Source organism: Flavobacterium sp. TS_SC_5 (assembly GCF_056156265.1).
Genome location: NZ_CM149588.1, coordinates 1 through 461,373, shown reverse-complemented (window position 1 = coordinate 461,373; position 461,373 = coordinate 1). Strand labels below are relative to the sequence as shown.

Annotated in this window: 393 protein-coding genes, 14 tRNA genes, 3 rRNA genes and 4 pseudogenes (1 of these 414 only partly in view); 217 read left to right on the top strand and 197 right to left on the bottom strand. The window is 34.3% G+C overall.

The window, feature by feature from the left end; translation table 11 throughout:
* Positions 1-7, bottom strand: the 5' end (the start) of a protein-coding gene (locus AC0J6S_RS02070) for a hypothetical protein (protein ID WP_474955213.1). Its footprint begins 365 nt before the window's first position; the window shows 7 of its 372 coding nt (coding positions 1-7); its start codon is at positions 5-7; its stop codon lies beyond the left edge, outside the window.
* Between the two features lie 280 nt (positions 8-287).
* Here AC0J6S_RS02070 and AC0J6S_RS02065 point away from each other — a divergent pair.
* Positions 288-359 (top strand) — tRNA-Glu (locus AC0J6S_RS02065).
* A gap of 249 nt (positions 360-608) precedes the next feature.
* Here AC0J6S_RS02065 and AC0J6S_RS02060 read toward each other — a convergent pair.
* From AC0J6S_RS02060 to AC0J6S_RS02050, 3 genes are all read right to left on the bottom strand, one after another.
* On the bottom strand, positions 609-1,331 hold the full coding sequence (locus AC0J6S_RS02060; RefSeq protein ID WP_474955212.1) for a hypothetical protein: 723 nt from the start codon (positions 1,329-1,331) through the stop codon (positions 609-611).
* A gap of 61 nt (positions 1,332-1,392) precedes the next feature.
* Complete coding sequence (locus AC0J6S_RS02055) at positions 1,393-1,653, bottom strand: hypothetical protein (protein ID WP_474955211.1); 261 nt, start codon at positions 1,651-1,653, stop codon at positions 1,393-1,395.
* Positions 1,654-1,731: 78 nt separating this feature from the next.
* Positions 1,732-2,754 carry a DUF6414 family protein gene (locus AC0J6S_RS02050; RefSeq protein WP_474955210.1) on the bottom strand — a complete coding sequence of 341 codons (1,023 nt, stop codon included), beginning with the start codon at positions 2,752-2,754 and terminating at the stop codon, positions 1,732-1,734.
* Between the two features lie 452 nt (positions 2,755-3,206).
* On the opposite strand from AC0J6S_RS02050, the gene AC0J6S_RS02045 reads away from it, so the two are divergent.
* From AC0J6S_RS02045 to serB, 4 genes are all read left to right on the top strand, one after another.
* Positions 3,207-4,532 carry a trigger factor gene (locus AC0J6S_RS02045; protein WP_474955209.1) on the top strand — a complete coding sequence of 442 codons (1,326 nt, stop codon included), beginning with the start codon at positions 3,207-3,209 and terminating at the stop codon, positions 4,530-4,532.
* Positions 4,533-4,923: 391 nt separating this feature from the next.
* Positions 4,924-5,598 carry an ATP-dependent Clp endopeptidase proteolytic subunit ClpP gene (clpP, locus tag AC0J6S_RS02040; protein WP_073351820.1) on the top strand — a complete coding sequence of 225 codons (675 nt, stop codon included), beginning with the start codon at positions 4,924-4,926 and terminating at the stop codon, positions 5,596-5,598.
* Positions 5,599-5,684: 86 nt separating this feature from the next.
* Positions 5,685-6,917 (top strand): ATP-dependent Clp protease ATP-binding subunit ClpX, encoded by a 1,233-nt coding sequence (gene clpX / locus AC0J6S_RS02035; RefSeq protein WP_131908394.1) that lies wholly within the window; start codon positions 5,685-5,687, stop codon positions 6,915-6,917.
* A 162-nt stretch (positions 6,918-7,079) separates the two neighbouring features.
* Complete coding sequence (serB, locus tag AC0J6S_RS02030) at positions 7,080-8,318, top strand: phosphoserine phosphatase SerB (protein WP_474955208.1); 1,239 nt, start codon at positions 7,080-7,082, stop codon at positions 8,316-8,318.
* A 59-nt stretch (positions 8,319-8,377) separates the two neighbouring features.
* On the opposite strand, the gene AC0J6S_RS02025 is transcribed toward serB, so the two are convergent.
* Both AC0J6S_RS02025 and AC0J6S_RS02020 read right to left on the bottom strand, forming a co-directional pair.
* Positions 8,378-8,527, bottom strand: coding sequence for a hypothetical protein (locus AC0J6S_RS02025; protein ID WP_474955207.1), 150 nt, complete (start codon positions 8,525-8,527; stop codon positions 8,378-8,380).
* Between the two features lie 14 nt (positions 8,528-8,541).
* Positions 8,542-10,065, bottom strand: a complete 1,524-nt coding sequence (locus AC0J6S_RS02020; RefSeq protein ID WP_474955206.1) for a GH3 auxin-responsive promoter family protein — start codon at positions 10,063-10,065, stop codon at positions 8,542-8,544.
* Between the two features lie 95 nt (positions 10,066-10,160).
* On the opposite strand from AC0J6S_RS02020, the gene AC0J6S_RS02015 reads away from it, so the two are divergent.
* Positions 10,161-10,955, top strand: coding sequence for a DUF2797 domain-containing protein (locus AC0J6S_RS02015; protein WP_474955205.1), 795 nt, complete (start codon positions 10,161-10,163; stop codon positions 10,953-10,955).
* Between the two features lie 187 nt (positions 10,956-11,142).
* Here the strand turns inward: AC0J6S_RS02015 and AC0J6S_RS02010 are convergent, their stop codons facing one another.
* The gene (locus AC0J6S_RS02010; protein WP_474955204.1) at positions 11,143-13,755 is read right to left on the bottom strand and encodes an AsmA family protein; all 2,613 of its coding nucleotides are present in this window, start codon (positions 13,753-13,755) and stop codon (positions 11,143-11,145) included.
* Between the two features lie 187 nt (positions 13,756-13,942).
* Positions 13,943-15,703 carry a signal peptide peptidase SppA gene (gene sppA / locus AC0J6S_RS02005; protein ID WP_474955203.1) on the bottom strand — a complete coding sequence of 587 codons (1,761 nt, stop codon included), beginning with the start codon at positions 15,701-15,703 and terminating at the stop codon, positions 13,943-13,945.
* Between the two features lie 138 nt (positions 15,704-15,841).
* Here sppA and folK point away from each other — a divergent pair, with 138 nt between their 5' ends.
* The gene (gene folK, locus AC0J6S_RS02000) at positions 15,842-16,978 is read left to right on the top strand and encodes a 2-amino-4-hydroxy-6-hydroxymethyldihydropteridine diphosphokinase (RefSeq protein ID WP_474955202.1); all 1,137 of its coding nucleotides are present in this window, start codon (positions 15,842-15,844) and stop codon (positions 16,976-16,978) included.
* Positions 16,979-16,995: 17 nt separating this feature from the next.
* Here folK and AC0J6S_RS01995 read toward each other — a convergent pair whose 3' ends face one another.
* The 3 genes from AC0J6S_RS01995 to AC0J6S_RS01985 all read right to left on the bottom strand — a co-directional run bounded on the left by AC0J6S_RS01995 (position 16,996) and on the right by AC0J6S_RS01985 (position 20,256).
* Positions 16,996-19,107 (bottom strand): T9SS type B sorting domain-containing protein, encoded by a 2,112-nt coding sequence (locus AC0J6S_RS01995; protein ID WP_474955201.1) that lies wholly within the window; start codon positions 19,105-19,107, stop codon positions 16,996-16,998.
* A gap of 93 nt (positions 19,108-19,200) precedes the next feature.
* The gene (locus AC0J6S_RS01990) at positions 19,201-19,737 is read right to left on the bottom strand and encodes an RNA methyltransferase (protein WP_474955200.1); all 537 of its coding nucleotides are present in this window, start codon (positions 19,735-19,737) and stop codon (positions 19,201-19,203) included.
* Positions 19,738-19,806: 69 nt separating this feature from the next.
* The gene (locus AC0J6S_RS01985; protein WP_474955199.1) at positions 19,807-20,256 is read right to left on the bottom strand and encodes a DUF1573 domain-containing protein; all 450 of its coding nucleotides are present in this window, start codon (positions 20,254-20,256) and stop codon (positions 19,807-19,809) included.
* Positions 20,257-20,417: 161 nt separating this feature from the next.
* Between AC0J6S_RS01985 and mutS the strand changes: the two genes are divergently transcribed.
* The 4 genes from mutS (at position 20,418) to AC0J6S_RS01965 (ending at position 23,831) form a co-directional block, all read left to right on the top strand.
* A complete protein-coding gene (gene mutS, locus AC0J6S_RS01980) occupies positions 20,418-23,024 on the top strand; it encodes a DNA mismatch repair protein MutS (protein ID WP_474955198.1) in 2,607 nt (868 codons plus the stop codon).
* A gap of 148 nt (positions 23,025-23,172) precedes the next feature.
* Positions 23,173-23,248: transfer RNA gene (locus AC0J6S_RS01975), tRNA-Gly, on the top strand.
* A 12-nt stretch (positions 23,249-23,260) separates the two neighbouring features.
* Positions 23,261-23,346, top strand: a tRNA-Leu gene (locus AC0J6S_RS01970).
* Positions 23,347-23,483: 137 nt separating this feature from the next.
* On the top strand, positions 23,484-23,831 hold the full coding sequence (locus tag AC0J6S_RS01965; protein WP_474955197.1) for a YegP family protein: 348 nt from the start codon (positions 23,484-23,486) through the stop codon (positions 23,829-23,831).
* Positions 23,832-23,994: 163 nt separating this feature from the next.
* On the opposite strand, the gene AC0J6S_RS01960 is transcribed toward AC0J6S_RS01965, so the two are convergent.
* The 4 genes from AC0J6S_RS01960 to AC0J6S_RS01945 form a co-directional block, all read right to left on the bottom strand.
* Positions 23,995-24,219 (bottom strand): hypothetical protein, encoded by a 225-nt coding sequence (locus tag AC0J6S_RS01960; RefSeq protein ID WP_474955196.1) that lies wholly within the window; start codon positions 24,217-24,219, stop codon positions 23,995-23,997.
* A 193-nt stretch (positions 24,220-24,412) separates the two neighbouring features.
* Entirely contained in the window at positions 24,413-26,587 is a 2,175-nt protein-coding gene (locus AC0J6S_RS01955) for a S46 family peptidase (RefSeq protein WP_474955195.1), read from the bottom strand.
* Positions 26,588-27,008: 421 nt separating this feature from the next.
* Positions 27,009-27,455: a GNAT family N-acetyltransferase gene (locus AC0J6S_RS01950; RefSeq protein ID WP_474955194.1), complete on the bottom strand. Its 447-nt coding sequence runs from the start codon at positions 27,453-27,455 to the stop codon at positions 27,009-27,011.
* Positions 27,448-28,683 (bottom strand): 3-deoxy-D-manno-octulosonic acid transferase, encoded by a 1,236-nt coding sequence (locus tag AC0J6S_RS01945; protein WP_474956310.1) that lies wholly within the window; start codon positions 28,681-28,683, stop codon positions 27,448-27,450. Before AC0J6S_RS01945 ends, AC0J6S_RS01950 begins: the two co-directional genes overlap by 8 nt.
* Positions 28,684-28,912: 229 nt before the next feature.
* Here AC0J6S_RS01945 and AC0J6S_RS01940 point away from each other — a divergent pair, with 229 nt between their 5' ends.
* The 4 genes from AC0J6S_RS01940 to AC0J6S_RS01925 all read left to right on the top strand — a co-directional run bounded on the left by AC0J6S_RS01940 (position 28,913) and on the right by AC0J6S_RS01925 (position 31,758).
* Complete coding sequence (locus AC0J6S_RS01940) at positions 28,913-30,043, top strand: DegT/DnrJ/EryC1/StrS family aminotransferase (protein ID WP_474955193.1); 1,131 nt, start codon at positions 28,913-28,915, stop codon at positions 30,041-30,043.
* 83 nt (positions 30,044-30,126) lie between these two features.
* Positions 30,127-31,140, top strand: coding sequence for a UDP-glucose 4-epimerase GalE (gene galE, locus AC0J6S_RS01935; protein ID WP_474955192.1), 1,014 nt, complete (start codon positions 30,127-30,129; stop codon positions 31,138-31,140).
* 112 nt (positions 31,141-31,252) lie between these two features.
* Positions 31,253-31,447 (top strand): hypothetical protein, encoded by a 195-nt coding sequence (locus AC0J6S_RS01930; RefSeq protein WP_474955191.1) that lies wholly within the window; start codon positions 31,253-31,255, stop codon positions 31,445-31,447.
* Positions 31,432-31,758 carry a hypothetical protein gene (locus tag AC0J6S_RS01925; RefSeq protein ID WP_474955190.1) on the top strand — a complete coding sequence of 109 codons (327 nt, stop codon included), beginning with the start codon at positions 31,432-31,434 and terminating at the stop codon, positions 31,756-31,758. The genes AC0J6S_RS01930 and AC0J6S_RS01925 overlap by 16 nt, the downstream gene beginning before the upstream one ends.
* Before the next feature lie 70 nt (positions 31,759-31,828).
* On the opposite strand, the gene fabD is transcribed toward AC0J6S_RS01925, so the two are convergent.
* The 5 genes from fabD to AC0J6S_RS01900 all read right to left on the bottom strand — a co-directional run bounded on the left by fabD (position 31,829) and on the right by AC0J6S_RS01900 (position 36,749).
* Complete coding sequence (gene fabD, locus AC0J6S_RS01920) at positions 31,829-32,704, bottom strand: ACP S-malonyltransferase (protein ID WP_474955189.1); 876 nt, start codon at positions 32,702-32,704, stop codon at positions 31,829-31,831.
* Between the two features lie 202 nt (positions 32,705-32,906).
* Positions 32,907-33,857: a bestrophin family protein gene (locus tag AC0J6S_RS01915; protein ID WP_474955188.1), complete on the bottom strand. Its 951-nt coding sequence runs from the start codon at positions 33,855-33,857 to the stop codon at positions 32,907-32,909.
* Positions 33,858-33,896: 39 nt separating this feature from the next.
* Positions 33,897-34,604, bottom strand: coding sequence for a hypothetical protein (locus tag AC0J6S_RS01910; RefSeq protein ID WP_474955187.1), 708 nt, complete (start codon positions 34,602-34,604; stop codon positions 33,897-33,899).
* Between the two features lie 80 nt (positions 34,605-34,684).
* Positions 34,685-36,073, bottom strand: coding sequence for a HAMP domain-containing sensor histidine kinase (locus tag AC0J6S_RS01905; RefSeq protein WP_474955186.1), 1,389 nt, complete (start codon positions 36,071-36,073; stop codon positions 34,685-34,687).
* A complete protein-coding gene (locus AC0J6S_RS01900; protein ID WP_474955185.1) occupies positions 36,063-36,749 on the bottom strand; it encodes a response regulator transcription factor in 687 nt (228 codons plus the stop codon). The genes AC0J6S_RS01905 and AC0J6S_RS01900 overlap by 11 nt, the downstream gene beginning before the upstream one ends.
* Before the next feature lie 226 nt (positions 36,750-36,975).
* On the opposite strand from AC0J6S_RS01900, the gene AC0J6S_RS01895 reads away from it, so the two are divergent.
* On the top strand, positions 36,976-38,619 hold the full coding sequence (locus AC0J6S_RS01895; RefSeq protein WP_474955184.1) for a hypothetical protein: 1,644 nt from the start codon (positions 36,976-36,978) through the stop codon (positions 38,617-38,619).
* A gap of 38 nt (positions 38,620-38,657) precedes the next feature.
* Here the strand turns inward: AC0J6S_RS01895 and AC0J6S_RS01890 are convergent, their stop codons facing one another.
* Together AC0J6S_RS01890 and AC0J6S_RS01885 are read right to left on the bottom strand one after the other, a co-directional pair.
* Complete coding sequence (locus AC0J6S_RS01890; protein ID WP_474955183.1) at positions 38,658-38,975, bottom strand: DUF6370 family protein; 318 nt, start codon at positions 38,973-38,975, stop codon at positions 38,658-38,660.
* A gap of 39 nt (positions 38,976-39,014) precedes the next feature.
* Positions 39,015-39,377, bottom strand: coding sequence for a DUF983 domain-containing protein (locus tag AC0J6S_RS01885; protein WP_474955182.1), 363 nt, complete (start codon positions 39,375-39,377; stop codon positions 39,015-39,017).
* A 92-nt stretch (positions 39,378-39,469) separates the two neighbouring features.
* Between AC0J6S_RS01885 and AC0J6S_RS01880 the strand changes: the two genes are divergently transcribed.
* Entirely contained in the window at positions 39,470-40,333 is an 864-nt protein-coding gene (locus AC0J6S_RS01880) for an AraC family transcriptional regulator (protein WP_474955181.1), read from the top strand.
* 106 nt (positions 40,334-40,439) lie between these two features.
* Here the strand turns inward: AC0J6S_RS01880 and purT are convergent, their stop codons facing one another.
* The 5 genes from purT to AC0J6S_RS01855 all read right to left on the bottom strand — a co-directional run bounded on the left by purT (position 40,440) and on the right by AC0J6S_RS01855 (position 45,689).
* Positions 40,440-41,600, bottom strand: coding sequence for a formate-dependent phosphoribosylglycinamide formyltransferase (purT, locus tag AC0J6S_RS01875; protein WP_474955180.1), 1,161 nt, complete (start codon positions 41,598-41,600; stop codon positions 40,440-40,442).
* Positions 41,601-41,662: 62 nt separating this feature from the next.
* A complete protein-coding gene (locus tag AC0J6S_RS01870) occupies positions 41,663-42,019 on the bottom strand; it encodes a bleomycin resistance protein (RefSeq protein WP_474955179.1) in 357 nt (118 codons plus the stop codon).
* An 87-nt stretch (positions 42,020-42,106) separates the two neighbouring features.
* A complete protein-coding gene (locus tag AC0J6S_RS01865; protein WP_474955178.1) occupies positions 42,107-42,919 on the bottom strand; it encodes a hypothetical protein in 813 nt (270 codons plus the stop codon).
* Positions 42,920-43,337: 418 nt separating this feature from the next.
* Positions 43,338-44,525 carry a pyridoxal phosphate-dependent aminotransferase gene (locus tag AC0J6S_RS01860; protein WP_113634703.1) on the bottom strand — a complete coding sequence of 396 codons (1,188 nt, stop codon included), beginning with the start codon at positions 44,523-44,525 and terminating at the stop codon, positions 43,338-43,340.
* 69 nt (positions 44,526-44,594) lie between these two features.
* On the bottom strand, positions 44,595-45,689 hold the full coding sequence (locus AC0J6S_RS01855; RefSeq protein WP_474955177.1) for a fatty acid desaturase family protein: 1,095 nt from the start codon (positions 45,687-45,689) through the stop codon (positions 44,595-44,597).
* Positions 45,690-45,795: 106 nt separating this feature from the next.
* Between AC0J6S_RS01855 and rsmG the strand changes: the two genes are divergently transcribed.
* Together rsmG and AC0J6S_RS01845 are read left to right on the top strand one after the other, a co-directional pair.
* Complete coding sequence (rsmG, locus tag AC0J6S_RS01850; protein WP_474955176.1) at positions 45,796-46,425, top strand: 16S rRNA (guanine(527)-N(7))-methyltransferase RsmG; 630 nt, start codon at positions 45,796-45,798, stop codon at positions 46,423-46,425.
* A 43-nt stretch (positions 46,426-46,468) separates the two neighbouring features.
* Positions 46,469-47,386 (top strand): alpha/beta hydrolase, encoded by a 918-nt coding sequence (locus tag AC0J6S_RS01845; RefSeq protein WP_474955175.1) that lies wholly within the window; start codon positions 46,469-46,471, stop codon positions 47,384-47,386.
* Between the two features lie 123 nt (positions 47,387-47,509).
* On the opposite strand, the gene pruA is transcribed toward AC0J6S_RS01845, so the two are convergent.
* The 16 genes from pruA to AC0J6S_RS01765 form a co-directional block, all read right to left on the bottom strand.
* The gene (gene pruA / locus AC0J6S_RS01840) at positions 47,510-49,138 is read right to left on the bottom strand and encodes an L-glutamate gamma-semialdehyde dehydrogenase (RefSeq protein ID WP_474955174.1); all 1,629 of its coding nucleotides are present in this window, start codon (positions 49,136-49,138) and stop codon (positions 47,510-47,512) included.
* 289 nt (positions 49,139-49,427) lie between these two features.
* Complete coding sequence (gene apaG / locus AC0J6S_RS01835) at positions 49,428-49,814, bottom strand: Co2+/Mg2+ efflux protein ApaG (RefSeq protein WP_474955173.1); 387 nt, start codon at positions 49,812-49,814, stop codon at positions 49,428-49,430.
* Positions 49,815-49,894: 80 nt separating this feature from the next.
* A complete protein-coding gene (locus tag AC0J6S_RS01830; RefSeq protein ID WP_474955172.1) occupies positions 49,895-51,151 on the bottom strand; it encodes a type IX secretion system plug protein in 1,257 nt (418 codons plus the stop codon).
* Positions 51,152-51,223: 72 nt separating this feature from the next.
* On the bottom strand, positions 51,224-51,994 hold the full coding sequence (locus tag AC0J6S_RS01825; protein ID WP_474955171.1) for a methyltransferase domain-containing protein: 771 nt from the start codon (positions 51,992-51,994) through the stop codon (positions 51,224-51,226).
* Entirely contained in the window at positions 51,994-52,812 is an 819-nt protein-coding gene (map, locus tag AC0J6S_RS01820) for a type I methionyl aminopeptidase (RefSeq protein WP_474955170.1), read from the bottom strand. The genes AC0J6S_RS01825 and map overlap by 1 nt, the downstream gene beginning before the upstream one ends.
* Before the next feature lie 44 nt (positions 52,813-52,856).
* A complete protein-coding gene (locus AC0J6S_RS01815) occupies positions 52,857-54,245 on the bottom strand; it encodes a TolC family protein (protein WP_474955169.1) in 1,389 nt (462 codons plus the stop codon).
* Positions 54,245-55,591, bottom strand: a complete 1,347-nt coding sequence (locus AC0J6S_RS01810) for an HlyD family secretion protein (RefSeq protein WP_474955168.1) — start codon at positions 55,589-55,591, stop codon at positions 54,245-54,247. Before AC0J6S_RS01810 ends, AC0J6S_RS01815 begins: the two co-directional genes overlap by 1 nt.
* Before the next feature lie 2 nt (positions 55,592-55,593).
* On the bottom strand, positions 55,594-57,261 hold the full coding sequence (locus tag AC0J6S_RS01805) for a peptidase domain-containing ABC transporter (RefSeq protein WP_474955167.1): 1,668 nt from the start codon (positions 57,259-57,261) through the stop codon (positions 55,594-55,596).
* 6 nt (positions 57,262-57,267) lie between these two features.
* Entirely contained in the window at positions 57,268-57,939 is a 672-nt protein-coding gene (locus tag AC0J6S_RS01800) for a TetR/AcrR family transcriptional regulator (protein WP_474955166.1), read from the bottom strand.
* Between the two features lie 111 nt (positions 57,940-58,050).
* Positions 58,051-58,683 (bottom strand): leucine-rich repeat domain-containing protein, encoded by a 633-nt coding sequence (locus AC0J6S_RS01795; protein ID WP_474955165.1) that lies wholly within the window; start codon positions 58,681-58,683, stop codon positions 58,051-58,053.
* 782 nt (positions 58,684-59,465) lie between these two features.
* The gene (locus AC0J6S_RS01790; protein WP_474955164.1) at positions 59,466-60,239 is read right to left on the bottom strand and encodes a DUF2490 domain-containing protein; all 774 of its coding nucleotides are present in this window, start codon (positions 60,237-60,239) and stop codon (positions 59,466-59,468) included.
* Entirely contained in the window at positions 60,236-60,469 is a 234-nt protein-coding gene (locus AC0J6S_RS01785; protein WP_474955163.1) for a carbonic anhydrase, read from the bottom strand. Before AC0J6S_RS01785 ends, AC0J6S_RS01790 begins: the two co-directional genes overlap by 4 nt.
* Entirely contained in the window at positions 60,426-60,671 is a 246-nt protein-coding gene (locus AC0J6S_RS01780) for a carbonic anhydrase (protein ID WP_474955162.1), read from the bottom strand. Before AC0J6S_RS01780 ends, AC0J6S_RS01785 begins: the two co-directional genes overlap by 44 nt.
* Before the next feature lie 342 nt (positions 60,672-61,013).
* Positions 61,014-62,531 carry a 2,3-bisphosphoglycerate-independent phosphoglycerate mutase gene (gpmI, locus tag AC0J6S_RS01775; protein WP_474955161.1) on the bottom strand — a complete coding sequence of 506 codons (1,518 nt, stop codon included), beginning with the start codon at positions 62,529-62,531 and terminating at the stop codon, positions 61,014-61,016.
* Positions 62,532-62,671: 140 nt separating this feature from the next.
* Entirely contained in the window at positions 62,672-65,089 is a 2,418-nt protein-coding gene (locus tag AC0J6S_RS01770) for a DUF5916 domain-containing protein (protein ID WP_474955160.1), read from the bottom strand.
* Positions 65,090-65,221: 132 nt separating this feature from the next.
* On the bottom strand, positions 65,222-67,615 hold the full coding sequence (locus AC0J6S_RS01765; protein WP_474955159.1) for a DUF5916 domain-containing protein: 2,394 nt from the start codon (positions 67,613-67,615) through the stop codon (positions 65,222-65,224).
* A gap of 188 nt (positions 67,616-67,803) precedes the next feature.
* Here AC0J6S_RS01765 and AC0J6S_RS01760 point away from each other — a divergent pair, with 188 nt between their 5' ends.
* Positions 67,804-68,526 carry a murein L,D-transpeptidase catalytic domain family protein gene (locus AC0J6S_RS01760; RefSeq protein WP_474955158.1) on the top strand — a complete coding sequence of 241 codons (723 nt, stop codon included), beginning with the start codon at positions 67,804-67,806 and terminating at the stop codon, positions 68,524-68,526.
* Here AC0J6S_RS01760 and AC0J6S_RS01755 read toward each other — a convergent pair.
* Entirely contained in the window at positions 68,515-70,104 is a 1,590-nt protein-coding gene (locus AC0J6S_RS01755) for a L,D-transpeptidase family protein (RefSeq protein WP_474955157.1), read from the bottom strand. The genes AC0J6S_RS01760 and AC0J6S_RS01755 overlap by 12 nt on opposite strands.
* Before the next feature lie 189 nt (positions 70,105-70,293).
* Entirely contained in the window at positions 70,294-70,425 is a 132-nt protein-coding gene (locus AC0J6S_RS01750) for a hypothetical protein (RefSeq protein WP_474955156.1), read from the bottom strand.
* 171 nt (positions 70,426-70,596) lie between these two features.
* On the opposite strand from AC0J6S_RS01750, the gene AC0J6S_RS01745 reads away from it, so the two are divergent.
* A tRNA-Gly gene (locus AC0J6S_RS01745) sits at positions 70,597-70,669 on the top strand.
* Positions 70,670-70,715: 46 nt separating this feature from the next.
* Positions 70,716-70,788: transfer RNA gene (locus tag AC0J6S_RS01740), tRNA-Gly, on the top strand.
* A 166-nt stretch (positions 70,789-70,954) separates the two neighbouring features.
* Here AC0J6S_RS01740 and pepE read toward each other — a convergent pair.
* Positions 70,955-71,661 (bottom strand): annotated as a pseudogene (pepE, locus tag AC0J6S_RS01735) (dipeptidase PepE).
* Positions 71,662-71,807: 146 nt separating this feature from the next.
* Between pepE and AC0J6S_RS01730 the strand changes: the two are divergent.
* The 8 genes from AC0J6S_RS01730 (at position 71,808) to AC0J6S_RS01695 (ending at position 78,242) form a co-directional block, all read left to right on the top strand.
* Positions 71,808-72,563 carry a hypothetical protein gene (locus AC0J6S_RS01730; protein WP_474956309.1) on the top strand — a complete coding sequence of 252 codons (756 nt, stop codon included), beginning with the start codon at positions 71,808-71,810 and terminating at the stop codon, positions 72,561-72,563.
* Positions 72,553-73,281, top strand: coding sequence for a peptidase associated/transthyretin-like domain-containing protein (locus AC0J6S_RS01725; RefSeq protein ID WP_474955155.1), 729 nt, complete (start codon positions 72,553-72,555; stop codon positions 73,279-73,281). Before AC0J6S_RS01730 ends, AC0J6S_RS01725 begins: the two co-directional genes overlap by 11 nt.
* Positions 73,268-73,474, top strand: coding sequence for a hypothetical protein (locus AC0J6S_RS01720; RefSeq protein ID WP_474955154.1), 207 nt, complete (start codon positions 73,268-73,270; stop codon positions 73,472-73,474). The genes AC0J6S_RS01725 and AC0J6S_RS01720 overlap by 14 nt, the downstream gene beginning before the upstream one ends.
* Positions 73,475-73,507: 33 nt before the next feature.
* Complete coding sequence (locus AC0J6S_RS01715; RefSeq protein WP_474955153.1) at positions 73,508-74,263, top strand: hypothetical protein; 756 nt, start codon at positions 73,508-73,510, stop codon at positions 74,261-74,263.
* An 80-nt stretch (positions 74,264-74,343) separates the two neighbouring features.
* Complete coding sequence (locus AC0J6S_RS01710) at positions 74,344-74,847, top strand: DUF6702 family protein (protein WP_474955152.1); 504 nt, start codon at positions 74,344-74,346, stop codon at positions 74,845-74,847.
* 64 nt (positions 74,848-74,911) lie between these two features.
* Positions 74,912-77,155, top strand: a complete 2,244-nt coding sequence (locus tag AC0J6S_RS01705) for a M1 family metallopeptidase (protein WP_474955151.1) — start codon at positions 74,912-74,914, stop codon at positions 77,153-77,155.
* Between the two features lie 110 nt (positions 77,156-77,265).
* Positions 77,266-77,667, top strand: coding sequence for a twin-arginine translocase TatA/TatE family subunit (locus AC0J6S_RS01700; protein ID WP_474955150.1), 402 nt, complete (start codon positions 77,266-77,268; stop codon positions 77,665-77,667).
* The gene (locus tag AC0J6S_RS01695; protein ID WP_474955149.1) at positions 77,667-78,242 is read left to right on the top strand and encodes a phosphatase PAP2 family protein; all 576 of its coding nucleotides are present in this window, start codon (positions 77,667-77,669) and stop codon (positions 78,240-78,242) included. The genes AC0J6S_RS01700 and AC0J6S_RS01695 overlap by 1 nt, the downstream gene beginning before the upstream one ends.
* Before the next feature lie 122 nt (positions 78,243-78,364).
* Here the strand turns inward: AC0J6S_RS01695 and AC0J6S_RS01690 are convergent, their stop codons facing one another.
* Positions 78,365-79,006 (bottom strand): O-methyltransferase, encoded by a 642-nt coding sequence (locus AC0J6S_RS01690; protein WP_474955148.1) that lies wholly within the window; start codon positions 79,004-79,006, stop codon positions 78,365-78,367.
* Between the two features lie 81 nt (positions 79,007-79,087).
* Between AC0J6S_RS01690 and rlmN the strand changes: the two genes are divergently transcribed.
* On the top strand, positions 79,088-80,131 hold the full coding sequence (gene rlmN / locus AC0J6S_RS01685) for a dual-specificity RNA methyltransferase RlmN (protein WP_474955147.1): 1,044 nt from the start codon (positions 79,088-79,090) through the stop codon (positions 80,129-80,131).
* A 52-nt stretch (positions 80,132-80,183) separates the two neighbouring features.
* On the opposite strand, the gene AC0J6S_RS01680 is transcribed toward rlmN, so the two are convergent.
* Positions 80,184-81,050: a hypothetical protein gene (locus AC0J6S_RS01680; protein ID WP_474955146.1), complete on the bottom strand. Its 867-nt coding sequence runs from the start codon at positions 81,048-81,050 to the stop codon at positions 80,184-80,186.
* A 307-nt stretch (positions 81,051-81,357) separates the two neighbouring features.
* On the opposite strand from AC0J6S_RS01680, the gene AC0J6S_RS01675 reads away from it, so the two are divergent.
* The 4 genes from AC0J6S_RS01675 (at position 81,358) to AC0J6S_RS01660 (ending at position 84,881) form a co-directional block, all read left to right on the top strand.
* Positions 81,358-82,335, top strand: coding sequence for a polyprenyl synthetase family protein (locus tag AC0J6S_RS01675; RefSeq protein WP_474955145.1), 978 nt, complete (start codon positions 81,358-81,360; stop codon positions 82,333-82,335).
* 185 nt (positions 82,336-82,520) lie between these two features.
* On the top strand, positions 82,521-83,081 hold the full coding sequence (locus AC0J6S_RS01670; protein WP_474955144.1) for an RNA polymerase sigma factor: 561 nt from the start codon (positions 82,521-82,523) through the stop codon (positions 83,079-83,081).
* Entirely contained in the window at positions 83,068-83,784 is a 717-nt protein-coding gene (locus AC0J6S_RS01665) for a hypothetical protein (protein WP_474955143.1), read from the top strand. Before AC0J6S_RS01670 ends, AC0J6S_RS01665 begins: the two co-directional genes overlap by 14 nt.
* A gap of 32 nt (positions 83,785-83,816) precedes the next feature.
* Positions 83,817-84,881, top strand: a complete 1,065-nt coding sequence (locus AC0J6S_RS01660) for an ATP synthase subunit B family protein (RefSeq protein WP_474955142.1) — start codon at positions 83,817-83,819, stop codon at positions 84,879-84,881.
* Positions 84,882-84,968: 87 nt separating this feature from the next.
* Here the strand turns inward: AC0J6S_RS01660 and AC0J6S_RS01655 are convergent, their stop codons facing one another.
* From AC0J6S_RS01655 to AC0J6S_RS01635, 5 genes are all read right to left on the bottom strand, one after another.
* Positions 84,969-85,568, bottom strand: coding sequence for an ATP-binding protein (locus AC0J6S_RS01655; RefSeq protein ID WP_474955141.1), 600 nt, complete (start codon positions 85,566-85,568; stop codon positions 84,969-84,971).
* Positions 85,565-86,680, bottom strand: coding sequence for an ATP-binding response regulator (locus AC0J6S_RS01650; RefSeq protein ID WP_474955140.1), 1,116 nt, complete (start codon positions 86,678-86,680; stop codon positions 85,565-85,567). Before AC0J6S_RS01650 ends, AC0J6S_RS01655 begins: the two co-directional genes overlap by 4 nt.
* Positions 86,667-87,353 carry a sensor histidine kinase gene (locus AC0J6S_RS01645; protein WP_474955139.1) on the bottom strand — a complete coding sequence of 229 codons (687 nt, stop codon included), beginning with the start codon at positions 87,351-87,353 and terminating at the stop codon, positions 86,667-86,669. Before AC0J6S_RS01645 ends, AC0J6S_RS01650 begins: the two co-directional genes overlap by 14 nt.
* 5 nt (positions 87,354-87,358) lie before the next feature.
* Positions 87,359-88,678 (bottom strand): PAS domain-containing protein, encoded by a 1,320-nt coding sequence (locus AC0J6S_RS01640; RefSeq protein ID WP_474955138.1) that lies wholly within the window; start codon positions 88,676-88,678, stop codon positions 87,359-87,361.
* A 225-nt stretch (positions 88,679-88,903) separates the two neighbouring features.
* A complete protein-coding gene (locus AC0J6S_RS01635) occupies positions 88,904-90,067 on the bottom strand; it encodes an IS4 family transposase (RefSeq protein WP_474953884.1) in 1,164 nt (387 codons plus the stop codon).
* Positions 90,068-90,195: 128 nt separating this feature from the next.
* Here AC0J6S_RS01635 and AC0J6S_RS01630 point away from each other — a divergent pair, with 128 nt between their 5' ends.
* Complete coding sequence (locus AC0J6S_RS01630) at positions 90,196-90,954, top strand: response regulator transcription factor (RefSeq protein WP_474956308.1); 759 nt, start codon at positions 90,196-90,198, stop codon at positions 90,952-90,954.
* Between the two features lie 1,132 nt (positions 90,955-92,086).
* On the opposite strand, the gene AC0J6S_RS01625 is transcribed toward AC0J6S_RS01630, so the two are convergent.
* Both AC0J6S_RS01625 and AC0J6S_RS01620 read right to left on the bottom strand, forming a co-directional pair.
* The gene (locus AC0J6S_RS01625; protein WP_474955137.1) at positions 92,087-92,467 is read right to left on the bottom strand and encodes a response regulator; all 381 of its coding nucleotides are present in this window, start codon (positions 92,465-92,467) and stop codon (positions 92,087-92,089) included.
* A gap of 9 nt (positions 92,468-92,476) precedes the next feature.
* On the bottom strand, positions 92,477-96,007 hold the full coding sequence (locus AC0J6S_RS01620) for a PAS domain-containing sensor histidine kinase (RefSeq protein WP_474955136.1): 3,531 nt from the start codon (positions 96,005-96,007) through the stop codon (positions 92,477-92,479).
* A 300-nt stretch (positions 96,008-96,307) separates the two neighbouring features.
* Between AC0J6S_RS01620 and dnaG the strand changes: the two genes are divergently transcribed.
* Positions 96,308-98,284, top strand: coding sequence for a DNA primase (gene dnaG, locus AC0J6S_RS01615; protein WP_474955135.1), 1,977 nt, complete (start codon positions 96,308-96,310; stop codon positions 98,282-98,284).
* On the opposite strand, the gene AC0J6S_RS01610 is transcribed toward dnaG, so the two are convergent.
* Positions 98,281-98,910, bottom strand: coding sequence for a LuxR C-terminal-related transcriptional regulator (locus AC0J6S_RS01610; RefSeq protein WP_474955134.1), 630 nt, complete (start codon positions 98,908-98,910; stop codon positions 98,281-98,283). The two genes, dnaG and AC0J6S_RS01610, sit on opposite strands and share 4 nt — an antisense overlap.
* 94 nt (positions 98,911-99,004) lie before the next feature.
* Positions 99,005-99,805 carry an NAD(+) synthase gene (nadE, locus tag AC0J6S_RS01605; RefSeq protein WP_474955133.1) on the bottom strand — a complete coding sequence of 267 codons (801 nt, stop codon included), beginning with the start codon at positions 99,803-99,805 and terminating at the stop codon, positions 99,005-99,007.
* Between the two features lie 100 nt (positions 99,806-99,905).
* On the opposite strand from nadE, the gene gldB reads away from it, so the two are divergent.
* Both gldB and gldC read left to right on the top strand, forming a co-directional pair.
* On the top strand, positions 99,906-100,862 hold the full coding sequence (gene gldB / locus AC0J6S_RS01600) for a gliding motility lipoprotein GldB (RefSeq protein WP_474955132.1): 957 nt from the start codon (positions 99,906-99,908) through the stop codon (positions 100,860-100,862).
* Entirely contained in the window at positions 100,862-101,197 is a 336-nt protein-coding gene (gldC, locus tag AC0J6S_RS01595) for a gliding motility protein GldC (RefSeq protein WP_091165314.1), read from the top strand. The genes gldB and gldC overlap by 1 nt, the downstream gene beginning before the upstream one ends.
* A gap of 79 nt (positions 101,198-101,276) precedes the next feature.
* Here gldC and yihA read toward each other — a convergent pair whose 3' ends face one another.
* The gene (yihA, locus tag AC0J6S_RS01590; protein WP_113634788.1) at positions 101,277-101,897 is read right to left on the bottom strand and encodes a ribosome biogenesis GTP-binding protein YihA/YsxC; all 621 of its coding nucleotides are present in this window, start codon (positions 101,895-101,897) and stop codon (positions 101,277-101,279) included.
* 30 nt (positions 101,898-101,927) lie between these two features.
* Positions 101,928-102,701, bottom strand: coding sequence for an alpha/beta fold hydrolase (locus tag AC0J6S_RS01585; RefSeq protein ID WP_474955131.1), 774 nt, complete (start codon positions 102,699-102,701; stop codon positions 101,928-101,930).
* Between the two features lie 380 nt (positions 102,702-103,081).
* Between AC0J6S_RS01585 and mraZ the strand changes: the two genes are divergently transcribed.
* The 25 genes and pseudogenes from mraZ (at position 103,082) to AC0J6S_RS01460 (ending at position 135,811) form a co-directional block, all read left to right on the top strand.
* Entirely contained in the window at positions 103,082-103,555 is a 474-nt protein-coding gene (mraZ, locus tag AC0J6S_RS01580) for a division/cell wall cluster transcriptional repressor MraZ (protein WP_474955130.1), read from the top strand.
* The gene (gene rsmH, locus AC0J6S_RS01575; RefSeq protein ID WP_474955129.1) at positions 103,530-104,438 is read left to right on the top strand and encodes a 16S rRNA (cytosine(1402)-N(4))-methyltransferase RsmH; all 909 of its coding nucleotides are present in this window, start codon (positions 103,530-103,532) and stop codon (positions 104,436-104,438) included. The genes mraZ and rsmH overlap by 26 nt, the downstream gene beginning before the upstream one ends.
* Positions 104,439-104,450: 12 nt before the next feature.
* Complete coding sequence (locus tag AC0J6S_RS01570) at positions 104,451-104,798, top strand: FtsL-like putative cell division protein (RefSeq protein ID WP_091202604.1); 348 nt, start codon at positions 104,451-104,453, stop codon at positions 104,796-104,798.
* A complete protein-coding gene (locus tag AC0J6S_RS01565) occupies positions 104,789-106,792 on the top strand; it encodes a penicillin-binding protein (protein ID WP_474955128.1) in 2,004 nt (667 codons plus the stop codon). The genes AC0J6S_RS01570 and AC0J6S_RS01565 overlap by 10 nt, the downstream gene beginning before the upstream one ends.
* A complete protein-coding gene (locus AC0J6S_RS01560) occupies positions 106,789-108,252 on the top strand; it encodes a UDP-N-acetylmuramoyl-L-alanyl-D-glutamate--2,6-diaminopimelate ligase (RefSeq protein WP_474955127.1) in 1,464 nt (487 codons plus the stop codon). The genes AC0J6S_RS01565 and AC0J6S_RS01560 overlap by 4 nt, the downstream gene beginning before the upstream one ends.
* Positions 108,253-108,351: 99 nt before the next feature.
* A complete protein-coding gene (gene mraY / locus AC0J6S_RS01555) occupies positions 108,352-109,581 on the top strand; it encodes a phospho-N-acetylmuramoyl-pentapeptide-transferase (protein WP_474955126.1) in 1,230 nt (409 codons plus the stop codon).
* 42 nt (positions 109,582-109,623) lie between these two features.
* Positions 109,624-109,977: a four helix bundle protein gene (locus AC0J6S_RS01550; protein ID WP_474955125.1), complete on the top strand. Its 354-nt coding sequence runs from the start codon at positions 109,624-109,626 to the stop codon at positions 109,975-109,977.
* A 123-nt stretch (positions 109,978-110,100) separates the two neighbouring features.
* A complete protein-coding gene (gene murD, locus AC0J6S_RS01545) occupies positions 110,101-111,432 on the top strand; it encodes a UDP-N-acetylmuramoyl-L-alanine--D-glutamate ligase (protein WP_474955124.1) in 1,332 nt (443 codons plus the stop codon).
* A gap of 77 nt (positions 111,433-111,509) precedes the next feature.
* Positions 111,510-112,796, top strand: coding sequence for an FtsW/RodA/SpoVE family cell cycle protein (locus AC0J6S_RS01540; RefSeq protein ID WP_474955123.1), 1,287 nt, complete (start codon positions 111,510-111,512; stop codon positions 112,794-112,796).
* Between the two features lie 30 nt (positions 112,797-112,826).
* The gene (gene murG / locus AC0J6S_RS01535; RefSeq protein ID WP_474955122.1) at positions 112,827-113,918 is read left to right on the top strand and encodes an undecaprenyldiphospho-muramoylpentapeptide beta-N-acetylglucosaminyltransferase; all 1,092 of its coding nucleotides are present in this window, start codon (positions 112,827-112,829) and stop codon (positions 113,916-113,918) included.
* A gap of 36 nt (positions 113,919-113,954) precedes the next feature.
* Positions 113,955-115,304: a UDP-N-acetylmuramate--L-alanine ligase gene (gene murC, locus AC0J6S_RS01530; RefSeq protein WP_474955121.1), complete on the top strand. Its 1,350-nt coding sequence runs from the start codon at positions 113,955-113,957 to the stop codon at positions 115,302-115,304.
* Positions 115,291-116,013 carry a cell division protein FtsQ/DivIB gene (locus AC0J6S_RS01525; protein ID WP_474955120.1) on the top strand — a complete coding sequence of 241 codons (723 nt, stop codon included), beginning with the start codon at positions 115,291-115,293 and terminating at the stop codon, positions 116,011-116,013. The genes murC and AC0J6S_RS01525 overlap by 14 nt, the downstream gene beginning before the upstream one ends.
* Before the next feature lie 6 nt (positions 116,014-116,019).
* Positions 116,020-117,402 (top strand): cell division protein FtsA, encoded by a 1,383-nt coding sequence (ftsA, locus tag AC0J6S_RS01520; RefSeq protein WP_474955119.1) that lies wholly within the window; start codon positions 116,020-116,022, stop codon positions 117,400-117,402.
* A 56-nt stretch (positions 117,403-117,458) separates the two neighbouring features.
* Positions 117,459-119,396, top strand: coding sequence for a cell division protein FtsZ (ftsZ, locus tag AC0J6S_RS01515; RefSeq protein WP_474955118.1), 1,938 nt, complete (start codon positions 117,459-117,461; stop codon positions 119,394-119,396).
* Between the two features lie 288 nt (positions 119,397-119,684).
* The gene (locus tag AC0J6S_RS01510) at positions 119,685-120,134 is read left to right on the top strand and encodes a GatB/YqeY domain-containing protein (RefSeq protein ID WP_474955117.1); all 450 of its coding nucleotides are present in this window, start codon (positions 119,685-119,687) and stop codon (positions 120,132-120,134) included.
* Positions 120,135-120,205: 71 nt separating this feature from the next.
* A tRNA-Arg gene (locus AC0J6S_RS01505) sits at positions 120,206-120,279 on the top strand.
* A 367-nt stretch (positions 120,280-120,646) separates the two neighbouring features.
* On the top strand, positions 120,647-123,370 hold the full coding sequence (locus AC0J6S_RS01500; protein ID WP_474955116.1) for a substrate-binding domain-containing protein: 2,724 nt from the start codon (positions 120,647-120,649) through the stop codon (positions 123,368-123,370).
* A gap of 267 nt (positions 123,371-123,637) precedes the next feature.
* Positions 123,638-123,808 (top strand): annotated as a pseudogene (locus AC0J6S_RS01495) (glycoside hydrolase domain-containing protein); the annotation flags it as partial.
* Between the two features lie 746 nt (positions 123,809-124,554).
* Positions 124,555-125,871 (top strand): sugar porter family MFS transporter, encoded by a 1,317-nt coding sequence (locus AC0J6S_RS01490; protein WP_474955115.1) that lies wholly within the window; start codon positions 124,555-124,557, stop codon positions 125,869-125,871.
* A 5-nt stretch (positions 125,872-125,876) separates the two neighbouring features.
* Positions 125,877-127,475 (top strand): glycoside hydrolase family 32 protein, encoded by a 1,599-nt coding sequence (locus AC0J6S_RS01485; RefSeq protein WP_474955114.1) that lies wholly within the window; start codon positions 125,877-125,879, stop codon positions 127,473-127,475.
* Between the two features lie 13 nt (positions 127,476-127,488).
* A complete protein-coding gene (locus tag AC0J6S_RS01480; RefSeq protein ID WP_474955113.1) occupies positions 127,489-129,921 on the top strand; it encodes a SusC/RagA family TonB-linked outer membrane protein in 2,433 nt (810 codons plus the stop codon).
* The gene (locus AC0J6S_RS01475) at positions 129,878-130,639 is read left to right on the top strand and encodes a hypothetical protein (protein WP_474955112.1); all 762 of its coding nucleotides are present in this window, start codon (positions 129,878-129,880) and stop codon (positions 130,637-130,639) included. The genes AC0J6S_RS01480 and AC0J6S_RS01475 overlap by 44 nt, the downstream gene beginning before the upstream one ends.
* A 9-nt stretch (positions 130,640-130,648) precedes the next feature.
* Entirely contained in the window at positions 130,649-132,388 is a 1,740-nt protein-coding gene (locus tag AC0J6S_RS01470) for a RagB/SusD family nutrient uptake outer membrane protein (protein ID WP_474955111.1), read from the top strand.
* Between the two features lie 133 nt (positions 132,389-132,521).
* Positions 132,522-134,744 (top strand): alpha-galactosidase, encoded by a 2,223-nt coding sequence (locus AC0J6S_RS01465; protein WP_474955110.1) that lies wholly within the window; start codon positions 132,522-132,524, stop codon positions 134,742-134,744.
* A 167-nt stretch (positions 134,745-134,911) separates the two neighbouring features.
* Complete coding sequence (locus AC0J6S_RS01460; protein WP_474955109.1) at positions 134,912-135,811, top strand: carbohydrate kinase family protein; 900 nt, start codon at positions 134,912-134,914, stop codon at positions 135,809-135,811.
* Between the two features lie 57 nt (positions 135,812-135,868).
* Here AC0J6S_RS01460 and rpe read toward each other — a convergent pair whose 3' ends face one another.
* The 5 genes from rpe to AC0J6S_RS01435 all read right to left on the bottom strand — a co-directional run bounded on the left by rpe (position 135,869) and on the right by AC0J6S_RS01435 (position 141,426).
* Positions 135,869-136,531: a ribulose-phosphate 3-epimerase gene (rpe, locus tag AC0J6S_RS01455; RefSeq protein WP_474955108.1), complete on the bottom strand. Its 663-nt coding sequence runs from the start codon at positions 136,529-136,531 to the stop codon at positions 135,869-135,871.
* Positions 136,532-137,142: 611 nt separating this feature from the next.
* Positions 137,143-138,006 carry a sigma-70 family RNA polymerase sigma factor gene (locus AC0J6S_RS01450; protein WP_007137700.1) on the bottom strand — a complete coding sequence of 288 codons (864 nt, stop codon included), beginning with the start codon at positions 138,004-138,006 and terminating at the stop codon, positions 137,143-137,145.
* Between the two features lie 165 nt (positions 138,007-138,171).
* Positions 138,172-140,313 carry a polyribonucleotide nucleotidyltransferase gene (locus tag AC0J6S_RS01445; protein ID WP_474955107.1) on the bottom strand — a complete coding sequence of 714 codons (2,142 nt, stop codon included), beginning with the start codon at positions 140,311-140,313 and terminating at the stop codon, positions 138,172-138,174.
* A 234-nt stretch (positions 140,314-140,547) separates the two neighbouring features.
* Positions 140,548-140,814 carry a 30S ribosomal protein S15 gene (gene rpsO, locus AC0J6S_RS01440; protein WP_113634840.1) on the bottom strand — a complete coding sequence of 89 codons (267 nt, stop codon included), beginning with the start codon at positions 140,812-140,814 and terminating at the stop codon, positions 140,548-140,550.
* Between the two features lie 156 nt (positions 140,815-140,970).
* A complete protein-coding gene (locus tag AC0J6S_RS01435) occupies positions 140,971-141,426 on the bottom strand; it encodes a GAF domain-containing protein (RefSeq protein ID WP_474955106.1) in 456 nt (151 codons plus the stop codon).
* A gap of 76 nt (positions 141,427-141,502) precedes the next feature.
* On the opposite strand from AC0J6S_RS01435, the gene xrtF reads away from it, so the two are divergent.
* From xrtF to AC0J6S_RS01410, 5 genes are all read left to right on the top strand, one after another.
* On the top strand, positions 141,503-142,051 hold the full coding sequence (xrtF, locus tag AC0J6S_RS01430; RefSeq protein ID WP_474955105.1) for an exosortase family protein XrtF: 549 nt from the start codon (positions 141,503-141,505) through the stop codon (positions 142,049-142,051).
* Positions 142,029-142,472, top strand: coding sequence for an exosortase F system-associated membrane protein (locus AC0J6S_RS01425; RefSeq protein WP_165151872.1), 444 nt, complete (start codon positions 142,029-142,031; stop codon positions 142,470-142,472). Before xrtF ends, AC0J6S_RS01425 begins: the two co-directional genes overlap by 23 nt.
* 58 nt (positions 142,473-142,530) lie before the next feature.
* The gene (locus tag AC0J6S_RS01420) at positions 142,531-143,361 is read left to right on the top strand and encodes an ATP cone domain-containing protein (protein WP_165151871.1); all 831 of its coding nucleotides are present in this window, start codon (positions 142,531-142,533) and stop codon (positions 143,359-143,361) included.
* A 44-nt stretch (positions 143,362-143,405) separates the two neighbouring features.
* Positions 143,406-144,761: an MBL fold metallo-hydrolase gene (locus AC0J6S_RS01415; RefSeq protein WP_474955104.1), complete on the top strand. Its 1,356-nt coding sequence runs from the start codon at positions 143,406-143,408 to the stop codon at positions 144,759-144,761.
* Positions 144,762-144,983: 222 nt separating this feature from the next.
* Entirely contained in the window at positions 144,984-145,664 is a 681-nt protein-coding gene (locus AC0J6S_RS01410; RefSeq protein WP_474955103.1) for a DedA family protein, read from the top strand.
* 71 nt (positions 145,665-145,735) lie between these two features.
* On the opposite strand, the gene groL is transcribed toward AC0J6S_RS01410, so the two are convergent.
* The 7 genes from groL to miaB form a co-directional block, all read right to left on the bottom strand.
* Positions 145,736-147,364 carry a chaperonin GroEL gene (groL, locus tag AC0J6S_RS01405; RefSeq protein WP_113665188.1) on the bottom strand — a complete coding sequence of 543 codons (1,629 nt, stop codon included), beginning with the start codon at positions 147,362-147,364 and terminating at the stop codon, positions 145,736-145,738.
* Positions 147,365-147,444: 80 nt separating this feature from the next.
* Positions 147,445-147,720 carry a co-chaperone GroES gene (locus tag AC0J6S_RS01400; RefSeq protein ID WP_007137725.1) on the bottom strand — a complete coding sequence of 92 codons (276 nt, stop codon included), beginning with the start codon at positions 147,718-147,720 and terminating at the stop codon, positions 147,445-147,447.
* A 135-nt stretch (positions 147,721-147,855) separates the two neighbouring features.
* Positions 147,856-148,200, bottom strand: coding sequence for a preprotein translocase subunit SecG (secG, locus tag AC0J6S_RS01395; protein WP_474955102.1), 345 nt, complete (start codon positions 148,198-148,200; stop codon positions 147,856-147,858).
* A 3-nt stretch (positions 148,201-148,203) separates the two neighbouring features.
* Positions 148,204-149,055, bottom strand: coding sequence for a tetratricopeptide repeat protein (locus tag AC0J6S_RS01390; RefSeq protein ID WP_474955101.1), 852 nt, complete (start codon positions 149,053-149,055; stop codon positions 148,204-148,206).
* Positions 149,056-149,135: 80 nt separating this feature from the next.
* Positions 149,136-149,639, bottom strand: a complete 504-nt coding sequence (locus tag AC0J6S_RS01385) for an LptE family protein (RefSeq protein WP_121364480.1) — start codon at positions 149,637-149,639, stop codon at positions 149,136-149,138.
* A gap of 92 nt (positions 149,640-149,731) precedes the next feature.
* On the bottom strand, positions 149,732-150,988 hold the full coding sequence (locus AC0J6S_RS01380; protein ID WP_474955100.1) for a sigma-54 interaction domain-containing protein: 1,257 nt from the start codon (positions 150,986-150,988) through the stop codon (positions 149,732-149,734).
* Between the two features lie 84 nt (positions 150,989-151,072).
* Positions 151,073-152,518 carry a tRNA (N6-isopentenyl adenosine(37)-C2)-methylthiotransferase MiaB gene (gene miaB, locus AC0J6S_RS01375; protein ID WP_474955099.1) on the bottom strand — a complete coding sequence of 482 codons (1,446 nt, stop codon included), beginning with the start codon at positions 152,516-152,518 and terminating at the stop codon, positions 151,073-151,075.
* A 230-nt stretch (positions 152,519-152,748) separates the two neighbouring features.
* On the opposite strand from miaB, the gene topA reads away from it, so the two are divergent.
* From topA to AC0J6S_RS01340, 7 genes are all read left to right on the top strand, one after another.
* Complete coding sequence (gene topA / locus AC0J6S_RS01370) at positions 152,749-155,277, top strand: type I DNA topoisomerase (protein WP_474955098.1); 2,529 nt, start codon at positions 152,749-152,751, stop codon at positions 155,275-155,277.
* A 3-nt stretch (positions 155,278-155,280) separates the two neighbouring features.
* Entirely contained in the window at positions 155,281-156,432 is a 1,152-nt protein-coding gene (locus tag AC0J6S_RS01365) for a formimidoylglutamase (protein WP_474955097.1), read from the top strand.
* Between the two features lie 133 nt (positions 156,433-156,565).
* A complete protein-coding gene (gene porK, locus AC0J6S_RS01360) occupies positions 156,566-157,972 on the top strand; it encodes a T9SS ring complex lipoprotein PorK/GldK (protein ID WP_113665194.1) in 1,407 nt (468 codons plus the stop codon).
* Between the two features lie 41 nt (positions 157,973-158,013).
* Entirely contained in the window at positions 158,014-158,661 is a 648-nt protein-coding gene (porL, locus tag AC0J6S_RS01355) for a type IX secretion system motor protein PorL/GldL (RefSeq protein ID WP_474955096.1), read from the top strand.
* Between the two features lie 45 nt (positions 158,662-158,706).
* Positions 158,707-160,248: a type IX secretion system motor protein PorM/GldM gene (gene porM, locus AC0J6S_RS01350; RefSeq protein WP_474955095.1), complete on the top strand. Its 1,542-nt coding sequence runs from the start codon at positions 158,707-158,709 to the stop codon at positions 160,246-160,248.
* A 49-nt stretch (positions 160,249-160,297) separates the two neighbouring features.
* Positions 160,298-161,188, top strand: a complete 891-nt coding sequence (gene porN, locus AC0J6S_RS01345) for a type IX secretion system ring subunit PorN/GldN (RefSeq protein ID WP_113665488.1) — start codon at positions 160,298-160,300, stop codon at positions 161,186-161,188.
* A 97-nt stretch (positions 161,189-161,285) separates the two neighbouring features.
* Positions 161,286-162,338, top strand: coding sequence for an NAD(P)/FAD-dependent oxidoreductase (locus AC0J6S_RS01340; protein WP_474955094.1), 1,053 nt, complete (start codon positions 161,286-161,288; stop codon positions 162,336-162,338).
* A gap of 2 nt (positions 162,339-162,340) precedes the next feature.
* Here the strand turns inward: AC0J6S_RS01340 and AC0J6S_RS01335 are convergent, their stop codons facing one another.
* Positions 162,341-162,724: a DUF983 domain-containing protein gene (locus tag AC0J6S_RS01335; protein WP_474955093.1), complete on the bottom strand. Its 384-nt coding sequence runs from the start codon at positions 162,722-162,724 to the stop codon at positions 162,341-162,343.
* Positions 162,725-162,797: 73 nt separating this feature from the next.
* On the opposite strand from AC0J6S_RS01335, the gene AC0J6S_RS01330 reads away from it, so the two are divergent.
* On the top strand, positions 162,798-164,705 hold the full coding sequence (locus AC0J6S_RS01330; protein ID WP_474955092.1) for an ABC transporter ATP-binding protein: 1,908 nt from the start codon (positions 162,798-162,800) through the stop codon (positions 164,703-164,705).
* A 31-nt stretch (positions 164,706-164,736) separates the two neighbouring features.
* Here the strand turns inward: AC0J6S_RS01330 and AC0J6S_RS01325 are convergent, their stop codons facing one another.
* Positions 164,737-165,705 carry an App1 family protein gene (locus AC0J6S_RS01325; RefSeq protein ID WP_474955091.1) on the bottom strand — a complete coding sequence of 323 codons (969 nt, stop codon included), beginning with the start codon at positions 165,703-165,705 and terminating at the stop codon, positions 164,737-164,739.
* Between the two features lie 64 nt (positions 165,706-165,769).
* Here AC0J6S_RS01325 and AC0J6S_RS01320 point away from each other — a divergent pair, with 64 nt between their 5' ends.
* Complete coding sequence (locus tag AC0J6S_RS01320; protein ID WP_474955090.1) at positions 165,770-166,648, top strand: diacylglycerol/lipid kinase family protein; 879 nt, start codon at positions 165,770-165,772, stop codon at positions 166,646-166,648.
* 2 nt (positions 166,649-166,650) lie between these two features.
* Here AC0J6S_RS01320 and AC0J6S_RS01315 read toward each other — a convergent pair whose 3' ends face one another.
* On the bottom strand, positions 166,651-167,802 hold the full coding sequence (locus AC0J6S_RS01315) for an 8-amino-7-oxononanoate synthase (RefSeq protein ID WP_474955089.1): 1,152 nt from the start codon (positions 167,800-167,802) through the stop codon (positions 166,651-166,653).
* A 97-nt stretch (positions 167,803-167,899) separates the two neighbouring features.
* Between AC0J6S_RS01315 and AC0J6S_RS01310 the strand changes: the two genes are divergently transcribed.
* Entirely contained in the window at positions 167,900-168,175 is a 276-nt protein-coding gene (locus AC0J6S_RS01310) for a 4a-hydroxytetrahydrobiopterin dehydratase (RefSeq protein ID WP_474955088.1), read from the top strand.
* Between the two features lie 56 nt (positions 168,176-168,231).
* On the opposite strand, the gene AC0J6S_RS01305 is transcribed toward AC0J6S_RS01310, so the two are convergent.
* The gene (locus AC0J6S_RS01305; RefSeq protein WP_474955087.1) at positions 168,232-168,720 is read right to left on the bottom strand and encodes a DUF1761 domain-containing protein; all 489 of its coding nucleotides are present in this window, start codon (positions 168,718-168,720) and stop codon (positions 168,232-168,234) included.
* A gap of 177 nt (positions 168,721-168,897) precedes the next feature.
* On the opposite strand from AC0J6S_RS01305, the gene AC0J6S_RS01300 reads away from it, so the two are divergent.
* A complete protein-coding gene (locus AC0J6S_RS01300) occupies positions 168,898-169,752 on the top strand; it encodes a leucine-rich repeat domain-containing protein (RefSeq protein WP_474955086.1) in 855 nt (284 codons plus the stop codon).
* A gap of 708 nt (positions 169,753-170,460) precedes the next feature.
* On the opposite strand, the gene AC0J6S_RS01295 is transcribed toward AC0J6S_RS01300, so the two are convergent.
* Together AC0J6S_RS01295 and AC0J6S_RS01290 are read right to left on the bottom strand one after the other, a co-directional pair.
* Positions 170,461-170,533, bottom strand: a tRNA-Met gene (locus tag AC0J6S_RS01295).
* A 35-nt stretch (positions 170,534-170,568) separates the two neighbouring features.
* Positions 170,569-170,641, bottom strand: a tRNA-Met gene (locus tag AC0J6S_RS01290).
* Positions 170,642-170,758: 117 nt separating this feature from the next.
* Between AC0J6S_RS01290 and era the strand changes: the two genes are divergently transcribed.
* A complete protein-coding gene (gene era / locus AC0J6S_RS01285; protein ID WP_474955085.1) occupies positions 170,759-171,640 on the top strand; it encodes a GTPase Era in 882 nt (293 codons plus the stop codon).
* Between the two features lie 159 nt (positions 171,641-171,799).
* Here era and AC0J6S_RS01280 read toward each other — a convergent pair whose 3' ends face one another.
* Positions 171,800-172,363: a hypothetical protein gene (locus tag AC0J6S_RS01280; protein WP_474955084.1), complete on the bottom strand. Its 564-nt coding sequence runs from the start codon at positions 172,361-172,363 to the stop codon at positions 171,800-171,802.
* A gap of 41 nt (positions 172,364-172,404) precedes the next feature.
* Between AC0J6S_RS01280 and der the strand changes: the two genes are divergently transcribed.
* Together der and AC0J6S_RS01270 are read left to right on the top strand one after the other, a co-directional pair.
* Entirely contained in the window at positions 172,405-173,715 is a 1,311-nt protein-coding gene (gene der, locus AC0J6S_RS01275) for a ribosome biogenesis GTPase Der (protein WP_474955083.1), read from the top strand.
* An 80-nt stretch (positions 173,716-173,795) separates the two neighbouring features.
* Complete coding sequence (locus AC0J6S_RS01270) at positions 173,796-174,587, top strand: SDR family oxidoreductase (RefSeq protein ID WP_474955082.1); 792 nt, start codon at positions 173,796-173,798, stop codon at positions 174,585-174,587.
* A gap of 98 nt (positions 174,588-174,685) precedes the next feature.
* Here the strand turns inward: AC0J6S_RS01270 and AC0J6S_RS01265 are convergent, their stop codons facing one another.
* From AC0J6S_RS01265 to AC0J6S_RS01220, 10 genes are all read right to left on the bottom strand, one after another.
* A complete protein-coding gene (locus AC0J6S_RS01265) occupies positions 174,686-174,928 on the bottom strand; it encodes a hypothetical protein (protein ID WP_474955081.1) in 243 nt (80 codons plus the stop codon).
* A gap of 115 nt (positions 174,929-175,043) precedes the next feature.
* Positions 175,044-175,787: a DUF2490 domain-containing protein gene (locus AC0J6S_RS01260; protein WP_474955080.1), complete on the bottom strand. Its 744-nt coding sequence runs from the start codon at positions 175,785-175,787 to the stop codon at positions 175,044-175,046.
* Positions 175,788-175,968: 181 nt separating this feature from the next.
* Positions 175,969-178,512 (bottom strand): TonB-dependent receptor, encoded by a 2,544-nt coding sequence (locus tag AC0J6S_RS01255; RefSeq protein ID WP_113665207.1) that lies wholly within the window; start codon positions 178,510-178,512, stop codon positions 175,969-175,971.
* Positions 178,513-178,755: 243 nt separating this feature from the next.
* Positions 178,756-179,169 carry an RrF2 family transcriptional regulator gene (locus AC0J6S_RS01250; protein ID WP_113665208.1) on the bottom strand — a complete coding sequence of 138 codons (414 nt, stop codon included), beginning with the start codon at positions 179,167-179,169 and terminating at the stop codon, positions 178,756-178,758.
* Between the two features lie 223 nt (positions 179,170-179,392).
* Positions 179,393-180,394, bottom strand: a complete 1,002-nt coding sequence (locus AC0J6S_RS01245; RefSeq protein WP_474955079.1) for a hypothetical protein — start codon at positions 180,392-180,394, stop codon at positions 179,393-179,395.
* A 171-nt stretch (positions 180,395-180,565) separates the two neighbouring features.
* Complete coding sequence (locus AC0J6S_RS01240) at positions 180,566-181,375, bottom strand: TPM domain-containing protein (protein WP_474955078.1); 810 nt, start codon at positions 181,373-181,375, stop codon at positions 180,566-180,568.
* Complete coding sequence (locus tag AC0J6S_RS01235) at positions 181,375-181,812, bottom strand: TPM domain-containing protein (RefSeq protein ID WP_474955077.1); 438 nt, start codon at positions 181,810-181,812, stop codon at positions 181,375-181,377. Before AC0J6S_RS01235 ends, AC0J6S_RS01240 begins: the two co-directional genes overlap by 1 nt.
* Before the next feature lie 149 nt (positions 181,813-181,961).
* Positions 181,962-182,549 carry a LemA family protein gene (locus AC0J6S_RS01230; protein WP_474955076.1) on the bottom strand — a complete coding sequence of 196 codons (588 nt, stop codon included), beginning with the start codon at positions 182,547-182,549 and terminating at the stop codon, positions 181,962-181,964.
* Positions 182,550-182,615: 66 nt separating this feature from the next.
* Complete coding sequence (locus tag AC0J6S_RS01225) at positions 182,616-182,948, bottom strand: MerR family transcriptional regulator (RefSeq protein ID WP_091165014.1); 333 nt, start codon at positions 182,946-182,948, stop codon at positions 182,616-182,618.
* Positions 182,949-183,035: 87 nt separating this feature from the next.
* Positions 183,036-184,013, bottom strand: coding sequence for a M23 family metallopeptidase (locus tag AC0J6S_RS01220; RefSeq protein WP_474955075.1), 978 nt, complete (start codon positions 184,011-184,013; stop codon positions 183,036-183,038).
* A gap of 368 nt (positions 184,014-184,381) precedes the next feature.
* Between AC0J6S_RS01220 and alaS the strand changes: the two genes are divergently transcribed.
* The 4 genes from alaS (at position 184,382) to AC0J6S_RS01200 (ending at position 189,618) form a co-directional block, all read left to right on the top strand.
* Positions 184,382-187,030 carry an alanine--tRNA ligase gene (alaS, locus tag AC0J6S_RS01215; RefSeq protein ID WP_474955074.1) on the top strand — a complete coding sequence of 883 codons (2,649 nt, stop codon included), beginning with the start codon at positions 184,382-184,384 and terminating at the stop codon, positions 187,028-187,030.
* A gap of 104 nt (positions 187,031-187,134) precedes the next feature.
* Positions 187,135-187,911, top strand: a complete 777-nt coding sequence (locus AC0J6S_RS01210; protein WP_474955073.1) for a hypothetical protein — start codon at positions 187,135-187,137, stop codon at positions 187,909-187,911.
* Positions 187,912-188,044: 133 nt separating this feature from the next.
* Positions 188,045-188,995 carry a GSCFA domain-containing protein gene (locus tag AC0J6S_RS01205; protein WP_474955072.1) on the top strand — a complete coding sequence of 317 codons (951 nt, stop codon included), beginning with the start codon at positions 188,045-188,047 and terminating at the stop codon, positions 188,993-188,995.
* Positions 188,996-188,997: 2 nt separating this feature from the next.
* Complete coding sequence (locus tag AC0J6S_RS01200) at positions 188,998-189,618, top strand: DUF4230 domain-containing protein (RefSeq protein ID WP_474955071.1); 621 nt, start codon at positions 188,998-189,000, stop codon at positions 189,616-189,618.
* Between the two features lie 70 nt (positions 189,619-189,688).
* On the opposite strand, the gene AC0J6S_RS01195 is transcribed toward AC0J6S_RS01200, so the two are convergent.
* The 6 genes from AC0J6S_RS01195 to AC0J6S_RS01170 all read right to left on the bottom strand — a co-directional run bounded on the left by AC0J6S_RS01195 (position 189,689) and on the right by AC0J6S_RS01170 (position 196,290).
* Complete coding sequence (locus AC0J6S_RS01195) at positions 189,689-191,446, bottom strand: aromatic amino acid hydroxylase (RefSeq protein ID WP_474955070.1); 1,758 nt, start codon at positions 191,444-191,446, stop codon at positions 189,689-189,691.
* Between the two features lie 223 nt (positions 191,447-191,669).
* Positions 191,670-192,803, bottom strand: coding sequence for an esterase-like activity of phytase family protein (locus tag AC0J6S_RS01190; RefSeq protein ID WP_474955069.1), 1,134 nt, complete (start codon positions 192,801-192,803; stop codon positions 191,670-191,672).
* 62 nt (positions 192,804-192,865) lie between these two features.
* Positions 192,866-193,267 (bottom strand): group III truncated hemoglobin, encoded by a 402-nt coding sequence (locus AC0J6S_RS01185; RefSeq protein ID WP_474955068.1) that lies wholly within the window; start codon positions 193,265-193,267, stop codon positions 192,866-192,868.
* A 60-nt stretch (positions 193,268-193,327) separates the two neighbouring features.
* Entirely contained in the window at positions 193,328-193,864 is a 537-nt protein-coding gene (locus AC0J6S_RS01180) for a DUF4136 domain-containing protein (RefSeq protein WP_474955067.1), read from the bottom strand.
* A 49-nt stretch (positions 193,865-193,913) separates the two neighbouring features.
* The gene (locus AC0J6S_RS01175) at positions 193,914-195,896 is read right to left on the bottom strand and encodes a urocanate hydratase (protein WP_474955066.1); all 1,983 of its coding nucleotides are present in this window, start codon (positions 195,894-195,896) and stop codon (positions 193,914-193,916) included.
* Between the two features lie 217 nt (positions 195,897-196,113).
* Positions 196,114-196,290, bottom strand: a complete 177-nt coding sequence (locus AC0J6S_RS01170; protein WP_167400549.1) for a DUF5522 domain-containing protein — start codon at positions 196,288-196,290, stop codon at positions 196,114-196,116.
* 124 nt (positions 196,291-196,414) lie between these two features.
* Here AC0J6S_RS01170 and AC0J6S_RS01165 point away from each other — a divergent pair, with 124 nt between their 5' ends.
* From AC0J6S_RS01165 to hemL, 5 genes and pseudogenes are all read left to right on the top strand, one after another.
* The gene (locus AC0J6S_RS01165; RefSeq protein ID WP_474955065.1) at positions 196,415-196,753 is read left to right on the top strand and encodes a hypothetical protein; all 339 of its coding nucleotides are present in this window, start codon (positions 196,415-196,417) and stop codon (positions 196,751-196,753) included.
* A 386-nt stretch (positions 196,754-197,139) separates the two neighbouring features.
* A complete protein-coding gene (locus AC0J6S_RS01160; protein WP_474955064.1) occupies positions 197,140-198,996 on the top strand; it encodes a T9SS type A sorting domain-containing protein in 1,857 nt (618 codons plus the stop codon).
* Between the two features lie 90 nt (positions 198,997-199,086).
* Positions 199,087-199,984 (top strand): annotated as a pseudogene (locus AC0J6S_RS01155) (1-aminocyclopropane-1-carboxylate deaminase/D-cysteine desulfhydrase).
* Complete coding sequence (locus AC0J6S_RS01150) at positions 199,977-200,888, top strand: glucosaminidase domain-containing protein (RefSeq protein ID WP_474955063.1); 912 nt, start codon at positions 199,977-199,979, stop codon at positions 200,886-200,888. The pseudogene AC0J6S_RS01155 and the gene AC0J6S_RS01150 overlap by 8 nt, the downstream one beginning before the upstream one ends.
* A gap of 32 nt (positions 200,889-200,920) precedes the next feature.
* Positions 200,921-202,207: a glutamate-1-semialdehyde 2,1-aminomutase gene (gene hemL / locus AC0J6S_RS01145; RefSeq protein ID WP_474955062.1), complete on the top strand. Its 1,287-nt coding sequence runs from the start codon at positions 200,921-200,923 to the stop codon at positions 202,205-202,207.
* A 64-nt stretch (positions 202,208-202,271) separates the two neighbouring features.
* Here hemL and AC0J6S_RS01140 read toward each other — a convergent pair whose 3' ends face one another.
* Positions 202,272-202,736, bottom strand: coding sequence for a hypothetical protein (locus tag AC0J6S_RS01140; RefSeq protein ID WP_474955061.1), 465 nt, complete (start codon positions 202,734-202,736; stop codon positions 202,272-202,274).
* A 234-nt stretch (positions 202,737-202,970) separates the two neighbouring features.
* Between AC0J6S_RS01140 and AC0J6S_RS01135 the strand changes: the two genes are divergently transcribed.
* From AC0J6S_RS01135 to AC0J6S_RS01105, 7 genes are all read left to right on the top strand, one after another.
* Positions 202,971-204,785, top strand: coding sequence for a hypothetical protein (locus AC0J6S_RS01135; protein WP_474955060.1), 1,815 nt, complete (start codon positions 202,971-202,973; stop codon positions 204,783-204,785).
* 130 nt (positions 204,786-204,915) lie between these two features.
* Positions 204,916-205,257, top strand: coding sequence for a hypothetical protein (locus AC0J6S_RS01130; protein ID WP_474955059.1), 342 nt, complete (start codon positions 204,916-204,918; stop codon positions 205,255-205,257).
* Positions 205,258-205,392: 135 nt separating this feature from the next.
* A complete protein-coding gene (locus AC0J6S_RS01125) occupies positions 205,393-206,175 on the top strand; it encodes an MbnP family protein (RefSeq protein ID WP_474955058.1) in 783 nt (260 codons plus the stop codon).
* Positions 206,176-206,236: 61 nt separating this feature from the next.
* On the top strand, positions 206,237-207,277 hold the full coding sequence (locus AC0J6S_RS01120; protein ID WP_474955057.1) for a cytochrome-c peroxidase: 1,041 nt from the start codon (positions 206,237-206,239) through the stop codon (positions 207,275-207,277).
* Positions 207,278-207,436: 159 nt separating this feature from the next.
* Entirely contained in the window at positions 207,437-208,396 is a 960-nt protein-coding gene (locus AC0J6S_RS01115; protein WP_474955056.1) for a transporter family protein, read from the top strand.
* A 166-nt stretch (positions 208,397-208,562) separates the two neighbouring features.
* Positions 208,563-209,408: a glycerophosphodiester phosphodiesterase family protein gene (locus AC0J6S_RS01110; RefSeq protein WP_474955055.1), complete on the top strand. Its 846-nt coding sequence runs from the start codon at positions 208,563-208,565 to the stop codon at positions 209,406-209,408.
* A 191-nt stretch (positions 209,409-209,599) separates the two neighbouring features.
* Entirely contained in the window at positions 209,600-211,123 is a 1,524-nt protein-coding gene (locus AC0J6S_RS01105; RefSeq protein WP_474955054.1) for a DUF4394 domain-containing protein, read from the top strand.
* 110 nt (positions 211,124-211,233) lie between these two features.
* Here AC0J6S_RS01105 and AC0J6S_RS01100 read toward each other — a convergent pair whose 3' ends face one another.
* The gene (locus tag AC0J6S_RS01100; RefSeq protein WP_474955053.1) at positions 211,234-211,749 is read right to left on the bottom strand and encodes a hypothetical protein; all 516 of its coding nucleotides are present in this window, start codon (positions 211,747-211,749) and stop codon (positions 211,234-211,236) included.
* Between the two features lie 190 nt (positions 211,750-211,939).
* Positions 211,940-213,649: a lysine--tRNA ligase gene (lysS, locus tag AC0J6S_RS01095; RefSeq protein WP_474955052.1), complete on the bottom strand. Its 1,710-nt coding sequence runs from the start codon at positions 213,647-213,649 to the stop codon at positions 211,940-211,942.
* A gap of 204 nt (positions 213,650-213,853) precedes the next feature.
* Here lysS and AC0J6S_RS01090 point away from each other — a divergent pair, with 204 nt between their 5' ends.
* Positions 213,854-214,585, top strand: coding sequence for a hypothetical protein (locus AC0J6S_RS01090; protein ID WP_474955051.1), 732 nt, complete (start codon positions 213,854-213,856; stop codon positions 214,583-214,585).
* Positions 214,586-214,666: 81 nt separating this feature from the next.
* Positions 214,667-215,371, top strand: a complete 705-nt coding sequence (gene lipB, locus AC0J6S_RS01085; protein WP_474955050.1) for a lipoyl(octanoyl) transferase LipB — start codon at positions 214,667-214,669, stop codon at positions 215,369-215,371.
* Positions 215,372-215,428: 57 nt separating this feature from the next.
* Here the strand turns inward: lipB and AC0J6S_RS01080 are convergent, their stop codons facing one another.
* The gene (locus AC0J6S_RS01080; protein WP_474955049.1) at positions 215,429-216,088 is read right to left on the bottom strand and encodes a ribonuclease HII; all 660 of its coding nucleotides are present in this window, start codon (positions 216,086-216,088) and stop codon (positions 215,429-215,431) included.
* A gap of 198 nt (positions 216,089-216,286) precedes the next feature.
* On the opposite strand from AC0J6S_RS01080, the gene AC0J6S_RS01075 reads away from it, so the two are divergent.
* From AC0J6S_RS01075 to AC0J6S_RS01040, 8 genes are all read left to right on the top strand, one after another.
* Positions 216,287-219,334, top strand: a complete 3,048-nt coding sequence (locus AC0J6S_RS01075; protein WP_474955048.1) for a SusC/RagA family TonB-linked outer membrane protein — start codon at positions 216,287-216,289, stop codon at positions 219,332-219,334.
* 11 nt (positions 219,335-219,345) lie between these two features.
* On the top strand, positions 219,346-220,779 hold the full coding sequence (locus tag AC0J6S_RS01070; protein ID WP_474955047.1) for a RagB/SusD family nutrient uptake outer membrane protein: 1,434 nt from the start codon (positions 219,346-219,348) through the stop codon (positions 220,777-220,779).
* Between the two features lie 337 nt (positions 220,780-221,116).
* On the top strand, positions 221,117-222,757 hold the full coding sequence (locus tag AC0J6S_RS01065; protein WP_474955046.1) for a S8 family serine peptidase: 1,641 nt from the start codon (positions 221,117-221,119) through the stop codon (positions 222,755-222,757).
* Between the two features lie 122 nt (positions 222,758-222,879).
* On the top strand, positions 222,880-224,835 hold the full coding sequence (locus AC0J6S_RS01060; RefSeq protein WP_474955045.1) for a putative porin: 1,956 nt from the start codon (positions 222,880-222,882) through the stop codon (positions 224,833-224,835).
* 208 nt (positions 224,836-225,043) lie between these two features.
* Positions 225,044-226,405 carry a pyridoxal-phosphate dependent enzyme gene (locus AC0J6S_RS01055; RefSeq protein WP_474955044.1) on the top strand — a complete coding sequence of 454 codons (1,362 nt, stop codon included), beginning with the start codon at positions 225,044-225,046 and terminating at the stop codon, positions 226,403-226,405.
* A gap of 212 nt (positions 226,406-226,617) precedes the next feature.
* The gene (locus tag AC0J6S_RS01050) at positions 226,618-227,100 is read left to right on the top strand and encodes a 3'-5' exonuclease (protein WP_474955043.1); all 483 of its coding nucleotides are present in this window, start codon (positions 226,618-226,620) and stop codon (positions 227,098-227,100) included.
* 118 nt (positions 227,101-227,218) lie between these two features.
* Complete coding sequence (locus AC0J6S_RS01045; protein ID WP_474955042.1) at positions 227,219-228,499, top strand: DUF2851 family protein; 1,281 nt, start codon at positions 227,219-227,221, stop codon at positions 228,497-228,499.
* 56 nt (positions 228,500-228,555) lie between these two features.
* Positions 228,556-228,783 (top strand): PspC domain-containing protein, encoded by a 228-nt coding sequence (locus AC0J6S_RS01040; RefSeq protein ID WP_474955041.1) that lies wholly within the window; start codon positions 228,556-228,558, stop codon positions 228,781-228,783.
* 75 nt (positions 228,784-228,858) lie between these two features.
* On the opposite strand, the gene AC0J6S_RS01035 is transcribed toward AC0J6S_RS01040, so the two are convergent.
* Positions 228,859-230,310, bottom strand: coding sequence for an amino acid permease (locus AC0J6S_RS01035; RefSeq protein WP_474955040.1), 1,452 nt, complete (start codon positions 230,308-230,310; stop codon positions 228,859-228,861).
* Between the two features lie 247 nt (positions 230,311-230,557).
* On the opposite strand from AC0J6S_RS01035, the gene AC0J6S_RS01030 reads away from it, so the two are divergent.
* Together AC0J6S_RS01030 and AC0J6S_RS01025 are read left to right on the top strand one after the other, a co-directional pair.
* A complete protein-coding gene (locus AC0J6S_RS01030; RefSeq protein WP_474955039.1) occupies positions 230,558-231,454 on the top strand; it encodes a ComEA family DNA-binding protein in 897 nt (298 codons plus the stop codon).
* Between the two features lie 168 nt (positions 231,455-231,622).
* Positions 231,623-232,792 carry an acyl-CoA dehydrogenase family protein gene (locus AC0J6S_RS01025; protein WP_474955038.1) on the top strand — a complete coding sequence of 390 codons (1,170 nt, stop codon included), beginning with the start codon at positions 231,623-231,625 and terminating at the stop codon, positions 232,790-232,792.
* 157 nt (positions 232,793-232,949) lie between these two features.
* Here the strand turns inward: AC0J6S_RS01025 and AC0J6S_RS01020 are convergent, their stop codons facing one another.
* Positions 232,950-233,591, bottom strand: coding sequence for an endonuclease/exonuclease/phosphatase family protein (locus tag AC0J6S_RS01020; RefSeq protein ID WP_474955037.1), 642 nt, complete (start codon positions 233,589-233,591; stop codon positions 232,950-232,952).
* A gap of 18 nt (positions 233,592-233,609) precedes the next feature.
* The gene (locus tag AC0J6S_RS01015) at positions 233,610-234,017 is read right to left on the bottom strand and encodes a hypothetical protein (RefSeq protein ID WP_474955036.1); all 408 of its coding nucleotides are present in this window, start codon (positions 234,015-234,017) and stop codon (positions 233,610-233,612) included.
* A 103-nt stretch (positions 234,018-234,120) separates the two neighbouring features.
* On the opposite strand from AC0J6S_RS01015, the gene rpsU reads away from it, so the two are divergent.
* From rpsU to AC0J6S_RS00925, 18 genes are all read left to right on the top strand, one after another.
* Positions 234,121-234,315 (top strand): 30S ribosomal protein S21, encoded by a 195-nt coding sequence (gene rpsU, locus AC0J6S_RS01010; protein ID WP_035670421.1) that lies wholly within the window; start codon positions 234,121-234,123, stop codon positions 234,313-234,315.
* Positions 234,316-234,383: 68 nt separating this feature from the next.
* Positions 234,384-235,280 (top strand): tyrosine-type recombinase/integrase, encoded by an 897-nt coding sequence (locus tag AC0J6S_RS01005; protein WP_474955035.1) that lies wholly within the window; start codon positions 234,384-234,386, stop codon positions 235,278-235,280.
* A gap of 30 nt (positions 235,281-235,310) precedes the next feature.
* Positions 235,311-235,613 carry a ribosome hibernation-promoting factor, HPF/YfiA family gene (hpf, locus tag AC0J6S_RS01000; protein WP_474955034.1) on the top strand — a complete coding sequence of 101 codons (303 nt, stop codon included), beginning with the start codon at positions 235,311-235,313 and terminating at the stop codon, positions 235,611-235,613.
* A gap of 90 nt (positions 235,614-235,703) precedes the next feature.
* Positions 235,704-235,777, top strand: a tRNA-Thr gene (locus tag AC0J6S_RS00995).
* Between the two features lie 33 nt (positions 235,778-235,810).
* A tRNA-Tyr gene (locus AC0J6S_RS00990) sits at positions 235,811-235,891 on the top strand.
* A 79-nt stretch (positions 235,892-235,970) separates the two neighbouring features.
* Positions 235,971-236,042, top strand: a tRNA-Thr gene (locus AC0J6S_RS00985).
* A gap of 52 nt (positions 236,043-236,094) precedes the next feature.
* Positions 236,095-237,282: an elongation factor Tu gene (gene tuf / locus AC0J6S_RS00980; protein ID WP_113665256.1), complete on the top strand. Its 1,188-nt coding sequence runs from the start codon at positions 236,095-236,097 to the stop codon at positions 237,280-237,282.
* A gap of 63 nt (positions 237,283-237,345) precedes the next feature.
* Positions 237,346-237,416, top strand: a tRNA-Trp gene (locus tag AC0J6S_RS00975).
* Positions 237,417-237,433: 17 nt separating this feature from the next.
* Positions 237,434-237,631, top strand: coding sequence for a preprotein translocase subunit SecE (gene secE, locus AC0J6S_RS00970; RefSeq protein ID WP_474955033.1), 198 nt, complete (start codon positions 237,434-237,436; stop codon positions 237,629-237,631).
* 10 nt (positions 237,632-237,641) lie between these two features.
* Positions 237,642-238,193 (top strand): transcription termination/antitermination protein NusG, encoded by a 552-nt coding sequence (gene nusG, locus AC0J6S_RS00965; protein WP_474955032.1) that lies wholly within the window; start codon positions 237,642-237,644, stop codon positions 238,191-238,193.
* Between the two features lie 68 nt (positions 238,194-238,261).
* Positions 238,262-238,699, top strand: coding sequence for a 50S ribosomal protein L11 (gene rplK, locus AC0J6S_RS00960; RefSeq protein WP_035639405.1), 438 nt, complete (start codon positions 238,262-238,264; stop codon positions 238,697-238,699).
* 13 nt (positions 238,700-238,712) lie between these two features.
* Positions 238,713-239,402 (top strand): 50S ribosomal protein L1, encoded by a 690-nt coding sequence (rplA, locus tag AC0J6S_RS00955; protein ID WP_039109061.1) that lies wholly within the window; start codon positions 238,713-238,715, stop codon positions 239,400-239,402.
* Positions 239,403-239,424: 22 nt separating this feature from the next.
* Entirely contained in the window at positions 239,425-239,937 is a 513-nt protein-coding gene (gene rplJ, locus AC0J6S_RS00950; RefSeq protein WP_474955031.1) for a 50S ribosomal protein L10, read from the top strand.
* 89 nt (positions 239,938-240,026) lie between these two features.
* A complete protein-coding gene (rplL, locus tag AC0J6S_RS00945) occupies positions 240,027-240,395 on the top strand; it encodes a 50S ribosomal protein L7/L12 (protein WP_091202326.1) in 369 nt (122 codons plus the stop codon).
* 274 nt (positions 240,396-240,669) lie between these two features.
* Positions 240,670-244,482 carry a DNA-directed RNA polymerase subunit beta gene (gene rpoB / locus AC0J6S_RS00940; RefSeq protein ID WP_131908568.1) on the top strand — a complete coding sequence of 1,271 codons (3,813 nt, stop codon included), beginning with the start codon at positions 240,670-240,672 and terminating at the stop codon, positions 244,480-244,482.
* Between the two features lie 242 nt (positions 244,483-244,724).
* Positions 244,725-249,038, top strand: a complete 4,314-nt coding sequence (rpoC, locus tag AC0J6S_RS00935) for a DNA-directed RNA polymerase subunit beta' (RefSeq protein ID WP_474955030.1) — start codon at positions 244,725-244,727, stop codon at positions 249,036-249,038.
* Between the two features lies 1 nt (position 249,039).
* Positions 249,040-249,351 (top strand): DUF3467 domain-containing protein, encoded by a 312-nt coding sequence (locus AC0J6S_RS00930; RefSeq protein ID WP_073354716.1) that lies wholly within the window; start codon positions 249,040-249,042, stop codon positions 249,349-249,351.
* A gap of 439 nt (positions 249,352-249,790) precedes the next feature.
* A complete protein-coding gene (locus AC0J6S_RS00925) occupies positions 249,791-250,150 on the top strand; it encodes a hypothetical protein (protein WP_474955029.1) in 360 nt (119 codons plus the stop codon).
* A 129-nt stretch (positions 250,151-250,279) separates the two neighbouring features.
* On the opposite strand, the gene AC0J6S_RS00920 is transcribed toward AC0J6S_RS00925, so the two are convergent.
* Complete coding sequence (locus AC0J6S_RS00920) at positions 250,280-251,869, bottom strand: peptide chain release factor 3 (RefSeq protein ID WP_474955028.1); 1,590 nt, start codon at positions 251,867-251,869, stop codon at positions 250,280-250,282.
* Positions 251,870-252,058: 189 nt separating this feature from the next.
* A complete protein-coding gene (locus tag AC0J6S_RS00915; protein WP_474955027.1) occupies positions 252,059-253,498 on the bottom strand; it encodes an alpha-amylase in 1,440 nt (479 codons plus the stop codon).
* Between the two features lie 775 nt (positions 253,499-254,273).
* Here AC0J6S_RS00915 and AC0J6S_RS00910 point away from each other — a divergent pair.
* From AC0J6S_RS00910 to AC0J6S_RS00890, 5 genes are all read left to right on the top strand, one after another.
* On the top strand, positions 254,274-255,704 hold the full coding sequence (locus AC0J6S_RS00910; protein ID WP_474955026.1) for a peptidylprolyl isomerase: 1,431 nt from the start codon (positions 254,274-254,276) through the stop codon (positions 255,702-255,704).
* A gap of 120 nt (positions 255,705-255,824) precedes the next feature.
* A complete protein-coding gene (locus AC0J6S_RS00905; protein WP_474955025.1) occupies positions 255,825-256,778 on the top strand; it encodes an AAA family ATPase in 954 nt (317 codons plus the stop codon).
* 333 nt (positions 256,779-257,111) lie between these two features.
* Complete coding sequence (locus AC0J6S_RS00900; protein ID WP_474955024.1) at positions 257,112-259,883, top strand: bifunctional aconitate hydratase 2/2-methylisocitrate dehydratase; 2,772 nt, start codon at positions 257,112-257,114, stop codon at positions 259,881-259,883.
* 128 nt (positions 259,884-260,011) lie between these two features.
* Complete coding sequence (locus AC0J6S_RS00895) at positions 260,012-262,279, top strand: aconitate hydratase (protein ID WP_474955023.1); 2,268 nt, start codon at positions 260,012-260,014, stop codon at positions 262,277-262,279.
* A gap of 715 nt (positions 262,280-262,994) precedes the next feature.
* Positions 262,995-264,485 carry a LysM peptidoglycan-binding domain-containing protein gene (locus AC0J6S_RS00890; protein ID WP_474955022.1) on the top strand — a complete coding sequence of 497 codons (1,491 nt, stop codon included), beginning with the start codon at positions 262,995-262,997 and terminating at the stop codon, positions 264,483-264,485.
* Positions 264,486-264,552: 67 nt separating this feature from the next.
* Here the strand turns inward: AC0J6S_RS00890 and AC0J6S_RS00885 are convergent, their stop codons facing one another.
* From AC0J6S_RS00885 to AC0J6S_RS00875, 3 genes are all read right to left on the bottom strand, one after another.
* On the bottom strand, positions 264,553-265,062 hold the full coding sequence (locus AC0J6S_RS00885; protein ID WP_474955021.1) for a pyridoxamine 5'-phosphate oxidase family protein: 510 nt from the start codon (positions 265,060-265,062) through the stop codon (positions 264,553-264,555).
* Between the two features lie 190 nt (positions 265,063-265,252).
* The gene (locus tag AC0J6S_RS00880) at positions 265,253-265,714 is read right to left on the bottom strand and encodes a VOC family protein (RefSeq protein ID WP_474955020.1); all 462 of its coding nucleotides are present in this window, start codon (positions 265,712-265,714) and stop codon (positions 265,253-265,255) included.
* A gap of 90 nt (positions 265,715-265,804) precedes the next feature.
* Complete coding sequence (locus AC0J6S_RS00875) at positions 265,805-266,857, bottom strand: glycosyltransferase family 9 protein (RefSeq protein WP_474955019.1); 1,053 nt, start codon at positions 266,855-266,857, stop codon at positions 265,805-265,807.
* Between the two features lie 492 nt (positions 266,858-267,349).
* Between AC0J6S_RS00875 and AC0J6S_RS00870 the strand changes: the two genes are divergently transcribed.
* A complete protein-coding gene (locus AC0J6S_RS00870) occupies positions 267,350-267,577 on the top strand; it encodes a CDGSH iron-sulfur domain-containing protein (protein ID WP_113665273.1) in 228 nt (75 codons plus the stop codon).
* A 121-nt stretch (positions 267,578-267,698) separates the two neighbouring features.
* Here AC0J6S_RS00870 and AC0J6S_RS00865 read toward each other — a convergent pair whose 3' ends face one another.
* From AC0J6S_RS00865 to AC0J6S_RS00855, 3 genes are all read right to left on the bottom strand, one after another.
* Positions 267,699-268,559 carry an NAD(P)-dependent oxidoreductase gene (locus AC0J6S_RS00865; RefSeq protein WP_474955018.1) on the bottom strand — a complete coding sequence of 287 codons (861 nt, stop codon included), beginning with the start codon at positions 268,557-268,559 and terminating at the stop codon, positions 267,699-267,701.
* 165 nt (positions 268,560-268,724) lie between these two features.
* Positions 268,725-269,057, bottom strand: coding sequence for a hypothetical protein (locus AC0J6S_RS00860; RefSeq protein WP_474955017.1), 333 nt, complete (start codon positions 269,055-269,057; stop codon positions 268,725-268,727).
* Positions 269,058-269,145: 88 nt separating this feature from the next.
* A complete protein-coding gene (locus AC0J6S_RS00855) occupies positions 269,146-270,318 on the bottom strand; it encodes a retropepsin-like aspartic protease (protein ID WP_474955016.1) in 1,173 nt (390 codons plus the stop codon).
* 482 nt (positions 270,319-270,800) lie between these two features.
* Here AC0J6S_RS00855 and AC0J6S_RS00850 point away from each other — a divergent pair, with 482 nt between their 5' ends.
* Positions 270,801-272,207 carry an APC family permease gene (locus tag AC0J6S_RS00850; RefSeq protein WP_474955015.1) on the top strand — a complete coding sequence of 469 codons (1,407 nt, stop codon included), beginning with the start codon at positions 270,801-270,803 and terminating at the stop codon, positions 272,205-272,207.
* A 306-nt stretch (positions 272,208-272,513) separates the two neighbouring features.
* Here AC0J6S_RS00850 and AC0J6S_RS00845 read toward each other — a convergent pair whose 3' ends face one another.
* The gene (locus AC0J6S_RS00845; RefSeq protein ID WP_474955014.1) at positions 272,514-273,962 is read right to left on the bottom strand and encodes a glyceraldehyde-3-phosphate dehydrogenase; all 1,449 of its coding nucleotides are present in this window, start codon (positions 273,960-273,962) and stop codon (positions 272,514-272,516) included.
* Positions 273,963-274,119: 157 nt separating this feature from the next.
* On the bottom strand, positions 274,120-275,520 hold the full coding sequence (locus AC0J6S_RS00840) for a S1C family serine protease (RefSeq protein ID WP_474955013.1): 1,401 nt from the start codon (positions 275,518-275,520) through the stop codon (positions 274,120-274,122).
* 138 nt (positions 275,521-275,658) lie between these two features.
* Here AC0J6S_RS00840 and dapF point away from each other — a divergent pair, with 138 nt between their 5' ends.
* The 5 genes from dapF (at position 275,659) to AC0J6S_RS00815 (ending at position 279,978) form a co-directional block, all read left to right on the top strand.
* Positions 275,659-276,441, top strand: coding sequence for a diaminopimelate epimerase (dapF, locus tag AC0J6S_RS00835; protein ID WP_474955012.1), 783 nt, complete (start codon positions 275,659-275,661; stop codon positions 276,439-276,441).
* 226 nt (positions 276,442-276,667) lie between these two features.
* The gene (locus tag AC0J6S_RS00830) at positions 276,668-277,201 is read left to right on the top strand and encodes a GNAT family N-acetyltransferase (RefSeq protein WP_474955011.1); all 534 of its coding nucleotides are present in this window, start codon (positions 276,668-276,670) and stop codon (positions 277,199-277,201) included.
* An 81-nt stretch (positions 277,202-277,282) separates the two neighbouring features.
* Complete coding sequence (gene mltG, locus AC0J6S_RS00825; RefSeq protein ID WP_474955010.1) at positions 277,283-278,323, top strand: endolytic transglycosylase MltG; 1,041 nt, start codon at positions 277,283-277,285, stop codon at positions 278,321-278,323.
* A 2-nt stretch (positions 278,324-278,325) separates the two neighbouring features.
* Complete coding sequence (locus AC0J6S_RS00820) at positions 278,326-279,240, top strand: DUF2279 domain-containing protein (RefSeq protein ID WP_474955009.1); 915 nt, start codon at positions 278,326-278,328, stop codon at positions 279,238-279,240.
* Positions 279,241-279,336: 96 nt separating this feature from the next.
* On the top strand, positions 279,337-279,978 hold the full coding sequence (locus AC0J6S_RS00815; protein ID WP_474955008.1) for a peptidoglycan-binding protein LysM: 642 nt from the start codon (positions 279,337-279,339) through the stop codon (positions 279,976-279,978).
* Positions 279,979-280,050: 72 nt separating this feature from the next.
* On the opposite strand, the gene AC0J6S_RS00810 is transcribed toward AC0J6S_RS00815, so the two are convergent.
* From AC0J6S_RS00810 to udk, 5 genes are all read right to left on the bottom strand, one after another.
* Entirely contained in the window at positions 280,051-280,569 is a 519-nt protein-coding gene (locus tag AC0J6S_RS00810; protein WP_474955007.1) for a hypothetical protein, read from the bottom strand.
* 327 nt (positions 280,570-280,896) lie between these two features.
* The gene (gene scpA / locus AC0J6S_RS00805; protein ID WP_474955006.1) at positions 280,897-283,035 is read right to left on the bottom strand and encodes a methylmalonyl-CoA mutase; all 2,139 of its coding nucleotides are present in this window, start codon (positions 283,033-283,035) and stop codon (positions 280,897-280,899) included.
* A 67-nt stretch (positions 283,036-283,102) separates the two neighbouring features.
* The gene (locus AC0J6S_RS00800; protein ID WP_474955005.1) at positions 283,103-284,467 is read right to left on the bottom strand and encodes a methylmalonyl-CoA mutase subunit beta; all 1,365 of its coding nucleotides are present in this window, start codon (positions 284,465-284,467) and stop codon (positions 283,103-283,105) included.
* 126 nt (positions 284,468-284,593) lie between these two features.
* Entirely contained in the window at positions 284,594-284,914 is a 321-nt protein-coding gene (locus tag AC0J6S_RS00795) for an FtsB family cell division protein (protein WP_474955004.1), read from the bottom strand.
* A 150-nt stretch (positions 284,915-285,064) separates the two neighbouring features.
* Positions 285,065-285,673: a uridine kinase gene (udk, locus tag AC0J6S_RS00790; protein WP_474955003.1), complete on the bottom strand. Its 609-nt coding sequence runs from the start codon at positions 285,671-285,673 to the stop codon at positions 285,065-285,067.
* Positions 285,674-285,821: 148 nt separating this feature from the next.
* Here udk and AC0J6S_RS00785 point away from each other — a divergent pair, with 148 nt between their 5' ends.
* The 4 genes from AC0J6S_RS00785 (at position 285,822) to AC0J6S_RS00770 (ending at position 288,209) form a co-directional block, all read left to right on the top strand.
* On the top strand, positions 285,822-286,403 hold the full coding sequence (locus AC0J6S_RS00785) for a Crp/Fnr family transcriptional regulator (protein WP_474955002.1): 582 nt from the start codon (positions 285,822-285,824) through the stop codon (positions 286,401-286,403).
* 89 nt (positions 286,404-286,492) lie between these two features.
* Positions 286,493-287,245 (top strand): pirin family protein, encoded by a 753-nt coding sequence (locus AC0J6S_RS00780; protein WP_474955001.1) that lies wholly within the window; start codon positions 286,493-286,495, stop codon positions 287,243-287,245.
* 49 nt (positions 287,246-287,294) lie between these two features.
* On the top strand, positions 287,295-287,825 hold the full coding sequence (locus tag AC0J6S_RS00775; RefSeq protein WP_474955000.1) for a YceI family protein: 531 nt from the start codon (positions 287,295-287,297) through the stop codon (positions 287,823-287,825).
* A 69-nt stretch (positions 287,826-287,894) separates the two neighbouring features.
* Positions 287,895-288,209: a hypothetical protein gene (locus tag AC0J6S_RS00770; RefSeq protein WP_474954999.1), complete on the top strand. Its 315-nt coding sequence runs from the start codon at positions 287,895-287,897 to the stop codon at positions 288,207-288,209.
* A gap of 78 nt (positions 288,210-288,287) precedes the next feature.
* Here AC0J6S_RS00770 and AC0J6S_RS00765 read toward each other — a convergent pair whose 3' ends face one another.
* From AC0J6S_RS00765 to dnaA, 5 genes are all read right to left on the bottom strand, one after another.
* Complete coding sequence (locus AC0J6S_RS00765; protein ID WP_474954998.1) at positions 288,288-289,169, bottom strand: SDR family oxidoreductase; 882 nt, start codon at positions 289,167-289,169, stop codon at positions 288,288-288,290.
* A 79-nt stretch (positions 289,170-289,248) separates the two neighbouring features.
* The gene (locus tag AC0J6S_RS00760; protein WP_474954997.1) at positions 289,249-290,376 is read right to left on the bottom strand and encodes a methionine aminotransferase; all 1,128 of its coding nucleotides are present in this window, start codon (positions 290,374-290,376) and stop codon (positions 289,249-289,251) included.
* 188 nt (positions 290,377-290,564) lie between these two features.
* Positions 290,565-291,287: an SAM-dependent methyltransferase gene (locus AC0J6S_RS00755; protein ID WP_474954996.1), complete on the bottom strand. Its 723-nt coding sequence runs from the start codon at positions 291,285-291,287 to the stop codon at positions 290,565-290,567.
* Positions 291,288-291,378: 91 nt separating this feature from the next.
* A complete protein-coding gene (locus tag AC0J6S_RS00750; protein ID WP_474954995.1) occupies positions 291,379-291,846 on the bottom strand; it encodes a low molecular weight protein-tyrosine-phosphatase in 468 nt (155 codons plus the stop codon).
* A gap of 7 nt (positions 291,847-291,853) precedes the next feature.
* A complete protein-coding gene (dnaA, locus tag AC0J6S_RS00745; protein WP_035674283.1) occupies positions 291,854-293,281 on the bottom strand; it encodes a chromosomal replication initiator protein DnaA in 1,428 nt (475 codons plus the stop codon).
* Positions 293,282-293,465: 184 nt separating this feature from the next.
* On the opposite strand from dnaA, the gene AC0J6S_RS00740 reads away from it, so the two are divergent.
* Entirely contained in the window at positions 293,466-293,870 is a 405-nt protein-coding gene (locus AC0J6S_RS00740) for an acyl-CoA thioesterase (protein ID WP_474954994.1), read from the top strand.
* 29 nt (positions 293,871-293,899) lie between these two features.
* Here the strand turns inward: AC0J6S_RS00740 and AC0J6S_RS00735 are convergent, their stop codons facing one another.
* The 3 genes from AC0J6S_RS00735 to ribD are packed head-to-tail and all read right to left on the bottom strand — an operon-like array spanning position 293,900 to position 296,220.
* Positions 293,900-294,523, bottom strand: a complete 624-nt coding sequence (locus tag AC0J6S_RS00735) for an IMPACT family protein (protein ID WP_474954993.1) — start codon at positions 294,521-294,523, stop codon at positions 293,900-293,902.
* A gap of 58 nt (positions 294,524-294,581) precedes the next feature.
* On the bottom strand, positions 294,582-295,184 hold the full coding sequence (locus AC0J6S_RS00730) for an HAD family hydrolase (protein ID WP_474954992.1): 603 nt from the start codon (positions 295,182-295,184) through the stop codon (positions 294,582-294,584).
* Complete coding sequence (gene ribD, locus AC0J6S_RS00725; RefSeq protein WP_474956307.1) at positions 295,177-296,220, bottom strand: bifunctional diaminohydroxyphosphoribosylaminopyrimidine deaminase/5-amino-6-(5-phosphoribosylamino)uracil reductase RibD; 1,044 nt, start codon at positions 296,218-296,220, stop codon at positions 295,177-295,179. The genes AC0J6S_RS00730 and ribD overlap by 8 nt, the downstream gene beginning before the upstream one ends.
* Positions 296,221-296,357: 137 nt before the next feature.
* Between ribD and AC0J6S_RS00720 the strand changes: the two genes are divergently transcribed.
* Together AC0J6S_RS00720 and prmC are read left to right on the top strand one after the other, a co-directional pair.
* Entirely contained in the window at positions 296,358-296,843 is a 486-nt protein-coding gene (locus AC0J6S_RS00720) for a GNAT family N-acetyltransferase (protein ID WP_474954991.1), read from the top strand.
* Positions 296,844-296,895: 52 nt separating this feature from the next.
* Positions 296,896-297,750 carry a peptide chain release factor N(5)-glutamine methyltransferase gene (gene prmC, locus AC0J6S_RS00715; protein ID WP_474954990.1) on the top strand — a complete coding sequence of 285 codons (855 nt, stop codon included), beginning with the start codon at positions 296,896-296,898 and terminating at the stop codon, positions 297,748-297,750.
* Positions 297,751-297,973: 223 nt separating this feature from the next.
* On the opposite strand, the gene AC0J6S_RS00710 is transcribed toward prmC, so the two are convergent.
* Positions 297,974-299,218: an ABC transporter permease gene (locus tag AC0J6S_RS00710; RefSeq protein ID WP_474954989.1), complete on the bottom strand. Its 1,245-nt coding sequence runs from the start codon at positions 299,216-299,218 to the stop codon at positions 297,974-297,976.
* 232 nt (positions 299,219-299,450) lie between these two features.
* Between AC0J6S_RS00710 and AC0J6S_RS00705 the strand changes: the two genes are divergently transcribed.
* The 10 genes from AC0J6S_RS00705 (at position 299,451) to AC0J6S_RS00660 (ending at position 309,952) form a co-directional block, all read left to right on the top strand.
* Positions 299,451-300,539, top strand: coding sequence for a hypothetical protein (locus AC0J6S_RS00705; RefSeq protein WP_474954988.1), 1,089 nt, complete (start codon positions 299,451-299,453; stop codon positions 300,537-300,539).
* A 124-nt stretch (positions 300,540-300,663) separates the two neighbouring features.
* Positions 300,664-302,040 (top strand): histidine--tRNA ligase, encoded by a 1,377-nt coding sequence (hisS, locus tag AC0J6S_RS00700; protein WP_474954987.1) that lies wholly within the window; start codon positions 300,664-300,666, stop codon positions 302,038-302,040.
* A 293-nt stretch (positions 302,041-302,333) separates the two neighbouring features.
* A complete protein-coding gene (locus tag AC0J6S_RS00695; RefSeq protein WP_474954986.1) occupies positions 302,334-302,906 on the top strand; it encodes a nucleotide exchange factor GrpE in 573 nt (190 codons plus the stop codon).
* A 78-nt stretch (positions 302,907-302,984) separates the two neighbouring features.
* Positions 302,985-304,103, top strand: coding sequence for a molecular chaperone DnaJ (gene dnaJ, locus AC0J6S_RS00690; protein ID WP_474954985.1), 1,119 nt, complete (start codon positions 302,985-302,987; stop codon positions 304,101-304,103).
* A gap of 284 nt (positions 304,104-304,387) precedes the next feature.
* On the top strand, positions 304,388-305,308 hold the full coding sequence (locus AC0J6S_RS00685; protein ID WP_474954984.1) for an ABC transporter ATP-binding protein: 921 nt from the start codon (positions 304,388-304,390) through the stop codon (positions 305,306-305,308).
* A 76-nt stretch (positions 305,309-305,384) separates the two neighbouring features.
* A complete protein-coding gene (locus tag AC0J6S_RS00680) occupies positions 305,385-306,701 on the top strand; it encodes an ABC transporter permease (protein ID WP_474954983.1) in 1,317 nt (438 codons plus the stop codon).
* Positions 306,702-306,913: 212 nt separating this feature from the next.
* Entirely contained in the window at positions 306,914-308,077 is a 1,164-nt protein-coding gene (locus AC0J6S_RS00675) for a sigma-54-dependent transcriptional regulator (protein WP_474954982.1), read from the top strand.
* Between the two features lie 95 nt (positions 308,078-308,172).
* The gene (locus AC0J6S_RS00670; protein WP_474954981.1) at positions 308,173-308,895 is read left to right on the top strand and encodes a DEAD/DEAH box helicase; all 723 of its coding nucleotides are present in this window, start codon (positions 308,173-308,175) and stop codon (positions 308,893-308,895) included.
* A gap of 16 nt (positions 308,896-308,911) precedes the next feature.
* Positions 308,912-309,130, top strand: coding sequence for a DUF2007 domain-containing protein (locus AC0J6S_RS00665; RefSeq protein WP_474954980.1), 219 nt, complete (start codon positions 308,912-308,914; stop codon positions 309,128-309,130).
* Between the two features lie 24 nt (positions 309,131-309,154).
* Positions 309,155-309,952, top strand: coding sequence for a Cof-type HAD-IIB family hydrolase (locus AC0J6S_RS00660; RefSeq protein WP_474954979.1), 798 nt, complete (start codon positions 309,155-309,157; stop codon positions 309,950-309,952).
* 158 nt (positions 309,953-310,110) lie between these two features.
* On the opposite strand, the gene AC0J6S_RS00655 is transcribed toward AC0J6S_RS00660, so the two are convergent.
* The 5 genes from AC0J6S_RS00655 to AC0J6S_RS00635 all read right to left on the bottom strand — a co-directional run bounded on the left by AC0J6S_RS00655 (position 310,111) and on the right by AC0J6S_RS00635 (position 313,935).
* Positions 310,111-311,004: a hypothetical protein gene (locus tag AC0J6S_RS00655; RefSeq protein WP_474954978.1), complete on the bottom strand. Its 894-nt coding sequence runs from the start codon at positions 311,002-311,004 to the stop codon at positions 310,111-310,113.
* Between the two features lie 161 nt (positions 311,005-311,165).
* Positions 311,166-312,332, bottom strand: coding sequence for a PDDEXK-like family protein (locus AC0J6S_RS00650; RefSeq protein WP_474954977.1), 1,167 nt, complete (start codon positions 312,330-312,332; stop codon positions 311,166-311,168).
* Between the two features lie 35 nt (positions 312,333-312,367).
* Positions 312,368-312,820, bottom strand: coding sequence for a 3'-5' exonuclease (locus tag AC0J6S_RS00645; protein ID WP_474954976.1), 453 nt, complete (start codon positions 312,818-312,820; stop codon positions 312,368-312,370).
* 12 nt (positions 312,821-312,832) lie between these two features.
* Positions 312,833-313,033: a hypothetical protein gene (locus tag AC0J6S_RS00640; protein WP_474954975.1), complete on the bottom strand. Its 201-nt coding sequence runs from the start codon at positions 313,031-313,033 to the stop codon at positions 312,833-312,835.
* A 2-nt stretch (positions 313,034-313,035) separates the two neighbouring features.
* Positions 313,036-313,935: a helix-turn-helix transcriptional regulator gene (locus tag AC0J6S_RS00635; RefSeq protein ID WP_474954974.1), complete on the bottom strand. Its 900-nt coding sequence runs from the start codon at positions 313,933-313,935 to the stop codon at positions 313,036-313,038.
* Positions 313,936-314,110: 175 nt separating this feature from the next.
* On the opposite strand from AC0J6S_RS00635, the gene mtaB reads away from it, so the two are divergent.
* Entirely contained in the window at positions 314,111-315,439 is a 1,329-nt protein-coding gene (gene mtaB / locus AC0J6S_RS00630) for a tRNA (N(6)-L-threonylcarbamoyladenosine(37)-C(2))-methylthiotransferase MtaB (protein ID WP_474954973.1), read from the top strand.
* 131 nt (positions 315,440-315,570) lie between these two features.
* Here mtaB and AC0J6S_RS00625 read toward each other — a convergent pair whose 3' ends face one another.
* From AC0J6S_RS00625 to AC0J6S_RS00615, 3 genes are all read right to left on the bottom strand, one after another.
* Entirely contained in the window at positions 315,571-316,287 is a 717-nt protein-coding gene (locus AC0J6S_RS00625; RefSeq protein ID WP_474954972.1) for a 3-ketoacyl-ACP reductase, read from the bottom strand.
* Between the two features lie 91 nt (positions 316,288-316,378).
* Positions 316,379-317,065 carry a lysostaphin resistance A-like protein gene (locus tag AC0J6S_RS00620; RefSeq protein WP_474954971.1) on the bottom strand — a complete coding sequence of 229 codons (687 nt, stop codon included), beginning with the start codon at positions 317,063-317,065 and terminating at the stop codon, positions 316,379-316,381.
* A gap of 1 nt (position 317,066) precedes the next feature.
* Positions 317,067-317,903 carry a DUF6929 family protein gene (locus AC0J6S_RS00615; protein WP_474954970.1) on the bottom strand — a complete coding sequence of 279 codons (837 nt, stop codon included), beginning with the start codon at positions 317,901-317,903 and terminating at the stop codon, positions 317,067-317,069.
* 151 nt (positions 317,904-318,054) lie between these two features.
* On the opposite strand from AC0J6S_RS00615, the gene AC0J6S_RS00610 reads away from it, so the two are divergent.
* A complete protein-coding gene (locus AC0J6S_RS00610) occupies positions 318,055-318,933 on the top strand; it encodes a PPK2 family polyphosphate kinase (RefSeq protein ID WP_474954969.1) in 879 nt (292 codons plus the stop codon).
* Between the two features lie 53 nt (positions 318,934-318,986).
* On the opposite strand, the gene AC0J6S_RS00605 is transcribed toward AC0J6S_RS00610, so the two are convergent.
* On the bottom strand, positions 318,987-319,568 hold the full coding sequence (locus tag AC0J6S_RS00605; protein ID WP_474954968.1) for a hypothetical protein: 582 nt from the start codon (positions 319,566-319,568) through the stop codon (positions 318,987-318,989).
* Positions 319,569-319,789: 221 nt separating this feature from the next.
* Here AC0J6S_RS00605 and AC0J6S_RS00600 point away from each other — a divergent pair, with 221 nt between their 5' ends.
* Entirely contained in the window at positions 319,790-321,172 is a 1,383-nt protein-coding gene (locus tag AC0J6S_RS00600) for an MATE family efflux transporter (protein ID WP_474954967.1), read from the top strand.
* Between the two features lie 28 nt (positions 321,173-321,200).
* Positions 321,201-321,431 carry a hypothetical protein gene (locus AC0J6S_RS00595; protein WP_379755437.1) on the top strand — a complete coding sequence of 77 codons (231 nt, stop codon included), beginning with the start codon at positions 321,201-321,203 and terminating at the stop codon, positions 321,429-321,431.
* A 2-nt stretch (positions 321,432-321,433) separates the two neighbouring features.
* On the opposite strand, the gene meaB is transcribed toward AC0J6S_RS00595, so the two are convergent.
* From meaB to AC0J6S_RS00580, 3 genes are all read right to left on the bottom strand, one after another.
* Positions 321,434-322,522: a methylmalonyl Co-A mutase-associated GTPase MeaB gene (gene meaB / locus AC0J6S_RS00590; RefSeq protein WP_474954966.1), complete on the bottom strand. Its 1,089-nt coding sequence runs from the start codon at positions 322,520-322,522 to the stop codon at positions 321,434-321,436.
* Positions 322,523-322,617: 95 nt separating this feature from the next.
* Positions 322,618-323,265: an NAD(P)-dependent oxidoreductase gene (locus AC0J6S_RS00585; RefSeq protein ID WP_474954965.1), complete on the bottom strand. Its 648-nt coding sequence runs from the start codon at positions 323,263-323,265 to the stop codon at positions 322,618-322,620.
* Positions 323,266-323,322: 57 nt separating this feature from the next.
* A complete protein-coding gene (locus AC0J6S_RS00580) occupies positions 323,323-323,730 on the bottom strand; it encodes an Rrf2 family transcriptional regulator (protein WP_113665317.1) in 408 nt (135 codons plus the stop codon).
* Positions 323,731-323,874: 144 nt separating this feature from the next.
* Between AC0J6S_RS00580 and AC0J6S_RS00575 the strand changes: the two genes are divergently transcribed.
* From AC0J6S_RS00575 to AC0J6S_RS00565, 3 genes are all read left to right on the top strand, one after another.
* Positions 323,875-324,786, top strand: coding sequence for an AEC family transporter (locus AC0J6S_RS00575; protein WP_474954964.1), 912 nt, complete (start codon positions 323,875-323,877; stop codon positions 324,784-324,786).
* A 51-nt stretch (positions 324,787-324,837) separates the two neighbouring features.
* Positions 324,838-326,049, top strand: a complete 1,212-nt coding sequence (locus tag AC0J6S_RS00570; RefSeq protein WP_474954963.1) for an MFS transporter — start codon at positions 324,838-324,840, stop codon at positions 326,047-326,049.
* A gap of 240 nt (positions 326,050-326,289) precedes the next feature.
* Positions 326,290-326,928 carry a peroxiredoxin gene (locus tag AC0J6S_RS00565; RefSeq protein WP_474954962.1) on the top strand — a complete coding sequence of 213 codons (639 nt, stop codon included), beginning with the start codon at positions 326,290-326,292 and terminating at the stop codon, positions 326,926-326,928.
* Positions 326,929-327,013: 85 nt separating this feature from the next.
* Here AC0J6S_RS00565 and AC0J6S_RS00560 read toward each other — a convergent pair whose 3' ends face one another.
* The 8 genes from AC0J6S_RS00560 to AC0J6S_RS00525 form a co-directional block, all read right to left on the bottom strand.
* Positions 327,014-327,895, bottom strand: coding sequence for a DMT family transporter (locus AC0J6S_RS00560; RefSeq protein WP_474954961.1), 882 nt, complete (start codon positions 327,893-327,895; stop codon positions 327,014-327,016).
* Complete coding sequence (gene nudK / locus AC0J6S_RS00555) at positions 327,892-328,476, bottom strand: GDP-mannose pyrophosphatase NudK (RefSeq protein ID WP_474954960.1); 585 nt, start codon at positions 328,474-328,476, stop codon at positions 327,892-327,894. The genes AC0J6S_RS00560 and nudK overlap by 4 nt, the downstream gene beginning before the upstream one ends.
* A 20-nt stretch (positions 328,477-328,496) precedes the next feature.
* The gene (locus AC0J6S_RS00550) at positions 328,497-329,528 is read right to left on the bottom strand and encodes a cellulase family glycosylhydrolase (protein ID WP_474954959.1); all 1,032 of its coding nucleotides are present in this window, start codon (positions 329,526-329,528) and stop codon (positions 328,497-328,499) included.
* Positions 329,529-329,606: 78 nt separating this feature from the next.
* Entirely contained in the window at positions 329,607-330,878 is a 1,272-nt protein-coding gene (locus AC0J6S_RS00545; protein WP_474954958.1) for an adenylosuccinate synthase, read from the bottom strand.
* A gap of 31 nt (positions 330,879-330,909) precedes the next feature.
* Positions 330,910-331,392 carry a Fur family transcriptional regulator gene (locus AC0J6S_RS00540; RefSeq protein WP_091166502.1) on the bottom strand — a complete coding sequence of 161 codons (483 nt, stop codon included), beginning with the start codon at positions 331,390-331,392 and terminating at the stop codon, positions 330,910-330,912.
* 121 nt (positions 331,393-331,513) lie between these two features.
* The gene (locus AC0J6S_RS00535) at positions 331,514-333,736 is read right to left on the bottom strand and encodes a RelA/SpoT family protein (RefSeq protein WP_474954957.1); all 2,223 of its coding nucleotides are present in this window, start codon (positions 333,734-333,736) and stop codon (positions 331,514-331,516) included.
* 99 nt (positions 333,737-333,835) lie between these two features.
* A complete protein-coding gene (locus AC0J6S_RS00530; protein ID WP_474954956.1) occupies positions 333,836-335,383 on the bottom strand; it encodes a serine hydrolase in 1,548 nt (515 codons plus the stop codon).
* Between the two features lie 53 nt (positions 335,384-335,436).
* Complete coding sequence (locus AC0J6S_RS00525; RefSeq protein ID WP_474954955.1) at positions 335,437-336,222, bottom strand: TrmH family RNA methyltransferase; 786 nt, start codon at positions 336,220-336,222, stop codon at positions 335,437-335,439.
* A gap of 162 nt (positions 336,223-336,384) precedes the next feature.
* On the opposite strand from AC0J6S_RS00525, the gene AC0J6S_RS00520 reads away from it, so the two are divergent.
* The 5 genes from AC0J6S_RS00520 to AC0J6S_RS00500 are packed head-to-tail and all read left to right on the top strand — an operon-like array spanning position 336,385 to position 341,339.
* A complete protein-coding gene (locus AC0J6S_RS00520; RefSeq protein ID WP_474954954.1) occupies positions 336,385-336,987 on the top strand; it encodes a trimeric intracellular cation channel family protein in 603 nt (200 codons plus the stop codon).
* 35 nt (positions 336,988-337,022) lie between these two features.
* The gene (locus AC0J6S_RS00515; protein WP_474954953.1) at positions 337,023-337,973 is read left to right on the top strand and encodes a FemAB family protein; all 951 of its coding nucleotides are present in this window, start codon (positions 337,023-337,025) and stop codon (positions 337,971-337,973) included.
* Positions 337,970-339,100 (top strand): DegT/DnrJ/EryC1/StrS family aminotransferase, encoded by a 1,131-nt coding sequence (locus AC0J6S_RS00510; protein ID WP_474954952.1) that lies wholly within the window; start codon positions 337,970-337,972, stop codon positions 339,098-339,100. Before AC0J6S_RS00515 ends, AC0J6S_RS00510 begins: the two co-directional genes overlap by 4 nt.
* 3 nt (positions 339,101-339,103) lie before the next feature.
* Complete coding sequence (locus AC0J6S_RS00505) at positions 339,104-340,591, top strand: oligosaccharide flippase family protein (protein ID WP_474954951.1); 1,488 nt, start codon at positions 339,104-339,106, stop codon at positions 340,589-340,591.
* The gene (locus tag AC0J6S_RS00500) at positions 340,584-341,339 is read left to right on the top strand and encodes an acyltransferase (RefSeq protein WP_474954950.1); all 756 of its coding nucleotides are present in this window, start codon (positions 340,584-340,586) and stop codon (positions 341,337-341,339) included. The genes AC0J6S_RS00505 and AC0J6S_RS00500 overlap by 8 nt, the downstream gene beginning before the upstream one ends.
* A gap of 9 nt (positions 341,340-341,348) precedes the next feature.
* On the opposite strand, the gene AC0J6S_RS00495 is transcribed toward AC0J6S_RS00500, so the two are convergent.
* Positions 341,349-342,239 (bottom strand): glycosyltransferase, encoded by an 891-nt coding sequence (locus AC0J6S_RS00495; RefSeq protein ID WP_474954949.1) that lies wholly within the window; start codon positions 342,237-342,239, stop codon positions 341,349-341,351.
* A 46-nt stretch (positions 342,240-342,285) separates the two neighbouring features.
* Here AC0J6S_RS00495 and AC0J6S_RS00490 point away from each other — a divergent pair, with 46 nt between their 5' ends.
* Genes AC0J6S_RS00490 through AC0J6S_RS00480 form a run of 3 tightly spaced genes read left to right on the top strand, consistent with a single transcriptional unit; the run spans position 342,286 to position 344,898 of the window.
* Positions 342,286-343,389 carry a glycosyltransferase gene (locus tag AC0J6S_RS00490; protein WP_474954948.1) on the top strand — a complete coding sequence of 368 codons (1,104 nt, stop codon included), beginning with the start codon at positions 342,286-342,288 and terminating at the stop codon, positions 343,387-343,389.
* Positions 343,390-343,396: 7 nt separating this feature from the next.
* Positions 343,397-343,801 carry a sugar 3,4-ketoisomerase gene (locus AC0J6S_RS00485; protein WP_474954947.1) on the top strand — a complete coding sequence of 135 codons (405 nt, stop codon included), beginning with the start codon at positions 343,397-343,399 and terminating at the stop codon, positions 343,799-343,801.
* Positions 343,798-344,898, top strand: coding sequence for a glycosyltransferase family 4 protein (locus AC0J6S_RS00480; RefSeq protein WP_474954946.1), 1,101 nt, complete (start codon positions 343,798-343,800; stop codon positions 344,896-344,898). Before AC0J6S_RS00485 ends, AC0J6S_RS00480 begins: the two co-directional genes overlap by 4 nt.
* On the opposite strand, the gene AC0J6S_RS00475 is transcribed toward AC0J6S_RS00480, so the two are convergent.
* Positions 344,885-345,784: a glycosyltransferase family 2 protein gene (locus tag AC0J6S_RS00475; RefSeq protein ID WP_474954945.1), complete on the bottom strand. Its 900-nt coding sequence runs from the start codon at positions 345,782-345,784 to the stop codon at positions 344,885-344,887. The genes AC0J6S_RS00480 and AC0J6S_RS00475 overlap by 14 nt on opposite strands.
* Positions 345,784-346,470 carry a cell division ATP-binding protein FtsE gene (locus AC0J6S_RS00470; RefSeq protein WP_474954944.1) on the bottom strand — a complete coding sequence of 229 codons (687 nt, stop codon included), beginning with the start codon at positions 346,468-346,470 and terminating at the stop codon, positions 345,784-345,786. The genes AC0J6S_RS00475 and AC0J6S_RS00470 overlap by 1 nt, the downstream gene beginning before the upstream one ends.
* A gap of 247 nt (positions 346,471-346,717) precedes the next feature.
* Here AC0J6S_RS00470 and AC0J6S_RS00465 point away from each other — a divergent pair, with 247 nt between their 5' ends.
* The 13 genes from AC0J6S_RS00465 to AC0J6S_RS00405 all read left to right on the top strand — a co-directional run bounded on the left by AC0J6S_RS00465 (position 346,718) and on the right by AC0J6S_RS00405 (position 366,816).
* Complete coding sequence (locus tag AC0J6S_RS00465) at positions 346,718-349,732, top strand: tetratricopeptide repeat protein (RefSeq protein WP_474954943.1); 3,015 nt, start codon at positions 346,718-346,720, stop codon at positions 349,730-349,732.
* A gap of 81 nt (positions 349,733-349,813) precedes the next feature.
* On the top strand, positions 349,814-350,677 hold the full coding sequence (locus tag AC0J6S_RS00460) for a PhzF family phenazine biosynthesis protein (protein WP_474954942.1): 864 nt from the start codon (positions 349,814-349,816) through the stop codon (positions 350,675-350,677).
* A 45-nt stretch (positions 350,678-350,722) separates the two neighbouring features.
* The gene (locus tag AC0J6S_RS00455; protein ID WP_474954941.1) at positions 350,723-352,531 is read left to right on the top strand and encodes a porin family protein; all 1,809 of its coding nucleotides are present in this window, start codon (positions 350,723-350,725) and stop codon (positions 352,529-352,531) included.
* Positions 352,532-352,671: 140 nt separating this feature from the next.
* On the top strand, positions 352,672-353,703 hold the full coding sequence (locus AC0J6S_RS00450; RefSeq protein ID WP_474954940.1) for a carboxypeptidase-like regulatory domain-containing protein: 1,032 nt from the start codon (positions 352,672-352,674) through the stop codon (positions 353,701-353,703).
* Positions 353,704-353,779: 76 nt separating this feature from the next.
* Entirely contained in the window at positions 353,780-354,229 is a 450-nt protein-coding gene (locus tag AC0J6S_RS00445) for a hypothetical protein (protein WP_474954939.1), read from the top strand.
* A 223-nt stretch (positions 354,230-354,452) separates the two neighbouring features.
* Positions 354,453-356,129: an asparagine synthase B gene (gene asnB, locus AC0J6S_RS00440; RefSeq protein ID WP_474954938.1), complete on the top strand. Its 1,677-nt coding sequence runs from the start codon at positions 354,453-354,455 to the stop codon at positions 356,127-356,129.
* Between the two features lie 173 nt (positions 356,130-356,302).
* A complete protein-coding gene (locus tag AC0J6S_RS00435) occupies positions 356,303-357,928 on the top strand; it encodes an amidohydrolase (RefSeq protein WP_474954937.1) in 1,626 nt (541 codons plus the stop codon).
* Positions 357,929-358,122: 194 nt separating this feature from the next.
* On the top strand, positions 358,123-359,739 hold the full coding sequence (asnB, locus tag AC0J6S_RS00430; protein WP_474954936.1) for an asparagine synthase B: 1,617 nt from the start codon (positions 358,123-358,125) through the stop codon (positions 359,737-359,739).
* A gap of 183 nt (positions 359,740-359,922) precedes the next feature.
* Positions 359,923-361,866, top strand: coding sequence for a DNA topoisomerase (ATP-hydrolyzing) subunit B (gene gyrB, locus AC0J6S_RS00425; RefSeq protein WP_474954935.1), 1,944 nt, complete (start codon positions 359,923-359,925; stop codon positions 361,864-361,866).
* Between the two features lie 61 nt (positions 361,867-361,927).
* Positions 361,928-362,863, top strand: coding sequence for a malate dehydrogenase (gene mdh / locus AC0J6S_RS00420; protein WP_073353918.1), 936 nt, complete (start codon positions 361,928-361,930; stop codon positions 362,861-362,863).
* Between the two features lie 227 nt (positions 362,864-363,090).
* A complete protein-coding gene (gene secDF, locus AC0J6S_RS00415) occupies positions 363,091-366,063 on the top strand; it encodes a protein translocase subunit SecDF (protein WP_474954934.1) in 2,973 nt (990 codons plus the stop codon).
* Between the two features lie 139 nt (positions 366,064-366,202).
* On the top strand, positions 366,203-366,376 hold the full coding sequence (locus AC0J6S_RS00410) for a hypothetical protein (RefSeq protein WP_474954933.1): 174 nt from the start codon (positions 366,203-366,205) through the stop codon (positions 366,374-366,376).
* Positions 366,377-366,612: 236 nt separating this feature from the next.
* Positions 366,613-366,816 carry an acyloxyacyl hydrolase gene (locus AC0J6S_RS00405; RefSeq protein ID WP_474954932.1) on the top strand — a complete coding sequence of 68 codons (204 nt, stop codon included), beginning with the start codon at positions 366,613-366,615 and terminating at the stop codon, positions 366,814-366,816.
* Between the two features lie 57 nt (positions 366,817-366,873).
* Here AC0J6S_RS00405 and lgt read toward each other — a convergent pair whose 3' ends face one another.
* The 5 genes from lgt to AC0J6S_RS00380 all read right to left on the bottom strand — a co-directional run bounded on the left by lgt (position 366,874) and on the right by AC0J6S_RS00380 (position 371,897).
* Positions 366,874-367,800, bottom strand: coding sequence for a prolipoprotein diacylglyceryl transferase (gene lgt / locus AC0J6S_RS00400; protein WP_474954931.1), 927 nt, complete (start codon positions 367,798-367,800; stop codon positions 366,874-366,876).
* Positions 367,801-367,865: 65 nt separating this feature from the next.
* Positions 367,866-368,114, bottom strand: coding sequence for a membrane protein insertion efficiency factor YidD (gene yidD, locus AC0J6S_RS00395; RefSeq protein WP_474954930.1), 249 nt, complete (start codon positions 368,112-368,114; stop codon positions 367,866-367,868).
* Positions 368,115-368,173: 59 nt separating this feature from the next.
* Entirely contained in the window at positions 368,174-369,652 is a 1,479-nt protein-coding gene (gene cysS, locus AC0J6S_RS00390) for a cysteine--tRNA ligase (protein WP_474954929.1), read from the bottom strand.
* A 142-nt stretch (positions 369,653-369,794) separates the two neighbouring features.
* Positions 369,795-370,466 (bottom strand): GTP cyclohydrolase I FolE, encoded by a 672-nt coding sequence (gene folE, locus AC0J6S_RS00385; RefSeq protein ID WP_474954928.1) that lies wholly within the window; start codon positions 370,464-370,466, stop codon positions 369,795-369,797.
* 225 nt (positions 370,467-370,691) lie between these two features.
* On the bottom strand, positions 370,692-371,897 hold the full coding sequence (locus AC0J6S_RS00380; protein ID WP_474954927.1) for a pyridoxal phosphate-dependent aminotransferase: 1,206 nt from the start codon (positions 371,895-371,897) through the stop codon (positions 370,692-370,694).
* A 126-nt stretch (positions 371,898-372,023) separates the two neighbouring features.
* Between AC0J6S_RS00380 and AC0J6S_RS00375 the strand changes: the two genes are divergently transcribed.
* Positions 372,024-373,349: a retropepsin-like aspartic protease gene (locus AC0J6S_RS00375; RefSeq protein ID WP_474954926.1), complete on the top strand. Its 1,326-nt coding sequence runs from the start codon at positions 372,024-372,026 to the stop codon at positions 373,347-373,349.
* 60 nt (positions 373,350-373,409) lie between these two features.
* Here AC0J6S_RS00375 and AC0J6S_RS00370 read toward each other — a convergent pair whose 3' ends face one another.
* Positions 373,410-373,796 (bottom strand): DUF1573 domain-containing protein, encoded by a 387-nt coding sequence (locus tag AC0J6S_RS00370; RefSeq protein ID WP_113665353.1) that lies wholly within the window; start codon positions 373,794-373,796, stop codon positions 373,410-373,412.
* 218 nt (positions 373,797-374,014) lie between these two features.
* Here AC0J6S_RS00370 and AC0J6S_RS00365 point away from each other — a divergent pair, with 218 nt between their 5' ends.
* A complete protein-coding gene (locus AC0J6S_RS00365) occupies positions 374,015-376,648 on the top strand; it encodes a valine--tRNA ligase (RefSeq protein WP_474954925.1) in 2,634 nt (877 codons plus the stop codon).
* A 146-nt stretch (positions 376,649-376,794) separates the two neighbouring features.
* Here the strand turns inward: AC0J6S_RS00365 and AC0J6S_RS00360 are convergent, their stop codons facing one another.
* The 8 genes from AC0J6S_RS00360 to AC0J6S_RS00325 form a co-directional block, all read right to left on the bottom strand.
* On the bottom strand, positions 376,795-379,047 hold the full coding sequence (locus AC0J6S_RS00360) for a TonB-dependent siderophore receptor (RefSeq protein ID WP_474954924.1): 2,253 nt from the start codon (positions 379,045-379,047) through the stop codon (positions 376,795-376,797).
* Between the two features lie 547 nt (positions 379,048-379,594).
* Complete coding sequence (locus AC0J6S_RS00355) at positions 379,595-380,581, bottom strand: FAD:protein FMN transferase (protein WP_474954923.1); 987 nt, start codon at positions 380,579-380,581, stop codon at positions 379,595-379,597.
* A 186-nt stretch (positions 380,582-380,767) separates the two neighbouring features.
* Positions 380,768-382,966 carry a PepSY domain-containing protein gene (locus AC0J6S_RS00350; protein ID WP_474954922.1) on the bottom strand — a complete coding sequence of 733 codons (2,199 nt, stop codon included), beginning with the start codon at positions 382,964-382,966 and terminating at the stop codon, positions 380,768-380,770.
* 91 nt (positions 382,967-383,057) lie between these two features.
* Positions 383,058-383,540 carry a DUF2271 domain-containing protein gene (locus AC0J6S_RS00345; RefSeq protein WP_474954921.1) on the bottom strand — a complete coding sequence of 161 codons (483 nt, stop codon included), beginning with the start codon at positions 383,538-383,540 and terminating at the stop codon, positions 383,058-383,060.
* 86 nt (positions 383,541-383,626) lie between these two features.
* Complete coding sequence (locus AC0J6S_RS00340) at positions 383,627-385,123, bottom strand: ankyrin repeat domain-containing protein (protein WP_474954920.1); 1,497 nt, start codon at positions 385,121-385,123, stop codon at positions 383,627-383,629.
* A 268-nt stretch (positions 385,124-385,391) separates the two neighbouring features.
* Complete coding sequence (locus AC0J6S_RS00335) at positions 385,392-385,562, bottom strand: hypothetical protein (RefSeq protein WP_474954919.1); 171 nt, start codon at positions 385,560-385,562, stop codon at positions 385,392-385,394.
* Positions 385,563-385,694: 132 nt separating this feature from the next.
* On the bottom strand, positions 385,695-386,174 hold the full coding sequence (locus AC0J6S_RS00330) for a DUF6265 family protein (RefSeq protein WP_474954918.1): 480 nt from the start codon (positions 386,172-386,174) through the stop codon (positions 385,695-385,697).
* A gap of 325 nt (positions 386,175-386,499) precedes the next feature.
* The gene (locus tag AC0J6S_RS00325; protein ID WP_474954917.1) at positions 386,500-388,791 is read right to left on the bottom strand and encodes a DNA topoisomerase 3; all 2,292 of its coding nucleotides are present in this window, start codon (positions 388,789-388,791) and stop codon (positions 386,500-386,502) included.
* 591 nt (positions 388,792-389,382) lie between these two features.
* Here AC0J6S_RS00325 and AC0J6S_RS00320 point away from each other — a divergent pair.
* Positions 389,383-390,819 carry a glycosyltransferase family 2 protein gene (locus tag AC0J6S_RS00320; protein ID WP_474954916.1) on the top strand — a complete coding sequence of 479 codons (1,437 nt, stop codon included), beginning with the start codon at positions 389,383-389,385 and terminating at the stop codon, positions 390,817-390,819.
* A 416-nt stretch (positions 390,820-391,235) separates the two neighbouring features.
* Here AC0J6S_RS00320 and AC0J6S_RS00315 read toward each other — a convergent pair whose 3' ends face one another.
* The 6 genes from AC0J6S_RS00315 to AC0J6S_RS00290 form a co-directional block, all read right to left on the bottom strand.
* Positions 391,236-391,688 (bottom strand): peptidase associated/transthyretin-like domain-containing protein, encoded by a 453-nt coding sequence (locus AC0J6S_RS00315; protein WP_474954915.1) that lies wholly within the window; start codon positions 391,686-391,688, stop codon positions 391,236-391,238.
* A gap of 279 nt (positions 391,689-391,967) precedes the next feature.
* Positions 391,968-393,050 (bottom strand): L-dopachrome tautomerase-related protein, encoded by a 1,083-nt coding sequence (locus tag AC0J6S_RS00310; protein ID WP_474954914.1) that lies wholly within the window; start codon positions 393,048-393,050, stop codon positions 391,968-391,970.
* 426 nt (positions 393,051-393,476) lie between these two features.
* Entirely contained in the window at positions 393,477-394,064 is a 588-nt protein-coding gene (locus AC0J6S_RS00305) for a hypothetical protein (RefSeq protein WP_474954913.1), read from the bottom strand.
* A gap of 593 nt (positions 394,065-394,657) precedes the next feature.
* The gene (locus tag AC0J6S_RS00300; protein WP_474954912.1) at positions 394,658-395,197 is read right to left on the bottom strand and encodes a hypothetical protein; all 540 of its coding nucleotides are present in this window, start codon (positions 395,195-395,197) and stop codon (positions 394,658-394,660) included.
* Positions 395,198-395,432: 235 nt separating this feature from the next.
* Entirely contained in the window at positions 395,433-396,158 is a 726-nt protein-coding gene (locus tag AC0J6S_RS00295; RefSeq protein WP_114754468.1) for a hypothetical protein, read from the bottom strand.
* Between the two features lie 28 nt (positions 396,159-396,186).
* A complete protein-coding gene (locus AC0J6S_RS00290; protein ID WP_474954911.1) occupies positions 396,187-396,555 on the bottom strand; it encodes a hypothetical protein in 369 nt (122 codons plus the stop codon).
* Positions 396,556-397,132: 577 nt separating this feature from the next.
* Here AC0J6S_RS00290 and prfA point away from each other — a divergent pair.
* A complete protein-coding gene (prfA, locus tag AC0J6S_RS00285) occupies positions 397,133-398,209 on the top strand; it encodes a peptide chain release factor 1 (RefSeq protein ID WP_113665376.1) in 1,077 nt (358 codons plus the stop codon).
* Positions 398,210-398,288: 79 nt separating this feature from the next.
* Here the strand turns inward: prfA and AC0J6S_RS00280 are convergent, their stop codons facing one another.
* The 8 genes from AC0J6S_RS00280 to AC0J6S_RS00245 form a co-directional block, all read right to left on the bottom strand.
* Positions 398,289-398,633, bottom strand: a complete 345-nt coding sequence (locus AC0J6S_RS00280) for a hypothetical protein (protein WP_474954910.1) — start codon at positions 398,631-398,633, stop codon at positions 398,289-398,291.
* Between the two features lie 12 nt (positions 398,634-398,645).
* Positions 398,646-399,182: a hypothetical protein gene (locus AC0J6S_RS00275; RefSeq protein ID WP_474954909.1), complete on the bottom strand. Its 537-nt coding sequence runs from the start codon at positions 399,180-399,182 to the stop codon at positions 398,646-398,648.
* Between the two features lie 84 nt (positions 399,183-399,266).
* The gene (locus AC0J6S_RS00270) at positions 399,267-399,563 is read right to left on the bottom strand and encodes a YtxH domain-containing protein (protein ID WP_474954908.1); all 297 of its coding nucleotides are present in this window, start codon (positions 399,561-399,563) and stop codon (positions 399,267-399,269) included.
* A 32-nt stretch (positions 399,564-399,595) separates the two neighbouring features.
* Positions 399,596-399,739 (bottom strand): lmo0937 family membrane protein, encoded by a 144-nt coding sequence (locus tag AC0J6S_RS00265; protein ID WP_474954907.1) that lies wholly within the window; start codon positions 399,737-399,739, stop codon positions 399,596-399,598.
* A 25-nt stretch (positions 399,740-399,764) separates the two neighbouring features.
* Complete coding sequence (locus tag AC0J6S_RS00260; RefSeq protein ID WP_474954906.1) at positions 399,765-400,403, bottom strand: porin family protein; 639 nt, start codon at positions 400,401-400,403, stop codon at positions 399,765-399,767.
* Between the two features lie 350 nt (positions 400,404-400,753).
* Entirely contained in the window at positions 400,754-402,544 is a 1,791-nt protein-coding gene (locus AC0J6S_RS00255) for a sensor histidine kinase (protein WP_474954905.1), read from the bottom strand.
* A gap of 1 nt (position 402,545) precedes the next feature.
* A complete protein-coding gene (locus AC0J6S_RS00250; protein WP_474954904.1) occupies positions 402,546-402,992 on the bottom strand; it encodes a response regulator in 447 nt (148 codons plus the stop codon).
* 11 nt (positions 402,993-403,003) lie between these two features.
* Positions 403,004-403,567, bottom strand: a complete 564-nt coding sequence (locus AC0J6S_RS00245) for a helix-turn-helix domain-containing protein (protein WP_474954903.1) — start codon at positions 403,565-403,567, stop codon at positions 403,004-403,006.
* A 475-nt stretch (positions 403,568-404,042) separates the two neighbouring features.
* Between AC0J6S_RS00245 and pyrF the strand changes: the two genes are divergently transcribed.
* Positions 404,043-404,882, top strand: a complete 840-nt coding sequence (pyrF, locus tag AC0J6S_RS00240; RefSeq protein ID WP_474954902.1) for an orotidine-5'-phosphate decarboxylase — start codon at positions 404,043-404,045, stop codon at positions 404,880-404,882.
* Positions 404,883-406,519: 1,637 nt separating this feature from the next.
* A complete protein-coding gene (locus tag AC0J6S_RS00235; protein ID WP_474954901.1) occupies positions 406,520-407,320 on the top strand; it encodes an ABC transporter substrate-binding protein in 801 nt (266 codons plus the stop codon).
* Here the strand turns inward: AC0J6S_RS00235 and AC0J6S_RS00230 are convergent.
* A complete protein-coding gene (locus AC0J6S_RS00230) occupies positions 407,315-407,464 on the bottom strand; it encodes a hypothetical protein (protein ID WP_474954900.1) in 150 nt (49 codons plus the stop codon). The genes AC0J6S_RS00235 and AC0J6S_RS00230 overlap by 6 nt on opposite strands.
* A gap of 107 nt (positions 407,465-407,571) precedes the next feature.
* Here AC0J6S_RS00230 and AC0J6S_RS00225 point away from each other — a divergent pair, with 107 nt between their 5' ends.
* Positions 407,572-408,357: an alpha/beta fold hydrolase gene (locus AC0J6S_RS00225; RefSeq protein ID WP_474954899.1), complete on the top strand. Its 786-nt coding sequence runs from the start codon at positions 407,572-407,574 to the stop codon at positions 408,355-408,357.
* 252 nt (positions 408,358-408,609) lie between these two features.
* On the opposite strand, the gene purU is transcribed toward AC0J6S_RS00225, so the two are convergent.
* Positions 408,610-409,464, bottom strand: coding sequence for a formyltetrahydrofolate deformylase (gene purU / locus AC0J6S_RS00220; protein WP_474954898.1), 855 nt, complete (start codon positions 409,462-409,464; stop codon positions 408,610-408,612).
* A 124-nt stretch (positions 409,465-409,588) separates the two neighbouring features.
* Positions 409,589-410,296 carry a DUF4197 domain-containing protein gene (locus tag AC0J6S_RS00215; protein WP_474954897.1) on the bottom strand — a complete coding sequence of 236 codons (708 nt, stop codon included), beginning with the start codon at positions 410,294-410,296 and terminating at the stop codon, positions 409,589-409,591.
* Between the two features lie 311 nt (positions 410,297-410,607).
* Between AC0J6S_RS00215 and AC0J6S_RS00210 the strand changes: the two genes are divergently transcribed.
* Both AC0J6S_RS00210 and AC0J6S_RS00205 read left to right on the top strand, forming a co-directional pair.
* A complete protein-coding gene (locus tag AC0J6S_RS00210) occupies positions 410,608-414,060 on the top strand; it encodes a methylmalonyl-CoA mutase family protein (RefSeq protein WP_474954896.1) in 3,453 nt (1,150 codons plus the stop codon).
* Between the two features lie 264 nt (positions 414,061-414,324).
* On the top strand, positions 414,325-415,179 hold the full coding sequence (locus AC0J6S_RS00205) for an alpha/beta hydrolase (protein WP_474954895.1): 855 nt from the start codon (positions 414,325-414,327) through the stop codon (positions 415,177-415,179).
* Positions 415,180-415,256: 77 nt separating this feature from the next.
* On the opposite strand, the gene AC0J6S_RS00200 is transcribed toward AC0J6S_RS00205, so the two are convergent.
* Positions 415,257-415,829 (bottom strand): DUF1543 domain-containing protein, encoded by a 573-nt coding sequence (locus AC0J6S_RS00200; RefSeq protein ID WP_474954894.1) that lies wholly within the window; start codon positions 415,827-415,829, stop codon positions 415,257-415,259.
* Positions 415,830-415,915: 86 nt separating this feature from the next.
* Between AC0J6S_RS00200 and AC0J6S_RS00195 the strand changes: the two genes are divergently transcribed.
* Positions 415,916-416,407 (top strand): hypothetical protein, encoded by a 492-nt coding sequence (locus AC0J6S_RS00195; RefSeq protein ID WP_474954893.1) that lies wholly within the window; start codon positions 415,916-415,918, stop codon positions 416,405-416,407.
* Positions 416,408-416,475: 68 nt separating this feature from the next.
* Here AC0J6S_RS00195 and AC0J6S_RS00190 read toward each other — a convergent pair whose 3' ends face one another.
* Positions 416,476-417,423 (bottom strand): TerC family protein, encoded by a 948-nt coding sequence (locus AC0J6S_RS00190; protein ID WP_474954892.1) that lies wholly within the window; start codon positions 417,421-417,423, stop codon positions 416,476-416,478.
* Between the two features lie 292 nt (positions 417,424-417,715).
* On the opposite strand from AC0J6S_RS00190, the gene AC0J6S_RS00185 reads away from it, so the two are divergent.
* The 9 genes from AC0J6S_RS00185 (at position 417,716) to AC0J6S_RS00145 (ending at position 428,063) form a co-directional block, all read left to right on the top strand.
* Entirely contained in the window at positions 417,716-419,905 is a 2,190-nt protein-coding gene (locus AC0J6S_RS00185) for a glutamine synthetase III family protein (RefSeq protein WP_474954891.1), read from the top strand.
* A 648-nt stretch (positions 419,906-420,553) separates the two neighbouring features.
* Positions 420,554-421,210 carry a hypothetical protein gene (locus AC0J6S_RS00180; RefSeq protein WP_474954890.1) on the top strand — a complete coding sequence of 219 codons (657 nt, stop codon included), beginning with the start codon at positions 420,554-420,556 and terminating at the stop codon, positions 421,208-421,210.
* Between the two features lie 201 nt (positions 421,211-421,411).
* Positions 421,412-421,930, top strand: a complete 519-nt coding sequence (locus AC0J6S_RS00175; RefSeq protein WP_474954889.1) for a hypothetical protein — start codon at positions 421,412-421,414, stop codon at positions 421,928-421,930.
* Positions 421,931-421,933: 3 nt separating this feature from the next.
* Positions 421,934-422,665, top strand: coding sequence for a CsgE family curli-type amyloid fiber assembly protein (locus AC0J6S_RS00170; RefSeq protein ID WP_474954888.1), 732 nt, complete (start codon positions 421,934-421,936; stop codon positions 422,663-422,665).
* Positions 422,666-422,771: 106 nt separating this feature from the next.
* The gene (locus tag AC0J6S_RS00165; protein ID WP_474954887.1) at positions 422,772-423,182 is read left to right on the top strand and encodes a curli production assembly/transport component CsgF; all 411 of its coding nucleotides are present in this window, start codon (positions 422,772-422,774) and stop codon (positions 423,180-423,182) included.
* Positions 423,183-423,307: 125 nt separating this feature from the next.
* The gene (locus tag AC0J6S_RS00160; RefSeq protein ID WP_474954886.1) at positions 423,308-424,687 is read left to right on the top strand and encodes a CsgG/HfaB family protein; all 1,380 of its coding nucleotides are present in this window, start codon (positions 423,308-423,310) and stop codon (positions 424,685-424,687) included.
* Between the two features lie 63 nt (positions 424,688-424,750).
* Complete coding sequence (locus tag AC0J6S_RS00155; RefSeq protein ID WP_474954885.1) at positions 424,751-426,232, top strand: carboxypeptidase regulatory-like domain-containing protein; 1,482 nt, start codon at positions 424,751-424,753, stop codon at positions 426,230-426,232.
* Positions 426,233-426,462: 230 nt separating this feature from the next.
* Complete coding sequence (locus tag AC0J6S_RS00150) at positions 426,463-427,641, top strand: AIR synthase related protein (protein WP_474954884.1); 1,179 nt, start codon at positions 426,463-426,465, stop codon at positions 427,639-427,641.
* A 62-nt stretch (positions 427,642-427,703) separates the two neighbouring features.
* Positions 427,704-428,063: a hypothetical protein gene (locus AC0J6S_RS00145; protein ID WP_474954883.1), complete on the top strand. Its 360-nt coding sequence runs from the start codon at positions 427,704-427,706 to the stop codon at positions 428,061-428,063.
* A 203-nt stretch (positions 428,064-428,266) separates the two neighbouring features.
* On the opposite strand, the gene AC0J6S_RS00140 is transcribed toward AC0J6S_RS00145, so the two are convergent.
* The gene (locus tag AC0J6S_RS00140) at positions 428,267-431,095 is read right to left on the bottom strand and encodes a M16 family metallopeptidase (RefSeq protein ID WP_474954882.1); all 2,829 of its coding nucleotides are present in this window, start codon (positions 431,093-431,095) and stop codon (positions 428,267-428,269) included.
* A gap of 245 nt (positions 431,096-431,340) precedes the next feature.
* On the opposite strand from AC0J6S_RS00140, the gene AC0J6S_RS00135 reads away from it, so the two are divergent.
* Positions 431,341-431,937: a GNAT family N-acetyltransferase gene (locus AC0J6S_RS00135; RefSeq protein WP_474954881.1), complete on the top strand. Its 597-nt coding sequence runs from the start codon at positions 431,341-431,343 to the stop codon at positions 431,935-431,937.
* A gap of 34 nt (positions 431,938-431,971) precedes the next feature.
* Here AC0J6S_RS00135 and AC0J6S_RS00130 read toward each other — a convergent pair whose 3' ends face one another.
* Positions 431,972-434,125, bottom strand: a complete 2,154-nt coding sequence (locus AC0J6S_RS00130; RefSeq protein ID WP_474954880.1) for a PAS domain S-box protein — start codon at positions 434,123-434,125, stop codon at positions 431,972-431,974.
* 1,043 nt (positions 434,126-435,168) lie between these two features.
* Complete coding sequence (locus AC0J6S_RS00125) at positions 435,169-435,612, bottom strand: hypothetical protein (protein ID WP_474954879.1); 444 nt, start codon at positions 435,610-435,612, stop codon at positions 435,169-435,171.
* Between the two features lie 779 nt (positions 435,613-436,391).
* On the opposite strand from AC0J6S_RS00125, the gene AC0J6S_RS00120 reads away from it, so the two are divergent.
* The 3 genes from AC0J6S_RS00120 (at position 436,392) to AC0J6S_RS00110 (ending at position 438,892) form a co-directional block, all read left to right on the top strand.
* On the top strand, positions 436,392-436,784 hold the full coding sequence (locus tag AC0J6S_RS00120) for a hypothetical protein (RefSeq protein WP_474954878.1): 393 nt from the start codon (positions 436,392-436,394) through the stop codon (positions 436,782-436,784).
* Between the two features lie 644 nt (positions 436,785-437,428).
* On the top strand, positions 437,429-438,220 hold the full coding sequence (locus tag AC0J6S_RS00115) for a sensor histidine kinase (RefSeq protein ID WP_474954877.1): 792 nt from the start codon (positions 437,429-437,431) through the stop codon (positions 438,218-438,220).
* A gap of 3 nt (positions 438,221-438,223) precedes the next feature.
* The gene (locus AC0J6S_RS00110) at positions 438,224-438,892 is read left to right on the top strand and encodes a response regulator (protein ID WP_474954876.1); all 669 of its coding nucleotides are present in this window, start codon (positions 438,224-438,226) and stop codon (positions 438,890-438,892) included.
* Positions 438,893-439,361: 469 nt separating this feature from the next.
* On the opposite strand, the gene AC0J6S_RS00105 is transcribed toward AC0J6S_RS00110, so the two are convergent.
* Complete coding sequence (locus AC0J6S_RS00105; RefSeq protein WP_474954875.1) at positions 439,362-439,613, bottom strand: hypothetical protein; 252 nt, start codon at positions 439,611-439,613, stop codon at positions 439,362-439,364.
* Between the two features lie 340 nt (positions 439,614-439,953).
* Between AC0J6S_RS00105 and AC0J6S_RS00100 the strand changes: the two genes are divergently transcribed.
* Positions 439,954-441,213 carry an asparagine synthetase B gene (locus tag AC0J6S_RS00100; RefSeq protein ID WP_474954874.1) on the top strand — a complete coding sequence of 420 codons (1,260 nt, stop codon included), beginning with the start codon at positions 439,954-439,956 and terminating at the stop codon, positions 441,211-441,213.
* A 129-nt stretch (positions 441,214-441,342) separates the two neighbouring features.
* On the opposite strand, the pseudogene cphA reads toward AC0J6S_RS00100, so the two are convergent.
* Positions 441,343-443,966: pseudogene (gene cphA / locus AC0J6S_RS00095) on the bottom strand (cyanophycin synthetase).
* A 272-nt stretch (positions 443,967-444,238) separates the two neighbouring features.
* Here cphA and AC0J6S_RS00090 point away from each other — a divergent pair.
* Together AC0J6S_RS00090 and AC0J6S_RS00085 are read left to right on the top strand one after the other, a co-directional pair.
* The gene (locus tag AC0J6S_RS00090) at positions 444,239-445,111 is read left to right on the top strand and encodes a cyanophycinase (RefSeq protein WP_474954873.1); all 873 of its coding nucleotides are present in this window, start codon (positions 444,239-444,241) and stop codon (positions 445,109-445,111) included.
* Positions 445,112-445,167: 56 nt separating this feature from the next.
* Positions 445,168-446,010 carry an isoaspartyl peptidase/L-asparaginase gene (locus AC0J6S_RS00085; protein ID WP_474954872.1) on the top strand — a complete coding sequence of 281 codons (843 nt, stop codon included), beginning with the start codon at positions 445,168-445,170 and terminating at the stop codon, positions 446,008-446,010.
* Position 446,011: 1 nt separating this feature from the next.
* On the opposite strand, the gene AC0J6S_RS00080 is transcribed toward AC0J6S_RS00085, so the two are convergent.
* The 11 genes from AC0J6S_RS00080 to thrS all read right to left on the bottom strand — a co-directional run bounded on the left by AC0J6S_RS00080 (position 446,012) and on the right by thrS (position 454,797).
* Entirely contained in the window at positions 446,012-446,824 is an 813-nt protein-coding gene (locus AC0J6S_RS00080) for an endonuclease/exonuclease/phosphatase family protein (protein ID WP_474954871.1), read from the bottom strand.
* A gap of 820 nt (positions 446,825-447,644) precedes the next feature.
* Positions 447,645-447,962 carry a hypothetical protein gene (locus AC0J6S_RS00075; protein WP_474954870.1) on the bottom strand — a complete coding sequence of 106 codons (318 nt, stop codon included), beginning with the start codon at positions 447,960-447,962 and terminating at the stop codon, positions 447,645-447,647.
* Positions 447,963-448,118: 156 nt separating this feature from the next.
* Positions 448,119-448,403 carry a hypothetical protein gene (locus AC0J6S_RS00070; RefSeq protein ID WP_474954869.1) on the bottom strand — a complete coding sequence of 95 codons (285 nt, stop codon included), beginning with the start codon at positions 448,401-448,403 and terminating at the stop codon, positions 448,119-448,121.
* Positions 448,404-448,493: 90 nt separating this feature from the next.
* Entirely contained in the window at positions 448,494-448,811 is a 318-nt protein-coding gene (locus AC0J6S_RS00065; RefSeq protein ID WP_474954868.1) for a hypothetical protein, read from the bottom strand.
* Positions 448,812-448,989: 178 nt separating this feature from the next.
* A complete protein-coding gene (locus AC0J6S_RS00060; protein ID WP_474954867.1) occupies positions 448,990-449,658 on the bottom strand; it encodes a response regulator in 669 nt (222 codons plus the stop codon).
* An 11-nt stretch (positions 449,659-449,669) separates the two neighbouring features.
* On the bottom strand, positions 449,670-450,203 hold the full coding sequence (locus AC0J6S_RS00055) for a sensor histidine kinase (protein WP_474954866.1): 534 nt from the start codon (positions 450,201-450,203) through the stop codon (positions 449,670-449,672).
* 619 nt (positions 450,204-450,822) lie between these two features.
* Positions 450,823-451,104: a tetratricopeptide repeat protein gene (locus tag AC0J6S_RS00050; RefSeq protein ID WP_474954865.1), complete on the bottom strand. Its 282-nt coding sequence runs from the start codon at positions 451,102-451,104 to the stop codon at positions 450,823-450,825.
* 429 nt (positions 451,105-451,533) lie between these two features.
* A complete protein-coding gene (gene rplT / locus AC0J6S_RS00045; protein ID WP_035633036.1) occupies positions 451,534-451,878 on the bottom strand; it encodes a 50S ribosomal protein L20 in 345 nt (114 codons plus the stop codon).
* A 100-nt stretch (positions 451,879-451,978) separates the two neighbouring features.
* Positions 451,979-452,176: a 50S ribosomal protein L35 gene (rpmI, locus tag AC0J6S_RS00040; protein ID WP_022827375.1), complete on the bottom strand. Its 198-nt coding sequence runs from the start codon at positions 452,174-452,176 to the stop codon at positions 451,979-451,981.
* Between the two features lie 100 nt (positions 452,177-452,276).
* Positions 452,277-452,834: a translation initiation factor IF-3 gene (infC, locus tag AC0J6S_RS00035; RefSeq protein WP_369699884.1), complete on the bottom strand. Its 558-nt coding sequence runs from the start codon at positions 452,832-452,834 to the stop codon at positions 452,277-452,279.
* A gap of 16 nt (positions 452,835-452,850) precedes the next feature.
* Positions 452,851-454,797, bottom strand: a complete 1,947-nt coding sequence (thrS, locus tag AC0J6S_RS00030; RefSeq protein WP_474954864.1) for a threonine--tRNA ligase — start codon at positions 454,795-454,797, stop codon at positions 452,851-452,853.
* Positions 454,798-456,035: 1,238 nt separating this feature from the next.
* Between thrS and AC0J6S_RS00025 the strand changes: the two genes are divergently transcribed.
* The 5 genes from AC0J6S_RS00025 to rrf all read left to right on the top strand — a co-directional run bounded on the left by AC0J6S_RS00025 (position 456,036) and on the right by rrf (position 461,367).
* Positions 456,036-457,549: ribosomal RNA gene (locus tag AC0J6S_RS00025) — 16S ribosomal RNA — on the top strand.
* Between the two features lie 187 nt (positions 457,550-457,736).
* Positions 457,737-457,810, top strand: a tRNA-Ile gene (locus AC0J6S_RS00020).
* A 143-nt stretch (positions 457,811-457,953) separates the two neighbouring features.
* Positions 457,954-458,027, top strand: a tRNA-Ala gene (locus AC0J6S_RS00015).
* 195 nt (positions 458,028-458,222) lie between these two features.
* Positions 458,223-461,106: ribosomal RNA gene (locus AC0J6S_RS00010) — 23S ribosomal RNA — on the top strand.
* A gap of 151 nt (positions 461,107-461,257) precedes the next feature.
* A 5S ribosomal RNA gene (rrf, locus tag AC0J6S_RS00005) occupies positions 461,258-461,367 on the top strand.
* Together the 16S, 23S and 5S rRNA genes with 2 tRNA genes alongside form the textbook arrangement of a ribosomal RNA operon.
* Positions 461,368-461,373: the final 6 nt, after the last annotated feature.

The following is a 461,373-nucleotide window of genomic DNA, read 5'->3' as shown; positions in this document are numbered from 1 at the left end:
TTGTCATCTATTTTGATTGAATTATAACTTCAAAAGTACAAAAGTAACTGTAAATTAAGGATTTTTTTTATTCTTTATTTTCAAAAACGGCACCTTATAATTAGGTTTTAGATTTGTTCTTTGAAAAATCAGCTTGTTGAAAGAACAATCGTATTATTCGTAGGTACTAGCTATGAATTGATTACAATTTACGAATGCATTTGAGACTGTTTTTATTGGAAGGATTTTGGGTTTGGCTTTGTGAATCTCAAAAATAGTGCTATTTTTGCACCCTCAATGCAGAACTAGGCCCGTTCGTCTATCGGTTAGGACGCATGGTTTTCATCCATGTAAGAGCGGTTCGATTCCGCTACGGGCTACAACTCATAAACAATTATCTCAAAAAGCCTCGAAAATTATTTTTCGAGGCTTTTTTTATTGGTTTTGGTTGTTGTTCTTGCGGTGTTTGTTCATTATTGTGGGCGCAAAGTTAGAGACATTTGCGCGGCTTAAACGATAAATTTATTCTTTGAAAGAACACTTTGCGTAGTTGGGTATTTTTCTAATTTTGGAGATACCGCTACTTTATTGAATCCTGAAATTGTGGATAAAATTAAAGATAATAAAGTTTAAGGTTGAGAATCTGTCGAAAGATTTTCAACCTTTTTTTTATCATTTATAATGAATCGATAAATTAGATAAAACGAAGTGAAATGCAAGATTCTATCAAAGGTGTTCAAAACTACATCTTCAATAAAATAAGTTCCAATAGCGGCAAAAATATCGTTAAAAATTAAAGCAAATACACCAAAAAAGTAATAATACGCTTTTTTGTTTCCAAATTTCCCCAGATATAAAACTGCTGTAACTCCAAGAAATACAGCTACTATTGCATTAAAAATCAAAATGATGTTAAGAAAATTATCATCAATAATAGACATTAAAACATATAAGATTGCTACTAAAAACACACAATTTATGACTAATATAAAAAGTGAAAATCCTTTTGGTATCGTGTAAAGTTTTTTAGTTTTGATTGAATTGTAGCCTAAATTTATTATTGCTGAATAACAAAAGAAGGATGCCACTAATGCAGTTCTGTACAGCGGTATTGAATCTTCCCACAACAAAAGTAATATCTCATTTAGATAAAAGAAAAAAACGTATAAATAATAATTTAGAGTAAGTTTCTCAAAATTACTCAATACGGCATAAATTATAAAAGTTGGAATTATAAAAGGTTTAATATAAATTATATGTGCCGGATTATAAAAAACTCCAGCACAAAAATAGACTATTAATAGAGTAATAGGTATAAATATTAATGATCTTCTAGTATTGATTGTGTACATAGATGTTAAGTTTGACGACATTGTTGATAGCGTTTCTCCCCGCTGCTGTCCACAATTTTTTCTATTTAGTTTGTTTTAATTCTACTTTTCGGTTGTCAATAAATAATCTACAGCTTACAGAAAAGAAACCTGAAATATTTGTTTTAATATTCAGCTTTTCTCCTTCCTTGTTAATTAAATTTCCGGTCATATTACTAGGTGTAATAAAACTTAATTGTTCATCTTGCAGTTCATTATTTACATAAAGTTTTTCTCCACTGAACCAATCATTAGTTATTTTGATTTCGGTTTCTTCATAATTTGCAATCCATTCACTTTCCATTGTTTCCTATTTTTTAGATTAATGTTCTTTCCTGCTTTTGTTTAAGTCACGAGCGGACGCTCGCGCTAGCGGAGGGCTTTATTCAATTATTACTTCTCTATAAATTGCAATTGGACTAATGGCTATTTTCGGAAAACTAGGAACAAAAAAGAATTTTTCAAAGTTTTCAAATGATGAAAATACATTTCTAAATATTTTATCGTAAGCAACAGCTTCAGTTAATTCATCATTTTCATAGCCTAAAAATTCATCATTTAAATCTACTCGAATATCTTTTTTTCGTGGACAAGAAGTAATTACGCCAAATACTGATAATTTAATATTTGGTCGACTTCCGTACGTGAATATTACATTTTCAAAGTCGCCATTTACTAAATATTGACTCTTTAAATTAGATAATATTTGAAATTCTGGAAAAGAATCGAAAGGTGCTAATCTAAAATTCAATCTATTTGGTGAAAATGTGTCCAAAAATGTTTTAACTCTCTCTACAAAAGTTTCATCTAGAAGTTGAGCTTCGGATAATTGTTCTAGAGTTTGGTCAAACTGTTTTTCAATGGTCTTCAATTTTGCTAATTCTTTAACATTATTTGCTTTTGCAAGTCCTCTTCTGAGTTCGTTAATTTGTTTCTTTTGAGAAACTATTTCTGGAGAATTTTCTAATACAGAAGCATATATTAGTCTTTGAATTTCATTAAAATTTGACATTATTTCTTTAAAACGTTTAAAATCTTCAAATGAGCTCCAGCCATTCGCTTTAATATAGTTATAGTTAGGCACTTTCTCTAAAAAATCATTGAATGAAGTTGTCAATGATAAGTTTAAATCTTTAAGAACGTTCTTTTCGGTAAGCTTTTGCTCAACTTCATTTAGTAATTCGTGATAAAGTTCGATTCTTTCCGTTCTAATTTTTTTATCTTTATCTGAACTACCAATACTTCCTTTGAAAATTTTCAAATCAAATCCTAATTCGGAATTTAAACCACCTTCTTCTTCAATAGCTCTTGTTATTTCACTAATCAATCCACCACTTAACTGGCTATTTATTGATTTAGCTTTATCGTAGTCAAAGTAAATTAAGTCTTTTATTGATTTCATCATGTTTTTTTTTGGGGTTCTGCGAGAAGCTTGCATACAGCCTGTATTTACCCGCTACTAAGTAGTGCTTTTAAACCCAATTTTGGTTGGCCCTGCGCTACTTTGTTTCGTTTTATCTGTTTTCAAATATATTAAAATTTTTTCTTACAAACTATCAAAGCAACTTCATATTGTCATATACCACAAATTCACGTGAAGGATGGCGGTGGAGCTCTTTTATGGGCTGTCTTTTTTTGGCAGGCGATAAAAAGCGGGAACGTATAGCCCGACCCGTAGTCTCGTCTTTTGGGACGAGACGGAGGGTCAGGCCCAAATTATTTTCCTTTTTCGGCCTGTGATTTTGCTAAATAACTGCCTAAAATTCAATCCCGAAGGTTCGGTACTAAAAAGCTTGTTTGGGTTGCAAAAATTTTATAATTTTGCAGTCCGAATTTATTATGTAAATAAAGAAGAAGATGGATATCAAAAGAGTAGCAACAGACGCAGTAACTGAGACAATTGTAATGACTGTAGTTCAGATGGATTACAAAGGACAAGTTGCAAAAAGAATAAACGAAAAAATGCCTTTGGCAACTGTTAAAGGATTTAGAAAAGGAGCGGTGCCTAAAGATCTTGTTGAAAAACAATACGGTAAAGGGATCAAACAAGAAGAAGTTCAGAAAGTTGTTGATTTGGCTCTAGAGCGTTTCGTACAATCTGAAAGATTAAACCTTCTTGGAACACCACTTCCTAAAGTAAACGAAGACTTTGATTGGAGTGCTGAAGAATTGGTTTTTGAATATGAAATAGGATTGGTTCCTAACTTCACTTTAGACTTAGAAGCTAAAAACGACATCGTAAAATATGTGGTTACTGCTGACGATAAATTAATCGACGGTCAAGTGGAAAGAATCCAAAAACAATTTGGAACTGCAATTCCTCAAGAAGTTGTTGCTGCAGATTCAGATGTAACAGGAACATTCACTAACGAAGAAAAAGGAATTAATAACGCTACTACTATTGCTGCTGATCTTTTCAAAGACAAAGCGACTTTTGACTTGTTCATTGGTAAAAAAGTAGGGGATGTAGTGACTGTAAATACTAAAGGTTTATTTGAAGACGACCACCAATTGATGGACGTGATGAAAGTGAGTCATGATGACGTTCACGGTTTAGATGTTGATGTTGTTTTCACAATTGAAGCAATCAACACTGCTGAATTAGCAGAATTGAACCAAGAATTGTTTGATAAATTGTTTGGAGCTGGAACTGTTTCTTCACTTGAAGAATTGAAAGCTAAAATCAAAGAAGATGCTGAAACTCAATTTGCACAGCAAGCGGACCAAAAATTATTAGGTGATGTAACTGAGTTCTTAATCGAAAGCACAAAATTTGATTTACCAGTTGAATTCCTTAAAAAATGGTTACAAACTGTTGGTGAGAAAAAATTGTCTCCTGAGGAAGCTGAAGCAGAATATGTACGTTCTGAAAAAGGATTGCGTTTTCAATTGATCGAAGGTAGAGCAATGGCACAATCGGATATCAAAATCACTTTTGAAGATTTAAAAACATTCACTACAAAAAATATCCGTCAACAAATGGCGCAATTCGGGCAAACAAATCCTACTGACGAAGAAGTTCAAGGAATTGTAGCTAGAGTTTTGTCTAACCAAGACGAAGTGAAAAGACTTTCTGACCAAGTTGTTGCTGAGAAATTATTGGAATTGTTTAAAGAAAAAGCAAATCCTACTACTAAAGAAGTGACTTACGAAGAATTTATTGCTGCTTCTTACGGAGAATAAAGAAGAGTTTGTACGGTCGTAAAGTCGAAAGTCAAAAGCCCCAAGCGCCAGAGATTATTAAAATTTTATGATTTGATTACAGATACGAAACAATAAAAAATAGTTATATTTGAGCGTCAGAAAAAATATTTTTTGGCGCTCTTTTATTTGAATTTATCCTGAATTGATTTCAGGAGCAAATCCAGCTATTCGTTGCAAGTTTTTTCATCTCGTTTACTTTTTTCTAAACAAGAAAAGAAGCTTCCGTTGGTCGCTCTTTTCCTGCAAGAAAAAATGTAACGTGATTTCAAAAAGCTTTTCACTGCTATCTGGGCTAAACAAAAAAGAGAAGAGTTGTAAGTTCTGTCAAGAATTCATAACTCATAATTCATAACTCATAACTTATAAAAAGATGAACTACGGTAAAGAATTTAAAAAATTTGCTACAAAGGACCACGGCGTAAACTCTATGTATTACGATAAAATCGTAGGCGCAATGACTCCTAAAAACATGACTCCATATATCATCGAAGAACGTCAGTTGAATATTTCACAATTAGACGTTTTCTCCAGATTGATGATGGACAGAATTATATTCTTGGGAACAGGAATTGACGACCAAATTGCAAACATCGTTCAAGCACAGTTATTGTTCCTTGAAAGCGCCGATGCTTCTAAGGATATTCAGATTTATTTGAATTCTCCAGGAGGAAGCGTTTACGCAGGATTGGGGATTTATGACACAATGCAATACATCAAACCAGATGTAGCCACTATTTGTACAGGAATGGCAGCTTCTATGGGAGCGGTGCTGTTGTGTGCAGGAGCTGCAGGAAAACGTTCGGCTTTGCCACATTCTCGTGTAATGATTCACCAACCATCAGGTGGAGCACAAGGTGTTGCTACTGATATGGAAATCAACTTACGTGAAATGTTGAAACTGAAAGATGAATTATACAAAATTATCTCTCACCACTCCGGACAAACTTTTGATAAGGTTCATACTGATAGCGAACGTGATTATTGGATGATTGCTGAAGAAGCAAAAGCATACGGAATGATTGATGAGGTTTTAATAAGAGGATAAAAATAGTTACAAGTTTAAGGTTTAAAGTTTAAGGTTGCTGCGGGAACTTTGAACTTTAAACTTTTTAAACTTTAAACAAAAAAAGAATGGCAAAAGTAGTATTAGAGTGTTCGTTTTGTGGAAGAAAAAAGCCAGAAACTCAATTGTTGATTGCTGGTATCAATGCACATATTTGTGATAAATGTATCGAACAAGCACACGGAATTGTTTTAGAAGAATTAAAATCCAGCGGAAGTTCCAAACTGGTTGGAGATTTGATTTTGAAAAAACCAAAAGAAATCAGAGCGTTCTTGGATCAATATGTAATTGGACAGGACCAAACTAAAAAAGTAATGTCGGTTGCGGTTTACAATCACTACAAACGTTTGATGCAACAGCAATTAGACGATGAGGTAGAGATTGAAAAAAGTAACATCATCATGGTGGGACAAACAGGAACAGGAAAAACATTGGTGGCTAAAACCATTGCAAAAATGTTGGATGTCCCTTTAGCTATTGTTGATGCAACCGTTCTTACTGAAGCAGGTTATGTTGGGGAAGATGTCGAAAGTATTTTGACACGTCTGTTGCAAGCTGCCGATTATGATGTTGCCAAAGCAGAACGCGGAATTGTATTCATTGACGAAATAGATAAAATTGCACGTAAAAGTGACAATCCGTCTATTACGCGTGACGTTTCAGGTGAAGGTGTACAACAAGCATTATTGAAATTATTGGAAGGAACGGTTGTAAATGTGCCACCAAAAGGAGGACGTAAGCACCCAGACCAAAAATTTGTTGAGGTAAATACTCAGAATATTTTGTTTATTGCCGGTGGTGCTTTTGATGGAATCGAAAGAATTATTTCGAAGCGATTGAACCGTCAGGCCGTAGGGTATTCGACATCTAAAAATGTGGATAATATTGACAAAGACAATTTGTTGCAATACATTATCCCAAAAGACATCAAAGATTTTGGATTGATTCCGGAAATTATTGGTCGATTGCCAGTTTTGACACACATGGATCCTTTAGACAGAGAAACGTTGCGTGCGATTTTGACACAGCCTAAAAATGCGTTAATCAAACAATACGAGAAATTGTTTTTGATGGATGAAGTAACTTTTACCATTACAGATGAAGCTCTGGATTTTATTGTGGATAAAGCGTTAGAATATAAATTAGGTGCTCGCGGATTGCGTTCTTTATGTGAAGCTATCTTAACCGATGCGATGTACGAATTACCAAGTTCTGAAGACAAAATCTTAGAAATTGACGTGGATTATGCAAAAGAAACGTTGAATAAAAATTTATTGAAACGTTTGGAGATTGCATCGTAAAAAATGCATTTTTCTTAAAAATACAAACCTGTTCATTCATTTGGACAGGTTTTTTTATGGGTAAATTACACTATTTGTTATTGTTTGAAAAAAGGAGCAATATTTTTTTTTATCAACGTCAGATTGTCGATTTTTGTCCATTCTAAATCAAATAAACATAGCATGCAAACAGACGAAATAGAAGTAATTTTACTAAAAGTTTCAGGTCAGGACAAACCCGGAGTAACCGCTGGTTTGACATCCATCTTGGCGAATTATGATGCCATTATTCTGGATATTGGCCAAGCAGATATTCATGATACACTCTCTTTAGGTATTTTATTTGAAATAAAAGCGGGTTCTTCTTCCGCTCCGGTTCTGAAAGATTTATTGTTTAAAGCCTATGAATTGGGTGTGAAGGTAAAGTTCATACCGATTTCTATTGCGGATTACGAAATATGGGTAAAAGGACAACGCAAACAACGCTACACCATAAATGTTTTGGGAGAGACATTAACTGCTGTACAACTGGCAGCGGTAACCAAAATACTATCCAACCAAAATTTGAATATTGACGCAATCAAAAGATTAACCGGCAGGGTTTCTATTTTGGAGAAAGATGAATTTCCGCGTTCTTGCATTCAATTGTCTGTTACGGGAACGATTGTGGATAAAACATTCATGACGGCGAGTTTTATGGAAATTTCCAGAACATTGGATGTGGATATTTCGTTTCAGGAAGACAATATGTACCGAAGAAACCGTCGCTTAGTATGTTTTGATATGGATTCGACCTTGATTCAAACAGAAGTGATTGATGAACTGGCTGAATTGGCTGGAGTGGGTGAGCAAGTACGAGCTATCACAGAAGCAGCGATGAATGGCGAAATTGACTTTAGCGAAAGCTTCAAGCAACGCATGGCTTTGTTAGAAGGGTTGAGCGAAGAGGTACTGCAAACTGTTGCTGAAAATCTACCAATAACCAAAGGAGCGCATCGATTGATGAAGGCCTTGAAATATTACGGATATAAAACCGCGATTTTGTCCGGAGGTTTTACCTTTTTTGGAAAATACTTGCAAAAAGAATTAGGGATTGATTATGTTCATGCCAACGAATTGGAAATCAAAGACGGAAAATTGACTGGTAATTATCTTGGTGAAATTGTAGATGGTAAAAAGAAAGCAGAATATCTTCAAGCCATTGCTGATAAGGAAGGCATTCACATCAACCAAACTATTGCAGTGGGTGATGGCGCCAATGATTTGCCGATGTTGAATTTAGCAGGATTAGGAATTGCTTTTCATGCCAAACCTACGGTAAAAGAAAAAGCAGAAAGTTCTATCTCCAGTTTGGGTCTCGATGGTGTTTTATACCTGTTAGGATACCACGACAGGCATATTGATATGATGGAGGAGGAATAAATTATATAATTATAAAAAATAAAAAGGGTTGTACCATATTCGTTTTTGCACAGCCTTTTTTATGCTTTAACGGTAAACACTTTTTCAGGTTTTTCCTGTGTTTGTTTTTCGGGAGATTTACAAATTCCTCGGGCACCACAACTCATTCTGTGCGGTCCGCAGGAACTCAATAAAAAAAGTGCAATCAAGATGTAGAAGGTGTTTTTCATCTTTTTAATTATTTTTACACAGTTTGAAACTGCATGCTTTTCAGTTGTTCTAGATAATCTCTTTGGTTGGATAATCTTGGAATTTTATGTTGTCCACCCAATTTATCTCGGTCTTTTAACCAATCGTAAAACAAATTTTTCCGAGCTACATTGATTACTAACGGATTTAAGGTCATGTTGTTGTAACGTTTCGCTTCGTAATCCGAGTTTAAGGATTGTATGGATTCATCTAATGCTTTCTGGAATTGTGATACATCAGCAGGAGGGTTTTTAAATTCAATCATCCATTCATGAGCGCCTTTTTCTTTGCCTTCCATAAATATAGGCGCAACCGTGTAATCAACCACTTCGGTTTGGGTTAGTTTACACGCTTTGGCTATAGCCTGATCGGTATTTTCGACCATCAATTCTTCCCCAAAAACATTAATGTGATGCTTGGTTCTTCCCGTAACTCGAATGCGGTACGGATTCAATGACGTAAAACGTACGGTGTCGCCAATCAAATAGCGCCACAAACCAGAATTAGTTGTGATTACCAAAGCATAATTTTTGAACAATTCTACATCTGCTAATCGAATAATTTTTTGATCTGGTGTCCCAAAATTATCCATTGGAATGAATTCGTAAAAAATTCCGTAATCTAACATTAATAATAAATCACTGGAATTATTTAAATCTTGAATGGCAAAAAAACCTTCAGAAGCATTGTATATTTCGTAATATTGAAAATCTTTTTTAGGGAGTATTTTTTTGTATTGTTCTCGGTACGGTTCAAAATTTACGCCACCATGAAAGTACACTTCTAAATTTGGCCAAAGTTCAAATAAATTTCCTTTACCGGTTTCTTCCAGCATTTTATTCATTAAAACTAACATCCATGAAGGAACTCCAGCGAAACTGGTTACATTTTCGTTTTTTGTTTCGTTTATAATCGCTGCAATTTTAGTTTCCCATTCACTCATCAAGGAAGTTTTGTTGCTTGGCGTGCTGCTGAACTCCGCCCAAATAGGCATATTTTCGATTAATATGGCGGATAAATCACCAAAGAACGTATTGTTGTCCTCATAAATTTGGGAACTTCCGCCAAGACGCAAGCTTTTTCCCAGAAACAGTTCGGAATCTTCGTTGTTGTTTAAATACATACACAGTAAATCCTTACTGCCTTTATAATGACAATCTTCTAAAGCTTCATTACTTACAGGAATAAATTTACTTTTTGCATTGGTTGTACCACTTGATTTGGCAAACCATTTTATAGGTGTTTCCCAAAAAACATTTTGTTCACCTTTTCGGGTTCTTTCAATCAGCGGCTGTAACTCTTCGTAGGTCGAAATAGGAACTCGCTCTGCAAAATTCGCATAGGATTTTATTGTAGCAAATTCGTATTGCTTGCCTAATGCAGTATTTTTTGATGACTGAATTAAATTCATAAGCAATTCTTCCTGAACCTCATTTGGATATTTTAGGAAGAGTTCGATCTGATGAATTCTTTGTTTGAGAACCCAAGATGCAAACGAATTGATTATGGTTAGTGGCATTTTTAAATTATGAATTATGAATTACGAGTTATAACTTTACCAAAAATAACAAAATTTGTTTAACTTGATGTGTTAAACCTGAAACTTTAAATAGAATGACTTACGAAGGTGTACTTACCAAAATGCAAACCGAATTTGGAAACCCAATTCAATATTACTTAGTTTTCGAGGATAGTTTTTTGAATGTGAATCAGTTGCTGAATAAAGAACTGGAAATCAATTTTGTGGGGTATCAATGTTTGAATTGTGGCAAGAAGAAAAAAATTTTCCGTCAGGGATTTTGTTATGATTGTTTTTATTCCAGTGCTGCTGTGGGCGATTGGATTATGAAACCGGAGTTGAGTACTGCGCATCTTGGGATTCAGGATCGTGATTTGGCGTATGAAGAAAAAGTACAATTACAACCACATATTGTGTATTTGGCGTTATCGAGCGAAGTAAAAGTAGGAGTGACTAGAAAAACGCAAATGCCAACCCGATGGATTGATCAAGGTGCAACCCAAGCCATTTCGATTGTGGAAGTTCCAAATCGCTATTTAGCAGGAATTACAGAGGTAGCGCTAAAAAATCATTATGCCGATAAAACCAATTGGAGAAAAATGCTGACTAATAATGTGGAGCAAATTGACTTGATTGCTGAACGATTGAAAGTAGAGAATCTTATTCCAGCCCAAGTTCAGGAATATTTTTATTCGCAAAAAAATGATTTGTATGAGATGCATTTCCCCGTTTTACAGTATCCAAGTAAGGTCAATAGTTTGAGTTTAGATAAAACACCACAGTTTCAGGGGAAGCTTACCGGAATAAAAGGGCAGTATTTACTTTTTGAAGATGGAACAGTTTTTAATATTCGTGGTTCCGAAGGATATGTAGTGACGATTAATGTATAAGAAACACAGGTTTTTTAACCATTAATAAATTAAGTTTCATTAAGATTTAGAGCTTAATTTTTCTTAATTCCTTAATGGTAAAATCTCAGAAGCAAATAGTTTTGTTGTTTAGATTCAAGTATAAAATTCAATAAAAAAGAGGAATCTCACTTGGTGAAATTCCTCTTTTTTGTTTCATGAAGCGGTCTTAATTTACTTTTGTAGTATCTACTGCTTTCTTTTTCTTTTTAAATAAACCGTTGAGCAAATCGGCAGCTTTCGCTTTTACTTCCTCCTTAGTTGCTGGCACAGCAGGAGTGGCTGTTTTTGTAGTATCAGTTGGTTTTTTGTTTTTATTAATATAATCCGTCAAAGCCGAAGTTCCCTGTTTTACAAGCCTGTCTTTTTGTTGGTTTACTAACTGAGTAGTCAATTTTGTTACCGCACTGTTAATGTCGGTTGTGATTTTTGGATTTGTAAAATTACCCATTAATACAGCATTTATCGGAAAGCTTTCTAATTTCGCCGCATCAGCAGCAGATAATTTTGCTATCAATGCATTTGCCTCTGAACCTAGATATTTAGCAGGAACATCAAACTTCAGATTGTAATTCATGCTTTGGTCAAAACCGTGCGTTCCTCCAATAGTTGCTTTGATATCTTTGTACTTGATGTCAAATGGTTTTACATTTACTTTTCCATCTTTGAATGTAATTGCTGCTTTCAAATCATTCAAATTGATTTTACTCACATCAATAAATTTCAAGTTAGCACCTAAAGCGGTCAGTAAAGTCGAATTACTGGAGTTTACAGTCGTAGAAAGCAGTTGTCCTAATAAATCTCCAGTCAGCGTTTTCAAGTCAGGAGTAAATTCTGTTGCGTCAAGGTTTCCGTTCAATTTGATGGTTGAATTTAATTTTCCGTTTATGATTCCGGCAATGGGTGCAATTTTTTTCAACATATCCAGTTGGGTAAACGATTGCGCAATATCGACTTGATTTAATTTTAAATCCATATTGAAGACTGGTGTTTTTCCTTTTGTGGAAACAGCTCCATTCACGCCAATTGTTCCTCCAAAAATAGATGTTTTTACATTTTCTAAAGTCACTTTTTCATCTTTCACAATCAGTTTACCCGAAACATCTTTCAGAGTCAAATTGTCGTATAAAACCGTAGTTGCTTTTGCGGTTAGCGAACAATTTAAGAAAGCAGGTATCTTCATTGCTTCCGCTTTTTTTGTTGAAGTTTTAGTAGTCTCACCGGTTGTCATAAAATCATCAACGGCTAATTGTTTAGAATTCATGCTGAAATTTCCTTTCAATTCTTGATTTCTAAATATAAACCCGTAAAAATTCTCTAAAATTCCCGTCACACTAATATCGCTTTTTCCTGTCGTTGCGTTCAGCTCTTTCAAGTTGACTTGACTAGGATTAAACTGAACCAACGCATTGCTGATGTTCATTGTTTTTCCGTTCTTATCTACATAGTTGAAACCAGATAAACTCATGGTTCCGGCATTATTGATGTTTTGATACTGACTTTTCTCTACAGATTGCATATCAAATTTTGTAGTCACATCTGCCTTTAAAATCCCGGATAGTGGCTTGTCCAACTTTATTGGATACGCTTTCGAAAGGTTGGATAAATTGATAGTTCCTTTTAAAGCGGCATCAACAATCGCATTTTGTGTTATGTTTCTAATGTTGGCTTTGGCATTAAAAACATCCTGATCTATTTTAAAAGAGAGTTTATCCAAGTTCACATAAGTGTCATTTAGAATCCCTGTTTCGTTGATGATTTTAGTGTCAATAACGATATTTTGAACTGATTTCGGTAAATTAGGATATTTAAAGGAGGCATTATTTGAAGCAATTTCAATATTAAATTTTGGTACAGTTGTATCAGTATACAAACCTTTAGCAAAACCAGTCACAGTAAAATCTCCAGTTGTTTTCACGTTGTCTAAACTCGCGGCATAAGCTGCAGGGATAATTCCTAAGAAATTTTTGAAAGAAGAAGTTGGGGTTTTAAATTTCAAATCGTATTCCTGTCCAGCTTCGACCATTTGAATAAAACCGTCAAATTCTAACGGCAATTGATTGATCAGTGCCTTGTTTTCTTTGAACGTGTATTTACTTTTGTCTAAATCAATTCCTAAAACTGCATCCAGAGTCAAGGCAACATTATTCATATAATTGACTTTATCCATATCCAGCGATACTTTTGCCGTTGATTTGGTAGCCAAATCTAATTTTTGAGATGCAAAATCGCCTGTTCCTTCGTGGTTTAAACTGTCAATTACCATTTTTATTTTTGAACTTTCGTCAAAATAACGAAACTTGAAATTCTCGATTTTATACTCTTGGATTTTTAAGGATAACGGACTGCTTTTCCCATCGGCTGCGGTTTTTTCCTCTTTCAAAGCAATGTCATAATTTCCAATTCCGTCTTTATTGAATATGATATTGATTAATCCGTTTTTAGAAGTGATTCCATCAATAGCGATTGCTTCGTTTTTGCCTTTAAAAAGTTCCTTGATAGACATTTTTAAATTCAATTCTCCTAGTGAAATCAATGTGTCTCCTTCAAAAGGCGCTTTGTTAATAATGACTAATTTTTCTAATGTTACATTCGCATTTGGAAAATTTTTGAATAAGCTTAAATCCGCTTCTGCAAAAGAAACTCTGGCATCTACTTTGGCATTGATAGCCTCAGAAATTTTAGCTTTTATTTGATCTTTAAATAAATAAGGCGCGGCAAATAAAGTTATGATGAGTAGGATAAAAAGTATTCCAATGATTTTTAAAACTTTCTTTAGCATAATTTGATTGTCTTTAGATTTATAGGTTTAGCAAAAACGGTGCCTTGTATTCTTTTACAAAAATAGTATTTTTAGGACAGTGTGCTTTTTGTGGCGTTTTTATAAACAATAATTTAACTATAATGGATGAAAAAATCCGTTTCAGCAAGTGCGAAAACGGATTTAATAGTGGCTCTTATCTTTTTATTTAATGCATATTGATTTCAAACGGCATAATGGCTTGAATTCCTTTTCGTGCTTGCAGTTTTTTTATTTCCTGCATCATACGATAATTTTCTTCACCAATTTCTTCTTTAATGAAATCAGCTTTTGATTTTGCGAAAGGAAGATTAGCTAAAAGATCATCAAAATTCTTCTCATATTCCGGATAGTTTTTGGTGCTGTAACTTTTTGTTTTTGCCAAAGAAGCTGCTTTTGCAATTGCATCATCTAAGCCTCCAATTTTGTCTACAAGTCCAATTTTCAAAGCCTCTGAACCGGTCCAAACTCTTCCTTGAGCGATAGCGTCTACTTGTGCAAATGTCATTTTTCGACCCTGAGCAACATGAGCAACAAATGTTTTGTAGATGTGTTCTACACCTTCTAACGTGACAGCTTTGAATTTTTCATCTATGGGAACAAAAGGGCTGTAATCAGCGGAGTTTTCATGAGTCTTTACTTGTTCTGTATGGATTCCTATTTTAGTAGCTAGTGGTGTAAAGTTTGGTAATATTCCAAAAACACCAATAGAACCGGTGATTGTATTTTCTTCGGCAAAAATGGTGTTGGCATTACAAGCAATATAATATCCGCCAGAAGCTGCATAATTCCCCATAGAAACTACGATCGGTTTAACTTTCTTTGTCAACTCAATTTCTCTCCAAATTAAATCTGAGGTCAAAGCACTTCCTCCTGGGCTATCCACACGAAGTACAATTGCTTTTACATTTTTGTTTTTTCTTGCTTCTTGTAACGAGCGACGCATCGAACCTTCACCAATCACATTTACATCGCCTTCACCTCCTAGAATTTCTCCTTGTGCATAAATAATGGCGATTTCGTCTTTGCTGTCAAAAGTTTGTGATGTGGTAGCTACTTTTTGAGCGTAATCTTCAACAGATACTTTGTTATAATCTTCGTCATTTGCCACTTTAAGTGCTTTTTTTATCGCGTTATGATACACATCTTCATAAGCAATAATGTCGACTAATTTTTGTGATTTTGCCATTTCTGGAGTTCGAGCAAGAAGTCCGTTGGCAATTTCATTCAATTTTGCCACTGATATATTTCTACTTTTTGCAATGTCAGCAGTAATTGAATTCCAAACAGAATTTAATAATGCAGTAGTTTGCTCTCTATTAGCATCGCTCATTTTATTTTCTAAAAAGGGCTCAACAGCGCTTTTGTATTTTCCATGGCGGATTACCTCCATTTTTAATCCTGATTTTTCCTGAAAATCTTTAAAGAACATAATTTCAGATGACAATCCCTTGAAATCCATTTCTCCAACCGGATTTATATAAATTGGGCTGGCAACAGAATTTAAATAATATTCTTTTTGAGAATACGAATTAGCATAAGACATAACAAATTTTCCAGATTTTTTAAAGCTTTCCAGAGCATCTCTCAAGGCTTTGCTTTGTGCCATTCCCAGTGAGGAGTTGTTGTTTAGAATAGAGATTCCTTTGATGTCATTATCTGATTTTGCCTCTTCGATAGCATTTATAATGTCTGATAAACCTACTTTTTTGTTTTCTGAAAAAATAGTCATCCAAGGATCTTTATATTTTCCGGCATAATCATTTCTTATGTCTTCCAAGTTCAATTCGATTACCGAATTATTTTTCACCACAACACCTTCAGATTCACCACCAAAAATAGCTCCTAAGAGGATGATTCCAAAAAAGGACAACATGAAAAAAACAAAAATACCTATAATGGTAGCTAATACATTCCCTAAAAATCTCATAATTATATTTTTTTAATATGTCGTAAAAAGCATAGAAACGTTACAAACAATGGTTTAGAATTTCTATGTTTAAATAGCAACAGAGGATGCAAATATATTGCTAATTCTAAAATTCTTTTAGTTAATTTGCACCCAATTATGAAATCACAACATCAAGTCATTTTATCGATAGGAAGCAATCAAGGCAATCGTTTGGAAAACATTGAGCATTGTTTGAAATTGATACATCAAGAAATTGGTACAGTTCTCAAAGTTTCTAAATTATACGAATCTCCAGCCTGGGGTTTTCAAAGTGATGCTTTTTATAATTGTGCCTTGGTTTTGCATACTTTTTCCTCTGCTCATAAAATTTTGGCTCAGGTTTTAAAAATCGAAAAGCGTTTGGGTCGCTTGCGCAATAAAACTCAGGAATACCAATCGCGTACTATTGATATTGATTTGATTGCTTTTGATTCAGAAATTATTGCGACTGAAAAACTTCAAATTCCGCATCCTTTGATGCAAAATAGGAATTTTGTTTTGCTGCCCATTCAAGATTTGAATTTAGATTGGAAACATCCCATTCTTCAAAAAAATATTTCGGAATTATTAGTTTTGTCTCCAGATGAAAGTGTTTGTACAGTAGTTCAAGAATTAATTAATCCATTGCAAAATATTCCGCTGGAACAATTTAATTATGTAGCCTTTGAAGGAAATATTGGAGCGGGAAAAACAACCTTGGCAACAAAAATTTCGGAGGATTTCAATGCGAAAACAGTGTTGGAGCGCTTTGCCGATAATCCTTTTTTACCCAAATTTTATAAAGATCAAAACCGATATGCGTTTCCGCTAGAAATGTCATTTTTGGCTGACCGCTACCAGCAATTGTCGGATGATTTAGCGCAGTTTGATTTGTTCAAAGATTTTCTAGTTGCCGATTATCATATTTTTAAGTCTTTAATTTTTGCCAAAATAACACTGGCAGAAGATGAATATCGTTTGTATCGAAATCTCTTTGATATCATTTACAGAGAAATGCCAAAACCGGATCTGTACATTTATTTGTACCAAAATTCAGAAAGGCTGCTGCAAAATATTAAGAAACGCGGCAGAAGTTACGAGCAAAAAATCCCAGCCGAATATTTGGACAAAATCAATAGCGGTTATATTGATTATATCAAATCTCAAACTGATTTGAATGTGTTGATTATAGATGTTTCGGATCGGGATTTTGTAAAAAATCAAGAAGATTACCTGTATATTTTAGGTGAAATTCAACAAAAAATATCAAGATAACTCAGTAATTCAAATTCTTATCTTTTTAATGAAAAGTGTCCTCTTTTTTCAGGACTTCCCGCATCAATTTTTAATACATACCAATAATCAGTTGCGGGAAGTAGATTTTTATTGAAAGTTCCGTCCCACGATGGCTTAGCTGCGTTTAGTTTCGTGATTAATTTACCATACCGATCAAAGATGTTCACTTCAGCTTCAGGATAATTGATCAATCCTTTTATTTCCCATAGGTCATTATAAGAGTCGTTGTTTGGGGTGAAAAATTTTGGAGCAATCAATACTATAAAAGCTTCACTGTCAATTCCGCATGAATTTATTTCTCTCGCATAAGCTGTTTGCAAGCCGCTTGCCACATCGAAAAACACATTCGAACTTTGATAGTTAATCCCGTCAACAGAATATTCGAAGTAATTTTTTTGGGTTTTTAAATAAATTACAACAGTGGTTTCATTAACATCAATCCGGTCGATTTCTGGGGTGTCATGTTCAATTACAGTGATTTGTTTGGTACTGCTGCAATTGGCGCTATTTGTTACGGTTACGTTATAAATGCCTGGCGCGGTAACCTGAATTGTTTTCGTGGTTTCGCCGGTTGACCATGAATACGTCATAGCAGGGATTGCTGCATCAAGGATTAAACTACCTGATTTACAAAGAATTAGTTCTTCGTCCGTAACTACCGGAAGATCGTAAATTATGATATCAACAGGAATCCGATTTCCGTTTGTACAACCGTTATTTATGGCTTCGGCATAATAAGTCGTATTTTGTGTGCTGTTGGGAACAGTCAGACTTGTTCCAGTTCCTATGACAGCAGTGCTAGTTAAGCTCGAATACCAATTAACTGTTCCATTGGTGGTAGTTGCTTGAACTGTAACAGAGCCTGCTCCACATCTTGAAACTAGATTGTTGGTTGATGTTATGTTAGGAATAGTGTTTATTGTTGCCGTGATGGCTGTTCTGTTATTGGAACATCCTGCTTCTAAATAATAGGTTGTTGTTGTATTTAAAAATGGGGTAGTATATGTATTACCCGTGTGTAATAAATTCCCAAAGCTTGCCGCATCATACCAATTAATCGTTCCGCCGGATGCTATTGCTTGCAATGTCACAGTTCCTGATCCGCAATTTGAAGCTGGTGTGGTAGCCGTAACTTGAGGAATTGTTATCGTGGTGCTAGCAGAAATTTCAAGAATTGGATCGTTAGGCATACCACCGTATTCTACTATATATCCCTTTGATTGGTAATTTCCGCTTGCATCACCATTTAATTGTAAATCGTTCCACGATCCAGGAGTTCCAGGAACATCAAGCGCTTTAACGTGTACATAATGCTCATTTCCATTACTATTATTTGGTTCGCCATTATTCCAAAAAGCGAATTGGTTAGGAGCCGTTGAGCCATTGATTCCTCCATTCCAAAAAACAGTTCCGTTTTCTGGACCTGTCATCCATTTCCAAATGCCTTCCGTTTCCGCATCACTACCGCCAATCCAACCATTTCCTAAAGCTTGTTCTCCTGCTATTTTTGCTTCGTCAGCTGCGGTGATTGTCGCTAAATATCCTTGAATTCCAAAATAATTTTTCTGTTCCGCTGCTGCTTTTGCGGCTGTCCAACTAATGCCTATGTTGGGGAAATATTCATAATAGTGACCGTTTCTAGGTAGATAATTGGCAGCTCCAAGAGTGATAGAAAAAGTCCTACTACCAGAAGGAGTTGTAGAGGAATTGCTAAAAACAACATCTTTGATAGCATTTACAAAGTCAGTATAAAGTACTTTTGCGGGTGGCGTAACACTGGATAATTTTAGTTTTCCTTCAAGAGGACTCCATTCAGTGATAATATTTGGATGGAGTGCGGGATTGGATAATTGGATTACATCCTGTCCGTTTACATATCCTGTAGAAATTTGAATATAAATTGCGTCAGTTGCAATGTCACTGGCATCAGAGCCAGTTATGGTTACATCGGTCACTATTTTTAATGGAGTTCCCGTACAGTAAATTTGAGTTCCTGTTGCTGTAATTCTGGGGGCAATAGCTGTAATAGTTGATTTTATTACTTTTTTAGAAATCACAGCGCTGTCTTTTTTTAGATTACAAATGGGACTGGCTGAATAGTTAGCCATTGGTGTAAATAATAAAAAAGCTATTGTTATTTTTAAGAAAGTATAAATCCTCATATGATACGATATTGCTGTTCCTATTTTTTTTAAAAATTTCTATTTTGGCCAGTTCATTTTTTGAAATAAATCCCAGACCACAATTCCGGCACTTACGGAAATATTCAAAGAATGTTTGGTACCTAGTTGTGGAATTTCGATGGAGCCATCGCACAACGCAACTGCTTCTTGCGAAACGCCATGAACTTCGTTCCCAAAAACTAAAGCATATTTTTTTTCTTTTTCAACTTCAAAATTTTGAAGAAAAACGGCGCTTTCCACTTGTTCTATAGCAAGTGTCATTACTTTTTCTTTTTTTAATTTTTCGATAACTTCAAAAACATTCTCTTGATGTTCCCAAGCAACAGTTTCAGTGGCTCCAAGTGCGGTTTTATGGATTTCCTTGTTTGGAGGTGTCGCAGTGATACCACATAAATATATTTTTTCTATTAGAAATGCGTCGGCAGTTCTGAACACGGAGCCAATATTGTGTAGGCTACGAATGTCATCCAATACTAAAATAAGGGGTGTTTTTTCAGATTGTTTAAATGCTTCAATGGATTTTCGTTCCAGTTCGCTATTTTCAAGCTTTCTCATATTTTGTAAATTTACCAAAAAAAAAGCTTCCGAAGTTAATGGAAGCTTTTTAATATATTTAGTTAAAATTTAGCTTTTTGAAGAATCAGCGGCTAAAACATTTCCTTTTATGGTAAGTGTTTTTGTTGGTACAACAGCATTAGTTGTTAATGTAATTGTTTTTGTAAATGCTTGACCCGCTCTTGACGTATCATATTTTACTCCTATAACTCCTTTTGCTCCTGGAGCAATTGGCTGTTTTGGATACGTTGGTACAGTACAACCACAAGAACCCTGAGCATTAGTTATGATTAATGGCTTATTACCATTGTTAGTGAATACAAATTCACGACGACCGTCAGAGTTGTAAGCTACAGTGCCATAATCAATGGTTTCAGTTACGAAAACCATTCCTGCTCCATTTACTTTTGCAGTTGCAACTTTAGTAGTTGTTGCTTTTAATTTTTTTGATGTTTCTTGTGCGTTAGAAGTAGTAACTCCTAAAACAACTAGCATACCTAAAGCAATTATTTTTTTCATGTGATTCTAATTTAAAAATATATACAAATCTATATAAAAATTAGAATTTACGCCTTAATTTTTTCTTAAAAAAATAGTTTAATTTTTTGAAGAGACCGCATTTTTGTTTAAAAATCTATAAATTCGCCTAAATATTTTTTAATTTCTCAAACATAAAACCATTGGCATCTAAAGATAAAGTAGTTAAGGAAACACCATTAATGAAACAATACAACGAGATAAAAAGGAAATATCCTGATGCGTGTTTGTTGTTTCGTGTGGGCGATTTTTATGAGACATTTGGTGAAGATGCTGTGCGTGCTTCTAAAATTTTAGGAATCGTGTTAACCAAACGTGGAGCGGGATCTGAAACAGAAACGGCGCTTGCCGGTTTTCCGCATCATTCTTTGAATACGTATTTGCCAAAATTAGTAAAAGCTGGACTTCGTGTAGCCATTTGTGATCAGCTTGAAGATCCTAAAATGACTAAAACTATCGTAAAACGTGGTGTAACTGAACTTGTAACTCCTGGGGTTTCAATGAATGATGAGGTATTGCAGTCCAAAACAAATAATTTTTTGGCTTCAATTTATTTCGCCAATAAATCTATAGGAATTTCCTTTCTCGATGTTTCTACAGGAGAATTTTTGATAGCACAAGGGAACGCCGAATATATTGACAAACTGTTGCAGAATTTTAATCCAAGTGAAGTTCTGATTCCAAAAAATAATAAGAGTGATTTTCGAGAGATTTTCGGGGACGATTATCATAGTTTTTATCTTGAAGATTGGATTTACAAAGAAGATTACGCATTCGAAACCCTGACCAAGCATTTTCAGACAATTTCCCTCAAAGGTTTTGGAATCGAAGAATTGAAAGAAGGAATTATTGCCTCGGGAGCCATATTATATTATTTATCCGAAACACAGCACAATCGAGTGCAACATATAACTGCGATTCAACGTATTGCCGAGGACGCCTACGTTTGGATGGATCGATTTACGATTCGTAATCTGGAATTGTACCACAGTTATAATCCAAATGCGGTGACGCTACTGGATGTGATTGATAAAACGCTTTCGCCAATGGGTGGTCGGTTGTTGAAACGTTGGTTGGCGTTACCATTAAAAGACAGTCATAAAATTCAAAGTCGGCACCAAGTGGTTTCTTATTTAAAAGACAACCAAAGTGTTCTGCAAAACATTCAAAATCAAATCAAGCAAATTTCTGATTTGGAACGATTGATTTCAAAAATTGCAGCCGGAAAAGTTTCGCCTCGAGAAGTAGTATATCTTAAAGAATCGTTGGATGCTATTATTCCAATAAAAACTTTGGCATTAGAAAGTCCGCAAGAAGCCGTAAAAGTAATTGGTGACAGTCTACACAGTTGCGAATTATTGCGTGAAAAAATCAAAACCGTTTTAAATCAAGATGCTCCTGTGGCTATTGCCAAAGGAAATGCGATTGCTAAGGGAATTAGTGCGGAATTAGATGAGTTACGGGCAATATCAACTTCAGGAAAGGAATTTTTGGAAGGAATTGAAAAGCGAGAGTCACAACTAACGGGAATCTCCTCGTTGAAAATTTCTTTTAATAACGTTTTTGGATATTACATTGAAGTTAGGAATATGCATAAGGATAAAGTTCCAACTGAATGGATTCGAAAACAAACTTTAGTGAATGCAGAACGTTATATTACAGAGGAATTAAAAGAATACGAAACTAAAATTCTGGGTGCTGAAGAGAAAATCCACAAAATAGAAGTAGAATTATTTGAACAATTGGTGAGCTGGATCGCTACGTATATAAAACCGGTTCAAATGAATGCTAATCTTGTGGCGCAATTGGATTGTTTGTGTTCTTTTACACAATTAGCTATTGAAAATAAATATGTTTGTCCTGAACTTGACGAAACATTTGAACTGGAAATCAAAAACGGAAGACATCCTGTTATCGAAAAACAATTGCCGGTTGGAATGCCTTATATTGCCAATGATGTTTTCTTGGATAGAGAAACACAGCAATTGATTATGATTACGGGTCCTAATATGTCCGGAAAGTCAGCTATTTTGCGTCAAACAGCGCTGATTGTGCTGTTGTGCCAAATGGGAAGTTTCGTGCCTGCGGATAGCGTGAGAATGGGAATTGTAGATAAAATATTCACCAGAGTAGGAGCGAGCGATAATATTTCGATGGGAGAATCTACTTTCATGGTTGAAATGAATGAAACGGCCTCAATCTTGAACAATATTTCCGATAGGAGTTTAGTGCTTTTAGATGAAATTGGAAGGGGGACGAGCACGTATGATGGGATTTCTATCGCATGGGCCATTGCAGAATTCTTGCACGAACATCCCTCAAAACCGAAGACATTGTTCGCTACGCATTATCATGAGCTCAATGAAATGAGTCAATCGTTGCCTAGAATTCAGAATTATAATGTGGCTGTCAAAGAATTGAAAGATACTGTACTTTTTATTCGAAAATTGGTGAAAGGAGGAAGCGCGCATAGTTTTGGAATACATGTGGCAAAGATGGCCGGAATGCCTCAGATTGTAATTTTGAAAGCACAGAAACTTTTAAAGAAGTTAGAAAAAAATCATTCTAGCGATGCGCTGAACGGAATTAAAGCTGCAAAGGATGAATTGCAAATGAGCTTCTTTAATCTGGATGATCCGTTATTGGAGGAAATCAAGGAAGAGATCTTAAATCTGGATATCAATACCATTACCCCTATGGAAGCACTGATGAAATTGAACGAAATTAAAAGAATGTTGACCAGAAAATAATTTTATTTTTTTTAATCTATAGGTTATCAGAAGATTAACTTTTGCACATGATTTTTTTATAAAAAAGGCTTGTGTAATTCAATAAATGTCCTAAATTTGCATCCGCAATACAGAACAAGTATAGCGGTTCTTTCTAAGAATTGAAAATGCGAAAATAGCTCAGTTGGTAGAGCGCGACCTTGCCAAGGTCGAGGTCGCGGGTTCGAGCCCCGTTTTTCGCTCCAACACCACATAATGCTCGGATGGTGAAATTGGTAGACACGCTGGACTTAAAATCCAGTGAACAGCAATGTTCGTGCGGGTTCAAGTCCCGCTCTGAGTACTAAAAAAGCTTCAAACTATGTTTGGAGCTTTTTTTATTTACGGGAATTTGTATCTCAAAACAAAATAATTTTGCAGTAATGAATTTGAAGTTCGATGTTTAGTATCTAAAATCTGCAATCTAAAATCTAAAATTTAATGGGTGCTTTTGTAATTAGTAAAAGATATAATGACGAATACAAATTTGTTTTTACTTCCAGAAAAGGGAAAGTTGTTTTTACGAGTCTGAGTTATGAACTCAAGTTTGAGTGTGAAGAAGATATCGAAAGGTTTAAAACGAATATTCAGTCAGCAAATTTTTTGAAATTTAAGTCTTCTAGTGGGAAGTTTTATTTCAAATTAATGCTTGGGGATAATCATTTTGCAACAAGCAGAAAGTACACTACTTCCCTGCGTTTGCAGAAGGGAATTGACGAAATTGTACGATATGGTTCTGTATCTGAAATATTAGATTTCTCAGTAAATGATTTTATTTTTATTGATTGAGGTTTTTAATTGATTTGATAAAAAAAAGAGAGTCTTGGTGTATAGCCAAGACTCTCTTTTTTTTTGTTTTGTAAAGCTATTTCTTGTTGAGGAAACTGTTACAAATTAAAAAAGCCATCTCGCAGAGCGGATGGCTTTAAAATTTTTAGAATTTGACTTCTAATTATTTTTTTGCAGCGTCAGTAGCAACTTCAGCAGCATCAGTAGCAACAGCAGCAGCAGAATCAACTACTTGTGCAGCAGAATCAACAACTTGTGCAGCAGAATCAACTACCATAGCAGCAGAATCAACAGTAGTTGCAGTGTCTTCAGCAGGAGCGTCAGCTTTTTTACATGATACAACAGTTAATACAGCAACAGCAGCTAAACTTAAAAATACTTTTTTCATCTTAATTTAATATAAAAGGTTAATTATTAATTCGTGGCAAAGATATAAATTTTTTAATATGTAAAATATTTTTTTATTTTTTTTTTAAAAAATAATATTTTTTGACAACGACGAAACAAATTACAATTATTATGCCAGTATAAGCAATTGATTAAGAAATGTTTAATAACATTTGATTAGTCTTGTTTTTCGGCTATTTTTGTTTTAATTTTTTATTTTTTAGTGGTTTGTTTTTCTTTGGATGCACTAGTTTTAATTCACTGATTAAGTTTTTTGCACCTGCATATTTATCCATAATGAACAACACGTAACGGATATCCACCATAATATTTCTGCAAATGCTTGGATCGTAATAGATATCACTCATTGTTCCTTCCCAAACTCTGTCAAAATTAAGTCCAATTAAGTTTCCGTTAGCGTCAATTGCCGGACTTCCGGAATTGCCTCCTGTAGTATGATTAGTTCCAATAAAACATACGGGCATTTTCCCATTTTCGCCGTAAGGACCGTAATCCTTTGTTTTGTATAAATCGATTAATTTAGCAGGAACATCAAATTCATAGTCTCCTGGAATATGTTTTTCCATCACGCCGTCCAAATACGTTACTGGAGTGTATACAGTGGCATCTTTAGGCTCGTAACCTTTTACCTTTCCATAGGTTACACGTAAAGTGCTGTTAGCATCCGGAAAAATGCGGTTTTCCGTATTTAATTCTAATTGCGCTTTCATGTACGTGCGTTGCAACGCAGTAATCGTTAAGTTCAGTTCGTCGTATTTTGGCGCAACTTCTTTAGAATATTTGTCGGCTAATTCTTTTACAAGCAAGAAACCCGAATCATTATTTAAATTTGCCAAAACAGTACGGGCATCACCCGATAACAATTGTTTCAAACCGGCGTAATTTTTCAGTTGAGATTTAGAATAAACTTCCGAAGCCAGATTTTTAGCATTTACATTCACCAAGCCTTTTGGTAAAAATTGTTTTGGAGATTTCGTCGCATACAATTCAATTAACTGCTCAAAAACTTTTTCATCAACAGTTGCATTGAAATTCTTGTAAAAATCAGCCAGCCCTGCTATTAAATTATTTTTTCGGTCATTGAAAGACTGTTCTCCTTTGCTTTTGTAAACTTCTTCCAATTGGTATAATTTGTAACCCGTACTCAGTAATTCAGTATTGCGCAGTACTACTTCTGTAAAATAGTCTCTTGCTACCGCATAAGGAGCAATTTCCGTGTAGTTTTTGTCAAAATCAGCCAACAGCGTTCCGTACTCTTTTTCTTTGCCCGCTTTTACTATTTTTTGCTGAAAAGCTTTTTCAGTTTCTCTTTTTACGGCAACAGCATTTGATTTTTTTAATCCTTGCGTTTCGCCAATCCATTTTTTCCAATAATTGGCAATACTAGCATATTTTGAAGCATATTGAATTTTAATCGCATTGTCTTTACGCATAAACTCATCGGCAACTTTCAATGCTTTGTCTCTGATTTCAATTTTTGCAGGATTCAGTTCGTTTACAATTTGTTCAATCGCAATCGAAGGCAAATATTCATTTGTTTTTCCTGGGTATCCAAAGACCAATGTAAAATCATCTTCGGCTACGCCATCCAATGAAATAGGCAAGAAATGTTTAGGCGTATAAGGGACGTTGTCTTTTGAATAAGCAGCCGGTCGATTGTTTTTGTCAGCATAAATTCTAAACAAAGAAAAATCTCCAGTATGACGCGGCCAAACCCAGTTGTCAGTATCAGAACCGAATTTCCCAATAGAGGAAGGCGGAGCGCCAACTAAACGTACATCAGTAAAGGTTTCCGTTACAAAAAGCATGTATTGATTGCCTTCGTAAAAGGTACGAATTTTGTTTTCCTGCCAACTTTCCTTTGGCAACGATTTCGACAATGCCGTAATGTTCTCTTGAATTTTCTTTTGTTTTGCAGCTTCACTAGTAAGGGTTGCAGTGCCTTCAAGAACAGATGTTGTTACATCTTCAATTTTTACCATAAAAGTTACTGTCAAACCTTCGTTTGGTAATTCATCTTCCATTTTGTAAGCCCAAAATCCGTCGGTCAGGTAATCATGGTCAACGGTGGAATGTGATTGAATTTGTGAAAATCCACAATGATGATTGGTCAGGATTAGCCCTTTTGGCGAGATTACTTCAGCGGTACAACCTCCGTTAAAATGTGGAACTGCATCTTTCATGCTCGACTGATTTACATCATAAATGTCTTTTACGGACATTTTCATGCCCAGATTTTTCATTTCGGTTTCATTCATTCCTTTCAACAGCGAAGGAATCCACATGCCGCCTTGCTGGGCTTGCGTCTGAATGACAAATAGTAATAAGAATAATTTTAAGATTTTCATTAGTATATAATTTAGTTTGATAAAAGTGTGATACAAATTGATGGTTTACTTTAAATTGTAAGGCAGTAAGAAAGTGCACTAATGGTGTTTGCCTTTCCAAGTGCCCCCGTATCTGTAATGAGGTAATGGTTTAGAGTTTTCACAACAGGGTGGACAAACAAACATCCAATTTTTTCCTGAAGTAATTTGAATCCGAAACATAGTATCCGCCGTCGCAGTACAAATTTCACATATTTTAGTCTTCATAATACCATTGTTGCTTACGGTTTTGTATTTTGATTAAGCACTATAAATACGCACAAAAAATTAAAAATGTTTCCTTTTTAGAGTCGATAATTACTTATTTTGAGAATGTGTCTAAAAAACGACTCAGGTTAAGAATAATTTAAAAATCTCCTGTTTGAGTGCTCAATTAGCAATATTATTTAGTTTTAAGACGCATTAATTTTCGATTATGCATTTCGAAACCGCTGGCAATATACAAATTTTGAGCTTTTTTGTTGTGTAGTTCTACTTCGAGATAGATCAGTTTTAACGATAATTTATGACTTTCTTCTTTTATAAATTCAATTGCTTTTGAGCCAATGCCTTTTCCACGCGCTTTTTCAGTGACATACAATTCGTCTAAAAAAGCAATTTTTCCTTGGTATTCAAAACTAAAAACAAAGGTTAGAATTAGATATCCTACAATTTCGTTGTCGGATACAATCAGCCATGCTTTGCCCAGATTTTTATCAGAAATAAATTCTTCAAACAAAGCTTTGGAAACGTCACTTTTGATGGGGTAATTATCTATGGCATAAAATTCCTCCATTAGGGAGACGATGGTTTCGATATCAGCAGTAGTAATATGTTTGAACTCAATCATTCAGAATATTTTTTAAAATGATGGCGGTGGCGCCTTTATTCATTTGTACAAAAGTGCTGGATATATGTCCTTTTTCGTGACGAATGTCTTCATTTCGAATCAGGTTTTCAAAAGCTTCGTTTAATTCTTTTTGATTGCTGACTGCAACACAGGCCTCCATATTAACAAGCGCAATTGCTTCTGCAAAATGCGAATAGTTGGGTCCAATAACGATTGGAACACCAAAAGTTGCCGGTTCTAATACATTGTGAACTCCGGGATTCCCGAAACCTCCGCCCACATAAGCAATATCCGCATAACTGTATATTTTGGTCAAAATGCCGATGGTGTCAATAATGAAGACATCGAAATTGGCAAGCTGCTTTCCTTCTTTTTCAGAGAATAAAACAGTTTTTTTAGTGATACTGTTTTTTAATTGTTGAATTTGTTCTTCCTTAATATTATGTGGCGCAATTATAAACTTGATGTTTAAAGTATTCGAGTTAATAAAATTGACTATTAAATCTTCGTCTTTTGGCCATGAACTTCCCACAACAATAGTGAGTGTGTTGTTTTTGAATTGAGAAATAAAATCCAGCGAATTATCTTTTTCTAAAATTGTGGCCACTCGGTCAAAACGGGTGTCACCAGAAACGGCAACATTACTTTTCCCTAACTGCTGCAGTAGTTTTTTTGAAATTTCATTTTGAACAAAAAAGTAGGTAAATGCAGCCAGCGCGTCTCTATAAAAACCACCGTACCATTTAAAAAACAGTTGGTTTTTTCTAAGAATCCCAGAAATTAAATAGGTTTTAGTATTTGATTTTTTGAGTTCAAATAAATAATTCGGCCAGTATTCATATTTGATGAAAAACACAAAATCCGGCTGCACGAGTTTCAAAAATTGTTTTGCATTTTTCTTGGTATCCATAGGTAAATATACCGTAACATCAGCAACAGTATTGTTTTTGCGGACTTCATAACCCGAAGGAGAAAAGAACGTAACCACGATTTTGTGCAATGGGAATTGTTCTTTTATCTTTTCAATTACGGGTAATCCTTGTTCGTATTCGCCCAAAGAAGCGGCATGAAACCAGATTGTTTTGTCAGTAGATTTTATTTTTTGTTCCAAAACAGGGAAAACTACTTTCCTGCCATCCACAAAAAGTTTCATTTTTGGGCTGAAAAGAGCAGTGATTTTTAATAAAAAACCAGCAAAATGAATGATCAAGTTATATAATGAAAGCATCATTTAAATTTTGGGGCTAAAATACGTTTTCTTTATATGAATTTCTTCTGCAGTAATATTTAAATTTTGGTTACGGGCACTCTATTTTTATTTCATTGGTAAGTTATCTTTTTTTACTGTGGGTTGCATTGGTTTCAACTCATAAATAACTATTTTTGTTCTTCGTTTTAAGAAAGTATTTCTGGTTTTTAATAACGGTAATCTTTCGAACATTAAACAAAAAATTGCAATGAAAAAAATCCAAATGGTTGACTTAAAAAGTCAATATGAAAAAATAAAAGATACCGTTAATATTTCTATTCAGGAAGTTTTAGACACTAACACTTACATTAATGGACCTCAAGTTCATCAATTTCAAAAATCATTAGAAGAATATCTGGATGTAAAACACGTAATTCCTTGTGCAAATGGAACCGATGCGTTGCAAATTGCCATGATGGGACTGGATTTAAAACCCGGCGATGAGGTAATCACGGCTGATTTTACTTTTGCTGCGACAGTGGAAGTGATTGCTTTGTTGCAATTAACTCCCGTTTTAGTGGATGTAGATTTATACAATATGAATATTTCCATTGAAGGAATCAAAAAAGCGATTACGCCAAAAACAAAGGCAATTGTGCCGGTACATTTGTTTGGTCGTGCCGCCAATATGGAGGCTATCATGGCTATCGCCAAAGAATATAACTTATACGTTATCGAAGATAATGCGCAAGCGATTGGCGCCAACTGTAAATTTTCGGATGGGACTAAAAAGAAAGCGGGAACGATTGGACATGTAGGAGCGACTTCATTTTTTCCTTCCAAAAATCTTGGATGTTACGGAGACGGAGGAGCGATTTTCACGAATGATGATGCTTTGGCGCATAAACTTCGCGGAATTGTAAATCACGGAATGTACGAGCGATACCATCATGATGTTGTAGGTGTGAATTCCCGATTAGATAGTATTCAGGCAGCAGTTTTGAACGCTAAATTGCCTTTATTAGATGATTATGGAAGAGCCAGACAAGATGCAGCCAGAAAATATTCAGCTGCTTTTGAAGGGCATAAAAATATAGTTGCACCAAGTATTTGTGATATCTGCGACTGTCACGTTTTTCATCAATATACGTTGCGAATTATTGATGCTGACAGAAATGGCTTGATGCAGTATTTACTGGACAAAGGAATTCCTTGTGCTATTTATTACCCGATTCCGTTACATTCACAAAAAGCATACGCGGATTCTCGTTACAAAGAAGAAGATTTTCCGGTAACTAATCAGTTGGTTAAGGAAGTACTTTCCTTGCCGATGCATACTGAATTAGATAACGAGCAAATTAATTTTATCACGGATTCGGTTTTAGAATATTTAAGATAATTCTAGTTGAGAGGCGATTTATCGCGTCTTTTTTTATAAACGATAAGACGCAATAAATTGCGTTTTTATACAAAAAAGAAACCATGAAAATATTAGTCACTGGCGGGTTGGGTTTCATAGGATCTCATACCGTAGTAGAATTGCAAAATGAAGGATATGAAGTTATCGTTGTCGATAATTTATCAAATACTTCCTTGAGTGTTTTGGACGGAATTCAGAATATTACGGGGAAAGTCCCAGCTTTCGAAAAATTAGATTTGCGCGAAAAAGACAAAGTGCAAGATTTTTTCAAAAGGCATCATGATATCTCAGGTGTCATTCATTTTGCAGCTTCAAAAGCAGTGGGCGAAAGTGTTGAAAATCCATTGTTGTACTATGAAAATAATATCAATGCCTTGGTTTATGTTTTGCAGGAATTACAGCAAAAACCTGAGGCTAACTTTATTTTCAGTTCCTCATGCACAGTTTATGGTCAAGCCGAAACCATGCCAATTACTGAAAACGCTTCGATTCAAACCGCGATGTCACCTTATGGGAACACGAAACAAATAGGAGAAGAGATTATCATTGATACTGCCAGAGTTACTAATATCAATGCTATTTTGTTGCGTTATTTTAATCCAATAGGGGCGCATCACTCTACTGAAATTGGAGAATTACCTATTGGTGTGCCTCAAAATTTAGTACCGTTTATTACGCAAACCGGTTTTGGATTGCGTAAAGAACTTTCGGTTTATGGAGATGATTATCCAACTCCGGATGGTACAGCGGTACGCGATTATATTCACGTAGTTGATTTGGCAAAAGCCCATGTAATCGCTTTGCAACGCTTATTAAACAAAAAAAATACGGAAAAAGTAGAAACCTTTAATTTGGGAACTGGAACCGGAAGCTCTGTTTTAGAAGTCATTCATACTTTTGAAAAAGTGAGTGGTAAAAAACTGCCTTACAAAATTGTGGGTCGCAGAGAAGGTGATATAACTTCAGCGTATGCCAATACTGATAAAGCGAACGATGTTTTAGGATGGAAAGCCCAATCTACTTTAGAACAAGCGATGGCAAGCGCTTGGGAATGGGAACAGAAAATAAGAAGTTAGTAATTAGCTTTTAGCTCATTGTAAGAATAGAATCCTGAATTATCACAATGATATTTCGGGATTTTTTCGTTTAAGTAGTTTGTTGTAAATTCGTTAGATAAAGAAATGAATCATGGATGCTGAAAAAATGAAATCTGAAAATACTAAAGCCGAAGAGCCATCAGTAGATTACGAAACTTCAAAAATTAAGTTCAAAGGGATTGATAGGGCCACTTTTAATTTTGATGAAGAAGTTAAAAAAGGGTATACTTCAGAAGAATTTAAAGCTGAATCTATTAGAAGAATTAGAGGATGGTGGGGAAAATAAAAGTTGTTTTCACGCCACATGTAATTGATTTTTTGGATGACTTAGTTCGTCTTTTGTACAAAAAAGAATATTTCGGATTTATAGAAACGGCAGAAGAATATGTTTCGAAAATTTATGATTCAGTTCCAGAAAATTTACGATTAAGTACTCATAAACCAGCTCCGCAAAAGCTCCGCTATTTAGGTTTATATTACATTTTTTATAAAGCCAATAACCGAACGACTTGGTACATTTTCTTTGAAAGACAGGATTTCGTATTCTTAATAACCGGAATTATAAATAATCATTGCGAAGAGGCTAGGGAATTCTAATTTTTAAATAAAAATCCCCACAAACATAAGTTTATGAGGACTTTATTTTAAAACTGTGAATAAATACTAATTAAGCATTTGCAGTCACCGCTTCTTTATCAATTTTTCCAATCAAGGCAGCTAATACTTTTCCAGGACCAACTTCAGTAAATAAAGTGGCTCCATCTTTAATCATTTGTTGTACAGATTGTGTCCATTTTACCGGAGCCGTCAATTGAATGATTAAGTTTTTCTTGATTTCAGCTGGGTCAAAAACTGCACTAGCCGTTACATTTTGATAAACCGGACAAATAGGAGTAGAGAAAGTCGTCGCTTCAATAGCTGCCGCCAGTTCTTCACGTGCCGGTTCCATCATTGGAGAGTGAAAAGCACCACCAACTGGTAATAACATAGCACGTTTTGCACCTGCTGCTTTCATCGCTTCACACGCTTTTTCGACTGCTGATGTTTCTCCAGAAATCACTAATTGTCCCGGACAGTTGTAATTTGCAGCGACTACAATTCCATCGATCGAAGCACAAAGTTCTTCAACAATATTGTCAGCCAATCCTAGAACGGCTGCCATAGTAGATGGTTTTATTTCACAGGCTTTTTGCATTGCCAAAGCTCTTTGTGAAACTAATTTTAATCCGTCTTCAAAGGATAAAGCTCCGTTTGCCACTAAAGCTGAGAATTCACCTAATGAATGTCCCGCCACCATTTCTGGTTTGAAATCTTCGCCTAATGTTTTTGCTAAAATCACCGAATGCAAGAATACGGCTGGTTGCGTCACTTTGGTTTCTTTCAATTCTTCAGCGGTTCCTTCAAACATGATGTCTGTGATGCGGAATCCTAAAATCTCATTGGCTTTTTCGAATAATTCTTTTGCAAGAGCAGAATTTTCATATAAGTCTTTACCCATTCCTGTGAATTGCGCGCCTTGACCTGGAAATACGTATGCTTTCATGTGTCTAATTTAAAGATTGAAAAATGTATAGATTGAAAATTAATTTCAATCGGGATGCAAAAATACTATTTTTTACGGTATTTAAAACTATCGCTATAAGTCGTTTTGCTGTCGAAAAAGAGCATTTGGTTTTCAAACAAACATTTAATATAAAAAAATCCACCCCAATAAATAGAGTGGATTGGCATTAAAAGTGAAAATACTAAAGAACGAAATACGTGTTCTTTAACGGTTGAATCGGTTGATTTGCTGTTTGATATGAATAATATTCTTCCTCAAACTCATCTCTATATTCGTTTACCATTTGCATAAGGTTTTTTTCAATTGTATTCGAAATAGCACTTACAGGAGTGTCTGTAGGTCTGTTTTCAAATGGATCCTGCAAATGAATAGCCATTTTTTCGATTAAGAAAAAAGCGGCAGCAATGGTTGTTACTAGGGGAATTTGAAGCCAACCAATGTTATTTATCAAGCCAAAAGGCAGTAAGATTATAAACAAACACAGCGCAAACCTAATATACATGCTGTAAGTAGTTGGGAAAATGGTGTTTTTTATACGCTCACATTTACCCATCGAATCACACAATCTCGATAATGTATTATCGATTTCTACTTGTTGGTAAACGTTAATTTTACCGGTATTGAGCGCTTTTTTTAAATCTTTGGCATGCAATAGTAAAATTGCGTTGGGAACATGTTTATGTTTTTTTACAAATCGCAATTCATCTTCATCCAGTAAATTTTTTATTGGTTTTACAGCATCTTTTTCTCGAAGTGATTGTCCAAGACTATAGCACCAAGCTGCTTGTCTTTTTGCAAATTTTTCTTTAAAATCGTTTGCCTGAACAGAAAAATCTGGATCGTTATAAAAAATAATAATCTGGCGCAATAGCGTTCTGGAATCGTTGACAATAGAACCCCAAATTATTCTTGCTTCCCACCAGCGGTCGTATGCTTGATTCGATTTGAATGCCAGTAATAATGAAATAATGGTTCCAATTATTGTAGGAATCGCAATAGGAATATTGGTTGATATTGTCTCGAAGAAATAATGGAACATTTGAAAGGATATACAAAACACAATGACTAATGTCAATTCGGTTTTTATTTTACCCAACACATATTTCATTGGAATTTTTTTATTTAGTAGCATATACTTTGGATTAAAATTTGAAACAATCAGTTGATTTTCTTAGGAAATCTCTTCGTATAACGAAAGAACTGGTAATCCTAGTAACTCGTTGAGTGCTGCTTTTTCTTTCTTTAAGAGTTTTAATTTCTTTGGTTTTCTGGTTTCAATCAAGATGTTGATGTTGTTTTTAGATATTGTGTCGCTTAAAGAAGGTTGACTTTCGTTCGTTTCGCTTTCACTTACAATTTTCAAAGAAAAAAGTGTATTCACATAAGCTTGCAAATCTTCTGCATGAAGTTGCGAATCTGAATTTTTAATGTATAACGCTTGGCTGAATATTTCTTGGTCAAAGTTTGCATTGGTGTGCAGAATCGGACATTTGCTGTTAGAAATAATTTTGATGCAAAAGGTATTGATTTTCTTTTTTGAAGATTTAAACGAAGGAGTTATAATTGTTAAACCAATGTTGAAATGGCTTACTAAATTTTTAAAAACAGGTGAAGAAATTCCGTATTGATGGTGGATTTTTAAGCTACAATTTTTATTTTCCGCAATGACTTGACGACACATATCCAAAACATTTTCTTGGGTAGGATTTAGGCCTGTATTGATGTTTCGCAATAAACTGGCAGAGGAATAGGTGTCAGGAATATCTGCAAGAAGCATTAGTGTGAGCTGACATTGGTTGCCATTAGCTGAATTTACTGCTGTTTTTACAGCATTGATCGTATCATTTTGTAATGTTGATGGGATAAGAATATTTTTCATATGTATCAGATTTGATTTCTTTATACATACAAAATAATAGTTCCCAGTTTATAGCAACCTTAAATTAAAATTAGAATATTCTAAGAATTAACATTAGAATTTTTAATGTTGACCGTATTAAAAGTAATATTTACAATTGTCCCTTTGTCAGGTTCCGATTGTATTTGAAGTTCTCCGTTGTGCATCCGGATTATTTTCATGGCAAGCGGAAGTCCCAAACCATACCCATTGTATTTTGATGCTTTTTTCCCTCGAAAGAAAGGCTCATAAAGATGCGGAATATCTTCTGCAGGAATTCCAATTCCAATATCAGTAATTGAAATTTTAATACTTGAAGAGTTGGCAGATAAAGTAACAAAGACCGTTTCGTTATCCGAATATTTGACTCCATTTGCGATAATATTATTTAATGAAAGTTCCAATAAAGATTTGTTACAAGGGATTTCCAGCAAGCTTGGGTCGCTTGGAATTTTCATGAACTTTATCGTTACTCTGTTATTGGGATAAATTTTATCAATATCTGATTTTACATCCATTAAAAGTTCATCAATCCGCACAATATCCAATAATTGTTTTTTGCCGTCATATCCGGTCTGTGTTAGTTTCAAAAGGCTTTCCGTAAGATCGCCAAGTCGGGATGCCTGACTATGAATATTTTCTAATGACGAAATATAATCTGCAACATTTCTTTCTTTCAAAAGCATGATTTCTGCTTCGGCAATTATGGTAGTCACGGGCGTTTTTAATTCGTGCGAAGCATTATTAATGAAATTTGCTTGGATTTCGAATGAGGTTTCCAAACGATCCAGCATGTTGTTAAAAGTCTTTGTCAAATCGCCAATTTCATCCGAACTCTTAGTGTCGGGAAGTCGATTGTGAAGATTTGATGCGCTGATTATTTTTACTTCATCCGTAATTCGCGCTACTGGATTAATCACTCTTCTGGCCAAAAATCTTCCAAAAAAATATGCCATTAAAATAAAAGCCAGTCCTCCAAAAAAGAGTATTTGAATGATATAAATGCTGCTTACATTTCCTCTGCGGTCCACCGCAGTGATGATTACAATATATTTTTGATTGGATTCCGTAAAAATTTGAGCATAAAAATAACGGTTATTATCCTCAATCCAATTCGAACCATTTGTCATTACTTTCGAATAAAAATCAGCTGGTAAGTCAAGGTCAGTGTTGTATTCAAAGGTGGTTTTTCCGCTTACTTTTAAAACATAATTGTTCTCATTGATGAGTTCTTCAAGCCCATTGGCTTTAAATTCTTTGAAATAACGGGTTTTTACTGGATCATTTTGGTAATGTATCGATGCTATAATTTTGGCCCGATCTTGTAATCTTTTCAAAAAGTGATATTGGTTGTTTTGTTTGAATAGGAAGAAAACCACCAAACTTAATAAAAGTGTGCTGAGCGTTGAAAGCGCAATATAGGTAAAAGTGATTTTTTTCTTAATTTGCATTTTTTAGTTTCAGTACATAACCCAAACCTTTCATGGTGTGAATTAGTTTAGTTTCGTATGGTTTGTCAATTTTTTTTCTCAAATAGTTAATGTAAACATCAATAACGTTTGTGTTCATCTCAAAATTAATATCCCAAACATTATCTAAAAGTTGTTCACGGGATAAAATTGTATCAGCATTAATAGCCAGATAATATAAAAGTTTAAATTCTTTGGCCGTTAGTACAATGGTGTCGCCATTTCTGGTTACAGATTTTGTTTTCGAATTAATTTGAAGATCATCAATAGTGATGATTTCATTCGGTTTTTGTATTTGACCGGCTCGTCTGGAAAGTGCGTTGACCCTTGCGTCAAGTTCCAGGAATTTAAAGGGTTTCAATAAATAATCGTCGGCGCCGGAATTTAATCCGTTTATTATATTTTCAGTACTTCCTAAAGCGGTAAGTAATAATATGGGAACAAAGTTTTTTGAGGCTCTCAAACGTCTGCAAATTTCAATACCATTAATGTCAGGCAACATTACATCTAGAATTACCACATCAAAATTGTGATTCGAAAGTAAATCTAAAGCTGTTGTTCCGTCAAGAGCAACACTTACATCGTGATTGTTTTCTGAAAATCCTTTGCGGATAATTGACGAAAGATTAGGTTCATCTTCAACTATTAATAACTTCATTAAGACTACTATTTTTACAAATCTAACAATTAAACTTTTATTTTTTTTCGAAAAAACCAACGCTAAACCAATATTAACAAAACCTTATAAATAGTTGAAAGTTGTATTTTTAGCTTTTTTGATCCAAATCAGAACATTTTTTTGGTCTTTAATATTGATTTATTACTACTTTTTTCTGTAACATTTTTCGTTTTGTGTTTACTAACGAAGTATATAAAACAGCGTTATGAAAAAGATAGTTGGTATTGTTTTCTTATTCCTTTTTGGTTTTTTCTTATTTTATGGCAACCTTCCGGTAATCAATTATGGTTTTACAGGTTTTGCCTTTATTTTGTTGGTTTTAGTGATTCTAGCCATTGTGTTTTCTCTTGGATTGACAGTCTCGCAGCAAACAAAACAGGTCAAGATTGTCTCAAAACCTAACAAGATTTTATTTGTTTTGGCAATAGTGCTTTTGGTATACTGCATTGCGCTTCCTTTTGTAACCAGCATAAAAATGTTCCGAAGCGATTCGTATCAAAAATTGATAGGCGAGGTGAAAAATGGCCAAAAAATCACCAATCACATAGCGCCAATTTCGATTGATAAAATCCGTGTGGTTGATGAAGAACTAGCCCATCTTTTGGGAGAGAAAATTTTAGGTTCGCAACCTGCTTTGGGAAGCCAAGTCGAATTAGGAGATTTTTGTATCCAAAAAGTAAACGACGATTTGTATTGGGTTGCACCTTTATTGCATTCGGGTTTTTTGAAATGGTTTAATAACCAAGAAGGAACTGCGGGATATGTTATGGTTTCTGCAACCAATGAGCGTGATGTAAAATTAGTTCAGAATATAGCAGGGAAGGATATTAAAATTAAGTACCAGCAAGGCGCCTATTTTCAAAGTGATATTCACCGACACGTTTATTTTAACGGAAATGCTACGGTTGGTTTGGCTGATTTTAGTTTTGAGATTGATGATGCTGGAAACCCGTTTTGGATTGTTACGAAATATGAAAAAAAAATTGGTTTCTCCGGAAAAGAAGCCATCGGTGTTATTGTGGTTGATGCGCAATCGGGTGTTATAAATGAATATTCAATTGCTAAAACGCCAAAATGGGTGGACCGAATTCAGCCTTTGGATTTCATTGAAGATCAGTTGAATGATTGGGGCGAATATGTTCATGGATATTGGAATTTTTCTAATCAGGATAAACTTCAAATTACGGAAGGGTTGACATTGGTTTACGGAAAAGATAATAAATCGTATTGGTATACGGGATTGACTTCCGTTGGGAAAGAGGAATCTGCGGTAGGTTTTGTTTTGGTGGATACCAGAACTAAAGAAACTACTTTTTATAAACAAAGTGGCGCAACGGAATATGCGGCTCAAAGTTCGGCACAAGGGAAAGTTCAAGAGAAAGGATATAAGGCGTCTTTGCCTATTCCGTACAATATTAATAATATCCCCACCTATGTGATGACGCTGAAAGATGACGGCGGCTTGGTTAAAATGTTTGCGATGGTTGCCATTTCAGATTATACGATTGTGGGCGTGGGCAATACGATGCGAGAAACCTTGACTTCGTTTAAAAACGTCTATAATATGGCGGATAATAAAATAAATCCCAATAGTGTTTCTAATAAAAAATCGCTGAAATCAGTCGTGACGCGAATCCAAAATGATGTAAAAAACGGGAATAGCTTCTATTATTTTAAAGTCAAAGATTATCCTAATATTTTTGTAGGTTCTTCACAAATATCCAATCAATTGCCGGTGACAATGGTGGGCGACAGTGTCACAATTTCTTTCGATGTAGATTTAGAAGAAGTTATTGATATATCAACTTTTGAGAATAGTAATCTCAAATTGATTATGAAATCGAATTGATAAAAAAGGGCTTAAAGAAAATTCTTTAAGCCCTTTTTTTATTTTTTTTGCAACAGTTTAAAAGAAGTAGCTTTGAACCGATTATTAACTACTTTGCCAGTAACTTCAGCTTTTCTTATTGCCGCACAAAAACCATCATCGGCATGTGCATCTCCGTGGGAGTCGATGGAACTTCCGTCAACAAAATAAGATTTTCCGTCAATGCGAACGGCTAATTCACAACCGTGTCCTTCCATCCCAAACTGGCATTGTCCACAGGAGGCTTCGACAATTTGAGGTTTTGGTTCTTCTTTTTTTTCCTGAGCACTTGCAAATGTTGCGGAGAACAACATAGCTAAGTACAGTATCTTTTTCATAATGATTTAAATTTCACTTTAGCTAAGATACAGATTTTTTTACATCGAATAATTTTTAAACATGTAAATCCACAATAATCTCGAAAGACGAATGTTGATGGAAGCCATTGCAATTATCACCACGGCAATAATTGGAATGATTCGTAAATCGAAAGTTTCGGTAAAGAAGAATTGGGCAATAACATAGGTTGCAATTCCTTGCGCTACTGTTAAACCATAATTGACATACATGGCTCCAAAAAAGTAACCGGGTTCTTTTTCGAATTTATAATTGCAATGAGAACAATATTCGTTCATTTTAGGGAATCCAAAATTGAAAAAGATACTTTTTTCATTGAAAACTTTGCCTTTAAGACAATGAGGGCAATCATTATTTAGGATATGGATAATTGATTTTGACATCGTAATTATTTTTATCAAAGGTATTTCTTATTCATATCATGTATGTTTTCTATATTCGCTAATTATAGCACAATAAAGACATTTTGAGCAAAATGAAAAAATATCCTATTTATAACATTCAGCGGTTTAACTGCAATTCTGTGAATAGTGATTTGTATATTAATACCTTTAAAAATCACTTAATTGATCATAGTTTTGTTGAGGAACCGCATCGTCATAATTCGTATGTGTTGGTTTTTTTTACCAAAGGTTCGGGAACGCATGAAATTGATTTCGATATATTGACGATTCAGCCGGGAAGTATTTTTTTCCTGCAACCTGGACAAATGCACAATTGGAATTTATCTGATGACGTGGAAGGATTCGTAATTTTCTACTCGCAGGAAATGTATAATCTTTATTTTGGACAAAAAACAATCGCCGACTATCCATTTTATTCCTCGGTGGACAATAAACCGGAAATGGTTTTTGGCGCATCCGAATTGAAAGCGATTCTGCCTTATTTTGAAAGTCTGATTGAAGAAACACAATCGAATCAGCTTTTGAAGCAAGATAAAATCATGAATTTGTTGGATGTTATTCACATTGAAATTGCCAGAAAATATAGTGAAACACAGCTGCACGAAGCACATTCGTATAATGTGAAAATTAAAAATTTGGAAGTGCTCTTAGAGAATAATTTTAAAACAGAAAAGGCGCCTTTTTTCTACGCTTCACAACTCAATATTACTTTGAAACACTTGAACAGGATTTGCAATGAAATGTTACAAAAAACCACAACCGAAGTGATTACAGCTAGAATTATCCTTGAAGCGAAACGCATGCTGATGGATAAAAAGTTTACCGTCAATGAAATTGCAACGGAATTAGGCTTTGATGATTATTCGTATTTCACCCGATTTTTCAAGAAACATACTGGAATGACTCCGACAGATTTTAGTACTTCTAAAAAGTAATGGGGGGTCAATGTCGTTTCCTTAAGACGTTTGTCAAGTCGAGCGCAGTCGAGACTAACCGTTTAGTTTCGACTGCGCTCGACTTGACAATATTATCTATAGTAAATTACGAATGCACGGTAACCAAACTGGCTGCTTTCTTCGCTTTTTCTACCACTTCTTCAATTGGAGTTTCTAAAGTATCATTGACTAAAGCTACAGCCATTCTTCTATACGGTCTTGAAGTTGGTTTGCCAAAGATTCTGAAATCAGTTTTTGGTAAAGCGGCAATATTTTCTATTCCGGAATAGGTTGGATTTGTATAATTTTCCGAAGCTAAAATTACAGCGCTAGCTCCCGATTTTTCTAATGTAATTTCGAAAATAGGCAAACTCAAAATCGCTCGTAAGTGCAATTCGAATTCGTTGAAGTTTTGTGTTCCGGCTAATGTCACCATTCCGGTATCATGAGGTCGAGGCGATAATTCCGAGAAATAAACGCCATCATCAGCCAAGAAAAATTCGACTCCAAAAAGTCCTGCGCCACCCAAAGCTTCGGTTACTTTTTCGGCCATGTCTTGCGCTTCGTACAAATCCTTGTCAGATATTCTGGCGGGTTGCCAGCTTTCCTGATAATCGCCACGTTCTTGACGGTGACCTATTGGCGCACAAAAAAGTGTTGGGTTATTATTTTGAACAACGGTTAATAAAGTGATTTCCGAATTAAATTTGACAAATGCTTCTACAATTACCTCTACCACATCGCCGCGGGAACCTTCCACAGCATAATTCCATGCTTTTTCGATATCCGCTTCGGTTTTTATGGTTGATTGTCCTTTTCCGGACGAAGACATTAAGGGTTTTACCACGCAGGGCATTCCAACGGCTTCAACTCCTTTTTGTAATTCCTCTGCAGTGGTGGCGTAGTGATACTTGGCGGTTTTTAATCCTAATTCTTTGGATGCTAAATCTCGGATTGCTTTCCTATTCATAGTGAAGTTCGCCGCTTTCGCAGAAGGAACTACGGTGATTCCTTGCTTCTCGTAATCATAAAAACGTTCGGTTCTAATGGCTTCGATTTCAGGAACGATGAAATCTGGTTGGTGTTTGGTGACGATTTTGTCTAACGCATCTCCGTCCAGCATATTGATGACTTCAAAATCATGGGCAACTTGCATTGCCGGAGCATTTTCGTAACTGTCCACAGCGATTACGGTTTGTCCGATGCGTTGTGCTGCGATTGTAAATTCTTTTCCTAATTCGCCTGAGCCTAGCAGTAGTATTTTCATTTTTTTGAAGTCTTAATTAGAATGTAAAAATACTAAATTGCTTTTTTATGACTGCCCATTCGCTATAAACTTTGCCCGAAAGTCAATAGATTATGATCCGGATCCAAAATTGAAAATTCTTTTTGTCCCCAAGGTTTGATTTCCAGAGGACCATTGGGATGAATGGCAACGCCGTTGTTCAAGAAGTTGCTATAAACAGTTTCAATATCCTGCACCCGAATGTAAACTCCTGAGTAATTTTCAACAGAATCAAGGGTAGCAAATTCAAAAAAATGAATTTCAATGCTGTCTTTTTGCACCATCAAATACGCGTCAAAATCCGCGCTACCCAATTCCTGAAAACCCAATTGTTTGATATAGAAATTCCGTGTAATTGCTTTGTTACGCATGGGTAACTTTGGGTTGATGGCGGTGAGCATGGTGGTTTTATTATTAATGTTGATGTGGTTATTTGTTTTTTGGCTTTTTATGAAGGTGCATAAAGGAGTTTTGGGCTGTTGGTTTTTTTAAATTTCTATTTTAAAGCTTTTTAACATTCGATTATATATACTCTCATAATCAAGAACATCTGTTTTTGATGTAGTTAAAGCATCAAAATATTCACAGTGTAACTCTTTAGATCCTTTTTTATCATAAACACTATATCTTATTCTTCTGGCAACTTCCGTGTCTCGATAAGTGGTAACGGTAACTTCAAGACTTAATGGTCTTTTAAACTCATAAATAAATCTTTTTACAGCTGCTTCAATATTCGTCATATGTCCATTACAAGCTGCTGTTCCGCAAAATAAGTTGTTTTTTTTTTGAGCTTTTTCTGTTGGAAGCATTCGAAAGGATATTAAATGACACCAATGCCAAGAAATATTAGATTTTATTTTATCAGGAATTATTAGGACGCCTTCTTCAATTAATTTTAGAGAGTGATTGGTAGCACTTTCTTTCATAACCTGTAATTGAGAAGGAGTTCTTTTCCTATTTAAATCTGTAAGCTTGAGTGAGTCTATCGTTATAGTATTTTGTTTGATTTTAGCCCTTTCAGAAAAGACATTCGAGTCAGTTAATTTTATGTCCAATTTCGGAGGTTGTGATTTAGAATAAATTACTTCACCAACATTTATGAACTCATATTTTGAGGGGAAAAGTGGAATTCCATTAATAGAAATATGACTAGGGATTGAAAAACAAATTTCCTCAGAAATATCAATATAATCCGTATCTACATTGCAACCATTAGTTTTAATGATAGTTTTAGTTCCTGCATTGTAAGTAATATTTATGTCTGATTTTTGTTTTAGACCATATAGAGTTGGATTTCTCATCGATGTATTTTTAATTTACATAAAGAATTATAAATTGAAGCCTCTAAAATAGCTTTAATCTGCCAAAATTTTATACGAATGCTATTTTATAGCATTCAATTTATCTCTCTAAAAATATAAAATTAAAAACAAAAATCATCAGAAATTTCATTGTTTTTATTATATAGTTTATATGTGTAGGAACAGCTTACAAACAATCCGTACTATATTAGAAAAATTAGGATTTTTGCAGGGTTTGCGTGAGGGAGTGCAGTGGAAATCCTTTATATTTTTTCTTTAAAAATATAAAGATTGAAGCGGAAAGCCCGACCCTTGTGGTCACGCCCAAAAACAATAAAACCCCAAGAATATCTTGAGGCTTTGATGGTATTATAAGTTGGATTTTTGACTTTCTAACTTTCGATTTTATGAGTTTTGACTATAGTGCCAAAGCATCTTTGATTCTTTTTAATGCTTCTTTCAAGATCTCGTCGCTGGTTGCGTAAGAGAAACGAATACAGTCAGGATTTCCAAAAGCGTCACCTGTCACCGTTGCTACGTTAGCTTCGGCCAAAAGGTACATTGATAAATCCATTGCATTTTTGATTTCGGTTCCTTTTAATGTTTTTCCGAAGAAAGAAGAAATGTCCGGGAATACGTAAAAAGCTCCTTCAGGAACGTTGATTTTTACTCCTGGAATTTCTTTTAATAATCCAACCACTAAATCTCTACGGCTATGGAAAGCGTCAACCATGTGTTTCAATACACTTGGATCAGCATCTACTGCTGTAATGGTAGCGCGTTGTGCGATAGAATTTGCTCCTGAGGTTACTTGACCTTGAATTTTTGTACAGGCTTTGGCAATGAATTCTGGCGCTCCAATGTATCCAATTCTCCATCCTGTCATGGCGAAAGCTTTAGCAACTCCATTTACAGTGATTGTTCTTTCTAACATTCCTGGGATGGATGCGATGCTGCAAAAAGTCCCTGAGAAATTGATGTGCTCGTAGATTTCGTCAGCTACAATATATACATGCGGATATTTCTCCAACACTTTGGCAAGAGCCGTTAATTCTTCTCTATTATAAACAGATCCACTTGGATTACAAGGAGAACTGAACCACATCATTTTTGTTTTTGGCGTGATGGCTGCTTCTAATTGTTCTGGTGTGATTTTGAAATCAGTATCTACAGATGTAGGAACTTCTACAGGAACTCCACCGGATAATTTTACGATTTCGAAATAAGAAACCCAGTAAGGTGCCGGTAAAATCACCTCGTCACCATCGTTTAACATTACTTGTGCAATGTTGTATAAGGATTGTTTTGCTCCTGTTGAAACTACAATTTGAGACGGTTTGTAGTCTAAATCATTGTCTCTTTTGAATTTTCTGCAGATGGCTTCTTTTAATTCAGCATATCCTTCTACTGGAGAATAAGTGCTGTAATTTTCGTCAATCGCTTTTTTTGCTGCTTCTTTGATAAAGTCAGGCGTATTAAAATCAGGTTCGCCTAAACTTAAACTGATAATGTCTTTTCCTTGTGCTTTTAATTCTCTGGCCAAAGCAGCCATTGCTAGTGTTTGTGATGTTGCTAGATTGTTAATTCTATCGGATAATGGATTCATTGTAATAGGTTGTAGTTAGTTTATTAATTAGTAGAGCTGCACCGCAGTGCATCTCTAGGTGTTATATGACTATGTAAGTTCCGGTTTCATTCCCAACTCTTTCAAATGCTTGAAATGGGCAATAACAGCACTTCGCATTGTTTTGTATTCGTAATACGGCAAGTTGCATTCTTGAGCCGTTTCTTTTACGATGCTAGCAATTTTTCCATAATGTACGTGACTGATATTTGGAAAAATATGGTGCTCAATTTGGTGATTTAATCCTCCGGTGTACCAGTTTACGATTTTGTTTTTTGGAGCAAAATTAGTAGTGGTAAACAATTGGTGTATCGCCCAAGTATTGTCCATTTCACCTAATTCATTTGGTGATGGATTGGTTGTTTCTTCTACAACGTGTGCCAATTGGAATACAACACTCAGAATTAATCCTGCAGTGTAATGCATCACGAAGAAACCAATTAATACTTTCCACCAAGTAATTCCAATAACGATAGGTAAAACAATCCAGATTGAAACATAAATTACTTTTGTGATAATTAAAGTCGTCCAAAGTATTTTCGGACTTTTTAATTCTCCGTACGATAATTTCCTTTTAATATAATTACGCATCTGTTTAAAATCAGTTGTGATTGCCCAGTTGAAGGTTAGCAATCCATAAAGAAAAACAGAATAATATTGTTGAAAACGGTGAAAATTGTACCATTTTGCATCTTTTGTAAAACGAATAACGCGTCCTGCGTCCAAGTCCTCATCGTGACCCGGAATGTTTGTATAAGTATGGTGCAAAACATTGTGTTGCACTTGCCAGTTGTATACATTTCCTGCCAGTACATAAATAGTTCCTCCCATGAATTTGTTAACCCAGGTTTTGTTAGAATACGAACCGTGATTTCCATCGTGCATCACATTCATTCCTACGCCGGCCATTCCAATTCCCATAACAATTGTCAACAGAATATGTGCCCAAAATGGCATACCAAGGGTCAAAATTATAAAGTAAGGTGCAAGAAAAACAGAAAACAAAATTATGGTTTTTAAATATAGTTTCCAGTTGCCTGTCTTTGGGATGTTGTTCTCTTTAAAGTAGTTGTTAACACGTGAGTTAAGTGTTCTAAAGAACTTTAAGCTATCTTGCTTAGCAAATGTTGGAGCATTATTATTCATATATTTTCAATAAAGTTCAAAGGTAATTATTATAAATTTTTCGATATACAAAATTGGGATAAATATTTTAACTGTAAAGTATTACTTTTGTTAAAAAAAATAATAGATGGACGAGATTCTTAGGTATTTTCCTAATTTAACTGATATTCAGAAAGAGCAGTTCGAAAAGCTGGATTTTTTATACCATGATTGGAACGAAAAAATCAATGTTATTTCGAGAAAAGATATTGATGCTTTGTACACCAAACATATTTTGCATTCGTTGGGAATTGCCAAAATTATAAATTTCGAACCAGGAACTTATGTTTTGGATGTTGGAACAGGTGGCGGATTTCCTGGAATTCCATTGGCGATTCTTTTTCCTGAAACGCGTTTTTATTTGATTGATATTATTGCCAAGAAAATAAAAGTGGTTCAGGCTGTTGCTGAAGGTTTGGACTTGAAAAATGTAAAAGCCGAGCAAATGCGTGCCGAAAACGTGAAGGGAGATTTCGATTTTATCGTGAGTCGTGCCGTAACGAATATGCCGGATTTTGTTTCTTGGGTAAAAACCAAAATCAAAAAGAACAACAAACACGAATTGAAAAACGGAATTCTCTATTTAAAGGGAGGAGACTTAACTGAAGAATTGAAGGATTTCCCGAAAGCTACTGAATACAATTTAGCTGATTTCTTTGAAGATGAATTCTTTGAAACTAAGAAAGTGGTGCATTTGCCGTTGAAGTTTCAATTATAGTCGTTTGGTTGAAATTTTAAAATATAGATTTCCTTTTAAAATTATGAGGCAAATATTATTGATTTTATTTTTTACGGTTGTAAATTCAATAAGTGCGCAGAATATTTATATGCAACATTTCGGTGATTCTAAAAATCCGCCGGTAATTTTTATTCACGGAGGTCCTAGTGGGAATTCTAATTTATTTGAAGCTACAACTGCACAAAAATTAGCAGAAAAAGGTTTTTACGTAATTGTTTATGACAGGCGAGGAGAAGGTCGTTCTAAAGATGTGAATGCGACAATGACATTCAATGAAAGTTTTGAAGATTTACAGGAAATTTATAAAATTTATGGTATTGAGAAAGCAAGTCTTATTGCTCACAGTTTCGGGGGGATTGTTGCAACATTGTTTACCAATGAATTCCCAGAAAAGGTAAAAAGCTTAATTTTAGTTGATGGTTTATTTTCTCAACAAAAAACCTATGATCATATACTGAGAGAAGCAAAAAAGCAGTTTAAAAATGATTCTTTAAAAATAAATCAAATTAGAAGTACCAAAAAACTTAGAAAAGATTCAGCTTTATATAGAAAACAATGTTTTGAAATTGCAGATCAATTGCATTTTTTCAATATGCCAAGTCCAACTTTTGAAAGTGAGAAGTTAAGATCTGATTATGCAGAAACATATATTTACAAAACAAGTTATAGGAATTTAGAATCACCTATAAAGTTTTACAAAAATGAAATGAAAAACAATTTAAATACAATACCAATTTTAAAAAACATAATTAAGATTGGTATTCCAATAAAAGCATTTTATGGCAAGAATGATAGAATTTTTTCAGATAAACAATTGTCAACTTTGGAAACGGTTGTTGGTAAGGACAATTTTGAAATTATAGATAATTGTTCTCATTATTCTTTTGTAGACCAGCAACTAGCTTTTCTAAATTTTGCAAATCAATTTCTGTCCAAATAGATTTTTGTTGCTAATCATTTTTTATTAAATATTCAAAAAGCCGAATCTAAAATTTTAGATTCGGCTTTTTTTGTTATTGTTAAAGTTCTTTCAGACTTTCGACTTTCAAACTTTAGGACTAAATTATTCTCCTAAAAACGGGTATCTGTAATCAACTGGAGTAATAAAAGTTTCTTTGATCGTTCTTGGTGAAGCCCAACGCAACAAGTTCAATGCTGAACCTGCTTTGTCGTTCGTTCCTGATGCTCTTGCGCCACCAAAAGGTTGCATTCCTACAACAGCCCCCGTTGGTTTATCATTGATGTAGAAATTACCGGCCGCATTTTGCAATTTGGTAGTCGCTTGCTCAATTGCATAACGATCTTGACTGAAAACCGCACCTGTTAACGCATATTCTGAAGTGGTATCAACTAGTTCTAAAGTTTCTTCCCATTGATCATCTTCGTAAACAAAAATCGTCATTACAGGTCCGAACAATTCGGTTTCCATTGTTGAATAATGAGGATTTGTGGTTACGATAATCGTTGGTTCAATAAAATAACCGACAGATTTATCATAATTACCACCAACGATAATTTCAGCATCAGCATCTTTTTTAGCTTGGTCAATAAAACCAGCCAATTTGTCGAAAGAACCTTCGTGAATAACCGCAGTAATAAAGTTTCCGAAATCTTCAGGAGAACCCATTTTCATCGATTTTGTATCGGTGATTAATTGCTCTTTTATAGCTGGCCACAAACTTTGTGGAACATAAGATCTTGAAGCTGCAGAACATTTTTGACCTTGAAATTCGAATGCACCACGAACAATTCCTGTTGCCACTTGTTTTGGATTCGAACTTGGATGTGCGATGATAAAATCTTTTCCTCCAGTTTCACCAACAATTCTCGGGTAGGTTTTGTAATGGTGAATGTTTGTTCCAATTTTTGCCCAAATATCTTTGAATACATGAGTTGAACCTGTAAAGTGAATTCCAGCGAAATCACGGCTTGCTAAAACAGTATCCGTAATCATCAAAGCATCTCCAAAAACAACGTTGATAACGCCATCAGGAACTCCTGCTTCTTTGAAAACTTCAATGATGATTTGTGCTGAGAAAACTTGGCTGTCGCTTGGTTTCCAGATCACAACATTTCCCATCATAGCAGCACTTGCAGGAAGATTTCCGGCAATAGCAGTAAAGTTGAACGGTGTAATCGCGTACACAAAACCTTCAAGAGGTCTGTACTCTAAACGGTTCCACATATCCGAATTTGATTTTGGCTGATCGTTGTAAATTTGGGTCATGAATTCTACGTTGAAACGTAAAAAATCGATAAATTCACAAGAAGCATCAATTTCAGCTTGGTGTATGTTTTTAGATTGTGCAATCATTGTTGCCGCATTTATTCTTGCTCTGTATGGACCGGCAATCAATTCAGCTGCTTTTAGGAATATAGCTGCTCTTTGTTCCCAAGCCATATTTGCCCAAGCAGTTTTAGCTTCAAGTGCATTTGCAATTGCTTGCTCAACATGTGTTTTTTCGGCTAAATGATAGGTTCCTACGATGTGTTTGTGATCGTGAGGAGCAGTCATGTTTTTGGTGTTTCCAGTTCTAATTTCTTCGCTTCCGATATATAAAGGCACATCGATTTTAGAATTCCACATTTTTGTGTAAGCTGCTTGTACAGCTGCTTTTTCTGGTGAATTTGGTGCGTATCCTTTTACTGGTTCGTTTACCGCTTTTGGTACATGAAAAAATCCTTTTAACATATTTGTAAAATTATAAAATTAGAAATCCTTGTAATGTGTTTTTAAATATTGCACAAAAGTACGAAGGATTGTTTGAAAAAAGATGTTTTTTGGTGTAAACTAAAAGCAATGTGGGTGGAAGTCGTGTTATAGCCCAGATAGAAATGGAAAGCTTTTTGTGGTCTCATTATATTTTTTCTTGCGAAATAAGAGCGACTTTAGAAGCTCCTTATTTTAATTAGAAAAAAATAAAGGAGGCGACTAAAACTTGAAATGTATAGCTGGATTAGCTCTTAAATAAAAAGTAATTTTAATTCAAAGCAAACGGCGCACATAACCTAAAAGTAGGCACGATAACTTTGAAGTTTTTTGTTGACGTGAAATTGATCATGTTGAAATAGCCTTTCATGGCGCCATAAGGGGACGACAATAGGCAACCTGAGCTGTAGGTGTGAAATTCGCCTGGTTTTAAGACGGGTTTTTTACCAATTACGCCTTCGCCATCAACGATCTCGATGTCATTTAAGGAATCAAAAATTTCCCAATGGCGGGAAATCAGCTGAACGGAATCCTTACTTTGATTTTCGATTGTGATTACGTAACTAAAGGCAAAGTGAATTTTGTAGTTTTTGAAGTAAGTACCCTCAAAACTAGTCAATACCGAAATTTTTATGCCTCTTGTTATTTGAGAAACCATACTAAATGGAAGAATATTTGATTATTATTGACAAATTTACAAAAAAACGGTGTCGTTTTACCAAATTTAGCAAAAGTTTTTTAGTTGATAATATTTATCGAATTTGCCATTCCTTTACCTACAACTCTGTCGTATCGGTCAATGTTTTCTCTGTAATAAACTACTATAGTGTAGTCATTTTCTGTTTGGTAAAAATTACCGTCAATTGCATTTTCATAGTCAATTGCTCCTTTTTCGTCAGCGACTTTATATTCAAAATTCGCAAATCCCTGTTTAATTAAAATTGCTTTTTCATAAATCGCTTTTTTGGGATTGTACTCCATTTTGTATTCTGGGGACAGCGTGTAATTGTTGAACATTCCAGTAACATAAATATTTTTATTCAATCGGAATGTAGGTGCCGAAAGACTGAAATAAACCCAGGCATAATCAGCCTCGATTTCGTTATTAGCTGAGTTTAAATTGTTGACAACAAAATTTCCATTGACATCTTGGGTAAAGGAATACGGGAAATTTGCCCTGGCGGCGCTGGTGTACAAATATGAACCGTAAATAGGTGTGTTAGAATCAATTCGGGCGACATTGTTGCTTGCTGAACGGATGTCTTTATTTTCGAAAAATAAAAACTCATTTCCTGCCCAAAACTGAGTTTCCGAATCATATTTGTAAATCAAATCATTACCAATAGTGTATTGCGGAACTATATTTTTAATGCCAGTATTCATTTGGCCGTTTTGCAGTAATAATACTTTGATATTTCGCAACGGCGTTTGAAAAGTAATGGTATTGGATCGAATAGTGAAATCTAAATTTTGCCTTAATTCGATGTTATTAATTGTTCTGGCTCGTTTGACTTGGATGGGAACTGTAACCAAATCTTCGTATAAAATGAACTTTCTGGAAAATACAACTGCTTTATTCTCATCTAAAACTTTAATCATATAGTTCCCGCTGATTTTCAATTGTTGGGTAAACTGATTCGGAATTGCTAATTTGTAATGCGAGTATATTTGTAGAGTGTTGAATGAATTGGTGTAATCCTGAATTCTTTGGTTGTCAAAACCTTCCAAGTATTCGTTTTTTGGAATTGCTGTTGGATTCCAATTGTAATCGCAATGAATTATTTCGTAGTAATAATTGGCTTCATTGCCAAAAAGATCATCAAATTGTAGTTGAAATCCTTCGCCCAGTTTTAAAATTGGAATTGTATTTTGGTTATTTTGCACAAATGAAATCGTCTTGATGTGGTATGGCGGAGCGATTTCTTTTTCTACTTGTGCAAATGCAGAAGTAAAAATGAAAAATACTATTATTTTCTGGAAAAAGGAAGTGGGCATAATGGTGATAGTTGCTTTGATGTAAATATAACGAATTATGCCCTAAGATATTATTTCCTGAAAAAGCACTAACTATTTAAAACAAACTGGGATAATTTCCCCTTTGGCTAAACAATATTTTTCTACTAATTCGGGTGTGATTTTATTTGTGTAATCTTCTTCAATTACTTTAAAACCAATACTTCGTAATTTATCAAAATAATCGCGTCCATAAATCCGAACGTGATCGTATTGACCAAAGATTTTAGCACGTTCTTTTTGATCCGTAATAGTATCATCGGCAAAAGTGGTGGCTCTGGATAAATCCTGTGGAATTTGTAAAATAGCCATTCCCCCCGGTTTCAAAACCCGATACAATTCCTGCATGGCTTTTGTATCGTCTGGAATATGTTCTAAGACGTGATTACAAAGAATAACATCATATTGATTGTCTTCAAAAGGCAAATTACAAATGTCTGCTTTTACATCCGCCAAAGGCGAAAATAAATCGGTTGTTGTGTAGTCCAGATTTTTTTGGTTTCGAAACAATTTATAAAAAGCTTGCTCTGGTGCAAAATGTAGTACTTTCTTTTTTGCTACCGAAGTAAAAAAATCGGTTTCTTCATTTAAATACAACCATAATAAACGGTGTCTTTCCAATGAAAGTGTACTTGGCGAAAGCACATTATTTCGCTGTGTTTCGTATCCATAAGGCAACATCGATTTGAAGCTTTTTCCGTCGATTGGATCGGTGAAATTAGTTCCTCTTAATGAAAAAGCGATAATAGGTCGCGCCACATAACTCAGCCTAATTAATAAAGGACGAGGAATAGTATTGAGTATAAGTTTAAAAAGTTTTTTCATTACAGAACCAAAGGTGTTTGTCTAAACTCATCTTCCTCATTACTCACGATTCCTAACGCTTTGTAGATATAAGCAAACGTGGATAATATTTCCGGTTTTCCATCAATAATGGCTACGTCGTGCTCAAAATGGGCGCTTGGTTTTCCGTCAGCTGTAGTGATTGTCCAGCCGTCTTTATGCTGCTTGATGTTTCGGGTTCCCATATTAATCATCGGTTCAATGGCGACAACCATTCCTTCTACAAAAAGTTTTCCTCTACCTTTTTTACCATAATTAGGCATTTCAGGATCTTCATGCATTTTTTGGCCCAAGCCGTGACCTACTAATTCACGTACCACACCATAACCATGTGATTCGGTATATTTTTGAATGGCGTTTCCTACGTCTTCAACGCGGTTTCCTAATTTTAACTCACGGATTCCTACGTACAAAGATTCTTTGGTAACCTGTAATAATTTTTTAGTTTCAGGAGCAACTTCGCCTATTTCAAAAGAATAGGCATGGTCACCATGGTATCCGTTTTTAAAAGCACCACAATCCACAGAGATTACATCACCGCTTTCCAATGGTTTATTATTTGGAATTCCATGCACCACTTGTGAGTTTGGACTCATGCAAAGTGAATTTGGGAAACCGTATAATCCAAGAAAACTTGGTTCCGCACCATGATCACGAATAAATGTTTCGGCTAATTTGTCTAGATATAAAGTGGTGACTCCTTCTTTGATTTCAGAAGCAATCATTCCTAATGTTTTTGATACGATCAACGCACTTTCGCGCATTAGTTCTATTTCTTCACGAGATTTTACAATAATCATAATTCTTGTTTTTCAGTCTGCAAAAGTACAATTTTATAAATTATTTAATCTGGATTAGCCATTATTTTAAAAAGCTCTGAATTCGAAACATAAAAACGATTCTCTAAAGTAATCTTCGAAAGTTGTGCGCTTACTAAATTATTTTCTCTAGTATTGATTAAAAACAAGGAACTTTCACCAAAAGAAAATAATCTTTCTTCTGAATTTAACATCGTGAGATTGTCCTGGACCAAACTTTTTATCAGCTCTTTTTGTCTCAGCAATGATTCAATTTCTATTTTTTGGGCATTGATTTTATTAGTCAATTGTACTTTTTCAAGGTCCAAAGTAAATTCTGTTTCTTGAACTTTGAACTTCGCCAGTTTTAAACTTCCGCGCTCTTTTCGAAGAAACAAAGGAAAATAAAAATCCAATCCAATTTTATAATCCTCAAACTGATAATTATCAATATAGCTGGGTTCTGAAATATAAGAGTAACCCACATCAATTTTTGGCAAAAGCATGTTGGCTTTCAGTTTTCGTTCTACATTAAGCATATCAATCTTGCTTTGCAATGCGTTGATTTTTGGATGATTGGTGATAGAGAAATCGGTGTTTAGTAAATCATTCGTTTTTAAACTTTCCTGAATCGTAAATTCCAATTGGGTTTCAGGAATTAAGTCATCGGATAATTCTAGCGGTATATTGTTTTCCAACCAAAGAAAATTTGCGAGTTCTAATTTGGCTTTAGCCAATTTCAGATTTGAATCCTCCAAACTTAATTTTCTGTTTTTAACAATAATTCCGGCTTCAACACTATCAATTGCAGGTTTGTCTCCTTGATTGATTAAAGATTGAATTCCCTTAAATCTAGTTTGTGCATTTTCATTATATTCATCGTACAACTGCACTTCGCTGAAGTTTTTTTTCCAATTAAAATACGCCAATGAAGCATCATATAAAACTGCAATAGCCTGTAGTTTTCGTTCTGCCTGACTCAATTGTATTTGCATTTTTGCTTTTCGTACATCCGCCATTCTTTGATTGATAAACAGCCCTTGTCCAAGTGGGACGGTCACTCCTAAGGAGGATAATCCTTGATTGGGAAGGGTATTTTGCGGATTCAAGTATATGCCGTCACTATTGTCGAAACCCGCTTTAATCTCGATTCCGTACCAAGTTGGGATTTTGAAACTGCTGTTTAATATCGAATAATATTCAGTGTCTTTGAATTGTTTTTTGCTGAAATCAACCTCAATTTTAGGGTCAAAACCACCACGGGCCATCATCAAATTAGCTTGTGCCTTATTGATTTCTAAGTTGGCATTCCTGACCAGCGGATGGTATTTTTTTACATACCCCAGGAACTCTGTATAAGTGAATTCTTTTGAGGTGATATCTTGGGCTGTTGCAGCAAAACCCAAAAATAAAAATGCTAAAAATAGTTGTTTCATTATTTTTTATCTGTTGTTGGTTTTACCGCGGGTTTGTAATAATTAGGAGGGAATCCGTTCAAGGATCTCCACAATTCAAACCATACTGGCACATTTTCTAGTAAAGCAATAGTTTGCGCTCCAGCTCCAATACTCAGTTGTTCAGGCCATTTTTCATCATTTTTATCAGGTGATATTAAGACCCGATATTTACCATTGACGCTAATGAAATTTTCAATGGCTACAATTTCACCACCAAAGGTACCATACGACATGTTGGGCCATCCGGAAAACACAATTGTAGGCCAGCCATCAAACCACACCCTAACTTTTTCTCCTTTTCTTAACAGCGGAAGGTCAATTGGATTTACAAAAGTTTCAACGGCAATGTCATACTTTGATGGCATTATACTTGCAATTGGGGTTCCTTCTTTTATGGTTTCCCCTATACCGGACTGCAATGCCCTATTGATGTATCCGTTTTGCGAGGCTTTGATATAATACATTCCGTTTCTAATGCTGTAATTTGCATACTGATTTTCGAGTTTGTTCACCTGCGCATCAGTGTCATACTGACTGCTGAGGGCTGTGAATTTGTCGCTGTTGGCTTTCGAAACTTTCTCTGCATACTCTGCGCTTATTCTGTTTATCTCCACTTTGGCATTGATAAACTCGTTTTTACTGGTTAAGAATTTGTTTTCCTGAGTGATAATTTTCGCTTCTACTTCCTGTAATTTCAGCCTTTTTTCTTCAATATCAGTAAGCGGTTTTAGTCCTTCTTTATTCAGCTGAACAGAACGATCGTACTGTGTATTGGCTATCTTTAGCTGGGTTTTTACGGCAACTAAATCCATACTGTCGCTCTTTATTTTCAAAACTGATTGTTTGATTTTATTTTGTGCTTGCTCCAGTTTTAAAACTTTTTCTCTTTCAATGGCTTGTATTTGGCCGGTGAGCGTGCTTACTTTAGAACCATACGATTGCAAAGATTGTTTTTTTGCATCTATTTGATTTTTTGTATTCTGAACTAAATTTGGATCCATATAATCCTCTTTGATTTCTGAAATAAATACGATTGTGTCGCCTTTCTTTACAAAATCACCTTCCTGAACATACCATTTCTCAAGTCGACCAGAAATCACACTTTGAATGGACTGCGGTCTTTGGTCGGGTCTTAATGTGGTAACGCTTCCGCTGCCTGAAATGTTTTGTGTCCACGGTAGGAAAAGTGCTATCACACCAATAATTGAAACCCCTACAATAATTTTATTTAAAATTTTATAATGAGGTCTGTTGACCAGGTTTTTCACCGTTGTAAAACGATCTAATGGCGGCAGTTTTGTTTTATTGTCAGATATGTTTAGCATTACTATTTATTTTTTAAATCAAGTTGAATAGTTCCATTTTCCATAGTGATAATACGACTGCATTTGGTTTTCCAATATGGGTTTTTTGAGGAAACTATTATAGTCCAGTTGTTCTTCTCGGACGTAAGGAAATCGATAATTTCATTAGCAATTTTAATATCCATCATGTCCGTAGGATCTTCGTAAAAAAGGATTTTTGGTTTGTGTATGATACTTCTAGCCAATAGTACTTTTTCAGCATCGGAAGATGATAATTGTTTACCTTCTGGGAAAATATGGGTTTCGAGACCCTTCGGCAGCGTTTTTACAAAGCTGGAAAGTTGGACGCCCTCAATAGCCCACTTTAGATTTTCAGTAGTGATCGAGTTGTCATTGAACGTAATGTTTTCTAAAAGGGTTCCTTCAAATGGTGTTTCGCCATGAATAATACCGCCAATTTGGGAACGATATTGCTTTAGGTTGATTTTTCTGTATGTATCGTCATTGATGTAAAAAGTACCCGCTGTAGGTTGTAATAAACCGGATAATATGCGAATTAGCGTTGTTTTCCCAGAACCATTAGGACCTTCAATCGCTATTTTTTCTCCTTGTTCTATTTTAAGGGATAAATTACTCAATATTTCCTTCTTGGAGTCCGGAAATTTAAAAGTAAGATTTTCTATTTCCAATGATATATTAGCATAGCAAGTATCGCTGCTAAAAGCGGTTTCCTCTTCTAATTCCATGTCAGTCACTTGACCAATTTTTTCAATTGAAGTTAGTACGTCATAGAATGTTTCAAGTCCGATGATGATTTTTTCGACAGAGGTAATAACTAATAAAATAATGATTTCTGCCGCTACGAATTGGCCAATATTCATTTGTTGTGACAATACCAAAAAACCTCCGATAGACAATAATCCACCAGTTATTAAAATTTTAAAAATAATTAATTGGGTGAACTGTCTTTTGATGATGCTAAAATGTTTCTCCCTGTAATTTAAGTACTCACTAACGATATTATTATTTTTTTGGAGTCCAAAATTGTAGTGAAGGTCATTTTTGAAACTATAATTATTTCTAGCTAATTCTTGTAACCAGCCTGCTACTTTATATTTGAATTTTGATTCTTTCAAACTCGTTTCCAGACCTGATTTAAAAGAGAATCGAAAGATAAAATACAAAAGGAAAAAAAGTAGTACACCAAACAGAATGAAATAGGGGTGGTATAAAGATAGTAAAATTACTCCAAAAGTAATTTGCAATAGTGCCGCAGAAAAATCAATTAACAGCTTGGAAGTTCCTTTTTGGATGGTCATTGTGTCAAAAAATCGATTGGCTAATTCCGGTGGATAGGAATTGTACAATTGATCCATTTTTATTTTGGGCAAACGGGCTGCAAATTCAAATGAAGCGCGAACAAATATTTTCTGTTGTAAATTTTCAGTGATCCGCAATTGCATCAAGGATAAAATTCCCACTAATGCTACACCAAAAATCACCAAAATAATTAAAACAATCCAAGAGGCGCTTACTCTTCCGGATTGTATAAAGTTGATGATAGCCTGAATACCCAGAGGCAAAGACAAACTGATTAATCCTGCAAAAATGGCATAAAAAAATATTTGATAAACATCTTTTTTATCTAATTCAAGTAAATTGAAGAAACGTTTTAATGGGGAATTTTTCATATTATATTATTTTGTAATTCGTTCAACTAAATCATTGTAGAAATCGGTTGGTGAAATAGTTTCATTACAATTTGTAATTGTTTTTAAATGGTCCTTTAAAAAATGCTGGTGTAATGCGCCTTCGACTATTGATGAGGCTAAACTTTTTGCATATTTATAATCAGGATTTACCACTTGTATCATTTCTATAACTCTATTGATTACTCTTTTGTAAACTAAGAAAAAACCAATTTTATTTTCCTCGTCAACGTCTTTTGTTAGCAATGTTTTTGTGAATTCGGCAATTATTATTTTGTTTAGAATAGATTCGTTGATATGGGCGGTTGTAAAATCATCTTCAATTTTTTCCGTTAAAATAGTAATAGCTTTTTTTAATTTCTCCAATGGTACAGATAAATTATTAGTTGCAAACACTAATTTATACTCCATCCAGCCCCAATACCACGAGGATAAATACAATAATAGTTTATGCTTACTTTCAAAGTATCTATAGATTGAACTTTCATTCGAACCAATTTTTTCACCAAGTTTTTTGAACGTAAAATTTTCAAAACCTATTTCATCTATCATTAAAATACTATGCTCAATTATTTTTTTTCCTAAAGAAGAAGTTTCAGGATTCTTTACGTAAAGTTGATCGTTGACTGTTATTGTTATATTTGCTAAAATAGTGTCCATTTTTAAAATTTTAATGATATACTTGAGAGACAAAAAGGGATTTTATATTATTGTTACACTGCTTGTATCTAAAACTTATTTTTAATTAAAGATAAGTTTTATCGGTTATTATTAGAAATTTATTTTTAGGCCAAAGTTTAAATTTTTCATATCTCTAATGTCAGTTTCTATATTGTTATTTTTTAAATCTAAATATTTTAAATGATCTAATGTTTTGAGAACTGGGATTTCCTTCAATTCATTATTACCTAAATACAATTTTTCTAGATTTTTAAAACGCAGTAGTTCACTTGGTAATGATTTTAAGTGATCATTTTCTAAATGCAGGGATTTTAAATTTGGCAATTTTGCTAAAATGTTTAGCGTTTTAGGCAAATTCATTTTTTTTTCATCATTTAAAAAGACCTCTTCTAATGCGGTCAAATTAGAAAAAGCACTAGGTAATATATTGAAATCATTTCCACTTAAATCAATTGTCTTCAGAGATTTTAGAGTAGTAATACCGATTGGTAATTCCTTTAAATGATCGTTTTTAAGATTTAGATATGCAAGATTAGTAAACTTTGTCCAATCAATGGTATCTAGTTTAACTGTTTGATTACTCAGATCTAGCCTGTAAATCATTTCAGGATTTTTCAGAGCTTCTTCTAAATTATTGTAATCTTTGCTTTGATCAAGCTTAATTTGACCAAATAATGCATTTGAAAAGACGATTAAAAATGCCAAAATTAAGTTTGTTTTCATTTTATTTTTTTAATGATTATCCAGCAAAAGTAACCACATAGTTAATAGTAATGCTATTGACTATGTGACTTTAACTATTTTTTAAGAAGCCCATGCTTTTGTTTCTTGTTCTGTAATTAACCTGAACTCGATTAATCATTCAAGAAAAATATGTAAAAGATGAAATTATATTAATATAAACATTTGAAAATTAATGCTTTAACTTAATAATGTATTCAAGATCTCGTAATATTTCGCGGCAAAATTTTGATTAATTGCATAAAAATTTCTTCTTTTTTAGACTCAACACTATTGAGTATTTGTAGGAACAAACGAATCCTGTAGAAATTACGCTTTAAAGGTTCTGTTACTATTTTGGGATGATTTTATCAATTTAAATGAAATTTCATTCTTAACTGGACAGAGAAATCGGTAAGCTTTGCTATAGCTCAAGTTAATGTTAATAGTAGTGGAATTGTCAAAATGAGGGCTTTATTACCGCTATTTTTTAAGAATTAATTCCTGATTTCTTGCCAAATAGGATAACTACAATGATTTTTTGTAGTACTCCAAATAGAATCATTCTTTTAAACACAAAACCGCCTAATATAACCGTTAGCGGTCTTTTGTTAATCGAGTTTAAGGGATTTATAACACTTAGTTTTTAAGAGGCCGATTTTCCTTATAGCTGTAACTTTCTTGTTATCATATATATTGTATAGATCTGATTTTAATGAATGGAGTATATCTTGTTGTGCTTTTACAAAGTCAATCAATCAATTATTTGTTGTAACTAATTTTTGTTATTTTTTTTTAGTAAAGTCTACATTTATTAGTGTGTTTACTATGAATCCATTATTGTTTTGAAATACATTTCTTTGTTCTATTTCTCTTCCAAGTTGTACCGTTTGATTTATATAACCGCCTTCAACTCTAAAATTATTATTTAATTTGTAACCTAATAAAATTCCTATGCGGTTTTGATCAAATATATTTTCATTTACATTTTTTCCAAATCCTAGCAGTATTTCGTTGTAAGCGGCTATGTAAGTGGTTTTATTTGTTATTTCATTTCCTTTTAATGGCATTTGTATTCTAAACATATATCGTAAACGGTTAAGAAATAAATAGTCATCTTCTACTCTTATTGTTGGATTTGTATATCTTCCTATGAAACGCTGTTCGAGCATAAAACGATGCGATAGATCAAATTTTGATATTTTATCTGTGATAGTAGCCATCTGAAAAATTCTATGTTCCGTAAAATCCCTGCCCATTCCGTTGATTGGAAAATTACCATACGGATAGGTCTCGATCCAGGCATATCCTAATCGTAATTGCAATTTTGGATTAGTTTGGTAGTTCAATCCTACACGCACTAATCCTTGTTGTTTATCAGCAACATAATTGTCTCTTCGCCATTGGTACTCGGAGTGCAAGCTAAATTTATTGGAAACTTTAAATGTCCCAAAATATCCCAGCCATCCTATTTGGTTGTGGTCATTTAATCTTGTGTTTTGCGAAAAAACACTGTTGCCTACAAGTAACAATAGTGTTATAAATATTATTTTTTTCATTTAGTATTCTTTTTTGGCTGTGGCAAGTTCTTTAGTGTTTCTGGTAGGAATTCTACTTTTCCTGTGTGGATATTATATACCGCACCTACTATTAAGATTTCACCATCTAAGTATTTTTTATGTAAGATTGGGTCTAGGTCGCGTAGGTTATTAACTTGGTCAACTACATTTTGTCGTACTGCATTATTAACTGGATTTCCTGGCAAATTTCGTACTCCTATAGGGCGCATCAGCAGATGCTTGTCCAGCAGTTCTGATGATAAATAAACCACCTAAACCTTGATCAAAAATCATTTCATTAGGCACTCTTGAATCTGAACAGCCTACAATTATTGCAAAGGGTTCCTGTCGGTTTATTAGACTTTTTATGGTATTCATGTCTTGCCTTGGTTTGATTGTTCTCCCTTCAATAAAACGTTTGTTTCCGCCCATTAATTTCTTTATTTTAATCCTAGGATCTGCATAAGCGGAATCTCTATGAATGATATAATGTTCTTTTTTCCATTGTACGGAATCAATCTCAATTTTTTTTAATTTGTTTTTTTTGATTTGTTTTTTTTGCGAATAAGTGCTTAGGCTTATGCTTAAACACACACTAAAAATAGAATGCTTTTTTTTATGTTTTTAATTAATTATAGTTAAACATTTTAATTTGACACAAATGTAATTAAAAATAATAGTATCACTATTAGTAATGAAAAATTAACTTTATTTATAAAAAAAAGCTACTCGTTTGGAGTAGCTTTCAATTCAAATATTGCTTGTTGGTTTTGCTTAAAGTAATGAATGACAAGTCATTACTTCTGGTTTTTCTACTCCCATTAATTCTAAGATGGTAGGAGCAATATCGCCAAGAACCCCATCATGAATTATTCTTAGGTCTTTGTCCACTAAAATAATTGGAACTGGATTTGTAGTATGTGCTGTATTTGGACTTCCGTCAGGATTAATCATTGTTTCACAATTTCCGTGATCTGCAATTACGATGGTAGTATAATTATGGGCTAATGCTGCCGTGATTACTTTTTCGACACATTGGTCAACTGCTTCACAGGCTTTTATCGCAGCACTCATAATTCCGGTGTGTCCTACCATATCGCCATTGGCAAAATTCAGACATACAAAATCCACTTCTTCTTTCTCTAATTCGGGAATCAGAGCATCCGTCAATTCAAAGGCACTCATTTCAGGCTGCAAATCATAAGTAGCAACCTTTGGAGAGTTTTTCAAGATACGGCTTTCGCCAATAAAAGGCTGTTCTCTTCCACCGGAAAAGAAAAAAGTTACGTGAGGGTATTTTTCCGTTTCAGCAATTCGTATTTGCTTTTTGTGTGCTTTTTCTAGTACTTCACCAAGCGTTTCTGTAATATTATCTTTATTGTAAACAACTTTTACATTTTGGTAGGTTTCGTCATAATTAGTCAACGTAACATAATACAAATTAAGTTTGTGCATGTTTTGTTCATGACAATCCATTTGTGTTAATACTTCAGTTAGTTCTCTTCCTCTATCCGTTCTGAAATTAAAGAAAATAACCACATCATCTTCTTCTATTGTTGCTAGAGGTTTGTCGCATTCATCCACAATAACCGTTGGATGAATAAATTCATCAGTTACATTGACTTCATAACTTTCCTCGATGGAAGTCACCGCATTTGTTGAATGTGTTCCAATTCCGTTTACTAATAGATCGTAAGCAAGTTTTACTCTTTCCCATCGTCTGTCTCGGTCCATCGCATAATATCGCCCCACAACCGAAGCCAGTTTTACGGTAGTATTAGTAATATATTCCTGTAAATCTTGAATGTAATGTTTGCCGGATTTTGGGTCTACATCACGACCGTCAGTAAAGGCGTGAACAAAAACTTTTTGTAATCCATGTTGTTGTGTGGCGTCAATCAAGCCACGTAAATGAGACGTATGAGAGTGTACACCGCCATCTGAAACCAGGCCTAGAAAGTGTACTTTTTTATTGTTTATTCGGGCATACGTAAAGGCATCAACTAAAACTTGCTCTTTAGCTAAAGTGTCGTGTGCAACGGCTAAGTTTATTTTGGCTAAATCCTGATATACGATTCGGCCTGCACCAAGATTCATGTGACCTACTTCGCTATTTCCCATTTGCCCTTCAGGAAGACCAACATTTAATCCGTCAGTTCTGAGTTGAGCACTTGGATAATTTCTATAAAGACTATTAATAAATGGAACATTGGCATTATCGATAGCAGAAACTTTTGGGTCAGGAGATTTTCCCCAACCGTCTAAAATCATAAGAATTACTTTTTTGTTCATTGGAATGTATTTTATACAAAGATAAAGTATTTCTAAAAATCTTCAAGTGAATCAAAATCACTATTATAGATTCAGAGGCTAAGCATAACAAATAATGATTATTTTGTTGTGGAATGTTGCCTTTTTTAAGGTTTATGCATTTAGAATTTATTCTTAACTTGGTTGTAATCTATAAAATAACGCACACTTATTGAGAAAACATGACTCAATGCATCATTATTCAATAAATTGGTGAAGTTCTCTCTAAATTCTTTGTTGATGTTTCTTTCAAAAGCGCCAGCATTATTTCGGTATAAAACAGAAATTTGACTTCCTGGCGCAAACCACCAAGAATAAGATAAATCAGCATTCCAAGAATAAAAACTGGAGTTTTTGTTGTCTGCGTATCCTGCAAAATCCATAAGTCTGCCGTTTTGTTCTAACGATAAAGTATTTTTATTCTCGGCATATGACCAATAATGGCGTAACGAAATATTAAAAGTCATTTGGCTGTTCAGCGAATATTTTCCCGATAGCGTATTCGAATAGGTAATTACATTTCTATTAGCAAAGATTATAGCATTTGGTGTAACCGAATTTAGATCTTCATTAATGCTGTCAATGTAGCCTTTATTATTGTTTTGTCTAAAAAAGTTGAAATTATAATTCAATGATAATTTATCGCTAAAACGGTATCTCGGACCAAGAGAAAAACCATAAGAATTTCTTCCGGCTTCATCAAAAACGGCGTATGACGGATTGAAATCAATGGCAAAACTATTGTTGTAATTGGTTGAAATATAAATAAAACCTCCAAGTTTACTTGGTTTTATGACGTATCTGTCAGCGGTTCTTGGTTCGTAATAATCGTAGGTCTCTACTGGATTCGTATCGAAACCTGTTCCGAAGTAATGATTTTTTTTGGTATTCGAATTAATCTGAAAGTTAATATTGCCCGTTTGTAATTTGCCTGTTTCTTTTTGAAATTGTGAATAAGCGTTTATTCTTGCATTGAAAGTGTTAAAGTACTTCGTCGGATTAAGGATTCTATAACTGGTGTTACCATATACACTGTAATAATTAGTCTCAAAATTGATTCCTAAATCATTATTATCAAAATCTTTTGTGGTGATATCAGCCCCAACTCCATAACGAAATTTACCGCTGGTTTCAGAAAAATTCAATTGGGAATTAATCCCTTTTTTATCTTCTACACCATTGATATAACTGTATTTGAAATCACCGGCAAGGTTGTAGGTGTTTTTTTTAGTATTCAAATCCCAAACTAAGGCGGTTACATTTCCATCTCTAAAACTTCCGTTTCTGGTAACATTTGTGTTAACAAACGCAACAGAAGAATTTTTGCGAAAGCGCTGATCTAAAACTAATACATTATAATTTGCAAGCGGTTCAACAACTTCTTTTCGGACTTCTTGTGTGTCGTTATTTCTGATGGTTGCAGTTGTTTTTTCGGTGACAGCATTTAAGATTCCAACTCCCAATCCATTTTTGGTTCTTCCAGAAACTTTAAAGGCATTGATAAGGTTTACACTAGCGGGATTATCAATGATTACTTCGTTTGCAGCTGTGGTAGGATAATTGATTGGATTTCCTCCAATTCGTCTTGAATAAACTAAATTTCCTTTGCTGAATAAATCCGTTCCTTCTGTGAAAAAAGGTCTGTTTTCATTAAATTGTTGTTCAAATGGTCCTAAATTCAGAATTTGATCGTCGTATTTTGTTTGTCCAAAATCAGGAATCAAAATCATATCTAGTGTAAAAGCATCGTTTATACCGTATTTTAAATCCAGTCCGCCTTTAAGTGTTCCGTACGTTTTCTGTTTTGAATCGGCATTTACATAAAAAGAAGAGTACGGTAAAAGAAAAAGTCGGGTAGGAGGTTTAATGTTTTCAATACCTTCCAAGACTCCTGTTTGTTGGGTAAATGTTCCCAATTTTGAATCGATGAAGTTCCAAGTAAATTTTTGTCGGTCTCGTCTTATCTCTCTAAAAAAATTAAGTCCCCAAGTTTGTTTGTTTTCACCAGAAAAACGGAGTGCTGCGTATGGAATTCGCATTTCGACAATCCAACCTTTAGCTGTAATTACGGCTTTGCTTTTCCAAACGGCGTCCCAAGAATAATCCTCGCCATTGGAGTCGGTTGTAATACAATCTGCTTGACCATCAGCAGCATTTACAAAAAATTGAAAGTCTTGCTGACCATCATTAAATCCATTTATAAAAACTCCAAAAATATCCGAAGTCCCAAAATCATCTCTTTGAGTGATTTCTCTTAGAATTTTATCTGGATTGTCATCATACATCATGGCTCCAATATATATGGCGTCGTTATCGTATAAGACTTTTACTTCTGTTCTTTTGTTTTCAGGAATTGCCTTGCCATTATCAGGTTCAAACATAATGAAATCAGTTGCTACTGCAGCAGATTGCCAAATAGGTTCGTTTAAATTACCATCAATTTCAATTTTTTCGGAAATAAACTTTGTTTGTAATATTTTTTTTTGGCTGTAGCCAAAGACACTTATGAAGAGGAAAGAAAGCAATAAATGATTTTTCATGAAACTGTTGATTGATTGATGCAAAATTAGAAAAACCAAAATAGTTTCAAAGGGACAAATCACCAATCCACACAATAGTTTGGATTAATAGACTCCCTTTTTAATTGAATGTTACAGTTTGTTTTGAAAAAATTAAAATTTATTTTTTACAGAATTGTAATCGATAAAATAACGAATGCTTACTGAGAGTACATTGGTTAGGTCGCTATTAAAAATGCTTTTTAGATTTTTAGATAGGTCTTTTTCGACTACTACGGCTCTTTCTAATCCATAGTTACGGTACAAAACTGAGATTTCGCTTCCTGGCGCAAACCACCATGAATAGGATAAATCAAAGTTCCAGGAATTAAAATTTCGGTCTTTGTTTTGTGCGTAGCTAGTATTTGGAGTTAAATAACCGCTGTTTTGCAAGGTAAAGAATTCATGATTTTTAGAATACGACCAATAATAGCGAGCCGTTAAGTTAATGGTCATTTTATTGTTCAAGGAATATTTTCCAGTAAGATCATTTTGAAGAATTTCTCGATTGCGTTCTGCAAATACAATTCCTGTATCATCAAAGGCAACCCAACCTCGATCATTAATCATTTTAGTGTATTCAGATGCGAAGGCTAAAGAAAATTTGTCATTGAATCGATATTTTGAACCTAAATAAAAGCCATAATTATTCCTACCGCTCTCATTGTATTTTGTAAATGCAGGTTGGATAATTACTGTAAAAGGATTGTTGTCATTTGAGGTAAAATTTAGAATGGTAATCATTTTTTCTGGAAGAAATACATATCTTCCATATTCACGTGGCTCGTAAAAATCGAATGTTTTGACGGGTGTTAATTCGAATAAAAGCTCTAAAGAATCATTCCCTAATGTTGTCGCCCTTATTTCTGTACCAAAAGCACCAGTTTGTAATTTTTTAGACGTATTGTCCACTTCAAAATTTATATATTCATTTAATCTGAAAGTATTAAAAATTTTGGTTGGATTTACTATTCTATAGCTTGCATGCCCATAGGCATTGTGATAATTAGAATAAAAATTGATGCCTAAATCATTCACATCGTAATTTTCAGAAAGATATTTTCCAGAAAAACCGTATCTATATTGCCCACTTGTTTTTTCAAAACCAATTTCTGTTTTAAATCCATCATAGTCTTCAATGGTATTGATGGAGCTGTATTTAAAGTCACCGTATAGATTATAGGTATTTGATTTTGTGTTTAAATCAAACAATACTGCGGCAACATTTGCATCTCTAAAATCTCCGTTTCTGGTAGTATTTGCATTGACAAAAGTCACAGAAGAGTTTTGGTTAAAGCGTTGGTCCAGGACAAACATATTGTAATTTGTCAAAGGTTCAATGACTTCTTGTCTGGTATCACCGGTGTCATTGTTTAAAATAGTAGCTTTAGTTTTTTCAGTAACTGCATTCAAGAATCCAATTCCTAAACCTTTTTGAGTTCGACCAGATATTTTTATTGCATTAAGTAAATTGACTGTACTAGGATAATTAGTTATTTCTTCGTTTGCTGCGTTTGCTGGTTCGGTACTTGGAGCACCGCCAATTCTTCGCGAATAAAACAAACCTCCTTTGTTAAACAAATCCGTTCCTTCTGTAAAAAAAGGTCTGTTTTCTTCAAATCTTTGTTCAAAAGGCAATAGGTTTAAAATAGCATTGTCAAATTTTGTCTGTCCAAAATCAGGTACTAAAATAGCATCTAATGTAAAGGAGTCGTTTATTCCGTATTTTACATCTAATCCAGCTTTGAAAGTTCTGTCAGAGCCAATATCACTTTGCTGATGGTAGGCGGATGTATATGGAATTATAAAAAGTCGGGTAGGAGTTTGTATTTTTTCAATTCCTTGAAGAATTCCTGCTTGTGGAATTACAGCGCCTATTTTAGTGTCAATTCTGTTCCACGTATATTTTTGTACATCACGTTTTATTTCTCTCATGAAGTTTAACCCCCAAGTTTGTTTGTCAGCTTTCGAAAATCGCAAAGCAGCATAAGGGATTTTCATTTCCACAACCCATCCAAATTCCGTAATTGTCACTTCGCTGTCCCAAATGGCATCCCACGTATAATCTTCATAATCGTCGGTTGCTAAACAATCCATTTGAACTCCTGCAGCACTCACGAAAAATCTAAAATCTTGTTGGCCATCATTGAAACCATTGATGTAAACGGCGAAATGATCCGAAACCCCAAAAACATCTCTATTGGTTATTTCTTTCTGAATTTTACTGGGTTCATTGTCATAAAGCAATGCAGATATGTAAATGGCATTGTTGTCATACAATACTTTTACTTCTGTTTTTTTATCATTGCTAATCAGTTTTCCATTGTCAGGTTCAAACATAATGAAATCAGTTGCAACTGATGCCGATTGCCAAATTTCTTCGTTTATCTTTCCATCTATTGTAATGTTTTCTGTGATAGATTTTGCTTGAAGTGCCTTTTTCTGACCGTAGAAAGTAAAACTGAAGAATATAAGTAAAAATAGAACGAGAGAATGTAATTTTGACATAAATTGGGATAGGTTATACACAAAAATAATAAAATTAACATGAAAACTGCCTTTTTTGTGATTATTCAATCATTAATTAGTCGTGGATTGTGTTATAGTAAAACTAAATTTTTGTTAAATGCGATCTTATTCTTGATTATTGGCGTACGTTTGCAACCCCGAATTAATCTATAACTTAAAGAAAATCAATGATTTATACGATATTTCCTACTGTATTGTTTATGCTTGCTACTTTATCTCCAGGTAAATTAAGTTTCTCTGAACCAAAGAATATTAAACCAGTAATTTATGCTAAGGCGTTAGAAACTAGTGTTGAGACTAAAATTGAAATAGCCTACAATAATTTACATTCTGACAAATTTGCTTTGCCAAAATTGGAAAGCTTTGCTGTGGCCTTAAAAGGATATTATTCGTTGAAAGAAAAAGGATTGATTAAGAAAGATATTTTAACTTTAGTTGATTTTAGTTTATCCTCTAATACCAAAAGACTTTGGGTAATTGATTTGATGACTGGTGAAGTCTTGTTTCACTCTTTGGTTGCCCACGGAAGAAATACGGGTGAAGAATACGCTTCTAATTTTTCTAATGCTTCAGAGTCGTATAAAAGCAGCTTAGGGTTTTATTCTACGGGTGAAATTTACAATGGCAAACACGGTATGTCACTTCGTTTAGACGGTTTAGAAAAAGGAGTAAATGATAATGCAAGAGCAAGAGGCGTAGTGATGCACGCAGCTGATTATGTGTCTAATTCCTTTATCAAAAATAACCATAGATTAGGAAGAAGCCAAGGCTGTCCAGCTGTTCCAGCTGAATTATCTAAAGAGATTATCATCACAATCAAAGATAAATCCTGTTTCTTTATCTATCATCCTTCAAGAGCTTCTAAATTTGGAGCCAAATCAATTTCGTAATTTATCGTACAAATTAGCGTCAAGATTGTAAATATCATCTCTGAAAATTAATTTATCGTTCTCGCTCCAAGCAGTCCAATATAGTAGATGAAAAGCTATTTCTTTTTTGATTTTTACAAATTTCGTTCTCTCATTCTGTAAAGTTTCAGTGATTTTTTCCAGGTTCCAATTAACTTCGTCGTTCAGTATATACTCCGTTAATTCCAATGGATTGTCTACTCTGACACAACCTGAACTTAAGGAACGATCAATTTTGTCAAAATAATCCCTGTGATTTGTATCATGTAAATAAACGGAAAAACGGTTTGGAAAAATGATTTTTACCATGCCTAACGAATTAAAAGTACCCGGACTTTGTACATATCGATAGGTTTTAGCCTGAGATAATTGCCATTCATAAGGACTAACAATTCTTCCATTACTATCGTAAACTTTAATGTTTGAATTTGTCAAATAGCTTCTGCTTCTTAAAATTGCAGGAATTACGTCTTCTCTCAGGATGGTTGGTGGAACTGTCCAAGTTGGATTAAAAACGACTTGTGTCAATTTAGAACTAAGTACCGGTGTTTTTCTTTTTGCTCTTCCCACAATAACCCTATGTGCTCTCAACGTATCATTATTGTTTACCAGGGACAACTTATAATCTGGAATATTGATGATAATATATTCCTTTCCCATTTGTTTCGGATACCATTTCCAGCGTTCCAGATTTACTAGAATTTGTTGCGTTCGTTGATTCTTAGAAAAATTAAGGGACGCAATGGTTCCTGCTCCAATTTTTGCATCAGCGGCTAAACCGTGCCGTCTTTGAAATTTTTTTAAAGCACTAACCGTTTCTTCATCATATACCGGCGTAAGACTGTCTTTAGGTTGCAATTCTTTCCAGTAAATTAATCTTTTTTTGATATCAATGAGGGAAGGATTAGTGTCATTCGGAGTTATTATTTTTGAGAATTTTATAGATTTAAAGTTGTCTTTTGGAAAAGAATTAATTTGCTGAAGTGCTTTTTTTAATCTTTTGTAAATAAGGTGATTGGGTTTCAATTGCTCTATTTTATAAGCCAAGGAATCGGTTTGAAGCAATTGGGCGACTGTTGTATTTAGATCTATTTCGTTTGGTTTCAAATCCCAGTTTTTATATAATTTTCTAGGATTTAGCCGTCCTTTAGTGAGATGTGAGATGTATTTTTGTAAACTGGAAGTCAGTAAAATATCATATTTTGCCAAATCTACAGAATCTAGCGTGATTACTTTTTTTTCGAAATCAAATAATGTTTTTACGTTGTAGTCTTCGGGGATTAATCCTTCTTCATCTGATTTGAGAAGTTCCCTTAACATTATTTTTCTCTTTTCTTCGGATTGCCACACTGTCCTGTAATTCGTAGACGTGTAAAAATCTGTAAGTACTTTGTTGTGGAACGAAAGTATTAAAGTGGAATCTATATTGGTCGGTTTTCCCTCCGGTTGTACATGAGGTTTTGCAATCTCTTCTTTCAAGATTACCTCGCTTTTTAGTGCTTCTTTTTTGCAACTAATGAAGGTCAACAGCATCACAATCAAAAATGTACTATTCATCATTTATACCTTTAAACGTTATACTTTATTGTTCGATTCCTAGACCTTTTACTGTAAAAAAATAAAACCTTCCTTTTCCGGCGTTGAACCAAATTAGATTTGGTTTGTTTTTGCTGCACTCTTTTTCATGTGTGAATACATGTTCTTTACTTCAAATATGGGAACTACTCCCAAGAGATTTTCAGAGTTATATCAACCAAAATGAACAGCTGTTGCTAAAATATGGCCGTCAAGACGACAACTTTCTAGCGATTCTTCCATCCGAAGTGTAGAAAGTCGTACCGAAAATGCATCCAAAGCAAGTACTTGTTTGATGTTTTGCATTATTTTTTTTAATTTTTTTTTGTGTCCTATAAAGGTATAATATTTTCATATTAAATTCTTTATGATTTGAATCCTCTTTTTAAAAAAGGTTTAAGAGGTAGGTTTGAGACTTTTTAAGAAAAAAACTTGCATTGAAGCAAACTTATTAAGTATATTTGCACCGTTGTTAATGCGAAAGTAGCTCAGTTGGTAGAGCTCCAGCCTTCCAAGCTGGTTGTCGCGAGTTCGAGCCTCGTCTTTCGCTCTAAGTTTCAAGTTTTACTTTGAAATCTTAATTTTACTGTTATAATGCGAAAGTAGCTCAGTTGGTAGAGCTCCAGCCTTCCAAGCTGGTTGTCGCGAGTTCGAGCCTCGTCTTTCGCTCTTAAAACCTCAAACTTTTGTTTGAGGTTTTTTATTTTAAGGTTGTGCTAGTCCCGAAGCTTCGAGATATCCCGTGAACGAAGAGATACGGGAAGGCCTAGTCTTTAGCTCTTCAAAGCCGAAACTTAATTGTTTCGGCTTTTTTTATTTTGGAGATTTTGTAAAATCATTTTACAAAATTCAATTCAGTTCCAGGTTCTAATTCTTCAGGAATTTGATTTTGTCGAAACAATCGTGCTTTCAAATTGCCTTTCAAAGTAATCGAATCTCCTTTTACGTCTAGCCAACTGCCTTCTCTCAGTCCTAAAACCGGAACAGTATTAAATGCATGATATTCTTTAATTCGGGTTTCTCGTGTTTCGCCCATGTGTGTCGAAGTATTGTCTGGGTCTAAATAGTGCGGATTCAAATTGAAAGGAATTAATCCAAGAGTTTTAAAACTTGGCGGATAAACTATCGGCATGTCGTTTGACGTTTGCATTGTTAATCCGCAAATGTTACTTCCAGCACTGGTTCCTAAATAAGGAGTCCCATTTTTTACAACTTCCGAAAGGGTTTCCACCACATTATTCTTATATAATTGTGACACGAGAACAAAAGTGTTTCCGCCTCCTGTGAAAATTCCTTCGGCATTTTTTATCGCCTCTGCGGGATCTTCAAATTCGTGAATTCCTATCACTTTTTTATTTATTTTGGCGAAAGCCAAGCGCACCATAGAGGTGTATTCCTCATGCGAAATACCGCCAGGTCTGGCGTAAGGAATAAAAAGAATCGTTTCACAATCCTGGAAATGCGTTGTAATTCCGGTAATAAATACTCCAGATAATCCTCGTTTGCAAGCGTTGAGGTACTTGCGATTAATATGTTTTTCATTTATGGTGCATAATTTGTGCTAAAGGTATTAAATCAGTCTTTTTTAATTCAAGTTTTTAATTAACATTTTTTTACCAACCCATTAGTAATTAATTTGGAATGCATTAAGATACTTTTACGAGGCGTCAATAATGACTGTTTGAGTGATGATTAGAATTGTTTATTTATTTTTGGCTTTTGCTGCAACAAATGTTCTGTCACAAGAGGTGCTCCGAACGCAATTAAACGGAAAAGTGACTGCTGATGTTTCGGTTTTGGAAGGTATTTATGTTATAAATAAAAAAACCGAAAAGTCTTCAATTACTGATCGTGACGGAAATTTTTCTATTCAGGCAACTGCTGGAGATACGTTACTATTTACCGCGTCGCAATTCAAGGAAACTACATTACTTTTGATGCAAGATCATTTTGCTCAGGGAATTCTTTATGTGAAACTCACGCCAATAGTGAATCAATTGCGGGAAGTGATTGTTCGAAATGGGATTAATGCATCTTCATTAGGTATTATTCCTAGAGGTCAGAAAACGTATACTCCGGCTGAACGCAAATTGTATACGGCCAGTGATCTTAATGCTTCAGCAAATGCGGGTAGCATGATGGGAGGATCAGTTTCGGCGGATCCATTGTTAAATTGGATTTCGGGAAGAACTAAGATGTTGAAAAAAGAAGTTGAGATTGAAAAGAAAGAATCCTATTTAAGACAGTTAGAGAATTTGTTTACTGCCGATTACTTTGTGAGTAAATTAAAAATACCTTCTGAATATGTAAAAGGATTTGAGTATTACAGCATCGAAAATGAACGATTCGTAAATGTTTTAAAATCTAAAAATGTTACAATGACTACTTTTTTGATAGGAGAATTAGCAACAAAGTATAAAGAAATAATTTCCAGTGAAAATTAAAAATACGCTACAGTTAATATTCCTTTTATTGGTTCAAGTTACTTTTGGACAGACCAATATTACGAAGGAAATTCGAGGAAAAATCACCGCAGATTCTGTTGCAGTGGATCGCATTAATATTGTAAATATATCAACAGAAAAAGCTACGGTTTCAGATGCTAATGGCTTTTTTACAATCCCCGTAAAAGAAGGCGATGTTTTGGTCTTTACAGCCGTAAATTTAGAGGCTCTTCGCCGGAAAATTACTAAACAGGATTTGGTAGAGGAAGTTATTACGGTCCAGATGATTCCTAAAAGTATTATTTTGAAAGAAGTAATAGTGAATGAATCATCTATTACTGCGGAGAGTTTAGGAATTATTCCCTACGGTCAAAAGAAATACACACCTTCTGAAAGGAAATTATACACAGCAACTTCTGGTGGCGGAATTGACGGGCTATTGAATACGATATCTGGGAGAAAAGCCATGTTGAAAAAGGAAATTATTGTAGAAAAGAAAGAACAGCTTTTGGCTAGAATTGATGTGCTTTTTGAGGATAAATATTATACGGAAACATTAAGAATTCCTTCAGATTATATCAAAGGATTCCAGTATTATTGTGTTGATGATGGTGTGTTTGCAAATGCGTTGCGTGCAAAGAACAAAACATTGATTATGTATTTAATCGTGAAACTTGCTGAGAATTATAACGAAATTATTGCCCTTGAAAATAAATAACATTTTATGGGGAACGTTCTTTATGATTTGCCAAATTTCTTTTGGACAAACTCTCGATGAAAAGCTGGTAAAAGGAAAAATCATGGCAGATTCTGTTGGTGTAAATGGAATAAATATCTTAAATTTAATAAACGGAAAAATAACGCAAACAAATAATGCTGGAGAAGGCTTGTATTTATTCTCGGAGGGTTAAATGTCTAAATTAATTACAGTAAAACAATTTCAGATGAAAACTAAAATAAAAATAATGTGCTTCCTTTTCTTTTGCCAACTTTCTTTTGGCCAAAATGAAAACAGAAAATCACTGCACGGTCAGTTTGTAAATGAATTAACTTTGGTGGATAACGGTTATGTTTTTAATCTGAATTCGAAAACAAGAACCTTCATCAGCAATCAAGGTTTTTTTGATATTTTGGCGAAAGCCAAAGATACGTTGCTGGTTTCTAGTCCTTCTTTTAAGTCTAAGAAAATCGTGCTTCAAGAAAAGGATTTTTTAAAAACGTTGTTTGTGATCAATTTAGAGGCGCAAACCACACTTTTGAAAGAAGTAATTGTAAAAGGTAAAATGGACATAAAGCCAGCTATCAGTAATTCTCAGTCAATCGTGGATACGCAATTTACGGATGATGCGAAATCTTCGCCAGTAAACAGAACCATGCCTTCGGACGGAACTATAGAAAACGGAATGGATTTTGTTAGAATATTTAAAATGGTTTCCAAAGTGTTTAAAAAAGATTCTGCCGAAAAAGCAGGATTGAATGCACAAGTAGATTTTTCTGATACCGTTTCTAAAGGGTTGGATCGCTATTTTTTTACCAATACCTTGAAGTTGAAAACTGAAGAAATTGGTCTTTTTCTGGATTATTGCGAAAATGACCCAATATCAAAAAATCTATTGAAAGAAGAAGATGAGTTTTTACTAATCGATTTTTTAATCACCAAGAACGAAGAATTTAAAAGAATCACTACTTTGCAAAAATGAAATCGCCATGATTCCAGAATACAAATAGGATTGAAGAATGGCGATACCATTTTCCGATAAAAAACAAATAGAATCTTCGAATGAAAAAAACAATCTTAATTACTTTCTTTGGATTACTATTATTAACGTTGACCTCTTTTAGTGTTCATAAATTTTATGTGGCATTGTATCAGGTAAATTACGCTCCAGAGAAAAAAATGCTTCAAATCACGACTCGTATATTCGTAGACGATTTAAATGCCGCCGTTGGAAAAAAGTATAGTAAGAAAATCAAATTAGGTTCAGAAAATGAATCTGTTGATGATGTAAATTTTTTGAAAAAATACTTCAGCGAAAAATTTTATATCAAAGTAAACGGTCAGACCAAACCGATACATTTTTTGAGCAAAGAAATGGAAGGCGATGTGCTCATTTGTTACTTCAGCATGAAAGAAATTCAAAAAATAAATGCGCTGGAAATCTATAATTCCGTAATCACTGAAGGCAATTCAGAGCAGCAAAATATAATGCATTTCAATGTTTCGGGAGTCAAAAACACGTTGCTTTTTACGGAGTCTTCATCCAAGGGAATGTTAAAATATTAATTAATTTAGAAAAATATACTTAAAATTATTATTTTCACCCATTGAAATAACCAGATTTCCACCTATGAAAAAATTATCTTTATTATTGTTTTTTCCTGCATTGTTATTTGCACAGGAAAAAACAGTGCCGGTAACACCAAAACCAACCGGGAAGTACGACACCAATAAGTTTAGCCAAATGTATGATTTGTTAGCCACGCCTAATATGTTTCGTACCGCTTCAGGAGCTCCAGGTCCAGCTTATTACCAACAACAAGCTGATTATAAAATCAATATTGAGCTTGATGACAAAAATTCTAGATTAAGTGGTTCAGAAACCGTTACGTATTATAATAATTCCCCAGATACTTTAGAATATTTATGGGTGCAGTTAGACCAAAATCAAGCTGCTAAAAACTCACAGACTCCATTGGCTGAAAGCCAAAGAATGGAACAGGTTTTTCCCGCAGGAAACTTTGCTAATAAATTTTTGAAAGAAGAATTAGAACGCGGATTCAATATTGAGTTCGTCAAAGATGCTAAAGGAAATTCATTGTCCTATACCATCAATCAAACCATGATGCGCATCAATTTGGTAACGCCAATGAAACCGGGAGAGAAATTTTCTTTTGCAATCAAATGGGCGTATAATATCAACAACTATAGAGCAGAAGGCGGTCGTTCAGGATATGAATTATTCGAAAAAGACGGAAACAAATTATATGTAATTGCTCAGTTCTATCCTAGAATGGCGGTTTATAATGATGTAGAAGGATGGCAGAATATGCAGTTTTGGGGAACAGGAGAATTTACGTTGCCTTTTGGGAATTTTGATGTAAATATTACCGTGCCTGCAGATCATGTCATGGAAGCAACAGGAGAGCTGATGAACAGAAGCGAAGTATTTACTCCGGAACAAGTGAAAAGATATGAACTTGCAATGAAATCCTACGATAATCCGGTTGTTATTGTAACACAAGCGGAAGCAGAAGCTAACGAAAAAGGATTCTCTGATAAGAAGAAAACATGGAAATTCAGCGCTAAAAACGTAAGGGATTTTGGTATTGCTACTTCTAGAAAATTCATTTATGATGCAATGGCAGTTAAATTAAGTGAGAAAACAGTAATGGCAATTTCAGTTTATCCTAAAGAGAGTAATCCTTTGTGGGGAGAAACCTCGACAAGAACTGTTGCGCACACTTTAAAAAGTTATTCTGCACACACATTTGATTATCCTTATCCAAAAGCAGTCTCGGTATCTGCGGAAGATCAAGGTATGGAATATCCTATGATTTGCTGGAATTATGGTCGTCCTGATGAAAAAGGAGTGACTAGCGATCGTATTAAAAATGGTATGATTGGAGTAGTGGTGCATGAAGTAGGACACAATTTCTTTCCTATGATTGTCAATTCTGATGAGCGTCAGTGGTCTTGGATGGATGAAGGTTTGAACACTTTCATGCAATACATGGCTGAACAAGAAATGGGAATAAACTTTCCTTCCAGTCGCGGTCCTGCAAGTAAAATTGTTCCTTATATGAGTGGTGATCAAAAATTCTTGGAACCTATTATGTCTAACTCTGAAACAATAGTTCAATTTGGTGCAAACGCTTATGGTAAGCCTGCAACAGGATTAAATATTCTTAGAGAAACGATTATGGGAAGAGAACTGTTTGACCATGCTTTCAAAGTATATGCAAACCGATGGAAATTCAAGCATCCTACTCCAGAAGACTTTTTTAGAACGATGGAAGATGCATCTGCAGTAGATTTAGACTGGTTTTTTAGAGGATGGTTTTACTCTACTGATTTTGTAGATATAGGTGTGAAAGAAGTAAAACAGTATTACGTATCTGAAACGGCAACTAAAGAACTAAAGGATGCAACGGTAAGAAGAGGACGTTTTGGTCAGGAAAAAGGACCTTTCGTGTATTTAGTTCCTGGAACCAGCGAGGAATTGTCCGCTAAAGAGAAGAAGGCATTAGCCATTTCAGATATGAATCTATTGTCGGAGTACGTAAATAAAAACTTTACTGCTGATGAAAAAACAAAATTAAAATCGCCTAAATATTTCTACGAAGTAGAGTTCAATAAGCCGGGAGGAATGTTAATGCCAATTATTGTTGAGTTAACGTACGAAGATGATTCAAAAGAAACATTTAAATATCCAGCTCAAATTTGGAGAAAAAATAATGATACTGCTAAGAAAGTGTATGCAACTGAAAAAGCAATCAAAAAAATCCAAGTTGATCCAAAGTTAGAAACTGCTGATATTGATGTGGCGAATAATACTTGGCCGAAAGAAGAAGTAAAGTCCAAATTCGACTAAAAAATAAAACTTGTAAAAGGAAGACTCTGAAAAGAGTCTTTTTTTTATGAAAAAATTAAAAGTCAAAGATTCAAAATTTAATATCTTTGTAACAATCAAAAATAAAAAATATGTTTGGTATAGGTGGAGGAGAATTAATTTTTATCATGTTTATAGTACTCATGCTTTTTGGGTCAGATAAAGTTCCGGAAATTGCCCGCACCATGGGTAAAGCAATGGCACAATTAAAAAATGCAACGAATGACATTAAAAGTGAAATCCAAAAAGGGGCTGAGGCAAACGGATTCGATGCGAAAACATTGACCGATTTTAGGGGGAATATTACCTCTGAAATCAATAAAGCGAAGGAAAATTTGTTGGGCGATACATCTCAATTTACGGATATAACTGGAAATATTACTTCCGAAATTAATAAAGCTAAAGACAGTTTATTGGCAGACACAAGCGCTCCTATTGAAACTACTAAAGAAGTAATAGAAGATATTACAGGGCCTATAAAACGTCAGATTTAATGCTAGAAAATTTACTTTCCTTAGATACGGAATTATTTGTGTTTTTAAATGGTTTAGGATCAGAAAAATATGATGGTTTGTGGTCATTCATTACTAAACAAAGCAACTGGATTCCCCTTTTTTTACTTTTGCTGTATGTGATTTTCAAAAAACTTGGAGCAAAACAAACACTCTACTTACTGCTATTTGTAGCGGTATTGGTCACGTTTACAGATCAAATGACCAATGTATTCAAAAACGGATTTCAACGCCTGCGACCGTGTAATAATCCTGAAATAAAATCCTTCATTCGCATCGTTCAATTCAGAGGATCTTTTAGTTTTTTCTCGGGTCACGCCTCGAATTCGATGGCTGTTGCAACATTATTATATTTTACTTTAAGACAGTATTTCAAATATTTTTGGCTGTTGTTTTTATGGCCTTTCATCTTTGCTTATAGCAGAATTTATCTTGGATTGCATTATCCATTAGACATTTTATCAGGTTATTTATTTGGATTTACCTCGGGTTTTTTGATGTATAAAGTATACAAAATGGCCCAACAAAAGTATTTTCCGTTACGGTCAAAGGATTAGGAGCCATTTCCTGCTCTACGCTGTATCTTTTTCTTGTGATTCTTCCTTGGGTCAGAATAACAAGAAAAAGGATGTCGCTCCCATCAGGGCTAGGCAGTTGTTTTCGAAAGAAACAGTTGATTTTACAACACTCTACTCACTGTCAAACCATCACGAATAGGCAATAAAACGGTTTCTACCCTAGGATCATTTGCCAGCAATTGATTGTATTCCAATAATATTTTTGTGCTCAAATCTTTTGGGTTCAACGGTTCCAGAACTTTCCCGCTCCACAACACATTATCCGATAAAATAATCCCGCCTTTATTCATTTTTGGAACAATCAATTCAAAATAGTTGAGGTAATTTTCTTTATCGGCATCAATAAAAACTAAATCAAATTTGATGTCCAGTGTTGGAATAATGTTAACGGCTTCTCCTAAATGCTGGAAAATTTGTTTTCCCCAAGGTGATTTGTCAAAATGCTTGCGCTGAAAATCAACTAATTCTTCTTTGATGTCAATCGTGTGTAATTGTCCGTTCTCCTGCATGCCTTCGCACAAACACAACGCTGAATAACCTGTGTAGGTACCAATTTCCAGAATATTTACTGGTCGAATCAATTTAGACAACATACTCAAAACCCGCCCTTGAAAATGTCCGCTCAACATTCGCGGCAGCAGAATTTTTTGGTAAGTTTCTTTGTTCAAAGCCGCCAATAAAGGGGGTTCTTTTTCAGAATGTTGCTCGATATAATCTTCTAATTCTTGGGAAATGAAATGCATTATTTGAATTTTTTTCAATTGAGAGCAAAGTTATCAAATTATCAAATCAACAAATCAACAAATTGTCATTAAATTTGCACCATGGAAATCGAGAAAAAAGACATACGATCCTTATCAAAAGAACAACTACGAGATTTTTTTGTTGCAAATGGCGATAAATCTTTTCGTGGTAATCAAGTTTACGAATGGTTGTGGAGTAAAGGTGCACATAGTTTTGAGGATATGACTAATGTTTCTAAAGGAACACGGACTATGCTGGAAACGCATTTTGTTATCAATCATATCAAAGTGGATACTATGCAGCGCAGTGAAGACGGAACCGTAAAAAACGCTGTTCGTTTGCATGATGGTTTGGTTGTCGAATCGGTTTTGATACCTACAAATACCAGGACTACCGCTTGTGTTTCCAGTCAGGTAGGTTGTAGTTTAGATTGTAACTTTTGCGCTACAGCGCGATTGAAAAGAATGCGAAATCTGGAACCGGCAGAAATTTATGATCAGGTAATTGCCATTGATAAAGAAAGTCGTTTGTATTACAATCATCCGTTGTCGAATATTGTTTTCATGGGAATGGGAGAACCGCTTATGAATTATAATAATGTGTTGAAGGCAATTGAAATGATTATTTCGCCGGAAGGTTTAGGAATGTCGCCTAAACGTATTATGGTCTCGACTTCGGGAGTTCCTAAAATGATAAAGAAATTAGCAGACGATGACGTGAAATTCAAGCTTGCCGTTTCATTACATTCAGCAATTGATGAAATTCGTTCTCGAATTATGCCGTTTAGCGCTAATTTTCCTCTGGCGGATTTACGCGAATCGTTAGAATATTGGTACCGAAAAACCAAAAGCAAAATCTCCTACGAATATGTAGTTTGGAAAGATATCAACGACAATAAAGCTTCAATAGATGCTTTAGTGAAGTTTTGTAAATACGTTCCCTGCAAAGTGAATCTTATCGAATACAACCCAATCGATGATGGAGAATTTCAACAAGCTTCGGAAGAATCTATAAATGCATACATAAAAGCACTGGAATCGAGCGGAATTGTGGTCAAAGTACGAAGAAGCCGCGGAAAAGATATTGATGCAGCTTGCGGACAATTAGCCAATAAAGAAGCATAAAAAAAGCATTAAGATTTAAACATCTTAATGCTTTTTGGTTTAAATACAGCTTTTATTTTTGAAGAATGATTTCGGTTGTAACGCCATTTATTGTTAGCGTTGCGAGATTGTCGCACACTCCATTTCCAAAATTTAATACTCCCTCAGAATCATTTTTAGTTATAGTAACAACTCCGCTCACTGGAAACGGTAAACTACAAGTCATCACATAACGCAAAGGAGTGGTAATTGTTTTTACTATACTGTTTCCGTCAGGTAAAGTTGTTGTGCTATTTCCCGTCACCAGAAAAACATTGTCATCCCAGATAAGAGGTGTTCCATAACCTTCGACGGTTTCTTTAACTTTAGTGCCTGTTCTTGTATATATTTTTCCGTCATCAAAGGTAATTTTCATATCAACGGTAAAAGTCATTACGGGATGAACCTCCGCTAGTAAGGCCGTACTTTTTAATTCGTAACTGATTGTTTTATTGCCTTGAAGAAGTTTGTTATTGTGATAAAAGTCGACAAAAGTATAAGAAATAGTTCTTATGGGACTGGTAAAATCAGTAGAAAAGCTAATAATTATTTTTCCTTTTACTAAGTTTCTATTTGGAAGTAAACAACCTTCCGTTCCAAAATCAATTGTTCTAGTCCAAATTCCGTCTGCTAATACTGTTGTAATGGTTGCGCAGGTGGGTAAAAAACCTTTTGAAGTTGCGCTGGAAATATTGGATGAATTTTGTTGAGCGGTATATTGATCTTCGACAATGAATACCACATCATCAATAGCGATATCAATTTTTGATTCGTTCGCTACATCCGCTGTTGTGAGGATCGGAGACGAATTAGGATCATTATCATCATTATTATTAGAATCACAACTAATAAAAAAACTTAGCATTATAAATGCTATACCTGAGAAAATTTTTGTTTTCATGACATATAATTTTTGATTTATACTAATATTTAAAAGTAATCCAATTGTATTATTTGATTTTATTATATGCTTAAAACAGCGGGGTGATCCTCTAATAATTTTAAAGGTTTTAGAGTTAATAAAACGGTTTCTAACGAATTGGGGAATATTAAGTATTTGTACAGATTTAAAAAACAAAATTGTTTGTAGGTTATTCAATTTTGCGTTGTCTTTCACATAAAATTAATTAAAAAAATCATTTCAGTTTTAAATTCTATGTTAAAATATGTATTAACTATTTTATTTAAAACTGTATCTTTGAATTCTAATGAATGTTACTTCACAAATAAAACAGCCCATCTTTGACGAAATGGAACTTTTTGAAAAAAAGTTCTACGAATCGATGACTTCACAAGTGGCTTTGTTAAATAGAATCACCTATTACATCGTCAACAGAAAAGGAAAACAAATGCGTCCTATGTTTGTTTTTCTGACGGCCAAAATGGTTTCTGACGGAATTGTAAATGAACGAACGTATCGTGGCGCTTGCGTTATCGAGCTGATTCATACTGCGACATTGGTTCATGATGATGTAGTGGATGACAGCAATCGCAGAAGAGGTTTTTTCTCCCTCAATGCGCTTTGGAAAAATAAAATTGCTGTTTTGGTTGGGGATTATTTATTGTCCAAAGGTTTATTACTTTCCATAGATAATGGAGATTTTGATTTACTCCGAATCATTTCTGTCGCTGTTCGCGAAATGAGCGAAGGCGAATTACTTCAAATTGAAAAAGCCCGAAGACTCGACATCACGGAGGATATTTATTATGAAATCATTCGGAAAAAGACAGCGACACTTATTGCTGCCTGTTGTGCTCTTGGCGCAAAATCCGTTATAGAAGATGAAGTTCAGGTAGAAAATATGCGCAAGTTTGGAGAACTCATTGGGATGGCTTTTCAAATAAAAGATGATTTATTTGATTATACTGATGAAGCCATTGGGAAACCAACCGGGATTGACATCAAAGAACAAAAAATGACGTTGCCTCTTATTCACGTTTTGAATACATGTACTTCAAAAGATAAAACATGGCTTATCAATTCCATAAAAAATCATAATAAAGATAAAAAACGTGTCAAAGAAGTTATTGCTTTTGTAAAAAACAATAACGGTTTGCTTTATGCCGAACAAAAAATGGTCGAATTTCAGCAAGAAGCTCTTTTATTGCTGGATAATTATACAGACTCGGAGTTTAAAGACGCACTGATCTTAATGGTCAATTATGTTATTGAAAGAAAAAAATAGCATCATTTTGTCATTCTGACGAAGGAAGAATCTCAGTGAACGATATTTTTTTAAATTAATTTTATTGCTATGCAACCTTTTTGCATTGTCAATCGTCTATGCTAATAGAAGTCAGATTCACTATCAAAAATAAATTGCAATCGCAGTGAAAATATTGAAATTGAATTTAGCCATTGCATTTATTTATGAAAGTAATCAGCTTACATCACGAGGAAAATGAACTAATCCAGTTAGCTGTCGAAAACAATCGGCTGGCGCAACAGCAGATTTACACCCAATTTTCTCCAAAAATGTTAAGTGTTTGCCGCCAATACATAAAAGACATTCATCAGGCCGAAGATATCATGATTACCGCTTTTATGAAAGTGTTTACGAATCTGAAGAATTTTCAGCACAAAGGAAGTTTCGAGGGTTGGATCAGAAGAATTATGATCAACGAATGTATTTCTTTTATCCGAGTTGAAAAAAAATTGAAATATATTGAAGATGAAACCTATTTTGAAGAAAGTTTCAATAATATCGAAAGCCAATTCGCAATAGCCGACATTCAATTTTTAATAGACAGTTTGCCGGATGGTTATAAAATGGTTTTCAATTTATATGCGATTGAAGGATTCAAACATCACGAAATTGCCTGTATGTTAGGGATTAATGAAGGAACATCAAAATCACAATTGTCACATGCCAGGAAAATGTTGCAAGCACAGCTTAATACCTTAAAAAATTACGAGTATGGAACCGAATAAATTAGAAACACTGTTCAAAGAGCAATTGAATTCTAGGGAGATCAAACCGTCAGAATTGGCTTGGAGCAAACTGGATGCAATGATTACAGCGGCTGACCCGAGCAATAGCGAACAGGCGAAGCAAGAACCAAAAACAAAGTTTCCTTGGTTGTTTATGGCGGCAAGTTTTGTTGGATTTCTTTTAATTGGAACAGTTTATTTTGGTCAAAAAGGAAATGCAATTGAATACAAGGGAAATGAGGTTGTTATTCAGAATTCAGTTGCTCCAAAAACTACTGTTGTTCCAGAGAGTACTATAAGACTTATGGAGGAGGAGAAAGGCTTGGTCGACAATGTTGTGTCAAAATCAACTTCTGGAATTAACAAAACTCCAGTTTTAGAAAAAAAATCGATAATCGTTAACAAGAATTCAAATCAAAATCAAGTAGCAGAAGTTTCAATCAATAATCAAAAAACAGAACAAAAATTAATCAAATCACAAGCTAGCAATATTACAGTTGACGAACTGTTAGCAGTTGCAAGAAATCCTTCAAAAAAGGAGAATCAATTAAACCAAAAACCAGTTGTACATGTAAATGCAAGTAATTTACTCTCGCAGGTTGATGGAGAATTAGAGCTTTCCTTTCGAGAAAAAGTAATTAATAAAGTAAACAAGAATTACCAAACCGTAAAAGTTGCCTTAGCCAATCGTAACTTAGAATAAAAATCATCAATCACCTTTAAAATCAAATTATCATGAGAAATTTTACCATTTACTTAGTAGTGTTGTTGTGTTTTTTTGCAAGTAAAATGCTTGGACAGGAAACATTTGAAAAACGAGCGAAAGAAATCGCTTCAAAAATTGAAGCCATTACAAAAGAAGAAAAAGCGATTTTAAAAGCTGAAATTGAAGAGGTTTATCTTCAATTAGAAAAAGGAACAATAACTAAAGAGCAAGCCGATTTGAAAAAACAACAACTTGCCCAAGCTAGAGCAACAATAATTGAAAGTAAAATAGCCTTTGCTCAAAACGAGTTGAATGATTTAGTGCAGCAAAAAGTAGATGGAAAAATACTAGAAGAATATCAGCCTAATACATTCATTATAAATTATTCAAAAGCTAAAGGAGTAAAAAGTGAACAATATCAGAAAAAAACAGATTCTATAGTTGCTAATTATTCTGAGAAAAGAACAACCTCGCAATTTGTTTTTGCTGCAGGGTTGAATAATGTGGTAACTAATAAAAGTGTTGAAAAATCAAACTTCAGGTATTTAGGTTCTCATTTTTATGAATTAGGAGTTTCTTATAACAGCAGAATTGCAAAAAACAACAATTTGCTTCATGCTAAATACGGCTTGTCCGTAATGTACAATAATCTTCGTCCTACCGATAATCGCAGTTTTGTAATCAATGGTAATCAAAGTAATCTTGTTGTTAATCCTATTGATATCAGTGATTCTCGTTTCAGAAATGTATATTTAGTTGCGCCAGTTCATTTAGAATTTGATTTTTCGGGTAAAAAAACGAAAGAGGACAAGCCATTTTTCAGAACGCATGAAAGTGTTCGTTTTGGAATAGGTGGTTATGCAGGAATCAATTTGAAATCAAAGCAAATTATCAAATATGATGACAATGATTTGAAAGCTACTGAAAGAACCAAAGGGGATTTTAATACCAGTAATTTTATTTATGGTTTGAGTTCTTATATTGGATATAAATCGACTAGTTTGTACCTGAAATATGATTTGAACCCTTTGTTTAAAGATAATTTGGTAAAACAAAACAACGTTTCTTTAGGACTGCGTTTTGATTTCAATTAGAAATTGTTTTAGTTAGTTTTATACTTTGAGAAGCACTTTGAAAGAAGCGCTTTTTTCGTATTAAATAAAACTTGCCTTAAATTATAATTAATCGATTTCTGTGTTACTTAAAGGAAGAATCACAGAAACTACAGTGCCTTCATTTTTATTCGTTTTAATTTCAAATTTTCCTTTAAATGTTTTTACTATTTTTTCACAAATAAGTATAGCTAGTCCTTGACCTTTTTTTCTCTTTTTTTTAGATTGAAGTTTCTTTTTATGAGTTGGATTAGCGGCTCCGATATTAAATCCATTTCCAAAATCTCGAATAACAATGATATATTCATCATCAATTTTTTTTCCTGAAATAAGTACTTTCGCATAACTCTCTGAGAATTTCAAAGCATTGTCTATTAATTCATACAAAATATAAAAATAATAGTCTTTATTTATTTTCAAATTAACGGCATCTACATCGTACATAATTCTTTTTTTAGCAGTGCTAGAAGGTTTGCAAATTTTTTGTAGTACTTCAAGGTAAATATTCAAAGATTCTGTGCAATCCTCTCTTGAGGATATAATGGGTTCAGTTTTAAGTTTTGATGCAATTTTAAATTTCGCATTTCTCTTTTTGCGTTTTTTTATCTTTAAAAATGTTGAATGCAAAATACCAAGCTTATCTTCTACATGTTTTGAGATAGTATTCATTTGTTGTTTTTAATATTTTTTGAAATTAATCGCATTTTTTTGCATAAAGGCAGCAATATCTTAATAGTTGTGCCTTCATTTTCTTTTGAAACAATAGTGAAAACACCATTTGATTTTTTTATAATAATTTTGCTTAAAAAGAGACCTAATCCTAATCCTTGCTGCTCTCTTTCTTCCCGATTGAACTGTTGAGCAGCACCTATTTTATTTAGTTCCTGTTCAGTGAAGCCAATCCCGAAATCCCTGATCACTAATTCATAATATTCATCATTGAACCGTTCTCCAGAAACAATAACGACTTTGTTATTTGAAGAGAATTTTAAGGAATTATCGATTAATTCAAAAAATATATACTGTAAATGCTCTTCACTGATTTTAATCGTTGCTTTATCAATTTCAAAACTGATTCTTTTTTCTTGATCTTTATGAATTTTAAAAATTGATTCTTTTGTTTTTAAAAATACATTTAATATTTCAGAACTCGAATTGGGACTAAATTCGGTGGAGTTGTTTTTAAGATTTTGATAAAGAATTATATTTTGCATGGTTCTGTTTAATCGCTCACCTGATATTTTAATCGATTCATAAAATGCGGATATTTCTTTTTTGTCTAGTTTTTCTTGATTTTCAATTAGAAGCTCAATTGGTCCTAAAATTCCATTTAGTGGGGTATTGATTTCATGTAAAAAAACCTTTTTTTTACCCAGATATAAATTACTATGAGAATTCTTTATTTTTTCAAATCGTTCTAGCTTTGATTCTATAATAGATATTAATTCTTTTATTTTGAATGGTTTAGCGATATAGTCATCAGCGCCTTCCAACAAGCACTTTCTCATTAGATTGCTTTCTTTTTTTGCAGTCAAAAAAATAAAGGGTATAGAGTTCAAAGAATTAATATCTTTTATTATTTCAAGTAATGTACTACCATCTATAACTGGCATCATTATGTCACAGATAATTAAGTCTGGTGTCCAATATTCTAATAAGTCTAATGCTTCTTGCCCATTACAGGCAGATTTGACGTTGTAATTCTGATAGATAAGTAGCTCGCTAATAGTTTCTCTTAAATTTAATTCGTCATCAACTAAGAGAATTTTAGTTCTGTTCATATGGGAAAATTAATTTTATTGTTGTTCCAAAATTTTCTTTGGTTTTCAATTCTATTTTACCGTTTAAAAAAACTGTAAATTGTTTTACAATTGCTAAACCCAGACCGGAACCAATTATGGTACTTGTATTTGAAGCTCTAAAAAAAGAGGTGAAAAGATATTGAATTTCATTCTCGGGTACTCCAATTCCAAAATCAGTTACTTCTATTTCAATTTCGTTCTCTAAATAGGATATGCTTATGAGCGGATTAGGTTTGCCGGCAGAGTATTTAAATGCATTGCTGATTAAATTTGTTAAAATATGGGTCAACAATGTTTCATCAGTATGAAAAACTTTTTTTTTGCCTTTTATTTTTATTTGAATCTTTCCTTTCTCAAGCGCTTTATTAAAATAGGTGTCAACTAATATTTTAAGGAATGTATTAAGATTGATTTTTTTAACTTCTTTTTTAATTTTTTTAGATTCATACTTCCCAAAAATTAAAATATTATTCATTAATTTAGTCATTCGGTCTACTTCTTTTTTTATTCTGGAAGTAGTGTTTTCAACGGAATTGACTATTTTCTTATCAAGATGATTTGTTTTTAGATCAATAAGTTCCGCATTTGAATAGATAACAGTTAACGGAGTTCTAAATTGATGTGATGCCATTGAGACAAATCTTGATTTCATTTCATTTAACTCTCTCTCTCTCTTTTAAGAGCAGTTTTGATTTCTTCTTCGGCTTTAATTCGCTCACTAACATCTCTGCTGGAAGTTTGAACTCCTATGACAATATTCTCTTCATTTAAAATATTTCTTGCGGAGGTTTCTAACCAGATATAAGTGGTATCTTTCTTTCTAAATCTATAAGTTAATATTTTAGGTTTCGAATCATTAATGAAGTTTTTTTGAGCATGGCTTATCCGTTCGTAATCATTTGGATGGACAAAGTCAAAAGCTATTTTATTCAGCATCTCATCAGGTTCATATCCTAAGATTTCCTTAATAGAATTTGAAACATAGGTATAACTTCCATCAATAGTATGTTGGCAAATTACATCAGAGGTATTATCAGCAATAAATCTAAATTTTTCTTCTGACAACTCCAGTTGTTTTTCTTTTTCTTTAATTTCGCTGATGTCGATATAGGTTCCAATAATTTTTATGGGTCTGCCTTGTTTGTTTTTTTTTAATAAACCGGAATATTTTACCCAAACAGTATGTCCATCTTTATGAATCATTCTTGCTGTTCCATAATAATTTAGGGATTTTTCAGATATGAAGTTTTCTAAATCTATTGCAATTTGCAGGAAATCTTCCGGATGAGTACTGTTTTTCCAAAATTCAGTATCATCTGTGATTTCATCGTTTGTGTAACCTAATATTTTTACCCAATTATAGGAAAAAACATGTTTATTGGTGTGAATAAATAATTCCCACATAGCTTGATTAGAACCTTTCATGTAGAAGTCAAATTTTTCTAAAGTAGCTTCTAATTTTAAAATGGTTTTGTCTTGATTGAGACGGAGCCCAATATTTTTTGAAACGGTATGTAAGGCATATACTTCTTCATCCAGCCATTTTCTTTCCGTTTTGCAATCATCATAACCAATCCATCCCCAAAAGAGATTGTTGGAAAAGATTGGAGTGAATAAATAGGATTTTATGCCTTGCATTTCCATAAGTTCCCGGAAATAATCATTTTTACTATCTTTTACAAGTCCATGAAGAGGTTCGTTTTTTACTAATGTTTCATAAAGTCCTGGGAAAGCTTCATAGGTAAGGCCGCTCAGATCTGGACTATCAATGTAAGGTTCAATATCGTTATTGCACCATTCATGGGTATAGTAAAGTTTTAGCCCGTCATTATCATATCGATTTTTAAAAATATAACATCTGTCAATTTCTTGGGTTTTGCCAATATCAGTAATACAAAAATTTATTGCATCGTCGATTGAATCCTCTTTTAAAAGATGAGTATTCGCTTTTGAAATGCTCAATAAAATATTTTTCATTGATTTACTAATGTTTAAATTACTTAAATTATGTTTTTTATAAAATGAAATAATAAATAAGCCTGATTCCTTTGAAGAAATAAAAAAAAATAAAGGTATTTTAATTTTAATTTTGGAGTAATACAAGTACTTATAATTTAAATAAAAAAATCAATAAGTTAAAATGAAAATAATTAGATTAGTAAAATGAGAAATCAAAAAATAAAAATAGTCACTAGTGTCCACTTAAAATAAGTTGAAAACCAGCTGGTTAGAATCAAGTTCATTGACATTATTGTAATCTGATTTCATAAGTAATTCATTTACAGGTGTTTTATCAAGTAATGATGCTGATAAAATTTGTAGAATTTCGTAGATGGAACGATTGATTTTTAAATCTTTTGCAATTATTGACACCAAGCAATAAGTTATTATTGCGATGTTGATTTGTATGCGAACAGCATTTTCTGTTGTACCCCAAAAGGTCTTAACTTTCAGATGTTGTTTAATCCATTTGAAGAATAATTCAATCTGCCAACGCTGTTTGTAAAGCAAAGCAATTTGCTCGGCTGACAAGTCAAAATTATTAGTCAAAAAGATTATGGTTTTATTATTTTCAGCATCAAAGAACTTCACTTTTCTAATCTTTTCGGGATAATCTTTTGAAGTATAAAAGCCGTCTATTTTCCCTGTTTGGTCATAAATAACCCCAGTAGATTTATCCGTTTTTTTAGAATACATTCTTTTGAATTTTAAATTTGATTTTGCCCTGACTACAAAATAAGCAGTTGATTTTGTGATTTGATAAAGCCTTAAATAATCAACATAAGCACGGTCAAAAATATAGTAAGCAAAAGGTTCGTAATTGATGATGTCCATAGCATTAACATCGTGCACATTTGCCTCTGTGATGTGAATAAATACTGGGATTTGTGTGTTAATATCAAAAAGTGTGTGGAGTTTTATTCCTGCTTTGGTTTTTCGAAAATGAGCCCACCAAAACACACTCAAACACAAGTCAATAGTTGAAGAATCAAAAGCATAAATATTACCTTTTATTTCAAAACTATCGTTGCAGTTTTTTTCTTGGGCAATCAATATTAAATGGTTGGCAAAGTCTTCAAATATTTTATAATTACGATTTTCATTTGCCTTGGATAAGTTGCTTCGAGTTACATTTTTTCCAAATCCTAAATGATACGATTTTGATTGATGTGCTTCGATAACAGTTATCAAATCTCGCAAGCTTTCACGAGAGGATAATTGACCAAAAAGCATACATAAAAGTTGATTCCAACAAGTAAAATGTTTAACACTTTTATTACCATTATATTTTGTTACAAGTCTATCAAAAACACGTTGTGGTAGAAATTCAACCAATTGAGAAAAGACATATTTGCCGTGATTCATTTTCGTAAAGTTAATTTACGAACATAAGAATTCAATTCAAATCGTCACGCTCTAAAATGAGACTTAAAATACAGATTTACAATAATTTCAAAGAACTTTTTTTAATCTATAGTGGACACTAGTGAAAAATAGTATTAATTGAAGATGATAAAGCGCTTGGAAATTCGATTTTAGAATTATTGATTCTGAGTGATTTTGAAGTAAAATGGATAAAGGATGGTGGGAAAGCTTTATTGTATTTTCAAAAAAACATTCCAGATGTCATTATAAGTGATTTAATGATGCCTATTATGGGTGGCGAAGAACTGTTTTTAAGAATTAAGAAAGATATTAAATTTAAAACAATTCCGTTTATTATAATTACTGCTAATATGGATGATGATATAAAATTCAGGCAGTTAAAAAATGGAGTAAATGATTTTATAATGAAACCCTTTAAAGTAAAGGAATTGGTCTACAAAATAAAAAATGTTATTGAACTTAAAAAAAATATAGAAAAGAAATATATTCCTGATCCGTTTTCAAAAGTTACTATTAAATTATCCGAAAAAGATTTTTTAACCTCATTAAATGAAGTTCTTATTAAACATTTAAAATCAAAAATTGATATGAATGAATTATCAAGTAAGCTTTTCATAAGTAAATCAACATTAGATAAAAGAGTGAGGAAACTCACGAATAAAAATGCGAGCCAATACATAAGAGAGTTTAAATTAGAATATGCTATTAAACTCATTGATTTAGGAGAAAGAAATGTGCAATATTTAGTTGATGAAACGGGATTCAACTCATTCTCTTATTTTTCTACTAGCTTTAAATCATATCTTAATGTAACTCCTCGGGATTATATTAAATCTATCCAAAATGAAAAACAGTTGTTGCTTTAAAAGTTTGTAAATACAAGCTGAATAAATAATTTAAAATCAAAAAAAAACACTCTTTTAAAGAGTGTTTTTTTTTGATTTTAAATTAGTAGCTCTTTTTTTTAAATCAGCAGTAATAAAAAAATCAATTCTAAAGAAATAGATTATTTTTCTTCAAAAAAAAAGTAATGTTTATAATTTTAAAGGATCTTTTAACGAAACTTAAAATAAGACCGTCTCAATCGGAATGGGATGATTTAAGCGAATTGTTTCCTGATAATAAGGAAACAGTAACAGAAAACGACATAGTTATGTTAAGTCTCTTTGTTATTGCAATCGGATTGATCGTAGTTGTCTTTATTGTAGGAATTTCTATTTAGCTAAGAGTATCGAGTATGTGTATAAATGCTATTATAAAGGAGCGTTTAGTTTTTAAAAAGAATAGTTGACTTTTTTTTGTGATATAAATTATTGGTACTTTTTTTTAAGCTATTACTAAAAATAGAGTTTAATATAATTTGAGAATCTATTTTTACAAAAGATTTGGGGATCTTCTTGCCAGGCAGCTTACTTAAATGTCTATTAGGGGCAATAAACTACTCTTTTGTAGGGGTAGGCTGTTTTGGTAAGATTCTTTTAATTAATAAAAGGTAAATGAATACAAATTGTACAACTACAACAAAAACCGAAAAAATTTAGAGGAGAATTCTCTTTTGTAATTTTAGATTCCAAAGTAATTTTAAAAATTGTGATGCATTAATGACCTTAAATCAAATTTCAAATAGTAGGTTAATAAAAAAAAGAGATTTTACAGCCAATATTATAGTTTTAGTATTTTCGGTTTTATTTTATGTAATGGTTTTACAACCTTTATATTTAAGGATTATATTCGAATCTTTAATTTTAGCACTAAATTTAATTTCTGCAGTGAGTTGCACAAAGAATTATTCTTATAGATTATTGATAAATAAAACTGATTATGATTTTAACGAAATAATTGTCAGTAAAGAAAACCTTCACTTATCCAAAATATTTCTTTCTAAATTTCCAGCCTCTGTAATATTAAAAACCAAAGTTAAATAGGGGTTTTAACTTGATAAACAGAGCTTTAAAAAGCACTTTGCACAATTACAAGTATGAAATAGGAAATTATTAATTATCTGTTTGAATTAAAAGTATTGGCTAATTCTGATTCAATGATGCTTTTTAATTCTTTAAAAATAAATGGCTTTTTTAAATATGCTTTAATTCCTAAAGCATCACCTTTTTTTTGATCTTTAAGTTCTATTCTGGCAGTAAGAAAGATCACTGGGATATTAGAGTAATCAGAAATTTTGTGTTTTTCCATGAATCCGTATCCGTCAAGGATAGGCATCATAATGTCACAGAGGATAAGATCAGGTGTAAATTGCTGGACTTTTTCTAATCCTTCAATTCCGTCCTGAGCATCGAGGACATCGTAACCGGCGTAGGAAAGTAATTCGCAGATAGTTTCTCTCAGTCTTAGTTCATCGTCAATAATCAATATTTTAGCCATCGTTTTTAATTATTTTATTAAAGGAAATGTCATGGTCACTTTTGTGCCTTTTCCTAATTCGCTTTCTAATGCAATAGTTCCTGAATTTTTTTCAGTGAATGTTTTAGCGATATATAATCCTAAACCAGTTCCTTGAAAACCATCTGTATTACTTGCTCTGAAAAAAGTGTTGAATAATTTAACGTGGTCTTCTTTAGGAATACCAATACCAAAATCAATAATTTCAAGGACAATTGTATCACTCGTTGAAGAAAGATTAAGAATTACCTCTGCAAATTTTTCGGAATATTTAAAAGCATTATTTAAAATATTAAGAATAGCATATTCCATTAGCTTTTTGTCAGCATTAACTGTGAAAGTTAAGCCATTAAAATTTGTAATCACCATAGGAAGATTTAGATTATTTAAATAGTTGTTGTCAACTATTTCAAGACAAAACTCTTTCAAATCAAACAATGAAGGGTTGAAATTAGTCTTTCCGGAATCGTCTTTAGAAATGGTTAGTACATCATTCATTAGTGCAACTATTCGATCGATCTCCTCAGTAATAATCGTAACTCGTTTTTGTAAACGATTTCCGTTTACTACATTTTGATTTTCTAAATACATAGATATTAATTCCGCACTAGTTCTAATTGTAGTCATAGGCGTTCTGAATTCATGAGAAATTGTGGATACTAAATTGGTGCGTAATTCATTTAATTCTCTTTCTTTTGCAAGTGCTTTCTCAATTGCTTCTTCGGCTATTTTTTTAGAAGTTACATCTCTTGAACTTGTTTGAATTCCAATTAGAATTTTGTTCTCTAAAATTAAATTTGTTTTTATTTCAATCCAAATGTATTCATTATTGCTTTTTTTAAACCTTGCAATTACCGGCTCATCCATTCTCAGTGTAAGGAACTTATCCATTTTTTTTTGAAGATAATTTTTATCTTCTGGATGAGCATAATCCAGGGGGAATTTTCCTAGTAATTCGTCGGAAGAATACCCTAGCAAATTTCGTATTGATGGGGAAATATACTTAAAAGTTGTATCTGCATTATGTAAACAAACTAAATCAATAGTATTATCGGCTAAAAGACGATACATGTTTTTCGCCTCATTTAACTGACTAGTTTTATTCCTGTTATTTTCATCAGTTAACACTTTGTTTTCCTCTTCGATTTTTTTTCTTTCGGTGATGTCTATTACCTGGACGATATAATACTTAATTTCATTCTTATTGTTTTTTGCTGACGAAACAGACATGTGTGCCCATATGATAGATTTATTTTTATGAATGAACCTTTTTTCTGAACTGAAGTTAGAGATCTTTCCGGTGTCTAATTTTTCTTTATAGTCCAAATCAATAGTCAAGTCTTCGTAATGAGTGATTTCTTGGAATTTTAGGCATTTCATTTCTTGATTTGAATAACCAAGCATTTTACAAAGTCTTACGTTCGTTTCTGTATAATAACCATCTAGATTAACCAAAGCCATTCCTACTGCTGAATTCTCAAAAGCTCCTTTAAATTGTTCTTCACTTTGCTGTAATTCATCTTTTAATTTCTTCTCTTTCGTGATGTCTTGCATGGCTCCAATCATTCGGATTGCCTTACCTTCATCGTTTCGTATAATAACGGCCTTGTCTTTTACAAAGGCATAAGTTTTATCTGATTTTAGATAACGGTATTCTTCTGTCCATCTATAAACATCTGTATTTATGGCTTTTTCTGCAGATGCAAAATAGTTTTCTCTGTCTTCTGGATGAATATAATTCTCACATTCTTGACCTGTTATAATGTTATTCTCAAATTGATGTCCAAAAAGAATAGAATAACTTTCTCCAACAAATATTTCATCCGTAATCATATTCCAATCCCAAAGCGCATCTGAAGTCGCTTTACTGGAATAGGTAAAACGCTCATTGCTGATTTTTAAGGAATCTTCTGCATTTTTTTGTGCTGTTATATCATTAAAAGAGCATATTACATAGAGTAATTCATTAAGATCTCCAAATACTGGTATGGCATCAACCAATAACCAAACCAAATCGTTATGCGTTGGCCGATGAACGCCCATTACAATATTGTTTATTGGCTTCAACTTTTGTATCGCCTGCGGTACAGGATGTTCATCTGGTTGGAAAGGTGAACCATCGATATGAATTACTTTCCACTGCGCATCAAAAGAGGTTTTACCATGAAGTTGATCTTCGGTAAGTCCTAACATTTCGCAAGCTGCTATATTATTTTCTAGAATTTCTGATTGCGGTCCTTGAACTAAAATCCCAACAGCTACATTTTGGAGAATACTGGCAGTAAGTTGTCGGCTTTTGAGAATTTCCTCTTGAATTTTTTTTCTATCTGTTAAGTTAACACTAAAACCGATCATCATTTTAAAACTTCCATCATCATTAAAAACTGGAGTAAATTTTCTGTCATGGTACGTAATGCCATCAACTTCAGAATGTAAAGTTTCTTCCCAAAATGATGTTTTCTCTTTTTGCAGTGCTTCAAGAAATTTTCCTCTTCTACTTTTAGCGATGGAGGGATCTCGTTGCATATGTTGTGCATATTCAAAATCGTCTTTTCCAATTATGAATTTGCGCAACTCTTCATTTTTGATTGCTATTGGATTTACATAGATGTATTTGTGATTAGAGTCAAATACTACAACATCGGTTGGTAAATTATTTAATATGGTTTCATAGAAATTTTTTTGTTGCAGTAGCTTCTGTTCGACCTCAATATGTTCAGTAATGTCTCTACAGTTTCCTGTAAAAATTGGAGAGCCATTTTTTTGTGCTAATTTCAAACGTGTTTCATGCCAAACATAGTGCCCTTGTTTATGTTGTATTCTATAGATTAATTCACCTTCATTTTCTCCGGTTTTAATGACTTTATCTAAAAATGCAATGCAATTTTCTAAATCTTCAGGGTGTAAAAAGGAAGCGTTGCTTTTGCCTAAAACATCTTTGATCTCGTGACCTAAATGTTTAGTCCAGTTATCTGAAACATAGCTAATTATTCCTTCTAAATTGATCTCATAGATAATTTCATTTGAATTATCAATAAACAGTTGTAATTGATTTTCTTGCTGTTTAATTGTTTCTTGTAATTCCTTGTTTTCAATATGTAATTTCAATAAAGATTGAATTTGTTGTACAGCATGATCCAGATATTTTAACTGTATTGAGGAAAGCTCTTTCGCCTTTGTGTCCATAATACAAATAGTTCCGATAACTAGATTTTCATTAAGACATATTGGAAACTCAGCGAAAAAATTTACTAAGTTTTCGGATTGATTAGAAACATCATTATTAATATCTGAAACGATTTTAATTTTATTTTGCTGAATAATAGTTTCATTAAATGCTATTATATTAGGTAAGATAGGTGTAAGATCTAAGCCTATTTTTGCTTTCACTGTTAGGCCAGTTAAATCAATTAATGATATAAAGACACAAGGGATTTCACATATTTCCGATACAAATAATAGAATACTATTGAATTCTTGCTGAAAATCTATGGTATCGAATGATTTTATTAAATTCTGCATTATAGACAGAGGTTTTTAAAGTAATTGTTTATGTAGCAATAAATTGGAATGTAGATTTGGGGAATCAATTACAAAATAACGTTTATTTTATGATATATAAAAGAATGTTAAAAACTAATAACTTTTTAACTGAATTATAATGATGAATTAGGCCGTTTCTTTGATTTGTAAAATATTTATAACTTTTTAAATTATCAAATAGAATGATTTATGGGTTTTATCAGGGGATGATTTTATTTGTACTAACAATAATTTTTTCAGCTTAAACGTTGTAACTTTGAACTTCAAAAAAATAACAATTTGATTTCAAAAGCCACTATTGATATTGTTTTCGAAACTGCTCGAGTAGAGGAGGTTATCGGTGATTTTGTGCAGTTGAAGCGTGCCGGAAGTAATTGGAAAGGATTAAGTCCTTTCTCTGAAGAGCGTTCTCCATCGTTCATGGTTTCGCCGGCAAAGGGAATTTGGAAAGATTTTAGCTCTGGAAAAGGTGGGAACTCCGTTGCATTCTTAATGGAACATTCTCATTTTACCTATCCGGAAGCCATTCGATATTTAGCGAAGAAATACAATATCGAAATTGAAGAAACGGAGCAAACGGATCAGGAGAAGGCCATAACTGATGTTCGGGAAAGTATGTATTTGGTTTCGGAATTTGCAAAAACCTATTTCCACAACACACTTTTAAACTCTGAAGAAGGAAAAGCAATTGGGTACTCTTATTTTAAAGAAAGAGGATTTACGAATGATACTATTAAGAAGTTTAGTTTAGGATATTCGCCTGAAAGTTGGGATGCTTTTACCAAAGAAGCCTTAGGAAAAGGATATAAATTAGAGTTTCTAGAAAGTACAGGACTCACAATCCCCCGTGATGACAGACCATTCGACAGGTTCAAAGGGCGTGTAATGTTTCCTATAGAAAGTATGTCGGGAAGAGTGCTGGGTTTTGGAGGTCGTATTCTTACCAATGATAAAAAAGCGGCAAAATACCTGAATTCTCCTGAAAGTGAAATTTACCACAAGAGCAAAGTGTTGTATGGTATTTTTCAGGCTAAACAATCGATAGCGAAATTAAATAATTGTTATTTGGTTGAAGGATATACGGATGTAATTCAGTTCAATCAATCTGGAATTGAAAATGTTGTGTCTTCTTCTGGAACAGCTTTGACGCCCGATCAAATCCGATTAGTCAATAGATTGACAAAGAATATTACCGTTCTTTTTGATGGTGATGCGGCGGGACTGCGCGCTTCCATTAGAGGAATCGATTTGATTCTGGAAGAAGGAATGAATGTAAAAGTATGTACTTTTCCTGATGGGGAAGACCCTGATAGTTTTGCTAAAAAAACATCCCATGATGATTTAGTCTCATATCTTGAAAATAACGCCAAAGATTTTATTCAGTTCAAGGCTTCGCTTTTGATGAATGAAGCCAAGAATGATCCTATCAAAAAAGCTGACTTAATTCGGGATATGGTTGTCAGTATTTCGAAAATTCCGGACAGGATTCAACGTGAAATTTATATTCAGGAATGTTCCCGAATTATGGATATTTCGGAGCAGGTTTTACAAAGCACCTTGGCACAATTAGTTCAAAAAGATGTTGCTGAAGTTGGTAAAAAGCAAAAACAGGAACAACAGGCTTTCGAAGTTGTAAAAAATGATAATCCAATAGACGCTCAAAAAGTAGATGTTTTATATCGTTTGGAACGTAAGATCATTGAGATTCTTTTGTTGTACGGAAATAAAGAGGAAGAGTTCGAAGATACATTTTTGAGAACAAATGAGGAAGGGGAAATTGAAACGGTAACCGAGAAGAAAGAATATAAAGTATTCCAACGAATCTATCTGAGTTTACAGGAAGATGAAGTTGAATTAGCAAATCCGTTGTTTCGAGATATATTCAATGATTTAATTAATTACTATCATCAGAATGAAAGTTTCAGTTTAGAGCAGTATTTAATGCATTTACAAGTTGATTTTGCTCAGGAAGTGACGGATATTTTGATGGAGGATGAACGCGTTATTTTACACGACTGGGTTGGGCAGAATATTTTTCCTAAATCAAAAAATGATACAATAGTTCAAGAAGTTTCGGAGACTATTTTGACTTTACGTTGGTACTTAGTGGGTAAAATAATCGAAGAATTAAAAAGCTCTCTATCATCTGAACCGAATTCAGATAATACAGAGTCTTTGTCTTTGATAATGGATTATAATATTCTGATTCATTCTTTTTCCAAAAAATTAGGAAGAGTAATGTCTAGATATTACTAAACGATCTCTAATTTTTTAGCTTTGTCTACTAAATCTACAAGATTTGTAACATTCAGTTTGGTCAATAATCGCAATTTGTATGTGCTAATCGTTTTTTCATTCAGATTTAGAATGTCAGCAATTTCATGATTCTTTTTTCCTCCACTTAAATACCGTAGAACTTCTACCTCACGGTTAGAAAGTTTGCGGTACAAACGTTCGCTTTTACTTTGTTTAGCAATTAAGGCTAAGTTCTTCTTCACGGTTTCGTTCATGATAATCTTACCTTGGGAGACTTTAATGATCGAAATTCCTAAAGTTTCTAACTTTTCTGATTTATGCACAAAGCCAGATACTCCGGCTTTTATGGCATTTGGCGCATAAATCTGTTCTGAAAGCCCACTGAAAATAATAATTTTTGTTTTTGGAAAGTTTTTTAAGACTGCTTTAACCTCAAAAATACTGGAAAGACCTTCCAGTTCCAAATCTATTATTAATACATCAATGTCTTTTGTTTGAAGAATATCCCTTACCATCAAGAAATTGCCGACATTGGCAACAATTGAGATGTCCGCATTATCTTTAAAGTAAGATTTTACTCCAAAATGCACAACAGGATAATTATCGGCTATACATACTTTAATCATAATTTTAAATTTTTAGAATTGTTTGTAATTGGAAATGTAAAATTAATAAATAAATTCTGTAATTAATTGTAAATCAATATAAAATATTACTTCTTTATTGTTTTGTGATAAAACAAACGGGAATTGGCGTCATTTTATGTTGATTAATGGTGTTTAATCGCTTATAAATTTCGAAAACAATTTTTTCTCGTCCTGAAAAGTCTTCCACTGACCTTCCGGCTTCATTTTCAAGCATTGCCCATTCTAATTCATCATAACTAGCTCCTAATTGATCTTCATCGCTACGGTCGTCACCAAATAATCCGTCTGTTGGAGAAGCTTTTAAAATAGATTCCGGTATTTGTAAATAATGGCCTAATAGATAGACTTCTGATTTCATCAAATCAGCAATTGGACTTAAATCTACTCCGCCGTCGCCATATTTTGTGAAAAAACCTACTCCAAAATCTTCTACTTTATTGCCTGTTCCTGCAACTAGTAAGCCATGGATTCCTGCAAAGTAATAGAGCGTGGTCATTCTTAATCGTGCTCTGGTATTTGCAAGCGCCAGGTGAACTTTTGCTGTATCTGAATCATCAGGAACTGCTTTTTTAAACGTTTCAAAAACGCCAGTCAAATCAGCTTCAGTGCTGGAAACATTAGGGAATCTTTGTTTTAGCTGTTCAATATGTTCGCGTCCTCTGGTTACATGGCTTGCTGCCTGATGAATGGGCATTTCCACACATAAAACTTTTAATCCTGTTTGTGCACATAATGTTGATGTAACTGCTGAATCAACTCCACCTGAAATACCAATTACAAATCCATTTACTTTTGCGTTTTCAGCGTATGTTTTTAACCAGTTTACAATTTGATTATTCACGTTTTCAACTTCGATTGTACTTTTTTTAGTCATAATAATTTACGTTTTAAAAAGCAGGAATGTATATTTGCAAAATCAATTCGTTATGCATTCGTTTCCCAGGATTCTTTGGAAACAAATTTAATTAATATATATGAAAAAATATCTGTTTCTTGTAGTCTTTTGTCTCATTATTGTATCCTGTGATAAGAAAACTAAAGTTGAAAGTGCTGTGACAGCAATTCCTTTGGATATAAAGGTGGAGCGTTTTGATAAGATATTTTTTGAAACGCCTCCAAAGGATTTAGAAAAAGTAAAAAAGGAATTCCCATTTTTTTTTCCTGCAGGAAACGATAATAGCGTTTGGTTAAATAAAATGCAAGATCCGATGTGGAGAGAATTATACTCGGAAGTTCAAAAAAAATATGCTGATTTTGAACCTGTAAAATTAGAATTGGAGACGCTTTTTAAACATATTAAATATTATTTTCCAGAAACAAAAACGCCAAAAGTAATTACTATAATCTCCGAAATGGATTATAATAACAAAGCTATTTATGCCGATAGTTTAGTGATTGTTTCGCTGGAACTTTATTTAGGAAAAGGGCACAAGTTTTATCAGTTTCCCAATTATTTAAAGCAAAATTTTGAACAAAGACAAATTGCTCCCGATGTGGTTTCGAGTTTTTCGGCTCGTAAAATCCCTCCTGTTCTAGAGAAAGATTTACTGAGTCAAATGATTTATTACGGGAAGCAATTGTACTTAAAGGACCTACTTTTGCCTGAATATACTGATGCCGAAAAAATGGGATATACTCCCGAACAAATAAAATGGTGTCAAGAAAATGAAAGTTATATGTGGCGTTATTTTATTGAAAAAGAAATGCTTTACAGTAATGATCAAAAGCTAATTCCCCGATTTATAAATCCGGCTCCGTTTTCTAAATTTTATTTAGAAATTGATAACGAATCGCCGGGACAAGTTGGAGCTTGGATTGGATGGCAAATGGTCCGTTCTTACATGAAAAATAATGAAGTGCCTATTGCTGATTTGCTAAAAATAAGTGCAAAAGAAATATTTGTGAAATCAAAATACAAACCCAAAAAATAATGTCAAATAAAAATACATCAGAAATTAAATTTCTAATAGAATTAGATGAAAACCGTGTTCCGGAAAAATTAATGTGGTCAGCCAAAGACGGCGGAGTAGAACAAGAAGAAGCAAAAGCAATTATGTTATCTATATGGGACAGTAAAGCCAAAGAAAGTATGCGTATTGATTTATGGACCAAAGATATGCCGGTGGATGAAATGAAAATTTTCTTTCACCAGACTTTAGTCGCAATGTCAGAAACATTCAAACGCGCTACTGATGACGAAAAAATGGCCGATACCATGAAAGATTTCTGTGATTATTTTGCAGAGAAATTAGAATTAACAAAATAGAGTAGATTTCTCTCTCAAAAAAAATCCCAAAACTTACGTTTTTAAGTTTTGGGATTTTTTATGCTTTAATAGGGGGCTTTTAAAACTGGCTGTTATTCTTAAAAACTTCTTGATTTACTTCATCTATATAAGAAAGTAATTCTTCTTTCCCGGTTGATTCTGTTGCTGACGTTACAAAATAATGAGGCATTTCGGCCCAATTATTGGCGAACATTTTCTTTTTGTACGCTGCAATATGCGAATCGATTTTTACTTTACTTATCTTATCTGCTTTAGTGAAAACGATGCAAAAAGGAATCTCGCTTTCTCCCATGTAGGACATGAATTCTATATCGATAGTTTGTGCTTCATGGCGAATGTCAATTAGAACAAATGCACAGACTAATTGTTCTCTGGTTTCAAAATAATCAGTTATAAATTCCTGAAAAATAGATTTTGTTTTTTTAGATACTTTAGCATATCCGTATCCTGGTAAATCGACTAAGAACCAATTGTTATTAATCAAAAAATGATTAATTAACTGTGTTTTTCCTGGTCTTCCAGATGTTTTAGCTAACTTTTTATGATTCGTTAGCATGTTGATCAATGAGGATTTCCCAACATTTGATCGGCCAATAAAAGCATATTCCGGCAAAAAATCTTTAGGACATTTGCTTACATCAGAGTTGCTGATAACAAATTCGGCGGTATTAATTTTCATTTTTTCTAGGTGTAAAATTCTACTTTTAGGTTAATGTACGGCTAAATGAGTATGTGTTAACCACTCTTCTAACAAACGGTTAAACTCATCTGGATGTTCCATCATGGCAGCGTGGCCACATTTGTCAATCCAGTACAAAGTGGAATTAGGTAATAATTTATGAAATTCTTCTGCAACGTCTGGAGGAGTAACTTTGTCGTTTTTTCCCCAAATGATACAAGTTTGAACGTGCATTTTTGGCAAATCTTTTGCCATATTATGACGAATGGCACTTTTTGCAATTGTCAGTGTTTTTATCAATTTTATTCTGTCATTTACAGACTCGTAAACTTCATCAATAAGTTCTTTAGTAGCTACTTTAGGATCATAAAATACATCTTCTGCTTTTTTCTTAATGTATTCGTAATCACCTCTTTTTGGATAACTGTCACCCATGGCACTTTCATAAAGTCCTGAACTACCAGTAATAACTAGGCCTGCAACTTTTTCAGGATACATTTTTGTGTGGTATAAAGCAATATGGCCACCTAATGAATTTCCTAAAAGTATAACGCGTTCTAAACCTTTGAATGTGATAAAGTCTTTAACATATTTTGCAAAACTTTTTACATTCGTTTTCAAAATATTTTGAGTGTATATGGGTAAGTCTGGAATGATTATTTTATATCCTCTTGTGGAGAAGTAGCTGGCAACAGCGTCAAAGTTACTAAGTCCTCCCATCAATCCATGTAAGATGACAATTGGAGTTCCTTCACCAGCTTCATAATAACTGTATCTGCCTTCTTTTTTATAGTGTTTTTCCATTTTTTTTGAATCCGGATTTTCAATTTTGACAAATATAGGATTTAATAAATAAAAATGAATTTTTACACCAATTTTTAATTGTAAAATTATCCGCATTGCTTAAAAAACAGTATGATTTTTTTTAAAATTAACGACGCTTTTTCTGAATATTTCACATTTATTCTTACTATTTAAAATTCACTTTTCTTGGAGTTTAAAACCCTTTTTTTTATAACATTATGTTTCTTACAAATAAAACAAAACAGTGCTAATGTTCTGACTGTGCATAAATTAGGGGTTTTTTTCTAAAAGTGGTTAAACTTATTAACAAAGTGGTATATAGTGGTAAATTGTGGTAATATTTTTTATATTTTTGCTCTACACCATTTAATACTTTTTGTTTGGATACAATTGTCGGGACATATGAATGTAAAGTCGATGCTAAAGGAAGGCTGCTTATGCCAGCGCCTTTAAAAAAGCAGTTGGCAACTTCACTTCAAAACGGATTCGTTTTGAAGCGTTCCGTTTTTCAGCCGTGTCTGGAGTTATATCCAATGCAGGAATGGGATTTGATGATGCAAAAAATCAATAAACTGAATCGATTTGTGAAGAAAAACAATGACTTTATCCGCAGATTTACGGCTGGTGTCAAAGTGGTCGAAATTGATGCTTTAGGACGATTGTTAGTGCCTAAAGATTTAGTGGGTTTCGCTAGTATTTCAAAAGAAGTGGTGTTTTCCTCAGCGGTGAATATTGTTGAGATTTGGGATAAAGATTTATACGAAAAATCAATAAGTGGCGAAGATGTTGATTTTGCAGATTTGGCCGAAGAAGTAATGGGAAATATAAATGACGACGACAATGGAATATCATAATCCGGTTTTGCTTCATGCATCTGTAGATGGTTTAAATATTAAGCCTGACGGCATTTATGTAGATGTCACTTTTGGCGGAGGCGGCCATTCAAAAGAGATTTTGAAACGGCTTGGTCCTGATGGAAAGTTGTTTGCTTTTGATCAAGATGAAGATGCTTTAGCGAATGCTTTGCCAGACGAAAGATTTACGCTGATTAATGAAAATTTCCGTTTTATAAAACGGTTTTTGCGTTTTTATGGGGTGAAAAGTGTGGACGGAATTTTAGCTGATTTAGGAGTTTCGTCACATCAGTTCGATGTTCCGGAAAGAGGTTTCTCTACTCGTTTTGATGCTGGATTGGATATGCGAATGAGTCAGAAAAATGATTTGAATGCCTATCGCGTGGTGAATGAATACGATGAGGCGAACTTAAAAAGAGTGTTTTTGGATTACGGAGAATTAAAAAATGCACCAGTTTTAGCAAGAACAATTATCGAAGCCAGAGAGCTAAAGCCAATTAAAACAACAGATGAACTAAAAGAAGTTTTGGCAAGATTCCTACCGGAAAGAGTCAAAAATAAAATATTGGCACAAATCTATCAAGCTATCAGAATTGAAGTAAATCAGGAGATGGATGTTTTGAAAGAGTTTTTGGAGCAATCCTTAGAAATTTTGAATCCAGGTGGAAGATTGAGTGTGATATCTTATCATTCATTAGAAGACAGATTAGTAAAAAGGTTTGTAAAAAACGGAATGTTTGAAGGAGAACCTGAACGTGATTTTTATGGAAATTTTTCTGTTCCTTTTAAAACCATCGGAAAATTAATTGTTCCGGATGCTGCTGAAATAAAAGAAAACAATAGAGCCAGAAGTGCAAAATTAAGGATAGCTGAGAAAAGATAAGTAGTCATAAAAATGAAAAACGGAGTTTACAGCCTATTAAAAGCAAGATTTCTTATCAATGATGATGCTGTGAAAAACTGGCGTTTCATCGTTTTTATAATTCTTTTGGCTATCGTTATGATTGCAAATACCCAGCGATTTGAACAAAAAGTGTTTAAGATTGCTGAATTAACAAATAAAGTAAAAGAGTTGCGTTCTGAATTTGTTGACAGACGTTCTGAGTTAATGAAATTGAAAATGGAGTCGACTGTTTCTGAAAAAATGATAGAAAAAGAAATTTTTCCGTCAACAGTTCCACCAATTAAAATAAAAGTTAAAAAAGAAAAAGAGAAAAATCTTTTAGAAAAAATATGGCAGTAGAAGATAAACACATATCCTACAGAATTTATCTGGTAGCTATTGTCATTTTTTTGATGGCCATAGCTATTGCTGTGAAATTAACAAATATTCAGTGGGTTGAAGGAGACTATTATCGAAAGTTAGCGAAAGAGAGAACGGTTAGAAATTTTGTGATTCCTGCCAATAAAGGAAATATTTATTCTGCGGATGGAAGTCTTTTGGCTACGTCAATACCTAACTATGAAATACGTTTTGATGCTTTGGCGCCAAAAGCCGAATCTTTCGAAAAAAATGTGAAGTCCCTGTCAGATTCATTAGCGACAGTTTTAGGTAAACCTGCCAGCTTTTTCGAAAATGAACTTCGAAAAGCCAGAGCAAACAAAAATAGATATTATCTGATAGCTCGAAATTTGAGTTACACAGAGTATTTTAAAATAAAAGGATTTCCATTATTTAATCTAGGTGCTTATAAAGGAGGAATTATAATTGAACAAGAAACTGTTAGAGAACATCCGATAGGGAAAATTGCGGAACGTACCGTAGGTTACGAACGGACTTCTAATGGTGAATCGATTGATGGAAAAGGAATCGAATGGGCTTTTAGAAAATATCTGAATGGAAAAGACGGTAAGATTTTAAAACAGAAAATTGCAAAAGGACAGTGGAAACCTATACGTGATATCAATGAAGTAGATCCTCAAGACGGGTATGATGTCATATCAACAATAGATGTTTATGTTCAGGATATAGCACATCACGCGTTGCTAAAACAGTTGGAATTGTATCAGGCCGAACATGGCTGCGTAGTAGTTATGGAAACTAAAACGGGTCATGTAAAAGCAATTTCAAATTTAGGAAGAGCTAATGACGGCACCTATTATGAAACTACAAATTATGCAGTAGCCGAATCTCACGAGCCGGGTTCTACTTATAAATTAGCTGATTTAATGGCGCTCTTTGAAGATAAAAAAGCGGATACTAGTACTGTTTATGACAGTAAAGGCGGAGTTATCGTGTATTCAGGAAAAAAAGTTCGCGATTCACATGAAGGTGGTTACGGAAAAATTTCATTAGGAAGAGGTTTTGAACTTTCGTCGAATACGGTTTTAGTTCAGGCAGTTTATAATGCATATAAAGATGAGCCTTCAAAATTTGTAAATCATCTCAATAATTTTGGATTGAATAAAACTTTAGGACTTTCCATCAAAGGGGAAGGAATACCATATATTCCTCAGCCAAGTGATAAAAACTGGTCGAATATTTCATTGCCTTGGATGGCTTTTGGATATGGTGTCCATATCACCCCATTGCAAACATTAGCTTTTTATAATGCAGTTGCAAATGATGGTGAAATGGTAAAGCCTCAATTTGTTTCTGAAATCAAAGAATGGAACAGAACCATCAAAAAATATGAGAAAGAAGTTTTGAATCCAAGAATTTGTTCTCCACAAACTATTTCGAAATTAAAAGCAGTTCTGGCAAATGTTGTAAAAAAAGGAACGGCTTCAAAATTATATTCTAAGGATTTTTCGATGGCTGGAAAAACAGGGACTGCGGCCGTGAATTACGGAAAGGCTGGAGGAGTTGGGAAATATTACGCTTCGTCTTTTGTGGGTTACTTCCCTGCTGATGAACCTAAATATTCCTGCATAGTTGTGGTGCATAAACCTAATACAGCAATGAATAATTACTATGGTGCGGATGTGGCAGGTCCAGTTTTTAAAAGAATTGCACAAAAGATTTTTACCGATGCGCCATCAACAAATGAGATTAAAAACTTGGACAAAAAAATTCCAAAACAAGAAAGTAATTACGATTTCTATTTTGTAAAATCCCAAAAGAAACAACAATTAATTCCAAATTTAAAGGGGATGTCCGGAATGGATGCTGTTGCTTTATTAGGGAATTTAGGGGTAAAAGTGAAGGTGCAAGGAGTAGGAAAAGTTAAAAAACAGTCTCTCGAACCGGGAGAGAATTTAGTAAAAAACGCAACTATACTATTGGAATTATCATGAGTATACTAAAAGATATATTGTATAAAGTAGCTATCGAAGCTGTAAAAGGTTCGACGGATATTGCTATCAAAAAAATGGATTTCGATTCTAGAAAAATCGAGGCTAATGATATTTTCGTGGCTATTCGTGGTACCATTTCGGATGGTCATGATTTTATTGAAAAAGCGATTCTGCAAGGTGCAGTTGCAGTTATATGCGACACATTTCCAGAAAAAATCGCTAAAGGAATTACCTATGTTCAGGTAAAAGATACCAATTCGGCTCTAGCATTTATGGCTGCAAATTATTTTGGTGATCCTTCTCAGAGCTTGAAATTAGTTGGAATAACAGGAACAAACGGTAAAACTACCATTGCTTCTTTATTGTACCAATTGTTTAAAAAAGCAGGTTTTAAAGTAGGATTACTTTCGACAGTTAAAATATTGGTCGACGAAGTAGAATATAAAGCCACTCACACAACACCGGATTCAATTACGATAAATCATTATTTGGCGGAAATGGTTGAAAACGGAGTTGAATACTGTTTTATGGAAGTGAGTTCGCATGGAATTCATCAAAAAAGAACTGAAGCTTTGCATTTTGTAGGTGGAATTTTCACCAATTTGTCTCACGATCATTTGGATTATCATCCAACATTTGCAGAATACAGAGATGTAAAAAAATCATTCTTTGATTACTTACCTAAAACAGCTTTTGCATTATCAAACATTGATGATAAAAATGGCCAGGTGATGTTGCAGAATACTGCGGCCAAAAAATTGACTTACGCTTTAAAATCGTATGCCGATTACAAAGCGCAAATTTTGGAAAATCAATTGTCAGGTTTGTTGTTGAAAATAAACGGAAATGAAGTTTGGGTAAAACTAATCGGAACATTTAATGCCTATAATTTATTGGCAATTTATGGAACAGCGGTTGAGTTAGGAATGGAAAGTTTGGAAGTACTTCGATTATTGTCAGATTTAGAAAGTGTTTCGGGACGTTTTCAATTTATTGTTTCGGATTCAAATATTACGGCAATTGTGGATTATGCGCATACGCCGGATGCTTTAGAAAACGTGCTAAAAACCATAAATGACATTCGTACCAAAAACGAACAATTAATTACGGTTGTGGGTTGCGGAGGAAATAGAGACAAAACCAAGCGACCAATTATGGCTGGGATTGCATCGGACTTAAGTGACAAAGCAATTTTTACCTCGGATAATCCTAGGAATGAAGATCCTGAGGTAATTATTACGGAAATGGAACAAGGTGTTGCTCCTCAGAATTATAAAAAAGTCTTGACCATAACCGATAGAAAACAAGCTATAAAAACGGCTTGTCAATTGGCTCAGCCGAATGATATTATTTTGATTGCTGGCAAAGGACACGAAACTTATCAGGAGATTAATGGGGTTCGTCATGATTTTGACGACATGAAAATAGTTAAAGAGATATTAGCTCAATTAGGAAAATAAGAGTTAGTCGGGAGTTTGAATTATTTGTTTGCGCAAATAAAGATGTGATTAGGAATTAACGAATAAGGAATCAACGATTAACCAAATAAACAAAAATATATGCTGTATTATTTATTTGAATATTTAGACAAAACACTAGATGTCCCGGGAACAGGGGTTTTCCAGTACATTACTTTTAGATCTGCATTAGCTTTAATGCTATCGTTGCTTTTGTCAACAATTTACGGAAAAATGATAATTCGTTTTTTGCAAAGACAGCAAGTAGGAGAAACAGTTCGAGAGCTTGGACTGGCAGGTCAAAACGAAAAAGCAGGTACGCCAACGATGGGTGGATTAATTATCATTTTTGCTACGCTAGTTCCGGTGGTGCTTTTTGCAAAACTGCATAACATCTACATTGTTTTGTTGATTGTTACTACACTTTGGATGGGGACAATTGGGTTTATAGATGATTATATTAAAATTTTCAAGAAAGATAAAGAAGGTTTAAAAGGAATATTTAAAGTTTTTGGGCAAGTTGGTTTAGGCTTAATTGTAGGGATTGTTCTTTATTTTCACGCAGGTGTGACAGTTCGTACGGATACTTCTAGTTCAGATATTTTTAAAGCACCAACAGAAACCGTGATTCTGCCTGCGCCAATTGAGGAGAAGTCTACAGCGACAACAATTCCATTCTTCAAAAATAACGAATTTGATTATGCAGAATTACTGGCTTGGACCGGTGAGGGATATGAAAAATGGGCTTGGTTGATATTTATTCCCGTTGTGATTTTTATTATTACTGCCGTTTCTAACGGAGCTAATTTAACAGATGGAATTGACGGATTGGCAGCAGGAACTTCGGCAATTTCAGTGCTTGCGCTGGGAATATTCACGTTTGTATCGGGAAATATTATTTTCTCTAATTATCTGAATATAATGTACATCCCTAATTCTGGGGAAATGACAGTATTTATTGCCGCATTTGTGGGATCATTAATTGGATTTCTTTGGTACAACTCATATCCGGCATCGGTATTTATGGGTGATACTGGAAGTTTGACTATCGGTGGAATTATAGCGGTTTTGGCAATAGCTGTTCGTAAAGAAATGCTGATTCCGTTATTATGCGGAATTTTTTTAGTCGAAAATTTCTCCGTTGTTCTTCAGGTAAGTTATTTCAAATACACCAAGAAACGCTTTGGCGAAGGCCGAAGAATATTCCTAATGTCTCCTTTGCATCATCATTATCAGAAAAAAGGGTATCACGAAAGTAAAATAGTAACTCGATTTTGGATTGTTGCAATCATGCTGGCCATATTATCAATTGTTACTTTAAAATTAAGATAATTTTCAATTAAAAATCAGAAATTAAAAATTAAAAATTCTCGAATGAAAGAAAATATTATTCAACAAAAATCATTTCTTTTTGCCGTTAGGATAATTAATTTATATAAATATTTAACCACTAAAAAAAAGGAATTTGTTTTGAGTAAACAGATTTTAAGAAGTGGGACATCAATTGGTGCAAATATAGAAGAATCTGTAGGTGGGCGATCTGATAAAGAGTTTTTATTTAAACTGGAGATTTCATACAAGGAAGCAAGAGAAACGATTTATTGGTTAAAATTGCTAAAAGAAACAGATTATATTTCAATTAGTGAATTTGAAAGTATTTATGCTGAAGCTGAAGAAATTTGCAAAATATTAGCAAAAATTATAATAACCTTAAAAGGGAAAATGTAGAAAAAATATAAAATTAAAAATTACGAAACAAAAATTGAAAACGAGAAATTAGAACTACTCGAATTCAATTAATCACTATCCAAAATTTTTAATTTTTAATTCTCAATTTTTAATTAAGATAGTATGAGGCTAGTGATTTTAGGTGGAGGCGAAAGCGGTATTGGAACTGCTATTTTGGGTAAGAAAAAAGGATATGAAGTTTTTGTGTCTGATTTTGGAAAGATAAAAGGCAATTACAAAGAGGTTCTTATCATTAATGGAATTTCGTGGGAAGAGGAAAAACATACCGAAGATTTAATCTTGAATGCGGATGTGGTGATGAAAAGCCCCGGAATTCCAGATAAATCGCCAATAGTGAAAAAACTTTTGGAAAAAGGTATTCCTGTAATTTCAGAAATTGAGTTTGCCGCACCTTTTACAGATGCAACCATAATAGGGATTACCGGTAGTAATGGAAAGACAACTACGACCATGCTTACGCATCATTTGCTGAAATCAGCAGGATTAAATGTAGGATTGGGTGGAAATATTGGAAAGAGTTTTGCGTGGCAAATTGCAGATAATAAATACGATTCTTATGTGCTGGAGTTGAGTAGTTTTCAACTGGACGGAATTGAAAATTTCAAACCGCATATTGCCATTATAACTAATATTAGTCCGGATCATTTAGATCGATACGATTATAAATATGAAAATTACATTGATGCAAAGTTCAGAATAACGATGAATCAAACCGAGGACGATTTCCTCATATACGATGCAGATGATGAAGCCATAAACGATTGGTTTAAAACGCACACAACAAAAGCAAAATTAATTCCTTTTTCATTGACTAAAATTTTCAGCGAAGGGGCTTATATAAAAAACATTAAAATGGAAGTAAAGATCAATCAAGAAGAGTTTACAATGGACACAGAACACATTGCTTTAGAAGGAAAACATAACATGAAAAACGCTATGGCAGCAACCTCTGTGGCAAAATTAATGCAAATAAGAAAGGCTACAATTCGAGAGAGTCTTTCTAATTTTCAAGGAGTAGAACACCGTCTTGAGAAAGTTTTAAAAATCCAAAACGTGCAATACATAAATGATTCAAAAGCAACAAATGTTAACGCTACTTTTTTTGCTTTAGACAGTATGAATACGCCTACAGTTTGGATTGTTGGTGGTGTTGATAAAGGAAATGATTATAACGAATTGATGTCTTTAGTTCGTGAGAAAGTAAAAGCTATTATTTGCCTTGGTGTAGATAACAAAAAAATTATCGATGTTTTTGGGAATGTAGTTGATATAATGATTGAAGTTTCTAATATGGATGATGCAGTGAGAATGGCACAACGATTATCAGAAAAAGGGGATACGGTTTTACTGTCGCCTGCTTGTGCCAGTTTCGATTTATTCGAGAATTATGAAGACAGAGGAAATCAGTTCAAACAAGCTGTTAAAAATTTATAAAAAAGTTTTAGTTTTAAAGTGTAAGGTTGAGCAACTTTAAACTTTAAACGAAATGAAACTTTAAACCCAAACTAAAAATGAAACAACTAATAAACAATTTAAAAGGAGATAAAGGGATTTGGTCATTTGTGGCCTTATTGGCCTTGTTTTCGTTTATGCCTGTTTTTAGTGCTAGTAGTAATTTGGCATACATAGGTCAGGGAAATGGTAATACATTAGGTTATTTAGTTAAACACATCATGCATATTGGTATTGGTTTCGCCATTATTTTCATGGTGCATAAAGTGCCTTATCACTATTTTAAAGCTGTTTCTAAAGGGGCGTTGTATATTGTTTGGGTTTTATTGGCGTACACACTAATAAAAGGAACAGTAATTGCAGGTGCCAATGCCAGTCGATGGATACAAGTGCCGTTCATAGGAGTTACGTTTCAAACATCAACATTGGCCTCAATGGTTTTGTTTATTTTTGTTGCTCGGTATTTATCTAAGGCTAGAGAAGTGCCTATTGATTTTAAGTCTTCAGTGCTGGAACTTTGGATTCCTGTTTTTGTGACTTTAATATTTATTTTGCCTGCTAACTTTTCGACAACTGCATTAATTTTTTCGATGGTATTAATGTTGGTTTTTATTGGTAAATATCCTTTGCGCTACATCGGAATTGTTGTGGGTTCAGGAATAGTATTTCTGGCTTTTTTCATACTTATTGCTAAAACATTTCCGGATGCATTTCCTAACCGGGTTGATACTTGGATTAGTCGTATTGATAATTTTACAAGTGACAAACCAGGCGAAGATGATTATCAAATAGAAAAGGCTAAAATTGCGATAGCTTCAGGAAAAATATACGGTTTAGGTCCGGGAAAAAGTATTCAAAAGAACTTTTTGCCACAATCATCTTCCGATTTTATTTTTGCGATAATTGTAGAAGAATATGGGCTTATAGGAGGTTTAGGTGTGCTGTCGTTGTATTTATTATTGTTGTTTCGATTTGTGGTTGCTTCTCACAAAGCCAAATCCCTTTTTGGAAAATTAGTAGTGGTCGGATTGGGTTTTCCCATGATATTCCAGGCAATGGTAAATATGGCCGTTGCAGTAGAATTATTACCTGTTACCGGACAAACATTGCCGCTAATAAGTAGTGGGGGAAGCTCTATCTGGATGACTTGTTTTGCACTTGGAATTATTATAAGTGTAACCAAAAAGGAAGAAGAAATTGCACAAGAAATGAAAGATGCTGCCAAAAGAGAGGAAGCACTCCAAAATTTGATTGATAGAGAATTAGAGGGAGATGCTGCAGTAGCAGAAGAATATTCGATTGAAGATAAAGCAAAGAACCCGATGCATGCAGTTTTAAATAAGTAAGTCGTTTTAGAAAATTAGAAATCAGGAACAATGAAACAGTATAAATTCATATTAAGTGGCGGTGGAACGGGAGGACATATCTATCCGGCAATTGCTATTGCAAATGAATTAAAATCTCGATTTCCAGATGCAGAATTTCTTTTTGTTGGTGCCAAAGATAAAATGGAAATGCAAAAAGTTCCTCAGGCTGGTTACAAAATCATTGGACTTTGGATTGCAGGATTACAAAGAAGATTAACATTTGACAATACTCTTTTTCCAATAAAACTGATTAGCAGTTTATTGAAGTCCAGAACTATAATAAGGAATTTCAAACCGGATGTTGTCGTAGGAACTGGAGGTTTTGCAAGCGGTCCATTATTACAAGTTGCAGCAATTGCTGGAATTCCAACGGTGATTCAGGAACAAAATTCATATCCTGGAATTACAAATAAATTGTTGAGCAAGAATGCAAATAAAATTTGTGTTGCTTATGAAAATTTAGAGCGTTTTTTTCCAATAAACAAAATGATTTTGACAGGGAATCCAGTGCGACAGGATTTGATAGATATTGACAGTAAGAGAGAAGAAGCATTACAGTATTTTAATTTAGATCCTAATAAACAAACACTTTTGGTATTGGGTGGCAGTCTGGGAGCAAGAAGAGTGAATCAGTTAATAGCTAAAGAAATCTTAACGTTCGCTGCTCATAATATACAAGTGATTTGGCAATGTGGGAAGTTATATTTTGATGAATATAAGCGTGTTGAAGAGAATGAAAATATTCAGATTCATTCCTTTATTGACCGAATGGATTTAGTTTACGCCGCTGCGGATATTGTGATTTCGCGTGCAGGAGCTTCCTCAGTTTCGGAATTATGTATCGTAGGCAAGCCCGTGATTTTCATTCCTTCTCCTAATGTAGCGGAGGATCATCAAACTAAAAATGCCCAAGCGATAGTGGATAAGAAAGGAGCTTTGTTATTAAAAGAATCTGAACTCGATTCCCAATTCAGCGTGGTATTTGAATCCTTGGTGAAAGATCCAGAAAAGCAAAAGCAGCTGAGTAAAAACATTAAACAATTGGCTCTTCCAGAAGCTACAAAACAAATTGTAGATGAAATTGTGAAGTTAATCAGATAGAAAGAATTAAGATAATAGACAAAAACGAAAACGAAAATGAACCTGAATCAAATACATAACGTCTATTTTATAGGAATCGGAGGAATCGGGATGAGCAATCTAGCCCGCTATTTCAAGAACTTGGGAAAGCAAGTTTCCGGTTATGATAAAACTCCTTCTACGCTGACGAATGAATTAATAGAAAGTGGCATTTCAATTCATTTTGAAGATAATATTGATTTGATTCCAAAGGATTTTTATATAGAAAACACTTTGGTAATTATTACTCCGGCAGTTCCAGTTTCGCATTCAGAATGGAATTATTTTTTAGAAAGAGACTTTCAAATAAAAAAGAGAGCCGAAGTTTTAGGATTAATCACAAAAGACACCTTTTGCTTTGCTGTAGCCGGTACGCATGGTAAAACGACTACCTCAGGTATATTAGGACATATTTTGCACGAAAGTGGTGCTGATGTTACAGCTTTTATTGGTGGAATAGTTGAAAATTATAATTCAAATTTAATAGGAAGCGGAACGACTGTAACCGTTGTTGAAGCAGATGAATTTGATCGTTCATTCCTGCATTTGCATCCTAATATTGCCTGCATTACATCTATGGATGCAGACCATTTGGATATTTATGGAACTAGTGAGGCTATAGAAGAATCTTTTATAGAATTTGCTTCGAAAATTAAAGACAAGAGCAAGCTTTTTATTACTAAAGAATTGCCAATAGAAGGAGTTGTTTGTGCGGTCAATGAAGATGCTGGTTATAAAGCGTTTAATGTTAGAATAGGAGATGGAAGTTACATTTTTGATGTGCAAACACCTACCGAGATAATCAGAGATTTACATTTTGGATTGCCTGGAAAACATAATTTAATGAATGCATTAATGGCTATTGCAATGGCAAATTTATTCGGCACCCCAACCGATGCCATTGCAAAAGCCATAGCTTCATTTAAAGGAATCAAAAGAAGGTTTTCGTATCAGATTAAAACGGAAGCTAAAGTTTACATAGATGATTATGCACATCATCCTACGGAGATAAATGCAGTGCATCAAGCGGTGACCGAATTGTATCCAAGCCAAAAAGTTTTAGCTGCTTTTCAACCGCATTTGTTTAGCAGAACAAGAGATTTTGCAGATGATTTCGCTAAAAGTTTATCCGCTTTTGATGAGGTTATTTTATTAGATATTTATCCGGCTCGTGAACAGCCGATTGAGGGTGTAAATTCACAGTGGCTGATGGATAAAATGACAAATAATAATAAGAAAATTGTGATTAAAAATAATTTGGTTGCAGCAATTTTAGAGAGTAACGCAACTATAATTGTTACAATTGGTGCAGGAGACATTGGAGAATTGGTTCCATTAATAAAAAAAGCGATAAATGAGACTCTTTAATTGGACAAATATTCGATTAATACTGATGTTTGTGTTGGTTATTTTTCTGTTTTCATTCACGTCTAAACGAAATGAAAATAGAAAACTGACTAATTTAGTCGTTGTTTTTGTAGGAGATAACGCTCCTTTTGTGAAACAAGAAACGGTTAATAAATTGTTAATAGAAAATAATAAAGAGGTATCCAGCATTCAAAAAGTTAATTTAGATTTGAATAAACTGGAAACAAATCTAAATTCACAAGAAATGATTGAAAAATCAGATGTTTTTGTGAGCATTGATGGTGTGTTAAAAGCAGTGGTAAAACAAAAGACTCCAATTGCTAGAGTTTTTAATGAAAGCGGTTCTTTTTATATTGATTACGAAGGGAATAGAATGCCGTTGTCAACTAATTTTACAGCTCGAGTTCCACTTGTTTCAGGGGGAATAAATAAACATAATAACGAAAAACTAGCCGAGTTATTTCGCATAATTTATGATGATGCATTTTTGAAAAAAAATATTATCGGGATTGAAATTATGCCTAATGGAAGCTTAAAAATGCACAACAGGAATTTTGATTATCAAATAGATTTTGGTAAATTGAGGAATGTGGAGCGTAAATTTAAAAATTACAAAGCTTTTTTTCAAAAAGCAGTTTTAGATAATTCGTTGTATAAATATAAAAAAATTGACCTCCGATTTACGGATCAAGTAGTTTGCACTAAATAATAGATAATGGAAAAAGAGAACATTGCAGTAGGTCTAGATATTGGGACGACTAAAATTGTTGCCATGATAGGCAAAAAGAATGAATATGGCAAACTAGAAATTTTAGGTGTTGGAAAATCTAAAAGTTTAGGTGTGGCGAGAGGTGTTGTAAATAACATTACTCAAACCATACAGTCAATACAACAAGCAATTCAAGAAGCCGAAATTAATTCAGGCTATAAAATAAAAGATGTAGTAGTTGGAATTGCAGGACAGCACATTCGAAGTATTCAACATACAGATTACATCAGCAGACATAATCCTGAAGAGGTTATCGGTGGGAGCGATATTCAGCTTTTGATTGATCAAGTCAATAAATTGGCAATGTTACCAGGTGAAGAAATAATTCATGTTTTGCCTCAAGAATTCAAAATTGACGGTCAATCTGAGATTAAAGAACCTATAGGAATGTACGGCGGAAGATTGGAGTCTAGTTTTCACGTTGTAGTGGGGCAGGCTTCTTCAATTCGTAACGTTGGAAGATGTATTCAAAGTTCAGGAATCGAATTGTCAGGTTTGACATTAGAGCCTTTGGCCTCTGCGGATGCGGTTTTAAGTCAGGAAGAAAAAGAAGCAGGAGTTGCGCTTATTGATATAGGTGGTGGAACAACGGATTTGGCTATTTTTAAAGATGGTATTATTCGTCATACTGCAGTAATTCCTTTTGGAGGAAATGTGATTACAGATGATATTAAAGAAGGTTGTTCTATCATTGAAAAGCAAGCTGAATTATTGAAAGTTAAATTTGGATCTGCTTGGCCAGGAGAAAATAAAGACAATGAAATTGTTTCTATTCCGGGATTAAGAGGTAGAGAGCCAAAAGAGATTTCGTTAAAAAATCTTTCTAAAATAATTCATGCACGTGTTGTGGAAATCGTAGACCAAGTTTTTACGGAAGTTAAAGCATACGGTCACGAAGATCCTCGTAAAAAACTTATTGCAGGAATTGTACTTACTGGTGGTGGCGCTCAATTGAAACACATCAAACAGTTAGTGGAATATATTACAGGTATGGATACTAGAATTGGATATCCAAACGAACATTTGGCTGGAAATTCTGATGAAGAGATTTCAAGTCCTTTGTATGCAACTGCAGTTGGATTAGTGATGAAAAGCATTGAGAATAAAACGCAAAGTGCGGTGCGAATTGATGCTATAGAACAACCAAAGGCACCTGTTTACAGACCGGCAGTTGTTCAAACACCTGTTTATGAGGCTCCTGAAAAGGTAGAAGAGTCGGAAGATCAAAATGCGAGTGAAAAACAAAATTCTACCGTAAACAGAATACAACGAAATTTCTTTGATCGCTATGTCGACAAGATTAAAGACTTTTTAGATAATGCAGAATAGGGGATTAGCCCAAAAAAATATAAGAATTAATATAACAATTTCAAAAACCAAATAAAATGATGAGCGACTCAGAATTTGGAAGTATTTCATTTGATTTACCAAAGAACCAATCAAATGTTATAAAAGTTATAGGAGTAGGTGGAGGTGGAAGTAACGCCATAAATCACATGTTCAAGCAAGGAATTAAAGGGGTAGATTTTATCGTATGTAATACGGATTCTCAGGCTTTACAAAGTAGTTCTGTGCCTAACAAAATTCAATTAGGAGTACATTTAACGGAAGGACTAGGAGCTGGAGCAAATCCTGATGTAGGACAACAATCCGCTATTGAAAGTATTTCCGAAATTGAAAAAATGTTGGACCGCAATACTAAAATGGTTTTCATCACAGCTGGAATGGGTGGTGGAACTGGAACTGGTGCTGCGCCAGTAATTGCACAATTGGCTAAAGAAAGAGACATTCTTACAGTAGGGATTGTGACATTACCTTTTCTTTTTGAAGGGAAAGTACGTCAGGAGCAAGCCTTAATTGGTATTGAAAAACTACGCAAACAAGTCGATTCATTAATTGTTATTAACAATAACAAATTAAGAGAAGTGTACGGAAATCTTGGTTTCAAAGCCGGGTTTTCAAAAGCGGATGAAGTTTTGGCAACAGCTTCAAGAGGAATTGCCGAAGTAATTACACATCACTATACTCAGAATATCGATTTAAGAGATGCTAAGACGGTTTTGTATAACAGCGGAACTGCTATTATGGGATCTTCTATTTCTTCCGGTGAAAATAGAGCTAAGGAAGCAATTATCGCTGCTTTAGACTCTCCATTGTTAAATGACAATAAAATTACAGGTGCCAAAAACGTATTGTTGCTTATCGTTTCTGGAACTAATGAAATTACAATTGACGAAATTGGTGAAATCAATGATCATATTCAAATTGAAGCCGGTCATAATGCTAATATTATCATGGGAGTTGGTGAAGATGAATCTCTTGGGGACTCAATTGCAGTAACTATAATTGCTACGGGTTTTGATATTGAACAACAAAATGGTATTGTTAACACAGAACCAAAAAAAATAATCCATACACTAGAGGATGAGCAAAGAAGTGTACACAATTTAAGTAGTAAAACAGTTGCTGGATTCGATTTTAACATGGAGTCGTCACCTGTTACAAACTCTAACGAAAGAATTGTTTTTGATTTAGTTGAAGATACCGTTGTTGCCCCTGAGTCTGTGATTACCTCTTCAACAATAAATAAAGAAGAGTTGATTGTGATGTCTGAATTTATTAAAAATTTAGATGTTACTTTCGAAATCGTTTCTCCAATTACAGATATTGATTTCACCATTTCATCTCCTGTAGCTGAAGTAAAAGCGGTACAGCCAAAAGCGGTTGAAAGAGAAGAACAAACGACGTTCTCTTTTGATTTGCCACTTTTTAAAACGGAGCCAATAGCTCAAGTTGAAGAAAGTAAAGTGATGTACGAGCTAACGAATGAAACACGTGATATAAAAGTAAATGAAGCAGTTCAGTTTGTACCAGTAACGGAATTAACGGATAATGGTATCATCAAATATTCTCTAGAAGAATATATGGAACCAGAGCCTGATTTTATGCCTAAGCCAGTTGCAAAAACTCCAGAAGTTGTTGTTCCGGAGGAGTTAAATATCACCATGAAACAAGTGCAAAGAACTGTGATTAATCCGGTTGATTTTGAAGATATTGCTGCTACCGAAATGACTATTGAAGAATCATTGCGAATGAGAGCTGATGAAAGAAGAAAAAAATTAAAAGAATTCAATTATAAGTTTCATAATAATGTTTCTAAAATTGATGAATATGAAAAAGAGCCTGCTTACAAAAGATTAGGAATTGACATTTCAAACAATCAAGCGAACAATACAAACTCGAGAATATCTGTAGGAACAGACAGTAATAATGATTTACAGTTGCGTTCAAATAATTCCTATTTGCACGATAACGTAGATTAATAAAAACAAAACAAAAAGGAGTAGCCCGAAAATTATATTTAATTTTCGGGCTACTTTTTGCTATTACAAGGAGTTTCAATACTTATCTCTTACACGAGACAATCTGTTGTTGTAAATCCGAGTAAAATTCTTTAAATTTGTCGGGCCTTAGAAGAGCTTTTGTTTTATGTTCCGCCTTAATAATTGGGAGCTTTTTACTGTAATCAGAGCGAAAAATCATTTCTAAAAGTAGTAATTCAATAAATCGGTTGATCAAATAATGGATTAACGCAATTAATAATAAAGAATATGAGTTTATCAGTACAAATCATGGACGAAATGAAAACCGCCATGAGAGCCAAAGATACCGTTGCACTAGAAGCTTTAAGAGCTATTAAATCTGAAATCCTATTGGCACAGACAGCAACAGGATCTAAGGAAGAAATAACAGAAGAAGACGAGGTTAAGTTGCTACAAAGATTAGTGAAAACTCGTAAAGAAAGTGCCAGAATCTTTACCGAACAAAATCGTTTGGATTTAGCGGAACCAGAATTAGCTCAAATTGCTGTAATCGAAAGATTCTTACCGGCACAATTAAGCGAAGCAGAAGTTGAAGTAGTGATAGCAAAAATCATTGCTGAAACAGGAGCAGCGGGAATTGCTTCAATGGGAAAAGTAATGGGATTAGCAGCTGCACAATTAGGAGGAACTGCTGAAGGAAAAACTATTTCTACAATAGTTAAAAAACTATTGACATAAAATTTTGGATTGCTGATTAACGATTTTAGATCATAAATCTAAAATCGTTAATCAGCAATCTTAAATCAAATGGCTGCGTAGTTCAACTGGATAGAATATCAGATTTCGACTCTGAGGGTTGCAGGTTCGAACCCTGTCGCGGCCACTTTTTAAGACGTAAACTCTTTATTTTCAAGGGTTTACGTTTTTTTGTTTTTGTACTTGCCCGACTATTGCCCGACAATTTTAAAAACACTCAAAAAAACATACTTTTGTAATAGGTTTATGATACCAATTTAAAACCTACGTTTGCAGCAATAAAAAAGCCCCTTAACATTTTACTGCTTTGGGGCTTTATTTTGTTACCTATTTAAAAGTATAATTTGTTCAATTTGCCTTTGTGCTTCGGGCGGCAAATTTTCAATAACAAGGTTGTCAATTTTCGTGTTGTTTATCTGAATATAATTTTTTACGCTTTTTGGCTCTCTCTCGGTTGTGAGTTCAACATATCTTGCAAGCCAACCAAGCTAATCATGATTAGAAGTATCTTTTTTATACTGCTTTTAAGTTTCGTTTTAATACAGAGTTCTTGTAACTCATCAGACAAAGATAAAAGTAAAATTTCTATTGGATTTTCACAAAGTGTGGATGACGATATTTGGAGAACATCGATGAACCATGAAATGGAGGTAGAAGCTTCACTTCATCCAGAGGTTAATTTGAAAATTTATAACGCGAATCGGCAGCCTAAAAAACAGATTCGTGATATTGAAAAGTTTATTGAAGATAAAGTAGATGTCATCATAGTTTCTCCTTTTGAATCAGATTCTATTGTCCCGGTAATAGAAAAAGCAAAGATTAAAGGTATTCCGGTAATCGTAGTTGATAGAAAAGTAAATACGACTAATTATACAGCATATTTAGGTGCAGATAATATTGAAGTGGGACGATTAGCGGGTAAACATCTCGTTTCAATTTCTAAAGGACATGCTAATGTGATTCAAATTTATGGGGATTTAAATACATCGCCTGGTTTAGAAAGAAGTTTGGGGTTTAAACAAATTGTTCAACAATATCCTGGGATTAAAGTTTTTGATATAGATTCAGATGACTTTGGGCGTCCAAAAACAAATTATATAAAGTTATTAGATAGTCCGTCTAATATTGATTACGTATATGCCTTTAATGATGTAATTGCGTACAACGCATGGAAAATTGCCAAGAACAAAGGGTTAGATAAAAAAATAAAATTTATCGGGGTTGATGGACTTAATGGGCCATTCGGAGGCATTCAATATGTTAAAGATAAAATTTTAAATGCAACGGTTTTATATCCCACAGGAGGTAGCGAAGCCATTAAGTTGGCATTAAAAATAGCTAATAAAGAGATTGTCCCAAAAAACATTAAATTGAATACGATATTGATTGACTCTCTTAATGCAGATATTATGAGCAATCAATTTGATAAAATAACAATTCAGCAATCTGATATTGAACAGCAACAGGGTGTTATCAAAAGCCAGGAAGAGAAATACTCCAGTCAGAGCAATCTTTTAAAACTTTTGTTTTTTCTATTCATATTGGCACTCGGTTTAGCTTTCTTCAGTATTTACTCTCGTATAACAATAAGCCGTAAAAAGAAAGAATTAGAAGAAACAAATAAAAAAATTGTTAGCCAAAGAAATGAAATTGAAAAATTTTCCGAAGAATTAAAACGAAGTAACGAAGCTAGACTTAATTTTTTTACAGGTTTGTCTCATGAATTCAAAACGCCGTTAACGTTGATATTGAGTTCTATAGAATCTTTGGGGAATGAATTTAGAAATAAAGGGGTTTCCGTGAATAAGGAAATTAATTTGATGTATAATAACTCCAAAAGGTTACTCCGATTAATTAATCAATTATTAGACTATAGAAAAGCAGAGGATCAAAAATTTATTCTGCGAGCGTCAAAAACTAATATTTTTAATTTTTCAGAAAGTATTATTAGTGATTTTGATCGAGAAGCGAAAAAAAGAAATATTGATTTTTCATTGACAACTAATAATCCGGAACTGGATGTCTATCTGGATCGAAATTTAATGGATAAAGTCTATTTTAATTTGTTGTCAAATGCCTTTAAATTCACCCCTGAAAAGGGTAAAATTTCGATTGTAATAAAAGAAGATAAAGGTAATAATACAGTTAAAATTTACTTTAAAGATTCTGGTATAGGGATTCCTGAAAATGATTTGAAGGAGATTTTTAATGCTTTTTATCAGGGTTCAAATAATTACAGGAACAGTTCTGGAATAGGACTTCATTTATCAAAAAGTTTTATAGAGCTGCACAAAGGGAAAATAGAAATTAATTCAAAAAATGGAGCAGAATTTATAATTACTTTACCATTAGGAAAAGAGCATCTTGATGAAAAATATATAATTAAAGAGCCAATTCTGGATTTTGTTCATGAACTGGATTATCTGGACTCCGAGTTTATTCAGACTTTTGAACCAAAAAATACCGAAGATAAATATTCGATTCTATATATTGAGGACAATAAGGAGCTTTTGGATTTTGTGTCTCATAAATTTTCAGCAGAGTATACTTTTTTTGCTTCTGATGGTACCAATGCAATTGAAAGAGCAGTGGAATTAATTCCAGATATTATTATCTGTGATTTGAATTTGCCTGATAAGAATGGTTTTCAAATTTGTGAAATCCTCAAGAAAGATTTGAGAACATCACATGTTCCCATTATAATGCTTACCGCTTCGGATGATCAAGATTCCTATTTGAAGGCTCTAGAAAGTGGTGCCGATATCTTTTTGACAAAACCATTCAATTTGAAAGTATTGGCGCAATCTATTAAGGGATTGCTCTTTAACAGAGAGAAACTTCGATTTTATTATACCAATAATATTTTAAATATTGAGGATGGTGATTTTGGTGTTTCTGAACAAGATTTTCTAAGAAAGTTGAATGATCTTATTGAAAAAAACCTGGATAATTCTGCTTACACTGTTGAAGATCTTGCACGAGGTTTAACTATTTCTCGGGTACAATTGTATCGAAAAGTGAAAGCCATATTAGGAATTAGTATTAGTGACCATGTTAACAATATGCGATTAGATAAATCAAAAGAGCTGTTGAAAAAGGCGGACTTGAACATTTCAGAAATTGCCTATGCAGTGGGTTTCTCCTCACCAAACTATTTTTCAACTTCCTTTAAAAATAAGTTTGGAGTTACACCTAAAGAATATAAAAGTAAAAAGTAGATTATTTTCACAGGAACCATTTTCTTCCTAACAAAAATAACTTAACATAATTGTTTTTTAGGTAACATAAGAGCTGGAGCATTTAAAATTAAAACACATATAAAAGCGACATCATCCACTCAATTTGGTTGTGAATTTGGCGCTTGTGGAACACGAAATGAAGTATTTGCTGTTGTGTTTGATTTAGCCAAAAATCAATTAAGATTAGATAAGGTTATAAAAAATGCGTTCTCTTTAAATTTAACGTAGCTTCCGCTAAATGTCCCGGCTAATAAAGAGTTTGATATTACAATCATTTTTGAAAATTCGGTATGTGTGATATACATTAATGACGAAATCGCTTTTACAAACCGTATCTGTAAAATCAATCAAAATCCGTGGGCTATTTTTGCGGATAATGTTGAAGTCACTTTTTTAGACTTAAAATTTTTTAAATAAAAGGAGTATGGTAAAGGATAACTTTAGTCTTTGTTATAACTTTAGTTTTTATAAAGGTTAGGTTTAGTAAGTAAAATTAATTCTGTTCATTTTTTACTTTCTTACCTGCGCAATTTCAAAATCAAAACCATCAAAATCTAATTTTGATGGTTTTTTTATGGCTTTATTTCAATGCAATAATTCTGCTGCTTTACACGCTGGATTTAACTATTGGCAATCTGGGTTCGAGTGTCTTTTGCTTAATAAAACAGAGCATAAGATACATTGGGAATTGTTTTAATATAAGTTTTCTTATTCATAATGCAATTCCAATATTCAGATATAAAAACATCCCTGAATCTTGAGCTCACATTGCATTTCATCTGTATAGTTTTTTTTAAATGCTTAAGAATACTTCATTATATAGAATTGCTTAATAAATTCATTTTTTTATCGATTATTTTTAAACTTCCTGTAAAAATAAATTTAAAATTTTATTAATCGAATAAAATCCTTCAAGTGACCTTTTTTATTCCTGAATATCTATTTTTTTTAAAAAATACGTGTAACATGATTGTAACACGTGTAACATAATCGAACTACATCGAAGTAGTTATTTTTTTATTTTAAATTATAACTATTTGATAATAAGTATTTTGTTGTCTGTTCACTAATGTGAAACAGTATTAAATGAAATTGTAACATCCTCAAAATAAAATCCAAATTTATGCGGATACCTTAGCAATCTAATTTAATATTTTTTGATAATGAAAAAAATTGTTGTTTGGGCTTTGATTGCTTCATTAGCAGGTTTCCTATTTGGTTTCGATACTGTTGTTATTTCTGGAGCAGATAAAAAGCTTCAAGTTCTTTGGAATTCTTCGGATGCATTTCACGGGACGGTTGTGATGGGAATGGCATTATGGGGAACTGTACTTGGGGCAATATTTGGAGGGATTCCCACTAATAAGATAGGAAGAAAAAATACCTTATTGTGGATAGGGATTTTATTTTTGTTTTCTGCAATTGGATCTGCCTTTGCAAATAATCCATTTGTGTTTGCCGCATTTAGATTTATTGGAGGTTTGGGTGTTGGAGCATCGACCATTGCAGCACCTGCATATATATCAGAAATTGCTCCTGCAAAAGATAGAGGCAAGTTGGTTGCTTTTTATCAATTCAATATTGTTTTAGGGATACTTATGGCTTTTCTGTCTAATTATCTTTTAAATGATGTAGGTGAAAATTCTTGGAGATGGATGATGGGAGTACAAGCAATTCCATCTGTAATTTATCTCTTACTAATGATTTCGATTCCTGAAAGCCCAAGATGGTTATTATCTAAATTCAAGAATGACGAAGCTAAAAAAGTTTTGCAATTAATGGGGCAAGAAGCGGATTATGAAAAAATAAAAGAAGAGTTAGATAAAGACAATAATGATACTTCTAAAGCTAACGATACTATATTTTTAAAGAAATACAGAACCCCTTTGGTATTGGCTTTTTTAATGGCTTTTTTCAATCAATTATCTGGGATTAATGCTTTTTTATATTATTCGAGCAGAATATTTCAAGAAGCGGGTCTTGGAGAAAGTGCTGCGTTACTAAGTAGTATTGGAATAGGAGTGGTGAATTTGATTTTTACACTATTGGGAGTTTTCTTAATCGATAAATTAGGGCGTAAAGTATTAATGTACATCGGTTCTGTAGGATATATTATATCACTTTCCCTTGTTGCGATGGCTTTCTTTTTTCAATGGGGAGGAATAGCTGTTCCAGTTTTCTTGTTTTTATTTATTGCAGCGCATGCAATGGGTCAGGGTGCAGTAATTTGGGTTTTTATATCTGAAATTTTTCCAAACCATCTTAGAGCATCAGGACAATCCTTTGGTAGTACTACGCATTGGGTTTTAGCAGCAATTATTCCATCATTAATTCCGTATCTATTTTCTACAGTAGGACCTGGTGTAGTATTTCTGTTTTTTGCAGTAATGATGGTTTTTCAACTTTTGTTTGTTGCGTTTATGATGCCTGAAACCAAAGGAATTTCTTTGGAAGAATTAAGTAAAAAATTAATTAGATAATAGTTATGAAGACAATAATTAAAAAAGAATTTTTCAGGATTGTGTGTTTCATCATAGGTGTAGTAGCTTTAGTTGGATGTAAGCAATCTTTATTTGAAGAAAAGAAGAATTATACAGAATCAGAATTGTATAGACCGAATTTTCATTTTACGCCCAAAAAAGGTTGGATGAATGATCCTAATGGGATGTTTTATTACAATGGATATTACCACCTTTTTTATCAATATTATCCAGATTCAAATGTATGGGGACCTATGCATTGGGGACATGCTATCAGTACTGATCTTATAACATGGGTTGAAAAACCCATCGCACTTTATCCAGATGAAAAAGGATATATTTTTTCAGGTAGTGCTGTTGTAGATGTAAAAAATACTTCAGGATTTGGGAGCTTAAAAAATCCTCCAATGGTAGCTATGTTTACCTATCATGATATGAAGAAAGAAAAAGCCGGGAAGACAAATTATCAGTCGCAAGGTATAGCGTATTCATTAAATGAAGGTTTGACTTGGACAAAATATCAAGCGAATCCAATCATTGAAAATCCAAATATTAAAGATTTTAGAGATCCTAAAATCACTTGGGACGCCATACATCAACAATGGTTAATGGTTTTGGCAGCAGGAGATAAAACGATGTTTTACAGGTCTAAAAACCTAAAAGAATGGGAGCTGCTTTCAGATTTTGGAAAAGATATTGGAGCTCATGGTGGTGTTTGGGAATGTCCGGATTTTTTTCCAATTCTTGTTGAAGGGACTGACAATTACAAATGGGTTATGCTATTAAGCATTAATCCTGGAGGACCAAATGGTGGTTCAGCCACTCAATATTTTGTAGGCGATTTTGATGGAAAAAAATTCACTATTGATGAAACTTTTTCAAAAGATGTAAAACAACAAAAAGGGCTTTGGATTGACTACGGGAGAGATAATTATGCAGGTGTTACCTGGGCTAATATTTCTGAGGTTGATGGTAGAAAATTGTTTATAGGTTGGATGTCAAATTGGGATTATGCACAAAAAGTACCAACTGAAACATGGAGAAGCAGTATGACTATACCTAGAGAATTAGCACTTGTTAAAGATGGCGGTCACTATATTGTTTCTTCTAAACCCGTAAGAGAATTGCAAAATTATATTTCTAAAACTATTAAAAAGGAATCTCTTAAAATAGATAAAGAAACAGTTTTGGTAGATAAGACAGTAGTCGATTTATCAAAATTAGATATCCACTTTTCTTTAAAGAATCTTAAAAAGGATGTTTACACCTTTTCGTTGTCAAATGATGCTAAGAATACAATTCAATTTGGAATCAATAAAAAGGAGAATTACTTTTTTATCGATAGATCAAAATCTAGAAAAATAACTTTCTCTGATCTTTTTGCAAAAAATATTTCAAAGGCTCCTTTTAAGGGTGACTTTGATAAAATGGATGTAAGAATAATTGTTGATAAAACATCAATAGAAATTTTTTATAACAATGGAAAAACAGTTATGACTGAAATATTTTTTCCAGATAAACCAATGGAATATTTTTCAGTATCTAAAGCAAATTTCAATTTCACGATTGAGAATTTAACAATTAACCAAATAAATATTAACTAAATTAACCTAAATTATGAAACACAAAATTATTCTTTACCTAATCCTAATGGGGTCCTTTTTTTCTGTAGCGGCCCAAAATATAGGAATCAAAGGAGTGGTAACTTCTTCCGAAGACGGAATGTCTCTTCCTGGTGCATCAGTACTGGTGTCTGGGACAAATAATGGAACTTCAACGGATCTAGATGGTCAGTTTACAATCAATAATGTAGATAAAAACGCTACTTTAATATTTAGTTTTACAGGATATGAATCGCAGTCAGTAAAACTTAATGGGCAAACTATTTTAAATATTGCTTTGAAAGCAGAATCCCTAAAACTACAAGAGATTGTTGTAACAGGGTATGCTAGAGAAAGAAAAGTCGATGTAACCGGAGCAATAACCGTTGTCGATTTGAAACCAATCGAAGGTCAAAGTATGAGTTCTGGGAATGCTATGCAAGCTTTGCAAGGAAGGGTTGCTGGTTTAGCAGTCGAAAAATCTGGAGATCCTAGTGGAGCAAGCAGTCGAATTTTAATTAGAGGGGTCAGTACATTAGGGAATACAGATCCTTTGTATGTTATCGATGGAGTGCCAACTGTGCGGTCAGAGGTATTTGCGAGTTTGAATCCAAGTGCTATTGCATCGATTCAAGTATTAAAAGATGCTTCGGCTTCTTCTATTTATGGATCAAGAGCCGCCAATGGGGTAATCATTGTAACCACAAAAAATGCAGCTAAGGGTGGTATTACAAAAGTGACATTTGGCACAAGTGTTTCTGTTCTATCGGAGAAAAAACAACGATACGAAATGCTCAATGCTTTAGACAGAGGTAAAGTTCTATGGCAAGCCTCTGTTAACGATGGAGCAAGTCCATCTGGTGGATATGGAGAAATCTATAATTTTGATTGGAACAATGATTTTAGTAATCCAGTTTTAAATAGCGTAAGTGTTAAACCTTTTGTAGGAGGTAACAACAATGTTCCGGCAGGAAATACGGATTGGCAAGATACTTTGTATCAAACAGGCCTTCTTATTAACAATGATTTATCCATAGCCGGAGGATCTGACAAAGCAGATGCAATGCTTAATATAGGATATTTAGACAATTCGGGCATGCTTAAATATACTAATTATGATCGTTTTTCTACTAGATTAAACGCCAATTTCAAGCTTTTTAATGACAAAGTTAGATTTGGAATCAATTCTCAATTTACACAATCCAATCAAACGGCTGCTGCCAAAGATGTAGGGAATACACCAACTCCAAGTTTAGGAATATCTTTAGCTCCAACAATACCTGTTTTTACTAGTACTGGTGAGTATGGTGGACCATTGGGTTCTGGCTATTCAGATAGAAATAATCCGTTACTAATGCAATATTTAAACAGATGGGATAATACTAGAAATATGTCTTTATATGGTAATGTTTTTACTGAAATTGACATAGTAAAAGGACTTACTTTTAGAAACAGTGTAGGTATTGATTACAACGATTTTAGTAATAAAGATATTGAGCCTACTGTTAATAATGGATTTATTACTAGGAGTGTAAATAGCTTGACCTTGAATACAAATAAATATTCAAGCTTAACCATTTCAAATACGTTGAATTATGATTTGAAAATTTCTGATCATAAATTTGGTTTCCTTATTGGAACAGAATCAACTAAAAACGACCTCAATTCGTTGTTAGGACGTGCGGAAGGTTTTGCTGTGGAATCAGAATCTTATTTTACGCTAGCTGCTGCAACTGGATCTAGAACGACTAACGGTACTTCAACAGGAAGCAGATTATTATCACAATTCGGTAAATTTAATTATGCCTTTTCTGACCGTTATTTAGCTTCTTTCACTATTCGTAGAGATGGATCATCAAGATTTGGGGAAGATAATAGATATGGTATTTTTCCGGCTGTTACCGCAGGATGGAGAATCAATAATGAAGAATTTCTTAAAAATGTTACAGCAGTTTCTAACCTGAAATTACGCGCTGGTTATGGCGAAGTAGGAAATCAATCTATTGGGGATAATGCTCGTTTTGGCTTATATGAAGCGAGATACGGACCGAACCAAAATGTATTTGTACCTGATTTTTTCAATATTTATTATAATGTTGGAACCGCTTATGATTTAAATGGAGCTAATACCGGAAACTTGCCTTCAGGATTTGTATCCATACAATCCGCAAATTCAGGATTAAAATGGGAGACTACAAAAGAGGTTAACATAGGTCTTGATTTTGGTTTTTTTCGCAATAAACTTTCAGGTTCATTTGATTATTTCTCAAGAAATACCCAAGGAATCTTGATTGTTCCTCCAGTAGCTTCAGCAGTTGGAGAAGGTCAACAACGATTTGTAAACGGAGCGACCACTTCAAATAAAGGTTGGGAGTTCACTGTAGGATATGCAGAAACATTATCTTATGGATTGTATTTTAATATTGCTACTAACTTTCAGTTCAACTAAGAATAAAATTACCGATTTGCCAGAAGAAGTTAGAGCCGCATATCCGGGAACAGCAGCTAATTCGATAATTGGTCATTCACAATTTGAAATTTTTGGTTATAAAACTGATGGTTTGTTTCAAAGTCAACAAGATATTGATTCGCACGCCACACAAATTGCATCGCGTTTAGGAGGTATTAAATATGTAGATATAAATGCTGATGGGGTAATTAATTCTGACGATAGAACTTTCATCGGAAGTACTCTTCCAAAATTTGAATACGGTATCAACATTAGCTTAGGATATAAAAATATTGATTTCTCTATTTTTGGTTCTGGAGTTTCTGGAAGAATTGGACAGGATCCATACATTTATTGGAATAACTTCGTTCAAGGTAGAGAAAATGCTGGCCCAGGAACTTTGAATGCTTGGACTCCTACTAATACTAATACGGACATACCTTCTCTTTCATTGGCAAATAATGATAATAGAATTTCTGATTATTTTTTTAGAAATAATTCCTATTTCAAAGTTAGAAACATGCAAATTGGATATTCATTATCAGATGAGTTGTTGAAAAAATCGGGATTCATTACTAGCTGCAGAATATATGCACAGGGAGAAAATTTATTTTGGATTACACCAAAAGGATATATAGGTTCCGATCCAGAACGAACAGATGTTAACAGAATACCAGTACCTACGACATTATCATTAGGTTTTAACTTTAATTTTTAATCAACAATTATGAAAAAATATAATAAAATAGCTATCAGCTTCTTGTCAATCCTTTTTTTGGCATCGTGTAGCTCAGATTTTTTAGATTATGAACCAACTGGAGTTTTGACTGCTGAAAGTGTGGCAACAGCCACAAATGCAGATGCTCTTGTTACTGCAGCTTATGCCGCAATTGGAAATGATGAAATGGTTGGTGGTATAACAAACCAATGGGTATATGGAAGTGTACGTTCCGATGATGCCTACAAAGGCGGAGGTGGTCGTGGTGATGTTGATGTGATTGACACTTACGAACAATACAATACAACTATTGCAGATTATGGAGACTGGATGTTGCCAAGAACATGGACAAATCATTACAAAGCAATCTCCAGAGCTAATTTTGCTTTATCGGTAATCAACACGATTCCCGATGCGGATTATCCACTAAAAAAAGTGAGACAAGCCGAATTGCGTTTTTTAAGAGCCCATTCTCATTTTATGCTTAAATTGTTGTTTAATAAAGTTCCTTATATCACTGAAGAACTTAGTCAAGAAGCTATATTAAAAACGTCAAATGATTTGTCAAGTGATGCTTTATGGGACAAAATTGCTGGAGATTTTCAATTTGCATTTGATAATTTACAACAAAGTCAAGATCAGGTTGGTAGAGCCGATAAAAATGCTGCCGCTGCTTATCTTGCCAAATTAAATTTATATCAGGCTTATAAGCAAAACGAGACACACCAAGTTACAAATATAGATGCAGCAAAATTACAAAAAGTAATAGATTATGCGGATCAGGTGACAGGTGCTTTAGAGTCAGATTATGGATTTGATTTCTTGGATGGACGTGATAATGGCGCCGAATCAATCTGGGCCGTTCAGTTTTCTATTAATGACGGTACAAATACTGGACGAGTAAGTTTTGTTACAGGATTGAATTCTCCTCATGGAACACCGCTTTACGGTTGTTGCGGTTTTCATATGGCAAGCCAAAATATGGTGAATGCATTTAGAACGGATGCCAATGGATTACCATTATTAGATACTTTCAATAATTCTGATATTTTTAATACAATTACTAATGGTGTTGCTCCATTAGCTGCCGGAGTTACACTTGATCCAAGAATTGACCACACTGTAGGAGTTCCAGGAAGACCTTTTAAGTATAAAAATACTTTGAAAAGTTCCGGAGACATGATTTACAATTTGAGTTGGGCAAGAGATCCAGGTGTTTATGGATACTTTGGGAATATGAAAGAGCAACAATCACCAGACTGTTCTTGTTATGTGAAAAACGGTCCATTCATTGGTACTTCTAAAAATGTTGATTTTATTAGATATGCAGATGTTTTGCTATTCAAAGCGGAGGCATTAATTCAATTAAACAGATTTGCAGAAGCATTGCCAATAATTAATCAAATAAGAGCAAGAGCTGCAGCCAGTACTGCAATGACCTTAGCAGCAGGAGCTTCAAATGTTTATAAAGTTCAGCCTTACGCTTCTTTTCCATCTAAAGATTATGCTTTCAAAGCACTTATGTTCGAAAGACGTTTGGAGTTTGGTATGGAAGGTCCTCGATTTTATGACCTGGTAAGATGGGGTAAAGCTGAGCAAGTTTTGAATGCCTATCTAACTGTCGAAAAAACAAAAAGAGATTTCCTTTCAAATGCCAGATTTACAGCAGGTAGAGATGAATATTATCCGATACCTCAAAGAGAGATTGATTTTACAGGAGGATTATACAAACAAAATCCTGGGTATTAAAAAAAAGAGTTTACAATGGTTTGGTTATGATTAGTAAATTCGGTTGGAGGCAAGTATTTTACTTGCCTTTAACTTTTTTATATCAAAGCTCTCTTACTTATTTAGTATAAAAATAGAATAGAAAACAAGAATTATGAAAGAAAAACGAATATCCTTAACGAAAAAAAAGCTAATATATTTATGGAGTTGTATTATGATGGTGTCTCATTTATCAGGACAAACAGTAACGATTCCCATTAATACAGCAAACACTGTAGTATTAATGCAAACAGATAGCAATAATAGATTACGAACCATTTATTTTGGCAAACCCCTTGAAAACGAAAGTGAATATGCCAAGGTGTCTGCTAACTATAATTATGATGAATCTAACGCGGGGATTTATAATTCATCCTATACGCCTGCGGGAACTTGGAATCTGTCAGAACCTGCGATTCAAGTCAAACACGCAGATGGAAATCCTTCTTTGGAACTGAAGTATGTCAGTCATAAAAAAGAAATAATTGATAGCAATACTTCTATTACAAGCATTCTTTTAAAAGATCCTGTTTACCCGTTTGAGGTTACTTTATTTTATAAAGTTTGGACAAAAGAAAATGTAATAGAACAATGGACCGAAATAAAACATAAGGAGAAAAAACCAGTGTTGTTACAAAAATATGCTTCGGCTAATTTATATTTTGCAGGGAAAGATTTCTATCTCACGAGTTTTCAAGGAGAATATTTAAAAGAAATGCAGCCTATAGAAACCAAACTTTTGCAAGGGATTAGGACAATAGACTCTAAATTAGGAACACGAGCAATGCTTTTGCAAACACCTAATTTTATGGTGTCTTTTGGAAAGCCCGCCTCAGAAAATGAAGGAACTGTTATGCTTGGCCAATTAGCTTGGAGTAGCAATTTCAAGCTTGATTTTGAAATCGACTCTCATAAAAACCTTCGACTCATCGCAGGGATTAATCCATTTGCTTCGGAATATTCCCTGCCGCCAAACGAAATCTTTAAAACACCATCTTTAATTTATGCTTTATCCAATAATGGTACAGGCGAAGCCAGCAGAAACCTACACGATTGGGCAAGAAAATACAGACTTCTTGACGGACAAGGCGAACGACTCACATTGCTAAACAATTGGGAAGCTACCTATTTTGATTTTGATGAAAATAAAATAACAGGCTTGTTTAAAGACGCAAAAGATTTGGGTGTCGATTTGTTTTTATTGGACGATGGCTGGTTTGGCAACAAATATCCAAGAAATAATGATGATGCAGGTCTTGGCGACTGGCAGGAAAATAAAAAGAAATTGCCCAGCGGCTTAGGTTATTTGGTAAAAGAAGCCCAAAAAGAAGGGATAAAATTCGGTATTTGGATTGAACCTGAAATGGTAAACCCAAAAAGCGAGCTCTATGAAAAGCATCCTGATTGGGTTATAAAACAACCGCAAAGACCTGAAATTTATTATAGAAATCAAATGGTGTTGGACTTGTCCAATCCTGAAGTGCAGGATTTTGTTTTTGGAATTGTGGATAATCTGTTCGTGAAAAATCCAGAATTGGCATTTATTAAATGGGATTGTAATGCGGTAATTTATAACGCTTATTCTGCTTATCTCAACAAAAAAGGATTGCCACAATCTAATTTGTATGTAGACTATACGGAGGGATTGTACAAAGTGCTCCAGCGAATTCGAGCAAAATATCCAAAAGTCCCAATGATGTTATGTTCCGGAGGTGGCGGCCGTGGTGATTACGAATTACTAAAATATTTCACGGAATTTTGGCCAACGGATGACACGGAACCTTTAGAAAGAATTTTTGTCCAATGGGATTACTCCTATTTCTTTCCATCCATAGCTACAGATAACCACGTTACCGATTGGGGAAAACAACCGCTGAAATTTAGGGTTGATGTCGCCAGTATGGGAAAATTGGGTTTTGATATTGTAGCGAGCAAATTAAATGCGGAGGACAAATTATTCTGCAAACAAGCAATAACAAATTACAATTCTTTCAAAGATATAGTATGGCATGGCGATATGTATCGTTTGGTCAATCCACATGAAAATGATATTGCTGCTTTAATGTATGTAAATCCAGACAAAAGCAAAGCGATTGTTTTTAACTACCTTGTAAATAATAGGTTTAATATAACAGCAACGAAACGTCCAGTGGTGTTAAATGGATTAAATCCAAAGAAAAAGTACACCGTAAAAGAAATTAATTTGTATCCAGGTGAAACTTCATCAATTGCTTCCGATAAAGTTTATACAGGAGATTTTTTAATGAAAGCAGGAATCAATCCTAATGTTAATTTGAAAAGAACAAGTGTAGTTTTGGAGATTAACGAAGTAAAATAATTTAATTTTTATCAAATAAATATTATTATTGACTTTTATAGAAGGTTTTTTACGTTTTTCATTTCTATACATAGAGTTATGAGAAAAATTAGTGGAGCTAGATATAAATAAAAATATAAATAAGATGAGCTTGTAAATTTTTTTACCAGCTCTTAATTCTAAAAAATATGAAAAAAAAATATACTTTAAGTATTGTAACTTTTGGGGAAGTTTTATGGGATGTTTTTCCTTCTCATAAAAAAATTGGAGGTGCTCCGCTTAATGTTGCTCTTAGAATGAAGTCTTTAGGAGTTAATTCGACTATTATAAGTCGAGTGGGTAATGATGAAGATGGTGGTAAAATTATATCCTTTGTTAATAATCTGGATGTCAGTTCAGATTTTATACAAGTAGGGGAAGAATATAAAACTGGAGTTGTTAATGTGATGATTAATGAAAAGGGGAATGCCTCTTATGATATTCATTATCCATCTTCCTGGGACAAAATTACACGAACAGATGAAATGGATGAAAAAGTTTCGGAATCAGATGTTTTTGTTTTCGGGAGTTTAATATGTCGTGATGAAGTTTCCAGATCTACTTTGTATGACCTTTTAGACAAAGCAAAATATAAAGTTTTTGATGCCAATCTAAGAGCTCCATATTATACAATAGAGGTTTTGAATAAGCTGATGCAAAAAGCTGATTTTATTAAGTTGAATGATGAAGAATTACGCGAAATAAGTAGAGAATTGGGGTCCCCATATAACTCATTTGAACAAAATATTAAATTCATTGCTGAGAAAACAAATACAAAACAGGTTTGTGTAACTAAGGGAGAATTTGGTGCTGTTTTATACTGTAATGATAAATTTTATTATAATAGTGGTTATTTTATAAAAGTAGTAGACACCGTTGGTGCTGGGGATTCTTTTTTAGCTTCATTAATAGTACGATTATTAAGAGGAAAATCACCTCAAAAAGCGTTGAATTATGCTTGTGCAATAGGCGCTTTAGTAGCTGGACAAGAGGGTGCTAATCCTAAGATTAGTGAAAAGGATATTAAAAAATTCATGATGATTTTATAAAATAAAATTTACAGAAGACTAAATGAAAAAAGTCCCAATTAAGGGACTTTTTTGCTTTTATATGGTTGTTGATTTCTTCAAGTCGGCAATAGTTGCTGTTGGATTTTCCGCTTTAAAAACAAAACTTCCGGCCACCAGAACATCAGCTCCGGCTTCAACAAGTTGTTTTGCATTTTTATTAGTAACGCCACCATCAACTTCAATAAGTGTTGTCGCCCCTTTTCTATTGATTAAATCTTTTAACTTTTTAACTTTTGCATAAGTGTTTTCTATAAAAGATTGTCCTCCAAAACCAGGATTCACACTCATGATACAAACTAAATCAATGTCATTGATTACGTCTTCCAGTAAGTCAATATTAGTGTGTGGGTTGATGGCAACTCCAGCTTTCATTCCTTCGGCTTTGATTGCTTGTAACGTTCTGTGAAGGTGCGTACAAGCTTCATAATGTACACTTAGGATGTTTGCGCCTAACTCGGCAAAAGTTTTAATGTAACGGTCTGGATCTACAATCATCAAGTGAACGTCAATTGTTTTTTTTGCATGGCGGTTGATTGCTTCCAAAACGGGCATTCCATAAGAAATATTTGGAACAAAAACGCCATCCATGATATCAATATGAAACCAATCGGCTTCACTGTTGTTAATCATTTCGATGTCGCGTTGTAGATTTCCAAAATCGGCAGCAAGCACAGATGGTGCAATAAGTGTATTCTTCATTGTGTAGTTGTTATGTAGAGATGCACTGCAGTGAATCTTTACAGTTTGTGTTGTTTGTGCAAAAGTAGTTTTTTTGCAGCAATTGGAGAAAGTTTTTATAGTGAAGGGTCATCTTGCAAATTGTCTGTACGTCGCGTAAGGGATCGAGGCGGTATCCTCGCAGTGTAACGGAGAGATAAAGCCGAAAGCTTGACCCGAAGTTTTTACGGAGGGTTACGCCATATTAGTGAAAAGTGAAAAGTGAAAAGTGAAAAGTGAAAAGTGAAAAGTGAAAAGTGAAAAGTGAAAAGTGAAAAGTGAAAAGTGAAAAGTGAAAAGTGAAAAGTGAAAAGTGAAAAGTGAAAAGTGAAAAGTGAAAAGTGAAAAGTGAAAAGTGAAAAGTGAGAAGAATTCAGATTAAAAAGCAAAACTCCGGATACCCGAGAGCGAAGCTCGAACTGACCGGAGTTTTGCTGAAGAAAGCAAAACTCCGGTAATCAGCCGGAGTTTCAATCATCAATCAAAAAACGAACAGTTAATCAGACCGTCGTTACTTATTAGTCGAAAGCCGAAAGTCAAAAATCATACTGTTGTTGGACGATATGATTTTTGACTTTTAGCATTTGACTGTATTATCCTAAATAGGTTTTTAGTATTTTACTTCTTGAAGTGTGTTTTAATCTGCGGATTGCTTTTTCCTTGATTTGACGCACACGCTCACGAGTTAAGTCGAAAGTTTCTCCAATTTCCTCCAACGTCATTGGATGTTGATCTCCAAGACCAAAATACAAACGAACCACATCAGCCTCTCTTGGAGTCAATGTTTCTAATGAACGCTCGATTTCAGTACGCAATGATTCGTGGATTAATTCTCTGTCTGGATTTGGTGATTCACCTGAACGTAAAACGTCATAAAGATTAGAATCTTCTCCCTCTACAAGAGGCGCATCCATTGATAGGTGACGTCCAGAGTTTTTCATGCTCTCTTTTACGTCATTTACAGTCATGTCCAATTCTTTTGCAATTTCCTCAGCAGATGGTGGACGCTCGTTAGATTGCTCTAATAAAGCGTACATTTTGTTGATTTTATTGATAGAACCAATTTTGTTCAACGGTAAACGAACGATACGAGATTGTTCTGCCAATGCTTGAAGAATCGATTGACGGATCCACCAAACGGCATATGAAATGAATTTGAAACCACGAGTTTCATCAAAACGTTGTGCTGCTTTTATTAATCCTAAATTTCCTTCGTTAATTAAATCAGGAAGTGTAAGTCCTTGATTTTGGTATTGTTTTGCTACCGAAACGACGAAACGTAAATTAGCTTTTGTCAATTTCTCTAATGCTTTCTGGTCGCCAGCTTTAATCTTCTGTGCTAATTCTACCTCTTCGTCAGCGGTAATAAGGTCAACTTTTCCAATTTCTTGTAAATATTTGTCTAATGATGCAGTTTCACGATTCGTAACCTGCTTGGTGATTTTAAGTTGTCTCATGTTTTTTGTCTCCTCAATTTTTTAAGTGTACAAATGATTATACGTATGGAGTTTCTGAAAAGTTACAATTGTTTTTAAAATAAAATAAATCAAAACAAAAATCCCGTTCCAAATTCATGAAACGGGATTTCCTATAAATAAACCTTTAGTAAACTTAAGATCTGATTACTCTTTTCTTTCCTCACGCGGAGGTCTTGGCAGAAGTGCTTTTCGTGACACTTTTTCCTTTCTAGTTTTTGGATCTAATCCTAAGTATTTTACTTCGAATACATCACCCATTTTTACTACATCAGAAACATTTTCAGTGCGTTCCCAAGCCAATTCAGAAACGTGTAATAAAACTTCGTTTCCTGGAGCTGCTGTATATTCTACAACTGCACCAAAATCTAGCATTTTGATTACTTTTACTTCATAAGACTCATTCATTTGAGGCTTGAAAGTGATTGATTTAATTTTAGCTAATACGGCTTCTATTCCAGCAGGATCTGTTCCTAAAATTTCAATAACTCCTTCTTCAGTAGTTGGATCTTCATTGATAACAATTGTAGTTCCTGTAGTTTTTTGTAATTCTTGAATCACTTTTCCACCAGGTCCGATCAATGCTCCAATAAACGCATTAGGAATTCTTCTTGTAATGATTTTTGGAGCGTAAGCTTTTACATCTTCTTTTGGAGCTGCTAAAGTTTCGATTAATTTTCCAAGAATATGCAAACGACCGTCACGAGCTTGCGCTAATGCTGCTTCCATAATCTCATATTTTAATCCGTCAATCTTGATGTCCATTTGACAAGCTGTAATTCCTACAGAAGTTCCAGTTACCTTGAAATCCATATCTCCTAAGTGATCTTCATCACCAAGAATATCAGACAATACAGCAAAACGGTCTCCATCAGTAATTAATCCCATTGCAATTCCTGAAACTGGACGAATCATTTGGATACCAGCGTCCATAAGCGCTAATGTTCCAGCACAAACGGTAGCCATAGAAGATGAACCATTTGATTCTAAAACTTCAGATACTACACGAATTGTATAAGGACAATCAGCAGGAATCATGTTTTTTAATGCTCTTTGAGCCAAGTTTCCGTGACCTACTTCTCTTCTTGAAGTTCCTCTTAAAGGACGAGCTTCACCAGTTGAGAAAGGAGGGAAGTTATAATGTAAGTAGAATTTTTCTTCACCTTGTTCTGATGGAGAGTCAATTTGGTTTGCTTCTCTGGATGTTCCCAAAGTTGCTGTAGCCAATGCTTGTGTTTCTCCACGTGTAAACAATGCTGATCCGTGAACCGATGGTAAATAATCTACTTCACTCCAGATTGATCTGATTTCGGTAGTTTTTCTTCCGTCTAGACGTGTTCCTAAATCTAGGGTTACGTTACGAACCGCTTCTTTGTTAGTTTTGTAAAAATATTTAGAAACTAAATCACCATTTGCAGCTAATTCTTCTTCTGTAAATAAAGCTTTTACTTCTTCTTTTACTTCTGCAAATGAAGCTGTACGTTCTTGTTTTGAAGAACCTTTGCTTGCAATAGCATAAATTTTATCGTAAGCTGCATCTTTTACTTTTGCGTAAATAGTCTCATCTTCTCTTTCGCCTTCATAGGTACGAACTTCTTTTTTTCCAAAAGCAGCTTGCAAACGCAGTTGAGCAGCAATTTGATTTTTGATGTGTTCGTGAGCAAATTTAATTGCTTCTAACATTTCTGCTTCTGAAATTTCTTTCATTTCACCTTCTACCATTGCGATAGAATCCATTGAGGCTCCAATCATCATATCAATATCAGATAATGCTAATTGTGCGCGACTTGGGTTGATGATGAATTTGCCATCAATTCTTCCGACTCTAGCTTCAGAAATTAAAGTTTCGAAAGGAATGTCAGACAAAGCTAATGCTGCAGAAGCGGCTAAACCTGCTAGTGCATCTGGCATTACATCTTCATCATAAGACATTAATTGAATCATTACCTGCACTTCTGCGTGGTAATCATCTGGGAAAAGTGGACGCAATACACGGTCTACTAAACGCATTGTTAGCACTTCGTTGTCACTTGGACGCGCTTCTCTTTTGAAGAAACCACCAGGAAAACGTCCTGCTGCAGCAAATTTTTCACGATAATCTACCGTAAGTGGTAAAAAGTCGATACCTGGACTTGCTTTTCTTGAAGATACAACTGTTCCTAAAATAACAGTTTTACCTATTCTGACTACTACAGATCCATCCGCTTGTTTCGCTAAACGACCTGTCTCGATTGTGATGTTTCTGCCATCACCTAAATCGATACTTTCTACAAATAATTGTGGAATCATAAATTTAATTTATTAGTTAAACATGGGTTCTAGTTGTGTTGTAGTTGTTGTTTTGCGTAGTTAATGCCTAAAACCCAATGAAAAACAAACTTTTTTTATTCGTCCATACTAATTAGTATGTTCTTATGGTTTAGTCTTGATTCTAATCCCTTTTGTGTCAGGACCAAAATAAAATCTTTAGACTTTAAATTGTAAAATAAAAAAAGAGGCACTTTCGCACCTCTTTTATATTGATTATTTTCGGATATTCAATACTTTGATAATTTCACGGTATCTGTTAATTTCTGTTTTCTTCAAATAATCCAACAAAGATCTTCTTTTACCTACAAGCAATACTAATGAACGCTCTGTATTATAATCATGACGATTTTTTTTCAAGTGCTCAGTCAAGTGGCTAATTCTGAAAGTGAATAAAGCAATCTGCGCTTCAGCTTTTCCTGTGTTTGTTTTTTCTCCGTGTTGAGCGAAGATTTCTTCTTTAATCTCTTTAGTTAAATACATTCCAATATTTGTTTAATGATTTTTATGTATGTCATACATCTATTATATGACGGGTGCAAAAGTAAAAAATAATTATGACACGAACAAAATAAACCTTTCTTTATTTGTGAATTGACGAAGCATTTATGAATTGCCAGTGATGCATTGTTTTAAATCTTAATATAACTTCGCAATTTCCTCATTTACAAACTCCAAGAATTTTTCATCCTCTCCAGTGAAAGGATCTATTACATGACTGTCAATATCAATTTGACCTATGTTTTCTCCGTTTACAAAAAGCGGTACTACAATTTCTGATTTTACTGTAAAACTGCAGGCAATATAATTATCCTGCGCTGAAACGTCAGGAACTACAAAGTTTTCGTTAGAAACTGCTACTTGTCCGCAAATTCCTTTTCCGAAAGGGATTACAGTATGATCGGTTTCAGCCCCTACATAAGGGCCTAAGTGCAATGTTTTTGATTCGTGATTCGCAAAATAAAATCCAACCCAATTGTAATAGGAAATGGAGTCGCTTAGCAATTGACAAATAGATAGTAGTTTTTCGTCTCTGGATTGCGTTGTATTTGATGTGATTTCGGTTACTTTTGGTTGTAATTCTTGAAATGTCATGTTTTTTATTTTTATTTATGCAAAAGTATTTAAAGCCAGTTTCAAAAATTACATAAATTTGTTAAAAAAATAGATTTTGAAAAAATATTTTATTCTCTACAGACCTTTTTTGCTTTTTCTGGGCACTTTTTTTTTGACATATATACTACTGACTTTTCTGTATCAGGAATATCTTAATAGTTTTGAAGAAAATGAAATGGATTCTATTACTGTAATGGTGAGTGATGATACAAAACAAGTCATTCAACTATTTAATGATCAATCGTACATTGAAAAAAGTGAGATTCAACCTTATGTCAAGCTGTTTTACAATGATAAATATGTTGCGCGAATTGTCGAAGGTTGTAATGCAATTAGTGTGATTATTTTGTTCATTTCATTTGTGGTAGCTTTTTCAGGGAAACTAAAAACAACATTGCTATTTATCTTTGGTGGAAGCCTACTTATTTACGTATTGAATGTTTTGAGAATTGCAGCTTTGAGTGCACTTATTTTTTATTTTCCAAAACAAGAACCATTTCTACACGGTGTCCTTTTTCCTTTGTATATTTATGGGGTAATTTTTATTTTGTGGTTAATTTGGGTCCGTAATTTTTCTAGATATGCTTCAAAAGATATTAAATAACAAAATTCGAGTCCTGCAATTCCTTTTTTTGGTGGCATTGTTAGTGCTTGTTCGTGCGTTTGAAAATGAGTTATTTTATGATCCTTTTTTAGATTTTTTTAAAAAGGATTTTACCAAATTAAGATTGCCGAGTTTTAATTCAACTCAATTATTTTTAGGATTATTTTTTCGATATACATTAAATACAGCTATTTCGTTGGGTATTATCTATGTCCTCTTCAAAGATGTGACAATGGTAAAATTTGCTTTTGCACTGTATTACTTTTTCTTCATGATTCTAATGGCTGCTTTTTTCTACATTGTTTACTACGCAAATGAAAATAGTAATTGGATTCTATTTTATGTTCGTAGGTTTTTAATCCAGCCTATTTTTGTACTGTTATTTGTTCCTGGATTTTATTATCAAAAACAAAATAAGTAGTCTTTTTTCCGTACCTTTAATGGTGATTTAAGGGTTTGTTTATCAAAACAATACGAATATGAAAATCATCAAACATTCTGGAGATATTGTGGAATTTAACTCAGATAAACTCAAAAAATCTCTTTTAAAATCGGGTGCAAGTACTGTTGTGGTTGATGCCATACTGAATGCTATAAAAAAGCAAATGTATGAAGGTATTTCTACGAAAGAAATTTATAAAATGGCTTTTTCGCTGTTGAAAAAAAGTGCTAATTCTCATGCAGCACGATATAATTTAAGAGAAGCAATTCGGCTTTTAGGTCCTGCAGGTTTCTTTTTCGAGAAATATATAGCCCGTCTTTTTGTTGCGGAAAACTATAAAACGATTACCAATTTGACTTTGCAAGGAAAATGTGTTTCACATGAAATAGATGTTTTGGTCAAAAAAAATGAAACTATCGCCATGGTCGAATGTAAGTATCATGCCGGTAGAGATGTAGCTTCTGATGTGAAAGTTCCAATGTATATTTTGTCTCGTTTTAATGATATAAAAGAAAAGAAGCATCCTATTTTTGACCAAAAAGACATCGTCTCTAAATGCTGGATTGTTACTAATAACCGTTTTACTGCAGATGCAATTACATTTTCTAAATGTTCTGAATTGAGTTTGCTGAGCTGGGACTATCCAGCGGAAAATAATTTGAAAACCAAAAATGATACTAATTCTCTTTATCCAGTCACCTGTTTGACGACTTTGTCTCTCGCTGAAAAAGATAAGTTACTAATTTTAGATGTCATTTTAGTAAAGGAGATAATTAACAATTCAGATTGTCTCAATAGGATTGGATTAAGTGAAAATCGGATGAAAAATGTGCTGAAAGAGGCATCAGAATTATGTAGGTATTTTTAAGAAGTAAGTTTGAACTGTCAGTTTAATTTTAAAAATCAAATCCCATGAAAGTTAAATTTATAGGTGGTGCGGGAACTGTGACCGGTTCTAAAACATTAATTGAAAGTAATGGAATCCGTATTTTGATTGATTGCGGATTATTTCAAGGATTAAAACCTTTGCGGGAACTTAACTGGGAGCCTCTGCCTGTTTTGGCATCCACAATAGACTTTGTTTTGCTGACTCACGGTCATCTAGATCATTGTGGCTGGTTGCCAAGACTAGTCAATCAAGGATTTTCTGGAAAAATCTATTGTACCAGGCCCACAAAAGATATTACCAAACTAATTCTTTTAGATAGTGCTAAAATTCAGGAAGAAGAGGCTAAAAATGCCAATGAAGGGAAATATTCGAAACATGAAATAGCCGAGCCGCTGTACACGGTGGATCAAGCTGAGAAAGTTTTTCCGCTATTTAGAGTAATTGAAACTAATGAGGCTGTTGCTTTAGATGCTCAAATCGAAGCTGTTTATACCAATGCGGGACATATTCTGGGCGCATGCAGTATTGCTTTAACCCTTGAAAATAAGACCTTAGTTTTCTCGGGAGATATTGGTCGGGATGATGATGTGTTGATGTATCCGCCGACCAAACCCAAAAAAGCCGATTATGTTTTTCTCGAAAGTACCTATGGAAATCGGATCCATCCTAAAACGGATACCAAATTAGAGTTGGAAATGTATATCAATAATACCGTGAATAAAGGTGGAACTATTATTATTCCGAGTTTTGCCGTTGAGCGTGCGCAAACCATCATGTATCTATTGTGGCAACTCAGAAAAGAAGATAAAATCCCTCATATTCCATACATTATCGATACACCAATGGGAATTAATGCACTGAATATTTTTTCTAATAACCAGAAGTGGCATAAGTTGTCCTTGGAAGAATGTGCCAAAATGAGTGAAATGTTTTCATTGGTTTCAGATTATCAGGAAACCTTGGAAGTTATTTTTAATGACCAACCTAAAGTTGTGATAGCAGCCAGCGGAATGGTAACTGGAGGAAGGGTTTTGAGTTATCTCGAACATTATATTGGTCTTCCGGAAACTACTTTGATTATTGTAGGGTATCAAGCCGAAGGAACACGCGGAAGAAAGTTGTTAGAAGGAGCGTCAGAAATTAAAATTCATGGGCAGTATTATCCGGTAAAAGCAAATGTGCTAGAGATACAAGGTTTGTCTGCGCATGGGGATCAAAAAGATTTGCTCAATTGGTTGTCAGAATTGGAAAACAAACCTACAAAAGTTTTTTTAGTTCACGGTGAAAATGAGCCTTTGGATGAGCTCCGTATAAAAGTGCATGAAAAATATGATTTTGATTGTAAAGTTCCTTTGATGGGGCAAGAATTTGAATTGTAAACCTTTTTTTTAATAAAATTACATATTGTCACAGTAGTTAAATCAGTGTAAAATTTTGTAATCCTTGTACGGTATTTGATAAATAGAGGAGTATAATTTATATTCAAAATGAAGAGGCATAATGAACCGTTAATAAAACTTTAAAATAGAACCATAAATTGTGGTTAAGATTTATTATCCGTACTTTCACGCACGAATAATTTTAGCATAAAAAACCTAAGAATGAACGATTTTGACTGGAAGAATTTAATTGACCCGCTTTTTTATATTCATTTTGATATTAATGGAATTAAACTGGGAATTTATATAGTTTTATTTATTGTATTTGCAGAAACAGGTCTCTTTGCGGGTTTCTTTTTACCAGGAGATAGTCTTTTGTTTTTAGCGGGAATCTATAGCCGAGAATTAATAGAGAATATTGTATTTATTAATAACGATTTTATAAATGTTGTTCTTTTATCAACCCTTGTGGCGTTATCAGGAATCTTAGGGAATGTAGTAGGATACTGGTTTGGTTCAAAAAGTGGTTACTATTTGTACAACAAGGAGGATAGTTTTTGGTTTAAGAAAAAGTACTTGGTTCAATCAAAAGACTTTTTTGAAAAATACGGTGGAAAAGCAATCATTTTTGCCCGTTTTCTTCCAATATTCAGAACCTTTGCACCTATAGTAGCTGGGATAGTATCCATGGATAAACAAAAATTCATGTTTTATAATGTCCTGAGTTCATTTATTTGGTCGTTCACATTAATTTTTGCCGGACATTATTTATATGGTTTCTTACTGGATAATTATCAGATTGATTTAAAAGAACACATCGAATTAATTGTATTAATTTTAGTAGGAATAACTGTTCTTCCAGTAATTTACAAGTTCAGTAAAAAATCAAAAGTTCAAGAATAAGAAAAAAATACAACTCATAAAAAAACCGTCTCGATTAATCGAGACGGTTTTTTATTTTAAGGAAGATGCTATTACATCATTCCTGGCATACCGCCACCCATTGGGTTTCCTCCACCATTATCTTCTTTGATATCAATCAAAGCACATTCAGTAGTCAATATCATTCCGGCAACCGAAGCTGCGTTTTCTAAAGCTACACGCGTTACTTTTTTAGGATCAATAATTCCTGCTTTAAGCATGTCAACATATTCATCAGTTTTTGCATTGTACCCAAAGTCACCTGAACCTTCAGCAACTTTTGCTACAACAACTGAACCCTCAAGGCCTGCGTTTTCAACAATAGTTCTTAATGGAGATTCTACGGCACGAGATACAATTTGAATCCCTGTAGCTTCATCTGCATTATCAGCTTTAATAGCGCTAAGTGCATTTTTAGCTCTTAATAAAGCTACACCACCACCAGCAACAATTCCTTCTTCAACTGCAGCGCGAGTTGCATGAAGTGCATCGTCAACTCTGTCTTTTTTCTCTTTCATTTCTACTTCAGAAGCAGCACCAACGTAAAGTACAGCAACTCCACCAGCTAATTTAGCCAAACGTTCTTGCAACTTTTCTTTGTCATAATCAGAAGTGGTAGCTTCCATTTGACCTTTGATTTGGTTGACACGATTTTTGATCATATCCGCGTCACCAGCACCACTTACAATTGTTGTATTGTCTTTGTCGATAGTCACTTTTTTAGCAGTTCCTAACATTTCGATAGTTGTGTTCTCTAAAGTATATCCTCTTTCTTCTGAAATTACAGTTCCACCAGTTAAGATAGCGATATCTTCTAACATAGCTTTTCTTCTATCTCCAAAACCAGGCGCTTTTACAGCAGCGATTTTCAAGGCTCCGCGTAATTTATTTACCACCAATGTAGATAATGCTTCGCCATCGACATCTTCAGCAATAATCAATAATGGTTTTCCAGATTGAGCAACTGGTTCTAAAACGGGTAATAATTCTTTTAAAGAAGAAACTTTTTTGTCATATAAAAGAATGTAAGGATTTTCCAATTCTACTTCCATCTTTTCTGAATTAGTCACAAAATAAGGAGAAAGATATCCTCTGTCGAATTGCATACCTTCAACAACATCAACATAAGTATCAGTTCCTTTAGCTTCTTCAACAGTTATTACACCTTCTTTTCCAACCTTTGCGAAAGCAGTAGCGATCAACTCACCAATTACTTCGTCATTATTAGCTGAAATCGAAGCAATTTGTTTGATTTTTTCAGAATCGCTTCCTACAACTTTTGCTTGTTTTGCTAAGTCAGCCACAATAGCTTCAACCGCTTTGTCAATTCCACGTTTCAAATCCATAGGATTTGCTCCTGCAGCAACGTTTTTCAAACCTTCTTTTACGATGGCTTGTGCCAAAACTGTTGCAGTTGTAGTTCCGTCTCCAGCTAAATCATTAGTTTTAGAGGCAACTTCTTTTACCATTTGAGCACCCATGTTTTCCAATGGATCTTTCAATTCAATTTCTTTCGCAACGGTAACACCATCTTTAGTAACGTTTGGTCCACCAAAAGCTTTTCCAATAATTACGTTACGACCTTTTGGCCCAAGAGTTACTTTTACTGCATTTGCCAATGCATCAACACCGCGTTTTAATCCGTCACGTGCTTCTATATCAAATTTTATATCTTTTGCCATTTCTTTGCTTTTTGTTTAAAGTTTAATTTGTTTAAAGTTTCAAGTTGTCTTGATACTTAATTCTTAGGACTTAATACTATTTAGATAATTGCTAAAATATCGTCTTCACGCATGATCAAATAATCTTTTCCTTCTAGTTTTAACTCAGTTCCAGCGTATTTTCCATAAAGAACAGAATCGCCAATTTTTACAGTCATTGTATGTTCTTTTGTTCCGTTTCCAACAGCAACAACAGTTCCTTTTTGTGGTTTTTCTTTAGCTGTATCCGGAATAAAAATCCCTGAAGCAGTTTTTGTTTCAGCAGCAACGGGCTCGATAAGAACTCTATCTGAAAGTGGTTTAATGTTTAAAGCCATGATTTTATATTTTTATATTATTTATTTTAACGACTGAAATATTTCAGAAATTATGCCATCCTAATGAAACTGACATAATTTCTTATAAAAAATGCCAGCTTTGACAGGCTGGCATTTAGAATATGTTGTAATGATTTATTTTGCTGGATTTGTTGCAGCAGGTGTGTTTTGAACAGGAGCAACTGGAGTGTTTGCGGCTGGCGCTGTACTTCCTGTGTTTTCAATGATTTTAGAATCTGTATCACTTAATGTTCCTGTAAAGCTTAAGCTTGAAAATAATATAAGTACAATTAGGATAGTTGCTAATGTCCAAGTGCTTTTATCTAAAAAATCAGTGGTTTTTTGAACTCCACCTAACATTTGAGAACCACCTATTGTAGAGGATAATCCGCCACCTTTAGGATTTTGAACCATGATAACTACGATTAAAAGAAAACAAACTATAGTTATTAAAACTAAAAAAATTGAAAATGTGCTCATTGTTTAATTATTATTATGTTGTAAAATCTTAATATCCGATATGCGGTCTGCAAAGAAACTACTTTTTTCTGGATATTTCAAAATTAATATTTCATAAGCTTGAATCGCTTTTTGATATTTTTTTTGTTCCAAATAAACACGGGCTAAAGTCTCAGTCATCAAGAAGGAATTGTCAGCTGCATTTAAGTCAAAAGCAACAGTGGAAGGTACGCCATGTTTTAATGGAGAAATCTTCGGACTCGTTTCTATAAACTTATCAATTAATTCTGTTTTTTTTCTTTTGTCTGCATCTATTATTGGTGCAGCTTGATGTATTGGTTGCTCACTTTCTCTTTTGATTGGTTCAGTACGCGAAAGCTGAAGCCATTCTTGAAAGGAATGTTGTTCTTTTTTGGAGAAATCCAACGGTGTACCAATAGCTAATTTTTCTTCGATTGCTATTGAATTGTTCTCTTTTTCAATTGGAGATGCTTCCTTTATTGAAGTCAGAATTGATTGTTCTAATTTGTTTATTTTAAGCTCTGGTTTTTCTTCAGAAATAATAATCTCACTATCGATAACTTGAATATCTAGAATTTCGAGTGCTTTTCTATCATATAGACTTTTATGAATAGAGGTAAACGTGTCTGATGTGATGAAATCAAATAAAACCGATCTGTCCGTTGAATAGGCTGCTGTTATCTTTAAAGCAGCATTGTATTTAAAACTATTTTGATTGTAAAGTCCTTTTAATTGAATTGCTCTGGCACTTTGAAAATAGGGAAATTCAATGAGTACTTTTCCTAAAGCCTCCGTTTGCTTTTCATGGATAGCATCGGGTTTGTTAATCAAGTAAGTATAATCGGTTACATTCATAAAGGTTATTCGTTTATTTGGTTATTCATTAATTTGTTATTCGATTGAGCAAATCATCAAATTTCCGAATTAAACTTCATTTACCATTTAGCTAATGACTCGTTGAAAATATCTTGCGTAATTCTTTCAAAAATATCTTTCAAAGCACTATTCAAAGTCGCGCCTGTCAATTGTTGTTCTGCAGGATAATCATAGAAAAATGTGAAGGGTTTTTCAAAATCATCTGCTTCTTTTTTCTTATTGGTAAAACGAACATTCACCCGAATCGTTAAACGGTTTTGAGCAGCTCGCTGATCTGCGGTAGCTGTCATTGGACTTATTCTGTAATCTACAATCTCTCCTTCGTATGACAAATCAGCACCGTTTTTAACTAAGTTCAAATTGGTTTGGTTCTGAATCAAATCTTGAAGTTCTAATGTAAATGTACGATCAATTCCGGGTTCGATTAACTCCGCATTATTTTGGAAAAAACCAACTTGGAATGTTTCTGCGTCAATTTTACCGGTTCCTGTAAAGTTATAAACCGAGCAACTATTGATGCTCAATATAAGTATTGAAAAAAGAATAAGTTTTATATGTTTCATTTTTTATTTTAAAAATTGCCTCGCTAATTTGCTAAAGTCTGGTTCAAATATATTCATTTTCAATCAAAGACATTTAGGTCTCGAAAGAAAAACTACAAGTCAAATTGCTTAATTTTACGGTATAAAGTTCGTTCAGAAATGCCTAATTCATCCGCGGCAGCTTTTCGTTTTCCTTTATTTTTTTCTAATGATTTTTTAATCATTTCAATTTCTTTCTGTTCTAAACGTAAAGTTTCTTCTTCCTCAACGGTTTCTGCAAAAAGATAATTGTCGTCATGTTCCTGATATAAATCCTCGTTGTTTTGAGCCGCTATTAAGGAAGCTCTAGGTTCTTCTTCAAAATCTATTTCACTATCATTTTCTTTTGAACCGTATATTTTTTTTATCAAATGTTGATTCGTCTCTTGCACTTTTGAACTTCCATTTTGAATCAGTTCGAGTGTTAATTTTTTCAAATCATTTAAATCACTTTTCATGTCAAAAAGTACTTTGTATAAAATTTCCCTTTCGGTACTAAAGTCACTTTCGCTTTTTTTGTCTTTAATTACAGATGGTAAATTGCTTCCTTGCACTGGTAAATAAGATTGTAAAGTCACAGCAGATATATCTCTATTGGTTTCCAAAACAGAAATTTGTTCTGCAACATTCCGTAATTGACGAATGTTTCCGCTCCAACGAAATTTCTGCAACAATTGAATAGCATTTTCATCTAGTTTCAAAGGAGGCATTTTATATTTATGTGCAAAATCAGCAACGAATTTTCGGAACAATAAATGAATGTCGTCTTTTCGATCGCGCAAAGGCGGCAAAGTAATATCCACCGTACTCAAACGATAATACAAATCCTCACGGAATTTCCCTTTTTCGATAGCATCAAATAAATTGACATTCGTAGCTGCAACAATTCGTACGTCAGTTTTCTGTACTTGTGAGGAACCTACTTTTATGAATTCACCATTTTCAAGAACACGCAACAAACGAACTTGTGTAGTTAACGGTAATTCACCTACTTCATCCAGAAATATTGTTCCGCCGTCAGCGACTTCAAAATAACCCTCACGAGTGCCTGTGGCTCCAGTAAAAGCACCTTTTTCATGTCCGAAAAGTTCGCTGTCAATCGTTCCTTCCGGAATGGCTCCACAGTTTACTGCAATGTATTTCCCGTGTTTTCGGTGCGAGAGCGAATGAATAATTCGAGGAATGTTTTCTTTTCCAACGCCACTTTCTCCCGCCACTAATACAGTAATATCAGTAGGAGCAACCTGAATGGCTTTTTCTATCGCACGATTAAGTTTTGGATCATTTCCAATAATCTCAAATCGCTGTTTTATGTTTTGAACTGATTCCATATTATTTTTGTTTAAAGTTTTCTTTGCTTCAAGTTTCAAGTTATCGAGACAACTTTAAACCTGAAACCTGAAACAAACTTTTTCTTAATTCATCTCACTCAACCCAACCGCCTCTCCTTTCAAAGTTCCGCTGGTGCAAGAAGTAATTTTCACATTTACAAAATCTCCAATGTTATAATTCTCTTTTGGGAAAACAACAGTAATACTTTGTGAATTTCTTCCTGAAAATTCTTCTGTCGATTTTTTCGAAACTTTTTCAACTAAAACTTCTACGGTTTGACCAATGAATTCTTCACTGCGGAACCAAGCGTGTTTTTGTTGTAAATCTACAATTTCCTGCAATCTTCTGGCTTTCGTTTCTTCGGTAACATCATCTTCCATTTTTCTTCCTGCCAATGTTCCTGGACGTTCCGAATACGAATACATATAACCAAAATTATACTTCACATATTCCATCAAGCTCATTGTGTCTTGATGATCTTGTTCAGTTTCTGTTGGGAAACCAGCAATCATATCTTGCGAAATGGAGCCATTCGGAATAATAGTTCTGATTTTATCAATCAAAGTCATGTATTCTTCACGGGTGTGCAAGCGATTCATTTCCTTCAGAATTCTATTGCTTCCAGATTGAACCGGCAAGTGAATGTGTTTGCAAATATTAGGGTATTTAGCAATCACATGTAAAATACTTTCGTGCATATCTTGCGGATTTGATGTCGAAAATCGGATGCGCATTTTTGGAAAACTAACTGCTACCATTTCTAGTAATTGATCAAAATCAACAGCAGTAGCTTTTTGCATTTCGGTAGCATTCTCAAAATCTTTTTTCAATCCGCCGCCGTACCAAAGGAAACTATCCACGTTTTGACCCAAAAGTGTTATTTCTTTAAAACCTTTGTCCCACAAATCCTGGATTTCTTTCATGATACTTTGCGGTTCACGGCTACGTTCGCGTCCGCGGGTAAAAGGCACCACGCAAAACGTACACATATTATCACAACCACGCGTAATAGAAACCAAAGCGGTAATTCCGTTGCTCATCAATCGAACCGGTGAAATATCACCATAGGTTTCGTCTTTCGACAAAATCACGTTAATCGCATCGCGTCCTTCTTCTACTTCTTGCAAAAGGTTTGGCAAGTCTTTATATGCATCCGGACCCACAACAAGGTCCACGATTTTTTCTTCTTCTAAGAATTGACTTTTCAAACGCTCCGCCATACAGCCCAAAACGCCCACTTTCATTTTGGGATTAATTCGTTTTACGGCATTGTATTTTTCCAAACGTTTCCGAATGGTTTGTTCTGCCTTGTCCCGAATCGAACAAGTATTGACTAAAACTAAATCGGCTTCTTCCAGAACTTGCGTTGTATTGTATCCGTTTCCAGATAAAATAGAAGCTACAATTTCGCTGTCCGAAAAATTCATTGCGCAACCGTAACTTTCAATAAAAAGTTTCTTGGTATTCTCGGGTTTATTTTCTAAAACAAGACTTTCTCCTTGTTTACTTTCTTCAATAATCTTTTCCATCCTATATTTTCAAAGTGCAAAGATAACGCAATTGGAATAAATATGACAAGATGTCAGATTAAGAATTAACAATGTTTTAAGGTGTTTTTAGTAACAGATAAATTGATCCAAAATTTATTGAATCTAAATGTGTTAAAACCCGCAATTCAACGATTAAATTGACTTTTAAAATTTAAAAAACTTAAAATTTAAAAAAATCATATACTTTTGCCGACATAAACAATCGGAATATGGCAAAGAATTTAGTTATAGTGGAATCACCTGCAAAGGCAAAAACAATTGAAAAATTTCTGGGAAGTGATTTCCAAGTGGAGTCCAGTTATGGACATATTGCCGACTTACCATCTAAAGAGATTGGAGTAGATGTGGAAAATGGTTTCAAACCTAAATATGAAGTTTCTGCCGATAAAAAAGCATTGGTCACCAAATTAAAAGGACTGGCGAAAAAAGCCGAAATGGTTTGGTTAGCAAGTGATGAGGACCGCGAGGGTGAGGCTATTTCTTGGCATTTAGCCGAAGAATTAAATTTAGATAAAAGTAAAACCAAACGAATTGTATTTCACGAAATTACCAAAACTGCGATTCTAAAAGCAATTGATAATCCGCGTGAAATCGATTATAATTTAGTTAACGCACAACAAGCGCGACGTGTATTAGATCGATTGGTTGGATATGAATTATCGCCTGTACTTTGGAGAAAAATAAAAGGAGGACTTTCTGCAGGTCGTGTGCAATCAGTTTCTGTTCGTTTAATTGTGGAGCGCGAAAGGGAAATTCAAAATTTTAAAGCTATTGCTACGTATTCTGTTGTCGCAGAATTTACTAACGAATCAGGAAAAACATTCAAAGCCAAACTGCCTAAAAATTTCAATACAAAAAAAGAAGCCGAAGATTTTTTAAATAAAAATATCGGTTCTAAATATAAGGTAGCTGATTTAGAAACTAAGCCTACCAAAAAATCACCAACTGGACCTTTTACTACTTCAACTTTGCAACAAGAAGCGGCTCGTAAATTATATTTGCCTGTTGGAATTACCATGCAGCTCGCACAACGTTTGTACGAAGCCGGACTTATCACATATATGAGAACGGATAGTGTGAATTTATCCAAAGATGCAATGGAAGCTGCTCAGGCTGAAATTATTAAATCCTACGGAAAAGAATTCTCTAAACCTCGAACTTTTGTTAATAAAAGCAAAGGAGCACAGGAAGCACACGAGGCGATTCGTCCTACAGATATGTCCCGTCATACGGTAGATATCGATCGAGATCAAGCGCGTTTGTATGATTTGATTTGGAAAAGAACGTTGGCTTCTCAAATGAGTGATGCACAATTAGAACGCACTAACGTAAAAATTGAAGCAAACAATCACGGTGAAATATTCACGGCATCTGGAGAAGTATTGCTTTTTGAAGGTTTCTTGAAAGTATATTTGGAAGGTCATGATGACGATGAAGAAGAGCAAGAAGGAATGTTGCCAGCGATGAAAGTAAATGAAAAATTACAAAACAATTATATTTCGGCAACAGAGAGATATTCTCGTGCTGCTGCACGATATACTGAAGCTTCTTTAGTAAAAAAATTAGAGGAATTGGGTATTGGTCGTCCTTCTACTTATGCTCCAACGATTTCTACAATTATCAACAGAAATTATGTAGAGAAAGGAAATCTTGACGGGCAAGAACGTAATTATACGCAATTGACATTACAATCCGGAAAAGTAGGAGAGAAGTTACTGAAAGAAAATACGGGTTCTGATAAAGGAAAATTAGTTCCTACAGATATCGGAACAATTGTTACGGATTTCTTGGTTAAGAATTTTGGAAACATTTTAGATTATAATTTCACTGCAAAAGTGGAACAGGATTTTGATGAAATTGCAGAAGGAAATATTGTTTGGACAAAAATGATGCAGGAGTTCTACGATACATTTCATCCCACAGTGAAAGATGTAGAAGCCAATGCAGAGCGTGAAAGTGGTGAACGAATTCTGGGAACAGATCCTAAAACAGGAAAACCGGTTTCGGTTCGTTTAGGGAAATTTGGACCAATGGCTCAAATTGGAGCTGCTGATGATGAAGAGAAAAAATTCGCCAGTTTAATGACGGATCAAAACATTGGAAACATCACTCTGGAAGAGACATTGAATTTATTTTTGTTGCCAAAAAATTTGGGTGAATATAAAGGAGAAGAAGTTGAAGTAAGCAACGGCCGTTATGGTCCTTATATTCGTCATGGCGCTGCTTTTGTTTCTTTGCCAAAAGGTGAAAACCCATTAGATGTAGATTTTGAAAGAGCACAGGAATTAATTGATGAAAAAGCAATTGCTGATGCGCCAATAGCAGTTTATAAAGGCGAAGGTGTTCAAAAAGGAACCGGTCGTTTTGGTCCTTTTATCAAATGGGACGGCTTGTTTATCAATGTAAGTAAGAAATACAATTTTGATAATTTGTCTCAATCGGATATTGAAGCTTTGATTGAAGATAAATTGCAAAAGAATATTGACAAGGTTTTGCACAATTGGGAAGAAGAAGGGATTTTAGTCGAAAAAGCACGTTGGGGACGCTCGGTTATTACCAAAGGGAAAATCAAAATTGAATTAAGCAAAGATGTTGATGCCACAAAATTGACATTAGCAGAAGTTCAGGAAATGATTGCCAAGAAAACGCCTGCTAAAAAAGTAGCTGCTAAAAAAGCACCTGCAAAGAAAGCAGTGACAAAGAAAGCAGCAGTTAAGAAACCCGTAGCAAAAAAGTAAAAAATGGAATTTGATTTTCTTAAACCAATAGATGATGAAATCCTGGAGTTTATAAATGGATTGACTTCACAGCAACTAGGAAGTAAAATAGTTTTACATACGAAGGAGCAATTCCCTGATTTAAACAAGATTAAAATAGCTGTAATAGGCGTTTTAGAAAATCGAGGAGATAAAAAAGCGGTTTCAGATGTAGATTTGGTACCAATCAGAAAAGAATTATATGGTTTGTTTCCAGGAAACTGGGATGCATCAATTGCTGATTTGGGCGATATTGCTGCAGGGAATTCGGTTATGGACACTTATTTTGCAGTAAAAAAAGTGGTGGCAAGCTTGATTAAGAAAAAAATCACGCCAATAGTTATAGGAGGTTCTCAGGATATAATGTATGCGCTTTACAGAGCTTACGATGATTTGGAACAAATGGTCAACTTGGTTTCTATTGATAATAAATTTGATTTCGGAAAAGAAGATGAAGAAGTTTCTGCATCTTCTTATTTGACAAAAATAATTGTAGACGAACCCAATAATCTTTTTAACTATTGCAACATAGGCTATCAGACTTATTTTAATTCGCAAGAGGAAATAGATTTGATAGAAAAATTATTTTTTGACGGCTATAGGTTAGGGGAAATTTCTAATAATATTGTTATTTCAGAGCCAGTTTTTAGGGATGCGGATTTGGTAAGTATTGATTTGAATTCTATAAAATCGTCTGATTCCGGAAATTTTATTTCATTTCAACCCAATGGTTTCAATGGAAAAGACATTTGTTCTTTGTCTCGTTATGCGGGAATAAGTGATAAAGTATCTTCATTTGGGCTATTTAATCACAATAATTCGATACAAGAATCAGTACTGATTGCACAAGTAATTTGGTATTTTATTGAAGGTTTTCATTATCGTTCGAATGAGTATCCTTTTGGAAGTAAAGAAAATTATTTAAAATATATTGTCCCATTGGAGGAAGAGGAATTGATTTTCTATAAAAGTGACAAAATGGATCGCTGGTGGATAGAAATTCCATTTATTTCAAATGTTAATAATAAACTAAAAAGAAACACGTTATTACCATGTTCTTATGATGAATACCTACAGGCTTGTAATCAAGAATTGCCTGAGAGATGGTGGAAAGCACAACGCAAAAATATTTATTAAAATTTTTTTTATTTTTATTTGTTAATGTTTTTATAAAAAAATGCAATTTCTTTTGTTTAAAAAATTGTTTTTTATAAAAATTATAAATACGTTTACACCCTTAAAAATAATGAATAGTTAATCCAAAAATTATATGAAGAAGTTCATTGCATTTACGGCAATTTTGACCTTGTTAATTAGCTGTGGAAAGTCAAGTGACAAAGGCGAATTAGTTGGTGTTAAAGGAGAAAAGTGGCATCCTGAAAAGCCTTACGGTATGACTTTGGTTCCTGGTGGATCGTTTATTATGGGTAAATCAGATGATGATATGGCTCATGTAGATGATGCTCCAACAAAAACAGTTACTGTTAGATCTTTTTACATGGACGAAACTGAAATAACAAACAGTGAATATCGTCAATTTGTTGAATGGGTAAAAGATTCTACAATGAGAGTGCGATTAGCCATATTAGCTGATCAAAGCGGATTGAAAGCTGGAGCAGAAAATGCAAAAGGGAAAAATGCAGGAAGTATAGGTGACTATGCTTTTAATGATGCAGATCCAGAAAAAATGACTGCTTATGATAAATATATGTATGACAACTATTATAGTGTTGGTACCGACGATGATCAATATGCAGGTAGAAAATTAAATAAAAAGGTTAAATTAATTAGAGATACTAAACTGTATCCTGATGAGTATTATACCGAAGTTATGGATTCAATGTATTTGCCTATAGAAGCTTCGTACAATGGTTTACGTACAATTGATGTAGATAAATTAAAGTTTCGTTACTCTTGGATGGATATTCAAGCAGCAGCGAAAGCAAAAGTGGGTAAAAGAAAAGATTTCGTAAAAACAGAAGAAGTTAAAATATATCCTGACACAACTGTTTGGATTAAAGATTTTGCTTACTCCTATAATGAACCAATGCACAATGATTATTTTTGGCATAAAGCTTACGGGGAATACCCTGTAGTTGGTATAAAATGGACTCAAGCAAAAGCGTTTTGTGCATGGAGAACATTGAATAAAAATACATATATTAAATCAAAAAAGAAAGGTCAAGATTTGATCAATTCTTTTAGATTGCCAACAGAAGCTGAATGGGAATATTCTGCAAGGGGAGGATTAGAGTCTGCTACATACCCTTGGGGTGGTCCTTACACGAAAAATGACAGAGGTTGTTTTCTTGCTAATTTCAAACCTAATAGAGGAGATTACGCTGCTGATGAGGCATTGTATACTGTGGAGGCAAAATCGTATGAGCCTAATGGTTACAACCTTTATAATATGGCAGGAAATGTATCTGAATGGACTGATTCTGCGTATGATCCTAATGGATATGAATATGTTTCTTCTATGAATCCGAATGTTACTGATGCTTCTAATAAACGTAAAGTTGTTCGTGGAGGATCATGGAAAGATGTTGCTTATTTCCTACAGGTAAGTACGAGGGATTTTGAATATGCTGATTCTGCAAGAAGTTTTATTGGTTTCAGAACAGTCCAAGATTACATGGGACTACAAACTACTGTTACCGGAAAAAAAAATAAGTAGTACAAATAAACCAAATCTATAAAAGTAAAAAACAAATTATTATGGCATTGTTAAGTAAGAAAGTAATGAATTTCTCATATGGTATGGGAGCAGCAGTTGTAATCATTGGAGCATTATTCAAAATTACACACATAGAGTTCGGAGTTATAACTGGAAATTTAATGCTTACAATTGGTCTTGTGGTTGAAGCTGCTATTTTTGCGCTTTCAGCATTTGAACCAGTTGATGATGAATTAGATTGGACTCTTGTATATCCTGAATTAGCTAACGGCCAAGCTAAAGCTGCTACTAAAAAAGTGGAAACACCTTCTGATGCGCAAGGATTATTGTCTAAGAAATTAGATGTTATGTTAAAGGATGCTAAAATTGATGGTGAATTAATGGCAAGCTTAGGGAATAGTATCAAGAACTTTGAATCAGCTGCAAAAGGAATTGCACCTACTGTTGATTCAATAGCTTCAACTAAAAAATACAGTGAAGAATTATCTATGGCTGCGGCACAAATGGAATCATTGAATAGCTTATATAAAGTTCAACTGGAAAGTGCTTCAAGAAATGCTGAAGCAAATAAAGAAATTGCTGAAAATGCGGGTAAATTAAAAGAGCAAATGCAATCGATGACTGCAAACATTGCTTCTTTAAACAACGTATATGGTGGAATGCTTTCTGCAATGAATAATAAAGGATAATTAGTTTCGAACTATAAAAAAACAATAAACTAATTATTAGAAAATATGGCAGGAGGAAAACTAACCCCTAGGCAGAAGATGATTAACCTAATGTACTTGGTTTTTATCGCGATGTTAGCATTAAATATGTCCAAAGAAGTGTTGTCAGCTTTTGGATTAATGAATGAAAAATTTGAAGGTGCAAATTCTTCAGCAGAATTATCTAACACTCAGATGTTAGCTGGTTTAGATGCCAAAGCATCTGAAGCGGGTGGGGAATTTACTGCTGCGTCAGCTACTGCGCACAAAGTAGAAGTAATAACTAAAAATTTTTATGATTATATTGGAAAAATAAAATCTGAAGTTTTAGTAGGTACTGAAGTTGATCCGGAAACGGGTAAGTTGCCTTATGAGGCAATGGACAAAGGGGATAATATAGACCATTTATGGTTTAGTCCTGCAGGATATTCGGCTAAGGGCAAGGAAGTTGTTGCCACAATAGAAAAGTATAAAGCAGATATGAAGTTGGCATTAGGTAGTAATAAAAAATTATCTCCAATTTTATCCGAAGTTGATACCAAGTTTAGTTTAGCGGACGTTAAAAATAAAGATGGTATAGCAGTTGATTATTTAGATTATCATTTTAAAGGTTTTCCAGCCGTAGCTTCTTTAGCAAAACTTTCTGCTTGGCAGAATGATGTGAAAAAAGCAGAAACAGATGTTTATAATACTTTATTAGGTAAAGCTGCAGTAGCTGCTGCCTCGTATAGTAATTATCAAGCTATTGTTGTACTTGATAAAAGTGCTTATTTTCAAGGTGAAAAAGTAACAGGAAAAGTTGTATTAGGAAGATATGACGAAAATACTAAACCTACATCGTTTTCAGGTCCTGGAAAAATTGTAAACGGTCAAGCTGTTATTGCAATGACTGCTGGAAGTGTTGGTGAGCAAACTATTAATGGTCAGTTTACTTTCTTAGAAGATGGTAAAAATATACCTCTTAAATTTCAAGGAAATTATGTTGTAGTACCTAGGCCAAATTCTGCTACTATTTCTGCAGATAAAATGAATGTAGTGTATAGAGGTGTTGTCAATCCTATGACTATTTCATTTGCAGGAGTTTCTGCTGACAAGGTAAGTGTTTCTGCTCCAGGATTAAGTTCTTCAGGAAACGGTAAATACAACATGAGTCCTGGTGCAGGTAGTGAAGTTTTAATTAACGTTACAGCTACACTTAACGATGGTTCAAAAGTTTCAGATAAAAAAGCATTTAGAATAAAAGGAATTCCTGGTCCCACAGGAACCATAAGAGGAGAAATGGGTGTGGTAAAAGGACCTAAATCTAATTTAGAAATAGCTACAATCGGAGCGAAATTAGTTGATTTTGATTTTGAAGTTGGTTTAGATGTTGTTGGTTTTAATCTTAAAGTTACTGGACAACCTACAGTAGTTGTTCAAGGTAATAGATTAAATTCACAATGTAAAGCAGTTCTTTCTAAAGCAGGAAGAGGTGATCAAGTTACGATCTCTGAAATTAAAACTAAACTTGTAGGAGCTGGTAGTTATTTATTGCCTAGAACCGCTCCAGTAATTTTTGAAATACAATAATAAGTAAGTTTATCGGATCCTTGCTTTAATATTATATATTGATACCATGATGAATGTTAGAAATCTTTTTTTAGCTATTGTTTCCTTACTAGGAAGTGTTGCTTCATTTGCACAATCAAATTTGCTGAATGCCAAAAGTCCTGATCAAATAGGACTTAAAACCGCAGCTCAACTTAATTCTGATAATGACAAACCATTGGCTTATGGTTATGTACACGACCGTGATGTTTTGATGGGTAAAACGACTTGGGAGATAATTGATTTAAGTGAAAGAATAAATTTCTCGCTATACTTTCCTATTGACACTGCAAATGTTGGGTCTGATAGACGTTCTTTATATGACGTTTTGACAAAAGCGATGAAGAATGGTAAAATTACTGAAGTATATACTGATAGTTATTTTAATACTAAAAAATCTCTTAAAGATATTGAAGCATCTCTTTCTCGTATCGACACTACAGATGCGGGTCGTGAACAAATTAACGCAGGACAATCAGTTTCTCAGGAGTACATCATGAGACAAGATTTAACCGCTCAAGATGTAACACAGTATAAAATAAAAGGATATTGGTATTTTGACAAACGTCAAAGTGAGTTAAAATATCGTTTGTTAGGTATTTGTCCTGTAACACCTGATGTATACACTATGAATAGTGATGAAAAAGATTACATAGAATTGTTTTGGATATTTTTTCCATCAGCGAGAGAAGTATTACATGAAGCCAAAGCTTTCAATGATAAAAATTCTTCAATGCCAGTTTCTTTTGATCAAATACTAAACTCAAGACGTTTCAATAGTATTATCTACAAAGAAGAGAATGTCTATGGAGATAGAACTATCGAGGATTACATGAAAGATAACGCTCAAAATCAGTTGTTAGAATCTGAAAGAGTAAAAGAGAAAATACGTAATTTCGAACAAGATATGTGGAATTACTAATTTCAGTTTTATAAAATATAAATTAACTCTTACCGTAATGGTGAGAGTTTTTTGTTTTAAAATGCTTTCTTTGCATTTAGTTTTAAATGAATTTTAGATGATTGATTATTTAATTATTGGTTCTGGTTTGGCAGGTATTTCATTTGCAGAGGTTGCTTTACGTAATGATAAATCTATTTTTGTTTTGGATAATAATTCTCAAAATTCATCGAAAATTGCGGGGGGGTTATACAATCCTGTGATACTGAAACGCTTTAGCGAAGTATGGAAAGCCCAGGAACAATTGACTTTAATGAACGAATTTTATAGCCTATTAGAAAGCAAACTAAAATGTAAAGTTGATTTCAAACGACCCATTTTAAGGAAATTTTTCTCTGTCGAAGAACAGAATAATTGGTTTGCAGCTTCGGATAAAATAGCATTGACTCCTTTTTTATCTACTGAATTAATCTCTAAAAAATATGTGGGAATTGATTCACCTTACGGATATGGAGAAGTTTTACAAACTGGTTATGTTGATACGGCTTTATTATTAAATAAATACAAGGAATTCCTGAAAGAAAACAGTTTGTTTAAAGAAGAATCATTTGATTATGATGCTCTGCAGATTGTGTCGGATGGCATTCGTTATAAAGACATTAAAGCAAAACATATTATTTTTGCTGAAGGTTTTGGAATGCACGCAAATCCATATTTTAAGCATTTACCATTAGACGGGACTAAAGGAGAGCTTTTTATTATAAGAGCACCTGAATTAGATTTAGATGTAATTGTCAATACCAGTGTGTTTATTTTGCCTCTTGGGAATGATTTGTTCAAAGTAGGAGCAACATATAATTGGAGAGACAAAACGGATTTACCTACGGAAGAAGGAAAAACCGAATTAATGGAAAGAATCAAGGAAATAATTACATGTGATTTTGAAATTATTGACCATTTTGCTGGTGTTCGTCCAACGGTAAAAGATAGAAGACCATTAGTGGGGACACATCAATATCATAAAACCCTTCATATCTTGAATGGTTTAGGAACGAGAGGAGTGATGTTAGGGCCGGCAATGGCAAAAGCTTTATTTGAAAATATAGAACTTAAAATTCCTTTGGATAAGGAAATTAACATTGATAGATTTTTACCAAAAGGTAAGAATTGATATTATTTTAGTTTTGTAGTTGGATCGTACGAAACAAACATGTTGATATATATATTTCTGGACCAACGAAGAACAAAAGGGAATGATACGATCAAGGAAGCAATAATGACCATAAAGGCGACTTTAAGATTCGAGTCAAAAAAGATAAATGAGATTATAAAAGCTGCAATTCCTATAGCAACATTTAATCCATAACTCACGTACATTGCACCGTAAAAAAAAGAAGGTTCAATTTGATAATGTAAACCACAATGACTGCAATTTTCGTGCATTTTTAATATTTTATTGAAATGCAGAGGATTTTTATCCAAATACATACTCTCATTCTGACATTTAGGACAAGTTCCTGTTAAAATGCTATATAATTTGGATCCTTTTTTTAACATTTGCAAAAAATTTAATTTTTCCTTTTTTGGTGTTACAAATTTACACATTTGTAAAGGAATAAAATCACAATACATGCTTAATATACACAATTTATCCGTTTCGTTTGGTGGTTCTTATTTATTTGAAGAAGTTACCTTTCGATTGGGTGCTGGGGACAGAGTGGGCCTTGTTGGGAAAAATGGAGCCGGTAAATCGACTATGCTTAAAATGTTGGCAAAAGATTTTGCCCCTGATTCTGGTGTTATTTCTCAGGAGAAGGATCTTCGAATGGGTTTTTTACGTCAGGACATCGATTTTGAGCAGGGAAGAACCGTTCTTGAAGAAGCCTATGAAGCTTTCACGGAGATAAAAATTGTTGAGAAAAAGCTTGAAGATATTAATCACTTGTTAGTCACAAGAACGGATTATGAAAGTGATGAGTACAGTCAAATCATTGAAGACCTATCTGATTATACACATCGTTTTGAACTTTTAGGTGGTTATAATTATGTGGGCGATACGGAGAAAATTCTTCTTGGTTTAGGTTTTAAAAGAGATGTTTTCGATAATCAAACGGAGACTTTTTCCGGCGGATGGAGGATGCGTATCGAATTAGCCAAATTATTATTGCAAGCCAATGATGTTTTGTTACTGGATGAACCTACGAATCACTTGGATATTGAGAGTATCATTTGGCTAGAAAGTTTCCTTCGTAATTATCCTGGCGTTGTCGTGATTGTTTCGCACGATAAAATGTTTTTGGATAATGTAACGAACAGAACTATTGAAATTTCACTTGGGAAAGCCTATGATTTCAATAAACCGTATTCTCAATATTTAGAATTGCGTCATGAAATTCGCGAAAAGCAATTGGCAACGCAAAAAAATCAAGCTAAAAAAATTGAAGAAACAGAGAAATTAATTGAAAAATTTCGTGCCAAAGCTTCTAAAGCTTCAATGGCGCAGTCTTTAATAAAAAAATTAGATAAAGTAGAGCGTATCGAAGTTGATGAGGATGATAACTCAGTGATGAATATTTCTTTTCCAGTTTCGAAAGAACCTGGAAGAGTGGTAATTGAAGCTGAAAATGTGACTAAGAGCTACGGTGATAAAACTATTTTGAAAGATATCAACCTTTTGGTAGAACGTGGAAGTAAAATTGCTTTCGTTGGACAAAATGGCCAAGGGAAATCGACTTTCATCAAAGCGATTGTTGATGAGTTTGAATACAAAGGAAATATAAAGTTAGGGCATAATGTTCAGTTGGGGTATTTTGCACAAAATCAGGCGGAGTATCTGGATGGCGAAATTACTTTGTTACAAACGATGGAAGACGCAGCTGCAGATACAAACCGAATGAAAGTGCGCGATATGCTAGGTTCTTTCTTGTTTCGTGGTGATGATGTCGAGAAAAAGGTAAAAGTCCTTTCTGGAGGTGAAAGAAACCGTTTAGCGTTGTGTAAACTATTGTTACAACCGATTAACGTTTTGTTGATGGATGAGCCTACGAATCACTTAGACATCAAATCTAAGAATGTTTTGAAAGCTGCGCTTCAAAAATTTGGTGGTACATTACTGTTGGTTTCTCACGATAGGGATTTCCTGCAAGGCATGTCAAATTTAGTTTATGAGTTTAAAGATCAAAAAATAAAGGAATATCTAGGCGATATCAACTATTTCCTTGAACAGCGTAATATGGAAAATATGCGTGAAGTGGAGAAAAAGGATGCTGAGAAAGCTGCAGCGCCAAAAGAAAGCAATAAATCGTCGTACGAAGATCAAAAGAAAGGCAAAGCCTTGCAAAACAAATTGAGTAAAGTAGAAAGTCAAATCAAGCAATTGGAAAGAGATATTCAACAAGATGATAAAATGTTGGCATCTAATTATGATAAGCATATTGAAGATGCTAAGTTTTTCATCGCCTACAACAAGAAAAAAGCAGAGTTGGATAAGCTCCTGCTGGACTGGGAAGTAGTTCAGGAAGAAATAGATAACTTATAATAAAAAAGAGTTCCACAAAGGAACTCTTTTTTTATACAATAATTCCAATGGATTTAGAGTGCGCAATGGCTTCGCTACTATGTTTGAAGTAACAAATTGAAACGTTTAAGGTTTCTAAATTTTTCATTACAGTGATTATTTTTTCATTTTTAGTAGCGCCAGTTTGACGGATGTAAACTGCTTTTACGGTAACCGGAAATATTTTACAGATGGCTTCGTACAAATAAGGATCATGTTGTGAATCATCGCCGAGTAACACATATTCTAAATTGGGATAAAATTCTAAAATGTGTTTTATTTTCTCAAACTTATGGTTGTGATCGCCTCTTCCTGTCAAGAAAAAATCCGCTAAACCAGTTTTAATGTCCTTTAATAATAAAACTGCTTTTGGGAGCTGATGAATTTCAGTGAATTTTGTGATGAAACGGTACAAATTCCACTCGCTGCTGGAAACATAAAAAAAAGCATTAAACTCTTCCTTTTTTTCTCTTCCAGCGGTACTTAAAGCTTGATAATGGGTAACAACATCATCATATATTTTTCTCTTATTCACATTTTTGAATAATAAGACATATAACTTTTTCAAAGGATTTAGCGTATGCGATACTAAAAAGGTATCATCAATATCGGAAATGATACCCAAATTTCCCTTATGCGGTCTAATGTAACTGTCTTTTGTAGTGATGGTTCCGTTTTTGTAGACGATGCTTACTTCATAATCAATCCAGCCATAATTTGTGTCTTGGTCTAATGGAACGCAAAATTTAAAATAGCCATCCACTAATGTTTTGGTATGAATTTTGGAATTATTGTGTTTCAAATAAACATCTGCGTTTGCCTGCGTTTTTATTTGAAACATTTTGATAACGGAAGTAGCATTTTTTAGATTCTTTTTTTGAAAATTATACTCTTCCATCGACGTTGGTTTGAAGACGTGGCCCATAACAATTAATTCTTGTTCATTGGCGTAGCCTCGGTATAATTTTAAAATTGGTTTCATATATTGTATTACTTTTGATAAAAGTTCAATTTAAAGGTTTTTAATCAATAAAAGAAGAAAAAGTTTGAAAAAGAATAGTATCCTTATCGTTAATCCTATTTCCGGAGGCGTCGATAAATCAGAGCTTATTGATGCCGCGACTGCTTTTGCCGAAAAAGAGAATTTGAATCTCGTGATTTACAATACTTCTGGAATTTCAGATATTGACAATATAAAAGTGCTTTATAATACCTATACACCTCAGCGAGTTGTTGTAGCGGGTGGCGATGGAACTGTAAAAATGGTTGCTGAAGCTATGGAAGAACACGATGTAATTATTGGTATTTTGCCTGCTGGTTCTGCTAATGGTTTAGCCGTAGATTTGAATTTGCCTTTAACAATTGAAGAAAACTTAGAAATTGCTTTTCATAATGATTACATGGAAATAGATATGATTTCTATTAACGGAAAGAAAAGTATTCACTTGAGTGATTTGGGTGTAAATGCCGAAATGATTAAGAATTATGAAAATAGCAGTATTCGAGGCAAGTGGGGATATGCTTTGCAAACAATATCTACTTTGATTGATTTAGAAGATCCGTTTATTGCAACTATTACAGGTAATTTCCCTACTATTGAATGTGAGGCTAGAATGATTGTCATAGCAAATTCCCAAAAATATGGAACTGGAGTTTCAATAAACCCAAACGGGGTGATGGATGACGGAAAGTTTGAATTGGTGATCTTGAAAAATATGGATTTAGTGGTTTTGGGAAAAATCATCACTGGAAATATGCCGATTGATGTCAATGATGTTGAAATTATTTCTACGGATCAAGCCTTTGTGACGACCAATATTCCGGTTAGTTTTCAAATTGATGGAGAATATTGCGGTAAAGAAACAAAATTGAATATCGAAATTCTGCCAAAGCAATTGAAAGTTGCAGTTCCGAATCCAAATTAGTGCTACTGTTTAAAAGGATTGCGTTCTTGCCAAATAGTTTCCGGTTCTAAATATTTGAATATTTTTGGCATATATGGATTAACCATTTCATTACTATGTGCGATGATTCCATACATTTTTATTGGTTTTGCACCAACGGAACTTTTAATTTCCAAAGCTGTTCTGGCAAAAATAATTTCCTTGAAATTTTTATTGATGGAGTAGGCAATCATATCGTACAGCATGTTCAGGTACAGCATTTTTTCACGCTGAATACTTTCGTCATATCCAAGAAAATAAGTATCCATTACTTCGCCATTTTTAATTAAAGTGTTGAAACCTATCAGTTTTTCATCGATAAAATAGCCATAAAAAAGAAATTTATCTTTAAAGATTTCTTTAAAAACCCTGAAATGATTCTTTGGTAGAAAGAAAGTGTTGAAAGGTGCATTTTTGGCAACGTGAAAATACAATTCATAAATCGTATCCTCTAAAGCGATGATGTCTTCCAGATGTAGCTTTCTTTTCTCAATAATAGCTGCTTTTTTTCGGGCTCTTTTGTATTGATCTCTGTATTTTTTTGAGAGTGAATCGATGTAATCCTGCTCCGTTTTCCAGTTTTCATTAATCGAGAAAACCATGTTGGGTTGTGTCGAGAATTGATAATCATTTTTGAATTCTGGAACGGCAAAGTGTATAATTTCCTCTTCGCTAAAATCTTTATAAGTCGTAATATGAATCTTGAAACCCTTAGATTTAAATATCTTTTTTAATTCGGTGACGGCAGCATGTAATGTTTGTATTGCTTTCTTTTTAACAATCGTATCGGATAAAGCAAAGGAGTTTTGCCCCGTAAGCATGTTGTTGCCTATGACCAGCACATGAGAGCCAAAGTTTCTAAAAACAATATTTCGTACCGCAGTTTTGATGCATTTATCACGTTCTCCAAAAGATTCCAATGTATTCAAATCTAAAAATTGAGAAATTGCAATCCCAACCAAAGTCGTATTGTCAAAGATTCCAATGAAGTGACAAATCATATTCTCGGGGGAGGATTTTTCTAAAACTTGCAGGTATTTTTTAGATAAAAAAACAGTAGAAACAGCTAAATCATCCCAGTTTTCAGGAAGTTGAGCAGTTGAATTATAAATTTTGAAGGAATAAGCTGTATTCAAATTGTATGGAAATATTTTTCCAAAATTAGTTAATAAAGTTAAAGTATTATTGATTGTCTTGAAATAAACTAACTTTATATAACTAAATAAATTAATTATGAAAACCTACTCAGAGGAATCTATACAAATCGCGCTGAAAGAGTTGAAAGACTGGAAGTTTGGCAATAATGGAATCGAGAAAAATTTTAAATTCAAAGATTTTACTCAAGCTTTGGGTTTTATCGTGCAAGTAGGAGTAGTGGCTGAGAAAAGTAATCATCATCCAGAATTATTCAATGTGTATAATAAAGTCACCATACGATTAACCACTCATGATGCAAATGGGGTTACGGATAAAGATATTGATTTGGCAAAAGCCATAGAAAAGATGTAAAGAAAAATAAGTTTCGCCTTTTGAATCAGAAGGCGAAACTTAATCTAAATTTATAGTTAAGATAATTTCCATCCACAAATAATTCCTCCCATAATTGTAAGGCATACAATCCAAAATCCACCAGTTACAAGTGCATACTTAAAACTTCTTCTTTCATATAAAGCATTTGTTCCTATAATTGGTAGAGCAAAAAACAGTCCCGTTATAAAGCCGTGTAAAGCTCCGTGCTTAAATGTTCTGAAAGTATTTCCATAGTCAGTCATAAAAGCTTCATAGGAAGGTTTTGCAATACTAGGATCTCCGCCAATCATACCTAATGCTCCGTATTGATGTATAGTTAACATTTGAATTACAAAGCTGATGAAAAAAGCATACAGTAATGAAGATCCAAATATCAAAAGCATATTTCCTCCTTTTAGGTTTTCTTCGGTAAGTCCTGATTCCTTCATCCAAATAGTTCCAAAAACTTCTGGATGGTACCAAACAAATCCGATTACAAGTGTCGATAAAGCCGCAACAAATAGTGCTAAGAAATTGATTTCCATAAATTTGAAATTAAGGTTAGTAAGTCAAATTTAATAAAATATTATTTACTAGTAAAAAGAGGTTGATTGTAAGGTATTACTGTATATAAAAAACAATATTATGTAGTTTGTCGATTTTATTTGCTGATTAGCCATAATGGGTGTAGCTTTAGATGTGTAAAAGAAAATTATCCTGTTATGAAAAAAATATCTACTCTATTATTAACCCTTTTGTTTTCATTTTCAATGCTTGCAAATGTATCTCAATCCGAGAAAAATGCATTGGTGAAGTTTTATCAGTCAACAAATGGTAAACAATGGAAAGTGCAGTGGGATTTATCATCACCTGTTTCAACTTGGTATGGTGTTAAAGTGCAAGATGAAAAAGTAATTGCAGTGCATTTAGCCGATAATAATTTAGTGGGAGAGATTACAACTGATATTGTAAACTTGGTTAATCTTCAAGAATTAGATTTACATAGAAATCAAATATCAGGAACAATTCCATCTGCTATTGGGAAATTAAAAGATATGAAAGTATTGAATCTTTCGTTCAATAAACTAACAGGTTTAATTCCTTCTTCTGTTTGTGAATTGTCAAATTTGAAAGATTTAGAATTGTATATGAACAGATTTTCAGGAGAATTGCCTTCTAAAATAGGTGATCTTAAGCAGTTAGAGATCTTGTCGCTTTACAATAATGATATATATGGCGAGATACCTACTTCATTATATACTTTAAAGTCGTTGAAAATCTTACTTTTGAATAGTAATAAGTTCTCAGGAAAATTAAATCCTTTAGTCGCAACATTAAGTAATTTAGAGAGTATCAGTTTGTTTGATAATAATTTTATAGGCCAGGTTCCATTTGAGTTGGAAAAATTAAAAAACTTGAAAGAAATGAATATTTCGTTCAATATGTTTAGTGGATTAGTTTCTAAAGATTTGGTTCAATTAGATGCTATGAATATGAAGATGATAAATGAGGAAGGAATTGCAGTATTGCTTAAAGTAGCGATGGATAGAAATTCAGCAATTGTTTCAGAAGATTAATTTAAATAAAATAATAGACTTAGTATTTTTAAACAATTAGAATTTAGTTGATTTTTGGTTATGTTAATTTTAATAAACGTAGTTGGTTAAAAACCTGTGTGACTTGCTCCACAGGTTTTTTTGTTATTTCTAAAAAATATTAATAAGGAATATCTTTTTTCATCCTGTTAGCTGTCAGGAAGTTTTTCAACTTGTTTACCATTTCATAATTCTTAGTTGAATTTGAAAGATTATCCAATTCAATGTATATTTTTTTAGTGTTCTTTAGATAAATTTTGAGTCGGTAAATACCTTTTCCTCTTGATGTTTCCAATAATTACTATCATTCAAATTAATCGTTTGAGACTTAATCGAACTATAAATTGGTTTCTTTATCTAATCCATTTAATTGTCTCATTTCGAAGTTCTAGAAGTAGTGTGCCGGAAAACAATCTAAATAAAATAATTGCAGAAAGCATAGTAATGGTAAAAGCAAGAATATAGATCAGAAGGCTATTTTGTACTTCAGTTTGTGCCAAAAGGGTTCCTAATAGGGGTAAAGAGATCATATGCATAATTCCGAAAGGTAGTATTGATAACGTTTTGGCTTTTAAATGTAATACGTTTTCTTCTATTATTTGAGTTTAAAAGATTTTACAAATTCTAAAAAAACAAATTTATCAAATATTTTACATAAAAAAAGCTCCAGATTTCTCTGAAGCTTTCTAGTAGCGGGAACAGGACTCGAACCTGTGACCTTCGGGTTATGAGCCCGACGAGCTGCCTACTGCTCTATCCCGCGATGTGCGTTTTGTAATCTCAATAAGGCTACCTTAGTAGCGGGAACAGGACTCGAACCTGTGACCTTCGGGTTATGAGCCCGACGAGCTGCCTACTGCTCTATCCCGCGTTGTTTCGGGTGCAAATATACAACGAATTTCCGTATTTCCAATGATAATTTTTAAAAATGTTTTATTTCGTCTATTGACTTGATATGTCTACCTTTGCACAATAAATTATAATAGAAATGTCACATAAAGCAGGTTTTGTAAACATCATCGGGAATCCAAATGTTGGGAAATCAACACTAATGAATGCCTTTGTTGGAGAACGGTTATCAATAATTACTTCAAAAGCACAAACAACACGTCATAGAATTCTGGGAATTGTAAACGGAGAAGATTTTCAAATGATCTTATCGGATACGCCGGGTATCATCAAACCGGCATACGAAATGCAGGCGTCCATGATGAATTTCGTTAAATCCGCTTTTGAAGATGCTGATATCCTGATTTATATGGTGGAAATTGGAGAACAAGAATTGAAAGATGAAGCTTTTTTTAATAAAATTATTCACGCTACAATCCCAGTTCTGCTTTTATTAAACAAAATAGATAATTCTAACCAAGAACAGCTAGAAGAGCAGGTTGCTTTCTGGACTGCGAAAGTTCCTAATGCGGAAATATTTCCAATATCAGCTTTGCAGAATTTTAATGTTCCAGAAGTTTTCGGAAGAATTATTGAATTGTTACCGGAATCTCCCGCGTATTACCCAAAAGATCAATTAACAGATAAACCGGAACGTTTCTTTGTAAATGAAACCATCCGTGAGAAAATATTATTGAATTACAGTAAAGAAATTCCATACGCAGTAGAAATTGTCACCGAAGAGTTTTTTGAAGATGAAAACATTATTAGAATCCGTTCTTTGATTATGGTGGAACGCGATACCCAAAAGGGAATTATCATCGGACATAAAGGTGCTGCTTTGAAAAAAGTAGGAATGGAAGCCCGTGCTGATTTAGAGAAATTTTTTGGGAAACAAATTCATATTGAGTTGTATGTAAAAGTGAATAAAAACTGGAGAAGCAACGCAAATATGTTGAAGCGTTTTGGTTATAACCAGTAATTTTTTCTGGTCCTTTTTTTGAAAAATCAATATTGGAATTCAACTTTCGATATTGATTTTTTTTTAGCCCAGATAGCAGCGGCATCCTTTAGTGCAGTCCCGAAACTACGGGACTGCACTAAAGATATAGCGGAGAGCTGGAATTGCTCCAAATAAAAACTAAGATTCTATAATTTCCAAAAATAATTTCTCCAAATCATTCATTTGGTTGTGGCCGTTACTTCTGATTTGTTTTGCTACAATATAGAGTAGAAACCAGGCGAAAATCATTAATCCCATCACAACTAAATCAAAAGTAATGGGATTTTTCAGGATATAATCAGAATAAGCAATTCCCGAAAAAATCAAAAATATTCCCGCAATAATAAAATGGAAGAACATAAAAAGTGTCCATAAGGTTGGGTCAGGGCCAAATAATGCTCTAATATGAGTTTCGTTTTGGTCTTTTGATTCCATTTCTATATGTAAATGAGGCGACCAATACGCTTTTTTTTGACCTTTTATGTTCAGCCAAATGTGATAGCCGCGAATTTTTACGAAGTAATCTTTGGACTTGAATTGGGCGTAATTGGCAAATTTAACACGCAAAGCATCTATGTTTTGCGGAACATCTTTGTAAAATCGTAAGCGAAGTCTGAGCTCATTGTTAGCATCCATAGTAGTAAACTTGTAAGTATTAAAAGGATAAGGGTTTGCTAATATATCAAAAAAATTGATATTCATGGTTTTAAACACTACCTTTGCAAAATATTTGAATTTATATTATGAATAACATTGTTGCGATAGTAGGAAGACCTAATGTAGGGAAATCAACCCTTTTTAATAGGCTGATACAAAGAAGAGAAGCTATTGTAGATTCAGTATCGGGGGTGACCCGTGATAGAAACTATGGTAAAAGCGAGTGGAACGGAAAAGAGTTTTCTGTAATTGATACCGGCGGATATGTGCGTGGTTCTGATGATGTTTTTGAAGGAGAAATCCGTAAACAAGTAGAACTGGCTATTGATGAAGCTGATGTTATCATTTTTGTGGTTGATGTAGAAGAGGGGATTACTCCAATGGATGATGCCGTTGCGCGTTTATTGCGTAAAGTGACTAAGCCAGTTCTTTTAGCGGTAAACAAGGTAGATAATGCCATGCGTGAGAAAGATGCTCTTGAGTTTTATAACCTTGGTTTAGGGGAATATTATACGTTTGCCAGTATTTCCGGAAGTGGAACAGGTGATTTATTGGATGCATTGATTGATGCTTTCCCTATAAAACCAGAACCAGTTCAAGAAGAAGTAGTTTTACCTCGTTTTGCAGTGGTAGGACGTCCTAATGCTGGTAAATCAAGTTTTATCAATGCATTAATTGGTAAAGAGCGTTTTATGGTAACGGATATTGCAGGTACAACCCGTGATGCAATTGATACGAAGTTTGACCGTTTTGGTTTCGAATTTAACTTGGTAGATACTGCGGGAATCCGTCGTAAAGCTAAGGTAAAAGAGGATTTAGAGTTTTACTCGGTAATGCGTTCGGTTCGTGCCATTGAACATGCTGATATTTGTATCTTGATTATTGATGCCACACGTGGATTTGAAGGTCAGGATCAAAGTATTTTTTGGTTGGCTGAGAAAAACCGTAAAGGAGTTGTAATCTTAGTAAACAAATGGGATTTAGTCGAAAAAGAAACCATGTCTACCAGAGATTATGAAGAAAAAATTAGAGAAGAATTAATGCCGTTTACGGATGTGCCTATTCTTTTTGTTTCTGCTTTAACAAAACAACGTTTGTTGAAAGCATTAGAAGCAACCGTAAAAGTTTTTGAAAACAGACAACAACGTATTGCTACTTCAAAATTCAATGAATTTATGTTGAAAGTGATTGAAGCTTATCCGCCACCGGCAACAAAAGGGAAATATGTGAAAATTAAATATTGCATGCAGTTGCCAACACCGACGCCGCAGTTTGTGTTTTTTGCCAATATGCCACAATATGTAAAAGAACCGTACAAACGTTATCTGGAAAATAAAATTAGAGAAAACTGGGACTTTTCAGGAGTGCCAATCGATATTTATATTAGAGAGAAATAGTCTTTATTTTCATAATTATACTAGAAAGTTTATTGAGTTTGTAAAAGCTCGATAAACTTTTTTTATTTTTAGGAAAAAATATGAATGCAATAAATGGCAAAGTGGTTTGGATTACTGGTGCTTCCAGCGGAATTGGAGAGGCTTTAGCGTATGAATTGGCTGGGAGGAATTGCAAACTCATTCTTTCGGCACGGAACATAAAAGCTTTAGAAGTTGTGAAATCTAAATGTTCAACAGCGGAAGTTGTGATTTTGCCTTTTGATCTGTCTGATTTTGACAATGCTAAAAATCAGGTAGAAAATGCTATTGCTGCCTTTGGAAAAATTGATATTCTAGTGAATAATGGAGGTGTTAGCCAATGCTCACTGATTGCTGACACCGATTTTGAAGTAGATAAAAAACTGATCGAGGTTGATTATCTTGGTACGGTTGCACTGACAAAAGCCTTATTGCCTCATTTTATCAAAAATAAGAAAGGACATTTTGTTACCGTAACCAGTTTGATGGGGAAATTTGGGTCGCCATACCGTTCTGGATATTGTGGGGCAAAACATGCCTTACATGGTTTTTTTGATGTTTTGAGAATGGAACATCAAAAAGACAATATAAAAGTCACCTTAATTTGTCCCGGTTTTATACAAACGAATGTGGCCAAAAACGCATTGACGGCAGACGGATCAAAACAAAATATAGATGATACTGCAACTCAAAATGGAATGCCAACAAGTCTTTTTGCTACAAAATTTGTGAAAGCAGTTGAGTCTGAAAAATTTGAAGTCTATATTGGCGGCAAGGAAGTTCTAGGCGCTTATTTGAAACGATTTTTTCCTAAGTGGTTGCATCATTTTGTTCTGCAAAGTAAAGTTAGATAATCTGAATTTCAATAGTTCAAATTGATAATTATAGTATTGTAAAATACGAAGAAATCCCGAGCAGTCGGGATTTTTTGGATTAAAATGGATTGAAATGATTAACTTTCTTCTTCTTCTTTTTCCAATGTTTCCATTGGATGGTCGCCGTACCAATCTTTGAATGTTTTTGTAGTTTTATAATCATCAGTTAGCACGGTGTAAACCATAAAGAGGATTAACGGTATGCCAATGCAATATAGAGTCATTATTACTGGTAAAGCAATATTAGTTTGACATAAACCGGCAAATACAAAAACATAAATAGTGGTGAACCACACGAGTTTAATTGCAAAATTTTTCATGGCCATATCTTTTTATTAAAGTTACGGCACGAATTCTAAAAAATTAGTTAATGCATTGATAATCAATATTTAAAATTATTGTAAATATTTATCTCTAGCAAATTATAAATGCTGTTTATACTTTTTTTGAGATTTTAATTTTATGAAAAATGCTGAAGCGGATAATGTCTCTGTTGAAATAATCGATTCCATTGCTTCTTCTTTGGAAACTGTTTAGGTACCCGAGTTCGAATGCTAAATGGCTATTTAGACCGTAGTGTATGGCAACGTAAATTCTATTTTGATCAAACGTATTTTTAATTATTTTTTTTCCAAAATTGAACATTATCTCATCAGACAGTACGGCTTTTAATAACTGTTTTTCTTTTTTCCAAAAAGCATAGTCACCTTGGAGTCTGTATCTGAATCTCCAAAAAAATGTGGTGCCAGGAAGCAACTTTACATTATCAGCATTGTGAATAAATCGCTCTTCTACTTGAAAACGTTGTATAAGCGTTACTTTACTAGCATTTAATTTCCAAGTAAGATCCTGCTGTCCTCTGTATTCAGGGGTATTGTAATCAGGATTAATTTCAGGGACTTGTGTATCAACAGAAAAATAAGCAAAGCCAGCGCCAGTTTCTAGATGATTATTAATTTTATAGCGACCTTGAATTCTTATGACATATAAGTTTTCTTGCACTGGTTTTAGAAAAACTCGGTTGTCAAATTCAGAATGCAAAGACCATTTTTCGGTTAGCAGCAATTGATTGTAATAGCGTGACCAAAGAATACTTTGGTGATCTATATTTTTTTCCTCCGTTTGCGCTTGGCAAAGAACAGACAGCAGTGAGAATAAAATGACTCTAAATTTTTTCACGAAGCTTTATTTCAATTTTGGCAAATTTACATAAAGTCTACAAATCCTATAGGTATTGTTTTGTGTTTTTAAAAAGTATTTTACTTTGTCAGCTTAATAGTGTTTTAGAAAAAAGAAAACAGCACTCTTAAAACCTGATTTTTAAGAGTGCTGTTTCAAATTTTAATTTTTTGAAAGTTTTTTAAAGTGAATATTTCAATGTAATACCATACGTTCTTTGATCTCCTAATACACCTGCATATTGTCCTGTATTACCACCAGCAGGCAATAGTTGTTCGTAATAATCTTTGTCTAAAAGGTTGCGTCCCCAGAATTGTACAGACAGACCATCTGTTGCACGGAAACCTAAACGAGCATTAAATAGCGCATAACCCTGAACTACTAAATATTTTGAAGCAGATGGACTTGAAGAGAATTCAGAACGTGCATAAGAATCAACTCCAAGGAATATTTTTCCTGTATTCCCAAAGAATTTGGCTTTGTCTGTTAGTTCACCTCCTAAAGATCCTGCCCATTTTGAAGCGCCCGGTAATGCAGTTCCGGAAACATCTTTGAATGATACTGCCGCTCCTGTTTCTTCTAGCGGAAGGGGAGCATTTGTAAATTTAACATATTTAGCATCTGTATAGGTAGCTGCTCCATTGATGGTCAAATGTTTGCTAATTACAAAACTGGCATCCCATTCTATACCTTTTACCTGTACTTTATCTGCATTAGCAAGATAGCCACGGTTTACACCTAATTCAGCTGCCTGTACATTGGTTTGAAAATCTTTGATGTCGGTATTAAAGAAGGTTATATTGAATATTGAGTTTTTAAACGGTGCTGTTTTAACTCCAATTTCATAATGATTGACTTCCTCGGGTTTAATTACGGCAAGCTCAAGAATGGGCTGTCCGGCAAGAGTAGGTAATCCAGCTACGTTGACTCCAACGGGTTTGTAGCTTTTTGCAAAAGTTGCATATGCATTAATCTTGTCAGTGGCTTTAAAAGAAAGGGTTATATTTCCAGATAAGTCAGTATTATCTGTGTTAGATGAAAAAGACTGATCCGTATAAACTAGTTTTTTCAAGGCAATTAAAGCTGGGTCATTCGTTTGGAGTCCTCCGTATGTGGTACGGTTGTAATCAGCATCTTTTTTTTCAAAATTATAACGTAAACCCGGTAATACATGTAAACGTTCTGTTATTGCCCAGTCTAACTGACCAAATACTGCCGCACTGGAAGCTCTAATGCGAGCATCCGTTGTGATACCGTATCCTTCAAATAGACGTGGTGTTTTCCATAAATTACTGGTAGTGCTTTGTGCAAATCTCCATTGTGCAGAACCAGATTCTTCTGTGCCATCTGTTTGTGATGCTTGGTCAATAAAAAATACACCTACCACACCACTTAATTTAGAGGTAAGCTGACCTGCATAACGTACTTCTTGTGTTATTTGTGTTTGTCTGGTTGGGTTTTGTGATTTTGCTAATACTTGTAATCCTGTAAAATCTCTATCATTTGATGGATCCCAATTCCAAAAACGCCAAGCTGTTGTTGAAGTAAGTGTTCCGTTTCCAATTTTTGTATCTATATTAAGAGATATACCTCCCATGTCTTGTCCGGAACGCCATGGTGTATCGTGGTCAATTTTACGGTCAAACGCATTTAAACTAGGCAATTGATAATTCAAATCAGCAATAATAGCATCAAATTGACGGTAAGCCGCTCTTTGTGTAGGTGCAACACCAGTAACTACCTGTGCATATCCGTCTGGACGTTGCGTTGTGATATCTGCAGCTAATATAATATTAGTTTTTTCAGAAGGGGTATAAAGCAATTGTCCTCTAATTCCTTGATTATTGAGGGTATTGGTAGGTTTTCCTGTTGCGATATTATCGATTAAACCATCACGTTGTGTACCTGAAAACGAGATACGACCAGCGATTTTTGAACTCAAAGCTCCAGTAATCGAAGCTTTAGCTTGCAAAAAATTGTAATTTCCGTAACTCACTTCAAAGTTTGCACCTGAAGTAAAACTTGGTTTACGAGTAGTAATGTTAAAGGCTCCCGAAGTTGTATTTTTACCAAACAATGATCCTTGCGGGCCGCGTAATACCTCAATTTGTTCGATATCGATAAAATCTAAAGTGGTTGCCGCTGGACGTGCATAATAAACGCCATCAACATAAAAACCAACACCCGGGTCGATTCCATCATTTGTAAGTCCAAAAGGGGAACCTAAGCTTCGAATATTAATTCCGGTATTTCTGGGGTTTGACGAATATAATTGAACTGAAGGAACAAGTTCTTTTATGCGATTAACGTTAAAAGCTCCAGATTGTTCTGCTTGTTTTCCTGTTATTACTGATATCGCTATTGGCACATCTTGTACTTTTTCTATTCGGCGTCTTGAAGAAACTACCACTTCGACCAAAGTATTTTCTTCAATAAGATTTATTTGTAATGAAGGTATTGGTAAAGAAGTGATTTCTATTTCTGCAGTTTTGTATCCTACATATTGTACTAAAAGAGTTAAAGGGAGTTTTCCTTTTGTGTCTATTGTAAATTTCCCGTTAGAATCTGAAATCGTGTTTGAGGTTGTTCCTTTTATTACAACATTTGCGGCTTCTAAAGGAATGTTTTGGTTTGTTGTGACTACACCGTCAATGTTTTGTGCAAATGATATTGAGAATGTTAAAATAGATAGTATTGTAAATATGTTTTTTATAGAATTTTTCATTTATATTAAGTATATGTAATTAGTAGAATTTAGTTTAAATTTTTTTACTAACACATACACATCATTTGAGAACTCTTTTTTTTAATTATAATTAGTCGATTTTTTTGGGATTGCCTAGTCAGAAAAGCAAGCTTACTTCGGTACGTTTTCATACGTTTAAATTTGGATTGTTAATGATATATTAAATTCGAGGCAAATATATAATTAATTCTATAAAATTAGTAGAGTTTAAAATATATTTTTTTATTTTTTTACCAATGAAGCAATAGTAATGCCTTGCATGGCCTTTAAAGTTTCCTCTCTAATGGTAATCAATCCGTGTCTTAGCAGGCATTCCGATTCATCTACGCAATCAGAACAGCGTTCGTAAAAATTCAATGATGCACAAGGAAGTAAAGCAATTGCACCATCAAAAAGCCTGTGAATATCGGCTAAAGTAATGTCGTTTTTAGATTTTAAAAGATAATAACCGCCAAATTTTCCTTGTTTGCTTCCTACGAAATGGCCACGTTTTAGATCCAATAAAATCTGTTCCAAAAACTTTTTTGGAATAGAGGCCGCCTCAGCAATTTCTACTGTTTTAGAGATATGGTCTACGTCTTGTTCTGCTAAATAGAGCAGTGCTTTAAGTGCATATTTGGTTTTTTGTGAAAGCATTTGATATTCGTATTACGCTTTTTAAGTCTATTAAAAACTAGGCTAAAGGTACTTGTTTTTTTAAACGAAACAACTCTAATTTATGAAGTTTTTAGATCTTCAGGATGTGTGTTTCATTATGATGTGTGTTTCATTATTGTGATTGCTTACCGCTAATTTGAAAAAGGATAAAGAGGCGTACAGCAGTCTTCATCCTTTTACTGTATTGGCTTAAATCACAAGTTTATTTACAAGTGCTTTTTAATTTAATAGTGTAATCTGGATTTAAGGGTTCATTTGTTTGTGCTAGTCGTTGCGAACCTATATTTGCTGGACATGCAATGTCATTAGTTGCATTATAAACAATTCGTTTACCAGTAACCAATAGTGTTTTGGGAACATAAAGTTGTACTTTGGTTATTGCATAACCAGAGGGGAAATACCGAATGTAGTATCCATCTGGGTGTAAAGTCCAAATCCCACTTGGAATATCCGTGCGTACAGGTGCCATACCGGCAATGATGGCATATTTTTCCATTTCGGCGTAGGTATAATTTCCATTAGCTACCATTTGTCGAATGTTATTTTCGGCTTCAAAAACATTTTGTACCGCTTCAGGAAGTTTTGATTTTGCTTGATTCATAATGCTCGCAGGCAATACACCTAGCATGCCACCTTCAAGGTGCGTTAATTCGGCTGTACTCAATAGTGCTACAGCAGTAAGTTTCAATTGCCCACTGAAATCGGCAAAACGGGCTCTAGCTATAATAGCCCACAATAATTCTTGTATGTTGTGCTGCTTTATTTCAGGATGTTTTTCGCCATTTTTTAAAATAGCAGTTACAATTTCTTGCTTAGGACCTAGAGTAGGTGCGTACATGTATCCATCGCCTTGAGATGGTGCAAAGGTGCCTGCTTTTAAACAATAACTTTTCGCACTCATTTCATAAAAACCATCGCACAATACATAACCACCTTCAGTAGCTTTTGGTAACAAATACAATGGTTGCGCGTTTTTGACTACTAGTAAATCAGGTAATTTTGATCCTGTTTGGTCCACATCTTCAAATGAAGTGGTAATCGATTCTGGTTTTTTCAGCACTTGATCAAGTCCCATTTTTTTGGCCTCCAAAGCAGCGCCTGCTTGTAATGCTTTTTCTTTCCAACCACTAAATTGTGCGTATCCTTGCAATCCAGTGCATAAAATTAGGATCACGATACCATGCGATAATTTTAATTTTTTCATTATTTAAAAATTTAGTTTCTTATTCAAAGATAAAATTGTTACTACTAATTTAATTAAAAAGACATTTAATTTTTTTTATAAAGAAGTTGCTTTTAGGCAAGAAAACTAATATTTAGTGCTATTTAGAAACAAAAAAAGCTGCGATTGCAGCTTTTAATTATTTTATATGTTTTACCAATCTCCTCCAGATCCACCGCCAGAGAAACCTCCGCCACCAAATCCACCGCCGAAACCTCCTCCGCCAAATCCACCACCAGATGAACCTCCGCCGAAACCGCCTCCGCCACTGTTTCTACCTAAGCTACTCAGAATAATGACGTCTAATAAACTAGGTCCCATTCCAACACCTCTGTTACCGGAATTGCCTCCACCTTTGTTTCTCGATATCAGCACCAGTATAATGATGACAATAATAATGATTGGTAAAATCGGCAATCCTTTATCTTTGGTTGCTTTAACTCGTTCGCCTTTGTATTTTCCTTTGAAAACATCAATAAGTGCATCTGTTCCCTTGTCAAGTCCTTTGTAATAGCTTCCCGCTTTAAATTCGGGAATAATAATGTTTCGGGTAATTTCTCCACCAATACCAGCAGTCAATCGATCTTCAAGACCATATCCTGCTGAAATCCATATTTTTCTTTCAGCTTTAGCTAATAAAATTAGAACTCCATTATCGTCTTTTGCAGTTCCTCCAATTCCCCAAGTTTGCCCCCATTTTGGTGTAAGAATACCAATATCTTCCCCTTTAAGGGATTCTATGGTAACAATCACAATTTGAGTAGTAGTAGAATCAGAATATTTAATCAATTTTTCTTCTAATTGTGCTTTTTCTGTTGCGCTTAAAACATTCGCATAATCATAAACAGAAGTTTGTAAAGTTGGTTTTTCAGGAATGATAAATTGCGCAAGGCTAATTTGCGTGAATAAAAAACAAACAAACAGCTTTAGGAAAATTGTAGTATTCTTTTTTTGTAATAGCATTATCCTTTAGATATTTCGTTTGATAATTCATTTGTATTACCTTCTTGCCAAGGAAAATATTTCTGTAATTGTTCTCCGGCTCTTGTAATTCCATCGATAAGACCTTGCTTGAAATCTCCTTTTTTGAACTCTGCTACCATAATATCGCGGGTGCAATTCCAGAAATCATTTTGAACAACGTCATTAATGCCTTTGTCACCACAAATTACAAAATGTCTGTCTTCTACAGCTAAGTATATTAAAACACCATTTTGAAGCTCAGTTTCATCCATTTTTAGTTCATGAAAAACTTCCATGGCACGATCATACGCATCCATGGAAGTTGTTTTTTCTAAATGAACTCTAATCTCGCCAGAAGTATTTTTTTCAGCCATGCGAATAGCTTCAACAATTTCTTGTTCATCTTCTTTGGTTAAAAAATCTTCTACTTTTGACATTGAAATATTTTTGAGTTAAGATTAACGATTTTTGATTTCAGAATTATTAAATCTGCAATAAAAAACCGTTAATCTTTAAAGGTTGTTTCTTTAATTTAAATTTGATTTGTATTGACTTCTAAAAATCTAAGAAGTCTAATAATCCAACTTTAGAATTTAACTTCAACTGGCTTATCTGCACCTTCAACCGCAGTAAAATATGCTTTCTCTTTAAATCCAAATAATCCAGCAAATAAGCTGTTTGGAAACGTTTTGATATGAGAATTATAAGGTTTTACCGCTTCGTTAAAACGTGTTCTCGCCGTTAGAATTTGATTTTCGGTACTCGCCAATTCGTCTTGTAATTTCAAGAAGTTTTGGTTTGCTTTTAATTCAGGATACGCTTCAACGGTTACTAATAAACGAGATAATGAACTGCTTACGCCACTTTGTGCTTTGTTGAATTCAGCTAATTGTTCCGGAGTAATATTTGCAGGATCAATTTTCACAGCAGTAGCTTTAGAACGAGCTTCAATAACCGCTGTCAACGTACTTTTTTCAAAATCGGCGGCACCTTTTACGGTATTTACTAAGTTTCCAATGAGGTCATTTCTTCTTTGATACGCGGTCTGCACATCACCCCAAGATTGTTCTACATTTTGGTTTAACGTTACCGCAGTATTGTTAATTCCTTTAACCCAGCTGTAAATTACAAAAATTACAACTGCTCCGATAATCCAAGGCAAAAATCTTCTCATGTTTATTTAATTTAATGTTTAATATTTAGTTGTTTAAAAAAATTACTTGGTAAGTAGCCGTGCTGACTACAATTCGTTTTTAATATTTGTTAATTGTGTGCGTATCGTTTCTAATTTTCGAATAATTTCAAACTTATCTAACGTTTTCTTTTGTCCTTCTTTTAGATGGGTTTTGGCACCTTCCAGCGTAAAACCTCTTTCTTTCACTAGATGATAAATCAATTGCAAATTAGTGATATCCTCTGGAGTAAACATCCGATTGCCTTTCGCATTCTTTTTTGGTTTTAGAATATCAAATTCATTGTCCCAAAAACGAATCAGCGATGCATTCACGTCAAATGCCTTGGCTACTTCGCCAATGCTGTAATATCTTTTATCTTTAGAAAGCTCAATATGCATATCTGTTTTTTATTTTTTGTCCAGTTGAATTGTCACTTAATACTATTTTTTTATTCTTTATCTGAACCCAACCTTGAATACTATTTTTTAATCTAATGATTGATTCTCCTGGTTTGCCAATTGCGCGATTACAACATATTCCACTGCCGAAATATTTCCGTAATAAAAATTAAGCGGATTCACCACTTTATTATCTTTTAAAACTTCATAATGTAAATGTGGAGCTTCAGATCTTCCCGTGCTTCCCACATAACCTATAACGTCACCTCGTTTTACGCGTTGTCCAGCTCGGGCTTTATATTTGCTCAAATGTGCGTATAAAGTTTCGTATCCAAATCCATGCCGAATAACAATATGATTTCCATATCCGGAAGCGGTATTGTCAGCTTTTGCTATCACTCCGTCACCCGTGGCATAAATGGGCGTACCTGTTTTTGCCGTAAAATCCATGCCTTCATGCATTTTCCTCGCTTTTGTAAAAGGATCCGTTCGATAGCCGAAACCGGATGCCATTTGTTTTAAATTTTCATTTCGTACTGGCTGAATGGCAGGAATAGCTGACAAAAAATCACTTTTGGCTTCTGCCAATTTCAAAATCACATCCAATGATTTGGACTGAACCGCTAATTCCTTGCTAAGGACATCAATCCTTTTTGTGGTATTGATAACCAACTGTGAATTGTCATATCCTTCTAATAATTGGTATCTGTTTTTTCCCGGTAATCCTGCTTTCCGAATAGAATCTGGAATTGCCGATTTGTTAAAATACACCCGATACAAATTATTATCTCGATTTTCAATAGCTTCAACAACGCCGTTTATCTGATCCATTTTTTTGTTCAGTAGCGCATAATTCAATCTCAAATTTTCAATTTCACGCGCTTGCAAACGATCTTTTGGTGTTTCAAAATAAGGAGTATTCAATAAAACGATAAAACTTAAAAAACCAAACAACGCCGATGCCAATAAAAACAGCATAATAACACCAAATTTTCTTCTTTTTCGTGTTTTTATTTTTCTATAGGCTAGATTTTCGGAATCGTAATAATATTTTACTTTCGACATATTTTAAAATACCCTATTTTTGCACACTGTAAAAGGTTAGACGAACAAATTTAACAAATGTTTCATTTGTTACACCCTTTTTTCAGGAATAAATAAAATAATGTGCCTATTCCAGCTATTCGTTGCAAGTTCTCGTTTATACCTCTTTTTTTCTACTGAGCCAGCAGGAGCTTCCTCTAATCGCTCTGCCGCCTCAAGAAAAAATAGAGGTATAAATCTCGAAGCTTTTCACTGCTAACACCAAGTGTTCAGTGAACTCCGCTGAAAATAAGAGCGTGTGAGATAATCTGGGGCAAAAAATGAATAGTAAAAGATGTAGTTTCAGGGATAATTAACTTTAAACCTTAAACTTTAAACTAAAATTAATAATGAAATCACAAGACGTACGTAAACAATTTCTAGATTTTTTCGCATCAAAAGGACATTTAATCGTTCCATCAGCACCTATAGTTCTTAGGGACGATCCTACCTTGATGTTCAACAACTCAGGAATGGCGCAGTTCAAAGAATATTTTTTGGGGAACGGAACTCCTAAAAGCACCAGAATTGCCGATACGCAAAAATGTCTTCGTGTTTCAGGAAAACATAATGATTTGGAAGATGTAGGTTTTGACACCTATCATCACACGATGTTTGAAATGTTAGGGAACTGGTCTTTTGGTGATTATTTCAAAAAAGAAGCCATCAACTGGGCATGGGAACTTTTAACCGAAGTTTATAAAATCCCTAAAGAAAATTTATACGTTTCCGTTTTCGAAGGAAATCCGGATGAAAACGTACCATTTGATCAGGAAGCTTGGGATATTTGGAAAGAATTAATTGACGAAGACCGCATCATTCTTGGAAACAAGAAAGACAACTTCTGGGAAATGGGCGATCAAGGACCTTGCGGACCGTGTTCAGAAATTCACGTTGACATTCGTTCTGCAGCAGAAAAAGCTTTAGTTTCAGGAAAGAGTTTGGTAAACAATGATCATCCGCAAGTAGTGGAAATCTGGAACAATGTATTTATGGAATTCAACCGTAAAGCAGATGGTTCTCTAGAAAAATTGCCTGCAAAACACGTTGATACCGGAATGGGATTTGAGCGTTTGTGCATGGCTTTACAAGGAAAAACTTCGAATTATGACACCGATGTTTTTACGCCACTTATCGAAAAAGTAGAGCAAATTACAGGATTAAAATATACGACCAATGATGTCATTCTGAACGATAGTGAAGAATCTCAAGAGCAAAACAAAACCAATATAGCTATTCGTGTAGTGGTGGATCACGTTCGTGCGGTGGCTTTTGCTATTGCTGATGGACAGTTACCATCAAACACAGGCGCTGGTTATGTGATTCGTAGAATTTTACGTCGTGCAATTCGTTACGGATTTACATTCTTGAACACCAAAGAACCTTTCATCAATCAATTGGTTGCCGTTTTAGCCAATCAAATGGGGGAGTTTTTCCCAGAAATCAAATTGCAACAACAATTGGTTACAAATGTGATTCGTGAAGAAGAAGCTTCTTTCTTGAGAACATTAGACCAAGGATTGCAATTATTGGAAAACGTAGTTGCTGAAACTAAAGGGTCAACTGTTTCAGGAACAAAAGCATTTGAACTATACGATACTTTCGGATTCCCAATTGACTTAACGGCATTAATCTTTAGAGAAAAAGGATTCGAACTGGACGAAGCTGGTTTTAACGCTGCGATGCAAGAACAAAAAAATCGTTCCCGTGCTGCATCAGAAGTTTCTACCGAAGATTGGTCGGTATTAATTCCTGGAAATGTAGAAACATTTGTAGGCTACGATCAATCAGAAAGTGACGTAAAAATCACTCGTATCCGCAAGGTTGACAGTAAAAAGGACGGTATTTTGTACCAAATCGTTTTAGATAACACACCATTTTATCCAGAAGGTGGAGGACAAGTGGGAGATAAAGGAATGTTGGTTTCTGCAAATGAAACCATCGAAATCATCGATACGAAAAAAGAAAATAACCTGATTTTGCATTTTGCAAAACAATTACCGGAAAATGTAAATGCTAGTTTTGTTGCTAAAGTAAATCAGGATTTGAGAAGTTTATCTTCCAGAAATCACTCGGCTACGCACTTGATGCACCAAGCCTTGAGAAGTGTTTTAGGAACACACGTTGAACAAAAAGGATCTTTAGTAAATCCAAACTATTTGCGTTTTGACTTTTCGCATTTTGCTAAAATGACGGAAACCGAATTGCAGCAAGTAGAAGATTTTGTAAATGCAAGAATCCAGGAACAACTGCCACTTATCGAAAGACGAAACATTCCTTTTGCGCAAGCAGTCGAAGAAGGTGCAATGGCACTTTTTGGAGAGAAATATGGCGATGAGGTGCGTGCGATTAAATTTGGTGAAAGCATGGAATTATGCGGTGGAATCCACGTAAAAAACACAGCTGAAATCTGGCATTTCAAAATCGTTTCAGAAGGAGCGGTTGCTGCAGGAATTCGTCGTATCGAGGCCATTACAAGTGATGCGGTAAAAGCACATTTTGCTTCGTATGAAAACACATTGAATGAAGTAAAATCAGCGTTGAAAAATCCACAGGATATTTTGAAAGCCGTTCATTCGATGCAAGAAGAAAACGCCAAATTGGTGAAGCAAATTGAAGCTTTGGTAAAAGATAAAGTAAAAAATTTGAAAGCGGGTTTGATTGCCGAAATTCAGGAAATAAACGGTGTTCAATTTTTGGCGAAACAAGTCGATTTGAATCCGGAAGGAGCTAAGGATTTGGCTTATGAATTAGGGAATTTAGGGAACAACTTATTTTTAGTTTTGGCTACAGCCGACGAAGAAAAACCAATGTTAACCTGTTATGTTTCTAAAGAATTAGTTGCGGAGAAAAACCTGAATGCCGGTCAAGTAGTTCGTGAATTGGGTAAATATATCCAAGGCGGCGGCGGCGGTCAACCGTTTTTTGCAACAGCAGGCGGGAAGAATGTAGCTGGAATTCAACAAGCTTTGGATAAAGCAATTGAGTTTGTAAGGTAGATTGAAAGATTCAAATTAGAAATGTTAGGGAATGTTTTTGTAACTTTGCACTTTAATTAATTTATAAAAAATTCTAAAATAGACTATAATATAATTGACTTTTAATGAAAAAAAACAAAATATTTTGGATAGTATCGATTTGTTTAATGGCTCTTTATTCTTGTTCATCGGATAATGATGATAGCATAAAATTTATAAAAAAAATAGTTGAGACATCAGTAAATGGAACTTCTGAAATAACTTTGTTTACTTATAATGGAAATGAAATAGTGAGTATTGAAGGTGCTAAGAAACGTACCGATTTTACGTATAGTGATGGCTTGATTAACAAAACGGTAACGCTAAATAAAGTAAATCAGCTTCTGGAGACTATTGAATATAGTTATCTTGAAGGAAAATTGGTTGGAGTTGAATCTTTGGGTAATTACAGAATAAAATACATTCACAACTCAGATGAAACTGTTTCTTATGAAAAATTTACGATTGGTTCAGCAAATCAGCAAGTAAAGGAATTTCACGGAAAATTGTCTTTTGAAAATGAAAATTTCTTGAAAGACGAAAGAATTTTAGACAACACGGCAGTAGGAGTTACTTCAAATTATAGCATAAGTTTTGATTATGATACCAAACATAATCCATTATATAATATTTCGGGTTACAAAAAACTGTTGGATTATAATGAACAAATCTCTTCAAATAATAGTTTGATGAGTACTGTAATTACAAGTTTTTCTAAAGACGACCAAATCACATCATCAGCTAATTTTTATACTAATTCTTTTAAATACGATTTAGATAATTACCCAATAGAACGGGTTTCCGAAAATACTGTTGCTACTAATGGAAATGGTGGTTATTTGAAAACAGAATACTTCTATTAATAAAAATATTTATGTTTATAACAACCTTTTCAAAGTTCAAAACTCTGAAAGGGTTTTTTTATACCAATGAAAAAAGAACTAAACCTTATTTATTTCGCTAAAATTATTCAAATTTGTAGTAAATAAATTAGCAATGCAATTCAGAACCCCAATTCCCATTCTTAAAAGTAATTATCCAATAGACTACAATTCAAAGATTGTCTCTTTAGGTTCTTGTTTTGCGGTTAATATGGCAGAGAAACTGGACTATTTTAAATTTCAAAATCATTGTAATCCAGTTGGTATTTTATTTCATCCTTTAGCGATTGAAAAACTAATAGATTTTGCTGTTTCCGAAAAGCAATTTACAGAAAATGACATTTTTTTTCACAATGAACATTGGCATTGTTTTGATGTACATTCGGATTTAAGTAATTCAAATAAAGAAGAATTGTTGGCATCTTTAAATGACCTAATCAAATCAACTAACCAACAAATAACCGAATCAACTCATGTCATCATAACATATGGAACTTCACGGGTTTATCGAAATATAGATAGCGATTCTATTGTGGCGAATTGTCATAAAGTACCACAAAAGCAGTTTAAGAAAGAATTACTTTCTGTTGGTGAAATTGAAGAAAGTATTGCAAATACACTGAAATTAATTCATGCTTTAAATCCTGATTGTACTATTATTTTCACGGTTTCACCGGTACGACACATCAAAGATGGTTTTGTAGAAAACCAATGGAGCAAAGCCAATATAATTAGTGCGCTTCATGGGACTTTTGACTTTCGACTTTCGACTATAAATTACTTTCCTTCTTACGAAATCATGATGGATGAACTTCGGGATTACCGTTTTTATGCTGAAGACATGTTGCATCCCAATCAAGTGGCAATCGATTATATTTGGAAACGTTTCAAAGAAACTACGATTTCTGAGAGTGCTTTTGCAGTGATGGAAGAAGTAGAAAGTATACAAAAAAGTCTTTTACATAAACCTTTTAATCCGGATTCTGAAAGTCATTTAAAGTTCGAGACCAAAGTCAGAGAAAAAATCACTAAATTGGAAAGTCAATATTCATTCATGAAATTTTAATTATGCTTAAAAGAATACTTACTGCAATAGCAGTTATCGGTGGAATATTTTTATTGTTCAAATACTGTGATTTTAAGAAAAACGACGATGAAGATATCACTTACAATACAAATCTTATTCAACAACAAATCCTAAATGTTGGTAAATTGGTTGTTACCGAAGGTCATTTTTCGGAAGTGATAACCTATAAAAATCAACAAAAATACATGATGGACATGCTTTCTTTCGAGAAAAAAGCTTTGGTTGTTGTTAATGCCGATGTAACTGTCGCGTACGATTTGCACAAAATAAAATACGATATCGATGAGGAAAATAAAACCATTACGATTGTTAGTATTCCAAAAGAAGAAGTCAAAATCAGTCCTGACATACAATTTTATGATGTTGAACAAAGCAAACTGAATCCTTTTACGGGTGATGATTACAATAAAATCAATAAATCGGTAAAAGCGAATCTGGCCAAGAAAATTGAAAAATCAACTTTGAAAACCAATGCTCAAAACCGATTGATCAGCGAGTTGTCTAAACTATTAATTACAACGAGTCAGTTGGGTTGGACTTTAAAATACGAAGGTAAAATTATCGAAAGCGAGAAAGATTTTGGGCAAAAAATAAAATTATAATTAAAAAAGGAACCGCAAATTCACAAATTTTAGACAACTCTAATAATTTGTGAATTTGAGGTTCCTTTTTTTAAGCTTTCTCTTTGTCAAAAATCAAATCCAAACCGCCAGCAATCAAATGTGCTACTTCGGGTCTTTTTACTTTCAATTGATCCAAATAAACCATTATTTCCTGTAGCAATTGAGGTTCGTTTCGGTCGTTCAATAGCTCGGTAATTTCAATAGCTAACAACCAATCGTTTGGATGATTGGTTCGTAATTTATCAAAAATTGGAGCCAAAGAAGTTTCGGTGTCCTGCGTTTCTCTTATGTTTCGAACAGTTTGGTATAAAACCTCTAAATCATCACGTTCCGCAGAATGTTTCGCTTTAATGGTTTTGCTGGACGGAAGATGTGAAATCAAATCAAAACTATTTACATCAGCAGGACCTGAAAAAGCCGAAATTGCTTTTTTACCAACAGCCATATCGTAAATCCCCCATTCTGGTTGGAACAAAATAGTTTCTCCATGTGTCACGGTACAATTCTTTAAACTGATTAAAATAATCTCTCCGTGCAGGTTTCTGGAACCTGTGATAATTTCCCCTTTTACGGTGATATCTCCTTCAAATTCAAGTGTTACACTTTTACTTTCGGTAATGGAATAAGCGCTTAAATCTCTTGGACTCATGTCTTCAATCGCTAGATTTATACCTTTTAATTTTCCAATAGGACTTCCAAAACCTTCGGCATGTTTGATTGTTCCATGACCAACTAATTCTTTTTCACGGTATGACAATGCCGTTTTTCCGGTTGTTTGGATATAAACGGGTTTTCCTTCTTCTTCAATAACATTTGTAAAAACCCCCGAAATCTGAATTCCGGTGCTCAATTCAATCGTTCCCAAGGCATTTGAATGAATCAGTTTATTAATCCCTGATAATCCTCCGGTACGCAACGCCATTTTATTCGCAAACTCTTCTAAAACCAAGCTTAAATAAGCAAAATCCGGAGCTACGTAAAGTTGTGGTTGCAGTTTTGTGATGTCAAAACTCTGATTCGCCGCTGAAATATCGTAAGGTATTTTCTTCACATTATCTGTCATACACCATGCACTTTCTCCAATGGACGAAAGCAGTCCGGCACCATAAATTTTTGGATTGTCAACAGTTCCTATCAAACCATATTCCACGGTCCACCAATGCAGGTTTCTAATTTGTGCCATTTCTGATAATTCGCCCATGTTATTTTGTAAATCTTCTACCGCTTTTTCGGCAGCATCAATAGTAGCTTGGGGAGTATCTTCGGCTTCTTTTAAGATAGAAAGCAGTCGGATGGCTTCATACATTTGGTAATCTTTGTGCGAAGAAATCGCTTTGCAGCCTATTTCGCCAAAACGTCGTAAATATTCTGCATATTCTGGATTTGCAATAATGGGAGCATGACCAGCACCTTCGTGAATAATATCCGGCGCAGGCGTATATTCGATATGTTCGAGTTGTCGAATGTCAGATGCAATTACAAGCACATTATAGGCCTGAAATTCCATAAAAGCATTGGGTGGAATAAATCCGTCCACGGCAACAGCAGCCCAACCTATTTCAGTCAGAATACGGTTCATGCCATACATACTCGGAATGTTGTCAATCTCAATTCCTGTCTTTTTCAAGCCATCTAAGTAGGAACTATGGGCTACTTTTGATAGGTAATCTACATTTTTGCGCATCACATAACGCCAAACCGCTTGATTTATCGGCGTGTAATCGCTATAATCCTGAGGCTTAATGAATTGTCTTAAGTGCTTTGGCAATCGGTCTAATAACGGATTGCTTTCTATAGTTGAGTTCATATCGAAAACGTTGTAGTTCTACTGCAAAAGTACGAATTTCAGGAGCTATTTCCCGCTTTTCATTGCAAGTTTTTGCAAACCCGTTTGTTTTTCTAACGTTCCTAAAAGAGCTTCCTCCGGTCGCTTTTTATAAACAAGAAAAACCAAAACGGCTTTCGCAAAAAGCTTTCCATTCCAATCGGGGCTAGGGGAGTTGGGTATTGAAAGATGTTTTCCGGATTTACTACTGCACCACTTCAAACACCAAAACCTGCGTTTTTTGTTTGTCTGAAAAATTATTATCCGAAACAAAAATGATCGATGGACTACCATTAGCCAATTTTGGTCCAAAAGTAAGTCCTTCGATATTATCAATAAAGATCCCCAAATCATCCATGTTTAGGACCAGTTTTTTTGAAGCCAATTCCAATTTTTGATTTTGTAAGGAAGCATAATTTTTAACATTAGTTGCCTTTTTCAAATCACACAAAAATACTTTTACCGTGCAGGCTTGCGTTCCGGTCGAGTAGGAGCGTTCCACTACCAATAAGTGATTTTTACCATAATACTGAATTGCTGAAATGCCATTTACAGCAAAAGCTCCTTTCGGATTGGGTTCACGTGCAATAGGTTCTAGTTGATAACCGTACTGAGCGGTGTTCTTTTTTGTTTTGGCATCAAATTGATAGAACCGGATTAAACCTCCTTTGCTGGTATTGGCTTGTTCGCCGTCTTCAAATAAAGGTTCTTCAATGTTGGTGTAGATATTTTTATATTTTTTGTCAAAGGTTATTCCTTCTAAAGTACCGTTGTTTCTCGGACCTTTTTCCAGTTTTTGCATTTTTAAATTTTCAGGTAAGGTAACATTGCCTAGAAAATTACCTTTTAAATCCATGAAGTTCAGGGAAGGATTTTGTAAGACTTCTTTATCGGCAGTAATCACTCGCGCGCCTTCGCTGCTCCAAACCAAAGTGTTTGTTTTTGGATTGAATCGGATGTCTTCTGGGTCTGCTGAGGTAGTTGGTGTGGTGTTCCAATTTCCATACGCTGTTCCGGTTTCGTTTTTCAAATAAGTTAGGTTTTGAAAAGTAAAACTTTTTATCTTGTCTTCGACCAAATTAATCTTTGCAGTATAAAATCTGGAATCGTTAAAAATCGATCGATCGTCACTAATCAGGTAATACAAATCATTTTTTACATCATAATCGATTCCGGATAAACCACCCACTTTTGTATTCTGAAACGTTTGGTCAAATGGAATTTCAATCGAACTGATTAGCTTTAAACTTGGCGTTGCTTTGTTTTCAGCGGTTTGTTTTAAATTGGAACAAGAAAATAGAAAAGTTGGAAAAACGGCAAGAAATAATAATTTACGCATAAAGAAATGTGTTGCTGTTTGCAAAAAGGAACAGATTTTGGAATGAAAAACCATTTAAAAAACTACGAATTGTTCGTTTGATTTTTTTCAACATTACGGAAATAGTCAATTTTGTAATTAAACATTTCAGCCATATTTTTGGCGCGAAGTTTCGCTTCTTCGGCTAATGGACCTACAAATAAACTATCCGTAGTTTCTGTGAAAATTTCCATCCAGCGGTCAAAATGTTCTTTGGCAACCGGTAACTGTTTGTGTGGCGGAAATGGACTACCGGTATAGGAATGTACTTCGAGTAAAATAGTTTGCCAAAAACGGTACATTTTTTCCAAATGTTCCGGCCAACGATTGCCTATTTTCTCATTGAATACGGGGCCAATAAATTCGTCTTTTTGAACTTTGGAATAAAAAGTATCCACCAGTGATTTGATATCTTCGAGCGTGGTAATGTCTGTTTGTAATGTCATGATTGGGTATAAAAAAAGCCTACGCAAAGGTAGACTTTTATGTTTGATTCAGATGGGAAACTATTTTGCTTTAGGTGGAAATTGCTCTAAAATTTTAGCAACAAATTCGTTGATTTTTTTTTCTTTTTCACTGCGGTTTTCAGTTAAATATCCAACACCTTCCCCTTGCCAAACTAATTCTTTTTTCTTGGCATCAATTAAATCAATATACAATGTTCCTTCAGTTGAAGAGGAAACATAAGTGCTGCGGCCTCCCCATAAATAAGGATTCCATCCCCATCCCCAACCGTAACCCCAACCTGCGTTGTATTGGTTTACGTCAATTCGTTCTCTTTCTTTGGTAAGTATATTGATTAGCAAATCTGGATTTTCACTTTTAGTCATCCCTTTTAAGCTTAATTCTCGGTCTATTGCATTGAGTATTCTTTTTTTATCCAATTCTGAAATTTCAACTTTATCAATGCCTTTTTTATGAAAAGCGTATGTTTTGTATTGAGTAAAGTCGACATTATTATCATAGTCGGAATATACCTTTACGGAACTGCATGAGGCAGCTAAGAAAAGTAAAAGTACTGGGAGGAGTTTGAATGCTTTCATGGCTTGATTATTAGATTACTAAATGTTACTAAAGATACGTTCAAATTTTTTAAAAATCCAACAAATTATCGGCTACTATGTTAGGTATTGTGACTTTCAATAAAGGTTGCGTCTCCATTGCTCTTTTTATGGCAAATAGTGCGCCTTCATTTCTAGCCCAGCTTCTTCTAGAAATTCCGTTATTGACATCCCAGAAAAGCATGGATGCTAAACGTCTTGATGCTTCTTTTGAACCATCAAGAACCATACCAAATCCACCGTTTATTACCTCTCCCCAGCCAACTCCTCCGCCATTGTGAATGGAAACCCAAGTGGCGCCGCGAAAACTGTCTCCAATGACGTTTTGAATCGCCATATCAGCTGTAAAACGGGAGCCGTCGTAGATATTTGAAGTTTCTCTGTATGGAGAATCGGTGCCGGAAACATCATGGTGATCACGTCCTAAAACGATAGTTCCTATTTCGCCTTTGGCAATAGCCTGATTAAATGCTTCGGCAATTTTTACACGTCCTTCAGCATCAGCATAAAGAATGCGGGCTTGTGAACCTACAACAAGCTTATTTTCTTGGGCGCCTTTTATCCAGTGAATGTTATCCTGCATTTGTTGTTGAATTTCTTCGGGAGCAGTTTTTGCCATTTCTTCAAGAACCTGGCAGGCAATTAAATCTGTTTTAGCTAAATCTTCCGATTTCCCAGAAGCACATACCCAACGAAAGGGACCAAAACCATAATCAAAACACATTGGTCCCATAATATCCTGGACATAACTCGGATACCTGAAATCGATATGGTTCTCTGCCATGACATCAGCACCGGCACGGGAAGCTTCTAATAAAAAAGCATTTCCGTAATCAAAGAAATACGTTCCTTTGGCGGTATGTTTATTGATAGCAGTGGTGTGTCTGCGTAAGGTTTCCTGAACTTTTATTTTAAACAATTCAGGTTTTTCAGCCATCATTATATTCGCTTCTTCAAAGGAAATATCAGCAGGATAATAACCGCCCGCCCATGGATTATGCAAGGAAGTTTGGTCAGAACCTAAATCGATATGGATATTTTCGTTATCAAATTTTTCCCAAACATCAACCACATTTCCAAGATATCCGATGGAAACAATTTCATTATTGTCTTGTGCTAAAGTGACTCTTTTCACTAATTCATTCACATCGTCAATGACTTCATTGATCCATCCCTGACTGTGGCGAATGTGCGTTATTTTTGGGTTTACTTCGGCACAAACGGTGATGCAACCGGCAATGTTTCCGGCTTTTGGTTGCGCGCCAGACATTCCGCCTAATCCTGAAGTGACAAATAAACCACCTATTGGACTGCGTTTTATTTTACGAAATCCATTCAAAACCGTAATAGTGGTTCCGTGTACAATTCCTTGTGGACCAATATACATGTAGCTTCCTGCTGTCATTTGTCCGTATTGAGAAACGCCTAACGCATTCATTTTTTCCCAGTCATCCGGTTTAGAATAATTAGGAATGACCATTCCGTTTGTTACCACAACTCGTGGCGCTTCTTTATGGGAAGGAAATAATCCCATTGGATGCCCTGAATACATGGTTAAGGTTTGCTCATCAGTCATTTCAGATAAATATTGCATCGTCAATAAATACTGTGCCCAGTTTTGAAAAACAGCTCCATTCCCACCGTAGGTAATCAATTCATGCGGATGTTGTGCCACGGCATAATCCAAATTGTTTTGAATCATCAGCATAATAGCTTTGGCCTGTTCGCATTTTCCAGGATATTCAGTTATTGCTCTTGCATACATTTTATAATCGGGACGCAAACGGTACATATAGATTCGACCATAGGTTTCCAGTTCTTCCGAAAATTCTTTGATTAATTCCGAGTGATGTTGCGGTTCAAAATAACGTAAGGCATTGCGTAAGGCCAGTTTTTTTTCCTCTGTCGAAAGGATTTCTTTGCGCTTAGGTGCGTGATTGATGTCTGTTTCGTATGGTTTTGGTTTTGGTAAAACCGTTGGAATTCCTTGCTGTATTTGTTGTTGGAAAGTCATTTTTGATGTTGTTTCGTTAATTTTTTTGTGTTGATTCTTGAAAGAAGCATTGGCTTCTTGAAAAAAAAATGAAACAACTATGGATAACGAATATCCGACCTGTGGTAGGATTTGTGAATTTTGATTCTATATTTCTGTAAACAAATATCCATTTTTATGTTTGTGTTTTTAAAACTGACGCTCTAATACTGTTTCTTATTTAGATTCTAAAATGCGATTACTTTTTATTACTTCCTGTTTTTTTATCAAAACCATATGGACAATGACGACACCCACTTTTACAGCAATAACCCCGTTTTAAATGGTGTTTTTCAGTAAAACATTTGTAGCCCTCAGGTGTGTAATAGAAATCTTCCCCTTCTATCAATTTATTTTCATTACTTTGGTCAATCATATTTGGGGATGTTCAATGTTAAGAGTTATTTAGTTTTTATGATTCAGCAACGTCAATTCAAAAGATAGAGTATTTCATTAAATAAAAACATTTTATCATTACAAATTTATAAATTTTATAGCGAATGTTTTTGATTGTTGCTAAATATTTAATTCCAAAAGGATTTCGTGGACTGACACTATTTCCCTTTGTATTGGTAAAATTCCCTGAAGATAAAGAAAATGTAATTTTAGTCAATCACGAAAAAATTCATCTTCGTCAACAGTTTGAATTATTAATACTTCCTTTTTTTATTTGGTATTTATTAGAATATCTTGTACGCTTGGTTCAGTACCAAAATGCAAATTTGGCTTATAGAAATATCAGTTTCGAGCGGGAAGCGTATTCGAATGAATCCAATCTAGATTACTTAAAAATTCGATCTTTTTTTCAATTTTCCAGCTATTTGTTTTTGAAAAAATAGCATTTTGCATGCAAACTAAATTTTGCGTTAGAAGATTATAATTTTTTTTGATCAAAAAAATACTTTTCTAATAGCAAGTTCTTCTTCTGTTGTTTAATTACGTAAGAAAATATACGTTTTAAATATAAAAAAATGTATTTAAACGATTATTTATACTTTTTATCGGTAATTTTGAGGTTTGCTAATGTGTTTTTTTTGTAAATTTAACAGATAAAAGCCATTATTCAATTGGTGTCATTGAAAAACGGGAATATAAAAGGCTTAAAAACTAAAAATATTTGCGTCTAATAGATTCATAGCAAGTTCTTTAAATGCTTTATGATAATTGGAAAAACATAGGATTAATAAATAAATATTGCTTACAAATTAATTTAAATCAACAGCTTATGAACTCAAAAATACTTAAAAAAACACTGCTAGTTGTGACTGGTTTTTTAATTCAGAGCAATGTAAATGCACAAATGTATGTAAGTCCAAACACTTACGTTTTTGCCAGTAATGAAGTTGTTTTTATAAAACAACAATTAGAGTTAAATGCGGCAACCAGCAATTTTTATCTAAGGGAAAATGCGCAGTTGTTGCAGGGTTCAAATTCTCCAGGGGTAAATAGTGGATTGGGTAGCTTATCTGTTTTCCAAGAAGGAACCACTAATAATTTTCAATACAATTATTGGTGTTCCCCAGTTGGCGGGAATATAGCTGCCGCAGGAAATTCACCCTTTGGAATTACCCAGCTTAAGGATATTGTGACTTTAACATCTAGTGTTAATTCAACTCCTTTAGGAATGAATAATTATAATGGAACCGCAACTCCATTTGCTATAGCGCCCTATTGGATCAATAAATTAGTAACTTCTAGTACTTATTCGAGTTGGATTTCAGTGGGTACAGCATCTAACATAAATGCAGGAGAAGGTTTTACCATGAAAGGAACTTCCGGAACTAATACGACAACAGTAAATGGCGTTATGAATAATCCAGGGAGTAAGCAACGATATGATTTTAGAGGGAAACCAAATGACGGAACGATTGCAATCAACGTTCTTAATCTTCAATATACATTAACGGGCAACCCATATCCATCTGCAATAGATTTGAAATTATTCTTATTAGGCGCCTCAAATACAACTGGTATTGCCTATTTCTGGGAACATGATAAAACTGCGAATTCGCATTATATTGATAATTTCAGAGGAGGATATGGCGCGTATTCCCCACTTGGAGGCGCTACTAATGGTGCCATTGGAAACATGGGGGTCTACACACCGGCAACATTTTATTCGTACGATGGTAATGGGAATGAAGTCACTAATTTAGGTAGTTCAGGAAATGTTTTTGAAAGACGATTTTGTCCTGTTGGACAAGGGTTCATGTTAGATGGCACTGCTGACGGAATAGTAGAAATGAAAAACAGCTATCGCGTGTTTGTAAAAGAGGATGTTCTAAATTTTTCTCAATTTGAAAGAAGCAGCAGTTCAAACAAAACTAAAAACACCAATGAATTTTTGCCGGCAATTCAATCATTGTCCGGATATGATTATACCATGGTCAACACAAAGCCCGCTCCGCAAATTAGATTAAACGCATTATTAAACGATCAAGGGATTCGTCAGTTGGTTTTGGCGCTGGTGCCTGATGCAACAGATGGTGTAGATCATGCTATGGATGCTATGTTAGCTGGAGATAACGCAGGGGTAGACGCCTATTTTTCATTAAATGAATCTGAATATGTTATTGATGCTAGACCATTTAATGTAGAGACAAAAATTCCTATTGGTTTTAAAAATACGAGCCAAGCCAATTATAAAATAACGGTACAAGAAATTTTGAATTTCACAGAAGCTGATAATATCTATTTGCATGATAAGAATACGGACCTTTATCACGATATAAAAAATGATTTTTATGACTTAACGCTACCTGGAGGTGTTAATAATACACAGTTTGAATTAACTTTCAAAAACAATAATACTTTAGGGACAGAAGATTTAGGGACAGAAGATTTTGTTGTTTTTCAGAATAATAATGCGAAAAATTTAACGATTAACAATCCTTTTCAATTAGATATTGCTACTTGTAATTTGTATGATATTGTTGGGAAGTTAATTTTTAGTAAAAAAGATTTAGGCATGGATGCTACTTATAATTTTTCCACATCCGGTTTAAGTGATGGAATTTATATTGTTAAAATTGCAACAGAGGATAAAATAGAACTTGGGAAAAAGATTATAATTAAAAATTAATTTTTGATTTTGGTACAAATAATAGAAATGCAATCTCTAGAGGTTGCATTTTTAGTATATATAAATTTACTTTGTAAAAAATAAAATAGTTTGAATCAAAAGGTACTCACATTATTTCCGAACTCTATTTCAGTGCAAATCAAAAGGGAAGATTTGATCCATCCTTTTGTTTCTGGAAATAAGTTTAGAAAGTTGAAGTATAATTTGCTTCAGGCGAAAGAAGAAAATCAGGTAACATTACTTGACTTTTGGAGGTGCTTTTTCTAATCATATTGCAGCAGTGGCTTTTGCCGGAAAAGAAAAAGGATTCAAAACCATAGGGATTATCCGCGGAGATGAATTGGCAGGTAAAGCTGCTAAGAATCCGACGTTATTATTTGCTCAAGATTGTGGTATGCAACTGGAATTTATTTCAAGAGAAGAATACCGATTGAAAAGTGAAGTGTCTTTTATCGAAAATTTAAAACAAAAATTCGGCAGTTTTTATTTGATTCCAGAAGGCGGGACAAATGATTTAGCCATCAAGGGATGTCAGGAGATTCTGGGTGCGGAAGATGCTGAATTTGATTATATTTGTTGTTCAATAGGAACTGGTGGAACGATTTCAGGAATCATCAATAGTGTTTTGCCACACCAAAAAGTTTTAGGATTTCCTGCTTTAAAAGGTGATTTTTTAAAAGAGGAAATTCGTAATTTTGCCCAAAATGATAATTGGGAGCTAGTAACAGACTATCATTTTGGTGGATACGGAAAAGTAAATGAAGCATTAATCCAGTTTATTAATCAGTTTTATACCGAAAATCAAATTCCTTTAGATCCTATTTATACGGGAAAGATGGTTTTTGGCGTTATAGACTTGATTCAAAATAATTATTTTCCTGCCGGATCAAAAATTTTACTAATTCATACAGGTGGAATTCAAGGAATTCAGGGAATGAATATGAAATTAAAAAACAAACAATTACCAACAATAGATATCCATGTTTAAAAAAATCCTACTAATTTTTACAGTACTGACTTTGATAGGATGCAATTCCACAAAGCCGGTTATTGCAACAACCAAAAAAGCACCTTTAAAATCAAAATCAGAAGTCGTTAGGACCGTTAAAAAAACGAATCAAATAAGCAGGAACAGCACAAAACCCATCCTTTCCAAACCCACAAGACCAGAACAAAAAAAGAGTGAAACGGAAACAATTGTTTCTACTTCAAAAACAGTAGTCACTAATGATATTGTTAGATTTTACATTTCTCAATATAAAGATGTTGCCATGGGAAACATGAAAAGTTATGGGATTCCTGCAAGTATTATTTTAGCTCAGGGGATTTTAGAATCAGGTGCTGGAAGAGGCGATTTAGCAATAAGTGCCAATAACCATTTTGGAATAAAATGTCATGTGGGATGGACAGGAGAAAGCGTTAAGCACGATGACGATTCTGATCAGGAATGCTTTAGGAAGTATGATAACCCTTCAGAATCATTCAAAGATCACGCGTTATTTTTGACTGGAAGAAGCAGGTATGCCAAGCTTTTTGGTTTTTCCAAAGATGATTACAAAGCTTGGGCAAGAGGATTAAGAGCTGCAGGTTATGCCACAGATCCTAAGTATCCAGATAAATTGATTTCATACATTGAGCGCTATCATTTGGATCAATATGACAGTCAGGTGTTAGATATTAATTATGTTTCGAATGAAAAACAGCTAGTGGAGGAATTGTCACTAGAAACCAGAACTATAGCCAGTAATGGCCTGACCTCCTATGTTGTTCAAAAAGGAGATACATTATATTCCATTTCGAAAAAATTCGAGTTAAAGGTGGAAGATTTAAAACAAAAGAATAATCTTTCGGATAATGCGCTTTCTATTGGACAGAGATTAATGGTAAAATAATTGAAAAAATAACTATAATTCATAATTCATAAATGTTATATCAAAGAAGTAGTCAGCTTTTTGCTGAGGCAGAAAAAGTAATTCCAGGAGGCGTGAATTCGCCGGTAAGAGCATTTAAAGCAGTGGGCGGAACGCCAATTTTTGTAAAGAGCGCTAAAGGTGCTTATTTGTACGATGAAGATGGAAACCGTTTGATAGACTATATCAATTCTTGGGGACCCATGATTTTAGGACACGCTTACGAACCGGTTGTACAAGCCGTGATAGAGAAAGCAAAGTTGGGAACCTCGTTTGGAATGCCAACAGAATTGGAAACGCAAATCGCAGCTTTAGCAGTAGCGATGGTTCCAAATATCGATAAAATCAGATTTGTAAACTCGGGTACCGAAGCATGTATGAGCGCTGTAAGACTGGCTCGCGGATTTACCAAAAAAGATAAAATAATAAAATTCGCAGGTTGTTATCACGGTCATTCGGATTCGTTTTTAATTCAGGCCGGAAGTGGAGCAATTACTTTTGGTTCACCAAACAGTCCTGGAGTTACTGCAGGAACGGCCAAAGATACTTTGCTGGCACGATACAATGATTTAGAAAATGTAGCCACTTTAATCGAAGCAAATAAAAATGAAATCGCTGCCATCATCGTAGAGCCTGTTGCGGGGAATATGGGCTGTATTCCGCCTAATAAAGGCTTTTTAGAAGGCTTACGCCAATTGTGTACCGATAATGATATTCTATTAATCTTTGATGAGGTTATGACAGGATTCAGGTTAGCTGCAGGTGGAGTTCAAGAATTACTAAATGTAAATGCTGATATTGTTTGTTTTGGGAAAGTAATTGGTGGAGGATTACCTGTTGGTGCTTTTGCCGCTCGCGAAGAAATTATGAATTATTTGGCCCCGTTAGGTCCCGTTTATCAGGCAGGAACATTGTCAGGGAATCCATTGGCAATGGCCGCAGGATTAGCCATGTTACAAGCTTTAGATAGTGATCGTGCTATTTTTCAAAGATTAGCAGATAAAACAGCGTATTTGGCTGCAGGAATTGATAAAGTATTGAAAGCAAATAATGTTACATTTACAATCAATACTATTGGCTCAATGATTTCGGTTCATTTTGATGCAGCCCCGGTTGTTGATTTTAAAACCGCTGCAAATGGCGATAACGAAACGTTCAAGAAATTCTTCCACGGATTGTTGCAGGAAGGAATTTATATCGCGCCCTCGGCTTATGAAACGTGGTTTATTACCGATGCCTTAACCTATGAAGATTTAGATTTTACCATTCGAGCGGTAGACAAAATATCGAAAACATTTTAAATAAAAAAAGCCCCAAATTCGAGGCTTTTTTATGAACTAAGATGAAATAGTTTAAGTAAATGGATTATTTTTTATCACCCATTTGTGCTGCTTTTCTGCCGTTATGATGCGCCATTCTTTGATTCATTCGGTGGTGGTTTTTCCCTTTCATGTCTTCCCATTTTTTGTATTGGTCAGCTGAAAGAATTTTTTTCATTCTTTCTTTCATTACAATTTGCTCATCTAACATTTGATTTTTTTTAGCAAAACGTTCATCAGCGGTAAGTTGTTTTTTAGCCGAATCTTTGTTTGCTTTTCTCTCTGCCATTCGGGCCTCTCTTTTGGTACTTTGTTCAGCAATAACTTTACTCATTTCTTTTTGCTGAGAAGCATTCAAATCTAATTCTAAAGTCATCTTTTTCAAATGCAGCTGATTTCTTTGCTCAGAAGTCATTTGTTCCATTTTGGCTCTTTCCGGTCTTGCTCTTCTTTGTTGTGCAAAGCTTGTCAATCCGACAACTAATAATGCGGCGATAAATAATTTTTTCATTTTGTATTTTTTTAAGTTTTATAGATATAAGACAAGAATAGGTTTGAAAAGTTTAATCGTTAACAAAAGTTTATCGTTTTGGTTTTACGATTAAAGGTAAAGTTGAAGTTATTTTTTTTTCTATCAAAAGGTACAAAATAAGTGCAGTTTATAGATGTGAAAGCATGATATTTATCAGTTTTTATACGGTTTTGTTTCTCGATTTTTGTGGTTTATTTATTTAAATCATTTAACATGACAACACCCAAAACACTTCATACGTTTCATATTCCGGTTATGGGACTTGCTTACACAATTGATAGTCCGATACGAGTGGCAAAGTATGGAATTTCGTCCGTGATTTCAATTATGGATGATGAACTTATTGAAAAAATGAATGCTTTTTACAGCAAGAAATTTGATTTGCCGTATCAGGGAATTACCCAAAAAATACATGATTATCGCGCAGAACGCATTACTTCTTATCTGAATTTGGTAGACAAAATCGTTAAGGAAAAATTTGAAAACTTTAAGACGGAATTATCCGAAAGCAAATCAGCTTTGGAAAATTACATCGCGATGCTACCCAACAAATCAGAAATTAAAGCAGGCCTGCAAAACTTGATGGAAGACGGTTTCGCTTTCAAAGAAAACATCAAAAATTATCTGGAGAAAAATCTTTATCCGGGCGATATTGATGTCAATATTATGACCAAATTAGATAAGGATAATTTCATCAAAGAGGAACAATTACCCATTATTTTTAATGACGCACATGCCGCGCTTCGTGGGTTTGTGAACAGTACATTAGAATCTTCAGTAGTTTTATCGGCTGGGATGAATCCAAGATTATACAGCTATTTTGAAAGTTTTTCGGCCTTCTTTCCAGATGCGAATAATGCATTGAAAAAGAAAATCACTCTGAAAGTAAGCGACTTTCGTTCGGCGATGATTCAGGGGAATTTTTTGGCTAAAAAAGGACTTTGGGTTTCTGAATATCGAATCGAATCCGGACTGAATTGCGGTGGACACGCTTTTGCAACCGAGGGCTATTTATTAGGACCGATTCTAGAAGAATTCAAACAGAAAAAAGAGCAATTAATTCAATCCGCTCATGAGTTGATGGTAAAAGCATTGGGACTGAAAGAAATGCATGTTCCAGAACAGCCTTTGGATTTAAAAATTACGGTTCAAGGTGGCGTAGGAACTGCTGAAGAACACGATTTTCTATTGGATCATTATGAAGTGGATTCCGTGGGTTGGGGTTCGCCTTTTTTATTGGTTCCTGAAGCCACATCGGTAGATGAGCACACCAGAGATTTATTGGCTGGAGCCAAAGAAGATGATCTTTATTTAAGTCATATTTCGCCGTTGGGAATTCCTTTTAATACGCTGCGAGGAACGACGAATGAAAAATTCAAATTGAAGCGAATCGAGGAAAGCAAAGCGGGAAGTTCATGTCCAAAACGATTTTTGGCGCTAAGCAAAGAATATGATGTCAAAGGAATTTGTACATCTTCCAAAAAATTTCAAGATTTAAAACTGGAAGAATTACTGCTTCAAAAAGATATTTTAACTGCTGAAATTTTCGAAAAAAAGAAAAACAGTATTACGGAGAAAGCCTGTCTTTGTGTGGGTTTAGCCAATGCTTCGTATCTTGAAAATGACATTAAGATAAAAGGGCAGGCGCAAGGGGTAATCATTTGTCCAGGACCTAATATGGCGTATTTTGATCAAGAGGTTTCGCTGTCTAAAATGGTGCAGCATATTTATGGAAACGCATCAGTATTGACGGTTACTGATCGACCAAATCTATTTGTGAAGGAGTTACAAATATATTTGGATTATCTGAAAAATGAAATTTCAGCGGTTACTGAAGAAATCACTTTGGGACAAATTAAAAAATGGAATTCATTCAAAAATAATTTACTCTCAGGAATCGGATATTATGAAGATTTATTTGCAGCAAATCCTTTTTTCGAAAGCACTAAAAAAGAGATTTTCCGTCAATTTGATTGCTGTAAAATGGAATTAAACGAGATTGAAATCCCCGAATTAAAATTGGCGTAAAGCATTCAAGTATTTGGTTTTGAATAGAGTGATTTTATTTATGATTATTCTATTCAAAACTATTTTTTATCAAACAATCATTTAGTAATTTTGCACGGTGAAAAAAATCATATTCATAATTGTATTAATCATGCTTGTAAAGCCAGTTCTTCCGGTCTTAGAGTATGTCGTGAATTATGAATACATTTCAAAAGTACTTTGTATCAATAAGGACAAACCGAAAATGCAATGTAACGGAAAATGTCATTTGATGAAAGAATTAGCCAAAGCTTCTGAGGCTGAAAAGCCACTTTCTTCCGATAAAAAAGGAAATGCTCCTATACTTGATGTGATCATTTTTGAGGAAATCAAATCTTTCGAAATTGCAACAGTTTTTTTTGATACTAAAGAAAAAATAAACCCATACTATTCTAATTTATACTTTCATTTGAATAGTGCTTCTGTTTTTCACCCACCCACTTTTATTTCTTAAATTTTTAAGCATGTAGTATGCTTGATTTCTTCTGTTCTATACAACAGATGAAAATTTGTTTGCTTTTTTTGGAAATAATAACCCAAAAATAGCATGCGAAACAGTACTTATATTCAAAATAAAAAACTTTAAGAAATGAAATTTCAATTAAAAAATATACTAGCTGTAATGGCTATCTCATTCACCTTGTTTTCTTGCTCTAATGACGATGATAATGAAATGATTACCGGAAACGGAAATCTAAAATTAGAATTTGACAACGTGTACAAATCGGCTAATTTTGCTTTCAATACGAACTACACCAATTCGAATGCTGAGGTTGTAGCGGTTTCAAAAGTGAAGTATATTGTGAGTAATATTGTCTTGTCAAAAGAGGATGGAACTACCTTTACTTACCCAAAAAGTCAAAGCTATTTTATTGTAGATGAAGCTACACCTGCAACATTGGTTTTGAATCTTTCAAACATTCCTGCCGGAAATTACACTAAAGTAAAATACGGAATTGGAGTCGATAAAACGCAGTGGGAAGCAGGAGCAACCGGTCAAGGAGATTTCTTGGCAACAGCCCAAACCGCTGAAATGATGTGGTCTTGGAATGCAGGTTATAAGTTTGTGGCTTTCGAAGGTACTTTTACAGCTCCTACGGTTACAACGGCAAAAGAATTTAAAGTGCATACCGGACAAACAGGAACCGATTATAATTATGCTGAAGTTACTTTGAGTTTTCCTGAAAATGCTTTGGTACGAACTACAATTACACCTCAGGTACACATCATGACTGACTTGTCTCAGGTTATAGATGGAACTAATAAAATCAATCTTACGGAAGCGGCAACCGTTATGGGTGGCGCTAAACTGGCTTTGGTTACTACTAACGTTTCTTCTATGTTCAAAATTGATCACGTTCACAACGATTAATTTTTTAATCAAAAAGCGGTTGGAAATTAAATCTCCGACCGCTTTTTTAAAAAAATATAAAATGAAAGCAAAATATATCATGTTGCTCATTTTTCCGTTGCTGTGGTCTTGTTCTGCTGATGAAAGCGAAGACTATCAGGACGTTCCTCTGAACTTTCAAGTTCCGGCAAATTTTCCGCCTTTGGCATACAATCTGGCGAATAATCCACCTACCGAAAAAGGATTTGAACTGGGAAAAAAACTTTTCTATGACGGCCGATTGGCTTCGGATGGGATTGTTTCCTGCGGATTTTGTCACATTCAGGAAGATGCATTTACGCATCACGGCCATACTTTGAGTCACGGAGTTGATGACGCTATTGGAACCCGAAACACGCCACCAATCCAGAATTTAGCCTATCAAACCACTTTTATGTATGATGGAGCAACATCACATTTGGATTTGCAACCTATCATTCCGTTCACAAGTCCTATAGAAATGAATGGCGATTTTGCTAAGGCTGTTGCCATGATGAAAGGCGATCCAGTGTATCAGAAATTATTCAAAGTTGCTTTTACGGATGGACAAATCAATTCCGAAAATATGCTTAAGGCCTTGGGACAATTTATGGTTATGGTGACGTCCTCAAATTCCCGTTTCGATAAGTACCGCCGCAATGAATCTGGCGGAACGCTCACGCAAGACGAGAGGGACGGTTATGCCATTTTTAACCAAAAATGTTCCAGTTGTCACGCTACCGATTTGTTTACGGACAATTCTTTTAGAAACAACGGCTTGCCAATTGATCCCGCGTACAATGATATTGGGCGTTTTCGCGTCACGGAGTTGCCTCAGGATAAGTACAAATTCAAAGTGCCAAGTCTAAGAAACATAGAAAAAACAGCACCTTACATGCATGATGGACGCTTATTTACATTAGAAGCTGTTATGGATCATTACAATTCCGGTGTAGTCAATTCAGCAACTTTAGATCCCATTTTGAATAAAAACGGATCACTCGGAATCCCTTTAACAGCGACAGAAAAATCAAAAATTATTGCTTTTCTAAAAACATTGACAGACACGCAATACCTAACAGACAAACGCTTTTCTGAATATTAATTTTAGAAGCTATTTCCTGCTGTACACTGCAAGTCCTCGCTATAAAAGCCGTTTTTCTAAGTCCTGAAAAGAGCTTCCTTTGGTCGCTTTTTCTGGACAAGAAAAACAAGCTTTTTCCGCTCCGGGCTTTCCGTTTCCATCAGGGCTAAAACAACAAACATGAAAAAATACACATTGCTTTTAGTACTTCTTTTTCAATTGGCAAACGCCGCCGAAAAAGACAGTTTAAATACCGTAAATCAATTTACAAAATACTATTCCTTCCTTGAAGAAGAGGATTTCTGCGATGCCTGCGGTTGCTCCGCCAGTGGCGGAAGCATGGGATTCGCCTCGATGTTGAACTCTAATTTCGTTGGGATTCGATATTTCAATCAACAATACAAATCTACTGATGGCTTGTACAGCAATTCGCCTTGGTACAAAGAAAATTTCAACACCGTTCAGGTTTGGGGCCGAATCCCGGTTAGCGAAAAGGTTCAGGTTTCAGCATTATTGCCGTATCATTTTCATGAAAGAGAAACCGCAACTGGCAATAAAAGCATCAATGGGATTGGCGATATTACTGTTTTGGCAATGTATCGTTTGTATCAAACCCATAAAGACAGTACGTTTTTGGTACATACATTACAATTGGGAGGTGGGATAAAAGCGCCGACCGGAAAATTTAATGAGGCAAATTCCGGTAGTATAAATCCAAGTTTTCAAGTAGGAACAGGAAGTTGGGATTATCTTTTGGCAACTGAATATGTGGTTAAAAGAAAACAATTTGGTTTAAACTCGATGCTGAATTATGTTATAAAAACGGAAAATCAAAAGAGTTATCGTTTTGGGAATCAGTTGAATTATGCAGGCACCTTTTTCTATTTGTACGAGAAAAATAGTTTTTCTATTGTTCCACAACTGGGTTTTGCTGGTGAAGTTTATGAAAGTAATTACCAGTACAATCAAAAATTAAGAAATACAAACGGAGATATTCTTTTCGGGAAATTTGGTTTTGAGGTTGGTAAAGACAGACTTTCTTTTGGAGCTAATGCCATGTTACCCATCAATCAAAATCTTACCGGCGGCAATGTAGAAGCGAATTACAGATGGAGTGTAAATTTGAATTATAGTTTGTAGTTGTCGAGCCTCTTTTAAGTTGGAGATGCTATTTGATACCATTCCAAATCCTTACTTTTACAGTCCAATTAAAAAAAAGAATATGTTTCAAAATAAGAATTTTTGTTTTTCGTTTTGCTTCTTAATAATTAGCGCTCTTAGCTTTGCACAGGCAAAAGAATATGTTTTGCAATTTAAAACACCATCAGAATTGCATCGTTTTTTAAAATATTCGAACAAAAGTATCCCCTTGATTAGTGCGCATAGAGGTGGTCCAATGACTGGATTTCCAGAAAATTGTATAGCAACATTTGCAAATTCTATTCGATACAATCCTACAATTATAGAAACGGATATTGCGCTGAGTAAAGATTCTGTCTTGGTTATGATGCATGATAACAAGCTGGATAGAACCACGACGGGTGCGGGTAAGATAGAAAACTACACTTATAAAGAACTGCAACAATTATTTCTGGAGGATAACGAAGGCAACCAAACCCTTTATAAAATAGAAACTTTAGATCAGGTTTTACAATGGGGAAAAGGCAAAGTAATTTATAACCTTGACGTTAAAAAAGATGTTCCCATGAAAATGATTGTTGATGCAGTGCGCAGGAATAAGGCGGAAGCCTACTCAGTTATTATAACATACAACGCAACTCAAGCCGCCGAAGTAGCGCAACTGGCTCCGGATTTAATGATTTCGGTTTCGGCGAGAGGAAAAGAAGATGTGGAGCGTATGGAAAATCTTGGTGTCAAAGTGGATAAAATGATCGCATTTGTGGGTACGGCAGAACCAAAGGCAGAAGTGTATCAGTATTTACACAGCCGCGGAATAGCTTGTATTTTGGGTACTATGGGCAATTTAGATAAAAGTGCTGCTGCAAATGGAGATGCTTTGTATTACAAATTAATTGAAAATGGCGCAACTATTTTGTCGTCTGATCGGCCTGTTCAAGCAGGAAAACAAGTAGCAAAATTCAGTGCTGACAAAAAGCTAAAATCAAGGCATATTAAAATTTTAAAGCGATAATACGAAATATAGTTTTTATTAAATTCTCTAATATTTTCTTGAATTGTCTGAAGCCTTTTCTGCCGGAAAATTTCAAGGTGTTTTTTACTTTTACAAACGTTTCAATTTAGTTGTTTTTAAGTTTTTTTTAGAATTTTAAAACCGTAACGAAATATTCTTCGTACATGGTTATAGAACTAAATAAATAAACAATGAAAAGCAAACAACAAAATTTAGGATTTGCGTCTATAATTGGACTAGCACTGTTATCTTTTACTGCAATTTCATGCAATGATGATGATAACAATGAAATGATGATAGCTGTTGCGGCACCTGACGTTAATTTTACTGCATTAGCCAGTAATAATACCATTCTTACATTCAATGCACGAAATTTAGGAACTCCAAATTCAACCACTCCTATTGTTGGTTTACCTACATCAGAGAGTATTGTAAGTATTGATTATAGACCCGCAACAGGACAGTTATATGCAGTAGGATCGTCTAGTCGTTTGTATTTTATAAATGAGAAAAGTGGAGTTGCAACAGCATTAGGTGCTGGATCTTTTTCTCCTGTTGTTGCCGGAGCTAACGCTTCATTGGATTTTAATCCAACAGTAGACAGAATTCGTTTGGTAACAGAATCTGGTCAGAATTTAAGATTGCACCCAGAATTAGGAACTGTTGTAGCCACTGATGGAGTTATTAATGGTGGTACAAATCCTAAAATAGGTGCAGTAGCGTATACAAATAGTATGGCTGGTGCAACAGCAACGATGTTGTATGATATAGATTTCGAACAAGATAAATTGTATATGCAAACACCGCCAAATGATGGTGGACTTCAACTTGTGGGTGACTTAGGTGTGAACTTTCAAGGTGTAGGGGACATGGATATTCTAGCGGATAATTCAACTGCTCTTGCTATAACAAATAATACTAGTGTATCCACTTTATATACAATTGATTTAGCAACAGGAAAAGCTGTTGATGTTGGGAAATTCACTGCTCCAGTGATAAGCATAGCATTCAAAACTAACCCAATTGCATATGCAACAACTTCCGGAAATATGTTGGTTCGTTTCAATCCTACAAGCGGGAGTAATAATTCTGTTGCATTAACTGGTTTAGCTGCAAATGAAAGTATTGTCGGTTTAGATTTTAGACCTGCAAACGGAGGTTTATATGCTATTTCAAATCAAAGCAGATTGTTTTCTGTGAGTACAGCTAGTGGAGCATTAACAGCAATTGGGTCTCCTTTGTTAACGGCATTGTCAGGTACTTCTTTTGGTTTTGATTTTAATCCAACAGTAGATAGAATCAGGTTGGTTAGTAATACAGGTCAAAATTTACGTTTACACCCAGACTTAGGAACAGTAGTGTCAGTAGATGGTAATTTAAATCCTGGAACACCATTTGTGAATGGAGCTGGTTACACCAATAATATTGCTGGAGCTACAACAACTACTTTATTTGTAATTGATTCCCAAACAGATATGATGTATCGTCAAGATCCACCAAACAACGGGACATTAGTTGCTATTGGAGGCTTAGGAGTAAATGTTGATGCTGATAGCGGATTTGATATCGGTGGAAACAGTGCTGCTGCATTTGCTTTGTTGAAAGTAAATAATGTTACATCAGTGTACAGTATTAACTTGACAACTGGCGCAGCTACTAAAGTTTCCGATATAAATATTCAAGCTACAGCTATGGCTGTTGGTTTAGGATTCTAAAACTAAAATATTCTTTAAAAAAAGTCGGCTCTTTGATTAGAGCCGACTTTTTTTGTTTGAGATAAGAAATAATAATCATTGATGATTATTTTTATTTCAAGCTGACTATTTTAAAAATGCAAAGCAAAACCAATATTTAACTGCAAGCTATTATCATAATACTGTTTATGAGTAGCTATGTTGTATCGAATTCCAGGCTCGATACTTACATTTTTTCCTAAAAATACCGCATAACCAATTTGCGCACCTAGGTAGGTTGGATTAGCATCTGCTTCACCAAAACCAACTCCATTATAAGAAAGCTCGATAGGAATCATTGTTTTCAAATAGTATTTAGCTCCTATTTTATAAGCAATCGGTTCTCCATTTCCATCTATTTCACCGTAGCCTAATCCTAATTTAAGCGCCAGATTATCTTTGATAAAATAACCTCCTTCAGCTCCAATGTTGTAGGAAGTGATCCCGTCTGAAGAACTAAAATGCATTGCGGTAGTTCCTACGTTTCTACCAAAGCCAGTATTGGCTTCAATAAGCCATTTTCCTTTTGATACTTGGCCTTCTTTGGCTTGACCATTGGCAAAGGCAAAAGCAAATAAGGCTAAGATCGATACAGTAATTTTTTTCATATTGATTTGTTTTTTGTTCATCCAAAAATAGTTTTAAAATTGATTAACGTATGAATTTTATGACTTATTTAACCTTATGGATTATTGGTACAAGTTTTTATTCTTAAGAAAGTACTCGAAATGGAAAATAAAAATAAAAAAAAGGAACTCCATTACGAAGTTCCTTTTTAATATTCTGATATAAAATAAATTATTCTTTCAGTCTACACGCTTTAGTATCGCCATTCACGACAACTTCAGTCAATCCTAAAGAAGATAAGTTTTTCATGGCTTTGTCCCATTTTTTACCACTCAATCCAGAATTAATTTTAAGTAGACCAAATTCCATTTGGTTATTGTTAGTTTGCAATAACACAACAATCAATTTCTCGTCATCTTCCAATTCAATTTTAACTTGTTTTTTCTCAGGTCGCATTTGAGGGAACAACAATACTTCTTGTATGGAGGAATTATTGGTCAGGAACATCATCAAACGGTCCATTCCAATTCCTAATCCAGATGTTGGCGGCATTCCGTATTCTAAGGCTCGTAAGAAATCCTCATCGATAATTCCTGTTGCTTCATCATCTCCTTTTTCAGCCAATCGCATTTGCTCTTCAAAACGCTCTCTTTGATCAATTGGGTCATTCAATTCAGAGTACGCATTTGCCACTTCTTTTCCACAAACCATTAATTCAAAACGCTCTGTCAATTCTGGATTGTCACGGTGTTGTTTACATAACGGAGACATTTCTTTTGGATAATCCGTGATAAATGTTGGCTGAATATAATTCCCTTCGCATTTAGCGCCGAAAATTTCATCAATCAATTTCCCTTTACCCATAGTTTTATCCACGTCAATTCCCATGCCTCTTGCAGCATCAAATAACTCTGTTTCATTTTTTCCTGAAATATCAAAACCAGTAAAATGCTTAATAGAATCTGTCATTGTAACTCTTGCATACGGAGCTTTGAAGTTCACAGTGTGTTCTCCAAAAGTCGCTTCGCTGGTCCCGTTTACACCAATGGCGCAATGTTCCAACAAGTTTTCGGTGAATTTCATCATCCAGTTGTAGTCTTTGTAGGCCACATATATTTCCATGGCAGTAAATTCTGGGTTATGTGTACGATCCATTCCTTCGTTACGGAAATTTTTCGAAAACTCATATACGCCATCAAAACCACCAACAATCAATCTTTTTAAGTACAACTCATTCGCAATACGCATGTATAATGGCATATCTAGCGAGTTGTGGTGCGTGATAAAAGGTCTTGCCGCAGCACCACCGGGAATTGGTTGTAAAACAGGCGTTTCTACCTCAAGATACCCTTTGTCATTAAAGAAAGAACGCATCGCATTGAACAATTTTGTTCTCTTAATAAACGTTTCTTTCACATGATCGTTCACGGTTAAATCCACGTAACGACGACGGTATCTTTGTTCAGGATCAGCAAAAGCATCATGCGTTTTACCATCGGAATCCGTTTTTACTACAGGTAGCGGCTTCAGGGCTTTTGCAAGCACCGTCAAACCATAAACATGAACTGAAATTTCACCTACTTGCGTTTTGAAAACTGTTCCGCGAATCCCAATAAAATCGCCAATATCCAATAGTTTTTTGAAAACCACGTTGTACATGGTTTTTTCCTCATCAGTCGAAATATCATCCCTGGAAACATACACCTGAATGCGACCTTCAGCATCTTTCAATTCCGCAAAACTAGCCTTTCCCATGATGCGTTTCCCCATCAAACGACCGGCTAAAACAACTTCCTTTCCCTCGTACTTTTCGAAATCGGCTAGGATTTCGCTGGAATAAGCGGTTGTAATAAATTCGGCTGCCGGATAAGGCTCAATGCCTAAATTGCGTAATTCGGTAAGTGCTTCTCTGCGTAATATTTCTTGTTCGGATAATGCCATTGTAAGCTGTTTTAAGAGCGCAAAGATACTATATAAGTAGCAAAGTAGCAAAGTGCTAAAGGTTTTTTGGAGCTATTTCCAGCTTTCCGTTGCAATCTTTTTATTTTTAAAGAAAAAATAAAAAGGATTTTTACTTTAATCTGGGCTATTAATTGTAGTTATTATTTTACATTTGGTAAAAATAACGATTCAAAATCATAAAAATTGAAAAATAAAATTTACACTTTTTTGCTTTTAGGGCTACTCGCTACAAGCTGTCAAGTCACAGAAACCATACATATAAACGAAGATGGAACTGGAAAAATTGAAATTAATGAGTTGCGAGACGAGCATAGTTATATGCAATTGATGGGAGAAAACTACTCCAAAGAAGAAGTTTTTAGAGATACTACTTATGTTTTTCAGGATTTTATAACGAAATATTCCGAAACCTTTTCCAGATTACCAGCACTTGAAAAAGCCATTTTTCAAAAATTTGGTACTGTAAAAGTACATATCAAGAAAAGTACATTCGAGAAAGAATTCCACACAACTATCACTCAAAATTTTACTAAAATAGAGCAAGTTGCTGATTTGTATAAAACCGAAGAATATGCGGATGATATTGTAAATAATTATGCATTGGTTGCCGAAGAACATTATTACAGTGTCAGCTTTACTTTTGACGGAAGTGTTTTCAAAAGGATAGTGAAAATTACGGATCCGATAGAATTAAAGAAACAGCAGGATAAGATTGAAGGATATAAAACGCAGGTTTCTAAATTCAAAATCACACAGCCTTTTGTTCTAAAATATCATTTCCCAAAGAAAATAAAGTCTGTATCAAATCCGAATGCAAAAATTAGTGAAGACAATAAATCACTGGAATTGCAATTTCTGATAGTGGATTGTTTGGTGAATCCGGAGAGCACTAATCTGGAAGTTGTCTTAGAGTGATTCATTCGATGCTTTTCTACTCATTAAGTTTTCTTAAAAACTTTGTACCTTTGCCGCTCTTAACCGTTGCATCTTTCATGAATGAATAAAACCATCCAACTTCAAGATTTAGGAACTAAAGATTACAAGGAAACTTGGGAATACCAAGAAGAATTGTTCAAAGGAATCGTCGATTTAAAAATTCGAAATCGCAGAGAAGAACTTGAACTCGCCACTCCAAATTATTTTCTTTTTGTAGAGCATCCACACGTTTATACTTTAGGAAAAAGTGGTGATTTGAGTAATTTACTGTTATCTGAAAAACAATTAGCAGCCAAAGGAGCAACTTTTTATAAAATCAATCGCGGCGGTGATATTACGTATCACGGACCTGGACAAATTGTGGGCTATCCAATTATTGATTTGGAAAATTTTTTTACTGATATTCATAAGTATTTGCGTTTTCTGGAAGAAGCTATAATTCTTACCCTTCAGGAATATGGAATAGCTTGCGGAAGAAGCGAAGGTGAAACCGGAGTTTGGTTGGGTGCAGGGACTCCCTTTGCCAGAAAAATTTGTGCCATGGGAGTGCGCGCTTCCCGTTGGGTAACCATGCACGGATTTGCTTTAAATGTAAATGCTGATTTGGGTTATTTTGACAATATTATTCCGTGTGGGATTCGCGGGAAAGCAGTAACTTCTTTAAACGTCGAACTTGGCGTAGAAAAAGTTAATGAAGAAGAAGTCAAAGAAAAAATACTGAAACATTTTTCCCATTTATTCGAATGTTCGATTATTAGACAATGAGATTTTTAGACTTCTAAGGTTCTTCGTGAAATATAAAGATCTAAGAAGTCAAAAGATCTAAATTTCCAACTTTAATTGTTCCGGCAATAATCTAAAAGTCATTCGGTGGTATTTTGTAACGCCGTAGATCCGGATTGCTTCCCTGTGTTCTTTGGTGGGATAGCCTTTATTTTGTTTCCAATTGTACATTGGGAATTCCTCATGAATAGTATTCATATATTCATCCCGATATGTTTTTGCTAACACGGAAGCAGCGGCAATACTCATGAATTTTGAATCTCCTTTTACAATACTGGTATTTGGAATTGAATTTAGGATTTCAATTTCCGCATCGGTAAAAATTTTCCCTCCACGGTTTTTTATTCCACCTTTGGGTATGAATGGGCTATTTCCGTCTACTATAATATGTAGTGGTCTTGGATCTAATTTTAAAACACTTTCCTGCATTGCTTTTATGGAGGCATTCAGAATGTTTATTTCGTCAATAACTAAAGGTTCCAGGTGGGTTACTGCAAATGAAATGCATTCTTGTTCTATAATAGGTTTTAATTTTTCTCTCGCTTTTTCTGACAATTGCTTGCTGTCATTCAGTAATTCATTCTGAAAATTTTCAGGTAATAGTACAGCGGCAGCAGTAACCGGTCCTGCCAGACAACCACGACCGGCTTCATCCGTTCCGGTTTCTAAATTTGGCGTTAAAAAGAAAGGGCTTAACATTAAATTAATTTTGGCAAAAATATAGCTTTATAGAGCATTATTAGCGCATAATAAAGAGTAATTATCAAAAAAAAATGTGGTAATCTGTTATTTGGAGAAGAAACTTTAACAAATGTTAACTTCTTTGTTTGTAAAATAAATTTGTTTCTTTAAGAAATTATTATGATTTTTGTCAAATAACTAATTCAATAAATTAATATGAGATCAAAGTACAAATGGATTATCACGCTATTCTTGGCGTTATCAATGCAGTTATCGTTTGCTCAAGAGAAAACGGTATCTGGTGTAGTGTCTGATGCGACAGGGCCTTTGCCTGGTGTAAATGTTTTGGTGAAGGGCACCAGAATAGGAGTTCAGACTAATTTTGATGGAAAATATTCTATCAAAGCAAAAACAGGAGATGTTTTAGTTTTTTCTTTTGTGGGAATGACAGATGCTTCCAAAACGGTTGGAGCATCAAACACATTAAATGTCTTGTTGATGGACGGAGTAAGTTTGAATGAAGTTGTTGTTCAAACTAATTTAGGGTATTATTCAAAAGATTCAAGAAAATTATCTTCCTCAGTGTCGACAATTTCTGCAGATGAAATTGCTAAGCAATCCCCTGCATTAACTATTCAAAACGCATTGCAAGGTCAAGCGGCGGGTGTACAAGTTACTGCAGCGAATGGAAAGCCAGGTGCTGCTGCTTTTGTTACTGTTCGTGGAGCTGTTAGTATCACAGGAGGTACGGCTGAGGCTATTTATGTAGTTGATGGTGCTTTTGTAAGTGGTACAGAAGCTTCTGCTTTAAGTTCAAATGATATCGAATCTGTTTCGGTACTTAAAGATGGAGCATCTGCTGCAATTTATGGTGTACGTGGTGGGAATGGAGTTGTAGTAATTACAACTAAAAAAGGTAAAAATGCAAAAGGTAAATTTCAATTCAATAATTCACTTGGATTTACACAAAAAATTGCTGACCCGTTTGATATGATGAACGCTGACGAGAAAATTCGTTATGAAGCCTTGATTGGCGCAGGTTCGACGACGGCATCCACGGTAACTCCAGAGAGGTTAGATTTGTTGCGTTCTTATGATCACAACTGGCAAGATGACTTGTTAAGAAAAGGATTTGTGCAAAACAATAATTTCTCTTACTCAGGTGGTAATGATCAATTTACTAATTTTATGTCTATTGGTTATACTGAAGATACTGGTATTATCGACAAGCTTAAAGGTTTTAATAGAATCACTGGTAGGTATAATAGTGAATACAAAGCAAATGATAGAGTAAAGTTTGGTTTTAATGTTGGTGGATCTTATGAGAAATTTAATGATTCAAGAGATCGTAACAATGCACAAAGCCCAATTAGAGCTATGTACGATTACAATCCTTACGAACCTTTTTTTGCCAGAGATGCTAGTGGTAATGTTGTAAACGATGTTTTAGGTAATCCAGTTTACAATACAAGTTTACTTGCAGGTTTTCCAATTCAAGAGGCTATTGTTAATAATACAGAGCAACGTCGTTTCTTTAGATTATATGGTCGTCCATATGTAGAATTAGGAATAGTGAAAGATTTGACGTTCAAAACTCAAATGAACATGAACTATGAAAGATATCAGAGAGAGACTTTCACAAAACCATTTTCGTTTTTGGATTTAATTGTTGGAGATCCTACTGCTAGAGGTCAAAAGACTGATAACGGGTGGGATTCATTAGAGTATCAGTTGACAAACAGTTTGAATTACAAATATAGTATCAATGGTAAGCATAACTTTGAATCTACTGTATTGTACGAATATTTCAAATCAAACTTTAGATCTCATTCCTTAACTAGAAAAGGATATGTAAATGGTGATTTACCTACTGCAGGTACAGCAGTAGTTGGGGTTCCTTTCACTGCAAGAACTGAAAATGCAACTGTTTCCGTTTTTGGTAACATCGATTACGATTTTGATGGTAAATATTTAGTGTCTTTATACGGACGTCGTGATGGTTCATCAGTTTTAGGAAGTAACAATAAATATGAGTTTGCAAAAGGAGCATCTGTTGGATGGAATGTTACTAGCGAAGCTTTTATGAGCGATGTTAAATGGTTGAATAATTTGAAGTTAAGAGCATCTTATGGAGAGTTAAATTCAACTAATGGAATTGGTAATTACACTGCTCAAAGTCTTTTTAGCACTTCGCAATATGGTGGAAACATCGGAACAGTTTTGACAGGAAGTACAGTTGGAAACAACAACTTAAAGTTTGAAAAAGCAGAGAAATACGAAGTAGGTATTGAAGCTGCAGTTTTGAATAACTGGTTAACTTTCTCTGGGTCGGTATTTAAAGATAGAAGAAATGACTTTATTTATAGTGATAACACTACTGTTGGTACAGGGTTTTCTACACTTATTAACGCTGGTGACTGGACTTCAAAAGGTGCTGAAATTGAGTTGAAAGCTTTTGCAATTAAAAATGAAAATACAACTTTGTCTTTTTATGTTAATGCTGCTGCTTTTGACAGAGAAATTAATGAGCTAAACCGCCCTGGAGATCCAAATAATCAGCTTTCAAGAGGTTTAACATGGAATAAAGTGGGTCGTTCACCTGATGATTTCTTCCTTGTGCCTTACGCAGGAGTAAATCCTACTAATGGTCGTGCAATGTATACTAAATTAGATGGTACTGTTACAGATGTGTATAGTGCTGGTGATAGAGTGTTTACCGGTAAAACTCCTTATGCAAAGTATGAAGGTGGTTTTGGTATGCAATTTGCGTATAAAGGATTTGATATCTCTACTGATTTTGTATTCAAACAAGGAAACTATACTTATAACTACATGTGGCAAAATATGACTGCAGATGGTGCTGCGCCAAATAGAAATCAGGCTGTTGCTGCATTTGATTATTGGACTACAACTAATACTACTGCTTCGTTACCTGCTCCAAGACAATTGTCAGGGATTAACTCTAATCTAGAATCAGATCGTTTCCTAGAGGATGCAAGTTATATTAGATTTAGAAATCTTAATGTTGGGTATAAATTTACTAAGAAAGCTTTTACTAATTTACCTGTAGATGATGTTAGAATATACACTCAAATGCAAAACTTATTTACATGGAGTAAATTCAATGGAGATCCAGAGGTAGGAATTGGTAGTGCAGAGAATCAAACGGGAACACAAGCGAATCCTCTTATTCCTGGACAATTTGCATTGTATTCTTATCCTAATGTTCAAACATTCCTTTTTGGAGTATCAATTAATTTATAATTAAAATAATTATGAAAAAAATAATTTACATTGTTGCTTTATCTTTCGCATTAAATTCATGCGACGATGAAGATATCACATTCGCACCTTATAACGCAGTTAGTGAGTCAATTGTTTTGCGTAATGCGACTGACTTTGAGAACATGCTAACTGGAGCGTATTCTTATATGATAAAAAATGGCGGTGACGGAGGTTACGGTTCTGAATTTATCATCGACTCCGAAGTATTGACTGATAATCTAATTCTTAAAGTTGAAGGACGTCAGTCTAATGCTGGTGGTTTTAGATTGCAATCAGTGCCTAATAGCTCTCATTTTAATTACTTCATCAGCGCATACAGAGCTGCCGAAACAGCAACTAGAGTTATCGATAATATTAATGTTATCCCTCAGGATGCGGCTAGAGATAATATCGAAGGTCAAGCTCGTTTCATAAGAGCATTGAACAATTTTGATTTAGTTAGGATTTATTCTAAAATTCCTACTCAGGCGGCTGATGCTAATGCTTCTCTTGGAATGTATTATCTAGATGTAGTAGCTCCTTTTTCTAAACCATCAAGACCAACTGTTGAAGATAGTTATAAAAAAGTAGTTGATGATTTGCTTATTGCTGCAGATAAAATTGGTACGACTAATGCAATTGCCTCAGGAAAGGCTTCAAAGGCAGCAGTTTATGCTTTGTTGTCTCGTGTGTATCTTTATTTAGGAGATTTTCCAAAGGTTATCCAATATGGAAACCTTGCTATTGCAGGTAATACTGTTTGTCCTAGAGCTAGTTTTGTTAATCTTTGGAAAGATGCAAACGCGTCTGGTGTTTTATTCAAACTTAGAATTGATCAAGTAGATGGTGTAACTCCTGGTGTTGTTTACAATCAGACTGTTGCAAGTGGTGTTCGCTCTGAGTATGTTGTACCTAAGAGTTTCTCAGATTTGTTTCAAACAACAGATATTAGAAAATCTGCTTACATTCAGACAAGTGCTTATAATACCGTACCTTATAATCATGTTGTTAAATACCTTAGTCGTTTAACTGGTAATCCAGCTATTGTTGATATTAAAGTGCTTCGTATAGAAGAGGTTTATTTAAACATGGCAGAGGCTCAGTATAGAATCAATGGTGGAGGTTTAGCATTTCTTGATGCGGTAAGATCACAAAGATATGCTCCTTTTGTTTCAGGTAATGAAACTGGAGCTGCGTTACTAAATGCCATTTTACTTGAGAGAAGATTAGAGCTTGCTTTCGAAATGGATCGTTTCTTTACATTAAAAAGATTAGGTTTGGCAATGGAAAGAAATGCTGTTGAAGGTGACTACGCTAGTGGAGCTGGTACCAAAGTTGAAACTACAGCTTTGACAATACCTGCAGGTAACTTTAAATGGCAACTTCCTATTCCACAATCTCAAATAGATTTGAATAGTAATTTACAGCAAAATCCTGGATACTAATTAATAGCTTTAATATTAGAATTAACCTCCCTTTTTAACCATTTGGGAGGTTTTTTTTTAAAGTGTTTGTTTATATCTTAGGTTACTAAAGTTAATCTCTAATCTTTTACAAATGAAAAAAATTTTATTTTGCATACTGATTTTTCAATTTTCAACTGCGCAGAACTTGCAAGAACGAAATAAGATTACTCAGTCCTATGATACTGAAAAGATCAGTAATTTTGTTGATGAATTAGCTGAAGCGCAAAAGGAACAAAAAAAGAAAGTTCAAAATTATAAGCTTCAACACAGGTTATTAGATTCAGAAACGAATTCTCTTCAACGGATTTATGATGGAGTGCCTTTTTTTTACACGATTGAAAACGATGCTTCAGTTGCTACTATTCGTGCCAATTCATTGCAACCAAATGGTATTTTAGGTCTTAATTTGACTGGTAGTGGTATAACTGCTGGGGTTTGGGATGGAGGTAAAGTTCGTCATACTCATCAGGAATTGGCGGGCTCAAAGATCACTTTTGGTGATGGTGCAATTTCTCCCAGTGCCCATTCTACGCACGTAACCGGAACCATAGTGGGTATAGGAGTAGTACCTAGAGCCCGTGGGTTCGCATATGAAGCAAAAGCAAAAACATATTTTTGGGATAGTGATGTTGAGGAAATGGCAAGTTTTGGAGGTGAAGGTTATTTAGTATCAAATCATTCATACGGTTATGGTATTACTAATTCTTTTTCTAACGCCAGATTTGGTTACTATGACCAGACTTCTTCTGATTTTGATAAAATTTCAGAAGTGTTCCCGTATTATCAAATTGTGGTTGCTGCAGGTAATTCTAGAAATAGTACCCATTCACAAATAAATGCTAAAGGTGGTTTTGATATGCTTACTGGTAGTGCTGTATCTAAAAATACGATTGTCGTAGCGGCTGTTAATTCTGTTCTAAATTACACAGGTCCAGAGAGCGTGACAATGAGTTCGTTTAGTAATTATGGACCTACTGACGACGGAAGAATTAAGCCGGACATAAGCGCTAAAGGCGTTAGTGTGTACTCATGTAATGGACCAAATGATAATACCTATGAGATCTTAAGTGGTACGTCAATGGCAGCTCCAGCAATAACGGGCTTAATTGTATTGTTACAGCAGCATTATAATAATTTGAATGCCACTTTCATGAAAGCTGCAACAGCCCGTGGTTTGCTTTGCCATACAGCAGATGAAGCAGGATTTTCCAAAGGACCTGATTATGAATACGGTTGGGGTTTAGCAAATGGTGAAGAGGCTGCTAAAGTTATTAGTGCAAACGGGAAGACATCATTAGTTTTAGAAACGACCTTAACAGATCAGGTGGTTTTTTCGAAGCAGGTTTCAATTTCGTCACCAAGAGCATTAAATGTTTCGATAGCATGGACTGATCCAGTTAATTTAGGAGCTGTTATTACTCCTGTTGTTGAAGATAATAGGAATACTAATCTAGTGAATAATCTAGATCTTAAGATTATTGATGAAGCAGGTATTTTATACTATCCTTGGAAATTAGATCCTTCTTTGGTAAATAGCCCGGCAACTCAAGATTCTGATAATAATGTTGATAATATTGAAAAAGTATCAATTGTAAATGCTGCAGCAGGTAAGTATACTATTCAGGTCACTAATAAAGGTAGTTTATTGGCAGGGGTTCAAGACTTTACATTAATTGCTAGTGGTTTAGATAATTTGACTTTAAATAGTGTAGATTTCGAAAAAAATAATTTGATGAGAGTTTACCCTAATCCAGTACAAGAAAATTTATTTTTCGATTTACCAGATTCGTTTTCTCCATCAGATGTAATACTTTACGATATTTCAGGAAAATTAATTAGAAGCTTTAGATACGAAGGAAAGAATAATGTAAAGGTAGGAGACCTAAAATCAGGTGTCTATATTGTCAAGTTTGTTAGTAAAGATGAAATCCTTAACTATAAGTTTATTAAGAAATAGAAACTCTGGTATAATTGCAGTCTTTAAAAAACATCCACGTACGCTGGATGTTTTTTTATTTATAGCCATTTATAATATACCTTTGTCAATCATATACCGTTACCTAATTAGATTCCTATCAAATGAGAATAGTATTTTATCTGTGTTTTTTGGTCTTTCCAGCTGTAGTATTTTCTCAACAAAAAAGAGAAGGGGTAATAAAGTATGATAGTCAATATAATAGCACTGATTCTGTTAAAAAGCAGACTGAAAAAATCGCAACCATTGATCTCTACAAGGTAATCACCATAGAAAATGATACTACTTATATCGATACTTCGCTTACGATTCAAAAAGAATACAGCCACAACTATTTGCGAAAAGACATTTTTGGACTTCTACCTTTTGCAAATGATGGGCAAACTTACAATACACTGCAATATAGTTTAACTGATTTTTCGCCGTATCCAGAATTTGGCTTTAAAGCAAAACATTTTAATTTTTTAGAAGCAAATCAAATACGATATTATTCAGTTGCTACTCCTGTTACCGAATTATATTTTAAAACTACTGTTAGAAAAGGGCAGTCTGTCGATGCTTTTATTACATTGAATACTTCTGAAAATCTTAATTTTTCGATAGCTTACAAAGGATTGCGTTCAGAAGGGGAATATCTTAATCAATTATCTAGTACGGGTAATTTTAGATTTACCACAAATTACAACACTAAGAACAAGCGCTATTTTGCAAAAGCCCATTATACCTTTCAAGATATTTTGAATGAGGAAAATGGCGGAATCACAACTATCGAGAATTTTGAAAGTGAAGATCCAAACTACAATAACCGTCAACGATTTGAAGTCTATTTTAATGATGCCAAATCATTTCTAAAAGGGAAAAGAATTTTTCTCGATCACAATTTTAGAATTAATCCTAAAAAGGGAGATAATAATTTGTACGTAACACATCAATTTAATTACGAGAATAAGTTTTTCGAATACAATCAAGCAACTGTCCCATCAACAGTTGGTTCTGAAATAGTCTTCCGTTTTGGAGAATCTTATTTGGATAGTGGTATAAATGACCAAACTCGTTATAATAAAATGTATAACAAACTAGGGTTGATATATGAGAACACTACTTTAGGAACTTTTCATTTTTTTGTAGATGATTTTAGATCAAACTATTATTACAATCAAATCCTTATTTTTGATGACCGTACGATACCAAGTTCTTTCAGTCAAGAAATTAATAGCGCTGGTGGGCAGTATGAATATCGACGCAATAAATGGAATGGTAAATTTTTATATTCCAGATCGGTAACGGCACAATCGCTGTCTAATTTAGATGCTAAATTACAATACGAACTGAATGATGAAATTCAACTTGCATTTCAGTACCAAAATATAAATAAACTGCCAAATAATAATTATAATTTGCACCAAAGTAGCTTTGTACAATACAATTGGTCAAATGATTTCAAAAATGAAAAAATCAATACAATCAAAGCAAATGCTGTTTCTCCTTGGGTTAATGCCGAGCTACAATTTTCAGTTTTAAAGGATCATTTGTATTTTAATAACATTTCAAATTCAGAGCAAATCCTTGCCAAAACCCAAATTGTGGCTCCATCACAATACGATGGAACTATAAATTATTTATCGATTAAAATCAGCAGAGAGTTAAAATTTGGAAATTTTGCTTTGGACAATACAATTTTATATCAAAAAACGGAACAAGCCGAAGCTGTTTTAAACGTTCCTGAAATTGTTACTAGAAATACGTTTTATTATTCCAATTATTTGTTTAAAAAAGCGCTATTCCTACAAACGGGGATTTCACTGAATTATTTTTCCAAGTATTATGCTAATGAATACAATCCTGTAATAGGAGAGTTTTTTGTGCAAAATGAAAAGCAAATTGGGAATCATCCCAATCTTGATTTTTTCATCAATGCAAAAATGCAACGAACAAGGATTTATTTTAAAGTAGAACATTTTAATTCGGCTTTAACTGGGAACAATTTTTATGCTTCTCCCAACAATCCATCTCGTGATTTCACGATTCGATTTGGTTTGATTTGGAACTTCTTCAATTAATTTCTTCTTAGAATTATAGGGTGCCAATTATGTTTTATTGGGCGTTTTATCGTGCTATCCGCTATAGCTGCCGCTTGCTTAAGGGAGGCAAAGAAAGGATATCGCTTTTATCACGAACGCAAAATACCGTAAACAAGAATATTTTATAACAAAATACTATCTTTGCAGCAGTATTTACAACAAATCACAATCTTAAAATAAAACTATAATGCGCTACGCAGATAATATATTAGGCACAATAGGCAATACACCTTTAGTAAAACTTAATAAAGTTACTGCCGAAGTAGAGGCTTTGGTACTTGCAAAAGTCGAAACATTCAATCCTGGAAATTCAGTAAAAGACAGAATGGCCGTAAAAATGATTGAAGATGCTGAGGCTGATGGACAATTAAAGCCAGGCGGAACCATCATCGAAGGAACTTCCGGCAATACCGGAATGGGATTAGCATTAGTAGCCATCATAAAAGGGTACAAATTGATTTGTGTGATTTCAGACAAACAGTCAAAAGAAAAGATGGATATTCTTCGTGCTGTGGGAGCTAAAGTGGTGGTTTGTCCTACAGATGTGGAACCAACAGATCCACGTTCCTATTATTCGGTTTCTAAACGTTTAGCAACGGAAACGCCTAATTCTTGGTATGTAAATCAATACGATAATCCTTCAAATGCAATAGCGCATTACGAGCAAACAGGTCCTGAAATTTGGGAACAAACGGAAGGTAAAATCACTCATTTTGTTGTTGGTGTTGGTACTGGAGGAACAATCTCAGGAGTAGCAAAATATTTGAAAGAGAAAAACCCAAATATTAAAATCTGGGGAATAGATACTTACGGTTCTGTATTTAAAAAATATCACGAGACTGGAATTTTTGATGAAAATGAAATTTATTCGTACATCACCGAAGGAATTGGAGAAGATATATTACCAAAAAATGTAGACTTTTCTTTAATCGATGGTTTTACAAAAGTAACGGACAAAGATGCTGCGGTTTATACTCGTAAAATTGCACTTGAAGAAGGAATATTTGTAGGGAATTCTGCTGGAGCAGCAATTAAGGGATTGTTGCAACTTAAAGAACATTTTAAACCTGAAGATGTTGTTGTGGTACTTTTCCATGATTCGGGAAGTCGCTATGTGGGTAAAATGTTTAATGATGATTGGATGCGCGAACGTGGTTTTCTGGAAGAAGAAATCACAAAAGCAGAGGATGTAATCAAAGATCACATCGATAAACCATTGATTGTGGTTCGTACTGAAGAATTAGTTTCGCATGCTATAGAAAGAATGCGTAAATACAAAATTTCTCAAATTCCCGTGATTGATATTACTGGATTTGTAGGTTCTGTTGACGAAAGTGATTTGTTTCAAAGTTATGTAGCTGACAAAGATGTAGCAGATAAGCCGATTAAAGATGTAATGGGAAAACCTTTTCCAATAGTGAAGCACGGAACACCTATCGAAGAAGTTTCTAAATTATTTACTAAAGAAAATGAAGCTGTTTTAGTAGAATTAGAAAATGGAAGTCACCATATTATTACTAAATATGATATTATTGGTTCAATAAAATAAGCTTAAAATTGGAAGTTATTTCCTAACTATACTCCTGCAAGATTCGAAAAACCTTGCAGGTTTTTTGGTTTAATTAGTTTGTTGTTGTAAAAGTTTTGGAGACTAAAATTTGCAACAAGAAATAAAAAGAAAGTTATCGAATGCATTGAACTTGTATAATTGATAGTACTTTTGTAAATCTAAAAACACCAACCTTAAAATCGTAAAACAAATTGACCTTTACTGCTATAGATTTTGAAACTGCAACTGGACATCATCCCTGTTCTGTAGGTATTGTAACCGTAGAAAACGGAATAATTATAGATGAGTTTGTCAGCTTGATTAAACCGCCTAATAATCTGTATTCGCCCTTTACGATTCAAGTGCATGGAATTTATCCTCGCGATACCGTAAGTGCTAAATCATTTGCCCAAGTGTATCCTGAAATTCAAAAAAGACTCCAAAATAGAGTAGTAGTGGCTCATAATGAAAGTTTTGACAGGAATGTTTTAGCGAAATCAATGGCGCTTTATAATTTAGATTACGCTGATTTGAATATTGCTTCTCGTTGGGAATGTACTGTGAAAATTTATAGGGCTAAAGGATTGAAACCAACTAAATTGAGTGATTGTTGCCGAGAAATGAACATTGCTTTAAATCATCACGAAGCTTTATCTGATGCTCGGGCTTGCGCCAAATTGTATCTGATGAAATAGAAACACTTATATTTCCCAATTTCGCTACTCTCTTTAGTGAAATTTCTGATTTTTTTTATTTTAGATAATTTGCTATTTCTTTTTTTACTACATTAGTCTTCAATCTAATATGTTCAATATGAAAGAAGATTTTCTTCATTATCTATGGAAATTCAAGAAGTTTGATGCCTTGAATTTGAAAACCTTCAATGGTGAGGAAATTACAATTGTTAATGTTGGACAATATTTAGAACTTTCCGGGCCTGATTTCTTTAATGCCCAAATAACTATCGGGGATCAAAAATGGGCTGGAAATGTAGAAATTCATGTTAAATCATCTGATTGGTATGTGCATCATCACGAAAGAGATGAAGCCTATGAAAACGTAATTCTTCATGTGGTATGGGAACACGACACTGAAATTTTCAGAAAAAATAATACAGAGATTCCTGTTTTGGAACTTAAAAAATATGTTGATGCTGTAACGATTTCTAATTATCAATCTTTAATTTCTCCTAAATCATGGATTTTCTGTGAGAGACAAATTCAAGAAATTGATGAATTTGTGTTTAAAAATTGGCAGGAGCGTTTATTTTTTGAACGTTTGGAAAGAAAATCAAAACCTATATTTGAATTTTTAGAACAAACCAATCACGATTGGGAAGCGGTGTTATTTTGTCTTTTGGCGAAGAATTTTGGATTAAACACGAATGGTGAAATCTTTTTGAAAATTGCTCAAACTATTCCGTTTCCTGTTGTCAGAAAAGAAAGTTTTGAGGTTGAGAATCTGGAAGCTTTGATTTTTGGGACTGCTGGATTATTGGATTCGGAGAAGGAAGATAATTATTTTAAAGATCTAAAATTCAGGTATTTCTATTTATTGCATAAATACCAACTAGAAAAAATTTGTACGGAACCAGTTCAATTTTTCAAGCATCGTCCGGATAATTTCCCAACGATTCGGCTTTCCCAGTTGGCGAACTTATACCACAATCAGCAGAATTTATTCTCAAAAATCAGTGCCATAAATTCTTTGAAAAGTTGTTATGACTTGTTTCAGGTTTCAGTTTCTGAATATTGGTTGAATCATTATCAATTTGATAAAGAAAGCCCAAATAAAAGGAAATCGGTTGCTAAATCTTTCATTGATTTGATTGTTATAAATACGATAATTCCGTTACAATTTGCTTTTGCAAAAAGTCAGGGAAAAGAAATCTCCGAGGATTTGATTCAACTCTTACATGAAGTTGCACCAGAAAAAAATGCTATTATTGATAAGTTTCATTCTTTTGGAATAGTGTCAGAAAGTGCGTTTGTGACGCAATCATTGCTTCAACTCAAGAATGAATATTGTAACAAAAGTAAATGTTTGGAGTGCAGTGTAGGGATAGAATTACTCAAAAAACAATTAGTGGTTTAGCTAAGGCAGCAACTGGATAATTTTGTAATTTTGCACATACCTAATAATTTTTTAAAATGGCAGTAATTATAAAGCTCAAGTTTTTTTTTGAGAAACACGGTTTTCATGTTTCCTCCCGTTTGGCGGATACTTTAGGAATGCGTGCGAGTAGTGTCCGACTTTTTTTTATTTATTTATCTTTCGTTACCGCTGGACTGTGGTTTGCCGTTTATTTAACGCTTGCATTCTGGATTCGATTGAAGGATTTGATTCGGGCAAAACGCACCTCTGTTTTTGATTTGTAAAAATATTTAAAATAGAAAAAGGGATTATAAAGTAGTTGAATACTTTATAATCCCTTTTTTGATTATGATATGAGTCTACTTGTCAGGATTATTCAATTTACTATTTTTCTTTCCGTAGATAAAATAGATAGCAACTCCTAATGCCATCCAGATGATTAACCTAGCCCAGCTTTCATTTGGTAATGAATACATCAATGCCAAACAGATTAATATTCCTGCAATTGGAACATAAGGAACGAACGGTGTTTTGAATGATCTTGGTGCGTCCGGCATTTTTTTACGCATTACTAATACTCCAATACATACTAATACGAAGGCTAACAATGTTCCTATACTTACCATGTGGCCCAAATCACTTACGGGTACGAAACCTGCAAAAAGGCTTACAAATACCATAAAGAAAAGATTTGTTTTCCATGGTGTTCTGAATTTAGAATGAATATCACTAAAGAATGAAGGTAATAAACCATCTTTACTCATGGTGTAGAAAACACGACTCTGTCCCATTAACATTACCAACATTACAGAAGTATATCCCGCTAAAATGGCTACTATTAAACCAGTTTGTAAAAAGGTATATCCTGTTCTGGCAAATGCTGTTGCCGCTGGTTTAGCATCTCCTGCAAATTCACCGTAGGGTACAAGTCCAGTCATTACGTGTGCAAATAAGACATATAATATAGTACAGATCACTAATGATCCTAAAATACCAATCGGCATTCCTTTTTGTGGGTTCTTTGCTTCTTGTGCAGCTGTAGATACAGCATCGAAACCAATGAATGCAAAGAATACAGTTCCAGCTCCAGCGGCAATTCCTGACCAGCCAAATTCTCCAAATACACCAGTGTTTTCTGGGATATACGGAGTGTAATTTGCAGTGTCAATAAAGCTCCAGCCTAAAACGATAAACATGATAACTACGATTACTTTTACTACAACTAAAATGTTGTTTATTGAAGCAGATTCTTTTGTTCCTCTTATTAATAATAGTGATAACATAGAAACAATAAAAATTGCCGGTAGGTTTATCATACCGCCTTCTATAATAGTTCCATCGCTTAATTTTAAAGTTTCCCAAGGCGAGCATATCAAATTATGGGGGAGATGTATTCCATATTTGTTTAGTAATTCTAGTAAATAACGCGACCAACTCACACCAACTGTTGCAGCTCCTAAGGCATATTCAAGGACTAAATCCCATCCAATGATCCAAGCCATAAATTCTCCCATTGTAGCATAAGAGTAGGTATAAGCACTACCTGCTACTGGTATCATGGATGCAAATTCAGCATAGCAAAGTCCCGCAAATGCGCATCCTACAGCGGCTAAAACGAATGATAGTGTAACTGCCGGGCCTGCATGTTCTGCGGCGGCAATACCTGTTAATGAGAATAATCCTGCTCCAATAATTGCTCCAACTCCAAGTGCTACTAATGAACGTGAAGACAAAGTCCTTTTTAATCCTTTTTCAGATTCTGATGCTTCATTTAGCAATACCGAAAGTGGTTTAGTTTTCCAAATTGACATGGGTTATATGGTTTTGTTTGTTATTAAGCTCCAAATGTATTGTTTTTTATAAAAAATAAAAACAATAAATGAATTTTAAGTTGTAAAAAGTGATGTATTGCCTTTTTTAATATTCATTTCGTATAAAAAGGGTCTATTGAAAATGTTAATTTTCATTTGAAATATTTTTATTTTCAAAGTTATTTTATCTTAATTTTATTTCTAATTTTAGACTCATTATTTCAACGTGCAAATCCATCAATACAACATGAGTTTCAAATCGATTCAAAGTTATTTTAAATTCACCAAGGAACAGCGCACAGGTATTTTCTTTTTGTTTCTAGTTATTGTCGTAATGCAACTCGTATTTTTTTTTGTTGATTTTAGCGCTGTGAGTAAAGAATATCCTGAGAAACAAAAATGGCTTTCTCTCCAGTCTGAAATGGATTCTCTTAAAATGGATACTAAAAATAGCAAACCGAAAATATATCTTTTCAACCCTAATTTTATAACGGATTATAAAGGATATAAGTTGGGAATGTCAGTTCAGGAGATTGATCGTTTGCTGGCTTTTAGAAAAGAAAATAAATACGTAAATTCACCTCAAGAATTTCAAAATGTGACAAAAGTCTCAGATTCCTTGCTACATGTCATGGCTCCTTATTTTAAATTTCCGGATTGGGTAAATAATAAAAAATACAATACTAAATTTAAAGAATATACATCGTATCAAAATCAGGCTTTCGCCAAAAAAGAAAAAATTGTTCTTATTGATATAAATCAGGCAACAAAAGAGGATTTAGTGAAAATCTATGGAATTGGCGAAGCGATTTCTGTTCGGATTTTGAAACAAAAAGAAACTTTAGGAGGATTTGTTTCCATGGAGCAAATGAAAGAGGTTTGGGGATTATCTCCCGAAGTAATCGAAAATTTGAATAGTCATTTCAAAGTTTCAATTCTTCCTGACTTTAAGAAAATTGATATTAATAACGCGTCTTTAAAGGAACTTGCTCAATTTTATTATTTCAGATACTCCTTGGCTAAGGAAATAGTAACATACCGGAGTATGAATGGAAATATTAAAAATATTGAGGATTTAACAAAAATTAAGGGATTTCCTGTTGATAGAGCGAATATAATTGGCTTATATTTGGACTTTAATTAGAAGTGTCAAATTTTTGGCTATTGACAGCAATATTATAATGCATTTTAAAATAGATGCATTACTTTTCTATTCACTAATTATTTTAACCGTAAAAAAAAGAAATCTGAGGCATAGCTATATCATTATGTTTCAATTAATACCATTTGTTAAAAAAAAATTATATAATATATGAATTCAAATTATTTCACTGAAGAACACCAAGCATTTAGAGAAAGTTTAAAATATTTTTTGCAGAAAGAAGTTGTTCCGCATATTGAAAAGTGGGAAAAAACAGGTACAATAGAGCGTTTTATTTGGGAGAAATTTGGCGAGATGGGCTACTTTGGTATTGCATACCCGGAAGCTTATGGTGGTCTAAATCTCGATTTATTTTACACCGTTATTTTTCTAGAAGAATTACAGAAAATCAAGTCTTCAGGTTTTGCTGCTGCAATGTGGGCTCATGGATATTTAGCGATGACCCATTTGAATGCAGAAGGTGATGAAAGAATAAAGCAAGACTACTTAGTACCAAGTATTGCTGGAAAGAAAATTGGAGCTTTATGTATTTCAGAGCCTTTTGGAGGCAGTGATGTTGCAGGGATGCGCACTAATGCTGTGAAACAAGGAGACAAATATATTATTAATGGTTCTAAAACATTTATTACAAACGGTGTTTATGCAGACTATTATATTGTTGCAGCAAAAACTAATCCTGAACTTGGTAACAAAGGGATTAGCATCTTTCTGATGGATACTGGTTTAAAGGGTATATCTGCTGTCAAGTTAGATAAATTAGGTTGGAGAGCATCAGATACAGCTGAAATAGCCTTTGATAACGTAGAGATTCCAGTAGAAAACTTAATGGGTGAAGAGGGGAAAGGGTTTCCTTATATCATGCAGCATTTTGCTTTGGAGCGTTTAATTATGGCTATAAATGCACATGCTAGAGCTGAATATGCGATAGATTATACAATAGATTACATGTCGCATAGAGAAGCGTTCGGAAAAAAAATCAGTAAGTTTCAAGCATTGAGACATACACTTGTTGAGCATGCTACAGAGGTAGAACATTGTAAGGTGTTTAACTATGCTGCAGTTGCTCGTTTAGGTAAAGGGGAGTACGTTGTAAAAGAGGCAACTATGGCTAAACTGAAATCTACAAAAGTTGCAGATGATGCTATTTACAGCTGTTTGCAAATGTTAGGTGGTTATGGTTATATGGAGGAATATCCATTAGCGCGTTTGTTTAGAGACAGTCGTCTAGGACCAATAGGCGGAGGAACTTCAGAAATTCTTAAAGAGATTTTAGGCAAAATGATCATTGATAATCAAAATTATGAGCCAGCTGTGAAATAATAGCTCGCCGATAATCAATTCAGATAAATGATAGCGAATGTTGAATAATTTCTAAATTATTTCTCTTCGGAGAGGAATTACTGAAATTAAAAAAATAGCGATTTATAGAAATTTGTTGAAAGCGCAAGTGTTTTTAAAATCATAAAAAAAGCGACAATCAGTTACGATTGTCGCTTTTTTCATTTATGCCTTCTATAATTATTTCTTGAACAATCTCGTGTTCTCCCTCTTCTAAGTTTTCTGTTAAATGTTCTTGTTCAGATGTCTTCTTGTTGATGAAAAATTTTGCATATATCGGAAAATGATCAGATCCGAAATGTTCTAAACTTTTTAATTCATCAATAAATACATCTGACGTGTGAAACATCAAGTCAATAGGAAATCTTAGAAACCAGTATTTGGTATGAAAACTGGAGATAAATCCTCTGCCAATTCTTCCGTCTATAGTCTCGCTGGTTTTTCTAAATAAGATGGAGGATTTTGCCCAAGCCACATTGTTAAAATCCCCAACTACAACACAAGTATCAGCGTTTTGTTTTATTTTTTTTGCGATACTCAAAAGCTCTCCATCACGCTCTTTGGAATTTTTTTCCTCAGTAGGACTTGGCGGTGGTGGATGGACGCCAAAGAAAGTAAATTCAAAATTGTCTCCAGTTCTTATTTTTGCCTCAATGCTGGGAAGATCATCCGCTACAAAGTAATGAACGCTGTGATTTGTTATTTTTAATTTAGAATATAAATGCATGCCATACGTATTATTCAAGGCGACTTTAACATTGTATTTGTATTTGTGATTCAAAACTGAGAGTGCTTTTTCCTAATTTTTATCAGATTCCATGGTTAAAAAAATATCCGGATTGTATTTATTAATTAGAGCTATAAATTTTTCATATTCTTTGTTTTCTTGAAATACGTTTGCCGAAAGGACTGTAATTATTTCTGAAGAAATATTACAAGGTTCTTTTTGTACTGATTTGTGAAAAGAAGTGTATTTGGAAAGAGTTGCAAGATGGTCTATAATACTTATTAAAGTCAATAGCTGAAGAATAGGTATCCAAACATCAGATTCATCTATCAAGATAAAGCTAAAGATTAAAGCTGTACTCTGTAAAATAAGTATTTGAATTTTCCCAAACTCAAAAAACCTATAGAACCAATGTGTCAGTGGCATATAGGGTAAAATACTTGCAAATAGCAGTAGAATAAAAATTACGATAAACCACATAAACTTTATTTAGTTGATAAAAATAAATAAAATTATGCAAATACTTGTAAGTTCGCTTTATTATCCTACTTTTGCAAACTTAAAGAAAGGGGGTGTCTATATTATGTTAATTATACCAATTAAAGACGGAGAAAATATCGATAGAGCGTTAAAACGTTACAAAAGAAAATTTGATAAAACAGGAACTGTTCGTCAATTAAGAGCGCGTACTGCTTTTATTAAGCCTTCAGTTACAAATAGAATCAAAATTCAAAAAGCGGCTTATATCCAAAATATGAGAGATAACTTAGAAAGTTAGTCGATTCCATTAAATAAAAAACCGTTAGTAATCAAAATTTTATAACTTTGATGCTAACGGTTTTTTTTATGTCTACAAATACAGATGCATTTCGAGATTATCTCTGTTTAGAGAAAAAATATTCTCCTCATACAATAACAGCTTATTGCAACGATATTAATTCTTTTGAGTCATTCAATAAAATTCATTTTGATCAGGAAAATATCGAACGAGTGAATTACGGTCAAATTAGAAATTGGATTGTTTCATTAGTTGATGATTCAGTATCAAATGTTTCGGTGAATAGAAAAATTGCATCCTTAAAAGCATTTTATAAATTTCTATTAAAAACAAAACAGATAGAAGTTAGTCCGCTGTTGAAACACAAAGCGCTTAAAATTCCTAAAATAATACAGATTCCTTTTTCTGAAAAGGAAATGACGGCTGTTTTGGATCAAATGCAAAACACGGTCGGATTTGAAGAGGTTAGGAATAAGCTCATAATTGATTTGTTGTATACTACAGGAGTGCGAAGAGCAGAATTGATTCATCTAAAAATGGATAATGTTAATTTGTCATCTAGTACAATTAAGGTGTTAGGGAAGCGAAATAAAGAGCGTGTTCTTCCTGTGTTGCCAATAATTTCAGATCAGTTTTCTTTATACGTAAAAGAAAGAAACTCGTTGTTGGTTATGGTTGATGATGATTATTTTTTTCTCACAAAAAAAGGGTTAAAATTAAATGAATCTTTTGTGTATCGATTAATAAATTCTTACTTTAGTACTGTCTCTGAAAAAGTAAAAAAAAGTCCTCACATTTTGCGACATACATTTGCGACACATTTATTAAATAATGGAGCAGATTTGAATTCGGTGAAAGAATTATTGGGACATTCCAGTTTGGCATCTACTCAAGTATATACGCACAACAGTTTAGCGGAACTGAAGAATATATATAAAGATGCGCATCCGCGGGGAAGAAAGTGATTTGGTGTGTAACAATTAAAAAAGATGATTATGAAGGTAAGTGTTCATGCAGTTAACTTTGCTGTTGACAAAAAGCTAGTAGATTTTGTTCAAGAAAGAATGGACAAGTTGGAAAAGTATTATGACAAAGTCGTGTCAGCGGATGTTTTTTTGAAAGTTGAAAAGACAAGTGATAAAGAGAATAAAATTGCGGAGGTGAAAATAAACGTTCCAGGAGATGAATTTCTAGTAAAAAAACAGTGTAAAACTTTTGAAGAGGCCGTGGAACTTTCGGCAGAATCTCTAGAACGAATGTTATTAAAAAGAAAAGAAAAGATAAGTTCTCATATTTAATATAAATTTTTTTGAAAAAATGTTTTGATTGAGAGATAAAATCTCTACATTTGCAGTCCGTTAGAAATAGCGGACTTTTTTTATTGATTCGCCAGCGTAGCTCAGTTGGCTAGAGCAGCTGATTTGTAATCAGCAGGTCGTGGGTTCGAGTCCCTCCGCCGGCTCAAGACTGTAAAGGTTTGATGATAAAAAAAGTAGGGGAGATACTCAAGCGGCCAACGAGGGCAGACTGTAAATCTGCTGTGTGAACTTCGCAGGTTCGAATCCTGCTCTCCCCACAAGGATTAATCTTAGATTGCAATGGTGTGGATTTAATAGTCTGAGTATTGCGATTTAAACTCTTTGATAAGGGGTTCTGCCGACTTAGCTCAGAGGTAGAGTGCTTCCTTGGTAAGGAAGAGGTCGCGGGTTCAATTCCCGTAGTTGGCTCAAGTAAGTAGGAAATAGAAATTAATATATAACAAGATTAAAATTAAGTAAAATGGCAAAAGAAACCTTTAACCGTAACAAGCCCCACTTAAACATTGGTACAATTGGGCACGTGGATCACGGAAAAACTACATTAACGGCAGCAATCACAAAAGTTTTATCTGATGCTGGTTACTGTCAAGCAAAATCATTTGATCAAATTGATAATGCTCCTGAAGAAAAAGAAAGAGGTATTACAATTAATACATCTCACGTTGAGTATGAAACTGCTAATCGTCATTACGCTCACGTTGACTGTCCAGGTCACGCGGATTACGTAAAAAACATGGTTACAGGAGCTGCTCAAATGGATGGTGCTATTCTTGTGGTAGCTGCAACTGATGGACCAATGCCTCAAACACGTGAGCATATCCTTTTAGGACGTCAGGTTGGTATTCCTAGAATGGTTGTATTCATGAATAAAGTGGATATGGTTGATGATGAGGAATTATTGGAGCTTGTTGAAATGGAAATTAGAGACTTATTGTCTTTCTATGAATATGATGGTGATAATTGTCCAGTTGTTCAAGGTTCTGCTTTAGGTGGATTGAATAATGATCCAGCTTGGGTACCAAAAATCATTGAATTAATGGCAGCTGTAGATTCTTGGATCGAAGAGCCAATCCGTGATACTGAAAAACCATTCTTAATGCCGGTTGAAGATGTATTTACAATTACTGGTCGTGGAACTGTTGCTACAGGTCGTATCGAAACTGGTATTGCTAATACAGGAGATGCTGTTGAAATCATTGGTATGGGAGCTGAAAAATTAACTTCTACTATTACAGGAGTTGAGATGTTCCGTAAAATCCTTGATAGAGGTGAAGCAGGAGACAACGTAGGTTTGTTGTTAAGAGGTGTTGATAAAGAATCTATCAAAAGAGGAATGGTTATCATTAAGCCAGGTTCTGTTAAGCCACACGCAACTTTCAAAGCTGAGGTTTATATCTTGAAAAAAGAAGAAGGTGGACGTCATACTCCATTTCATAATAACTACCGTCCACAGTTTTACGTTCGTACAACTGATGTAACAGGAGTTATTACTTTGCCAGAAGGTGTAGAGATGGTAATGCCAGGAGATAACTTAACTATCAATGTATCTTTGTTAAGCCCAATCGCAATGAGCGTTGGTTTACGTTTCGCTATCCGTGAAGGTGGTAGAACTGTAGGTGCTGGACAAGTTACTGAAATTGTAGGTTAATCTCCTAAAAATTATATAAAGCCAGTTGATTTTCATAACTGAAAAGTCGCTGGCTTTTAACTAACGGGCGTAGTTCAAGGGTAGAATAGCGGTCTCCAAAACCGTTGATGGGGGTTCGAATCCCTCCGCCCGTGCAAAAAAATATATCACAATGACAAAAGTTGTAAATTACATATCAGAAGCATTTGAAGAGTTGAAATCAAATGTAACTTGGCCGGAATGGCCTGAGGTACAACGTCTCACGATTGTTGTGGCTGTTTTTTCAGTTTTGTTTGCCTTGGGAACATGGGGAGTTGATGAAATTTTCGCGAAAGCTTTAGCTGGATTTTTTAACTGGATAAAAGCTTAATTTTTTTGTTATGGCAGATGTAAATGTTAAAAAATGGTATGTCGTTAGAGCGGTAAGTGGCCAAGAGAATAAAGTTAAAGCATACATCGAAACCGAAATCGCAAGATTAGGAATGGGTGATTATGTTTCTCAGGTTTTAGTTCCTACTGAAAAAGTCGTTACTGTGAAAGAAGGGAAAAAAATCGTTAAAGATAAGGTTTATTTTCCTGGTTATGTTATGATTGAAGCGAATCTTGTTGGTGAAATACCGCATATTATTAAATCCATAACAAGTGTTATTGGTTTTTTAGGTGAGATAAAAGGTGGAGAACCAGTTCCGTTAAGAATTTCAGAAGTAAACAGAATGTTAGGTAAAGTTGATGAGTTAGCTGTAAATACAGACACGCGTTCAATTCCTTTCAATATCGGTGAGACAATTAAGGTTATTGATGGACCTTTTAATGGATTTAACGGTACTGTTGAAAAAATTAATGAAGAAAAGCGTAAACTAGAAGTAATGGTTAAAATCTTCGGAAGAAAAACACCGTTAGAGTTGAGTTTTATGCAAGTTGAAAAAGTATAATTTTTTGTTACATCTATAATATCCATTGCAATCGCTTCCAATGATTGTAGTGTTAAATTTTTTAAAAAATGGCTAAAGAAATTAGTAAGGTAGTTAAACTACAAGTTAAGGGAGGTGCTGCGAATCCGTCGCCACCGGTTGGACCTGCTTTAGGAGCTGCTGGGGTAAACATCATGGAATTCTGTAAGCAATTTAATGCCAGAACTCAAGATAAACCCGGCAAAATATGCCCAGTACAAATTACTGTGTATAAAGACAAATCATTTGATTTTGTTGTAAAAACTCCTCCAGCTGCTGTCCAGTTATTGGAAGCTGCAAAGCTAAAGTCAGGATCAGGTGAACCAAATCGTAAAAAAGTAGCAAGCGTTACTTGGGACGTTATCAAAGCAATTGCTGAAGATAAAATGGTAGATTTAAATGCATTCACAATCGAATCTGCTATGAGCATGATTGCTGGAACTGCTAGGTCTATGGGTATAACTGTATCAGGAGATTCTCCTTTTTAATTAAGAGAAAGACATGGCAAAATTGACAAAAAAGCAAAAAGAGGCTGCTTCAAAAATTGAAAAGAACAAACTATATTCTCTTAAAGATGCTGCGGCATTGATAAAAGTAGTTGCTTCTGCAAAATTTGATGAGTCTGTTGATATCGCAGTACGTTTGGGTGTAGATCCAAGAAAAGCGAATCAAATGGTTAGAGGTGTGGTAACATTACCTCATGGAACTGGTAAAGACGTTAAAGTATTAGCATTGGTTACTCCAGACAAAGAAGCGGAAGCTTTAGCAGCTGGTGCTGACTATGTAGGTCTTGACGATTATTTACAAAAAATTAAAGACGGTTGGACGGATGTTGATGTTATCATCACAATGCCTTCTGTTATGGGTAAATTAGGTCCATTAGGTCGTATTTTAGGACCTAGAGGTTTAATGCCTAACCCTAAGACAGGTACTGTAACTATGGATGTTGCAAAAGCTGTTCAAGAGGTTAAAGCTGGTAAAATTGACTTTAAAGTTGACAAAACTGGTATTGTGCATGCAGGAATTGGTAAAATTTCTTTTGGAAGCGAGCAAATCGTTGACAATGCGCACGAAATTATTCAAACATTAATCAAACTTAAGCCAACTGCTGCTAAAGGAACTTACATCAAAAGTATTTACCTAACTAGTACTATGAGTCCTGCAATTGCATTGGACCCTAAAGCGGTATAATTGGTAGTTAAAAATTTTTAGTATGACTAGAGAAGAAAAATCAATCGCGATTGAAGTTTTAACTGCACAGTTAGCTGGTACAAACATTGTTTATGTATCTGATATTTCTGGAATGAATGCAGAATCAACTTCAAACTTGAGAAGAGCTTGCTTTAAAGCAGGTATAAAATTAGAAGTAGTTAAAAATACTTTGCTTGCAAAAGCAATGGAAGCTTCAGCTAATGATTATGGAGATTTACCTTCAGTTTTGACTGGTAATAGTGCTATATTCATTTCTGACATAGCTAACTCTCCTGGTAAAATAATCAAAGATTTCAGAAAAAAATCAGCTAAACCTGTATTAAAGGGAGCTTATATTAACTCTGAAGTTTATATTGGAGACGATCAATTAGATGCACTAGCAACTATTAAATCTAAAGAAGAGCTTATAGGCGAACTTATTGGATTATTGCAGTCACCAGCACAAAGAGTTATTTCTGCTCTTCAAAACCAATTCGCAAAAAGTGAAGAGGCTACAGAAGAAGTGGAAGCATAATAAAGGTAGGGTTTTACTCTAATTTTATTTAAAAACGCGCACAATAAATAAATTATATTTTTACAAATCATTTTAAAACGATAGAAAAAATGGCAGATTTGAAACAATTCGCAGAACAATTAGTTAACCTAACAGTAAAAGAAGTTAACGAATTAGCAACAATATTAAAAGATGAGTACGGAATCGAGCCAGCTGCTGCAGCTGTAGTAGTTTCAGGTGGTGGTGAAGCTGCTGCTGAAGAAGTTCAAACAGAATTTACAGTTGTGTTAAAAGAAGCTGGTTCTTCTAAATTAGCAGTTGTAAAATTAGTTAAAGAACTTACAGGTTTAGGTTTGAAAGAAGCTAAAGATGTAGTTGATAGTGCACCAAGTAATGTGAAAGAAGGTGTTTCTAAAGAAGAGGCTGAAGGTCTTAAAAAATCTTTAGAAGAAGCTGGAGCTGTTGTTGAACTTAAATAGTTAAACTCAGTTTAAGGAATTAGGTTTAGGTCTTGGGAGTCACCCAATGACCTAAACCATTTTTCGTATAACAAAAGTCTAGCTTGCTCAATTGCGGTTTAGTCTTTTAAACAAATTCATTTTACCCATTACGAGGAAAAAAAATTAACAGATAATAAGAAAGTAGTTATCTTAAATTGGTTTTTAAAAGATGTAATGGTTGTAAAAGAAAAGTATAAATAAATCCATATTTGTACAAAAAAAATTACTTTTTTAATCAAAATTTTGTCCATTGATGATAACAAATCAGACTGAAAGATTGAATTTTGCCTCAACAAAAAACATTCCTGACTATCCAGATTTTCTAGATGTTCAGGTTAAATCGTTTAAAGATTTTTTTCAATTAGAAACTAAATCTGACGAAAGAGGCGACGAAGGGCTTTACAATACCTTCATGGAAAATTTCCCAATTACTGATACAAGAAATAACTTTGTATTGGAATTCCTTGATTATTTTGTGGATCCACCTCGTTACACAATTCAAGAATGTATAGAAAGAGGTCTTACCTATAGTGTGCCTTTAAAAGCAAGGTTGAAACTGTATTGTACAGATCCAGAACATGAAGATTTTGAAACTATTGTTCAAGATGTATATCTTGGTACAATTCCTTATATGACACCAAGCGGTACCTTTGTTATTAATGGTGCTGAACGTGTAGTTGTTTCTCAATTACACAGATCTCCTGGTGTTTTCTTTGGTCAATCATTCCATGCAAATGGAACAAAATTATATTCTGCCAGAGTAATTCCTTTTAAAGGTTCTTGGATAGAATTTTCTACAGATATAAACAGCGTAATGTATGCGTATATCGACAGAAAGAAAAAATTACCGGTTACTACTTTATTCCGTGCTATTGGATTTGAAAGAGACAAGGATATCCTTGAAATTTTTGATCTTGCAGAAGAAATTAAAGTTTCTAAAACAGGACTTAAAAAATATATCGGTAGAAAATTAGCTGCTCGCGTATTGAATACATGGCATGAAGATTTCGTAGATGAAGATACTGGTGAAGTAGTTTCTATCGAACGTAACGAAATAATCCTTGATAGAGATACTATTATCGACAAAGATAATGTGGAAGAAATCATTGATTCTAACGTTAAATCTATTTTGTTACATAAAGAAGATGCTAATCAAGGTGATTATGCAATCATTCATAATACGTTGCAAAAAGATCCAACAAACTCTGAAAAAGAAGCTGTTGAACATATCTACAGACAATTACGTAATGCTGAACCGCCTGATGAAGAAACGGCACGTGGTATTATAGATAAATTATTCTTTTCTGACCAACGTTATAACTTAGGTGAAGTAGGTCGTTACAGAATTAATAAAAAATTAGGGTTAGATACTCCAATGGAAAAGCAAGTCTTGACCAAAGAGGATATCATAACTATCGTTAAATATTTGATTGAATTAATCAACTCTAAAGCAGAGATTGATGATATTGATCACTTATCAAATCGTCGTGTTAGAACAGTTGGTGAACAATTGTCTCAACAATTCGGTGTTGGTTTAGCGCGTATGGCGAGAACTATTCGTGAGAGAATGAACGTTAGAGATAACGAGGTGTTTACACCAATAGATTTGATTAATGCCAAAACATTATCATCTGTTATTAACTCTTTCTTTGGTACAAACCAGTTGTCTCAGTTTATGGATCAAACGAATCCACTTGCCGAGATTACGCACAAGAGAAGATTATCTGCACTAGGACCAGGTGGACTTTCGAGAGAGAGAGCAGGGTTTGAGGTACGTGACGTTCACTATACGCATTACGGACGTTTATGCCCAATTGAAACTCCTGAGGGACCAAACATTGGTTTGATTTCATCTCTTGGTGTTTATGCTAAAGTAAATGGAATGGGTTTCATCGAAACACCATACCGTAAGGTAACTAACGGAGTTGTAGATTTAGTGTCTACTCCAGTTTACTTAAGTGCAGAAGAAGAAGAAGGAATGTTAATTGCTCAGGCAAACATAAAAATGGATACTACTGGTAAAATTACTGCCGAAGACGTTATTGCACGTCAAGAAGGTGATTTCCCGGTAATTGAACCAACAAAAGTAGATTACACGGATGTTGCTCCTAACCAAATTGCTTCGATTTCTGCATCTTTGATTCCTTTCTTGGAACATGATGATGCGAATAGAGCTTTGATGGGATCTAACATGATGCGTCAGGCCGTACCATTAATTCGTCCTGAAGCTCCTATTGTTGGAACTGGTTTAGAGCGTCAAGTAGCTTCTGACTCTAGAGTATTGATAAATGCTGAAGGAGATGGAGTTATAGAATACGTAGATGCAAACATCATCACTATCAAGTACGATCGTTCTGAGGAAGAAAGAATGGTGAGTTTTGAGCCAGATGAGAAAACATACAATCTAATTAAATTTAGAAAAACCAATCAAGGTACAAGTATCAACCTTAAACCTATCGTAAGAAAAGGGGATAGAGTGGTTCCTGGACAAGTATTATCTGAAGGATATGCGACTCAAAATGGTGAATTAGCTTTAGGAAGAAACCTAAAAGTTGCATTTATGCCATGGAAAGGGTACAACTTCGAGGATGCGATTGTAATTTCTGAAAAAGTAGTTCGTGACGATATTTTTACCTCTATTCACGTTGATGATTATTCATTAGAAGTTAGAGATACTAAATTAGGTAACGAAGAATTAACGAACGATATACCGAACGTTTCTGAAGAAGCTACAAAAGATTTAGATGAAAATGGTATGATTAGAATTGGAGCCGAGGTTAAACCTGGTGACATTCTTATCGGAAAAATTACTCCAAAAGGGGAATCAGATCCTACTCCAGAAGAGAAATTGCTTCGTGCAATTTTCGGGGACAAAGCAGGTGATGTAAAAGATGCTTCACTAAAAGCATCTCCTTCTTTACATGGTGTTGTTTTAGATAAAAAATTGTTCGCAAGAGCAGTAAAAGATAAACGTAAACGTACTCAGGACAAGGATGCTTTAGGGGCACTTGAAATGGAGTTTGAAGTTAAATTTGTTGAATTAAAAGACAAATTAGTAGAAAAACTTTTCTTGATCGTAAACGGAAAAACATCTCAAGGTGTAATGAATGATTTGGGTGAGGAAGTTTTACCAAAAGGTAAAAAATATACTCAAAAAATGCTTTATGCTGTTGAAGATTTTGCTCACTTAAGTAAAGGTCAATGGGTTGCTGATGATGCAGCTAATAAAATGGTTAATGATTTAATTCATAACTATAAAATTAAATTGAACGATTTACAAGGTGCATTACGTAGAGAGAAATTCACTATTACTGTTGGAGATGAATTGCCAGCAGGAATCTTGAAATTAGCGAAAGTATATATTGCCAAAAAACGTAAACTGAAAGTTGGGGATAAAATGGCGGGACGTCACGGTAACAAAGGTATTGTTGCTCGTATCGTTCGTCATGAAGATATGCCTTTCCTTGAAGACGGAACCCCAGTTGATATTGTGTTGAACCCATTAGGGGTACCTTCACGTATGAACATTGGTCAAATTTATGAAACGGTACTTGGTTGGGCTGGTATGAACTTGGGTAGAAAATTTGCTACACCAATTTTTGACGGAGCAACTTTAGATCAAATTAATGAATTGACTGACGAAGCTGGAATACCACGTTTTGGACATACACATTTATATGATGGTGGTACAGGAGAGCGTTTCCATCAAGCGGCAACAGTAGGAGTTATCTACATGTTGAAACTTGGACACATGGTTGACGATAAAATGCACGCACGTTCTATAGGTCCATACTCGTTGATTACACAACAACCACTTGGAGGTAAAGCTCAATTTGGAGGTCAACGTTTTGGAGAGATGGAAGTTTGGGCACTTGAAGCTTATGGAGCATCAAGTACTCTTAGAGAAATCTTGACTGTGAAGTCTGATGATGTTATTGGTAGAGCAAAAACTTACGAAGCAATCGTTAAAGGTGAATCTATGCCAGAACCAGGATTACCTGAATCATTCAATGTATTGATGCATGAATTGAAAGGTCTTGGACTTGACATTCGTTTAGAAGAATAGATAATAGTTGAAGTAATCAGTCTCAATTTTTATTGGGGCTGATTACTCATTTATAAAAGTTTTTAGGATTTATACCCGTAAACCGTTCCGATTTTTTACTAAGACCCAAATGGTTTTGTAAATAGCACTTTAAAATTTTATTTAAAGTTTAGAGAAGTAATTCGAGGTAATAGTTTAATGATTTAAGAAAGTCATAAATCTACAATCAATTTTTAATTGCAAATAAATCAATAGTAAAAACTATGATGAATAATAGAAATAATACCAATAAAGATAAAAACCCTGTAAAAAGGTTTAATAAGATCTCAATCGGCCTTGCATCTCCTGAATCTATCTTGAAAGAATCAAGAGGTGAAGTACTAAAGCCAGAAACCATCAACTACAGAACGCACAAACCAGAGCGTGATGGTCTTTTCTGCGAGCGTATTTTTGGACCAGTAAAAGATTTTGAATGTGCTTGTGGTAAATATAAAAGAATACGTTACAAAGGCATCATCTGTGACCGTTGTGGTGTTGAAGTTACTGAGAAAAAAGTACGTAGAGACAGAGTAGGTCACATCAATCTTGTTGTGCCAATTGCTCATATCTGGTATTTCCGTTCTCTTCCAAACAAAATTGGTTACATACTTGGTCTTCCATCTAAGAAATTAGATATGATTATTTACTACGAAAGATACGTAGTTATCCAAGCTGGTATTGCTAAAAATGCAGATGGAGAATCATTACAAAGATTAGACTTTTTGACAGAAGAAGAATATTTAAATATTTTAGATACACTTCCTGCCGACAATCAGTATCTTGATGATTTTGACCCAAATAAATTTGTTGCCAAAATGGGAGCAGAATGTATTATGGATTTATTGGCAAGAATTGATTTAGATCAATTGTCTTACCAATTGCGACATAATGCTAACAATGAAACGTCTAAACAACGTAAAACGGAAGCGCTAAAAAGATTACAAGTTGTGGAATCTTTCCGTGAGTCTAACTTAAACCGTGAGAATCGTCCGGAATGGATGATTATGAAAGTGGTACCAGTTATTCCACCAGAATTACGTCCGCTTGTGCCACTTGATGGAGGTCGTTTTGCAACTTCAGATTTAAATGATTTATACCGTCGTGTAATTATACGTAACAACCGTTTGAAAAGATTAATGGAGATTAAAGCTCCAGAAGTTATCTTAAGAAATGAAAAACGTATGTTGCAAGAATCTGTAGATTCACTTTTCGATAATACTCGTAAAGCATCTGCAGTAAAAACAGAATCAAACAGACCATTAAAATCATTATCTGATTCGCTAAAAGGTAAGCAAGGACGTTTCCGTCAAAACTTACTAGGAAAACGTGTGGATTATTCTGCTCGTTCGGTAATTGTTGTTGGACCTGAATTAAAATTATCTGAGTGTGGTATCCCTAAAGATATGGCAGCAGAATTATACAAACCTTTCGTTATCCGTAAATTGATAGAAAGAGGAATTGTAAAAACTGTAAAATCAGCTAAGAAAATAATAGATAAGAAAGAGCCTGTAGTTTGGGATATCCTTGAAAATGTAATCAAAGGTCACCCAATATTACTGAATCGTGCTCCTACTTTGCACAGATTAGGTATTCAAGCATTCCAACCAAAATTAATTGAAGGAAAAGCAATCCAATTGCACCCTTTAGTTTGTACGGCATTTAATGCGGATTTTGATGGGGATCAAATGGCAGTTCACTTGCCTTTAGGACCAGAAGCTATTTTGGAAGCACAACTATTAATGTTGGGTTCTCACAATATTCTGAATCCTGCAAATGGTGCTCCAATTACGGTACCTTCTCAGGATATGGTTTTAGGTCTATATTATATGACCAAAGAACGTTTATCAACTCCTGAACTTAAAATTTTAGGAGAAGGAATCACTTTTTATTCCGCTGAAGAAGTAAATATTGCTTTGAATGAAGGAAGATTAGAATTGAATGCTCGTGTGAAAATTAGAGCTAAGGATTTTAATGAAGCTGGAGAATTAGTTTTTCAAATTATCCAAACAACTGCAGGTCGTGTATTATTTAATGAAGTAGTTCCGGAAGCAGCTGGTTATATTAATGATGTATTGACTAAGAAAAACCTTAGAGACATTATCGGACACGTTTTAAGTTCTACAGATGTACCTACAACTGCAGCTTTCTTGGATAACATGAAAGATATGGGTTACAAATTTGCTTTCAAAGGTGGATTGTCATTCTCTTTAGGCGATATTAGAATTCCAGATCAAAAACCAAAATTAATTGCAGACGCCAGAGAACAAGTTCAAGGTATTTCTGCGAATTATAACATGGGTCTTATTACCAATAACGAACGTTACAACCAAGTTATTGATGTTTGGACTTCAGCAAATGCTCAATTGACAGAGTTAGCAATGAAAAACATTAGAGAAGACCAACAAGGTTTCAACTCAGTGTATATGATGCTTGATTCTGGAGCGAGGGGTTCCAAAGAGCAAATTCGTCAGTTAACTGGTATGCGTGGTTTGATGGCTAAGCCTAAAAAATCTACTGCTGGTGGTGGTGAAATTATTGAAAACCCGATTCTTTCTAACTTTAAAGAAGGTCTTTCTATCCTTGAGTACTTTATTTCTACTCACGGTGCGCGTAAAGGTCTTGCGGATACGGCTTTGAAAACGGCCGATGCAGGATATTTAACAAGAAGATTGCATGATGTATCTCAAGATGTTATCGTTAATATCGATGATTGTGGTACACTCAGAGGTGTTGAAGTATCAGCATTGAAAAAGAATGAGGAAATAGTTGAATCATTAGGTGAAAGAATTTTAGGACGTGTTGTTTTACAAGACCTTATTAATCCTTTAAACAATGAAGTTTTAATTGAATCTGGACAACAAATTACAGAAGTTATAATGAAAGCAATTGATGCTTCTCCTATTGAGAAAGTGGAAGTTCGTTCTCCATTAACCTGTGAAGCGTTGAAAGGAATTTGTGCAAAATGTTACGGTAGAAATTTAGCTACAGGTAAAATGACACAAAGAGGTGAAGCAGTTGGTGTAATTGCAGCACAGTCTATTGGAGAGCCTGGAACACAGTTGACATTACGTACATTTCACGTTGGTGGGGTTGCGGGTGGTATTTCGGAAGAATCTAGTATTGTTACGAAATTTAATGGTAAACTGGAAATTGAAGATTTAAAAACGGTTAAAGGAGAAGACAGTGACGGTAATGCAGTTGATATTGTAGTATCTCGTTCAACTGAATTGAAATTAATCGATGAAAGAACAGGTATTTTATTAAGTACTAATAATATTCCTTACGGTTCTAGTATCTTCGTTAAAGACGGACAATCTGTAGTTAAAGGAGATGTAATTTGTAAATGGGATCCATATAATGGAGTTATCGTTTCTGAATTTACCGGTAAAATTGCTTACGAAGAATTAGAGCAAGGTCAATCTTTCATGGTTGAAATTGATGAGCAAACTGGTTTCCAAGAAAAAGTAATTTCTGAATCTAGAGCTAAAAAATTAATTCCAACTTTATTGGTTTACGGTAAAGACAATGAATTGATTCGTTCTTATAACTTACCAGTTGGTGCCCACTTGATGGTTGAAAACGGTGAGAAAATTAAAGCAGGTAAAGTATTGGTGAAAATTCCACGTCGTTCTTCTAAATCAGGAGATATTACTGGAGGTTTACCAAGAATTACAGAGTTGTTAGAAGCTCGTAATCCTTCAAACCCAGCTGTTGTTTCTGAGATTGATGGTGTTGTTTCTTTTGGAAAAATCAAAAGAGGTAACCGTGAGATCGTTATCGAATCTAAATTTGGTGATATTAGAAAATACTTGGTTAAATTATCAAGCCAAATTCTAGTTCAGGAAAATGACTTTGTTAGAGCAGGTGTACCTTTATCTGATGGAGCAATTACTCCGGATGATATTTTAAGAATCCAAGGACCAGCAGCTGTTCAACAGTATTTGGTTAATGAAATTCAAGAAGTATACCGTCTACAAGGGGTAAAAATTAACGACAAACACTTTGAAGTAGTAATACGTCAAATGATGCGTAAAGTAAGAGTACAAGATCCAGGTGATACTTTATTCTTAGAAGATCAATTGATTCACACTAAAGATTTCATCGTTCAAAACGATAAATTATATGGTATGAAAGTGGTTGAAGATGCTGGAGATTCTAGTGCATTGAAAGAAGGACAAATTATTACGCCTCGTGAGTTGCGTGATGAAAACTCTTTATTGAAACGTACAGATAAAAATCTTGTTGTGGCTCGTGATGTTGTTACTGCAACAGCAACACCAGTTTTACAAGGTATTACAAGAGCATCGCTTCAAACGAAATCGTTTATCTCTGCCGCATCTTTCCAAGAAACTACTAAAGTATTGAACGAAGCTGCTGTTGCAGGTAAAATCGATTACTTAGAGGGATTGAAAGAAAATGTAATTGTAGGACATAGAATCCCTGCCGGAACGGGTATGAGAGAATATGATAACACAATTGTAGGTTCGAAAGAAGACTACAATGACATGATGGCTAACAAAGAAGAATATATTTATTAAGATGAGTAATTCTAATCAACAACAAGAGCAGATTAACATTGAGTTAGACGAAAAAATTGCGGAAGGAATTTATTCCAATTTGGCAATAATAAATCACTCTTCATCAGAATTTGTTTTAGATTTTGTAAGTATCATGCCGGGTATTCCTAAAGCTAAAGTGAAATCAAGAATTGTCTTGACGCCACAACATGCCAAAAGATTGCTAAAAGCAATTGGGGAAAATATTCATCGTTTTGAAGTCGCTCATGGCGAAATAAAAGACACTGAACAAGCACCAATTCCGTTAAATTTTGGTCCTGCGGGACAAGCATAATACTCTTAAAAGGCTCCAGAAATGGAGCCTTTTTTATTTTTAAGTTATTTTTGAATGTGAGGATTTGCTAGTAGCATTCAACGTTTTAAATTTGAAATACAAGTGATTGGAATGATTTTAGGTTTTTAAAAATCAAATCTGATTCTCAAAAATGCACTTCGGTTTTGCTAGAAACTTATTAGTAATAATTGGAATGTTTTTTAGTTTGTGCTTTGTTATTATTTGAGCCTTACCATTATTTTACCACTTTAGGTTAACGTGTTTATTGAATACGTCAACATTAACTCATCATTAAATCTTGGCTATTTACAACAAATTTGTGCTTTAAACGAGTATTCTGGTTCTTTATCGAAAATATTTTTCGCTCGTTTGTAAATGATATACTTTCGCTCTCGAGATAGACAAATGTATTCTGTCTATTATAAAAAAACGAATTGTTATGAAATATTTTTCTTTAGAAGCAAGTAAAAAAGTCATGTTGAATGGCTTCCTAATGTTTGCTTTTATTTTTGTGTCTAATACTACTGTTTTTGCTCAAACTTCAAAAAATGTAGTAGAAGTGAATACAATTGAGGTTACTTCTAATACTAAACAAGATAATGTTTCAGCAGTTTCTACTTCAAATAGTATGAACTTCGTATTGTGGTTTATGGGTTCTAAGCAAGATCCAAACTCGACGATATCTATAGAAGGTACAAATACTAAAAAACAAGTTATTACTTCAGGTACAGCGCCAAATCGTTTGTTAATCAAAGCTTTTTTGAAAAAAGCAGTTAACTTGGAAAGTATGGTTGCTTAAGCTAAGATAATTTTTTAAATACATAAAAAAAACGCTAATTTTTAAATTAGCGTTTTTTTTTATGTAATTTTTTTTACTTTGATTTCTGGATAACATATTGTCCTGCAGAAATTATTTTTAATTGAAATATTATTCAAATTCCGAAGTAAAGAATAGTTTTACGTTTGGATATTTATTTTGTGTCATTTGAATCGTAAAATCAGAATCAGCTAGGAATACTAATTGTCCATATTTGTCATGCGCCAAGAATTTTTGTTTGATCCTTCTAAACTCTTTAAACTCTTCACTTTTTGGATCATTTGGTTTTACCCAACATGCTTTGTGTACGGGAAAGTTTTCATAGGTACATTTTGCGCCATATTCATGTTCTAAACGATATTGGATTACCTCGTATTGAAGTGCTCCAACCGTTCCAATGATTTTTCTATTGTTCATTTCAAGTGTAAATAACTGCGCGACACCTTCGTCCATCAACTGATCAATTCCTTTGTCCAGTTGTTTGGCTTTCATTGGATCAGCATTATTTATGTATCGGAAATGTTCCGGGGAGAAGCTTGGAATTCCTTTGAAGCTCATGATTTCCCCTTCGGTTAATGTATCTCCAATTTTGAAATTTCCAGTATCATGTAAACCAACAATATCTCCAGGATAGGAAATATCTACAATTTCTTTCTTTTCAGCAAAGAAAGCGTTTGGACTGGAGAATTTTAAATTCTTCTTTTGGCGAACGTGATAATACGGTTTGTTTCTTTCGAAAGTTCCAGATACAATTTTTATAAAGGCCAGTCGGTCTCTGTGTTTGGGATCCATATTGGCATGGATTTTAAAAACAAATCCAGTCATTTTCTCCTCTTCTGGATCCACTAATCGTGTTTCGGAATCTTTAGGTCTTGGTGACGGAGCAATTTCAACAAAACAATCAAGCAATTCTCTAACACCAAAATTATTTAAAGCGGAACCAAAAAATACAGGCTGTAATTTTCCGTCTAAATAATCCTGACGATCAAATTTAGGATAAACTTCGTCTATCAATTCTAATTCTTCACGCAATCTATCAGCGGGTTTTTGACCGATTATTTTCTCCAATTCTGGATTTTGAACATCCGAGAAAGCAATTGTTTCTTCAATATTTTTGCGGCTGTCGCCACTAAATAAGTTGATGTTTTGTTCCCATAAATTATAAATTCCTTGAAAATCATAACCCATTCCAATTGGGAAACTTAGCGGAGTAACGGTTAGACCCAGTTTTTGCTCAACTTCATCCATCAAGTCAAAAGCATCTTTTCCTTCTCTGTCTAATTTATTGATGAATACAATAATCGGAATTTTACGCAACCTACAAACAGCTACTAATTTTTCCGTTTGTTCCTCAACACCTTTAGCAACATCAATTACAACAATAACGCTGTCAACAGCGGTTAAGGTCCTAAAAGTGTCCTCGGCAAAATCCTTATGTCCTGGAGTATCAAGAATGTTTATTTTCTTGTCTTTATAATTAAACGCTAAAACCGAAGTAGAAACTGAAATTCCTCTCTGGCGTTCAATTTCCATAAAGTCACTCGTTGCGCCTTTCTTGATTTTATTGTTTTTTACAGCACCTGCTTCTTGAATCGCACCACCAAAAAGGAGGAGTTTCTCAGTAAGTGTTGTTTTTCCGGCATCAGGATGTGAGATAATCCCGAAAGTTCTTCTACGTTGTATTTCTTCTAAAAAGCCCATATTTGTATAAATAGTCTGCAAAAGTACTATTTATAAATGCTATTTAAAAAAATTGTATACTCTAATTGGAGTAAAGGAGTTTTGAAGATTGATTTCGGGTAAATTTAAGCCAGTCATTGAAAGTCCAAAATTAAAATCTGAGAAATAAAGAAGGCTGTCTTTTCAGACAGCCTTAGTGCTATTAAAGGATTACATATTGATTGACCAAATAGAATATCCATTTGGAGGACATTGAATTTTTACCCATTTGTCTGCCTGAGTTGTTGGTAACCAAGTTGAATTTCCTGTGAAATCTTTAATTTGAGCATTAACCCAATTTGTCTGAATCCATCTTTCTTGCCAAGTGGATGAATTATTAATGTAAACCACTAAACCAGGATTTCCGTTGTAGCCGTTTCTGCGAGCAATATATTCATCGGTATCGGTGTATAGAATTGAGGTGTTTCCGGTCGCTTTATTATTGTGAATCCAAATAAGATTGTTCATTTTTGTTTTGTTCAGCCATTCTTCATAATCGCGATAAAATAGTGTTGGATACCCTTCATGTGTCAAAATGTAAGCGTATGCTAATTCTTTTTTCCAAATTTCGTCAGTGTCATGGTTGGATACGAAAGTAACCGCTTTATAAGGGTTTCTTTTCCACATCATGTCATCATTTAAAAGGTTTAGATTATTTCCGTCAAAAGCATCATTCATTTTGTAGTAACAGGCAAAATCAAAAACGGAACTGTTGGCAATATTAGCCCAGTCGTTAAGTATGTTGACGTTTGAATCCCACAATTCGCCAACAGAGAAGCCGCCAACGTTTGCATTCCAGTCTTTGATAACCCACGGAGCAAAACCTTTCACGTAATCAAACCTCCAGCCATCAAATTTCATGGTATTTTTATAATATTTACCTACGCCATCGGCCCTTTTCCAAAGCCAGTCTTGTACATTAGGAACGACATGTGCTAAATCCGGAAATCCTCCAAAAGCCCCTTCATCATTATTTCCATAAGAATTTTTATAAAAATCAGCACTGGTTCTCTTGAATTTCCCAGAAGCGACACCAGTAAAATTAGTATATGTTTGTGTTCCTGTAAATGGATTACTTTCTAATTGTCCGCCACTGTTGTGGTTTAAAACCATATCAGCATAGACTTGCATGTTTTCGGTATGTACTTTCGTGATCAAACTTTCTAATTCTGTGCGGGAACCAAATCTAGTTTCTATCGTTCCATTTTGATTGTAATTTCCAAAATCGAAATAATCGGTAGGATCGTAACCCATAGAAAACGGTCCGTTTTGAGCTTTTGAAACGGGAGGAAGCCAAATGGAACCAATACCAACATTTGACCAAGCAGTTATTTTTGCGTTTACCGTATTCCACCACGTTCCACCAGCTGGCACATCCCAATAAAAAGCCTGCATCATTACACCGCCACCAGGATTTGCAACGTATCTGCCTGTTGTGCTTGATTGTTTTCCTGTACTAAAAGGATGACCATCGTGATTTGTAACATTAATCACTTTGAATTGTGCAGTGGCTTCTTTTGAATTGGTTACAAGGTCATCATTTGAATTACACGAGTACAAGCAAACGAGTAAAGCGGATAATAAACAAATTTTAAAATTTTGTTTTTTCATAAAATAGGAAATTTAGGTTAATTAATAGATTTTGGGTAATGGTAATAGTATTGAAATGATTAGTTGTTGTTTTTTATTTTGATTTAAATTTTAAAATGCATTTTATTAAAATCAAAATAAATAATATAAAATAATAGTATAAAATTATTTTTATACTATTATTTTAGATAAAAATGCAACTTTTAAGCTAATTTATACAAATTCTTACAAGATATGCGTCAGATTTTTTTTAATGAAGAACGAAAACGTTGTAGTGTTTACAAGTTTTTAAATAGAGCGCTAAAAATGAGTATTTTAATAGCTATGATTTTTAATTTGTAACCTTAAAAATGAGAAATTCTTGGCAGTTCTAAGAATTTTTGATAGAATGAAAAAATACTGTAATCATAAATTCTGGTGGTTATTCGGAGGTGTCAAATAAGAGAAAACAGTGATGATGCATTTAATTACTGTCAATTTAAGTAAAAGCAATGCGTATTTATGATGTTTTTTCGTAGCTAACCTTCAGTTTCTTCATGGTTTACAAACGGAATCAGCTGATAAATAAATGCGTTTATAATTTTTTGTTAATAGTACTTAGGAAACTTGTATTATGTAATTGAATTGCTATTTTTGTTCGATTTAAATTTAAAGAATACTTAAGAATTGTATTGTGAAATTTCAATTCCGTTGTTGATTCTTAAAGTGTATATTTGCCAAAAATATTCTGGCAGGTATCAAGAGGTTTAATTACAATAGAATAAGTATATTTTTACGATAAATACAAATGAGAATAATGCCAATAAATAACATAGAAATGAAATCCGTTAATAATAGAATTGCACTTACTTTTTTTCTTTTAATTTTTACAAGCGTTATAACAAGTGCACAAGAAATTATTAAGGACACCGTGATAGTTCCAATCAAGAAAATCCAATCAACTGGTAAACAAAAAATTGATGGTGTGATTGCTACTGTTGGAGATTACATCATTTTAGATTCAGATATTGATAAGTCGTATCTTGAAATTTCAGCTGGAGGCGGATCTGTAAAAGATATTACAAGATGTCAAATGCTTGGTAAATTATTAGAAGATAAATTGTATGCGCATCAAGCTATTCAGGATAGTATTGTAGTAACAGACTCTGAGATAAAAGGAATGTTAGAAGAGCGTTTGAACTATATGGTAGGGCAAATTGGATCTTTGGAAAAAGTAGTGCAGTATTACAAAAAGGACTCAGAAGAAGAGTTTAGAACTTATTTCTCAGATATTTTGAAAGAAGGAAAGTTGACTTCAGAAATGCAGAAGAAAATCGTTGATGAAGTAGAAATTACACCAGAAGAGGTTCGAAATTATTTCAAAACAATTCCAAAAGATGATCTTCCATTCTTTGGGGTGGAATTAGAAGTTTCTCAAATTGTTATTACTCCAAAAGTTTCGGCAGAGGATAAGCAAAAAGTGATTGATAGATTGAATGGTTTCAAAAAAGAAATAGAAGAGGGTTCAAGTTTTTCTACTAAAGCAGTTCTATACTCTCAAGATCCGGGATCAAGATCTAGTGGAGGGTTTTATAAGATGAATCGTAAAACACCATTTGTAAAAGAATTTAAAGATGTTGCTTTTAGTTTAGCGGAAGGTGAAATATCAGCTCCTTTTGAAACAGATTTTGGATATCATATTATATATGTGGAAAAGATAAAAGGGCAAGAAGTAGAATTGCGTCACATATTATTGTCACCTACGGTTACTGAAACGGCACTGAATGAGGCGAAAGAAAAGATTGTTTTAATCAAAAAAAGAATCGAAGATAAAGAAATTACTTTTGCGGAAGCAGCCAGAACATTGTCTGATGAAAAAGAAACAAGAGCAAATGGTGGTGCGTTAATCAATCCACAAACACAGGATACGCGTTTTGAATTGACTAAAATGGATCCTGCTTTTTACAGTCAAGTTTCTAATTTAAAGGAAAATGAAGTTTCAGCTCCAATTTTAGACCAAGGAGAAGAAGGTAAGAAAAAATTCAAACTAATTACCGTAACCAACAGAATTGATGAGCATGCTGCTGATTATGCGAAAGATTACATCAAAATTAAAGAATTGGCACTGAAAGATAAGCGAATCACTGCAATTGGAAAATGGTTTGATGAGAAAATAAAAGAAACGTATGTTAAAATTATTGGTGAATATAGAGATTGTGCTTTTACCAACAATTGGCTTAAAAAGTAGGCTTCTTTTTGTCCTTCACGGGCTGGATTATCAATAAAAAAGTTTTCGTTAAATAAAGAAAAAGAGTTAGTTTTATGATTTCATAATGCTAACTCTTTTTAATTTTAAAACACTTCATACATGTCAGACGTAGCAGCAATACATAATTTAGTTCAAAAAAGGAATGAGCTAAAAAAAGAAATCGCAAAAATCATTGTAGGTCAGGATGTTGTGGTAGATCAAATCTTACTTTGTATTTTTTCTGGTGGTCATGCATTGTTAATAGGTGTTCCTGGATTAGCAAAAACTTTGATGGTGAATACGTTGGCGCAAGCGCTGGGTCTTGATTTTAAAAGGATTCAGTTTACCCCGGATTTGATGCCTTCGGATATTTTGGGAAGTGAAATTTTAGATGAAAGCCGTCAGTTTAAATTTATAAAAGGGCCTATTTTTTCGAATATTATTCTGGCAGATGAAATCAATCGTACGCCGCCAAAAACGCAAGCTGCATTGTTAGAAGCCATGCAGGAACGTTCTGTTACTATTGCAGGAGTAAATTATAAATTAGACTTGCCTTATTTTGTTTTGGCAACTCAAAATCCAATTGAACAGGAAGGAACGTATCCTTTACCTGAAGCCCAATTAGACCGATTTATGTTCGCCATAAAATTAGAATATCCTTCTTTTGCAGAAGAAGTTCAAGTGGTGAAGCGCACAACTTCGGATATAAAAAACACAATAAATCCTTTATTCACCGCTCAGGAAATAATAGATTTTCAACATCTGATTCGCCGAATTCCTGTAGCGGATAACGTTATAGAATATGCGGTAACATTAGTCAGTAAAACCCGTCCGGATAATCTTTTATCAAATGAATTTGTCAAAAATTATCTGGATTGGGGAGCAGGACCAAGAGCATCTCAAAATTTGATTTTGGCGGCTAAAGCCAATGCAGCTTTTAATGGAAAATTTTCTCCGGATATTGAAGATGTGAAAGCTGTTGCGACAGGGATTTTACGTCATCGAATTATTAAAAATTACAAAGCCGACGCTGAAGGAATTACAGAAGAAATGATTATTGCCAAGTTGGTATAACTGTTTTTTTTTTGAACTCTGAGCTTGATTGTTGATCGTAACTACAACGTTTTCTTAGTTCTGATGGTTTTTCTAATTTGATAATCGTTAGAATATAATTAATTAATTATCGATTAATCAGTTTAGTGTTAAATTTTTTAAAATTCATCAATTTTAAAGGGTAAAAATCAGTATTCACTAATAATATCATTTCAAAAAACCACATCTATTAAATTTTTTCAAATATCATCTTAAAGAGCTAAATTTGCGTCGTGAATAAAAATACAGCTATTATGGCTTGTAATTTTGAGTAAGTTAAAAATAATTAGCCTTTAACATTGAAAACAATTTACTATGAACATTTATAACGATTATCTAAAGGAAATCGAAGACAGAAAAACTCAGGGACTTAACCCGAAGCCAATTGATAACGCTGATTTATTAAGCGATATCATCACTCAAATTAAAGATTCAAATAACGCAAATCGCGAAGCTTCAATTTCGTTTTTTATTTATAATACGGTTCCTGGTACAACACCTGCAGCTGCTGTGAAAGCTTCTTTTTTGAAAGAGATTGTTCTTGGTGAATCAGTAGTGAATGAAATAACACCAGCATTTGCATTAGAGTTATTGTCACATATGAAAGGTGGGCCATCAATCAAAGTTTTACTTGACTTAGCTTTAGGAAATGACATTACAATTGCAAAAGCAGCAGCAGAAGTATTAAAAACACAAGTATATCTTTATGAGGCTGATACTGATCGATTAGAGGCGGCACTTAAAAGTGGTAATGAGATTGCAAAAGATATTCTAGTGAGTTACGCTAAGGCGGAATTCTTTACAAAGCTACCAGAAGTAGTTGAGGAAATTAAGGTTGTTACTTATGTTGCTGGTGAAGGAGATATTTCGACAGATTTACTTTCTCCGGGGAACCAAGCGCATTCACGCTCAGATCGTGAACTGCATGGAAAATGTTTGATTTCGCCTGAAGCTCAAGATGAAATTAAAGCGCTTCAAGCGCAACATCCGGACAAAAGTGTGATGTTAATTGCTGAAAAAGGAACTATGGGAGTAGGTTCTTCAAGAATGTCAGGAGTGAATAATGTGGCTCTTTGGACAGGTAGAAAAGCAAGTCCTTATGTGCCATTCATAAACATAGCTCCAATTGTTGCCGGAACTAATGGTATTTCCCCAATTTTCCTTACCACTGTTGATGTTACTGGTGGTATTGGTCTTGATCTTCAAAACTGGGTAAAGAAAACAGATGCAAATGGAGCGGTTCTTCGCAATGAAAACGGTGAGCCTATTTTAGAAGAAGTTTATTCTGTTGCAACTGGAATAGTGCTGACTATTAATACAAAAACAAAAAAACTTTACAACGGCGATAAAGAATTAATTGATATTTCTAAGGCATTTACGCCTCAGAAGATGGAATTTATTAAAGCTGGTGGGTCTTACGCTATTGTATTTGGAAAAAAATTACAAACTTTTGCATCAAAGACTTTGGGAATTGATATCGTACCGGTATTCGCTCCGTCAAAAGAGGTTTCTATTGAAGGACAAGGTCTTACGGCTGTAGAAAAAATATTTAATAAGAACGCAGTTGGTTCAACTCCAGGTAAAGTTTTACATGCAGGTTCTGATGTGCGTGTAACGGTAAATATCGTAGGATCACAAGATACAACTGGCTTGATGACTTCTCAGGAATTGGAGTCTATGGCTGCTACTGTGATTTCTCCAATTGTTGATGGTGCATACCAATCAGGTTGTCATACAGCTTCTGTTTGGGATAATAAGTCTAAAGCAAACATTCCAAGATTGATGAAGTTCATGAATGATTTTGGTTTGATTACGGCTCGTGATCCTAAGGGGAGCTACCACGCAATGACAGATGTAATCCACAAAGTTCTTAATGATATTACTGTTGATGAATGGGCGATTATTATAGGGGGTGACTCTCATACAAGAATGTCTAAAGGTGTTGCTTTTGGAGCCGATTCAGGAACAGTTGCACTCGCACTAGCTACGGGTGAGGCTTCAATGCCAATTCCGGAGTCAGTAAAAGTTACCTTTAAAGGTGATATGAAAGAATATATGGATTTCCGTGATGTTGTTCATGCTACACAATCTCAAATGTTGAAGCAATTTGGTGGAGAGAATGTTTTCCAAGGACGTATTATTGAGGTTCATTTAGGAACACTTACTGCTGATCAAGCTTTTACCTTTACAGATTGGACTGCAGAAATGAAAGCAAAAGCTTCTATTTGTATTTCTGAGGATGATACTTTAATTGAATCATTAGAGATCGCCAAAGGTAGAATCCAGATCATGATTGATAAAGGAATGGATAACGAGAAGCAAGTCTTAAAAGGATTAATCGCTATCGCTAATAATAGAATTGCAGCAATCCAATCAGGTGAAAAACCTGCTTTGATTCCTGATGCTAACGCAAAATATTTTGCTGAAGTTGTAATCGATTTAGATATCGTTGCGGAACCTATGATTGCAGATCCAGACGTAAATAATGCGGATGTTTCTAAGCGTTATACGCACGATACCATTAGACCACTTTCTTTTTACGGCGGTGTGAAAAAAGTAGATCTTGGTTTCGTTGGATCTTGTATGGTACACAAAGGTGATTTGAAGATTCTTTCTCAGATGCTAAAAAACATAGATGAGCAATATGGTAAAGTAGAGTTTAAAGCACCGCTTGTCGTGGCACCTCCTACATATAATATTGTAGATGAACTTAAAGCTGAAGGAGACTGGGAAGTTTTACAAAAGTATTCTGGTTTCGAATTTGATGATAATGCTCCTAAAGGCGTGGCACGTACAGGATATGAAAATATTCTATATTTAGAGCGTCCAGGCTGTAATTTATGTATGGGTAACCAAGAAAAAGCAGAAAAAGGAGATACTGTAATGGCAACATCTACGCGTCTTTTCCAAGGAAGAGTTGTTGAAGATACAGAAGGTAAAAAAGGAGAATCACTGCTTTCTTCAACACCAGTTGTTGTATTGTCTACAATTTTAGGTAGAACTCCAACTCTTGAGGAATACAAAGCTGCAGTTAAAGGTATAAATTTAACGCAGTTTGCACCATCTCATAAATTATTGGTTAGATAATAACTGATTTTTGTTAATTATATCAAAAAGCTTGAGTCTTTCAACAGACTTAGGCTTTTTTTATTTTAATAGGTCTTCTGTTTTTTGTACCTTGTGGTTTTAAAGATAATAACAGAAAAAAATTAGATATGGCTTTTGATATTGAAATGATTAAAAAAGTGTATGACAACATGACAACTCGTGTTGATAAAGCACGCGAAATAGTTGGACGTCCTCTTACATTGACAGAGAAAATTTTGTATAATCACCTTTGGGATGGAATGCCGTCAAAAGCTTTTACAAGAGGTGCTGATTATGTTGATTTTGCTCCAGATAGAGTTGCTTGTCAAGATGCAACCGCTCAAATGGCGTTGTTGCAATTCATGCATGCCGGTAAATCTAAAGTAGCGGTTCCTACAACAGTGCATTGTGATCACTTGATCCAAGCGAAAGTTGATGCTGTAACTGATTTGGCCAGAGCAAAAACACAAAGTAATGAAGTGTTTGAATTCCTTTCTTCGGTATCTAATAAATACGGAATCGGTTTCTGGAAACCAGGAGCAGGGATTATTCACCAAGTAGTACTTGAAAATTATGCTTTCCCGGGTGGAATGATGATTGGTACTGATTCTCATACTGTGAATGCAGGTGGTTTAGGAATGGTGGCAATTGGTGTTGGTGGTGCTGATGCAGTTGATGTTATGTCAGGAATGGCTTGGGAATTGAAATTCCCGAAACTAATTGGAGTAAAATTAACTGGAAAACTATCAGGTTGGACAGCTCCAAAAGACGTTATCCTAAAAGTAGCCGGAATTCTTACCGTAAAAGGTGGAACAGGCGCTATCGTTGAATATTTTGGTGAAGGTGCAACTTCTATGTCTTGTACGGGAAAAGGAACTATCTGTAATATGGGTGCCGAAATTGGTGCTACAACTTCTACATTTGGTTATGATGATTCTATGAGCCGTTATTTGCGTTCTACAAACAGAGCTGATGTTGCAGATGCTGCTGATAAAATTGCTCCATATTTAACAGGCGATGCGGAAGTTTATGCTAATCCAGAATTGTATTTTGATCAAGTTATCGAAATTAACTTAAACGAATTAGAGCCACATTTAAACGGACCTTACACTCCAGATTTAGCGACTCCAATTTCTAAAATGAAAGAGGAAGCTATCAAAAATAACTGGCCTTTGAAAATTGAAGTAGGTTTGATTGGTTCTTGTACCAATTCTTCTTACGAAGACATCGCTCGCGCAGCATCAATAGCCAAACAAGTCACCGACAAAAAATTAAAATTAAAATCAAAATTCACGATCACTCCAGGTTCTGAGGTGGTTCGTTATACAATCGAGCGTGACGGTTTTATCGATACTTTCGATAAGATTGGTGCGACGGTATTTGCTAATGCATGCGGACCATGTATCGGAATGTGGGACAGAGAAGGAGCAGAAAAAGAAGAACGCAACACAATTGTTCACTCTTTCAACCGTAACTTCTCCAAACGTGCCGATGGAAATCCAAACACATTGGCTTTCGTAGGTTCACCGGAATTGGTAACGGCTTTGGCAATTGCCGGAGATTTAAGTTTCAATCCGTTGACGGATTCTTTAATAAACGAAGATGGTGAAGAAGTAATGTTAGAAGTGCCAACAGGCGACGAATTGCCGAAAAACGGATTTGATGCTGAAGACCCAGGTTTTCAAGCACCGGCAGAAGATGGTTCAGGTGTTCAAATCGCGGTTAGTGAAACTTCAGAAAGATTACAATTGTTAGCGCCATTCTTGCCTTGGGACGGAAAAAATATTACAGGAGCTAAATTATTGATTAAAGCTTTCGGAAAATGTACAACAGATCACATCTCTATGGCTGGACCATGGTTGCGTTTCCGTGGACATTTAGATAATATTTCTAATAATATGTTGATTGGTGCTATAAATGCATTCAACCAAAAACCAAATACAGTGAAAAATCACTTGACGGGTATTTACGATGCAGTTCCTGCTGTAGCTCGTGCTTACAAAGCGGCTGGTGTTCCTTCAATCGTTGTTGGGGATCATAATTACGGCGAAGGATCTTCTCGTGAGCATGCAGCAATGGAGCCTCGTTTCTTAGGTGTGAAAGCGGTTTTGGTGAAATCATTTGCGCGTATCCACGAAACAAACCTTAAAAAACAAGGTCTTTTAGGACTGACATTTGCTAATGAAGCGGATTACGATAAAATTCAGGAGGATGACACAATCAATTTCACTGATTTAGTAGATTTTGCTCCAGAAAAATCATTAACATTAGAATTCGTTCACGCGGATGGAACCAAAGATATTATCTTGGCAAACCATACCTATAATGAAGGACAAATTGGTTGGTTCGTTGCTGGTTCAGCCTTAAACTTGATTGCTGCTGCCGGAAAAGCATAAGTATTTCAATACTAAATTTTAAAACTCTCAAGGGAACTTGGGAGTTTTTTCGTTTTAATTACACTTTATTTCTGGAGCTGTTTCCTGCTGACCGTATCAAGCTTTTTTGCACAATTGCTTTTTTCCAAGATAAAAAGGAGCTTCTTTTAGTCGCTCTTTTTACTCTGGAAAAATAGGCAATTCCGCTTCAAAAGGCTTTTCACTCCCATCAGGGCTATTTAATCAAAACCCAATTATTCGTTACTTTGGCATTAATGATAAGAGTGAATAATTTTTAAAAAAGCATCAGATTTGCGGTTAAAATGTGTAGAAAAATCAAAAAAAAGAGTCGTTTGTATTTAAACTACGTTAAAATTAAAAAAAAATGAGCGTTTTTTGATATTATAGTTTAAATTAGCAATAAGAAAAATTAAATTGTATTTGAGCTTATTGGTTATTAGTTACATCAATTCTCTACCTATTTTTATTTTCTGCGCAACAATAGCAATACAATTGTCTTGCGTTACTGTTTGAGTTGCTTTTGCAATCAGAACAAAAAATCAACAAATAATAATTGCACAAATTAGGCTCTCTTTTATCAAAGAGATGAGAATTTTTTTACAATTTTTTAAATAAAAATAGGAAATAAAAGTGCAAACCTAAGCGAGATTTAATAATTATATCCCGAAATCGCTATGAAGAATACAATGGGGTAAGTAATTTGAAATAAATGAATATGACTTTTAGAGTAATAGTAACATTAGTTTTTTTAAATAGTATCGTTCTTTTTTCACAGGAGAAAATCACAAAACACACTATAGTAAAAGGGGAAACAATATCGAGTATCGCTGAGAAATATGAAGTAAAACAAAGCGCTATTTTTAAATTAAATCCCAATGCCAAGAATCTTTTAAAACTCAATTCCGTTTTATTAATTCCTATCGCTTCTACAAAAAATACTGTTTCTAAAAGTAAGATTACAATAAATAATTCCGTTAAAGAACACGAAGTTCAAGCTAAAGAAACACTTTACGGAATCGCAAAACAATACGGAATTTCCTTTAAAGAATTAAACCAAGTCAATCCGACACTCGCTTCTTCTGAATTAAAAATTGGTCAAAAAATAAATATTCCCGGTAATTCTACCGCATCTGAAACAGCGACGATTGCACCAATAAAACAAACCGGATCAAAAGATGAAGTGGCTAATTTACCTCAATCCACTGAATCTATATCCACAAAACCTGATACATTTACTTGGGAAGTATTGCCAAAAGAAACCAAGTATTCCATCACAAAAAAATACGGAATCACAATTAAGGAATTTGATAAAGCCAATCCAGGAATAGGCGTAAAAGCACTTAGAGTTGGTCAAAAAATAAATATTCCAGCGGCTCCTTTTTCAGAAACGGTTTTAGCATCGCAAGAAAGTAAAGAGTTACCAGTACTTATTTCAAAAAATGCTACTTCATTAAAAACTATCGCACCAACATTAGAAGAAGCTGTCGTTATCCAAACAACTACAGATTTATCAAAAACAGCAGCGACTCAGTTTTCTCAAAATGAAACAACTACAGATAATACACCACAGCTGATTATCCGTGAAGTACAGCCAAAAGAAACTAAATATGCCATTGCAAAACAATACGGAATTACCGTTAATGAATTAGAAAAGCAAAATCCAGAAGTTAAAAAAGGACTTCCTGTAGGCTACAAATTAAATATTTCGGCAAATACTCTACCTGTTGAAAATGCAGTTGTAAGTACTGATAGCTACCATAATTCGGAAATTCAAACTTCTAAAATTGATTTTAATAACGCTGCGAAACCAACTTTCAGTCATGATTTTTTAGATCAGTTGATAGAACGTGCTTCTGAAAATATAGGTTCACGGTACCGTACCGGTGGAACCACAAAATCAGGATTTGATTGCTCAGGGCTTATGTGTACTACTTTTGGCGCATTTGATATTAAATTGCCAAGAACATCTCGTGAACAATCCAATATTGGTACTAAAATCAATACACAAGAAGCAAAAAAAGGAGATTTAATTTTCTTTAAAACAAATGGCAGAAGCCAAATTAATCATGTAGGAATGGTTGTTGAAGTTTGTGAAGACGAAATTAAATTCATTCACTCATCAGTTAGCAACGGGGTAATAATCTCATCTACCAAAGAGAAATATTATCGAAAAAACTTTTCTCAAATTAATAGAGTACTACAATAGTTTCTTAGAAAAATAAAAATATTCATATTAAAAACGTTCCAAGATTGGAACGTTTTTTTTATGTCTTTTAGATTTTTATTTCTCCTTTGTTCCCACTTACATAATTAGTTCCTGTAGCAACTGAGGCCGCCATCTTTAGAAAATTAATCATTTGGTTTCCGTCAGTGTCCCAAAAGTAAGCACTTGTTGGTTTCACTTTAATAAGAGAAATGTTAGGGTCATTTTTTCCTTCTTTAAACCATATATTTACCACTGGAGACCACAGCTCTTCAATTTTTTCTTGATTGGTAACTATTGATGCGTCACCATTTACAACCATGTAACTTCCTTTTCCAGGATGTGCAAAAAATAATTGAACACTGGAATCTTGCTCAATTTCTTTGTTTTTATCACTATTTTTTTCGCTGAAGAACCAAATGTTTCCTTCATCGCATACTTTTACAGCTCCCATAGGTCTGGTGGTTGCTCCGTCATTCGTTTTGAGATTGGTACAAAAAAGGCAGGTGTTGATTTCATCAACCAGACTTTTAAGTTTATCTATTCCTTCAACTGTATGTTCATTTGCTTGATCACTCATAATCCTAAGTTTTAGTTCTATTGTTAGACTCCGTAAATTCTTTTACAAAGTTGGGAAACAAAACACAAAAAAGGGTTACACAATTAAGAGTAAAAGTTTCAACTTTCATATATCTGTAGCTTAAGTAGCTGATGATTAATACATACAACTTCCGAAGAATATAAATTAAAAGGGAAGTGTCAGGATTTGGTTATTTTTTAACACTGTTAATTTCAATCCAATATCCATCGGGATCTTGGATATAGATTTGTTTGATTCCATCTGCGCGAACCGTAATCTTATCAAGTGTTCCCGGCCAGTCGGAATAGGTAATGTTGAGGTTTTGTAGCTTAGTGATTAAAGCATCAAAATTAGTGACTTTAAACGCCACATGAACCGCTTTGTTTATGGTAACGGGTTCTTTTATGGTTGACACAAGATGTAATTCTTTCCCATCTCCCAATGAAATCCATCGAATTCCTTCTTTTTTGGTAAGGTTGGTGATTTCTGAAAGCTTCAATATATTTTTATAAAAATCAACAGAGCGATCCAGATCTTTCACTGAAAGTGCCATGTGATCTAACTTCAAAGTAAAAGTTTCTAGATTTTGTGACCAAAGTGTTCCCGTACAAAAAAATGCAAATAGGAGCGGAAGTAGAAATTTTGTTTTCATTTTGCTGCGATTGCGTTCAGTATTTTAATCGATTTACCGTTTCATTATTGCCACTTCAAATGATATATTGATAACTAGGATACAGATGAATTATCGTTTAAGCAGTACGTTGTTTATTGTTTCAATCCAATTCTCTTTGTTACCGCTATTCGTATCTATGGCTGTGCTATTATTGTTGTAAGGCCTATACATATTTATATTTGGACGCGAAAATAATCCCACTGTTGGAGTTAGTACAGAACTTGCTAAATGCATAATGCCGCTATCTGCGCCAATAAAAAGTTCAGTATTGGCAATGACAGCGCCAATTTCACGGATGTCTTTGCTGTAAAAAGTAGTTGCTTTAAATCCTATTTGTGATATGTTTTCAACGGGCAAAACTTCGATAATATTATAATCAGAATATTCTATTTTCAGTCTTTCATAGAATTCTTCCCACCAAGATTCTGAATAACATTTGTCAGAAGTAGCATAGGTAAATATGCAAATGGTCTTTTTGTCATTTTTAACCAGTTCTTTAACAATTGTATGGCGTTCAGCAATTTCTGAAGCACTCAATTTAAGGTCTAATGATGGAACAGGATTTTCATTTTTTGGGAACCCTAATTTGGTCAAAAAACTTCTGAATTCATACACAGGATATTTTGCAATATGCTCATAATCGTTGTGCTTCAATTGCATTTCCTCATCCAGTTCTCCAAAAAATTTGTATTTGGCATCAGCAAATTGTGCTGATAATCGCCCGGATGAGGAGTTTTTATCAACATTAATTACAATGTCATATTTTTGCTTTTTAATTTTTACCCAAACCTTGAAATAGTCGATCAAATTTTTGAAAGGTTTTTTAGGAAGTTCAATGATGTAATTGATGTTGGTGTAATTTTTAAAAACAATTGGTGCCAAACCTCCTTTTACAAACAAATCAATTTTACAATCAGGGAAAGTAGCAATTACATCCTGTACCAGTGGCGTAATGAGTAATAAATTACCCAGTCTGTGATTGGGTCTGGAAATTAAAACCCTCTTTATTTCGATTTTTTGAGATAAATCGATTATTTGATTCTTTTGTGAATTCCCAATATTTTTAGTTAGGTTATGCGTTACAATTCTTCGAAATACATTTACTTTTTTTAAGATATTCATGCTTTTAAAATATTATGTAATGTTGAAATCATTTTAAATATAAATTGAAAAGGTCTGTTTTTATTCTTTTTTACAGAACATAAAATAAATAACACCACTCAAAACGGATTACCTAACGAGCAAATATACAATATAGAAGCTAATAATATTTGTAGCTCCTAATAATATACTTTATTCTTAAGGATTGAATATGCAAATAAAAACGGCACATAAAGTTACGCTGCATTTTTGCAATTAATTTGATAGTTGTGTTCTTCAATGGTTGGATAATTCAATGCTAATGTCCTCTTTTTTGATTGTGTGAAAATATTAGATATTCAAAAATTTCCAATTTCTAATTTCTTTCGGTTGTCTGCGATTGCTCCTAATTTAAGTGTAGCATAAAATAGAATTAATGTAAATTACGATTTGGAATCGTAAAAAAGCGCAGCAATGCAGAAAGGTCCTAAAATATTTTGCAATCTTTGAATTCTAAATTAAATTCAAAGCATTATGAGCAAGACTAAACTAACAATCAATCGCAATGGTTCTATAAAAATAGAAGGTGATTTCGAAATAACAGACTGTGAAGGAAAAACATACGGATTAGAAGGAAGAACGGCTCTGGGTCTTTGCCGTTGTGGATTGTCAGCAAATAAACCTTTTTGTGATGGTTCTCACCGCAATGGTTTTGAGCATGAATCAGCTGCATTTGACTTACCACCGGTGAAAACAAAGTAATATCGTTTCCTGATTCGATTAAATAAGAAAAGCTAAATCCGATAAGATTTAGCTTTTTTGTTTTTTATTTGAAACAATTAAACTCTATGGTTTATTCGCTGGATGTACTGCTATTCAAATATCACTTATTTTTTAAACTGCTGATAATTGCCATCACATCTAGATCGCCCAATCCTTCTTGTTCTGCTGCGGCATAACTGTCATACAAAGGATGAATGAGTGGAGAATTGAGTCCGGCTTCTTTGGCCAGTCTTAAATCTTTGACTAAATGTTTCAACGCAAATGCTGCCGGATAGGAATCGTTCAGAATGGAAGGTGTTTTGATATTCGTGATTCCGTTGCCACAAGCGCCTTGGTTGATGATGTTGAGCATGTCTTCTTTGCTTACACCGTTTTTCTCGGCAAATAAAACCGTTTCGGCTATGCCTTGAAGGTTCAATCCTAATAAGTAATTGATGGCTAACTTAGCCGAACTTGCCACGCCAGGTTCACCTACGTGAATCGCAATTTTACCCAAAACGTCAAATATCGGTTTGGCTACTTCGTAATCTTCACTCGAAGCACCCACTAGAATGACCAAAGTCCCGTCTTGTGCTGGCTTTACACTTCCAGAAACGGGAGCGTCTATGAAATGCACGTGATGTTGGTTGCAAATGGTGTTTAAATAACGCGAAGTTTCCGGAGCAACTGTACTCATATTGATGATGGTTTTGCCAGAATTGGATTTAGACAATAAACCTGTTGGTCCCTCAAAAACTTCTTTGACAGCCGCGTCGTTAGATAACATCGTCAAAACTACATCACAGGTTTCCATTAGTTCTTGTAAACTGCTTGCTGATTTTGCTCCTGCAGCCAGTAATGGCGCTTCTTTCTCTTTGGTGCGATTGAAAACCGATACTTCAAAACCCGCTTTGAGCAGGTTCATCACCATTGGATTTCCCATGTTGCCAAGACCTGTCCATGCTAATTTTAATGTATTCATGATTTTTAGTGCTAAATGATACGTTTCCTTTTTTGCTGTTAAAACTATAATAACATCAGGAAAGCGACACTAAAGTACGGTTTATTTCTGGGAAAGGAACATAAAATTACGAGTGTAACGAATTATAAATATCCAAACGAACGAGTTTTATAAATTCAGGTAGTGCTATAGTAAATTCAGAAGTTCATAGATTGTAATTCCCAGGCCTATTCCAATTAGAAACCAAACATATCTTTGCTTTTTGTCTGTTTTTACAAATTGTTCCTTGAGCAATACGCCATTTTCCTTTAATTCAAGTTTGATTTCTTTTTTGTCGAATTGTTTGTATTTGGATTCCAATATTAAATCTTTGGCGTGTAGTTTTATTTCATGGGTAATTCCAGAAAAAGAAAACTTTTTGGAAATTCTTTTTCCATTCAGTAAAACGCTTTCAATTCCAAAAACTGAGTTTAAGAATTCTATTTTATTCGAGTCAATATTAAATTTAGCGTATTTCATTTTTAGTTTGATTTTGCTAATGTTCCGCTGCATTGAAATGTTGTATGGAATTAGACACTATATCAAAACAGTTTTTTGTAGTAATTTTTTACAATGTTATTATGTTGATTTCACCTTTTTTATTTCTTATTTTTATTTCTGAAACTGTGATATTCTCAAAAATTGATTTATTAATAAAATCACATAATTTATAGTTTTCGTAGTTTTTGCCATTAATTTCAATGATTTCGTCACCGTAATTTATTTTAGCTTTCAATTTTTCATCCCAGACAATACCGATGGAGAGCTTATTATTTATTATTGTCCGAGAAAACGGTAAATATTTTTCGATTAAATCTTTATTATGTTCATATTGTTCAAAATAAAATTTTTTGTTAATAAAATCAATTGTACCTATACCATTTTCGAATAAGCCAATTCCTATCCTCGAATTATTATCATTTGTAGTTGTAGTCGATATATTTAGGAAAGCTGAATTTGCAATCTTCATATGTTTAAGTAGTAATCTAACCTGTTCACTTTCTGGAGAAGTCCCGCTTAATCCAATGCTTTCTGAACCTTTTCCATTTGCAACTTCACTAAAAATTTTTTCATCTTTAAATTTTATATAATTTTTATGTGAAATATCATAAAAACCTTTCATTCCTGTATCCAATAGTACTTGTTCTTTACCACTATCTTTTGAGCCAGTTAATTTTAACCATATAAAAGGACTACTTTGTTGCCCAAATAATGATAGTTTTGAACTATTTTCATTGTTTAAGTGAAGTTTTTTAGGATCATTAGTTATTATTAATATTTTATTTTTAACATCAATTTGAATAATCGAATTTCTTAATAAATTACTTCCAATAAAACCATCAATTTCAAAACAATCAAATGCTAAATTATTTTCGTCTTGCGAAGATAAGGCAACTGCATTTTCAAAAATAATACTACCTATTGTCAAATTTGGTAATTGAACAATATTCATTGTTGACTTTATTTGATTTGCATCACTAATTTTTAATTCCTGCGAACTTTCAAGATTTAAAATATTACTTAACCTTTTTGTTATTAAGTTTGGTGCACCTGTATCTAATAAAAATCTATATTTATTTTCATTTATTAGTACTGAAACTATTATTTTTCCATTAACATATTCAAAAGGTATTTCTGAATAATAGTTTAATTCTTTCGAATTCCCTAAATTGAAATTTATGCTTTGCGCAACACAATAATTTGAAAGCAGAAGAAATATTACGATTCTAATATTTATCATTTGTTATTATATTTTGGGTTGAATTACCGTGAACTTGTTTATACTCGCCACAAAATTACGTCTATACACACCCCTAATCGGGTAGATTGTCACTATAGAATTGCGTTTTTTATTTTCTCAAATATATTAAATTTTTCTTACAATTTTCTTGAAAAGAATAAACGTTACAGTTATTTCGGTTTGCGTGAGGGAGGGAAGTGGCATCCTTTATTTTCTTTCTTTAAGAAAATAAAGATACAGCGTACCGCCCGACCCAAAGTGGCGAGGAGGAACGACAAAGCTAGCTTCAGGGTCACTTCCAAAGGAACAATAACACTCTTCACCACTCACCACTCACCACTCACTTTTCACTTTTCACTTTTCACTTTTTACTTTTTACTTTTCACTTTTCACGATTCACTTTTCACGTCCCTTTTATGAAATTTCCAAAAAAAGTATATCTTTAGCCAACTAAAACCACAACCCCAAAACCAAAAAAAAATATGGAAGACCAAAAATCAGACGATTTTAAAAGAGAATTAGGATTACTTGACGGAACCATGCTTGTGGTGGGTTCTATGATTGGTTCCGGGATATTTATTGTAAGTTCGGATATGGTTCGGCAGTTGGGTTCGGCCGGTTGGTTGATTGCTATGTGGGTGCTTACGGGCACCATAACGGTAATTGCCGCGGTGAGTTATGGCGAATTGAGCGCGATGTTTCCTAAAGCGGGAGGTCAATATGTGTACATTAAGGAAGCGTACGGGAAACTGGTGGGTTTCTTGTACGGCTGGAGCTTTTTTGCCGTGATTCAAACTGGTACTATTGCCGCCGTGGGTGTGGCTTTTGCTAAATTTGCCGCCTACTTGTACGCGCCTTTGAGTGATAAGAATATTTTATATGAGATTGGAGATTTCAAACTCAATGCGGCTCAGATCGTTTCTATTTTCACCATTATTTTGCTGAGTTATATCAACAGTCGTGGGGTGAAAAACTCTAAGATTCTACAAACGGTGCTTACGGTGGTCAAAGTGCTCTCGCTAGCGGGTTTGATTGTTTTTGGTTTTATTGCTGCGGATGGAGCAGTTTGGGATGCGAATTGGGCCAACGCTTGGTCGGCTCAAAGCCTGAATGTAGATACTGGCGAGTGGTTGCCTATTGGTGGTTTGGCATTAATTAGTGGTATTTCGGCGGCCTTTGTGGGTTCGCAATTTTCGAGCGTGGCTTGGGAAGGTGTGACCTTTATTGCAGGTGAAATTAAAAACCCAAAACGCAATGTGGGCTTGAGTTTGTTTTTAGGAACCTTGATTGTAAGTGTAATTTATATTTTAGCCAATGTGATGTACTTGGCAGTAGTGCCTTTGTTTAATATTGCTACTGCCGAATCTGATCGTGTGGCGGTAGTGGCTTCTCAAACTATTTTTGGATCGGTGGGAACTTTGATTATTGCCGTGATGATTATGATTTCGACTTTTGCGTGTAACAATGGTTTGATTATGGCTGGTGCTAGGGTTTATTATACGATGGCTCAGGATGGTTTGTTTTTTAAGAAAGCGGCCCAACTGAATAAAGCAAGTGTTCCTGCGTGGTCTATTTGGGCACAATGTCTTTGGGCTTCGGCTTTGTGTTTGACAGGGAAATACGGTGATTTGCTTGATTTTGTGGTGATTATTGTTTTGATATTTTACATTTTGACCATTTATGGGATTTTTATTTTACGTAAAAAAATGCCAAATGCAGAGCGTCCGTATAAGGCCTTTGGTTATCCGTTACTGCCAGCACTGTATATTTTAATTACGGTGGCAATTTGCATGGCGTTATTGTATACAAAACCATCTACATGTGGCTGGGGCGTTTTGATTATGCTGATTGGTATTCCAGTGTATTATTTGACAAAAGCGAAGGAGTAGTTTTTTTTAATTATGAGTTATTAATTATTAATTACGAATTGTGAATTGTGAATTGTGAATTTGCGGATGTTAAATGAAATTTTCAAATAAGACTTTTTTGGAAATCAGTGAAAATCAGTGAAAATCCGTGTCATCTGCGGCTAAATTCGGTAGAATAACAAAAAAAATCCGTCTCGTTTTGATAACGCGACGGATTTTCTATTGAATTCAGGCTGGGTTGCGATTGTCTTAAATTTAAAACTAAGGAGACTAAAAACTAAAAATAAAAAAATTACAACCTCAAATCCACAACCTGTAAACGGCAGGCTAGTAATACGTAAAACGTCTTACTTTGGCAATGTATTTTGCTAATCGGATTACTTGGTGACTGTAGCCATATTCGTTATCGTACCAAATGTACAACACGATATTTTTTCCATCAGCAGAAACGATTGTGGCGTTACTGTCATAAATTGCCGGCTGCGATGTACCAACGATATCCGATGAAACCAACTCGTTATTCATGGAGTATTTGATTTGCTCCACCAATTCGCCTTCCAAAGCATATTTTTTCATGATGGCATTGATGTCTTTAACGGATGTTTTTTTGGCTACTTCCAGATTCAAAACGACCAATGAACCATTAGGAACCGGCACACGAATCGCATTTGACGTTAATTTTCCTTCCAATGACGGCAGTGCTTTTGCAACAGCACTTCCGGCACCCGTTTCGGTGATTACCATATTCAATGCTGCTGCTCTTCCACGACGGTATTTTTTGTGCATATTATCCACAAGATTCTGGTCGTTTGTATACGCATGGATGGTTTCTAAATGTCCTTTGACAACTCCTAAAGTGTCTTCAACAGCTTTTAATATTGGTGTAATGGCGTTTGTAGTGCACGATGCCGCCGAAAAAATATTGATTTCGTCAGGATTGTATTCGTTATGGTTTACACCGTGAACAATATTTGGAACACCTTTTCCGGGAGCAGTAAGCAATACTTTATCAGCACCTTTCGAAACTAAATGACGGCTTAATGCTTCGTGTGTGGTGAAAGCGCCCGTGTTGTCAATTACTAATGCATTATCAATTCCGTACTGTGTATAATCAATTTCTTCTGGACCATTTGCCGTTATCACGTGAACGGTTGTTCCGTTAATAATCAAAGCATTATTTTCTGTATCAGCAGTAACTGAACCTTGAAAATCACCGTGAATAGAATCATATCGCAATAAAGAAGCTCTTTTTTCAAGCGAAGTAGCATCATTTTTATCACGTGTGACGATAGCGCGCAAACGCATTTGACTTCCTTTTCCTGTTTTCGACATTAATTCTCGGGCTAATAATCGACCAATACGACCAAAACCATACAGTACGACATCTTTCGGTTGAATTTCCTCTGAATTTTTGGCATTTTTCAATTTATCAATGACGAAATATTTGGCGTCTGGATATTTATCTTCTTCTAAACCATATTCGTAGGTAAGTTTTCCAATGTCCAATTTTGCAGGAGGTAAATTCATTTCTAAAATAGCTTTTCCAATTTTAACTGAATCAAATACTGAAATAGGTTTTCCAACAAATTCGGCCGCATATTCATGCAGGTTGATAATGTCACTGACATTTCTGTCAATTAATTGATTTCGGAATAGGACCATTTCTATGGATTTATCATACCATAAATCGCTGATAATTTTAATCAGTTTTACTCCTGCACGTCGCCTGTCGGCTTGTAATGAAACTTCCTTCTCGTATAAAGTTGTGGTTGCCATGTTGAAAATTTAATGAAAAATAAGTGATTGTATTTTTTAAAATTTGCGCAAAAATACCCATTTCAATCGATTTCGTAGCGCATTTTGTGAATTATTTATAAAATAAAAAAGCCACCTTGTTTTTTCAAGATGGCTTAGTTTAAAAAAATTAAATTTTTTAAAGTATCACACGAAGTACTTCTCCATTTTTATTAATCATTTCGATACGCACCGTTTGATTTTCCTCTTTTTTATTTAAAAGCTTAGAAACGGTTTCCACATCAGTAGCTTTGATATTGTCAATACTCAAGATAATATTTCCTATTAATTCGTTTTCATATTGTTTCAAGTTTTCGCTGTTAATGGATTTGATTTTTACACCGTAATCAATTTTGAATTTTTTCTTGTCAGCAGCTTCAATGTTTTCTAATTCGATACCTTTAAATTCTGCACTGAAAAATTCATTTTTACTCAACACTACTGGAACCACTCTCGTTTTTTCATCTCTGATATAGGTAACCTGTACTTTATCATTCGGTCTTTTTGTATTGATGTATCCGGAAAGGTCCGCAAAAGTTGCCACATTTTGTTCGTCTAATTTGATGATGACATCACCTTTTTCAAGTCCAGATTTCTCGGCACCAGAATTTTTAGTTACTTTATTAATGTAAAATCCTTGCGTTTGCGAAATTCCGTATTCTTTAGAACTAATGCTATTCAATTCGCCTCCTTCAACGCCAAGAATTCCACGCTGCACATTCCCAAATTCCATTAAATCTTCAATGATTTTTCGGGCAATATTCGAAGGTACCGCAAACGAATACCCAACATAAGAACCGGTCATAGATGAAATCATCGTGTTGATTCCTATCAGTTCACCACGCGTGTTTACTAAGGCTCCACCGCTATTTCCGGGATTCACCGCAGCATCTGTTTGTATGAAAGACTGGATTCCGCTGGTATCTAAATCTCTGGCTTTCGCCGAAACAATTCCAGCAGTTACCGTGGACGTTAAATTATAAGGATTACCGACAGCCAAAACCCATTCGCCCACTTTCACCGAATCAGAATTGGCAAAAGCGGTATACGGTAATTTCTCGTTTGCGTCAATTTTCAATAAGGCAATATCCATTTTCGAATCGGTCCCAATGAGTTTTGCCACATATGATTTTTTGTTATTTAAGGTAATTTCAATTTCTGATGCGTCTTTGATTACGTGATTATTGGTCACAATATAACCGTCCTCAGAAATGATAACACCAGAACCTGTACCTACTTGTTCCTGCGATTGCCCGCCTTTATACCCATAAAAATATTCTAAAATAGGATTTGTAACGGTTCTGCGGGAGACGTTTTTTACGTGCACAACCGTATGAATAGTTTTTTCTGCAGCCTCAGTAAAATCAAGTATATCTGATGATAATCCTACTTTTTTTCCGTAAGAATCCGATGCCGTTGTTACGCCTGAATTTTTATCATTAGAAAAATATCCATCGTTGTCAAATAATAATTTGTATGAACCTAGTGTTACTACTCCGCTCAACAAGGAAACCAAAAAAAGTGTTGAAAATTTTTTCATAAGTAAATTCGTTTATTAAGATATTTCCCTATAAAAATAAAACTAAAATTGATTCGGAAAATGTAGTTTAACGCTCTTTAACAATGATTAACATTTCATTAATAGTTCGTACTTTTGTTGGACTCAATACAAATTAAAATGCAATTAGAATTTTATAAATACCAAGGAACAGGAAATGATTTTGTGATGATTGATAATCGTTCGGAATTTTTTCCAAAAGAGAATACACAACTCATTGCACATTTATGCGACAGACGATTTGGAATAGGAGGTGATGGGCTGATTTTATTGGAAAATGATCCTGAAACTGATTTCAAAATGGTCTATTACAACTCTGATGGAAACCAAAGTTCCATGTGCGGCAACGGTGGACGCTGTTTAGTGGCTTTCGCCAAAAAGCTACAAGTAATCGAGAACGATGCGACTTTCATAGCAACAGATGGTTTGCACCATGCGACAATTGGCGACGACGGATTGGTTTCACTTCAAATGATTGATGTTGAAGAGGTAAAAGTGAGTCCAGATCATGTGTTTATGAATACAGGTTCGCCGCATCATATACAATTGGTAGACAATTTAGAAAATTATGATGTCAAGGAAAACGGAGCCGCCATTCGATATGGAGATTTATACGTGAAAGCAGGAAGTAACATCAATTTTGTCAAACAGATTGATGACACCACTTTTTCATTAAGAACGTACGAAAGAGGCGTAGAAGATGAAACGCTTTCTTGCGGGACAGGCGCTACAGCAGTTGCAATTGCAATGAACGCTTTAGGAAAAACAGCTGCCTCTTCTATTGATTTAAATGTTGAAGGCGGAAAATTAGCCGTTTCTTTTGATAAAAAAGAAGGGAAATTTACTAATGTTTTACTGAAAGGACCAGCAGAATTTGTATTTAAAGGAACGATTGAGATTTAATTACAAATTAGGAATTAAAAAAATGCCGGATCTATCAATTTTAGTATTGTTATTATTTGTTTGTAGCTTTCTTTTTTATTCTCAATTCAAAAAAGGTGGATTTTCAAAAATGAATTATTACGATAAACATCGTTCAATCATTCGTTTTATAATTATTCCTATCGTAATGATAATTTTCCTGCTAGCTATTTTTAAGAAATTGGTTTTTAATTCATAATTATTTAAAATGAAAACATTAAAAGGCGATAACATCTATATCCGTGCATTAGAACCCAATGATTTGGAGTTTGTCTATGCTATAGAAAATGATCAGAGTATTTGGGAAGTAAGTAATACGCACACGCCTTACAGCCGGTTTTTAGTGAAACAATATTTAGAAAATGCCCACCAGGATATCTATGAAGCCAAGCAATTGCGATTGGCTATTTGTCAAGATCAAGATTTTCCCGCTTTGGGTTTAATCGATTTATTTGATTTTGATCCAAAGAATAACAGGGCAGGAGTGGGCATCGTTATCCAAAATAATGAAAATCGAAAACAGAATATTGGTTCAGAGGCTTTGGCATTATTAATAGAATATGCTTTTTATAATCTTAATTTACACCAATTATATGCAAATATTGGTACCGAAAATGAAGCTAGTATAGCTCTTTTTACTAAATTTGGATTCGAAATGATAGGCGTAAAAAAAGATTGGACCTTTGTGAACGGTATTTACAAAGACGAAGCTATTTTTCAATTAATCAACACTAAATTTTAAAAAGTACAGTTTTAATTCCGCACCTTTTAAACATAAAGGGAAGATTATAAATATTAACACTCCAACAAAAAAATACCACACATGAATATTAAGAAGGTCATTACTATAGTTTCCGTAATTTTAATATCACTATTAATGATTTACGGATTGGTTATTTTACGTCAAATTTTTTCCTCCAACACAAAATTTTCGGAGAAAGAAGTCTATGTTTATATTCCAACGGATTCTAAATATGATGATGTCAAAAAAATAATGGCGCCTTACATCGAAAACATGGATCGATTTGACATGGTTGCCAGCAAAAGAGGGTATTCTGAGAATGTGATTCCGGGACGTTTTTTAGTTACAAAAGGAATGAACAGTTATGAATTGGTAAAAACCATGCGACTTAATTCGCCAGTAAAGTTAGCGTTCAATAATCAGGAACGTGTAGAAAATTTAGCGGGACGCGTAGGTTCGCAAATAGAAGCCGACAGTTTATCCTTATTGAATTCTTTCAAAGATTCTATTTTTCTACAGGAAAACGGATTCAATGAAGAAAACGTTTTGGTGATGTTTATTCCGAATACTTATGAGATTTATTGGAACACTACCGCTGAAAAATTCCGCGATAAGATGATCAAAGAGTATCGTAATTTTTGGAATAAAGAAAGAGTTGCCAAAGCACAAAAACAAGGACTGACTCCAATTGAAGCAACTATTTTGGCTTCAATCGTTCACAAAGAATCCGTTAAAAAAGACGAAAGACCAAGAATTGCCGGCGTATATTTGAATCGTTTGAGAGCTGGAATGCCGTTGCAAGCGGATCCAACAGTTATTTTTGCGATGAAAAAGAAATCGAATGATTTTAATCAGGTAATCAAAAGAGTTTTCTATAATGATTTGACAATGGCACATCCTTATAATACGTATATGAATTTGGGTCTGCCTCCTGGACCTATCGCAATGCCTGACATCACAGCGTTAGAAGCTGTTTTGGATCCTGAGAAAAATAATTTCATTTATTTCTGTGCCAGTGTGGAACGTTTTGGATACCATGAGTTTGCCGCTTCTTTAGATGAACACAATAAAAACGCCAAAAAATATTCGGATTGGATCAACAGTCAAGGCGTAAAAAGATAGTTTTGAGATACAAAACACTCTTACTTTTTTTATGCTTAATTGGATGTCAAATTGGAAATTCTCAAAATACCGCAGAAAGCTTTTTTAAACCGTCCGATTCTTTAAATAGGAAAAGACAAAATTCAGTGGTTATTTCGGAGGCTGTTTTGGCGACCGGAACTTTAGCAGGTTTAAACCATCTTTGGTACGCCGATTATCCTAAATCTGATTTTCATTTTATTAATGACAATTCTGATTGGCTTCAAATGGATAAAGCGGGACATGTTTTTTCCTCCTATCATTTGGGACGTTTTGGTGCCGAAATGCTACAGTGGAGCGGTGCTACTAAAAAGAATCAGTTTCTTTACGGCGCTGGGCTCGGTTTTGCATTTCTGACCGCCGTTGAGGTTTTAGACGGATATTCTTCTGAATGGGGCGCTTCCTCCGGCGACATTATTGCTAACGCTACTGGAACCGCTTTGTACGTTTCCCAAGAATTAATGTGGCACGAACAACGGATTACGCCAAAATTCTCTTTTCATACTACAAAATATGCAAGTGAACGACCGGAAGTATTAGGTAATTCCTTGTCGGAGCAAATTTTAAAAGATTATAACGGACAAACCTATTGGCTTTCGGTCAATTTACATTCTTTTGCTAAAGATTCTAAAATACCAAAATGGCTGAATTTAGCATTAGGTTATGGAGCCGAAGGAATGCTTACTGGGAGAAATGAAGATACAACCGCTTTTTTAGCCTCACATCCACAACGATTTAGACAATTTTACCTGAGTTTGGATGTCGATTTAACAAAAATTAAGACCAATTCCCATTTTCTAAAGACCGTTTTTTCTGTTTTTAATACCGTTAAAATTCCTGCACCAACCATCGAATTTGTGCATTTTAACGAAATAAAATACCACTTCATCTATTTTTAGAAAAGTTTAACTACCTGATTATCAGTATAATTATTTTTGTTGTATCTTTGTGCGTAGAAATTTCATAACGGGACAGCGTTTGAAGAAAAACAATTTATGATTAAGAAATGGTATTTTTATGCAAGTTTAACTGTAATTACAGTTTTTTTGAGCTCAGGTTTTAGACCTTTTAATTTGGAAACCAACCCATGGTTTCTCATCAGTGAAGAAGATGGTACACACTACTTATATCCATCGCAACAACAAGAAGAATACACCAATTTAAACATCCCTTATACTGGAAACTTCTTTATTGGTTTCAAAGAAGCCATTGGCTACAGAGAATCTGAAAATAAATATAAAAAAATCAATTCTTTAGGTTATATGGGTAAATACCAGTTTGGTATAGAAACATTAAAATCAGTTGGTATTTACAATCGCTCCGCTTTTTTGAATAGTCCTGAACTTCAAGAAAAAGCTTTTTTAGCGCTTTTAGCAAAAAATAAATGGGAGTTAAAAAAAGAAATTGAAAAATACGAGGGTACTATATTAAACGGTATTCAAATCACAGAATCAGGTATTTTAGCGGCAGCACATTTAGGAGGCGCAGGATCTGTTAAAAAATATTTTAAACACAAAGGGAAACGTAATTTTAGAGATGCCTACGGGAGTTCGATACGTTCTTATATGAAAATGTTTGGAGGTTATGATACTTCTTTCATTGTTGCAGATATTAATGCAAAAGTGAAAAATATTTAATCACTTTTACTGCTAAATAAAAAAGAGGCTGTCATGAATTTGACAGCCTCTATCCGTTTAATTATAAATGGATTATTTTGCTTTAAGAATTTCTCCATTTGGACGTACTAATAATTTAACTACTTCCTTATCCTTTTTGATTTTAACATTATACTGTTTCTTGATGACGTCTCCGTCCTCCTGTGTGTATAAGAAACTGTCATTGACAATAGAATAGCCAGGATACGTTCTGTAAATGGAGTAAATAACTTCACTGGGAAGTCTTACGTTTTTAAAATTTTCTACCACGCGTACTAATTTTCCGTTTTCATTATAAGTAGCGGTCAGTGAGCCATTTTTCAGTTCCATTACCACAAGATATTCTTCATAACCCTCTGCATCTTTTCCTAAATCATAAGCGATGAATTTTTCTTCCACCATTTTTACTCTTTGATCCGGATTATTATCTGGTATGTAAACTGAAAAATCAGTTCCGACCCTTTTGATAACTACTCCTGGCAATTCTTCGATTTTGATTTTTCCTTTTTCTGTTTCCTGAGAAAATACAGTTATAGAAAAACTGAAAAGAATGACAATAATAAGTGATTTCATAATATTTAGTTTTAAATTAATTAATGAGTTTTAATATTTGTAATACTTTAATAAATACTAAGGCTTGTCTTTTCTTCCCCTTTTTTTTTGAAATATTTAATTATCTGTTTATCAATGATTTAAAATATGAATTATCATATGTATATGTAAATTTACTTATTTTTTAAAGGCTTGACTGTTAACGTATTCCATAAAAATTGTTAATAAAAGGGTAGAATTTTATATTTTTTTAATAGGATTTAAATGATTTACTCTCAGTGTTTTAATAAAAAAAAGCACCAACCTTTCGATTGATGCTTTGTATGTGATAAATTTTGTAAGTTATTTTTACTCGAAACTTCCCATTAAAATTTCTAATATTTTAATAGCTGCTTCACTGATTTTTGTACCAGGACCAAAAACAGCAACTGCACCGGCGTCAAATAGAAATTGATAATCTTGTGCGGGAATTACTCCGCCTACAACCACCATAATATCTTCCCGACCGTATTTTTTAAGCTCTTCAATTACTTGAGGCACCAAGGTTTTATGACCCGCAGCAAGTGAGGAAACTCCAAGGATATGAACATCATTTTCAACCGCTTGTTTAGCCGCTTCGGCTGGCGTTTGGAAAAGAGGGCCAATATCAACATCAAAACCAACATCAGCGTAACCGGTGGCTACCACTTTTGCACCGCGGTCATGTCCGTCTTGTCCCATTTTTGCAATCATAATTCGTGGGCGACGTCCTTCTTTTTTAGCGAATTCATCTGCTAGTTGTTTTGCTTTTTCAAAACTTTTATCGTCTTTTATTTCTTTGCTATACACACCGCTAAAGGATTTGATTTGTGCTTTGTATCTTCCAAAAACTGTTTCTAACGCATCGCTGATTTCTCCTAATGTAGTTCGGTTTCGGGCTGCTTCAACAGCTATTTCCAGTAAATTTCCTTCGCCAGTTTGCGCACAAAGGATTAATTTTTTCAGGGAATCATGAACTTTTTCAGAATCTCTGCTAGCTTTGATTCGGTCTAATTGTTCCAATTGTTGTTTTCGGACCATTTGGTTATCGACATCCAGAATCTGTAAAGGATCTTCTTTTTCTAATCTATATTGATTTACTCCCACGATAATATCTTGACCGCTGTCTATTCTGGCTTGTTTTCTGGCTGCCGCTTCCTCGATTCTAAGTTTTGGAATTCCAGATTCAATGGCTTTTGTCATTCCGCCCAGGTCTTCTACTTCCTCGATAAGTTTCCAAGCATTTTCTGCGATTTCATTTGTCAAACTTTCTACGTAATAACTTCCGGCCCAAGGATCGACGGTTTTGGTAATTTTAGTTTCTTCTTGTAAATAGAGTTGCGTGTTTCTGGCAATTCTAGCCGAGAAATCCGTTGGTAAAGCAATTGCTTCATCTAAAGCATTGGTATGTAAAGATTGTGTTCCTCCAAAAGCGGCTGCGGCTGCTTCAATACAAGTTCGCGCTACATTATTAAAAGGATCTTGCTCCGTTAAGCTCCAACCAGAAGTTTGACAATGGGTTCGCAATGCTAATGATTTATCGTCTTTTGGTTCAAATTGCTTCACTAGTTTTGCCCATATCATTCTTCCCGCTCGCATTTTTGCTATTTCCATAAAATGGTTCATTCCAATCGCCCAGAAAAAAGACAGCCTTGGAGCGAATTCATCAATTTTCATTCCGGTCGCTAATCCAGTTCTAATGTATTCCAGTCCATCGGCCAGCGTGTATGCTAATTCAATATCAGCAGTGGCTCCTGCTTCTTGCATGTGGTATCCAGAAATTGAAATCGAGTTGAATTTTGGCATTTTTTTGCTGGTAAATTCGAAAATATCAGCAATGATTTTCATCGAAGGCGTTGGCGGATAAATATACGTATTACGCACCATGAACTCTTTCAAGATATCATTTTGTATCGTACCGGAAAGTAACTCGGGTTTTACGCCTTGTTCTTCGGCGGCGACAATATAGAAAGCCATAATAGGTAAAACAGCGCCATTCATCGTCATGGAAACGGACATTTCATCCAGCGGAATTTGGTTGAACAATACTTTCATATCTTCGACGGTGTCAATCGCAACTCCCGCTTTTCCTACATCGCCCACTACGCGTTCGTGATCCGAATCATAGCCACGGTGTGTAGGTAAATCAAAAGCAATGGATAGTCCTTTTTGACCTGCAGCCAAATTTCTTCTGTAAAAAGCATTGCTTTCTTCAGCGGTCGAAAACCCTGCATATTGACGTACAGTCCAAGGACGACGAACGTACATTGTGGCGTAAGGTCCGCGTAAATTGGGTGCAAAACCAGCTCCAAAATCAAGATGAGTAAGATGCTCAATATCTTGTTTCGAATAAGTTGGTTTTAGTTCGATTCCTTCTGCGGTTAGAAATGCATCAGCCAAAGAATTTTTATTCTCTACTTTCAACGGTGTCCTTTCTAATTTTATATGTTGTAAATCTTTTCTTTTCATTTGTTTAGTACCAAATTACACGAATGCTGATGAATTTTTAATTTTGATTAACCGAAATTTCCGGATGTTATTCAAGATCTAATCTTTCCTGTTCTATTTTCTCTGCCAGACGTTTTTCGATTATTGGTGTAATCAAGGTTTTTCTTGGTTTCACTTTTACAAAAGGAAACAATTCTAAATCATGTTTCATTTTATCCTGTTTATTAGGATGTTTGTTTGTGCCTAATAGAATTTCTTTACCAGAATCAAATAATTCCTGAGCTGTATCAGCACTTTCCTGAATTTTCCTTTTGATGATTCCGTCATTAAGTTGTTTTAGGAAACCGCCATTTGCCTCAATATCTTTAAATAATGCCAACGCTTTCTCGGCTAATTGATTGGTGAGATTTTCAATATAATAACTGCCGTCAGCCGGATTATTGACTTTGTCAAAATAACTTTCGTTTTTAAGAATCAACAATTGATTTCGGGCGATTCGGTCGCCAAATTCATTGTCTTTATGGTACAAGGCGTCGTACGGTAAATTTGCAATAGCATCTGCTCCGCCAATAATTGCACTCATACATTCGGTTGTGGTTCGCAACATATTTACATTATAATCATACAATGTTTTGTTTCGTTTTGTTGGCGAAACAATAATGTTGCAATCTAGATTGTGGTTGTATTCTTTGGCTATTAGATTAAAAAGTAATCGTAATGCACGCAGTTTTGCAATTTCAAAAAAGTAATTTGTCCCAACGGCTACTTCAAAAACTATTGGTTGGTTTATGTTTTCAATTCGATTGAAATATTCATTGGCTTGTCCTAAACTATAAGCAATTTGCTGCACCATATTGGCACCTGCATTTTGATACAAAGCAGCATTTATACTGATTAATGAAACTGATTTTGTTTCTTTCGATAGTAAATTTAGTGTATCAAAATTGCTTTTTTCTTTAGTTGTAAACCAGTTTCCGTCTTTGGCTAATTGCCCAATTGGATCCAGATTGCAAAAAACAGCAGTATTATTTTTTTTTGCGAAAGCATCAATTTTTTTAACGAAATCGATTGAAATAAATCCAAGATTAAAATAAACGGTAACTTTTTCTAATGGTAATTGCTCCAAAAGATTAGTAATATCAATTGATTCGTTTTCTATTGAAAAACGAAGGCTGTCAGCACCACGACTCAAGGTGTCGCGTGCTCTTTCTATTGATTTGTCAACATCGTAGACAAATATATTTTGGCAAATTTTAAATTCAGTCGCCTTAGTGGAAACAGGAATAGCTTCAGTGAATTCATCTTTGTGGTAAAAAGGTTTCACCTGAATGTCTTCCGGAGAATTCCAAACTAAGGTTTCATTATAATCCGCTCCTTTGAGTTCAAATTGGATTTTTTGTTTCCATTGCTTGGAGGAAATGGGATTGAAATCATCGAAAAGGTTTGTAGCCATTTTGTTTGTTATTTTCCTCACCCCAGCCATCTCCAAAGGAGAGGGAGCCGAAACTTGGTGTTATGTTTTTAATAATTACTATAAATTTTACACTCCCTTACCTTTGGAAATTGTTAGGAGGTTATTTTATTTTTCAATCGTGTCACCTTCGAATTCGATGATATAAATATCTTCACTATCTTTTTTCATATAGTATTTTTCGCGGGCGTATTTTTCTATTTGTTCTGAATTCTTTAATTGCTTAATGTTCTCCTGATCTTTCTTTATTTCTTCTTTATAATAAGTGGCATTATCCTCTAGATCTTCAATTTGTTGGTCTAGAATGCGGTGATCGAAATAGGAATAATTGTCCAGAAAAATCATCCATGTACAAAAAAATAACAAAACCCAGACATATTTGTTGCTTAAAAATTTAAACCAAGGTTTCTCTTTGTACGGATTTTTCATTTTATTTTTTTTAGCCCCGATTAAAGTGGAAATCCTTTTAGTAGGTGATGATGACGAAGGAAGATTCACGTACTAAAAGATTGCAACCTCGTCTTTAAGACGAGTCGGGAAATAGCTCCTAATAATTATTCCATTAAAATTACAACTAAATTATAGAATTCTTTGATTTATTACTGCACGAACCACATCAATGGCTACGGTGTTGTATTTGTCGTTTGGTATAATTATGTCAGCAAATGCTTTAGTTGGTTCGATGAATTGCTCGTGCATCGGTTTTAATGTAGTTTGATATCTATTGATCACTTCATTCATATCTCGTCCGCGTTCTACAATATCACGTTTCATCCGTCGGATTAATCGTTCGTCAGAATCGGCGTGAACGTATATTTTTACATCAAATAATTCTCTTAATTCTGGATTTGCCAAAATTAAAATTCCTTCTACAATCATCACTTTTCGAGGATGTGTAAAAACTGTATCGTCAGTTCTGTTGTGAGTTACAAACGAATAAACAGGTTGATGAATGTTATTTCCTTCTTTTAATTCCTTGAGATGAGCTACTAATAACGGGAAATCAATAGCACGCGGATGATCAAAATTAATTAATGCCCTTTCGTCAAATGAAAGTCCGTGGTTTTCTTTGTAATATGAGTCTTGAGAAATTATACCAACTTCTGTTTGTGGTAATTCATTCATAATCTGATGTACAACGGTTGTTTTTCCGCTTCCTGTACCACCTGCAATTCCTATAATGAGCATAAATTTTTTGTTATGTTTTTATCGGGACAAAAATAGGAATTTAATCGGGAGCAGTTTTTCTTTTTTTAAGAAATATTGCTAAATTACTATATTTAATGGGAGTTATTTCTTGATGTTTTTCTATCTTTAGTTTCTAAAATTTAAAATATTGTATTCACAAATCAATAAAAATATAAGTCGGTATGTCACTTTTGACGTAAATGAATTAGAAATTTTCAATTCTCTGTTGGAATACAAAACGGTTCTTAAGAAAACGATTATGCTTCAGGAGGGTGAGATGTGCAGTTTTGAAGCATTTGTTATTAAAGGCTGTGTCCGAAAATATTATATTGATGCTAATGGTTTTGAAGTTATTCTACAATTTGCGATTGAAAATGCTTGGGTGAGTGATATATCTTTTAGTATTTACGAGGATAATCCTAGTAGAGTGTACATTGAAACTTTGGAAGATTGTGAATTCTTCCTTTTTAGTCCAGAAACAAAAGAGGAATTATTTGCCAAAGCACCAAAGTTTGAACGCGCTTTCCGTATCTTGATGCAAAGGAGTCTTGCGGTTACACAAGACCGTTTATTTAATACTATTTCTAAAACGGCAACCGAGAAATATTTAGAGTTTCTCGAACATTATCCCACACTTTCACAGCGAGTTGCCCAGCATTATATTGCTTCTTATTTGGGAATTTCAGCTGAGTTTCTTAGTAAAATAAGAACTAAAATTGCTAAACTTTAAATTCTCGTTTTTTTCATTTCTTGTCCTAGTTCAATGCATGTGCTTTTTTTTTGACGCAACTTTGCATCATACTATTAAAGAACAGGACTATGGAAAATACAGATAAAATAATAGACGGTGTAATTACTAATTCAGTTTTGCATAAAGCAAATACTCGCGGTCATGCTAATCATGGTTGGTTAGAATCCTATCATACGTTTAGTTTTGCCAATTATCAAAATCCAGAATGTATGAATTTTGGTGTGTTGCGCGTTCTAAATGATGATAGAGTCAGCCAGGGAATGGGTTTTGGAAAACATCCGCACGATAATATGGAAATTATTTCTATTCCTCTCGAAGGTGATTTAGAACACCAAGACAGTATGGGAAATACTACCGTAATCAAGGAAGGTGATATCCAGGCGATGAGCGCCGGTACTGGAATTTTTCACAGCGAGTACAATAAAAATAAAGATCAGTTGGTTAAATTTTTACAGATTTGGATTTATCCAAATAAAAAAAATGTAACGCCTCGTTATGACCAAATCACTTTAGATTTAAATGATCGTCACAATAAATTACAGCAAATTTTATCGCCTAATCCAGAAGACGAAGGGGTTTGGATTCATCAAGATGCTTGGTTTCATATTGGGAAGTTTGACAAGGATTTTTCTACTTCGTATGAATTAAAAAAGCCAGGAAATGGAATTTATGCTTTTGTTTTAAAAGGAGATTTTACAATAGGAAACATCGCTTTAAATGAACGTGACGGATTAGGGATTTGGGATACAAATACAATAAAAATTACCGCTAAATCAGCTAATGCAGAGATCCTATTGATGGAAGTTCCGATGCAATTGTAATCTACTAGATAATAGAAATAAATAATAATAATTTAAATAAAATAATATTATGTCAACAACAAAATGGGTAATTGACCCAACACACTCCGAAATTGGTTTTAAAGTTAAACACATGATGTTTACAAATGTTTCAGGTAAGTTTTCAAAATTTGATGCAACAATTGAAGCAGAAGACAGCAATTTAGAAAACTCAAAAATTGAATTTACAGGAGCAATTGATTCTATAACAACAGGAAATGCAGATAGAGATACTCATTTATTGAGTGCTGATTTTTTTGATGCTCCTCAGTTTCCAGAAATTAAATTTAGCGCTACTTCTGTTACTAAAATCAATGAAGGTGAATACGTATTAGTGGGAGATTTAACATTACATGGTGTTACAAAATCAGTGAAACTAGCGGCAGATTATGGAGGATTAATGAAAGATCCATGGGGAAATACTAAAATGGCTCTTGCATTAGAAGGAAAAATCAACAGAAAAGATTGGGGATTAAACTGGAATTCGGCTCTTGAAACAGGCGGTGTTTTAGTAAGTGAAGAGGTTCGATTAAACATCGAATTGCAATTTTTGCAACAATAATATAAAGTAATTAGACACAAATTTCAAATGAATTATGTCATTTGAAATTTGTGTTTTTTTAAAGATGAAATGATGGAAACCACTAATATTTTATACATAGGAAGGCATCCCGAAATTTTGGCAACTGTAGTCCGATTGATAAATACAAACGAGAATTGGAATGGAGTAGGCGTTATGAATGATGAGGAAGCGAAGGAAATTTTTCTAAAAAAAGATTTTTCTATTGTATTGTTAGGTTCCGGAATTAAGGAAGAAAGCGAAGCTGAATTGTGCACTTTTTTCAAAAATAAAAATCCAAATATTAGTATTGTTCAGCATTATGGGGGTGGAAGTGGTTTACTGAAAAGTGAAATTCTGCTTGCCTTGGATAACAATAAAAATTAAACCATTAAAAAGAAAGATTTCTTAAGTGTTAATTCTTAATTTTTCTTAATCTCTTAATGGTTTAATTTTTTAAAACTATTATTTGTTCTTCTTTGCTTTGATCATCATTTCCAGTTGATCCCAAAGTTCCTCTGGAATTGCTTCAAGTAAATTGAATTGTCCAGCGCCTTTGAGCCATTCACCACCATCAATTGTAATAACATCACCGTTGATGTATGCTGAAAAATCAGAAACTAAATAAGCAGCTAGATTGGCTAATTCCTGATGATCTCCCACACGTTTTAACGGTACTTTTTTAGCCATATCAAATTTCTCGGCTAAATCTCCAGGTAACAATCGGTCCCACGCACCTTTAGTTGGGAACGGTCCAGGAGCAATTGCATTCGAACGAATTCCGTATTTTGCCCATTCTACCGCAAGACTTCGTGTCATGGCCAAAACTCCTGCTTTTGCAGTAGCGCTAGGTACCACGTAAGCAGAACCTGTCCAAGCGTAAGTCGTAACAATATTCAAAATGGTCGATGATTTTTGTTTGGTGTCAATCCAATGTTTTCCAAAAGCAAGTGTACAGTTTTTGGATCCTTTTAAAACGATATCAATTACAGTATCAAAAGCATTGGCAGATAATCTTTCGGTTGGTGAAATGAAATTTCCGGCCGCATTATTCAGTAAAATATCTACTTTACCAAAAGCTTTCAACACCTCTTGCAGCATGTTTTCTACCTCTTCGTAATGACGTACATCACATTGAATTGGAAGACAAGTTCCGCCTGTTTCCGTCTCCAGTTCTGTAGCCGTATTTTTTAGTTTTTCTAAATCTCTGGAAGTAATGGCCACTTGCGCACCCAATTCCAAGAAATATTTAGTCATTGCTTTTCCTAAACCGCTTCCGCCTCCGGTTACCACAATCACTTTGCCTTTTAGGGCATCGTCGCGTAACATTTTATCTGTATAGCTCATATTTCAATGTTTTTTTATTGTAAATATAATAAAATTAAATAGTATGCATGCATAATAAAAATAAATTTCAATTTTGATTTTAGATGGCACACAATCTTTTAGCGGCTTCTTCAAGCGTAGCATTGTCTTTGGCAAAGCAAAATCGAATTAATTTCAGGTCTTTTCCATCGGCATAAAAAGTAGAGATTGGAATTGCAGCAACGCCATGTTCCATGATAAGTCGTTTGCAAAAATCAATATCATTTTCATTTGATATAGCTACATACGAAACCACTTGAAAATATGTTCCTTCGCACGGCATGAGTTTGAAGCGGCTGTCTTTTAATAATTGTCTAAAATAATCCCGTTTTTCCTGATATAATTTCCCAATTTCAGAAACTGAAACAATATCTAAATACTCGCTAATAGCAATTTGACAAATACTATTGACGCTAAAAACTAAAAATTGATGTACTTTTTTGATTTCATTCATCAAATATTCTGGTGCTACTAAATAACCAATTTTCCATCCCGTAACATGGAATGATTTTCCAAAAGAGGAAACCATCACACAACGATTCAGTAGTTTCTCGCGTGTATGAGCTGAAATATGTTTTTCCTCGAAAGTGATGTATTCATAGACTTCATCAGAAAGAAGTATGATATCAGGGTATTTTTCGAGCAGCATTTCCAAGTCTTCAAAATCAGATTCCGTTAAAATTTTTCCCGTTGGATTATGCGGATTATTGATGATAATCATTTTGGTTTTTGACGTACATGCTTCCTCGATAATTGCCCAATTCGGAGTATAATCATCATTCAGTGCTACCCGAACTGGATTTGCGTTGCATAATAATACGGGCGCTTCATAGCAATCATAACTGGGATCCAAGATCATCACTTCGTCATTGCTTTTTACCAAAGCTGTTATGGTGGTAAAAATGGCTTGTGTTGCTCCAGCGGTAACTAGCAATTCCGTTTCAGGCTGAATTATTCTTCCGTAGGAGTTTTTGACTAATGTTGCTATTTTTGATAATAACGGCGGATAGCCGGACATTGGGGTGTATTGATGTACATTTTCTTTGGCCAGTTTGGCAACAATATCAGTCAATCTTTCGTCAACAGGAAAGTTTGGAAAACCTTGAGAAAGATTGATGGCGTTATATTCAGCAGCCATTTTTGACATAACTGTAAAAATACTCGTGCTGATATTTGGAAGTTTACTCATAAAAAAATCATTAATTCTAATTATAAAAATAGTTTTTTATAATTAGAATTAATGACTAGAAGTATTGTTTTATCTTTTATTAACTCTTTTGAGTCAAAAAAATTAAAGTTTACTATTGTTATATAAAATTGTAAGTTCTAGAGTTTTACTATTATCATTCTTAAATATTAATAAAAAACATTTTGAATTTACATCTTGTGAATAATAAAAATTGTAGGTCGTTTATGTAAATCGATGGTTTCTTTTTTCCAAGCCGCAATTTTTTTGGTTTTAATATATTCTGTTGGCAAGGTAATATCCGTAGCAATGCATAAATGCGTTTCAGGATGTAGCGTTTGTACTAAATCCTCCAGTAATTTGTTGTTGCGGTACGGAGTCTCGATGAAAATTTGAGACTGGTTTTTTTCGAAAGAGACTCTTTCTAATGTTTTAAAACTGGCTTTCTTTTCGTCTTTTTCAATAGGTAAATAACCATGAAATGTGAAACTTTGTCCGTTCATTCCTGATGCCATCATGGCCAAAAGAATAGAAGAAGGACCTACCAAAGGGATAACTTGAATTCCTTTTTCATGTGCTAATTTTACAATAACTGCTCCAGGATCAGCAACTCCGGGACAACCGGCTTCGCTCATTAAACCCATATTATAGCCTTCCAATAAAGGTTTTATGAAGTCTAAATGTTCTTTAGTTTCAGTGTGTTTGTTTAATACAAAAAGTTTTAACTCGGATTGTTTCTTCTCAGGATCGACCTCTTTGATAGATTTACGAGCCGTTTTATCGTTTTCAACAATATAATAATCTATGAGATCAATACTTCTTTTTATGGTTTGCGGCAAAACGTCCATAGGATCACAATCACCCATTGTGGTGGGGATTAGATAGAGTCTCCCTAAAACAGTATTTGATTTCATAGGTGTAATTTATGTTCCTAAAAGTAAGGTATTTGTAGTGTGGTTTGGTCAGGATTGTATTATGAACCCACAGTAATTTTTTACAGAAAAATTATGTGTGCTTCGCTATTAGTTTTTTTGCAATTATCTCGCAAACTTCATCTAGCATGTTGTGAACAATTTCGAAACCATTTGGTAAACCAAAATAAGGATCGGGAACATCTACTTTTTCGTTTGGGAATAATTCGTTCAAAATAAGCTGAACTTTTTCTTTTTGTTGTTGGTTTTCAGCAAGCTTAACCACATCCTCATAATTGGAGTTATCCATCACGTAAATGTAATCAAAGGCATCAAAATCAGTTGTACTGAATTGTCGTCCTTTTTGATTTGAAATGCTGATTTTATTTTTTTTTGCAACAGCAATAGAACGTTCGTCAGGCGCGTGACCAATATGCCAAGAGCCCGTTCCTGCAGAATCAACTGTGAATTTGTCTTTAGGAAGTTTGGCAGCCAAAATACCTTCAGCCAACGGGGACCGGCAAATATTTCCTAAACAAACCATTAAAATTTTTACGGACATGATGCGTTTACAACGTTAATTTTTTATTGATATCTTCCACAAATTTCTTGAATTGTTTGTCGGTGGCCACTAAATTATCAACAGTTTTACAGGCGTGTAACACCGTTGCATGATCGCGGTCACCAATTTGGGAACCAATATTAGCTAAGGAAGCTTTCGTAAATTTCTTTGCAAAAAACATGGCTAACTGACGCGCCTGAACTACGTGTCTTTTTCTTGTTTTCGACTGTAATGTTTCTAAATCCAATTGGAAATAATCCGAAACAATTTTTTGAATATAATCGATGGAAATTTCTCTTTTTACATTTTTCACAAATTTTTCAACAACACTTTTTGCCAATTCCAGTGTCACTTCTTTTTTATTGAAAGACGATTGTGCTATTAGTGAAATGATTGCTCCTTCTAATTCTCTAACATTTGATTTGATGTTGCGGGCAACATATTCTATGATTTCCTCAGGGATTTCTACACCATCTCTATACAATATGTTTTTCAGGATTGAAATTCTGGTTTCATAATCCGGTTGGTGTAACTCCGCAGATAATCCCCATTTGAAACGGGATAATAAACGCTGTTCAATATCTTGCATGTCAACAGGCGCCTTATCAGAAGTTAAGATTACCTGTTTGCCATTTTGATGCAAATAATTAAATATATGGAAAAATACGTCCTGAGTTCCTGATTTACCAGAAAGGAACTGTACGTCATCAATAATTAAAACATCAATTAATTGATAGAAATGGATGAAATCATTACGGTTGTTTTTCTTAACCGAGTCGATATATTGCTGTGTGAAAATTTCAGCTGAAATGTATAAAACGGTTTTTTCAGGGTATTTGTCTTTTATTTCTACACCAATAGCGTGTGCCAAGTGTGTTTTTCCAAGACCAACTCCACCAAAAATTAACAAAGGATTAAACGAGGTTCCACCAGGTTTATTGGCGACAGCCATACCTGCAGAACGTGCTAATCTATTTGAATCTCCTTCTAAGAAATTATCAAAACTATAATTTGCATTAAGTTGCGATTCGATTTTTAGATTTCGAATCCCCGGAATAACAAATGGGTTTTTTAATTCTGGGTTTAAATTTTTAAATGGAGCATCAACTTCCTGTGGTTTCATGGGAACTCTATTCGCACTTGGCAACTGCTCCGTAAACGGTTGTTTATTGCCATAAGTGTTTTCCATTCTGATTTTATAAAGTAACTTAGCGTTTTTTCCAAGTTCTTTGGTCAGGGCCACTTTTAGTAATTTTACATAGTGCTCTTCTAACCATTCATAGAAAAATTTACTTGGAACTTGAATATATAATGCATTATCGGTAAGTTCAACTGATTTGATTGGTTCGAACCAAGTTTTGTACGCTTGGTCTTGGATGTTGTCTTTTATGAAAGACAAACAGTTTTCCCATACTGATTGAGCAGTTTTGTTCATATATTCTATTAAATTGTTTTTAATTGGTAATTGTTATCTTACTAAAAAAAAGGCGTTTTGTTATTTATTATCGGGGTAACAAATATGTGAACAAATTTTTGTAAAAAAAAATATATAGGGTAATAATTTCACGAATTATTGTTGTAAGGCACTCTTTGAAATTTAAATTTTTAATACATAATTAATGAAAGATCATCAAATAGAAGTTAGGGTTCGTTACTCAGAAACCGACCAAATGGGGGTTGTATATCATGGGAATTATATCCCATATTTTGAAATAGGAAGAGTGGAATGGCTCAGAAACAAAGGGATTTCATATAAAAGTATGGAAGAAAGCGGTATAGCGCTACCCATAGTTTCGATGAACATAAATTATAAAAAATCAGCTCGGTATGATGAGTTGTTAACGGTTCATACGGTTTTCAAAAATCAGAGTTCGGTGAAGATAGAATTTGATTGTGCTATTTATAATGAGTCGAATGAGTTATTAACAACAGCCCAATTTATTCTGGTTTTTGTGTCCTTAAAAACGGGTCGACCAACAGCTCCTCCGGATTATATTTTGGAATTGTTAAAAACTATGGAATAAATTATAAAAGAGGCAATTTTGTAGCGAAATTAAAGTCGATTTATTTTGATTTCAAACATCGAATTAAAAATGTCGAATACCATTTCGGCACTTTTTTTTCGTGTTTTTAGTTCAATTTTTCCAATCGGAAGCGTAGTTATTTCATCTATTTCCATTTCCTGGGATACCATTTCCAACTTTTTTTCCTTGATTACACGCATCACTTTATTCATGTTTTTGTAATCAAAAGTGATTTCAAAATGAATATCTATTGTTTTTTCGACAATGTTGCAACTTTCAAGAACCAGCTGCGCAGTAGTTTTATAAGCCGAAATCAATCCGCCAACTCCTAATTTTACTCCACCAAATATCCTAACCACAACTATCAATACATTTGTGACTGTAAAGGACTGAATTTGTCCATAAATAGGCATTCCGGCACTATTACTTGGTTCTCCGTCATCATTTGCTCTGTAAATTATTGCATCACTGCCCATTTGGTAGGCATAACAAAAATGTCCTGCATTAGGGTGCTGCTTTCGCAAAATTTCAAGGAGTGGTTTTACCTCTTCATCGGTTTTGATTGGATACGCATAACCAAAAAACTTGCTGTTTTTTTCTTTAAATAGAATTTGCTCGGATGGGATTTCAATAGTGCGGTAGGTATCTTTCAATTTGAATACAAAAGGGAGTGAAATTTAAATTAGAATTAGCTTGCTGAGGTAGTTGCTGTCAAATTATCTTTTTGTCCAATAAATGAATGACATCTTCTTCTCCCACTTGTAAATTCCAAACTTCAAATCCTAAAGCGAATGCGGCATCTGTATTTTCTTTTTTATCATCTACAAATAACGTTCGTTTTGGAGCTAATTCATGGTTGTTTATCAGATGATTGAATGTTTCAGGATTTGGTTTTCTCAAGCCAAGTTCAAATGAAAAATAAACTTTTTCAAAACATTGATAAAAATCCCTGTAAAATGAAACTCCATGCGTTTGCTCGAAATTTTCGATGTGAATTGCATCCGTATTGGATAATAAGAAAAGACGGTATTTCTCAGAAAGCATTTGCAGAAATTCTAATCGATACAACGGAAAGTCAAGAAGTATTGCGTTCCAGGCGGACAATATTTCCTTTATGCTGGCAGTAGGAATGTGTTTTTGAATTCCAAAAAGGAAGTTTTCACGGGAAATTTGCCCAGTTTCAAACTGTTTATTCAAAAAATCCAGATCGTCATTCCATTCTTTTAAGCCTAATTTTTCAAAAGCAGTAATGGTGGCTTGCTTATCTAAATTGATAAAAACATCTCCAAAATCAAAAATGATAGTATTAATCATGGTTTCTAAAAATTATAAGTTCGTCAGCACCAACAAAATGTTTTTCGAACTGTTTATTAACAAGAATAGGCGCTTTGATTCCATTTTTAAATGGGATCTTTCCAACAAATATTCGTGCTTCATCCCAAAGATTGGCATCGATAAAAGTTTGTAAAGTTTGTCTTCCGCCTTCAATAATAACGGATTGAATTTGATTTTTATATAACGATTGAATAACTTGCTGTGCTACATTTTTTTTAAAATCGATTGTTTCAAAGATACTGTTTTCTTTTTCAAGAGTAGTTTTAAATCTGGAAAATAGGATAGTTTTAACTTGATTATCAAGGATATGATTGTCTTTTGGGATTCGGTTATTTTGGTCTAAAACCACTCGAATCGGATTGTTTCCATACCAATCTCTGGCATCTAGTTTTGGATTATCATCAATAACCGTTTGAGTTCCCACGAGAATCGCTTGTTCTTCAGTACGCCACTTGTGTACTAATTGTCTAGAGTACGTATTGGTAATCCACACCGGTTTTCTTTCTAATTTTTCAGTGGGTGCAATAAAGCCATCTTGACTTTCGGCCCATTTCAAAATGATATAAGGTCTTTTCTTTTCGTGAAAAGTAAAGAACCTTTTATTAAGTTCATGACATTCCTTTTCAAGGATGCCTACGGTGACATGTATTCCGGCTTCAATCAGTTTTTTGATTCCGTTTCCAGCTACTTTTACATTAGGATCCACTGTACCTATGACCACATTTGGAATTTTATTTTTGATAATTAAATCACAACATGGAGGTGTTTTTCCGAAATGACTGCAGGGCTCCAGACTCACATAAATCGTGGCTTTTTTCAATAATGATTTGTCCTTTACGGAATTTACAGCATTGACCTCGGCATGTGGTTCTCCTGATTTTTTATGCCAGCCTTCGCCAATGATTTTATCTTTATAAACTATAACACTGCCCACTAACGGATTTGGATACGTTGTTCCCAAGCCATTTTTGGCTAATTCGATGCATCTTTTGATGTATTTTTCATGTATTTTCACCACACAAAAGTAGTAATTTTGGAGGTTAGCCCCAATCCTGTATCGAAACTTCGGAAGCGATTTGGGATTTGTTTGAAACTTTTTAAAATAATAGCAAACAATTTCTATTTTTGCAGGTATAATTAGATTTTGAAAAAATGGAAAATTACATTATCAGAAAAATAAATAAAGAGGACAATCCAGAAGTAGCACAATTAATTCGTGCCATTTTTGACGAGATGGATATTCCAAAAGTAGGAACGGCTTATGAAGATCCGTATTTGGATTTGATGTATGAAGAGTACAATAAACCAAAATCCGTGTATTATGTAGTGGAGAACAACGGAAGAATTGTGGGTGTAGCCGGAATTGCTCCGCTTGCAAATGAAGCAGATAGCATTTGCGAATTACAGAAAATGTATTTCTTGCCTGAAACACGCGGCATTGGAATTGGAACTGAAATGATGGAAGTGTGTATTCAAAGTGCTAGGAATTTTGGTTTCGAAAAATGCTATTTGGAAACGATGCCATTTATGCTTGATGCACAAAAATTATATAAAAAGACAGGTTTTGAATATATTTCTGGTCCTATGGGAAGTACTGGTCATGTTAGTTGTCCGGTTTGGATGCTAAAAGAGTTGTAAGTTTTAAAAGTTGAATTGCCGAATTGCTTCATAGCATCGATACCACTATAAAATGAAAATCAAAGAATACAGAAGCCAGTTTATTCAGCAACTTACACCCATTTGCGATGCAGGTGAGGCCGAGAGTTTTTTTTATTTGGTTCTCGAGGATAAACAGCAATTAAAAAGAATTGACTTGGCTTTACATCCTGATTTGGTTTTTTCGGAGGAAGAAATTGTAGTTTGGAACTTGATTTTAGAACAATTGAAACAGGAGATTCCGATTCAATATTTGTTGGGAAAAACCAGTTTTTATGGTTTGGATTTTGAAGTCAATGAAAATGTTTTGATTCCAAGACCAGAAACCGAAGAATTGGTCGAATGGATTATTGAAAGTCAAAAGTCAAAAGGAGAAAATAAAAAAATCCGTATTTTGGATATTGGAACAGGAAGCGGTTGCATCGCAATTTCTTTGGCAAAAAATATTCAAGATGCTCAGGTTTTTGCGATTGATGTTTCTGAAAAAGCTTTGGCTACAGCCCAAAAAAATGCAGAAATCAACTCTGTAAACGTTACTTTTATCAATCAAAACATTCTTGAAGCAGACGATTTAGTGCAACAATTTGATATTGTTGTGTCCAATCCGCCTTATGTCCGGAATCTTGAAAAGGTAGAAATCAAGAAAAATGTTTTGGACAATGAACCACATTTGGCACTTTTTGTAGAAGATAACGACGCATTAATTTTTTACAAAAAAATAGCCGAATTAGCTCAGAAAAACCTCTCTGAAAATGGTCAGTTGTACTTTGAAATCAATCAATATTTAGGTAAGGAAATGATTGATTTACTCGAAAAAATGAACTTCAAAAACATCGAATTGCGAAAAGATATTTACGGGAACGATCGCATGATTAGTTGTCATCGCTAGGAACGAAGCGATGTTATTTAATTTAGGTTGCTGTACCTGTAAAAGTACTTGTATTACGCGGTTTGCGTGAGGGGTAGAAGCTAGTTACCTTGTAACGCGGATGACCCGACCGTATTAAAAAAAGGGGCTATTAACTCATATGGTTAATAGCCCCTTTTCTTAATAGGGTCACGCCCAAATTTTTTTCCTGAAAAATTTCATGCAATGATTTTGAACACTACTATTATTCGTATCGTAACGCTTCAATTGGATCCAATACAGCGGCTTTGATCGCAGGATATAATCCAGAAGCAATAGCTACGATGAAACTGGTGATAAAAGCCGCCATAATAGCGCCCCACGGAATTACGAATGCAAAATCCATTGCAGTTGCAATACCAAATCCAATTAGGATTCCAAAAATGATTCCTACTAATCCGCCAAATTGTCCAATCAGCATTGTTTCAATAAAAAACTGAATAGCTATAGTCGTTTTTTTGGCTCCCAATGCTTTTCTGACCCCAATTTCTCGAGTACGTTCCGTTACCGAGACAATCATAATATTCATCAAAGCGATAGAAGAACCAAGAACGGTGATAATACCTATCAGCCAAGAAGCAAGTCCCAAATATTGAGTGATGCCTAAAATTCGGTTGATTAAATCATCACTGCGGACGATTCCAAAATTATTGTCTTCCACGGGACTTAATTTACGAACCCTGCGCATGGTGCTATTTGCATTGTCAATGGCTTGATCCAGTAATTCTTTTTTGCTAACCATAACGCTCACCGTATAATTGATGTTAGGCGCTGTAAATATGGATCGCGCTAATTGTATTGGGATCAAAACTCGTAAATCCTGACTGTTTCCAAAAGTTGATCCTTTCTCTTTTAATACTCCAATAACCCTAAACTTAGCGCCTCTTATTGAAATTATTTTATCAATAGGATTGACGTCTTTTAGTAATCCTTTCTCAAAATCAGAACCCACAACACACACATAGGCATTGTTGTCAATATCAAATCCTGTAAAATTGCGGCCGGCACTCGTTTCTAAACCGGAATTAGTCATAAAAAATTCATCGACACCTACAATTGAATTTTCGGGATCCGTTTTTGAAGATTCAAATTTTACTTCAGCACCAGAAGTAGCGGTAAATGAAAGTGAAGTTTCCGTAAAAGGATATTTGTATTTGTTTTTGAAAGCAACGGCTTCAGGATACGAAACAATAGGATTTATTATTTCGCGCTCGCCTCCGCCACGATTTCTAGTCGTGTTTTCGTATTGTTTAATGTTGAAAGTATTGGCTCCCATCGATGCAAAATCGGAGGAAATTGTGTTTTCCAGCGCTGAAACAACCGTAAGAATACTAACTAATGCCGTGATTCCAATAGCGATAATCATCACTGTAAGAACCGTTCGCAACAATTGCGTTCTGATAGAACCAAATGCAATCCGAATATTTTCTTTGAATAATTTTAACATCATGTAAGTTTGACACGAAAATACAAATTTTGTTACAAATTTTCTTAAGAAGACAGAATATTTATTTCAAATGAATATATTTGGTAGGATAAAAATCGAAATTTCCATTTTGAGAAAATATTTTTTTTAAAAACCTAATTTATAATTAATTGAAATGAATAATATTTTTTTTGCTTTTTTCTGTATTCTTTTTTTTAGCAATGTTGGGAACTCCCAAAATTTTAAAATCACTAAAATGATTGCTGATAAAACAACAAAAGTACCTTTAGAAAATGTTAGTATTTATAATGATAAAGATAATTCTACAACAAATCAAGAAGGATTATTTGTGTTTATTTCTGGCCAAAACGAAATCAATTTTAATTTGCTTGGCTATAATTCTCTGAAAACTACTTTTGAAAGAATAGAAAGGCACGACACCATCTTTATGGAAGCCAAAGCGTTTGAACTAAAGGAAGTTGTTGTGGCTAATAATGAATCGTTTATTAAAAAAGTCTATGGTAAAATGGTAGACAATTATAGTGCAAAGTACACTTCAAACTTTTTTTTAAGAAATGTACTCAAAAAAGGTAACAGCATTGTCGTGTTGCAGGATATTCACGCCAAAAGAGGTAAAAATTCATTTCCCAAAAATTTTAGCGAGATCGAAGTTTTAAATATGAGGAAAACTAGTTTTTTTGAAAAAAAGAAGCAGATTGATTTTGCCTTTCCAGATTTTACAGAATTTTTTGGTGGATTCTATCCAGCGTTGGATCAAAATATTTTTACCGAGGTGGATTATAATGATTTTGATTTTAGAAAATTTTTATTTGAAGCCAAACAGAAAAATGTTTTGGGGCAAATTAGTAAAGGGTATTTTATTATTAATAGAAATGATTATGCAATTGTCGAATTTTTTATAGCAATGTACGATAATCCTGAAGTAATTCCTTTTAAGAAATTTAAGCTTTCGAGTACACAATACAGGACCAAACGATACGAAAAACTCGTCACATACAACAAAAACAATACATTAAATAAATATTACCTCAATTTAGCAAAACTGAATGCACAAGTAGAAGTATTGGCTGATAAAAATAGCGATGAGTCATTTAATTACAACTTAACAATGGATTATTTTACAACCAATTCTATTACTAATGAAAAAGTGGAATCCAATTTTGCTGTTGACAAGGATGTTTTTAAAGCTAAATTTCCTTACTCGGCAACTTTTTGGAACAATCAAAATCAATTGCCTTTGACTAATGAGCTTAAAGATTTTTTGAAACGAGTTTCTGACAATAAAGATCAAAAGAAGGAATTTGAGATAATTGGAAATTTCTAATTTTTTTTATTTTAAAATCAGGATATTTGCAGAGAGAATTACGATTTTCAAAGTATCCATTACGATTTTGAATAAATCGATTTTGTTTTTGAAATTCGTATTTCGTAATTTGTAATTAATTAAAATGGCATCAAAACCGAGCATCCCAAAAGGAACAAGAGATTTTTCACCAACTGAGGTGGCAAAACGTCACTATATCATCCAGATTATAAAAAGCAACTTCGAGAAATTCGGATTCCAACCCATAGAAACACCATCATTCGAAAACTCTGAAACCCTAATGGGAAAATACGGGGAAGAAGGCGATCGTTTGATTTTCAAAATATTAAATTCCGGAGATTATTTGGCGAAAGCCAATGTAACGCACCTGGAAAATAAAGACAGCACAAAACTGACGGCAAGTATATCGGAGAAAGCATTGCGTTATGATTTAACCGTTCCGTTTGCGCGTTATGTGGTACAACACCAAAATGAAATTGAATTCCCGTTCAAAAGATATCAGATTCAACCGGTTTGGAGAGCAGATCGTCCGCAAAAAGGCCGTTTCAGAGAATTTTTTCAATGTGATGCGGATGTGGTAGGTTCTAAATCGTTGTGGCAAGAAGTAGAATTGGTACAATTATACGATACCGTTTTTTCAGCTTTGAGTTTAGAAGGTGTAACTATCAAAATAAATAACAGAAAAATATTATCCGGGATTGCGGAAGTAATCGGTGCATCAGATAAATTAATAGATTTCACGGTAGCGTTGGATAAACTCGACAAAATAGGCGAGGATGGCGTGAAAAAAGAAATGATTGAGAAAGGAATTTCAGAGGATGCGATTCTGAAAGTTCAGCCGTTGTTTAATTTCACAGGAACTATTTCGGAGAAAATAAACCAGCTTGCGATTTTGCTTTCGGAGTCCACTGAAGGAATGAAAGGCGTGGATGAATTGCGTTTTATTTGTGATAATGTTGCTAATCTTGGTTTATCGACATCAATTTTAGACTTGGATGTAACCTTGGCTAGAGGGTTAAATTATTATACAGGCGCTATTTTTGAAGTGGCTCCGCCAAAATCAGTTGCAATGGGTTCCATCGGCGGTGGCGGAAGGTACGATGATTTGACAGGAATTTTCGGATTGAAAAACATGAGTGGCGTGGGAATTTCTTTTGGATTAGACCGAATTTATTTGGTTGTAGAAGAACTGAATTTATTTCCGGAAACTGTAACGGCAACTTCCAAAGCGCTTTTTATCAATTATGGTGAAAACGAAGCTTTTTATGCGATGAAAGCAATAAAAGAATTAAGGAATGCAGGCATTAAAGTTGAAATGTATCCTGATAATGCGAAAGTAGCCAAGCAGTTTCAACATGCGGATAAAAGAGGGATTCCATTTGCTGTAATTGTAGGAGAGCAGGAATTGGCTTCTAATACTTTTTCTCTCAAAAATCTAATGACGGGCGAACAGCTTCCATTAGATTTTGAAGGTGTAAAACAAGCATTGTCAGATTCTTAAATTTAAAAGCAGAAAAAAAGCTTCGTTTTGGTAAACGAAGCTTTTTTAATATAAAATAATGGTGAATTAATAATTGTTTAGAATAGAACCTTTGGTTTTTTATCTTTTAAAAGTGTTCTAAATAAAAAGTTGCAACAAAGCTAAATAAAGATTGCTAAGATAATCTTAAAATAAACTTAAAATTTTAAGTCTACAGTAGTTATGTTGAGAAGAAAAGTCAAATCAGCAAAAAGATGACAATTTGACATTTTAAAAGAATTGGCAGTACTTTTGCAATCCAAAAAGGAATAAAAATGAAGTTTAAGAATATTTTTAAAAACACTAGTACTATGACTACTGAAAATACAGAAATCGATCAAGAATTAGATGAAACGACATTAGAAAATAATGCCAATGGGGAGCAAATGATTATTGAGGAATTAAGTGTAGAAGAGCAATTGACGCAAGACTTAGCCAAAGAAAAAGATAAATATTTACGATTATTTGCTGAATTCGAAAATTACAAACGTAGAACTACTAAAGAGCGTATTGAATTATTCAAGACGGCTAATCAGGAAGTTTTATTAGCAATGTTACCTGTATTAGATGATTTTGACAGAGCTTTGGTTGAAATTAACAAATCGGATGACGAATTGTTGACTAAAGGAGTAGAGCTTATCCACGAAAAATTAAAAAGTGCTTTAGTTTCTAAAGGTTTAGAGCAAGTTGAGGTTAAAGCTGGAGATGCATTTGATGCTGATTTTGCTGAAGCAATTACTCAGATTCCTGCTCCAAAGATGAAAGGTAAAATTGTTGATGTTCTTGAAAAAGGATATAAGTTAGGTGATAAAATTATTCGTTTTCCAAAAGTTGTAATAGGGCAGTAATAGATTCGCGATTAATCGCGTATTTATATCACGCATTGATTCGCACTGCAGTGTGTCTCTACAAAAGAAAAAATAAAAATGAAAAAAGATTTTTACGAAATATTAGGCATTTCAAAAAATGCTGACGCTGCTGAAATCAAAAAAGCATACCGAAAAAATGCTTTGCAATATCATCCTGACAAAAATCCTGGAGACAAATCGGCAGAGGATAAATTCAAATTAGCTGCTGAAGCTTACGAAGTATTAAGCGATCCTCAGAAAAAAGCAAAATACGATCAATATGGACATCAAGCTTTTGATGGTTCTGGTGGTTTTGGCGGAGGTGGTGGTCAAGGCGGAATGAATATGGATGACATATTCAGTCAGTTTGGTGATATCTTCGGAGGCGGTTTTGGTGGATTCGGAGGCGGAGGAGGCGGCGGAGTTCGTCGTGCTAAAGGAAGTAACCTTCGTATCAAAGTAAAATTGACATTGGAAGAAATTGCCAATGGAGTGGAGAAAAAAGTAAAAGTAAAACGTAAAGTTCAAGCACCGGGAGTATCCTATAAAACTTGTTCTACTTGTAATGGTCAAGGACAAGTGATGCGCGTTACAAATACAATTTTGGGCAGAATGCAATCAGCTTCTACATGTCCAACTTGTAGTGGTTCAGGTCAAATTTTAGATAAAAAACCATCAGAAGCAGATTCACAAGGAATGATTCTTGAGGATGAAACGGTTTCTATAAAAATACCTGCGGGTGTTGTGGACGGAATGCAATTGAAAGTTTCTAATAAAGGAAACGATGCCCCAGGAAACAGTATTCCGGGAGATTTGATTGTCGCCATTGAAGAATTGGAGCATGAGTTCTTGAAACGTGAAGGAGAGAATTTACATTACGATTTATACATCAGTTTTGCTGAAGCTGTTCTTGGAATTTCGAAAGACATCGAAGCTATAAACGGAAAAGTGAGAATCAAATTGGAAGAAGGAATTCAATCCGGTAAAATTTTGAGATTAAAAGGAAAAGGAATTCCAAGTATCAATGGATATGGAAACGGAGACTTATTGGTGCATGTAAATGTTTGGACTCCAAAGACACTGAACAAAGAACAAAAGCAGTTTTTCGAAAAAAATCTAACTGATGAGAATTTTATTCCAAATCCTGAAAAATCAGATAAATCATTTTTTGAGAAAGTGAAAGATATGTTTTCATAATAAAAAACTTAGAGACGCGATTTATCTCGTCTAATCAAAAAAATATATCCCCCCATCCTTGTTAAAATAAGGATGGGTTTTTTATGAAATCGCCACTAACAATTTGTTTGTTGCAAACAATTGAAAATCATCGAACTCCGATGAAAATAAAATATTGTGAGATAAACACCGATAAACATAAGGCGATAACATATATGCTACTTAAAATTAAATGCTACATATATGAAACTATTCTAAGTATTTCGATACTAATTATTTACTTTTACACCAATTAAAAAATAAGCATGAGTAACATTCTTGAAGTGAATAAAGTTGTAAAGCAATACGGTGATTATGTGGCACTTAACGAGGTTTCATTAACGGTTCCAAAAGGAAGTATCTACGGACTTTTAGGTCCAAATGGAGCCGGAAAAACATCACTTATCCGAATCATAAATCAAATTACATTGCCTGATAGCGGTGAAATTATTTTGGATGGTGAAAAACTGCAACCTAAACACGTTCAATATATAGGCTATTTACCCGAAGAAAGAGGATTGTACAACACAATGAAAGTGGGAGAACAATGCTTGTATTTGGCTCAAATGAAAGGGCTTTCTAAGGCTGAAGCCAAAAAACAACTGGAGTATTGGTTCGAAAGATTAGAAATTCAAGGCTGGTGGAACAAGAAAATTCAAGAGCTTTCTAAGGGAATGGCACAGAAAATTCAGTTTGTGGTTTGCGTTTTGCACAAGCCTAAACTGTTGATTTTTGATGAACCTTTTTCTGGTTTTGATCCCGTAAATGCCAATATTATAAAAGATGAAATTCTAGCGTTGCGAGAAGAAGGAGCGACCATAATTTTCTCGACACACCGTATGGAAAGTGTAGAAGAATTATGTGATCATATCGCTTTGATTCACAAATCCAATAAACTTATTGAAGGGAAACTGGACGATGTCAAAAGACAATTTAAAACCAATAGTTTTGAAGTGGGTATTTTATCAGAGAATGTAGAAGGATTGATGTACGCAATTACGCAGAAATTTACTGTTGGTCCAGCTAACTTTAAATCACTCAACAGCGAATTAAAACTGGAAATCCAACTAGGAAATGCTACACCAAATGAATTATTGAATATCCTCACGCAATCTGGACAAGTAACACATTTTGTAGAAAAAATTCCAAGTGTCAATGACATTTTTATTCAAACAGTAACACAATAGACTTTCTTAGACTTTTAGAAATCTAAAGGTTTATAATTCTAACAGTCTAAAATGTCAAATAATCTAACCATCTAAAATGTCTATAATAACATTAATTATAAAAAGAGAGTTTATAGCCAAGGTTCGCAATAAATCCTTTATTGTTATGACTTTTTTAAGTCCGTTACTTTTTGTTGCAATAGCATCGTTTGTAGCGTATTTAAGTTCGATGAAAGCAGAAACTAAACGAATCGCTATTCATGATGAATCGGGTATGTTTATAAAGGAATTTGCTTCGCAGAACAATAAAAATGAGGAATACAAATACCTTGATTTGTCTCTAATAGATTTAAAATTCCTGAGAGACAGTATCACAAATGAAAGTTATGAAGGATTATTGTATATCCCAAAAGCGAGTAATTCCAAGGATTTCGAAAGTAAAATCCAATTTATTTCAAACAGTAGTCCAAGTATGTCATTCGTTGAAAATATTCAGGATATAATTGCAAATAAATTGACAAAAAACAATTTAGAAAAAGCTCATTTAGATACGCTGGCAATTAAAAACGCCCAGTCCAAAGTGAATATCAGTTTGACAAAAGCATCCGGTGAAGAGAGTGTCAAAGGACTTAACGAAATCAAAATCGGTATCGGTGGAGCATTTGGATACCTCATTATGATGTTTATAATCATCTACGGAAACATGGTGATGCGAAGCGTCATTGAAGAAAAAACCAGCCGAATAGTTGAAATCATAATTTCCTCAGTGAAACCATTTCAATTGATGATGGGAAAAATTATCGGAACTTCATTAGCCGGATTGCTGCAATTCTTCATATGGGCAATAATCGGACTGTCTTTAATGTTTGCAGCTTCTGTGTTTTTTGGAGTAAATGTGGGGCCTACTGCCAGAGTTTCACCAGAAATGATGCAAAATGCACAGCAAGAAATGACCGGAACTGCCCAAATGTATATTAAGGAATTATGGAATTTACCTATTGCAAGTATCTTAATTGGATTTGTGATTTATTTTATTGGCGGCTATTTTCTTTACAGCTCATTTTACGCGGCAATAGGTGCTGCAGTTGATAATCAAACGGATTCACAGCAATTTCTGTTGCCAATCATTATGCCGTTAATGTTGAGTGTTTATGTTGGTTTTTTTACAGTTATCAATGATCCACATGGCACAGTTGCGGTTGTTTTTTCAATGATTCCGCTCACCTCGCCAATCGTTATGTTGATGCGAATTCCGTTTGGCGTACCTTTGTGGCAAATCGCAATATCTGTAACGTTATTATTTGGAAGCTTCTTTTGTGTAGTTTGGTTTGCTGCAAAAATATACCGAATAGGGATACTGATGTACGGCAAAAAACCAACATGGAGTGAAATGTACCGCTGGTTGAAATATTAAATAAAGCTCGGTTCAGCTTTGTTAAAACTTAATTAATTTATGGAGCTATTTCCCGTCTCGTCCTGAAGACGAGATTGTAATCTTTTTATTTTTAAAGAAAAAATAAAAAGGATTTCCACATCAATCGGGGCTAGGGCATCAGTTTTCAAAAACGTTGTCTGTTAATTTGAAATTAAAATTTTGTGTCTTGGTGGCTAAACAAAAATAAAAATATGTCAAAAATACTAATTATAGAAGACGAAGCCGCAATTCGAAGAGTACTTACAAAAATACTCTCCGAAGAAAATGATAACTATCAGGTTGAAGAAGCGGAAGATGGTGCTGCAGGTTTTGAAAAAATAAAAAATAACGATTACGATTTGGTTTTATGCGATATCAAAATGCCAAAAATGGATGGTGTTGAAGTATTAGAAGCAGTCAAAAAAATTAAACCCGAAATTCCTATGGTGATGATTTCCGGTCATGGCGATATGGAAACGGCAATCAATACGATGCGTTTGGGAGCGTTTGATTACATTTCAAAACCACCCGATTTAAACCGGTTGTTGAATACGGTTCGAAACGCTTTGGACAAAAAACAACTCGTAGTTGAGAATAAAATTCTGAAGAAAAAAGTCAGCAAGAATTACGAAATGATTGGTGAAAGTGAAGCCATCAATCACATCAAAGTGATGATTGAGAAAGTAGCACAAACCGAAGCCAGAGTCTTAATCACGGGACCTAACGGAACCGGAAAAGAATTGGTTGCCCATCAATTACACGAAAAGAGCGAGCGCGCGAATTTCCCTTTAATCGAAGTAAACTGTGCTGCTATTCCATCTGAATTGATTGAAAGTGAATTATTCGGTCACGTAAAAGGAGCGTTTACATCGGCAGTGAAAGACCGCGCAGGAAAATTTGAAGCGGCGGATAAAGGGACTATTTTCTTAGATGAAATTGGTGATATGAGCCTTTCGGCGCAAGCCAAAGTGTTACGTGCTTTACAGGAAAGTATGATCACCAGAGTGGGAGCGGACAAAGACATCAAAGTCGATGTTCGTGTGGTTGCAGCTACCAATAAAGATTTGAAAGTCGAAATTGCCGAAGGGCGATTCCGTGAAGATTTATACCATCGTTTGGCTGTAATTTTGATAAAAGTTCCGGCTTTGAACGAAAGACGGGATGATATTCCGATGTTGATTGCGCATTTTGCAGACAAGATTGCTTCGGAGCAAGGGAATGCCGTTAAAAAGTTCTCTGCAGCAGCGATTAACTTGTTGAAAGAATACGATTGGACAGGAAATATACGTGAGTTAAGAAATGTTGTGGAGCGCTTGATTATCCTTGGCGGAAGCGAAATTTCCGAGAATGATGTGAAGTTGTTTGCATCAAAATAAAATTAATTTAATGATTTAAAAATGTAATGATTTAAAGATTTGGCACTAGTTTAATCTTTTAATTTTTAAATAATTAATCTTTCAATCTAAAATAAATGAAACTAAAAAAAATAAATGAAGAGTTACAACAAGCCCTAATTGAAAACGGTTTGACCGATGCCAATGCGATGCAAAAAGAAACATTTTCGACATTGAAAAGTGGTTCGGATTGTATTATTATTGCACCAAAAGGAAGCGGAAAATCAACGACAATTGTGCTAAATGTAATTCAGAGATTGGCAGGTGCAAATGAAGAATCTCCAAGGGCTTTGATTATTGTTGAAGACAAAGCGAAAGTGTTAGAAATGGAATCTCTTTTTGAAAAATATGGAAAGAATTCTAATTTAGAAGTTTATGGTGTTCATGACAAAGGAGATATGGAATATGATAAAAATTATATTTCCAGCGGAATTGATGTGTTGATTGGGACTCCAAATAAGTTAAGCGAAATGTTTACCACGGCTGGATTTAACGTAAACCGATTGAAAATGTTTATCCTTGATGATGCTGACCCAATTTTGAAGTTGCGTCATGAAACAAAAATCATGCGTATTTCGAATAGTATTGTGAGAACCCAACGTATTATTTTTTCGGAACAATTCACAGAACGAATAGAAGTTCTTGCTGAAAAAATGTTAGAGGAGCCTTATGAATTCGATTTTGATGGAGAAGAGGATGAAGTTGAAGACGAAGATTTCGAAGAGGATGAAAACTTGGAGGCAGATGAAAATGTTGACTTCGAGGAGCAAGAAGGTGATGAAGAAAACGGTATAAAATAATTAAATAAAGAGTGAAATGGGATTAATGAAAGTGTTTTCGGGAAGTGAAATTTTAGCAATGGCGTTACAGCAGAGAATCGAAGCCATAGGTGTAGATACCGTTTTGAAAAATAATATACAATCGGCTCGATTGGGAGGTTTTGGAACTTCGGGACAAGCAGTAGAATTGTTCGTTCAAGAAACCGAGTTTGCAAAAGTAAACCCTGTTATTGAAGAATTCAGAATGAGTATTTAATTCATTTACAATAAAAAAAATAGAATGAAATATAAAATGTTGGTTTTGGACATGGATGATACTTTGTTGAACGACGATCATACCATTTCAAACGAAAATAAAGTAATGTTGTCTAAGGCAAGAGAATTGGGTGTTCATATCGTTTTGGCATCCGGAAGACCAACTCCAGCAATGATTGCTTACGCCAAAGAATTACAATTGGATAATTCTTATATGATATCCTATAACGGAGCTGTTATTACAGATTTGAAGGAAGATAAAGTGATTTTTGAGCAAACATTAACTCAACAACAAATCCATGAATTGTATGATTACAGTTTAAAAAGTAAGACACACATTATTACTTACGTTAATGGGAAAATTGTAAGTGAAACGGATTCTGAATATATTGAAATAGAAAAAAATATTACGGGTTTAGAACATAATAAAGTTGTAAGTTTTAAAGATGAAGTCCAATCTTCAGCTGTGAAATGTATTTTGTTAGAAGAGCCTGGATATTTAAAAGAAGTAGAAAGAGACTTGAAAGTCGCAATGCCACATCTTAGTGTCAGCATGTCAAAGCCTTTCTTTCTTGAAGTAGCGCAGAATGGAATTGATAAAGGTGCCAGTATCAAATTTTTAGCCGAAAAACTGGGTATACTTCAAAGTGAAATTATTGCTGTTGGAAACGCAGGAAATGATTTAACCATGATTGAATATGCCGGACTGGGAGTTTGGGTCGATAATGTAGATCCTGAATTGAGAGATAAAGGAGATGTTATTGTAGCATCCAATAATAATCATGGTGTTGCAGAAGTTATTAAACGATTTATCTTGAACTAGAATTTAAATCAAAAAGATAAAATTATTATCCGATACTTTGTTTTGTAAAAGAGCAGAGTATCGATGTAGTAAATTATTTTAAGATTTATTTTTCCGAAGATTTAAATTCAGACAACATAATAGTAACAGATAGAGATTTCCCTAGGTTTTTATTTTCGCTAGACTGTCATAGTAATGTCAGCTTTATTTCCCACTCTTTCTTGAATAATATCATTGATTACACCTATTTCATCTAAATTCATTTCGATTACATGTGATGAGATATGAAGTAAAATAGTTTTAGTTTTCTCAGTTATTGCATTATTTAGTAAAGGTGTTGAAAGTGCCAGTTTGATAGCTTTTCTAGCTCGATTTCTACCCGAAAAAACCGCAAAACCAACAAATAATGGTGTGTTATTACCGTATTCCGATTGTATTTCTTTCTTGAATAAAAGGTTTCGGTTTTTAACAAATTCTTTTACAAAATAGGAGTTAATATTTTTTAGATTATACTCATAAAAAGCTGCAGGATAACTATCAAGAATCATTGAGGTTGTAAACTGATTTTTTGTTTTTTGACAATTTGAATTCACCTTACTTTTTTTATAAAGCAAGGAAAACAAGTCATAATTCCATACTACACCTTTGAGAAAATATTCTTTTTTTAAATGACATGTTGTTTCATTTGCGCTTGGATTTCTAAGGTGCAAAAACTCTTTTACATTAGCATCCTCTGTTCTTGACAAAGACATAAAAAACAAAGCCATATAATCGAGGTATTTTATGGGCATATTCTCAAATTCAAAGAATAATTTCAGCATCGTATCAAAAGAAACCAGATGATGATTTTTTTTAGTTTTTAAAATTTCGTATTCCTTTTCAAAACCAGAAAAAAGGATAACAGCAATACATATATCAGCATTGGAGATTTCTATTGAATACGGTTTTGGAGTCACAACAAGATTGTCGTGTTCCTTAAAATCAACCATATAGGCTAATGTTTTACTTATTACTTCGTTTTTTAAATTGTCGAGTAAAATACAAATGTCAAATCTATCGTATGCAAATTCCATTTTAGTTAATTTTAAATTATGCCTACTCTTGGTGGTTTTCGGCTTTACCAGAAGACGAAATTAGAAGGCGATTAGGACAAAGGATGGCGGAGTGTTTTTTTTTATGTATAAAAAAACGACACTCGAGTGGGAGTGTCGTTTTTGAGTATGTTTTTTTATTTTTAATTAATTTTTTCAATTTCAATAATCTCTTGAATAATTTCTTTTATATCCTTATAAAAAAGGCTGTAAGTTCCTTTTTTAATATCTTCCCAAAAAGCAATATTATTAGTCCAATTATAACTATTATCAGTATAAGTTGAAAATCTTTTATATACCCATTCATTAACAGTAAATCCATTGTTTCGATACTTATTTTTAATTTCTTCGGAAAAATTTTCATCAATCATAAATCCAATTGAAACATCTTGAGCAAAATCATCATTTTTTCTGTCTTTCCCAAAAAGAATACTAATTCTTTTTTTGTTTTCAAGTACAACATCAACGCCATAATATGTGGTGTTTTCACAATTTTCAAATTTTAATTCATTTGAGATTTTGAGAGATTCAATAAAACCATTATAAATTTTCTTTTTTAAAGCCCTAATGTTATTTGCAATTTCAAAGCTTTCACTTATGTTTTCTTTCATTCTTTCAACAATTTCATCACTCATCTTGTTATTATTTGATTGGTTAGTTAAACTTTTGATTAAAAATAAATATTGGTTTAAGGTTTCACGAATAATCGGTTTATTTGCCATTTCCTTGATACTTTTTTCAAGCCATTTAACAATTTCAATTTGATAAGAAATACAAATAAATTCATTTCCGTTTCGTAAAGTTCCTTTTGAATTTTCAGAAGCTTCCTTACCGTCTAATGTTAAATATAGAATTGGGGCATTTTTATCATATTCATTGTATCTAACTAATTGTAATGGTTGATCTCCTGCATAAACTTTATTTTCAATTATAATATTATTTCTACCATCATTAATTATAATATCAATTCTTCCTCCTTGTTCGGCTTCATAATTTACTTTACCTGCAAATTTTTCTTTTTCCGCTTTGCTGTTTGCTGAATTGAAATTATTTAGTAATTGCATTTTTGATTCATCATTTTCAAAAGCATTTTTTACAGTTTCTATAAATAGTTTCAGAAACAAATCTTTTTGACCATGTCTTCCTTTTGCATTGAGTAAATTAGTCAAAATTGAAGAATGACTTAACTCGTCACTTCTTACTCCTAATATGTCAAATACATTGTAATGTTCACCTGAGTATTCAGCAATGTCATCATATTTTTTTTGAATTATAGAAACTTGTTGTAAAAGGTTTTTTATTTTTTCCATAAATTTTATTTTTTAATTTCAATTAACCTCCTCATTCACAACTCCGCACATGCCTTTGCATCACTAAGCGCATCGTGATGATTAAGTGGAATATTATGTTCTTGGCACAAGGTAGTTAAATTCGTCTTATAAATCTTATAAGTACAAAATTTATTATAGTCAGGAATTGGTAAATTATAGTAGTCGAGTGTTTTGGTCAAAACTGGAAAGTCAAAGCCAAAACCATTGTGCGCCACTACATTTTGGTTTTCTATATACGGTGCGATTTGGTGCCAAACTTGGGTGAAAGTAGGTGAGCTCAAAGTGTCCTTCGCAGCAGTTCCGTGTATGTCCGTAAAGCGATTCCAATAATAATTCTCGGGTGGCTGAACCAGTATATTGATTTCTTTGGTAATGATTCCGTTTTCTACTCTAACCAATCCAACTTGGCAAATGCTATTCCTGTAACCCGTTGCAGTTTCAAAATCTAAGGAAGTAAAAGAATTCATAAAATTTAATTGCTATTCATTACTATTTGTAATATTCATTCCTGAAATTTCTATCTTATACAGTCTACCATCAATTACTAATCGATTCATAAAACCTAACGGAATAGTCGCTGTTGTTCTATCATCTATTCCATCAGGGAATTTTTCCTTAAAAGTACGCTCTAGCTTATCAATCCGTTTTGAAAATAAGCTCACAAATTCTTCTTTTTCCATAATTATTTATAAAGATTTGACATTTCCGAAATTCTATTTTTGATGTCGTTTTGAAGTGAAAACGGAGCAATTACTTTTACATTCGAGCCGTATTTCAACAATTCCATTTTAATATCGTTGGTGGTATGAATGAGAATTTCTATGATTACAATATCTTCGTTTTCTTCCACAATGCGTTGCGATTCGTGCAACGGAAATGTTTTGATATAGTTACCCTGTTTATTAGAAAACTCCAAAACCACTTTTTCTGCAACCTCATAAGTTTCAACTCCAAAAGCGTGTTGGAACTCCTTTTCTACGTTATAGGCAATGGGTTTGAACTTGGTGTCGGTAATTTTCAGGTTAGAGATTCGGTCTAAACCAAAGGTTTTTACGGTTTCATCTTTTTTATCCAAAGCAACCAAATACCATCTTTGTTGCGATTCTTTTATGGCAATTGGTTTTACTTCCCGTAGCGTACTAAAATCATCCCAATGTTTTTGATGTGTAAATTTTAAAATAGTGCGGTTTTGTATAGCATGAATAATCCCGTGGATGTGTTCGGTTCCTAATGATTTTCGTTTTTCAAGAAACACACTAGGCGAGAGTTTATCTCCTTCTTTAAGTGCATGATGTATCGAAAAGGCATCAATCATTCGTGTCACGGATTGGTCTTCTAATTCTTCTTCATCAATAGTATAGGTTTTGTCTTTTCGGTTGTATTGAATAACTATTCCAAAAAGAGTTTTAATATCTTTTTTATCGCGTTCAAAAGTACGTATGGCATATTCAAAAGTCGTATCAATATCGTCTTGTTGTAGTTTATGCATCACATGATCTTGCAATTCAGTAAAACTACTAGGTCTGCTTCTCAAGCGGTCTATAACGTACAAATACCTTTTAAAATAGATTAATTTTGACATAATGATGTGATTTATTTTTCAAAGATAAGTAGTTTGTCTGCCGTTATGTGACGGAGTAAATAAATCTTAATTAAAGTGTTTCTTAAAAATGGAGATAATCTAATGTTTTAATGGATTTGTTCGTAAATTTGCAACCTCAATTTTTTGACAACGATTTCATTAATTGAGTTATCTTATGGAAAACAGAAAAAAAGTAGCCTTTTACACCTTAGGCTGTAAACTAAACTTCTCAGAGACTTCAACCATTGCCCGTAACTTACAAGACGAAGGATTTGACCGCGTTGATTTTGAAGAAGTGGCTGATATGTATGTGATTAATACGTGTTCCGTTACTGAAAATGCTGATAAACAGTTCAAGCAAGTCGTGCGAAAAGCAATGAAATTAAATGATAAAGCATTTGTCGCGGCGGTGGGTTGTTATGCGCAATTGAAGCCGGAAGAATTAGCAAACGTTGATGGAGTGGATTTAGTTCTTGGTGCAACTGAAAAATTTAAATTGGCTGATTATATCAATGATTTGTCTAAAAATGATTTTGGCGAAGTACATTCCTGCGAAATTGCCGAAGCTGATTTTTATGTTGGAAGCTATTCGATAGGGGACAGAACTCGTGCTTTCTTGAAAGTACAAGATGGTTGCGATTACAAATGTACCTATTGCACGATTCCGCTAGCAAGAGGGATTTCGAGAAGTGATGAACTGGAAAATGTACTGAAAAACGCTTCAGAAATTTCGAAACAAAATATTAAGGAAATTGTTCTTACCGGAGTAAATATTGGGGATTACGGAAAAGGAGAATTTGGAAATAAAAAACACGAACATACCTTTTTAGAATTAGTTCAGGAATTAGACAAAGTAGAAGGAATCGAAAGATTGCGAATTTCATCCATTGAACCGAATTTATTGAAAAATGAAACGATAGAATTTGTATCGAAAAGTAGAACTTTTGTACCGCATTTTCACATTCCGTTGCAATCTGGAAGCAATGAAATTTTGAAATTAATGAAACGCCGTTACCAACGGGAAGTATATACGGAACGCGTAAATAAAATACGGGAAGTAATGCCGCACGCTTGTATTGGTGTGGATGTAATTGTAGGTTTTCCAGGTGAAACAGATGAGCATTTCCTTGAAACGTACCATTTCTTGAATGAAATGAATATTTCGTATTTACACGTATTTACGTATTCAGAACGAGATAATACCGAAGCAGCTGCAATGGAAGGAGTTGTTCCTGCTAATGTTCGTGCAAAACGCAGCAAAATGTTACGCGGTTTGTCCGTAAAAAAACGACGTGCTTTTTACGAAAGTCAATTGGGAAGTAATAGAACTGTTTTATTCGAAAGTGAAAATAAAGAAGGGTACATTCACGGTTTTACCGAGAATTACGTAAAAGTAAAAACACCTTGGAATCCCGAATTAGTAAATACCTTACATGACATTAATTTGACTAAAATTGATGAAGATGGAAGTGTGCGAATGGATTTTGTTTCAGCTTTGGTGTAATTATTAAACATATAAGTCATATAAGCAAAAGATCAAAAACCATTAAGGGATTAAGTTCATTAAGTTTTACACTTAATGAACTTAATCCCTTAATGGTTTAAAAAACTTTGATGACTTATATGTTGAAAATTTTAAGGATTCGTAGACCAAATACTACTGTTTTTGATGAAAACGCGTCGGTTTAGTTTCAGTTGCGCAATGATTAATTCGGCCATATCTTCTGCCTGCATTACGGTTTCTGGGTTGCCATCTGTCAATTTTAATTCTTTGGCCATGTCAGTAGCAACAGTACTCGGAGTTAATGCAGTCACACGAATATTATGTTTGCGAACTTCTTGCATCAATGATTCCGTTAATCCTAAAACGGCAAATTTAGAAGCGCTATAGGCGCTCGTTAACGCATTTCCGCTTAATCCGGCTGTGGAAGAAATGTTGATGATATCACCCGTTTGTCTTTCGATCATATTTGGCAAAACGGCACGGGTTACATAATACGTTCCCATTAAGTTTACGTGGATGATGCGTTCCCAATCCGTTGGTTCTAATTCTAAGAATTTTCCAAAAGCGGCTATTCCAGCATTGTTGATTAAAATATCAATGGTTCCAAATTCAGCCAATGCTTTGGCAACGGCAGCGTTTACCGAATTGATATCAGCAACATCGGCGGTTATTGCCATCGCTTTTACTCTCAAAGAACGCACTTTTGCCGCTACACTGTCTATTTCTTCCTGAGTTCGTGCTACCAAAATCACATTTACGCCTTCTTTGGCTAATGCCAAAGCAATCGCTTTTCCAATTCCTTTTCCTGCGCCTGTGATTAGGGCATTTTTATTTTTTAAATCTGTCATTTTGATCAATTTTATATGTTGCAAGCAAAGTTAAACTATTCACTTTTTTTTAAAGAAATCACAGTGTGAAAAAAAGTATAATTTTATATTACTACAATTGCGATGTTTTGTTGAGTAGAGCTAATAAATCCCATAAGAAATGGCACATTATTAAAATTTTAATGTTTTTGTATTTTTGATAGTGCAGGGCAAATATAATTCCCATAAAAACGGGACCAATTATTTGTATTAGAGTTCCGTAGCTATAATGTATAAGCCCGAAAAGAATACTTGATGTAAGGATTGCTACATGAGTGTTTTTTAGTAGTATTTCTAATCTGGGAACTAGGTATCCTCTAAAAATTAATTCTTCCGTAACACCAGCAGTTATTGATGTAAATAGGATTAAAAAAATATTGTTTTTAAAAAGATTCATGATTTCGTTCATCGTTTTACTGTCAATATTTGAATCAGTTATTTTAAAAATAAAATATACAACGAGCATTGTCAGAAAAAGAGAAAACATTAGTTTAATTACCGATTTAATAAAAAATTTCAGCGAATATTTTTCTTCAGGCCATAATAGAAAAGGCTGTCTTTCGATTTTAATGGAATACATATACAGTAATAACAGACAAACCCAAATAGCTAATCTGGAGATAAAAAATGTTATTTGTTTACTAAAATTAGTGTACTCTAATAATGGAAATGATGCTGCAACAGTAAATAGAATTAGTAGTAAAAATAAAATCCCACCAATTAGGACTGATTTTTTAGTTGTTTTTAAATAGTCGGTCATTTTAAATTAAGTCGATTGTCAATTTGTAAATATCTGTTTCCAAGACTTCGGTGTCTTTGTCTTCACAAAGTAAGAATTCGATTTTGTCCTTTGAATTGGTGTATAAAGTCAATCCTTCAAATTTATGAGAACTGCTAATTTTTTGGGTAAAATCGATTTTCATAGTTTTCAGGTTAATGCTCCCAATAAAACTCCCTAAAACTTCGCCATCATCATACGTTGATTCGGTATCTTCGGCTGTCGCTAAAAAATAAATACTGTCTCCGACTATAATTCCATCGGTAAAACTACTGCGTACTCCTTTTATTTTTGGGAGTTTGTAGTCGTTTGAGAGAATAGTGAAATCGTTAGTGAGGTTTTTTCCTTCGATGGTGAAAAGGACATTTTTATTGGAACTTCCGTTGCCACGATTTAATAAAAACCAACTTTCGCCGTTATAGATGGCGCCTTCGAGGTTGAAATCTTCGGGTTTTATTATTCCGAAATTTTGCATGACGGCATACAAATCGGCGAGGTCATTTGTGGCGATTATCTTTTTATCAGTAGAATTGACTTGTATCATTTTGTTCCTTTTCTCGGTGGAACCGGAACCAAAAACATACAAGCTGTCTCCAAAATGGGTTATGGCTTCAAAATCTGCTTTGTCTTTTTTGAGTGTGTTTTCTGTAGGGTTTTCCACTAAAGGATGGCGTTTTAAATATTTGGAATCCATGTGGTATTCATAAAGAAAACCGCTGTTGTCACCAATAATAAGTAGGGAATTATCTTTATAAATAAGTCCTGATGCAGAACCAATGCCGATGATTTGAAACAGTAATTCGAGTGTGAATTTTTCCATAATATTTGTTGTGAAAAAGAATGCCTAGCCCAGATAGAAGAGGAAATCCTTTTATTATTTTTCTTTAAAATAATAAAAGATTGCAACGGATAGCTGGAAAATGCTCCTTTTAATTTGTTATATTTGAGTTTACAAAGATAAAATATTTCTTATGAAGTCTATAAATCCCGATGATTTTAAAGTGATTGGCAAAATTGAATTGGCCAAAATCCCAACGAACTTGTTTAATGGAGCCAGTGATGATGCCAAAGAGGAGAAATTGGATAAGGTTCAGGCGAAATTGAGCGAGTTGCAGGATGTTATGTACGCGCACAATCGATACGGCGTTTTGATTTGTTTGCAAGGGATGGACACATCAGGAAAGGATAGTCTGATTCGCGAAGTTTTCGAGGAATTTAATCCGCGCGGTGTTGAGGTGCATAGTTTTAAAACACCCAATTCAACGGAATTAGAACACGATTATTTATGGCGACATTATTTGGCTTTGCCAGAAAAAGGGAAATTTGCAGTATTTAATAGAACACATTATGAGAATGTCTTAGTTACTCGCGTCCATCCGGAATATATTTTGAATGAAAATTTGCCTGGAATTGAAAAAGTAGAAGATATTACGCCGCAATTTTGGGAAAACCGTTTGGAGCAAATCAATAATTTTGAAAAACACATCACGCAAAACGGAACTATTGTTTTGAAATTTTATTTTCACCTGAGTAAGGAAGAGCAACGCAAACGCTTATTGCGAAGATTGGAAGAAGTGGAACACCATTGGAAATTTTCGCCTGGAGATTTAACGGAACGTGAACATTGGGATGAATACATGCAGTATTATGAGGAGGCAATTAATAAAACGGCCACTAAAAATGCTCCGTGGTATATTATTCCTGCTGATGATAAAGAAATGGCGCGTTATGTTGTGGCCAAAATTATCTGGGAAGAAATGCAAAAATATACAGATATCAAAGAGCCGCAGTTAGATGAAAAAGTAAAAGCTAATTTTGAGATGTATAAAGACATCCTGAAAAAAGAATAGACAAAAAAAATGCGCTGAATTTCAGCGCATTTTTTAATAATATTATTGGTGATTTATAGTTTGAAACCATAAGCTAAACGAACACCTACTTGTCCAACTCCTCTACCAAGAGAACCGTTACTGTTTAAACGATCAAAATGATTATAGTGTGTATAGTTCAAAGAAATATCTATGTATTTAGTAGCATACCCGATACTTGGAGATAACAATAAAGAAGTTTTGTCTCTAGTATTGTCCACATTGCTTACTGCAAATGCTGCACCAGCTTCTCCCATAACGTAAAATTGGTCTTCCCAAATAAAAGCTTTGAAACCCGCTTTGGCTGGGATGATACCTAAATCTTTTCCTTCTGTTTGACCAGGAAAAGCATCAGCTTTGCTTACAAATAAATTAGTGTAACCTGTAGTCAAAGTCAATGAGTATATTTTTGATAAATCATATTGTCCTCTTACATCTGCACCAAGTGATAATTTGTAAGGATCATTAACTGAATATCCTGCATTTGCACCAAATCCTAAACGGAATCCTTGATCGTAATTTGTTGTTTTATTTGTTTCTTGAGCTTTTACATTACTAGCAAACATCATTGAGATTGTAAGTGCTAATACGAATTTAATTTTTCCTGCGATTTTCATAATTGTATTTTTTAATATTTTTGTTGTTTTTAGGGGTTTTGTTTGCTAAAACAACGGTGCAAAAGTAAGTCCTCAAGTATTTAAAAAGTTATAGAATTAAGTCCATTTGTTATAGAATTCCTTGTTTTGTGTACCTCAGCTAAAAAAAACAATTCTTTAAAATGCAATAGTATTATCACAATTCAATGCTTCTAATTATATTTGCCCAAAAAAAGGCAAAAGTGAATTTTTCAAAATACTTCAAAGAGTTTTCTTATAATATTAAATTAGCATATCCTGTAATTTTGGGAATGTTGGGACATACACTAATAGGAATAGTTGATAATTTCATGGTAGGCAAGTTAGGTTCTACTGAGTTAGCGGCCGTATCGCTTGGAAATAGTTTTATTTTTATAGCAATGTCTCTAGGAATAGGTTTTTCTACGGCAATTACTCCATTAGTTGCGGAAGCGGATGCCGAAAATAATGATCAAAAAATCCGCACTACTTTCCACCACGGATTGCTTTTATGTACGGTTTTAGGAGTTGCATTGTTTATTATGACTGTGCTGGCCAAACAAATTATGTACATGATGCACCAACCCAAAGAAGTGGCTGATATGGCCGCTCCATATATAGATTGGGTGGCGTTTTCATTGATTCCAGTGATTATATACCAGGGTTACAAACAATTTGCGGATGGTTTAGCCAAAACTAAATATTCGATGTATGCTATTTTTATGGCAAATGTGGTACACATCTTCTTTAATTATGTTTTGATTTACGGAATTTGGATTTTTCCAAAATTAGGAATTCTGGGTGCTGCACTTGGAACGGTTTTGTCCAGAATAATGATGGTGGTCTTCATGCATTACTTGATGAAACAAAATTCGGCATTGAAAAAATATTTTAAGAATTTCAGTTTTAAAGAAATACGAAAATCAATTTTAAAAAAAATCATAAATCTAGGTATGCCGTCAGCAATGCAAATGCTGTTTGAAGTAACGTTATTTACGGCTGCTATTTGGCTTTCGGGTTCTTTAGGGAAAAATAGTCAGGCTGCCAATCAGATTGCACTTATTCTGGCATCCTCCACTTTTATGGTTGCGATGGGTTTAAGCGTCACGGCAATGATTCGTGTGAGTCATACTAAAGGAATGAACGATTATAAAAATTTGATTGTCGTTGCAAGATCTATTTTTCTTTTGGCAATTATATTAGAAACTTTCTTCGCAATTATCTTTGTCGTGTTTCATAATTTTTTACCGCATTTATTCTTGAATATGAGCGATTCGACTCAAATGTTGGATAATGAAGAAATTATCTTAATCACTTCAAAATTACTATTGATTGCAGCTATTTTTCAAATATCGGATGGAATTCAAGTTGTGGTTTTAGGAGCGTTACGCGGTTTGCAAGACGTAAAAATACCCATGTACATTACCTTTGTGGCCTATTGGGTTATTGGTTTTCCTATTTCCTATTATTTAGGAAAATACACAGAACTGAAAGCTGTTGGAATCTGGATCGGACTTCTGGCAGGTTTAACAGCTGCCGCTTTATTTTTGTATATTCGCTTTGCGAAATTGACAAGAAAGTTGGTGATGCAAAACGATAATAAATAAAATAATAAATTACTTAAATATTTAATTCATGGAATTACCAAAATTTTTACTTGGCGACAATACTGATTTTCCCGAAGACATTTTCATCATACACCTTGATTACCCAAGATTTATAATTAATCTTAAAGATGATGAGGTGGAGTTTATGGAAGAAGCTGAAGATCTAGACGAGGCAGAATTAAATGCTGAAATGGAAGGATTGATCGTTCTTGCCAATGAGTTTTATGATCGTGAAATGGAACGCTACGAAAAAGAGTAGGTTTATTTTTTAAAATACTTTTCTAATAATTTTTGAGCGGCTGCAAAGGGTGAAATTTCATCATTTTGCACCGCTTTTTTAGTTGATTCCAGTGATTTTTGAATTTCCGGGTTATTGTAAAAATTAGTTTTCAATTGCTCGTTTATGGTTTCCAGCATCCAATATTGATTTTGTTCTTTACGTTTTTCAAAGAAATAATTATTGCCTTGTGTCAGTTCCAGGAATTTCAAAATGGTTTCCAAAACATCAGATATTCCTTCATGGGTAATGGCGCTGCAGGCTGCGGTTGTGGGCGTCCAACCTGATTTTTTGGCAGGGAAAAGATGCAATGCTCTATTAAATTCCATTTTGGCAAGGTTGGCTCTTTTAATATTATCACCATCGGCTTTATTGATGACAATAGCATCTGCCATTTCCATGATACCACGTTTGATGCCTTGCAATTCGTCACCGGCGCCAGATATTTTTAACAGCAAGAAAAAATCAACCATGCTGTGCACTGCGGTTTCACTTTGGCCTACACCAACCGTTTCAATAATGATGGTATCAAAACCGGCAGCCTCACAAAGCGTAATGGTCTCTCGGGTTTTTCGAGCTACACCACCTAAGGTTTCCCCCGAAGCCGATGGACGAATAAAAGCATTTTTGTCTTTAACCAGTTCTTCCATTCGGGTTTTATCACCCAAAATACTTCCATGCGAAATCGTGCTGCTGGGATCAACGGCAAGTACCGCTACTTTTTTTCCTAAACCAGTCAGGTATTTTCCAAAAGCTTCAATAAAGGTACTTTTTCCAACTCCAGGAACGCCAGTAATTCCTATCCTGACAGATTTATTTGCGTAAGGTAAGCAGGCATTTATTACTTCATTGGCTTTCGCCAAATGATTGATATTCGTACTTTCGACTAAAGTAATGGCACGACTCAGTGCAGTAATATTTTCGTTTAAAATTCCTTCAACCAGCTCTTTTGCCGACGGTTGTATTTTTCTAAATTGCTGAATATTCCCAACAGCAACAGCGCTGATAATTTCTGGAGCAGAAATTCCGGGTTTTTCGTTTAATGCGCTTGGATGGTATTTTTTATTTGGCAAAACTATTTTTTAGAATAGTAAAAGTAGTGAAAACAAAAACAGTTTCAAAAAGCAACGGCCTTATGAAACTGTTTTATTTTAGAAAATATATAGAATTAATACGCTGCTGTAAAACGAACCTGATGGTGTTTTGGGGTTTCAACTTCATCTGCGATAACTACTGCTGCATCTTCAACGGATAAAATACTTCTCTGATTTTCATCAAAAACAGGATTTTCTAATCCAAGGCGGTATTTACCGGTTCTTCCTGTAGTGATGCCTTGATGCATTTCAAGAGCCGGACTGAAAAATGCCCAATCCAACTCTTTTTCGTCTTTAATAATATTCAAATAATCTCTTGCGGCAGTTGCTCCTGTATAATATTCTTTTGGGAAATCGGGTGTGTCTACTGCTTGCAAATTAGGAGCAACAAACAAACTTCCGCCACCGCCAATGGTAATAAAACGTTTTACACCGGATTTTTTAACAGCTTCTTGAATCGCTTTTGAACCTTCTAGGAAATCGGTATATAAATTTGGATTGGTCCAACCTGCGCTGAAAGCGTTTACAATCACATCATTTCCAGCAATAATTTTAGACAGTTCTTCAACGTTGTTGATGTCTGCTTTTCCCCATTTTATAGCTGCGTTTCCATTATTTTTAGGATTTCGGGCTAGAGCCGTTATTTCATGATTGCGACTTGCCAATTCATTTAAAATTGCTGAACCTACAAATCCTGTGGCTCCGATAATTGCGATTTTCATAATTATGTGTATTTAAAAGTAATAAAAAATGTTACAGTTTTATATAAAAAAATAGTTTTAAAATTGATTAGAAAAATTTTCCAATGTAATGCCGCTTAATTGTAAGCTGATTTTCTCATTGATATTTTCATATAAATCTTCTAAGTTCTTATTTATTTTTTTTCCGACAGGGCATTTTGGATTAGGTTCGTTTTTTGAAAAACCTAAGGTCACAGTATCAAAAGTCATTTTGAATATGGTGTCTAATGAAATATCTGATGCCGATTTTAATAATTTTGTTCCTCCGTTTTTGCCTTCTTTGCTTTCCACAATATTATTTTTTTTCAGGTTCGCAATTTCTTTTCTTACCAAAACAGGATGTAAGTTCACGCTACCCGCAATAAATTCAGAGGATAAAAATTCGTCTGGGAATTTAGTGAGTAAGGTTAGGATATGTATTGTTATTGCAAATTTACCTGAAATCATACTGTAATAAAATATATTACAAATATACGTCTAAAATTGTAATTTCCAATTATTGTTCCTTTTTTAACTTATTGTAGCATCTAAAGCAGGATTTTCTACTTCTCAAAATAAATTTAAGTGGTATTTTTGTAATCAAATTAAACTATGACTAATTTCATCCTAATCTTTGTTTTCCTATTCCTTGGAATTGTATTCCAAAATATAAAAGGCTTTCCTGTAACAATTTACAAGCTGTTGAACAAGATTGTTATTTATATCTGTCTTCCGGCTTTGGCCTTGTATTATATTCCAAAAATAAAATGGAGTAATGAATTGTTATTTCCAATTGGAGTTGCTTGGATTGGTTTTGTTGTTTCCTATTTATTTTTTAGTTTTTTAGGCAATAGGTTGGGATGGTCTAAAAAACTTATTGGTTGTTTAATTTTAACGGCCGGTTTGGGGAATACTTCCTTTTTAGGTTTTCCAATAATTGAAGCATTATACGGAGAAGAAGGTTTGAAAACAGCAATTCTGGTGGATCAACCCGGTTCTTTTGTGGTACTTTCTACTTTAGGAATTCTTGTGGCAACTTTATACTCCAGTGGCAACCTAAATGGTTTTCAAATCGCAAAAAAAATTCTTCTTTTTCCTCCATTCATAACTTTTTTGATTGCTTGTTTGATGAATATTCTTAATGTCGATTTCCATGAATACGTGCAGCTTTTATTCCAAAAACTGGGAAGTGGAGTGACACCTTTGGCATTGCTTTCGGTCGGTTTACAACTGCGTTTTGAACGAAAAAGCCAGCATTGGAAGTTTTTAGGATTGGGGCTTTTGTATAAATTAATTTTAACTCCGGCTCTCATTTACGTGTTGTATGTCGTAATTTTGCAACAGCACTCTAAAATTATCCAAGTTGCCATAATGGAGTCAGCTATGGCGCCAATGATTACCGCATCTATTTTAGCATCTACCCACGGTTTAAAACCCCGATTAAGCAGTATGATGATTGGTTTTGGAATTCCATTATCGTTTGTCACCTTGTTGTTTTGGTATTTTGTGGTTCAGTATGTTTAAATTTTAAAGCCTGAATCTGAATCAATAATTAGTAATAAAGTTTTATAAAATATGAATGCATCTCTTGATACTACATCAAAACCAGACACAACTCCTATTGCGCAGCAAACCGTATATTCCATATTATTTTCTATAGCGTTCGCCCATTTATTGAATGATTTATTGCAAGCCGTAATTCCGGCAGCGTATCCTATTTTAAGGGAAAATTTCAATTTAACTTTTACACAAATCGGATTAATCACCTTGGCTTATCAACTGGCGGCTTCGATATTGCAACCTTTGGTTGGTTTATATACCGATAAAAGACCAAAGCCCTTTTCCCAAATTTTCGGCATGCTGTTTACCTTGTCGGGAATCGTATTTTTATCCTATGCTTCCAGTTTTGAAATGATTATAGTTTCGGTAGTTTTGGTCGGAATTGGTTCCTCTATTTTTCATCCTGAAGCGTCCCGGATCTCCTTTTTGGCATCAGGCGGAAAGCGTGGTTTGGCACAATCCATTTTTCAGCTGGGAGGCAATGCCGGAACAGCAATCGGACCTTTGTTGGTTGCTTTAATTGTGGTTCCAAATTCACAATATTATATCATTTGGTTCGTGGTTGTTGCTATCATTGGATTGATTGTCTTAAGTAGAATTGCCCTTTGGTATCAAAACCATTTGAGTTTGAGAAGTGCCAAAAAAGCAGTAATCGATTTGCCCAATTTGTCCCAAAAGAAGATTATAATTTCAGTGGGAATTTTGCTGGTTTTGATATTTTCAAAATTTTTTTATATGGCCAGTATGTCCAGTTATTTCACTTTTTACCTGATTGAAAAATTTGGATTATCGGTGCAGGAGGCGCAATTTCATTTGGTTTTATTTTTGGCTTCTTGTGCTATTGGAACGTTAATTGGCGGACCGATAGGCGATAAATTCGGAAGAAAATACGTGATTTGGTTTTCTGTCTTGGGAGCAGCGCCTTTCACATTATTGTTGCCGTATGTTGATTTGTTTTGGACAGGTGTTTTATCAGTTTTAATTGGAATCATCATCTCCTCTGCGTTTCCGGCAATCTTGGTTTATGCACAAGAATTATTGCCTAAAAAACTCGGAATGGTTTCCGGTCTTTTCTATGGTTTTGCCTTTGGAATGGGTGGTTTGGGTTCCGCTTTATTAGGGAATCTTGCAGATCATACCAGCATTACGTATGTCTATTATATTTGTGCGTATTTGCCTTTGATAGGGATTATAGCGCTCTTTTTACCAAATCTAAAGAAAAAATAACACTACTTTTTAGGAGCTTTTTTCCTGCTCTGCACTGTATTCCCGATTAATAAAAACTACGGCTGAAAAAGCCTTGTTTTTCTAAATCGGGAGATGCCGCGGCAATCAGGGCTAGGGTATTTCGTTTCCTGATTGCTTTCTGTTTTTCATAAACATTAGTACAATTTTAAGATTAGATTTCTGCTTTATTGCTTTTATTTCAATACCTTACAGTGTTAATAATCAATAAATTAAATTACTATGGCAACATTACGATTAGGCGATATTGCTCCTGATTTTGAAGCAGAAACGTCACAAGGAAAAATAAAATTTCATGAATGGTTAGGAGATTCTTGGGGAGTTCTTTTCTCCCATCCTGCTGATTTTACACCTGTTTGCACTACTGAGTTAGGAACTGTTGCGAATTATTATCCTGAATTTGAAAAACGAAATGTAAAAGTAATTGCATTAAGTGTGGATGGAGTAGATTCGCACATGGAGTGGATCAAAGACATCAATGAAACTCAAAATACAACTGTAAATTTCCCAATAATTGCCGATGAAGACAAGCATATTGCTGAATTATACGATATGATTCATCCTAATGCAAGTGAGAGTTTCACTGTTCGTTCAGTTTTTATAATTGCACCAGACAAAAAAGTAAAATTGACGTTGACGTATCCTGCATCGACCGGTAGAAATTTTGACGAAATATTACGTGTAGTTGATAGTTTGCAATTGACAGCTAAATTCAGCGTAGCAACACCTGCCAACTGGAAAGATGGTGATAAAGTGGTAATCTCGACCTCGATTAAGGATGAAGATATCGCTACTAAATTTCCAAAAGGATACGAAAGAGTAAAACCGTATTTAAGAATGACTCCGCAACCTAATAAATAGTAAATTTTTAGAGTACTTCATAAATAAAAAAGCAGAATGAATTTATTTTCATTCTGCTTTTCTATTTCGTCAAAAGTTTAATGCTTTACTTCTTATTGGTAATTAATAACCCGGAAATAATGATTCCCATGCTTATGATTTGCGTTAGTAAAATGGCTTGGTTAAGAAAAAAATACGCCAGAATTCCACTGAAAACGGGAATCAAATAGTAAATCAAGGCTGTTTTTGACGTCCCAATTAGTCGAATGGCTTCGTTCCATAAATAAAATGAAATTAAGGAAGCGCAGATGCCTACATAGGTAGTTACCAAGACTGTTTTGGTGTCAAAAATTACTTTTTTGTAATAGACATGTTCATACATGTAAAACGGAAACAGTAAAATTGTACCAATTATAAAAACACTGAACAAAAATACTTTTGGGCTTAGTTCATCTGGTTTTTTGCGAACTAATATGGTGTAATAAGCAAAAAAGAAGCAAGCCACGAGCATTAATAAATCCCCAATAGTGAAGTTGATATGGAGTAATGCTTGTAAGGAACCTTTGGAAATAAGCACAACAACTCCAGTGATTATTGTTACAATTCCCACTATTTTTATATTGGACACTTTCTCTTTAAAAATAATTCTGGAGAGAACAACAATAAATAACGGAATCGAAATGGCAATTAACGATAAGTTGACTGCACTTGTTGTTCTTCCTGCAAAGTATATCAGCGTATTAAAAATAGTGATGCCCAATACTGCTGTAAGCGTAAGATACCGAATGTTTGTTTTTATAATTTCGAAACTTTTAATCGTACTTTTTATGGCAAATGGAGCCAAAACGATGCAAGCAACAGTCCAGCGCCAAAAAGCCAATCCGACAGGAGGAATATGACCTTTGATACCACTTGCAATTACCATATTTACGGACCATAGCAAGGTAGCGAATAAGGCAAATAAAATTCCTTTAGTCGTATTATTCATTGAACCAAATTATGAATTTTGGCATATTGTAATAACAAAATCGTCTTTGCGTCTTGCATTTGACCAGATTCAATCATAGCATATGCTTCGTCATAAGTCATTTCCATTACGTCAATATTTTCTTCTTCATGTTCCACTCCGCCACCGTCACTCACTTTCATAGATTCATCGTATTCACCAACAAATAAATATAATATTTCGGTTACTGCACCGGGAGACATATACGTTTCCATTACTTTTTTTACTTTAGAAATTCGGTATCCAGTTTCTTCTTCCGTTTCTCTTATGATGCATTGCTCTGGATTGTCTGCGTCCAAAAGTCCGGCGCAAACCTCAATCATCATTCCAGTTTCATTTCCGTTAAGGTATGTAGGTAAACGAAACTGACGTGTTAGAATAACTGTTTTTTGCTGTGTATTATAAAGCAAAATTGCAGCACCGTTTCCTCTATCATAAACTTCTCTTTTTTGCGTAATCCAAGATTCGTCTTTTTTTTGATAGTCAAAAGTTACTTTGTTTAATATATACCAATTGTCTGATAGCAATTCGGTTTTTTGTATTTTGATAGTTGGATTTTTCATTTTATTTTGTAATAATATTTTTAAGGATTTCGAGGTTTAGCAGCTAAGTTTTTATACGTGGAGCCCCAGTTGTTATTGTTGGTATCATTAGGAGTACCATCAGCAGTGAGCAGTGCATCTTGGTCATTTTTATCGTATTTCCATACCCATGCACATACAGAAAATCCTCTATTGTATACAGCATTAAGAAAATAGCGAGGGTCCATTAAAATCCCTGCATTCATAGGTGCTGTTTCTCCAAAAAGGACTGGTAATTTTTGCTGTTTTAATAAATCCAGCCTATTGTCTATTGCAGTTTCACTATCTAATAACCATTTTTCATAAGCGTGAATATCAAAGACAATATTAGAATTTTTTTGTAGAAAAGAATTCCCTTTTTTTAGCAAAACACTTTCGTCTTGTCCTTGTTCAGCACAAGGTATAAGAATTATAGAGGGATTGCCTGTAATTCTAATAATGGCAACAAGTTCTGTCATGTCTTTTTCCCAGACTTCATCAGTATAACCATCAGCTCTGTCAAATCTGTAGGGCTCATTCCATACTTCGATCCATACATCTGGTTGATTTTTAAAATGCAACGCCCATTCTTGTAGTTTTTCTTTATAGGGTTTCCACCAAATGGTTTTTGAAGGACTTTTGCCTGTAAATTCTGTTTCGTTTTTTCCGTCCCAACCAAAACCGCATAAAATAGTAATTCTGTTATTTTTTCGATTTCCATCCACAATACTTTGTAATGAATGTAAAAAAGAACCATTACTGTCTTTTATAGGCATACCGGTTAAGGGTTGTTCTTGAACATTCCCTATAAATTCCCGCGCTATGTCCATATTCCAACTACTCATTTTTAGGTCATTTGCCCCAAAAACTTGAAATGAATTTGTTCCAATCAACTGAATGGGTTGGTTGTCTTTCAATATTTTATTTCCTTTGATGCTGTATTTTTGATTGTCAGTGCTTAAAGTAATATCTTGCTCCTCCCTACAAGACAAAAGCATACTAAAACAAGCAAATAGAATTGCGTACTGTAAAAATTTTTCTTGTTTTGGTATCATGGTGAGCTGAAAATGGGTTAGCTATTCGATTACTAAAGTATAAAAAAACGCTCTGAATTTTCAGAGCGTTTGGTAATCTTATTTTAGAATAGTTTGCTTTCTGTCTGGACCTACAGAAACAATTTTGATAGGAACTTCCACTTCTTTTTCAATGAATGCAATGTATTCTTTCAACTCTGTCGGTAATTCGTCATAGGTTGTCATACCAGTCAAATCTTGTTTCCATCCTTTGAAATCCTGATATACTGGAGTTACATTTTCTGGCTCGATGTTATAAGGGAAATGAGAAATTTTCTCTCCTTTATAATTGTATTCCGTACATACTTTCAACGTTTCAAATCCTGAAAGCACATCACCTTTCATCATCATCAATTGTGTTACACCATTCACCTGAACAGCATATTTAAGCGCTACTAAGTCTAACCAGCCACAACGTCTTTGTCTTCCGGTTACTGAACCAAATTCATTTCCTACACGTGCCATAGTTGCACCATCCTCGTCAAAAAGTTCTGTTGGGAACGGACCACTTCCTACGCGTGTTACATACGCTTTGAAAATTCCATATACTTCCTTGATTTTATTTGGAGCAATCCCTAAACCGGTACAAGCACCAGCAGCAGTTGTATTAGATGAAGTTACAAATGGATACGTTCCAAAATCAACATCTAATAATGAACCTTGAGCACCTTCACATAATATTGCTTTACCAGCTTTTTGCGCTTGGTGTAAATATTCTTCGCTATCAATGAAATCTAATTTTTTTAGTTCTTCGATAGCTTCAAAAAATTCTTTTTCTAATTCTTCTAAATTATATTGGATAGCAACATCATAGAATTTTATCATTGCTTCATGCTTGTCAGCCAAAGCTCTGTAACGATCTGCAAAATCTTCTAATTCGATATCGCCTATACGGATTCCGTTTCTTCCGGTTTTGTCCATATAAGTTGGGCCAATTCCTTTTAAAGTAGAACCAATTTTTGCTTTACCTTTAGAAGCTTCAGAAGCCGCGTCTAATAAACGGTGCGTAGGTAAAATTAAATGCGCTTTTCTTGAAATGATTAATTTGCTTTTGATGTCTAAATTAAATTTCTCAAGACCTTCAATTTCTTTTTGAAAAACTACAGGATCAATTACAACTCCGTTTCCAATGATATTTATTGCAGTTTTATGAAAAATACCGGAAGGAATAGTTCTAAGAACATGTTTTATTCCGTCAAATTCCAAAGTATGTCCTGCATTTGGACCTCCTTGAAAACGAGCAATAATATCATATTTAGAAGTAAGAACATCAACAATTTTTCCTTTTCCTTCATCTCCCCATTGTAATCCTAGTAATAAATCTACCGTCATTCTGAATGTTATTTGTAGTTAGTTTTTATATTTATGAACGATTTTCTTCGTCCAAGTTGTTTTTTTGTTTCTTTGTTCCATACAGATACAACGAGTGGTTGGTAATTTCTATATCGAATATTTCTTCAATTGTTTTCTTTATACTTTGAATTCTAGGATCACAAAACTCGATTACTTCGCCAGTATCCGTCATAATAATATGATCGTGTTGCTTATCAAAGTATGATTTTTCGTAATGTGCCTGATTTTGTCCAAATTGATGTTTGCGCACTAAAGCACAGTCCAATAATAATTCAATCGTATTATAAAGGGTTGCTCTACTCACACGATAGTTTTTGTTTTTCATTTTGATATACAAATTTTCTACGTCAAAATGTTCTTCGCTGTCGTAAATTTCCTGAAGGATAGCATAACGTTCAGGAGTTTTGCGATGTCCTTTTTTTTCAAGATACATTGTAAAAACATTTTTTACAATTTCTTGGTTTTTGGTGTTGTCTGTGGAAATGAGTGTCATATGCTGGCAAAGATAAATTTTTTAGTTTAAACTTTAAAGTTTCCGGTTTGTTTAGTTTTAAGTTTGTTCCGTTTGTATTTGAAAATCCTAAAGACGGACTCCAATAAACAATATCACTTTTCTATGTTTTATACTCCCGTGTTACCTTATCGATTCCATCAATTTTTTTGATGTTACTGATCATTTTTTTCAATATTGTATTGTTTTGAACAATTACGGCAACCTGACCGTGAAAAATTCCCGCATCAGTACTCAAAGAAATGCTCTGTATATTCACATGCATGTTATTCGAAATTACTTTCGTCAGTTGGTTTGTAAGTCCTAAAACATCCATACCGGTAATGTTTATAATGGCTTTGAACTCTTCCTGTGAAGAATCAATCCATTTTGCTGACATTATTCGGTACGCATAATTTGATTGCATACCTATGGCGTTTGGACAATCTTTCTTATGCACTTTTATACCTTCGTTTATGGTCACAAAACCAAAAACGTCATCTCCAGGAATTGGGTTGCAGCAAGGCGATAATTTGTAATCCAGTTTGTCATGTTCTTTTCCAAAGACAAGCATGTCATAACTGCTGCTTATTATTGGTTTGTGAATATCCTCATCTGAAGTGCTGCTTGGAGAGCGTTTCATTTTATTTTTAAAAAAATTAATGAAAGTATTGCTCTTTTGTGCCGCGTAATCTTTGAGTTGCTGGTTTTCAATAGCGCCAATTCCAACTCTGTAGAATAAGTCCAGGCTTGTTTTTAGTTTGAAAAAGTTGACTAATTCATTAATCACTTGTTCGCTCAATGTTATTTTTAAATGCTTTAATTTTCGGGTCAGCAGTTCTTTTCCCTCTTCACCAATTTTCTTGGTATTCTCGTTTAGAACGTTTTTAATTTTTGTTTTGGCTCTCGATGTCGTGACATAATCCAGCCAGTTGACGGTTGGTTTTTGATGTTGAGAAGTAATAACTTCAATTTGATCACCACTTTTTAATTCGAAATTCAAAGGGACTAATTTCCCATTGACGCGCGTTCCTCTGGTTCGAATTCCTATTTCGGAGTGAATACTGAACGCAAAATCCAGCGAAGTGGCGCCTTTCGGTAATGACTTTATTTCTCCTTTTGGAGTAAAAACAAAAATTTCTTTAGAATATAAATTCATTTTAAAATCCTCGACAAAATCCACCGCATTTGTTTCAGAATTTTCTAAAGCTTCTTTTAATAAATTTAACCAAACATCCAAACCACTTTCTTCGGTAGCTCCGTTCTTGTACTTGTAATGTGCGGCATATCCTTTTTCGGCAATTTCATCCATACGTTCGCTTCGAACCTGAACTTCAACCCAGCGACCTTTTGGTCCCATAACGGTAATGTGCAAGGCTTCGTAACCGGTTGATTTTGGTGAAGAAATCCAATCACGCAAACGACTTGGACTCGGTCTATAATGATCTGTTACGATTGAATATATTTTCCAAGCAACAAATTTCTCATCGTGAGGAGTTGATTTGTATACAATACGTAACGCAAATTTATCGTACACTTCATCAAAACTCACGTTTTGCGCCTGCATTTTTCTGCGAATAGAATAAATAGATTTTGGACGTCCTTTTATAATATATTCAACTCCTTCGGCATCTAAAGAGGCTTTCAGGACATTAGAAATATCTTCAATATAAGCATCTTGCTCTTCTTTGGTTTCTTTTATTTTACTGACAATTTCTTTGTAAATGGCGGGTTCCGTATATTTTAACCCTAAGTCTTCCAGTTTGGTTTTTATGTTGTACAAGCCCAATCGATGTGCCAAAGGTGCATAAATATACAGGGTTTCCGATGCGATTTTGGTTTGTTTGTCCTCATGCATCGAATCCATGGTTTGCATGTTGTGCAAACGATCGGCTAGTTTAATCAGAATTACCCGTACATCATCGTTCAACGTCAATATCATTTTACGGAAATTTTCCGCTTGCATAGACACATTTAAATCTCTTTGGACTAAAGATATTTTTGTTAATCCTTCAACGATTTGAGCCACTTTTGGATTAAACAAACGTTCAATATCCTGAACTGTAGTGGGCGTATCCTCTACAACATCGTGCAATAAAGCAGCGGCAATGGATGTAGCACCCAAACCAATCTCTGAAGCAACAATTTTTGCCACAGCAATAGGATGGAAAATATAGGCTTCACCGGATTTTCGTCTTTGTTCTTTATGCGCTTCAACGGAAACATCAAATGCTTTTCGGATGAGTTTTTTGTCATCATCACTTAATGTTTGGTAGCTTATGCGAAGTAATTCTTTGTATTCTTGAGCAATTGCTTTATTTTCTTTTTCTATATCAATTTCTATCATAACGGCATGGTTCAATTTCTAAAAATAGAAATTAGTTGGGAGATGTGCAAGTAAAAAAGGGTTTCGTGGTGCAAATAACAAATGTGACATTCAACTTGATTATTGAACTTTACTAAAATCTAAGTCCTGAAAATCATAACTAAAATCAGTTAGCTCAGAAATAGGTTTCATCGTTAATCGTACTGCTTTTCCAGTGGCATCACATTCAAAAAATAAGTGGGCATCAGCATGAAAATAAGCATTATCCCATTTTACCACGTAATTAGTGTCTTTGTAGAAAAAAACTTCACCAGTAAGTTGTGGAGAACGTTTTGAAGCAAAATACAAGCGTCCCTTTTTTTCTGAAAGTATAATTTCACCAAACCAATTGTCTTTGTATGTTCCTGTAAAGCTTTTGAAATCAATTTTTATTTTATCTTTTTTATTCTTGGCTACGGTTGCCCAAACTTCATCAGTTACTTTGTCAGCGGAGGCTTCGTTTTCTTTTAAACTCGCACTATAATTAGTCACATAATCCTCGGATTGGATTCCTAAATAACTGTCTTTTATAGTATTGCTGATTGCTCTGAATGCCGCTCCTGATTGCTGATTGGTCAATACAATAATTCCCAGATTCAATTCTGGTAAAAGCGTGACTTGCGTAACAATTCCTTCTAATCCGCCGGTATGCGTTACTTGTTTGTATCCTTGTACGTCACTTAAAAACCAGCCCAATCCGTAACCACTGAAATGAGTATTGTAAGGAGGTCTTGTGGCCGCAGGAATTATGGTTTGTAATTGCCACATTTCGGCGTGTTCTTTTTTAGAAAATAATTGCTTGCTATCCGCACCATATTGCCCGTTGTTCATTTGCATAATGGTCCATTTACTCAAATCATTTACACTGGAGTAAATACCGGCTGCTGCATCAAAAAGTTGGTTTTGGTAGCGTTTGATTACTTTTAGTTTACCGTCAATAGGAACGTGCGGTGCAATGATGTTTGTAGTATCTTTTAAACGTAAAAAAGAAGCAGCGCTATGATTCATTTCTAAAGGTTTCATCATGCGTTCTTCCACAAAATCACACCAACTCAAACCGCTTGCTACGCGAATAACTTCTCCGGCAACAATGTACAATAAATTGTCATAATCGTATTGCGTTCTAAATGCCGAAACCGGTTTTAAATACTGTAAATTCTGAATAATATCTTGTGCAGTAAAATTACTTCCGTCAGGCCAAATCATCAAATCTCCAGCGCCAAGACCCAATCCACTTCTGTGCGTCAATAAGTCCCGAATCGTAAACTCATTTGTTACATATTCATTATACATCTTGAAATTAGGAAGGTATTTGATGACTTTATCATCCCATTTTACTTTTCCTTCATCAACTAACATGGCCAAAGCAGCGCTTGTAAACGCTTTACTGTTGGAAGCAATTCCAAAAAGCGTATTCGCATCGACTTTTTCATTAGTCAAAATAGATTTTACACCATATCCTTTAGCATGAATAATCTTTCCGTCTTTGACTATTGCCACAGCAATCCCAGGAACGTTGAATGTTTTTAAAGTGCGATCGACCAATTCATCCACTTGAGGGGAGCTAATTTGTGCGAAAGAAAATGTGGTTGAAAGTAATGCTATTGCAACGAATAATTTATTTTTCATATTTTTTTGTTTTTAAATCTGCCATCAAAAATCGTTAATCTGCAATCTAAAATCTAAAACCCTCTTTGTCTTTTGGCTTCAAAAATTAAAATTGCTGCGGCAACCGAGACATTCATAGAATCGATTTCGCCTTGCATCGGAATAATAATATTTTGGGTAGCTTCTTTTCTCCATTCCTCTGTCAATCCCGTGGCTTCCGTTCCTACGACTAATGCCGTTGGAGTTGTGTAATCCTGAGTGTGATACGAAGTCGAATTTTGTAAAGTTGCACAATAAAAATTAATGTTTCTTTCTTTTAAAAAAGCGATAATTTCGGATGTTGTTCCGGTTGCAATTTGGTTCGTAAACAAACAGCCCACGCTGGAACGCACGATATTTGGATTGTATAAATCACTTTTTGGATTCGCAATAATCACCGCATCCAGATTTGCAGCATCGGCGGTACGTAATAAAGCACCAATATTTCCTGGTTTTTCCGGTGCTTCTGCAATAAGAATCAAAGGGTTTTTAGATAATTTTAAATCGGATAATTGCATCGATTTGGTTTTGGCTACAGCCAAAATTCCTTCGGTGGTATCACGATACGCCAGTTTTTGGTACACTTCTTTGTTGATTTCAATCAGCTCGGCATTTTTTGATAATGTTCTGGCATCCGTTTCGGAACAAATTTCAGGTGAAAACAATATTGTTTCCATTTCGTAACCACCCTTTATGGCAATAGAAATTTCGCGTTTTCCTTCCATTAAAAAAGAACCGGATTGTTTGCGGGCTTTCGCTTTTTCCTGTAATTGCACTAAAGATTTTATGTATGGATTTTGTATCGAAGTAATTTGTTTCAAGACTTTCAACTATTTAATTAATAGTTACAAAGATACATATAGAAAATCCAGTTTTCTAATCGGATTGGAATATTTATTGGGATGCATAAGTTTCATTAATTGTAGATAGTCCTAGCTGTTTTCACGAGTATTTTCTCTATTTTTGTCAAAATTCAAATTCAAATGTTTCACTTACTTGACATCATCGGTACAATGGCGTTTGCCATGTCAGGCGCATTGACAGCCATGAGTAAAAAGCTCGATCCTTTTGGGGTTTTTATCATTGCATTTGTTACTGCGGTTGGTGGTGGAACCCTACGGGACATCATGATTGGGCGAACACCTGTAGGGTGGATGCTGGATTTAAAATACGTTTATGTGATTATTATCGGGTTTGTTTTGGCAATTCTTTTTCGAAAAAAATTCGATAAATTAAGAACTTCCTTATTTTTATTTGACACGATTGGATTAGGTGTTTTTACATTGATTGGTCTTGAAAAAGGAATCAATATTGGACTTCATCCAGTTATTTGTGTGGCTTTAGGAACGATGACCGCCTGTTTTGGAGGTGTTATCCGAGATATTTTGTGCACTGAAATCCCCGTCATTTTCAGAAGAGAAATTTATGCTACGATTTGTATTTTGGGCGGAATTATTTTCTTTATCCTACGAGAATTTAATTTAGAAAAGGATGTTTTATACTTAACAACCTCTCTAGTTATCATTTCGGTTCGTTTAATGGCCGTGAAATTCAAATGGTATTTGCCCACTTTAGAACATAAATAAAAATTGATTACTTTCACGGAGTCTAAAATTTAATAGTGAAAAATTATTCTGTCAAACCATATCGGGTAAGTGATTATGCAAATTGGAATGCCTTTGTTGGTCAGGCCAAAAATGCTACTTTTTTATTTCACCGAGATTTTATGGAATACCACAAAGATCGATTTGAGGATTTCTCGTTGATGGTTTTTGAAGACCAAAAACTTATTGCTGTTTTACCGGCAAATAGAGTTGGAGACATCGTTTATTCCCATCAAGGATTGACATATGGCGGGTTGGTTTATTCATCAAAATTAAATGGAGAAAAAGTAGAAGAGATTCTGGATTCTATTTTGTCTTTTTTTAAAGAAAATGAGGTGCGATCGTTCTTTTTTAAATCTATTCCGTTATTCTATACTTCGAAGGGCAACGCCGAAATGGAATTTTTTATGCTTAAAAAAGGAGCGTTTTTAGACAAAAAAGAAATGAATTTAGGTATTAATTTAGCCATGCCTTTAACAATTTCAAAAAGTAAACTCAAACATTTCAGAAAAATTGAAGAACTCGATTTAGAAATGGTCGAAGAACAGCATTTGGAATCGTTTTGGGAATTGGTTTTGGAGCCAAGATTATTGGAGAAATACAATGCTACGCCCGTACATACTTTACAAGAAATTACTAAACTAAAGGAAAAATTTCCGAATAATATCAAACAGTTTTCAGTATATTTTGAGGAAGTTATTATTGCAGGTATTACACTTTTCGAAACGGAAACCGTTGTTAAATCGCAGTATGGTGCTACCACTAAGAAAGGAGAGGAGTTGCGTGCGTTGGATTTTTTATTCATTAATTTGATTCAAAAATATAAGCGCAAAGGCAAACTTTTTTTTGATATGGGAATCGTAAATGAGGATAATGAAAAAGGATATCACGCTGGACTTTTGAAACAAAAAGAAGAATTAGGATGCTCGGTTTACAGTCAGGATTTTTATAAAATGAACTTTATATGATTCCATTTCTTGATTTAAAAAAAATAAACGAACCGTATGAGACCGCTTTTCAGGAAAAATTGAAAGCAGTTTTAGATAGCGGTTGGTATATTTTAGGGAATGAAGTCAAGGAATTTGAATCTAGTTTTGCCAAGTATTGCGGTACAAAATATTGTGTAGGTGTTGGAAATGGTTTTGACGCTTTAGTTTTGATTTTCAAAGGCTATATTCAGTTGGGGAAATTGCAAAAAGGCGATGAAGTTATTGTTCCTGCTAATACATATATTGCCAGTATTCTCGCTATTTTGGAAGCTGATTTAATCCCTGTTTTGGTAGAGCCAAAGTTGGAAACCTACAATATCAATCCAGAATTAATTTCTCAAAAGATTACTTCAAAAACCAAAGCGATTCTGGTGGTTCATCTTTATGGGCAATTGGCAGAAATGGATAGGATAAATGAAATTGCTATGGCAAATAATTTATTGGTTGTTGAAGATTCAGCACAGGCTCACGGTGCAATCAAAAATCAAGAATCAGCACCAGAGACCGTAGGTCGAACTGACGAAGTAATCAGCAATCAAAAATCAAGCGTAGCGTATAGTTTTTATCCAGGGAAAAATCTTGGAGCATTAGGTGATGCAGGTGCGGTTACCACAAATGATTTTGAATTAGCCAAAGTGATTCAGTCGCTTCGGAATTATGGTTCGGAAACCAAATATTACAATGATTATGTTGGTATAAATTCAAGATTAGATGAACTGCAAGCGGCTTTCTTAAATGTGAAATTACCGTTTTTAGATGCTGAAAATGAAAAGCGGAGAACAATTGCCAAACGGTATTTGTCGGAAATTAAAAACGATAAAATAAAGCTCCCATTTTGGGATCTTTCAAATAATCATGTCTTTCATTTGTTTGTCATTCGAACTCAAAACAGAGTGGATTTACAAGACTATTTAGATAAAAACGGAATCCAAACCGTAATCCATTATCCGGTTGCGCCGCATAAACAAGGGGTATTTTATCACTGGAATCATTTGTCGTTTCCAATCACTGAAAAAATTCATGATGAAGTATTAAGTTTGCCTATAAGTCCAGTTTTGACAGATGATGAGGTGGGTTTTATTATTTCAATTTTAAACAAGTATTAAATAGTGTCTGATAGCAAAACTTCATATTATCAAATTGTTAAAACTACCTCGCTTTTTGGTGGTGTACAATTTTTCACTATTCTTATTTCTATAATTCGTACTAAATTAATTGCTATTTTCATTGGTCCAGAAGGAATGGGAATTGTGACTTTATTGAATTCAGCTATAAGTGTTATAGGTGGCGTTACGAGTTTAGGAATAGAAACTAGTGGGATTAAACATGTTTCCAGCAATTATAAAAATGATGATTTAAGTAGTATAGCGACTATTGTAGCAATTGTAAAAAGGCTGGCATTATTAACGGGAATTTTAGGATGTCTTGTTACTGTTTTTCTTTCCAGTTGGCTGAGTCAGTTAACTTTTGGGAATTCAAATCATACTTTTTCGTTTGTTTTTATTTCAATTACGTTGTTGTTTAGACAATTAATGATTGGGGAATTTGTGGTTTTACAAGGTTTAAGGAGAATGAGGCTTTTGGCGAAAGCCAATTTTTACGGAAATTTGTTTGGATTGCTATTCTCAATTCCATTGTATTATTACTACCGAATAGACGCTATTATCCCCACAATTATTATCGCTTCACTTTCGTCATTGTTATTTTCTTTCTTTTATTCGAAAAAGATAAAATTGAATAAAATTGTCATTTCTAATAAACAATTGACCAGCGAAGGAAAAAGTATCATTAAACTGGGAATTCTTTTGACATTAAGTGGTTTGTTTACTTTACTTTCATCCTATTTAATCCAAATTTATGTTGGGAATCAAGGAGGTTTAGAACAAGTAGGATTTTATAATGCAGGTTTTACGTTGTTGAATTCCTATGTTGGAATAATTTTTACGGCAATGAGTACCGATTATTTTCCAAGACTGGCTTCAATAAGTGATGAAAACGAAAAAGTCAGAACAAGTGTAGTACAGCAATCTTTCATCTCAATATTGATTATAACACCTATAATCGTACTGTTTTTAACACTAATTCCACTCATTATAAAAATTATTTATACGCCAAAATTCATTTCGATTATTCCAATGGTTTGTTTCGGGATACTAGCCATGTTATTCAGAGCAGTTTCCTGGTCGATGGGTTATATTTTGATTGCCAAAGGAGATTCAAAAATGTTTATCAAAACGTCTTTTGGTTTTAACCTTATTTCGTTATTTTTAAATGTTTTAGGATATTATTATTATGGATTAGAAGGACTTGGAATTAGTTTTTTTGTCTTTTATTTGATTCATTTTATTGGATTAAAAATAATTACTAAAAAAAGATATGGTTTTTATTTTGACTCTGATTTTTATAATATTTATGGTATTTGCTTTTTGATGTGCATGGCTACTTTTTTATTTCGATATATTCCAGATTCAATTATAAAATATAGTTTAATGTCAGCAATGGTGGTACTTTCAATAGTTTTTGTTTTATTTCAAATGAATAAAAAAATGGAACTGAAAGGTTTGTTTAATGCTTTAATTAAAAAGAAGAATGATTGAAATTTTAAAAAATAATTATAGAAAAGCTAAATCAGTTTATAAAAAATTACAATTGTATTATGCTGTAAATTGGACTAAAACACTCTATTTTAATTTCAAAAAATTTCCTTTCAATACCGCCAAAAAACTACCTGTCTTTTTTTATGGAACGGTAAAATTTGCCTCAATAGCCGGCAAAATAGAAATTGAAGGAAAAATTAAAAAAGGAATGATTGGTTTTGGACAGCCTTATGAAATGAATACGCTCCATAAGGGGATTGCAGAAATTAATATTTTGGGAAAAATAGTATTCAAAGGACATGTTCAATTTGGTAAAGATTATTTTATCTATATCAGTGAGAATGGTTATTGTGAATTTGGCCACATGGCATCTTTGGGTTCTTATGCTAAATTGATTTGTATAGAGCGAATTGTTTTAGGTACTTATGCCCGTTTTGGTTCGGAATCCCAAATCATGGATACTAATTTTCATCAGATGATGGATCCCCAAACGGGAGAAAAGTGTGAAATGACCGCTCCAATAGTGATTGGAAACTATAATTATGTAGGCAGTAGAGTTTCTGTCATGCAAAAGACCAAAACTCCGGATTACTGTACCGTTGCCTCCAATAGCTTGTGTAATAGTGATTATACTACTTCGGGTTCGAATATTTTGATAGGCGGTATTCCTGCAAAATTTATAAAAGATTCTGTTTCCCGAGATTGGGAAGGGGAAAAAGATTCCTTAGATGCTTATTTAATCGTCTAGTTTATGAAGTCACGAAATTATTCTCAACTTAACTTCTAATAAAATATACTTTAATACTAATGCGAAATTAGATGTTTTATAAGCCAAAATCATCTCAAAATGAATTCGTTTTAAAAGGGCTTTATTTTCATCTTTTGTTTTATTGAGATCAATTGCTTTTTTTAAAATCAAATACGTGGAGTAATTTATTTTTTTTGCTCTTGAATCTTTCTTCTTAAAAAAATCGGTTCCTAAAGAGTTTGGTACAATCCTTTTCTGCATTAGGATTTCGTCGATAAAATCAAAATCATAAATTCGAGAAGCACGAATCCAAAAATCCAAATCTTCGTAAACTAGCGTTTCATCATAGCCATTTAAATGGTCAAAAACAGATTTCTTGATCATCGCCGAAACGGAACAAATACTGTCTCCGCCTGAAAGAACTGATTTATAAATATCACCGGTTATTCTCGGGGTAATTACTTTTTGAAAACTATCAACAGGGAAATAATAAGATTCAAATTTGCCTTTTTCAGTGATTAATTCAACATTTCCATATACAATTCCAAGGTTTTTGTAAGTTGTGTTTTTGAAAGCATGTATTTGTGAAGCAACACAATAGGGTAGTAACACATCATCCGCAGCCAAGTCAATAATATATTCTCCTTTGGCTTTTTTGAGTGCTTTATTGAACGATTTTGTACTTCCTAAATTAGTTTTATTTGCCATAAATTGAATTTTAGGGAAATCAATACCCCATTTTTCAATCACTGATTTAGAATTGTCAGTACTGCAATCGTCAATAATAATTAGCTCTATATCCTTATAGTCTTGATTAATTACTGAAAACAAACTCTCTAAGACATACTTTTCCTGATTGTAACACAAGCAAATAATGGTAACCAATGGATTGTGTTGCATATTTTTTTAAAAGAGTTATATTTGATACGAAAATAACAAATCGATAATGATTTTGCCTAACAAAAAAATTAAAATTGCTTTAATTGGTTATCGATTAAGTCATGGTGGAGCCGAAAAAGTGATGGCTCTTTTGTCTCAGTTTTTTGAAAAAAAAGGAATAGAAATTCACAATATCATTGTTCTTGATGAGGTTTCCTATTCCTATTCAGGGAAATTAGTCAATTTGGGGAAAATGAAAAATGGCACCAATGGACTTTTTAATAAATGGAATCGCTTGGTATTTCTTAAGAAATATCTTGAGGAGAATAATTTTGATTTTATAATTGATTTCCGATTTCGAATAAAACCTATTCAGGAATTAATAATAGCAAAATGGCTCTATAAAACTAAATCTATTTTCATGGTTCATAGTTATTTAATCGATCACTATATGCCTAATTGGTCTTTTCTTACCCGTTTTATGTATGGAGATTGTTATAAATTAGTAAGTATTACAAATGAATCCAAAGCATTAATAGAAAGAAAACACCAGCTTAAAAACGTTGTCAGAATCTATAATCCAATCGATATTGATGCTATTGCAGAAACGAGTAAGGAGTTAAATGAACTTCTTTATGATTATATTATTGGCGTAGGCCAAATGGAAACAAACATCAAACAATTCGACAAATTAATAGAGGCGTATTCAAAATCTATTTTGCCAAAAAGCAATATTCATTTAGTCTTATTAGGAGAAGGAGAACGAAAAATGACACTTCAAAAGTTTGCAAAAGAGAAAAAAATTGAAGACAAAGTACATTTTTTAGGATATAAAAATAATCCGTTCAAGTATTTAAAAAAAGCTAAATTTTTCGTTTTGAGTAGTTTAAATGAAGGCTTGCCCAACGTTATTTTAGAATCACTGGCTTGTGGAACTCCAGTTGTTGCGTTTGATTGTTTGTCAGGACCCAGTGAAATGATTCAGCATAAAGAAAATGGATTGCTAGTCGAAAATCAAAATATTGAAAAACTTACGGAGGCCATGAATTTATTTGTAGAAGACGAGAATTTATATCGATATTGCAAACAAAATGCACCACAAAGCGTACAGTCTTTTTCGGTTTTAGCTATTGGGCAGCAATGGTTGAACTTGATGAAAATTAGTTTATAACACAATTATGACAACATTAAAAGACATACAATTACTTAAATTACCCGTTGTAGAAGATCAGCGTGGGAATTTGGCATTTATTCAAGAGGATGTTTTGCCATTTGAATTCAAACGTGTGTATTATCTTTTTGATGTGCCAAGTAATGCATACAGAGGAGGGCATTCACACATTGCTCAGCAAGAAACGCTGATTGCTTTGAGCGGTAGTTTTGAGGTTGTTCTTCAGGATGGATTAGACAAAAAATCATTTATATTGAACAAACCAAATCTTGGATTATTGATACCAACAGGCATTTGGAGAGAATTGCAAAATTTTTCTTCTGGAGCCGTTTGTTTAGTTTTGGCTTCTGATGTTTTTAAAGAAGAAGATTATATTAGGGATTTTGATGCATTTTTGGAGTCTAAAAAATGAAGCTTCTTTATATAGTTCCCAACATAAATAACGAAGGCGGTGTAGCCAGAGTCCTTTCTATAAAAGCTAATTATCTGGTCGAAAAATTGGGATATGAAGTTCATATTCTGACTCAAAACGAGGGTTTTTCTCCTTTATTTTATTCTTTCAATTCCAATATTATTTTTCACGATATATTATTGAAAGGTAATTTTTTTCAGTTTTTTAATTCTTTTTCCAAAGGGTTAAAAAGTAGAATTAAAGCAATTCAACCTGATATTATTGTTGTTTGTGATAATGGACTAAAAGCATATTTAATTCCTTTTATTTTAAAAAATAAAGTCCCTCTTGTGCTAGAAATGCACAGTTCTAAGTTTATTGAGGAAAGAGAAACAGATAAAAATATTTTGACGAAAGTTGCATTTAATTGTATTCATGCGTTAAAAAAAATAGGAATAAAGAAATACGATCGGTTTGTTGTTGAAACGAGCGAAAGCATTACAGAATGGAATGTAAATAACACTATTGTTATCCCAAATCCTTTATGGTTTACTTCTGGAAAACCGAGTACTTTAGAAAGTAAAAAAGTCATTGCTGTAGGACGACATACGTATGAAAAAGGTTTTGACAGAATGTTACAAATTTGGAAAAAAGTTATTGCGAAACACCCAGATTGGATATTGGAAATTTATGGAAAATCAAATGAAAGTATCGATTTAAGAGAATTGGCTAAAAGTCTGGATATTTCTAAAAATGTTGTTTTTTATGAACCGGTACGCAATATAAACGAGAAATATCTACAGGCCTCTTTCTATCTGATGACGTCTCGATTTGAAGGTTTTGGGATGGTTTTGATTGAGGCAATGGCTTCTGGATTGCCTTGTATTGCTTATGATTGCCCGTGCGGACCGAGAGGCATTTTGTCTCAAAAAGAAGATGGTTTTTTGATTGAAAATGGAAACGAATCAGATTATGTAAAAGCAGTCGAGACTTTAATCGAAAATGTAAAATTAAGAAGAGAGATGGGGAAAAAGGCAAAATTATCCAGCGAAAAATACCATATCGATGCTATTATGGAAACTTGGAATCAATTGTTTATTGGAATCAAAAAGAATTAATTTTGTCATTTATTGAGCACAAATAACCCACTCGAAACCAATTAAAAAGAAGTAAATTAGGATTCTTTCCAGTCAAATTTTTGACTAGATATCTTTCAAAAAGGGAATGTATTTTTGAAATGATAAAAGTAGATTTTGTTCTTTTTAAAAAATGATACAATTGAATCAGTCTTACAAATTCAATATCAATTTTTTCTTCTCCGTATAATGAAATCAAATTTTCTAAAGACTGTTTGGTTTTATTTAGATAAACTAAATTGGTATCAATGTCACCATGTTCAACAGGGTTTTCAATGTGATTTACGTTAGATTTTAAAAGACTTAACTCATACGAAAGTTGTGTGTCATCATGACCGTATTTCTTTCTGTTGGTGTCAAATTTTACTTTGTTGAAACAGCCCTTTTTGATTACAGTATTATTAAAAAGTAATGATTGATATGGCTTTTTCTTTCGGTTTGCTGCAGATTTGTCCTCAATAAATCTTCCGTATTTCCAACGTAGTTTTTGATTGTAGAAAGGACATTTTTCAGGATGCAACCTTCCGCCATAGACAACATCAAAATCTTGAAGATTGTCAATGTATTTTTTTATAAAATTGTCATGGATAATATTAGAGTCCCCATCGATAAAAAGTAAATAATCAAATTTTGCTTTCTCAGCAAGGGAATTTCTGTTTTCTCGATGTGCCAGATTTTCTTTTAAAGAGACAAAACTGCAATTTGATACTGCATTTACATTTTCATTACATGCATTCAAACTTGATTGAGAAGCATCGTCTTGGCACAAGATTTCAAAAGCTATTCCGCAATCTGTACATTGTTTGTGCAGCTCTATAACCAGTGGATAAACATTGTAATTGTATAGAGGAACAAGAATGGAAAGCATTACGCGTTTCGCTGCTGAATCACTTCAAAAATTTTGGAGTCTTCACATTTTAATGTTTTCGAAGGGAATTTCATTAATAAAGCATAATCGTGCGTCGCCATAATGATGGTTTTTCCGTTAGCATTGATTTTCTTTAGGACTTCCAATACTTCAGCGCTCGTTTGTGGATCTAAGTTTCCTGTTGGTTCATCCGCAAGGATTAATTCCGGATCGTTAAGCAATGCGCGAGCGATGGCCACACGTTGTTGTTCTCCTCCAGAAAGTTGATGCGGCATTTTTTTGCCAAAATCTCTCATTCCCACTTTAGCTAAAACTTCGTCAATCTTATTTTGCATTTCTGCGTTGTCTGTCCAGCCAGTTGCTTTAAGTACAAAAAGCATATTGTCATTTACAGTCCGGTCTGGAAGTAATTTAAAATCCTGAAAAACGATTCCAATTTTTCTTCTTAAAAACGGAATATCATCTTCTTTTAGAGTTGATAAGTCAAAGTCTACAATGTTTCCTTCTCCTTCGGTCAAAGGTAAATCAGCATACAGAGTTTTCATTAAGCTACTTTTTCCGGAGCCTGTTTTTCCTATGATGTAAAGGAATTCACCATGAATTACCTCCAAGTTTACCTCTGATAAAATAGATTTTCCTTCTTGATAAATCGTTACATTTTTTAAAGACAGTACGGATTGTGACATAATTTGCATTTGTTTATCGGGTAAAAGTAAGAAGATAACGCATCTATTCAAAATAAATTCTATTCTATTAGGCAGAATTTAAAAAATTACAAATAATATTGAAAAGTTAGGAAGTTTGATTTGATTAATATTTCGATAAAGAAGGTTGAAATCTAAACTGTAAAAAAATTATTCATAATAAAAGCCAATTGTGATTCGTTATAGAGGACAGAATATAATATATTTGAATTATTAAAATAAAATCACAATGCGTAAACTTACTTGGGGCTATTTCTTATCATTTTTTATTATAACGGCCAGTATTTCGGCACAAAAATCAACTATTTATACACACGATTCTAAAGATTTCAATAAAGCGGTTTTTTTATTCAAAGATGAGCAGTATGCCTCGGCACAACTTATTTTTAATAAAGTAAGGGAAACTGCAGCAACTGAAGAATTGAAATCAGATTGTGCGTATTATGCGGCGAATTGTGCCATTCGAACCAATCAGTCGAATGCGGATGAATTAATGGAGCAATTTGTTTCGGATTATCCTACGAGTGTAAAACAAAATCAAGCGTACATTGAAGTGGCACATTTTCATTTTAATCAAGGAAATTATCCGCAAGCGTTACAATGGTTTGATAAAGTTGACGAAAGCAGTTTAAGCAGAAAGGACCAAGATAAATTCAATTTTCAGAAAGGCTATAGTTTTTTTAATGCCAAAAATAAAAAACAAGCTACAGTGTATTTGAATAAAGTGGTGAATTCAGCTGAATATGGTTCTCAAGCCAAGTATTATTTAGGTTTTATGGCCTATGAAGGCGATGATTACAAAGAAGCTACAAAATATTTTGACGAAGTTTCGGGCGAAGAAAAATACAAAGAAAAGCTGTCTTATTATCAGGCGGATATGAATTTCAAGCTGGGGAATTTCCAAAAAGCAATTGATTTAGGGCAGAAAGCAATGGCTAAATCGACTCCTTTGGAAAAATCTGAACTGAATAAAATCATTGGTGAAAGTTATTTCAATTTAAAAAAATACGATACTGCAATTCCATATTTAGTAGGTTATAAAGGGAAAAAAGGGAAATGGAATAATACGGATTTTTACCAATTGGGATATGCGTATTACAAACAAAAAGACTATGAAAACGCAATTTCTCAGTTCAATAAAATTATTGGCGGTAAAGATTTCGTAGCTCAAAATGCCTATTATCATTTGGGAGAAAGTTACCTGAATACAGATAAAAAGCAACAAGCTTTGAATGCTTTCAAAAATGCTTCTGAAATGAGTTTTGATGCTGCAATTCAAGAAGATGCGAGCTTGAATTATGCAAAATTAAGTTATGAATTAGGGAATTCGTATCAAAGTGTTCCAGCTGTTTTGCAAGCTTTTTTGAAAAAATATCCAGATAATGCAAGCCGTTATGAGGTGGAGAAATTATTGATTGATTCTTATATTTCTTCTAAAAACTATAAAGAAGCCTTAGTTTTATTGGAAAGAAATAAATCACCAGAAAATAAATTAGCCTACCAAAAAGTGCTTTTTTATAGAGGTTTAGAATTATATACCGATGGAAATTATCCGGAAGCACTGAAAATGTTTACGAAATCCGTAAGCGAACAAAAAGATGCTGTTTTTACGGCTCGTGCCACTTTCTGGAAAGGCGAAACGGAATATGTTTTAAATGATTTTAAAGACGCATTATTAAGTTTCAAACAATTTGTTGGTGCCAACCAAGCTTCTAAAACACCGGAATTTAAAAACAGTAATTACAATATTGCATACACGTATTTCAAACTGAAAGAATACGAGCAAGCAGGTGATTATTTCCAAAAACAAATTGAAAAAGCGCCTAGTGATAAAGTACGTTTGAATGATTCGTATTTACGTTTAGCAGATTGTCGTTTTGTGACTTCAAAATACGGTCCCGCAATGGATGCGTACACCAAAGTGATTGAGTCTAAAAGTGTAGATGCAGATTATGCGTATTTCCAAAAAGCTATTTCCTACGGATTTCTAGCTAAAAACAATAAGAAAATTGACGAACTAAACGCTTTTTTACAATTGTATCCAAAATCAGAATACAGAGATGATGCACTTTTTGAACTGGCAAATACATACGTTGCTGAGAATAAAAATGACCTTGCCATAAAAACATACGAAAGATTAAATACGGAATTCAAAAAAGGTTCTTTCACTTCCAGAGCTATTTTGCGTCAAGGATTAGTGTATTATAACACAGACAAAGATGATCAGGCATTGTTGAAATTTAAAAAAGTCGCGGCTGATTTTCCTAGAACTCCGGAGGCTTTAGAAGCGGTAGCAACTGCTAGATTGATTTATGTGGATAATGGCAGAGTAGATGAATATGCAACTTGGGTTCGTACATTGGATTTTGTTGCCGTAACGGATGCAGAATTGGATAATGACACGTATGAAGCTGCTGGAAAACAATTTCAACAAAATAATGTAAAACAGGCAATAGCGGGATTTAGTGGTTATGTAAGCCAGTTTCCTCGTGGGATTCATGCTCTAAAAGCTAATTATTACCTAGCTCAATTGTATTATGCTGAAGGCTCTGAGAGCAAATCGATTCCTAATTACGAGTATGTAATTGCCCAATCCAGAAGTGAATTTACAGAACAATCATTGTCTCGATTGGCTCAAGTATTCCTAAAAAGCAAAGAAGATCAAAAAGCAATTTTAATTTTGACCCGTTTAGAAAATGAGGCGGATATTTCTCAGAATAAAACGTATGCGCAATCGAACTTGATGAAATTGTATTACGACAAAAAAGATTATCCAAATTCAAGTATGTATGCTGAGAAGGTTTTGATGAATCCAAAAACGGATGATAATGTAAAAAGTGATGCGCAAATCATAATTGCACGTGCGGCAATGGAAACCGGTGATGAAGCGAAAGCGAAAGTTGCTTACGCAAAATTAATGACAATTGCCAAAGGAGAGTTAGCCGCCGAAGCCTTGTATTATGATGCTTATTTTAAAAATAAAGAAGGAAAATTTGAGGTGTCAAATGTTGCAGTTCAAAAATTAGCGAAAAATTATTCCGGATATAAATATTTTGGAGCCAAAGGGCTAGTTTTAATGGCGAAAAACTTTTACGGATTAAAAGACAGTTATCAGGCGACTTACATTCTAGAAAATGTAATTCAGAATTTTACTGATTTTCCGGACGTCGTTTCAGATGCACAAACAGAGTTGAACGCTATTAAGGCGGAAGAATCAAAAACTAACTCATCGATAACAAAATAAAAAATCAAGGTTTGAAAGTTGGGAAACAACTTAAATCAAACGTAAATTTTTAAATAATCGAAAGCCAAAAAACAAAATGGAATGAGTCTATCTTTTTATATCGTTGATGTTTTTACAGAGAAAAAATATGCGGGGAACCAACTCGCAGTTTTCTCAGGTGCCGATGCTTTAACTGGCAAACAGATGCAAGAAATTGCTCGAGAAATAAACTTTGCAGAAAGCACTTTTATAACCAAGCTCAATGCTGATGATAATTCGGCAACCATCAGAATTTTTACTCCGGAGCACGAAATGAAGTTTGCCGGTCATCCAATCATTGGGACTTCGTGGGTTTTGATTAATAAGATTTTTAAACATCAACCGGAAAAGATTACACTATCGGTGCCTATAGGTGAAATTCCGGTGCGTCAAGCGGGAGATTTGGTATGGCTACAGGCTGCTCAACCCGAGTTTTTAGATACTTTTTCAGCAGAAGATTTTTTGAACTTCAGCAATTTAAGAACTGCTGATTTTGATGATAAATTTCCCATTCAGGAGGTGACTACAGGAAGTGCGTTTGTAATTGTTCCTGTAAAAAATAAAAAAGTTTTAGAGAATTTGATTTTGGATAAAACTAAAATGAATGAATGGTTGCAGGCAAACTGTAAAACAAGTCATAGAGCGTTGTATTTTTATTGTTTAGAAGATGCAAAACTTATTAGCAGAATGCTATGTGTTGAAAACAATCAACTTATTGAAGATGCCGCTACGGGAAGTGCCAGCACTTGTTTACAGGCTTTTCTTTTAAAATATTATTCACCAGTAATTAAAATTGTCAATCATCAAGGAGATTTTATAAACAGAGCTTCCCAGATTTACTTTGATGGAAAATTAACTGAAAATCATTTTGATATAAAAATAGGAGGAGAAACGCAATTCATTGCAAAAGGCGAATGGGAAGTATAAAAATAAGATTAGGCGCATTAGAAATAAGAAGTAAAAAAATAAAACATGACATTTAAACAAATAAACATAAAATCATTTACAAATAGGGCAACAACGTTTTCGGCTCCTTTCCTTTCGGGGAGAGTTGGGTTGGGGGTTTTATTTCTTTTATTTTTCCAATTTTCGTTTGCGCAAAAGAAAGAGCAAATAGGAACCGAAACTGTAAATGTTGTTAAACCTTATACGCCAAAAATTTCCGATGCTTTTAAAGTAAAAGAAATTCCAGAACTGGATGAAGAAGGAAACGCTAAAAAAGAAACCATAAAATACACGATTTTCTCTTTTCCTGTAGCATCTACTTTTACACCGTCAAAAGGAAAAGCTGAAGGTGTAGAGAAGGAAAAGCAAGCACATTTGTTTAAAAATTACGCGACTTTTGGTGTTGGGAATTACGGAACCTTTATTGGAGAATTATTCGTAAATCACGATTTAAATAATACAGATTATGTAGGTGGAATGTTTCGCCATCATTCGTCAGAAGGCGGAATCAAAAATGTAGCATTAGAAAATGGTTTTTACGATACATCGCTGGACTTAATGTATGGTTCCAATCAAAAAAACGTGTCTTGGAATTTGGATTTAGGATATCAAAACCAGATTTATAATTGGTACGGATTGCCGTCGGAATTTGGAAATACTTTATCAGCCCAGAATCAAGTGTTCTTGATTAATGGAATTGATCCCCAGCAAACGTACAGAACCATATCGCTGGGCGGAAATGTAGCTTTTAACGAAAGTATTTTAAACAAAGCAAGTATTAAATATAACCATTTTTCGGATGCTTCAGGATCTTCAGAAAATAGATTTTATGCAAAACCAACCGTTGAATTTGACGTGATGGAAAGTGCTGTGAAAACGGATTTAACGGTAGATTATGTGGGAGGAAATTTCGATAAAAATTATTTAAACACGAATGTCGAAGCCATCAAATACGGATTTACAAATTTTGGAATCTCACCAAGTTTTGTAATGCAGGAGGAAGATTGGACGCTGAATATTGGTGCCGCTGTTTTTTATAGTATGGACAATCAACACAGCAATAATTCCTTTTATGTGTATCCAAAATTCAATGCTTCGTATAAAGTTGTTGGCGATTTGATGATTTTCTATGCGGGTGCAGAAGGAAATTTAAAACAAAATTCATATCAGGATTTTGTGAACGAAAATCCGTTTTTATCTCCGACTTTGAGCATAACTCCAACGGATCAGCAGTATGATGTTTTTGCAGGATTAAAAGGGAAATTGACCAATAATGTGAGTTATAATATAAAAGCTTCGTATGTAAATGAAAGAAATAAAGCCTTATTTAGAAGTAATGATTACAATGAAAATGCGGGTAATGAAGATTATGCGTTTGGAAATTCCTTTCAAGTGGTGTATGATGATATGAAAACATTAAGTTTTTATGGAGAATTAAAAGCTGATTTTTCTGAGGATGTAACTTTTGGAATCAACGGAACTTTCAGCAGTTTCACTAATGATTTTCAGCAAGAAGCCTGGAATATGCCAGCAATAAAAATAAATTCAAATCTTGATTTTAATATTACAGAAAAATGGTTCGCTGGTACAAATGTGTTTTACGTAGGGGAGCGAAAAGATTTTCAGATGAATACGGCCTTTTCGTCAAATGCAGCTCCTGTAACTTTGAAATCCTATTTTGATGTCAATGCAAATGTAGGCTACAAATACAGCGACCGATTGACGGCTTTCGTCAGAGCTAATAATATTACAAATAATGCGTACCAAAAATGGTTGAATTATCCAGTTCAAGGTTTTCAGGTGATTTTAGGAGTAAACTATAAATTTGATTTTTAAGGTTTTACTTAACCACCAAGTTCACAAAGAAAGCGCAAAGTCCACATAAAATATAATTAAAAAAAAATGTGAATATTGTGCTTCCTTTGTGAACTTTGTTCATTTTGCCGTTTAATAATAATTTTAATTTTTTTTGCATTATGAAAAGAATGCTAATGATTTTTATTTGCTTGTTTTCATTAAATACCTTTTGTCAAACCATAGAAGGAACCGTTTTTGACGAAAACAAAATGCCAATCGTAGGAGCGTCAGTTTATTTGGATGGAACCACAATAGCTACTTTGACTAATGAAAATGGAAAATATTTTTTGAATGTGAAGAGTAAAATTAATACCTCATTGGTTATCCGATATATGGGTTATGAAACTGTAGGTATTTCCAATCCTTTTGAAAATAACAATAGAAAAATTTATTTAGTTCCAAAGCAAGTTGTACTTAATGAGGTTATTATAAGAAAAGATTATTTTACAAGGAGCCAAAAAATGCAACTATTTAGAGATCAGTTTTTAGGAACTTCAAAGGGAGGGAAATCATGTAAGATTAATAACGAAGAGGATATTAATTTTGAATATGATTATAAAACAAATACATTATTTGCGACATCAGATAATCCATTGAAAATTGATAATCCATATTTAGGTTATCAAATCGAATTCGATTTATATGAATTTCATGTCAAATTTCAAAAAAAGAGTATTAAAAATGCAGACGTAACTAAAAGTTTATTTTTGGGGACAACCTTATTTAATGAGATAAATAAAGAATCTAAAATAAAAAAAATCAGGGATAATGTTTATTCTGGTTCTGCGATGCATTTCTTTAAAAATCTTTCTGAAAACCGTTGGGGTAAAGATCTTTTTTTATTGTTTAAAGGAGGTTTTCAGGATATTCCAGAAAATTATTTTACAATTTCCAAGGAAGGTAACTTAAAGAAGATTAGTATCACTTCGAATGTTAAATTTGAAGGCCTTTTAGTTGGCTCTAAACCGAGATTTTATGCTAATTTTATTTTCCTCTACAATAAAAAGAAACAATCAAAAGTGGTTTTTTTGACAAATGTTTTTTATGTAGATGAATATGGAAACAATTCGGATAGTGATAAGATTGAGTTTGGGGGAGATTTAGCGACGAGAAAATTGGGAGACATGTTACCAATGAACTATGTCCTATAAATTTTTATTTTAAGAACTCTTATAAATAAATATAGAATAAACACCGGTTAGAAAATATCCGCAATCCAAAAAAACGATGACTTTCAAACAAAAAATACATACCCATTATTTACAATTAGTTCAGGATCGAATCGATGTTTTCAAAGACATGATTGTGGCGCTTACCGAAGATTCTAAGAACGATGCCAAAGGTTCTGCGGGAGACAAACACGAAACCGCTTTATCAATGATGCACATTGAGCAGGAAAAACTCAATCGTAAATTGAGAGAAGTATTGGATCAAAAAACAGTTTTGGATAAAATTGACGCTACTGCAATTGCTGAGACTATTATTGTTGGGAGCTTGGTAAAAGCGAACGGAATCTATTTGTATCTGAGTGTGGCGCTTCCAAAAATTAATGTAGAAGGAATTAATATTATCGCATTATCACCACAATCTCCTTTGGGAAATAAACTCATGGGAAATCAAGAAGGTTTTACTTTTGAGATTAATGGTACGAAGTATTTGGTGGAGGCTATTAAATAGAATCCGTCCCGAAGCTTCGGGAGTTGTATCCGTATTATCTGCGTCCCATTTTACAATTCTCAACTTCTATTCCTTTTTTTATTCTCTTTTAATTACATTTTAAACACAAATACTGTTTTTTAGTTGTAATGTATAACTAAAAATAGCATTTGTGTTTTTCAATTAGAACTATAACTGCATCTTTGCCTTATCAAAATAAACAAAACATTAAAAATATATAGTTATGTGCGGAATAGTATGTGCCTTTGACCTAAAACAAAAAGCGGAAGTTTTAAGACCGCAAGTATTAGAAATGTCTAAAATTATCCGTCATCGTGGACCGGATTGGAGTGGAATTTTTAGTAATGAAAAAGCCATTTTGTCTCACGAACGTTTGGCAATTGTTGATCCTGCTTCAGGGAAACAACCGTTGTTCAGTGAAGACAAACAACTTGTTTTAGCCGCAAATGGTGAAATCTATAACCACAGAGAATTACGCAAACAATTTGAAGGGAAATACAACTTTCAAACCGAAAGTGATTGCGAAGTAATTCTGGCACTTTACAAAGAAAAAGGACCTCATTTTATAGATGAAATGAACGGAATATTTGGATTTGCTATTTATGATGTAGAAAAAGATGAGTATTTTGTTGCTCGTGATCACATGGGAATTATTCCATTATATATTGGTTGGGATGAGCACGGAACCTTTTATGTGGCTTCTGAATTGAAAGCGCTAGAAGGATATTGTACCAAAATCCAATTGTTTCCTCCAGGACATTATATGACGAGCAAAGACGGCGAATTTTTGCAATGGTATAAAAGAGAATGGACGGATTACGATGCTGTAAAAGACAACGTAACTAGCATTGATGAAATTAAAGTCGCTTTAGAAGCTGCGGTTCACAGACAATTGATGAGTGATGTGCCTTATGGTGTTTTGCTTTCTGGAGGTTTAGATTCTTCTATTACTTCGGCTGTAGCCAAAAAATATGCGCAAAAACGTATTGAATCTGGAGATGTTGCTGATGCTTGGTATCCTCAATTACATTCTTTCTCAGTAGGATTAGAAGGTTCTCCGGACTTAGCTGCGGCTCAAATTGTGGCGAATCATATAGGAACGATTCACCACGAAATTAAATTCACTATTCAAGAAGGTTTGGATGCGGTTAAAGATGTAATTTACAATTTAGAAACCTATGATGTGACTACTATTAGAGCATCGACACCTATGTGGTTAATGGCGAGAGTTATCAAATCAATGGGTATCAAAATGGTATTGTCGGGTGAAGGAGCAGATGAACTTTTTGGAGGATATTTATACTTCCACAAAGCACCAAATGCAAGAGAGTTTCATGAGGAGAACGTACGTAAATTAGGTAAATTGCACATGTACGACTGTTTGCGTGCGAACAAAAGTTTAGCAGCATGGGGAATTGAAGGGCGTGTTCCATTTTTAGATAAAGAATTTATGGATGTGGCGATGCGCGTTAATCCACAGGATAAAATGATCAACAAGGAACATCCTATGGAAAAATGGGTAGTTCGTAAAGCTTTTGAAGAGATGTTGCCGCCAAGTGTAGCTTGGAGACAAAAAGAACAATTTAGTGATGGTGTAGGATACGGTTGGATCGATACCTTGAAAGCAGTGGTAGCGGTGGAGATTTCAGATGAACAATTGGCAAATGCTAAATACAAGTTTCCTTTACAAACACCAACTTCAAAAGAGGAATATTATTATCGTTCTATTTTTCACGAGCATTTTCCAAGTGATGCCGCTGCTTTGTGTGTTCCGCAAGAAGCAAGCGTGGCGTGTAGTACAAAAATTGCATTGGAATGGGATGAAGCATTCAAAAACATGAATGATCCATCCGGAAGAGCAGTAGCTAGTGTGCATGATGATGCGTATGCAAAGGCATAAACACAATTAATTAAGATTTTACAAATAGACAAACGCTCTCCTTTTCGAGAGCGTTTTTTTTATGTAAATAATCAGATTGGTCAAGTTGAGGATTCAAAAATTTCTTTTAATTCACCTTTGTTTAAAATAATTCGGTTCAGTTTTTTTATATTAGCACAACTAAAATGTTTATTATGAGATCTATTACTTTATTTCTTGCTTTATTTTTATTGATCTCCTGTGATCAAAAAAATAAAGTTACCGTTGATACTATTGTTACCGATGCAACTATCTACTCGGTAGATAACTCTTTTGCTGAGGCTTCGGCTCTGGCAATTGATAAGGGGAAAATTGTCGCTATTGGTACTAATAACGAAATTTCAAAACAATATGAATCCAAGAATACAATAGATGCGGAAGGAAAATTCATTTATCCAGGATTAATTGACGCGCATTGCCATTTCTATAGCTATGGTTTAAGTTTGCAAGAAGCTGATTTGCGCGGTACCAAAAGTATGGAGGAAATAATTACTCGTTTAAAGGCTTTTCAAAATGATAAAAATCCAACATTCATTTTAGGTAATGGTTGGGATCAAAACGATTGGAAAGTAAAAAAGTATCCTACAAAAGAAGATTTAGATGTCGCATTTCCTGATATTCCAGTAGTTTTAAACAGAGTTGACGGTCATGCGATTATCGTTAATAGTAAAGCCTTGAAATTAGCAGGAATCACTAAAGATACGAAAGCAGATGGCGGACAAATTGAAATTGCAAACGGAGAACCAACAGGAATTTTAGTTGACAATCCGATGGAATTAGTGTTTAAAATAATTCCAAAACCAACCCGTAAAATACAAATAGCCGCTTTATTGGATGCCGAAAAAGTGATGTTTGACTATGGATTGACAACGGTGAATGATGCAGGATTAGATCCGGACATTATTCATTTGATGGATAGTTTGCAAAAAGCAAAAGTGCTGAAGCTTAATGTGTACGCTATGATTACGGCAAATCAAAAAAATATCGATTTGTATCTGAAAAAAGGAATTTATAAAACGGATAATTTGAATGTGCGTTCTTTTAAAATGTATGGTGATGGCGCTTTGGGTTCTCGTGGTGCATGCATGCACAAACCGTATTCTGATAAGCCAGGCCAATATGGCGCTTTGTTGGCACCAATTTCTGGATTAAACGATGTTGCAAAACAAATTGCGGCTTCAAAGTTTCAGCTGAATACGCATGCAATTGGGGATTCGGCAAATACGGTGATTTTGAAAATTTACGGAGATGTTTTGGCTGGAACCAAAGATAGAAGATGGAAAATTGAACACGCACAAGTTTTGCGTGAACAAGATTTTGATTATTTTAAATTTGGAATTATTCCTTCGGTTCAACCTACGCATGCCACATCCGATATGTATTGGGCAGAAGATAGATTAGGGAAAGAAAGGCTTAAAAATGCCTATGCTTATAAAAAATTACTTCAAAAAGCAGGAATGGTGGCTTTAGGAACTGATTTCCCTGTAGAAGAAGTGAATCCGATGTTGACTTTTCATTCAGCAGTTGCAAGAAAAGACAGTAAGGAATATCCAAAAGGAGGCTTTCAAATGGAAAATGCGTTGACCAGAGCCGAAACGTTAAGAGGAATGACAATATGGGCTGCTTTTTCTAATTTCGAAGAAAAAGAAAAAGGAAGTTTGGAAGTGGGGAAATGGGCTGATTTTGTAATGTTTGATCAGGATTTAATGAAAGTGGATGAAAGTAAAATTGTGAAAATGAAACCAACGAACACGTTTTTAAAAGGTCAGAAAGTGAGATAAGTATGTGAGTCATCTTTGATGATTTGTAATTGTAAAAGAATAATTTTATTAATTTAGTATTTTAATTACATTTTAAATGTAAAATCAATCTTTTTGTTTTAAATATGAACTAAATAGTGTGTTTGTGTTTTGTATTTGTAACTGCTATCGCATATTTGTTGAGTTGAATTGGTAAAAAATAAAAATACAGACTTATGTGCGGAATATTAGCCATTATCGGAAGAGGAAAAGATGAACAGTTGTTTGGAGAGCTTTCAAAAAGAATGACGCATCGTGGTCCCGATGAGAGCGATTTGCATGTTACTGAAAAAGGGTATATTTTAAGTCATGAAAGGTTGTCGATAATTGATTTACATTCCGGAAAACAACCGATACAAGGCACGAATACTGCCTACATGGTTCATAACGGCGAAATATACAATCATCAGGAATTAAGAGATGGCGTTTTGAAAGAGCATACTTTTAGAACAAAATCAGATTCTGAAGTTATTGTGCATTTGTACGAGGAGTTTGGTTACGATTTTTGTAATCGTTTGGATGGCGACTGGGCTTTTGTGGTAGTTAATGGTGATGATTTTATTGCCGGCAGAGATCCAATGGGAGTAAAGCCATTGTATTATGGTCTTGACGAAAGAGGTAGAATCTATTTCTCCTCTGAAATGAAACCTATTGCAGATCAATGTAAAACATTTTCTACTTTTCCACCAGGACATTATTACACTCAAAAAACAGGTTTTGTAAAGTATTACAAACCGGAATATGAAGATTATTTAAAAGCCGACCAGGAATTAGATTTAGAGTTAATTAGAGAAACGTTGATCGAAGCAACTCGTAAACGATTAATGAGCGATGTGCCTATTGGAGTGTTGCTTTCTGGAGGATTAGACTCTTCACTGACTTCAGCAATTGCTTCACGATTATTAGCAGAAAGCGGTAAAAAATTACATTCATTTTCAATTGGTTTAGATGCGGATGCGCCAGATACTGCTGCAGCCAGAAAAGTTGCTGAGTATTTAGGAACAGAGCATCATGAAATTTATTTTACTGTCCTAGAGGGAGTTGAAATTTTAGAGAAACTAATTTGGCATTTAGAAACATATGACGTGACTTCGGTACGAGCAAGTACGCCCATGTATTTCTTGTCGAAAGCGATTACGGATTTGGGTGTAAAAGTGGTACTTTCAGGTGAAGGAGCTGATGAAATCTTTGGTGGATATTTGTATTTTAGAAATGCGCCTTCGGCAGAAGATTTCCAAAAGGAAACTATAGAAAGAGTACAGAAATTATTTACCGCCGATTTATTAAGAGCTGATAAGTCAACTATGGCTCACGGTTTAGAGACTAGAGTTCCGTTTTTAGATAAAGCGTTCTTAGACATTGCCGTTCGTATTAAAGCAGAAGAAAAAATGCCTAAAACGTACGATGGAAAAGAAAAATATATTTTAAGAAAAGCATTTGATACACCTGAAAACCCTTATCTTCCAGAAGAAATTTTATGGAGACAAAAAGAACAATTCTCGGATGGAGTAGGATACAGTTGGATTGATAAATTGATTGAATATTGTGCAACCCAAGTTTCGGACGAGCAATTAGCTCGAGCTGCAGCCGAATTTCCATACAATTCTCCTATAACTAAAGAAGCTTATTTTTACAGATCGATATTTAATAAATATTATCCGCAAATAAGTGCCGCGCAAACAGTTAGGAAATGGATTCCAAAATGGCAAGAAAATCTAGATCCAAGCGGAAGAGCCAATGCAGCTCACGTTCGAGCAGATATTGGAATTGCCAAAACAGGAGTTGTGGTTTGAAACAAAAATTTGAATTTTTTATAAATGAAGAACGCTCTCAATTTTAGGAGCGTTTTTTTTCGGGGTTATATGAACAAATGTTAATAACTTAAGAGCTTAAAAAGGGATTTTAACGGTTATATAATTTGCGTTTTTATATATTTGCGTGTTAGACAAAAATTACATTTTTTTAGAATAAAATATATGAGCGAAGAAATCAAGAAGGACAATTATTCAGCGGATAGTATTCAGGCATTAGAGGGGATGGAGCACGTAAGAATGCGCCCTTCGATGTATATTGGAGATGTTGGTGTTCGAGGACTACACCATTTAGTGTATGAGGTTGTAGATAACTCTATCGATGAGGCAATGGGAGGCCATTGTGATACGATTAGAGTTGATATAAATGAAGATGGTTCTATTTCTGTTGAAGATAATGGACGTGGTATTCCGGTTGGTATTCATAAAAAAGAAGGTGTCTCGGCATTGGAGGTTGTAATGACTAAGATTGGTGCCGGAGGAAAATTTGATAAAGATTCCTATAAAGTTTCTGGAGGTCTTCACGGTGTTGGTGTTTCTGTTGTAAACGCTTTATCGAACCATTTGAGAGCAACTGTTCACAGTAGTGATGGTAAAATATACGAGCAAGAATATGAAAAAGGTAAGGCGTTGTATCCTGTTAAGCAAATTGGTGAAACGACAAAAAGAGGAACAATTGTTACTTTCTATCCTGATCCAAGTATTTTTACCCAAACGATTGAGTATTCTTATGATACTTTATCCGCTCGTATGCGTGAATTGTCTTTTTTGAATAAAGGAATTACAATCACTTTTACAGATAAAAGAGAAAAAGATAAAGATGGAAATTTCGTTTCTGAAATTTTTCATTCTGATGAAGGTTTAAAAGAATACATCCGTTACTTAGATGGAAATCGTGAGCCAATTATTGCGCATGTTATTTCTATGGATCACGAAAAAGGAGAAATTCCAGTTGAGGTTGCTTTGATTTATAATACGAGTTACACGGAAAATATTTTTTCTTACGTAAACAATATCAATACACACGAAGGAGGAACACACTTGCAAGGGTTCAGAACCGGTCTTACAAGATCGTTAAAGAAATACGCAGATGCTTCGGGAATGTTAGATAAACTGAAATTTGATATTTCAGGAGATGATTTCCGTGAAGGATTGACTGCTATTATTTCGGTGAAAGTTCAGGAACCACAATTTGAAGGACAAACGAAAACAAAACTTGGAAACAGAGAAGTTGTTTCTCCGGTAAGTCAAGCGGTGAGCGAAATGATTGAAAATTATTTGGAAGAAAATCCAAATGATGCCCGTATCATTGTTCAAAAAGTAATTCTTGCAGCACAAGCGCGTCATGCAGCCAAAAAAGCGCGTGAAATGGTACAGCGCAAAACCGTGATGGGTGGCGGTGGATTGCCAGGAAAATTATCAGATTGTTCGGAACAAGATCCGGCAAAATGTGAAGTATACCTTGTCGAGGGAGATTCGGCAGGTGGAACTGCAAAACAAGGTCGTGATCGTGCGTTTCAAGCTATTTTGCCTTTACGTGGTAAGATTTTGAATGTTGAAAAAGCAATGCATCACAAGGTTTTTGAAAACGAAGAGATTCGAAACATATTTACTGCACTTGGAGTTACAATAGGAACTGCAGAAGATAGTAAAGCCTTAAATATTGAAAAATTACGCTACCATAAAGTAATTATTATGTGTGATGCCGATGTCGATGGTAGCCACATTTCTACTTTAATCTTAACGTTCTTCTTCCGTTTTATGAAAGAATTAATCGAAGAAGGTCACGTATACATTGCAGCACCACCTTTATACTTAGTTAAAAAAGGAAATAAAAAAGAATATGCCTGGAATGATGTACAACGCGATCAGGCGAATGAAAGAATGGGCGGAAGCGCAGGAATTCAGCGTTATAAAGGTCTTGGGGAAATGAATGCGGAGCAATTATGGGAGACTACAATGGATCCAAATTTCAGAACTTTACGCCAGGTAACTATTGACAGTTTAGCGGAAGCCGATAGAGTTTTCTCAATGTTGATGGGTGATGAGGTTCCGCCAAGAAGAGAATTTATTGAGAAAAATGCAGTGTACGCAAATATTGACGCATAGTAAATGGACTATTAAATAATTAACCACAAAGATTAACAAATAACCGAATAAACTTTAAAATATGAAAGTTACCATTGTAGGAGCAGGAAATGTAGGAGCGACTTGTGCGGATGTGATTTCTTATAGAGGAATTGCAAGCGAAGTGGTGTTATTGGATATTAGAGAAGGTTTTGCTGAAGGTAAAGCATTGGATATTATGCAATGTGCTACTAACACAGGTTTTAATACCAAAGTATCAGGGGTTACCAATGATTATTCTAAAACAGCAGGAAGTGATGTTGTGGTAATTACATCAGGGATTCCAAGAAAACCAGGGATGACCCGTGAAGAATTAATAGGAATTAATGCTGGAATTGTAAAAACCGTTGCTGAAAACGTATTGAAACATTCGCCAGATACTATAATAGTTGTAGTTTCTAATCCTATGGATACCATGACTTATTTAGCATTGAAATCTACGGGATTACCAAAAAACAGAATTATTGGTATGGGTGGAGCGTTAGACAGCTCACGTTTTAGAACGTATTTGTCATTGGCCTTAGATAAACCTGCAAATGATATTTCAGCGATGGTCATCGGTGGGCATGGTGATACAACTATGATTCCTTTGACAAGACTGGCTTCTTATAATGGAATACCGGTTTCTCAATTTTTATCAGAAGAAGAATTGCAAAAAGTAGCTGCGGATACAATGGTAGGAGGAGCCACACTTACAGGACTTTTAGGGACATCAGCATGGTATGCTCCGGGAGCTTCAGTTGCTTTCTTGGTAGATAGTATTTTGAACGACCAAAAGAAAATGATTGCATGTTCTGTTTTTGTTGAAGGAGAATATGGTCAAAATGATATCTGTATTGGTGTTCCATGTATTATTGGTAAAAATGGAGTGGAAGAAATTCTTGACATTAAACTGAATGATGCTGAAAAAGCCTTATTTGCTAAAAGTGCAGATGCTGTTAGACAAATGAATGACGCTTTAAAATCGATTTTGGTATAAAAATTTACATATAAGAAAGATAAGACTGCATCATTGCAGTCTTTTTCTTGAGATTAATCTATAAATAAATTGGTTAATCTTAACGTTAATTATATATTTGCTCGGTTTAAAAAAAATGAGATAACTCGGTATATTCTTTTTTTATTATAATAAATGAGTGTAAAGCGTTGTTTTATAAGGTTTAAAGCAAAAATAAATAAATAAAAAATAATTAATTTTTAGTAATAATGCAGAATAAAGGACTTATTAAATTTTTCGCAATTCTATTTGCATTGGTAAGTATTTACCAACTTTCTTTCACATTTGTCGCAAGCAAGGTAAAAAACGATGCAAAATCTTTTGCTAATGGAAATGCTGACAAAGAAGTAAAATATTTAGATTCTATTGGTAAAGAAGGAGTGTTTAATCTTGGGTTTACTGATTTTACTTACAATGAAGTTAGTGATAAGCAAATCAACAAAGGTCTTGACTTAGAAGGTGGTATCAATGTTATACTTCAAATTTCGGTTAAAGACATTTTAAAAGGGTTGTCTAATAATTCTAAAAACCCAGTTTTCAATAAATCTTTGGCTGATGCTTCTGCAGATTTACAAGGTAATAAATCATATTTAGACAAGTTTTTTGATGCTTTTGATGCAAATTCAAAAGGGACTGTAAAATTAGCGTCTCCTGATATTTTTGCAAACAGAAGTTTGCAAGGTGAAGGTGGAGTTGATTTTCAAATGACAGATGCGCAAGTAAAAAAGGTTATCTCTAGAAAAGTAGATGAATCTGTAGAAAGTGCTTTTGGCGTTTTAAGAAAACGTATCGATCAATTTGGTGTAACTCAGCCTAACATTCAAAAACTAGGAAATTCGGGACAAATTCTTGTTGAACTTCCAGGGGCAAAAGATGTGGATCGCGCTAAAAAATTATTATCAAGTACAGCTCAATTACAGTTTTGGGAAACTTACAAAATTGAAGAAATAGGTAATTTTTTAATGGCTGCTAATGAGTCATTGAAAAAAACTGAAATTAAAACGACTGAAGTTAAACCAGTTGTAAAAGACTCTTTGAGTGCATTACTTACTGATGCTAAAGATTCAACAGTTGCTAAAAAAGGAGAAAATCCTTTATTTGATAAAATTATTGGTCAAGGTGGAGGTCCAGTTTTGGGACTTTTCTCTCCAAAAGATACAGCTATAGTTAATGGATATTTGAAAAGAGCTGATGTTAGAATTTTGTTAGCAGGTGACCAACGTTATGCAAAATTTGTATGGGGTAAGCCAATGATCATTAAAGATGCTAAATCAAAAGATATTGATGCTGTAGAACTATACGCTTTAAAAGGGAATAGAGACAATGTACCTTCAATGAGTGGTGGTGTGATAACTGATGCAAGCGATACATTCGATCAAACTGGTAAACCAGCTGTTTCTATGCAAATGAACGGTCAAGGTGCAAAAGCTTGGGAAGAATTAACAGGTAGAGCATACACTCAAAAAAGTAATATTGCTATTGTCCTGGATGATATAGTTTATTCAGCACCTGGTGTATCTACAGGCCCAATTTCAGGTGGTAGATCTGAAATTTCAGGAGCTTTTGATGTGACAGAAACCAAAGATTTAGCAAATGTTTTAAGAGCGGGTAAACTTCCTGCGGCTGCAGATATTGTTCAATCGGAAGTGGTAGGTCCATCCTTAGGTCAGGAAGCAATTGATAACGGTACTAACTCCGCTTTGATAGGATTGCTTTTAGTTTCACTTTGGATGATGATTTATTATGGTAAAGCTGGTTGGTATGCAAATGTTGCACTAGCAGTTAACTTACTATTCTTGTTTGGAATTTTAGCAAGCCTTGGAGCAGTATTAACATTGCCAGGTATTGCTGGTATTGTTCTTACAATGGGTACAGCAGTAGATGCAAATATCATTATTTACGAAAGAGCAAAAGAAGAATTACGTGCTGGTAAAACTCTAGAAGAAGCTGTGAAAACTTCATATAGCTGGAGAGGTGCAATGTCATCTATTACAGATGCGAATGTAACTCACATTTTAACTGGAGCTGTATTGTTCATTTTTGGCTCAGGACCAATTAAAGGTTTTGCAACTACTTTATTGATTGGTATCGTAACTTCGTTATTTACTTCAATCTTTATTGCAAGAATCTTCATTGATTGGAATATAAGCAAAAAGAATGATTTGACTTTTGTTACAAATTTTTCTAAAAACATGTTCAACAACTTTCATTTTGATTTCTTAGGAATGAAAAAATGGACGTATTTATTCTCTAGTATCGTTGTAATTATTAGTGTTATTTCATTAGCTACAAACGGTTTGGATCAGGGAGTTGATTTTGTAGGAGGAAGAACATTCCAAGTGCGTTTTGAAAAACCAATTGAAACAGAAACAGTAAAAGCAGAATTAGCAAAAGTTTTTGATGGTAGTGCTGAAGTAAAAGTTTTTGGGAACGATAATCAGCTAAAAATAACAACAAAATACAAAGTTCAAGAACCAGGAATTAAAGCAGATGAAGAAGTGAATAAGTTGTTATTTGCTACTTTAAAACAACATTTTACTGCCGATATGACGTATGAAAAATTTGTAAATGCGTATGATGGTAAAAAATTAGGTATCCTACAAGCATCTAAAGTAGGGCCAACTGTAGCAGAGGATATTAAAACTAATGCTTATTGGGCGGTACTTGGAGCAATGGCCATAGTGTTTTTATACTTAATGATCAGTTACAGAAAATGGCAATATAGTTTAGGTGCGATTGCAGCTATTGCGCATGATGTTATTTTTGTATTAGGGATTTACTCTTTGTGTTATAAATTCATGCCTTTTGGAATGGAAATCGATCAGCATTTTATCGCTGCGATTCTTACCGTTATTGGGTATTCCATGAATGATACCGTTATTGTATTTGACAGGGTTAGAGAGTTTTTAGCTGGAAAAACTAAAGGTACTTTTGCTGAGATTGTAAATCAATCGATTAATACAACGATGTCTAGAACAATCAATACGTCATTGACGATGATCGTGGTATTATTGATCATGTTTGTTTTTGGTGGTGAATCGATTAGAGGATTTATATTTGCTATGCTTGTAGGTATCGTAGTGGGAACTTATTCTTCACTGTTTATTGCAACTCCAGTACTTGTGGATACAATCTCTAAAGAAGATAAAAGCAAGGTAGAAAAAGCACATCAAGAAAGTTAAAAAAGCTTTTTATATAAATTTTGGAAAAAGAGATTCAGCGAAAGTTGAATCTCTTTTTTTTACAATAATCAATAATTAATTTTTATTCGTTATTTAACAAAGTGTAATAAGGCGTTGCGGACTTTTTAAATCTAAATGTATGTATTGTAAAGTAATTCTTGTTGCAATTATTATATATAGCTCAATTCCATTCTATGCGCAAGACAAACACAGTAAATTTGAATTTGGTCTTGCATACGGATTTGGGAATGAATTCAAGAATAGAAATTACACCTATACAAATGAGTATTTCAAAGGGCAACTATATTATTAAGTTAAAGCAACAAGGAACTTTAGTTATGAGTTTTTACTTCAGCCGGAACTTAATTTTACCACACATCAATTGACAAATATGTATTTTATTAAGCCTGATGATCCGGATTATTTGGCCAAGCGGGAGCAATTTACAAAGCTAAAGAATAGTAGTGAATATGTGCTGAATTTTGGTTTTCTGATGAGGAAACGAGTGCTGAAATCATGTAGTGTCTACGTTTTTGGGAGTGTTGGACCATGATTACAGATACGGAAACAGAGCGCTTGTCCAAAGGTTTTGCCTTCGCAGATGTTTTAGCTTTCGGGTTTGCTTTCAAATATAATAAAGTAACTTTTGATGTAAGACCAAATATTCGTCATGTTTCAAATGCAGGATTGCAAAAAACTAATTCGGGTTACAATACTAAAAACATTGACTTTGGATTTTCATTTCCCCTATAAAAAAGCGTTAGCTACTGTGACGTAACTAACGCTTTTTGTTTAAGTGCTGATTTTGTTTTAATTCGTTAGTTCTTTATCGGCTGTGAATATGAAATACAATCCTATCAGAATAAATGGAATACTAAGCCATTGTCCTGTTGAAAACAGACCTAAAGCGCTTTCAAATCCTCCTTGACTTTCCTTAACGGATTCTACGATAAAACGAACCGTAAACAAAAGAACAAGGAAGCTGCCAAAAATAAATCCGGTATATTTTCTCCTTTCTGTTTTCCAATACATGAAAAATAAGATTGCAAAAACAAAAACATAACAAAATGCTTCGTACAATTGCGTAGGATGTCTTACAGGAACTTGCTCCAGTAAAGTCGCAAATTTAGGATCTGTTGCAATGGCTGTATACGCATCTTTAGGATTCGCAATTTGAGTAGCATTTACTGCGTCCATCGGACTAAAATGATCTTTAATAAATTTTATTCCAAAAGGAGAAGTTGTTTCATGACCAATAATCTCCGAATTGAAAAAATTACCCAATCTGACGAAAATCGCTCCGCTTGCTACAGGAATAACAACTCGGTCTAGGATCCACAATTGTGGTCTTTTCAAGATGTTTTTACTGTAAAAATACATAGCAATTATTATAGAAATAGCAGCTCCATGACTGGCTAGACCTTGATATCCTGTGAATTCAAAACTTGGACTGAATCGAAACGGTAAAATGATTTCTAATAAATGATTGCGGTAATATTCCCAATCGTAAAAGAAAACGTGACCCAAACGCGCACCAATCAAGGTTGCCAACACGGTCCAGATAAACAAAGAATCAAGTTTTTCTATCGATTCTCCTTCTCTTTCGAAAATATTTTTCATGATGTACCAGCCTAATCCAAAAGCAATTACAAACATTAAACTGTAATATCGAATGATAAAAAAGCCTAGATCAATTCCTTCTGATGGATTCCAAACGATGTTTAAAGCGTGTGTCATATAGTGTTAAATTTGTTTATTAGTCGTAAAAATAGAGTTTTAAAGTACATTTATACTAAAAAAGGTTAATGTTTGTGATTGCATGATTTTTTTGGAACCGGATCATAGCCCGTTTTCCCCCAAGGATGACAACTCAAAATACGTTTTATCCCCAAAAAGCCTCCGAAAAACAAACCGTGAATCCGTAAGGCTTGAATCATATAGAAAGAGCAAGTTGGTTCAAATCGGCAAGCGGAAGGTGTAAATGGTGAAATTGCGACCTGATAAAATCGAACTAATAGTACAAAAGGAAATATGAGGATTTTAGAAATCATTTAGTACTAGTTTCTGTTTGAAATTTTAGGCTAATTATTAAAATGAGATTACTCAACACTTAAATGCTAAATGTCGTTCCTTCTTTGCCGTCTTTCAATTGAATTCCCAATGCAATCAGTTGATCTCTGATTTGATCAGACAAGGCAAAATTCTTATTGTCGCGAGCTTGTTTTCTCATTTCAATAAGCATATTCACTGTGCCTTCCAATTTGTCGTTATTGCTGTCCGACACTTTTTCGTCTTCCAATCCTAAAACATCAAAAACAAAAGCATGCATCGCTTTTGCAAAATTGTTTAAGTCATCGGCATTCAAAGTTTCTTTTCCATCCTTTAATAAATTGACAAAGCGAACGCCTTCAAATAACTGCGCAATTAAAATTGGCGTGTTAAAATCGTCATTCATTGCATCATAACAGGATTGTTTCCAAACAGCAATGTCAATCGAGCTTTTTGTGCCAGCAGTGATTTCTTTTAAGGAGTTCATCGCTTCCATTAATCGTTTGTACCCTTTTTCGGCGGCAACAATGGCATCGTCAGAAAAATCAAGAACGCTTCTGTAATGCGCCTGTAACATAAAAAATCGCGCAACCGATGCAGAGAAAGCTTTGCTCAAAATCGTATTTTCTCCGGTCAATATTTCTCTTGGTAAAATATTATTTCCAGTTGATTTCGCCATTTTTTTACCGTTCAAAGTCAGCATATTGGCATGCATCCAGTAATTCACAGGAGTTTGTCCGGTACATGCTTCGTTTTGTGCAATTTCACATTCATGATGCGGAAATTTCAAGTCCATTCCGCCACCGTGAATATCAAAATGATTGCCAAAGTATTTAGTGCTCATCGCGGTACATTCTAGGTGCCATCCCGGAAATCCATCGCTCCATGGCGAAGGCCAACGCATAATGTGTTGTGCTTCGGCTTTTTTCCAAAGTGCAAAATCCTGTGGATTTCTCTTATCACTTTGGCCATCAAGATCACGGGTATTGGTAAGCATATCCTCAATATTACGACCGCTTAATCGGCCGTAATGATTGGTTTCATTAAATTTGACCACATCAAAATAAACGGATCCATTGGCTTCATATCCAATTCCTTTTTCAATGATAGTTTTTATAATTTCAATTTGTTCAATAATATGACCCGTTGCCGTTGGCTCAATACTTGGCGGCAAAAAGTTAAATTCATTCAGAATGTCATGAAAATCTACGGTGTACCGTTGTACAACTTCCATCGGTTCCAATTGCTCCAGACGTGCTTTTTTGGCAATTTTGTCCTCGCCTTCATCTACATCATCCACTATATGACCTACATCTGTAATGTTCCTAACATATCGCACTTTGTAATCCAAATGCAAAAAATACCTAAAAATCACGTCAAAAGACATAAAAGTACGCACGTTTCCAAGGTGCACATTGCTGTAAACCGTCGGTCCGCAAACGTACATTCCCACATTTCCTTCATGAATGGGTGCGAATATTTCCTTTTCTCCCGAAAGAGAATTGTATATTTTTAGATTTTGGCTACTGTATAATGGCATTGTAAATTATTGTTTTCCCCACCCCAGCCCTCCCCAAAGGGAAGGGAGTTGAGACGTGAATGTGTTATTAATAATTGTTATAATCTTGTTCTGATCTTATCAGACCAGGCTCCCTCTCCTTTGGAGAGGGTCGGGGAGAGGACTAGAACTTAGTTTCTAATTTAATGTAATCCAAAAACTCTCTGCGAGTTACTGCATCTTTAAATTTTCCACCAAATTCGGAGGTTACCGTGCTACTTTCAATATCACTGATTCCTCTTGAATTTACACAAAGGTGTTTGGCATCAATCACGCAAGCTACATCTTCGGTGCCCAAAGCGATTTGTAATTCCTGAACAATTTGCATCGTTAAACGCTCTTGAACCTGAGGTCTTTTGGCATAATATTCCACAATGCGATTCATTTTGGATAAACCAATTACTCTTCCGTTAGAAATATAAGCAACATGTGCCCTTCCTATAATGGGTAACAAGTGATGTTCGCAGGTAGAATATACGATGATGTTTTTTTCAACTAACATTTCACCGTATTTGTAATTATTGTCAAATGTTGAAGCTTTTGGTTTTTTTGCAGGATTTAAACCTCCAAAAATTTCCTTCACAAACATTTTTGCAACACGATTGGGCGTGCCTTTCAAACTATCATCAGTCAAGTCCATTCCAAGTGTAATTAGAATGCTCTCAACGTCTTTTTTTATTTTTTCAATTTTTTCATCATCAGTAAGGTCAAAAGCATCGTCTCTTACAGGATTATTTGCGGATAAACTAACATGATTGTCTCCTATTTCGTCTTGAAATTCTTCGTTTTTTATCATTAAAAGCAACTGTTATAGTGGGTATAAATATTTAAGCGGTAAAGATAAATAATAAAAATTAAAGAATTTCTATCGCTCCTACTATTTAAGACTACTTTATCGGTTCGATAAGGCTTTATCATTTCCTTTTTTGGAAGTAAAAAGAAAGGCAATAACGAGTTCGCTATTGCCTTTCTGTGTAGAAAACAATTTACTGGAGTGGTAAATCTAAAATTTCTTGTTTAATTATACTTTTTTAAGTGATGCGTTATAAACCGGAATCGCTGCTTTTAGGATTCTCACGGCACTTATTAAGTCGGCTTTCTTCAAAACATAAGCGATTCGAACTTGATTTAATCCCATTGCTGGAGTAGAGTAAAAGCCTGCTGCAGGTGCTACCATTACAGTTTCGCCATCTAAGTCATAGCTTTCTAAAAGCCATTGTGCAAACGCATCAGCGTTGTCCACCGGCAGTTGAGCGATACAATAAAAAGCGCCTTTTGGTTTGCTTACAATAACGCCATCTATTTTATTTAACTCTTCAATTAGAGTGTCTCTGCGTTCTCTGTACTCCGAAATTACTTCGTCAAAATAACTTTGTGGAGTATCCAGAGCGGCTTCGCTTGCAATTTGTTCAATGGTTGGCGGGCTTAATCTTGCTTGCGCAAATTTCATAGCGGTGGCCATTACTTCTTTATTTTTAGAAACAATGCATCCTATTCTTGCGCCACACATGCTGTATCTTTTTGAAACAGAATCAATCATAATGGCATGTTCTTCGAGTCCGGGAACATTCATCACAGAGTAATGTACATCTCCATCGTAAGTGAATTCGCGATATACTTCATCAGAAATTAAGAACAAGTCATGTTTTTTGACCAATGCAGCCAGTTTCATGATTTCTTCTTTTGAATACAAATATCCAGTAGGATTTCCTGGATTACAAATAAGTATCGCTTTTGTTTTTGGAGTAATCAGTTTTTCAAAATCTTCTACTGCTGGAAGTGCAAAACCAGTTTCAATTGTTGAAATTACAGGAACTACAGTAACACCTGAAGCCGTTGAAAATCCATTGTAATTTGCATAAAAAGGTTCCGGAATAATAATTTCATCACCCTGATCCATCGTGCTTCCCATGGCAAACATAAGTGCTTCAGATCCGCCAGTCGTAATTATAATATCCTCGATATTTACTGAAATGTTTTGATTGATATAATAAGCCGATAATTTTTTTCTGTAGCTTTCATTTCCGGCAGAATGACTGTATTCTAATATAGTTAAATCAATATTTTTAACAGCATTCATGGCAATTTCCGGAGTTTTTATATCCGGTTGCCCAATGTTTAAATGGTATACTTTATTTCCTTTTTTCTTAGCAATTTCTGAATAGGGAACCAATTTTCGTATTGGCGATTCTGGCATTTGTCTGCCTTTGTTTGATATTGTTGGCATAGTCTTAAATTATTGAATTGCAAATTTGCAATTTTTTTTCCGAATTTATTCTAATCAAAAGGAGTATATATTGTTAAATCTGCATTTTGATGTGATTTATTTATTAATTTTATGAAAAGAAAAACGATGAAAAAAATGCTCTTTTTAATTCTTATGTGCTCTTTTAGTTATTCTGTATTTTCTCAACAAGGATTCCAGTTTGAAAAAGAAGCAAATAAAATAAGTGTTTCTTTTAAATTAATCAATAATTTGGTTTTTGTACCTATTAAAGTGAATGGGATAGAATTGAATTTTTTACTGGATACGGGTGTTGTTGAAACTATATTATTCAGTTTAGAAGATAAAAAAGAAGTCCGATATTTCAATACTGAAAGGATACTTCTAAAAGGCTTAGGAAGTCAAGCGGCAGTTGAAGGATTAAAATCAACTAATAATGTATTGGAGTTTGGTAGCATGAAATATAAAAATCATATGTTTTATATTGTTTTGGATCCAGATTTTAATTTATCATCTCATATTGGTATTCCTGTAAACGGTATTATTGGATACCAATTTTTTAGAAATAATTTGGTTGAAATTAATTATAAGAAAAAAAGAATAATTGTTTACAAAGACAATGAAAAGAACAGGAAAAAAACTGAAAAAAAATATATTTCTATTCCAATTACTATAGAAAAATTCAAGCCCTATTTGAAAAGTAAAGTAGTTATGGAAGGCCGCGAAATTCCTGTAAAGTTGCTGATTGATATAGGAAATAGTGATGCGATATGGCTTTTTCAAAATCGTTCAGAGGTAATTAATGTTCCATCAAAAAGTTTCAATGATTTTTTAGGCCGAGGTTTTAGTGGCGATATAGAAGGTAAGAGGGCTAGGATTCAAAAATTTATCATTTCAGAATTTGAATTTAATAATCCTATAGTAGCCTTTCCAGATTCGAGTTCAATTAAAAATGTAAACATGGTTGCAGATAGAATGGGGTCAGTTGGAGGTGAAATTCTGAGAAGATTTGATATTGTCTTTGATTACCAAAAACAAAAAATGTATTTTAAAAAAAATAGTGAATACAATTCTGCTTTTGGGTATAATAAAAGCGGGGTTGAAATACAACATAAAGGATTGCAATGGATTCAAGAAACAGTGCGTCTTGAAACGGTCCCATTAGCCACAAACGTATTTGATTCCAATGATAATAAGAAAAAAGATTTTAAATACAAATTCGTATTAAAACCAATATATGAAATAGCCAATGTTCGGAAAAATTCACCGGCAGAAATAGCAGGATTACATAAAGGAGATGTGCTAATATTGATAAATAGGAGTCCTGCATACAAATATTCTTTGCAAGAGATCAATACTCTTTTTAAATCAGAGCAGGAGCAATGGATTACTTTGGAAGTCGAACGTGATAGTGAAATTTTAAAATTCAGCTTTCAATTGTTTGATGTTTTATAATCAAAAAACGCTTTTGGATAATTTTCCAAAAGCGTTTTTAATTTATTATTGATTAAGAAATTAATTCGAAATTACTTCTCCTTTTATTTTTATAGCGACTCTTCCCGCTTCATAATTAACGGCATTCGATTCAACAGTTATTGTTTTTCTGATTGGACCTGGAGCCATATTGTATTTTACAGTTATTTTTCCTTTTTTTCCAGGCATGATTGGTTCGTCTGGTTTTGTAGGAACCGTACATCCGCAAGTAGACAGTACATTCGTAATAATTAATGGCGCGTTTCCAGTATTTGTAAAGATAAAATCACGAGATCCATTTTCATTCTTGGTAACCTTTCCGTAATCAATCGTGTTGTCTTGGGCGGCAAACTCGATTTTAGGACCATTTTGGGCAAAACTGATACTGCTGATGAGAGCGAATGCGAATAAAGCTATTGTTTTTTTCATTTTGAAATTTTTAAATTCAGTAAAGTAAATGTACTTTGTTTTAATTAACGGACAAATTTTTATTTCCCTTTTTATAGTCTACTTAATTATTTACTTTTGTTCCACATTTTAATTACAAATATCAGACCAAAGTATAAAAGGTTATTTGTTGATTTGGTTAACTAATAAACGGAACCGACAAATAAGTGAACTTAACGAGTAAACGAATCCACGATAAAATGACAATTCCTGCACAATTTGACGCTAAAACTATTGAAAATAAGTGGTATGACTACTGGATGAAAAAAAATTATTTTCATTCGGAGCCGGATCACAGAACACCATATACCATTGTAATTCCGCCACCAAATGTGACTGGAGTTTTGCATATGGGACATATGCTGAACAATACGATTCAAGATGTATTGATTAGAAGAGCGCGTCTTAAAGGTTTCAACGCATGTTGGGTTCCAGGAACGGATCACGCCTCGATTGCAACCGAAGCTAAAGTGGTAGCCAAATTAAAAGCAGAAGGAATCAATAAAAATGATTTAACTCGCGAAGAATTTTTGGCGCATGCTTGGGAATGGACCGATAAATATGGAGGTGTAATTTTGGACCAGTTAAAAAAACTAGGAGCTTCCTGTGACTGGGAACGAACTAAGTTTACGATGGATCCTGATATGTCAGCATCAGTAATTCGTTCTTTCGTAGATTTATATAACAAAGGACTGATTTATCGCGGATACCGAATGGTAAACTGGGATCCCGAAGCAAAAACTACTTTATCAGACGAAGAAGTAATTTATGAAGAACAACAAGGAAAATTATATTTCCTAAATTATAAAATCGAAGGAAGTGAAGATTTCCTGACCATTGCAACCACACGTCCGGAAACTATTTTTGGAGATACTGCGATTTGTATTAATCCTAATGACGAACGTTTTGCACATTTGAAAGGGAAAAAAGCGATTGTCCCTATTTGCGGAAGAGTAATTCCAATTATCGAAGATGAATATGTTGATATCGAATTTGGGACTGGTTGTTTGAAAGTGACGCCGGCACACGATATGAATGACAAAACCTTGGGCGAAAAACATAATTTGGAAATTATTGATATTTTCAACGAAGATGCTACGCTGAATAGTTTTGGATTACACTATCAAGGACAAGATCGTTTCGTAGTTCGTGAGGCTGTCGCCAAAGAATTAGAAACTATTGGCGCTTTAGCAAAAACAGAAATTCACCTTAACAAAGTTGGAACTTCCGAAAGAACCAAAGCGGTAATCGAGCCACGTTTGTCAGACCAGTGGTTCCTAAAAATGGAAGATTTGGTAAAACCGGCAATTAAATCAGTATTGGAAGATGGTGAAATCAAATTGCATCCAGCACGGTTTAATAATACGTACGCGCATTGGTTAAATAACATTCGGGATTGGAATATTTCCCGTCAATTGTGGTGGGGACAACAAATTCCTGCGTATTTCTATGGCGATGGAAAAGAAGATTTCGTTGTTGCCGAGAATATTGAAGACGCCTTAAAGTTAGCGAGAGAGAAAACTTTAAACCTTAAACTTGAAACAAAAGATTTGAAGCAAGATGTTGATGCTTTAGACACTTGGTTTTCTTCGTGGCTGTGGCCAATGTCGGTTTTTGGAGGGATTATGGATCCTGAAAGTGAAGATTTTAAATACTATTATCCAACAAATGATTTAGTAACCGGCCCGGATATTTTGTTTTTCTGGGTAGCGAGAATGATTATAGCAGGTTATGAATACACAGGCAAAAAACCATTTACAAATGTATATTTGACTGGTTTGGTTCGTGATAAACAAAGACGCAAAATGTCTAAATCATTAGGAAATTCACCTGATCCTTTAGACTTGATTGAAAAATTTGGTGCCGATGGAGTACGTGTGGGATTGCTGTTGAGCGCTTCTGCAGGAAACGACATCATGTTTGATGAAGAATTGTGCAACCAAGGAAAAGCGTTTACCAATAAAATTTGGAATGCGTTTAAACTAATAAAAGGCTGGGAAGTTACGGATGCTATTCCGCAACCGGAATCCTCTAAAGTGGCGATTGAATGGTACACAGCCAAATTGCAACAAACACTTTTGGAAATCGAAGACAATTTCGAAAAATACAGAATTTCCGATGCTTTAATGGGAATTTACAAATTGGTTTGGGACGATTTCTGTTCTTGGTTCCTTGAAATGATAAAACCGGCTTACCAACAGCCAATTGACAGCGTAACTTTAGCGAAAGCCATAGAAATGTTGGAAAACAACATGAAATTATTGCATCCGTTTATGCCGTTCTTGACCGAGGAAATTTGGCAAATTCTTGCCGAAAGAACTACAGAAGAAGCTTTAATCGTCTCGACTTGGCCGGAAATGAAACCGTTCAACGAAGCTTTAATTGCTGATTTTGACAATACAGTCGAAGTGATTTCCGGAATTAGAACGATTCGCAAAGACAAAAATATTCCATTCAAAGATACCATAGAATTGAAAGTGGTTAACAATGACAAAGCTTCTACTTATTTTGATTCGGTTGTCACCAAATTAGGAAACATTACTTCGTTAGAATATGTATCGGATAAAGTAGACGGAGCATTGTCTTTCCGTGTGAAATCGAATGAATATTTCATTCCAATCACCGGAAATATTGATGTAGAAGCGGAGATTGCTAAACTTACGGCTGAGTTGGTTTATACGCAAGGTTTCTTGAAATCCGTTCAAAATAAATTAGCAAATGAGAAATTTGTGGCTGGTGCGCCAGAGAAAGTTCTGGCAAACGAAAAACAAAAACAAGCGGATGCTTTGGCAAAAATTGAAACTATTGAACACAGTTTGGCGGGTTTGAAATAACCGTTCAATCTTTTAGAAATATAAAATCCCATATACTGTAAAAAGGAGATGGGATTTTTTAATTAAAAAATCCAAAGTTTTCTGCTCTACAAAAAAAGGAATGAAGCAGAAAAACTTTGGATAAAAATACAACCTAAGTGAGATTTTTAGAATTTATATTTCAAGCTTGTCAATACTTGACGTGGAGCGATTGGGTTTACACTGTAGTTTTCGTGTACCGTGTAATTTAACTCATTTGTCACATTAGATAATTTGCATAATATGGAGAATTTTTTCCATTCATAACCTGCCGAAACATCTATTGTGGTATATCCATCTAAAGGAATTTCTCTATCCCAAATACCGTTAGGTCTTGTAGAATCATATTGATTATTCCAACCTCCCACACGTTTACCAATATAGTTTCCTATGGCTCCAAGAGACATCCCTTTCAAAATCCCTGTTTGTAAAGTGTAGAAAAAGCTCAGATTAGCAGTATTAGCAGGTGTTCTAGCTAATCGGGCTCCTACTATCGGGCTCCCGTTTAATCCTGAAGTTTTCTCATAACGCATGTCGTTGTAGCTGTAGCCGGCATTGATTACTAATCCAGCTACAGGTCTAGCTGTAATATCTATTTCGATTCCTTTACTTTTTGTTTCACCGCTTAACTCTCTTAAATTAGGGTCTATCGGATTGATATTCAAGGTACCGTCAGCTTTGTTAATAGCCGTTTGGACTAAGTTACTGTTTGTAATTTGATATACAGTTACATTAGTACTTAAGGCACCTTTCCACAAATCTTTTTTGATTCCAGATTCGTATTGGTCTATAATTGAAGATTCTAATGGTTTTAAATCTACCGTTGTTCCTGTATTTGGGGTAAACGAGTTTGAGTAACTAGCGAACAAAGACATGTCTTTTGTAGGTTGATACACTAATCCAATTTTTGGCGAAAAAGCATTGTCTAAACGTTTGGCGCCTTCGGCAATGGTTATCGGATTTTTGGTCAAGTTATGCGTAATCGCTTGTGATTCTTGCCAAGACCAACGGAGTCCTGCTAAAAGTTTGATTTTTTCAGTAAATGAAATCAAATCTTGTGCGTAGATTCCGAATCGCTGTGTGTTCGTATAAACCGTTTGGGTTGCTCTTGAGTTTGGTATTGCCAGTGGTGGAACACTTGGATCGTAGGTAAATAAATTTATAGTATCGTACGTAGTGATTACTTTATTATTTGCATCATAAAAAGCGAAGGTGTTGGCTGTTGCCAAAGAATTTTCATAATCTACTCCAGTGAAAATTTGGTGTTTAATATTACCAGTCGCAAAATTTCCTTGTAAACTCAATTGGTCACCAAAAATTTGTTCTGAGTTTTTATTCTGAACCAATCCTCTATTCCAGTCACCAGGAGTGGCATAAGTATCTAGATTTGATAACTGTGCAGTTGATTTAGAGCTTCTATCGTAGTTTTGAAACGAGGTATTAAAACTTAATTTCCAGTTTTCATTAAAGCTATGGTTTAATAATACCGAAGCACTAGCCGATTTTGTGTTTCCAGTAGACCATAACGCACCGTAAAAACTGTTGCGGGGCAAATCTAAAATAGTTTTACCAAGAATTCCTGTTCCAAAATCCGGTGTCCAATCGGCGCTTAAATAATCACCCTGAATTGTAATTTGCGTTTTATCACTTACATTAAAAAGGAATGAAGGATTTACATAAAGACGCTCATTTTTGACAACATCTCTAAAACTTTCTGAATTTTCATAAGAACCAGTAAATCGGTAAGCGATATGTTTATTCAAAGGACCATAAAAATCAATCGATGGTTTGAAGTAGGCATAACTTCCGGCTTGCATGGTGATTTCTCCACCACTTTTGAATGATGGGGTTTTGGTTACTAAATTTAAGATTCCTCCAGGAGCAACGTTTCCATACAACAAGGCAGAACCACCTTTTAGAAATTCCACTTTTTCTAAACCTGAAACTTCCGGTATAGAACCCGCATTATAACGGAAACCATTTTTTAGCATATTATTGGCGGACATATCGTATCCTCTAGAGAAAAACGATTCCTGAGCGCCACCTCTTGCCGAACCAACATAAACACCATTGGCATTTTTGATTACTTCACTAAGACGAATCGCTTGTTGTTGCCCAATAATTTCAGCCCCAATAACTTGTATACTTTGTGGTGTATCCATAGGTTTTAAGCCTGACCTTAATGCAGAAACTAGCTTTTTTTCTTTGTTGGATGTTATAATAACTTCTTTTAGAACTCCTCCTTTTTTGTTTTTTATGGTATCCGTTATGGATTCGAAAGGGTCTTCAAAATTTGTATCGCCAGTTGCACGAACTGATTCTTGCGCAAAAGAAGTCAAACTAAATAAAAATGTTAATGTTGGAAGGAAAATATATTTCATGAATGTTTATTTGGAATAATTAAAAATAACAATGCAAATATAAAACCCAAGTTTGATTTGACAAAACTTATTTAGATTAAATATTAATAATATTTTTATTTAATTATAAGTACTTGTTTTTTAATAAATTGCGATTTTAAAAAAGCCTTTATTTTTTGAAGAGAAATAGTTTTCAATACTTTTTTCGAGGATAAAGCATCATTTTAGCTTTTATAATTTCTGTTCCAAGTCTTAATAATTGCTAATTGTGTGTTCTGTTAATAGCAAAAAAAGTTAGATGTGATCTTTTACAATAAACTTATAAAGTGATAAAAACGTAGAGCTCTTATGGAGTTTAGGTTATTTACAGATGAAATCTAAAGGAGATATGGGTATATATAAACGGAGGTAGCGAACAAAAATCGATTTGAAAGTAAGTTTTTTATGAACTTAAATCTCGGCAGAGAGTCGGAAATGCATTTTATAAAAAATCATTTTTAGTTACAAATTGATTCGGTAGCTATGTTTTGTATAACACTATCTAATTTCTATGTAAAAACCTTGCCTTTTATTTCTTTTTTCGAAAGTTTTTTGATTTCACAACTTTTCCATCATCCGTAATCATGATGCAGCTATAATCAGCGTATTTGTTGAGTAAAAGAAGCCCAGCTGTTTTTCCTAAAACCATTAACGAAGTACTCAAACCGTTCGCCGTTTCAGCATTCGGTCCAAAAACCGTCACGCTACACAAACCCGTTGCAGGATAACCTGTTGCCGGATTGATGATATGCGAATACCGCTTGCCATTAAACACAACAAATTTTTCATAGCTGCCCGAAGTGGTTACAGCATCTTGTTTTAATGGTATGACTGCAACGAGTTTTTCAGGATGAAAAGGATTCGTAATTCCAATATTCCAAGGTTTTCCATTAGGTTGTTTTCCCCAAGTACTCATATCTCCTGATCCGTTTATAATTCCGGCTTTGACGCCTTTTGCAAGCATCATATCTCTACATTTATCGGTGGCATATCCTTCTCCTAAAGCGCCAAAACCAATTTTCATCCCTTTTTGTTTTAGGAAAATGGTAGATTGGATACTATCCAAGATTATGTTTTTGTAGCCCACTTTTTCAACTGATTTCTGAATGGCTTCCGCCGATGGCATTGCTGTCATGGAACCATCAAATTTCCAAATTTTATCCGTTGCCGCAAAGCTGATATCAAAACCACCATCCGTCACTTCAGAAAACCGAATTGCTCTTTGTGTCAACTCAAAAACTTCTCTATCCACTTTCACTGGCCGAATACCTGCATTTTGGTTCACTTCTGATACCTGCGAGTCCGGTTTCCAATCGGAAATTAAATTTTCTATTCGGGTAATTTCAGCAATAACAGTATCAATATTTTTTTCTGCAGATAATGAATCTTTGGCAACAATGGTAATATCAAAACGTCCGCCCATAAGTAAGGTGGTTCTTTTTCGTAGTGTTTGTGCACTACTTGTGAAGTTGCAGACAATAAAAAAAAGGAAGATGACTTGGTATTTGGTTGACATAGCGTTTGATTTTAAATCCTGCAAGGTTTCCAAAACCTTGTAGGTGTCGTTTTCTATCTAAATACCTGCAAGGTCTTTTTCAGACCCTGCAGGAATCGATTAAGCATAAATTTTTCAATCTAGTTTCGGCTCCCTTTCCTTCGGATAGTCCCGTCCCGACACTTCGGGGTCGGGAGGGAAGAGGACCTAATAACAATCCGTCAGCACTTGTCCATTAGTTTTGTAATCAGCAATTCCTTTCCCAGTTTTGTCAAGGCAAAGTGTATCAAAAACAGCTTCTACATCCTTTTGCATCGCAAGCGAACCGCAAATCATTACAACGCCTCCTTGTGTTAGCAAATCTATGAAAACATGAGCGTCACGTTTAATCAAATCCATAACATAATTATGGTTGGCTTCACGGGATAAAGCCAAATGAAAACTTTGTAGTTGCTGTTTCTGAATCATTTCAGAAGCAAATTTTTCATATCTTAAAACAGTTTCAGTTGCGTTTCGAAAACCGCAATACAGATGAATTTCGGTTTTTTTCTTGTTTTGTTCTATCATTCCAAGGAAAGGAGCAATTCCTGTTCCATTTGAAATCAGTGCTACTTTAGATGCTTTTTTCGGGAAATGAAAAGTCGGGTTCTTAATGATTCGTGCTTTAAAAACCGAACCCGGTTTTACAGTATATAGATAGCCGGAACCCAACCCTGAGGGATGTAATTTTACTACTAATTGTATGTTGCCGTTATGATTGCCTATAGAGTAGAGGCGCTCTTGATTGTCGTTTGCTGGATAAATAGCTAGTAGGTCACCCGAAGTAAATTTAGTGCTTCTGTTAGTGCGTAAGGTCATTAAAAAGGTATGTTCCGTATCAGAAATAAGTGTTTTATTAAGCACTGTCATCTTTTGTAAACCTTTCGGAACTTCATTGTAAAGTGATGGAGTCGCCGAAAGTGGAATTCCTGTTTTGGCACTCCATAATTTCACCCAACCTACAAATTCTTCTGCGGATTTGTCGTTTACGGTTTGTAATTCTATTATGCGTTCCGCCCAATTTTGCTTTGCCAATATAGCATCAATCTCAATGGCATAACCGCAAAAATCAGGATACGCTTGAGAACCAAATCCTACTACCGAAACATTTACTTTTTGCTTTTGTTCCTTTTTGTTGATAAGCGAAATAAATTTGCTCGCATTAGATGGCGCATCCCCTAATCCGTGGGTTGAAGTAAATACGATAAGATGTTTTGCTTTCGGATAAACTGAATAATTATTCAGTTCAGTAAGGAAAACTTTTTCTCCGTGGGCAAGCAATTGCTTCTGAATCGCATTGGCAAAAAGGAGCGTGCTTCCATTTTCGGAACCTACCAACAATATGAATGTGCTTTCTTGAGCTTTGTATTTGTTTTTAATGCGACTCGCTCTTCGTTTTAACGTCATGGCAAAACCCGAGTAGATAAAAAACAGAATATTTAAACTCGCTATTCCTAAAATTATCGCCCATAAAATACTTGCTCTCCCGGTATGTAAATCAAGACTCATATTCGATGCTAAAGTTTGCAGCGGAAAAGAAGTTTCACTTACAATTGCTCCGGTAATTTGGTTGACTTCGATTTCTCTGTCCTTTAATGTAATGATATAATATTCTTCGGGATCATCTGAAAATGGGAATTCAATTTTTTGAACATCATCCAGAAGCGTATTTTTAAAAACAGAAGTTGTAGTCTCTTTTTTTGAAAGAGGTGTGGTTGCAACCATTTCAGTTTTTTCCTCAGAATCTGTTTTTTCAAGGAAAAAATTAAACTTTTCCAGGGTTAAATACGTTCCCGAAAGTGCAATAATCAGAATTGGAATCAGCGATAATCGTCCTAAAATAATATGGTAATATTGGGTAAAATTTTCTTTTACAATTTTAGAAAATAAACTGCGAAGACTTCTTTTGCGGTTGATTATCAAAGCAAAACCCGAAATGGAAATCAAAACTAATAAAAAGGAAATAAAGCCCACAATAAAACGCCCGGTTTCTTTAAGGAATAAAGAACGATGGAGCGCTGTGGTCCATTGGATAAACTCACTTTTTTTTATTGGTGTTCCTAGTATTTTTCCAGTTCTTGCGTCAATATAGTCATTGACATCATTGTCTTCCTGGTCGATACCTTGCATGGTAACAAATTGATTGTGGTCAACACTCAATTCAGTTATTTCAGGATAGGCTTTTTTTAGTACAGGTAAGGTTTCACCAAGGGTTATTTTATCAAAATTTTCTACTTTGTATGGCGGTGTTTTCTCTTGTATGGCATCGACTGCCAGGATGACTCCAGTTACGGATGCCAAAACTAAAAATGCAGCAGAAAATACAGCCAAAGTCAAGTGTGCGTAACGCCAAAAAGAAAGAGTCATTTGTAATAAATTTTGACATATAAGTCATATAAGTTTTACGTTTTGTAAAAGCTTATATGACTTATATGGTTTAATGTAATAGCTGTTTATTTTAGATTTTATTCAATCTTACATAGCGAATATAGTTTTTACCTTCTGTTTTTGCCGCTATTCCTTCGGTTGTGAGTGGAATCTCTAAATCAGTGGTGTGGTATTTATGATCTTCTACTGCAGTTTCAAAGCGCAATTTAAATCCTTTGTTGATTTTAGCATCTTCAATTTCTATTGTTGTGATGCTGCGATCGCCACCAGTTATGGAAGCACCCGTTTTGGCACTGATATTTTCTGGTTTTTTAGAATAGAATTTATGCCACTCTTTAAGGGTTTTGTACCATTTTTTGTCGTCACCCATTACGTATAATGTTTTTACGTATTCGCCTTTAGCGTTTACAAGTGAAACTACAATATAAGCGCCTTCGCCCATGTAGTTTGACATTTGGAGCATGCATTTGTATTTACTGCTTTGTGCTGTCGCTTGAAAGGACAAAAGGAATAGAAACGCTATTGATAAACTGATTTTCAGGATTGATTTCATAAGAAGATATTATTTGTTTTTTAAGGAATATGGTAGCGCCATTGTTTATTATTGTTTGTGATTTTGTATCACGGCGATTTATATTGTTATTTTAAAAATTCTAGGGCTATTTTGTTAGTTGTTAACGATTCGTTTTCTTTGGCTAAAGCATACGCACTTTCATCAAAATCAGTGGTAATTTCTTTTTTAGCGCCGATAGAAATAAGGTATTTCAAGATAGCATCGTCTTTTGAAATCATAGCAGCTTTGTGCAACGCTGTTAAACCATCTTTGTTTTTGGCATTGATATCGATGTTTAAACCGGCGATTTTTTTTAATAAAGCCAAATCGTTTTTAATTACAGCAAAATGATACAATGTATTTCCGTCTTTTTGAGGGGTGACCAAATTTAAACCTTTATCCTGAAGTAATTTTATTTTGGTTTCAAAAGGATCTTGAGTCGTTGCATCTGGTCCGCGACCTGATTGTCTATTGGATTGTATCAGGTAATATCCTAAATTGTTTCCGTCTTTGTCAAGAACTTTTGCATCAGCTCCTTTGTTCAAAAGTACTGTTATAGTCTCAGGAGTTCCTGTTTTTACAGCCATTGTCAATGCTGATTCTCCTTTTGTATTTTGAATATTATTGTTTTTTACTATTGGCAATAACAGTTCCAATGCGGCAATATCTCTAGCCGAAGCTGCTGCCATTAATGCCGTATTTCTCTCGTTATTGGCTTTATCAGCATCTACACCTTTAGACAAAAAGTAAGTGATGATTTCGGTTTGGTTGGTTTTGCTTGCTAATAAATGAAGTACCGTTTCACCTGATTTGCTTGTAGCAGTTGGTTTGATTTTTAAGTCTTCAACTAAGTATTTGTATGTTTCAAGGGGAGTTACATCTCTACGGGAACCTCGTGCTGCAAAAAGCAATGCATTATCAGTAGCTTTTACTCCTTTTTCTAACAAGGATTTTAATAATGGTAGGTTTCCTGATTTTGCTGCATAATCAAAAGCAGTATTTCCATCACTATCAGTATCCTTAATCGACATTCCTTGGGTGGTGAAATAGGTAGTAAGCGTCAGGTTTTTGTCGGATGCAATTGCCATTAATAACAGGTTAACATTGTCTTTATACTTTTTCTTTGGATCAGTTCCTGCTTTAAAAAAAGCCTCATACAAAGCGGTATTGCTTTGACCTCCAACTGCCGCAAAGGTTAGCGCAGTTTCTCCTTTGCTGTCTTCTAGATTAAGATCTGAGCCTTTGCTGATAAGGTATTCTACAATTGCTACATTTCCTTTATTAGCTGCCCAGTGTAAGTAAATACGATTGTCATGTGTCAATTTATTGACTTCGTTCCCTGGTTGCTCCAGTAAGAATTGGATGGTTGCTGCTGGCGCATCATTATTAATCGCCATAACAGTGACATCAAAAGCATTAGAAGTGGAGGCGGAAGGGCTGTTACCTTTTGCTATTTCAGCTTTTACTGTATTCACATCTGGACTTGTTTTCCAAAAAGATTGCTCCAAAAGCGTGTTTTTTTGCTGCGCATTCACAAATAAAGTGGCGACTAAGGCAAAAGAAATGAAAAGATTCTTTTTCATAATTTTTTTATAAGGGTTCTTAGTAATAGAGGATGTGTGCTTGTTTAATTCACTTATTTAGAATAAATAAAAATAACGCAAATGTAAAAATAAATTGCATAAAACCAATTATTATTCATGCTATTAAATAATTTTTTTTGTTTTTGTATGCTTGTTTACACTATTTAGATATAAAAAGAATTGAAAGGTTTAATGTAATTGCCTTAAATTATTCAATTTTCTTCTTTGTATTCACTTATGATGAAAACGTTGTTGTGTTTTTATTTTTTTATTTCGTCCTCACTAAATATTGAGTATTATTTTTAGTCGCCACTTGCTCTTTCAATAATTTAATGGTAACGGTATTGTATACTTGAGAATTTCCAATAATGTTCAAAAGCATTTTAGAAACTGTAGTGCTTTTTTCTCTTTTTATACTTGTATTTGTTGGTTTTAACAATAAATTCTTTTAGGGTTTTAACAGAATTTTTTTCTTGCTCTTTTTTTCTTGAGCGTTGGTCTTCATACCAATTTATAAAAAAACCTTGCTGTTTCGAGCAAGGTTGTGATTAGATTATAAAATGTTACATTTTTATTTGATTTTTTTCATCGAAAACTGTTCGGAACTTGGTTTCCCTTGTTGGATTCCCGAAATTTTTGCCACTAAACTGTCAGGAATAATTTGGGTATAACTTATTTTTTGAGGATAATCGTGTTTGGTATTTTCAAAAACCATTTGCTTTTCTGTTGCAGTTGTCAATTTGAAAGCGACCGGTTTGTCATTATTTTGTCCTTTTACGGTTGCGGTATAGGTTAATATTTCACCTTTTTGTTGTAAAGTTATAGATTCAAAATGTAGCGTGTCTTTTTCTTTGATGAAGTACGATTGCGCTTGAAACGTGCTGTCGTTTACTTTTTTCCAATATTCGGTTAGATTACCATCAACGGCTTTGTTTTCCCAATCTCCCAAAAGCCAATTGGCAGCCTTGATTTTTTCTTTTTCATTTGCTTCAGAATCTTTACAAGAAACCAAAGCAAGCAAAAGCAGTATAAAGGTCGTTTTTTGAAACATAAGCTTAGATTTATGGGTTATTTATATGGAGCTAAATTATGAAAAAATAGAATAGGTGTATTTTATTTTTAGTTTTCTAATTCTAAAATCATAATAAATATGCTTAAATACCAACTTATACTAACAATTACACGGTCTCAAAATTAACATGTAAGTCATATAAGGACATATAAGCAATTGTTTTGCAGCTAACCTCAATAATCTTATATGACTTATATGTTTTTAATCTCAAAAATTTATTAGGTATTTCAGTTAAGAAAGGGGTATTAATCTTTCTTTTAAAACCAAATTTAAATGTTCTTATATGACTTATATGGTGAAAAAATTAAACACTGGCTTTCAAAATAGTATAAACCAATTCCTTCGTTGGTTCTTGGTCTTTTAGTTTTAATCGGACGGTATCAAAAGTGACTTTGAAATCACAGCCTGATTTATATTGACTGCAACCATAAGCCGCTTTTCCTTTTAGCACGGTTCCTTTCTGGCATTTCGGACAGGTTAATTCGTTCGGTACGGCTTTCGCCAAAGTTTTCTTCGGTTCTAATTTGAGTTGGAAATTTTCGTCAAAGTGGAGTAAACCTTCCACAATTCCGGCATCGGTTTTAAAATCTTTTAAGTTTACGGTAGATCCTTTTTGGAGCAATCGCAAGTATTGATTTTCGGAAATTTTTTTATCTGCAAAAGTGTAAGGCAATAAAAAGGTGCAACCCGCTTTATAATCGGAACAGCCATACGAAGATTTCCCTTTGATAAGTGTTCCTTTTTTACATTTCGGACAGGCTTCCGCCAAAATTCCTGCTGCTTTCTTTTTCTCGACTTTTGCCACTTCTTTTTGAACGCTTCCCGCATGCGAAATATTGGCGCGTCTGGTTTCACTTCGGACTTCGTACACCAAAGTTTCGACCATGTTTTTCATATTCTTGATGAAAGAACCAGCGGTAAACGTTCCTTTTTCGATATCTTTCAACTGCTTTTCCCAAGAACCAGTCAGTTCTGCCGACTTTACCAATTCATTTTGAATGGTATCGATCAATTGAATTCCCGTTGGTGTTGGCAAAACCTGTTTTTTGTTTCTTATAATGTATTGGCGTCTAAAAAGCGTTTCTATAATATTGGCTCGCGTGGACGGACGACCAATACCGTTTTCTTTCATCAATTCGCGTAAATCTTCATCATCCACTTGTTTGCCAGCGGTTTCCATAGCACGCAATAAGGTGGCTTCGGTAAATTGATTCGGTGGTTTGGTTTCCTTTTCCAAAAACGAAGGTTGGTGTGGTCCTTTTTCGCCTACAACAAAACTGGGCAAGATATCGGCTTCTTTTTCTTTTGTATTCGGATCTTCGAAGACTACTCGAAATCCTTTTTTTAAGATTTCTTTTCCAGTGGTTTTAAATAAAACATCGGCAGCTTTCCCGCCTACGGTAGTATTGGCAACCAAACAATCGTCATAAAACACGGCAATAAAACGTTTTGTAATAATATCATAAACCTGTTGCTGATTGTACTGCAAATTATTTTGTACGCCAGTTGGAATAATAGCGTGGTGATCCGTTACTTTTTTATCGTTGAAAACTTTGGGTGATTTTTTAATCTTTTTTTTCAAAAGCGGTTGAGTCAACGCGGCGTAATTCGTCAGGTTTTTCAGAATACCCGGTACTTTTGGATAAATATCATTGGGTAAAAATGTGGTATCGACTCTGGGATACGTAACTACTTTTTGTTCGTACAAAGTTTGTACAATTTTAAGCGTTTCGTCTGCCGTAAAACCAAATTTGGTATTACAATACACTTGCAAGCCTGTTAAGTCAAACAGCTTTGGTGCAAACTCATTACCATTCTTTTTTTCGACGGAGACAATTTCGAAATCACTTTCCTTGACTTTATTGGAGAGAATTTCGCCATCTTCCTTTTTCAAAAAACGTCCTTCCTCATAACTAAAAAGCGTTTCTCGATACAAGGTTTGCAATTCCCAATACGGTTGCGGTTTAAAATTCTCAATTTCTTTGAATCGGTCTACGACCATTGCCAATGTTGGGGTTTGCACCCTTCCAATAGACAAAACTTGTTTGTATCCTCCATGTTTTACAGTATACAAGCGCGTGGCGTTCATACCAAGTAACCAGTCGCCAATGGCTCTGGAAAATCCAGCGTAGTATAAATTATCATAGTTGGCAGATGGTGTCAAGTTCTGGAAACCTTCTTTGATGGCCTCGGTGGTTAGTGACGAAATCCACAAGCGTTTTACCTCGCCTTTGTATTTGGCTTCGTTCATCACCCAGCGCTGAATGAGTTCTCCTTCTTGCCCGGCATCCCCGCAGTTGATGACCAACTCGGCTTTGTCAAACAAACTTTTTATGATTCTGAATTGCTTTTGAATCCCCGAATTCTCCACCACTTTGGTCTCAAATTTCTCGGGAAGCATTGGCAAGTTGTTGAGGTCCCAACTTTTCCAATGCGGTTTGTAATCGTTGGGTTCTTTCAAGGTACATAAGTGCCCAAAAGTGTAGGTGACCTGATAACCATTGCCTTCAAAATAGCCGTCGTGCTTGGTATTGGCTCCCAAAACGGATGCGATTTCGCGGGCTACACTTGGTTTTTCGGCAATACAGACTTTCATTTTTTGCTATTGATTTCAGGGCGCAAATTAAGAATTTAGAAATTGGTATTAAAAAGAAATCGGAACGAGTTATGAACGGCTTGGGGGTGCTATTTTTAGGAGCAGAACGAATAGTTTTTTCAATCACGAACCGTCCTGCTGTCCGCTGTATTCAGGCTAAAAAGCCTGGGATGCCGCTTCCATCAGGGCTAAAAGATTTCGTTCTATTTTCATAATAACGAAAGAAAATATAAAATGGTGGAAACAGATTTTTATTCTACAGGCCGAAATCAGCGTTCTGCATCTGCTCATTTTTATGGATTTGTCTCCGTTTGTGTTCAATAACGTGAAGCTTGTGATAACGGGTTTCAAGTGGGTAAATGTTGTGTAGATACACCTCAATTGGGTAATAATTACCCAATTGTATTTTGACGTGTTTTTAGTAATGTATTGATTATTATGATTTTATGATTTTGGAACAAGTATTGTTAAATCGAATTGTATAATTCCCACTATCCATTTTATGTGAGTATTTATTTTGTATACACAGTAAATAAAAAAAAATGAAAAGTGAGATTTAAATGAAACAACCTACAATTTTAATAGTCAATTATGAAAAATGAAACCAGTATTTTAAAACAAGTTTATTCTCCAAATCCTGATTTGAGCTCCATTTTTCGAATTAATTTCAGGTCATTCAAAGTTAATTTTAAGAAAAACAGCAGTCCAACAGCGGTTTTAGTGCTGTTTGGAACATTTGTACTACTTATAACAGGAGCATTATTGGTTTATAATTTGCAATCTGATTTTGAAGCCTTACATAATGACAGAGTCAATTCGTTCTGGGGATTGTCATTTTTGATTCTGACCATTTCGTTATTTGTATTTTATGCGAGTGTCTTTTTATTTAACCTGTATCTCTATTTAGTTTATAAACCTATTGAATCCGTAGCAGATGAGTTATTACCCACTTGTACGGTAATTGTTCCTGCTTATAATGAGGGAAAATTGGTTTGGAATACGTTGATTAGTTTAGCTGAAAGCGATTACCCCAAACATAAATTGCAGTTATTGGCCATCGATGATGGTAGTAAAGATGATACTTGGTATTGGATGCAAGAGGCAAAATTGAGATTAGGAGATCGTTTGTCTATTTATCAGCAACCTAAAAACCAAGGGAAGCGTCATGCGTTGGATCGTGGCTTTAAGATGGGTACCGGAGAAATTTTTGTAACAGTAGATAGTGATTCGATTGTCAAAGTGGATACGCTGCGAAATCTGGTAAGTCCGTTTGTTACCAATGAAGATTGTGGTGCTGTAGCTGGAAATGTTCAGGTTTTGAATAATCAAAAAGCTATTTTACCTAAAATGTTAAATGTGAGTTTCGTAATGAGTTTTGAATTCATGCGTTCAGCAGAAAGTAGTTTAGGTTCTGTTTTATGTACTCCGGGAGCAGCAGCAGCGTATCGTAAATCGGCTGTCCTTGAGTGTCTTCCGGAATGGATTAACCAAACTTTTATGGGGAAACCTTCGGATATTGGCGAAGATCGTGCAATGACGAATATGATATTGAAACAAGGATATAAGGTGCTATTCCAGAAGAATGCTTTGGTTTTAACTAACGTACCGGAAGAATATACCGGTTTGTATAAAATGTTCATCAGATGGGGTAGAAGCAACGTCCGCGAAAATATTATGATGGCAAAATATGTTTTCAAGAATTTTAGAAATGGAGCAAAATTTGGAACCAGGCTTTTGTTTTTAAACCAGTCGCTAAAGATAATTATGGCCATTCCTTTCCTGCTACTTATGGTGTTTCTGATCCTCACGCACCCTATTTTAGTGATTAGTTCTACGCTTTTAGGAATATTAATTTTTTCCAGTTTTCCGGTCTTATTTTATGCAAGGCGCTATTCAGTTCTAGAATCCTTTTGGGCGTATACGTACAGTATTTTTTATACTTTTAGTCTGTTTTGGATTTTGCCTTATGCTATTTTTACCGCTAATAAAAGCGGATGGTTGACACGAGGTTTGTCGCAGCAAGAATAATGGCTAATTTGTAATTGACACAAAAAAGGCTTGAAATATTTTAAAATATTTCAAGCCTTTTTTGGGTTATTTTTTTTTCATAATAAGGGATTAGGTTGTTTATTATGGTTTTGGGTGTGCTGTTTTTTAGGAGCAGAACGAATAGTTTTTTCAATCACGAACCGTCCTGCTGTCCGCTGTATTCCCGATTAATAAAATCTACGGTTGAAAAAGCCTTGTTTTTCTATATCGGGAGATGCCGCTTCCATCAGGGCTAAAGATTTCGTTTTATTTTCATAATAACAAAAGAAAGAAACACTAGTGTTAGAGCAGGTCATTGCGAGCATCGAAGCAATCCCATCCAGTTTGTCTATTGTTCATACTCATGAGCACAAAATGCTACGGTAACACTTTAAAAAATCTTTATAATCAAGTACTTATTTGGATTTCATTTCTTTTACGCCTCCCTCACAGTTAATCAGAGGTCTGTCGTCTTCTGTTAAATAAAAATCAATACTAATTTCTCTTTTATTTTTTAGATCAATAAAATTAGTTTGAATTGTTTTGTAGCCAATTGAAATTACTTCAATAAAATAATTACTATACGTTGAATTTTCAGTCTTTATAGCATATTCTCCTGTTGAGGAAACTTGAGTTTTAAGGCAAGATGTTAGCAATGTTGTATTATTTAGCGGTTTGCCTGTCTTGACATCGTACACTTTACCCGAAATGATTAATTCATTAGAATTTGGTATCGACTTTTCCTTGCTGTTGATAATTCTATATCCTCCTGCATTATAAGTGGGAATCAGATCCTTTTTAAAGGAAGAACAACTAACCAAAACCAATAGACAGGTAAGTATTACTGATAGAGAGATGTGTTTTTTCATGGTTTTAAGTGCTGTAATTATTTCTAACTTGAAATTAGTTGCAGCTGAAAGCTAAGTTGCTATCCGAAATTACATTTTAAAAACATCCAACCTTTGCGCAACTGTAGCTGTGGATTTGCAAGTTGTGAAAGTAGTGAAACGTATTAGCTTAATAAAAAAAATGGATCCGATTTTTCGGACCCATTTTATATCATATCTTGAAACTAAAAACGAATGTTTAATAGCAGTAAACTTTAAGTCCGTTGCAAATGCTGGATTTGTCAGAGATTTTTTTTTTTACTATTTAGCTAATTTGATTTTGTTTAAAGTAAAAGTCAAATTTGAAATATCAGCAGTAACCTCATTTATTCTTGAGTTAGTAAAATACAAGTAGTTGTCATAAATACTAAATGTGTCTGCCCATTTAATCTTTTCACCTTCTACCAAAGTGTGAATACTGCCATCTGGTTTTCGATACTGAATTTTATTGTTTTCTAAATCGGCATAATATAAATTACCGTTGTCGTCAAATAGCATGCCGTCCGGTGCTGCAGTTTTTGCTTCAAATCGAACGCTTTCTTCTATGCTTTTTTCATCTTCAGAGTCAAGCATATTTGTTGCAATTGAATAGAGGCTGTATCCTGTAAGGGCATGATAATAAAGACGGTCGTTTGCAGTGTCCAAGGCTATTCCATCAGAATGAATGGTATTTTCCCATTTTTTGTCTCCAAATGTCAAAAAGCCTTGTTCGGCAGCTGTTGATTTGTGCTTGTCTAAAACTCTTCTAGAACGACCAGATTTAATGTCTAGGATGACAATACCAGAGTTTCCTGAGTCAGTAAGATAGATTTTTTGAGTTTTTTTATCTACCCTAAGATCGTTGATATAAGAATTAGGGTGGTAGCTGTTTTTATCTAGAATATAGGTTTTAACTAATTTATCAGTAGCTAAATCAAAAACAAAAATACGTGGTGCATCCAGTACATTTTTAAATAATTGACTTCTGGTGTCTAAAACATACAATTGATTTTCAAAGGCAACTACTGATTGTACTCCAACAAATTTATTTGGCACAACTGGCTGTCCAATCTCCCAAGAATTCCAGTTTTCATCAGGATAGCTTTTTTGAACGGTAGTATTTGTTATTTCCACTACGGAATTAGCAACTCCTTTTCTCCATCTCGGAAAGTTTACAAAAATACGCCCGGAATCAGTAAGTGTGACTCCGGTAACTTGTTGCCCTTTGAAGGCAGCAACTTCTATCACTTGATTTGCTGTGCTGTCAACTTGTTGATTTTTAACTTCGGCCGCTTTCTTGTTAGTTGTTTCTTTACACGAAACAAAGAATGTAACGATTGAAAATATAAAAAGGATCTTTTTCATTGTAATTGGTTTTAACTGTGGGCGACTGGATTAAGTCATTTCGAGGAACGACGCAATCCCATTCCTATTATTTCCTGCTCGTTGTGTGCACAGTTTGCAAAACTACGGTAACTCCTGTGAATATCCGAGTGATCAGGCTTATTTCCTATCGACTTGTTTGAGTCATTGCGAGGAACGACGAAATCCCATCCAGTTTATCTATTATTTATTCGTTTCTCGTTGTGGGCAAAGCATTGCTGTATGTCGTTCTAACTTTAGCAAATTTTATTTCCCTGTGTTTATTGATTATTGGGATGGCTACGAAGTCAGAGACTTCGCAGAGCAATCCGGATTATATTTTGTTGATACGACTTATTCATACTTCGCAGAGCTGGCAAAGTTATCGCGTTGCAAACGCTACGATTGTGCTCAAAATTTAAATTCATCCTACTTAGAAGAATAGTTTGTCCCTTTTAAGATTGCCATCTTTTTTACCTCTTCTCGAAATAGAAGTAAAGCTAATCCGGAAGCAAATATTATACAGCTGATTAACATTAGAAAACCATTATTCCAAATGAAGTAGGAAAGTCCAACAAAAGGACCACCTATTACTACCATAAGAGCACTTACTGGATTTGTTTTGATGAAGTTTAGCGCATGAGCAGCCAAACCTATAAAAAGTAAAGATGGGCCAACAATAATAAATGGGTATAAGATTAATGGTGTATTACTTATTTGTTCTCTTAATTTTTCGCTGCCAATAGCATCATTACCAAAACTCCACATAATAAAATCAATTGTGCAAAGTCCAATATGAGCAATAATTCCTAGAGTTGTAATTACAGAAGCTACGGTGTTAATCTTGTTCTTGGGAAATACATTATTAAAAGAAAATAGTAACACAGCTCCAATTAAATTAAACCAATGTGCTAGATCAATATATTTTTGAGTGTTCAATGAAATAAGAGCAAAGAATACATAACTTGTAACGAAAAAAACGAGTCCTATTGCGCATAACGTTTTTGGTTTGATCATAATTTATTTAAGGTGAATTATTGTTTTGCTTACTTAATTCTTACTACGAAGTCGGGAGACTTCGCAGAGCAATCTCGATTATATTTTGTTGATACGACTTATTCATACTTCGCAGAGCTGGTTTGTTAGCGCTAGGCTAAAGTCATTGCGAGGAACGAAGCAATCCCATCCAGTTTGCCTATTATTTATTTGCTTCTCGTTGTGGGCACAGTTTGCAAAACTGCGCTAACGATTGTGGATATTAGAGTGATCGGTCACAGCCTTTTCCCGCCCTCGCGGGTAATTAATTATTTTGGATTATTCCAGCCAGTTAAAAATTCTCCTAAAGCAAAATCAAGAAATATAACTATCACAATTATTGTTACAATAATTACAATAATCTTTAATGTTTTTTTATTCATTTTAATAATTTATTTTAAACGGACCACTAACGTTTCTAGTACTAAAGCGGGTTTGGGACTAAATTAATCCCATTATTCGAATTTGCCACCCGAGCGATAGCGAACAGGCGAAGCAAATCATCCCAAATACAAAACCCACTTTCCATTAAGACAATTGCCCAAATCCGCTGTAGTGGCTTTTGGCAATTGGCTTTACAATTTAATTGTTACATAGTATTCTGTTATTCTTAATAGTACAAAACAAATAAAAGCAACAGCTAATTTGATTATAAATTTATTTTTTGGTTGTTGAGGTGTATTGAGATTCATTAAAGCCTTTATGCTTTGAATAACTTTATCTTTATTTAACCATAAAATTATTAGAAGTAGCACTTGATATAGAATAGCTGCTTTCAATGCTCCAAGATGCACTTCGAAATATATGTCTTGTAAAATCACATTTACAAGTATAGTAGATGTAAACAAACAACCAATAATTCTAGTTCTTTTCATTAAAATTAATGTTCCTCCAATTATTTCAAAAAGTCCTAAAGTTAATGCATATGATTTGGAGTAACCATAAAAAGCCCACATCAATTCCATTCCAGTCAAGTCTGAAACAGTTTTGTTAATTTCAGACGCTCCATCAAATTGTACTATTTTACCTCCACCATAAACAAACAGTGCAAATACCACAATCCAACTAATTGCATTTTCAAAAATCTCTATTTTATCTTTTCTGTCGAATGTCATTCTTCGTGTTTTTCTTTTCGCTTGTTACCCAAAGGCTAGCGTGAGTTAAGTCATTGCGAGGAACGAAGCAATCCCATCCAGTTTGGCTATTATTTTATTTGCTCATTGTTGTGGGCACAGAATGCAATTCTGCGCTAACGATTGTGGATATACGAGCGATCTGGTATTCGAGCAATCGGGTAACTATTGTGGATATTTGAGAGATCGGTTTCCACTACGTCTTTTTTATAAATTATTAAAGCTTATTTTTAGTTAATTCTGCAATTTTAATTAATAAATCATTACTAGTATCCATACTCAACTGTCTAGTATTTATTAGAATTTGATTTGAATTTTGATAAATGTGAATATTCTCTCTTTTTTTAAGAATGCTTTCATAATAACTTACACTAAAAATATTCTCTATTTGTTCTTTTTCTAGATAACTTCCACAAGCTAAAATAATAATTTCAAAAGATTTAAAGAATTTGTTATTTAACATATTTAAGCGTTCAAAATTATCAAATCTTTTAATTTCGCTATATTTCGAAGGAATAAAATTAATTTCACTTAAAAAAGCATATCTAAAAAATTCATTTTCTGATTTTGGAATTGAAGTATAAATATGATTTAATAAGGTGTAATATTTATTCCAAGTATGACCTGATTTATTTTTATTCAAATATGGAAAAAACGTATTTATGTAATTTTCACTATCGTAAAATTTATTTTTATTACTTCCAATATTATTTTTTATATAATTATCCCATTCTCTAGGATTATTTATACTTTCATATTCTAATTGTTTTAAATTATTTTTATCAAACCCCTTTTCTTTACCTAAAATTAAAATTTTAGCATTTGGATTACCAAAACCAATAAAGTATGGATTTGGAGAGTTTACATTTTCTGGATTATTATAAAAATTATTACTTTTAATTACAGCGAAATTCACTAAATCTTTAAAACTTTCTTTATACATTTTCAATTGATTTATATTTCAAATTATTTTATACGTGTTTTTCATTCCAAGTTTTTTTCAACAACCACCAAGCTAATTTGAAGGGAAAAAAAAGCAGCCATAAAATAATGCTGAGTAATGAAAATGAACTTTTTTGTTTACTGTAATTTGTTTTTTTTACATATTCGTTTTTTTGAACTTTTGTTGTTTTAGGCAATCGAATGTCTTCTATATCGCATACTATTTGATTAGGTTTAATTCTCACACCTGGAAAATGAATTGCTAAAATTGCTAATTTAACTTCATCTCTTTTTAATCCTGTTAAAGTAGATGCTGTTCTATCGTCTAATTCAATAGTTTTATTAATAATTATTGGACCATTTAATTGTCCAGTACCTCTAAATGTTACTTGTTTCATATTTTTTTTTAACTAGTCAGTAATTTACGTATATGTTTGAATATAAATGACTTAGCATCCCTAAACTGTATTGTTTTTTCTAATGAGCGTCATTAGTTATTTTCAAATATATAACTTTATTCCGAAAATACTGATAAAAAACATCTCAGTTTTATATCATTCTCAAAACTACTTCCTTTTATTTTAAGAACTTTACGGAAAACCGTAAACACTATTTATTTAACCCAAACGCCTAGCCCTGATGGAAGGGAAAATCCTTTTTTTATAAAACGCGAAGCAAGTTTTATAAAAAAGATTGGAATGACAGCATGAAACAGCTCCTGAAAAAATTACAAGTTAATGAAGAATGGCTATTCTAACCTAGATTGTATAGCATTTGCCTATATTACTTCGGTAGTTAAATTTCCTCGAGATCATCGTATTTTATCATTCCGAGAAACGAGGAATCACATTGGTAACTCGTTATGAGATTCCTCGTTCCTCGGAATGACAAGTAGCTACTGAAATAGCAAAAAACGAATCTTGCAAACTGAATACTTTTTTCGTAATTTTGCAGTCTAAATAAAGGACTAAGAAAATGTTAGATAGACTTCAAATAGTAAAACAACGTTTCGATGAGATTTCGGATTTGATTATTCAGCCGGATGTAATCTCGGATCAGAAGCGTTATGTGCAATTGAATCAAGAGTACAAAAGTTTAAAAGCTTTGGCTGAAAAGCGCGATGAATACGTTATTTTGATGGCGAATATCGATGAAGCAAACGAAATAATTGCCGATAACAGTGATGCAGATATGACCGAAATGGCCAAAATGCAACTCGACGAAGCCAAAGGAAGATTGCCGGAACTAGAGGATGAAATCAAGTTTATGTTGATTCCGAAAGATGAGGAAGATGCCAAGAACGTGATGGTCGAGATTCGCGCCGGAACCGGTGGGGATGAAGCCAGTATTTTTGCCGGAGATTTGTTCCGTATGTACACGAAATATTGTGAAAACAGAGGTTGGAGAACTTCTGTGGTGGATATGAATGAAGGTACTTCGGGTGGTTTCAAAGAGGTAATTTTTGAAGTTACGGGCGAAGATGTTTACGGAACTTTGAAGTTTGAGGCTGGTGTTCACCGCGTGCAACGGGTACCACAAACGGAAACGCAAGGACGTGTTCACACATCGGCAGCGACAGTTATGGTGCTTCCGGAAGCGGAGGAATTTGATGTTCAAATCGATATGAACGATGTTCGTGTGGATTTTTTCTGTTCGTCAGGACCTGGTGGACAATCGGTAAATACTACGAAATCGGCGGTTCGTTTGACCCACATTCCAACTGGTTTGGTGGCACAATGTCAGGATCAGAAATCACAACACAAGAATAAAGATAAAGCTTTTGGCGTTTTGCGTTCCCGTTTGTACGAACAAGAATTAGCTAAAAAGCAAGCCGAAGATGCAACAAAGCGTACCTCACAAGTAAGTTCTGGTGACCGTTCAGCAAAAATCCGTACCTATAATTATGCTCAAGGTCGTGTTACTGATCATAGGGTAGGAATGGATGTTTTTGATATGGACGGCGTAATGAACGGTAAAATTCAAAAATTGATTGATGAGCTTCAATTGGTCAACAATATGGAAAAACTGAAAGAAGCCAGCGAGGCTTTCTAAGAAACCAGAATGCTACAAAACCAAAAACCAGCGAAAAGAAATTTTCCGCTGGTTTTTTTGCATTCATAACTAACCAATATTATTTTTCTGAAAGGTTTGCGCCTTTTAAAATTCCTTTTTGTTTCCGAATAGAATTCCTGAACGCTTCATATTTGGCGGTTGCGGAATCAATTTTGGCATCAAAGGCCGCTGTATCCTCTAAGTTGTCAATCGTGCTGTTGAGTTCAGTGGATTGTTTTTCGAAATATTTTTCAATTGTAGACCAATTGGCCGCTGCATCAGCAGTAGTTTTTTGGGTAACAGAATCTATAAAGCGAATGTATTTATTTGTAACCAATTCGGCTTTCTTTTCCTTTTCGCTTTTACACGAGGTAAAAGTGATTGTCAGGAAAAAAAAACCGAATAGTAGTATTGCATTTTTCATTTTGGGTTTTTCTTATAATTTGAAACCGTATGCTAATCGAAGTGATATTTGTCCTAAACCATCTTTGACTACGTTGTTTTTAATTACCGAAAAGTCATTAAAATGTTCATATCGTAAACTGATGTCAATTTTATCTGTTGCATATCCAATGGCTGGGCTCAATAACAAAGAGGTATCATTGTATCCGTTTGTCACGGCAAATGCGGCACCAACTTCTCCCATTAAATACAATTGGTCTTTAAGGACAAAAGCTTTGAAACCCGCTTTTGCAGGAATGTAACCCAAGTCATTGTTATCACCTGACACAAACATATTGCTGAATCCTGTGGTTAGGGTCAACGAATATTTTTGGGATAAATCATATTGGAGTCTTGCATCGGCACCCAAACTGAAATCGTACGGATTGTCAAGAGGAAGTCCTCCGTTGATTCCAACTCCAAGACGAAATCCCTGATCGTAATTTTGTACTTCCTGCGCACTTGTCGTCGCTATTCCTAATACGATAGCTACCGTTGTGAAAACTGTTTTGATATTGAATGTGTTTTTCATAATAATTTACTTTAATGAATAAATTTTTGAGCTTAATTTTTGAATTATACCTTTTATACATTTCCCCTGAACGGAAGTTGTCTCTTAAAGCGTTGGCTTATTGATGTTTTTCAAGTTGTCTGCATTTGCAATTTCTGCCTTAATGACCTCTTTTGTATTTCCAAACAATTGTTGGGATTCGTTTTTGAGATCATTTATTGTTTGCGAAATCACATTGGATAATTTATCCGATGAATCTTTAAGCGACTCTGCTAAGTCCGTGCTTTTATCCACGATTTTTTTTCTGGTTTCGCAACCTTTCGCCGGGGCAAATAGTATTCCCAAAGCCGTTCCTATTGCTAATCCTCCAAGTATTCCTAGTGCTATATTGTTATTTTTCATGGCTTTATTTTTTTAAAATTTAAATTATAATGTTATCCTCTTATTACTCGCAGTAAAATGGCTATTACTGCTATTATCAATAAAACATGAATCATGCTGCCCACGCTGTAAACGAAGAATCCTACCGCCCAAAGGATCACGAGCACCACTGCAACTGCGTATAATAAATTTGACATGATGTTCTTGAATTACTGTTTAGTATTAAAATTTTATCGCTGCGTATATACTCAAAACGCTGTTTTTAGAATCTGGAAACGTGTAGGTTTGTCCAAGAACTGTTCTTTCTTTTCCCACAGTGTTTAAACCGTAATTGTATCTGGCTCCGATTCCAAAGCTGTCAAAATCAAATCCAACTCCAGCAGCAACACCAAAGTCAAATTTATTTAAATCGTCTTCATCAATGTTCTCTTCAAAGTTGTACGATCCATTTGCGGATTCGTTGGTGATTTTTGAGTCTACCAGAAATGCTGCGTAAGGACCAAATTGCACATTGAAATTCTTTGTAAGATTTGCTTTCAACAATACAGGAACTTCAATGTAGTTCAGTCTGAATTTTCCTGTTCCTTCTGCAAATGCGTTGTCGTATTGCAATTCCGCTCCTTTTGTAGTGTAACTAACTTCTGGTTGCAGTGATAGGCTTGAAGTTATAGGAAGCTGCGCGAATAAACCAATATTGAAACCGGCCAGAACATTTTCGTCGTCAACATCTTCAGTATATAAATTAGAGATGTTAAAACCTCCTTTTATTCCTAATGATGCGCCAGTTTCTTGTGCTTGAATTGCATTTGTAGTTCCTAATGTTACTAAAACAGCGGCTAATACTCTCTTTAAATTTTTCATCTTTGTATATTTTTTATGTGTTCATTTTTGTTTTACAAAGATGCGATGGCGATTGCAATTGCATGTTACATCAATTTCGAATATTGTTACAGAATTTAAATGTGGCATTATAGAATTTGGTTTTTATCAAGCAAGACCGGCAATAGCAATTAGTTTTAGAGTGGGTTCAGTCGTGTTTAGAAGATGAAGGATGATATTTTGAAAATAAATATCTAATCTGTTGATTATTTAGTTTTTATATAAAAAAAAATACTTTTACAAAACCAAAATAGGTATGTAAAAGTATTTGATAATAGGTTTTCTTAAAAATTTAAGGAGAATGTAGTATTTTCAGAAGAAGGGAATGGTTTTTATTCAGCAGGAATATAAATAGTAAATGTGGCTCCTTCATTGAGTTCAGCATTCGCTACGATAAATCCTTTGTGGTTTTCTACTATTTTTTTACAGATTGCTAAACCAATTCCTGTTCCTGCGTATTCATTTTTGTTGTGCAGTCGGTTAAAAAGAATAAAAATCTTTTTAGCATATTCTTGTTCAAAGCCTATACCGTTGTCCTCGATAGTAATTTTGTAATATTTAGCATTGTTATTGTTGTTAGGAAGAAAATTATCTTCCTGCGCACTGATTAGCGTAGAATTTATTTTAATAACTGGCGCGACATCTTGTTTGCTATATTTTAATGAGTTGCTGATAAGATTAATGAATAACTGTTGTATTTGGAAAGGAATTACACGCAGGGTAGGCAGGGTGTTGCTTTCTATGATTCCATTTCTCTCCTCAATGACTTGAGCTAATTCTTGTTTTGCATTATCTAATAAGGAGTTCAAATTAGCCTCTTCAAAAACTTTTTCAGCTTTATTAGTTCGGGAGAATTGTAATAAATCTTCAATAAGAACGCGCATTCTTTTTGCTGAAGATTGGATGCTGGAAACGTATTGCTGACCAGATTTAGATAAATTATCATAATCTTTACTCACTAGTCTGGAAAGAAAAGTTTCTATTTTTCTTAGCGGTTCCTGTAAGTCATGACTGGCAATATAATTGAATGCGGTAAGTTCTTTATTGTTGCTTTCCAGTTCTCTATTACGTTCCTCAATAAAATTTTGAGCATACATCTCTTCGGTTACATCGCTGGTAGTTCCGATGTGTGTTTTCTCACCAGAAGCAACGGTTACAACCCTCCCCAAAGCTCTAAAATATCTGACTTCACCATCTTTTCGTATAATTCTATAGGTAAAAGGCGGCAATATAGAGTCGGTAGGAATAATATTTGCATTATCAATTACGTGTTGTAGATCATCAGGATGCACAAATTTATAAAACTCTTCCACACTTGCTTTGAAGGACTGGGGTTCACATCCCAATAATCGGTATTCGTTATCAGAGAAAGTGTAGTCATGAGTCTCAAGATTGTATTGCCAACTTCCAAAACCTCCTACAATTTCTGCAAGTTTACTGGCTTCAATCGCAACAGAAAGAGTATTTATAGTGCTTTTTAGGATGATTAAATCCCGGTTCATTTTGATAAAAGCAATTGTGATTAAAATAAGTGTAACAATTAGCGTTAAATAAATGAGTAAAGGCGTATAATTCATTGTAGATTCATACTCTTTTTGTCTGTTATTCAGTAGGTTTTTTTGGGCAATCATCATGTCTTCAATCTTCAATCTAATAGAATCCATAGCCTGTTTACCTATTAAAAAATTAGAAACTAATTGTTTCTCATCATAATTCTTTTGCTCTGTGAGGTATAAGGTTTTTGAGAGGTAATTTTGCCTTTTATTAATAAAAAACAACAGTTTTTTTAGATTTGCCTGCTGTGTTCTGCTATTCTTAGTAAGTTTAGATACTTCGTTAAAAGATATCTTAACTAATTTTTTTGATTTCAGGTAGGGTTCCAGAAACTTTTTGTCCCGAGTCAGGATATAACCTCTTTGACCAGTTTCAGCATCTTTTATGAATGAAATTAAGCGTTCAAGTTCAGTATTCACTTCATGACTATTACTTACATAATTGGACAATTTTTTTAAAACCGTAATATGTTTGAAAGTAATACCGCCAATAAAAAATATTACTGCAACAGAAATAATAAAAATTATTTTTAAAAAAAGCGGTGATTTGTGAAGTTGCAAATAATTCATTTTACATTCTCATTAAAAAATTATCTTTATTCAGCCCAGAGGTATGGTATTGCCAATTGATGGTCACTACTTCTGAAAGGATTTTTTTTAAATTATCGAAATCATTTGGTTTCTTAATGTAGATATTGGCACCGTTTATAAACGTTTCTTCAATATGCTCTTCAGATGATGAAGTAGAATAGATGGCTATTGCAATGTCATTCAGTTTTTCGTTCTTTTTAATTTCCAAGAGACATTCAACTCCATTCTTTTTTGGCATGTTTAAATCCAGAAACAAAACGTTTGGCAAAACAGAATCTTCATGATTAAGATAATCCATTAACTCAACACCATCATTAAAAGTACTCACTTTTGTATTTATTTTCAATTCATCAAAGGCATCCGTAAAAAACAATCTGTCATCTTCGTCATCGTCCGCAAGGCAAATATTTATAAAATCAGTAGTCATATACTATTGGTTTAATTGTTGTTTTTATTGGATAATTCTCTTCGTTTCGAAATAATTCTCTGGAAAGCGGAAGGCGTCATTCCTGTTGTATGCTTGAATTGTGTGCTTAAATGTGCTACACTCGAATAATTCAACTGAATGGAAATTTCAGTTAAATTAAGTGGCGTGTTGATCATCAATTGTTTCGCTAATTCTATTTTTTGAATAATGATAAAATTTTCAATAGAAGTATAGGTTACTTCAGAAAAAACATTGGACAAATAGGCATAACTAAGATTTAATTTATCCGCAATATACACGGAGCTTTTTATGTTTAACGGCTTATCACTGTTGACCATTTCAACGATAGCGTCTTTTATTTTTTGAACCAAAACACTTTTCTGGTTTTCAACTATTTCTATGCCATATTCTTTAAAAACAACAGTGATTTCAGCTACTTTTTCAGAGGGTATTTTTTCTAAAAAATTAAACTCACCAAACCCGATAATATTAAATTTATACCCCAATTCGGAAAGTTTTTCCTGGACAATTTTTTTTGTCAGTTGAGCATAATCAAACTTCAAATATACTTTCATAAATATTTTTGTTTAAGGGTAAAGATATAAAAAGGTTGCTTTCAAATTCATCTTGCGTTTCAGAGAAAATTGAATTTAAAAACCGAAAAGGGTTATGAGTAAAATTTTGTATCAGTTTTTTTGTAACTAAATTTTATATTTTTATTGATTATTAATGTTTTATATGAGCATTTTCTTGTTTTTAAGTCATAATAATAAAATTTAAAAACATTCAACAATAGTTAATTTTGTGTTTTTTTTAACAGCAGTGAAATTTAAAAGCAATCAATTGATACTGATTTTTGCCTGTAAAAATTCTCTGGAGTATATGCGTTTTGTATTTAATAACTGGGTTTTAAATATTTTTTATTTCCTCTTCATAAATTCCATTGTAACGGATTATGCCTGCAATGTTCTAAAGAATTCAAATATTGTTTTAGGATTATAAGTGATATTGATTCTATGTTCGTAATTTTGCGCCACAACTACAGATAAAATGACAACACAAAAATTAATTCAACAAATTCAACAAAAAAAATCATTCCTATGCGTCGGTTTAGATGTTGATTTGAACAAAATTCCAAAGCATTTATTAGAATTAGAAGATCCTATTTTCGAATTTAATAAGGCAATTATTGATGCCACACATGACCTGACGGTATCCTACAAACCCAATACCGCTTTCTATGAAGCTTATGGAATAAAAGGATGGATGTCACTTCAAAAAACTATTAATTACATCAACGAAAAATATCCTGACATCTTCACTATCGCTGATGCAAAACGTGGTGATATCGGGAATACGTCATCAATGTATGCGAAAGCTTTCTTTGAAGATTTGAACTTTGACAGCGTTACCGTTGCGCCTTACATGGGTAAAGATTCGGTAGAGCCTTTTCTGGCTTTCGAAAATAAACATACGATTATGTTGGCTTTGACTTCCAATGAAGGTGCTTTTGATTTTCAGACTTTGAATGTTTCCGACGCTTCGGGAGGAAAAGAATTGTACAAACAGGTGTTAGAAACGTCTAAAACATGGAAAAACAGTGAAAACCTGATGTATGTTGTAGGCGCTACCAAAGCGGAATACTTTACTGAAATCCGTAAAATTGTTCCAGATAGTTTCTTACTTGTTCCCGGAGTTGGTGCGCAAGGCGGAAGTCTTGCTGAAGTTTGTAAATACGGAATGAACTCCAATGTTGGGTTACTGATTAATTCTTCCAGAGGAATTATTTACGCCTCAGATGAAACCGATTTTGCCGAAAAAGCTAGAGCAGAAGCGTTGAAAATGCAACAGGAAATGGAAGAGATAATGAGTTTAAAGTTTAAAGTTTAAAGTTTCAGGTCGCCCAACTTTGAACATTAAACCTTTAAGTTTTTGTCAGCACGAAATGTTATTGCTATTCCATAATTCTCAGAACCATTAAGACATTAAGTTTCATTAAGAAATACTTTAAAGCTTAATTTCTTAATGGAAAAAAGCATAATATAGTAGTTAACCATGCAAGGAATATTAGGACATATAAGATAACCCATTTGAAGATTTCGCAACTTAAATAAACTTACATGGCTAATATGGTTTAAATTTTATTTTGGAGCTGGCTTTTAATTACAAATACTATTTAAAGCTTAATTTTCTTAATTTCTTAATGGAAAAAAGCATAATATAGTAGTTAACCATGTGAGGAATAGTAGGACATACAAGATACCCGATTTGAAGATTTCGCAACTTAAATGAACTTACATGACTTATATGGTTTAAATTTTATTTTGGAGCTGGCTTTTAATTATAAATACTATTTAAAGCTTAAATTTCTTAATTTCTTAATGGAAAAAAGCATAATATAGTAGTTAACCATGTGAGGAATAGTAGGACATACAAGATAACCCATTTGAAGATTTCGCAACTTAAATGAACTTACATGGCTAATATGGTTTAAATTTTATTTTGGAGCTGGCTTTTAATTACAAATACTATTTAAAGCTTAATTTTCTTAATTTCTTAATGGCAAAAAAGCATAATATAGTAGTTAACCATGCAAGGAATATTAGGACATATAAGATACCCGATTTGAAGATTTCGCAACTTAAATGAACTTACATGGCTTATATTTTTTAAATTTTATTTTGGAGCTGGCTTTTAATTATAAATACTATTTAAAGCTTAAATTTCTTAATTTCTTAATGGAAAAAAGCATAATATAGTAGTTAACCATTTAAGGAATATTAGGACATATAAGATAACCGATTTGAATATTTCGCAACTTAAATGAACTTAAATGAACTTACATAGCTTATATGTTTTAAATTTTATTTTGGAGCTGGCTTTTAATTATAAATACTATTTAAAGCTTAAATTTCTTAATTTCTTAATGGAAAAAAGCATAATATAGTAGTTAACCATTTAAGGAATATTAGGACATATAAGATAACCGATTTGAATATTTCGCAACTTAAATGAACTTACATGGCTTATATGTTTTAAATTTTATTTTGGAGCTGGCTTTTAATTATAAATACTATTTAAAGCTTAAATTTCTTAATTTCTTAATGGAAAAAAGCATAATATAGTAGTTAACCATTTAAGGAATATTAGGACATATAAGATACCCGATTTGAAGATTTCGCAACTTAAATGAACTTAAATGAACTTACATGGCTTATATGTTTTAAATTTTATTTTGGAGCTGGCTTTTAATTATAAATACTATTTAAAGCTTAAAGTTCTTAATTCCTTAATGGCAAAAAAGCATAATATAGTAGTTAACCATGCAAGGAATATTAGGAAATATAAGATACCCGATTTGAAGATTTCGCAACTTAAATGAACTTACATGACTTATATGGTTTAAATTTTATTTTGGAGCTGGCTTTTAATCATAAATACTATTTAAAACTTAATTTTTCTTAATTTCTTAATGGTTATAAAGCTGCTAATTTATGTTTTAATAATATGAACTTTAAACTATAAAATTGAAACAAAAAATTCTAATCGATCAAATAGGAACATCTCATTCATTTGAAACGTCTCCAAAACGTATTATTTCATTGGTTCCGTCTCAAACAGAATTACTTTATGATTTGGGTTTGGAAGACCGAATAATAGGAATTACCAAATTCTGTGTGCATCCGTATCATTTTAAGTCAACGAAGAAAATCGTTGGCGGAACCAAGAAAGTGCATTATGAGAAAATCAGATTGTTGCAACCGGATATTATCATTTGTAATAAAGAGGAAAACACACAAGAAATAGTAGCAGAATTGCGTAAAATTTGTCCGGTTTGGGTGACGAACATCATCACGATTGAAGATAATTTCCAAATGATAACCGACTTTGGTCAGCTTTTTAATTGCAGAACCGAATCCCAGAAATGGAACGACAAATTGGCTTTTGCCTTGAGCGATTTTAAAAACTTTATCAAGGATAAACCGGAGCAAAAAGTGGCCTATTTTATTTGGAAAAACCCTTTTATGGTCGCGGGTTCTGATAATTTCATTAATGAATTACTGAAACTAAACCATTTTAAGAATATTTACCAAACTTCGGGGCGTTATCCTGAAATCGAGCTCAAAAAAATTCGTCTGGATGGTGATCCTGATGTGGTCTTCCTGTCATCAGAACCCTATCCTTTCAAGGAAGAAGATGCTTTTGAAATAGGTCGTTTTACGCACCACGCAAAAACGGTGTTTGTCGATGGTGAAATGTTTTCTTGGTATGGAAGCCGTTTACTAAAAGCGTTTGATTATTTTAAAAAGTTGCACCAAAAATTATAAATCGCATTCCTCTAAAATCAATTCTTCCGGAGTTTCGGTGGGATTTATAGAGTTTTTTTCGAGGTCGAAATTAAATTTCGCAAGTATTTGGTATTCTTTTTTAAGCTTTTCTATTTCACTTTTCTCTATCAATAATCCTTTCATGGGTGTAATTTTTTTGCAAAATTACGGTATACAATTATAAAACAAGCATTATTTTTTGTTAAGATTGGGATTTAAAATTAAAGTCCTATTTTTACAAAAAAAAATACGTGATCAATTATACCATATACGAAAATAAAAACACCGATCATTGGGTAACTTTTGTGCATGGTGCCGGCGGGAGCTCTTCTATCTGGTTCAAGCAAATTCGCGATTTCAAAAAACAATATAATGTGTTGTTATTGGATTTGCGTGGTCACGGAGAATCAAAACCTACTTTAAAAACGGCTTTCAAACAGAAATATACTTTTTCGGCTTTGGCCAATGATATTCTGGAGGTTTTAGATTTTTTAAAAATAAAAAAATCACATTTTGTAGGTATTTCATTGGGAACAATCCTCATTAGACAATTGGCTGAAATGTATCCGGAACGCGTGCAAAGCATGATTCTGGGCGGAGCAATCCTGAAGATGAATTTCCGTTCTCAAGTATTGATGCGATTGGGAAATATGTTTAAATATGTTTTACCGTATCTTGTTTTATATAAGTTTTTTGCCTTTGTGATAATGCCTAAAAAAAGTCACAAACAATCCCGTATCCTTTTTATCAATGAGGCCAAGAAATTATACCAAAAAGAATTTATAAAATGGTTTAAACTCACAGCTGAAATAAATCCCGTGCTTAAATGGTTCCGTCAAGTCGAATTGAATATTCCTACGCTTTATGTAATGGGCGAGGAGGATTATATGTTTTTGCCATCGGTTCGTAAAGTAGTGGAAAATCATTATAAATCGTCGAAACTATTTGTAATTGAAAAATGTGGACACGTAGTCAATGTGGAGCAACCTAATGCTTTTAACGATGCTGTCCTTTCGTTCATAAACACAGCTAAATAAAAAAAGCCTGCACTATGAATGCAGGCAATTCTTTAACTAACCAAAACCAAAATAATAAATAACCAGTTTATTACTCTGCAAAGATCACACTTTAACAGTTGTTTTGCTGTTAAGATTTTGTTATTACTTTGTTGTACATAAGTTAAGATTTTTTACACTTTTTATTCTTTACAATTAATTAGTTTCGGAAGATTTTATTGGTGCATGGTTGACAATATACAGTGCAGAAACTAGTTCGAAAAAAGATTTTTTTTATAAAAATACCACCGTTTTATTGTCATAAACCATTGTTTTTCTCTCGGCATGCAGTTTTATGGCTCTAGCCAAAACCATACGTTCCAGATCGCGCCCTTTCATAATAAAATCTTCTATCGAATGACTATGCGAAACTCGGGCAATATCCTGCTCGATAATCGGACCTTCATCCAATGCTTCGGTTACATAATGACTGGTGGCACCAATGATTTTCACACCGCGTTTAAAAGCGGAATGATAGGGTTTTGCCCCAGGAAACGCCGGAAGAAAAGAGTGATGAATATTGATAATTTGATTCTTGTATTCTGCAATCAAATTTGGAGTGATGATTTGCATGTAGCGTGCCAATACTATAAAGTCAATATTGTATTGCTTCAATAAATCCAATTGCTTTTGCTCGCCTTCGGTTTTAATGTCTTTAGTAAACGGAACATAATGAAACGGAATAGAAAAACGTTCCGCCACTGCTTTCAAATCTTCATGGTTGCTGATGATTAAAGGAATTTCGAGAGGCAATTCGCTGGCGCTGTAACGTCCTAAAATATCATACAAGCAATGGTCGTATTTAGAAACAAACAAAGCCATTCTTGGTTTTTCGTCTTGAGTATACATTTCCCATGACATATTGAATGGAGAAGCCAACTTGGCTTGGAAATCAGTTTTAATAGCTTCAATATTCCAATTTTTGGCACTGAATTCACATTCTAAACGCATGAAAAAGACATTTTCATCGGCATCAACATGTTGATCTAAATAAATAATATTGCCATCAATGGACGAAATATAATTCGTAACGGATGCTATAATTGCTTTTTGATCTTCGCAATGGATTAGGATTGTAATTTTTTGCATTAGCGTTCTGTTTTCAGCTTTATTCTTAGTAATGAATAGTATTTTTCAAAACTAAATGTATTTGTGCTTATAAAAAAGTTGGATTAGGCTGTTTTATGTTTGAAAAAAACAGCCCAATTTCAATCTATTTGTTATCCTGCATTGCAAAAACTTTCTGCAACAAAACAGAAGTTCTGGCACTTAGGTTCGTTCTGATGTTTTTCTCTTCAACGGCAACCATTTTGAAAACGCCATTCAACGCTTGATTCGTAACATAATCGGTCAAATCAGGATTTACTTTGTTAACTAAAGGAATGCTGTTGTATTTTGTAATAATGTTAGTCCAAACTTTATCGGCACCTACTTTAGTAAACGAATTTTTAATCACCGGATTAAATTTTCCGTACAAAGCCATAGAAGTGCTGTTTTGTAAATAATTCGTCGCCGAACTTTCATTTCCCATCAAAATCGTTTTGGCATCCATAAATGTCATGTTTCTTACGGCATCAACAAATATTGGCGTCGCTTCCTTTACGGCGTCTTCAGCAGCACGATTCAATACTTTCAAACCTTCGTCAGCCAAAGAACTCAATCCAATTCTTCTCAAACCGGCGTCTACTTTTCTCAATTCTTCCGGCAATAAAATTTTCACGGCTTCATTTCTGTAAAACCCATCGGTTGTTGTCAATTTGGTCACCTGTTTTGAAATCCCATTATTCAGTGCTTCCCTCAATCCACCGGAAATATCAATACCGCCAATTCCTTGCGTCTGTGGAAATTGATTCATAACTTGTTGCATTTCGGCACAACTGGAAAGCGAAATTGCTACTGCTAAAATTAAAATTTTCTTCATCGTAAATTATTTTATAATTAATTCGCCTTCCGGCATTTGTAAAAATACTGTTTATTCAAAAACAAAGCCAACTATTCTTTTGGAGCACAAAGTTTAGTAGTATTAATGACGATTTGTCCCGCTTTCCGCTGTATTCCCGATAAATAAAAACTACGGCTAAAAAAAAGCCTTCGTTTTCTAAATCGGGAGATGCCGCTGCAATCGGGGCTAAATAACAAAATTCTTCCTTATTTATTAACAACGAGCAGCAACATCAAATAATTTTTAAAATAAAATTGTAAATTGCAGGCTTAAATTATCATATTCATAAAATGGAACAACAAAAACCATATATCCCTAACAATAAAGTAAGAATTGTAACCGCAGCAGCCCTTTTTGACGGTCACGATGCCGCAATCAACATCATGCGTAGAATTATTCAGTCTACAGGCGTTGAGGTAATTCATTTAGGTCATGATCGTAGCGTGGAAGAAGTAGTCAATACAGCGATTCAAGAAGATGCAAATGCAATTGCGATAACTTCCTATCAAGGAGGACACAACGAATATTTCAAATACATGTACGACTTGCTTCAGGAAAAAGGAGCAGGGCAAATCAAGATTTTTGGCGGCGGCGGCGGTGTAATTCTGCCTTCAGAAATTGCCGAATTACAAGCGTACGGAATCACCAGAATTTACGCTCCAGATGACGGACGTGCGATGGGATTGCAAGGAATGATAAACGATTTGGTACAAAAATCGGATTATCCGGTTGGCGATAAACTGACGGATGAAATCAATCATTTGGAAGAAAAAAATCCAAAAGCAATTGCCAGAATTATTTCATCAGCAGAAAATTTTCCGGATGTTGCTGCAAAAACTTTGGAAACCGTCCAAAAAAAGAATAAGGGTTGTAAAACTCCAGTTCTTGGAATAACAGGAACCGGTGGGTCTGGAAAATCATCTTTGGTAGATGAATTAGTGCGTCGTTTCCTTATCGACTTTCCTGAAAAAACAATCGGATTAATATCTGTTGATCCATCCAAACGTAAAACAGGTGGAGCACTTTTAGGAGATAGAATCCGAATGAATGCTATTAATAATCCTCGTGTTTACATGCGTTCTTTAGCTACACGTCAATCCAATTTGGCATTATCTAAATATGTTGCTGATGCAATCCAAGTGATTAAAGCGGCAAATTATGATATCATCATCTTGGAGACTTCTGGAATCGGGCAATCTGATACAGAGATTATGGATCACTCTGATGTTTCTTTATATGTAATGACACCAGAATTTGGTGCTGCAACCCAATTGGAAAAAATCGACATGCTTGATTTTGCTGACTTGGTAGCGATAAACAAATTCGACAAACGCGGTTCTCTTGATGCGTTAAGAGACGTGAAAAAACAATACCAACGCAACCACAATCTGTGGGATGTGAATTTAGATACACTTCCGGTTTTCGGGACAATTGCTTCGCAGTTTAACGATCCGGGAATGAATACGCTGTACAAAGCGATTATGGATAAAGTCCATGAAAAAACGAATTCTGATTTGAAATCTACGTTCCAAATCACGCGTGAAATGAGCGAGAAAATTTTCGTTATTCCACCACACAGAACGCGTTATTTATCTGAAATTGCCGAAAGTAACCGTAAATATGATGTTACTGCCGTAAGCCAAGAACAAGTTGCACAGAAATTATACGGGATTTTCAAAACGATTGAAACAGTAGCCCAAAAAACTCCTGAAATAAACAAAGCAGGAATTAATGACGATTCAGTTTTGCCAACAGCTATAGAATTGGAGAAATCTGGTGCTGCTGAGGACAAAATCTTTTTGAATCTTTTACTGAATCAATTTGTCAAAGTAAAAATGGATTTGGATCCGTACAATTGGGAAATCATTTTGACTTGGGATGAAAAAGTAAACAAGTACAAAAATCCAGTTTATACGTTTAAAGTTCGTGACAGAGAAATCAAAATGGCTACGCATACAGAGTCGCTTTCACATTCTCAAATTCCGAAAATAGCATTGCCAAAGTACAAAGCTTGGGGTGATATTTTACGTTGGTGTTTGCAGGAAAATGTCCCTGGAGAATTTCCTTTTACGGCAGGATTATATCCTTTCAAACGCGAAGGAGAAGATCCTTCTCGAATGTTTGCCGGAGAAGGTGGGCCAGAAAGAACCAACAAACGTTTTCATTATGTAAGTGCAGGATTACCGGCAAAACGATTGTCAACTGCTTTTGACAGTGTAACTTTATACGGAAACGATCCGCATGTACGTCCTGATATTTATGGGAAAATAGGTAATGCCGGAGTTTCTATTTGTTGTTTAGATGATGCTAAAAAGCTATATTCTGGTTTTGATTTGGTTCATTCGATGACTTCGGTGAGTATGACGATTAATGGACCGGCACCTATGTTATTAGGCTTTTTCATGAATGCGGCGATTGACCAACAATGTGAGTTTTACATTAAAGAAAATGGTCTTGAAAAAGAAGTAGAAGCAAAAATTAATAAAATATACGCAGCTAAAGGAGTAGAAAGACCACATTATCAAGGGGATTTACCGGAAGGAAATAACGGATTAGGGTTGATGCTTTTGGGAGTAACCGGAGATCAGGTTTTGCCTTTAGAAGTGTATGACGAAATCAAAGCAAGAACGTTGTCTCAAGTTCGTGGAACGGTTCAGGCTGATATTTTGAAAGAAGATCAGGCACAAAACACTTGTATTTTCTCTACTGAATTTGCGTTGCGATTGATGGGTGACGTGCAGGAATATTTCATTACTAAGAATGTTAGAAATTTTTATTCGGTTTCTATCTCAGGATATCACATAGCCGAAGCAGGAGCGAATCCAATCACACAATTAGCTTTCACACTTTCTAATGGTTTCACGTATGTGGAATATTATTTGAGTCGAGGCATGAATATCAATGATTTTGGACCCAATTTATCGTTCTTTTTCTCAAATGGAGTAGATCCTGAATATGCAGTTATTGGTCGTGTAGCGCGAAAAATTTGGGCGAAAGCCATGAAAAACAAATATGGAGCCAACGAACGTGCACAAATGTTGAAATACCATATTCAAACATCGGGACGTTCTTTGCACGCACAAGAAATTGATTTCAATGATATTCGTACGACTTTGCAAGCTTTGTATGCGATTTATGACAACTGTAATTCGTTGCATACGAATGCTTATGACGAAGCAATTACCACACCTACGGAAGAATCAGTGCGTCGTGCGATGGCTATACAGTTGATTATCAATAAAGAATTAGGTTTGGCTAAAAATGAAAACCCAATTCAAGGTGCTTTCATTATCGAAGAATTGACAGATTTAGTGGAAGCTGCAGTTTTACTGGAATTCGACAGAATTACCGAACGTGGCGGAGTGCTTGGTGCTATGGAAACGATGTACCAACGCTCTAAAATTCAAGAAGAAAGTCTGTATTATGAGACTTTGAAACATACGGGTGAATTCCCGATTATTGGAGTGAATACGTTCTTGAGTTCTAAAGGTTCTCCAACAGTAATTCCAGCCGAAGTTATTCGTGCTACCGAAGAAGAAAAACAATACCAAATTGATATGTTGAATCATTTGCATCAATCAAATCAGGATTTGGTAAATGAGCATTTAAATACGCTTCAGGAAGCTGCTATCAAAAACGAAAATTTATTTGAACATTTGATGGAAGCGACGAAGGTTTGTTCGTTAGGGCAAATCACATCTGCTTTATTTGAAGTAGGCGGTCAGTATAGAAGAAATATGTAAGCAGAGAACCACTTTTTGCATCGCAAAAAGTGTGTGAATCGCTTATCCCGCTTTCGGGCGGGATCTCAGGAATCACTATTTCGTTGCATCGCAAAAAGTGTATAAATCGCTTATCCCGCTTTCGGGCAATAGAGATTTGCATTAAATATTTTTAAAAGGCCTTTCAGCGATGAGAGGTCTTTTTTTGTTTAGTAATTATTGCGACTTCATTTTATTTATTCTAAAGTATTATATTTACTTTTCAATCATCTAAAAAACGTTCCAATGAAAAAATTTCAAATTGTATTATTATTTTTCCTTTTTGGGCATGTTGCCGATTCTTATGCTGCAAAAGCTGATACGTTGCAAATTCCTAGTATGGCAATGAATAAAACATATAAAGCTGCGGTAGTTTTACCAAGTTCTTATGCTAAAAGCAAAATTAATTATCCAGTGCTTTATCTGTTGCATGGCGCTTATGGCCATTTTAATGATTGGTTATCTAAAACTCCGGATAAGAATTTATTGCACAATTTAGCCGACCAATATAATATCATAATTGTAATGCCGGAGGGAGAAACATTCAGTTTTTATCTGGATAGTCCAGTGAATAAGGGAAGCCAGTTTGAAACTTACATCACGAAAGAAGTAATTGAAAAAGTAGATAATACCTATCGAACCATAAATGACAGAAAAGGGCGTGTAATTACGGGGCTTTCCATGGGAGGCCACGGAGCTTTGTATCTTTCGACAAGACATCCGGAACTTTTTTGCGCCGCTGGAAGTATGAGTGGAGCTGTAGATATGGGAAGTATAATTAATCCGGAATCTAAGGAACGAGTTACTAAATTGATGGAGCCTGTTTTTGGTATTGAAGGAGCGCCTCAGGAAGTATATGCAGCTAATGCGGTTTTGAATATGGTGGATAAAATAAAAAGTAACAAATTGGAATTGATTATAGATTGCGGAGTAGATGATTTTTTGATTGAATCCAATCGAGAGTTACACCGAAGACTCGTTTACAGTAAGGTTTCTCATGATTATACGGAACGTCCAGGAGCCCATACTTGGGAATATTGGGAAAATGCTTTGCCTTCTCATGTATTATTTTTCAGCAAAATCTTAAAAAATAATCTCTAATGGTGAAATAGATTCTATAGTATTTAAAAATTTTAAAAGGCCTTTCATAGATAATAATGAAAGGCCTTTTTATTGGTTTACTCTTTGATTTTTTTCAATTTCAAATAGCCAATATGCAGTGGATTTTGATCTAATTGTGTTTCTGACTTCATGATTTTTAACGAATATAAAGCTTTGAAATATGCTGGCAGCATATCTGCAACATTGTAAATATCATCTATATCAATTCCGTATTGATCATCAATATGCGAAGGTGCTTGTTTGAAACCACAATGTTTGTAAAATGCAGTTTTTTTTGATTTTTTAGATGCCAATGCTAAACTAGTAGCAACTGTAATCATTTTATAATGGTATTCTTCAAATTCATTTTCTTTATACCCACCTAAATTGATGAAAAATAATTGTTCAGGGGTAACTTGTGCTTCAGTATTTTTTGGAACAATCTCAATAGTGAAATCATCAACTACAGAAACTTCTCGCCAAGCATCAATATGAATTTTACCTTTAGCTTCTGGCCAAAAACTATTGATATGAGGAATCAATTCTTTCAAGGAATTACCAATTCCAAAAAAAATATCATGCTGTTCTGTAAACCGTCCTTCTGGAACACAACCTAGCATTATCATGTATAATTTAAGTTCTTTTTCCATTATTCAAAAGTACATTATTTTTTAAAATAAAGTTTGGCACAATTCATGGATAGAGTCTTTTATATAAATTATAAAAACGAAATCGAATGAAAAAAATTACCTTATTCTTAGTTTTCATCGGGATGATGGCACTACAAAGTTGTGAAGTAACAGAAGTATATGATGATGCCCCAAGAAATGAAGTGTTTGAAGTTACGACTTCATTCAATTCCAATAACAATTATAGCAGATTGGTAGCATTTAATCCGCCAATTTATTCCTCGGATTCCGTCTTAGTTTATCATTTATACGATACTGTAAATGGTCAGGATGTTTGGAAGTTAATGCCTCAAACCTATTATTTTAATGACGGAGGAGCATTAGATTTTAATTATGATTTTTCTAGGTTTAATGTAAATATCTATCTTTCGGCAAATTTTAATCTTAACACATTGCCTGCAAGTTGGACTCAAAACCAAACCTTTAGAATTGTTGTAATACCAGATGGTTTTGCTAAAACAATTAATAAAAATAATATTGACTCTGTAATGTCTGCATTGAAAGTTGACGGGAGTGGCGTCAAGAAAATCAATTTGTAAAGAGAAATTTTAATAATAAAAAAAGGAAATCGTGAGATTTCCTTTTTTTATTGCTTTTACTTTTAGTTTTAAACCATTTCTTTACTACTCTTTCTAAGCGATGCAACAATTCCCGCGATAAGGGAAAGGGCTATAAAAGCCAATGAAACCCATTCAGGCAATTTAAGATAATCATGGAGCAGCATTTTAACACCTACGAAAGTCAAGATTGCAATAAGGCTGTACTCCAAATGTGCAAATTTGTCTAGCATGTGAGCCAAAAAGAAATACATAGAACGCAAACCTAAAATAGCAAAAATATTAGAACTAAATACTAAAAATGGATCGCTGGTAATGGCTAAAATTGCAGGAACACTGTCTATAGCAAATACTACATCCATAACTTCAATCACAATTAGTGCTACAAATAGAGGAGTAGCAGCTGTAATATGTCTTCTTTTTACAAAAAAATGCTCACCATCAATGTGATTTGAAATTGGCATCACTTTTTTCAAAGCCTTATAGATGAATGATTTTTTTGGTTCAAATTTTTCATCCTTTCCACTGAATAGCATTTTCATGGCGGTGTATATTAGAAAACCTCCAAAAATGTAAGTCATCCATGTAAATTTGTTAATAAGCAAAACGCCAAAATAGATCATTAGACCTCTAAAGATAATAGCGCCAAGAATTCCCCAAAACAGCACTCGATGTTGATATTTTTGTGGGATTTTAAAGGCTGAGAAAATAATAGCGATAACAAAAATATTATCAATACTAAGGGATAATTCTATCAAATAGCCCGTGATGAATTTTATTGATGCCGCTGCAGGTTTCAAAGAATCTGGATTAGCAATATAATCCGTAGTGTAAAGCCAATAAATTACTCCTGAAAACATAAATGATAATGTAACCCAAATTGCGGTCCATTTTCCTGCTTCTTTAGAACTTATAATATGTGGTGTTTTATTAAAAACACCTAAATCAAGAGCTAAAAAAATTAAAACAGCGGCTAAGAAAGATATCCAGACAATCATAAATTTAAGGTATTTATATTTTGTGTAAAGATACTTTTTGATTATTAAACTTAACTAGAAATTTTAAGGAAAAGTTTTTACTTTTTACTCTTTGGGATTTTTTATGAATCTGTTACTTTCGAAAATAATGGCCTTAAAATTACTAAGTTGTGATTTTAAGCGTGTATTTTTAATAATATCATAAATTTAGGTATTAAACCCATAAAAATTAGAGGTAAAATTTTATAAAAGTAATAATTAAATTATATTTGCATCAAAATAATAGGGGTCTAATTAATTAAAATCAATTTTTATGTCAACATTACGTTTTCAAGCTTTGAGAGAAGCATCGACGAGAAAGCCAGTTAAATTTGAAGAATCTGATAGGAAATCAACTATTTTTGGTTCAAATGTCTTTAATGATAAAGCAATGAAGCAATATTTAACTTCGGATGCTTTTAAAGGTGTGCGCGATGCAGTACAGCATGGAACTAAAATAGACAGGAAATTAGCGGATTATATTGCCATGGGCATGAAAGAGTGGGCCTTGGCTAAAGGAGTGACTCATTATACACACTGGTTTCAACCACTTACAGGAACAACTGCAGAAAAACATGATGCTTTTTTTGAGACTTCGTATGATGGTAGTGATCCAGTAGAAAAATTTGGTGGTGCTCAATTGGTACAACAAGAACCGGATGCGTCCAGTTTTCCAAATGGTGGAATTAGAAACACATTTGAAGCAAGAGGATATACCGCTTGGGATCCAACATCTCCAGCATTTATTTTTGGAACTACTTTATGTATTCCAACAGTTTTTATTTCATACACTGGAGAAGCTTTAGATTATAAAACACCATTATTGCGTGCTCTTATGGTTATGGATGAAGCAGCTACTGAGGTATGTAAGTATTTTGATAAAAATGTAAAAAAAGTTACCGCCACTTTAGGTTGGGAACAAGAATATTTCTTAGTAGACAGAGCGTTAGCAAACTCTCGTCCTGATCTTATTATGACAGGAAGAACTTTGTTAGGACATACTTCGGCTAAAGGGCAGCAATTAGATGACCATTATTTTGGCTCAATTCCAACACGTGCTTTAACGTACATGAGAGATTTAGAACAAGAATGTATGTTGTTAGGAATTCCAGTAAAAACACGTCATAATGAAGTAGCACCAAATCAATTTGAGTTGGCACCTATTTTTGAAGAGACAAACTTGGCAGTAGATCACAACTGTTTGTTGATGGATGTAATGCAAAAAGTAGCTGAACGTCATGAACTGAAAGTATTGTTCCATGAAAAACCTTTCAAAGGAGTGAATGGTTCAGGTAAACATAACAACTGGTCTTTAGCTACTGATACAGGTGTAAACTTGTTGAGTCCTAGTAAAACGCCAATGAGTAATTTGCAGTTTTTGACTTTCTTCATTAACACAATTAAAGCTGTAAATGATAATGAGTCATTATTAAGAGCAGCTATTGCTTCTGCTAGTAATGACCATAGACTAGGAGCAAACGAAGCGCCACCAGCAATTATTTCAGTGTTCATTGGTGGACAATTGACCAAAGTTTTAGCGGAATTAGAAGGCGTAACTACAGGAAAATTATCTCCTGAAGAAAAAACCGATTTAAAATTAAATGTAGTCGGAAAAATTCCAGATGTTCTTTTAGATAATACGGATAGAAACAGAACTTCCCCATTTGCTTTTACAGGAAACAAATTTGAATTCAGAGCAGTAGGATCGACGGCAAACTGTTCTAATGCAATGACTACTTTGAATGCAATTGTTGCAAAACAATTAAGAGATTTCAAAGTTGAGGTTGATGCATTGATTGATTCAAAAGACATGAAGAAAGATGATGCAATTTTTAATGTTTTAAGAGAATATATCAAACAATCTAAAAAAATCCTTTTTGAAGGAGATGGATATAGCGAAGAATGGGAAGCGGAAGCTGCAAAAAGAGGCTTAAGTAATTTCAAAACTACACCGGAAGCATTAAAAGCCAGGATTTCTAAGCAGTCATTGGATTTGTTTTCGGAATTAAACATTATGAATCACGTTGAAGTTGAAGCGCGATATGAAATTGAATTAGAAGAGTACACTAAGAAAATTCAGATCGAAGGTCGTGTTTTAGGCGATATTTCAAAAAACCACGTTATTCCAACAGCAATTCGTTACCAAAATACTCTGATCGCCAATGTTAAAGGTTTGAAAGATATTTTTGGGGATGATTTTGAAACAATAGCTAAAGAGCAAATTGTTTTAATAAAAGAAATTTCAGGACATATTGAAGGCATTAACTCAAAAGTTGAGGAGATGACAAACGAAAGAAAGATAGCAAATAATTTGACTGATGCGCAAGAAATGGCAGAAGCATATTGTAATAAAGTAAAACCATACTTTGAAATTATAAGAAATCATTGTGATAAATTAGAGTTGTTAGTTGACAACGAGTTGTGGACTTTAACTAAATATAGAGAATTGTTATTTACTAAGTAGTAAGTACAAATTCTAAAATTTTTAAAAGCCTTTCCGTTTTGGAAGGGCTTTTTTTGTCAAAAACTCTTATAGAGGATAATAGGACGATAGGGTTGGTTAATAGATTGTATTCCTGTTTTAGTTTATCTTAGGTAATTTAATAGATGCAGTTAAAATATCCTTGTATTTTTTACTGTGGTTACTAATTTAGTTTTAATTAGCCATATTAAGCGCAGAGTACTACAATATGGATAGTATATGTAAAATTGTATTATTTTCTTTTTTCTTCATGATAATTTGTTGTTTTTGTTGTGAAGTTCTTTTTAATTGTATCGATGAGGTAAGGTATTTTTGCAGATCTAGTTTATGTAGTCTCTTTCTTATTTATGAATTTTATGAAAAACGTAGTTCGTCGATACAGAATTACGTTTCATCGAAAAATATTTTAATTATATGAAAAACAGGTATTTATACGTGTTTTCTTTTAATTATGTTTTTTATCTTTGATATGTAGTAATGAAATAAGCAAATAATTAAAAATGTATTTCTTATTAATTATTACTTAAAAAAGCAGATCCCAAATCACTTTTTTGAACCTATATATTAATTTGTATTAACAACCAATTAAATATATTTATTATGAAAAAAGTAATTTTAAGCATCTCCGCGATGCTTGTGGCCTCAATTAGTTTTGCACAAGGAAATGTTAGTGCAGTAAATCAGTTTGGTATTGCAAATGCTGCTGTTATTACACAGTCTGGTTTAGAAAATGATTCAGATGTTTTGCAATTAGGATTTGCAAACATGTCTGTCGTTGATCAAGACGGTAGACATAATGAAGCTGACATCAACCAAGGAGGAGCTTTGAACTATGCAAATGTTGACCAAAAAGGGCGTCGAAATGATGCTTACATAGGTCAATTAGGAATCGGTAATGCTGCTTACATCACTCAAGATGGTAGAAGAAACGATGCTGTTATAGGACAAGCAGGTTTCCTTAATTATGCTAGAACAACGCAAATAGGTAGAGACAACTCTTCAACTACTTTGCAGTTTGATATAGCGAATTCTTCTAACACCATGCAAGAAGGACATGATAATAACTCTCTTGTGTTTCAAGTTGGTATAGGAAATAGTGCCAATGTTGATCAATATGGAGAATATAACATGGCAGTAACTAATCAATTTGGTACGGATAATACTTCTTACATCAATCAATTTGGGACAGCAAACTATGCTTGGACTATTCAAACTGGGGATAGCCATTTAAGTACAGTAAACCAATGGGGAGCTGGAAATATGAGTTTAGTTATGCAATCTAACTAATTACTTTCTAAAAGGTGGAATTGGATAGCCAATTCCACCTTTTTTATTTTAAAAAAAATTATTATTTAGTTTTCATAAATATTTAAATATTTTTAATGAAAACTAGCATAATAGAATCTTTTGACTGCAGTAGATTATTTTAGGAATAGTTTATAAGTATTCTAAAAAATATTTAGTTTTAATATTCATAATCAATGACTCATGAAACCAAAATTCGATATTTTTTTATTTCTAACCATGTTTTTTGCGATATCCTTTGTAGAAGCACAAGAATTAAATTCTCCTGTAAATTCATTATATCTAGTGAGTAAGGATTTGATATACGCTGGAAATAATGAAATTAGCCAAGTTCAACAGTCATCAAATATTCAGTTTCTTATGAATAATAACTTAATACATATTTCTCAAATAGGTTACAGTAATTATTCAGATATAAGCGTATATAATGAAAATTCTAAGATTTTAATTGGTCAATACGGATCAAATAATTATGTATCGGTTGACAAAAATGCGTATGAATTGACGCAATCAGTCACTCAGAATGGAAATAATAATTATGTGAGTGATTTTTCATTATATACTTCGGGTTCAATCAATATGACGATAAATCAGGAAGGAAATAATTTGACGCTATTTAACAATGGGTCTAATTCAATATCCAAAGATTTGAAAATTACTCAAACAGGAAATTCGGGAGCAATTTATATTTTTAATCATTAAGATATGAAAAGATTTTTAATTAAAATTGTGCTATTGCTGTTCTATTTTAATATTCAACTTTTGACCGCACAGGTTGTTTATAAAGAAGTTAAAGCAAAGATTGATATTGAAGAAATTGAAAATACTTTGTCAGTTGCAGGAACAGTTGAGAATTTAAAGTCAGAGTTTAAAAATATTTCATTTAAGCTTTCTGTTTTTAAAAAAAACAAATCAAATTCCAATAAATCAAACAATGCTCAAGATGGTCGCGTTACGCTTGAGCCGATACAGAAAATCACGCTTTCTAAAACTCAGATTAATAAAAGCGCTGAAGATCAAATTATCATATTGTTGTTGATTTATGATGAAGATAATAAAATAATAGGAAAAGATCGGGTTGTTTTTGGGGATGATGATACAAATTTAGGGATTCTAAAGCCTAAAGATGGATTAGAGATGGTAGGTATTGTATCCAATGACACGAAAACTAAATTAGGAAATGATTTCTATGATCTTTTCTATAATGCGTATTCAAAATTAAAATTGAATTCTAGTAAGATTATCTCCGTTCAAGAAGAATTGACCTTCGGTCGAACCACCAAAATTTCTATAAATGTAGATAGTGAGGTAATTGAAGAATTTATTGCAAAACCTGATGAAGATTTTTTGAAATTTATGGCAGAAACGTCTTCTGCAAAAGTTTTTAAATTTTTCAAGAATATTGAAAAACAAAATAAATATATCACTCAATATTGAATGTTCATTCAGGAGCTTATTAAAAATTTTATAATGACTTACCATCGAACGATATTTGCGTTGCTTTTTGGGTTTCTCGATCATGTTTATATAAATCAATTTCAGTATGAGAACATTATTTTCAATGGCATTAGTTTTAGGAGTTTTTATAAACTCAAATGCACAAGATTTAGTTTATAAACCAAAGAATCCTGCTTTTGGCGGCGATACATTTAATTATCAGTGGCTACTTAGTTCTGCTGAAAGTCAAAATGATTTTAAAGAAGATACCAAAACAGGATTTGAACAGAAATCAGAGTTGGAACGCTTTAAAGAAAATCTCAATAATCAGTTATTAAATAAAATTTCTAACTCATTATTTGAAAACCAGTTTGGTGATAAAGGTATTGCTGAAGGATCCTATGTTTTTGGGAGTTTAGCGGTAGATATCTACCCATCAAACCTCGGTTTAGTTGTTGATATACTTGATACAGACACCGGAGAGCAAACACAGATATTTATTCCTGGCAACAATTGATATTTTTTTGATTGGATTAAACTACTTTTTATAATTAGAGAATTAGCTCCATGCTCTAATCATTCTTCATTAAGAAACTTGTAGAATATTTTTTGTTCCCAAATAAGTTAATATAAGATATAATCATGAATAAAAAACCTACTGTCATTCTTCTGCTTGTATTTTTGTTTTCTGGTTGTGCGGCTTATTTCAATCAACCTGTAGGCGTCGAAAAAGCGATTTATGGCGAGAATACTCCTGCTACTTCTTCATTATTAAAATTGCCTAAGCCAAAAGAGCCTGTTGTTGTTGGCGTTTATAAATTTAAAGATCAAACGGGTCAGTATAAAGCCATAGAGCAAGGGAGTACATTTAGCACAGCAGTTACGCAAGGAGCTACATCAATATTGATTAAGGCTTTGGGGGATTCAAAATGGTTTGTCCCTATTGAAAGAGAAAATCTAGGAAATCTCTTGAATGAACGAAATATAATACGGTCTACAAGGCAAGAATATGCAGCAAGTTCAAATACTAATGAATCGCAATTGACCCCTCTTTTGTTTGCTGGAGTTTTATTGGAAGGAGGTATAATTTCCTATGATTCTAATATAATAACGGGTGGATTTGGCGCCAGATATTTTGGAACAGGAGCCTCAACACGTTACAGACAAGACAGAATTTCAATTTATCTCAGATTAGTATCTACATCAAATGGGAAAATTTTGAATACGGTTTATGTTTCCAAAACAATTTTATCTCAAAGCGTGGATGCTAATTTATTCAAATACGTTAACATAAGAAGGCTTCTTGAAGTAGAAACCGGATTTACCAGAAATGAGCCAATTCAGCTTGCTGTTACTGAAGCAATTGAAAAAGCCGTAGAAGGATTAATTGTTGATGGAATTAAAGATAATCTTTGGGAAGTAGACGCCACAAATATTCAAGTCAAAAACTTTTTAAATTCTTACACCAAAGAAAAAGATGAAGCTGATTTAGCCTTGCTTTACGGTAGAAATCGAAATGAAAAACGTGGTAGATTTGGAGTGGAATTAGTCGGAGGAGCAACCTATATGGCAGGAGATTATCCAGATCCGATAGCCAAACCGATGGTAAGAGGAGCTCTCAAATTTTCTTTGACTCCAAATTTTAATATTAGTGCCTCTACCAATGTATTTTTACTCGGAAATAAAAACAAATTGGATGTAGGGTATGCTTCATTAGATTTAAATTTAGAATATCTAGTACTTCCCTACGATGTATTGACACCATACTTTTTTGTAGGAACAGGGACAAGTTTCAATTCAGATTATAAAAATTTACACACTAAAATTCAGTATGGAGCAGGTTTAGAATATTTAATAACCAATAATTTTGGATTTAAATTATATGGGGAACATAATTTAAATTTTTCTGATAATGTCGACTATGTAATTAGTGGCAAAAGAGATGATTATTATTGGCGTTTTGGAGCTGGAATCACTTATTATTTTCCAAATAAATCAAAAATAAAGACAAAAAAACGTTAGGATTAAAATCAGCATGTTTTACGTTAATGATTGGTTGTCTAATAAAAATAATACAATCTAAAGATGAAAAAAATAGGGATAAAAATAGTTATATGTTTTATTTTCTTGGTTTCTTGCAGTGAAGAACTAATTGATGATAGCGGTATGGGGAAAGTTAAAGGCAGAGTTGTTGATGCAGAAACTTTTGAGCCTTTAGCGAACGCAAGAATTTCTACCAGTCCAACCACCAGCACCTTTTTTACAGACAAAGACGGCTACTTTGAATTTAGTGAAATTCTTGTTGGGAAATATTCTTTTCAGGCACAAAAAGATGGTTACATATCTAAATTTGAACCTGCTACAATCACTAAAAATGTGACCGTACAAATTATTTTTGAACTGGACATATCAACAGTAAATAATAAACCACCAGATATTCCTGTATTAACAGCACCTTTAGATAATGCAAAAAGTCAAAGTTTAAAACTGAATTTAACTTGGACCGCTACTGATAAAGAGTCTGATCCGTTAACGTATACCGTAACACTTAAAAATGGTACTACTGATGTTATAACTACTTATAAAGATATAAAAACTACTACGTTTGAAATATCAGGTTTGAGTTATAGTACAAAGTATTATTGGCAAGTTTCTTCTTCAGATGGTATAAATAGTCCGTCAAATAGTGTAACAAATACCTTTACAACTTTGGCATTTCCAAATCCTAGATTTTTGTACATCAAAAAGGTAAACAGTAATAATGTTATTTTCACTGCTGACGAAGCTGGTAATGAATTACAATTGTCTTCTTCTGAGGTGAATAGTTTTAGACCCAGAAAAAATTTGCAAATAAATAAGATTGCCTATATTAGTTCAGATGGATCTCAAAATCAAATTTACACCATGGATCCTGATGGTTCAAATGTTTTTAAAGTAACGAATTCAATTCCTATTGCAGGATTTAATATGGAACACATTAATTACTGCTGGAGTACTAATGGAAGTCAGTTGATTTATCCGAATTTTGACAAACTTTACCGGATTGATGCAAATGGAGGAGGATTGATAGAATTATTTAAAACACCGAATGGTAAGTTTATATCAGAATGTGACTGGAGTCAAGATGGAAGCCAAATCGTACTCAAAGTAAATGATATTTCAGGTTATAATGTTGAAATTTATGTAATAAATAGCGCTGGAGCTTTTCTTTATGAAGTGCTCTCCGGATTAAATGGAGCGGTAAGTGGATTAAATATTTCTGTGGATAATCAAAAAATTGTTTATACGAGGGACATTTCAGGTTATCAAAGCTCAAATTACAGAAGATTAGATTCTCGAATTTTTATCTACAATCGTATCACTAACACTTCAACCGAATTAGATACTAAGAAGCCAGATGGCTACAATGACTTGGATGTTAAATTTTCTCCTAATGAAGCAGATGTGATTTTTACAAATACGTCTAATGATGGAATTTCCATAAAAAATATTCAAAAAGCCAGTATCAGTGACGTTGATTCCCGTACCACTTTATTTACCGGCGGCTCTATGCCAGAGTGGAAGTAATAATTCATCTTTTTTGTGAAAATGTCTATCTGTTTCGGATAGACATTTTTTTTGACATGCATTTTTAAGATATTCCTCTCTTAGATCCTAAACGTAAGGTGTGCATGAATTTTCTTTGCGGGACAAATTTATCAAGAAACAGTTCTTAAACTCGATAGGCAAAACTCAAAAAAATAATTACCTTTGCCGTACAACTACCTGCCTAAAAGCAGGCTTCACAACTATACTACATGAGTTCAGATACTTCAAAAAGATATGCGCTACGCGGTGTTTCGGCATCCAAAGAAGATGTTCACAATGCAATAAAAAACATTGATAAAGGATTGTTTCCACAAGCTTTCTGCAAAATTGTTCCGGATTATTTAACGCAAGATGATGACTATTGTTTGATCATGCATGCGGACGGAGCAGGAACTAAATCCTCTTTGGCCTACATGTATTGGAAAGAAACAGGAGATATTTCCGTTTGGAAAGGTATTGCTCAAGATGCTTTAATCATGAATATTGACGATTTATTGTGCGTGGGCGCAACGGATAATATTCTGCTTTCGTCCACAATTGGAAGAAATAAAAATTTGATTACCGCCGAAGTGATTTCAGCAATTATCAATGGAACCGAAGAACTGATCAAAGAACTGGATTCTTTCGGTGTAACCATACATTCTACAGGTGGTGAAACGGCAGATGTGGGTGATATTGTTCGAACAATAATTGTAGATTCAACAGTTACAGCTCGCATGAAACGTAGTAAAGTGATCGATAATGCTAATATCAAAGCTGGCGACGTAATTGTAGGATTGGCTTCTTTTGGTCAGGCCACTTACGAGAAAAGCTATAATGGCGGTATGGGAAGCAACGGATTAACATCAGCGCGACATGATGTTTTTGGGAAATATCTGGCAACTAAATATCCCGAGAGTTTTGATGCTGCAGTTCCTGAGGAATTAATCTATTCAGGCCAAGTAAAATTGACGGATGCTGTTGAAAATTCACCAATCGATGCCGGACAATTAGTGCTGTCACCAACCAGAACCTATGCGCCAATAATCAAGAAAATTTTAGACCAATATTCTTCTAAGGAAATTCACGGAATGGTGCATTGCAGTGGAGGAGCGCAAACTAAAATTTTACATTTCGTAGAAAATTTACACATCATAAAAGAAAATTTATTTCCGGTTCCGCCATTGTTTCAGTTGATTCAGGAACAATCTAAAACGGATTGGAAAGAAATGTACCAGGTATTCAATTGTGGTCACCGTATGGAAATTTATGTTCCTGAAGCTGTAGCACAAGATATTATAGCGATTTCTAAATCATTCAATGTTGATGCTCAAATCGTAGGTAGAGTAGAAGCTGCTACTACTAAAAAACTGACTATTACCAGTGAATATGGAACTTTCGAATATTAAATAAACTTCAATTGAAGTTTATTTTCAATCTTTCAATTCTTTAATTTTTTAATTTTTTATCTATGTACGAATTGGTTTTTTGGAAATATCTTGAGGGAATTTATCTCAACCATCACTTGGTTTATGAAGCGATTATTGAAGAGCAAGCCGAAATTGAAGGTCTGGAAGAACTTCCGGTGCAAGTGATCTTAAATCGAATCGCTTCGGTATTTTCCAAATGGGAAAAAGTAGATGAGAATAGTTGGAAAAATAACACTGGAGTGGGTGCTTTTCATATCAGAACGACGCCCCAAAGTATAAAAATTGATTGTTATGGCACTGAAGGGAAAACAATGGATACTTTAGTGAATGTAATGGAAGAATTCAAATGTCCGCTGTATGACCCACAAGTTCCGGAGCGTCATGACGAAATGAATGAATAAAATTTTCAGGAGCTATCCAGCACTGCGTTGCATCCCGATCCTTCGGGACTCCCTAAAAAAAAATATTTTTCTAAATCCTGAAAGGAGCTTCCATTGGTCGCTCTTTCAGGATAAGAAAAATTATTTTTTTGCAGTCGGGATTTTCACTTCGATCTGGGCTAAAACAGTCAGTGATGTATAACCCAAATTAGTTTAAAATCAACTTATTTTATCGCTGGATTATTTAGAAGAATTGGTTCTCCAAAACCAATTTGCTCCAGCTTTTTTAACTGCGTTTCAGCATCACCCACCACTAAATAAATCATTTTATTAGCATTCAAATACTTTTCTGAAAGTTTTTTTATCGCGTCAATAGTGCTATTTTTTACAATGTTTTCCTGTTGCTTTGCGTAATCATCAGCGTAATTGTAGTTGCTGATATCATATAGCATTTCCAGTTTTGCAGAAAGAGTTTCAAATGCTCGGGCATTACTTTTTATTAAATATCCTTTCGTCACTTCAAGATCATTCTCGTTAAAGTTTTTTCCATATTCCAAAAGAATTTCTTTAATCAAACTAACGGATTCAAACGTTACATTAGAACGAACTCCACTTGCAACAGTAAATGGACCTTTGTTTACAGAACCATCAAATGACGAATTGATTCCGTAAGTATATCCTTTTCCTTCGCGCAATTGTTGCGTCAATTGTGAGGCGAAACTACCACCGCCTAAACGGTAATTCATGATTTGAACAGAATAGAAATCCTCATCAGTTGCTGCAAGGGCAGGATACCCAATTCGGATTACCGATTGTTTTGCACCGGGAACATCATAAAAATAAATTTTTGAGGAAGCTATAGTATTTGTAGTTAATGCTTTAGGAACCATAATTTTTTTAGTCTCCCAATTTTTATTTAAATCTGCTAATGAATTTGTTACGTCTGCTTTTGAAATAGCACCCACAATTTGAAAATTAGTAACTGATGGAGTAGTGTTTTTAGTATAGTAATTTTTCAAATCGGCAATTGTAATGCTATTTACAGAATTTTCGGTACCAATTCGGTTGTTCGCCAAAATCGATTCTTTACCGTAAAGTAATTTTTTGAATTCATTTCTGGCAATACTATTTGGATCTGCTTTCTGCTGCAAAATTTGGCTTAAAGTACTTTGTTTAATCAAATCAAATTCGGTACTATCCCAGCGTGGTTGTAAAATTATTTCCTGAACTAATGCCATAGTTGCAGCGTAATTTTTGGCTAAAGTATTGCCTGAAATAAATAAAGATTCATCAGTTGCATAAGCTCTTATAGTTGCTCCCAGACTTTCAATCGCATTTTCAAGTTGCTCGGGAGTTTTATTTTTGGTTCCTTTTGTCATCAGTTCCGCCAATATATTCGAAACGCCTATTTTATCTGTGTTTTCAAGTAACATTCCGCCTTTTAGTTGCAATTGAAATTGAACAAGCGGCACTTCGTGGTTTTCAATTCCTAAAACGTTTAGACCGGATGACAACTTGCTTTTCCATACAGTTGGTAATTTTACATCAGGGCTTTCTCCATAAGCCGGTTCAACAGTTCGGTCAAATTTAGAAGGTGTTTTTTCATAAGTAGCAGCAATACTGGCATCAAAGGAATCTTCTTTTCCTTCGATAATTTTTTCTTCCACAACTGCGGCTAATAATGAACCATCCAAAATTAAATTGGCCTCTCCTTTTGGAACAAAACTAGTGGCCACAAAATGTTTTCCTTTGATGTATTTTTGATACACACGCATCACATCTTCAGTAGTCACCGCAAGAATATTTTTGACATCTTGATTGATATAATCCGGAGTTCCTGCGAAAATTTCATACTGCGCCAGTTGAAATCCTTTTCCTAAAACACTGGATAAATTCGTGTAAAAAGCAGTTTCTTGTCCCGCTTTAATTCGGTTTAAATCACTTTGAGAAATTCCTTCGGCTTCAAAGTTTTTAAAAGCTTCATTGACGCCGTTTATTACGTCATTCAAATTTGTTTTTTCAAATGCCGTAACGCTCAACATATATTGACCCGCAATTTCTGAATTGTATTGGAAAACATCGGCGGCATCCGTTAATTTTTTTTCTTCTACCAAGGTTTTATATAGAGGTGCTTTTTTACCTTTGGAAAGATAGCTTGCCAAAACTTCTAACGCATAACTGTCAGGATGGTATTCGTAAACTGACGGCCATGTTAGCGTGAGTTGAGGCAATTTAGCAAAATTATCTTCGTAATATAATTTTTTAGTTGCGGTCAATATCACTGACTGCTTTTCCATTTTTGGAATTGTTTCTCCGCGTTTGATGTCTCCAAAATATTTTTCAACCCAAGCTTTAGTTTGTTTAATATCGAAATCACCGGCAATTGTCAGCGTAACATTGTTTGGTACATACCAGCGGTTATAGAAACTTTTTACATCCTCAAGCGTAGCATTTTGCAAATCTTCTAAAGAACCAATAACGTCCCAGTTATAAGGATGCGTTGCCGGATATAAATTTTTAGAGATTACTGAAAAATTATGTCCGTAAGGTCGGTTGTCATAACTCTGTCTTTTTTCATTTTTAACGACCTGCTTTTCTTTGGCTAAAACCGGCTCTGTTACCGTGTTGATGAAATAACCTAATTTATCAGCTTCAGCCCAAATCATTTTTTCTAAAGCATCTTTTGGAACTGTCTGAAAATAATTAGTACGGTCTCTGCTCGTAGAACCATTGGCACCTTCACCGCCAATACGAGCACTCATTTTATCCAGACCTCCTTTTCCTAAATTCTCTGATTCCAAGAAAAGTAAATGCTCAAACAAATGTGCAAATCCTGTACGTCCCGCTTTTTCTCTGGCAGAACCTACATGGCTGGTCAACGCAACTGCAACTACAGGGTCTGATCGGTCAATATGCAAAATAACTTGTAATCCATTTTCAAGAGTGAATTTTTCAAATTCTACTTTGAATTCTTTTGATTTTTTATTTTGGGAGTTAGAGGAAAAAGTACTAAAAAGTAGTAAAAAGAACGCTAATAACTGGATTGGTTTCATTTTTTTAATTTAGGTTCAACATTATTTTCACTGCAAAGAATATTTTTGCTTTTGACACTAAAAGTAAGAAAAAATAAAATAGTAAAACAGTAGAAAGAACGCAATTGAATCTTGGTTTGTGGCTATTGCCCAATCAACAAGGTATTTGGTAGATTTTAATCTGAGCGTAAAATAGTTTTCAGAACTAATCTAATATCGTTTATATTTGGTCGTCTTAAGTTTACAACACTAAAATGAATACCAATATGGATTTTAACTTTTCACATCCGCTAGTTTTGGAGGACGAAACCGTTTTATTGCGTTCCTTACGAGAATCAGATTTCGAAAATCTATTGGAAATTTCCATTAATGAACCGGAAACTTGGCAATATTCATTGGTACGTGCCAATGGCAGAGAAAATCTAGAAAAATACATTCAAATTGCGCTAAAAGCAAGAGAGATGAAAACCGAATTTCCCTTTATAGTTTTCGATAAAAAATCTGGAAAATATGCCGGAAGTACTCGTTTTTATGATATCAATCTTCAGTTTAAAACGTTGCAATTGGGCTATACTTGGTATGGAGAATCATTTCGGGGAACAGGACTGAACAAGCATTGTAAATATTTACTTTTGCAATATGCATTTGAAACACTTGGAATGGAGCGGGTTGAATTTCGAGCTGACAATAATAACGAGCGAAGTATTGCAGCCATGAAAAGCATAGGTTGCAAAGTGGAAGGTATATTACGCAATCACATGCCAAGTTTAGGAAGTGATGCTCGGAGGGATAGTATTATTTTAAGTATTTTAAAAAATGAATGGTTTGATGAAGTGAAAGAGAATCTGAAAAGGAGATTATAGCATAAACAATCTTTTGCAAATGTAGTTTTCAAGTTTAAAGCATTTTATCAGTATTTCCTTTTCGGAAACCAATTAATTGTCTGTATTTTGATTCGGATTCTTTCAGATCTTCTTCCATCTGTTTGTATTTACTGATGTCTTTGATGGTTACCACTGCCGCAACTACAGTGTTATTTTGATCTACTAACGGGCGACCGCTGATCAGCACTCTTTTCTTTTCCTGAGCTACTGGATTCCAAAGAATAATTTCTACATCAGTAGTCACTTCTCCGCTTAGTGCGCGCTCCATAGGTAAATTTTGGGAAGGAAAAATAGTTTTTTCATCTGGAAAATATAGCTCGAAATGATTGCTTAAATTTGTTGAAATTTCGTCGTCTTCCTCAATACCAAATATCTCGTTGGCCATATGATTGGCCATGATTATCTTTTTATCGGCATTAGCCACAATAATTCCTTCGCTGATATTTTCGACTATTAGCCGTAATTTTTCCTCATTTTCATAGAGATTTTCTATGGCTGTTTGTTGTTCGTTTTCTAACTCTACTAGCTCCGTGACATTGCGGGCAACGGAATAAAACATCCCGTTTTTAACATCAATATTACTATTCCAATCGAGCCATTTGTAAGAACCGTCTTTGCACACAAATCGTGTTCTGAAATTGACAACAGATTCTCCTTTTAAATGTCTTTGCAATATTTCGCCAGCAGTTTGTTTGTCATCAGGGTGAATTAAATCTATGAATTTAATGCGGTCCATATCATATTGATTGTAACCAAGCGTTTTTGTAAAAGCGGGATTTATTTTAATGAAATGTTCCTCTTTGGCTACTGTTAAAATATCGAAAGCCATGTCAAAAAACATATTTGCTATTTTCAACGATGCTTCATTTGCAATCAATTCTGAAACATCACGTGCAACTGCGTAAATAATTCCGGTTTGAATATCGATTGTGCTGGTCCAGTCAAACCATTTGTAGGAGCCGTCTTTTAAGCGTTCCCGAACTCTGTGAGTGACTACAGAATCACTGATTCTTAATTTTTTGACACCATCCATAAAGATTGACACGTCATCAGGATGTATGAAACTTAAAAACGGTTTGTTTAATATTTCTTGCTGATCATATCCTAAAATTCGGGTAAAGGCAGGATTGACTTTTATAAAATTCTCGTCTTTAATCACTACAAACATATCGAATGACATGTAAAAAAATGTATTGGCAACATTTAGAGCGTTTTCAATTTCTTTTTTGTCGGTGATATCACTAGCTACGGCATATAGTAATCCGCTATTCACGTCAGGAAATACGGACCAGACGAGCCATTTGATTGATCCGTCTTTACAAATATATCGGTTTTCGAATTTAATGGAGGCAGCTCCAGTCTGTAATTTTTGTACTTCTTTTTTAGTGATTTCTATATCGTCTGGATGCGTAAATTCAATAAAATTTTTGCGCAAGAGTTCTTCTTCTGAATATCCCAATGTTTTACTGACAGCCGGATTTACTTTCACAAATCTTTCCATCGATGAGATAATCATCATATCCACTGACATAGTGAAGAATTTTTCAGCCGCGGCGAACGACTCTTCCAGTTTTTTTCTTTCGGAAATATCAGTAAAAATTCCACCTATGGCATAAATCCTATTAGAAGTGTCGTATAAAGGAAACTTCACGGCAATGTAGGTATGTTTGCCGTCAGGTTGGTCAATAACTTCCTCTGTTTTTAATTCTTTCAAAGCCTTAACAACTTCAAAATCGGTATTGCGATAAGCATCTGCTACGTTTGAAGGTAGAAAATCATGATCTGTTTTGCCTATAATTTCCTGATTTGTAATTTTAAACAGAGATTCAAATTCATTATTTATCAATAAATATTCTCCATTTATTTTTTTTATGAATATTGGACTCGAAGTATTGTCTATAATAGATTGTAGTAGTTGTTTGTTTTCCAGAAGTAATTCTTGAGAACGATTTTTAGCTCGAAGTTGGGACCGAATAATAAAATAAACAACGGTCAGCAAAATAAGGGATAGAAAAATCAATGAAATTTCAATCCAATTCAATGAATTATCAAACTCTTGATTTCTATGTTTATTGATTCTTAAAATAAAAGCCCCTGCTATCGCAAAAACGACAAACAGGTTGAGGATAAATCCAATGATTATTTTTTTTTCTAATGAAATTTTCATATTCGTGCAGTATAAAAATTAAAAGAAGTCTGTTCGATATTTAGAATCGATATAAGTACTTGAAAGTTAGTGAATTAAATTGAATTAGCAAGTGCTTCAATAATAATTTTGCCAAGTAACCTATCAGGTTTTGGAAGGAAGTTGCTGTTTATAGGGAAGATATTGACACTGCCTTGAATAGGTGTGATGGCTTGTTGTTTTACATCAAATTATTTTCGATTTCTGTTGTGTCAGAAATCTATATTCTTGTCTCGTTTTTCAAAAATATTTCTGATTTCCCTAGCGCTGCAGGTGCATAACCACTAATTCATAGTCTTTAAAAATTTGCAACAATGAAAAAATAAAATAAAACCCATATTCCTATAAAAATAATCCAAGATAAACATTATTTAAATCTTTATTTAAGTCTTTTTTAATTAAAAGACGCTATAAAATCCAACCTATAAAGGCAATTACCAAGCCTATTACCATTCCAACTCTTGACATAATTTATTTATCTTATAATATGATTAATTCCTATTGTCGATTTTCGCTAACGTTTGTTCTTCTAAAACCTATAAACAAACTGTTTTTGTCTAATCACAAAGTAAGTCTATATTATTTAAAATAAAATGAAAATTATTTAAGGGAAGAAAGTTAAATGTTATTACTAAATGAAAAGGGTAAAAAAGAACATAAATCGCTCCAAAAAAGAGCATGTATAATCCTCTTGAAATTGCGAGCTAAGAATCCAACGAAACTCTAATTGTTAGTTGTAGTTTTATGTTTTATTTAGAATTCGCATATTTCGCTTTTGTTTGGGGATTCTTGATCCGTCGTTAATAACTATTGGTTTAGATAAGAAATGCAATTCTGTGTTAAATGGTTATGTCAAAACACTAAACAACATATAATTTTTGCATTCAATGCTTGCTAGGATTAATAGCACAGGCTGTTGGCAACTGGCTTTAATATTTAATTGTTAAGCAGTATTCTGTTATTCTCAGTATTACAAAACCAATAAAAGCAAGAACTAATTTAATTATCAATTTATATTTTGGCTATTAAGATTTTTCGATATTTAACAAAGACTTTATACTTTGAAAAAGGAGGTCTTTGTTTAACCATAAAATCAGTAGGGTGAAAAATTGATAAAGAATCGCTACTTTTAGAGCACCAAGATGCACTTCGAAATATACATCATGTAGTATCACATTTACAACCACAGTTGACGTGAATAGACAACCAATAATTCTAGTTTTTTTAATTAACATCAATGTTACTCCTATTATTTCAAAAAGCCCTAAAGTTATTGCATATAATTTTGAATAACCATAAAATGCCCACATCAATTCCATTCCAGTCATTTCAGAAACTGTTTTGTTGATCTCAGAAGCTCCATCAAATTGTACTAGTTGACCACCACCATAAATAAACATTGCAAACACTACAATCCAAGTAATAGCATTTTCAAATATTTCAAATTTATCTTCTCTATCGAATTTCATGGTGTATGTTTTTATTAAATGACAAAATAAAAACTGTGGGTCAATTTTTGTTAGTTTCGACAATGAATTTAATTACTTAATTTCTTTTGTAGCGGCAATATTCTTGTAATAATGAAGCTTAAATTTAGAGAAAAACCAACGAGTGTGATCCTTATCGGATTGATTTTTAAACCTAATTAACTAATTCTACATAATGAGGTTATTAGGTGGTTTGAAGGATTAAGTAAAGTAATTATAAGGTTAATTTAATTTTACTCTTTATGATTAGGTTTCGTTTCGAGATTTTGACTTTGTCGATAGGTTGGCTATTTGTAAAAGTTTGGTGTTTTTTCTGCTAAATTTTGGGTTTGCAGTAATTATATTGTAAAACGGTAAATCCAATAAACCAAGTAGTAAAAAAAAGAATTTGAAAATCTTGCTTTAGCATGACACTTTCTGTTATCTTGAATATAATTTTTAAAAATCCACACTTTGGATTTACAATCAACTTAAAATTTTTTAGTGTTCTCTTGGGTGCCTGTCCTGTATACACTGATCTAGAACTTGATATAAAATTACATCGCAATGTGTTTTATGATTTCGTATATTCTGTAGAAATTTTAAACTAAAAATATAAAGTAACTTTAAAAAGTATAGTTATTGATTAATTCACTGAGTATTAAAAATCTTTTATGATTTTGGCTTTTTGATTTTAAATACACATCTAGTTTTGTTAAAACAATAAAATATAGTAGTTTAGCTTTTAGATTTTAAATCAATTTGACTAAAAAATAGTACGTATGTCGGAGCAAACTACCTCGGAATTGCAAACTCAAGGAAAATCGATCAATGCTATTCCATTAAGAACGGCGCAAAAATGGGCCAAACGTTGGACTAAACGAGAAGGTAATTATAATAAACACCATCATGTCAATGCTTTTTTAATACCAAAAGTAGATTTACTAGAAGTTTTAGCAGAAGGAGTAGATGCCGTAAGAGCTTATATTGGAGTGGATGATGCCGGTACTGAAAAATTAATGATCGTAGGGACAAAATTCAATCCGGAAACAGGAATTTATGTAGATATGATTTCTAAAACTCTAGGAAATTCAACAGGAGGAGAAGATAATATATACGATTTTACAGAGCCTTGCCCGCCAGCGAGTGATCCTGAAAGTCCATTAAATTTCTAATTGGTAATGTGGAGTTTATTTGCAAATATTGGGTATTTAATTTTATTTCTTAACCTAATTCTGTTTATTAAAGGCGCCCGAAATTACGGGAAAGCATACTCAATTTTTACATGGTATCTTGGTGTAATTTTTTTAATCCAAATTACTTCAATGACCTTGAAAAAATTTAATATTAATAACTTATTTCTCTCGCATTTTTATTTTATTGGTCAGTTTATACTTCTGAGTCTTTTTTATATAAATATTTTAAAAGGAGAATTACAAAAAAAAATAGTGAAAGTTTGTTTAATCATAGTCTTAATGTCTTTAGCAGTACAATATGTGAATGACTTTTCATTGTTTTTAAAATTTAATCTTTTCGAAATATTCATCACTTCCTTATTATTGATTCTATATGCCACTTTTCATTTTTATAATATGTTGAATGAAAAAAAAGAGTTTTATTTCATTAATATGGGTGTTTTATTCTATTTGTTTGGCAGTACAATTTTGTTTTTGGTAGGGAATCTGACAATTGTTTTAAGTCCAAAAATGAATAAAATTACATGGATTTTGAATAGCATATTGTATATCTTATATCAGATTTTTATATTGGTAGAATGGAAAAAAAGTTTTTCTAAAAAAAGAGAATTTAAAACAATTTTATGAAAGTCAATACACTGCAGGAAAGTGAAATAATTGAAATCATAGTGTATAGTTTTGTCGCTTTCCTTCTGATGGGATTGGTTTTGATATTGTTTTTTTATTTTTCAAGGAAGAAAATTATCCAGAAGGAATTAGAAAAAAAGGATTTAGAAATTCAGTATCAAAAAGAGCTTTTAAGTGCCGTAATTATCACTCAGGAAGAGGAACGCAAGCGTATTGCACAAGATTTGCATGATGATATCAGTTCTAAACTGAATATCGTTTCGTTAAACTCTCACTTGTTGACCACACCTAATTTATCTCAAAACGAGATTCATGAGATTACAGCAAACATTATCAACCTAACCGGGAAAGCTTTAGATAATTCAAGAAAAATTGCACACGGTTTGTTGCCTCCCGTTTTAGAAAAATTTGGACTTCATGCAGGAGTCGAAGAATTATGTTTGGAATTTAGCAGTTCCAAAGCCGTGAAAGTAAATTATGAAAACAAAACTGCATTTGATATCAGAGACATTGATAAACATTTGCATGTTTTTAGAATTTTGCAAGAATTGATGAATAATTCGCTTCGGCATGGAAAAGCTACTGTTATTGCAGTCCTTTTTGAGGAAAAAAATGGAATCAAAAACTGTTATTATTCAGATAACGGAATTGGTTTTGAAATGAAATCCGACGAAAATCAAAAAGGTCTCGGAATGAAAAATATAGAAAGTAGAATCGCTTTTTTGAATGGTAAATTGACCTTGGAATCGGCATTAAACAAAGGAATTTCGGTAGTTTTTAATTTTTAAAAAATGAGCAAAACTATAAAAATTATATTGGTGGATGACGAGATTCTTTTTAGAAAAGGAATTTCATTTTTATTGGGTCGCGAACCAAATATTGACATCATTTTTGAAGCGTCAAACGGGGATGAATTGATTTCTTTTCTCCAAAATAATAAAAATAATCATCCGGATATTATCATCATGGACTTGAAAATGCCTGGAATTAATGGTGTTGAAGCAACTAAGATTATTCATGTGGATTTTCCAAAATTAAAAATCATAGCACTAACCAGTTACGATTCAAAGTCTTTTGTTGCCAATATGATTGCTGTAGGTGCGGTTTCGTATTTGATAAAAAATGCAACCCCGCAAGAATTGATTATAACTATAAATGAAGTTGCTGAAAAAGGTTTTTACTACACGGATTATGTCATGAAAATTATTCAGGATGATGTCTTGACTGCTAAAAAAACAAAGAGCGCATTAGATAATAATTTTTTGACAGCTCGTGAATTTGAAGTATTAAAACTGATTTGTTCGCAAAAAAGTACGGCTGAAATTGCCGAAAAGCTGTTTATAAGTCCAAGAACGGTAGAAGGTCATCGCAATAATTTATTGTTGAAAACAGAATCCAGGAATATTGCTGGTTTGGTGGTTTATGCTGTTCAGAATGAAATTATGGATTTTGAAGTTTAATTTTTTTTGAAAATTTGGTTAATTGCTTGAGGAACGGCAATTGTGATGCATTAGTAATTGTTCTTTATTTTGCAGAGTTTTTGAACTGAAGTGCATACCCTTTCAAGTCTTTTTTTAAACTTGTTTGATATAGTTTTTTAACAGAGCGCATACCTCCAAAATCCCGATATTAAGAGAATAAAAATTTTGATGTTCGGATTAATTTTAATTTTGGATCAAATTCAGTTTCAGATTGAATGAAATTGGGGGTAATTTGGCCAAGTTGGTTTTCAATTATTTCACTTTCATAATAATCAATGCTAGCTTTTTCTAAAGCGATGCTGTGTAAAGCAAAATGGATTCTGTAATCCAACTCTTGTCCGAAAACATTTTTATAAAATCAGAATAAAATGAATTCGTAAGATAACCAAATCCCATTTTTAAATTTGAATTTCCTTAAAATCGAATATTCAATATCGGGTAATAACAATTAAGAACGAGCAATTTTTATTCTTTTTAAGTTGAAAATTGAGGTGTTGTCAGTAGATTCTTTTGAAATAATGAGATAATACGCATTGTAGATATTTATCCAAAAGGTTTTTCTCAAATCATCACTATCCAGACTTTTCTCTAGTTTTGCTGCCCGGATATAGAAAAGTTGTCTTCTCAGCAAGCTTGAATCGCCATCTATTTTTGCAGCGACGATAATTTTTTCTGATAAAGCGGTATAATAATTTCTCAAAAAATTGTATTTTTTGAGAATGATTCTCATCCGTTACAGGCTAAGATGTTGGTAGCAAAGCATGTAAAAAGTTATAATTAGGATTACTAATAAACACAATCCTATTTTTTTTATTAAATTCAGAAGATTGAACGGATCATTACTTTCGTTTGGATTCATGATTAAATTTTTCATTTTGGTTTATTAAAGGATATATGCGAATTTATAAATAAGAAGTAATTTGGCTATGCGTATTTTTACGGGTTTTTTAGAAAGCGATGATAAAGCTTCATTTAAACGTTAAATTTTATTCATTTGAAGTCCTTACTTTCTATCTTTGAGATATAAAAATTATTACAAGATGCTCAAAAAACTCTTCTATATATTCCTTTTTCTATTGACCATAACTGCCAAAGCTTCTTTCATTTTGGTTCCAATGGATGAAACTACGCAGCAAAACCATTTGAAAGCATACGGAATTACCTTTTGGTGTTTGGATAAAAATTACAAAGCAAGTTGGTTACTCAATTACCGTGGTGGCTCTTTTTTATTGCCTGATACAGAAGAAATTCGTAAAGAATGCCAGATACGCGGTGTCAGTTTTGAAATTATCTCTGATGCGGAAGAATTGACAATCTTAAATGAAATCTCGAGTCCTTCCCAAAATATGGAATCTGTGGTGCTGGAAAAAGCACCTAAAATTGCGGTGTATACTCCTAAAGGAAAACAACCTTGGGATGATGCTGTAACGTTAGTTTTAACGTATGCTGAAATCCCTTTTACCGCAATTTATGATGAAGAAGTATTAAGTGATCAACTGTTGCTTTACGATTGGCTGCATTTACATCATGAAGATTTTACGGGTCAATACGGCAAGTTTTACGGAGCTTATAAGAATATACCTTGGTACATCGAGCAAAAGAAAGAGGCGGAGACTTTAGCAACTAAATTAGGATATGCTAAAGTGTCTCAGGAAAAAGGAGCTGTTGCCAAAAAAATCAGGGACTTTGTAATTGGTGGTGGATTTATGTTTGCCATGTGTTCTGCAACGGATAGTTTTGATATTGCTTTGACAGTGGATGGCGTAGATATTTGCGAGGCTATGTTTGATGGAGATCCTAGTGAAGGAAATTACCAATCTAAAATGAATTATAGTAATTCATTTGCTTTCAAAGATTTTACATTAGAAAGAAGACCCGAACAATATGAATTTTCGGATATAGATATGACTACAAAAAGAAGAATTCCTATGAATAAAGATTATTTTACTCTAATGGAATTTTCGGCTAAATGGGATCCAATTCCAAGTATGTTGTGTCAAAATCATACACAGTTGGTCAAAGGGTTTATGGGACAAACCACTGCATTTGATGCGCCCTTAATAAAATCAAATGTGTTGATTATGGGAACTTGTGAGTTAAATGGGGAAGCACGTTATATTCATGGTCAAAAAGGGAAAGGAATGTTCACATTCTATGGTGGTCACGATCCGGAAGATTTTCAGCATCAGGTGGGTGATCCTCCAACAGTTTTGGACTTGCATTCTAATTCGCCCGGGTATCGTTTGATTTTGAATAATGTATTGTTTCCGGCAGCAAGAAAGAAAAAACTGAAAACATAATGTACGACAAAAGCCAATCGGAATTCGATTGGCTTTTGTCTTTTTAACCCTGATGGCAGTGGCATCCTTTGTTTGCCTTCTTTAGGCAAATAAAGATATAACGGACAGCAGGATTAGCTCCTGAAAAAATTACACTACTCCGTGCTCATTTTCTTTATCTAGATATTCTTGTACGATATCAATGGCATTGGTTACTACGTCACTTAAAGCGGTGATAAAGCTTCCTTCTTCGGCACAATTTATAGCATGTTTGATTGCTTCAGTTTCTTTAGGAATAATTTCATAGGTAACGGTTTTTCCTGAAGTTTTTATTCCATCTAGGATTAAATTAATAATTTCATCCTCGGTTCTTCCTCTGAGATATTTTTCTTGTCGGATGATAATATGGTCGAACATACGGGCTGCAATGGTTGCACATTCCCTGATATCTTCGTCTCTGCGATCACCAACACCTGCAATTATTCCAATTTTCTTGGTAGCATCTACACTTTGAAGGTATTCTTCAACCCCTTTATAACCGGATGCATTGTGAGCAAAATCAATTAGTACTTTGAATTTTTTGAATTCAAAAATATTCATGCGACCTGGTGTTTGAGCAGCACTTGGAATAAAAGTTTGCAGGGACAAACTGATATCTTCAGTCTTGAAACCCCATAAATAGCTCGCTAAAGTGGCTGCAAGTACATTGGCAATCATGAATTTTGCTTTTCCGCCCAATGTTAAAGGTACGTGCGTGGCACGCTCAATGCGGATTTTCCATTCTCCTTTTTTGATAGTGATATAGCCATTTTCATAGACTGCAACTGTTTTTCCTTCAGCGCAAAGTTTTTTGATAAAATCGCTGTCTTCGCTCAAACTGAAATAGGCGACATTGCAATTCAAGTCTTTTCCTAATTTTATACAATGTTCGTCATCACCATTTAGAACAGCCCAGCCGTTTTTCTTGATGCTTTTGACAACTGTGGCTTTCACTCTGGCCAAATCATCTAAAGTATGTATGTCACTTAAACCCAAATGGTCTTCCTGAATATTTGTAATGATTCCGATATCACAACGGCTAAAACCCAAACCAGAACGAAGAATTCCGCCTCTAGCCGTTTCCAGAACGGCAAATTCCACGGTTGGATCTCTCAAAATATATTCGGCGCTAAGAGGTCCTGTTGTATCTCCTTTTTCCATCATATGATTTTGAACATAAATCCCATCTGATGTGGTGAAACCTACTTTGAAACCATTGTTTTTAACAATATGTGCCAATAGTCGGGTAGTGGTGGTTTTTCCATTAGTTCCTGTCACGGCAATTATAGGAATACGACACGATTTTCCTGGAGGATATAACATGTCAATTACCGGTGCAGCAACGTTTCTTGGCAATCCTTCAGAAGGTGCAAGGTGCATTCTAAAACCGGGAGCCGCGTTGACTTCCAGAATTACACCACCATTTTCTTTTAACGGTTGTGTTAAATTTTCGGCCATAATATCAACGCCGCAAACATCGAGTCCAATAACTCTTGAAATTCTTTCGGCAAGAAAGATATTTTCCGGGTGCATCATATCAGTCACATCTACAGAAGTTCCTCCGGTGCTTAAATTTGCTGTAGATTTTAAAAATACAATTTCACCAATTCGTGGAATTGTTTCCAAAGTGTAGTTTAGTTTTTCTAATAAATCTTCTGTATCACGGTCAACATCAATTTGAGTCAGTACATTTTCATGTCCATAACCTCTTCTTGGGTCCTGATTCGTAGTTTCAATTAATTGCTGAATGTCGTCCGTTCCATTTCCTATTACGTGAGCAGGAACTCTTTTTGCGGCAGCAACTAATTTATTATCGATAACCAGTATTCTAAAGTCGAAACCAGTGATAAATTTTTCTACAATGACACGTTTTCCATATGCTTGTGCAAAAGCTAAACCGGCAATTGCATCCTCCCAATTGGTTACATTAATTGAAGCACCTTTTCCGTGATTTCCTCCCAGCGGTTTTAGGACAATAGGATAGCCAATTTTTTGTATCACTTCAGCTAGACTTTCTTCGTCTACACAAATGCTTCCGCTTGCTACAGGAATGGAGGCCATCTCTAGCATTTTTTTGGTTTGTTCTTTGTTGCAGGCAATATCTACTGCAATACTGCTGGTTTTACAGGTGATTGTTGCCTGGAAACGCATTTGATTAATACCATATCCCAGTTGTACTAAAGAATTTGTTCCAAGTCTAATCCATGGTATGTCTCTAGAAACGGCTTCTTCTACAATACTTCCGGTGCTTCGCCAAGTCTCACGCGCTCGCGTATTTCTCGCATTTTCTGTAAGTCGGCATTCACATCATATTCGGTTCCTGCAATTAATGCTTCGGCAATGGCAACAGAGGATTCTGCTGCAAAAAGGCCTACATTTTCTTCGGTGTAACTAAAAACTACATTATAGGTCCCTAGAGTTTTAGTTTCTCTTGTTCTACCAAAACCGGTTTCCATTCCAGCAAGCGACTGAATTTCAAGTGCAATATGTTCAATAACATGTCCCATCCAAGTTCCGCGTTCTACTCTGGAAAAAAATCCGCCTCGACAACCTTCAGAACAACGGTGTTCGATCATTGAAGGAAACATTGCTTCAATTCGTTCTTTAAATCCGTCTATTTTATTGGTTGGAAATTGCTCCATTTCTTCCAAATCCAAACGCATTTGGATTAATTTTTTTCTTTGAATACTCCAGATATTCGGACCTCGAAGGGCTTGTACTTTAATTATTTTCATAAAAACGGAAAGATTATTTTTTGTGTGAAAAAAGAGTTAATTACAAAGGCTGAATTTTCATTTTTTGACCAATGTTGATTTGGACAAAACAAGGTAAAGTACAATCTTACAACTTAATCTAAATAAGTTAGATTGCAACTAAATTAAAGTTTTTTACAATACGAATCAAAATTTATTCTTTCAAAATTAATTAATAGTATTTCTGTTTGCAATTATTGAAAAAAATAGAACTTCAAAGGTCCTATTTTTATCTTTTTGGTTATTTTTACCAAATGAATATATTAGGAAAACTTATAATAATAGGCGGTGCAGTAGATAAAGGAAGTTTTACGGAAACCGTTTTAGATAAAAATGCCACGAATAATTTAAACTTTTTTGAAACAGGAATTCTAAAAAGGATACTAAATGAATCAAAGCACAAAGAAAAATCACGAATAGAAGTTATAACAACCGCTTCGGTTATTCCACGCGAAATCGGACCTGAGTATGTAAAGGCTTTTGAATATTTGAACGCAAAAAATATTGCTGTTTTGCATATCGAAAGGCGAGAACAAGCCGCTGATCCTGAGGTTTTGGCTCGATTGCAGGCGGCAGATATTGTTATGTTTACCGGAGGCGATCAGTTGCGATTGAGTTCTATTCTGGGAGGAACACCGTTTCATGATCTGTTATTGGATAAATACCATAATGAAGAATTCATTTATGCAGGAACTTCGGCTGGAGCTGCAGCAGCTTCCAACAACATGATTTATCAGGGAAGCAGCTCCGAAGCTTTATTGAAAGGTGAAGTAAAAATTTCAAGTGGATTGAGTTTAATTGATGGTGTTATTATCGATACTCATTTTGTACAACGCGGAAGAATTGGCAGACTTTTTCAAGCCGTTGTAGGAAATCCGAGAGTACTTGGAATAGGTTTAGGTGAGGATACAGGATTGCTAATTACCAATAATAATGAAATGGAAGCGATAGGCTCCGGTTTGGTTATTTTAGTAGACGGTCGCGAAATAAAAGATACTAATTTAACGAAAGTAGAGTTAGGTCAACCCATATCCATCTCCCATTTGGTGACTCATGTTATGAGTAAATTTGACACTTACAATCTTGAAACGCATAAAATGCACATTCAATCTTCTCATTACCTATAATAGTTAGTTTGCGAATAACAGATTTTACACACTAAACTAAAAGGCTTCGATCAATTATGAAACTAATTATACACGGTGGTTTTTTCTCGGAATCATCAACAAATCACGAAACAAAAGTTGCTAAGCAAAATGCGTTAGAAAGAATTGTAAAAGATTCCTATGCCTTTTTACAAACGCATTCCGCATTAGAAACTGTTGTTTATGCGGTCTCTCTTCTGGAAGATGACGAATTGTTCAATGCCGGAATTGGGTCCCAAATACAAAGTGACGGAAAAATCAGAATGAGTGCCGCCGTTATGGATGGCGAAACTCAGAAAATGAGTGGCGTTATCAATATCGAAGAAGTGAAAAATCCTGTTCATATTGCCCAATTATTGATGCAATATGACGACAGAGTTTTAGGCGGAAGTGGAGCTACTAATTTTGCACGGCAACATGGTTTTGAAGTTTTTTTAACAGAAATTCCACAAAGAAGAGCTGAATATGAAGCGAAACTGAAATCATTGGGGACAGGAACTGTAGGTTGTGTCGCTTTGGACCAAAACGGCAAAATTGCTGTCGCAACTTCAACTGGTGGAAAAGGATTTGAAATTCCGGGACGCATTTCAGATTCGGCTACTGTTGCGGGGAATTATGCCAATGCATTTTGTGGCGTGAGTTTGACAGGAGTAGGTGAGGATATTGTGAGTAATGCCACTGCCACAAAAATTGTGACTCGAGTTACCGATGGTTTTTTATTACAAGAAGCTTTTACTAAAACGTTCAATGAATTAAAGCCTTTTGATGGTTTTGCCGGTGCCATTGCCATTGATAATAAAGGAAATGTATTTCATCAGGATTCGCACCCGAGTATGGTTTTTGCCAGTTTTGACGGCGATAAATTTGAAGTTTTTGATTAATTTAATTCAAAGAAAATTCAAACCAAATAGGAATGTGGTCAGAGATAATTCGGGCTTCTTTTAAAGAATTAAAGTTTTTATAAAACGGAATAATTCCTGAATTTATAGTATTTACTTTCGAAGATTTGAAATACATATTATCAAATTCCGAAGCCAGACAATTGTCGTTTTTGCATTCTTGTTTCAGCGATGTTTTTTGGTTAACCAAAATTGACTGATAGCCCATTTTTTTCAAAGGATTAAAAACAGTATGCGATTGCGGACAATTGAAATCACCCACGAAAATTAAATTTAAATTGGGATATTCATCTGGTAAATACTTGAAATATTTGATCTCCGTTTCAGGTTGTCTTTTCTTTGTTATCGCATGAAAATTGACGACTGTAAATTGTTTGTTTTCATACTCAAACGTACAAAAATAAGGTTCTCTGTCAATCTCCAAATGGTATTTTTTTTCGAGCCAGGCTCTTCCTATTTTTTTAACCTTGCTTGTTTTCCAAATAAAAGCATAACGCTCGGTTTTGTAGGCGCTGCTGCTGGTAGGATCACTAATTACATAATCCCATTTTGTGCCTTTGCGATTCAGTTCATCCGCTAATCGGGCTACCGCCTGTGCCCCACCATATCCCGCCACGACTTCCTGTATGGCGATTATGTCATATTCTTTAAGTGAATTTGCAATATAGTTGATTGTTTGTTCAGATTTTGATTTTCCAAAGTTTTCGATATTCCAGGAAACAAGTTTCGTTTGGGAGAAAATAAAGAAGGGAAGAAGGAGGAATAGTGCTAAATAAAGTGATTTTAATGTAGTCAATTTTGGTGATTATTATGGGTCTTATAACTTGTAAAATTAAAACAATTCAAACTCAGATTGCTTAGTGTGATGGACATTTTTTTAATTGTATATTTTATTGAAGTTAAATTTTTTTTGAAGGATTTGTCCGTTTTTAGATAACTGAATCATGCTAAATTTTAATTAAAGCCTCACTGCTCTTTTTTATTTTACAATCGTAAATCTCTTTTCGGATGTTATTTACAAAATTTATTATTTCATGTTTGGATTTGACATCTACTTTTTTTAAAAATGACACCGTTTTTTAAACGTATTTTAGACTATTGCTTTTGTATTCATTCATTTTCAAAATGATAATAATTACTAGTTAGAAAGCTATTAACAGGATTAAGTCCATTTGGGAATGAATATAGCTAAATCCAACTAATCCTATTAAAATTATGAAGATTAGGGCAATGTAAATGATTTTCGTTTTTTTTATTGTGATGTAAACTAAGTCCAAATCATAAAACAAAATTTCCTTTTTTATGTTTTAAAGATTAAAAGTAGCCCGTTCTCCGTTAATGATAGTTGTATGAAATTATTTTTTAAATCATGATTGTTCTTAATCTTTATTGAATTAATTATAGTTACTGATTTTTATTTAAATACCTTATTTAGTAATGTTTGGAAGGGGAAATATTATTTATTTTTCCCCATGAACGATTCACTAAAAATATATGACAAATTGAACCTAATATCATAATTCCGATTTGAACAGCAAAAAGTAGATTGGGGTTATGAAGGAATACAGATACCATTTTTTTCTTTTGGTATTTTGAAATATTTATGATCAAAAGGATTATTCTGCTTTAGTTTTTGGATTTGCATATCTGTCTTTATAAAACATGATTTTTCCTTTATTGTGCCTTGAGGAATGTTGATTAAAGTTTTTACTTTTGGGGGTGTCAAACTCGTTTTTCATCGTTTTTTTTTCATGAAATTGCCTAGAAAGTTTGCTGATATCTTCATCAGAATCATATTTCCGGTTGCCTTGTACTGTTATTAGAATACTGTTTTCTATGTTTCTTCTTGAATTGGTGTTTTTACGTTTAATTTTTGTTGGATAAGAAAAAATCAAAATTATTAGAATAGTTACCAGTAAGATATTTTTTTTCATTTTTGTCTTTTTAAAAAGATTTACTCACAACAAGCAGGAACTATTTTTAATTGAATTTTTACTGTTTTTTTATCTGACTTTGTGTCAAAGGTTTTTTATGAGTATCTTTTTTAATTTTTTTTATACAAAGCCTCTAATTTGATTTTCATATTAGTATCAGGGAATAATATTTACTTGAAGTGATTTCTTGTAATCCTTTAGGTATTCTTTTACGTAATTATTATAATCTTGAAGAATTTTATTCCATTTTTCAATTGGATGATTTTCAGTTTCACTGTTCAGCACTTCGTTTTCCGTCATTACTAAATTATTCGCAAAATTATTTAAGTTTTTTACTTTCATCAAAGGTAAAGGCAATAAAATCCCATTCTTTACGGTAAACCGTATTGCACCGAAATAATTATTTGAATCTGCTATAAGTTGTTGTTTTTTTGAGGTCAAGCATTATGTAGCTTTGAAGGAAAACGAGATTTTGCTTCATATTCTAACCAGTAAAATTTATTTTAACTGTAGATTTGTAGGTTAAAAAGTTTATAATTTGATCCAGTTACTTGCTATCCAATCTTGTAATTGAGCTTTAGAAACTTCATTTTCTAACGCTGCATGTTGTAAAAAATTTTCAACTTTTTGGAAACTTGCTCTGGTTTGAGGAACTTTATATTTTTCTAAAAACTGATTGCAGAAACGGATTACTTCAATTTCTTCTGTTTTGTCAATGTACATACCGACAAGTATTTCGGTATGTTTTGGATTATTTTCCAAATCAATTTTTTGTGAATATCCTCTAAATGCTAAGTCGTCTTTTGTAAAATTCGCCATTTTAAATGAACTTAAAGTTTGTGGTGGCAAACCTAATGTCTTTTAAAATTTTATCTTTACGGTAAACCGCAAAGGGAGTGGTTTTTTGTGTAATTTTAATAAAAATGCAATTTCTCTTTTAAGAATCGTTTTTTGTTTAAAATACACTTTTGAATACATTTTGGATTTTCATTCAGATGATGAAACTGTTTGTAGAGGTAATGTTAGATTACACCAGTCCTAAATCTTTAGTGATAGCTATCAAATGCACATTGTTACTTGCTTTGAAGTATATTTTTAATTTATTGATTCGTTTTTCCAAACTACTGCTGCCATTTGGAATAATTCCTGAATCTTTGAATTCTTTCGAGATATCGTCTAGTGTGAAACCTTTGGCTAATGACTTCAAAAGTGTAATATCATACGCTTCAATTTCAAAAAGTGATTTATCTCTTAGCGCATATTCAATTTCTGAGGAGAGCTCAATTTCTTTGTTGTTATAGATACGCTGAATTGCCTTTTTTAGCTCCGGAATGCTGTCTCTACCCTTAGAAACATAGGCGTTGATTCCTTGATTTTTAAAAAGTGACTTTATTCGGAATGATTTATCTTCAATAGAAAAGACAACTGTTTTTATATTTGGCTGTACTTTTTTTATTGCTTCAATCAGTTCTTCGCCAGAAGTTAATCGGTTTTGTCGATGGTCGGGCTTAAATGATAAATCACTGATTAGTAAATCATACGGTGCATTATCATAAATCGCTTTTTTTATTTTCAAAAAAGCATCGTCACAGTATTTCGAATGATGAATTTCTACTACAGAAATTTCCTCGAGCGCTTGAATAACACCAATGCTTATGGTGTCTAAATCCTCGGCAATTAAAACTTTATTAAACATAAGCTGCAGTGTTATATTGGAAAATCTATAGTTATTCTAGATCCTTTATCGGATTTAGGATCAAAAGTAATAGTTCCTTTTATAGTACGAATACGGTTTTCCACATTGAGTAGCCCGATTTTAGAAATTAAAGTAGAATTTCCTATTTCAACTCCGTTATCAGTGTAATCAATTTGTAATTTATTTTCATTTTTTTTGAAAGTTAATACTACTGAACTACATTTACTGTGTTTTTTCATATTGACCAGTAATTCTTGAATTACACGATACACAATGATTTTTTTATGGTTTTCTAACTCCGACCATTTTATTGCATCTACATCATTTATTAGTACGTTAACGATTGGTGTATTAAATCCGGACATCATGTCTTTTAAATGGGGTACAAATGCAAGTCCGGTATCAATGTTGCCATTTTCTCTTGAAATGTTTCTGGTACGAGTATAAATGTTGTCTAAACTGGGAATTAAAATCTCTTTATTTTGATTGGTTGATAGATTTTGAATTTCGGCAAAAGCCATTGTTTGATATGCATCATTAGCCAATTCATCATGAATTTTTTTAGATATTCGGGTTTCCGTATTGTAGGATACTTTTTTTTTTCTCTTCTGTTTTTAATCACTATTAGATATGTTATAATGATACTAACTACAGTAATAATTGAAACTATAGCATATAGTAGTATGTTTTTCTTTTTTTGTTTTTCGGATGTAAGTTCTTTTTGGGCTTTTAATTTTAGATTTTCATCCTTTTCTTTCTTAAAATCATATTTGATTTTAGCAAATTGATTTTTGGCTTTTTGCCTAACTTTGTTGATGCTGTCGTTTATTGTATAAAAGCGAGTGAATGTTGTTTTAATTCATCTCCTGAACTGTTTTGTATCAATAGTTCTAAACATTGTAATCTATCGTCAACATAATTAACTTTTGTTGCTTTTTCATAGGCCACGTAGATGTAATTCTTTGCGAAATTCAGTTTTTTTGTAATATTCAACAGATGATAATAACTCCCAATTAGCGCTCGTTCATCATTTATTTGTTCTCTTGTTATTCTCGATTTATTTAAGTATTCAAGTGCTTTTGGTTTTTCTAATTTTAAATAGCAAAATCCTAGATTATCCAGTATTCTGGAATAGTTTTCTGTATTGTCTAAAATTTCTTTTTTTTAAGTCAAAGGATAAAGAGTCTGTATGGCATCTTGATATTTCTCTTGCCTCATATTGACTAAGGCAATGTTGTTCATTATCCCAGATTTCATGTCTTCATCCGTTTTTGAGTTTATTGCTTTATTGAAATTAAATATAGCGTTTTCATTTTCATATGTATCAAAATAAATATTGCCTAGATTTATGCATATGTTGGTTTCTCCATAAGGTAAATTATCATTATTTTCCATTATAGGAAGTGCTTCAGTTAATATAGTTTCACTACCGGAGTAATCTGCCAATAATCTTTGCGTTTGTGCCAGCCATTATATTGATAGAATGACTTTGGAAGTATCCTTTTTTATTTCGGCAACTAACTTAGTTTTATTAAAATAGTAATAAGAACTGTCATATTTTAAGCTTTCATGGTGTTTATAACCTAGCTCTAAAAATTTAATAATTTCTACTCGATCAAATTTTTTTGGAGTGCTACCTTTAGGCTTTTTATTACAGGATTGTAAAAATACAAGTACTATTAATACGGCGATGTAAACCGGGAAATATAATTTTTTAAAAACCATCTTTCGAAATTACTTAAAATAACTTTATAACAAAAGTTATTTGATGAGTATATAGTGCCAATTTTAAAATGGAATTATAAACAAAAAACCCCAATCTTTCGATTGAGGTTTCTATATAAGTAAGTAATCTAAATTGAGTTGATAAAACGTTTATTTTACTTTATTAAGTACTGCTTTGAAAGCTTCTGGGTGATTCATCGCTAAATCTGCAAGAACTTTACGGTTCAATTCGATTCCGTTAGCTTTTACTTTTCCCATGAATTGTGAATAAGACATTCCTTCCAATCTAGCTCCAGCGTTGATACGTTGAATCCATAATGCACGGAAATTTCTTTTGTTCACTTTTCTGTCACGGTAAGCGTAGCACATTGCTTTCTCTACCGCATTCTTAGCAACTGTCCAAACGTTTTTACGTCTACCAAAGAAACCTTTGGCTTGCTTCATTATTTTTTTTCTTCTTGCTCTTTTAGCAACTGAATTTACCGATCTTGGCATAATTTTATTGTTTTTTTGTAGCAGGCGGCCTGAATTTAATCAAAAGCACTTAATGGCCATACTCCAAGGTTATTTTAAATTGTTTTAACCTAAAGAATTATTAAATAATTCTTAATTGTTGTTTGATGCTTTTCATATCTGTTTTGTGAACTAACGCTGAATGTGTCAAAGCTAATTTACGTTTTTTAGATTTTTTAGTCAAGATGTGACTTTTAAAAGCATGCTTTCTTTTAATCTTTCCAGAACCAGTAACTTTAAAACGTTTCTTGGCGCTAGATTTGGTTTTCATTTTAGGCATTTTTTCCTAGTATTTTAATTTATTCTTACTTACTTATCATTTTGTCTTAAAGTCAAAAGTCATAAAGTCTAACGTTAAGACTTTTGAACTTATGACGTTTTTATTTTTTCTTCTTCGGAGCAATGAACATAATCATTCTCTTTCCTTCCAAAACTGGCATCGCTTCCACTTTACCAAATTCCTCAAGATCAGTTGCTAATCTTAGTAATAAGATTTGGCCTTGATCTTTATAAATAATCGAACGCCCTTTAAAGAAAACAAAAGCTTTCAATTTGGCTCCTTCTTTCAAGAATTTTTCTGCGTTCTTTCTCTTAAATTCATAATCATGCTCATCTGTTTGAGGTCCAAAACGAATTTCTTTTACGACTACTTGGGTTGATTTGGCTTTTAGGACTTTATCACGTTTCTTTTGCTCGTAAACAAATTTCTTGTAATCCATTATTTTACAAACCGGCGGTTCTGCATTTGGAGAAATCTCCACTAAATCCAGTTCAAACTGATCCGCTAATCTTAAAGCTTCTGAAAGTTTAAAAACTCCAGGCTCAATATTTTCACCCACAAGTCTTACTTCTTGTACACCACGAATAAGATTATTTATTCTGTGTGCATCCTTTTTTTCTACGCGAGGTTGATAACCTCTGTTGCTTCTTATTGCTATGACTTTATAATTTAAGTTAAACTGTAAATACTTTTAATGTTTTATTGATCTCTTCGTTTACGATAGCAACAAATTCCTCTATTGTAACGGTGATATTTCCTTTTCCTTCTTGTCCGTGACGACGGATAGAGATAGTACCATTTTTCTCTTCTTCCTCGCCTACAATCAACATAAACGGCGTTTTTTGCATCTCGGCATCTCTAATTTTCTTCCCGATTGTCTCGTTTCTGTTGTCGATGAGGGCGCGAATTTCGTGATTTTCTAGCAAATCTAAAACTTTTTTTGCATATATTTCATATTTCTCGCTCAAAGACAATATTATAGCTTGTTCTGGCATTAGCCAAAGCGGGAAATTTCCTGCTGTATGCTCTAATAATATAGCGATAAAACGTTCCATAGATCCAAAAGGAGCTCTATGGATCATCACCGGTCTGTGTAATTCGTTATCAGATCCTTTGTAGGTTAAATCAAAACGTTCCGGCAGGTTATAATCTACTTGAATGGTACCTAACTGCCATTGTCTTCCTAAAGCATCTTTTACCATGAAATCCAGCTTCGGACCATAGAAGGCAGCTTCGCCATATTCAACAACGGTTTTCAAACCTTTGTCTGCAGCGGCATTAATGATGGCATTTTCTGCTTTTTCCCAGTTTTCATCACTACCTATATATTTATCTCTATTCTCTTTATCTCTCAAAGAAATCTGAGCTGTAAAGTTTTCGAATCCTAATGAACCAAATACATAGAGTACCAAGTCGATTACTTTCTTAAACTCTTCGTCAAGTTGTTCCGGAGTACAAAAAATGTGCGCGTCATCTTGAGTAAAACCTCTTACACGAGTCAAACCGTGTAATTCGCCACTTTGTTCGTATCTGTAAACCGTACCAAATTCAGCATAGCGCTTTGGCAAATCCTTGTAAGACCATGGACGTACATTATATATTTCACAGTGATGAGGGCAGTTCATCGGTTTCAATAAAAACTCTTCTCCTTCAGCTGGAGTACTTATGGGTTGAAAACTGTCTGCACCATATTTTGCATAATGACCTGAAGTGACGTACAATTCTTTTTGACCTATATGTGGTGTGATTACTTGCTCATAACCCGCTTTCTTCTGTGCTTTTTTCAAAAACTGCTCTAAACGATCTCTCAACGCAGCACCTTTTGGCAACCATAATGGTAAACCTGCTCCAACTTTTTGTGAAAAAGCAAATAACTCCAATTCCTTTCCTAGTTTTCTATGGTCGCGACGTTTTGCCTCTTCCAGTAATAGAAGGTATTCTGTTAAATCCTTTTGTTTGGGAAACGAAGTTCCATAAACACGGGTTAACTGTTTGTTTTTTTCATCACCACGCCAGTAAGCACCGGCAACGCTCATGATCTTCATCGCTTTGATTATTCCGGTATTTGGAATGTGACCACCGCGGCATAAATCAGTAAACGTATCATGATCGCAAAACGTAATTGTTCCGTCCTCAAGATTAGTGATCAATTCAGTTTTGTAAACGTTATCCTTATATAGTTCCAAAGCGTCAGCTTTAGAAACAGGTCGTAGTTTGAACTCATGCTTTCCTCTTGCTATTTCAAGAACACGATCTTCAATTTTTTTGAAATCAGCATCAGTGATTTTTTGATCTTCAAAATCTACGTCGTAATAAAATCCATTAGAAATTGCTGGTCCTAGTGTTAATTTAATTCCAGGATACATTTCCTCTAAAACCTGTGCCATTACGTGTGAAGTAGAATGCCAAAAAGCCTTTTTTCCACCTTCGTCATTCCATGTATATAATACAAGACTACCGTCCGTCGTCAAAGGGGTTGTTGTTTCAATAGTTGTACCATTAAAAGAAGCCGAAATTACATTTCTGGCAAATCCTTCACTAATGCTTTTAGCAACATCCATTGGAGTTACCCCTGAAGCAAACTCTTTAACTGACCCATCGGGTAAAGTAATCTTAATCATTGTTTATTATTTTAAGAATGCAAATATAGAGCATTGCAGAAATACATACAATATATATGTAAGGTTTGTTGCTATATAGGTGTAAATACAAAGTCGGCACTCCTTATATATAGGTTAAGAGGTGTTTTTTTTTCTATTGAGAGCTATTTCCTGCCATCCGTTTCAATTAGAGTTTCATTTTGGCGTTCCTCATTATATAAAGAAAGGCGATTATCGTAAAGGATAATCGCCTTTCTTTATATAATGAGTCGGGCTATTCGCTTCAAGTCCTCGTCTCGTCCGAAAAGACGAGACTGCGGGCTTTACGCTGCTATCCCTAACGCGAAGCCCGCAATAATTAAGATATCCAGTTTAATTAAGAGTAGAAGAACTCATATTAATACAATAAATCTGGTCACCTTATATATAGTAGCGAATGGAAAAGGGATTTTTGTTATTATATAAGGTATAGGATAAAGTCATTTTATTGGTCTAAAGTAGTTTTTTTGTTCAAATACTGTCAAGGTCGGCTGTTTTGAAGGATTAGAGTTTAGTGAAGAGCTGTTAAAGCATGAACAAAGATTGAATTTCTAAAGCTTTAGTAAATAAAGAAGGGTAGTCGATAGCCGTGCAATGGTACTGAAATAGGTAATTTTGGATTGAAATGGCGTGTATCGGCTAATAGATTGTTGTTTTGTTTAAAAAACTTTGACATTCAAAAACCATGTTTTCAGCAAGTTAAAGTAAAAGTTAAGAAAAGGTCAAAAAAAAGGTTTAAAAAAGCTTGAATAACGGTATAAAGGAGTTAGTTTTGCACCCGCAATGACGCAGACGTTCTTTCAAATACTGGCAAGTAAAGTTAATCAAAAGAGAAAATTTATTTTCTAAAAAAGATTCAAAAAGCTTGTGAGATTAGAAAACGGATGTTACATTTGCACCCCGCAAGACGCTCAAAGTTCCTTGATAGATTGATAAGAAAAGAGAAGCAAACGAGATAAAATTTATCTTAAAAAAACTTCAAATTTTTCTTGCCAGTTAAAAAGAAAGTTGTACTTTTGCACCCGCTTCGAGAAACACTATAACAAGTGTTAAAAGGAGTTAAAAACAAGATAAGAACACGTTCCTAGACATATTGAATTGACAGCCGTTTCGTTCGCAAGAACAAGACACAAGAATAAGAGTAATAGAATCGAGAGATTTGAAAAAACCACTAGAATTTAGTCGAATAACAATAGCTTGAGCAATCAAGCGTACAATATACGATGAAGAGTTTGATCCTGGCTCAGGATGAACGCTAGCGGCAGGCTTAACACATGCAAGTCGAGGGGTATAGTTCTTCGGAATTAGAGACCGGCGCACGGGTGCGTAACGCGTATGCAATCTACCTTTCACAGAGGGATAGCCCAGAGAAATTTGGATTAATACCTCATAGTATATCGAGTTGGCATCAACATGATATTAAAGTCACAACGGTGAAAGATGAGCATGCGTCCCATTAGCTAGTTGGTAAGGTAACGGCTTACCAAGGCAACGATGGGTAGGGGTCCTGAGAGGGAGATCCCCCACACTGGTACTGAGACACGGACCAGACTCCTACGGGAGGCAGCAGTGAGGAATATTGGACAATGGGCGCAAGCCTGATCCAGCCATGCCGCGTGCAGGATGACGGTCCTATGGATTGTAAACTGCTTTTATACGAGAAGAAACACCTCTACGAGTAGAGACTTGACGGTATCGTAAGAATAAGGATCGGCTAACTCCGTGCCAGCAGCCGCGGTAATACGGAGGATCCAAGCGTTATCCGGAATCATTGGGTTTAAAGGGTCCGTAGGCGGTCAGATAAGTCAGTGGTGAAAGCCCATCGCTCAACGGTGGAACGGCCATTGATACTGTCTGACTTGAATTATTAGGAAGTAACTAGAATATGTAGTGTAGCGGTGAAATGCTTAGAGATTACATGGAATACCAATTGCGAAGGCAGGTTACTACTAATTGATTGACGCTGATGGACGAAAGCGTGGGTAGCGAACAGGATTAGATACCCTGGTAGTCCACGCCGTAAACGATGGATACTAGCTGTTGGGAGCAATCTCAGTGGCTAAGCGAAAGTGATAAGTATCCCACCTGGGGAGTACGTTCGCAAGAATGAAACTCAAAGGAATTGACGGGGGCCCGCACAAGCGGTGGAGCATGTGGTTTAATTCGATGATACGCGAGGAACCTTACCAAGGCTTAAATGTAGATTGACCGGTTTGGAAACAGACTTTTCGCAAGACAATTTACAAGGTGCTGCATGGTTGTCGTCAGCTCGTGCCGTGAGGTGTCAGGTTAAGTCCTATAACGAGCGCAACCCCTGTTGTTAGTTGCCAGCGAGTCAAGTCGGGAACTCTAACAAGACTGCCAGTGCAAACTGTGAGGAAGGTGGGGATGACGTCAAATCATCACGGCCCTTACGCCTTGGGCTACACACGTGCTACAATGGCCGGTACAGAGAGCAGCCACTGGGCGACCAGGAGCGAATCTATAAAACCGGTCACAGTTCGGATCGGAGTCTGCAACTCGACTCCGTGAAGCTGGAATCGCTAGTAATCGGATATCAGCCATGATCCGGTGAATACGTTCCCGGGCCTTGTACACACCGCCCGTCAAGCCATGGAAGCTGGGGGTGCCTGAAGTCGGTGACCGCAAGGAGCTGCCTAGGGTAAAACTGGTAACTAGGGCTAAGTCGTAACAAGGTAGCCGTACCGGAAGGTGCGGCTGGAACACCTCCTTTCTAGAGCCTTAGTGTTAGTAGTAATACACGCTAGGGAAAGAAGACGAAAGTTCAAGTTGGAAACAAGTTTCAACATTTTATTACTCTTGCTGTTAATTTATATAAAAAAGAGAGAAAAGAAAATAGAATATAGAGCATAGATTTAGTCTATAATCTTAAGTCTTTATTCTTTACTCAAAAAAAAGAGTGTCTCGTAGCTCAGCTGGTTAGAGTACTACACTGATAATGTAGGGGTCGACAGTTCGAGTCTGTCCGAGACAACAAAAAAAGCATTAAGTACTTATTATTAAGTATTTATACAAAAACGTTCATAGAAACAGATTGAAAGGAAATTCTAGGGTTGAAAGATTACGAATTACAATAATTCATAATTCATAATTCACAATTCATAATTAAAAAAGATTGGGGGATTAGCTCAGCTGGCTAGAGCGCCTGCCTTGCACGCAGGAGGTCAACGGTTCGACTCCGTTATTCTCCACTATCTTCGAGAAGATAGAATATAGAAAAAAGAATATAGATTAAGTCTATTATCTATTCTCTATGTTCTTTATTCAAAAAGAAAAAGTTCATTGACATATTGAGATAAGAAAATAATAAAAAGTAGAAAGCATTTTTTGTTTGTTTATCATTAGACAAGTAAAAGAAACGGTCTTAATTAATTTTAAGATTGGTACAATAAGCAAAATAAGGGCGTATGGGGGATGCCTTGGCTCTCAGAGGCGATGAAGGGCGTGATAAGCTGCGAAAAGCTACGGGGATTGGCACACACGAATTGATCCGTAGATACCCGAATGGGGCAACCCACTATGTTGAAGACATAGTACACCGATAGGTGGGCAAACCCGCTGAACTGAAACATCTAAGTAGGCGGAGGAGAAGAAAACAAAAGTGATTCCGTAAGTAGTGGCGAGCGAACGCGGATTAGCCCAAACCAATGTTGTTACGGCAATATTGGGGTTGTAGGACCACGTTATTTGTTGCGGATTGAATTAGAATCTACTGGAAAGTAGAGCCAAAGAAGGTGATAGCCCTGTATAAGTAAAAGAAGATAACGATAGTGGTATCCTGAGTAGGGCGGGACACGAGAAATCCTGTCTGAATTTGGCGGGACCATCCGCTAAGGCTAAATACTCCTGAGAGACCGATAGTGAACCAGTACCGTGAGGGAAAGGTGAAAAGAACCGTGAATAACGGAGTGAAATAGATCCTGAAACCATACGCTTACAAGCGGTCGGAGCCCTTTCGTGGGGTGACGGCGTGCCTTTTGCATAATGAGCCTACGAGTTAACGTTGCTGGCAAGGATAAGTGGTTAAGCCACGGATCCGTAGCGAAAGCGAGTCTGAATAGGGCGCTTTAGTCAGTAGTGTTAGACGCGAAACCGTGTGATCTACCCATGGGCAGGTTGAAGCTGTGGTAACACACAGTGGAGGACCGAACCGGTTGACGTTGAAAAGTCTTCGGATGACCTGTGGGTAGGGGTGAAAGGCCAATCAAACTCGGAAATAGCTCGTACTCCCCGAAATGCATTTAGGTGCAGCGTTATGCGTAAAGTTATATAGAGGTAGAGCTACTGATTGGATGCGGGGGCTTCACCGCCTACCAATTCCTGACAAACTCCGAATGCTATATAATGTTTCATAACAGTGAGGGCTTGGGTGCTAAGGTCCAAGTCCGAGAGGGAAAGAACCCAGACCATCAGCTAAGGTCCCCAAATATATACTAAGTTGAAAGAACGAGGTTTGTCTGCCCAGACAGCTAGGATGTTGGCTTGGAAGCAGCCATTCATTTAAAGAGTGCGTAACAGCTCACTAGTCGAGCGGACGAGCATGGATAATAATCGGGCATAAGTATATTACCGAAGCTATGGATTTAGAGTTTACTCTAAGTGGTAGGGGAGCATTCTAACAGGGTTGAAGGTGAGTCGTAAGGCCTGCTGGACTGGTTAGAAAAGAAAATGTAGGCATAAGTAACGATAATGCGGGCGAGAAACCCGCACACCGAAAGACTAAGGTTTCCACAGCTATGCTAATCAGCTGTGGGTTAGTCGGGACCTAAGGCGAACCCGAAAGGGACAGTCGATGGACAACGGGTTAATATTCCCGTACTAGTTATTACTGTGATGGGGTGACGGAGTGATGAAAGCGCCGCGAACTGACGGAATAGTTCGTTGAAGTACCTACCTATAAGACCCGCAGGCAAATCCACGGGTTTTGGGGAAATACGATAGTACTCGGAGTCTTCGGACAAAGAGATAGTGCGCCTAAGGGCTTCCAAGAAAAACCTCTAAACTTCAGGTAATAAGTACCCGTACCGCAAACCGACACAGGTAGTCGAGGAGAGAATCCTAAGGTGCTCGAGAGATTCATGGCTAAGGAATTAGGCAAAATAGACCCGTAACTTCGGGAGAAGGGTCGCCAGCAGCAATGCTGGCCGCAGTGAAGAGGTCCAGGCGACTGTTTATCAAAAACACAGGGCTCTGCAAAATCGTAAGATGAAGTATAGGGCCTGACACCTGCCCGGTGCTGGAAGGTTAAGTGGAGATGTTATCTTCGGAGAAGCATTGAAATGAAGCCCCAGTAAACGGCGGCCGTAACTATAACGGTCCTAAGGTAGCGAAATTCCTTGTCGGGTAAGTTCCGACCTGCACGAATGGTGTAACGATCTGGACACTGTCTCAGCCATGAGCTCGGTGAAATTGTAGTAGCGGTGAAGATGCCGCTTACCCGCAGTGGGACGAAAAGACCCTGTGCACCTTTACTATAGCTTAGTATTGACCTTGGATAAATGATGTGTAGGATAGGTTGGAGACTGTGAAGTGGCGTCGCTAGGCGTTGTGGAGTCATTGTTGAAATACAACCCTTTGTTTATCTGAGGCCTAACCCCGTTATGCGGGGGACATTGCTTGGTGGGTAGTTTGACTGGGGTGGTCGCCTCCAAAAGAGTAACGGAGGCTTCTAAAGGTTCCCTCAGTACGCTTGGTAACCGTGCGTAGAGTGCAATGGCATAAGGGAGCTTGACTGAGAGACATACAGGTCGATCAGGTACGAAAGTAGAGCATAGTGATCCGGTGGTTCCGCATGGAAGGGCCATCGCTCAAAGGATAAAAGGTACGCCGGGGATAACAGGCTGATCTCCCCCAAGAGCTCATATCGACGGGGGGGTTTGGCACCTCGATGTCGGCTCGTCACATCCTGGGGCTGGAGAAGGTCCCAAGGGTTGGGCTGTTCGCCCATTAAAGTGGCACGCGAGCTGGGTTCAGAACGTCGTGAGACAGTTCGGTCTCTATCTACTGTGGGCGCAAGAAATTTGAGTGGATCTGATTCTAGTACGAGAGGACCGAATTGGACAAACCTCTAGTGTATCTGTTGTCACGCCAGTGGCATCGCAGAGTAGCTACGTTTGGAAGGGATAAGCGCTGAAAGCATATAAGCGCGAAACCCACCACAAGATGAGATTTCTTTTAAGGGTCGTGGGAGATGACCACGTTGATAGGCTATAGATGTAAAGGCAGTAATGTCATAGTCGAGTAGTACTAATAACCCGTAAGCTTATGTACGCTTTTCTCTCCCGATGCAAATCGGGAGAGAAGAAACTTTCTAACAAAAAAACTTTTCTTTATCTCAGTATGTTAAGATATTATTGCAATTACGAATTCATAATTACGAATTACGACTTGCAAATAATTGCCCAAAGCAATTATAACCTCTTAAGGTGGTTATTGCGGCGGGGCTCACCTCTTCCCATCCCGAACAGAGTAGTTAAGCCCGCCTGCGCAGATGGTACTGCAGTTATGTGGGAGAGTATGTCGTCGCCTTTCTTTGAA

Coding starts and splice junctions, on each gene's coding strand:
- AC0J6S_RS02060 (WP_474955212.1), bottom strand. CDS start 1,331: ATGTACACAATCAATACTAGAAGATCATTAATATTTATACCTATTACT.
- AC0J6S_RS02055 (WP_474955211.1), bottom strand. CDS start 1,653: ATGGAAAGTGAATGGATTGCAAATTATGAAGAAACCGAAATCAAAATA.
- AC0J6S_RS02050 (WP_474955210.1), bottom strand. CDS start 2,754: ATGATGAAATCAATAAAAGACTTAATTTACTTTGACTACGATAAAGCT.
- AC0J6S_RS02045 (WP_474955209.1), top strand. CDS start 3,207: ATGGATATCAAAAGAGTAGCAACAGACGCAGTAACTGAGACAATTGTA.
- clpP (WP_073351820.1), top strand. CDS start 4,924: ATGAACTACGGTAAAGAATTTAAAAAATTTGCTACAAAGGACCACGGC.
- clpX (WP_131908394.1), top strand. CDS start 5,685: ATGGCAAAAGTAGTATTAGAGTGTTCGTTTTGTGGAAGAAAAAAGCCA.
- serB (WP_474955208.1), top strand. CDS start 7,080: ATGCAAACAGACGAAATAGAAGTAATTTTACTAAAAGTTTCAGGTCAG.
- AC0J6S_RS02025 (WP_474955207.1), bottom strand. CDS start 8,527: ATGAAAAACACCTTCTACATCTTGATTGCACTTTTTTTATTGAGTTCC.
- AC0J6S_RS02020 (WP_474955206.1), bottom strand. CDS start 10,065: ATGCCACTAACCATAATCAATTCGTTTGCATCTTGGGTTCTCAAACAA.
- AC0J6S_RS02015 (WP_474955205.1), top strand. CDS start 10,161: ATGACTTACGAAGGTGTACTTACCAAAATGCAAACCGAATTTGGAAAC.
- AC0J6S_RS02010 (WP_474955204.1), bottom strand. CDS start 13,755: ATGCTAAAGAAAGTTTTAAAAATCATTGGAATACTTTTTATCCTACTC.
- sppA (WP_474955203.1), bottom strand. CDS start 15,703: ATGAGATTTTTAGGGAATGTATTAGCTACCATTATAGGTATTTTTGTT.
- folK (WP_474955202.1), top strand. CDS start 15,842: ATGAAATCACAACATCAAGTCATTTTATCGATAGGAAGCAATCAAGGC.
- AC0J6S_RS01995 (WP_474955201.1), bottom strand. CDS start 19,107: ATGGCTAACTATTCAGCCAGTCCCATTTGTAATCTAAAAAAAGACAGC.
- AC0J6S_RS01990 (WP_474955200.1), bottom strand. CDS start 19,737: ATGAGAAAGCTTGAAAATAGCGAACTGGAACGAAAATCCATTGAAGCA.
- AC0J6S_RS01985 (WP_474955199.1), bottom strand. CDS start 20,256: ATGAAAAAAATAATTGCTTTAGGTATGCTAGTTGTTTTAGGAGTTACT.
- AC0J6S_RS01965 (WP_474955197.1), top strand. CDS start 23,484: ATGGGTGCTTTTGTAATTAGTAAAAGATATAATGACGAATACAAATTT.
- AC0J6S_RS01960 (WP_474955196.1), bottom strand. CDS start 24,219: ATGAAAAAAGTATTTTTAAGTTTAGCTGCTGTTGCTGTATTAACTGTT.
- AC0J6S_RS01955 (WP_474955195.1), bottom strand. CDS start 26,587: ATGAAAATCTTAAAATTATTCTTATTACTATTTGTCATTCAGACGCAA.
- AC0J6S_RS01950 (WP_474955194.1), bottom strand. CDS start 27,455: ATGATTGAGTTCAAACATATTACTACTGCTGATATCGAAACCATCGTC.
- AC0J6S_RS01945 (WP_474956310.1), bottom strand. CDS start 28,683: ATGCTTTCATTATATAACTTGATCATTCATTTTGCTGGTTTTTTATTA.
- AC0J6S_RS01940 (WP_474955193.1), top strand. CDS start 28,913: ATGAAAAAAATCCAAATGGTTGACTTAAAAAGTCAATATGAAAAAATA.
- galE (WP_474955192.1), top strand. CDS start 30,127: ATGAAAATATTAGTCACTGGCGGGTTGGGTTTCATAGGATCTCATACC.
- AC0J6S_RS01930 (WP_474955191.1), top strand. CDS start 31,253: ATGGATGCTGAAAAAATGAAATCTGAAAATACTAAAGCCGAAGAGCCA.
- AC0J6S_RS01925 (WP_474955190.1), top strand. CDS start 31,432: ATGGTGGGGAAAATAAAAGTTGTTTTCACGCCACATGTAATTGATTTT.
- fabD (WP_474955189.1), bottom strand. CDS start 32,704: ATGAAAGCATACGTATTTCCAGGTCAAGGCGCGCAATTCACAGGAATG.
- AC0J6S_RS01915 (WP_474955188.1), bottom strand. CDS start 33,857: ATGCTACTAAATAAAAAAATTCCAATGAAATATGTGTTGGGTAAAATA.
- AC0J6S_RS01910 (WP_474955187.1), bottom strand. CDS start 34,604: ATGAAAAATATTCTTATCCCATCAACATTACAAAATGATACGATCAAT.
- AC0J6S_RS01905 (WP_474955186.1), bottom strand. CDS start 36,073: ATGCAAATTAAGAAAAAAATCACTTTTACCTATATTGCGCTTTCAACG.
- AC0J6S_RS01900 (WP_474955185.1), bottom strand. CDS start 36,749: ATGAAGTTATTAATAGTTGAAGATGAACCTAATCTTTCGTCAATTATC.
- AC0J6S_RS01895 (WP_474955184.1), top strand. CDS start 36,976: ATGAAAAAGATAGTTGGTATTGTTTTCTTATTCCTTTTTGGTTTTTTC.
- AC0J6S_RS01890 (WP_474955183.1), bottom strand. CDS start 38,975: ATGAAAAAGATACTGTACTTAGCTATGTTGTTCTCCGCAACATTTGCA.
- AC0J6S_RS01885 (WP_474955182.1), bottom strand. CDS start 39,377: ATGTCAAAATCAATTATCCATATCCTAAATAATGATTGCCCTCATTGT.
- AC0J6S_RS01880 (WP_474955181.1), top strand. CDS start 39,470: ATGAAAAAATATCCTATTTATAACATTCAGCGGTTTAACTGCAATTCT.
- purT (WP_474955180.1), bottom strand. CDS start 41,600: ATGAAAATACTACTGCTAGGCTCAGGCGAATTAGGAAAAGAATTTACA.
- AC0J6S_RS01870 (WP_474955179.1), bottom strand. CDS start 42,019: ATGCTCACCGCCATCAACCCAAAGTTACCCATGCGTAACAAAGCAATT.
- AC0J6S_RS01865 (WP_474955178.1), bottom strand. CDS start 42,919: ATGAGAAATCCAACTCTATATGGTCTAAAACAAAAATCAGACATAAAT.
- AC0J6S_RS01860 (WP_113634703.1), bottom strand. CDS start 44,525: ATGAATCCATTATCCGATAGAATTAACAATCTAGCAACATCACAAACA.
- AC0J6S_RS01855 (WP_474955177.1), bottom strand. CDS start 45,689: ATGAATAATAATGCTCCAACATTTGCTAAGCAAGATAGCTTAAAGTTC.
- rsmG (WP_474955176.1), top strand. CDS start 45,796: ATGGACGAGATTCTTAGGTATTTTCCTAATTTAACTGATATTCAGAAA.
- AC0J6S_RS01845 (WP_474955175.1), top strand. CDS start 46,469: ATGAGGCAAATATTATTGATTTTATTTTTTACGGTTGTAAATTCAATA.
- pruA (WP_474955174.1), bottom strand. CDS start 49,138: ATGTTAAAAGGATTTTTTCATGTACCAAAAGCGGTAAACGAACCAGTA.
- apaG (WP_474955173.1), bottom strand. CDS start 49,814: ATGGTTTCTCAAATAACAAGAGGCATAAAAATTTCGGTATTGACTAGT.
- AC0J6S_RS01830 (WP_474955172.1), bottom strand. CDS start 51,151: ATGCCCACTTCCTTTTTCCAGAAAATAATAGTATTTTTCATTTTTACT.
- AC0J6S_RS01825 (WP_474955171.1), bottom strand. CDS start 51,994: ATGAAAAAACTTTTTAAACTTATACTCAATACTATTCCTCGTCCTTTA.
- map (WP_474955170.1), bottom strand. CDS start 52,812: ATGATTATTGTAAAATCTCGTGAAGAAATAGAACTAATGCGCGAAAGT.
- AC0J6S_RS01815 (WP_474955169.1), bottom strand. CDS start 54,245: ATGAAACAACTATTTTTAGCATTTTTATTTTTGGGTTTTGCTGCAACA.
- AC0J6S_RS01810 (WP_474955168.1), bottom strand. CDS start 55,591: ATGCTAAACATATCTGACAATAAAACAAAACTGCCGCCATTAGATCGT.
- AC0J6S_RS01805 (WP_474955167.1), bottom strand. CDS start 57,261: ATGAAAAATTCCCCATTAAAACGTTTCTTCAATTTACTTGAATTAGAT.
- AC0J6S_RS01800 (WP_474955166.1), bottom strand. CDS start 57,939: ATGGACACTATTTTAGCAAATATAACAATAACAGTCAACGATCAACTT.
- AC0J6S_RS01795 (WP_474955165.1), bottom strand. CDS start 58,683: ATGAAAACAAACTTAATTTTGGCATTTTTAATCGTCTTTTCAAATGCA.
- AC0J6S_RS01790 (WP_474955164.1), bottom strand. CDS start 60,239: ATGAAAAAAATAATATTTATAACACTATTGTTACTTGTAGGCAACAGT.
- AC0J6S_RS01785 (WP_474955163.1), bottom strand. CDS start 60,469: ATGCGCCCTATAGGAGTACGAAATTTGCCAGGAAATCCAGTTAATAAT.
- AC0J6S_RS01780 (WP_474955162.1), bottom strand. CDS start 60,671: ATGGGCGGAAACAAACGTTTTATTGAAGGGAGAACAATCAAACCAAGG.
- gpmI (WP_474955161.1), bottom strand. CDS start 62,531: ATGAACAAAAAAGTAATTCTTATGATTTTAGACGGTTGGGGAAAATCT.
- AC0J6S_RS01770 (WP_474955160.1), bottom strand. CDS start 65,089: ATGAAAAATCATTTATTGCTTTCTTTCCTCTTCATAAGTGTCTTTGGC.
- AC0J6S_RS01765 (WP_474955159.1), bottom strand. CDS start 67,615: ATGTCAAAATTACATTCTCTCGTTCTATTTTTACTTATATTCTTCAGT.
- AC0J6S_RS01760 (WP_474955158.1), top strand. CDS start 67,804: ATGATTTATACGATATTTCCTACTGTATTGTTTATGCTTGCTACTTTA.
- AC0J6S_RS01755 (WP_474955157.1), bottom strand. CDS start 70,104: ATGATGAATAGTACATTTTTGATTGTGATGCTGTTGACCTTCATTAGT.
- AC0J6S_RS01750 (WP_474955156.1), bottom strand. CDS start 70,425: ATGCAAAACATCAAACAAGTACTTGCTTTGGATGCATTTTCGGTACGA.
- AC0J6S_RS01730 (WP_474956309.1), top strand. CDS start 71,808: ATGATTAGAATTGTTTATTTATTTTTGGCTTTTGCTGCAACAAATGTT.
- AC0J6S_RS01715 (WP_474955153.1), top strand. CDS start 73,508: ATGAAAACTAAAATAAAAATAATGTGCTTCCTTTTCTTTTGCCAACTT.
- AC0J6S_RS01710 (WP_474955152.1), top strand. CDS start 74,344: ATGAAAAAAACAATCTTAATTACTTTCTTTGGATTACTATTATTAACG.
- AC0J6S_RS01705 (WP_474955151.1), top strand. CDS start 74,912: ATGAAAAAATTATCTTTATTATTGTTTTTTCCTGCATTGTTATTTGCA.
- AC0J6S_RS01700 (WP_474955150.1), top strand. CDS start 77,266: ATGTTTGGTATAGGTGGAGGAGAATTAATTTTTATCATGTTTATAGTA.
- AC0J6S_RS01695 (WP_474955149.1), top strand. CDS start 77,667: ATGCTAGAAAATTTACTTTCCTTAGATACGGAATTATTTGTGTTTTTA.
- AC0J6S_RS01690 (WP_474955148.1), bottom strand. CDS start 79,006: ATGCATTTCATTTCCCAAGAATTAGAAGATTATATCGAGCAACATTCT.
- rlmN (WP_474955147.1), top strand. CDS start 79,088: ATGGAAATCGAGAAAAAAGACATACGATCCTTATCAAAAGAACAACTA.
- AC0J6S_RS01680 (WP_474955146.1), bottom strand. CDS start 81,050: ATGAAAACAAAAATTTTCTCAGGTATAGCATTTATAATGCTAAGTTTT.
- AC0J6S_RS01675 (WP_474955145.1), top strand. CDS start 81,358: ATGAATGTTACTTCACAAATAAAACAGCCCATCTTTGACGAAATGGAA.
- AC0J6S_RS01670 (WP_474955144.1), top strand. CDS start 82,521: ATGAAAGTAATCAGCTTACATCACGAGGAAAATGAACTAATCCAGTTA.
- AC0J6S_RS01665 (WP_474955143.1), top strand. CDS start 83,068: ATGGAACCGAATAAATTAGAAACACTGTTCAAAGAGCAATTGAATTCT.
- AC0J6S_RS01660 (WP_474955142.1), top strand. CDS start 83,817: ATGAGAAATTTTACCATTTACTTAGTAGTGTTGTTGTGTTTTTTTGCA.
- AC0J6S_RS01655 (WP_474955141.1), bottom strand. CDS start 85,568: ATGAATACTATCTCAAAACATGTAGAAGATAAGCTTGGTATTTTGCAT.
- AC0J6S_RS01650 (WP_474955140.1), bottom strand. CDS start 86,680: ATGAACAGAACTAAAATTCTCTTAGTTGATGACGAATTAAATTTAAGA.
- AC0J6S_RS01645 (WP_474955139.1), bottom strand. CDS start 87,353: ATGAAATCAAGATTTGTCTCAATGGCATCACATCAATTTAGAACTCCG.
- AC0J6S_RS01640 (WP_474955138.1), bottom strand. CDS start 88,678: ATGAAAAATATTTTATTGAGCATTTCAAAAGCGAATACTCATCTTTTA.
- AC0J6S_RS01635 (WP_474953884.1), bottom strand. CDS start 90,067: ATGAATCACGGCAAATATGTCTTTTCTCAATTGGTTGAATTTCTACCA.
- AC0J6S_RS01625 (WP_474955137.1), bottom strand. CDS start 92,467: ATGGCTAAAATATTGATTATTGACGATGAACTAAGACTGAGAGAAACT.
- AC0J6S_RS01620 (WP_474955136.1), bottom strand. CDS start 96,007: ATGCAGAATTTAATAAAATCATTCGATACCATAGATTTTCAGCAAGAA.
- AC0J6S_RS01610 (WP_474955134.1), bottom strand. CDS start 98,910: ATGATTAAAGTATGTATAGCCGATAATTATCCTGTTGTGCATTTTGGA.
- nadE (WP_474955133.1), bottom strand. CDS start 99,805: ATGACTAAAAAAAGTACAATCGAAGTTGAAAACGTGAATAATCAAATT.
- gldB (WP_474955132.1), top strand. CDS start 99,906: ATGAAAAAATATCTGTTTCTTGTAGTCTTTTGTCTCATTATTGTATCC.
- gldC (WP_091165314.1), top strand. CDS start 100,862: ATGTCAAATAAAAATACATCAGAAATTAAATTTCTAATAGAATTAGAT.
- yihA (WP_113634788.1), bottom strand. CDS start 101,897: ATGAAAATTAATACCGCCGAATTTGTTATCAGCAACTCTGATGTAAGC.
- AC0J6S_RS01585 (WP_474955131.1), bottom strand. CDS start 102,701: ATGGAAAAACACTATAAAAAAGAAGGCAGATACAGTTATTATGAAGCT.
- rsmH (WP_474955129.1), top strand. CDS start 103,530: ATGACGACGACAATGGAATATCATAATCCGGTTTTGCTTCATGCATCT.
- AC0J6S_RS01570 (WP_091202604.1), top strand. CDS start 104,451: ATGAAAAACGGAGTTTACAGCCTATTAAAAGCAAGATTTCTTATCAAT.
- AC0J6S_RS01565 (WP_474955128.1), top strand. CDS start 104,789: ATGGCAGTAGAAGATAAACACATATCCTACAGAATTTATCTGGTAGCT.
- AC0J6S_RS01560 (WP_474955127.1), top strand. CDS start 106,789: ATGAGTATACTAAAAGATATATTGTATAAAGTAGCTATCGAAGCTGTA.
- mraY (WP_474955126.1), top strand. CDS start 108,352: ATGCTGTATTATTTATTTGAATATTTAGACAAAACACTAGATGTCCCG.
- AC0J6S_RS01550 (WP_474955125.1), top strand. CDS start 109,624: ATGAAAGAAAATATTATTCAACAAAAATCATTTCTTTTTGCCGTTAGG.
- murD (WP_474955124.1), top strand. CDS start 110,101: ATGAGGCTAGTGATTTTAGGTGGAGGCGAAAGCGGTATTGGAACTGCT.
- AC0J6S_RS01540 (WP_474955123.1), top strand. CDS start 111,510: ATGAAACAACTAATAAACAATTTAAAAGGAGATAAAGGGATTTGGTCA.
- murG (WP_474955122.1), top strand. CDS start 112,827: ATGAAACAGTATAAATTCATATTAAGTGGCGGTGGAACGGGAGGACAT.
- murC (WP_474955121.1), top strand. CDS start 113,955: ATGAACCTGAATCAAATACATAACGTCTATTTTATAGGAATCGGAGGA.
- AC0J6S_RS01525 (WP_474955120.1), top strand. CDS start 115,291: ATGAGACTCTTTAATTGGACAAATATTCGATTAATACTGATGTTTGTG.
- ftsA (WP_474955119.1), top strand. CDS start 116,020: ATGGAAAAAGAGAACATTGCAGTAGGTCTAGATATTGGGACGACTAAA.
- ftsZ (WP_474955118.1), top strand. CDS start 117,459: ATGATGAGCGACTCAGAATTTGGAAGTATTTCATTTGATTTACCAAAG.
- AC0J6S_RS01510 (WP_474955117.1), top strand. CDS start 119,685: ATGAGTTTATCAGTACAAATCATGGACGAAATGAAAACCGCCATGAGA.
- AC0J6S_RS01500 (WP_474955116.1), top strand. CDS start 120,647: ATGATTAGAAGTATCTTTTTTATACTGCTTTTAAGTTTCGTTTTAATA.
- AC0J6S_RS01490 (WP_474955115.1), top strand. CDS start 124,555: ATGAAAAAAATTGTTGTTTGGGCTTTGATTGCTTCATTAGCAGGTTTC.
- AC0J6S_RS01485 (WP_474955114.1), top strand. CDS start 125,877: ATGAAGACAATAATTAAAAAAGAATTTTTCAGGATTGTGTGTTTCATC.
- AC0J6S_RS01480 (WP_474955113.1), top strand. CDS start 127,489: ATGAAACACAAAATTATTCTTTACCTAATCCTAATGGGGTCCTTTTTT.
- AC0J6S_RS01475 (WP_474955112.1), top strand. CDS start 129,878: ATGGATTGTATTTTAATATTGCTACTAACTTTCAGTTCAACTAAGAAT.
- AC0J6S_RS01470 (WP_474955111.1), top strand. CDS start 130,649: ATGAAAAAATATAATAAAATAGCTATCAGCTTCTTGTCAATCCTTTTT.
- AC0J6S_RS01465 (WP_474955110.1), top strand. CDS start 132,522: ATGAAAGAAAAACGAATATCCTTAACGAAAAAAAAGCTAATATATTTA.
- AC0J6S_RS01460 (WP_474955109.1), top strand. CDS start 134,912: ATGAAAAAAAAATATACTTTAAGTATTGTAACTTTTGGGGAAGTTTTA.
- rpe (WP_474955108.1), bottom strand. CDS start 136,531: ATGAAGAATACACTTATTGCACCATCTGTGCTTGCTGCCGATTTTGGA.
- AC0J6S_RS01450 (WP_007137700.1), bottom strand. CDS start 138,006: ATGAGACAACTTAAAATCACCAAGCAGGTTACGAATCGTGAAACTGCA.
- AC0J6S_RS01445 (WP_474955107.1), bottom strand. CDS start 140,313: ATGATTCCACAATTATTTGTAGAAAGTATCGATTTAGGTGATGGCAGA.
- rpsO (WP_113634840.1), bottom strand. CDS start 140,814: ATGTATTTAACTAAAGAGATTAAAGAAGAAATCTTCGCTCAACACGGA.
- AC0J6S_RS01435 (WP_474955106.1), bottom strand. CDS start 141,426: ATGACATTTCAAGAATTACAACCAAAAGTAACCGAAATCACATCAAAT.
- AC0J6S_RS01425 (WP_165151872.1), top strand. CDS start 142,029: ATGCTTCAAAAGATATTAAATAACAAAATTCGAGTCCTGCAATTCCTT.
- AC0J6S_RS01420 (WP_165151871.1), top strand. CDS start 142,531: ATGAAAATCATCAAACATTCTGGAGATATTGTGGAATTTAACTCAGAT.
- AC0J6S_RS01415 (WP_474955104.1), top strand. CDS start 143,406: ATGAAAGTTAAATTTATAGGTGGTGCGGGAACTGTGACCGGTTCTAAA.
- AC0J6S_RS01410 (WP_474955103.1), top strand. CDS start 144,984: ATGAACGATTTTGACTGGAAGAATTTAATTGACCCGCTTTTTTATATT.
- groL (WP_113665188.1), bottom strand. CDS start 147,364: ATGGCAAAAGATATAAAATTTGATATAGAAGCACGTGACGGATTAAAA.
- AC0J6S_RS01400 (WP_007137725.1), bottom strand. CDS start 147,720: ATGGCTTTAAACATTAAACCACTTTCAGATAGAGTTCTTATCGAGCCC.
- secG (WP_474955102.1), bottom strand. CDS start 148,200: ATGAGCACATTTTCAATTTTTTTAGTTTTAATAACTATAGTTTGTTTT.
- AC0J6S_RS01390 (WP_474955101.1), bottom strand. CDS start 149,055: ATGAATGTAACCGATTATACTTACTTGATTAACAAACCCGATGCTATC.
- AC0J6S_RS01385 (WP_121364480.1), bottom strand. CDS start 149,639: ATGAAACATATAAAACTTATTCTTTTTTCAATACTTATATTGAGCATC.
- AC0J6S_RS01380 (WP_474955100.1), bottom strand. CDS start 150,988: ATGGAATCAGTTCAAAACATAAAACAGCGATTTGAGATTATTGGAAAT.
- miaB (WP_474955099.1), bottom strand. CDS start 152,518: ATGGAAAAGATTATTGAAGAAAGTAAACAAGGAGAAAGTCTTGTTTTA.
- topA (WP_474955098.1), top strand. CDS start 152,749: ATGGCAAAGAATTTAGTTATAGTGGAATCACCTGCAAAGGCAAAAACA.
- AC0J6S_RS01365 (WP_474955097.1), top strand. CDS start 155,281: ATGGAATTTGATTTTCTTAAACCAATAGATGATGAAATCCTGGAGTTT.
- porK (WP_113665194.1), top strand. CDS start 156,566: ATGAAGAAGTTCATTGCATTTACGGCAATTTTGACCTTGTTAATTAGC.
- porL (WP_474955096.1), top strand. CDS start 158,014: ATGGCATTGTTAAGTAAGAAAGTAATGAATTTCTCATATGGTATGGGA.
- porM (WP_474955095.1), top strand. CDS start 158,707: ATGGCAGGAGGAAAACTAACCCCTAGGCAGAAGATGATTAACCTAATG.
- porN (WP_113665488.1), top strand. CDS start 160,298: ATGAATGTTAGAAATCTTTTTTTAGCTATTGTTTCCTTACTAGGAAGT.
- AC0J6S_RS01340 (WP_474955094.1), top strand. CDS start 161,286: ATGATTGATTATTTAATTATTGGTTCTGGTTTGGCAGGTATTTCATTT.
- AC0J6S_RS01335 (WP_474955093.1), bottom strand. CDS start 162,724: ATGTTAAAAAAAGGATCCAAATTATATAGCATTTTAACAGGAACTTGT.
- AC0J6S_RS01330 (WP_474955092.1), top strand. CDS start 162,798: ATGCTTAATATACACAATTTATCCGTTTCGTTTGGTGGTTCTTATTTA.
- AC0J6S_RS01325 (WP_474955091.1), bottom strand. CDS start 165,705: ATGAAACCAATTTTAAAATTATACCGAGGCTACGCCAATGAACAAGAA.
- AC0J6S_RS01310 (WP_474955088.1), top strand. CDS start 167,900: ATGAAAACCTACTCAGAGGAATCTATACAAATCGCGCTGAAAGAGTTG.
- AC0J6S_RS01305 (WP_474955087.1), bottom strand. CDS start 168,720: ATGGAAATCAATTTCTTAGCACTATTTGTTGCGGCTTTATCGACACTT.
- AC0J6S_RS01300 (WP_474955086.1), top strand. CDS start 168,898: ATGAAAAAAATATCTACTCTATTATTAACCCTTTTGTTTTCATTTTCA.
- era (WP_474955085.1), top strand. CDS start 170,759: ATGTCACATAAAGCAGGTTTTGTAAACATCATCGGGAATCCAAATGTT.
- AC0J6S_RS01280 (WP_474955084.1), bottom strand. CDS start 172,363: ATGAATATCAATTTTTTTGATATATTAGCAAACCCTTATCCTTTTAAT.
- der (WP_474955083.1), top strand. CDS start 172,405: ATGAATAACATTGTTGCGATAGTAGGAAGACCTAATGTAGGGAAATCA.
- AC0J6S_RS01270 (WP_474955082.1), top strand. CDS start 173,796: ATGAATGCAATAAATGGCAAAGTGGTTTGGATTACTGGTGCTTCCAGC.
- AC0J6S_RS01265 (WP_474955081.1), bottom strand. CDS start 174,928: ATGAAAAATTTTGCAATTAAACTCGTGTGGTTCACCACTATTTATGTT.
- AC0J6S_RS01255 (WP_113665207.1), bottom strand. CDS start 178,512: ATGAAAAATTCTATAAAAAACATATTTACAATACTATCTATTTTAACA.
- AC0J6S_RS01250 (WP_113665208.1), bottom strand. CDS start 179,169: ATGCTTTCACAAAAAACCAAATATGCACTTAAAGCACTGCTCTATTTA.
- AC0J6S_RS01245 (WP_474955079.1), bottom strand. CDS start 180,394: ATGAAAAAATTAAAATTATCGCATGGTATCGTGATCCTAATTTTATGC.
- AC0J6S_RS01240 (WP_474955078.1), bottom strand. CDS start 181,375: ATGCTATTACAAAAAAAGAATACTACAATTTTCCTAAAGCTGTTTGTT.
- AC0J6S_RS01235 (WP_474955077.1), bottom strand. CDS start 181,812: ATGTCAAAAGTAGAAGATTTTTTAACCAAAGAAGATGAACAAGAAATT.
- AC0J6S_RS01230 (WP_474955076.1), bottom strand. CDS start 182,549: ATGAGAAGATTTTTGCCTTGGATTATCGGAGCAGTTGTAATTTTTGTA.
- AC0J6S_RS01225 (WP_091165014.1), bottom strand. CDS start 182,948: ATGCATATTGAGCTTTCTAAAGATAAAAGATATTACAGCATTGGCGAA.
- AC0J6S_RS01220 (WP_474955075.1), bottom strand. CDS start 184,013: ATGTCGAAAGTAAAATATTATTACGATTCCGAAAATCTAGCCTATAGA.
- alaS (WP_474955074.1), top strand. CDS start 184,382: ATGAAATCACAAGACGTACGTAAACAATTTCTAGATTTTTTCGCATCA.
- AC0J6S_RS01210 (WP_474955073.1), top strand. CDS start 187,135: ATGAAAAAAAACAAAATATTTTGGATAGTATCGATTTGTTTAATGGCT.
- AC0J6S_RS01205 (WP_474955072.1), top strand. CDS start 188,045: ATGCAATTCAGAACCCCAATTCCCATTCTTAAAAGTAATTATCCAATA.
- AC0J6S_RS01200 (WP_474955071.1), top strand. CDS start 188,998: ATGCTTAAAAGAATACTTACTGCAATAGCAGTTATCGGTGGAATATTT.
- AC0J6S_RS01195 (WP_474955070.1), bottom strand. CDS start 191,446: ATGAACTCAACTATAGAAAGCAATCCGTTATTAGACCGATTGCCAAAG.
- AC0J6S_RS01190 (WP_474955069.1), bottom strand. CDS start 192,803: ATGCGTAAATTATTATTTCTTGCCGTTTTTCCAACTTTTCTATTTTCT.
- AC0J6S_RS01185 (WP_474955068.1), bottom strand. CDS start 193,267: ATGACATTACAAACAGACATTACCACGCTCGAAGATATCAAATCACTG.
- AC0J6S_RS01180 (WP_474955067.1), bottom strand. CDS start 193,864: ATGAAAGCATTCAAACTCCTCCCAGTACTTTTACTTTTCTTAGCTGCC.
- AC0J6S_RS01175 (WP_474955066.1), bottom strand. CDS start 195,896: ATGACTTTCCAACAACAAATACAGCAAGGAATTCCAACGGTTTTACCA.
- AC0J6S_RS01170 (WP_167400549.1), bottom strand. CDS start 196,290: ATGATTGACCAAAGTAATGAAAATAAATTGATAGAAGGGGAAGATTTC.
- AC0J6S_RS01165 (WP_474955065.1), top strand. CDS start 196,415: ATGTTTTTGATTGTTGCTAAATATTTAATTCCAAAAGGATTTCGTGGA.
- AC0J6S_RS01160 (WP_474955064.1), top strand. CDS start 197,140: ATGAACTCAAAAATACTTAAAAAAACACTGCTAGTTGTGACTGGTTTT.
- AC0J6S_RS01150 (WP_474955063.1), top strand. CDS start 199,977: ATGTTTAAAAAAATCCTACTAATTTTTACAGTACTGACTTTGATAGGA.
- hemL (WP_474955062.1), top strand. CDS start 200,921: ATGTTATATCAAAGAAGTAGTCAGCTTTTTGCTGAGGCAGAAAAAGTA.
- AC0J6S_RS01140 (WP_474955061.1), bottom strand. CDS start 202,736: ATGAAAAAATTATTTATCGCCGCATTATTAGTTGTCGGATTGACAAGC.
- AC0J6S_RS01135 (WP_474955060.1), top strand. CDS start 202,971: ATGACAACACCCAAAACACTTCATACGTTTCATATTCCGGTTATGGGA.
- AC0J6S_RS01130 (WP_474955059.1), top strand. CDS start 204,916: ATGCTTGTAAAGCCAGTTCTTCCGGTCTTAGAGTATGTCGTGAATTAT.
- AC0J6S_RS01125 (WP_474955058.1), top strand. CDS start 205,393: ATGAAATTTCAATTAAAAAATATACTAGCTGTAATGGCTATCTCATTC.
- AC0J6S_RS01120 (WP_474955057.1), top strand. CDS start 206,237: ATGAAAGCAAAATATATCATGTTGCTCATTTTTCCGTTGCTGTGGTCT.
- AC0J6S_RS01115 (WP_474955056.1), top strand. CDS start 207,437: ATGAAAAAATACACATTGCTTTTAGTACTTCTTTTTCAATTGGCAAAC.
- AC0J6S_RS01105 (WP_474955054.1), top strand. CDS start 209,600: ATGAAAAGCAAACAACAAAATTTAGGATTTGCGTCTATAATTGGACTA.
- AC0J6S_RS01100 (WP_474955053.1), bottom strand. CDS start 211,749: ATGAAAAAAATTACTGTATCGATCTTAGCCTTATTTGCTTTTGCCTTT.
- lysS (WP_474955052.1), bottom strand. CDS start 213,649: ATGGCATTATCCGAACAAGAAATATTACGCAGAGAAGCACTTACCGAA.
- lipB (WP_474955050.1), top strand. CDS start 214,667: ATGAATAAAACCATCCAACTTCAAGATTTAGGAACTAAAGATTACAAG.
- AC0J6S_RS01080 (WP_474955049.1), bottom strand. CDS start 216,088: ATGTTAAGCCCTTTCTTTTTAACGCCAAATTTAGAAACCGGAACGGAT.
- AC0J6S_RS01075 (WP_474955048.1), top strand. CDS start 216,287: ATGAGATCAAAGTACAAATGGATTATCACGCTATTCTTGGCGTTATCA.
- AC0J6S_RS01070 (WP_474955047.1), top strand. CDS start 219,346: ATGAAAAAAATAATTTACATTGTTGCTTTATCTTTCGCATTAAATTCA.
- AC0J6S_RS01060 (WP_474955045.1), top strand. CDS start 222,880: ATGAGAATAGTATTTTATCTGTGTTTTTTGGTCTTTCCAGCTGTAGTA.
- AC0J6S_RS01055 (WP_474955044.1), top strand. CDS start 225,044: ATGCGCTACGCAGATAATATATTAGGCACAATAGGCAATACACCTTTA.
- AC0J6S_RS01045 (WP_474955042.1), top strand. CDS start 227,219: ATGAAAGAAGATTTTCTTCATTATCTATGGAAATTCAAGAAGTTTGAT.
- AC0J6S_RS01040 (WP_474955041.1), top strand. CDS start 228,556: ATGGCAGTAATTATAAAGCTCAAGTTTTTTTTTGAGAAACACGGTTTT.
- AC0J6S_RS01035 (WP_474955040.1), bottom strand. CDS start 230,310: ATGTCAATTTGGAAAACTAAACCACTTTCGGTATTGCTAAATGAAGCA.
- AC0J6S_RS01030 (WP_474955039.1), top strand. CDS start 230,558: ATGAGTTTCAAATCGATTCAAAGTTATTTTAAATTCACCAAGGAACAG.
- AC0J6S_RS01025 (WP_474955038.1), top strand. CDS start 231,623: ATGAATTCAAATTATTTCACTGAAGAACACCAAGCATTTAGAGAAAGT.
- AC0J6S_RS01015 (WP_474955036.1), bottom strand. CDS start 234,017: ATGTGGTTTATCGTAATTTTTATTCTACTGCTATTTGCAAGTATTTTA.
- rpsU (WP_035670421.1), top strand. CDS start 234,121: ATGTTAATTATACCAATTAAAGACGGAGAAAATATCGATAGAGCGTTA.
- AC0J6S_RS01005 (WP_474955035.1), top strand. CDS start 234,384: ATGTCTACAAATACAGATGCATTTCGAGATTATCTCTGTTTAGAGAAA.
- hpf (WP_474955034.1), top strand. CDS start 235,311: ATGAAGGTAAGTGTTCATGCAGTTAACTTTGCTGTTGACAAAAAGCTA.
- tuf (WP_113665256.1), top strand. CDS start 236,095: ATGGCAAAAGAAACCTTTAACCGTAACAAGCCCCACTTAAACATTGGT.
- secE (WP_474955033.1), top strand. CDS start 237,434: ATGACAAAAGTTGTAAATTACATATCAGAAGCATTTGAAGAGTTGAAA.
- nusG (WP_474955032.1), top strand. CDS start 237,642: ATGGCAGATGTAAATGTTAAAAAATGGTATGTCGTTAGAGCGGTAAGT.
- rplK (WP_035639405.1), top strand. CDS start 238,262: ATGGCTAAAGAAATTAGTAAGGTAGTTAAACTACAAGTTAAGGGAGGT.
- rplA (WP_039109061.1), top strand. CDS start 238,713: ATGGCAAAATTGACAAAAAAGCAAAAAGAGGCTGCTTCAAAAATTGAA.
- rplJ (WP_474955031.1), top strand. CDS start 239,425: ATGACTAGAGAAGAAAAATCAATCGCGATTGAAGTTTTAACTGCACAG.
- rplL (WP_091202326.1), top strand. CDS start 240,027: ATGGCAGATTTGAAACAATTCGCAGAACAATTAGTTAACCTAACAGTA.
- rpoB (WP_131908568.1), top strand. CDS start 240,670: ATGATAACAAATCAGACTGAAAGATTGAATTTTGCCTCAACAAAAAAC.
- rpoC (WP_474955030.1), top strand. CDS start 244,725: ATGATGAATAATAGAAATAATACCAATAAAGATAAAAACCCTGTAAAA.
- AC0J6S_RS00930 (WP_073354716.1), top strand. CDS start 249,040: ATGAGTAATTCTAATCAACAACAAGAGCAGATTAACATTGAGTTAGAC.
- AC0J6S_RS00925 (WP_474955029.1), top strand. CDS start 249,791: ATGAAATATTTTTCTTTAGAAGCAAGTAAAAAAGTCATGTTGAATGGC.
- AC0J6S_RS00920 (WP_474955028.1), bottom strand. CDS start 251,869: ATGGGCTTTTTAGAAGAAATACAACGTAGAAGAACTTTCGGGATTATC.
- AC0J6S_RS00915 (WP_474955027.1), bottom strand. CDS start 253,498: ATGAAAAAACAAAATTTTAAAATTTGTTTATTATCCGCTTTACTCGTT.
- AC0J6S_RS00910 (WP_474955026.1), top strand. CDS start 254,274: ATGCCAATAAATAACATAGAAATGAAATCCGTTAATAATAGAATTGCA.
- AC0J6S_RS00905 (WP_474955025.1), top strand. CDS start 255,825: ATGTCAGACGTAGCAGCAATACATAATTTAGTTCAAAAAAGGAATGAG.
- AC0J6S_RS00900 (WP_474955024.1), top strand. CDS start 257,112: ATGAACATTTATAACGATTATCTAAAGGAAATCGAAGACAGAAAAACT.
- AC0J6S_RS00895 (WP_474955023.1), top strand. CDS start 260,012: ATGGCTTTTGATATTGAAATGATTAAAAAAGTGTATGACAACATGACA.
- AC0J6S_RS00890 (WP_474955022.1), top strand. CDS start 262,995: ATGACTTTTAGAGTAATAGTAACATTAGTTTTTTTAAATAGTATCGTT.
- AC0J6S_RS00885 (WP_474955021.1), bottom strand. CDS start 265,062: ATGAGTGATCAAGCAAATGAACATACAGTTGAAGGAATAGATAAACTT.
- AC0J6S_RS00880 (WP_474955020.1), bottom strand. CDS start 265,714: ATGAAAACAAAATTTCTACTTCCGCTCCTATTTGCATTTTTTTGTACG.
- AC0J6S_RS00875 (WP_474955019.1), bottom strand. CDS start 266,857: ATGAATATCTTAAAAAAAGTAAATGTATTTCGAAGAATTGTAACGCAT.
- AC0J6S_RS00870 (WP_113665273.1), top strand. CDS start 267,350: ATGAGCAAGACTAAACTAACAATCAATCGCAATGGTTCTATAAAAATA.
- AC0J6S_RS00865 (WP_474955018.1), bottom strand. CDS start 268,559: ATGAATACATTAAAATTAGCATGGACAGGTCTTGGCAACATGGGAAAT.
- AC0J6S_RS00860 (WP_474955017.1), bottom strand. CDS start 269,057: ATGAAATACGCTAAATTTAATATTGACTCGAATAAAATAGAATTCTTA.
- AC0J6S_RS00855 (WP_474955016.1), bottom strand. CDS start 270,318: ATGATAAATATTAGAATCGTAATATTTCTTCTGCTTTCAAATTATTGT.
- AC0J6S_RS00850 (WP_474955015.1), top strand. CDS start 270,801: ATGGAAGACCAAAAATCAGACGATTTTAAAAGAGAATTAGGATTACTT.
- AC0J6S_RS00845 (WP_474955014.1), bottom strand. CDS start 273,962: ATGGCAACCACAACTTTATACGAGAAGGAAGTTTCATTACAAGCCGAC.
- AC0J6S_RS00840 (WP_474955013.1), bottom strand. CDS start 275,520: ATGAAAAAATTTTCAACACTTTTTTTGGTTTCCTTGTTGAGCGGAGTA.
- dapF (WP_474955012.1), top strand. CDS start 275,659: ATGCAATTAGAATTTTATAAATACCAAGGAACAGGAAATGATTTTGTG.
- AC0J6S_RS00830 (WP_474955011.1), top strand. CDS start 276,668: ATGAAAACATTAAAAGGCGATAACATCTATATCCGTGCATTAGAACCC.
- mltG (WP_474955010.1), top strand. CDS start 277,283: ATGAATATTAAGAAGGTCATTACTATAGTTTCCGTAATTTTAATATCA.
- AC0J6S_RS00815 (WP_474955008.1), top strand. CDS start 279,337: ATGATTAAGAAATGGTATTTTTATGCAAGTTTAACTGTAATTACAGTT.
- AC0J6S_RS00810 (WP_474955007.1), bottom strand. CDS start 280,569: ATGAAATCACTTATTATTGTCATTCTTTTCAGTTTTTCTATAACTGTA.
- scpA (WP_474955006.1), bottom strand. CDS start 283,035: ATGAAAAGAAAAGATTTACAACATATAAAATTAGAAAGGACACCGTTG.
- AC0J6S_RS00800 (WP_474955005.1), bottom strand. CDS start 284,467: ATGGCTACAAACCTTTTCGATGATTTCAATCCCATTTCCTCCAAGCAA.
- AC0J6S_RS00795 (WP_474955004.1), bottom strand. CDS start 284,914: ATGAAAAATCCGTACAAAGAGAAACCTTGGTTTAAATTTTTAAGCAAC.
- udk (WP_474955003.1), bottom strand. CDS start 285,673: ATGCTCATTATAGGAATTGCAGGTGGTACAGGAAGCGGAAAAACAACC.
- AC0J6S_RS00780 (WP_474955001.1), top strand. CDS start 286,493: ATGGAAAATACAGATAAAATAATAGACGGTGTAATTACTAATTCAGTT.
- AC0J6S_RS00775 (WP_474955000.1), top strand. CDS start 287,295: ATGTCAACAACAAAATGGGTAATTGACCCAACACACTCCGAAATTGGT.
- AC0J6S_RS00770 (WP_474954999.1), top strand. CDS start 287,895: ATGATGGAAACCACTAATATTTTATACATAGGAAGGCATCCCGAAATT.
- AC0J6S_RS00765 (WP_474954998.1), bottom strand. CDS start 289,169: ATGAGCTATACAGATAAAATGTTACGCGACGATGCCCTAAAAGGCAAA.
- AC0J6S_RS00760 (WP_474954997.1), bottom strand. CDS start 290,376: ATGAGTAAACTTCCAAATATCAGCACGAGTATTTTTACAGTTATGTCA.
- AC0J6S_RS00755 (WP_474954996.1), bottom strand. CDS start 291,287: ATGAAATCAAATACTGTTTTAGGGAGACTCTATCTAATCCCCACCACA.
- AC0J6S_RS00750 (WP_474954995.1), bottom strand. CDS start 291,846: ATGTCCGTAAAAATTTTAATGGTTTGTTTAGGAAATATTTGCCGGTCC.
- dnaA (WP_035674283.1), bottom strand. CDS start 293,281: ATGAACAAAACTGCTCAATCAGTATGGGAAAACTGTTTGTCTTTCATA.
- AC0J6S_RS00740 (WP_474954994.1), top strand. CDS start 293,466: ATGAAAGATCATCAAATAGAAGTTAGGGTTCGTTACTCAGAAACCGAC.
- AC0J6S_RS00730 (WP_474954992.1), bottom strand. CDS start 295,184: ATGATTAATACTATCATTTTTGATTTTGGAGATGTTTTTATCAATTTA.
- AC0J6S_RS00720 (WP_474954991.1), top strand. CDS start 296,358: ATGGAAAATTACATTATCAGAAAAATAAATAAAGAGGACAATCCAGAA.
- prmC (WP_474954990.1), top strand. CDS start 296,896: ATGAAAATCAAAGAATACAGAAGCCAGTTTATTCAGCAACTTACACCC.
- AC0J6S_RS00710 (WP_474954989.1), bottom strand. CDS start 299,218: ATGATGTTAAAATTATTCAAAGAAAATATTCGGATTGCATTTGGTTCT.
- AC0J6S_RS00705 (WP_474954988.1), top strand. CDS start 299,451: ATGATTGCTGATAAAACAACAAAAGTACCTTTAGAAAATGTTAGTATT.
- hisS (WP_474954987.1), top strand. CDS start 300,664: ATGGCATCAAAACCGAGCATCCCAAAAGGAACAAGAGATTTTTCACCA.
- AC0J6S_RS00695 (WP_474954986.1), top strand. CDS start 302,334: ATGAAGTTTAAGAATATTTTTAAAAACACTAGTACTATGACTACTGAA.
- dnaJ (WP_474954985.1), top strand. CDS start 302,985: ATGAAAAAAGATTTTTACGAAATATTAGGCATTTCAAAAAATGCTGAC.
- AC0J6S_RS00685 (WP_474954984.1), top strand. CDS start 304,388: ATGAGTAACATTCTTGAAGTGAATAAAGTTGTAAAGCAATACGGTGAT.
- AC0J6S_RS00680 (WP_474954983.1), top strand. CDS start 305,385: ATGTCTATAATAACATTAATTATAAAAAGAGAGTTTATAGCCAAGGTT.
- AC0J6S_RS00675 (WP_474954982.1), top strand. CDS start 306,914: ATGTCAAAAATACTAATTATAGAAGACGAAGCCGCAATTCGAAGAGTA.
- AC0J6S_RS00670 (WP_474954981.1), top strand. CDS start 308,173: ATGAAACTAAAAAAAATAAATGAAGAGTTACAACAAGCCCTAATTGAA.
- AC0J6S_RS00665 (WP_474954980.1), top strand. CDS start 308,912: ATGGGATTAATGAAAGTGTTTTCGGGAAGTGAAATTTTAGCAATGGCG.
- AC0J6S_RS00660 (WP_474954979.1), top strand. CDS start 309,155: ATGAAATATAAAATGTTGGTTTTGGACATGGATGATACTTTGTTGAAC.
- AC0J6S_RS00655 (WP_474954978.1), bottom strand. CDS start 311,004: ATGGAATTTGCATACGATAGATTTGACATTTGTATTTTACTCGACAAT.
- AC0J6S_RS00650 (WP_474954977.1), bottom strand. CDS start 312,332: ATGGAAAAAATAAAAAACCTTTTACAACAAGTTTCTATAATTCAAAAA.
- AC0J6S_RS00645 (WP_474954976.1), bottom strand. CDS start 312,820: ATGAATTCTTTTACTTCCTTAGATTTTGAAACTGCAACGGGTTACAGG.
- AC0J6S_RS00640 (WP_474954975.1), bottom strand. CDS start 313,033: ATGGAAAAAGAAGAATTTGTGAGCTTATTTTCAAAACGGATTGATAAG.
- AC0J6S_RS00635 (WP_474954974.1), bottom strand. CDS start 313,935: ATGTCAAAATTAATCTATTTTAAAAGGTATTTGTACGTTATAGACCGC.
- mtaB (WP_474954973.1), top strand. CDS start 314,111: ATGGAAAACAGAAAAAAAGTAGCCTTTTACACCTTAGGCTGTAAACTA.
- AC0J6S_RS00625 (WP_474954972.1), bottom strand. CDS start 316,287: ATGACAGATTTAAAAAATAAAAATGCCCTAATCACAGGCGCAGGAAAA.
- AC0J6S_RS00620 (WP_474954971.1), bottom strand. CDS start 317,065: ATGACCGACTATTTAAAAACAACTAAAAAATCAGTCCTAATTGGTGGG.
- AC0J6S_RS00615 (WP_474954970.1), bottom strand. CDS start 317,903: ATGGAAAAATTCACACTCGAATTACTGTTTCAAATCATCGGCATTGGT.
- AC0J6S_RS00610 (WP_474954969.1), top strand. CDS start 318,055: ATGAAGTCTATAAATCCCGATGATTTTAAAGTGATTGGCAAAATTGAA.
- AC0J6S_RS00605 (WP_474954968.1), bottom strand. CDS start 319,568: ATGAAAATCGCAGGAAAAATTAAATTCGTATTAGCACTTACAATCTCA.
- AC0J6S_RS00595 (WP_379755437.1), top strand. CDS start 321,201: ATGGAATTACCAAAATTTTTACTTGGCGACAATACTGATTTTCCCGAA.
- AC0J6S_RS00585 (WP_474954965.1), bottom strand. CDS start 323,265: ATGAAAATCGCAATTATCGGAGCCACAGGATTTGTAGGTTCAGCAATT.
- AC0J6S_RS00580 (WP_113665317.1), bottom strand. CDS start 323,730: ATGATTTCAGGTAAATTTGCAATAACAATACATATCCTAACCTTACTC.
- AC0J6S_RS00575 (WP_474954964.1), top strand. CDS start 323,875: ATGACTAATTTCATCCTAATCTTTGTTTTCCTATTCCTTGGAATTGTA.
- AC0J6S_RS00570 (WP_474954963.1), top strand. CDS start 324,838: ATGAATGCATCTCTTGATACTACATCAAAACCAGACACAACTCCTATT.
- AC0J6S_RS00565 (WP_474954962.1), top strand. CDS start 326,290: ATGGCAACATTACGATTAGGCGATATTGCTCCTGATTTTGAAGCAGAA.
- AC0J6S_RS00560 (WP_474954961.1), bottom strand. CDS start 327,895: ATGAATAATACGACTAAAGGAATTTTATTTGCCTTATTCGCTACCTTG.
- nudK (WP_474954960.1), bottom strand. CDS start 328,476: ATGAAAAATCCAACTATCAAAATACAAAAAACCGAATTGCTATCAGAC.
- AC0J6S_RS00550 (WP_474954959.1), bottom strand. CDS start 329,528: ATGATACCAAAACAAGAAAAATTTTTACAGTACGCAATTCTATTTGCT.
- AC0J6S_RS00545 (WP_474954958.1), bottom strand. CDS start 330,878: ATGACGGTAGATTTATTACTAGGATTACAATGGGGAGATGAAGGAAAA.
- AC0J6S_RS00540 (WP_091166502.1), bottom strand. CDS start 331,392: ATGACACTCATTTCCACAGACAACACCAAAAACCAAGAAATTGTAAAA.
- AC0J6S_RS00535 (WP_474954957.1), bottom strand. CDS start 333,736: ATGATAGAAATTGATATAGAAAAAGAAAATAAAGCAATTGCTCAAGAA.
- AC0J6S_RS00530 (WP_474954956.1), bottom strand. CDS start 335,383: ATGAAAAATAAATTATTCGTTGCAATAGCATTACTTTCAACCACATTT.
- AC0J6S_RS00520 (WP_474954954.1), top strand. CDS start 336,385: ATGTTTCACTTACTTGACATCATCGGTACAATGGCGTTTGCCATGTCA.
- AC0J6S_RS00510 (WP_474954952.1), top strand. CDS start 337,970: ATGATTCCATTTCTTGATTTAAAAAAAATAAACGAACCGTATGAGACC.
- AC0J6S_RS00500 (WP_474954950.1), top strand. CDS start 340,584: ATGATTGAAATTTTAAAAAATAATTATAGAAAAGCTAAATCAGTTTAT.
- AC0J6S_RS00495 (WP_474954949.1), bottom strand. CDS start 342,239: ATGCAACACAATCCATTGGTTACCATTATTTGCTTGTGTTACAATCAG.
- AC0J6S_RS00490 (WP_474954948.1), top strand. CDS start 342,286: ATGATTTTGCCTAACAAAAAAATTAAAATTGCTTTAATTGGTTATCGA.
- AC0J6S_RS00485 (WP_474954947.1), top strand. CDS start 343,397: ATGACAACATTAAAAGACATACAATTACTTAAATTACCCGTTGTAGAA.
- AC0J6S_RS00480 (WP_474954946.1), top strand. CDS start 343,798: ATGAAGCTTCTTTATATAGTTCCCAACATAAATAACGAAGGCGGTGTA.
- AC0J6S_RS00475 (WP_474954945.1), bottom strand. CDS start 345,784: ATGCTTTCCATTCTTGTTCCTCTATACAATTACAATGTTTATCCACTG.
- AC0J6S_RS00470 (WP_474954944.1), bottom strand. CDS start 346,470: ATGTCACAATCCGTACTGTCTTTAAAAAATGTAACGATTTATCAAGAA.
- AC0J6S_RS00465 (WP_474954943.1), top strand. CDS start 346,718: ATGCGTAAACTTACTTGGGGCTATTTCTTATCATTTTTTATTATAACG.
- AC0J6S_RS00460 (WP_474954942.1), top strand. CDS start 349,814: ATGAGTCTATCTTTTTATATCGTTGATGTTTTTACAGAGAAAAAATAT.
- AC0J6S_RS00455 (WP_474954941.1), top strand. CDS start 350,723: ATGACATTTAAACAAATAAACATAAAATCATTTACAAATAGGGCAACA.
- AC0J6S_RS00450 (WP_474954940.1), top strand. CDS start 352,672: ATGAAAAGAATGCTAATGATTTTTATTTGCTTGTTTTCATTAAATACC.
- AC0J6S_RS00445 (WP_474954939.1), top strand. CDS start 353,780: ATGACTTTCAAACAAAAAATACATACCCATTATTTACAATTAGTTCAG.
- asnB (WP_474954938.1), top strand. CDS start 354,453: ATGTGCGGAATAGTATGTGCCTTTGACCTAAAACAAAAAGCGGAAGTT.
- AC0J6S_RS00435 (WP_474954937.1), top strand. CDS start 356,303: ATGAGATCTATTACTTTATTTCTTGCTTTATTTTTATTGATCTCCTGT.
- asnB (WP_474954936.1), top strand. CDS start 358,123: ATGTGCGGAATATTAGCCATTATCGGAAGAGGAAAAGATGAACAGTTG.
- gyrB (WP_474954935.1), top strand. CDS start 359,923: ATGAGCGAAGAAATCAAGAAGGACAATTATTCAGCGGATAGTATTCAG.
- mdh (WP_073353918.1), top strand. CDS start 361,928: ATGAAAGTTACCATTGTAGGAGCAGGAAATGTAGGAGCGACTTGTGCG.
- secDF (WP_474954934.1), top strand. CDS start 363,091: ATGCAGAATAAAGGACTTATTAAATTTTTCGCAATTCTATTTGCATTG.
- AC0J6S_RS00410 (WP_474954933.1), top strand. CDS start 366,203: ATGTATTGTAAAGTAATTCTTGTTGCAATTATTATATATAGCTCAATT.
- AC0J6S_RS00405 (WP_474954932.1), top strand. CDS start 366,613: ATGATTACAGATACGGAAACAGAGCGCTTGTCCAAAGGTTTTGCCTTC.
- lgt (WP_474954931.1), bottom strand. CDS start 367,800: ATGACACACGCTTTAAACATCGTTTGGAATCCATCAGAAGGAATTGAT.
- yidD (WP_474954930.1), bottom strand. CDS start 368,114: ATGATTTCTAAAATCCTCATATTTCCTTTTGTACTATTAGTTCGATTT.
- cysS (WP_474954929.1), bottom strand. CDS start 369,652: ATGCCATTATACAGTAGCCAAAATCTAAAAATATACAATTCTCTTTCG.
- folE (WP_474954928.1), bottom strand. CDS start 370,466: ATGATAAAAAACGAAGAATTTCAAGACGAAATAGGAGACAATCATGTT.
- AC0J6S_RS00380 (WP_474954927.1), bottom strand. CDS start 371,897: ATGCCAACAATATCAAACAAAGGCAGACAAATGCCAGAATCGCCAATA.
- AC0J6S_RS00375 (WP_474954926.1), top strand. CDS start 372,024: ATGAAAAAAATGCTCTTTTTAATTCTTATGTGCTCTTTTAGTTATTCT.
- AC0J6S_RS00370 (WP_113665353.1), bottom strand. CDS start 373,796: ATGAAAAAAACAATAGCTTTATTCGCATTCGCTCTCATCAGCAGTATC.
- AC0J6S_RS00365 (WP_474954925.1), top strand. CDS start 374,015: ATGACAATTCCTGCACAATTTGACGCTAAAACTATTGAAAATAAGTGG.
- AC0J6S_RS00360 (WP_474954924.1), bottom strand. CDS start 379,047: ATGAAATATATTTTCCTTCCAACATTAACATTTTTATTTAGTTTGACT.
- AC0J6S_RS00355 (WP_474954923.1), bottom strand. CDS start 380,581: ATGTCAACCAAATACCAAGTCATCTTCCTTTTTTTTATTGTCTGCAAC.
- AC0J6S_RS00350 (WP_474954922.1), bottom strand. CDS start 382,966: ATGACTCTTTCTTTTTGGCGTTACGCACACTTGACTTTGGCTGTATTT.
- AC0J6S_RS00345 (WP_474954921.1), bottom strand. CDS start 383,540: ATGAAATCAATCCTGAAAATCAGTTTATCAATAGCGTTTCTATTCCTT.
- AC0J6S_RS00340 (WP_474954920.1), bottom strand. CDS start 385,123: ATGAAAAAGAATCTTTTCATTTCTTTTGCCTTAGTCGCCACTTTATTT.
- AC0J6S_RS00330 (WP_474954918.1), bottom strand. CDS start 386,174: ATGTTTCAAAAAACGACCTTTATACTGCTTTTGCTTGCTTTGGTTTCT.
- AC0J6S_RS00325 (WP_474954917.1), bottom strand. CDS start 388,791: ATGAAAGTCTGTATTGCCGAAAAACCAAGTGTAGCCCGCGAAATCGCA.
- AC0J6S_RS00320 (WP_474954916.1), top strand. CDS start 389,383: ATGAAAAATGAAACCAGTATTTTAAAACAAGTTTATTCTCCAAATCCT.
- AC0J6S_RS00315 (WP_474954915.1), bottom strand. CDS start 391,688: ATGAAAAAACACATCTCTCTATCAGTAATACTTACCTGTCTATTGGTT.
- AC0J6S_RS00310 (WP_474954914.1), bottom strand. CDS start 393,050: ATGAAAAAGATCCTTTTTATATTTTCAATCGTTACATTCTTTGTTTCG.
- AC0J6S_RS00305 (WP_474954913.1), bottom strand. CDS start 394,064: ATGATCAAACCAAAAACGTTATGCGCAATAGGACTCGTTTTTTTCGTT.
- AC0J6S_RS00300 (WP_474954912.1), bottom strand. CDS start 395,197: ATGACATTCGACAGAAAAGATAAAATAGAGATTTTTGAAAATGCAATT.
- AC0J6S_RS00295 (WP_114754468.1), bottom strand. CDS start 396,158: ATGTATAAAGAAAGTTTTAAAGATTTAGTGAATTTCGCTGTAATTAAA.
- AC0J6S_RS00290 (WP_474954911.1), bottom strand. CDS start 396,555: ATGAAACAAGTAACATTTAGAGGTACTGGACAATTAAATGGTCCAATA.
- prfA (WP_113665376.1), top strand. CDS start 397,133: ATGTTAGATAGACTTCAAATAGTAAAACAACGTTTCGATGAGATTTCG.
- AC0J6S_RS00280 (WP_474954910.1), bottom strand. CDS start 398,633: ATGAAAAATGCAATACTACTATTCGGTTTTTTTTTCCTGACAATCACT.
- AC0J6S_RS00275 (WP_474954909.1), bottom strand. CDS start 399,182: ATGAAAAACACATTCAATATCAAAACAGTTTTCACAACGGTAGCTATC.
- AC0J6S_RS00270 (WP_474954908.1), bottom strand. CDS start 399,563: ATGAAAAATAACAATATAGCACTAGGAATACTTGGAGGATTAGCAATA.
- AC0J6S_RS00265 (WP_474954907.1), bottom strand. CDS start 399,739: ATGTCAAATTTATTATACGCAGTTGCAGTGGTGCTCGTGATCCTTTGG.
- AC0J6S_RS00260 (WP_474954906.1), bottom strand. CDS start 400,403: ATGAAAAATTTAAAGAGAGTATTAGCCGCTGTTTTAGTAACATTAGGA.
- AC0J6S_RS00255 (WP_474954905.1), bottom strand. CDS start 402,544: ATGAATTATTTGCAACTTCACAAATCACCGCTTTTTTTAAAAATAATT.
- AC0J6S_RS00250 (WP_474954904.1), bottom strand. CDS start 402,992: ATGACTACTGATTTTATAAATATTTGCCTTGCGGACGATGACGAAGAT.
- AC0J6S_RS00245 (WP_474954903.1), bottom strand. CDS start 403,567: ATGAAAGTATATTTGAAGTTTGATTATGCTCAACTGACAAAAAAAATT.
- pyrF (WP_474954902.1), top strand. CDS start 404,043: ATGACAACACAAAAATTAATTCAACAAATTCAACAAAAAAAATCATTC.
- AC0J6S_RS00230 (WP_474954900.1), bottom strand. CDS start 407,464: ATGAAAGGATTATTGATAGAGAAAAGTGAAATAGAAAAGCTTAAAAAA.
- purU (WP_474954898.1), bottom strand. CDS start 409,464: ATGCAAAAAATTACAATCCTAATCCATTGCGAAGATCAAAAAGCAATT.
- AC0J6S_RS00215 (WP_474954897.1), bottom strand. CDS start 410,296: ATGAAGAAAATTTTAATTTTAGCAGTAGCAATTTCGCTTTCCAGTTGT.
- AC0J6S_RS00210 (WP_474954896.1), top strand. CDS start 410,608: ATGGAACAACAAAAACCATATATCCCTAACAATAAAGTAAGAATTGTA.
- AC0J6S_RS00205 (WP_474954895.1), top strand. CDS start 414,325: ATGAAAAAATTTCAAATTGTATTATTATTTTTCCTTTTTGGGCATGTT.
- AC0J6S_RS00200 (WP_474954894.1), bottom strand. CDS start 415,829: ATGGAAAAAGAACTTAAATTATACATGATAATGCTAGGTTGTGTTCCA.
- AC0J6S_RS00195 (WP_474954893.1), top strand. CDS start 415,916: ATGAAAAAAATTACCTTATTCTTAGTTTTCATCGGGATGATGGCACTA.
- AC0J6S_RS00190 (WP_474954892.1), bottom strand. CDS start 417,423: ATGATTGTCTGGATATCTTTCTTAGCCGCTGTTTTAATTTTTTTAGCT.
- AC0J6S_RS00185 (WP_474954891.1), top strand. CDS start 417,716: ATGTCAACATTACGTTTTCAAGCTTTGAGAGAAGCATCGACGAGAAAG.
- AC0J6S_RS00180 (WP_474954890.1), top strand. CDS start 420,554: ATGCTTGTGGCCTCAATTAGTTTTGCACAAGGAAATGTTAGTGCAGTA.
- AC0J6S_RS00175 (WP_474954889.1), top strand. CDS start 421,412: ATGAAACCAAAATTCGATATTTTTTTATTTCTAACCATGTTTTTTGCG.
- AC0J6S_RS00170 (WP_474954888.1), top strand. CDS start 421,934: ATGAAAAGATTTTTAATTAAAATTGTGCTATTGCTGTTCTATTTTAAT.
- AC0J6S_RS00165 (WP_474954887.1), top strand. CDS start 422,772: ATGAGAACATTATTTTCAATGGCATTAGTTTTAGGAGTTTTTATAAAC.
- AC0J6S_RS00160 (WP_474954886.1), top strand. CDS start 423,308: ATGAATAAAAAACCTACTGTCATTCTTCTGCTTGTATTTTTGTTTTCT.
- AC0J6S_RS00155 (WP_474954885.1), top strand. CDS start 424,751: ATGAAAAAAATAGGGATAAAAATAGTTATATGTTTTATTTTCTTGGTT.
- AC0J6S_RS00150 (WP_474954884.1), top strand. CDS start 426,463: ATGAGTTCAGATACTTCAAAAAGATATGCGCTACGCGGTGTTTCGGCA.
- AC0J6S_RS00145 (WP_474954883.1), top strand. CDS start 427,704: ATGTACGAATTGGTTTTTTGGAAATATCTTGAGGGAATTTATCTCAAC.
- AC0J6S_RS00140 (WP_474954882.1), bottom strand. CDS start 431,095: ATGAAACCAATCCAGTTATTAGCGTTCTTTTTACTACTTTTTAGTACT.
- AC0J6S_RS00135 (WP_474954881.1), top strand. CDS start 431,341: ATGGATTTTAACTTTTCACATCCGCTAGTTTTGGAGGACGAAACCGTT.
- AC0J6S_RS00130 (WP_474954880.1), bottom strand. CDS start 434,125: ATGAAAATTTCATTAGAAAAAAAAATAATCATTGGATTTATCCTCAAC.
- AC0J6S_RS00125 (WP_474954879.1), bottom strand. CDS start 435,612: ATGAAATTCGATAGAGAAGATAAATTTGAAATATTTGAAAATGCTATT.
- AC0J6S_RS00120 (WP_474954878.1), top strand. CDS start 436,392: ATGTCGGAGCAAACTACCTCGGAATTGCAAACTCAAGGAAAATCGATC.
- AC0J6S_RS00115 (WP_474954877.1), top strand. CDS start 437,429: ATGAAAGTCAATACACTGCAGGAAAGTGAAATAATTGAAATCATAGTG.
- AC0J6S_RS00110 (WP_474954876.1), top strand. CDS start 438,224: ATGAGCAAAACTATAAAAATTATATTGGTGGATGACGAGATTCTTTTT.
- AC0J6S_RS00100 (WP_474954874.1), top strand. CDS start 439,954: ATGCTCAAAAAACTCTTCTATATATTCCTTTTTCTATTGACCATAACT.
- AC0J6S_RS00090 (WP_474954873.1), top strand. CDS start 444,239: ATGAATATATTAGGAAAACTTATAATAATAGGCGGTGCAGTAGATAAA.
- AC0J6S_RS00085 (WP_474954872.1), top strand. CDS start 445,168: ATGAAACTAATTATACACGGTGGTTTTTTCTCGGAATCATCAACAAAT.
- AC0J6S_RS00075 (WP_474954870.1), bottom strand. CDS start 447,962: ATGAAAAAAAATATCTTACTGGTAACTATTCTAATAATTTTGATTTTT.
- AC0J6S_RS00060 (WP_474954867.1), bottom strand. CDS start 449,658: ATGTTTAATAAAGTTTTAATTGCCGAGGATTTAGACACCATAAGCATT.
- rplT (WP_035633036.1), bottom strand. CDS start 451,878: ATGCCAAGATCGGTAAATTCAGTTGCTAAAAGAGCAAGAAGAAAAAAA.
- rpmI (WP_022827375.1), bottom strand. CDS start 452,176: ATGCCTAAAATGAAAACCAAATCTAGCGCCAAGAAACGTTTTAAAGTT.
- thrS (WP_474954864.1), bottom strand. CDS start 454,797: ATGATTAAGATTACTTTACCCGATGGGTCAGTTAAAGAGTTTGCTTCA.